The sequence below is a fragment of the Pseudonocardia sp. ICBG1034 genome (assembly GCF_020131375.1).
Classification (GTDB): domain Bacteria; phylum Actinomycetota; class Actinomycetes; order Mycobacteriales; family Pseudonocardiaceae; genus Pseudonocardia; species Pseudonocardia alni.
In genome coordinates, this window is sequence record NZ_JAHLEK010000015.1 from 2,221,260 (window position 1) to 2,677,896 (window position 456,637).

415 protein-coding genes, 5 tRNA genes and 3 pseudogenes (2 of these 423 only partly in view) are annotated in these 456,637 nt (G+C 74.4%); 222 read left to right on the plus strand and 201 right to left on the minus strand.

The features are described from left to right. The 5 genes from KPF22_RS11945 to KPF22_RS11965 all read left to right on the plus strand — a co-directional run. Positions 1-651, plus strand: the 3' portion of a protein-coding gene (locus tag KPF22_RS11945; protein WP_208821944.1) for an HAD family phosphatase. Its footprint begins 15 nt before the window's first position; only the last 651 of its 666 coding nucleotides appear in the window; its start codon lies off the left edge, out of view; it ends in the stop codon at positions 649-651. Between the two features lie 123 nt (positions 652-774). Continuing rightward, positions 775-2,004: a sedoheptulose 7-phosphate cyclase gene (locus KPF22_RS11950; RefSeq protein ID WP_224402078.1), complete on the plus strand. Its 1,230-nt coding sequence runs from the start codon at positions 775-777 to the stop codon at positions 2,002-2,004. After that, positions 2,001-2,777 (plus strand): class I SAM-dependent methyltransferase, encoded by a 777-nt coding sequence (locus KPF22_RS11955; RefSeq protein ID WP_224402079.1) that lies wholly within the window; start codon positions 2,001-2,003, stop codon positions 2,775-2,777. Before KPF22_RS11950 ends, KPF22_RS11955 begins: the two co-directional genes overlap by 4 nt. Then, a complete protein-coding gene (locus KPF22_RS11960; protein ID WP_224402080.1) occupies positions 2,774-4,231 on the plus strand; it encodes an ATP-grasp enzyme in 1,458 nt (485 codons plus the stop codon). Before KPF22_RS11955 ends, KPF22_RS11960 begins: the two co-directional genes overlap by 4 nt. Before the next feature lie 3 nt (positions 4,232-4,234). Then, positions 4,235-5,275, plus strand: a complete 1,041-nt coding sequence (locus tag KPF22_RS11965; RefSeq protein WP_224402081.1) for a D-alanine--D-alanine ligase — start codon at positions 4,235-4,237, stop codon at positions 5,273-5,275. A 103-nt stretch (positions 5,276-5,378) separates the two neighbouring features. Here KPF22_RS11965 and KPF22_RS11970 read toward each other — a convergent pair whose 3' ends face one another. The 3 genes from KPF22_RS11970 to KPF22_RS11980 form a co-directional block, all read right to left on the minus strand. Further along, positions 5,379-6,164, minus strand: a complete 786-nt coding sequence (locus KPF22_RS11970; RefSeq protein WP_208824216.1) for a TauD/TfdA family dioxygenase — start codon at positions 6,162-6,164, stop codon at positions 5,379-5,381. 62 nt (positions 6,165-6,226) lie between these two features. After that, positions 6,227-6,709 (minus strand): hypothetical protein, encoded by a 483-nt coding sequence (locus tag KPF22_RS11975; RefSeq protein WP_062396040.1) that lies wholly within the window; start codon positions 6,707-6,709, stop codon positions 6,227-6,229. A gap of 40 nt (positions 6,710-6,749) precedes the next feature. Further along, positions 6,750-7,976: a threonine synthase gene (locus tag KPF22_RS11980; protein ID WP_224402082.1), complete on the minus strand. Its 1,227-nt coding sequence runs from the start codon at positions 7,974-7,976 to the stop codon at positions 6,750-6,752. A gap of 147 nt (positions 7,977-8,123) precedes the next feature. Between KPF22_RS11980 and KPF22_RS11985 the strand changes: the two genes are divergently transcribed. From KPF22_RS11985 to KPF22_RS11995, 3 genes are read left to right on the plus strand one after another with little or no spacing between them, the layout of a single operon-like run. Continuing rightward, positions 8,124-8,579, plus strand: a complete 456-nt coding sequence (locus tag KPF22_RS11985) for a DoxX family protein (protein WP_224402083.1) — start codon at positions 8,124-8,126, stop codon at positions 8,577-8,579. Positions 8,580-8,607: 28 nt separating this feature from the next. Beyond that, positions 8,608-9,444 carry an Fpg/Nei family DNA glycosylase gene (locus KPF22_RS11990; RefSeq protein ID WP_224402084.1) on the plus strand — a complete coding sequence of 279 codons (837 nt, stop codon included), beginning with the start codon at positions 8,608-8,610 and terminating at the stop codon, positions 9,442-9,444. A gap of 52 nt (positions 9,445-9,496) precedes the next feature. Further along, positions 9,497-9,865: a hypothetical protein gene (locus KPF22_RS11995; RefSeq protein ID WP_208824207.1), complete on the plus strand. Its 369-nt coding sequence runs from the start codon at positions 9,497-9,499 to the stop codon at positions 9,863-9,865. 5 nt (positions 9,866-9,870) lie between these two features. Here the strand turns inward: KPF22_RS11995 and KPF22_RS12000 are convergent, their stop codons facing one another. The 4 genes from KPF22_RS12000 to KPF22_RS12015 form a co-directional block, all read right to left on the minus strand. Beyond that, positions 9,871-10,131 carry a hypothetical protein gene (locus KPF22_RS12000; RefSeq protein WP_224402085.1) on the minus strand — a complete coding sequence of 87 codons (261 nt, stop codon included), beginning with the start codon at positions 10,129-10,131 and terminating at the stop codon, positions 9,871-9,873. Positions 10,132-10,225: 94 nt separating this feature from the next. Beyond that, entirely contained in the window at positions 10,226-11,581 is a 1,356-nt protein-coding gene (locus KPF22_RS12005) for an MFS transporter (RefSeq protein ID WP_224402086.1), read from the minus strand. 26 nt (positions 11,582-11,607) lie between these two features. Beyond that, on the minus strand, positions 11,608-11,964 hold the full coding sequence (locus KPF22_RS12010; RefSeq protein WP_073574423.1) for a hypothetical protein: 357 nt from the start codon (positions 11,962-11,964) through the stop codon (positions 11,608-11,610). Positions 11,965-12,135: 171 nt separating this feature from the next. Next, positions 12,136-12,702, minus strand: coding sequence for a hypothetical protein (locus KPF22_RS12015; protein WP_208824201.1), 567 nt, complete (start codon positions 12,700-12,702; stop codon positions 12,136-12,138). A gap of 285 nt (positions 12,703-12,987) precedes the next feature. On the opposite strand from KPF22_RS12015, the gene KPF22_RS12020 reads away from it, so the two are divergent. The 3 genes from KPF22_RS12020 to KPF22_RS12030 all read left to right on the plus strand — a co-directional run bounded on the left by KPF22_RS12020 (position 12,988) and on the right by KPF22_RS12030 (position 14,960). Continuing rightward, the gene (locus tag KPF22_RS12020) at positions 12,988-13,413 is read left to right on the plus strand and encodes a hypothetical protein (protein ID WP_062396034.1); all 426 of its coding nucleotides are present in this window, start codon (positions 12,988-12,990) and stop codon (positions 13,411-13,413) included. 186 nt (positions 13,414-13,599) lie between these two features. Continuing rightward, positions 13,600-13,908 (plus strand): hypothetical protein, encoded by a 309-nt coding sequence (locus KPF22_RS12025; protein WP_073574211.1) that lies wholly within the window; start codon positions 13,600-13,602, stop codon positions 13,906-13,908. An 86-nt stretch (positions 13,909-13,994) separates the two neighbouring features. After that, positions 13,995-14,960: an NADPH:quinone oxidoreductase family protein gene (locus KPF22_RS12030; protein WP_208824199.1), complete on the plus strand. Its 966-nt coding sequence runs from the start codon at positions 13,995-13,997 to the stop codon at positions 14,958-14,960. Between the two features lie 6 nt (positions 14,961-14,966). Here KPF22_RS12030 and KPF22_RS12035 read toward each other — a convergent pair whose 3' ends face one another. The 5 genes from KPF22_RS12035 to KPF22_RS12055 all read right to left on the minus strand — a co-directional run bounded on the left by KPF22_RS12035 (position 14,967) and on the right by KPF22_RS12055 (position 21,650). Next, entirely contained in the window at positions 14,967-16,703 is a 1,737-nt protein-coding gene (locus KPF22_RS12035) for a hypothetical protein (protein ID WP_224402087.1), read from the minus strand. 285 nt (positions 16,704-16,988) lie between these two features. Beyond that, positions 16,989-18,779 carry a BCCT family transporter gene (locus tag KPF22_RS12040; RefSeq protein ID WP_208824195.1) on the minus strand — a complete coding sequence of 597 codons (1,791 nt, stop codon included), beginning with the start codon at positions 18,777-18,779 and terminating at the stop codon, positions 16,989-16,991. Positions 18,780-18,913: 134 nt separating this feature from the next. Further along, positions 18,914-20,263, minus strand: a complete 1,350-nt coding sequence (locus KPF22_RS12045) for a serine hydrolase (RefSeq protein WP_208824193.1) — start codon at positions 20,261-20,263, stop codon at positions 18,914-18,916. Positions 20,264-20,289: 26 nt separating this feature from the next. Further along, positions 20,290-21,111 carry a DNA/RNA non-specific endonuclease gene (locus KPF22_RS12050; protein WP_208824191.1) on the minus strand — a complete coding sequence of 274 codons (822 nt, stop codon included), beginning with the start codon at positions 21,109-21,111 and terminating at the stop codon, positions 20,290-20,292. Further along, complete coding sequence (locus tag KPF22_RS12055; protein ID WP_208824189.1) at positions 21,108-21,650, minus strand: Lrp/AsnC family transcriptional regulator; 543 nt, start codon at positions 21,648-21,650, stop codon at positions 21,108-21,110. The genes KPF22_RS12050 and KPF22_RS12055 overlap by 4 nt, the downstream gene beginning before the upstream one ends. Before the next feature lie 173 nt (positions 21,651-21,823). On the opposite strand from KPF22_RS12055, the gene KPF22_RS12060 reads away from it, so the two are divergent. From KPF22_RS12060 to KPF22_RS12085, 6 genes are all read left to right on the plus strand, one after another. After that, positions 21,824-24,124 carry a pyruvate dehydrogenase gene (locus KPF22_RS12060; protein ID WP_208824223.1) on the plus strand — a complete coding sequence of 767 codons (2,301 nt, stop codon included), beginning with the start codon at positions 21,824-21,826 and terminating at the stop codon, positions 24,122-24,124. Between the two features lie 68 nt (positions 24,125-24,192). Continuing rightward, positions 24,193-24,981 carry a sugar phosphate isomerase/epimerase gene (locus KPF22_RS12065; protein WP_208824187.1) on the plus strand — a complete coding sequence of 263 codons (789 nt, stop codon included), beginning with the start codon at positions 24,193-24,195 and terminating at the stop codon, positions 24,979-24,981. After that, complete coding sequence (locus KPF22_RS12070) at positions 24,978-26,048, plus strand: ABC transporter substrate-binding protein (protein WP_305080315.1); 1,071 nt, start codon at positions 24,978-24,980, stop codon at positions 26,046-26,048. The genes KPF22_RS12065 and KPF22_RS12070 overlap by 4 nt, the downstream gene beginning before the upstream one ends. Further along, positions 26,045-27,076 carry an iron chelate uptake ABC transporter family permease subunit gene (locus KPF22_RS12075; protein WP_224402088.1) on the plus strand — a complete coding sequence of 344 codons (1,032 nt, stop codon included), beginning with the start codon at positions 26,045-26,047 and terminating at the stop codon, positions 27,074-27,076. The genes KPF22_RS12070 and KPF22_RS12075 overlap by 4 nt, the downstream gene beginning before the upstream one ends. Beyond that, positions 27,073-28,137, plus strand: a complete 1,065-nt coding sequence (locus tag KPF22_RS12080; RefSeq protein ID WP_224402089.1) for an iron ABC transporter permease — start codon at positions 27,073-27,075, stop codon at positions 28,135-28,137. Before KPF22_RS12075 ends, KPF22_RS12080 begins: the two co-directional genes overlap by 4 nt. Then, positions 28,134-28,931 (plus strand): ABC transporter ATP-binding protein, encoded by a 798-nt coding sequence (locus tag KPF22_RS12085; RefSeq protein WP_224402090.1) that lies wholly within the window; start codon positions 28,134-28,136, stop codon positions 28,929-28,931. The genes KPF22_RS12080 and KPF22_RS12085 overlap by 4 nt, the downstream gene beginning before the upstream one ends. A gap of 71 nt (positions 28,932-29,002) precedes the next feature. Here the strand turns inward: KPF22_RS12085 and KPF22_RS12090 are convergent, their stop codons facing one another. Further along, on the minus strand, positions 29,003-30,244 hold the full coding sequence (locus tag KPF22_RS12090) for an MFS transporter (RefSeq protein WP_208824181.1): 1,242 nt from the start codon (positions 30,242-30,244) through the stop codon (positions 29,003-29,005). Between the two features lie 159 nt (positions 30,245-30,403). Between KPF22_RS12090 and amiA the strand changes: the two genes are divergently transcribed. The 5 genes from amiA (at position 30,404) to KPF22_RS12110 (ending at position 35,534) form a co-directional block, all read left to right on the plus strand. Further along, positions 30,404-30,523 carry a streptamidine family RiPP gene (gene amiA / locus KPF22_RS32035; protein WP_020625778.1) on the plus strand — a complete coding sequence of 40 codons (120 nt, stop codon included), beginning with the start codon at positions 30,404-30,406 and terminating at the stop codon, positions 30,521-30,523. Positions 30,524-30,623: 100 nt separating this feature from the next. Then, complete coding sequence (locus tag KPF22_RS12095) at positions 30,624-31,460, plus strand: hypothetical protein (protein WP_224402091.1); 837 nt, start codon at positions 30,624-30,626, stop codon at positions 31,458-31,460. Continuing rightward, positions 31,457-33,076 carry a CocE/NonD family hydrolase gene (locus KPF22_RS12100; RefSeq protein WP_224402092.1) on the plus strand — a complete coding sequence of 540 codons (1,620 nt, stop codon included), beginning with the start codon at positions 31,457-31,459 and terminating at the stop codon, positions 33,074-33,076. Before KPF22_RS12095 ends, KPF22_RS12100 begins: the two co-directional genes overlap by 4 nt. Next, positions 33,073-34,434 (plus strand): YcaO-like family protein, encoded by a 1,362-nt coding sequence (locus tag KPF22_RS12105; RefSeq protein ID WP_224402093.1) that lies wholly within the window; start codon positions 33,073-33,075, stop codon positions 34,432-34,434. Before KPF22_RS12100 ends, KPF22_RS12105 begins: the two co-directional genes overlap by 4 nt. After that, the gene (locus tag KPF22_RS12110; RefSeq protein WP_224402094.1) at positions 34,431-35,534 is read left to right on the plus strand and encodes a hypothetical protein; all 1,104 of its coding nucleotides are present in this window, start codon (positions 34,431-34,433) and stop codon (positions 35,532-35,534) included. Before KPF22_RS12105 ends, KPF22_RS12110 begins: the two co-directional genes overlap by 4 nt. An 18-nt stretch (positions 35,535-35,552) precedes the next feature. Here the strand turns inward: KPF22_RS12110 and KPF22_RS12115 are convergent, their stop codons facing one another. After that, positions 35,553-36,527, minus strand: a complete 975-nt coding sequence (locus tag KPF22_RS12115; protein ID WP_062396020.1) for a proteasome assembly chaperone family protein — start codon at positions 36,525-36,527, stop codon at positions 35,553-35,555. Positions 36,528-36,673: 146 nt separating this feature from the next. Here KPF22_RS12115 and KPF22_RS12120 point away from each other — a divergent pair, with 146 nt between their 5' ends. After that, on the plus strand, positions 36,674-37,972 hold the full coding sequence (locus tag KPF22_RS12120; RefSeq protein ID WP_208824173.1) for a nitrate/nitrite transporter: 1,299 nt from the start codon (positions 36,674-36,676) through the stop codon (positions 37,970-37,972). 136 nt (positions 37,973-38,108) lie between these two features. Here KPF22_RS12120 and KPF22_RS12125 read toward each other — a convergent pair whose 3' ends face one another. Further along, positions 38,109-38,807: a PadR family transcriptional regulator gene (locus KPF22_RS12125; protein ID WP_224402095.1), complete on the minus strand. Its 699-nt coding sequence runs from the start codon at positions 38,805-38,807 to the stop codon at positions 38,109-38,111. 290 nt (positions 38,808-39,097) lie between these two features. Here KPF22_RS12125 and KPF22_RS12130 point away from each other — a divergent pair, with 290 nt between their 5' ends. Further along, positions 39,098-39,448: a hypothetical protein gene (locus KPF22_RS12130; protein WP_224402096.1), complete on the plus strand. Its 351-nt coding sequence runs from the start codon at positions 39,098-39,100 to the stop codon at positions 39,446-39,448. Positions 39,449-39,464: 16 nt separating this feature from the next. Here KPF22_RS12130 and KPF22_RS12135 read toward each other — a convergent pair whose 3' ends face one another. Further along, positions 39,465-40,019 carry an NADAR family protein gene (locus KPF22_RS12135; protein ID WP_224402097.1) on the minus strand — a complete coding sequence of 185 codons (555 nt, stop codon included), beginning with the start codon at positions 40,017-40,019 and terminating at the stop codon, positions 39,465-39,467. 11 nt (positions 40,020-40,030) lie between these two features. Then, entirely contained in the window at positions 40,031-40,495 is a 465-nt protein-coding gene (locus KPF22_RS12140) for a MarR family transcriptional regulator (RefSeq protein ID WP_224402098.1), read from the minus strand. 119 nt (positions 40,496-40,614) lie between these two features. On the opposite strand from KPF22_RS12140, the gene KPF22_RS12145 reads away from it, so the two are divergent. Next, positions 40,615-41,058, plus strand: coding sequence for a CBS domain-containing protein (locus KPF22_RS12145; protein WP_224402099.1), 444 nt, complete (start codon positions 40,615-40,617; stop codon positions 41,056-41,058). Positions 41,059-41,136: 78 nt separating this feature from the next. Then, positions 41,137-41,532 (plus strand): YkvA family protein, encoded by a 396-nt coding sequence (locus KPF22_RS12150; protein WP_208824163.1) that lies wholly within the window; start codon positions 41,137-41,139, stop codon positions 41,530-41,532. Here the strand turns inward: KPF22_RS12150 and KPF22_RS12155 are convergent. The 3 genes from KPF22_RS12155 to KPF22_RS12165 all read right to left on the minus strand — a co-directional run bounded on the left by KPF22_RS12155 (position 41,508) and on the right by KPF22_RS12165 (position 43,846). Then, positions 41,508-41,978: a hypothetical protein gene (locus tag KPF22_RS12155; RefSeq protein WP_208824161.1), complete on the minus strand. Its 471-nt coding sequence runs from the start codon at positions 41,976-41,978 to the stop codon at positions 41,508-41,510. The genes KPF22_RS12150 and KPF22_RS12155 overlap by 25 nt on opposite strands. Positions 41,979-42,091: 113 nt before the next feature. Continuing rightward, entirely contained in the window at positions 42,092-42,916 is an 825-nt protein-coding gene (locus KPF22_RS12160) for a glycerophosphodiester phosphodiesterase family protein (RefSeq protein ID WP_224402100.1), read from the minus strand. A 111-nt stretch (positions 42,917-43,027) separates the two neighbouring features. Continuing rightward, a complete protein-coding gene (locus KPF22_RS12165) occupies positions 43,028-43,846 on the minus strand; it encodes an SGNH/GDSL hydrolase family protein (protein ID WP_208824157.1) in 819 nt (272 codons plus the stop codon). Between the two features lie 165 nt (positions 43,847-44,011). On the opposite strand from KPF22_RS12165, the gene KPF22_RS12170 reads away from it, so the two are divergent. Then, on the plus strand, positions 44,012-44,191 hold the full coding sequence (locus tag KPF22_RS12170) for a hypothetical protein (RefSeq protein ID WP_224402101.1): 180 nt from the start codon (positions 44,012-44,014) through the stop codon (positions 44,189-44,191). A 147-nt stretch (positions 44,192-44,338) separates the two neighbouring features. Continuing rightward, a complete protein-coding gene (locus tag KPF22_RS12175) occupies positions 44,339-45,322 on the plus strand; it encodes a M23 family metallopeptidase (RefSeq protein ID WP_224402102.1) in 984 nt (327 codons plus the stop codon). A gap of 1 nt (position 45,323) precedes the next feature. Here the strand turns inward: KPF22_RS12175 and sthA are convergent, their stop codons facing one another. Continuing rightward, positions 45,324-46,754 (minus strand): Si-specific NAD(P)(+) transhydrogenase, encoded by a 1,431-nt coding sequence (gene sthA, locus KPF22_RS12180; RefSeq protein WP_174565847.1) that lies wholly within the window; start codon positions 46,752-46,754, stop codon positions 45,324-45,326. 57 nt (positions 46,755-46,811) lie between these two features. Then, a complete protein-coding gene (locus KPF22_RS12185; RefSeq protein ID WP_062396007.1) occupies positions 46,812-48,305 on the minus strand; it encodes an FGGY-family carbohydrate kinase in 1,494 nt (497 codons plus the stop codon). A gap of 103 nt (positions 48,306-48,408) precedes the next feature. Here KPF22_RS12185 and KPF22_RS12190 point away from each other — a divergent pair, with 103 nt between their 5' ends. After that, entirely contained in the window at positions 48,409-49,668 is a 1,260-nt protein-coding gene (locus KPF22_RS12190) for an FAD-binding domain-containing protein (RefSeq protein WP_224402103.1), read from the plus strand. Positions 49,669-49,737: 69 nt separating this feature from the next. Next, on the plus strand, positions 49,738-50,886 hold the full coding sequence (locus KPF22_RS12195) for a DUF4192 domain-containing protein (protein ID WP_224402104.1): 1,149 nt from the start codon (positions 49,738-49,740) through the stop codon (positions 50,884-50,886). 22 nt (positions 50,887-50,908) lie between these two features. Here KPF22_RS12195 and galE read toward each other — a convergent pair whose 3' ends face one another. Together galE and KPF22_RS12205 are read right to left on the minus strand one after the other, a co-directional pair. Further along, positions 50,909-51,877 (minus strand): UDP-glucose 4-epimerase GalE, encoded by a 969-nt coding sequence (gene galE / locus KPF22_RS12200; protein ID WP_062396005.1) that lies wholly within the window; start codon positions 51,875-51,877, stop codon positions 50,909-50,911. A gap of 15 nt (positions 51,878-51,892) precedes the next feature. Further along, on the minus strand, positions 51,893-52,609 hold the full coding sequence (locus KPF22_RS12205) for a metal-dependent transcriptional regulator (protein ID WP_062396004.1): 717 nt from the start codon (positions 52,607-52,609) through the stop codon (positions 51,893-51,895). A gap of 72 nt (positions 52,610-52,681) precedes the next feature. Between KPF22_RS12205 and KPF22_RS12210 the strand changes: the two genes are divergently transcribed. Genes KPF22_RS12210 through KPF22_RS12220 form a run of 3 tightly spaced genes read left to right on the plus strand, consistent with a single transcriptional unit; the run spans position 52,682 to position 57,562 of the window. Then, positions 52,682-53,620 carry a sulfurtransferase gene (locus KPF22_RS12210; protein WP_374107474.1) on the plus strand — a complete coding sequence of 313 codons (939 nt, stop codon included), beginning with the start codon at positions 52,682-52,684 and terminating at the stop codon, positions 53,618-53,620. A gap of 34 nt (positions 53,621-53,654) precedes the next feature. Beyond that, positions 53,655-54,827, plus strand: a complete 1,173-nt coding sequence (locus KPF22_RS12215; protein WP_208826907.1) for an acetoin utilization protein AcuC — start codon at positions 53,655-53,657, stop codon at positions 54,825-54,827. An 8-nt stretch (positions 54,828-54,835) separates the two neighbouring features. Further along, positions 54,836-57,562, plus strand: coding sequence for a bifunctional GNAT family N-acetyltransferase/acetate--CoA ligase family protein (locus KPF22_RS12220; protein ID WP_208826905.1), 2,727 nt, complete (start codon positions 54,836-54,838; stop codon positions 57,560-57,562). Between the two features lie 170 nt (positions 57,563-57,732). On the opposite strand, the gene KPF22_RS12225 is transcribed toward KPF22_RS12220, so the two are convergent. After that, positions 57,733-59,382: a fumarate hydratase gene (locus tag KPF22_RS12225; RefSeq protein WP_073574184.1), complete on the minus strand. Its 1,650-nt coding sequence runs from the start codon at positions 59,380-59,382 to the stop codon at positions 57,733-57,735. Positions 59,383-59,493: 111 nt separating this feature from the next. Here KPF22_RS12225 and KPF22_RS12230 point away from each other — a divergent pair, with 111 nt between their 5' ends. From KPF22_RS12230 to KPF22_RS12240, 3 genes are all read left to right on the plus strand, one after another. Continuing rightward, positions 59,494-61,869: a xanthine dehydrogenase family protein molybdopterin-binding subunit gene (locus KPF22_RS12230; protein WP_224402105.1), complete on the plus strand. Its 2,376-nt coding sequence runs from the start codon at positions 59,494-59,496 to the stop codon at positions 61,867-61,869. Between the two features lie 346 nt (positions 61,870-62,215). Beyond that, a complete protein-coding gene (locus tag KPF22_RS12235) occupies positions 62,216-63,055 on the plus strand; it encodes a fumarylacetoacetate hydrolase family protein (RefSeq protein ID WP_224402106.1) in 840 nt (279 codons plus the stop codon). Beyond that, a complete protein-coding gene (locus tag KPF22_RS12240) occupies positions 63,052-63,837 on the plus strand; it encodes a maleylpyruvate isomerase family mycothiol-dependent enzyme (RefSeq protein WP_224402107.1) in 786 nt (261 codons plus the stop codon). The genes KPF22_RS12235 and KPF22_RS12240 overlap by 4 nt, the downstream gene beginning before the upstream one ends. Here the strand turns inward: KPF22_RS12240 and KPF22_RS12245 are convergent. Then, positions 63,820-64,623, minus strand: a complete 804-nt coding sequence (locus KPF22_RS12245; protein WP_062395999.1) for a hypothetical protein — start codon at positions 64,621-64,623, stop codon at positions 63,820-63,822. The genes KPF22_RS12240 and KPF22_RS12245 overlap by 18 nt on opposite strands. A 4-nt stretch (positions 64,624-64,627) precedes the next feature. Further along, the gene (locus KPF22_RS12250) at positions 64,628-64,795 is read right to left on the minus strand and encodes a hypothetical protein (protein ID WP_224402108.1); all 168 of its coding nucleotides are present in this window, start codon (positions 64,793-64,795) and stop codon (positions 64,628-64,630) included. A 183-nt stretch (positions 64,796-64,978) separates the two neighbouring features. Here KPF22_RS12250 and KPF22_RS12255 point away from each other — a divergent pair, with 183 nt between their 5' ends. Beyond that, entirely contained in the window at positions 64,979-66,205 is a 1,227-nt protein-coding gene (locus KPF22_RS12255; RefSeq protein ID WP_224402109.1) for a glutamate-cysteine ligase family protein, read from the plus strand. Here KPF22_RS12255 and panB read toward each other — a convergent pair. After that, entirely contained in the window at positions 66,196-67,050 is an 855-nt protein-coding gene (gene panB / locus KPF22_RS12260) for a 3-methyl-2-oxobutanoate hydroxymethyltransferase (protein WP_224402110.1), read from the minus strand. The genes KPF22_RS12255 and panB overlap by 10 nt on opposite strands. A gap of 178 nt (positions 67,051-67,228) precedes the next feature. On the opposite strand from panB, the gene KPF22_RS12265 reads away from it, so the two are divergent. The 3 genes from KPF22_RS12265 to KPF22_RS12275 all read left to right on the plus strand — a co-directional run bounded on the left by KPF22_RS12265 (position 67,229) and on the right by KPF22_RS12275 (position 70,777). Next, the gene (locus KPF22_RS12265; protein ID WP_224402111.1) at positions 67,229-68,857 is read left to right on the plus strand and encodes an alpha/beta hydrolase; all 1,629 of its coding nucleotides are present in this window, start codon (positions 67,229-67,231) and stop codon (positions 68,855-68,857) included. 94 nt (positions 68,858-68,951) lie between these two features. Continuing rightward, entirely contained in the window at positions 68,952-70,295 is a 1,344-nt protein-coding gene (gene glnA, locus KPF22_RS12270) for a type I glutamate--ammonia ligase (protein ID WP_073574178.1), read from the plus strand. Continuing rightward, positions 70,292-70,777 (plus strand): cupin domain-containing protein, encoded by a 486-nt coding sequence (locus KPF22_RS12275; protein WP_224402112.1) that lies wholly within the window; start codon positions 70,292-70,294, stop codon positions 70,775-70,777. The genes glnA (KPF22_RS12270) and KPF22_RS12275 overlap by 4 nt, the downstream gene beginning before the upstream one ends. Here the strand turns inward: KPF22_RS12275 and KPF22_RS12280 are convergent. Further along, positions 70,774-71,988, minus strand: coding sequence for an FAD-dependent monooxygenase (locus KPF22_RS12280; RefSeq protein ID WP_224402113.1), 1,215 nt, complete (start codon positions 71,986-71,988; stop codon positions 70,774-70,776). The two genes, KPF22_RS12275 and KPF22_RS12280, sit on opposite strands and share 4 nt — an antisense overlap. Before the next feature lie 68 nt (positions 71,989-72,056). Here KPF22_RS12280 and KPF22_RS12285 point away from each other — a divergent pair, with 68 nt between their 5' ends. Then, positions 72,057-75,092: a bifunctional [glutamine synthetase] adenylyltransferase/[glutamine synthetase]-adenylyl-L-tyrosine phosphorylase gene (locus tag KPF22_RS12285; RefSeq protein WP_224402114.1), complete on the plus strand. Its 3,036-nt coding sequence runs from the start codon at positions 72,057-72,059 to the stop codon at positions 75,090-75,092. Here the strand turns inward: KPF22_RS12285 and KPF22_RS12290 are convergent. Beyond that, positions 75,071-76,036, minus strand: coding sequence for a MerR family transcriptional regulator (locus KPF22_RS12290; protein WP_224402115.1), 966 nt, complete (start codon positions 76,034-76,036; stop codon positions 75,071-75,073). The genes KPF22_RS12285 and KPF22_RS12290 overlap by 22 nt on opposite strands. Before the next feature lie 37 nt (positions 76,037-76,073). On the opposite strand from KPF22_RS12290, the gene KPF22_RS12295 reads away from it, so the two are divergent. The 7 genes and pseudogenes from KPF22_RS12295 (at position 76,074) to KPF22_RS33620 (ending at position 80,799) form a co-directional block, all read left to right on the plus strand. Further along, positions 76,074-76,967 (plus strand): TIGR03619 family F420-dependent LLM class oxidoreductase, encoded by an 894-nt coding sequence (locus KPF22_RS12295; protein WP_224402116.1) that lies wholly within the window; start codon positions 76,074-76,076, stop codon positions 76,965-76,967. 27 nt (positions 76,968-76,994) lie between these two features. Next, on the plus strand, positions 76,995-77,708 hold the full coding sequence (locus KPF22_RS12300; protein WP_083474181.1) for a M50 family metallopeptidase: 714 nt from the start codon (positions 76,995-76,997) through the stop codon (positions 77,706-77,708). 12 nt (positions 77,709-77,720) lie between these two features. Further along, a complete protein-coding gene (locus KPF22_RS12305) occupies positions 77,721-78,143 on the plus strand; it encodes a nitroreductase/quinone reductase family protein (RefSeq protein WP_224402117.1) in 423 nt (140 codons plus the stop codon). Positions 78,144-78,210: 67 nt separating this feature from the next. Continuing rightward, positions 78,211-78,645 carry a heme-binding protein gene (locus KPF22_RS12310; protein ID WP_073574172.1) on the plus strand — a complete coding sequence of 145 codons (435 nt, stop codon included), beginning with the start codon at positions 78,211-78,213 and terminating at the stop codon, positions 78,643-78,645. Between the two features lie 727 nt (positions 78,646-79,372). Further along, positions 79,373-79,639 (plus strand): GlsB/YeaQ/YmgE family stress response membrane protein, encoded by a 267-nt coding sequence (locus KPF22_RS12315; RefSeq protein ID WP_062395991.1) that lies wholly within the window; start codon positions 79,373-79,375, stop codon positions 79,637-79,639. 221 nt (positions 79,640-79,860) lie between these two features. Further along, positions 79,861-80,058: pseudogene (locus KPF22_RS12320) on the plus strand (cold-shock protein); the annotation flags it as partial. Positions 80,059-80,085: 27 nt separating this feature from the next. Then, the gene (locus KPF22_RS33620) at positions 80,086-80,799 is read left to right on the plus strand and encodes a cold-shock protein (RefSeq protein WP_374107488.1); all 714 of its coding nucleotides are present in this window, start codon (positions 80,086-80,088) and stop codon (positions 80,797-80,799) included. 86 nt (positions 80,800-80,885) lie between these two features. Here the strand turns inward: KPF22_RS33620 and glnA (KPF22_RS12335) are convergent, their stop codons facing one another. Then, positions 80,886-82,307, minus strand: a complete 1,422-nt coding sequence (gene glnA, locus KPF22_RS12335; RefSeq protein ID WP_224402118.1) for a type I glutamate--ammonia ligase — start codon at positions 82,305-82,307, stop codon at positions 80,886-80,888. A gap of 183 nt (positions 82,308-82,490) precedes the next feature. Between glnA (KPF22_RS12335) and KPF22_RS12340 the strand changes: the two genes are divergently transcribed. Then, positions 82,491-82,961 carry an RDD family protein gene (locus tag KPF22_RS12340; RefSeq protein WP_224402119.1) on the plus strand — a complete coding sequence of 157 codons (471 nt, stop codon included), beginning with the start codon at positions 82,491-82,493 and terminating at the stop codon, positions 82,959-82,961. Between the two features lie 11 nt (positions 82,962-82,972). Here the strand turns inward: KPF22_RS12340 and KPF22_RS12345 are convergent, their stop codons facing one another. Further along, on the minus strand, positions 82,973-83,650 hold the full coding sequence (locus KPF22_RS12345) for a GntR family transcriptional regulator (protein WP_224402120.1): 678 nt from the start codon (positions 83,648-83,650) through the stop codon (positions 82,973-82,975). A 123-nt stretch (positions 83,651-83,773) separates the two neighbouring features. Here KPF22_RS12345 and KPF22_RS12350 point away from each other — a divergent pair, with 123 nt between their 5' ends. From KPF22_RS12350 to KPF22_RS33100, 10 genes are all read left to right on the plus strand, one after another. Beyond that, the gene (locus KPF22_RS12350; RefSeq protein ID WP_224402121.1) at positions 83,774-84,817 is read left to right on the plus strand and encodes a LuxR C-terminal-related transcriptional regulator; all 1,044 of its coding nucleotides are present in this window, start codon (positions 83,774-83,776) and stop codon (positions 84,815-84,817) included. Between the two features lie 219 nt (positions 84,818-85,036). Beyond that, complete coding sequence (locus KPF22_RS12355) at positions 85,037-85,489, plus strand: heme-binding protein (protein ID WP_224402122.1); 453 nt, start codon at positions 85,037-85,039, stop codon at positions 85,487-85,489. Next, the gene (locus KPF22_RS12360; protein ID WP_224402123.1) at positions 85,486-86,346 is read left to right on the plus strand and encodes an MIP/aquaporin family protein; all 861 of its coding nucleotides are present in this window, start codon (positions 85,486-85,488) and stop codon (positions 86,344-86,346) included. The genes KPF22_RS12355 and KPF22_RS12360 overlap by 4 nt, the downstream gene beginning before the upstream one ends. Continuing rightward, positions 86,343-86,768, plus strand: a complete 426-nt coding sequence (locus KPF22_RS12365) for a diol dehydratase small subunit (RefSeq protein ID WP_062395983.1) — start codon at positions 86,343-86,345, stop codon at positions 86,766-86,768. Before KPF22_RS12360 ends, KPF22_RS12365 begins: the two co-directional genes overlap by 4 nt. A gap of 3 nt (positions 86,769-86,771) precedes the next feature. Next, positions 86,772-88,493: a propanediol/glycerol family dehydratase large subunit gene (locus KPF22_RS12370; protein WP_208822371.1), complete on the plus strand. Its 1,722-nt coding sequence runs from the start codon at positions 86,772-86,774 to the stop codon at positions 88,491-88,493. Further along, a complete protein-coding gene (locus KPF22_RS12375; RefSeq protein WP_208822368.1) occupies positions 88,490-89,065 on the plus strand; it encodes a propanediol/glycerol family dehydratase medium subunit in 576 nt (191 codons plus the stop codon). The genes KPF22_RS12370 and KPF22_RS12375 overlap by 4 nt, the downstream gene beginning before the upstream one ends. An 11-nt stretch (positions 89,066-89,076) precedes the next feature. Further along, positions 89,077-90,945, plus strand: a complete 1,869-nt coding sequence (locus KPF22_RS12380) for a diol dehydratase reactivase subunit alpha (RefSeq protein ID WP_208822366.1) — start codon at positions 89,077-89,079, stop codon at positions 90,943-90,945. Next, positions 90,942-91,361, plus strand: a complete 420-nt coding sequence (locus tag KPF22_RS12385) for a glycerol dehydratase reactivase beta/small subunit family protein (RefSeq protein WP_208822364.1) — start codon at positions 90,942-90,944, stop codon at positions 91,359-91,361. The genes KPF22_RS12380 and KPF22_RS12385 overlap by 4 nt, the downstream gene beginning before the upstream one ends. Further along, on the plus strand, positions 91,358-91,576 hold the full coding sequence (locus KPF22_RS12390) for a hypothetical protein (RefSeq protein WP_224402124.1): 219 nt from the start codon (positions 91,358-91,360) through the stop codon (positions 91,574-91,576). Before KPF22_RS12385 ends, KPF22_RS12390 begins: the two co-directional genes overlap by 4 nt. Next, on the plus strand, positions 91,573-92,361 hold the full coding sequence (locus KPF22_RS33100; protein ID WP_208822360.1) for a (2Fe-2S)-binding protein: 789 nt from the start codon (positions 91,573-91,575) through the stop codon (positions 92,359-92,361). The genes KPF22_RS12390 and KPF22_RS33100 overlap by 4 nt, the downstream gene beginning before the upstream one ends. A gap of 40 nt (positions 92,362-92,401) precedes the next feature. Here the strand turns inward: KPF22_RS33100 and KPF22_RS12400 are convergent, their stop codons facing one another. The 3 genes from KPF22_RS12400 to KPF22_RS12410 are packed head-to-tail and all read right to left on the minus strand — an operon-like array spanning position 92,402 to position 95,106. Beyond that, positions 92,402-93,139, minus strand: coding sequence for a DUF4191 domain-containing protein (locus KPF22_RS12400; protein WP_062395977.1), 738 nt, complete (start codon positions 93,137-93,139; stop codon positions 92,402-92,404). A gap of 45 nt (positions 93,140-93,184) precedes the next feature. After that, positions 93,185-94,189, minus strand: coding sequence for a lipoyl synthase (lipA, locus tag KPF22_RS12405; protein ID WP_062395976.1), 1,005 nt, complete (start codon positions 94,187-94,189; stop codon positions 93,185-93,187). After that, complete coding sequence (locus KPF22_RS12410) at positions 94,186-95,106, minus strand: SDR family NAD(P)-dependent oxidoreductase (protein WP_208822357.1); 921 nt, start codon at positions 95,104-95,106, stop codon at positions 94,186-94,188. The genes lipA and KPF22_RS12410 overlap by 4 nt, the downstream gene beginning before the upstream one ends. 85 nt (positions 95,107-95,191) lie before the next feature. Here KPF22_RS12410 and KPF22_RS12415 point away from each other — a divergent pair, with 85 nt between their 5' ends. Beyond that, positions 95,192-96,124: an LLM class F420-dependent oxidoreductase gene (locus tag KPF22_RS12415; protein WP_208822355.1), complete on the plus strand. Its 933-nt coding sequence runs from the start codon at positions 95,192-95,194 to the stop codon at positions 96,122-96,124. A gap of 18 nt (positions 96,125-96,142) precedes the next feature. On the opposite strand, the gene lipB is transcribed toward KPF22_RS12415, so the two are convergent. The 5 genes from lipB to lpdA form a co-directional block, all read right to left on the minus strand. Further along, positions 96,143-96,865 (minus strand): lipoyl(octanoyl) transferase LipB, encoded by a 723-nt coding sequence (gene lipB / locus KPF22_RS12420; protein ID WP_208822353.1) that lies wholly within the window; start codon positions 96,863-96,865, stop codon positions 96,143-96,145. 10 nt (positions 96,866-96,875) lie between these two features. Further along, the gene (locus KPF22_RS12425) at positions 96,876-98,141 is read right to left on the minus strand and encodes an NAD(P)/FAD-dependent oxidoreductase (protein WP_208822351.1); all 1,266 of its coding nucleotides are present in this window, start codon (positions 98,139-98,141) and stop codon (positions 96,876-96,878) included. Then, positions 98,138-99,028, minus strand: a complete 891-nt coding sequence (locus KPF22_RS12430) for a TIGR01777 family oxidoreductase (protein ID WP_224402125.1) — start codon at positions 99,026-99,028, stop codon at positions 98,138-98,140. Before KPF22_RS12430 ends, KPF22_RS12425 begins: the two co-directional genes overlap by 4 nt. Before the next feature lie 138 nt (positions 99,029-99,166). Continuing rightward, entirely contained in the window at positions 99,167-100,972 is a 1,806-nt protein-coding gene (sucB, locus tag KPF22_RS12435) for a 2-oxoglutarate dehydrogenase, E2 component, dihydrolipoamide succinyltransferase (protein ID WP_224402126.1), read from the minus strand. Positions 100,973-101,025: 53 nt separating this feature from the next. Next, complete coding sequence (gene lpdA, locus KPF22_RS12440) at positions 101,026-102,417, minus strand: dihydrolipoyl dehydrogenase (protein WP_224402127.1); 1,392 nt, start codon at positions 102,415-102,417, stop codon at positions 101,026-101,028. Positions 102,418-102,618: 201 nt separating this feature from the next. Here lpdA and KPF22_RS12445 point away from each other — a divergent pair, with 201 nt between their 5' ends. Next, positions 102,619-103,026: an oxidoreductase gene (locus KPF22_RS12445; protein ID WP_208822343.1), complete on the plus strand. Its 408-nt coding sequence runs from the start codon at positions 102,619-102,621 to the stop codon at positions 103,024-103,026. A 9-nt stretch (positions 103,027-103,035) separates the two neighbouring features. On the opposite strand, the gene KPF22_RS12450 is transcribed toward KPF22_RS12445, so the two are convergent. Then, positions 103,036-103,884 (minus strand): SDR family oxidoreductase, encoded by an 849-nt coding sequence (locus tag KPF22_RS12450; RefSeq protein WP_208822341.1) that lies wholly within the window; start codon positions 103,882-103,884, stop codon positions 103,036-103,038. An 80-nt stretch (positions 103,885-103,964) separates the two neighbouring features. Here KPF22_RS12450 and KPF22_RS12455 point away from each other — a divergent pair, with 80 nt between their 5' ends. After that, complete coding sequence (locus tag KPF22_RS12455) at positions 103,965-104,537, plus strand: hypothetical protein (RefSeq protein WP_202968194.1); 573 nt, start codon at positions 103,965-103,967, stop codon at positions 104,535-104,537. Between the two features lie 7 nt (positions 104,538-104,544). Here the strand turns inward: KPF22_RS12455 and KPF22_RS12460 are convergent, their stop codons facing one another. Then, a complete protein-coding gene (locus KPF22_RS12460) occupies positions 104,545-106,053 on the minus strand; it encodes a leucyl aminopeptidase (protein ID WP_374107489.1) in 1,509 nt (502 codons plus the stop codon). A gap of 216 nt (positions 106,054-106,269) precedes the next feature. Here KPF22_RS12460 and KPF22_RS12465 point away from each other — a divergent pair, with 216 nt between their 5' ends. The 3 genes from KPF22_RS12465 (at position 106,270) to KPF22_RS12475 (ending at position 109,960) form a co-directional block, all read left to right on the plus strand. Continuing rightward, positions 106,270-107,628 (plus strand): hypothetical protein, encoded by a 1,359-nt coding sequence (locus KPF22_RS12465; RefSeq protein ID WP_224402129.1) that lies wholly within the window; start codon positions 106,270-106,272, stop codon positions 107,626-107,628. Between the two features lie 19 nt (positions 107,629-107,647). Next, positions 107,648-108,775 carry a glycine cleavage system aminomethyltransferase GcvT gene (gene gcvT / locus KPF22_RS12470; protein WP_208822337.1) on the plus strand — a complete coding sequence of 376 codons (1,128 nt, stop codon included), beginning with the start codon at positions 107,648-107,650 and terminating at the stop codon, positions 108,773-108,775. A 63-nt stretch (positions 108,776-108,838) separates the two neighbouring features. Beyond that, positions 108,839-109,960: a branched-chain amino acid aminotransferase gene (locus KPF22_RS12475; protein WP_208822335.1), complete on the plus strand. Its 1,122-nt coding sequence runs from the start codon at positions 108,839-108,841 to the stop codon at positions 109,958-109,960. Positions 109,961-110,035: 75 nt separating this feature from the next. Here the strand turns inward: KPF22_RS12475 and KPF22_RS12480 are convergent, their stop codons facing one another. The 3 genes from KPF22_RS12480 to KPF22_RS12490 all read right to left on the minus strand — a co-directional run bounded on the left by KPF22_RS12480 (position 110,036) and on the right by KPF22_RS12490 (position 113,949). Continuing rightward, positions 110,036-110,932, minus strand: a complete 897-nt coding sequence (locus KPF22_RS12480) for an endonuclease domain-containing protein (protein WP_224402130.1) — start codon at positions 110,930-110,932, stop codon at positions 110,036-110,038. Between the two features lie 189 nt (positions 110,933-111,121). Then, the gene (locus KPF22_RS12485; RefSeq protein ID WP_224402131.1) at positions 111,122-111,997 is read right to left on the minus strand and encodes an adenosylcobinamide-GDP ribazoletransferase; all 876 of its coding nucleotides are present in this window, start codon (positions 111,995-111,997) and stop codon (positions 111,122-111,124) included. Further along, the gene (locus tag KPF22_RS12490; protein ID WP_308010378.1) at positions 111,994-113,949 is read right to left on the minus strand and encodes a bifunctional adenosylcobinamide kinase/adenosylcobinamide-phosphate guanylyltransferase; all 1,956 of its coding nucleotides are present in this window, start codon (positions 113,947-113,949) and stop codon (positions 111,994-111,996) included. The genes KPF22_RS12485 and KPF22_RS12490 overlap by 4 nt, the downstream gene beginning before the upstream one ends. Positions 113,950-113,991: 42 nt before the next feature. Between KPF22_RS12490 and KPF22_RS12500 the strand changes: the two genes are divergently transcribed. After that, positions 113,992-114,606 (plus strand): VOC family protein, encoded by a 615-nt coding sequence (locus KPF22_RS12500; RefSeq protein WP_208822328.1) that lies wholly within the window; start codon positions 113,992-113,994, stop codon positions 114,604-114,606. A gap of 24 nt (positions 114,607-114,630) precedes the next feature. Here KPF22_RS12500 and KPF22_RS12505 read toward each other — a convergent pair whose 3' ends face one another. After that, complete coding sequence (locus tag KPF22_RS12505; RefSeq protein ID WP_073574146.1) at positions 114,631-115,296, minus strand: DUF3043 domain-containing protein; 666 nt, start codon at positions 115,294-115,296, stop codon at positions 114,631-114,633. A 38-nt stretch (positions 115,297-115,334) separates the two neighbouring features. On the opposite strand from KPF22_RS12505, the gene KPF22_RS12510 reads away from it, so the two are divergent. The 3 genes from KPF22_RS12510 (at position 115,335) to KPF22_RS12520 (ending at position 118,007) form a co-directional block, all read left to right on the plus strand. After that, on the plus strand, positions 115,335-116,450 hold the full coding sequence (locus tag KPF22_RS12510) for a glycerate kinase (RefSeq protein WP_224402132.1): 1,116 nt from the start codon (positions 115,335-115,337) through the stop codon (positions 116,448-116,450). 125 nt (positions 116,451-116,575) lie between these two features. Beyond that, positions 116,576-116,947, plus strand: coding sequence for an iron-sulfur cluster assembly accessory protein (locus tag KPF22_RS12515; RefSeq protein ID WP_062395963.1), 372 nt, complete (start codon positions 116,576-116,578; stop codon positions 116,945-116,947). Positions 116,948-117,071: 124 nt separating this feature from the next. Next, the gene (locus KPF22_RS12520; RefSeq protein WP_208822411.1) at positions 117,072-118,007 is read left to right on the plus strand and encodes a carbohydrate kinase family protein; all 936 of its coding nucleotides are present in this window, start codon (positions 117,072-117,074) and stop codon (positions 118,005-118,007) included. Positions 118,008-118,074: 67 nt separating this feature from the next. On the opposite strand, the gene asnB is transcribed toward KPF22_RS12520, so the two are convergent. Further along, positions 118,075-120,021 (minus strand): asparagine synthase (glutamine-hydrolyzing), encoded by a 1,947-nt coding sequence (asnB, locus tag KPF22_RS12525; RefSeq protein ID WP_043282739.1) that lies wholly within the window; start codon positions 120,019-120,021, stop codon positions 118,075-118,077. Between the two features lie 294 nt (positions 120,022-120,315). Between asnB and KPF22_RS12530 the strand changes: the two genes are divergently transcribed. Both KPF22_RS12530 and KPF22_RS12535 read left to right on the plus strand, forming a co-directional pair. Beyond that, on the plus strand, positions 120,316-121,266 hold the full coding sequence (locus KPF22_RS12530) for a cytochrome c oxidase subunit II (protein WP_062395962.1): 951 nt from the start codon (positions 120,316-120,318) through the stop codon (positions 121,264-121,266). Between the two features lie 16 nt (positions 121,267-121,282). Next, complete coding sequence (locus KPF22_RS12535; RefSeq protein ID WP_062395961.1) at positions 121,283-121,681, plus strand: cytochrome c oxidase subunit 4; 399 nt, start codon at positions 121,283-121,285, stop codon at positions 121,679-121,681. 168 nt (positions 121,682-121,849) lie between these two features. Here KPF22_RS12535 and KPF22_RS12540 read toward each other — a convergent pair whose 3' ends face one another. After that, positions 121,850-122,809: a hypothetical protein gene (locus KPF22_RS12540; RefSeq protein ID WP_224402133.1), complete on the minus strand. Its 960-nt coding sequence runs from the start codon at positions 122,807-122,809 to the stop codon at positions 121,850-121,852. Between the two features lie 183 nt (positions 122,810-122,992). Then, on the minus strand, positions 122,993-124,150 hold the full coding sequence (locus tag KPF22_RS12545; protein ID WP_073574140.1) for an acyl-CoA dehydrogenase family protein: 1,158 nt from the start codon (positions 124,148-124,150) through the stop codon (positions 122,993-122,995). Positions 124,151-124,288: 138 nt separating this feature from the next. On the opposite strand from KPF22_RS12545, the gene KPF22_RS12550 reads away from it, so the two are divergent. Together KPF22_RS12550 and KPF22_RS12555 are read left to right on the plus strand one after the other, a co-directional pair. Continuing rightward, positions 124,289-125,743 carry a sensor histidine kinase gene (locus tag KPF22_RS12550; protein WP_208819968.1) on the plus strand — a complete coding sequence of 485 codons (1,455 nt, stop codon included), beginning with the start codon at positions 124,289-124,291 and terminating at the stop codon, positions 125,741-125,743. A gap of 20 nt (positions 125,744-125,763) precedes the next feature. Then, positions 125,764-126,402 (plus strand): response regulator transcription factor, encoded by a 639-nt coding sequence (locus tag KPF22_RS12555; protein WP_208820108.1) that lies wholly within the window; start codon positions 125,764-125,766, stop codon positions 126,400-126,402. On the opposite strand, the gene KPF22_RS12560 is transcribed toward KPF22_RS12555, so the two are convergent. Next, positions 126,399-128,174 (minus strand): NHL domain-containing thioredoxin family protein, encoded by a 1,776-nt coding sequence (locus tag KPF22_RS12560; RefSeq protein ID WP_208819970.1) that lies wholly within the window; start codon positions 128,172-128,174, stop codon positions 126,399-126,401. The genes KPF22_RS12555 and KPF22_RS12560 overlap by 4 nt on opposite strands. A 77-nt stretch (positions 128,175-128,251) precedes the next feature. Here KPF22_RS12560 and KPF22_RS12565 point away from each other — a divergent pair, with 77 nt between their 5' ends. Continuing rightward, on the plus strand, positions 128,252-129,058 hold the full coding sequence (locus KPF22_RS12565) for an Fpg/Nei family DNA glycosylase (RefSeq protein WP_208819972.1): 807 nt from the start codon (positions 128,252-128,254) through the stop codon (positions 129,056-129,058). A 24-nt stretch (positions 129,059-129,082) separates the two neighbouring features. Further along, complete coding sequence (locus KPF22_RS12570) at positions 129,083-129,661, plus strand: hypothetical protein (protein ID WP_208819974.1); 579 nt, start codon at positions 129,083-129,085, stop codon at positions 129,659-129,661. Positions 129,662-129,690: 29 nt separating this feature from the next. Here the strand turns inward: KPF22_RS12570 and KPF22_RS33105 are convergent, their stop codons facing one another. Together KPF22_RS33105 and pgi are read right to left on the minus strand one after the other, a co-directional pair. Beyond that, positions 129,691-130,362 carry a phosphatase PAP2 family protein gene (locus KPF22_RS33105; protein ID WP_224402134.1) on the minus strand — a complete coding sequence of 224 codons (672 nt, stop codon included), beginning with the start codon at positions 130,360-130,362 and terminating at the stop codon, positions 129,691-129,693. Between the two features lie 45 nt (positions 130,363-130,407). Beyond that, a complete protein-coding gene (gene pgi, locus KPF22_RS12580; RefSeq protein ID WP_224402135.1) occupies positions 130,408-132,078 on the minus strand; it encodes a glucose-6-phosphate isomerase in 1,671 nt (556 codons plus the stop codon). A 474-nt stretch (positions 132,079-132,552) separates the two neighbouring features. On the opposite strand from pgi, the gene KPF22_RS12585 reads away from it, so the two are divergent. The 3 genes from KPF22_RS12585 to KPF22_RS12595 all read left to right on the plus strand — a co-directional run bounded on the left by KPF22_RS12585 (position 132,553) and on the right by KPF22_RS12595 (position 134,474). Further along, the gene (locus KPF22_RS12585; protein WP_100878037.1) at positions 132,553-133,020 is read left to right on the plus strand and encodes a DoxX family protein; all 468 of its coding nucleotides are present in this window, start codon (positions 132,553-132,555) and stop codon (positions 133,018-133,020) included. Between the two features lie 144 nt (positions 133,021-133,164). Then, the gene (locus KPF22_RS12590; protein ID WP_224402136.1) at positions 133,165-134,046 is read left to right on the plus strand and encodes a HipA family kinase; all 882 of its coding nucleotides are present in this window, start codon (positions 133,165-133,167) and stop codon (positions 134,044-134,046) included. Then, on the plus strand, positions 134,043-134,474 hold the full coding sequence (locus tag KPF22_RS12595; RefSeq protein WP_224402137.1) for a DUF3037 domain-containing protein: 432 nt from the start codon (positions 134,043-134,045) through the stop codon (positions 134,472-134,474). Before KPF22_RS12590 ends, KPF22_RS12595 begins: the two co-directional genes overlap by 4 nt. Positions 134,475-134,544: 70 nt before the next feature. Here the strand turns inward: KPF22_RS12595 and KPF22_RS12600 are convergent, their stop codons facing one another. Then, a complete protein-coding gene (locus KPF22_RS12600) occupies positions 134,545-135,021 on the minus strand; it encodes an SRPBCC family protein (protein WP_224402138.1) in 477 nt (158 codons plus the stop codon). Positions 135,022-135,161: 140 nt separating this feature from the next. Here KPF22_RS12600 and KPF22_RS12605 point away from each other — a divergent pair, with 140 nt between their 5' ends. Beyond that, positions 135,162-136,235 (plus strand): phosphotransferase family protein, encoded by a 1,074-nt coding sequence (locus KPF22_RS12605; RefSeq protein WP_224402139.1) that lies wholly within the window; start codon positions 135,162-135,164, stop codon positions 136,233-136,235. A 103-nt stretch (positions 136,236-136,338) separates the two neighbouring features. Beyond that, positions 136,339-136,824 (plus strand): DUF6069 family protein, encoded by a 486-nt coding sequence (locus KPF22_RS12610; protein ID WP_208819984.1) that lies wholly within the window; start codon positions 136,339-136,341, stop codon positions 136,822-136,824. Positions 136,825-136,826: 2 nt separating this feature from the next. Here the strand turns inward: KPF22_RS12610 and KPF22_RS12615 are convergent, their stop codons facing one another. After that, on the minus strand, positions 136,827-138,128 hold the full coding sequence (locus tag KPF22_RS12615) for a cytochrome P450 (RefSeq protein WP_224402140.1): 1,302 nt from the start codon (positions 138,126-138,128) through the stop codon (positions 136,827-136,829). 161 nt (positions 138,129-138,289) lie between these two features. Here KPF22_RS12615 and KPF22_RS12620 point away from each other — a divergent pair, with 161 nt between their 5' ends. Then, positions 138,290-139,165, plus strand: a complete 876-nt coding sequence (locus KPF22_RS12620; RefSeq protein ID WP_224402141.1) for a metallophosphoesterase — start codon at positions 138,290-138,292, stop codon at positions 139,163-139,165. 57 nt (positions 139,166-139,222) lie between these two features. After that, positions 139,223-140,566 (plus strand): FAD-dependent oxidoreductase, encoded by a 1,344-nt coding sequence (locus KPF22_RS12625; RefSeq protein WP_224402142.1) that lies wholly within the window; start codon positions 139,223-139,225, stop codon positions 140,564-140,566. 65 nt (positions 140,567-140,631) lie between these two features. On the opposite strand, the gene KPF22_RS12630 is transcribed toward KPF22_RS12625, so the two are convergent. Both KPF22_RS12630 and KPF22_RS12635 read right to left on the minus strand, forming a co-directional pair. After that, positions 140,632-140,934 carry a hypothetical protein gene (locus KPF22_RS12630; protein ID WP_208819993.1) on the minus strand — a complete coding sequence of 101 codons (303 nt, stop codon included), beginning with the start codon at positions 140,932-140,934 and terminating at the stop codon, positions 140,632-140,634. A gap of 21 nt (positions 140,935-140,955) precedes the next feature. Beyond that, a complete protein-coding gene (locus tag KPF22_RS12635) occupies positions 140,956-141,210 on the minus strand; it encodes a type B 50S ribosomal protein L31 (RefSeq protein WP_020624102.1) in 255 nt (84 codons plus the stop codon). 75 nt (positions 141,211-141,285) lie between these two features. Between KPF22_RS12635 and KPF22_RS12640 the strand changes: the two genes are divergently transcribed. Next, positions 141,286-141,693: a hypothetical protein gene (locus KPF22_RS12640; RefSeq protein WP_208819995.1), complete on the plus strand. Its 408-nt coding sequence runs from the start codon at positions 141,286-141,288 to the stop codon at positions 141,691-141,693. A gap of 98 nt (positions 141,694-141,791) precedes the next feature. Continuing rightward, positions 141,792-142,610 carry an SDR family oxidoreductase gene (locus KPF22_RS12645; protein ID WP_224402143.1) on the plus strand — a complete coding sequence of 273 codons (819 nt, stop codon included), beginning with the start codon at positions 141,792-141,794 and terminating at the stop codon, positions 142,608-142,610. Positions 142,611-142,612: 2 nt separating this feature from the next. On the opposite strand, the gene KPF22_RS12650 is transcribed toward KPF22_RS12645, so the two are convergent. After that, positions 142,613-142,688: transfer RNA gene (locus KPF22_RS12650), tRNA-Gly, on the minus strand. Positions 142,689-142,801: 113 nt separating this feature from the next. On the opposite strand from KPF22_RS12650, the gene KPF22_RS12655 reads away from it, so the two are divergent. Further along, a complete protein-coding gene (locus KPF22_RS12655) occupies positions 142,802-143,548 on the plus strand; it encodes an SDR family oxidoreductase (RefSeq protein WP_208819999.1) in 747 nt (248 codons plus the stop codon). A 67-nt stretch (positions 143,549-143,615) separates the two neighbouring features. Here the strand turns inward: KPF22_RS12655 and KPF22_RS12660 are convergent. The 4 genes from KPF22_RS12660 to KPF22_RS12675 all read right to left on the minus strand — a co-directional run bounded on the left by KPF22_RS12660 (position 143,616) and on the right by KPF22_RS12675 (position 144,451). Further along, positions 143,616-143,690 (minus strand) — tRNA-Val (locus tag KPF22_RS12660). 1 nt (position 143,691) lies between these two features. Continuing rightward, positions 143,692-143,763: transfer RNA gene (locus KPF22_RS12665), tRNA-Cys, on the minus strand. Between the two features lie 30 nt (positions 143,764-143,793). Next, positions 143,794-143,866: transfer RNA gene (locus KPF22_RS12670), tRNA-Gly, on the minus strand. 156 nt (positions 143,867-144,022) lie between these two features. After that, on the minus strand, positions 144,023-144,451 hold the full coding sequence (locus KPF22_RS12675) for an SsgA family sporulation/cell division regulator (protein WP_020624097.1): 429 nt from the start codon (positions 144,449-144,451) through the stop codon (positions 144,023-144,025). Between the two features lie 386 nt (positions 144,452-144,837). On the opposite strand from KPF22_RS12675, the gene KPF22_RS12680 reads away from it, so the two are divergent. The 4 genes from KPF22_RS12680 (at position 144,838) to KPF22_RS12695 (ending at position 147,004) form a co-directional block, all read left to right on the plus strand. Beyond that, positions 144,838-145,407 (plus strand): RNA polymerase sigma factor, encoded by a 570-nt coding sequence (locus KPF22_RS12680; protein WP_224402144.1) that lies wholly within the window; start codon positions 144,838-144,840, stop codon positions 145,405-145,407. A gap of 26 nt (positions 145,408-145,433) precedes the next feature. Further along, on the plus strand, positions 145,434-146,315 hold the full coding sequence (locus KPF22_RS12685) for an anti-sigma factor (RefSeq protein ID WP_224402145.1): 882 nt from the start codon (positions 145,434-145,436) through the stop codon (positions 146,313-146,315). 26 nt (positions 146,316-146,341) lie between these two features. Then, positions 146,342-146,869: a TIGR02611 family protein gene (locus KPF22_RS12690; protein WP_224402146.1), complete on the plus strand. Its 528-nt coding sequence runs from the start codon at positions 146,342-146,344 to the stop codon at positions 146,867-146,869. A gap of 63 nt (positions 146,870-146,932) precedes the next feature. Then, positions 146,933-147,004, plus strand: a tRNA-Val gene (locus KPF22_RS12695). Between the two features lie 79 nt (positions 147,005-147,083). On the opposite strand, the gene KPF22_RS33110 is transcribed toward KPF22_RS12695, so the two are convergent. The 7 genes from KPF22_RS33110 to KPF22_RS12730 all read right to left on the minus strand — a co-directional run bounded on the left by KPF22_RS33110 (position 147,084) and on the right by KPF22_RS12730 (position 152,670). Next, positions 147,084-148,346 (minus strand): site-specific integrase, encoded by a 1,263-nt coding sequence (locus KPF22_RS33110; protein WP_224402147.1) that lies wholly within the window; start codon positions 148,344-148,346, stop codon positions 147,084-147,086. Beyond that, positions 148,343-148,588, minus strand: coding sequence for a helix-turn-helix domain-containing protein (locus tag KPF22_RS12705; RefSeq protein WP_224402148.1), 246 nt, complete (start codon positions 148,586-148,588; stop codon positions 148,343-148,345). The genes KPF22_RS33110 and KPF22_RS12705 overlap by 4 nt, the downstream gene beginning before the upstream one ends. A 13-nt stretch (positions 148,589-148,601) precedes the next feature. Next, positions 148,602-150,134: a replication initiator gene (locus KPF22_RS12710; protein ID WP_224402149.1), complete on the minus strand. Its 1,533-nt coding sequence runs from the start codon at positions 150,132-150,134 to the stop codon at positions 148,602-148,604. Next, on the minus strand, positions 150,134-150,457 hold the full coding sequence (locus KPF22_RS12715) for a hypothetical protein (protein ID WP_224402150.1): 324 nt from the start codon (positions 150,455-150,457) through the stop codon (positions 150,134-150,136). The genes KPF22_RS12710 and KPF22_RS12715 overlap by 1 nt, the downstream gene beginning before the upstream one ends. Next, positions 150,454-151,419 carry an FtsK/SpoIIIE domain-containing protein gene (locus KPF22_RS12720; protein WP_224402151.1) on the minus strand — a complete coding sequence of 322 codons (966 nt, stop codon included), beginning with the start codon at positions 151,417-151,419 and terminating at the stop codon, positions 150,454-150,456. Before KPF22_RS12720 ends, KPF22_RS12715 begins: the two co-directional genes overlap by 4 nt. Beyond that, positions 151,412-152,221 (minus strand): hypothetical protein, encoded by an 810-nt coding sequence (locus KPF22_RS12725; protein WP_224402152.1) that lies wholly within the window; start codon positions 152,219-152,221, stop codon positions 151,412-151,414. The genes KPF22_RS12720 and KPF22_RS12725 overlap by 8 nt, the downstream gene beginning before the upstream one ends. Before the next feature lie 125 nt (positions 152,222-152,346). After that, positions 152,347-152,670: a hypothetical protein gene (locus KPF22_RS12730; protein WP_010228114.1), complete on the minus strand. Its 324-nt coding sequence runs from the start codon at positions 152,668-152,670 to the stop codon at positions 152,347-152,349. 149 nt (positions 152,671-152,819) lie between these two features. Here KPF22_RS12730 and KPF22_RS12735 point away from each other — a divergent pair, with 149 nt between their 5' ends. Together KPF22_RS12735 and KPF22_RS12740 are read left to right on the plus strand one after the other, a co-directional pair. Then, positions 152,820-153,563 carry a DUF5919 domain-containing protein gene (locus tag KPF22_RS12735; protein WP_224402153.1) on the plus strand — a complete coding sequence of 248 codons (744 nt, stop codon included), beginning with the start codon at positions 152,820-152,822 and terminating at the stop codon, positions 153,561-153,563. A 10-nt stretch (positions 153,564-153,573) separates the two neighbouring features. Next, complete coding sequence (locus KPF22_RS12740) at positions 153,574-154,038, plus strand: NUDIX hydrolase (protein WP_224402154.1); 465 nt, start codon at positions 153,574-153,576, stop codon at positions 154,036-154,038. Here KPF22_RS12740 and KPF22_RS12745 read toward each other — a convergent pair. The 4 genes from KPF22_RS12745 to KPF22_RS12760 all read right to left on the minus strand — a co-directional run bounded on the left by KPF22_RS12745 (position 154,026) and on the right by KPF22_RS12760 (position 157,297). Continuing rightward, complete coding sequence (locus KPF22_RS12745) at positions 154,026-154,583, minus strand: HD domain-containing protein (RefSeq protein WP_224402155.1); 558 nt, start codon at positions 154,581-154,583, stop codon at positions 154,026-154,028. The two genes, KPF22_RS12740 and KPF22_RS12745, sit on opposite strands and share 13 nt — an antisense overlap. Positions 154,584-154,601: 18 nt before the next feature. Next, entirely contained in the window at positions 154,602-155,831 is a 1,230-nt protein-coding gene (locus KPF22_RS33115) for a Shedu immune nuclease family protein (protein WP_224402156.1), read from the minus strand. Positions 155,832-156,056: 225 nt separating this feature from the next. After that, a complete protein-coding gene (locus KPF22_RS12755) occupies positions 156,057-156,557 on the minus strand; it encodes a hypothetical protein (RefSeq protein WP_224402157.1) in 501 nt (166 codons plus the stop codon). Between the two features lie 593 nt (positions 156,558-157,150). Continuing rightward, positions 157,151-157,297, minus strand: coding sequence for a hypothetical protein (locus tag KPF22_RS12760; protein ID WP_224402158.1), 147 nt, complete (start codon positions 157,295-157,297; stop codon positions 157,151-157,153). A 5-nt stretch (positions 157,298-157,302) separates the two neighbouring features. On the opposite strand from KPF22_RS12760, the gene KPF22_RS12765 reads away from it, so the two are divergent. Further along, a complete protein-coding gene (locus tag KPF22_RS12765) occupies positions 157,303-157,908 on the plus strand; it encodes a DJ-1/PfpI family protein (protein ID WP_224402159.1) in 606 nt (201 codons plus the stop codon). 90 nt (positions 157,909-157,998) lie between these two features. On the opposite strand, the gene KPF22_RS12770 is transcribed toward KPF22_RS12765, so the two are convergent. After that, complete coding sequence (locus KPF22_RS12770; protein ID WP_224402160.1) at positions 157,999-158,340, minus strand: transposase; 342 nt, start codon at positions 158,338-158,340, stop codon at positions 157,999-158,001. A 235-nt stretch (positions 158,341-158,575) separates the two neighbouring features. On the opposite strand from KPF22_RS12770, the gene KPF22_RS12775 reads away from it, so the two are divergent. Both KPF22_RS12775 and KPF22_RS12780 read left to right on the plus strand, forming a co-directional pair. Continuing rightward, positions 158,576-163,207: an AAA domain-containing protein gene (locus KPF22_RS12775; protein WP_224402161.1), complete on the plus strand. Its 4,632-nt coding sequence runs from the start codon at positions 158,576-158,578 to the stop codon at positions 163,205-163,207. 121 nt (positions 163,208-163,328) lie between these two features. Further along, positions 163,329-165,800 (plus strand): DUF262 domain-containing protein, encoded by a 2,472-nt coding sequence (locus tag KPF22_RS12780; RefSeq protein WP_224402162.1) that lies wholly within the window; start codon positions 163,329-163,331, stop codon positions 165,798-165,800. Here KPF22_RS12780 and KPF22_RS12785 read toward each other — a convergent pair. The 8 genes from KPF22_RS12785 to KPF22_RS12820 form a co-directional block, all read right to left on the minus strand. Further along, positions 165,779-166,828 (minus strand): RNA polymerase sigma factor RpoD/SigA, encoded by a 1,050-nt coding sequence (locus KPF22_RS12785; RefSeq protein ID WP_305080317.1) that lies wholly within the window; start codon positions 166,826-166,828, stop codon positions 165,779-165,781. The two genes, KPF22_RS12780 and KPF22_RS12785, sit on opposite strands and share 22 nt — an antisense overlap. Before the next feature lie 237 nt (positions 166,829-167,065). Next, positions 167,066-171,772 carry a DEAD/DEAH box helicase gene (locus KPF22_RS12790; RefSeq protein ID WP_224402163.1) on the minus strand — a complete coding sequence of 1,569 codons (4,707 nt, stop codon included), beginning with the start codon at positions 171,770-171,772 and terminating at the stop codon, positions 167,066-167,068. 18 nt (positions 171,773-171,790) lie between these two features. Further along, positions 171,791-174,223, minus strand: coding sequence for a hypothetical protein (locus KPF22_RS12795; RefSeq protein ID WP_224402164.1), 2,433 nt, complete (start codon positions 174,221-174,223; stop codon positions 171,791-171,793). A 757-nt stretch (positions 174,224-174,980) separates the two neighbouring features. Next, positions 174,981-175,742 carry a hypothetical protein gene (locus tag KPF22_RS12800; RefSeq protein ID WP_224402165.1) on the minus strand — a complete coding sequence of 254 codons (762 nt, stop codon included), beginning with the start codon at positions 175,740-175,742 and terminating at the stop codon, positions 174,981-174,983. A 584-nt stretch (positions 175,743-176,326) separates the two neighbouring features. Next, entirely contained in the window at positions 176,327-178,504 is a 2,178-nt protein-coding gene (locus KPF22_RS12805) for a UvrD-helicase domain-containing protein (protein ID WP_224402166.1), read from the minus strand. Between the two features lie 15 nt (positions 178,505-178,519). Further along, positions 178,520-184,885: a DEAD/DEAH box helicase gene (locus KPF22_RS12810; protein ID WP_305080318.1), complete on the minus strand. Its 6,366-nt coding sequence runs from the start codon at positions 184,883-184,885 to the stop codon at positions 178,520-178,522. Further along, entirely contained in the window at positions 184,882-189,639 is a 4,758-nt protein-coding gene (locus KPF22_RS12815) for a class I SAM-dependent DNA methyltransferase (protein WP_224402167.1), read from the minus strand. Before KPF22_RS12815 ends, KPF22_RS12810 begins: the two co-directional genes overlap by 4 nt. Next, positions 189,636-192,431 carry a helicase-related protein gene (locus KPF22_RS12820; RefSeq protein ID WP_224402168.1) on the minus strand — a complete coding sequence of 932 codons (2,796 nt, stop codon included), beginning with the start codon at positions 192,429-192,431 and terminating at the stop codon, positions 189,636-189,638. The genes KPF22_RS12815 and KPF22_RS12820 overlap by 4 nt, the downstream gene beginning before the upstream one ends. Positions 192,432-192,919: 488 nt before the next feature. On the opposite strand from KPF22_RS12820, the gene KPF22_RS12825 reads away from it, so the two are divergent. The 4 genes and pseudogenes from KPF22_RS12825 to KPF22_RS12840 all read left to right on the plus strand — a co-directional run. Beyond that, positions 192,920-193,387: a hypothetical protein gene (locus KPF22_RS12825; protein ID WP_224402169.1), complete on the plus strand. Its 468-nt coding sequence runs from the start codon at positions 192,920-192,922 to the stop codon at positions 193,385-193,387. Between the two features lie 50 nt (positions 193,388-193,437). Then, positions 193,438-195,261 (plus strand): DEAD/DEAH box helicase, encoded by a 1,824-nt coding sequence (locus KPF22_RS12830; protein WP_224402170.1) that lies wholly within the window; start codon positions 193,438-193,440, stop codon positions 195,259-195,261. A 45-nt stretch (positions 195,262-195,306) separates the two neighbouring features. After that, the gene (locus KPF22_RS12835; RefSeq protein ID WP_224402171.1) at positions 195,307-195,549 is read left to right on the plus strand and encodes a hypothetical protein; all 243 of its coding nucleotides are present in this window, start codon (positions 195,307-195,309) and stop codon (positions 195,547-195,549) included. Positions 195,550-196,018: 469 nt separating this feature from the next. Further along, positions 196,019-196,734, plus strand: a pseudogene (locus KPF22_RS12840) (dienelactone hydrolase family protein); the annotation flags it as partial. Between the two features lie 252 nt (positions 196,735-196,986). Here KPF22_RS12840 and KPF22_RS12845 read toward each other — a convergent pair. The 4 genes from KPF22_RS12845 to KPF22_RS12860 are packed head-to-tail and all read right to left on the minus strand — an operon-like array spanning position 196,987 to position 199,401. Then, positions 196,987-198,210 (minus strand): S9 family peptidase, encoded by a 1,224-nt coding sequence (locus KPF22_RS12845; protein ID WP_208820007.1) that lies wholly within the window; start codon positions 198,208-198,210, stop codon positions 196,987-196,989. Next, positions 198,207-198,464 carry a hypothetical protein gene (locus KPF22_RS12850; RefSeq protein ID WP_224402172.1) on the minus strand — a complete coding sequence of 86 codons (258 nt, stop codon included), beginning with the start codon at positions 198,462-198,464 and terminating at the stop codon, positions 198,207-198,209. The genes KPF22_RS12845 and KPF22_RS12850 overlap by 4 nt, the downstream gene beginning before the upstream one ends. Further along, entirely contained in the window at positions 198,461-199,009 is a 549-nt protein-coding gene (locus tag KPF22_RS12855; RefSeq protein ID WP_224402173.1) for an MBL fold metallo-hydrolase, read from the minus strand. The genes KPF22_RS12850 and KPF22_RS12855 overlap by 4 nt, the downstream gene beginning before the upstream one ends. Further along, positions 199,006-199,401 carry a hypothetical protein gene (locus KPF22_RS12860; RefSeq protein WP_224402174.1) on the minus strand — a complete coding sequence of 132 codons (396 nt, stop codon included), beginning with the start codon at positions 199,399-199,401 and terminating at the stop codon, positions 199,006-199,008. Before KPF22_RS12860 ends, KPF22_RS12855 begins: the two co-directional genes overlap by 4 nt. Positions 199,402-199,477: 76 nt before the next feature. On the opposite strand from KPF22_RS12860, the gene KPF22_RS12865 reads away from it, so the two are divergent. After that, the gene (locus KPF22_RS12865; protein ID WP_224402175.1) at positions 199,478-200,128 is read left to right on the plus strand and encodes a TetR/AcrR family transcriptional regulator; all 651 of its coding nucleotides are present in this window, start codon (positions 199,478-199,480) and stop codon (positions 200,126-200,128) included. An 11-nt stretch (positions 200,129-200,139) separates the two neighbouring features. Here the strand turns inward: KPF22_RS12865 and KPF22_RS12870 are convergent, their stop codons facing one another. Further along, a complete protein-coding gene (locus tag KPF22_RS12870) occupies positions 200,140-201,063 on the minus strand; it encodes an alpha/beta fold hydrolase (protein ID WP_208820016.1) in 924 nt (307 codons plus the stop codon). 98 nt (positions 201,064-201,161) lie between these two features. Beyond that, positions 201,162-202,112, minus strand: coding sequence for an SDR family oxidoreductase (locus tag KPF22_RS12875; protein WP_208820018.1), 951 nt, complete (start codon positions 202,110-202,112; stop codon positions 201,162-201,164). A 333-nt stretch (positions 202,113-202,445) separates the two neighbouring features. Between KPF22_RS12875 and KPF22_RS12880 the strand changes: the two genes are divergently transcribed. The 6 genes from KPF22_RS12880 to KPF22_RS12905 all read left to right on the plus strand — a co-directional run bounded on the left by KPF22_RS12880 (position 202,446) and on the right by KPF22_RS12905 (position 210,069). Beyond that, on the plus strand, positions 202,446-203,756 hold the full coding sequence (locus KPF22_RS12880) for a dienelactone hydrolase family protein (RefSeq protein WP_224402176.1): 1,311 nt from the start codon (positions 202,446-202,448) through the stop codon (positions 203,754-203,756). Between the two features lie 773 nt (positions 203,757-204,529). Then, positions 204,530-206,140, plus strand: a complete 1,611-nt coding sequence (locus KPF22_RS12885) for an ABC transporter substrate-binding protein (protein ID WP_208820020.1) — start codon at positions 204,530-204,532, stop codon at positions 206,138-206,140. A 99-nt stretch (positions 206,141-206,239) separates the two neighbouring features. Beyond that, positions 206,240-207,166 carry an ABC transporter permease gene (locus KPF22_RS12890; RefSeq protein ID WP_208820022.1) on the plus strand — a complete coding sequence of 309 codons (927 nt, stop codon included), beginning with the start codon at positions 206,240-206,242 and terminating at the stop codon, positions 207,164-207,166. Then, positions 207,159-208,097 carry an ABC transporter permease gene (locus KPF22_RS12895; protein WP_224402177.1) on the plus strand — a complete coding sequence of 313 codons (939 nt, stop codon included), beginning with the start codon at positions 207,159-207,161 and terminating at the stop codon, positions 208,095-208,097. Before KPF22_RS12890 ends, KPF22_RS12895 begins: the two co-directional genes overlap by 8 nt. Beyond that, positions 208,094-209,068 carry an ABC transporter ATP-binding protein gene (locus KPF22_RS12900; RefSeq protein ID WP_062395892.1) on the plus strand — a complete coding sequence of 325 codons (975 nt, stop codon included), beginning with the start codon at positions 208,094-208,096 and terminating at the stop codon, positions 209,066-209,068. Before KPF22_RS12895 ends, KPF22_RS12900 begins: the two co-directional genes overlap by 4 nt. Then, on the plus strand, positions 209,065-210,069 hold the full coding sequence (locus KPF22_RS12905; protein ID WP_224402178.1) for an ABC transporter ATP-binding protein: 1,005 nt from the start codon (positions 209,065-209,067) through the stop codon (positions 210,067-210,069). The genes KPF22_RS12900 and KPF22_RS12905 overlap by 4 nt, the downstream gene beginning before the upstream one ends. Positions 210,070-210,127: 58 nt before the next feature. Here KPF22_RS12905 and KPF22_RS12910 read toward each other — a convergent pair whose 3' ends face one another. Further along, the gene (locus KPF22_RS12910; RefSeq protein ID WP_178373496.1) at positions 210,128-210,364 is read right to left on the minus strand and encodes a zinc-ribbon domain-containing protein; all 237 of its coding nucleotides are present in this window, start codon (positions 210,362-210,364) and stop codon (positions 210,128-210,130) included. A gap of 9 nt (positions 210,365-210,373) precedes the next feature. Further along, positions 210,374-211,318, minus strand: a complete 945-nt coding sequence (locus KPF22_RS12915; RefSeq protein WP_224402179.1) for an NAD(P)/FAD-dependent oxidoreductase — start codon at positions 211,316-211,318, stop codon at positions 210,374-210,376. 74 nt (positions 211,319-211,392) lie between these two features. On the opposite strand from KPF22_RS12915, the gene KPF22_RS12920 reads away from it, so the two are divergent. From KPF22_RS12920 to KPF22_RS12940, 5 genes and pseudogenes are all read left to right on the plus strand, one after another. Next, entirely contained in the window at positions 211,393-212,154 is a 762-nt protein-coding gene (locus KPF22_RS12920) for an alpha/beta hydrolase (RefSeq protein WP_224402180.1), read from the plus strand. Continuing rightward, the gene (locus KPF22_RS12925; protein WP_224402181.1) at positions 212,151-212,594 is read left to right on the plus strand and encodes a helix-turn-helix transcriptional regulator; all 444 of its coding nucleotides are present in this window, start codon (positions 212,151-212,153) and stop codon (positions 212,592-212,594) included. Before KPF22_RS12920 ends, KPF22_RS12925 begins: the two co-directional genes overlap by 4 nt. Positions 212,595-212,599: 5 nt before the next feature. Continuing rightward, positions 212,600-213,020, plus strand: a pseudogene (locus KPF22_RS12930) (VOC family protein). A 24-nt stretch (positions 213,021-213,044) separates the two neighbouring features. Then, positions 213,045-215,396 (plus strand): excinuclease ABC subunit UvrA, encoded by a 2,352-nt coding sequence (locus KPF22_RS12935; RefSeq protein WP_224402182.1) that lies wholly within the window; start codon positions 213,045-213,047, stop codon positions 215,394-215,396. Continuing rightward, positions 215,383-216,363, plus strand: coding sequence for a GlxA family transcriptional regulator (locus KPF22_RS12940; RefSeq protein WP_208820036.1), 981 nt, complete (start codon positions 215,383-215,385; stop codon positions 216,361-216,363). Before KPF22_RS12935 ends, KPF22_RS12940 begins: the two co-directional genes overlap by 14 nt. Here the strand turns inward: KPF22_RS12940 and KPF22_RS12945 are convergent. After that, on the minus strand, positions 216,336-216,683 hold the full coding sequence (locus tag KPF22_RS12945) for a hypothetical protein (RefSeq protein ID WP_100877452.1): 348 nt from the start codon (positions 216,681-216,683) through the stop codon (positions 216,336-216,338). The two genes, KPF22_RS12940 and KPF22_RS12945, sit on opposite strands and share 28 nt — an antisense overlap. A gap of 78 nt (positions 216,684-216,761) precedes the next feature. After that, on the minus strand, positions 216,762-217,031 hold the full coding sequence (locus tag KPF22_RS12950; RefSeq protein ID WP_073574478.1) for a hypothetical protein: 270 nt from the start codon (positions 217,029-217,031) through the stop codon (positions 216,762-216,764). A gap of 203 nt (positions 217,032-217,234) precedes the next feature. On the opposite strand from KPF22_RS12950, the gene KPF22_RS33120 reads away from it, so the two are divergent. The 4 genes from KPF22_RS33120 to acs are packed head-to-tail and all read left to right on the plus strand — an operon-like array spanning position 217,235 to position 222,121. Next, entirely contained in the window at positions 217,235-218,362 is a 1,128-nt protein-coding gene (locus KPF22_RS33120) for a histidine kinase (RefSeq protein ID WP_224402183.1), read from the plus strand. Next, positions 218,359-219,054: a response regulator transcription factor gene (locus KPF22_RS12960; protein ID WP_062395884.1), complete on the plus strand. Its 696-nt coding sequence runs from the start codon at positions 218,359-218,361 to the stop codon at positions 219,052-219,054. The genes KPF22_RS33120 and KPF22_RS12960 overlap by 4 nt, the downstream gene beginning before the upstream one ends. Before the next feature lie 27 nt (positions 219,055-219,081). Beyond that, on the plus strand, positions 219,082-220,170 hold the full coding sequence (locus KPF22_RS12965; protein ID WP_224402184.1) for a DUF3500 domain-containing protein: 1,089 nt from the start codon (positions 219,082-219,084) through the stop codon (positions 220,168-220,170). A 52-nt stretch (positions 220,171-220,222) separates the two neighbouring features. Then, positions 220,223-222,121: an acetate--CoA ligase gene (gene acs / locus KPF22_RS12970; protein WP_208820044.1), complete on the plus strand. Its 1,899-nt coding sequence runs from the start codon at positions 220,223-220,225 to the stop codon at positions 222,119-222,121. 2 nt (positions 222,122-222,123) lie between these two features. Here acs and KPF22_RS12975 read toward each other — a convergent pair whose 3' ends face one another. Beyond that, a complete protein-coding gene (locus tag KPF22_RS12975; protein WP_224402185.1) occupies positions 222,124-222,441 on the minus strand; it encodes a putative quinol monooxygenase in 318 nt (105 codons plus the stop codon). Positions 222,442-222,528: 87 nt separating this feature from the next. Here KPF22_RS12975 and KPF22_RS12980 point away from each other — a divergent pair, with 87 nt between their 5' ends. Then, positions 222,529-223,683, plus strand: coding sequence for a DUF3500 domain-containing protein (locus tag KPF22_RS12980; RefSeq protein WP_224402186.1), 1,155 nt, complete (start codon positions 222,529-222,531; stop codon positions 223,681-223,683). 44 nt (positions 223,684-223,727) lie between these two features. Here the strand turns inward: KPF22_RS12980 and KPF22_RS12985 are convergent, their stop codons facing one another. The 4 genes from KPF22_RS12985 to KPF22_RS13000 form a co-directional block, all read right to left on the minus strand. Further along, the gene (locus KPF22_RS12985; RefSeq protein ID WP_174525508.1) at positions 223,728-224,228 is read right to left on the minus strand and encodes an Lrp/AsnC family transcriptional regulator; all 501 of its coding nucleotides are present in this window, start codon (positions 224,226-224,228) and stop codon (positions 223,728-223,730) included. A gap of 21 nt (positions 224,229-224,249) precedes the next feature. Beyond that, positions 224,250-225,512 (minus strand): FAD-dependent oxidoreductase, encoded by a 1,263-nt coding sequence (locus tag KPF22_RS12990; RefSeq protein ID WP_224402187.1) that lies wholly within the window; start codon positions 225,510-225,512, stop codon positions 224,250-224,252. Positions 225,513-225,660: 148 nt separating this feature from the next. After that, entirely contained in the window at positions 225,661-226,788 is a 1,128-nt protein-coding gene (locus tag KPF22_RS12995; RefSeq protein ID WP_208820052.1) for a serine hydrolase, read from the minus strand. 56 nt (positions 226,789-226,844) lie between these two features. Beyond that, entirely contained in the window at positions 226,845-227,669 is an 825-nt protein-coding gene (locus tag KPF22_RS13000) for an SAM-dependent methyltransferase (RefSeq protein ID WP_208820054.1), read from the minus strand. A 237-nt stretch (positions 227,670-227,906) separates the two neighbouring features. Between KPF22_RS13000 and KPF22_RS13005 the strand changes: the two genes are divergently transcribed. The 3 genes from KPF22_RS13005 to KPF22_RS13015 all read left to right on the plus strand — a co-directional run bounded on the left by KPF22_RS13005 (position 227,907) and on the right by KPF22_RS13015 (position 230,381). Beyond that, entirely contained in the window at positions 227,907-228,800 is an 894-nt protein-coding gene (locus KPF22_RS13005) for a helix-turn-helix transcriptional regulator (protein WP_208820056.1), read from the plus strand. Positions 228,801-229,015: 215 nt separating this feature from the next. Further along, positions 229,016-229,246 carry a DUF397 domain-containing protein gene (locus KPF22_RS13010; RefSeq protein ID WP_179762484.1) on the plus strand — a complete coding sequence of 77 codons (231 nt, stop codon included), beginning with the start codon at positions 229,016-229,018 and terminating at the stop codon, positions 229,244-229,246. Between the two features lie 88 nt (positions 229,247-229,334). Further along, on the plus strand, positions 229,335-230,381 hold the full coding sequence (locus KPF22_RS13015) for a class I SAM-dependent methyltransferase (protein WP_208820058.1): 1,047 nt from the start codon (positions 229,335-229,337) through the stop codon (positions 230,379-230,381). Between the two features lie 16 nt (positions 230,382-230,397). On the opposite strand, the gene ppk2 is transcribed toward KPF22_RS13015, so the two are convergent. From ppk2 to KPF22_RS13030, 3 genes are all read right to left on the minus strand, one after another. Then, positions 230,398-231,366 (minus strand): polyphosphate kinase 2, encoded by a 969-nt coding sequence (gene ppk2, locus KPF22_RS13020; protein WP_307799165.1) that lies wholly within the window; start codon positions 231,364-231,366, stop codon positions 230,398-230,400. A gap of 61 nt (positions 231,367-231,427) precedes the next feature. Next, the gene (locus KPF22_RS13025; RefSeq protein ID WP_208820060.1) at positions 231,428-232,261 is read right to left on the minus strand and encodes a siderophore-interacting protein; all 834 of its coding nucleotides are present in this window, start codon (positions 232,259-232,261) and stop codon (positions 231,428-231,430) included. Beyond that, positions 232,258-233,166, minus strand: coding sequence for an iron-siderophore ABC transporter substrate-binding protein (locus KPF22_RS13030; RefSeq protein ID WP_208820062.1), 909 nt, complete (start codon positions 233,164-233,166; stop codon positions 232,258-232,260). The genes KPF22_RS13025 and KPF22_RS13030 overlap by 4 nt, the downstream gene beginning before the upstream one ends. A 119-nt stretch (positions 233,167-233,285) precedes the next feature. Here KPF22_RS13030 and KPF22_RS13035 point away from each other — a divergent pair, with 119 nt between their 5' ends. Further along, entirely contained in the window at positions 233,286-234,047 is a 762-nt protein-coding gene (locus tag KPF22_RS13035) for a phytanoyl-CoA dioxygenase family protein (protein ID WP_224402188.1), read from the plus strand. 4 nt (positions 234,048-234,051) lie between these two features. Here the strand turns inward: KPF22_RS13035 and KPF22_RS13040 are convergent, their stop codons facing one another. After that, entirely contained in the window at positions 234,052-234,816 is a 765-nt protein-coding gene (locus KPF22_RS13040; protein WP_073574493.1) for an SDR family NAD(P)-dependent oxidoreductase, read from the minus strand. A 14-nt stretch (positions 234,817-234,830) separates the two neighbouring features. Beyond that, complete coding sequence (locus KPF22_RS13045) at positions 234,831-235,832, minus strand: acetamidase/formamidase family protein (protein WP_062395873.1); 1,002 nt, start codon at positions 235,830-235,832, stop codon at positions 234,831-234,833. 111 nt (positions 235,833-235,943) lie between these two features. Here KPF22_RS13045 and KPF22_RS13050 point away from each other — a divergent pair, with 111 nt between their 5' ends. Beyond that, complete coding sequence (locus tag KPF22_RS13050) at positions 235,944-236,564, plus strand: L-threonylcarbamoyladenylate synthase (protein WP_208820066.1); 621 nt, start codon at positions 235,944-235,946, stop codon at positions 236,562-236,564. A 232-nt stretch (positions 236,565-236,796) separates the two neighbouring features. After that, the gene (locus KPF22_RS32675) at positions 236,797-238,560 is read left to right on the plus strand and encodes a hypothetical protein (RefSeq protein ID WP_305080319.1); all 1,764 of its coding nucleotides are present in this window, start codon (positions 236,797-236,799) and stop codon (positions 238,558-238,560) included. Here the strand turns inward: KPF22_RS32675 and KPF22_RS13060 are convergent, their stop codons facing one another. After that, a complete protein-coding gene (locus tag KPF22_RS13060) occupies positions 238,561-239,523 on the minus strand; it encodes a pseudouridine synthase (RefSeq protein WP_224402189.1) in 963 nt (320 codons plus the stop codon). Between the two features lie 26 nt (positions 239,524-239,549). Between KPF22_RS13060 and KPF22_RS13065 the strand changes: the two genes are divergently transcribed. From KPF22_RS13065 to KPF22_RS13080, 4 genes are all read left to right on the plus strand, one after another. Beyond that, a complete protein-coding gene (locus KPF22_RS13065; RefSeq protein ID WP_224402190.1) occupies positions 239,550-240,170 on the plus strand; it encodes a LysE family translocator in 621 nt (206 codons plus the stop codon). Positions 240,171-240,247: 77 nt separating this feature from the next. Beyond that, positions 240,248-241,738, plus strand: coding sequence for a GntP family permease (locus tag KPF22_RS33125; protein ID WP_224402191.1), 1,491 nt, complete (start codon positions 240,248-240,250; stop codon positions 241,736-241,738). An 8-nt stretch (positions 241,739-241,746) separates the two neighbouring features. Beyond that, positions 241,747-242,964, plus strand: coding sequence for a CaiB/BaiF CoA-transferase family protein (locus tag KPF22_RS13075; RefSeq protein WP_208820074.1), 1,218 nt, complete (start codon positions 241,747-241,749; stop codon positions 242,962-242,964). Further along, complete coding sequence (locus KPF22_RS13080; protein WP_224402192.1) at positions 242,961-243,911, plus strand: hydroxymethylglutaryl-CoA lyase; 951 nt, start codon at positions 242,961-242,963, stop codon at positions 243,909-243,911. The genes KPF22_RS13075 and KPF22_RS13080 overlap by 4 nt, the downstream gene beginning before the upstream one ends. Here KPF22_RS13080 and KPF22_RS13085 read toward each other — a convergent pair. Then, complete coding sequence (locus tag KPF22_RS13085; protein WP_224402193.1) at positions 243,905-244,639, minus strand: helix-turn-helix domain-containing protein; 735 nt, start codon at positions 244,637-244,639, stop codon at positions 243,905-243,907. The genes KPF22_RS13080 and KPF22_RS13085 overlap by 7 nt on opposite strands. Before the next feature lie 82 nt (positions 244,640-244,721). On the opposite strand from KPF22_RS13085, the gene KPF22_RS13090 reads away from it, so the two are divergent. Then, positions 244,722-245,288, plus strand: a complete 567-nt coding sequence (locus KPF22_RS13090) for a TIGR03086 family metal-binding protein (protein WP_224402194.1) — start codon at positions 244,722-244,724, stop codon at positions 245,286-245,288. Positions 245,289-245,301: 13 nt separating this feature from the next. Here the strand turns inward: KPF22_RS13090 and KPF22_RS13095 are convergent, their stop codons facing one another. Beyond that, positions 245,302-246,069: an IclR family transcriptional regulator gene (locus KPF22_RS13095; RefSeq protein ID WP_224402195.1), complete on the minus strand. Its 768-nt coding sequence runs from the start codon at positions 246,067-246,069 to the stop codon at positions 245,302-245,304. Next, a complete protein-coding gene (locus tag KPF22_RS13100) occupies positions 246,066-247,472 on the minus strand; it encodes a xylulokinase (protein WP_224402196.1) in 1,407 nt (468 codons plus the stop codon). Before KPF22_RS13100 ends, KPF22_RS13095 begins: the two co-directional genes overlap by 4 nt. Before the next feature lie 72 nt (positions 247,473-247,544). Here KPF22_RS13100 and KPF22_RS13105 point away from each other — a divergent pair, with 72 nt between their 5' ends. From KPF22_RS13105 to KPF22_RS13115, 3 genes are read left to right on the plus strand one after another with little or no spacing between them, the layout of a single operon-like run. Further along, positions 247,545-247,742: a hypothetical protein gene (locus KPF22_RS13105; RefSeq protein WP_062395865.1), complete on the plus strand. Its 198-nt coding sequence runs from the start codon at positions 247,545-247,547 to the stop codon at positions 247,740-247,742. 1 nt (position 247,743) lies between these two features. Further along, entirely contained in the window at positions 247,744-248,505 is a 762-nt protein-coding gene (locus tag KPF22_RS13110) for an SDR family NAD(P)-dependent oxidoreductase (RefSeq protein WP_224402197.1), read from the plus strand. Then, positions 248,502-249,557 carry a phosphotransferase family protein gene (locus tag KPF22_RS13115; protein WP_224402198.1) on the plus strand — a complete coding sequence of 352 codons (1,056 nt, stop codon included), beginning with the start codon at positions 248,502-248,504 and terminating at the stop codon, positions 249,555-249,557. Before KPF22_RS13110 ends, KPF22_RS13115 begins: the two co-directional genes overlap by 4 nt. On the opposite strand, the gene KPF22_RS13120 is transcribed toward KPF22_RS13115, so the two are convergent. Then, positions 249,544-250,989: a cytochrome P450 gene (locus tag KPF22_RS13120; RefSeq protein ID WP_224402199.1), complete on the minus strand. Its 1,446-nt coding sequence runs from the start codon at positions 250,987-250,989 to the stop codon at positions 249,544-249,546. The genes KPF22_RS13115 and KPF22_RS13120 overlap by 14 nt on opposite strands. 100 nt (positions 250,990-251,089) lie before the next feature. Here KPF22_RS13120 and KPF22_RS13125 point away from each other — a divergent pair, with 100 nt between their 5' ends. Continuing rightward, the gene (locus KPF22_RS13125; protein ID WP_224402200.1) at positions 251,090-251,752 is read left to right on the plus strand and encodes a TetR/AcrR family transcriptional regulator; all 663 of its coding nucleotides are present in this window, start codon (positions 251,090-251,092) and stop codon (positions 251,750-251,752) included. On the opposite strand, the gene KPF22_RS13130 is transcribed toward KPF22_RS13125, so the two are convergent. Genes KPF22_RS13130 through KPF22_RS13140 form a run of 3 tightly spaced genes read right to left on the minus strand, consistent with a single transcriptional unit; the run spans position 251,745 to position 254,751 of the window. Continuing rightward, positions 251,745-252,392: an LUD domain-containing protein gene (locus KPF22_RS13130; protein ID WP_208820095.1), complete on the minus strand. Its 648-nt coding sequence runs from the start codon at positions 252,390-252,392 to the stop codon at positions 251,745-251,747. The genes KPF22_RS13125 and KPF22_RS13130 overlap by 8 nt on opposite strands. Next, positions 252,389-253,945: a lactate utilization protein B gene (locus KPF22_RS13135; RefSeq protein WP_224402201.1), complete on the minus strand. Its 1,557-nt coding sequence runs from the start codon at positions 253,943-253,945 to the stop codon at positions 252,389-252,391. Before KPF22_RS13135 ends, KPF22_RS13130 begins: the two co-directional genes overlap by 4 nt. Then, positions 253,942-254,751, minus strand: a complete 810-nt coding sequence (locus KPF22_RS13140) for a (Fe-S)-binding protein (protein WP_208820098.1) — start codon at positions 254,749-254,751, stop codon at positions 253,942-253,944. The genes KPF22_RS13135 and KPF22_RS13140 overlap by 4 nt, the downstream gene beginning before the upstream one ends. 86 nt (positions 254,752-254,837) lie before the next feature. Between KPF22_RS13140 and KPF22_RS13145 the strand changes: the two genes are divergently transcribed. Beyond that, on the plus strand, positions 254,838-255,533 hold the full coding sequence (locus KPF22_RS13145) for a FadR/GntR family transcriptional regulator (protein ID WP_224402202.1): 696 nt from the start codon (positions 254,838-254,840) through the stop codon (positions 255,531-255,533). A 10-nt stretch (positions 255,534-255,543) separates the two neighbouring features. Then, complete coding sequence (locus KPF22_RS13150) at positions 255,544-256,200, plus strand: maleylpyruvate isomerase family mycothiol-dependent enzyme (protein WP_208820099.1); 657 nt, start codon at positions 255,544-255,546, stop codon at positions 256,198-256,200. A 91-nt stretch (positions 256,201-256,291) separates the two neighbouring features. Here the strand turns inward: KPF22_RS13150 and KPF22_RS13155 are convergent, their stop codons facing one another. The 6 genes from KPF22_RS13155 to KPF22_RS13180 are packed head-to-tail and all read right to left on the minus strand — an operon-like array spanning position 256,292 to position 259,451. Further along, the gene (locus KPF22_RS13155) at positions 256,292-256,801 is read right to left on the minus strand and encodes a gamma carbonic anhydrase family protein (protein ID WP_208820100.1); all 510 of its coding nucleotides are present in this window, start codon (positions 256,799-256,801) and stop codon (positions 256,292-256,294) included. A 4-nt stretch (positions 256,802-256,805) separates the two neighbouring features. Beyond that, the gene (locus tag KPF22_RS13160) at positions 256,806-257,321 is read right to left on the minus strand and encodes an O-acetyl-ADP-ribose deacetylase (RefSeq protein WP_224402203.1); all 516 of its coding nucleotides are present in this window, start codon (positions 257,319-257,321) and stop codon (positions 256,806-256,808) included. Then, a complete protein-coding gene (locus KPF22_RS13165) occupies positions 257,318-258,091 on the minus strand; it encodes a 5-formyltetrahydrofolate cyclo-ligase (protein WP_208820102.1) in 774 nt (257 codons plus the stop codon). The genes KPF22_RS13160 and KPF22_RS13165 overlap by 4 nt, the downstream gene beginning before the upstream one ends. Before the next feature lie 12 nt (positions 258,092-258,103). Next, positions 258,104-258,358: a Rho termination factor N-terminal domain-containing protein gene (locus KPF22_RS13170; protein WP_224402204.1), complete on the minus strand. Its 255-nt coding sequence runs from the start codon at positions 258,356-258,358 to the stop codon at positions 258,104-258,106. 9 nt (positions 258,359-258,367) lie between these two features. Beyond that, positions 258,368-258,844 (minus strand): NUDIX domain-containing protein, encoded by a 477-nt coding sequence (locus tag KPF22_RS13175; RefSeq protein WP_374107490.1) that lies wholly within the window; start codon positions 258,842-258,844, stop codon positions 258,368-258,370. 16 nt (positions 258,845-258,860) lie between these two features. After that, positions 258,861-259,451 carry a GNAT family N-acetyltransferase gene (locus tag KPF22_RS13180; RefSeq protein WP_208820106.1) on the minus strand — a complete coding sequence of 197 codons (591 nt, stop codon included), beginning with the start codon at positions 259,449-259,451 and terminating at the stop codon, positions 258,861-258,863. Between the two features lie 163 nt (positions 259,452-259,614). On the opposite strand from KPF22_RS13180, the gene KPF22_RS13185 reads away from it, so the two are divergent. Further along, the gene (locus KPF22_RS13185) at positions 259,615-260,442 is read left to right on the plus strand and encodes a DedA family protein (protein WP_224402205.1); all 828 of its coding nucleotides are present in this window, start codon (positions 259,615-259,617) and stop codon (positions 260,440-260,442) included. 24 nt (positions 260,443-260,466) lie between these two features. Here the strand turns inward: KPF22_RS13185 and recD are convergent, their stop codons facing one another. From recD to KPF22_RS13230, 9 genes are all read right to left on the minus strand, one after another. Next, positions 260,467-262,476, minus strand: a complete 2,010-nt coding sequence (gene recD, locus KPF22_RS13190) for an exodeoxyribonuclease V subunit alpha (protein ID WP_224402206.1) — start codon at positions 262,474-262,476, stop codon at positions 260,467-260,469. Continuing rightward, positions 262,473-265,958 carry a UvrD-helicase domain-containing protein gene (locus tag KPF22_RS13195; RefSeq protein WP_224402207.1) on the minus strand — a complete coding sequence of 1,162 codons (3,486 nt, stop codon included), beginning with the start codon at positions 265,956-265,958 and terminating at the stop codon, positions 262,473-262,475. The genes recD and KPF22_RS13195 overlap by 4 nt, the downstream gene beginning before the upstream one ends. After that, entirely contained in the window at positions 265,955-269,332 is a 3,378-nt protein-coding gene (gene recC / locus KPF22_RS13200; protein ID WP_224402208.1) for an exodeoxyribonuclease V subunit gamma, read from the minus strand. Before recC ends, KPF22_RS13195 begins: the two co-directional genes overlap by 4 nt. A gap of 47 nt (positions 269,333-269,379) precedes the next feature. Further along, positions 269,380-270,801, minus strand: a complete 1,422-nt coding sequence (locus tag KPF22_RS13205) for an SDR family NAD(P)-dependent oxidoreductase (protein WP_208825486.1) — start codon at positions 270,799-270,801, stop codon at positions 269,380-269,382. A 63-nt stretch (positions 270,802-270,864) separates the two neighbouring features. Continuing rightward, complete coding sequence (locus tag KPF22_RS13210) at positions 270,865-271,524, minus strand: heme oxygenase (biliverdin-producing) (RefSeq protein ID WP_208825489.1); 660 nt, start codon at positions 271,522-271,524, stop codon at positions 270,865-270,867. Positions 271,525-271,624: 100 nt separating this feature from the next. Then, positions 271,625-272,224 carry a TetR/AcrR family transcriptional regulator gene (locus KPF22_RS13215; RefSeq protein WP_224402209.1) on the minus strand — a complete coding sequence of 200 codons (600 nt, stop codon included), beginning with the start codon at positions 272,222-272,224 and terminating at the stop codon, positions 271,625-271,627. A 40-nt stretch (positions 272,225-272,264) separates the two neighbouring features. After that, positions 272,265-272,750 carry a peroxiredoxin gene (locus tag KPF22_RS13220; RefSeq protein ID WP_062395851.1) on the minus strand — a complete coding sequence of 162 codons (486 nt, stop codon included), beginning with the start codon at positions 272,748-272,750 and terminating at the stop codon, positions 272,265-272,267. Between the two features lie 881 nt (positions 272,751-273,631). Next, positions 273,632-275,533, minus strand: coding sequence for a primary-amine oxidase (locus KPF22_RS13225; RefSeq protein WP_224402210.1), 1,902 nt, complete (start codon positions 275,531-275,533; stop codon positions 273,632-273,634). Beyond that, positions 275,530-277,056: an APC family permease gene (locus KPF22_RS13230; protein WP_224402211.1), complete on the minus strand. Its 1,527-nt coding sequence runs from the start codon at positions 277,054-277,056 to the stop codon at positions 275,530-275,532. Before KPF22_RS13230 ends, KPF22_RS13225 begins: the two co-directional genes overlap by 4 nt. A 210-nt stretch (positions 277,057-277,266) precedes the next feature. Here KPF22_RS13230 and KPF22_RS13235 point away from each other — a divergent pair, with 210 nt between their 5' ends. Together KPF22_RS13235 and KPF22_RS13240 are read left to right on the plus strand one after the other, a co-directional pair. After that, positions 277,267-279,690 carry an amino acid permease gene (locus KPF22_RS13235; RefSeq protein ID WP_224402212.1) on the plus strand — a complete coding sequence of 808 codons (2,424 nt, stop codon included), beginning with the start codon at positions 277,267-277,269 and terminating at the stop codon, positions 279,688-279,690. Beyond that, complete coding sequence (locus KPF22_RS13240; protein WP_208825500.1) at positions 279,687-280,436, plus strand: IclR family transcriptional regulator; 750 nt, start codon at positions 279,687-279,689, stop codon at positions 280,434-280,436. Before KPF22_RS13235 ends, KPF22_RS13240 begins: the two co-directional genes overlap by 4 nt. Positions 280,437-280,462: 26 nt before the next feature. On the opposite strand, the gene KPF22_RS13245 is transcribed toward KPF22_RS13240, so the two are convergent. After that, a complete protein-coding gene (locus KPF22_RS13245) occupies positions 280,463-280,849 on the minus strand; it encodes a DUF6319 family protein (RefSeq protein WP_307799818.1) in 387 nt (128 codons plus the stop codon). Positions 280,850-281,042: 193 nt separating this feature from the next. On the opposite strand from KPF22_RS13245, the gene KPF22_RS13250 reads away from it, so the two are divergent. Then, positions 281,043-281,423, plus strand: a complete 381-nt coding sequence (locus KPF22_RS13250; protein WP_224402213.1) for a VOC family protein — start codon at positions 281,043-281,045, stop codon at positions 281,421-281,423. A 3-nt stretch (positions 281,424-281,426) separates the two neighbouring features. On the opposite strand, the gene KPF22_RS13255 is transcribed toward KPF22_RS13250, so the two are convergent. After that, a complete protein-coding gene (locus KPF22_RS13255; RefSeq protein WP_224402214.1) occupies positions 281,427-282,074 on the minus strand; it encodes a TMEM175 family protein in 648 nt (215 codons plus the stop codon). Positions 282,075-282,144: 70 nt separating this feature from the next. Here KPF22_RS13255 and KPF22_RS13260 point away from each other — a divergent pair, with 70 nt between their 5' ends. Further along, the gene (locus KPF22_RS13260) at positions 282,145-283,161 is read left to right on the plus strand and encodes an alcohol dehydrogenase catalytic domain-containing protein (RefSeq protein WP_224402215.1); all 1,017 of its coding nucleotides are present in this window, start codon (positions 282,145-282,147) and stop codon (positions 283,159-283,161) included. Here the strand turns inward: KPF22_RS13260 and KPF22_RS13265 are convergent. Then, positions 283,146-283,394 carry a hypothetical protein gene (locus KPF22_RS13265; protein ID WP_073574538.1) on the minus strand — a complete coding sequence of 83 codons (249 nt, stop codon included), beginning with the start codon at positions 283,392-283,394 and terminating at the stop codon, positions 283,146-283,148. The two genes, KPF22_RS13260 and KPF22_RS13265, sit on opposite strands and share 16 nt — an antisense overlap. Before the next feature lie 157 nt (positions 283,395-283,551). On the opposite strand from KPF22_RS13265, the gene KPF22_RS13270 reads away from it, so the two are divergent. Then, entirely contained in the window at positions 283,552-284,859 is a 1,308-nt protein-coding gene (locus KPF22_RS13270; RefSeq protein ID WP_208825512.1) for an MFS transporter, read from the plus strand. A 79-nt stretch (positions 284,860-284,938) separates the two neighbouring features. Here KPF22_RS13270 and KPF22_RS13275 read toward each other — a convergent pair whose 3' ends face one another. After that, the gene (locus KPF22_RS13275) at positions 284,939-285,913 is read right to left on the minus strand and encodes a threo-3-hydroxy-L-aspartate ammonia-lyase (RefSeq protein WP_224402216.1); all 975 of its coding nucleotides are present in this window, start codon (positions 285,911-285,913) and stop codon (positions 284,939-284,941) included. A 133-nt stretch (positions 285,914-286,046) separates the two neighbouring features. On the opposite strand from KPF22_RS13275, the gene KPF22_RS13280 reads away from it, so the two are divergent. Both KPF22_RS13280 and KPF22_RS33130 read left to right on the plus strand, forming a co-directional pair. Beyond that, positions 286,047-286,436, plus strand: a complete 390-nt coding sequence (locus tag KPF22_RS13280) for a hypothetical protein (RefSeq protein WP_208825518.1) — start codon at positions 286,047-286,049, stop codon at positions 286,434-286,436. 31 nt (positions 286,437-286,467) lie between these two features. Further along, on the plus strand, positions 286,468-287,241 hold the full coding sequence (locus KPF22_RS33130) for a class F sortase (RefSeq protein WP_308010383.1): 774 nt from the start codon (positions 286,468-286,470) through the stop codon (positions 287,239-287,241). A gap of 58 nt (positions 287,242-287,299) precedes the next feature. Here KPF22_RS33130 and hrpB read toward each other — a convergent pair whose 3' ends face one another. Both hrpB and KPF22_RS13295 read right to left on the minus strand, forming a co-directional pair. Beyond that, positions 287,300-289,936, minus strand: a complete 2,637-nt coding sequence (gene hrpB, locus KPF22_RS13290) for an ATP-dependent helicase HrpB (RefSeq protein WP_224402217.1) — start codon at positions 289,934-289,936, stop codon at positions 287,300-287,302. 16 nt (positions 289,937-289,952) lie between these two features. Then, the gene (locus KPF22_RS13295) at positions 289,953-290,102 is read right to left on the minus strand and encodes a hypothetical protein (RefSeq protein ID WP_208825523.1); all 150 of its coding nucleotides are present in this window, start codon (positions 290,100-290,102) and stop codon (positions 289,953-289,955) included. A gap of 149 nt (positions 290,103-290,251) precedes the next feature. Here KPF22_RS13295 and KPF22_RS13300 point away from each other — a divergent pair, with 149 nt between their 5' ends. Both KPF22_RS13300 and KPF22_RS33135 read left to right on the plus strand, forming a co-directional pair. Beyond that, entirely contained in the window at positions 290,252-291,463 is a 1,212-nt protein-coding gene (locus KPF22_RS13300; RefSeq protein WP_224402218.1) for an acyl-CoA dehydrogenase family protein, read from the plus strand. Continuing rightward, complete coding sequence (locus tag KPF22_RS33135; protein ID WP_224402219.1) at positions 291,456-292,622, plus strand: acyl-CoA dehydrogenase family protein; 1,167 nt, start codon at positions 291,456-291,458, stop codon at positions 292,620-292,622. The genes KPF22_RS13300 and KPF22_RS33135 overlap by 8 nt, the downstream gene beginning before the upstream one ends. Before the next feature lie 15 nt (positions 292,623-292,637). Here the strand turns inward: KPF22_RS33135 and KPF22_RS13310 are convergent, their stop codons facing one another. Continuing rightward, positions 292,638-294,119, minus strand: a complete 1,482-nt coding sequence (locus tag KPF22_RS13310) for an alkaline phosphatase D family protein (protein WP_208825531.1) — start codon at positions 294,117-294,119, stop codon at positions 292,638-292,640. Positions 294,120-294,608: 489 nt separating this feature from the next. Here KPF22_RS13310 and KPF22_RS13315 point away from each other — a divergent pair, with 489 nt between their 5' ends. The 8 genes from KPF22_RS13315 to KPF22_RS13350 are packed head-to-tail and all read left to right on the plus strand — an operon-like array spanning position 294,609 to position 308,279. Next, positions 294,609-297,302 (plus strand): Pls/PosA family non-ribosomal peptide synthetase, encoded by a 2,694-nt coding sequence (locus KPF22_RS13315; RefSeq protein WP_224402221.1) that lies wholly within the window; start codon positions 294,609-294,611, stop codon positions 297,300-297,302. Beyond that, positions 297,299-299,842, plus strand: coding sequence for a non-ribosomal peptide synthetase (locus KPF22_RS13320; protein ID WP_224402222.1), 2,544 nt, complete (start codon positions 297,299-297,301; stop codon positions 299,840-299,842). Before KPF22_RS13315 ends, KPF22_RS13320 begins: the two co-directional genes overlap by 4 nt. A gap of 17 nt (positions 299,843-299,859) precedes the next feature. Continuing rightward, positions 299,860-300,837, plus strand: a complete 978-nt coding sequence (locus tag KPF22_RS13325; protein ID WP_208819108.1) for a TauD/TfdA family dioxygenase — start codon at positions 299,860-299,862, stop codon at positions 300,835-300,837. Beyond that, positions 300,834-301,877: a 2,3-diaminopropionate biosynthesis protein SbnB gene (sbnB, locus tag KPF22_RS13330; RefSeq protein ID WP_208819109.1), complete on the plus strand. Its 1,044-nt coding sequence runs from the start codon at positions 300,834-300,836 to the stop codon at positions 301,875-301,877. The genes KPF22_RS13325 and sbnB overlap by 4 nt, the downstream gene beginning before the upstream one ends. Before the next feature lie 31 nt (positions 301,878-301,908). After that, a complete protein-coding gene (gene sbnA, locus KPF22_RS13335; RefSeq protein WP_208819110.1) occupies positions 301,909-302,964 on the plus strand; it encodes a 2,3-diaminopropionate biosynthesis protein SbnA in 1,056 nt (351 codons plus the stop codon). Beyond that, entirely contained in the window at positions 302,964-305,354 is a 2,391-nt protein-coding gene (locus KPF22_RS13340) for a hypothetical protein (protein ID WP_224402223.1), read from the plus strand. The genes sbnA and KPF22_RS13340 overlap by 1 nt, the downstream gene beginning before the upstream one ends. Further along, a complete protein-coding gene (locus KPF22_RS13345; protein ID WP_224402427.1) occupies positions 305,351-306,451 on the plus strand; it encodes an FAD-dependent oxidoreductase in 1,101 nt (366 codons plus the stop codon). The genes KPF22_RS13340 and KPF22_RS13345 overlap by 4 nt, the downstream gene beginning before the upstream one ends. A gap of 46 nt (positions 306,452-306,497) precedes the next feature. After that, positions 306,498-308,279, plus strand: a complete 1,782-nt coding sequence (locus tag KPF22_RS13350; RefSeq protein WP_224402224.1) for an acyl-CoA dehydrogenase — start codon at positions 306,498-306,500, stop codon at positions 308,277-308,279. A 5-nt stretch (positions 308,280-308,284) separates the two neighbouring features. Here KPF22_RS13350 and KPF22_RS13355 read toward each other — a convergent pair whose 3' ends face one another. After that, positions 308,285-309,313: an Lrp/AsnC family transcriptional regulator gene (locus KPF22_RS13355; protein WP_224402225.1), complete on the minus strand. Its 1,029-nt coding sequence runs from the start codon at positions 309,311-309,313 to the stop codon at positions 308,285-308,287. A 119-nt stretch (positions 309,314-309,432) separates the two neighbouring features. Between KPF22_RS13355 and KPF22_RS13360 the strand changes: the two genes are divergently transcribed. The 7 genes from KPF22_RS13360 to KPF22_RS13390 all read left to right on the plus strand — a co-directional run bounded on the left by KPF22_RS13360 (position 309,433) and on the right by KPF22_RS13390 (position 317,600). After that, a complete protein-coding gene (locus KPF22_RS13360; protein WP_224402226.1) occupies positions 309,433-310,653 on the plus strand; it encodes a M20 family metallopeptidase in 1,221 nt (406 codons plus the stop codon). Further along, positions 310,650-311,975, plus strand: a complete 1,326-nt coding sequence (locus tag KPF22_RS13365; protein WP_224402227.1) for an MFS transporter — start codon at positions 310,650-310,652, stop codon at positions 311,973-311,975. Before KPF22_RS13360 ends, KPF22_RS13365 begins: the two co-directional genes overlap by 4 nt. A gap of 204 nt (positions 311,976-312,179) precedes the next feature. Then, positions 312,180-313,562, plus strand: coding sequence for a dicarboxylate/amino acid:cation symporter (locus KPF22_RS13370; protein ID WP_208819116.1), 1,383 nt, complete (start codon positions 312,180-312,182; stop codon positions 313,560-313,562). 250 nt (positions 313,563-313,812) lie between these two features. After that, positions 313,813-314,961, plus strand: a complete 1,149-nt coding sequence (locus KPF22_RS13375) for an acetyl-CoA C-acyltransferase (protein WP_224402228.1) — start codon at positions 313,813-313,815, stop codon at positions 314,959-314,961. A gap of 35 nt (positions 314,962-314,996) precedes the next feature. Continuing rightward, positions 314,997-315,758: a 3-hydroxyacyl-CoA dehydrogenase gene (locus KPF22_RS13380; protein ID WP_208819118.1), complete on the plus strand. Its 762-nt coding sequence runs from the start codon at positions 314,997-314,999 to the stop codon at positions 315,756-315,758. 28 nt (positions 315,759-315,786) lie between these two features. Continuing rightward, positions 315,787-316,938, plus strand: a complete 1,152-nt coding sequence (locus tag KPF22_RS13385) for an acyl-CoA dehydrogenase family protein (protein WP_208819119.1) — start codon at positions 315,787-315,789, stop codon at positions 316,936-316,938. A 32-nt stretch (positions 316,939-316,970) separates the two neighbouring features. Then, positions 316,971-317,600 (plus strand): TetR/AcrR family transcriptional regulator, encoded by a 630-nt coding sequence (locus tag KPF22_RS13390; RefSeq protein WP_224402229.1) that lies wholly within the window; start codon positions 316,971-316,973, stop codon positions 317,598-317,600. A gap of 9 nt (positions 317,601-317,609) precedes the next feature. On the opposite strand, the gene KPF22_RS13395 is transcribed toward KPF22_RS13390, so the two are convergent. Next, positions 317,610-318,959 (minus strand): GGDEF domain-containing protein, encoded by a 1,350-nt coding sequence (locus tag KPF22_RS13395; protein ID WP_224402230.1) that lies wholly within the window; start codon positions 318,957-318,959, stop codon positions 317,610-317,612. Positions 318,960-319,621: 662 nt separating this feature from the next. On the opposite strand from KPF22_RS13395, the gene KPF22_RS13400 reads away from it, so the two are divergent. After that, the gene (locus KPF22_RS13400) at positions 319,622-321,004 is read left to right on the plus strand and encodes a lysine N(6)-hydroxylase/L-ornithine N(5)-oxygenase family protein (RefSeq protein ID WP_208819121.1); all 1,383 of its coding nucleotides are present in this window, start codon (positions 319,622-319,624) and stop codon (positions 321,002-321,004) included. Between the two features lie 167 nt (positions 321,005-321,171). Here KPF22_RS13400 and KPF22_RS13405 read toward each other — a convergent pair whose 3' ends face one another. The 6 genes from KPF22_RS13405 to KPF22_RS13430 form a co-directional block, all read right to left on the minus strand. Continuing rightward, positions 321,172-322,983: an ABC transporter ATP-binding protein gene (locus tag KPF22_RS13405; RefSeq protein ID WP_208819122.1), complete on the minus strand. Its 1,812-nt coding sequence runs from the start codon at positions 322,981-322,983 to the stop codon at positions 321,172-321,174. Continuing rightward, the gene (locus KPF22_RS13410) at positions 322,980-324,722 is read right to left on the minus strand and encodes an ABC transporter ATP-binding protein (protein ID WP_224402231.1); all 1,743 of its coding nucleotides are present in this window, start codon (positions 324,720-324,722) and stop codon (positions 322,980-322,982) included. Before KPF22_RS13410 ends, KPF22_RS13405 begins: the two co-directional genes overlap by 4 nt. Positions 324,723-324,940: 218 nt before the next feature. After that, positions 324,941-326,347, minus strand: coding sequence for a uracil-xanthine permease family protein (locus tag KPF22_RS13415; RefSeq protein ID WP_208819124.1), 1,407 nt, complete (start codon positions 326,345-326,347; stop codon positions 324,941-324,943). 127 nt (positions 326,348-326,474) lie between these two features. After that, positions 326,475-327,461: an ABC transporter substrate-binding protein gene (locus tag KPF22_RS13420; protein WP_224402232.1), complete on the minus strand. Its 987-nt coding sequence runs from the start codon at positions 327,459-327,461 to the stop codon at positions 326,475-326,477. Positions 327,462-327,553: 92 nt separating this feature from the next. Further along, positions 327,554-328,990 carry an aspartate aminotransferase family protein gene (locus KPF22_RS13425; protein WP_224402233.1) on the minus strand — a complete coding sequence of 479 codons (1,437 nt, stop codon included), beginning with the start codon at positions 328,988-328,990 and terminating at the stop codon, positions 327,554-327,556. Between the two features lie 11 nt (positions 328,991-329,001). Further along, positions 329,002-330,159, minus strand: a complete 1,158-nt coding sequence (locus KPF22_RS13430; RefSeq protein ID WP_224402234.1) for a GTP-binding protein — start codon at positions 330,157-330,159, stop codon at positions 329,002-329,004. Positions 330,160-330,343: 184 nt separating this feature from the next. On the opposite strand from KPF22_RS13430, the gene trpS reads away from it, so the two are divergent. After that, complete coding sequence (gene trpS, locus KPF22_RS13435) at positions 330,344-331,411, plus strand: tryptophan--tRNA ligase (RefSeq protein ID WP_224402235.1); 1,068 nt, start codon at positions 330,344-330,346, stop codon at positions 331,409-331,411. Here trpS and KPF22_RS13440 read toward each other — a convergent pair. Both KPF22_RS13440 and KPF22_RS13445 read right to left on the minus strand, forming a co-directional pair. Beyond that, complete coding sequence (locus tag KPF22_RS13440; RefSeq protein ID WP_224402236.1) at positions 331,383-332,027, minus strand: MOSC domain-containing protein; 645 nt, start codon at positions 332,025-332,027, stop codon at positions 331,383-331,385. The two genes, trpS and KPF22_RS13440, sit on opposite strands and share 29 nt — an antisense overlap. A gap of 48 nt (positions 332,028-332,075) precedes the next feature. Next, positions 332,076-333,587, minus strand: a complete 1,512-nt coding sequence (locus KPF22_RS13445) for a long-chain-fatty-acid--CoA ligase (protein WP_224402428.1) — start codon at positions 333,585-333,587, stop codon at positions 332,076-332,078. A 115-nt stretch (positions 333,588-333,702) separates the two neighbouring features. Between KPF22_RS13445 and KPF22_RS13450 the strand changes: the two genes are divergently transcribed. Further along, complete coding sequence (locus KPF22_RS13450) at positions 333,703-334,944, plus strand: MFS transporter (RefSeq protein ID WP_224402237.1); 1,242 nt, start codon at positions 333,703-333,705, stop codon at positions 334,942-334,944. Between the two features lie 76 nt (positions 334,945-335,020). On the opposite strand, the gene KPF22_RS13455 is transcribed toward KPF22_RS13450, so the two are convergent. The 3 genes from KPF22_RS13455 to KPF22_RS13465 all read right to left on the minus strand — a co-directional run bounded on the left by KPF22_RS13455 (position 335,021) and on the right by KPF22_RS13465 (position 338,356). Beyond that, a complete protein-coding gene (locus KPF22_RS13455; RefSeq protein ID WP_224402238.1) occupies positions 335,021-336,556 on the minus strand; it encodes an acyl-CoA synthetase in 1,536 nt (511 codons plus the stop codon). Between the two features lie 96 nt (positions 336,557-336,652). After that, a complete protein-coding gene (locus KPF22_RS13460; RefSeq protein WP_208819133.1) occupies positions 336,653-336,997 on the minus strand; it encodes an Lsr2 family protein in 345 nt (114 codons plus the stop codon). A gap of 219 nt (positions 336,998-337,216) precedes the next feature. Continuing rightward, positions 337,217-338,356, minus strand: a complete 1,140-nt coding sequence (locus KPF22_RS13465) for an MBL fold metallo-hydrolase (RefSeq protein WP_224402239.1) — start codon at positions 338,354-338,356, stop codon at positions 337,217-337,219. Between the two features lie 51 nt (positions 338,357-338,407). Here KPF22_RS13465 and KPF22_RS13470 point away from each other — a divergent pair, with 51 nt between their 5' ends. Continuing rightward, the gene (locus tag KPF22_RS13470) at positions 338,408-339,178 is read left to right on the plus strand and encodes an enoyl-CoA hydratase-related protein (RefSeq protein ID WP_224402240.1); all 771 of its coding nucleotides are present in this window, start codon (positions 338,408-338,410) and stop codon (positions 339,176-339,178) included. A gap of 42 nt (positions 339,179-339,220) precedes the next feature. After that, positions 339,221-339,712, plus strand: coding sequence for a MarR family winged helix-turn-helix transcriptional regulator (locus KPF22_RS13475; protein ID WP_062395807.1), 492 nt, complete (start codon positions 339,221-339,223; stop codon positions 339,710-339,712). 3 nt (positions 339,713-339,715) lie between these two features. On the opposite strand, the gene KPF22_RS13480 is transcribed toward KPF22_RS13475, so the two are convergent. Next, positions 339,716-341,002, minus strand: coding sequence for an acyl-CoA dehydrogenase family protein (locus tag KPF22_RS13480; protein ID WP_224402241.1), 1,287 nt, complete (start codon positions 341,000-341,002; stop codon positions 339,716-339,718). Positions 341,003-341,387: 385 nt separating this feature from the next. Here KPF22_RS13480 and KPF22_RS13485 point away from each other — a divergent pair, with 385 nt between their 5' ends. After that, entirely contained in the window at positions 341,388-342,992 is a 1,605-nt protein-coding gene (locus KPF22_RS13485) for an AMP-binding protein (RefSeq protein ID WP_224402242.1), read from the plus strand. 18 nt (positions 342,993-343,010) lie between these two features. Here KPF22_RS13485 and KPF22_RS13490 read toward each other — a convergent pair whose 3' ends face one another. The 4 genes from KPF22_RS13490 to KPF22_RS13505 all read right to left on the minus strand — a co-directional run bounded on the left by KPF22_RS13490 (position 343,011) and on the right by KPF22_RS13505 (position 347,085). Further along, entirely contained in the window at positions 343,011-344,453 is a 1,443-nt protein-coding gene (locus tag KPF22_RS13490) for an MFS transporter (RefSeq protein WP_224402243.1), read from the minus strand. Positions 344,454-344,524: 71 nt separating this feature from the next. Continuing rightward, positions 344,525-345,109: a TetR/AcrR family transcriptional regulator gene (locus KPF22_RS13495; RefSeq protein WP_224402244.1), complete on the minus strand. Its 585-nt coding sequence runs from the start codon at positions 345,107-345,109 to the stop codon at positions 344,525-344,527. Between the two features lie 77 nt (positions 345,110-345,186). After that, positions 345,187-345,627 carry a tautomerase family protein gene (locus KPF22_RS13500; protein WP_208819136.1) on the minus strand — a complete coding sequence of 147 codons (441 nt, stop codon included), beginning with the start codon at positions 345,625-345,627 and terminating at the stop codon, positions 345,187-345,189. A gap of 129 nt (positions 345,628-345,756) precedes the next feature. Continuing rightward, positions 345,757-347,085: an Ig-like domain-containing protein gene (locus KPF22_RS13505; protein WP_224402245.1), complete on the minus strand. Its 1,329-nt coding sequence runs from the start codon at positions 347,083-347,085 to the stop codon at positions 345,757-345,759. A gap of 108 nt (positions 347,086-347,193) precedes the next feature. Between KPF22_RS13505 and KPF22_RS13510 the strand changes: the two genes are divergently transcribed. The 6 genes from KPF22_RS13510 (at position 347,194) to KPF22_RS13535 (ending at position 353,448) form a co-directional block, all read left to right on the plus strand. Continuing rightward, positions 347,194-348,393: a cysteine desulfurase-like protein gene (locus tag KPF22_RS13510; protein ID WP_208819138.1), complete on the plus strand. Its 1,200-nt coding sequence runs from the start codon at positions 347,194-347,196 to the stop codon at positions 348,391-348,393. Positions 348,394-348,416: 23 nt separating this feature from the next. After that, the gene (locus KPF22_RS13515; RefSeq protein WP_224402246.1) at positions 348,417-349,613 is read left to right on the plus strand and encodes an ABC transporter substrate-binding protein; all 1,197 of its coding nucleotides are present in this window, start codon (positions 348,417-348,419) and stop codon (positions 349,611-349,613) included. After that, positions 349,610-350,731 carry an iron ABC transporter permease gene (locus tag KPF22_RS13520; RefSeq protein ID WP_224402247.1) on the plus strand — a complete coding sequence of 374 codons (1,122 nt, stop codon included), beginning with the start codon at positions 349,610-349,612 and terminating at the stop codon, positions 350,729-350,731. The genes KPF22_RS13515 and KPF22_RS13520 overlap by 4 nt, the downstream gene beginning before the upstream one ends. Then, positions 350,728-351,525, plus strand: a complete 798-nt coding sequence (locus KPF22_RS13525) for an ABC transporter ATP-binding protein (protein ID WP_224402248.1) — start codon at positions 350,728-350,730, stop codon at positions 351,523-351,525. Before KPF22_RS13520 ends, KPF22_RS13525 begins: the two co-directional genes overlap by 4 nt. Positions 351,526-351,826: 301 nt before the next feature. Beyond that, a complete protein-coding gene (locus tag KPF22_RS13530; protein ID WP_224402249.1) occupies positions 351,827-352,654 on the plus strand; it encodes a uridine kinase in 828 nt (275 codons plus the stop codon). Continuing rightward, positions 352,651-353,448 carry a molybdenum storage protein subunit alpha gene (locus KPF22_RS13535; protein ID WP_208819143.1) on the plus strand — a complete coding sequence of 266 codons (798 nt, stop codon included), beginning with the start codon at positions 352,651-352,653 and terminating at the stop codon, positions 353,446-353,448. Before KPF22_RS13530 ends, KPF22_RS13535 begins: the two co-directional genes overlap by 4 nt. Positions 353,449-353,529: 81 nt before the next feature. Here KPF22_RS13535 and KPF22_RS13540 read toward each other — a convergent pair whose 3' ends face one another. Next, positions 353,530-354,189: a TVP38/TMEM64 family protein gene (locus tag KPF22_RS13540; protein ID WP_224402250.1), complete on the minus strand. Its 660-nt coding sequence runs from the start codon at positions 354,187-354,189 to the stop codon at positions 353,530-353,532. Between the two features lie 130 nt (positions 354,190-354,319). Between KPF22_RS13540 and KPF22_RS13545 the strand changes: the two genes are divergently transcribed. After that, positions 354,320-354,715 (plus strand): hypothetical protein, encoded by a 396-nt coding sequence (locus KPF22_RS13545; RefSeq protein ID WP_073574577.1) that lies wholly within the window; start codon positions 354,320-354,322, stop codon positions 354,713-354,715. On the opposite strand, the gene KPF22_RS13550 is transcribed toward KPF22_RS13545, so the two are convergent. The 5 genes from KPF22_RS13550 to KPF22_RS13570 form a co-directional block, all read right to left on the minus strand. Then, positions 354,678-355,019: a hypothetical protein gene (locus KPF22_RS13550; protein WP_208819145.1), complete on the minus strand. Its 342-nt coding sequence runs from the start codon at positions 355,017-355,019 to the stop codon at positions 354,678-354,680. The two genes, KPF22_RS13545 and KPF22_RS13550, sit on opposite strands and share 38 nt — an antisense overlap. 82 nt (positions 355,020-355,101) lie before the next feature. Further along, entirely contained in the window at positions 355,102-356,127 is a 1,026-nt protein-coding gene (locus KPF22_RS13555; protein WP_208819146.1) for a DUF4185 domain-containing protein, read from the minus strand. A gap of 9 nt (positions 356,128-356,136) precedes the next feature. Next, a complete protein-coding gene (locus tag KPF22_RS13560) occupies positions 356,137-356,880 on the minus strand; it encodes an enoyl-CoA hydratase/isomerase family protein (protein WP_208819147.1) in 744 nt (247 codons plus the stop codon). After that, positions 356,880-357,413, minus strand: coding sequence for a hypothetical protein (locus KPF22_RS13565; protein WP_208819148.1), 534 nt, complete (start codon positions 357,411-357,413; stop codon positions 356,880-356,882). Before KPF22_RS13565 ends, KPF22_RS13560 begins: the two co-directional genes overlap by 1 nt. A 31-nt stretch (positions 357,414-357,444) precedes the next feature. After that, complete coding sequence (locus KPF22_RS13570) at positions 357,445-358,314, minus strand: alpha/beta fold hydrolase (protein WP_208819149.1); 870 nt, start codon at positions 358,312-358,314, stop codon at positions 357,445-357,447. A gap of 92 nt (positions 358,315-358,406) precedes the next feature. Between KPF22_RS13570 and KPF22_RS13575 the strand changes: the two genes are divergently transcribed. The 4 genes from KPF22_RS13575 (at position 358,407) to KPF22_RS13590 (ending at position 361,468) form a co-directional block, all read left to right on the plus strand. Beyond that, on the plus strand, positions 358,407-358,937 hold the full coding sequence (locus KPF22_RS13575) for a hypothetical protein (RefSeq protein ID WP_224402251.1): 531 nt from the start codon (positions 358,407-358,409) through the stop codon (positions 358,935-358,937). Positions 358,938-359,010: 73 nt separating this feature from the next. Continuing rightward, entirely contained in the window at positions 359,011-360,303 is a 1,293-nt protein-coding gene (locus tag KPF22_RS13580; protein WP_208819151.1) for an MFS transporter, read from the plus strand. Between the two features lie 47 nt (positions 360,304-360,350). Next, positions 360,351-360,896: a DUF4334 domain-containing protein gene (locus KPF22_RS13585; protein ID WP_178373588.1), complete on the plus strand. Its 546-nt coding sequence runs from the start codon at positions 360,351-360,353 to the stop codon at positions 360,894-360,896. Continuing rightward, on the plus strand, positions 360,893-361,468 hold the full coding sequence (locus KPF22_RS13590) for a TetR/AcrR family transcriptional regulator (RefSeq protein ID WP_224402252.1): 576 nt from the start codon (positions 360,893-360,895) through the stop codon (positions 361,466-361,468). Before KPF22_RS13585 ends, KPF22_RS13590 begins: the two co-directional genes overlap by 4 nt. A gap of 13 nt (positions 361,469-361,481) precedes the next feature. On the opposite strand, the gene KPF22_RS13595 is transcribed toward KPF22_RS13590, so the two are convergent. Beyond that, positions 361,482-362,534 (minus strand): YncE family protein, encoded by a 1,053-nt coding sequence (locus KPF22_RS13595; RefSeq protein ID WP_224402253.1) that lies wholly within the window; start codon positions 362,532-362,534, stop codon positions 361,482-361,484. A gap of 128 nt (positions 362,535-362,662) precedes the next feature. On the opposite strand from KPF22_RS13595, the gene KPF22_RS13600 reads away from it, so the two are divergent. Next, entirely contained in the window at positions 362,663-363,874 is a 1,212-nt protein-coding gene (locus KPF22_RS13600) for a cytochrome P450 (protein ID WP_224402254.1), read from the plus strand. 87 nt (positions 363,875-363,961) lie between these two features. Here KPF22_RS13600 and KPF22_RS13605 read toward each other — a convergent pair whose 3' ends face one another. The 3 genes from KPF22_RS13605 to KPF22_RS13615 form a co-directional block, all read right to left on the minus strand. After that, positions 363,962-364,594, minus strand: a complete 633-nt coding sequence (locus tag KPF22_RS13605; protein ID WP_224402255.1) for an MmpS family transport accessory protein — start codon at positions 364,592-364,594, stop codon at positions 363,962-363,964. Between the two features lie 143 nt (positions 364,595-364,737). Next, the gene (locus tag KPF22_RS13610; RefSeq protein ID WP_224402256.1) at positions 364,738-366,396 is read right to left on the minus strand and encodes a GMC oxidoreductase; all 1,659 of its coding nucleotides are present in this window, start codon (positions 366,394-366,396) and stop codon (positions 364,738-364,740) included. An 11-nt stretch (positions 366,397-366,407) separates the two neighbouring features. Further along, positions 366,408-366,848 carry a hypothetical protein gene (locus KPF22_RS13615; protein WP_208819155.1) on the minus strand — a complete coding sequence of 147 codons (441 nt, stop codon included), beginning with the start codon at positions 366,846-366,848 and terminating at the stop codon, positions 366,408-366,410. Positions 366,849-366,939: 91 nt separating this feature from the next. Between KPF22_RS13615 and KPF22_RS13620 the strand changes: the two genes are divergently transcribed. Beyond that, entirely contained in the window at positions 366,940-367,542 is a 603-nt protein-coding gene (locus KPF22_RS13620; RefSeq protein ID WP_224402257.1) for a TetR/AcrR family transcriptional regulator, read from the plus strand. Between the two features lie 175 nt (positions 367,543-367,717). Further along, positions 367,718-370,225: a Tex family protein gene (locus KPF22_RS13625; protein WP_224402258.1), complete on the plus strand. Its 2,508-nt coding sequence runs from the start codon at positions 367,718-367,720 to the stop codon at positions 370,223-370,225. Between the two features lie 49 nt (positions 370,226-370,274). Here KPF22_RS13625 and KPF22_RS13630 read toward each other — a convergent pair whose 3' ends face one another. Further along, a complete protein-coding gene (locus KPF22_RS13630; protein WP_224402259.1) occupies positions 370,275-371,024 on the minus strand; it encodes a tyrosine-protein phosphatase in 750 nt (249 codons plus the stop codon). Positions 371,025-371,310: 286 nt separating this feature from the next. Here KPF22_RS13630 and KPF22_RS13635 point away from each other — a divergent pair, with 286 nt between their 5' ends. After that, positions 371,311-373,245, plus strand: a complete 1,935-nt coding sequence (locus KPF22_RS13635; protein ID WP_224402260.1) for a DEAD/DEAH box helicase — start codon at positions 371,311-371,313, stop codon at positions 373,243-373,245. Between the two features lie 66 nt (positions 373,246-373,311). Here the strand turns inward: KPF22_RS13635 and KPF22_RS13640 are convergent, their stop codons facing one another. Next, entirely contained in the window at positions 373,312-373,764 is a 453-nt protein-coding gene (locus KPF22_RS13640) for a L,D-transpeptidase (RefSeq protein WP_308010386.1), read from the minus strand. 218 nt (positions 373,765-373,982) lie between these two features. Here KPF22_RS13640 and ilvD point away from each other — a divergent pair, with 218 nt between their 5' ends. The 4 genes from ilvD to KPF22_RS13660 all read left to right on the plus strand — a co-directional run bounded on the left by ilvD (position 373,983) and on the right by KPF22_RS13660 (position 378,857). After that, positions 373,983-375,665: a dihydroxy-acid dehydratase gene (gene ilvD, locus KPF22_RS13645; protein ID WP_224402262.1), complete on the plus strand. Its 1,683-nt coding sequence runs from the start codon at positions 373,983-373,985 to the stop codon at positions 375,663-375,665. 102 nt (positions 375,666-375,767) lie between these two features. Continuing rightward, positions 375,768-376,319 carry an ACT domain-containing protein gene (locus tag KPF22_RS13650; protein WP_208819161.1) on the plus strand — a complete coding sequence of 184 codons (552 nt, stop codon included), beginning with the start codon at positions 375,768-375,770 and terminating at the stop codon, positions 376,317-376,319. A gap of 195 nt (positions 376,320-376,514) precedes the next feature. Further along, entirely contained in the window at positions 376,515-378,194 is a 1,680-nt protein-coding gene (locus KPF22_RS13655; RefSeq protein WP_224402263.1) for a hypothetical protein, read from the plus strand. A gap of 9 nt (positions 378,195-378,203) precedes the next feature. After that, positions 378,204-378,857, plus strand: coding sequence for a bifunctional 2-polyprenyl-6-hydroxyphenol methylase/3-demethylubiquinol 3-O-methyltransferase UbiG (locus tag KPF22_RS13660; protein WP_224402264.1), 654 nt, complete (start codon positions 378,204-378,206; stop codon positions 378,855-378,857). A 9-nt stretch (positions 378,858-378,866) separates the two neighbouring features. On the opposite strand, the gene KPF22_RS13665 is transcribed toward KPF22_RS13660, so the two are convergent. Further along, complete coding sequence (locus KPF22_RS13665; protein ID WP_208819163.1) at positions 378,867-379,676, minus strand: methyltransferase domain-containing protein; 810 nt, start codon at positions 379,674-379,676, stop codon at positions 378,867-378,869. 21 nt (positions 379,677-379,697) lie between these two features. Next, positions 379,698-380,063 (minus strand): DUF2256 and DUF3253 domain-containing protein, encoded by a 366-nt coding sequence (locus KPF22_RS13670; protein WP_224402265.1) that lies wholly within the window; start codon positions 380,061-380,063, stop codon positions 379,698-379,700. A gap of 69 nt (positions 380,064-380,132) precedes the next feature. Here KPF22_RS13670 and KPF22_RS13675 point away from each other — a divergent pair, with 69 nt between their 5' ends. Then, positions 380,133-380,660 carry a hypothetical protein gene (locus KPF22_RS13675; protein WP_224402266.1) on the plus strand — a complete coding sequence of 176 codons (528 nt, stop codon included), beginning with the start codon at positions 380,133-380,135 and terminating at the stop codon, positions 380,658-380,660. A gap of 40 nt (positions 380,661-380,700) precedes the next feature. Here the strand turns inward: KPF22_RS13675 and KPF22_RS13680 are convergent, their stop codons facing one another. Then, a complete protein-coding gene (locus KPF22_RS13680) occupies positions 380,701-381,543 on the minus strand; it encodes a shikimate dehydrogenase (RefSeq protein WP_224402267.1) in 843 nt (280 codons plus the stop codon). Between the two features lie 22 nt (positions 381,544-381,565). Continuing rightward, on the minus strand, positions 381,566-382,204 hold the full coding sequence (locus KPF22_RS13685; protein ID WP_208819166.1) for a nicotinamide mononucleotide transporter family protein: 639 nt from the start codon (positions 382,202-382,204) through the stop codon (positions 381,566-381,568). A 224-nt stretch (positions 382,205-382,428) separates the two neighbouring features. Here KPF22_RS13685 and KPF22_RS13690 point away from each other — a divergent pair, with 224 nt between their 5' ends. The 3 genes from KPF22_RS13690 to KPF22_RS13700 all read left to right on the plus strand — a co-directional run bounded on the left by KPF22_RS13690 (position 382,429) and on the right by KPF22_RS13700 (position 385,529). After that, positions 382,429-383,184 carry an SDR family NAD(P)-dependent oxidoreductase gene (locus tag KPF22_RS13690; protein ID WP_224402268.1) on the plus strand — a complete coding sequence of 252 codons (756 nt, stop codon included), beginning with the start codon at positions 382,429-382,431 and terminating at the stop codon, positions 383,182-383,184. 120 nt (positions 383,185-383,304) lie between these two features. Then, the gene (locus KPF22_RS13695; RefSeq protein ID WP_224402269.1) at positions 383,305-384,429 is read left to right on the plus strand and encodes an NDMA-dependent alcohol dehydrogenase; all 1,125 of its coding nucleotides are present in this window, start codon (positions 383,305-383,307) and stop codon (positions 384,427-384,429) included. A gap of 20 nt (positions 384,430-384,449) precedes the next feature. Further along, complete coding sequence (locus KPF22_RS13700; protein WP_208819169.1) at positions 384,450-385,529, plus strand: dipeptidase; 1,080 nt, start codon at positions 384,450-384,452, stop codon at positions 385,527-385,529. Between the two features lie 16 nt (positions 385,530-385,545). On the opposite strand, the gene KPF22_RS33140 is transcribed toward KPF22_RS13700, so the two are convergent. Both KPF22_RS33140 and KPF22_RS13710 read right to left on the minus strand, forming a co-directional pair. Further along, a complete protein-coding gene (locus KPF22_RS33140) occupies positions 385,546-387,057 on the minus strand; it encodes a GDSL-type esterase/lipase family protein (RefSeq protein ID WP_208819170.1) in 1,512 nt (503 codons plus the stop codon). Between the two features lie 150 nt (positions 387,058-387,207). Beyond that, positions 387,208-387,726: a DUF309 domain-containing protein gene (locus KPF22_RS13710; RefSeq protein WP_224402270.1), complete on the minus strand. Its 519-nt coding sequence runs from the start codon at positions 387,724-387,726 to the stop codon at positions 387,208-387,210. 37 nt (positions 387,727-387,763) lie between these two features. On the opposite strand from KPF22_RS13710, the gene KPF22_RS13715 reads away from it, so the two are divergent. Beyond that, positions 387,764-388,525, plus strand: coding sequence for an SDR family oxidoreductase (locus KPF22_RS13715; RefSeq protein ID WP_255624259.1), 762 nt, complete (start codon positions 387,764-387,766; stop codon positions 388,523-388,525). Between the two features lie 21 nt (positions 388,526-388,546). Here KPF22_RS13715 and KPF22_RS32095 read toward each other — a convergent pair whose 3' ends face one another. From KPF22_RS32095 to KPF22_RS13730, 4 genes are read right to left on the minus strand one after another with little or no spacing between them, the layout of a single operon-like run. Further along, positions 388,547-389,065 (minus strand): LLM class flavin-dependent oxidoreductase, encoded by a 519-nt coding sequence (locus tag KPF22_RS32095; RefSeq protein WP_308010388.1) that lies wholly within the window; start codon positions 389,063-389,065, stop codon positions 388,547-388,549. Then, positions 389,044-389,463, minus strand: a complete 420-nt coding sequence (locus tag KPF22_RS32100; RefSeq protein ID WP_308010389.1) for an LLM class flavin-dependent oxidoreductase — start codon at positions 389,461-389,463, stop codon at positions 389,044-389,046. Before KPF22_RS32100 ends, KPF22_RS32095 begins: the two co-directional genes overlap by 22 nt. Positions 389,464-389,502: 39 nt before the next feature. After that, the gene (locus KPF22_RS13725) at positions 389,503-390,429 is read right to left on the minus strand and encodes a TIGR03854 family LLM class F420-dependent oxidoreductase (RefSeq protein WP_224402271.1); all 927 of its coding nucleotides are present in this window, start codon (positions 390,427-390,429) and stop codon (positions 389,503-389,505) included. 21 nt (positions 390,430-390,450) lie between these two features. Further along, positions 390,451-391,029: a TIGR03086 family metal-binding protein gene (locus KPF22_RS13730; protein WP_308010390.1), complete on the minus strand. Its 579-nt coding sequence runs from the start codon at positions 391,027-391,029 to the stop codon at positions 390,451-390,453. Between the two features lie 175 nt (positions 391,030-391,204). On the opposite strand from KPF22_RS13730, the gene KPF22_RS13735 reads away from it, so the two are divergent. Further along, positions 391,205-391,537: a DUF3817 domain-containing protein gene (locus tag KPF22_RS13735; protein WP_208819174.1), complete on the plus strand. Its 333-nt coding sequence runs from the start codon at positions 391,205-391,207 to the stop codon at positions 391,535-391,537. 375 nt (positions 391,538-391,912) lie between these two features. Here KPF22_RS13735 and KPF22_RS13740 read toward each other — a convergent pair whose 3' ends face one another. The 4 genes from KPF22_RS13740 to KPF22_RS13755 are packed head-to-tail and all read right to left on the minus strand — an operon-like array spanning position 391,913 to position 397,399. After that, complete coding sequence (locus KPF22_RS13740) at positions 391,913-392,740, minus strand: SWIM zinc finger family protein (protein WP_224402273.1); 828 nt, start codon at positions 392,738-392,740, stop codon at positions 391,913-391,915. Beyond that, a complete protein-coding gene (locus tag KPF22_RS13745) occupies positions 392,733-395,816 on the minus strand; it encodes a DEAD/DEAH box helicase (protein ID WP_208819178.1) in 3,084 nt (1,027 codons plus the stop codon). The genes KPF22_RS13740 and KPF22_RS13745 overlap by 8 nt, the downstream gene beginning before the upstream one ends. Before the next feature lie 9 nt (positions 395,817-395,825). After that, entirely contained in the window at positions 395,826-396,446 is a 621-nt protein-coding gene (locus KPF22_RS13750) for an alpha/beta hydrolase (RefSeq protein WP_208819179.1), read from the minus strand. Beyond that, positions 396,446-397,399, minus strand: a complete 954-nt coding sequence (locus tag KPF22_RS13755; protein ID WP_224402274.1) for a VOC family protein — start codon at positions 397,397-397,399, stop codon at positions 396,446-396,448. Before KPF22_RS13755 ends, KPF22_RS13750 begins: the two co-directional genes overlap by 1 nt. A gap of 147 nt (positions 397,400-397,546) precedes the next feature. Between KPF22_RS13755 and KPF22_RS13760 the strand changes: the two genes are divergently transcribed. Next, complete coding sequence (locus tag KPF22_RS13760) at positions 397,547-398,377, plus strand: helix-turn-helix domain-containing protein (RefSeq protein WP_224402275.1); 831 nt, start codon at positions 397,547-397,549, stop codon at positions 398,375-398,377. On the opposite strand, the gene KPF22_RS13765 is transcribed toward KPF22_RS13760, so the two are convergent. The 4 genes from KPF22_RS13765 to KPF22_RS13775 all read right to left on the minus strand — a co-directional run bounded on the left by KPF22_RS13765 (position 398,341) and on the right by KPF22_RS13775 (position 400,220). Beyond that, the gene (locus KPF22_RS13765; RefSeq protein ID WP_374107475.1) at positions 398,341-398,667 is read right to left on the minus strand and encodes an SRPBCC domain-containing protein; all 327 of its coding nucleotides are present in this window, start codon (positions 398,665-398,667) and stop codon (positions 398,341-398,343) included. The genes KPF22_RS13760 and KPF22_RS13765 overlap by 37 nt on opposite strands. A 21-nt stretch (positions 398,668-398,688) precedes the next feature. Beyond that, complete coding sequence (locus tag KPF22_RS33625) at positions 398,689-398,826, minus strand: hypothetical protein (protein WP_374107476.1); 138 nt, start codon at positions 398,824-398,826, stop codon at positions 398,689-398,691. Further along, positions 398,823-399,167, minus strand: a complete 345-nt coding sequence (locus KPF22_RS13770) for a helix-turn-helix transcriptional regulator (RefSeq protein WP_062395752.1) — start codon at positions 399,165-399,167, stop codon at positions 398,823-398,825. Before KPF22_RS13770 ends, KPF22_RS33625 begins: the two co-directional genes overlap by 4 nt. Before the next feature lie 66 nt (positions 399,168-399,233). Continuing rightward, on the minus strand, positions 399,234-400,220 hold the full coding sequence (locus KPF22_RS13775; protein WP_208819182.1) for a pirin family protein: 987 nt from the start codon (positions 400,218-400,220) through the stop codon (positions 399,234-399,236). A gap of 81 nt (positions 400,221-400,301) precedes the next feature. Here KPF22_RS13775 and KPF22_RS13780 point away from each other — a divergent pair, with 81 nt between their 5' ends. Further along, positions 400,302-401,186 (plus strand): SMP-30/gluconolactonase/LRE family protein, encoded by an 885-nt coding sequence (locus KPF22_RS13780; RefSeq protein WP_224402276.1) that lies wholly within the window; start codon positions 400,302-400,304, stop codon positions 401,184-401,186. Between the two features lie 5 nt (positions 401,187-401,191). Continuing rightward, on the plus strand, positions 401,192-401,626 hold the full coding sequence (locus KPF22_RS13785) for a TIGR03668 family PPOX class F420-dependent oxidoreductase (protein WP_208819184.1): 435 nt from the start codon (positions 401,192-401,194) through the stop codon (positions 401,624-401,626). A 78-nt stretch (positions 401,627-401,704) separates the two neighbouring features. Here the strand turns inward: KPF22_RS13785 and KPF22_RS13790 are convergent, their stop codons facing one another. Then, positions 401,705-402,469, minus strand: a complete 765-nt coding sequence (locus tag KPF22_RS13790) for an alpha/beta fold hydrolase (protein WP_224402277.1) — start codon at positions 402,467-402,469, stop codon at positions 401,705-401,707. 202 nt (positions 402,470-402,671) lie between these two features. Between KPF22_RS13790 and KPF22_RS13795 the strand changes: the two genes are divergently transcribed. From KPF22_RS13795 to KPF22_RS13805, 3 genes are read left to right on the plus strand one after another with little or no spacing between them, the layout of a single operon-like run. After that, positions 402,672-403,628 carry a glycine betaine ABC transporter substrate-binding protein gene (locus tag KPF22_RS13795; RefSeq protein WP_208819186.1) on the plus strand — a complete coding sequence of 319 codons (957 nt, stop codon included), beginning with the start codon at positions 402,672-402,674 and terminating at the stop codon, positions 403,626-403,628. Next, positions 403,625-404,833: a glycine betaine/L-proline ABC transporter ATP-binding protein gene (locus KPF22_RS13800; RefSeq protein ID WP_208819187.1), complete on the plus strand. Its 1,209-nt coding sequence runs from the start codon at positions 403,625-403,627 to the stop codon at positions 404,831-404,833. Before KPF22_RS13795 ends, KPF22_RS13800 begins: the two co-directional genes overlap by 4 nt. Then, positions 404,833-405,768, plus strand: coding sequence for a proline/glycine betaine ABC transporter permease (locus tag KPF22_RS13805; protein ID WP_224402278.1), 936 nt, complete (start codon positions 404,833-404,835; stop codon positions 405,766-405,768). Before KPF22_RS13800 ends, KPF22_RS13805 begins: the two co-directional genes overlap by 1 nt. 92 nt (positions 405,769-405,860) lie before the next feature. Here the strand turns inward: KPF22_RS13805 and KPF22_RS13810 are convergent, their stop codons facing one another. Then, positions 405,861-406,499 (minus strand): TetR/AcrR family transcriptional regulator, encoded by a 639-nt coding sequence (locus KPF22_RS13810; RefSeq protein ID WP_224402279.1) that lies wholly within the window; start codon positions 406,497-406,499, stop codon positions 405,861-405,863. A 122-nt stretch (positions 406,500-406,621) separates the two neighbouring features. Between KPF22_RS13810 and KPF22_RS13815 the strand changes: the two genes are divergently transcribed. Beyond that, the gene (locus KPF22_RS13815) at positions 406,622-407,800 is read left to right on the plus strand and encodes a serine hydrolase domain-containing protein (protein WP_224402280.1); all 1,179 of its coding nucleotides are present in this window, start codon (positions 406,622-406,624) and stop codon (positions 407,798-407,800) included. Position 407,801: 1 nt separating this feature from the next. Here KPF22_RS13815 and KPF22_RS13820 read toward each other — a convergent pair whose 3' ends face one another. The 4 genes from KPF22_RS13820 to KPF22_RS13835 are packed head-to-tail and all read right to left on the minus strand — an operon-like array spanning position 407,802 to position 410,018. Next, positions 407,802-408,188, minus strand: a complete 387-nt coding sequence (locus KPF22_RS13820) for an MmcQ/YjbR family DNA-binding protein (RefSeq protein ID WP_224402281.1) — start codon at positions 408,186-408,188, stop codon at positions 407,802-407,804. Next, positions 408,185-408,571 (minus strand): VOC family protein, encoded by a 387-nt coding sequence (locus tag KPF22_RS13825; protein WP_208819191.1) that lies wholly within the window; start codon positions 408,569-408,571, stop codon positions 408,185-408,187. Before KPF22_RS13825 ends, KPF22_RS13820 begins: the two co-directional genes overlap by 4 nt. Continuing rightward, positions 408,568-409,398 (minus strand): AraC family transcriptional regulator, encoded by an 831-nt coding sequence (locus KPF22_RS13830; protein ID WP_208819192.1) that lies wholly within the window; start codon positions 409,396-409,398, stop codon positions 408,568-408,570. The genes KPF22_RS13825 and KPF22_RS13830 overlap by 4 nt, the downstream gene beginning before the upstream one ends. 23 nt (positions 409,399-409,421) lie before the next feature. Continuing rightward, the gene (locus KPF22_RS13835; protein WP_178373619.1) at positions 409,422-410,018 is read right to left on the minus strand and encodes a LysE/ArgO family amino acid transporter; all 597 of its coding nucleotides are present in this window, start codon (positions 410,016-410,018) and stop codon (positions 409,422-409,424) included. A gap of 75 nt (positions 410,019-410,093) precedes the next feature. Here KPF22_RS13835 and KPF22_RS13840 point away from each other — a divergent pair, with 75 nt between their 5' ends. Beyond that, positions 410,094-410,987, plus strand: coding sequence for a LysR family transcriptional regulator ArgP (locus tag KPF22_RS13840; protein ID WP_179762600.1), 894 nt, complete (start codon positions 410,094-410,096; stop codon positions 410,985-410,987). A gap of 9 nt (positions 410,988-410,996) precedes the next feature. On the opposite strand, the gene KPF22_RS13845 is transcribed toward KPF22_RS13840, so the two are convergent. The 4 genes from KPF22_RS13845 to KPF22_RS13860 form a co-directional block, all read right to left on the minus strand. Then, the gene (locus tag KPF22_RS13845; protein WP_062395739.1) at positions 410,997-411,209 is read right to left on the minus strand and encodes a hypothetical protein; all 213 of its coding nucleotides are present in this window, start codon (positions 411,207-411,209) and stop codon (positions 410,997-410,999) included. 39 nt (positions 411,210-411,248) lie between these two features. Then, a complete protein-coding gene (locus KPF22_RS13850) occupies positions 411,249-414,734 on the minus strand; it encodes a transglycosylase domain-containing protein (protein WP_224402282.1) in 3,486 nt (1,161 codons plus the stop codon). A 383-nt stretch (positions 414,735-415,117) separates the two neighbouring features. Continuing rightward, positions 415,118-415,489, minus strand: coding sequence for a nuclear transport factor 2 family protein (locus KPF22_RS13855; RefSeq protein ID WP_224402283.1), 372 nt, complete (start codon positions 415,487-415,489; stop codon positions 415,118-415,120). Between the two features lie 29 nt (positions 415,490-415,518). Further along, positions 415,519-416,526, minus strand: a complete 1,008-nt coding sequence (locus KPF22_RS13860) for an LLM class flavin-dependent oxidoreductase (protein WP_224402284.1) — start codon at positions 416,524-416,526, stop codon at positions 415,519-415,521. 113 nt (positions 416,527-416,639) lie between these two features. On the opposite strand from KPF22_RS13860, the gene thrS reads away from it, so the two are divergent. From thrS to KPF22_RS13900, 8 genes are all read left to right on the plus strand, one after another. Further along, on the plus strand, positions 416,640-418,694 hold the full coding sequence (gene thrS, locus KPF22_RS13865; RefSeq protein WP_208823637.1) for a threonine--tRNA ligase: 2,055 nt from the start codon (positions 416,640-416,642) through the stop codon (positions 418,692-418,694). A 9-nt stretch (positions 418,695-418,703) separates the two neighbouring features. Further along, positions 418,704-419,261: an HIT domain-containing protein gene (locus KPF22_RS13870; protein ID WP_208823639.1), complete on the plus strand. Its 558-nt coding sequence runs from the start codon at positions 418,704-418,706 to the stop codon at positions 419,259-419,261. Positions 419,262-419,355: 94 nt separating this feature from the next. Beyond that, entirely contained in the window at positions 419,356-419,970 is a 615-nt protein-coding gene (pgsA, locus tag KPF22_RS13875; RefSeq protein WP_208823641.1) for a phosphatidylinositol phosphate synthase, read from the plus strand. Next, on the plus strand, positions 419,963-420,853 hold the full coding sequence (locus KPF22_RS13880; protein ID WP_224402285.1) for a phosphatidylinositol mannoside acyltransferase: 891 nt from the start codon (positions 419,963-419,965) through the stop codon (positions 420,851-420,853). Before pgsA ends, KPF22_RS13880 begins: the two co-directional genes overlap by 8 nt. After that, positions 420,850-421,974 carry a glycosyltransferase family 4 protein gene (locus tag KPF22_RS13885; RefSeq protein WP_208823643.1) on the plus strand — a complete coding sequence of 375 codons (1,125 nt, stop codon included), beginning with the start codon at positions 420,850-420,852 and terminating at the stop codon, positions 421,972-421,974. The genes KPF22_RS13880 and KPF22_RS13885 overlap by 4 nt, the downstream gene beginning before the upstream one ends. Beyond that, positions 421,971-422,558 (plus strand): NUDIX hydrolase, encoded by a 588-nt coding sequence (locus KPF22_RS13890; RefSeq protein ID WP_224402286.1) that lies wholly within the window; start codon positions 421,971-421,973, stop codon positions 422,556-422,558. The genes KPF22_RS13885 and KPF22_RS13890 overlap by 4 nt, the downstream gene beginning before the upstream one ends. A 16-nt stretch (positions 422,559-422,574) precedes the next feature. Continuing rightward, entirely contained in the window at positions 422,575-423,492 is a 918-nt protein-coding gene (pdxS, locus tag KPF22_RS13895; protein WP_073574636.1) for a pyridoxal 5'-phosphate synthase lyase subunit PdxS, read from the plus strand. 339 nt (positions 423,493-423,831) lie between these two features. Continuing rightward, positions 423,832-425,634, plus strand: coding sequence for a glycoside hydrolase family 16 protein (locus KPF22_RS13900; protein ID WP_224402287.1), 1,803 nt, complete (start codon positions 423,832-423,834; stop codon positions 425,632-425,634). Here the strand turns inward: KPF22_RS13900 and KPF22_RS13905 are convergent, their stop codons facing one another. Next, positions 425,635-426,195 carry a helix-turn-helix domain-containing protein gene (locus tag KPF22_RS13905; RefSeq protein WP_224402288.1) on the minus strand — a complete coding sequence of 187 codons (561 nt, stop codon included), beginning with the start codon at positions 426,193-426,195 and terminating at the stop codon, positions 425,635-425,637. A 54-nt stretch (positions 426,196-426,249) separates the two neighbouring features. On the opposite strand from KPF22_RS13905, the gene KPF22_RS13910 reads away from it, so the two are divergent. From KPF22_RS13910 to KPF22_RS13920, 3 genes are read left to right on the plus strand one after another with little or no spacing between them, the layout of a single operon-like run. After that, complete coding sequence (locus KPF22_RS13910) at positions 426,250-426,927, plus strand: AzlC family ABC transporter permease (protein WP_208823651.1); 678 nt, start codon at positions 426,250-426,252, stop codon at positions 426,925-426,927. After that, on the plus strand, positions 426,924-427,232 hold the full coding sequence (locus tag KPF22_RS13915; RefSeq protein ID WP_062395725.1) for an AzlD domain-containing protein: 309 nt from the start codon (positions 426,924-426,926) through the stop codon (positions 427,230-427,232). The genes KPF22_RS13910 and KPF22_RS13915 overlap by 4 nt, the downstream gene beginning before the upstream one ends. Before the next feature lie 53 nt (positions 427,233-427,285). Beyond that, positions 427,286-428,749 carry a DUF2867 domain-containing protein gene (locus KPF22_RS13920; RefSeq protein WP_224402289.1) on the plus strand — a complete coding sequence of 488 codons (1,464 nt, stop codon included), beginning with the start codon at positions 427,286-427,288 and terminating at the stop codon, positions 428,747-428,749. A gap of 79 nt (positions 428,750-428,828) precedes the next feature. Here the strand turns inward: KPF22_RS13920 and KPF22_RS13925 are convergent, their stop codons facing one another. The 4 genes from KPF22_RS13925 to KPF22_RS13940 are packed head-to-tail and all read right to left on the minus strand — an operon-like array spanning position 428,829 to position 433,185. Then, on the minus strand, positions 428,829-430,067 hold the full coding sequence (locus KPF22_RS13925; RefSeq protein ID WP_062395723.1) for an ABC transporter ATP-binding protein: 1,239 nt from the start codon (positions 430,065-430,067) through the stop codon (positions 428,829-428,831). Positions 430,068-430,100: 33 nt separating this feature from the next. Further along, positions 430,101-430,934, minus strand: a complete 834-nt coding sequence (locus KPF22_RS13930) for a carbohydrate ABC transporter permease (RefSeq protein ID WP_224402290.1) — start codon at positions 430,932-430,934, stop codon at positions 430,101-430,103. Beyond that, on the minus strand, positions 430,934-431,893 hold the full coding sequence (locus tag KPF22_RS13935; RefSeq protein ID WP_062395722.1) for a carbohydrate ABC transporter permease: 960 nt from the start codon (positions 431,891-431,893) through the stop codon (positions 430,934-430,936). Before KPF22_RS13935 ends, KPF22_RS13930 begins: the two co-directional genes overlap by 1 nt. After that, positions 431,890-433,185, minus strand: a complete 1,296-nt coding sequence (locus tag KPF22_RS13940; protein WP_224402291.1) for an extracellular solute-binding protein — start codon at positions 433,183-433,185, stop codon at positions 431,890-431,892. The genes KPF22_RS13935 and KPF22_RS13940 overlap by 4 nt, the downstream gene beginning before the upstream one ends. A 227-nt stretch (positions 433,186-433,412) precedes the next feature. On the opposite strand from KPF22_RS13940, the gene KPF22_RS13945 reads away from it, so the two are divergent. The 4 genes from KPF22_RS13945 (at position 433,413) to pdxT (ending at position 437,867) form a co-directional block, all read left to right on the plus strand. After that, positions 433,413-434,438, plus strand: a complete 1,026-nt coding sequence (locus KPF22_RS13945) for a LacI family DNA-binding transcriptional regulator (RefSeq protein ID WP_208823657.1) — start codon at positions 433,413-433,415, stop codon at positions 434,436-434,438. Continuing rightward, on the plus strand, positions 434,439-435,713 hold the full coding sequence (locus tag KPF22_RS13950) for a DUF4032 domain-containing protein (RefSeq protein WP_208823660.1): 1,275 nt from the start codon (positions 434,439-434,441) through the stop codon (positions 435,711-435,713). A 61-nt stretch (positions 435,714-435,774) separates the two neighbouring features. Beyond that, complete coding sequence (locus KPF22_RS13955; protein WP_208823662.1) at positions 435,775-437,181, plus strand: NAD-dependent malic enzyme; 1,407 nt, start codon at positions 435,775-435,777, stop codon at positions 437,179-437,181. A 53-nt stretch (positions 437,182-437,234) separates the two neighbouring features. Next, on the plus strand, positions 437,235-437,867 hold the full coding sequence (gene pdxT, locus KPF22_RS13960) for a pyridoxal 5'-phosphate synthase glutaminase subunit PdxT (RefSeq protein WP_224402292.1): 633 nt from the start codon (positions 437,235-437,237) through the stop codon (positions 437,865-437,867). A 74-nt stretch (positions 437,868-437,941) separates the two neighbouring features. Here pdxT and KPF22_RS13965 read toward each other — a convergent pair whose 3' ends face one another. Then, positions 437,942-439,123: an oxygenase MpaB family protein gene (locus tag KPF22_RS13965; protein WP_224402293.1), complete on the minus strand. Its 1,182-nt coding sequence runs from the start codon at positions 439,121-439,123 to the stop codon at positions 437,942-437,944. Continuing rightward, the gene (locus tag KPF22_RS13970) at positions 439,120-439,749 is read right to left on the minus strand and encodes a TetR/AcrR family transcriptional regulator (protein WP_224402294.1); all 630 of its coding nucleotides are present in this window, start codon (positions 439,747-439,749) and stop codon (positions 439,120-439,122) included. Before KPF22_RS13970 ends, KPF22_RS13965 begins: the two co-directional genes overlap by 4 nt. A gap of 137 nt (positions 439,750-439,886) precedes the next feature. Here KPF22_RS13970 and KPF22_RS13975 point away from each other — a divergent pair, with 137 nt between their 5' ends. Further along, positions 439,887-440,378, plus strand: a complete 492-nt coding sequence (locus KPF22_RS13975) for a hypothetical protein (protein WP_208823670.1) — start codon at positions 439,887-439,889, stop codon at positions 440,376-440,378. Here the strand turns inward: KPF22_RS13975 and KPF22_RS13980 are convergent. Both KPF22_RS13980 and KPF22_RS13985 read right to left on the minus strand, forming a co-directional pair. Next, the gene (locus KPF22_RS13980; protein ID WP_208823672.1) at positions 440,321-442,516 is read right to left on the minus strand and encodes a cation-translocating P-type ATPase; all 2,196 of its coding nucleotides are present in this window, start codon (positions 442,514-442,516) and stop codon (positions 440,321-440,323) included. The two genes, KPF22_RS13975 and KPF22_RS13980, sit on opposite strands and share 58 nt — an antisense overlap. Before the next feature lie 40 nt (positions 442,517-442,556). Then, on the minus strand, positions 442,557-442,835 hold the full coding sequence (locus tag KPF22_RS13985; protein ID WP_224402295.1) for a DUF1490 family protein: 279 nt from the start codon (positions 442,833-442,835) through the stop codon (positions 442,557-442,559). 288 nt (positions 442,836-443,123) lie between these two features. Between KPF22_RS13985 and KPF22_RS13990 the strand changes: the two genes are divergently transcribed. Both KPF22_RS13990 and polA read left to right on the plus strand, forming a co-directional pair. After that, positions 443,124-443,873 (plus strand): YebC/PmpR family DNA-binding transcriptional regulator, encoded by a 750-nt coding sequence (locus KPF22_RS13990; protein ID WP_208823674.1) that lies wholly within the window; start codon positions 443,124-443,126, stop codon positions 443,871-443,873. Between the two features lie 89 nt (positions 443,874-443,962). Further along, complete coding sequence (gene polA / locus KPF22_RS13995; RefSeq protein WP_224402296.1) at positions 443,963-446,758, plus strand: DNA polymerase I; 2,796 nt, start codon at positions 443,963-443,965, stop codon at positions 446,756-446,758. Positions 446,759-446,786: 28 nt separating this feature from the next. Here polA and KPF22_RS14000 read toward each other — a convergent pair whose 3' ends face one another. The 3 genes from KPF22_RS14000 to KPF22_RS14010 are packed head-to-tail and all read right to left on the minus strand — an operon-like array spanning position 446,787 to position 449,172. Beyond that, positions 446,787-447,368, minus strand: a complete 582-nt coding sequence (locus KPF22_RS14000; protein WP_224402297.1) for a hypothetical protein — start codon at positions 447,366-447,368, stop codon at positions 446,787-446,789. Positions 447,369-447,424: 56 nt separating this feature from the next. Further along, positions 447,425-448,024, minus strand: a complete 600-nt coding sequence (locus KPF22_RS14005) for an MOSC domain-containing protein (protein ID WP_224402298.1) — start codon at positions 448,022-448,024, stop codon at positions 447,425-447,427. Next, positions 448,024-449,172 carry an alpha/beta hydrolase gene (locus KPF22_RS14010; RefSeq protein ID WP_224402299.1) on the minus strand — a complete coding sequence of 383 codons (1,149 nt, stop codon included), beginning with the start codon at positions 449,170-449,172 and terminating at the stop codon, positions 448,024-448,026. Before KPF22_RS14010 ends, KPF22_RS14005 begins: the two co-directional genes overlap by 1 nt. Positions 449,173-449,304: 132 nt before the next feature. Between KPF22_RS14010 and ruvC the strand changes: the two genes are divergently transcribed. The 8 genes from ruvC to KPF22_RS14050 form a co-directional block, all read left to right on the plus strand. Further along, positions 449,305-449,955, plus strand: coding sequence for a crossover junction endodeoxyribonuclease RuvC (gene ruvC, locus KPF22_RS14015; RefSeq protein WP_224402430.1), 651 nt, complete (start codon positions 449,305-449,307; stop codon positions 449,953-449,955). A 102-nt stretch (positions 449,956-450,057) separates the two neighbouring features. Then, on the plus strand, positions 450,058-450,663 hold the full coding sequence (ruvA, locus tag KPF22_RS14020; protein ID WP_062395706.1) for a Holliday junction branch migration protein RuvA: 606 nt from the start codon (positions 450,058-450,060) through the stop codon (positions 450,661-450,663). Next, positions 450,660-451,733, plus strand: coding sequence for a Holliday junction branch migration DNA helicase RuvB (gene ruvB, locus KPF22_RS14025; RefSeq protein WP_208823682.1), 1,074 nt, complete (start codon positions 450,660-450,662; stop codon positions 451,731-451,733). The genes ruvA and ruvB overlap by 4 nt, the downstream gene beginning before the upstream one ends. A 352-nt stretch (positions 451,734-452,085) precedes the next feature. Further along, complete coding sequence (gene yajC / locus KPF22_RS14030) at positions 452,086-452,460, plus strand: preprotein translocase subunit YajC (RefSeq protein ID WP_062395704.1); 375 nt, start codon at positions 452,086-452,088, stop codon at positions 452,458-452,460. 152 nt (positions 452,461-452,612) lie between these two features. Beyond that, positions 452,613-454,373, plus strand: a complete 1,761-nt coding sequence (secD, locus tag KPF22_RS14035; RefSeq protein WP_224402300.1) for a protein translocase subunit SecD — start codon at positions 452,613-452,615, stop codon at positions 454,371-454,373. Then, the gene (secF, locus tag KPF22_RS14040; protein ID WP_224402301.1) at positions 454,370-455,524 is read left to right on the plus strand and encodes a protein translocase subunit SecF; all 1,155 of its coding nucleotides are present in this window, start codon (positions 454,370-454,372) and stop codon (positions 455,522-455,524) included. The genes secD and secF overlap by 4 nt, the downstream gene beginning before the upstream one ends. Next, entirely contained in the window at positions 455,521-456,096 is a 576-nt protein-coding gene (locus KPF22_RS14045) for an adenine phosphoribosyltransferase (protein WP_208823688.1), read from the plus strand. The genes secF and KPF22_RS14045 overlap by 4 nt, the downstream gene beginning before the upstream one ends. 121 nt (positions 456,097-456,217) lie before the next feature. Further along, positions 456,218-456,637 carry the 5' portion of a bifunctional (p)ppGpp synthetase/guanosine-3',5'-bis(diphosphate) 3'-pyrophosphohydrolase gene (locus KPF22_RS14050; RefSeq protein WP_208823712.1) on the plus strand. It continues 1,866 nt past the right edge of the window, so the window shows 420 of its 2,286 coding nt (coding positions 1-420); it begins with the start codon at positions 456,218-456,220; its stop codon lies off the right edge, out of view.

Consider the following 456,637-nt stretch of genomic DNA (forward strand, 5'->3'; position numbering starts at 1 on the left):
TTCGGCTCCATCTCCACCCTCGTCGACACCTCCGAGCTGCAGCGCGAGGCGTTCAACGAGGCCTTCTCCCGGCACGGCCTCGACTGGCACTGGGACCGCGACGACTACCTCGCCATGCTGGAGTCCAACGGCGGTGCCCAGCGCATCGCCGAGCACGCCGCGTCCACCGGTGAGACCGTCGACGCCGACGCAGTGCACGCCACCAAGTCCGAGGTCTTCCGGACGAAGCTGCGGGAGTCCGGCGCGACCCCGCGTCCCGGCGTCCGCGAGACCATCAAGGCCGCGCACGGCCGCGGGGTCACCGTCGGGCTGGTCACGACGACCTCCCGCGACAACGTGGACGCGGTCCTCGACGCGCTCGGACCGGACGTGACGCGCACGGACTTCGCGCTGCTCGTCGACCGTGCGATCGTGTCCGCACCCAAGCCCGACCCGGCGGCGTACACGCACGCGATCGCCGCGCTCGGCGAGACCGCCGACAGCGTGGTCGCCATCGAGGACAACGTCGGTGGCGTCGCCTCGGCGACCGGTGCGGGTGTGCGCGTCGTCGCCTTCCCGAACGCCAACACCGCGGGTCACGACTTCTCCCAGGCCACCGAACGCGTCGAGTCGCTCGACGACGGTGCGCTGCTCGCCGACGTCACCCGCTGACGCCCGGCCGCACCCCTCCCGCACGGCCCCCACGGGCCCGGTCGTACCGACCGGGCCCGGCACGGGCGTGCCCACGAGTCCCATGCCCCGCCCCGGATCGACCCTGATCGGAGACCAGAGGACATGAGCAAGCCCCAGGCAGCGCAGACCCTGCCGCCGAGCCCGACACTGACCACCACCGACACCGCGTTCCGGGTCGAGAGCTGGGAACGGATCGAGTTCACCCTCTCCTACGTCGACGGCGCCTTCGCACCGGAGAACACGCATGTCGCGGACCTGTACCGGGACCGGGGCCGCTGCCTGATGGTCGTCGACGAAGCGGTGCACGAGCTCTACGGCGACCGCATCCGCGCCTACTTCGACCACCACGGCATCGCACTGACCACGGTCCCGCTCACGATCGCCGAGACCGCGAAGAGCCTGCGGACCCTGGAGCGGATCGTCGACGCGTTCGCCGAGTTCGGGCTGAACCGCACCGAGCCGCCGCTCGTCGTCGGGGGTGGGCTGACCACCGACGTCGCCGGCTTCGCGTGCGCGTCCTACAAGCGGGGAACGCCCTACATCCGCATCCCCACCACGCTGATCGGCCTGATCGACGCCAGCGTCGCGATGAAGGTCGCGGTCAACCACGGGAAGCACAAGAACCGGCTCGGTGCCTTCCACGCCTCGCACGACGTGCTGCTGGACTTCTCGTTCCTGGCGACGCTGCCCGAGGCGCAGGTCCGCAACGGTGTCGCCGAGATGATCAAGATCGCGACGGTGGCGAACGCCGACCTGTTCGACCTGCTGGAGAAGTACGGCGAGGACCTGCTGGCCACCGGGTTCGGGCACCGGGACGGCACGCCGGAGCTGCGCGAGATCTCCCACCGCGCCACCTACGACGCCGTCCGCACCATGCTCGAGCTGGAGCACCGCAACCTGCACGAGCTCGACCTCGACCGGGTCATCGCCTTCGGGCACACCTGGAGCCCCACCCTGGAGCTGGCGCCGGAGACGCCGATGCTGCACGGGCACGCGATCAGCGTCGACATGGCGTTCTCCGCGACCCTCGCCGAGCGGCGCGGCTACATCTCCACCGGCGAGCGGGACCGCGTCCACCGGCTGTTCAGCGGGCTCGGCCTCACCGTCGACAGCCCGTACCTCACCCCGGAGCTGCTGACCGAGGCCACCGAGTCGATCATCCAGACCCGGGCCGGGCTGCTGCGCGCGGCGGTGCCGAAGCCCATCGGCACCTGCCACTTCGTCAACGACGCCACCCCCGCGGAGCTGACCGCGGCCCTGGCCGCGCACAAGGAGGTCGTCGCCGACCTGCCGACGGCGGCGGGCGGGGTGGACATGTGGTCGCTGAAGTGACCGGCGCACCGACCCGGCCCGCCCGCCCGGTCACACCGACGACGATCCTCGCCGAGCTGCTCGACGACCTCGTCACCCGCGCCGGGGCGGGCGCCGACGCCGACCTCGTCCGGGCCCGGGACCTGGCCGCGGGCCTCGACCCCTACCTCGACGAGCACACCTCGCCGGCGTCGTCGGCACTGGTCGAGCTGGAGGCGCGCACCCGGTCCGCGGCGTGGACCGGGACCCTGGAGCAGGAGATGCTGTCCGGTCACGTCGAGGGCCGGTTCCTCGCGTTCCTCGTCGCCATGACCGGCGCCCGGCGGGTCCTCGAGGTCGGCATGTTCACCGGCTACTCGGCGCTCGCGATGGCCGAGGCCCTGCCCGACGACGGCGAGCTGGTCGCCTGTGAGCTCGACGCCGACGTGGCGGCGTTCGCGCGGGACTGCTTCGCCGCGTCCCCGGCGGGACGCCGGATCCGGGTCGAGGTCGGCCCGGCCGCGGACACCCTGGACCGGCTGCGGGGCACCGCGTTCGACCTGGTGTTCGTCGACGCCGACAAGGCCGGCTACGCCGGGTACCTCGACACCGTCCTCGACGGCGGTCTGCTCGCCCCGGGCGGGGTGGTCTGCGTCGACAACACCCTGATGCAGGGGCTGCCCTGGACCGGGGACCGGACGGCGAACGGCGACGCCATCGCCGCGTTCAACCGCCGGATCACCGACGACCCCCGCGTGGAGCAGGTGCTGGTGCCGCTGCGCGACGGGCTGACCCTGATCCGACGGTCCGCATGAGCCGCACCACCGCCCTGAGGGGCCGGGCCCGTTCGTCGGGCCCGGCCCCGGCGCGGCTCGCCTCGGGCGTCGTCGCGCTCGCCGCCGCCGGGCTCGCCGGGCGTGCGCTGGGCACCGGCCGCGACGGCGCCCCGCGCGAGGGCACGGCGGCGACCCGGGTCCGTACCGCGGGCACCCTCGCCCTGCTCACCGCCGCCCTGCCCGCCGACCTGGTGATCACCGGCGTCGCCGCGCTGGCCGGGCTCCTGCGCCGTCGTGAGCGGGCCCGGCCGCACCGGCCGCTGACCGTGCTGCTCAGCGGCGGGAAGATGACCAAGGCGCTGGAGCTGGCACGGGCCTTCCACCGTGCCGGGCACCGGGTCGTGCTCGTCGAGCAGGCCCGCTACCGCTTCACCGGGCACCGGTTCTCCCGGGCGGTCGACGCGTTCCACGTCGTCCCCGCCCCGGACGCGCCGGGCTACGCCCACGCGCTCGCCGACATCGCCCGCCGGGAGGGCGCCGACGTGTACGTGCCGGTGTGCAGCCCCGTCGCGAGCTGGTACGACGCCGACGCCAAGCGGCTGCTCGAACCGTTCTGCGCGGTCGTGCACCCCGACGCCGACGTCGTCGCGATGCTCGACGACAAGCACCGGTTCACCGCGACCGCCGCCGGGTTCGGCCTGACGGTGCCCGCGGCGCGGCGCATCACCGACCCGGCGCAGGTCGTCGACCACGACTTCGCCGCCACCCCGGGGCGCACCTGGATCCTCAAGTCGCTGCGCTACGACCCGGTGCGCCGCCGCGACCTGACCCGGCTGCCGCTCCCGACCCGCGCCGAGACCGCGGCGTTCGTGGCGACCCTGCCGATCTCACCGGACAACCCCTGGATCCTGCAGGAGTTCGTCGAGGGCACGGAGTACTGCACCCACGCCACCGTCCGCGACGGCGACGTCCGGCTGTACTGCTGCTGTCCGTCGTCGAGCTTCCTGCTCAACTACGACCACGTCGACCACCCGGCGATCGAGGACTGGGTGCGGCGGTTCTGCGGCGAGCTGGGGGTGACCGGGCAGCTGTCGTTCGACTTCATCGAGGCACCCGACGGCCGGGTCCTGGCCATCGAGTGCAACCCGCGCACCCACTCCGCGATCACCCTGTTCCACGACCACCCGGGCGTCGCCGCGGCCTACCTCGACGCCGGTGCCGGCACGCTCGTGCCGGCACCGGCGACCCGGCCCACCTACTGGCTGCACCACGAGCTGGGCCGGCTCCTCGGCGACCCCGGGTCGTGGCGGGAGCGGCTGCGGATCGTGCGCGACGGACGGGAGGCACTGCTCGACGTGCACGACCCGTTGCCGTTCCTGCTGGTCCCGCACCTGCAGATCGCCTCGCTGCTGCTGGGCAACCTGCTGCGCGGACGGCCGTGGGTGACGGTCGACGTGAACATCGGCAAGCTCGTCGAACCGGCGGGGGACTGAACCGTGCTGCGTGTCCTGCACCTCGTCGGCTCGGGCGTCGACGAGTTCTTCTGCGACCTGTCCCGGCTCTACGCCGCGGACTGCCTCGCCGCGACCACCGACCCGGCGCGCTACGAGTTCGTCGTCGCGTACGTGACGCCGCAGGGCTGGCGGTTCCCGGCCGGGCTCGACCCGGAGCAGATCGCCGCCGCGCCACTGCTGACCCTCCCCGAGGCGGTCGCCGAGATCGTCCGGGCGGACGTGGACGTGATGGTGCCGCAGATGTTCTGCCGGCCCGGGATGACCCACCACCGGGCGCTGTTCGAGCTGCTCGGGATCGGCTACGTCGGCAACACCCCCGAGGTCATGGCGCTGGGCGCGGACAAGGCACTGGCCCGCGCGGTCGTCGCCGAGGGCGGGGTCGCCGTCCCGGCGGGGGAGACGGTGCGCGCCGGGCAGGTGCCGACGGTCCGGCCACCCGCCGTCGTCAAGCCGGTGGACACCGACAACTCGGTCGGCGTCACCCTCGTCCACGACCCGGACGGGTTCGAGGTCGCCGTGAAGGACGCCCTGGTCCACGGCGACCGCGCCCTGGTCGAGGAGTTCGTGCCGCTGGGCCGCGAGGTCCGGTGCGCGGTGGTGGAGCGCGACGGCCACCTGGTCGGCCTGCCGCTGGAGGAGTACCGGATGGACGCGGTCGACAAGCCGGTCCGCCTCGCCGACGACAAGCTCGCCCGCACCGGCGACGGCGACCTGCGCCTGGTCGCGAAGGACGCCCGGTCCTGGATCGTCGACGCAGGCGACCCGGTCACCGGGCCGGTGCAGGACGCCGCCCGCGCGGCGTTCCGCGCCCTGGGCTGCCGCGACTACGGGCTGTTCGACTTCCGCATCGACCCCGACGGCCGGCCCTGGTTCCTGGAGGCCGGGCTGTACTGCTCGTTCGCCCGCACCTCGGTGGTCGTCACGATGGCCGAGGCCGCGGGGATCGGCGTCGCCGACCTGTTCGCCGACGCCGTCACCCGCGCCGCCGCCCGCACCACCGCCCCACCCGGCTCCGACCGCTGATCCGGCTGCCGCCGCCGGTGGGGCGCGCCGTCGCACCCCGCAGGTGGCTCGCGCACCCTCCGCGGCGGGTGCGGCGACCCCGTCCGGGGTGCGCGACGGGGGCTCAGCGGGCGGCGCGGGGCCGGACGTGCTCGCGCACCATGCCGCGGTGCATGACCCGGTCCCCGACGACGCCCGCGTGGTCGGCGCGGTGCAGCACGCAGGCGTTGTCCCAGATCACGACGTCGCCCGGTGCCCACCGGTGGTCCAGCACGTTGTCCGGCCGTGTCGAGTGCTCGATCAGCTCCCGCACGGTCGCCGCGGACTCCTCGGCGTCCATCCCGCCGACCTCGGCGCAGCGGGCCGCGGTCGAGAGGTAGAGGGCGATCCGGCCGGTGCGCGGGTGCGGGCGGAACACCGGGTGCCAGGCCTCGGTCTCGGTACCGGCGTCGTCGGGGGACAGCCCGGTGACGACGTGGCGGATGCTGCGGCCGTCGAGCCGGGTCCGCAGCGGCTCCGGGAGCGTCTCGTAGGCGCGGTACTGGTTGGAGAACTGCGTCGCGCCGCCCCGGGCGGGGACGGTCACCGCCCGCAGCGCGGTGTAGGCGGGCGGGGCCGCGACGTAGCTGGTGTCGACGTGGAACGAGCTGCGCGGCGGGGTGTCGCGGCCGACGTTGGAGATCACGTTGAGGTCCGGGTGGGTCTCCAGCGGCGTCTCACCGGTGGTGAACGCCAGCGGGCCGAGACCTCGGAGGAACGCGAGGAAGCCGTCGTCGCCGACGTCGTCCTGACCGGGCAGGACGAGGACGCCGTGCTCGGCGAGCAGCGCCCCGAGCGCGTCCGGGTCGAGGTCGGGCAGGGACGTCCCGGTGACGCGGGCGCCGACCGGGTGCAGGGCCTCGATGTCCATCACCCGAGTGTGCGGGCGCCCGCGGTCACCCGCGCGCCGGACGCGGGGGCCGGACGCCGGGGTCAGGACGCCGTGCGGCCCCATCGGCGGCGACGCGGGCGGTCGGCGGGCTCGTCCTCCATCGGGGCGGCGATCGCGAGCCGCCCGACCTGCTCGTTGAGGACCTTGAGGTGCACCCGGACGTCGTCGTGGGTCGGGTCCAGCACCGCCTGCTCGGCGATCTCCGCGGCCTGGTCGACCGACTGCTTCAGCGACGCCTTGGCCTTGTTCAGCCGGGCGGCGATCCGCTTCGCGGGCGGCTCGGTGAGCCGGAACCGTGCCGGCTCGATCGAGTCGCCGACGGCGGCCAGGCGCTGCACCGCCTCCAGCTCGGAGTCCAGCCGCTTGCCGATCTCGGTGAGCCACGTCCGCACCTGCATCGCCGAGATCACCGTGGTGATCCGGTGGAAGCGCTGCACCTGCTCGGTGCACTCGGCCACGTAGGTCCGCCAGTACCGCGAGAGCGGTGCGGGTGACGGCTCGGATCCGGGTCGCAGGAGTGACACGTGCGCAGGCTACCGGTGATCACGACGAGGTCGCCGTGGGTCACGGGATGCGCCCGTCCGTCGCCAGCACCGGCGCGTCGGCGGTCACGGTGTCGGGGTAGATCAGGCCGCTGCCGGTGTTCAGCACGACGACCGTCTCCGACCCGTCGAGCCACCCCGACTCCCGCAGCCGGCCCGCCGCGGCGACACAGGCCGCGCCCTCCGGGCAGATCCAGGTGCCCTCGTCGCGGGCGAGGGCGTGCTCGGCGGCGAGCAGCTCGTCGTCGGAGACGGCGACGGCGGTCCCGCCGGTGTCGTACACGGCGTCGAGGACGAGGAAGTCGCCCAGCGCCTTGGGCACGGTGATCCCGAACGCGACCGTGTGCGGGTCGGCCGGGGCCGTCGACTCGCGCAGCCCGGCCTCGAACGCGTCGACGATCGGCGCGCAGCCGGTGGCCTGCACCGCGACCAGCCGGGGCAGGGGGCCGGAGATCCAGCCGAGCTCCCGCATCTCCGCCAGGGCCTTGTGGATCGCGATGATCCCGACGCCGCCGCCGGTGGGGTAGAGGATGACGTCCGGGCAGCGCCAGCCGAGCTGCTCGACGATCTCGTAGCCCATCGTCTTCTTGCCCTCGATGCGGTAGGGCTCGCGCAGCGTCGAGGTGTCCTGGTACCCCGCCCCGACGGAGTTGCGGCGGGCGACGGCGTCGGCCACGAGCCTCCCGGCGTCGCCGATCAGGCCGTCGACCAGGTACAGCTCCCCGCCGGACACGGCCACCTCGCGCCGGGTGATCTCCGGGGCGTCGACCGGCATCGCGATCAGCGCACCGAGCCCGGCGCGCGCGGCGTAACAGGCCCAGGCGGCACCGGCGTTGCCGTTGGTGGGCATCGCGACCGCCCGGACTCCGAGCTCGGCGGCCCGGGACACCCCGACGGCGGCGCCGCGCGCCTTGAACGCCCCGGTCGGGACCAGCCCCTCGTCCTTCATCCGCAGGCCGGGCAGCCCGAGGCGGGCGCCGGCTCGGGGGAGCGGGAGCAGCGGGGTCATGCCCTCGCCCATCGTCACCACGTGCGCGGGGTCCCGCACGGGCAGCACCTCGTGGTAGCGCCACAGGTCCGGCGGGCGGGCGGCGATGTCGGCCGGGGTCACCAGCGTGCGGGCCCGGTCGAGGTCGTAGCGGGCGAGCAACGGGGCACCGGAGGCCGAGGTGCCCTGCACCGTGTCGGCGTCGAGGACCTCGCCGGTACGGGAGCACTCCAGGTGGGTCAGCGTCGAGAAGTCGGGCACGGGTCCAGCTGATCTCCCGCCGTGCCGTGGCGCAACCGGAGGGGTGCGGCGACGCGGGCAGGAACAGGCCGCCACGACTACGCCGTTGCGACGATCCTGTTAGCCTCGGGAGCATAAGCGTGAAAGTTCAACAATCGAGAGGAACCCATGCGCCCGCTCCCCGCGCCGCTCTCCGACATCGCACTCCTGCTCGTCCGGCTGCTCGTCGGCGTCGTCCTCGTCGCCCACGGCCTGCAGAAGCTCTCGGGTGGTGTCGGCGGGGTCGCGTCGGGCTTCGCCGGCATGGGCATCCCGCTGCCCACGGTCTCCGCGCTGTTCGTCATCGCGGCCGAGCTCGGAGGCGGTCTGCTGCTGATCGCCGGTGCCGCGACGACCGTGGCGGGGCTCGCCGTCGTCGTCGCGATGGCGGGGGCCTACCTCTTCGCGCACGTGGGCCTGAACCCGTTCGTCGACTCGGGCGGCTGGGAGCTGGTCGGCGTGATCGCCGCCGGTGGACTCGCGCTGGCCGCGACCGGACCGGGCCGGTTCTCCGTCGACGCGCTCGTCGCCGGACGCCGTCGCAGGCCCGCCCGGCACGCGGCGGGTGTGTCCGCGGGGGAGTAGTACCCGCCCGCACGGGGGACCCCTCCGCATGCCCGAGGGACACACCGTGCACCGGCTCGCGCGGCTGCAGCGCCGCCGCTACGCCGGACGGCCGGTGGCCGTCTCCAGTCCGCAGCGCCGCTTCACCACCGGCGCCGAGATCGTCGACGGGCGGGTGCTGGTCGACGTGCAGGCCCACGGCAAGCACCTGTTCCAGCACTACGGGCCGGACACCACCGTGCACGTCCACCTCGGGCTGTGGGGCCGGTTCCCGAACCGGAGGCTCCCCGAGGAGCCGCCCCGCGGCCAGGTCAGGATGCGGATGGTCGGCGAGACGCACTACGCCGACCTGCGCGGTCCGGCCGCCTGCGAGCTGCTCGACGACGTGGGTGTGAAGGACCTGCGGGCCCGCCTCGGCGAGGACCCGTTGCGCGACGACGCGGACCCGGCGCGAGTCCGGGAGCGGTTCGCCCGCTCCCGGGTCCCGCTGGCCGCCCTGCTCATGGACCAGACGGTGATCGCGGGCATCGGCAACGTCTTCCGCGCCGAGACGCTGTTCCGCACCGGACTGGACCCGATGACCCCGGCGCGCGACCTCGACGACCGGTCCTTCGCCCTGCTCTGGGACGACCTGACCGAGATGCTCCGCGACGGCGAGCGGCGCGGCCGGATCGAGACGCTGCGCCCCGAGCACGACCCGGCCCTGCTGGCGCCCCCCGACCGCGGCGCGGTCTGCGCCAGCGTCGTCTACGCCTACCGCCGCACCGGACAGCCCTGCCTGGTCTGCGGCGCCCCGATCGCGCACGCCGAGGTCCGCACGCGGAACCTGTTCTGGTGTCCCGGGTGCCAGGCCGGAGGCAGCGCCCGGCCGCTCACCGAACGGTGACGATGGATGTCCGATCTGTCCTGTACCGGGCGGTAGCGGTACCGTTGAGGTCATGCTGTCGACCGGTCCCGCTCGTCCGGAAGCGGGGCGTCGGCCGATCGTCCGCTGGGACGCCGCGCTGTCCGGGGCCGCGCTGGCCGTGACCGGCATGCTGGTCGCCCTGGGCGTGTTCGGTGCCGTCTTCCTCGTCGCGTTCCTCGACTACTGCCCGCCGCGGACGTGCAGCTCCTCGGCCGTGCTCGTCTCGGTCGGCGGGTCGCTGGTGGTCGCGGCCGCCGCCGGGATCGCCGGTCTCGCCATGACCGTGCTGCGGGTCGTCGAACGACGCCCGGCCTGGCCGTTCGCGCTGGCCACCCTCGCCGTGACCGGCTCCGCCGTCGTCTTCGGGGCGGTCCACTACGCGAGTGCGATCGGGTACTGACGCATTCACGGGTCGATTCCCAGAATGCGTGCGCCGAGCCGGATCTCGCGGCCGGAACCGTTGCACGCGCCGCAGTGCCGCCACGATTTCGTGGCCAGTGCGCCGTACTGCCGCGGGGTGCCCTTGCAGCGCCCACACCGGGTGAAGGGGTGCAGGTAGAGTGAGCCGATGTACAGGAACAGGGCCACCGCACCGATGATCACCAGAATGGTCGTGCCGCTCGCCCCGCTCTGTTCCTCGGCTGCGGACAGCAGAAACTCCGTCATTCTCGTCGCCCCCCGATGAATGGAGCGCGACCCCCTGTCGCCGCCCCCGGTCACCGAGGTTACGTCGCCGTTTACGGAATCCTTGACCGGTTAATCACTGTTGACGATCGCCGGTCCGCTCGGCTGCGTCCGCCGCCGCAGCGCGCTGCGCCGTCCGGCGGAAACCGACCGCGATCGCCGCCGACATCAGCATCATCACCGCGACCACCCACATCCCGGCGCGGGAGTCGCCGGTCAGGTCCTTCAGCCACCCCGCGACGAACGGCCCGGCGAACCCGGACAGGTTGCCGAAGGAGTTGATCAGCCCGATCCCGGCGGCGGCCCCGGCACCGGTGAGGAACGCGTTCGGCAGCGCCCAGAACGGCGGGATGGCGGCGAAGACCCCGATCGCGCAGACGGTCACGCATGCCATGACCAGCAGCGGTGAGTCCATGTACAGCGCGCCCGCGATCGCGACCGCCCCGACGACGGCGGGGACGGCCACGTGCAGCCCCCGCTCCCCGCTGCGGTCGGAGTGCCGGGCCCACAGCACCATCGTCACCGACGCGATCGCGTACGGCACCGCGGTGATCAGACCGACCTCGACCAGCGAGTAGTCGGCGCCGAACTGCTGCTCGAACCCGGCGACGATCTGGGGGAGGAAGAACGCCAGGACGTAGAGCCCGAACACGATCCCGAAGTAGACGACCGACAGGGCCACCACCCGGCCGTCGCGCAGGGCGGCGGCGACCCCGCGGTCCTGCCCGGCCGCCGCCGCGTCCTCGGCGGCGATCCGCTCCTCCAGTGCGACCGCCTGGTCGGTGGAAAGCCACCGGGCCCGGGTCGGGCGGTCCGGCAGCAGCCACAGCACCGCGATGCCCAGCAGCACCGCCGGGATGCCCTCGACGAAGAACATGAAGCGCCAGCCGGCGTCGAAGCCCAGGGCGCCGTCGCCGACCGAGATCAGCCACGTCGACAGCGGACCGCCGACCACCGAGGACAGCGGCACGGCCAGGAAGAACAGCGCGACGATCCGCGCCCGCTCCACCCGCGGGAACCAGTAGGTCAGATACAGGATGATGCCGGGGAAGAAGCCGGCCTCGGCGATGCCGAGCAGCACCCGCACGACGTAGAAGCCGATCTCGCCCTGGATGAACGCCGTCGACGATGCGACGACGCCCCAGGTCACCATGATCCGGGCGATCCAGATCCGGGCGCCGACCCGGTGCAGGATCACGTTGGACGGGACCTCGAAGAAGAAGTAGCCGATGAAGAACAGCCCGGCGCCCAGGCCGTAGGCGGCCGCGGACAGGCCCAGGTCGGCGTTCATCGTCAGCGACGCGAACCCGACGTTGACCCGGTCGATGTAGTTCAGCAGATAGGCCAGGGCGAGCAGCGGGATGAGCCGCTTCGTCGCCGTCCGTACGGCCGTCGAGACCAGCACGCCTTCCCCCTCCGTTGCGGTGCGCACGCCCGCGCAGTCTCTCCGCCGGAGGGTCAGTCCTTCAACCAGGCGTAGGCGGTGTGCCGGGAGACACCGAGCGCCGCCGCCATCGCGCTGACCTCGCAGCCGGCCTCGCGCCCGGCGCGCAACAGCGCGCGGCGACGCTCGCGCGGCGCGTCCGCCGCCGCCCGCAGCTCCTCCAGCACGGCCGCGGACTCGGCGGATCCCCGGCGGCGGCCCACCCCGGGCCGGGAGAACGCGCGGACGGCGTCGGCGTCCCAGACCTTGCGGCCGCCCGGGCCGGGGTCGGGCAGCGGGGCCGGCGCCTGGCCGCGGGAGACGTAGGAGTTCCAGGTGCCCACCTGCACGCCCCAGTGGGCGGCGCACTCGTCGCTGGTCCATGTCGTCACGAGGGTCGAGCCTGTCACGGGGCGCCGGGTGCGTCGCCGCCGGACGATGTGTCGATCTCGGTAAGCCGTTGTCGACGGACCGCCGGGGTCATCACATTCTATGATCAGGTCGTCACGGTCGGCGCCGGCCGAACCGGACGAGGTGTACGGGCGCGCGCGATTCTGCGCGCCCTACGGCCGCAGTGCGGTGACCACCCAGCGCAGCGACGTCCGGTCGGTGCAGGTGGCGAGCAGCTCGGCCTGCTCGGTGCTCTCGGCGTCGCGGCGACGGGCGTCGAACAGGTCCTCGACCAGGCCGGGCACGTCGCGGTGCTCCCCGGGCAGCGGCTCGTCGCCACCGGGCAGTCCGAGGCGGGCGACGACCAGCCGCAGCGTGCGGTGCCCGATCAGTCGCATACCCGGGGACAGCAGAGCGGAGTTCCGCGGGGGAGTGGTGCCGGCGGCGGGCTCCCGCCCGGGCAGCGGCACCGCACCGGGCGGCGTGCCGGGCAGGCTCACTGCGGACACTGCGATCACGCCGCCGTCGAGCAGGGCCCAGGCGTCGATCGCGGGACGGTGCGTCTCGCGTCCCGACGCGGTGGCCAGGCCCTGGTCGGCCAGCCACCGGCGCAACCGCGGCCGCAGGTCCCAGCGCACATCGAACACGCCCTCGGCCAGGTCGGACGGGGTGAACACCTCGTCCCACCGCGGGCCGCCGGACGCCCCGTTCCCGACACCCGTCTCGGGCTGGATCGCCATCTTCGTCCCCCGACCCGGGGCACGCGCGTTCCCGGGGGACCAGGATAGGACGGTCCGGACGGGCGCACAGGCTGGTGCACACGGCCGTACCCACAGGTGTGATGACACGACCGGCGCGGCGGTGAACGGCGTCGCCGGCACGCCGATCAGCAGGCGGTGTCACACTGTGTGATCGATTATGCCGATGTCTGCGTGACAGATGACACGATCGAGCGAGTCCGCCGCAGGCGGTAACGAGGCAGGATGAGTCGAGCGATCCACAAGTGACGGCGACGTGGAGGCGACATGGACGGGCAGTTCGACAGGGTTCCGGCGGTGCACCCGGGGATGATCCCCGCGGCACGGCGCTCGGTGGAGAACCTGCCGTCCGGACGAGGTGTGGTCGACGGCGAGCGGGGCCGCGTGCTGGCCCGCTACGCGCGGCTGATGCGGTCCGGCCGGCCGGAGGTCTGCCTCCCCGGGCGGCGCGAGATCGAGGACCGCGAGCGGTTCGGTGCCTCCGCGACCGGCAGCGACGGCAAGGTCATCTACCCGGACCGGGACGCGGCCGAGTGCGCCGCCCGTGAGCTGGAGGCCCTCGGCGGTCGCCCGCAGCGGGCCTACCTGTGCCGGCGGTCCCGCCGCGGGCACTACCACCTGACCACCGACGCCGTCGCCCAGCGCCGTCGCGGCCCGGCGGAGCTCATCCCGCAGCCGCGCCGTGGCGACTGATCCGACCCGACATCCGACGACCCCCGGTGCCCGAGGCGCCGGGGGTCGTCGCGCGTCCGGGGCCGGTTCCCCACGGATGTCACACCGATGTGATGCGCGGCACACGCTGATCGTCTAGCGTGGGATGTGGCGGCGGTCACGTCACCGCCGAGCCGACGTTCCCACCACCACGCATCGGAGGGCCCCGTGAACCCGCACCTGCTGGAGGAGCGCGTCGCCACCGTCAACGGCGGCCGCGATCTCGCCGACCCCGCCCGTGCCCGCCTGCGCGCCCACAAGGCCACCGCCGACGCCTGCCGACGGCGCGCCGCCGAGCGCCGTGCCGAGCTGGAGCGCGTCCTCTCCGGAGGCACCACCGGTGACGCCCTGGACCTCATGCTGGAGCTCGACGCGCTCGAGCGGGTGCAGGACCGCATCGACAACCGGCTCTCCGAGCTGTGCGACGCGCTCACCGAGCCGCGCACCCCGCGCTACGGCGACGCCCAGCCCGTGTAGCCGCGCCCCGCGGCCCGTGTGGATCACCCGCGCCCGTGGTTCGATGACCGGCGGACACCGCCGTCGGACCACGAGGGAGAGCACACGTGCGTGCAGTGCAGGTCAGCGAGCTGGACGGGCCGTCCGCGGTCCGCGTCGCCCAGGTCGAGCCGCCGGTCCGCGGTGACGGCGAGGTTCTGATCGACGTCGCCGCGGCCGGGGTGAACTTCCCGGACGTCCTGCTGACCAAGGGGATGTACCAGTACAAGCCGGAGCCGCCGTTCACCCTCGGCTCCGAGTGCGCCGGCACGGTGCGCGAGGCGGGCCCGGACAGCCGGTTCGCCGCCGGGGACCGGGTCGTCGCGTTCACCATGTCCGGGGTGTTCGCCGAGACCGTCTCCGCTCCGGAGCAGCACGTCTTCCCGCTGCCCGACGAGGTGGAGTTCGCGGCGGGCGCCTGCCTGCCGATGAACTACCTGACCGCGCACTTCACCCTCGACACCCGCGGCGGCCTGCGGGCGGGGGAGACGGTGCTCGTCCAGGGCGCGGCCGGGGGCATCGGGACCGCGGTGATCCAGCTGGCGGCCGCGATGGGGGCCACCGTCATCGGCGTCACCTCCACCGAGGCCAAGGCCGAGGTCGCCCGGCGCGCGGGCGCGACGCACACCGTCGGCGTCGACGGGTTCAAGGACGCCGTGAAGGAGTTGACCGGCGGTGCGGGTGTCGACATGGTCGTCGACCCGGTCGGCGGGGACCGCTTCACCGACTCGGTGCGCTGTCTCGGCCCGCTCGGCCGTCTCATGGTCGTCGGATTCACCGCGGGGGACATCCCGACGGTCAAGGTGAACCGGCTGCTGCTGAACAACGTCGACGTCCGCGGGGTCGGTTGGGGTGCCTACGCGCTGGGACGCCCGGACTTCATCCGCTCGGAGTGGGACGCCCTGCTCCCGCACCTGCGTTCCGGCGCGCTCGACCCGCTGATCAGCGAGCGCTTCGGCCTCGACGACGCCGCGACCGCCCTGTCACGCATCGACGACCGCACCGTCACCGGCAAGGTCGTCCTGCTGACCTGATCCGGGTCAGCCCGCCGGCTCGAGGTTGTGCCGGACCGCGGTGCGCGGCAGCGGCGCCGTGGTCTCGGCGGCCGCCGCGCGGGGCGCCGGGGTGGGGCCGACGTGGCGGTGCGGCGCCGGCACCACCACGGGCTCGGCGACGTGCAACCGGTGGCGCGCGGCGACCGCCCGCCCGGCCGGGCCGGTCGCGGTCAGCGCGTGCAGCGCGAGGGCCCGGTGCGCCGGGACCTCGCAGCGGCGCAGGAAGCGGTCCAGCTCGCGCACGGCGTCCCCGGGGTGGCGGGCGAGCGCCCACGCGGCGAGCTCGGCCTCGGCGACGTCCGCCCGCACCCCGCTCATCCGCACGCACACGTACTCGACGTCCTCGTCGGCCAGCTCCCCCGGCGCGGGCAGGTGCATGCCCTGCTCGGTCAGGTACTCGTGCACCGCCCACAGCCCCATCGGGGTCAGCGCGACGACCGTGGGGTCCGGGTCGTCGCGGTGCGCGACCCGGGACAGCTCGTCGAGCTCGTCGGCGTCGAGGGTCTCGGTCAGCTCGATCGCGCCGAGCAGCTCGCAGGCGTCCAGCAGGGCCGTCACGTCGCGGCGCCACAGCCGCTGCTCGACGTCGCCGGCGAGGTCGTCGACCACGCAGCCCGCCTCGTCGTTGACGGCGTCGCGGACCTGGCGGTGGAAGTGCTCGAGCGGGACCGGCCCGCCGCCGGTGGCGTACAGGCCGACCCACAGCATCGGGAACGCCTGCGACATCGACATCCCGAACAGCGACGGTGCGCCGAACACGTCGGTCCCGCCCAGGCTGTCGCCGAGGCGGCCGACCGACTCGAACACCCTGCGCCACAGCTCGATCGGCCGGTTCAGCAGCGGGCCCGCGCTCTTGACCGGGAGCAGCCGCCCGCGCACCACACGGACCAGGCGCGCCGAGCGGGCCCAGCGCAGCAGCAGCGACACCTCGGGCAGGTCGTCGCTGGTACGGGCGGTCTCGCGGTAGATGTGGTCGAGCTGCAGGTGCGCGGCGAGGTCGAGCGCGTCGGTGCGGTCGAGGCGGCCGTCGGAGGTGAGCCGGCGCCCGGCCCGGACCCACAGGGTCAGCTTGCGGAGCAGCTCGAGTGCCTCGGAGTGTTCCGCGGCCTCGACGAGCGCCGCTGCGCCGGGCATCGGTACCGGCGGCAGCTCGGGGTTCCACTCGGTGCGGGTGGGCCGCTGCACCTCCCGCCGCATGATCTCGGCGAGCGCGTGCCGGTCGACGTCGGTCTCCCCGGCGCCGGCGCGGTCGAGGAACCGCTGCACGGCGGCCGGGTCCGCGGGGTCGACGCCGTGGCGGTGCAGCTGCACGCCCCAGAACTTGCCCAGGTCGTAGTTGCGCTCGTCGGCGAGACCGTCGTGCAGTGCGGGGGTGGAGTCGAGGACCTGACGGTGCAGCGCGTCCGCCGGGTGCGACTGCGGGTCGAACCAGTCGTGCTCGTCGACGAAGTCGATGAGCGCGTGGAAGGCGGGGGCGACGTCGTCGGGCTCGAGCACGGTCACCTTGCGCGGGAACCACATGCCCAGCGCGTCGGCGATGTGCGAGCGCGTCCAGCGGCCCAGCCTGCGGTCGCGCGCGTACTTGTAGTCCAGCACGGCGGCGACGAGCGCGGTGTCCACCTCGACGCGACGGCGGCGGGCCCAGAGGGAGAACTGCTCCAGCAGGCGGCTGCGGGCCTCGGCGTACCCCTGGTCGTCCCCCGGGGTGAAGACGAGACGCATCCGGCCCACTGTGTCAGGTCCCTCCCATCCGCTCCGGCTGCGGCGCAGCACTTCTCGATGATCGTCGGTGCGCGCGGGGGCCGTGCACCGGGTGGTCGCAGGAGGTCCAACGAGCGCGGTCGGCCCGGGTCACTCCCGACCGCTCACCGTCGGTGGGCGGTCGGTCACAGGCCCTCCGATCGTCCGGCCGTCCCCGCGACCGTGAGCCCTCGACCCTGCCACGGACGACGACGGCCGGACACCCCGGGAGGGTGTCCGGCCGCCGTCGTGTGCGACGAGAGGTGGTCAGTCGCCGCCGACCGGGCTGTCGCGTCGTTCGGCGGTCGCCCGCGTCGACCCGTCGCCGGTCGATCCGTCCGGTCCGTCGGTCCCGGTCGCGACGGCACCGCTGCCGTTGCCACTGCCGGGGGCGTTCTCGTGGTCCGGGTCGAACGCGCCGACCTTGACGTAGAAGTGCTCGCCGTGGTTGTCGGTGGCCCAGTCGACGGCCTGCTCCAGCACCTGCGCGCCCTTCTCGTCCCGCAGCACGACCTTGTCGCGGCGCAGGTCCTTGAACAGCGCGAAGCACAGCAGCACCATGATCACGACGAACGGCGCCGCGACCAGGATGGTCAGGTTCTGGATGCCGTCCAGGGCGTTCTCACCGCCGGTGACGAGCATCAGCACGGCGACCGCGCCCATGACCGAGCCCCAGAAGACCACGACCCACTTGCTGGGCTCGATGGTGCCGCGCTGGGACAGCGTGCCCATGACGATCGACGCGGCGTCGGCGCCGGACACGAAGAAGATCGCGACCAGGAGCATGACCAGCAGGCCGGTGAAGGTCGCCCACGGGTAGGCGGCCAGCATCTGGAACAGCTGGACGTTGGAGTCGTCGGAGAACTGCGCACCCTGCTGGGCCTGGGTGATGGCGGTGCCGCCGAAGATGCAGAACCAGACCAGCGAGACCAGGCTCGGCGCGAGGATGACGCCGCCGACGAACTCACGGATGGTGCGCCCGCGCGAGATCCGCGCCAGGAACATGCCGACGAACGGCGTCCACGAGATCCACCACGCCCAGTAGAAGATCGTCCAGCCCGACAGCCACTCGAGCATCGGCTCGCCGCCGACGGCCTCGGTGCGCCCGACCATCTCGAAGAACTGGGAGAAGTACGCGCCGATCGACGTCGGGATCAGGTCCAGGATGATCACCGTCGGGCCGACGACGAACACGAAGAACGCGAGCACCGCCGCCAGCACCATGTTGGTGTTGGACAGCCACTGGATGCCCTTCTCGACGCCGGAGACGGCGGAGAGGATGAACGCGGCGGTCAGCACGATGATGATCGCGGCGAGCACCCAGGGGCTCACCTGGCCGTCCACCCAGCCGACGGTCTGCATGCCGCCGCCGATCTGGAACGCGCCCAGCCCCAGCGAGGCCGCGGAGCCGAACAGCGTCGCGAAGATCGCGAGGATGTCGATGCCCCGGCCGATGGAGCCCTCGGCGGCCTTGCGCCCGATCAGCGGGATGAAGGCCTGGCTGATGAGCTGACGGCGGCCCTTGCGGAAGGTGGAGTAGGCGATGGCGAGGCCGACGACGGCGTAGATCGCCCACGGGTGCAGCGTCCAGTGGAACAGCGACGTCGCCATCGAGGTCTGCAGCGCGTCGATGGTGCCGGGCTCGGCGGCGCCGGGCGGCGGCGACTGGAAGAAGGTCAGCGGCTCGTTCACGCCGAAGAACATCAGCCCGATGCCCATCCCGGCGGAGAACATCATCGCGATCCAGGAGACCGTGCGGAACTCGGGCTCCTCGTCGTCGGCGCCGAGCTTGATGCGCCCGAAGCGGCTGAAGGCGAGGAACAGTGCGAAGGCCACGAAGGCGGTCGCGGCGAGGATGAAGCCCCAGCCGCCGCCGCGCATCAGCCCGCCGAGCATCGCCTCGGCGGTGGCGCCGAGGGTGTCGGCGCTGAGCAGCCCCCACAGCACGAACAGCAGCGCGAGCGCGGCGCCGACGCCGAACACGATCCAGTCGGTGCGGGGCCGGTCGTCCCCGGTCGTGTCCGGACGGCCGTCCGGTGGTGATTGGGCCTGTGTCATACGTGGTCACGCCCGTGTGCCGGGCGCATCCCCCCTCCGCTCTCGTTCGTGCAGAAATGGTGCACAAGTCGTTTGTGTGCCGAAAGTGTAGGTACTGGGCCGTCCCGTGTCGCTGTGCAGGCCGAACCGTGATGTCAGGAGGTGGTCCAGCCCTCGTCGGAGACGCCGCCGGGGACCGGTGCGGCCGGGTCGTAGGGGGTGCGGGTGAAGACGAACGTGGCCAGCCACAGGTGGTCGCGGGCGATCCGCAGGGTCTCCCCGGCGAAGTAGCCGTCCAGGCCGACCCAGGTGCCGTCCGGGCCGGGCCGGAACCGCGACGCGCGTCCGGGGCGCCCGAGGCCGCCGAGGTGCAGCAGCCCGCCGCCGACCGAGCGCAGCGCGTAGGGGGAGGGACCCCAGAACCACGGTCCGAGCAGCTCGGGGTCGACCGGGCAGGGCTGCGGGGTCCACGGCGCGACGATGCGGGGCTCGGCGACGCGCAGATCGTTCAGCAGCCCGGCGGCCAGCCCGCTGTCCATCCCGGAGGTGGTGTTGCCCATCGCCAGGGCGCCGGCGCCCTCCTCGCGGTCCACCCAGAGCCCGGCGAGGAACCCGGGCATGGATCCGCCGTGCCCGACCAGTGTCGTCGTGCCGCCGCCCTCGGGCCGGTCGAACCGCAGGACCTGCACGCCCAGGCCGTAGCCTGCCCAGGCCGGCGACGTCGGGTCGACGCCCGCGGGCAGCGTCATCTCCTCGACCGTCGCCGGGGAGAGCACGTCGCCGGTGTCGCCGAGCAGCAGGGCGCCGAGCCGGGCCAGGTCCGCCGCGGTGCACCACAGCTGCCCGGCGGCGGCCATCACCCCGGCGTCGTGCTCGGGCTCGGCCAGGACCAGGTCGGCCCACGGGTGCACCGCCCGTCCCGCCGCGGCCGGGGGCTGCGGACGGGTGCTGGTGCGCGTCATGCCCAGCGGGAGCAGCACCTCGTCGCGGGCCACCTCGGACCAGGCGCGGCCGCGGACGCGGGCGACGACCTCGCCGAGCAGACCGAACCCGAGGTTGGAGTAGTGGAAGCGGCGCGCCGCGGGCAGCACCCGGTCGGTGTCGGACAGACCGAGCTCGGCCAGGGTGCCGCCGGGGGTGCGCTCCCACCACGGCCCGGGGCTCTCCGACCCGGCACCGGCGAGGTGGGACAGGAGCTGGCCCAGGGTGCGGTCGCCGAGCGGGGTGCCGGGCAGGTGACGCTCCAGCGGGTCGTCGAGGTCGAGCAGGCCCTCGTCGCGCAGCCGCAGCACCGTGACCGCGCAGACGGTCTTGGAGATCGAGCCGATGCGGTACTGGACGTCGTCGGCGGCGGCCCCCTCCGGCAGCGCTCCGCGGCCGGCGTGCCAGGCCAGGGCGCCGTCGCGGACCACCCCGGCGACGAGGGAGGGGACGCGGCCGTCGCGCTGGGCGCGGGCGACGCGGGCGAGCAGGGTGCGCTGGGTGCTGGGGAGCAGCTCGGTCACGGGGCGACCCTAGATCCCCGGCGTGCTCACAGTCCGCGGATGTCGGCGAACGAGCGCAGCCGCACGGCCCGCTCCGACAGCGCGGCGGGCACCGGCTCGGGTACCGGCATCCGGTCCGCCGCGGTCAGCGGGCCCAGGTCGAGCCCGGTCAGCTCGCCGATCCGGGCCACCGGCACCTGGAAGGTGCGGTACGGGCCCAGCGGGGGCGGGTCCCCCGGCGCCTGCTCGGCGAGGTCGCCGAGCAGGGGCGTCTGGTCCAGCAGGTACGCGGTGGTGCCGAGCGCGCCGCCGACGACGAAGGCGCCGATCTTCCAGAACAGCCGCGGGATGCGCACGCCGCGGTACTCCGGGTCGTCGTCGGCCAGCACCGGACCGGTGAACACCACGAGCCGCCGGTCGTTGTCGCCCGCGTTGTCGAGCAGGTAGTCCTCCAGCCCGCCCCAGGTCTGCTTGTCCTGGTTGAACGCGGCGGCCTGCGGGGCGGCATTGGTGTAGTGGAACGTGTCGGACTCCGCCGTCGCAGCCTCGGCGGCCCCGCCCCACACCGGGTCCTGGCGGCGGACCAGGTGGCCGCGGTCGAGGTCGTTGTCGGCGTAGAGCTCGGCGCCGGCCTGCTGCCCGGCGGGCAGCCGGTCGTCGAGGCGCCAGTCGTCGGAACGTTCGAGCTGCCGCAGGGTCGCCCCGTCGATCGCGACGGCGGTGGCCGCGGCCAGGCGCCGGTCGGGCCGGTGCAGCGTGGCGAAGTGGGTGTAGGGGAGCAGCAGGGTGTCGGTCCCGGGCAGCGTCGGCATCGGCGTCGCGACGCCGAGGAAGTCCGGGTCGAAACCGGGGGCGGCGGGGGCGCTCATCGGCGTGACGGTAGCGGCGCCGGGTGAACGACGGGTGCGCCCGCGCCGCCGTCGGTCAGGCGGCGCAGCAGCGGGGCGGTGCGGAACCCGACCAGCGAGCGCATGACCAGCGACGTCGACGTGCGCTCCACCCCGCCGATCGCGAGGAGGTGCCCGGCGATCCGGTAGAGGTCGTCGGCGTCGCGGGCGACCAGGTGCACCAGGAGGTCCTCCGGTCCGGAGACGCCGTGCACCTCCAGCACCTCCGGTACCCGGTCCAGTGCGTCGGCGACGGCGGCGAGCTCGCGCTGCACCACCCGCACCGTCACGAACGCGGTCAGCGGGTAGCCGAGCGCCGCCGGGTCGACCCGGCGCTCGAAGGTGTCCAGTGCGCCGAGCCGGTCCAGCTTGGCCAGCCGGGCCTGCACGGTGTTGCGGGACAGGCCGACCCGTTCGGCGAGGGCGAGCACCGTCGCGCGCGGGTCCTGCGCCAGGGCCAGCAGCAGCCGGGCGTCGTGGCCGTCGAGCGCTGCCCGCCCGTCACCGGTCGTTCCCGTCACGTGGTGCCCCCTCCTCGTCTCCGCGGGTGCGCATTATGCCGCCCCGACGCGCGTCCCGCCCGGCCCGTCGCGTGCACTCTGCTCAGTCGTGGGGGCTGTGGTTGTGCACTCGTCGATGTGGTGGTGGGCTGGCTGGGCAGGCTGCATGGGCGATGAGGCTGGAGTGGTGGGCGATGGGCACGCAGACGGTGGCGACGGACACGCTCGTCGAGATCGAGAAGCGGGTGCTGTGGCTGTCCACCGCGATCGTCGACGCGGCCAACCGGCGCGGCGACCCCAGCGGGCTGAAGGTGGGCGGGCACCAGGCGTCGTCGGCGTCGATGACGACGATCATGACCTCGTTGTGGTTCGAGCACCTGCGGGCCGGGGACCGGGTCTCGGTCAAGCCGCACGCCTCGCCGGTGCTGCACGCGATCAACTACCTGCTCGGCGAGCTCGACGAGCGCTACCTGGGCACGCTGCGTGCCTTCGGCGGGCTGCAGTCCTACCCGTCGCGGTCCAAGGACCCCGACCCGGTCGACTACTCGACCGGCTCGGTGGGGATCGGCGCGACCGCCCCGATCTGGGGTGCGCTGGCCCGCCGCTACGTCGACACCCACTTCGGCGGCGCCGGACAGGGCAGGCAGTACTCCCTGGTGGGCGACGCCGAGCTCGACGAGGGCGCCGTCTGGGAGGCCATCCTCGACCCGATGGTCGGTGAGCTGGGCGAGGTCGTGTGGATCGTCGACCTCAACCGGCAGTCCCTGGACCGGGTCGTCCCCGCGATCGGCGCGCCGCGGATCGAGGGCATGTTCTCCGCGGCCGGCTGGCAGGTCCTCACCGTCAAGTACGGCAGGCTGCTGCACGAGCTGTTCGACCGCCCCGGCGGCGACGCGCTGCGCGCCCGGATCGACACCATGCAGAACGCGGAGTACCAGCGGCTGCTGCGCTGCGACGCCGACGAGGTCCGCACCCGGCTCCCCGACGGGCACGCCGATCTGGAGGAGCTCGTCGCCGGCCTCGACGACGACACCCTGCTCGCCGCGGTGCGCAACCTCGGCGGGCACGACACCGCCGCGCTGCGCGACGCGTTCTCCGCGATCGACGACACCCGGCCCACGGTGGTCCTCGCCTACACGGTCAAGGGCCACGGCCTCGCGACCGCGGGCCACCCGCAGAACCACGGCTCGATCCTGAGCGCCGACCAGGTCCGCGAGCTGGCCGACGCCGTCGGCGCAGACCCCGACGACCCCTGGCGGCGATTCGACCCGGAGTCCCCGGCGGGCGAGGTGGTGGCCGCCGCGGCGCAGCGCCTGCACCGCGACCCGGTCGACGACCAGCCGGTCCCGCCGCTGCCGACCGACATCGGACGCACCCCGACCGGGCGGGCCACCACCCAGGCCGCGCTCGGCCGGGCGCTGCTCGACCTCACCCGCGAGGCCCCCGAGGCGGCCGGCCGGGTGGTCACGCTCTGTCCGGACGTGTCGTCGTCGACGAACCTGGGCGGCTGGGTGAACAAGGTCGGCGTCTGGTCCACCGCGGAGCGCAAGGACTGGTTCGACGACGATCCCGAGACGATCCTGCACTGGCGCGAGCGGCCCACCGGCCAGCACCTGGAGCTGGGCATCGCCGAGGGGAACCTCGTCGGGGCGCTGGGGGAGCTGGGTGCGACCTGGTCGCGCTGGGGCCGTCCGGTGCTGCCGATCGGGGTGCTCTACGACCCGTTCGTCGAGCGCGCGCTGGAGCCGTGGTCGTTCGGCATCTACGCGGGTGGCCAGTCGATCCTCGTCGGTACGCCCTCCGGGGTGTCGCTGGCCCCCGAGGGCGGTGCCCACCAGTCGGTGACGACGCCGTCGGTCGGGCTGGAGCAGCCCGGCTGCGTCACCTACGAGCCGGCGTTCGCCATCGACACCGAGTGGACGCTGCTCGCCTCGCTGGCCCGGCTCGGCCGGCCGGACGGCACCAGCGCCTACCTGCGCCTGTCGACCCGGCCGGTGGACCAGACCCTCGCGGCGGTCCCGGCGGACCCGGCCGCGCGCGAGCGGCGCCGGCGCCAGGTGGTCGCCGGGGCCTACCCGCTCCGCCGCGCCGCGGGCACACCGGCGCTGACCATCGCGGTCGCCGGCGCGCCGACGACCGAGGCACTCGCCGCGGCGGACCGGCTCGCCGAGCTCGGCCACGACGTCGACGTCGTCGTGGTGACCAGCCCGGGGCTGCTGTTCGACGCCCTGCAGGCCCGCGCCGGACGCCCCGCCCGTCCGCAGGCCGAGCCGTGGATCCTGGAGTCGGCGTTCCCCGCGCGCCGGGCCGCGCCGCTGGTCACCCTGCTCGACGGGCACCCGCACACCCTCGCGTTCCTCGCCGGGGTCAACCGGGTCCCCGCGACGCACCTGGGCGTGCACCGCTTCGGTCAGTCCGGCGATCTCGCCTCGGTCTACGCCCACCACGGGCTCGACGCGGACACGGTCGTGGCGGCCGGGCTCGATCTGCTCTAGGCGGAACCGGACATCGGGTGACGTACATCGCTGGTTCGCACAATCGATAATGACTACGGTTACCGACCATGCTGCTTCTGGGGTTGGCGTCGGTCACCTTCCGTGAGAGATCCGTTCCGGACGTCGTGCGCCTGGCGGTCGACGCCGGGTCCGAGGTCGTCGAGTGGGCCGGGGACCGGCACGTCCGCCCCGGTGACCGGGCGGCGGCGTCGGCGGCCCGCGGTGCCTGCGCGGGCGCAGGGCTGCGGATCGGCACCTACGGCAGCTACCACAAGGCCGGTGCGTCCGACCCCGGCGAGTTCGACGCCGTCGTCGCGACGGCGGCCGAGCTCGGTGCCCCGCGGGTGCGCGTCTGGGCCGGGACGGCGGCCTCGGCCGACGTGTCGCCCGCCGGGCGCGCCGCCACCGTCGACGCACTGCGGCGCTGCGCCGACGCCGTCGCCGAGCGGGGGATGGGGCTGCTCGTCGAGCACCACGTCGAGTCCCTCACCGACGGCCTCGACACCGCGCTGAGGCTGCGCGCCGAGGTCGGCCACCCCGCCCTGGTCACCCACTGGCAGCCGCGCGAGCTGCCCGACACCGACGTCTGCCTGGCCGAGGTCCGCGCGCTGCGCCCGGCCACCGTGCACGCGTTCTCCTGGGGCGCCGACGGATACACCGAGCGGCTGCCGCTCGGCGACCGCGCCGACCTGTGGGCCCCGGTGCTCGCCGAGCTCACCGCGCAGTCCCGCGACGACGGCACCGACACCGAGGTGCTGCTGGAGTTCGTCCCCGGCGACACCGCCGCCTCGCTGCGCCGCGACGCCGCCGCGCTGCGCGACCTGCGGGCCGGGCGCGACCTGGCCGGTGCGCGATGAGCGCCCGTCGCCCGCCCGCCGATGCCGACGCCGGCTCCGCCGCCGCCGCTCGCACCGTCGCCGCCGCCCGGTCCCGTGCCTCCCGGATCGCCGCCCTGCTGCCGGTCGCGCTGGTCGCCCTGCTGCTCGCCGGGTGCGGTGGGACGGCCGCGCCCGCGCCGGAGGCGGCCGCCGAGCGGCCCGCCGTCAGCCGGGACGTCGCACCGCTGGAGCCGGCACTCTCGGTCACCGACCCGCGCGGCACCGCCGTCACCGTGCCGGCCCCGCCGACGCGCATCGTCTGCCTGACCGGCCTGTGCGACGACATGGTCGTCGAGCTGGGGCTCACCCCGGCCGGCACCTCCACCCCGGCCCTGCTGAAGAACCCCGTCCTGCTCGGCGAGCGCGCCGCGCAGGTCCCGACCGTCGCCGGCAGCTTCGGCAGCGAGGACGTCGAGTCCATCGCCGCGCTGCGTCCCGACCTGGTGATCGGGCTCGGCGGAGTGCACGAGCCGCTGCGTGCGGCGATCGAGCGGTTCGCCCCGTTGTGGCTGGTGCAGCCGACGACCTGGGAGGAGTCGGTCGGCTACCTGCGGGACCTGGGGTCGCTCACCGGACGCACCGCCGAGGCCACCGCGGGCGAACGGCGCTTCCGCACGACGCTGGCCGACGGCGTCGAGCAGGCGCGCGCCACCGGCCAGGCCGACCGGAGGGTCCTGCTGATGTACGGCAGCGCCGACACGATCGGCGTCGACACCACGGACACGGTCAACGGGAACCTGCTCGCGACGCTCTACGACTACCCGTTCGTCCCGCGCGGCGCCGACGTCGAGACCGCGAGCACCTACAGCGTCGAGGAGATCCTCGCGCAGGCCCCGGACGTGGTGTTCGCGTTCTCGCTGCTGTTCTCCTCCGCCGACCGCACCCTGACCGACCAGCTCGCCGCGAACCCGGTGTGGGCCCAGGTCCCCGCGGTGCAGCAGGGGAACGTGCACGAGATGGACCCGCGGCTGTGGGGCAGCGGGCGCGGCACGCGCAGCCTGGGCGCGATCGTCACCCAGTCGCTCGCGGTGGTCCCCGGCCGGTGAGACGGGCCCTGCTGCTGCTCGCCGTCGCGGCCGGGACGGTGCTGCTCGCCGCGCTGGTCCTCGGGACCGGCACCCCGGCCGTCGCCCCGCACCGGCTGCCCGCCGCGCTGGGCGCGGCGGGCGGGATCGAGCACGTCGTCGTCACCGAGCTGCGGGTGCCGCGGCTGCTGCTCGGTGTGCTCACCGGCGCCGCGCTCGGGCTGGCCGGGTTGCTGCTGCAGGACGGTCTGCGCAACCCGCTCGCCGTCCCCGAGCTGCTCGGGGTGTCCTCCGGTGCGGCGGCCGCGGTGGCGGTCACGGTCGTCACCGGGGCCGCGGTCCCGTTCGCGCCGCTGCTGCCCGCCGTGGTCGGCGCGGTGACCGGGGGAGCGCTCACCCTGCTCGCCGTCCGCGGCGCCGTCGGCCCGGCCGCGGTCCTGCTGATCGGAGCCGGGGTGGGCGCGGCGCTGCAGGCGCTGCTGCTCGCGGCGGTCGCCATGACCGGCTCCTCGGAGCAGGGCGTGCTGGTGCGCTATCTGCTGGGCTCGCTGACCGGCACGACGTGGGCGACGGTGACGCCGGTGCTGCCCGCGCTGGCGGTCGCGTTCGTCGCGGGGGTCGCGGTGCTGCCGCTGCTGGGGCCGCTGCGTCTCGGCGACGACGCCGCCTCCGCGCTGGGCCTGCGCACCGGGGCGGCCCGGGCGGCGGTGCTGGGCGTGGCCTGCCTGCTCGTCGCGGCCGTGGTCGGCCCGGCGGGGCCGGTCGCCTGGGTCGGGTTCCTCGCCCCGCAGCTGGTGCGGGTGCTGCTCCCCGCGGCCCGGCCGCTTCCCCGCGCCGCGGCCTGCGCCGGGGCGGGCGCGGCCGTGGTCGTCGTCGCGGACCTGCTGGCCCGCACCGTGCTCTACCCGGTGGAGCTGCCGGTCGGCGGCTTCACCGCGGGGGTCGCGATCGTCGCGGGCGGGCTGCTGCTGGTGTGGCGACGCCCGCGGGCCGCCCGCACGGCCGGTCCCGCCCGCGCCGCCGGTCCCGCCGCGGCGGTGGACCGGTGAACCGCCCGGTGGGCCGGGGGGCGCCGCTCGCGGCCCGGTTCGGGCTGCTCGGACTGTGCGTGGCGGTCGCCGCCCTGGCCGGGCTCCTGGTCGGCACCGCCGTCGGGCCCGGCACCGCGCTCGCGGCGCTGGCCGGGTTCGCGGACCCCCTGTCCACCGACCTCGTCCGGGAGCTGCGGGCACCGCGGGTCCTGGTCGGGCTCGCGGCCGGTGCCTGCCTCGGCGTCGCCGGGACGGTGCTGCAGGCGGTGCTGCGCAACCCGCTCGCCTCCCCGGAGGTGACCGGCGTCGGCTCCGGCGCGGTGCTCGGCGCGGTGCTGGGGACCGTGCTCGGCGGACCGGTCGGCACCCCGCTCGGCGTGCTCGGCGTGGCCCTGCTCGGCGGGACGCTCGGCGGCGGGGTGCTGTGGCTGCTCGCCGGTCGGGCCGCGGGGCCGGGCACCGCGGACCCGCTGCGGCTGGCCGTCGTCGGGGTGCTGGTGTCGGCGGTGCTCGGCGGGACGACGTTGCTGCTGCTCACCGCCCGCCCGCAGCTGGCCGGGTCGATGGTCCGGTGGCTGGTCGGCTCGCTCAACGGGCGTGGCTGGGAGCACTGGGACGCGCTCTGGCCGGTCGCGCTGACCGCGGTGGTCCTCGCGGTGCTGCTCGGTCCGGTGCTCGCCGTCCTCGGCGTCGACGACGACCACGCCCGCGGCGTCGGCCTCGCCGTGTCCGGGTGGCGCTCGGCCGCGGTGCTGCTGGCCGTGCTCGCCACCGGCGGGGCGGTCGCGGCGGTCGGGGCGCTCGCGTTCGTCGGGCTGCTCGCCCCGCACCTGGCCCGTGCGGTGCTCGGGCTGCGGGGCGCGGCCGACCCGCGGCTGCTCGTGCCCGCGTCGGCGGCGGCCGGGGCGGGCACGGTCGTCGCGGCCGACGTCGTCGCCCAGATGCTGACGGCGCTCGCCCCGGCCGGGGACCGGCCGATCGGGGTGCCCGCGGGAGCGGTGACGGCGGTCGCCGGCGCGGTGGTGCTCATCGGGATCGTCCGCCGACGGTCCCGTACGACGGTGGGAGGTGCGCTGTGACGGTGCTCAGGGCCGAGGCGGTGACGGTGCGCTTCGACGGGCGCACCGTGCTCGACGGCGTCGACCTGGCGGTCGACCGCGGGCAGTGGCTGTCGCTGGTGGGACGCAACGGCTGCGGGAAGACCACGCTGCTGCGGGTGCTCGCCGGGCTGCACCGGCCCGACGCGGGCGCGGTGCACCTGGCCGAGCGGCCGCTGGCCGGGACCCCGCGCCGGGAGGTCGCGAAGCGGGTCGCGGTGCTGCCCCAGGCCCTGCCGCCGCTGGGCGGGGTGACCGTGCGGGCGCTCGTCGCACAGGGCCGCTACGCCGTCCGCGGGCCGCTGGGCATGCTCGGCGGCGGCGCCGACGCGGCGGTCTCCGACGCGCTGGCGGCCACCGGCACGCAGGCGTGGGCCGACACCCCGGTCGAGCTGCTGTCGGGCGGGGAGCGCCAGCGGGTGCGGATCGCGCTCGCCCTGGCCCAGGACGCCCCGGTGCTCCTGCTCGACGAGCCCACCACCTACCTCGACGTCCGCCACCAGCTGGAGGTGCTCGACCTGGTCCGGGAGCTGCAGGTGCAGCGCGGCCTGACCGTCGTCGCGGTGCTGCACGACCTCGCCCAGGCCGCGCGGTGCGCGGACCGGATCGTCGCGCTGCGCGACGGGCGGGTGCACGCCGACGGCGCACCCGGCGACGTCGTCGACGACCGGCTGCTGGCCGAGGTGTTCGGCGTGCGCGGGGTCGTCTCGACCCACGAGGGGCGACTGACCTGCAGCTACCTGGACTCCACCCCGGCCCGGCCCGCCAGCGCCTGACCGCGCACCCATCCCGTCGGGACCGGTGCTGCCGCGCACCGGGCCGGGGGGCCCGGACGGGGGCGGCCCGCTCAGCCGCGGGCGGCCCGGCGCAGCGGCGGGGTGAGCCACGCCAGCGCGACCCCGGCGGCCAGCACCGCGGCCCCGGCCGCCAGACCGCCGCGCGGGCCCGCCGGTGTCGTCGCCACGACGCCGGCCAGGGCCGCCCCGGCGGGGGTGCCGAGGCCCCAGGACAGCATCCGTGCGGTCGTCGAGACCCGGGCGCGGGCGTGCTCGGGCGTGACCTGCAGCCGGTAGGTGACGGCGTTGAGCACGACCGTCGAGTACGCCGCCCCGAACGCCGTCGCGGCGAGGAGTGCGGGGACCCAGTGCGTCGCCGACACCACCGCGACCGCGCAGGCCAGCGACACCGGCAGCCCGGCCAGCGCGAGCCGCGCCCCGCCCCAGCGCTCCGACAGCCGCGGGACCAGCCGGGCCGCGGCGAGCCCGCCCACACCCCAGCAGGCGAACAGGAGGCCGAGCCGGGCGTCGCCGTCGGCGCGGATGCCGAGCACCCGGTCCGCCCACGGCACGGTCATCGCGAGCCAGGCACCGCCCGCGACGGCCTGGGTGGTGCCGACCAGCGTCAGCGTGCGGACCACCGGATGGCCCATGAGCAGTGCCAGGCCCTCACGCACGTCGGCGAGGATCCGGGTCGGCGCGCGGGTGCCGGGCCCGGGGGACAGGCTCCCGGCGACCGACCGGATCAGCAGCGCCGACGCGACCGCGGTGAGCGCGGTGACCGACAGCAGTCCGGCCGGGGCCAGGGTCGCGACGGCCAGCCCGGCGAGCGGCGGCACGACCAGCTCGACGACGGTCGTCGCGCCGTAGAGGGTGGAGAACGCCGCGGTGATCCGGTCGGGCCCGACCAGCGTGGGCAGGGCGCCGAAGTTCGCGGCGTCGAAGAAGACGAAACCGGTCTGCACCGCGACCGCCGTGCCGAGCACCTGCCACGGTGTGAGTACCCCGGCCCACCAGGCGAGCGGGATCCCCGCGAGCACCGCGCCGCACGCCAGGTCGACGCCGACCATGAGCCGCCTGCGGTCGACCCGGTCGGCCAGCGCTCCCGCGACCAGCCCGAACAGCAGGTAGGGGAGTGCCTCCGCGGTCGCGATCGCCGCCGTCCACGCGGGCGAGCCGGTCAGCCGGTAGACGAGCACGGGCAGGGCGACCGCGGCGACCAGGGAGCCGGCGACCGAGACGACCCGGGCGGCGAGGTAGCGGCGCAGGTCGGCGCGTTCGTGCTCGGGGGCGGTCGGGGCCGTCTCGCTCACGGGGTCCTTCCGTCAGGGATGCGCGAACCATAGTGTGAAACGACAGTCATCACCAATAGTAGGTAACGAGACGTGGACCACTGTTGAAAATCGATGTCGTTTGTGACCACGATGGAGTGGTCCGGAACCGGACGATGTCACCCACTGGAGGAGAAAACGATGAAGGACATCTTCACCGAGCTCGAGGCCGAGCGCGCCCTGCCGCACAACTCCGCGAGCCACTCCAACGCCCTCGTCGAGAACCCGTTCGCGACCGAGCAGGCCGCCGAGCAGGAGTGACACCCGCCGCGGGCCCGGCACCGGTGACGGTGCCGGGCCCGCGGTCTGCCGTGACCGACCGACGGACCAGGGAGTGCGAGTGGAACGACTGCGACCGGGCGTGAGCGTGTTCGAGGTCCCCGGGCGGGGCTCGGCGCTGCGGGAGGCCTCCGGCCGGTTGCGTGGGGTCGAGCTGCCCCGCGGCACGGTCGAGGCGCTGACCCGCTGGTTCGACGGCGCCGACCCCACACCTCCGCCGGGACTCGACCCGGAGCGCGGCGCGTTCGCCGCGGCCGGGTACCTCGACGACACCCGCCCGGCCCGGACGGCCACCGTGACCGTCGCCGGTGACGGCGCGCTGGCCGACGCCGTCGCCACCGCGCTCGCCGGGCCCACCGTGCGGGTGCTGCGCGGGACGGTCGAAGAGCTCGCGGCCGTCCCGGCCCGCCCGGACCCCACGCGCCCGCCGACCGGCGTCGTCGCCACGGGTGGTGCGGATGCGTCCACGACGCCGACCGCGGTCTGCCTCGTCGCCGACGGGCCGGCACCCGCATCCTGGACCGCGCTGGACCGGCTGCCCGACCGCGGGACGGCCCTGTTCCGGCTCGCCGTCGAGGGCCGGCACGGGATCCTGGAACCTCCCGCCCTACACCCGGGCGACGCCGGGCACGCCGACGTCCGCGCCCGCCGCCTCGCCGCGGCCGGATCCGGGCACCCGCACCTGCTCGCGTACTGGGAGGCCGCCCCAGCCGCCCCGACCGGGCCCGGCGACCACGCCCTGCTGGCCGCGCTGCTCGCCGCCGACGTGCGCGCCTGGGCCGCCGGCCACGACGTCCCGGCGGTCGGTGACCTCGTCCCGTCCGCCCTGCCGGCCCGGCGCCGTCTGCGGGTGGTCGACCTCGACACCGCCGCGATCGCCGACCACCCACTCCTGCCGGTCCCCGACAGCGCGCCGTGACCGACCCCGCCCGGCCCGGCCCGGCAGCCCGGGCCACCGACGACCTCGACCTGACCGCGCCCGACGGGGTGCGGCTCGCCGCCACCCTCGTCCGCCCCGCCGCCGCGACCTGGCCCGCGGTGCTCATCCGCACCCCCTACGGCCGCGGGCGGCTGCTGCCCGAGGCCCGCGGCTGGGCCGCGCACGGGTTCGGCTGCCTCGTCGTCGACGTCCGGGGGCGCGGCGGCTCGACGGGGGAGTTCCGGCCCTACGCCCACGAGACCGGCGACGGCGTCGTCGCGCTCGCCGCGCTGCGCGCGACCCCCGGCTGCGACGGCCGGGTCGTGCTGGCCGGCGCCAGCTACGGTGCGCACTGCGCGGTCGCCGGTGCCCTCGCCGACCCCGGCGTGTGCGGGGTGCTCGCCGCGGTCCCGGCACTCGGGCCCGGCGAGACCGCCCGCGAACCCGGCGGTGCCGCCCGGCTGGCCTGCCGGATCGGCTGGTGGTCCGAGCACGGTGCGGGCGCGCGTCCCGCCGCCCCGTCGGCGGCCGCGACCCTGCCGGTCTCCGGTGCCCTGACACCCGCCCCGGACGGGTGGGCCGACCTGTGGGACGCACCCGAGGAGACCCCGTGGCTGTGGTCGGGGATCGCGCGGGCCGCGATGCCGCTGCTCGCCGTCGGGGGCACCGCGGACCCGTTCGCCGCACGGACCCGGGAGCTCGCCCGGCGCTGGGGCGGGCCGTCGCGGCTCGTCCTGGGGCCGTGGGGGCACGAGCTCGACGCTCCCGCACCCGGCGCGGTCCTGGCCGGACGGCGGATCGGCGCGGTCTACGCCGCCTGGGCCCGTGCCGCGGTGCAGGGCCGGCCGCGGGGGCGCGGGGCACTCGTCGCGGTGGGGGAGACGGGGCGCTGGGTGCGGGCCGGGGACGGGCCGGCACTCACGGTCGCCGCGGCGCCGCCGGACGGGTTCCCCGCCGGCTTCGTCGCCGACCCCGAGCGGCCCGTCCGGTCCCGCCCGCCCGGCGCACCCACGCCGGCTCTCGCGCCGACCGACGGCGCCGCTCCCGCCGCTACGCCCCCTGCGGCGACCCCTGCGGCGACCACTGCCACCAGCACCGGGACGACCGCCGCAACCACCAGCGCGACCACCGCCGCAACCACCAGCGCGACCACCGCCGCGACCACCGAGTCGGCCGCCGCGGGCCGTCCTGCCGACCGGGTCGTCGCCCACACCCCGCCCCTGCCGGCTGGGGTGCTCGCCGGGCCCCTGGTCGTCACCGTCACCGGCGACACCGACGCCCCCGACGCCGACTGGGTCGTCCGGGTCGGGCTCCGCGGCCACGACCTGGTCACCGCCGTGCACCGGCGCCGCGGTCCGGCGTCGCGGGAGGTCGTCGTCACCACCCCGCCGGTCGGTGCCGCGCTCGCCGAGGGCGACCGGCTGCGCATCGAGATCGCCGGGCACCACTGGCCCGCACACGCCCGCAACCCGCACACCGGGCGGGACCCGGCGCACGCGACCGAGCTGCGCGCCGACCGCCGCACCGTCCACGCGCTGCGCCTGGACCTGCCGCACGTCCGACCCGGCCGCGACGAGGTCGCCGCGGCCGCCATCCCCGAGGAGGTCACCCTGTGACGGCACCGACCGTTCCCGTACTGCCGGTGGAGGTGCTGGTCGACCCGCTGGGCGGGATCGTCCGCCGGCTGGTCGACGTCGCCCCCGTGCCGGGGCTGCCCGCCGCCTACACCGCCGTCACCGCGGAGGTGTCCGACGCGCGCCGGCTCGGCGCCTGGCCCGCGGACCGGGTGAGCCTCGGCACCACCTTCGGCGACCGCGACGGCGCCCGCACCGCCGCACTCGGCGAGGCGGTCGAGCGCTACTGCGGCAACCGCGTCCCGCGCGACCTGCCGCTGACCACGGCCGCGGAGCTGCGCGCCGCGGGACACCGGTGCTGGGGACCCGAGGAGCTGCCGCTGCTCGCGCACTGGCAGGACGGCCGTCCCTACCAGCGCTTCACCGAGGACCTGCCGATCCGCTGGATCGCCGGCGTCGAGGCCGACGGGGAGCCGACCTGGCTGCCCGCCTCCTGGGCGCTGCTCAACCACCACAGCGGGGCCCGTCGCGACGAGCCCCGCTTCCACCACCTCAACTACGCCGGCATCGCCACCGGCGACGGCGCCGTCGACGCCCACCGGCGCGGCCTGCTCGAGCTCGTCGAACGCGACGCGCTGGAACGCTGGTGGCACCTCGGGCTGCCCTCCCACGGCATCGACCGGGCGTCGGTCCCCGGGCTCGACGCCGCGCTGGCCGGGGCCGCGTTCGACGTCCATCTCGTCGAGCTGCCCACCGAGTACCCGGCGGCCGTGGTCGGTGCCGTCGTCGTCGACCCGGAGACCGGGATCGTCGCCGGGGGTGGCGCCGCCCGTTTCGACGCCGCCGAGGCCGCCACCAAGGCGGTGCTGGAGGCCGTCCACACCTGGGTGTTCACCCGCGGACTGCTCGACCCCGACGGCTGGGTGTACGCCTCGATCGAGGCCGGTGTCCTCGCCCGCGGCCTCTACCTCGACCACCGCGCCGACCGCCGTTACCGCGACGACGCCGGCGGGCGCTACGCCGCCGTGCGCGACCTCGGCGCCCAGGTGCAGGTGTGGCTCGACCCGCGCGTGCAGGAGGAGTATCTGCCTCGGTTCACCGCGCCCGCGACCCGCGGCCCGCTGCGCACCGGGCCGGCCGGGGACCTCGCGTCGCTGACCGCCGCGCTGCTCGCCGACGGGCACCGCATCGCCCGCGTGGACCTCACCACGCCCGACGTCGCCGAGACCCCCTGGCGGGTGGTCCGCACCTGCGCCACCGGGCTCGTCCCCAACGCGCCCGCCGCGTTCCGGTACTGGGGGCTGCCCCGCTGGCGCGACACCGCCCGCGCCCACGGGCTCGACCTCGACCCGGCCGCCGGTCCCGACGGGCTCGTGCACTGCCCGCCGCCGTTCCTGTGACGGTGCCGCCCCCGGGCGGGGCCGCACCGCCCCCGGGCGGGGCCGCACCGCCCCCGGGCGGGGCCGCACCGTGCCCGGGCCGGGCCGCACCGGGGCCCGGACCGGAGGGGCAGCGGCACCGGGCCGGCCGCGCCGAGGAGGCCCGGACCGCCGCGGCGTTCCGGCTCGCCTGGTCCGGCGCCGACCCGGGCCCCACCGACCACGCCGCCCGCCCCGCCGAGGCGACCACGGCGGCCCGGCCGGTACCCCTGCCCCGCGACGGCACGGGGACCGGTGCACTGCTGGCGCTGTCGCTGGCCGCCGACCCGGACCGGGTGGTCGGCGGGGTGCGGCTGCGCCGGGTGCCGTCGGCGGGCGGCCGCTACCCGGTCGACGCCCGGGTCGGCGCTCGCGTCTACGACCCGCTCGCCCACGCCCTCGACGGCGGTCCCGCCGACCCGGGTGCCGACGACCACGCGGACCTCGTCCTCCACCTCGCACCGGAGCGGACCACGTGGCGCTACGGCCCCCGCTCGCTGCCGGTGCTGCTGCTCGACCTCGGCCACGCGGCCGCCGCCGTCCTCGCCGCCGCGGCGACGCTGCGCCGACCCCGCACGGCCCACCTCGTCCCCGACGGGGACCGCTCCCGTGTCGTGCTCACGAGCGGACCCGGCCCCGACGGCGCCGTCCCGCTCGGTGCGAGCGCGGATCCGCACCCGGCGGCCGTGCTCCGCGCACGCCGCTCGGCGCCGTTCGCGAGCCTCCGTCCGCCGGTCGCGGACCCCGGGCTCGACCGGGTCGCCCGGACCCGGCTCGGCGCGGGACAGCACGCGGCCCTGCTCGACGCGGGCCACCCGCTCGCGGCAGCGCTGACCCGGCGGGCGTGCGGCCTGCCCGACCTCACCGGCGTCGGCGGGCTGCTCGTCGTCACCGGGGACGTCGACCCCGGCCCGGACACCGTCGCCCAGCACGTCCGGGCCGGCCTCGCCGTCCACGACGCCTGGCTGACCGCCACCGCGGCCGGGCTCACGGCCCGGCCGGTCGGCTGCTGGGTCGAGGCGGTGCTGCACGGACCCGGCGGCCGGGGCCGGGTGCACCACGCCCTCGCGCTCGGCGCCTGACCCGCCGGGGAGGACCGGTCAGGTCGCGGGCGGCAGCGGGGGAGCGGGCGGCTCGTGCGGCGGCTCGTCGCCGGACTTCCCGCCCGGCTTGTCGTCGCCACCGCCGGCGAGGAAACGCTCGAACTCCGCGGCCAGCTCGTCGCCGCTGGGCAGCTCGCCGCCCTCCAGGCCGTCCCGCAGGTCGCCGGACTCCCGGGCCGCGACGACCTGGTCGTACTGCTCCTCCAGCGCCGAGACGACCTGGCCGACCTCCTCCGACGCCGCCATCTGCTCGGCGATCTCGGACTCGGCCTGTTCGGCGGCACGGGTCAGCGTCTCGGTCGGCAGGTAGAGCCCCGCCGACAGCCCCGCGTGGTCCAGCAGCACCCGCGCGGCCTGCGGGTACGCCGAGCGCGACAGGTAGTGCGGCACGTGCACGGCATAACCCACGACGTCCTGCCCGGCCTGCCCGAGGCGGTACTCCAGCAACGCCGCGGCACTGCCCGGGACGTCCGCGGTCGCGAACCACGGGGTGTGGCCCTCCACCAGCTCCGGGCGGGTGCCGTGCGCGGTCACCCCGATCGGACGCGTGTGCGGCACGGCCATCGGGATGCCCTGCAACGTGATCACCAGCCGGATCCCGAGCTGCTCGACCAGCAGCCCGACCGCGGCGACGAACCGCTCCCACTGCATGTCCGGCTCCGGACCGGCGAGCAGCAGGTACTGCGTGTCCCCGGTGTCGGTCAGCGCGACGACGTCGAGCTCCGGCGGGTCGTAGTCGGCCCAGCGGTCGGTCTCGAACCGCAGCGGCGGGCGTCGCGACCGGTAGTCCACGAGCTGGTCGACGTCGAACCGGGCCACCCGGACCGCCTCGCGTTCGTCGGTCAGCGCGCCGACCGCGAGCGCACCCGCGTTGCCGGCGTCGACGAAACCGTCCAGCACGACGATCAGGACCGGCTCGTCGAGCGCCGGCGCGGCCGGGTCGACCTGGTACAGCTGAGCGGGATCGAGCACCGGCGTCCTCCGAGTCGTGGCGTGCACCGCGACCCTATCCGGAGCCCGCTACGGCCTGCCCGGGCGCGGTGTGACCACCGACCCGTGTGACACGGCCCCGCCGGCGCACCCCGCCCGTCCGGGATGGACCAGAATGGTCGTTCGTCATGCACACGTCACGTCGCGCTTACCTCGTCTGGTCCGCCGGTCTGTTCGCCTACGTCGTGGCGGTGCTGCAACGCAGCTCGTTCGGCGTCTCCGGGCTGGAGGCGGCGGAGCGGTTCGGCGCGTCCCCGACCGTGCTCGCCGGGTTCCTCGTCCTGCAGCTGCTGGTCTACGCCGCCCTCCAGGTGCCGGTCGGGCTGCTGCTCGACCGGTTCGGCGCCCGCACCATGGTGCTCGCCGGCGCCGTCACCATGACCGCGGCGCAGGTGCTCGTCGCACTCGCCACCTCGCTGCCGCTGGCCATCGCCGCCCGTGTGCTCGTCGGCGTCGGCGACGCCCTGACCTTCATCTCGGTGCTGTCGGTGCTGGCCACCTGGTTCGCGCCGCGCCGGGTGCCGCTGATGACGCAGATCACGGCGCTGCTCGGCCAGTTCGGCCAGGTGCTCTCCGCGATCCCGCTCGCCACCGTCCTGCACGCCTACGGCTGGACGACCGCGTTCCTGTCCGCCGCCGGGATCGGCGTCGTCGCCACGGTCGCGGTGCTCGCCGTGTTCCGCGACCGCCCGCCCGGCAGCCCGGCCCAGGCCCCGGCGAGCAGCCCCCGCGAGGTCGTCGACGGCCTCAAGGGCGCCTGGGCGCACCCGGGCACCCGCCTCGGGCTCTGGTCGCACGCCGGCACCCAGTTCTCCGGCCTGGTGTTCGCGCTGCTGTGGGGCGTGCCCTACCTCGTCGCCGGACAGGGGATGACACCCACCGGCGCCTCGGTGATGCTGACCGTGCTCGTCCTCGCCGGCGCCGTCGTCGGCCCGGTGTTCGGCGAGTTCACCGCCCGCCACCCGCTGCGCCGCTCCTGGCTCGTGCTGTCGGTCATCGGCGCGACCGCGCTCGTGTGGACGGTCGTGCTGCTCGTCCCGCCGCCCGCTCCGCTGTGGCTGCTCGTGCTGCTCGTGGTGGTGCTCGCCGCGAACGGTCCCTGCTCCGCCGTCGGCTTCGACTACGCCCGCACCTTCAACCCCGCCCACCGGCGCGGCACCGCCGTCGGGATCGTCAACGTCGGCGGGTTCACCGCCTCGCTCACCACCACACTGCTGGTCGGGCTCGTGCTCAGCGTGTCCGGCGGCTACACCCCCGAGGCGTTCCGGCTGGCCTGGCTCGTCCAGTTCCCGATCTGGGCGCTCACCGCCGTCGCGGTCGTCCTCGCGCGGCGCAAGGCCCGCCGGGTGATGGCCGCCGAGGGCACCGTCGTCCCGCCGCTGCGGGAGGCGCTGCGCCGCAACCGGCGCCGGCGACAGGCCCGGTAGACGACGACGGGGGCGGGACCATCGCGGTCCCGCCCCCGTCGCACACGGAGCGGTCTGCCCGTCCGGCGGGCCTCACCCGGTGTCGCCTGCTCCTTCGGCGGGCCTCAGCCGGTGTCGCCCGCTCGTCCGGCGGGCCTCACTCGGCCAGCAGCCGGTACAGCGCCTTGCGGGCCTCGGTCAGCGCCTCGGTCGCCGACGCCACCTGCGCCTCGGAGCCGGCCTCGGCGACCTGCCGCGCGGCGGCGGCGAGCCGGCCGAGCTCGGTGACCAGGCCGGTCGCCGGGTCCGACTCGGCGTCCTCGGCGTCCTCGGCGAAGGGCGCCCACACCGCGTCGAGCTCGGCGCGGTGCTCCTCGACGTGCCGGGTGCCCTCCTCGGTGAGGTGGACGACCCGACGACCCTCGGTCTGCTCGGACCGGACCAGGCCCTCGTCCTCCAGCTGGGACAGCATCGGGTACACCGAGCCGGGGCTCGGCTTCCACTGCCCGCCGGAGCGGCCGGTGATCTCCTGGATGATCTCGTAGCCGTGCCGCGGGCCGTCGGCGACGACCGCGAGCACCGCGGTGCGCACGTCGCCGCGGGCACGCCTGCCGCGCCGGCCGCGGGGCCCGCCGGGGCCGAACCCGCCCGGGCCGAAGCCGCCGGGACCGAACCCGCCCGGGCCGAAGCCTCCGGGACCGAACGGGCCGCCGGGGCCGAACCCGCGGCCGGGACCGAAGCCCCGCCCGCCGGGCCCGCGTCCGTGGCGGTGGGCGCGACCGCGGCGGTGGCCGGGGCCGCCCTCGTCGCGGGGATCGTCACGGTCGTCGCCGTGGACGTCGGGGGTGTCGTGCATGGCTGCCTCCTCCGGGCCGCAGGGGAACCCGGCGCCGCGGTGGCCCCGGGGGTGTCGGTGGGTGCGGGGCCCGAAGGGGCTCCGGAACATGTCGCGCGTGGTCATGACGCGTGGTCCTCTCGTCGTGAGCCTCCTCGTCGATCGGCTCGTGTGCCATCACGATATATCGCGACTGCTCTGCGTTGCAACGGTGGTGGTCTGAGAATGTCCTGAGGGTGCGCGGAGCGGCCCGTGGCGGGTTCACTGTCCCGGCGGGCCGGCGGGCGGTCCGCCGGATGTGAGGGGGAGTCGTGGGGCGTCACGACGCAGGAGCCGGCCCGGCCGGCGAGGCACCGGAGGACACGGCCGAGGAGCTCGACCTCAGCGATGTCTCCGCGGCGCAGCTGCGGGACCGGCTCTCCGCGCGGTCCGACGGCCGCGACGACCAGGTCGTCGACGCCGCGCGCGAGCTGCGGGCGAGCCTGGACCGGCTCGGCGCGGGTCTCGCGGCGCGGCGTGCGGCGCTCGTCGGACGGGCGGGGGAGATCGCCCGGGCCGCCGTGCCCTACGTCGGCGGCGCCGTCGCGACCGGGGTGGGGGCGGTGCTGGTGGCGCGCCGGGCCCGCCGTCCGCGCCGCCCCCGGTACCCCGGGGCGGTCTGACCCGGGCCGGTCGGGGTCAGTGGCTCCCGAGCCCGGCGCGCACCCGCATCAGGGCGAAGCCCAGCAGGTTCCGGCCGGGCCAGCGGTCCGGCGCGCCGAGGTCGGGGTCGTCGGCGGCCAGGCCGATGCCCCAGATCCGGTCGACGGGGGAGGCCTCGACGAGCACCGCGTCGCCGGTGCCCAGCAGGGCCGCGGTGAGCCGCTCGGCGGAGCGGAACTTGGCCCGGTTGCCCTCGACGACGACCTCGACCCGGTGCGCGGCCCACACCTGCGAGTCGAAGCCCCGGACCTCGCGCCCGGCCCGCTTGGCGGTGTCCGGGTCGTCGTCGGACAGGACGCGGGCGAGCGCGTCGTCGTCGCCGAAGGTGCGGGCCTTGGCCGCCATCATCCAGTGCTCGGCGGTGGCGTAGCGGACCCCGTCGACGACGAACGGCGACGGATGCCACTGGCTCAGCACGTGCACGTCGCCCGGCGCGGGCTCGGAGCCCCAGAACGGGACGAACCGCGGGCGCGCCCCCGCCGCGACGGCGGCCCGCAGGGAGGCGACGTCGGTCGGGGCGTCCTCGCTCACACCCTCCGATCCTAGGGTGTCGGCGGGGCCGCCGCGTCGGCCAGCGCGGACAGCAGCTCGGCCGCGCCCACCCGTCGCTCGGGCGGGACCCGGCCCAGCAGGTCGGCGACCGCGGCGCGACGGTGGGCGTCGACCTCGCGGATCAGCTCCCGTCCGGCCGGGGTCAGCTCGACGAGCAGGTGCCGCCGGTCGTCCGGGTCGGGGCGGCGTTCGACCAGGCCGGCCCGCCCGAGACGCACGAGCACCCGGGTGGCGTTCGACGGGTGGACGTCGAGTTCACGCCCGACCGCGGTGACGTTGGTGCGCCCCGCGTCCGCGATCAGCATGAGGACCCGCAGCTGGGGCACGGTCACGGCGTCCCCGGCCGCCGCCACCGCGCGCACGCTGATGCCGGTGAACGCGCGCGCGAGCGCCAGGCCCGCCTCCACCGTCGCGCCGTCCGGGTGATCCCGATCTCGGCCGTGTGCGTCGGTCATCCCCGTCCACCTCCCCCACCAGCGATCTTTACTCCGCGCTGACCGTTGCGTCGATCAATCTTTGCCATTGCACAACTACTGCGCAAGCGCAACAATAGGGACGTCGAAGGGAGAGTTCCATGAAGGTGTCGGACATCCTGCGGATCAAGGGCGACACGGTGCACACCGTGTTGTCGTGGAACACCGTCGCCGAGGCCGCGACCCGGCTCGCCGGTCCGCCGGCGATCGGCGCGCTCGTCGTCTCCGACGACGGCCGTCGCGAACGCGTCGACGGCATCGTCTCCGAACGCGACATCGTGCGCCGGCTCGCCACCGACGGCGCGGGCCTGCTGGATCTCACCGTCGCCGACGTCATGACCCGCCACGTCGTGACCTGTTCGCCGGAGGACTCGCTCACCGAGGCCATGGGTCTGATGAACCGCTGGCGCCACCGCCACCTGCCCGTCGTCGACGGCGGACGGCTCGTCGGGATGATCAGCATCGGCGACGTCGTCAAGCAGCGGCTGGCCGAGATGAGCACCGAGGCCGGGGTGCTGCGCGACATCTACCTCGCCTCGCACTGACCCCGCCCCCGGTCGTCCCCGGTGTGACGTGACCGTTTCGCCGGGAACGACCGGGGTGCGCCGCGCGTTGGACCGGACATGACTGCAGCGAGTGCCACCGCAGGTCGCCGCGCCGGCCGCACGGCCGCGTTCGCGACACTGTTCCGTGCCCTCACCCGTCGCGGCCGCCCCGGCGAGCCCGGCCCCGTCGAACGGTTCCGGGCACTGCCCGCCATGGCCGGCGACGCCTGGCGCGGCACCTACCCGCACCTCGGCAGGGGCCGGGTCGCGCTGTTCCTGATGGCCCTGGCCTACCTGGTGTCGCCGGTCGACCTGGTGCCCGAGGCGTTCCTGACCGTGTTCGGCCTCGGCGACGACGCGGTCGTCGCGATGTGGCTGGGCGGAGCCCTGCTGGTCGAGGCCGACCGCTACCTGGGGTGGCGGCGTACCGCACCGGTCGTCGTCGACGGTCAGGTGCAGGTCGACCGCACGTAGTCCCGGATCCGCTGCGACGCGGCCTGGTACTCCGGGTCCGCCCGGTCCTGCGCGATCCCCGGGTCACGGGCGACGGCGAGGGTGTCCCCGCCGTTGGCCTCCAGCAGGGCGAGCTGACGCTCGACGAGCTGGTCCACCCGCTCGAAGTCCGCGCGGATCTCCTGCGGTGCGAGCGAGGTGACCTGCTGGTTCGCCTGCCGGACGTTCGCGGTGACCTCGTCGACGTCGGAGATCGAGCGGCCGATGCCCACCCCGTTGAACGGCTGGGTGGCGGTGCGGCTCGCCTCGACGGCGTCGCAGAAGGGGCTGGAGGGGCGGTTCTGGGTCGTGACGACCGTGCGGGACGACGAACCCGGCTGGGTCGCCAGCGAGCTGCCGCAGCCCCCCACCAGGAGCAGGGCCAGTGCCGCCGGGACGAGCAGTCCTGGCCGCCGTACAGCCGTCATCCCCGATCCTCCGCTCACCGGCGGGGAAGGTGCCCGCGCCGCGAGGAGAAGTCTAGGGCGCGTGGTGTGAGGTGGATGTCGGCGGTGGGTCGGCGGCGCGGACGCGGATCGGGTCAGCCGGCGAGGACCGTCCGCAGCACCGCGGGCCGGTCGGTGATGATCCGGTCCACCCCGGCGTCCGCGATCCGCCGCATGTCGTCGGGGGCGTCGACCGTGTACGTCCCGGTCTGCATCCCGCGCGCCGCGACCTCGGCGACCAGCGCCGTGTCGACGACCTCGAACGACGGGTTGATCTGGGTGACCCCGTGGGCGGCGGCGTCGTCGAGCTCCGCCGCGGTCGGGCGCCCGTCGAACAACCAGCCGGCCGGGACGTCCGGGGTGGCCTCGGTGAAGCGCCGCATCGCGTCGTGGTCGAAGGACTGCACGACGACCCCGCGCCGGCCGTCGACCTCGTAGCCGACCTCCTTCTCCACGCCGGGGTACCGCGCCGGGTCCTTCAGTTCGATCAGCAGGTCCGCGCGGCCGCCGAGCCGGTCGCCGAACTCCGCCAGGGTCGGGATGCGCTCCCCGGCGAAAGCGGGGGAGAACCACGACCCGGCGTCGAGACGGCGCAGCTCGGCGAGGGTGAACGCGCCGACCGGTGCCAGGGCGCGGGTGGGGAAGACCCGTGCGACGTCGGTGGTGCGGGCCAGCGTGGCGTCGTGGACGAGCACGAGGTGGCCGTCCGCGGTGCGCTGGACGTCGACCTCGACGGCGTCGGCCCGCTGGGCCAGCGCCTCGTCGGCGGCGGCGAGGGTGTTCTCCGGGGCGTCGGCGGAGGCGCCGCGGTGCGCGACGACCTCCGGACCGGACCGGGGACGGTCGGTGTCGGCGAGGGCGGACGTGGCCGTCGCGAGGAGGGCGGCGGGGACGAGGAGGGTGCCGAGCAGGCATCGCACGAGGTGGGTCCTCAGGATCGGGGGCGGTGCCTGGGAACCATCGTGGCGTGGCCGGTCCGGCCGGTGTCGAGCGGGTGTCCGCCGGGGGACGAGCGGGCGAGGACCTGGTGGTCAGGGGAGGGTGACGGCCGCCTCGAACGCGGGCAGGTAGCCGTCGCGGTAGCCCTGGGCGGTCGGGTGGTAGACCGCCGGGGCCGACGCGGGCGGGGGAGTGATCCACGGGTCGGCGGAGCAGATCCCGTGCCCGGCGAAGGCGGCACGGACGTCGACGAACCGGCCCCGGAACCGCCCTGCCGCGTCGGCGAGGGCGGCGTCGAGGGTGTCGGCCGCCCGGTTCAGCGCCTCCCGGCGGACGGCGTTCGGGACGCCGGGGACGTCGCAGTCGGCGCCCGGCTCGAACAGCCGCGGGTAGCCCAGGACCAGGATCGTCGCGCCGGGGGCCTGCAGCCGGACCCCGACGATGGTCGAGATCAGCCCGCCGGGCGCGACCCAGCGGGCGGCACGCTCCCCGCCGCGGACGGCGCGCAGGCAGGTCTCGTCGTCGCGGGCGGTGCTGCAGGCGGCCAGGACCGGACCGAACCCGGTGTCGTTGCCGCCGACGGTGATCGTCACCAGGGTGGTGTCGGCGGAGACGGCGCGCACCTGCCGGGCGATCACCTCGCCGCTGGTGGCGCCGCTGCACGCGACGCTGACGAACGACGCCGGGTCGTGCCGGGCCGCCCACAGTGCCGGGTAGGACGCGGTGCTGCGCCGGCAATCGCCGGTGGCCGGGTCCGGCCGGGCCCCGACACCCGCGGCGTAGGAGTCACCGAGCGCGACGTACCGGACGGGGGCGGCGGCCGCGGTGGCCGGTGCCGGGTCGGCGAGGGCCGCCGGCGCCAGGACGACCAGCAACGCGCACGTCAGCAGGGGGACCAGGAGGCGGCGCACCCGTCCAGACAACCCGCGCGACACCGTGACGGCAATCCGGGCACCGGGTGAGCGGGTGCACGCGCCGTCGACGACGAGGTGCGCCGAACGGGTCCCGGCCCGGCCGCGTGCGCGGAGCGCGCGTCGCGGAGCCACCGCGCACGCGTCGTCACCGTGGGTGAGGGCGTGGACCGCGACGCCCCGGGCCACGACCACTCGGCCGCGGCGCGCGGCCGACGGGAAGCCCAGCTCAGGGCCCTGTCCGAGGTGGACCGGCCGGGCCGGCGCCACGGTGAACGGCAGGTGGCCGGGGCGGGCGGCCGGCGGCGTCCGCTCACCGCCCGCAACGTCCCGTCGGTCTCGTGATCACCCGATCGGGTTCTTCCGTCCGTTGCGTCCGGCTAGCGTCGGTGTCAGATCACGGAACGGTCACGAACCGGACGCGGCTCCTCCCCAGGGGGCCGCCCGCTCCCCACGGGTTGTCCGCCGTTCCGGGATCCGGAAGGAAGGGTCGTGGCACGGCATCGCTCCCCCCGGAGCCGTCAGGCGAGTCTCGCGCTCCTGGCCCCGCAGTTCGCGGTGGCCGGGATCGGGGTCCCGGTCGGCTCGTTACCCGCAGGTCCGCACGTCCGGCGCGCCCGTGACGCCGGGGCCGAGGACGGCTCGCGCCGGCCGGCCTCGACCCGGATCGCGGCCGCCGTCGTCGCGGTGGGCGGTATCGCCGCCACCGCCCACGCGGGTGTCGGCTCCGGCGACCTGTCCGCGACCGTGACGTCCTGGTTCGACACGGCGGGATCGTCGTCGGTGTCGAGCCAGGACGCCGCGCTCCCCGCCGCCGTGCCCGCCCCGCGGGCCGCCGCGGACGACGCCGCCTCGCCGATCGCGGACCCGGCCACCATCGCCTCGCTGGCCGCCCCGGCCGCCGCCCCCTCGGCGGCCGCGCGCACCGTCGCCGTCGCCGACACCGGCCGCGCCAGGGCCGCCTCCGCGGTCCAGGCCGCCACCGCCTCGGTCGACCAGGTCCGCAAGGCCGCCGAGGAGCGCGCCCGGGCGGTCGAGGCCGCCCGCGCCGCGGGTGCCACCGGTGCGCTGCAGTCCGCCTCCGCGGGCGGTGCGGTGTCGATCGTGACCGGCCGGGTCACCTCGGGCTTCGGTTCCCGCTGGGGCACGAAGCACATGGGCCTCGACATCGCCGCCCCGATCGGCACCCCGATCCACGTACCGATCGCCGGCACCGTCATCAGCTCCGGCCCCGCCAGCGGGTTCGGGATGTGGGTCCGGGTCCGGCACGCCGACGGCACGGTCACCGTCTACGGCCACATCAACCGCTCGCTGGTCTCGGTCGGCCAGAAGGTGGCCGCAGGCCAGCAGATCGCCGAGGTCGGCAACCGCGGCCAGTCCACCGGCCCGCACCTGCACATCGAGGTCGTCGACCCGAGCGGAACCAAGATCAACCCGAAGCCGTGGCTCGACGCGAACGGGTTCCGCTACACCTGAGTCAGGAGTTCTGGACCGACTCCAGCGCACGGATCTTGTTCGTGGCGTCCAGCGCGGCGACCTTGTACGCCTCCGACAGCGTCGGGTAGTTCAGGACGGTGTCGACGAGGTAGTCCACCGTCCCGCCACAGCCCATGATGGCCTGCCCGATGTGCACGAGGTCGGTGGCGTTCGTGCCGAACACGTGCACCCCGAGCAGCCGGTGGTCCTCGGGCGACACCAGCAGCTTCAGCATGCCGTAGGAGTCGCCGACGATCGCGCCGCGCGCGAGCTCGCGGTAGCGCGACAGCCCGGTCTCGTACGGGATCGACGCCGCCGTCAGCTCGGCCTCGGTCCGCCCGCAGAACGAGATCTCCGGGATCGTGTAGATGCCGATCGGCTGCAGCTCGTGCAGCTCGCGGACGGGCTCGCCGAACAGGTGGTAGGCGGCGAGCCTGCCCTGGTCCATGCTCGTCGACGCCAGCGCCGGGAACCCGATCACGTCGCCGACCGCCGCGATGTGCTCGACCGAGGTCCGGTACTGCTCGTCGACCTCGATGCGCCCCCGGTCGTCGGCCCGGACACCGGCCGCGTCCAGGCCCAGCTCCTCGGTCATGCCCTGGCGGCCCGCCGAGTACATGACCATGTCGGCCGGGATCTTCTTCCCGCTGGCCAGGCTGGTCACCGTGCCGCGGCCGTTCACCTCGACCGAGGACACCTCCTCGCCGAACCGGAACGTGACCGCCGAGTCGCGCAGGTGGAACTTCAGCGACTCCACGACCTCCGGGTCGCAGAACCCGAGCATCGAGTCCCGCTTCTCCACCACGGTCACCCGCGTGCCGAGGGCGGCGAACATCGAGGCGTACTCGATGCCGATCACCCCCGCGCCGACGACGACCATCGAGCCCGGCACCCGGCCGAGCTGCAGCACCTGGTCGGAGTCGACGACCCGCTCGCCGTCGAACGCGACGGTGTCCGGGCGGGCCGGGCGGGTCCCGGTCGCGACGACGACGTGCGAGGCGGTGACCTGGTTGTGGTCACCCCGCCCCGTCCCCTCGACGACGACGGTGTGCGGGTCGGTGAAGCGCGCCGTCCCGGTCAGGATGTCGACGTGGTTGCGCAGCAGCTGGCTGCGCACGATCTCGGTCTCGCGGCCGATCACGTGCCGGGTGCGGGCCAGCAGGTCGTCGATGGTGATCTCGGACTTGACCCGGTAGCTGGCGCCGTACATCTCGCGCTGGCTGAACCCGGACAGGTACAGCACCGCCTCGCGCAGCGTCTTCGACGGGATGGTGCCGGTGTTGACGCAGACCCCGCCCATCATGTGGCCGCGGTCGGCGATCGCCACCCGCTTCCCGAGCTTCGCCGCGGCGATCGCGGCCTTCTGCCCACCGGGACCGGAGCCGATCACCAGCAGGTCGTAGTCGTGGGCGGGTGACTCGTCGGCACTCACCCGCCCAGCGTGGTGGCCGCCGCGTCGGGCGGCAACCACACCGGTGTGAACAGCGTGTCACGCGCGGTAGGAGCGTCTCCGTTCGTCGGCGAGGAAGTGCGCGGTCTCCCGGGTGGCGGTGTAGAGCGAGCGGTAGTGCGGGTGGAAGCGGTCGTAGACCTCGCGGGCCGCCGGGTCCGGCTCGACCGTGCGGGCGACCGGGTTCCAGTCGCGCAGCCGCGGCTCGGCCCCGGTCGCGACGGCGGCCAGCCACGCGTCGCCGAGCGCGGCGCCGACGGTCTGCTCCGGCACGTCCTGCGGGACCCCGGTCACGTCGGTGACGATCCGGGTCCACAGCCCGCCCTGCACCCCGCCGCCGACGGCGACCAGGCGCTTCGTGCCGCCGCCCGCGGACCGCATGACCTCCAGGTTGTGCCGGACGCCGTGCGCGATGCCCTCCAGCGCGGCCCGGTAGACCTCGCCGCGGGTGTGCCCGGTGGTCAGCCCGGCGAGCACGCCGCGGGCGTCCGGGTCGAACAGCGGGGTCCGCTCCCCGGCGAAGTAGGGGAGCAGCAGCAGCCCGCCGCTGCCCGGCGGCACCTCCGCGGCCTCGGCGACGAGCCCGGTGAAGCCCTCCCCGGTGAGGTCGCGCAGCCAGTTCGTGATCGCCCCGGACGTCGCCATCCCCGCGGCCAGGGTGAACGACCCCGGTACGACGCCGCGGGTCGTCCACATCGCCGGGTGCGGGTGCGGGCGGTCGATGACCTCGATGAGGAACATCGTCGTCCCGTACATGACCATGACCTCTCCGGCGCCGGTGACGCCGGCGCTGGTGGCCTCGGCCCAGGCGTCGACGGTGCCGGCGGTGACCGGCAGCCCCTCCGGCAGCCCGGTCGCGGCGGCCGCCGCCGCGCTCACCCGCCCGGCGACCTCGGTCGGCCACAGCAGCCGGGGCAGCGTGATGCCCGGGGCGGTGCGCTCGGCCCAGTCGGGCGCCCAGTCCGCGGCGGCGAGGTCGTACATCGGGTCGCACTGGCTGGCCGAGTGGTGGTCGAGCACGTACTCGCCGGTGAGGCGGTGCACCAGGTAGGACGAGCACATCAGGAACATCTCGGTGCGGGCGAACACCTCCGGCTCGTGCCGGGCCAGCCACCGCCACTTCGGCCCCACCGCCTGCGAGGACAGTGGTGTCCCGGCCCGAGCCAGGATCGCGTCCTCGCCCAGCTCCGCGTTCAGCTCGTCGATCTCGGTGCCGGCGCGGGTGTCGACGCCGTAGAGGATCGCCGGGCGCAGCGGGCGGCCGTCGCCGTCGGCGGGGAGCAGGGTCGGCCCGATCCCCGACACCCCCAGGCCGGCGAGCTCGGCGCCGTCGTCGAGGGCGGGCAGCAGCTCCCGCACGACCGCGACGAAGTCGCCCCACCAGACGGCCTCGGCGTCGTGCTCCACGTGGCCGGGCAGCGGCTGTGCGGTCTCGTGCGCCCGGTCGGCCCGGGCCAGCACCCGGCCGCGGGCGTCGACGAGGACGCCCTTCGAACCCGACGTACCGATGTCGACGCCCAGATACACGTGCATGGGACGTTCCTACCGTCCCCCACCCGCGGTGCACACAGAACGGGCGCAGAACATTCGTGCACGTCGACGCGCGCGGTGGGCCGGGGCGCCGCAGACTTCTCCGGTGCAGCTGCCCACACCCCACCCGGACACCGCGACCGACTGGGTGCGCGCGCACCTCGGTGACCTCTGCCGCGACGAGCCCGTCGCCTCCGGAGCGTTCCGCGGCGGGCAGACCGCGGCCGACGCCGCCGTCGCGGCACTGGACCTGACCGGCTATGCGAAGCGGCGCAACGAGGTGCTGCCGGTGTCGCGGCGCGGTGCGACGGCGCTGTCGCCGTGGATCCGGCACGGGCTGGTCGACCTGCCGACCGCCTGGGACGCCGCCGCCGACGCCCCGCCGCGCGACCGCGCCAAGTTCCGCGACGAGCTGTGCTGGCAGGAGTACGCCCGCCACCTCTACGCCCGGCTCGGCACCCGCACCCGCTCCGCGCTGCGCGCGGCCCCCGCCCGCGCCGAACGGGGATGGGACGAGCCGTGGCCCGCCGAGATGGCCTGCGTCGACGCCTGCCTCACCGAGCTGCACACCGACGGCTGGCTGGTGAACCAGACCCGCATGTGGCTGTCCTCGCAGTGGACCGTGCGCGCCGGGCACGAGTGGGCGGGCGGGGAGAGCGAGTTCTTCGCGCACCTGCTCGACGGCTCCCGCGCGGCGAACCGGCTCGGCTGGCAGTGGACCGTCGGTGCCGGCACCGGCAAGCCCTACGGCTTCTCCCGCTGGCAGGTCCGCAAGCGCGCCCCGCAGCTGTGCGGGAGCTGCGCGCTGTCCGACGCCTGCCCGATCGAGCACTGGCCCGCCGATCCGCCGTCGCGCCCGGCCCCCGAGCACGACCCGCGGCTGCGATCGGACCCCGACCCGGAGACGACCGGGGGGCCGGCCGCCCCGGTCTCCACCGGCGCCGCGCCGGAGGCGGTGTGGCTGACGGCGGAGTCGCTCGGCGACGCCGACCCCGCCCTCGACGCCCACCCGGACCTGCCCGCGGTGTTCGTGTTCGACGAGCCGCTGCTGCGCCGGCTGCGGCTGTCCGGGAAACGGCTGGTGTTCCTCGCGCAGACCCTCGCCGACCTGGGTGAACGCCGTGCCGTGCTGGTGCACCGCGGCGTCGTCGCCGACGAGCTCGACGGCACGCCCGTCGCGGTCACCCACGCCCCGGTCCCCGGGTTCACGACGCGCTCCGCCGCCGTCCGCCCGGTCGTGGTGCACCCCTGGCCGTGGCTGTACCGCCCGCACGCCGGTCCGGTCACCTCGTTCACCGCGTGGCGCAGGCGACTGCCCCGGCGCGGGGGGAAACCATCCACGACACCCCCTCGGCAAGGGGTGTGAGGCGGGACCGTCCACAGCCGGTCGGGTGACGGCGTTCCGCACGTCCCGGCCCGCGACGACCGTGGCGGCATGACCGCCTGCCCCCGGCCCGACCCCCTCCCCGGCCCCGACCCGTCGCCCGGGTCGGAGGACCTGCCCGCCACCGGACGGCCCCCCGACACCGCGTCCGGTCCCGGTGTGCGGCTCGACCGGCCCGCCGAGCTGATCGCCGCGGTCCCGGTGCTGCTCGGCTTCCACCCCCGGGACTCGCTGGTGCTCGTCTCGGTCACCGGGCCGCACCTCCACGACCGGCTGGGACTCACCGTGCGGGTCGACCTGCCGCGCTCGTCGGCGTCGGCCCGCCGGGTGTGCCGGGAGGCGGTCGGGGTGCTCGCCGGGGAACGGCCCGACCGGGCACTGGCGCTCGTCGTGCGCGACCCGGGCCCAGCCGGGCCGGGTCCCCGCCGGAGCCGCCGGGACGTGGGGGCCGCCGCGCGGCGGGAGCTGCTCGACGCCGGGATCGAGCCGATCGCGGCACTCTGGGCGACCGGTACCCGGGCGGGGGACCGGTGGGGCTGCTTCGACCTGCCCTGCACCTGCGGCGGGCTGCTGCCCGACGCCGCGTCGACCACGCTCGGGGTCACGGCCGCGGTCCGCGACGGCCGGGTCGTCCTGCCCGACCGCGCCGCGGTGCTCGCCCCGCTCGACTCCGACGCCGGCACCCGTCGCCGCCGGGCCCGGCTGCGCGACACCGGCGCCGCACCGGACCGGGTAGGTGCCGCGACCGGCACCGCCCTGCTCGACGCCTGCCTGGACGAGGCCGCGGCGAGCCGGCTCGTCGTCGACGACCGGCTGGCGCTGGCCCTGTGCGGCGCCCTCGACGTCGGCGACGTGCGCGACGAGGCGCTGCGCCGCTGCCTGGGCCCCCGCGCGGCGGACGCCGAGCAGCTGTGGGCGGTGCTGGTCGCGGCCCTGCCGTCACCGCAGCGGGCGCACCCGCTGGCCCTGCTCGCGGTGTGCGCCCTGCTGCGCGGCGACGGCGCGCTCGCGACCGGGGCGACGGAGCGGGCGCTGGCCGAACGGCCCGACCACGTCCTCGCCGGGGTGGTGGCGGCGAGCCTGCACGGCACCCGCGACCCGCGCTCACCCGCCGCACGGTGGGCGGGCCCGGGCGGGCTGCGGCGGCTGCTCACCGCGATGCTCGACCCGGACGCGCCCGACGACACGGCCGCCCGGTGAGCCGGCCCCGGGCCGCGCAGGTTCAGCGGGACCGGGCGAACTCCCAGGCGTCGCCGACGATCTCGGCGATCGCGGTCCGCGACGGCTTCCAGCCCAGATGCTGCGCGGCCTGCTCGCTCGAGGCCACCAGCACCGCGGGGTCACCGGCGCGTCGCGGCGCGACGACGGCCGGGATCGGGTGCCCGGTCACCGCGCGGCAGGCCTCGACCACCTCGAGCACGGAGAACCCGTGACCGCTGCCGAGGTTGTAGATGTCGTGCCGCCCCGCGACGGCGTGGGTCAGCGCGAGCAGGTGGGCCTCGGCGAGGTCGTCGACGTGGATGTAGTCGCGCACACAGGAGCCGTCGGGGGTGGGCCAGTCGTCGCCGTAGACCGAGATCGACTCGCGGGTGCCCGCGGCGACCTGCAGGACCAGCGGGATCAGGTGGGTCTCGACCGCGTGCCGCTCCCCGAGCGGGGTGTCGCCGGACAGGTGCGCCCCGGCCACGTTGAAGTACCGCAGGCTCGTCGCGGCCAGGCCGTGCGCCGTCGCGTAGGAGGTGATCATGTGGTCGATCGCGAGCTTGCTCGCCCCGTAGGGGTTGGTCGGCCGGGTCGGCGCGGTCTCCGGGATCGGGACCTGCTCCGGCTCGCCGTAGGTGGCGGCGGTGGAGGAGAACACCAGCCGCGGTACCGCGTGCTCCCGGACGGCCTCGAGCAGCCGGAACGAGGCCACGACATTGCCGTCCCAGTACTTCTCGGGCTTCTCGACGGACTCCCCGACCAGCGAGCGGGCGGCGTAGTGCAGCACGCCGTCGAACCCGCCGCGGCCCAGGACCTCCCCGGCGCGGGTACCGAGCTCACCCTCGACGAACTCCGCGCCCGCGGGCACGGCGTCGCGGTGGCCGGTGGACAGGTCGTCCAGCACGACGACCTCGTGGCCGGCGTCGAGCAGGTGCGCGGCGCACACGCTGCCCACGTAGCCCGCGCCGCCGGTGACGAGCAGTTTCACGTGTGCGGATCCTCCTCAGACGGCGCGGACGAGCACGGCGTGCGCGACCGGCGGAGCGACGGTCGACTTCTCGTCGTCCGAGCTCACCGGCACCGGGTCGCCGAAGCGGGAGATCGGGCCGACGTCGATCGCGTTGCCGGGCACGATCCCCGCGAGCTTCAGCTCGCCCATGAGGTCGGAGTCCAGCTGCACGTGCTCGGCGATCCGCCGGATCTCGACGCGACCGCCACCGCGGCGGGCCAGCTCGTCGAGCCGCTGCAGGCCGACCTCGAGCGTGGGCGGCACCGACGACGACGTCGACGCGTCGTCCCCGCGCTCCAGCTCCTCCAGACCCGGGATCGGGTTGCCGTAGGGCGACACGGTCGGCTTGTCGAGCAGGCGGAGCAGCTTGCGCTCGACGTCCTCGCTCATCACGTGCTCCCAGCGGCACGCCTCGGCGTGGACGAGCTCCCACTCGAGCCCGATCACGTCGATCAGCAGCCGCTCGGCGAGGCGGTGCTTGCGCATGACGGCGACGGCGCGGCCGCGGCCCTCGTCGGTCAGCTCGAGGTGGCGGTCCCCGGCCACGACGACGAGTCCGTCGCGTTCCATTCGGGCCACCGTCTGGCTGACGGTCGGCCCGCTCTGTCCGAGGCGTTCGGCGATCCGCGCGCGCAGCGGGACGACGCCTTCCTCCTCGAGTTCGTAGATGGTGCGGAGGTACATCTCCGTGGTGTCGATGAGGTCGTTCACGTGGGGCCCCTTCGTTCGACGTCCAGTCTACCCAGCGCGGCTCCCGCGCACGGCGAGCCCGTCCGGGGCAGGATGGGCCGCGTGTCCGGATCCATGATCCCCCCTGCGGAACTCGCCGGCCTGCTGGGACCCGCCCCGGCCGCCGGCACCGTACGGCCCGTGGTGCTCGACGTCCGGTGGCGTCTGGTCGGCCCGCCCGGACGCGAGGACCACGACGCCCACCGGATCCCCGGTGCGGTGTTCGTCGACCTCGACACCGAGCTGTCCGCGGGCCCCGCGCGCCCCGGCCCCGGCGGGCGCCACCCGCTGCCGGAACCCGCTGCGCTGCAGGAGGTCCTGCGCCGGGCCGGGATCCGGGACGACGCCGGCGACCAGGTCGTCGTCGCCTACGACGACCTCGACGGCTCGGTCGCCGCGCGCGCCTGGTGGCTGCTGCGCTGGGCCGGCGTCGCGCCCGGCCGGGTCCGGGTGCTCGACGGCGGGTTCGCCGGCTGGCAGGCCGCGCGGCTGCCGGTGGCCGGCACCGGCCCGGGTGCCGGGGCGCCGGAGCCGGAGCCCCTGCCGCCCGGCGATCTGGTGGTCCGGCCGGGCGGGATGCCCGTCGTCGACGCCGACGGGGCCGCCGCGCTGGCCCGCGACGGCGTGCTCCTCGACGCCCGCGCCGCCGCCCGCTTCCGCGGTGAGACCGAGCCGGTCGACCCGCGCGCCGGGCACGTCCCCGGTGCCCGCAGCACCCCGGCCGCGGGGAACACCGGCCCGGACGGGCGCTGGCAGCCCGCCGGCACGCTGGCCGAGCGCTTCCGCGCCGCCGGCGTCGCACCCGGTGTCGCGACCGGCGCCTACTGCGGGTCCGGCGTCAACGCCTGCGCACTGGTGCTCGCGCTGGAGGAGTCCGGCCTCACCACCCCGGACGCCCCGGCCGCGCTGTACCCCGGGTCGTGGTCGGAGTGGAGCGCCGACCCGGACCGCCCGGCCGAGACCGGGGACCGGCCGTGGGCCGCGCGGGAGTGACCGCGCCCGCCGGCCTGGCATACGGTTCCGGCCCATGAGCGCTCGCACGTCGGTGGTGTGGACTCCGGAGTTCCTGACCTACCAGCTGTCCGACGACCACCCCCTCAACCCGGTGCGGCTGGAGCTGATGATGGAGCTGTCCCGCGGGCTGGGGGTGCTCGACGGCGTCGACCCGGTCGTCCCGGACCCGGCGGGCGAGGTGGACCTGACCCGGGTGCACACCCCCGGCTTCCAGACGGCGGTCAAGTCCGCCCCCGAGGCGCCGTTCGGTGTCGGCCACGGGCTGGGCACCGCCGACAACCCGATCTTCTTCGGTATGCACGAGGCGTCCGCGCTGATCGCGGGCGGCTCGGTCGCCGCCGCCCGGGAGATCGCCGAGGGCCGCGCGGACCGCGCGGTGAACATGGCGGGCGGGCTGCACCACGCGATGCGCGACCGCGCCGCGGGCTTCTGCGTCTACAACGACTGCTCGGTCGCGATCGCCTGGCTGCTGGAGCAGGGCTACGAGCGCATCGCCTACGTCGACGTCGACGTCCACCACGGCGACGGCGTGCAGGACTGCTTCTACGACGACCCCCGGGTGCTGACGATCTCGCTGCACCAGCACCCGCTCACGCTGTGGCCGGGCACCGGCTGGGCGGGGGAGATCGGGCGCGGTGCCGGCGAGGGCTACGCCGTCAACGTCTCGCTGCCCCCCGGCACCGGCGACGCGGGCTGGCTGCGGGCCTTCCACGGCGTCGTCCCGTCGCTGCTGGAGTCGTTCCGTCCGCAGGTGCTGGTCACCGAGTGCGGCGCGGACACCCACTCCGAGGACCCGCTGGCGAACCTGGAGCTGTCCGTCGACGGCCACCGGGCCATCTACCACGCGTTGCGCGAGATGGCCGAGACCACCGCGGGTGGCAAGTGGCTCGTGCTCGGCGGCGGCGGGTACGCGCTCTACCGGGTCGTCCCGCGCTCGTGGACGCACCTGATGGCCGTCGCCCTGGACCGCGACCTGGACCCGGACACCTCCATCCCCGCGGACTGGACCGCGCTCGCGGCGACCCGGACCCGCTCGCCGCTGCCGGTCTCGATGTCCGACGGGGCCGACCCGGCCTTCGAGCGGTGGGGCGGCTCGTTCGGCGAGCGCGTCGACTCCGCAATCCTGGAGACCCGTCGTGCGGTGTTCCCGCTGCACGGCCTCGACCCCGACGACCCGCGGGACTGAGACCGACCATGACCGAGAAGACCGACGAGACCCCGGCCGACGCCCCCGGGCACCCCTACCCGCGGCACTGGGAGGCCGACGTCGTCGCCTCCGACGGCGGGATCGTGCACCTGCGCCCGATCCTGCCCGGCGACGCCGACGCGCTGCTCGCCTTCCACTCCAAGCTGTCCGACCGCACCCGCTACCTGCGCTACTTCGGCCCGTACCCGCGGATCTCGGCGCGGGACCTGGAGCGGTTCACCGTCGTCGACCACCGGACCCGGGTCGCGTTCCTGGCGCTGCTCGGCGACGAGATCATCGCGGTCGGCCGCTACGAGGGGCTGACCCCCGGCGGCGGGGCGGCCGCCCAGGAGGGAGCGGGCACCGACAAGCCGGTCACCTCCGCGGAGGTCGCGTTCGTCGTCCGCGACGACCACCAGTCCCGCGGCCTCGGCTCGATCCTGCTCGAGCACCTCGCCGCCGCGGCCCGGGAGAACGGGCTGTCCCGGTTCGAGGCCGAGGTGCTGGTGGAGAACCACGCCATGGTGCGGGTGTTCCGCGAGGCCGGCTACGGCGTCACGCGGGCCTTCGCCGAGGGCGTCCTGCACCTCGAGTTCGACATCGACCCCACCGAGAAGTCGATCGCGGTCCGCTACGCGCGCGAACAGGCCGCCGAGGCCCGCAGCGTCGCGAACCTGCTGCACCCGACCTCGGTGGCGGTGATCGGTGCGTCCGCGGACGAGACCAAGATCGGCCACGCCGTCCTGCTGAACCTGCTGCGCGCCGGGTTCACCGGCCCCGTCTACCCGGTCAACCCCGACGCCCGCTCGGTGCGGGGCGTGCGCGCCTACCCATCGGTGATCGACATCCCGGACGAGGTGGACCTCGCGGTCGTCGCCGTCCCGGCCGCGAACATCGACGAGGTCATGGACTCCTGCCTGGCCAAGGGCGTGAAGGTGCTGGTCGTGATCAGCTCCGGCTTCGCCGACGCCGGCGACGACGGCGGCACCGTCGCCGAGCGCAGGCTGGTCGCCGAGGCGCGGGCGCACGGGATGCGGGTGGTCGGGCCGAACGCACTCGGCGTCGCCAACCCCGACCCTTCGGTGCGGCTCAACGCGACCCTCGCCCCGCGGATGCCCGGGCACGGGCGCACCGGGTTCTTCTGCCAGTCCGGTGCGCTCGGCAGCGCCATCCTCGCCAACGCCCGCACCCGCGGGCTGGGCCTGTCGTCGTTCGTGTCGGCGGGCAACCGCGCCGACGTGTCCGGCAACGACCTGATGCAGTACTGGCAGACCGACCCGAGCACCGAGCAGGTGCTGCTCTACCTGGAGACCTTCGGCAACCCGCGCAAGTTCGCCCGGGTCGCCCGCAGGCTGGCCCGCACCAAGCCGGTGATCGCGGTGAAGTCCGGCCGGCACACCGGGACGCTGCCGTCGCTGGCCTCGGTCGGGGCGCCGATCGACGAGTCCAGCGTGCAGGCGCTGTTCGAGCAGTCCGGGGTCATCCGCGTGCAGACACTGCCGCAGATGTTCGACACCGCCCTGCTCATCGCCCACCAGCCGCTGCCGAAGGGCCGCCGGGTCGCGGTCGTCGGCAACTCCACCGCGGTCAACCTCCTGGTCCTCGACGGGCTGCTCGACGAGGGCCTGGAGCTGGCGGGGGACCCGGTCGACGTCGGCACCCAGGCCTCCCCGGAGGCGTTCGCCGGCGCGGTCCGCGCGACCCTGGACGGCGACGCCCGCCCGGACGCGCTCATCGCGGTGTTCGTCCCGCCGGTCGCGGTGGCCGGCCGGGACCACGCGCACGCCCTGCGCGACGCCGCGGGCGGTGCCGGGGTCCCGGTCATCGCGGTGTTCCTCGCCGCCGAGGGCATCCCGGCGGAGCTGTCGGTCGCCGGCGCCGACGGCACGCCCGGCCGCGGGTCGGTGCCGAGCTTCGCCAGCCCCGAGCGGGCCACGTCGGCGCTGGGCCGGGTCAGCCGCTACGCGCAGTGGCGTGACACCCCGGTCGGGGAGTTCGTCGTGCCCGAGGGCATCGACGCCGACCGTGCGCGGGAGCTCGTGGCGTCGTTCGGGCCGGACACCCGGCACCCCCTCACCGACGACGAGGCCGTCGACCTGCTCGCCTGCTACGGCCTGGAGGTGATCACCTTCCGCCGGGCGAAGGGCGCCGACGACGCCGTCGCCGCCGCCGAGCAGCTCGGCTACCCGGTGGTCATCAAGGCGACCGCGGACCAGTGGCGGCACCGCGGCGACTTCGTCGGGGTGCGCCTGGACCTGGTCTCGGAGGAGGCTCTGCGCGTCGCGCACGCGGAGCTGTCGCGGGTGACCGGGTCCGACGAGGTCTACGTGCAGCGGATGGCCCCGAAGGGCACGTCGTGCACGGTGGAGGTCGTCGACGACCCGTCGTTCGGGTCGCTGGTCGCGTTCGGGCTGTCCGGGATGGCGACCGAGCTGCTCGACGACCGCGCCTACCGGGTCCTGCCGGTGTCGACCGAGGACGCGGCCCGGCTGGTGCGGGCCCCGCGGGCGGCGCCGCTGCTCACCGGCTACCGCGGCACGGACCCGGTCGACCTCGCCGCGCTGGAGGACGTCGTGCTGCGGATCGGGCGGCTCGTCGAGGACCTGCCGCAGGTCCGCTCGCTCGCCCTCGACCCGGTGCTGGCCTCGCCGCAGGGCGCGTTCGTGGCCGGGGCCCGGATGACGATCGGCCCGGTGCCCGACCGCCGCGACGCGGGCCCCCGCCGCCTGCGCTGACCCGCCCGCCCACCCCCGGGAGCCCCCGGTGCCGTCGCCGGGCACCCGCCGGGTGGCCCCCAGGGGAACCTTCGTGGCTTAGAGCGCTACGAGGGTTCCCCTGGGTGCACGGCGCGCCGTGCACGGGGGCCGCGGACACACCCCCCGGGGGGGGGCGGGCGTCGCAGCGGTCAGGTGCGGAAGGTGACCTGCAGGGTCGGGGCGCTGGTGTCGGCGAAGAAGTCGTTGCCCTTGTCGTCCATCACGACGAACGCCGGGAAGTCCTCGACCTCGATCTTCCAGACCGCCTCCATGCCGAGCTCGGGGTACTCGAGCACGTCGACCTTGCGGATGCAGTCCTGGGCCAGGCGGGCGGCCGGGCCGCCGATGGAGCCCAGGTAGAAGCCGCCGTTCGCGGCGCAGGAGTCCACGACCTGCTTCGACCGGTTCCCCTTCGCCAGCATCACCAGGGACCCGCCGGCCTCCTGGAACTGCTGGACGTAGGAGTCCATCCGGCCGGCCGTCGTCGGACCGAAGGAGCCCGAGGCGTAGCCCTCGGGGGTCTTGGCCGGTCCGGCGTAGTAGACGGCGTGGTCCTTGAGGTACTGCGGCATCGGCTCGCCGGCGTCGAGCCGCTCGGCGATCTTGGCGTGCGCGATGTCGCGGGCGACGACCAGCGGCCCGGTCAGCGACAGCCGGGTCTTCACCGGCAGCTGCGACAGCTGCGCGCGGATCTCGTCCATCGGCCGGTTCAGGTCGACCCGCACGACCTCGTCGGACAGGTCGGCGTCGGTGGCCTCGGGCAGGTACTGGGCCGGGTCGCGCTCCAGCTGCTCCAGGTAGACCCCGGACGGGGTGATCTTCGCCTTGGCCTGGCGGTCCGCCGAGCAGGACACCGCGACGCCGACCGGCAGCGAGGCGCCGTGCCGGGGCAGCCGGATGACGCGCACGTCGTGGCAGAAGTACTTGCCGCCGAACTGGGCGCCGATCCCGAAGTTGCGGGTCAGCTCCAGGACCTGCTGCTCCAGGTCGGTGTCGCGGATGGCGTGCCCGAGCGGTGAGCCCTCGGTCGGCAAGTTGTCCAGGTAGCGGGCCGAGGCCAGCTTGGCGACCTTCAGGTTGAACTCCGCCGACATGCCGCCGACGACGATCGCCAGGTGGTACGGCGGGCAGGCCGCGGTACCGAGGCTGCGCAGCTTCTCGTCCAGGAACGCCGCGAGCCGCTTCGGGTTCAGCAGTGCCTTCGTCTCCTGGTAGAGGAAGGTCTTGTTGGCCGAGCCGCCGCCCTTGGCCATGACCAGGAACTCGTAGTACGGGTCCCGGCCCGGCTTGGCGTACAGCTCGACCTGCGCGGGCAGGTTGGTGCCGGTGTTCTTCTCGTCCCAGAAGCTGATCGGCGCCATCTGGCTGTAGCGCAGGTTCAGCTCCTGGTAGGCCTCGAAGACCCCGCGCGACACCGCGGCCTCGTCGTCGCCGCCGGTCAGCACGGTCTCGGTCTTCTTGCCGACGACGATCGCGGTGCCGGTGTCCTGGCACATCGGCAGCACCCCGCCCGCGGACACGCAGGCGTTGCGCAGCAGGTCGGTGGCGACGAACCGGTCGTTGCCGGAGGCCTCGGGGTCGTCGATGATGGCGCGCAGCTGCTTCAGGTGCGAGGGTCGCAGCAGGTGCTGGATGTCGGTGACGGCCGCGCGGACCAGTCCGGTGATCGTCTCCGGAGGGACCTCGAGGAAGGTGCGGCCCGCGGCCTCGGTCACGGTTCCCGCGGGCAGGTCGAGCTCGCGGTACTCGGTGTCGTCCGGGCCGAGCGGGAGCACGTCGGTGTGGTGGAACTCGGGCATGGCGGGGACGCTACCGGCCGTCGCCGGGCGGGCACCGCAGGTGGAGACGCAGACGACGTGTGAGGCGCACTAACCGGACGACCCTCCGGTTAGTGCTGTAGTGTGGACCACATGCCTGGCTCGATCCTGGGAACCTCCGTCCGCCGCGTCGAGGACGCCGACCTGATCACCGGTGCGAGCACCTTCGTCGGCAACCTGGTCCACGGTGCCGACGCACCGGCGGGCCTGGCCCACGTGGCGTTCGTCCGCTCGCCGGTGGCGCACGCGCTGCTCACCGGCATCGACACCACCGAGGCCGCGGCCGCGCCCGGCGTCCTCGCCGTGTACACCGCGGCCGACCTCGACCTGCCCGCCCACCACGGCCTGATGGTCCTCAACCCCGCGCTGCCGCGCCCGCCGCTGGCGACCGACCGGGTGCGGTTCGTCGGCGAGGCGGTGGCGCTGGTCGTCGCCGAGAGCCGCGCCGCCGCCGTCGACGCCACCGAGCTCGTCGAGGTCGACTACGACCCGCTGCCCGCGGTCACCGACATCGAGGCCGCGCTCGCCGACGACGCCCCGCTGCAGTTCCCCGACCAGGGCAGCAACCTGGCCGCGGGCGAGCGGGGGACCGGCGACCCGCTCGACGGCGCCGAGGTCGTCGTCCGCGCGCGGATGGTGAACCAGCGCGTCGCGGCCGTCCCGATGGAGGGCAACGCGATCGTCGCCGACCCCACCACCACCGACTTCCCGCTCACCGTGCACGTCTCCACCCAGATGCCGCACGGCTTCCGCACCCAGCTCGCCGGACTGGCCGGGCTGGAGGCCGACCAGGTCCGGGTGATCGCCCCGCACGTCGGCGGCGGGTTCGGCGCGAAGGCCGGTGTGCTCGCCGAGCACACCGCGACCGTCGCGGCCGCCCGGGCGCTGGGGCGGCCGCTGGCCTGGGTCGAGACCCGCTCGGAGAACCTCGTCTCGATGCCGCACGGCCGCGGCCAGGTCGGCTACTACGAGCTCGGCCTCACCCGTGACGGCCGGATGACCGGCCTGCGCGTGCGGGTCGTCGGGGACGCCGGGGCCTACGCCGGCTTCGGCGGCGCGCTCCCGCTGCGCACCACCTACCTCATGGCGACCGGCGTCTACGACGTCACGAACCTGCGCTACGACGCCGTCTCCGCGCTGACCAACACCACCCCGATGGGCGCCTTCCGCGGCGCGGGACGCCCGGAGGCCGCCGCCCACCTGGAGCGCCTGGTCGACGTCGCGGCCGCCGAGCTGGGCATCGACCCGGTCGAGCTGCGCCGGCGCAACCTGCTCGCGCCCGACGTCTTCCCGTACACCACCCCGACCGGTGCCCGCTACGACGTCGGCGACTACGACCTGCCGCTGCGCGAGGCCCTGCGCATCGCCGGCTACGACGAGCTGCGTGCCGAGCAGGCCCGCCGCCGCGAGGCGGGCGACCCGGTGCGCCTGGGCATCGGCATCGCGGTCTACGTCGAGGTCACCGCCGGGGGCGGGGGCGGCGAGTACGGCTCGGTGACCGTGCACGACGACGGCTCGGCGACGGTGTCGGCCGGCACCTCGGCGCACGGTCAGGGGCACGCGACGTCGTTCGCGATGCTGGTGTCGGACCGGCTCGGCATCCCGATGGACCGGATCCGCTACGTCCAGTCCGACACCGCGCTCGTCCCGCGCGGCGCCGGGACCGGCGGCTCGCGGTCGCTGCAGCTCGGCGGGACCGCGGTGTCCGAGGCCGCGCACGAGCTGTACGAGCGGGCCCGCAAGCTCGCCGCGCACCTGCTGGAGGCCGCCGCGGAGGACGTCGAGATCACCGACGAGGGCACCTTCGGCGTCGCCGGGGTGCCCGGCGGTCCGACCGCGACCTGGAGCGACGTGCACCGCCAGGCCGCCGCCACGGGGGAGGAGCTGCACGTCGGGCTCGACTCCGCGCAGGACGGGGCGACCTTCCCGTTCGGGGCGCACCTGTCGGTGGTCGAGGTCGACACCGACACCGGCCGGGTCACCCCGCGCCGGCACGTCGCCGTCGACGACTGCGGGCGGATCCTGAACCCGCTGCTCGTCGAGGGCCAGCAGCACGGCGGGCTCGCCCAGGGCGTCGCCCAGGCGCTGCACGAGGAGGTCCTGTTCGACGACGAGGGCCAGCCGCTGACCTCCAGCCTCGCCGCGTACACGATCCCGACCGCGGCCGACCTGTTCTCCTTCGAGACCGCGACGACCGAGACCCCGACCCCGCTGAACTCGCTGGGGGCCAAGGGGATCGGCGAGTCCGCGACGATCGGGTCGACCCCGGCGGTGCAGAACGCCGTGGTCGACGCGCTGTCGGACCTGGGGGTGCGTCACATCGACCTGCCCTGCACCCCCGAGCGGGTGTGGCGGGCCGTCGCCGCGGCCCGGGCCGGGGCACCGGAGGACGCCTGGCGGGAGCCGCCCGCGGTGTTCGACGACCTGCCGGTGCGCGGCGGTGGCGCCGAGGACGACGCCGCGATCTGACCCGGCCTGCGGGCCCGGCCCGGGTCGGTCGCCGCCGGGCCGTGGGAGTGCCGTGGCGGATCCACACCCGCCGTCCGGCATCCACACCTGCTGCAACGGGTGTGGGCACCGGACAGCGGGTGTGGTTGCGCCACGCCGCGCCGGCGGGGCGTTCCCGGACGGGGGCGTCCCCGTCGCCGTGCCGGCGGAGCGGCGGTCGCGGTCCGTCGCGGCGTCGCCCGTACGGGTGAGTTCGGGCGGTCCACCGGCCGGGACACGCGATAACCCACCCCCTGTCTGTTCCGCGCGTCCCCGGTGGCGCAGACTCTCCGCCGGACGGCAACCGATACCGGGAGGCACCCGCACGATGAGGCTCGCGACGATCCGGACCGCGACCGGGCACCGGGCGGTGCGCGTCGACGGCGACACCGCCGTCGAGACGGGGGAGGCCGACGTGCGGGCGCTGCTGGAGCGCCCCGACTGGGTCGAGCACGCCGCGGGCGCGGCGGGGCCGGTCCACGAGACCGCCGGCCTGGACTACGCGCCGCTGGTGCCGTCGCCCGAGAAGATCATCTGCATCGGGCTGAACTACCGCGACCACGTGCTCGAGATGGGCAACGAGCTGCCCGAGTACCCCACGGTCTTCGGCAAGTTCGCGCCCGCCCTGGTCGGCGCCCACGACGAGATCGAGCTGCCCGAGCAGTCCGACCGGGTGGACTACGAGGCCGAGCTGGCCGTCGTCATCGGGCGTTCGGTCCGGCGCGCCGACCGCGAGGCGGCGACGGCCGCCATCGCCGGGTACACCGTGCTCAACGACGTGTCGATGCGCGACTACCAGCGGCGCACCAAGCAGTTCCTGCAGGGCAAGACCTGGGAGCACTCGACGCCGCTCGGGCCGGTGCTGGTCACCCCCGACGAGCTGCCCGCCGACCCGGCCGCCGGTGGCGCGCTGCGGATCTCCTCGGAGCTGTCCGGGGAGACGATGCAGGACTCCACGACCGACCAGCTCGTGTTCGGCGCGGTGGACCTGGTCGTCTACCTGTCGGAGATCCTCACGCTCAACCCGGGCGACGTCATCGCCACCGGCACTCCCGGCGGCGTCGGCGACGCGCGCACGCCCCCGCGCTACCTCACCGACGGCGCCGAGATCGTCACCGCCGTGGAGGGGATCGGCGAGTGCCGCAACGTGTGCCGGGCGGTGCGGTGACCCCCGCGCGCACCCCCGGCGACGGCCGCGCCCTCGTCCCGCCACCGGTGGGCGACGCGCTGGCCTGGGCCGGCGACGGCCAGGCCCACCTGCGCGGGCTGATGACCCGGATGGCGGGCGAGGCGTTCCGCGCCCCGTCGGCGCTGCCGGGCTGGACCCGCGCGCACGTGCTCACCCACCTCGCCCGTAACGCCGACGCCATGGTGAACCTGCTGACCTGGGCGCGGACCGGCGTCGAGACCCCGGCCTACCCTGATCCCGCGTCCCGCGACGCCGACATCGAGGCCGGGGCCGGGCGCAGCTCCGACGAGATCCGCGCCGACGTCGTCGCCGCCTCCGACCGGCTCGCCCACGCGGTCCGGGCGATGCCCGAGAAGGCCTGGTCGGCGACCGTGCGCAACCCGCAGGGCGTCGAGATGCCGGTGACGGCGGTGCCCTGGAACCGGGCCCGCGAGGTGTGGATCCACGCCGTCGACCTCGACGTCGGCGCCTCGTTCAAGGACCTGCCGATCCCGATGCGGGAGGTGCTGGTCGCCGACGTGGTCGCGCGGCTGGAGCGCAAGCCCGGCTGCCCGCACGTGCGCCTGGAGGAGGTCCGCACCGGCGCGACGCTGGAGTTCGGGCCGGGACCCGCCGGGCCGGACGGCGCCGAGCCGCGCGACCTCGGCACGGTCCGCGGCAAGGCGCACGACATCATCGCCTGGCTGCTCGGCCGCCCGTTCGACAAGGGCCTGCGCGACGCCGACGGGAAGCTCCCGCCGCCGCTACCGGTCTGGCTCTGACCCCGGCTCCGCCGCGGGCCGGTCGCGGCCCTCGAGCGCGTCCAGGCGTGCGGTGGCCCGGCCGAGCTGGCGGGCCATCTCGTCGAGCCGGGCCTGCAGCAGCGCCATCTCCGCGGTGAGCACGGCGACCGCGCCCGCCGCGGCGACCGGGTCGCCGATCAGCCCGTCGGCCGCCTCGGTGCCGTGCGGGTCGGGGTGCTCGGCGAACCCCGCCGCGTCGTCGGGCGTGGTCAGCGGGCCCGTCGCGACGTCGTCGGGCAGCAGGGTGAGCTCGGCCAGCTCGGCGAAGCGCTGCGCCGACAGCACCGGGCGCGCCCCGGCGCACCGCAGGCACACCGGTTCCAGCCGGCGCCAGCCGTGCTGCCCGGAGCCGGTGTCGGCGAGCACCGCGACCCGCGCCCCGCAGCGGCAGGGCCGCATCCGGATCGTGCGCACCCGCTGCCGGGCGTAGCGCAGGCCCAGCTCGTAGCGACGGAACCGGCCGGAGACGGCCACCTCGAGCAGGATCGCGCCCTGGTGCTCGGGCGCACACGCCAGCTCGCGGGCGTCGTCGGCGGTGTGGAAGCAGTAGAACCCGCAGTCGCACCACCGCGACGGGCAGGCGTGCCGGCAACCGTGCGCGCACACCGCGTCGTCGACCGTGCGGTAGACGTGCGCCCGCCCGAGCGTCACACCGCTGAAGCCCACCGTCGTGCCGTCCGCGGACAGCATCGGGAACGCCAGCTTGTGGCCCTCCAGCGGGCCGGTCGGGTACTCCAGCGGGGTCCGGCGGAACAGCCCGCGCACCCGGTCAGTCCTTGCGGGACCCCGAGTGCGCCGGCTGCGGGGCGGCCGGCGTCCACTCGGTGAACTCGGGCTCGACGGTGCGCGCCGGGCGCGGGCGCTCCTGGGCGTCGGCCACCCGGTCGGCCTCGTGGTCCACGGCGAATCCCTCGGAGATCTTGCGGCCCAGCCTCATGACGCCTCCCGTGTGCTCCGGGTCCCGGCCACCTGGTGGACGTGGCCGCCGTCACCAGGCTGACCGTTCGCCGCGGGGTTGTCCAGGGCGGAACGGGTGAGGAGGGTGCGGGGACGGATCACAGCCGGCGCCGGGCCCGGCCTCGGTAACGTCCTGTGCCAGGACGGGGACCGGGGGTGGTCGATGCGGGGCGAGGCGCGCTACGGGCTCGAGCACGAGCTCGCGCTGCTGCGGGACGACGGGACGGTGGCCGACCACCGGTCGCTGACCCACGCGCAGGTCGCGGCGGTCGTCGACGAGCTGCCGGAGCTGCCCGGGGACCAGACCGACCTGCGGATCGGCGACGCCGGCATCCGCCGCAAGCGCTGGTACGCCGAGGGCTACGAGCGCCTCGACGAGAGCGGCGGGCTGCTCCGGTTCGACCCCAAGGGCATCGAGATCCGGACCCGCGTGCACGACTCGGTCGAGGCCGCCGCCGACGCGCTGGCCGCCGACGCGGTCACCCTGGCCGCGGTGGCCGCCCGGCACGGACTGCGCCCCGTCGCGTTCGCCCACCACCCGCAGCTGTCGGCCTACCGGCTGGACCCCCCGCCGAACGCCCACGAGCGGGCGCTGATGGCGGACTCGCCGGAGGAGCGGACCTCGCACCTGCACATGGTGACCTGGGGGCCGGACCTGAACCTGTCGTTCCCCGAGTCCGGCACCGACCCCGCCGTGCTGGCCGACGCGGCGGCGAAGCTGACCTTCTACAGCCCCTACCTGGTGCCGTGGTCGTTCTCCTCGCCGTTCCGCGACGGCCGGGTCTGGGGCGGGCTGTCGGCGCGCACCGCGCGTCGCACCGGGGCGCGCCCGGCGGCGCTGGCCTACCTGCCGCCCGACGCCCCGCTGCTGGTGACCGACCCCAGCCTGGTGCGGCACGCGGGCATCCCCGGGGAGGTGGGGCGGATCGAGTTCAAGGCGTTCGACGCCGTCCCGGCGATCGCGGGGGAGGAGCCCGCCGACGGTGTGGGCACCGACCTGCCCGCGGCGCTGCTGAGCCTGCTGACCGGCCTGCTGCGCGACGACACGCTGCCCGGCCGGCGCCGGACCCCGGACACGGCGGCGCACCGCCGCTCGGCGCTGCGGGGCTGGGCCGACCCGGCGGTGCGGGCGGGGTCGCAGGCCGTCCTCGACGCCGCGACCGCCGCGCTGGCCGGCGACGACGCCCACGGTGCGCGGCTGGCGTCGCTGGCCCGGCGGCTTGCGCGCCGCGAGACCCCCGCGGACCGGATGCTGGCCCGCCACCGCGCGGGCGGCGGCATCCCGGGGCTGGGGGGCACCCGGCGACGCACGGCGCAGGCTGAACCGGTCCCGCCCGGCCGACCGGGCCCCGGCGACGCGCGCCGGGGCCCCGGCCCGGCTCAGCGGTAGCTGTGCTCCTCGGCGGGGTACTCGCCGTGCGCCACGTCGGCGGCGAACGCGGCCGCCGCGTCGTGCAGGGCCGAGCCGAGCTCCGCGTACTTCTTGACGAAGCGCGGCACCTTCCCGCGGTTCATCCCGGCCATGTCCGACCAGACGAGGACCTGGGCGTCGCAGTCGGGCCCGGCGCCGATGCCGACGGTCGGGATGCGCAGCTCCCCGGTCACCCGCTTGGCGACGTCGGCGGGCACCATCTCCAGCACGACGGCGAACGCGCCCGCCTCCTGCACGGCCAGCGCGTCCTCGACGAGCCGGTCGGCGGCGTCGCCGCGGCCCTGGATGCGGAACCCGCCCAGCGCGTGCTCGCTCTGCGGGGTGAACCCGAGGTGGCCCATCACCGGCACGCCGGACGCGGTGAGCGCCTCGACCTGCGGCGCGAAGCGCGCACCGCCCTCGAGCTTGACCGCGTGCGCCCCACCCTCCTTCATGAACCGGAACGCCGTCTCCTGCGCCTGCGCGGGGGAGATCTGGTAGCTGCCGAACGGCAGGTCGGCGACGACGAGCGCGCTACGGGCGCCGCGCACCACGGCGCGGGTCAGCGGGACCAGGTCGTCGACCGTGACCGGGATGGTGTTGTCGTGGCCGAACACGTTGTTGCCCGCGGAGTCGCCGACGAGCAGCACCGGGATGCCGGCGTCGTCGAAGATCTCGGCGGAGTAGACGTCGTAGGCGGTCAGCATGGGCCAGCGCCGGCCCTCCTGCTTCCACTGCAGCAGGTGGTGGACGCGGGTCCGCTTCGGCGGGGTCGCGGGCGCCCGGTACGGGGCCGCCACCTCTCCGCTCTCCTGTGTGCTCACCGGTGAGCTCCTTCCGTGCCTCGAGGCCCACGCTGGTCGTGGGTCCCCGGGTTCGCCGTCGATGGCGGACGCCAGGGTGGCAGCGCACGGGCCCCGACCGCCCCGTGGTGTGGGCACCCTCACCCGGGCCGTGACCCGCGACCGGTCACCGTCGGGGGTCGGTGGCATGCTCACCGCCATGCTCCCTCGGCTGTTGCGACCACGTGCCCACCGACGAGAGACACCGGCCCCGGCCCGCCGGCGGACGCGTCCGGCCGCGCTCGCCGTGCTCGGTGCGGCGACCCTCGTCCTGGTCGGCGCGTGCGCCGACGCGGGCACCGGCGACCAGCCGCAGGCCGCGCAGAACCCGCCGGACCTCGCGCAGTTCTACGACCAGCAGCTGCAATGGGGCCCCTGCGCGGACTACGCCCCCACCGCGGACGACGCGCAGACCTACGCCGACCCGCAGTTCGACTGCACCCGGGTGACCGTCCCGCAGGACTACGCCCGGCCCGGCGACGGGAAGACGATGCAGATCGCGCTGCTGCGCAAGAAGGCGACCGGAGCGAAGATCGGCTCGCTGTTCGCCGACCCGGGCGGCCCCGGCGCCTCGGGCACCTCGTTCGTCGCGCGCCAGGCCGCCACCTGGGCCACCAACGGCCTGGGGGACCGGTTCGACCTGGTCGGGTTCGACCCCCGTGGCACCGGTGCGAGCCTGCCGAAGATCCAGTGCCTCACCGACGCGGAGAACGACGAGGAGCGCACGAAGACCTTCGCCGACCCCTCGCCCGCCGGGGTCGCCGCCGCCGAGGCCGACAGCCGTCAGTTCGCCGAGCGCTGCACCCAGCGCACCGGGGCCGACGTGCTGGCGAACGTCGGCACCCGTGACGTCGCGAAGGACATGGACGTCATGCGGGCCGCCGTCGGCGACCAGAAGATGACCTACGCCGGTTTCTCCTACGGCACCGAGCTCGGCACCGCCTACGCCGAGGCGTTCCCGCAGAACGTCCGCGCGCTGCTGCTCGACGGCGCGATCGACCCGACGCAGTCGACCATCGACTCCACGGTCAAGCAGAACGCCGGGTTCCAGCTCGCGTTCGACAACTTCGCCAAGGACTGCACCAGCCGCCCCGGCTGCCCGCTGGGCACCGACCCGGCGAAGGCGACCCAGGCGTTCCAGGCGGTGATGCGGCCACTGATCGACACGCCCGCGAAGGTCGGCGACGGGCGCGTCCTGAGCTTCTCCGACGCCCAGACCGGCGTCAGCCAGGCGCTCTACGTCTCCCAGCTGTGGCCCGCGCTGCAGCGCGGGATCTCGCAGGTCGCGAACAGCAACGGCGACCTGCTGATGCGCCTGGCCGACCTCTACTACGAGCGCGACGACCAGGGCCGCTACTCGAACATGCTGCAGGCCTTCCAGTCGATCAGCTGTGTGAACCAGCCGGCGCTGAAGGAGCCGTCGGAGGCCCTGGAGCTGGCGACGCGGGCCGACGAGGCCGCCCCGTTCCGCTCCACCGGCCGCGGCCCGGTCGGTGCCCGCGACGCGTGCGCGTTCTGGCCGGTCCCGCCCACCAGCGAGCCGCACACGCCGAAGGTCGACGGGCTCCCGCCGGTCGTCGTGGTGTCGGTCACCGGTGACCCGGCCACGCCGTACCAGGCCGGGGTCGACCTGGCCCAGCAGCTGAACGGCAGTCTGATCAAGGTCAACGGCAACCAGCACACCGCGTCGCTGCAGGGTGACGCGTGCACCGACACGCTCGCGATCGACTATCTGGTGAACCTCACGCTCCCGCCGCAGGGCGCGGAGTGCACGCTCGCGCCGAGCTGAGGGCCGTCGTCGGGGGGTGTGCGGGCGACCACGACCGGGTCGCCCGCACACCCCGGTAACTTCCGCGTAACACGGGGTTCCTAGGCTCCGCCGCATGGACCGCCAGCAGGAGTTCGTGCTCCGCACGCTCGAGGAACGCGACATCCGTTTCGTCCGTCTCTGGTTCACGGACGTGCTCGGATACCTCAAGTCGGTGGCGGTGGCCCCGGCCGAGCTGGAGGGCGCCTTCGCCGAGGGCATCGGCTTCGACGGCTCGGCCATCGAGGGCTTCGCCCGCGTCTACGAGTCCGACATGGTCGCCAAGCCCGACCCGTCGACGTTCCAGGTGCTGCCCTGGGAGACCGCCTCGGGCGAGCACTACTCGGCGCGGATGTTCTGCGACATCGCCATGCCCGACGGGTCGCCGTCCTGGGCCGACCCGCGGCACGTGCTGACCCGTGCGCTGAACAAGGCGGGCGAGGCCGGGTTCACCTGCTACGTGCACCCGGAGATCGAGTTCTACCTGCTGCGCGACCTGCCCGGCGACGGCACCCGGCCCGTCCCGGCGGACTCCGGCGGCTACTTCGACCAGGCCAGCCACGACGTCGCCCCGCACTTCCGGCGCAACACCATCGAGACGCTGGAGTCGATGGGCATCTCGGTGGAGTTCTCCCACCACGAGGGCGGCCCCGGCCAGCAGGAGATCGACCTGCGCTACGCCGACGCCCTGACCATGGCCGACAACCTCATGACGTTCCGCTACGTCGTGAAGGAGGTCGCGCTCACCCAGGGCGTGCGGGCCTCGTTCATGCCCAAGCCGTTCTCCGAGCACCCCGGCTCGGCCATGCACACGCACTTCTCGCTGTTCGAGGGCGACCACAACGCCTTCCACGACCCGGACGACCCCTACGAGCTGTCCGCGACCGGCAAGGCGTTCGTCGCCGGCGTGCTCAAGCACGCCCGGGAGATCACCGCCGTCACCAACCAGTGGGTCAACTCCTACAAGCGCCTCATCACCGGCGGCGAGGCCCCGACCGCGGTGTCCTGGGGCCACGCGAACCGCTCCGCGCTCGTCCGGGTCCCGATGTACTCGCCGGGCAAGTCGTCCTCGCGCCGGGTGGAGGTCCGCACGCTGGACTCCGCGTGCAACCCCTACCTCGCCTACGCCGTCATCCTGGGCGCCGGTCTCACCGGCATCCAGAAGGGCTACGAGCTGCCCCCGCCCACCGAGGACGACGTGTGGGCCCTGACCGACACAGAGCGCCGGGCGCTGGGCTACGAGCTGCTCCCGCAGAACCTCACCGAGGCCCTCGACGTCATGGAGAAGAGCGAGCTCGTCGCCGAGTACCTCGGCGAGCACGTGTTCGACTTCTTCCTGCGCAACAAGCGGGCCGAGTGGGACGCCTACCGCCGGAACGTGACGCCGCACGAGCTCGCGACGTACCTTCCCGTGCTGTGAGCGATTTCGAGGATGAGATCATCCTGGGCCCGCTGCCGAAGGGCATCACGCGGGCCGGCGAGGGCCAGTACAAGCGGGTGTGGAACGTGCTGGGCCACACCTACTGGGCGAAGGCCGTCAGCGAGACCAGCTTCGCCTTCGAGACCCTCGACCCGCCCGGCACGGGCGTCCCGCCGCACGTGCACACGACCCAGGACGAGCACATCCACGTCCTCGACGGCGTGTTCACGCTCTACCTGGACGGGCAGTGGGAGAAGGCCGGGCCGGGGGACACCGTCCTCATGCCCAAGGGCCTGCCGCACGCCTACTACAACAAGGAGCAGGGCAACGCCCGTGCGCTGTTCTGGGTCAGCCCGGCCGGCCGGCTGGCGTCGCTGTTCGACCGGCTGCACGACCTGACCGACCCGGCCGAGGTCGTGCGGCAGTCGGCGCTGCACGACGTCGACTTCCTGCCGCCGGGCAGCGTCCCCGGCGCCGACTAGCGGGTGTTGCCCGACGCGCGGTGGTAGCCGGCGAAGATCTCCTCGAGCTCCCCGCCGGTGATCACCGCGTCGAGGTCGTCGAAGCCGTCGGGCGCGCGGCGCTCGACCTCGTCGATGACCCGTTCCGGGCCACCCACGCGGTTGCGGAGCACGACGTCGGCGGTCATCGGCAGCCGTTCGGCCTCGTACGCGGCCAGCGCCGCCGCCGGGTCGCCGCCCGCGGCCAGGTGCCGGGCGAGCGACTCGGCGTCGAGGATCGCCTGCCCGGCGCCGTTGGAGCCCATCGGGACCATCGGGTGCGCGGCGTCGCCGAGCAGGGTGACCCGCCCGTGCGACCAGCGCGGCAGCGGGTCCCGGTCGCACATCGGGAACTCGAAGATCTCCGGTGTCGCGGCGACCAGCGCGAGGTGGTCGACGTCGTCGAGGTGGAAGCGGCGGGCGTGGGCGAGGGTCTCGTCGCGGTCGGCGGGCCGTGACCAGTCCTGTCGCTGCGGGGCGGGGTCGCCGTCGGCGCCGGTCGCGATGCACACCGCCCAGTTCGTGAGGACCGTGCCCGGCGCGCTGCCGGCGCCGACCGGGTAGACCACCAGCTTGGCCGCGTTCCCGCCCGCGACGACCATCGAGCGGCCCCCGCGGAACGCCGGCCAGTCCGTCGCACCGCGCCACATCGACACCCCGTTCCAGCGCGGCGGTCCCTCGCCCGGGAACAGGCCCGCCCGCACCGCGGAGTGGATGCCGTCCGCGCCGACCAGCACGTCGCCGGTCGCCTCCGGCAGGGCGTCGTCGGCGAAGCGGACCCGGACACCCCCGTCGGAGTGCTCGACGCCGGCGACCCGGTGCCGGGTGCGGATCGCGTCGGACCCCAGCCGTGCGCGCACGGCGTCGGTGAGCATCCGGTGCACCCGGCCGCGGTGCCCGGCGACCTGCGGGAACGCGAAGCCGGCCGCCACCCCGCAGGGTCTGCGCAGGATCGGCTGCCCGAGCCGGTGGGCGTAGGTGAGGTCGGTGGTCGCGATGCCGACGTCGGCCAGCTCCGCGGACAGGCCGAGCCCGTCGAGCACCCGCACGGCGTGCGGCAGCAGGTTGAACCCGACACCGAGCTCGCCCGCGCCGGACCCCTGCTCCAGGACCGTGGACCCGATCCCGGCCCGCTCCAGGGCCAGCGCCGTGGTCAGTCCTCCGACACCCCCACCGACGATCACGACGTGCATGCCCCCGAGCCTGACCGCTGGACGCCCCTGAGGGAAGGGCGGCCCGCGATGGGGCAGGATCACCGGTCATGGACCGTCGCACGGGGACCTCGCTCGCCCGGCTCGGCCTCACCGGTGAGGACGCGGCCACGACCCTGCGCGGTCTGGGCTGGTGGGCGACCGACGGGCCGGCGCCCGGCTGCGAGGAGATCATGTGGGCGCTGGCCCGCAGCCCCGACCAGTCCCTCGCCCTGCGGGCGGTCGAGCGGCTGGCGCAGACCGCCCCGTGGCCCGCGATCGACCGGGCGCTGCGCACCGACCGCGGGCTGCGGGGGCGGCTGCTGGCGACCCTGGGGTCGTCGACGGCGCTGGGCGACCACCTCGTCGGCCACCCGGACCGCTGGCCGCTGCTGGCCGACACCGCCGAGCGCGGGAACCCGCCGCCGGACCTGGCCCGGCGCACCGCGAACCTGCTGCGCGCGGTCGGGGCCGACCCGGCCGCGCCGCCGCCGGGGACGGCCGGCGGAGCGCGGGCTTCGCTGACCGGCGCCGAGGCCGTCGCGGCGCTGCGCACGGCCTACCGCGACGAGCTGCTCGGCCTCGCCTCGGCCGACCTGGCCGCCGTCGGCGACCCGGGTCTGCCGGTGATGGAGGTCGACGACGTCGCCGCCCAGCTCGCCGACCTCGCCGAGGCCGCGCTGTCGGCGTCGCTGGCGGTGGCCGCGGCCGAGCAGGACCCGCCCGAGGAGCTGCGGCTCGCGGTGATCGGGCTCGGCAAGTGCGGTGGCCGGGAGCTCAACTACGTCTCCGACGTCGACGTCGTGTTCGTCGCCGAACCCGGCGGGGAGCTCACCCAGGCCGCGACGAAGCTCGCGTCGCGGGTCATGCGCATCGCGGGGGAGGCCTGTTTCGAGGTCGACGCGAACCTGCGCCCCGAGGGCCGCCAGGGCGCACTCGTGCGGACCCTCGACGGGCACGTGGCGTACTACAAGCGGTGGGCGAAGACCTGGGAGTTCCAGGCGCTGCTCAAGGCCCGCCCGATCGCCGGGGACCGCGAGCTCGGCGCCGCCTACGTCGAGGCGCTGTCGCCGATGGTGTGGCAGGCCTCCACCCGCGACGACTTCGTCACCGACGTGCAGGCCATGCGGGCCCGGGTCATCGAGAACATCCCCTCCGAGCAGCGCGAACGCGAGCTGAAGCTCGGCCGCGGCGGGCTGCGCGACGTCGAGTTCGCCGTCCAGCTGCTGCAGCTGGTGCACGGCCGGGGCGACGACTCGCTGCACTCGGGCAACACCCTGGTCGCGCTGGCCGCGCTGTCGGAGAGCGGCTACGTCGGCCGCGACGACGGCGCCAACCTCGCCGCGTCCTACCGGTTCCTGCGCCTGCTGGAGCACCGCCTGCAGCTGCAGAAGCTGCGCCGCACCCACCTGCTCCCGGCCGCCGACGACATCGACGGACTGCGCTGGCTCGCCCGGGCCGCGCGGATCCGCCCGGACGGGCGCCGCGACGTCGTCGGGGTGCTGGTCGACGAGTGGCAGCGCAACGCGCGCCGCGTCACCCGGCTGCACGAGAAGCTGTTCTACCGGCCGCTGCTGTCGGCGGTGTCCCGGCTGGCCGCCGACGGCGCCGACGCCGTGCTGTCCCCGGAGGCGGCGAAGGCACGGATGAAGGCGCTGGGCTGGGCGTCGCCGGAGGGGGCGCTCGGGCACCTGCGGGCGCTCACCGGCGGGGTGTCGCGGGCCGCGTCGATCCAGCGGGCGCTGCTGCCGGTGCTGCTCGACTCGCTGTCGCGCAGCCCCGACCCCGACCGCGGCCTGCTCGCCTACCGTCGGGTGTCCGAGGCGCTCGCCGACACCCCCTGGTACCTGCGGCTGCTGCGCGACGAGGGCGCGGTCGCGCAGCGGCTGATGACGCTGCTCGGGACGTCGGCCCTGGTCCCGGACCTGCTGGCCCGCGCGCCGGAGGTGCTGCGGATGCTGGCGACCTCCTCGGGGGTGCAGAGCCCGGAGCTGACCCGGGACCCGGCCGAGGTGTCGATGGCGCTGCGCACCACCGTCGCCCGGCAGAGCACGCCGGAGGCCGCGGTGGCGTCGGCGCGGTCCTACCGCCGCCACGAGATGCTGCGGATCGCCTGCGCCGACCTGCTCGGCCTGCTGCCCGTCGACGCGGTGTGCACGGCGCTGAACTCGGTCAACGAGGCGGTGCTGGCCGCGACCCTGGACGCGGTGCTGCGCGCGGAGCCCGAGCGCCCGGCCGTCCTGTCGGTGATCGGGATGGGTCGTCTCGGCGGCGGCGAGTCCAGCTACGGCAGCGACGCCGACGTGATGTTCGTCTGCAGGCCCGCCGAGGGCGTCGACGACCACACCGCGGTGAGGTGGGCGACCCGGGTCGTGGAACGCGTGCGGCGGCTGCTCGGCTCCCCCAGCCCGGATCCGGAGCTGTCGGTCGACGCGGACCTGCGTCCGGAGGGCCGGTCCGGGCCGATGGTGCGCACCCTGGCCTCCTACCGCGAGTACTACGCCCGGTGGGGTGAGGTGTGGGAGGCCCAGGCGCTGCTGCGGGCCCGCCCGATCGCGGGGGACCGGACGCTGGGCCGCGAGTTCACCGCGCTGATCGACCCGATCCGGTACCCGGCCGACGGCGTGTCGGCGGCCGCGGTGTCGGAGATCCGCCGGATCAAGGCCCGGGTCGACGCCGAGCGGCTGCCCCGCGGCGCGGACCGCACCACCCACACCAAGCTCGGCCTGGGCGGGCTGGCCGACGTCGAGTGGACGGTGCAGCTGCTGCAGCTCCAGCACGCGGGCGACGTCCCCGAGCTGCGCACCCCGTCGACGCTGCACGGGCTGCACGAGGCCGCGGAGGCCGGGCTGATCAGCGCCGGGGACGCCGCCGAGCTGGAGGAGGGCTGGCGCACCGCGACCGCGGCCCGCAACGCGATCATGCTGGTCAAGGGCAAGCCCGGCGACCAGCTCCCGCGTTCGGGGCGGGAGCTGGCCGCCGTCGCCGTCGCGCTCGGGTACCCGGCGGGCGGCGACCCGGGGGAGTTCCTCGACGACTACAAGCGCGTCACGCGGCGGGCCCGCGCGGTCGTCGAGCGGGTGTTCTACGGCTGGTCCGAGGACTGACCGGCCGGTGCCGAGCGCAGCGCCGCGGCGAACCACTCGAACGCCGGAACCGCGGGCTCGCGGGCCGGCCAGCCGTTGAGCACCCCGAGCAGCGTCCAGTAGCGCTCGACGCGGCGGTCGGCGAACAGCTCGACGCTGTCCGCGGTCCGGGCGCGGGCCGCCGCGTCCTGCCCCTCGACGCCGGGGATGCGGGCGAGGACCCGGGCCGCCTCCGGGCTCGCCGGGTCGACGCCCGCGGCGAGCGCGGCCCCCGCGTGCTCGGCCACCGCGGCGGGGTCGGCCCCCCGCTCGTGGTGCTCGGGGGCGGTGGCACCGGCGACGGCCATCTCCCGGCACCGGGCCCGGAACCCCGGGTCGGCGACGAGCTCGGCCAGCTCCACCCAGGCCCCCACCTGCTCGGGGGTCGGGTCGTCGGGCAGTTCGGCGGGCATCGACCGCATGCCGGTGGCGATGCCCGCGCCGGGCGCGTCGTCGTCGATGCCGGCGAAGGTCTCGGTCACGAAGTCGTCGATCAGGTGCTGGCGCTGGGCCGCGGACAGCCGGGCGAGGTCGTTCATCAGGGTCACGCTCCGTTCGTCGGGTGGGGTGTCACCGGCTCGGGTGCGGGCGAGCAGGGCGCACACCGCCCGCTGCGCTCGCAGCTCCCGGATCCGGTCGTCCAGGGCCCGGACGTGTGCCGCCGCGATCTCGCCGACCCCCCGTCGGCGGGACAGCACGGCGCGCACGTCGTCCAGGCCCAGGCCGAGCTCGCGCAGGGTGCGCACGAGGTCGAGCCGTGCGACCGCGGCCGGTCCGTAGACCCGGTGGCCCGCATCGTTGCGGTCGGCGGGGACGAGCCCCTCGTCCGACCAGAAACGGAGCGTGCGCACGGGGACCTCGCTGCGCCGGGCGAGCTGCCCGATCGTCAGCGTGACAGGGTGATCATCGGTAGGTGGTGCGGTCACGGGTACAGCGTCGGGTGTTCCAGCGGCTGGAGGTCAAGTGCGAATCGGTTTCGGGATCCCGCAGTTCGGTGCGTCCGCGGCCCACGTGGACGGGACGATGCGGTTCGCGGCGGGCGCCGAGGAGCGCGGCGCGGCGAGCCTGTGGACGGGCGACCGGCTGCTGGTGGCCGTCGACCCGACGGTCGGCTACGGCGGCGGGCCCGGCGGCCCGGGCAGCGTGCCCGAGCAGTTCACCGCCGCGCACGACCCGCTGGCGCTGCTGACCGCGGCGGCCGCCGCCACCGCGCGGGTGCAGCTCGGCACCAGCACGCTCAACGCGCCCTGGTACCCGGCGGCGCTGCTGGCCCGGCAGGCGGCGACGATCGACAACCTGTCGGGCGGACGGCTGCTGCTGGGCCTCGGCATCGGCTGGTCGCCCGAGGAGTACGACGCGGTCGGGGTCCCGATGGGTGAGCGCGGCGCCCGGCTCGACGAGACCCTCGACCTGTTCGACACCTGGTGGCACGACGACCCGGTGGAGTTCACCGGGCGGTTCGCGAGCGTCGCGCCGTCGTACGTGCACGCCCGGCCGCAGCACGTGCCGGTCTACCTGGGCGGCTTCAGCCCCCGGGCGCGCCGCAGGATCGCGGAACGGGCCGACGGGTTCCTGCCGGTCGTCACCTCCGACGTCACCGACCTCGACGCCGCGGTCTCCGCGCCCTGGGCGGACCTGCGTGCCGCCGCGGCCGAGGCGGGCCGCCCCGCCGACGCGGTCGGCGCGGTGCTGCGGGTGAACCCGAAGCCGGGGGAGACCGCCGCCGACGCCGCCGCGCTGGTGCGCCGGGCGGCCACCGACACCGACGTCGACCACACCTTCGTCGACCTCATGTACCTGGCGGACGACACCGACTCGGCGCTGGAGGCGGTCGAGGAGATCCTCGGCGCGGTGTGACCGGACCCCGCTGGTTCACTGGGGTCCGTGGCAGACCTCGACGTGATCACCCGCGGGTACGAGCTCGTCGCGGCCCGGCCGGCGTCGCTGCTGGCCGCGCTGCTGGCCCTGACGGTCGTCGCGTGGCGGCCGACCTGGCGGCTGACGCGCACCGCGGTCACGATCGCCCACGAGGGCGGGCACGCACTCGTCGCGGTCCTGGTCGGGCGGGGCCTGGCCGGGATCCGGCTGCACGCCGACTCCTCCGGCGTCACGCACTCCACCGGCGCGGGGCGCGGGCCCGGGGTGGTCGCGATGTTCTTCGCCGGCTACGTCTTCCCGCCGCTGCTCGGCCTCGGCGGTGCGGTGCTGGTCGCGGCGGACGAGGCGCAGGCGATGCTGTGGATCGCGGTGGTGCTGCTGGCCGCGACGCTGCTGCAGATCCGCAACCTCTACGGCGGGCTGGCCGTCGTCGCGACCGGGGCGGTGCTCGTGCTCGTCGCGCTGCGTGCCCCGGCCGACCTGCGGACCGGGTTCGCCGCCGCGCTGACCTGGTTCCTGCTGTTCGGCGGGGTGAAGGCCTGTCTGGAGCTGCGCCGCGGCCGTCGCGGGGGCCGGCTGCGCCACTCCGACGCCGACCGGCTCGCCGAGCTCACCCCGCTCGGCGGCGGGGCGTGGGCAGCGGTGTTCGTGCTCGTCGCGTTCGCCGCGACGCTCGCCGCCTGCTGGGTCGTGTTCGCCCCCGGCGGGGCGCCCGCCTGACAGCATGGGGCCATGGCAGAGGACTTCAACACCAGGGTGATCCGTGAGTTCCGCGAGAACGACGGCCGGGTCGGCGAGCCGTTCACCGGCCTGCCGATGATCCTGGTCCACCACGTCGGCGCGAAGAGCGGCGCCGAGCGGATCGCGCCGCTGCGCTGGTTCGCCGACGGTGACCGCTGGGTCGTCGTCGCCTCCGCGGCCGGCGCGCCGCGCCACCCCGCGTGGTTCCACAACCTGATGGCGAACCCGGACGTCACCGCCGAGATCGCCGACGGCGAGGGCGGGGTCGAGACCGTGCCGGTGCATGCGGCCGAGCTTGACGAGGCCGACCGCGACCGCGTCTGGACCTGGATCAAGGAGAACAACGGCGGCTTCGCCGACTACGAGCGCAGGACCGACCGGACGATCCCGCTCGTGGGCCTCACCCGGCGCTGACCGCCGCCCACCCGCCGTGTGAGGCCGGGGTGGGCGTGCGCGGCGCGGTGATGGCAGGGTTCGCGGTATGACGATCTCCCTCGAGCAGGCCCAGACCATCGCCGCCGCTGCCCTGGCCCACGGCACCGAGCAGGGCTTCAACCCGCTCACGGTCGCGGTGCTCGACCCGGGCGGCGCGATCGTCGCCCTAGCCCGCCAGGACGGCTCGGGCTTCCTGCGGCCCGACCTCGCCGTCGCCAAGGCCAGCGGTGTGCTCGCCCTCGGCATGACCAACCGCGCGATCGCCGCCCGCGCCGCGGACTCCCCGGAGTTCTTCACCTCGGTGGCCAACCTCGCCGGCGGCAAGATCCTCTCCGTGCCCGGCGGGGTCTTCGTCAAGGACGCGGCCGGCGCGCTGCTCGGCGCCGTCGGGGTGACCGGCGACGCGTCGCTCAACGACGAGGCCGCCGCCCTCGCGGGGATCGAGGCCGCCGGTCTGGTGGCGGTCACCGGCGCCGAGTAGTCCCGCCGTCCCGGAATGTGCCGCACCCCCGGGCGACGAGGTCAGCCCGGGGGCGCGGAGGGGACACGATCCTGCCGCCGAGGAAGGACCGTGCACGTTCGTGGTCGCGCCGAGGGCGCAGGGTGACGCAGGGGGTCGCGCGTTGCCGGTGCCGTTCCTTGGACACCCGGGCGGTGTCACCGAGCGGAGTGGACGGGCCGGTGCGGCCCTCACTCCGTGTGACCTGGAACACGGTAGCTCTGAGTCAAGCATTCGCGTCCCGTCCTTGTCAACGAATCCGCGGACGCGGGCGACGAGATGATCTCTGCACCGATTCCGCGTGCGGGATGCTCCGAGCGGACCTGACCCCGAGCGGGGGTCGCATCCGTCCGCGGTGACCGCCTCGTGACGCGTCCGCATCCGGGAAGACCCCGACCGTGCGAACTCCGGCACCTGATGGTGGGGCAGGGGTGTTCTGCGATGTTTCCGTGACCGGCAGTGGTTAGCGTCGGCGACGTCCTACACGACATCGGGAACCGCGTGGTGCCGACGGCCGTACACCGGTCGGCGGACGGGCGTCTCCACGGTGCCGTTCGGAGCAGCCGGAGCGGGCCGACGTCCTCCCGTCTCCTGATCGCATCCGAACGGTGACCACCGGGGACGTTTCGCCACGACCCCCACGGGTCACTCGGTGCCGACCGGTCAGATTCGGTTCGTCACGAACGGACCGTAAGCGAGGGAGACAGACATGGGCATCATCGCGTGGATCGTGCTGGGGCTGATCGCGGGCGCCATCGCCAAGGCCATCATGCCGGGCAAGGACCCGGGCGGAATCATCGTCACCCTGATCCTGGGTGTCGTCGGCGCGCTGCTCGGCGGCTGGATCGGCAGCGCGGTGTTCGGCGTCGGCCTCGGCGGGTTCTTCAACCTGTCGACCTGGCTGCTCGCCATCGTCGGATCGCTGATCCTGCTCGCGATCTACCGCGTGATCGTGGGCCGCAAGGTCCGCGCCTGACACGCGCGTAACACCCTCGTCGGCGCCCGCCCGGAGACTCTCCGGGCGGGCGCCGACGTATGTCCGGACCCGTCCGACGGCGGCCGCGCGGCGGGTGGCCGGGGGAGCACCCGGGACCGCCGGCCCGCCCCGCACCGCAGGCCCGTGGGCCCGGCCCGACGGACCGCGAGGTCCGTCGGGGAGACTGGGGCCAGTACCCGACCACCGATCTGGAGTTCTCGATGCCGCAAGGGACCGTCCGCTGGTTCGACGCCGAACGGGGTTTCGGCTTCCTCGCACCCGAGGACGGCTCGCCGGACGTGTTCGTGCACGCCTCCGAGATCGTCGGGGGCGGCGGCGCGCCGGTGCTCCGGGAGGGCCAGGTCGTCGAGTTCGAGGTCGGCGAGAACGACCGCGGTCCCCAGGCGCTGCGGGTGCGCGTCACGGCCGAGGCGGCCGACAGCGCGGTGGGCCTGCTCGGCACCGTCACCTGGTACGAGCCGGGGAAGGGGTACGGCTTCGCGACCCCGGACGGCGGCGGCGCCGACATCTTCGTGCACAGCTCCGCCATCGTGACCGGCGGCGTGGTCACCGAGGGTCAGCGGGTGGCCTTCCTGGTGGTGGAGGGCGAGCGTGGCCCGCAGGCCGGGCACGTGGTCCCGCTGGGAGCGGGGGCCGGCCTGCCCGCCACCGACGACACCGCGGACGACGCCGACGGCACGGTGGCCTGGTACGACGAGGACAAGGGCTTCGGCTTCGTCACCCCCGACTCCGGCGGCGACGACGTGTTCGTGCACGCCCGGGCCCTGGCCGAGGGGCTGACCTGGCTCGCGGAGGGCGACCGTATCGCCTTCGAGGTGGCCCAGGCGGAGAAGGGGCCCCAGGCCCGTGACGTGCACCTGGTCCGGGCCGGCGAGCCCTCGACGGCGCCGAAGCGGTCGGCACCCGCCGCGGGGCCGGCGGCGCGCGAGGTCCCCGCGCGGGGCGGTGAGGGCGTCGTCGTGCGCTACGACGAGGACCGCGGCTTCGGGTTCATCTCCCCGGATGCCGGCGGGGACGACCTGTTCGTCCACGTGTCCGTGATCCGGGACGCGGAGCCACTGCAGAAGGGCGACCGCGTCCGCTACGCGGTGCGGCAGAGCGACCGGGGCCCGCAGGCCGACCGCGTCGAGCGCCTCTGACGGGGCGGCCGACGACGCGCCGGACGCGCCGAGGCCCGGCTCCCTGACGGGGGCCGGGCCTCGGTGTGACGTGGGTCAGGTGCGGATCACACGTCGTAGTACAGGGCGAACTCGTACGGATGCGGGCGCAGCCGCAGCGGGTCGATCTCGTTCTCCCGCTTGTAGGAGATCCAGGTCTCGATCAGGTCCGGGGTGAACACGCCACCCTCGAGCAGGTAGTCGTGGTCCTGCTCCAGCTTGTCGATGACCGCACCGAGCGAGGCCGGGACCTGCGCGATGTCCTTGGCCTCCTCCGGCGGGAGCTCGTAGAGGTCCTTGTCGATCGGCGCCGGCGGCTCGATCTTGTTCTTGATGCCGTCGAGACCGGCCATCAGGATCGCCGAGAAGGCGAGGTACGGGTTGCCGGACGAGTCGGGGCAGCGGAACTCGACGCGCTTGGCCTTCGGGCTGTCACCGGTCAGCGGGATGCGGATGCAGGCCGAGCGGTTGCGCGCGGAGTAGACCAGGTTGACCGGGGCCTCGAAGCCCGGGACCAGGCGGTGGTAGGAGTTCACCGTCGGGTTGGTGAACGCCAGCAGCGACGGCGCGTGGTGCAGCAGGCCGCCGATGTAGTAGCGGGCGGTGTCGGACAGACCGCCGTAGCCGGACTCGTCGTGGAAGAGCGGCTGCCCGTCCTTCCACAGCGACGAGTGCACGTGCATGCCCGAGCCGTTGTCGCCGAACAGCGGCTTCGGCATGAAGGTCGCGGTCTTGCCGTTCTGCCACGCGACGTTCTTCACCAGGTACTTGAAGAGCATGACGTCGTCGGCCGCACGCAGCAGCGTGTCGAACTTGTAGTTGATCTCGGCCTGGCCTGCGGTGCCGACCTCGTGGTGCTCGCGCTCCACCTCGAAGCCCGACGCCTGCATCGTGCTGACGATGTCGGCGCGCAGGTCGGCGTAGTGGTCGACCGGCGGGACGGGGAAGTAGCCGCCCTTGTAGTTGACCTTGTAGCCCAGGTTGCCCCCGACCTCCTCGCGGCCGGTGTTCCACCAGCCCTCCGCGGAGTCGATGTGGTGGTAGGCCTGGTGCGGGTCGGTGCCGAACCGGATCGAGTCGAAGACGTAGAACTCGGCCTCGGGCGCCATGTACGCGGTGTCGGCGATGCCGGACGCGGCCAGGTACTCCTGGGCCTTGCGGGCGACGTTCCGCGGGTCCCGGGAGTAGGGCTCACCGGTGATCGGGTCGTGCACGAAGAAGTTGATGTTCAGCGTCTTGTGCTTGCGGAACGGGTCGAGACGGGCGGTCGTCGTGTCCGGGTGCAGCGCCATGTCGGACTCGTTGATCGCCTGGAAACCGCGGACGGAGGAGCCGTCGAAGGCGGCACCGTTCTCCAGGAGGTCGCCGGCCGTCTTGGCGGGGACGGTGAGGTGCTGCATGACGCCGGGCAGGTCGCAGAACCTGATGTCGACGTACTCGACCTTCTCGTCCGAGATGTACTTGAGTACCTCTTCGGCGTTGCTGAACACTCTCTGGGCTCCTTCATTCGCTGGTGGAGATCGTGGGTGACGGTAGGAGTGGCGTGTTGCTCACCCATCACTCACCTGTTTCACCGACGTTAACTGACCCGACCGCGACATCGATCACGTTCGTCATCGGTGTCCGGTCCGGTCCCGCTCGGTGGTGCGGCTACGGCGCCTACGCTAGAGAGCATGGCCCGTTGGATCGAGTCCTGGCTCCCCGGTTCATCCGCCGGAGGTTCCGCCCCGGCGGGACACCCCGGTGAGCGTTTCGGGCTGCCGGCGACCGGCCACTACTCCGTCGCCGGGTTCGGCCGCCGGGTCGCCGGCGTCTGCCTGGACTGGTTCCTGTCCTACCTGCTGGTGCTGCTGGTCGCCGGGGTCGACGCGCTCGGCACCCCGGGGTTCAGCTGGTGGGTCCTCGGGACCTGGTTCGTGATCACCGCACTGTCCGTGTCGGTGCTCGGCACGGCACCGGGGCACCTCGCGCTGGGGATGCGGGTCGCGCGCACCGACATGGCGACCCACGTCGGTGTCCCGCGGGCGCTGCTGCGCACCGCGATGATCGCGGTGGTGCTGCCGCCGTTCCTGCGCGACACCGACGGGCGCGGCTGGCACGACCGCGCGAGCCGCACGGTCGTGGTGCGGGTGCTGCGGGGCTGAGGCCCGGCGGCTCAGGCGCTCGCCGGGGGAGCGCCCAGCACCGATGCCCGGGTGCCCGCCAGGTGCACCCGGAGCACGGCCACCGCGCCCTGGCGGTCCCGGGCGCGCAGCCCGGCGAGCAGCTGCCGGTGCTCGGCGACCAGGCGCTCGGCCCGGCCGGGGAAGCGGCCGCCCAGGGCACCCATGTTCATCCGCAGCTGCCGGTCGCGCAGCGTCCCGTAGACCTCCAGCAGGATGCTGCGGCACCCGGCCCGCACCAGCACGGTGTGGAACTGGCGGTCGGCCTCGACGAAGGCGAGCTCGTCGCGCGCGGCCACGGCGGCGAGCTGGTCGTCGATCGCGGCGTCCATCGCGGTGGCGATGTGCTCCAGGGTCTCGTCGTCGACCCCCACGACGGTGGCGATCGCGTGCGACTCGATGACGTCGCGGGCCTCGACGACGGCGTCCACCTCACCGGGGGAGACCGGCACCACGAGCGCGCCGCGCTTGGGGTAGAGCTTCAGCAGACCCTCGGCCTGCAGCTGCAGGAACGCCTCGCGGACCGGCGTGCGGCTCAGCGCCAGCGGCCGCGCGACCTGACCCTCGCTGATCAGCTCGCCCGCGGGCAGGGAGCCGTCGAGGATCCCGGCCTTGGCGAACCGGTACGCCCGTTCGGTGGCGCTACCGCTCGCCCGTGACCCGTCGTCCACGCCCGAAATGATGCCCGAACACGTCCGGCCCGGGTTCGCGAGGCTTGCCCACCCCGGTCGGCATCCCTACCGTTCCCCTCCAGGAATGCGGCATAGATGCAAGATGGATACCGGGAGGACCGGGTGATCCTCGCTCACGGTGCGGCGCAGGACCGGGGTGTGGCGTCGCTGCTCGACGACCTCGTCCGGCGCACGACCAGCAGGCTGGGCGGTGGTGGCGGCACCGTCGCGTTGCTGGGCGACCCGGCACCGGTCGTGCACCGCGATCCCCTGCCCCCGGTCGAGGACGTCCTGGCCCGCCTGGTCCGGGAGCCCCGCACCCTCCTTGTGGAGGGGGACGGCCCTGGCGCACCGGACGTGCTCGGAACTCCCCTCTGGTGGGACGACGAGTTGCTCGGAGCCTGTGCTTTCGGTGGGGGTGGGAGCTTCCGCGATTCCGACGTCGCCGCGGTCGAGGGGTTCGCCGAGCAGGCGGCCGTCGCGGTGATGGCGGCCCGGCTGCTCGCCGACGTCCCGGCGGTCGCGACCGCCCCCGCCGCGGCGCGGCTGCTGCCGGAGCTGCGGGCCGAGCTGGACCGCGCGCTGCGTGCGCTCGGGGCCCGCGGCGGCGTGGTCACCCTGGGTACCGAGCGGGTGCCGGCCCCGGTCGTCGCGACGGGGGTGCACGAGGTCGCGCGGCTGCTGCTCGACAACGCGGTGCTGCACTCCGGTGCGTGCACGCTGCGGGTGGGGCTGGCGTTCGAGACGGGGACGGTCCGCCTGCTCGTCGAGGACGACGGCCGCGGTTTCGACCCCGGCACCGCGCCCCGGTCCGGGCTGCACCGGGTCGAGTCCACCGTGCGCGCCGCCGGCGGCCGGCTGGAGATCGACAGCGTCCCCGGGTGGGGGACGCGCGTGCGGGCCTGCTGGCCCGACCCGCCCACCCCCTGCACGGCGGATCCGCCCGTCGCGCCGCCCGCCGGCCACCAGCCGGCCCGCGGCCAGCACACGCTGACCCTGCGGGAGCGGGAGGTCCGCGCACTCGTCGAGCAGGGGCTGGCCGACAAGCAGATCGCCACCCGGCTGGCCATCTCGGTCAAGACGGTGGAGAAGCACGTCGGAGCGGTGCTGCGGAAGACCGGTGCCCGCAACAGGACCATGCTCGCCCGCTTCGGCGCGGGCAACTGAGCGAGGGCCGCCCCCGAGCCGCACGCAGGACGGCGTGGCCGCCGTCGCTGCGGCCGGCGGGGCCACCTGGTCGACGCCGCGTCGGCGACCGGCCCAGTCGACGCCGCCGCACCGGCGCCGACTGGGCCGTACGGCCCTCTCCGGAGGGTGTGGGGGTGGGGGTGAGGTAGGGAGAGTCCTCATATCTGTGCGGGTGACCGCGCTCATAGCGTCCTCGTCGTGGCCCGGTACGGACCCGGGCAGCTCGACTCGACGAGGAGTGAGGCCCGGATGCAGCGACTGACCCTCCAGGACGCAGAGAAGGCGCTGGCCGCCGGACTGGCGAAGGCGACCGAGATCGGCCAGCCGATGAACGTGGCGATCGTGGACGACGGCGGCCACCTGCTCGCCTTCGCCCGCCAGGACGGCGCGATCCGCGCGAGCATCGACATCGCCCAGCGCAAGGCGCGCACCTCGATCCTGATGAACCTGCCGACCGCGGCGCTGACCCCGCTGGTACAGCCCGGTGCCGAGCTCTACGGCCTGGAGCACACCGCCGGTGGCATGGTCATCTTCGGCGGCGGCATCCCGATCCACCGCGACGGTGAGCTCGTCGGCGCGGTCGGGGTCAGCGCCGGCTCGGTGGAGCAGGACGTGACGGTGGCCGAGGCCGCCGTCGCGGCACTCGCGTGAGCCGCGGGGACGCCGGCGAGCTCGCAGCCGAGTTCGCCGGGACCTTCGTCCTGATCCTCATCGGCTGCGGCACCGTCGCCCAGGTCGTGACCTCCGAGGGCGCCAACGGCGACTGGGGCACCCTGGTCTGGGGCTGGGGCGTCGCGGTCACCATGGGCGTCTACATCGCCGGCCGCGTGAGCGGGGCCCACCTCAACCCGGCCGTCACCCTGGCGCTGGCCGTGTTCAAGGGCTTCGCCTGGCGCAAGGTCGTGCCCTACTGGCTGGCCCAGACGGTCGGCGCCTTCCTCGCCGCCCTCGTCGTGCGGGCCGTCTACGCCGGCCCGATCGCGGCGGTCGACCCCGGCCACACCGTCGCCACGCAGACCATCTTCTCGACCCTGCCCGGCGAGCACGTCACGATCTTCGCCGCGTTCGGCGACCAGATCGTCGGCACCGCCCTGCTCGTCTTCGTGATCTTCGCGCTGACCAACGCGCTCAACAACCCGCCCGGCGCCAACATGGCGCCCTTCATGATCGGTTTCCTGGTCGTCGGCATCGGCATTGCGTTCGGTGCCAACGCCGGCTACGCGATCAACCCGGCCCGTGACCTGGGCCCCCGACTCGCCTCGTTCGTCACCGGTTACGACACCGCGTTCGTCACCGCCGCCGGCGTCCCGTACTGGTGGCTCCCGATCGTCGCCCCGCTGCTCGGTGGCCTGATCGGAGGCGGCGCCTTCGTCCTGCTGGTCGAGCGCTTCCTCACCCCGGCCGAGCTGGAGGCCGCCGCGACCGGCGAGACCCCCGTCGGCCGCGTCCCGCACCCGCAGGCCCCGGTCGAGCAGCCCGTGGCGTCCCGCCTGGAGGAGACCCGATGAGCACCACCCTCGGCCCCACCGACTACCCGCTGTCCGTGCAGCGGCCCGACCTGCTCCGCACCCCGACCGGCCGGCCGCTGGCGGAGGTCACCATGGCCGCCGTCGTGTCCGGGGAGATCCGCAACGAGGACCTCCGCATCTCGCCCGAGACCCTGAAGCTCCAGGGCGAGATCTCCGACTCGGTCGGCCGCCGCCAGCTCGCCGAGAACATGCGGCGCGCCGCCGAGCTCACCGCCGTCCCCGACGAGGAGGTCCTCGCGATCTACAACGCGCTGCGGCCCCGCGCCTCGTCGGCCGCCCGGCTCGCGGAGATCGCCGACCGGCTGGAGAACGACTACGCCGCCGCCACCTGCGCCGCGCTCGTCCGCGAGGCCGCGCAGGTCTACGCCGCCCGCGACCTGCTCGCCCGCGAAGGAGACTGACCGATGACCAGCACCCTCCCCGAGGCGGGCACCCCGGCGACCGGGGCCCGGACCTCCAAGCGCACCGACATGCTCGAGTCCCGCCCGGTCAACCTCGACGGCTTCGTCGAGGAATGGCCGGAGAAGGGTCTCGTCGCCATGGAGAGCGACTTCGACCCGCAGCCGAGCGTCCGCGTCGAGAACGGCGTGATCGTGGAGATGGACGGGCGCGAGCGCTCCGAGTTCGACTTCATGGACACCTTCATCGCCGACCACGCGATCGACGTCGAGGTCGCCGAGCGGGCCACCGCGATCCCCTCGACCGACATCGCGCGGATGCTCGTCGACCCGGGCGTGACCCGGGCCGACCTGCTCGACATCACGCGCGGCCTCACCCCGGCCAAGCTGCTCGACGTCGTCAAGCTGCTCAACGTCGTCGAGATCATGATGTCGATGCAGAAGATGCGGGCCCGTCGCAGCCCCGCCAACCAGGCGCACTCCACCAGTGCCCGGGACAACCCCATCCAGGTCGCGGCCGACGCCGCCGAGGCCGCGCTGCGCGGCTTCGCCGAGATGGAGACGACCCTCGGCGTACTGCGCTACGCCCCGCTCGTCGCCATCGGCCTGCAGGTCGGTGCCCAGTCCGGGCGCGGCGGTGTCATCACCCAGTGCGCGCTGGAGGAGGCCACCGAGCTCGACCTGGGCATGCGCGGCATCACCGGCTACGCCGAGACGATCTCGGTCTACGGCACCGAGTCGGTCTTCGTCGACGGCGACGACACCCCGTGGTCGAAGTCGTTCCTCGCCAGCGCCTACGCCTCCCGCGGCATCAAGATGCGCTTCACCTCGGGCACCGGGTCGGAGGTGCAGATGGGCAACGCCGAGGGCCGCTCCATGCTGTTCCTCGAGATCCGCTGCATCCTGATGGCCAAGGGCGCCGGCGTCCAGGGCCTGCAGAACGGCTCGATCAGCTGCATCGGCGTCCCGGGCGCGGTCCCGGGCGGCATCCGGGCCGTCGCCGCCGAGAACCTGGTCTGCAACATGGTCGACCTGGAGTGCGCGGCCGGCAACGACCAGTCGTTCTCGCACTCGGCGATGCGCCGCACCAGCCGGCTCATGCCGCAGCTGTTGTCCGGGCAGGACCTGGTGTGCTCCGGCTTCTCCGGCGTGCCGAACTCGGACAACATGTTCGCCGGGTCGAACCTCGACGTCGAGGACTACGACGACTGGAACACCATCCAGCGCGACCTGCAGATCGACGGCGGCCTGCGCCACGTCCGCGAGCCGGAGATCCTCGCGGTGCGCGAGAAGGCGGCCCGCGCGATGCAGGCCGTGTTCGCCGAGCTGGACCTGCCGCGGATCACCGACGAGGAGATCGAGGCGGCCACCTACGCCAACTCCAGCGCCGACTACCCGCTGCGCGAGGTCCTCGAGGACCTCAAGGGCGCCCAGTCGGTCATGGACCGCGGCATCACCGGCCTCGACCTGGTCAAGATCCTGGAGCGCACCGGCTTCCACGACGTCGCGGAGAACCTGCTGCAGGTCCTGCGCCAGCGCGTGTCCGGCGACCTGCTCCAGACCTCGGCGATCCTCGACGAGAACTTCGTCCCGCAGGCCGCCATCAACGACGCCAACGACTACGCCGGTCCCGGCACCGGCTACCGCCTGACCGGCGACCGGTGGAACGCCCTGAAGAAGCTGCGCCACGTCACCAGCGCCGAGAACCCCGAGGAGGAGGTCTCGTGAGCACCGCTACCGAGAACCCGTTGTCGCTCACCGAGATCGGGCCCGCCGAGCGCGGCACCCGGCCCGACGAGGTCGTCATCGCGGTGTCCCCGGCGTTCGCCGGGTTCTTCACCCGCACGATCGTCGACGTCCCGCACGCCGAGGTGCTGCGCCAGCTCATGGCGGGCATCGAGGAGCAGGGCGTGACGTCGCGGCTGATCCGGGTGTGGGACACCGCCGACCTGGCGGCCATCGCCCACACCGGCGCGAAGCTGTCCGGCTCCGGGATCTGCGTGGGCCTGCTGTCGCGGGGCACCACGATGATCCATCAGAAGGACCTCGCCCGGCTGTCGAACCTGGAGCTGTTCCCGCAGTCCCCGCTGCTCGACGCCGAGGTGTTCCGCGGCATCGGTTCCAACGCCGCGCAGTACGCCAAGGGCGAGTCGCCGCAGCCGGTGCCGACCCGCAACGACCAGATGGCCCGCCCCCGCTGGCAGGCCAAGGCGGCGCTGCTGCACCTCAAGGAGTTCGAGCAGATCCGCAACGGGGTGCGTCCGGTCGAGGTCGCCCTCGGCGCACCGGTCGCAGGCTGAAGGAGACACAGGTGCACGGGACGGACGGCTCGCGGCTGGTCGTGGGCGTGGACATCGGCAACTCGACGACCGAGGCCTGCGTGGCCTCGATCGACGCCGGCGGCCGGGTCACCTACCTCGGGACCGCCCTGACCCGCACCACCGGGGTCAAGGGGACCCCGGACAACACCGACGGCGCGGTGACGGCGGTCCGCCGGGCCCTGGAAGGGGCCCGGCGCTCCGCCGACGAGCTGGACGAGGTCCTGCTCAACGAGGCGACACCGGTGATCAGTGGCCTCGCCATGGAGACGATCACCGAGACGATCATCACCGAGTCCACGATGATCGGGCACAACCCGGCGACGCCGGGCGGCAGCGGGATCGGGGTCGGCGTCACCGTCGCGGTGGAGGAGCTCACCGGCCCCGGTCCGGTCCCCGGGGGACCGGTGATCGCCGTCGTCGGGCGCGGGTGGGACTTCGACCGCGTCGCGCGGGTGCTGAACGACGCGCTCGGACGCGGCCTGGAGCTGGTCGCTGCGGTGCTGGCGCAGGACGATGCGGTGCTCGTCGCGAACCGGATCGACGTCTCGATCCCGATCGTCGACGAGGTCGGCGCCGTCGAGCGGGTGCCGCTCGGCATGTCCGCGGCGGTGGAGGTCGCCCTGCCGGGGCGCACCATCCGGACCCTGTCGGACTCCTACGGCCTGGCCACGGTGTTCGGGCTCGACCCCGACCAGACCCGGCAGGTCGCGCCGGTGGCGCGGGCGCTGACCGGGAACCGCTCGGCCGTCGTCGTCCGGACCCCGGCCGGGGACGTGACCGACCGCCGCGTCCCGGTGGGGGAGCTGGTCCTGACCGGGGCCGGCAAGACCCTGCGGGTCGACGTCGACGCCGGCGCCGACGAGATCATGGAGACCCTGGCCCGGGTGCAGCCGCTCGACGACGCGACCGGCCAGCCCGGCACGCACGTCGGCGGGATGCTCGCCCAGGTCCGGGACACGATGACCGACGTGACCGGGCAGCCGGCCGGGGAGATCCGGATCCGCGACGTGCTGGCCATCGACACGTTCGTCCCGCGCGAGGTGCGGGGCGGGCTGGCCGGTGAGGTGTCGCTGGAGAACGCCGTCGCGCTCGCCGCGATGGTGCGCACCAGCCGCAGCCGGATGCAGGTCGTCGCCGACCAGGTCGCCGAGACGCTCGGCTGCTCGGCCCGGATCGGCGGCGTCGAGGGCGAGATGGCGGTCCGGGGGGCGCTGACCACCCCGGGCACCGACACGCCGATCGCGATCCTCGACATGGGCGGCGGCTCCACCGACGCGGCGCTGCTGCTGCGGGACGGCACGTGCACCGCGGTGCACGTCGCCGGCGCGGGCGAGCTGGTCACCAAGCTGATCGACTCCGAGCTGGCGCTCGACGACCGTGAGACCGCCGAGCAGGTCAAGTGGTTCCCGCTGGCCAAGGTGGAGAGCTTCTTCCACATCCGCCACGAGGACGGCTCGGTGCAGTTCTTCACCGAGCCGCTGCCCTCGCACGTGTTCGCCCGGGTCGTCGTCATGACCCCGGACGGGCCCGTCCCGGTGACGACGCGGCACTCCATCGACCACGTCGTGCGGGTGCGCCGGGAGGCGAAGCGCCGGGTGTTCGTGGTGAACGCGCTGCGGGCGCTGCGCCAGGTCGCCCCGAGCGGGTCGCTGCGCATGCTCGACTTCGTCGTGCTGCTCGGCGGGTCCGCGCTGGACTTCGAGATCCCGCAGATGATCGCCGACGCGCTCGCCGGGTCGGGCGTGGTCTGCGGTACCGGCAACGTGCACGGCACCGAGGGCCCGCGCAACGCCGTCGCCTCCGGTCTGGTCGACGCGCACGCGAGCTCGCTGGTCAGCAGCGGGGAGCCGGCGGCATGAGCCACCCGGGCCCGGCGTCGGCCCCGGAGCCGCCGTCGGTCGTCGTCGGGCACCACCCGGACATCCCGGACCCGGTGCTGCGCGAGGTGCTGGCCGGCGCCGAGGAGGAGGGTGTCCCGGTCACGACCTGGCCGGACCCGGACGCCGTCGGGGGCCCCGACGGCGTCGTCGCGCTGGCCCACCGGGCGGCGCAGCGGTCCCGGCTCGACGTCGGCGTCGGGATCGACGCCGACGGCTCCGTGGTCGTGCACCACACCAAGCTGCCCGCAGACCGGCCCGCCTTCACCGAACCCGGTCCGGAGCCGGCCGGCCCGGAGGGGACCGGGGACCGGCCGCACGGGCGCCGCGCGGGCGCGGCGGCGGCCCGGATCGTGACCGGGCTGCCGCTGCCCGGGCCGGCCGGTGCCCGGCCGTGACGCGCCTCCCGGCCGCGGCGACGGCGACGGGACGGGCGACCGCGCGGAGCCTCCTCTGGCTGACGGTGCTCGCCGCGCTGGTGGCGTCGTCGACGGCGGCGCAGGCGCTCGCCGTCGTCGCCGCTGCGGGGGCGGTGCTGTGGGTCGGACCGGTCGCCGGGACCCTCACGAACGGCTCGACCGGGACGATCCGGGATGCGAGGCTTCCCCGGTGACCACGGAGCACACCGACATCGCGCGTCCGGCCACCACCCCGCCGGTGAGCGACGTGCTGGCCGGGCTCGCGGCGGTCGGGCCGTTCTTCGAGCTCCTCGACGTCACCGAGGAGCGGGCCGGCGGACGGTCGGTCCGCCCGTTCGCCGCCGTCCTCGCCCCCGACGCGCTGCTGGACCGGGTCGAACGGACCCGGGTGGCGCTCGGGGCCGAGCCGCCGCTGGGCCGGCGGATCGCCGCGTCGATCGCGGTGCAGGGGCTCGCGGCGAAGCTGCTGTCCGGGCCGGTCGCGGCGCTGGCCCTGCACGGTGTCCTGGTCGACCTGCGGCCGGAGACGCTGTGGTGGTCGGCCACGCCGCTGGGCGACGTCGTCGCGCTCGACCCGCCCCGGGTGGTGCGCTGCCCGTTCCCCGGGCCGGACGCGCTGGCCCCGCTGGTCGACGACGTCCTCACCCCGCTCGTGGAGATCGCGGGCGAGCGGTTCGGGGTGTCCGGGACGGTGCTGTGGGGCAACGTCGCGTCGTCGGTCGCGGGTGCCAAGCGGGTGCTCGACATCCAGCGCCCCGACGCCGCGGACGCCGTCGCCGCCGTCGCCGCGGACCTGCTGGAGCACCCCCGGCTGACCGGTACGGGGGAGCGGCGGGCCCCGGTGGCGCCGGACCACGCCTGGACGTTCCGGCGGCGGTCCTGCTGCCTGTACTACCGGGTGCCCGGCGGCAGCACCTGCGCCGACTGCGTCCTGGCGGACCTGCGCGGCGAGCCGGCGTCCGGCGACCCGACCGACTGACCCGGTGGCCCGGCCGGCGGCGGTGTCAGCGGCGGCGGGGTCAGCGGCGGCGGACGGTGCGCTGGATGCTGCGCATCTTGGCGCCCTGGGGCATCGGCCCCTTGGGCATCGCGGCCGAGCGGCTGCCGAGGGCGTTGAGCTTGCCCTCCAGGGAGTCCATCTCGGCGGCGGAGATGTTGCGGGGCAGCTTCATGAGGTGGCGCTGCAGGCCCTTGAGCGGGACCTGACCCTCCTCGTTGCCCACGATCACGTCGTAGATCGGGGTGCTGCCGGCGACCCGCGCGGTGCGCTTCTTCTCCTGTGCGAGCAGGGTCTTCACCCGGTGCGGGGCCCCCTCGGCGACGAAGATGATCCCGGGCCGCCCGATGACCCGGTGCACCGCGTCGAGGTGGGTGGTGCCCGCGATGCCCTGGGTGATCCGCCACTGGCCGCGCATGTTGTCCAGCGCCCAGCCTGCGGCGCCCGGCTGCCCGTCGGCCTTCACGTAGATCGACTTCTGGACGCGGCGGCCGAAGATGCTGAACGCGGCCAGCGCGCCGATCAGGATGCCGAAGGGCACGAAGAACCAGACGAGGCCGAGGAGCCACCCGATGAGCGTGACGACCACGATCGACCCGACGAACACGCCGATCATGATCGGGAGGAGCTTGGAGTCCTCCTTGCGCTGCATCTGGAACGCCTGCCAGATCTGCTGGCGACGCTGCTTCGACGCGGCCTTCTTCTGGGCCTTGAGCGCCTTCTTCTCTTCGGGCGAGGGCTTACGGGGCTTGCCGGGCATGTGACCAGCCTACTTCCGACCGGTGATCGACGGTGCGAGGAGGTCTCAGCCGCGTGCCAGCAGGGAGCTGGCCTCCTGCGCGGCCGGGCCGGAGTCGGCCAGGTGAGCCAGGGCGGGGGAGAGCTCCTCGCCGCGGTGGGCCACGGTCTGGGCGTAGAGCCGGCCGGCCCGGTAGGACGAGCGCACCAGCGGCCCGGCCATCACGCCGGCGAAACCGATCTGCTCGGCGGCCGTCGAGTGCTCGACGAACTCCTCGGGCTTGACCCAGCGCTCCACCGGGTGGTGGCGCTTGGTCGGGCGCAGGTACTGGGTGATCGTGATGATCTCGCAGCCCGCGTCGTGCAGGTCCTGCAGCGCGGAGGTGACCTCGTCGGGGGTCTCGCCCATGCCGAGGATCAGGTTCGACTTGGTGACCAGACCGAACTCGCGGGCCTTGGTGATGACCTCGAGCGACCGGTCGTAGCGGAACGCCGGGCGGATCCGCTTGAAGATCCGCGGGACGGTCTCGAGGTTGTGCGCGAACACCTCGGGGCGCGACTCGAAGACCGGGGTCAGCTGGTCGTCGATCGAGTTGAAGTCCGGGGCGAGCAGCTCGACGCCGGTGCCCGGGTTCAGCTCGTGGATCTTGCGGACGGTCTCGGCGTAGAGCCAGGAGCCGCCGTCGTCGAGGTCGTCGCGGGCGACGCCGGTGACGGTCGAGTAGCGCAGGCCCATCTGCTGCACCGACTCCGCGACCCGGCGCGGCTCGTCGGTGTCGAGGTCGGCCGGCTTGCCGGTGTCGATCTGGCAGAAGTCGCACCGCCGGGTGCACTGCTCCCCGCCGATGAGGAACGTCGCCTCCCGGTCCTCCCAGCACTCGTAGATGTTGGGGCAACCGGCCTCCTCGCACACCGTGTGCAGGCCGCCCGACCGGACGAGACCCTTCAGCTCGGTGTACTGCGGACCGGTCTTGGCGCGGGTGCGGATCCAGGACGGCTTGCGCTCGATCGGGGTCTCGCTGTTGCGGACCTCGAGGCGGAGGAGCTTGCGGCCTTCGGGTGCGATGGTCACGGGTCCAGCCTACGCCCGGGGTCCGGTGTGATGCCGGTCGCGGCGGCCGTGACCTGCCACAACCTGCCCGCGAGCACCGGGTCCTGCGCGGCCGCCGAGCGCCGTGCCGGACCGGCGGGGCCGCGGGCCTCCCCGAGCCCGGTGGGGCCCAGGTAGTCGCCGCCGTGGACCGGCCCCGTCACCGCGGCGAGCTGCGGCCCGACACCCTCGGACACCGGGGAGGTGAGCCGGCGCTCCCACGGGGCGAACAACCGCGCCTGCAGCGTCGCGCCCCGCCGGAAGGAGTTCGCGAGCAGCGACGACTCGGTCATCCCCGGGTGCGCGGCGACCGAGAGCACCGGGTCCCCGGACAGCCGCAGCCGCCGGTCCAGCTCCGCGGCGAACAGCAGGTTCGCCAGCTTCGACGCTCCGTAGGCCGCGTTCGGGGACCAGCGCCGGCGCCGCCACCCCAGGTCGTCGGGGTCGAGCCGGCCGGTGCGGTGGCCCAGGCTGGACGTCGTGACGACCCGCGACGGCCGCTCCGGGTCGCCGGCGGCCCGCAGCGCGGGCATCAGCAGCCAGGTCAGAGCGGCCGGCCCCAGGTGGTTGGTGCCGATCTGCAGCTCGAAACCGTCCGCGGTGTCCGCACGCGGCCCCATCGCGACGCCCGCGTTGTTGACGAGCACGTCCACCCGGTCCCCGGTGCGCTCCCGGATCTCCGCCGCCGCGGCCCGCACCGAGCCGAGGTCGGCGAGGTCCAGCAGCACCAGCTCACCACCGGCCCCGCGCACCGCGGCGCGGCCGCGGGTCACGTCGCGGGCGGTCATCAGCACCCGGGCCCCGGCCCGGGCCAACGCGGTGGACAGCGCGAGACCGAGCCCGGAGGTCGTGCCGGTGACGACGACGGTCCGGCCGGTCTGGTCGGGGATCGGGTGCACGACGCGACCGTAGCGAGCGGGCCCCCGCGGCCGCCGCCGGTGGTCGGGCGGCGCGGGCGGGCCGGTGCGGCTAGCGTCGCGCCCCGTGGACTTCCGGATCTTCACCGAGCCCCAGCAGGGCGCCCGCTACACCGACCTCCTGCGGGTCGCCCGCACCACGCAGGACGCCGGCTACGACGCGTTCTTCCGCTCCGACCACTTCCTCGCGATGGGCGACGGCAGCGGCCTCCCCGGCCCGACCGACGCCTGGGTGACCCTCGCCGCACTCGGCCGCGAGACCGAGCGCATCCGGCTCGGCACCCTGGTCACCAGCGCGACGTTCCGGCTGCCCGGACCGCTCGCCGTCGCCGTCGCGCAGGCCGACGAGATGTCCGGCGGCCGCGTCGAGGTCGGGCTCGGCTCGGGCTGGTTCGAGGCCGAGCACCGGGCGCTGGGCATCCCGTTCCCGCCGCTGGCCGAGCGCTTCGAGATCCTCACCGAGCAGCTGGAGATCCTCACCGGGCTGTGGGCGACCCCGCTCGGCGGTCGCTTCACCCATCAGGGACGGCACTACACCGTCACCGACTCCCCGGCGCTGCCGCGCCCGGTGCAGGACGCGCCGCCGGTGATCGTCGGCGGGATGGGGAGGAGGAAGACACCGGCGCTGGCCGCCCGGTTCGCCACCGAGTTCAACGTGCCGTTCCAGCAGCCCGAGGCCGTCGCCGCGCAGTTCGGCCGGGTCCGCGACGCGTGCACCGCCGCCGGGCGCGACCCGGGCTCGCTCACCTACTCGGTGGCGCAGCTGCTGTGCCTGGGCAAGGACGACTCGGAGGTCGACCGCCGCGCGGCCGCGGTGGGCCGCGACGCCGCCGAGGTCCGCGCGAGCAGCCTCGCCGGCACCCCCGGCGAGATCGTCGACCGGCTCGGCCGCTGGGCCGAGATCACCGGCACGACCCGGGTCTACCTGCAGGTCCTCGACCTGTCCGACCTCGCCCACATCGAGGACTTCGCCGCGACGGTGGTGCCCCAGCTCGCCTGAGGCACGGGGGCCGGGGGATCAGCCCAGGCCGGACATCAGGTCGACCTGGCGGACGACCGGGTGCTCGGCCACCGGCAGCCGGCCGTCGAGCGCGTCCAGCACCGCGGCGGCCGCCGGGCCGGCGACCTCGTCGACGGTCACCTCCCGGTCCAGCTCCGCGGTCAGGGTGGTGACGCCGGCGTCGGCGATCCCGCACGGCACGATCTTCCCGAAGTCGCCCAGGTCGGCGTCGCAGTTGATCGCGAATCCGTGCTGGGTGACCCCGCCGGCGATCCGGACGCCGATCGCGGCGACCTTCCGCTCGGGGGTGAAACCCTGCGCGGGCAGCCAGACGCCGGAGCGCCCCTCGACCCGGCCCGCGCTCGTCACGCCCAGGTCGTGGCAGACCCGGATGAGGGCCTCCTCCAGGCGGCGGACGTAGTCCACGACGTCCATCGGCTCACCGAGGGCGACGATCGGGTAGCCGACGAGCTGCCCCGGCCCGTGCCAGGTGATCCGCCCGCCGCGGTCGACGTCGACGACCGGGGTGCCGTCGGTGGGCCGGTCCTCCGGACGGGTGCGCCGCCCCGCGGTGTAGACGGGCGGGTGCTCGAGCAGCATCAGCACGTCCGGCCCGCCGTTCTTGCGGGCCTCGGCGTGCGCCTTCTGGGTGTCCCACGCCGCCTGGTACTCCACGCGCCCGAGCCGGTCGACCCGGACGTCGTCGGTTCCGGCGCGGCAGGACAGATGCGGTGCGGGCATGGCGGCGAGCTTACGCCGCGCCCAGCCGGGCGAGGACGGCCTGCGCGGCCCGGCGGCCGCTGACCAGCGCACCCTGGGTGGACGGGGTGTCGCGGTGGTCGCCCGCGACGAACAGGTTCTCCCCGAGGTCGACGTCGCGGCGCACCGGGCGCCCCGCCTCGAACAGCGGCAGCGCCTCGTCGACCTGCGCGGTGTGCAGATGCACCCAGTCGTCGGTGCCGACACCCCAGATCCGGGCCAGCTCGCGGCGCACCGCGGGCTCGTCGACCCCGGTGGGCCCCGGGGTCCCGACGATCGAGGACGCCACCAGCGGGCGCCCGTCGGCGGAGTAGCCCGGCGCGGCCGCGGTCATCACCATCGTGTTGACGACCGGCCCGCCGGTGCCGTCCAGGTGCAGCAGCGGGGAGGCCGTCGGGGCCTGCGGCGGGACGTGGAAGAACGTGGTCAGCGCGTTCATCCGCGGCTCGGCGACCCCGGGCAGCAGCGCAGCGGCCGTCCTCGGGTCCGCCGCGACGACGACCGCCCGCGCGGACAGGGTGCCGTCGTCGGTGTCCAGGGCGGGTGCGGGCCCGCCGCGCACGGCGTGCACCCGGGTCCCGAGCGTCACGGTGCCCGCGGGCAGGGCCGCGGCCAGCCGCCGGGGCAGCGCTTCCATACCGTCGTCGGGCACGACGATCGTGCCGAGGGCGAAGCTGCGCCACACCAGCCGCACGAACGCGGCCGAGGTCTCCAGCGCGGTCTCGGCGAGCACCCCGGACAGGAAGGGGCGCAGGAACCGGTCGGTGACCGCGCCGCCGAGCCCGGCGGCGTCGAGGTCCCGGGCGGCGGAGGAGTCGACCAGCGTCGCGGTCCGCGACGGCGGCGAGGCCAGCACCTTCGCCGTCCACGCGACGAGCTTGGCCTTCTCGATCGGGCCGAACAGGTCGTCCAGCGCGGTGGCCGGGGCGGACGCCGGGCGGCGCAGCGGGTTGACGAAGCGGTGCAGTTCGCCGTCGCCGGCCCGGATGGCGGCACCGGGCTCGAAGGGCCGCGCGGCCAGGGTGTCGAGCCCGTGCGGGGCGAGCGCGGCGTGCAGCGCCGGGTAGGAGGTGTTGAGCACCTGGAACCCGCGGTCGCAGCGGAACCCGTCGACGACGTCGGTCGCCATCCGCCCGCCGACCCGGTCGGCGGACTCCAGCACGCGCACGGTCAGCCCGTGCCGGTGCAGCACGGTGGCCGCGCGCAGGCCGGACAGGCCCGCCCCGACCACCAGGACGTCGACGTCGGACGGGATCATGACCCGACCGCGGCCGAGAGCGCGTCGCCGACGGTGTGGTGGCGGAACTGGAACCCGGCCTCGAGCAGCGCCGCAGGCACCGCCCGCTGGCCGCCGAGCAGCATCTCGCGGCCCATCTCGCCGAGCACGGTGGAGACCACCGGGCCGGGCACCGGGAACGGCGCGGGCCGCCCGACCGCCGCGGCCATCTCCTTGGTGAACTCGGCGTTGGTGACCGGCACCGGGCCGGTCACGTTCGCCGGGCCGGACAGGGCCTCGGTCTCGACGGCGAACCGGATCGCCGCGACCTGGTCGTCGAGGGAGACCCACGGCATGAACTGGGTGCCCTTGCCGATGCGCCCGCCGAGGAACCCCTTGAACAGCGGGCGCAGCATCGCGAGCAGCCCGCCGGAGGGGGACAGGACCAGGCCGGTGCGGACCAGCACCACCCGGGCGCCGGCGTCCACGGCGGGGGCGGCGGCGGCCTCCCAGTCCCGGCACACGTCGGCGAGGAACCCCGAGCCCGACGGCGCGGACTCGTCGACGACGACCTGGCCGGTGTCGCCGTAGTAGCCGACGGCCGAGCCGCTGACCAGCACCGGGACCTTGTGCCGGGCCACGGCCTCGGCGAGGACCTCGGTGGGGACGTTGCGCGAGTCGCGGATCAGCTGCTTGCGGGCGCCGGTCCACGGCCGGTCGGCGATGCCGGCGCCGTTGAGGTTCACGACCGCGTCGGCGCCGTCGAGGGTGCCGTCCTGCACGGTGCCGGCGGGCGGGTCCCAGCCGCGCTCGTCGGGGGCGGCGGGGGTGCGCCGCACCAGGCGCAGCACCTCGTGCCCCGCGCCCCTCAGGTGGGCGACCAGGGCTGTTCCGATCAGTCCGGACGAACCGGCCACGACGACTCGCACGGCCGCGATCCTTCCCGGTCCCGGGCGGACGCGCGAGCCGGACATGCCGCGACCATCGTCACCCGTTCACCCGGACCGGTGACGACGGCGGCCCGCCCCGGGTGGACCGGGACGGGCCGCCGTGTGTCGCAGGGGTGCCTACAGGCCGAGCTCGGCCTCGAAGGCGCCCTCCTCCAGCCGGGCCTTGACCGCGGACAGGAAGCGGCCGGCGTCGGCGCCGTCGACCAGGCGGTGGTCGTAGGTCATCGGCAGGAAGCAGACCGAGCGGACGGCGATGACGTCGTCGCCCTCGGGGCCGGTGACGACCTTCGGCTCCTTGGAGATCGCGCCGGTGCCCAGGATGGCGACCTGGGGCTGGTTGATGATCGGCGTGTCGAACAGCGCGCCCGCGGACCCGATGTTCGTGATCGTGAAGGTGCCGCCCGACAGCTCGTCCGGACCGATCTTGGAGTCGCGGGTGCGGGCCGCGACGTCGGCGATCTTCTTGGCGATCCCGGACAGCGACAGGTCGTCGGCGTCCTTGATCACCGGCACGAGCAGGCCGCGCGGGGTGTCCACGGCGATGCCCATGTGCACCGAGCCGTGGTAGGTGACCTGCTTGTTGTCCTCGGAGATCGAGGCGTTCAGCGACGGGAACGCCTTGAGCGCCTCGATGGTGGCCTTGGCGATGAACGCCAGGAAGGTGAGGTTGGCGCCCTCGCGACGCTTGAAGTCCTCCTTGACCCGGTTCCGCAGCTTGACGATGCGGGTGAGGTCGACCTCCTGGACGGTGGTCAGCTGCGCCGAGGTCGCGAGCGACTCGTTCATCCGCTGCGCGATGACCTGGCGCAGGCGCGGGAGCTTGACCGTGGTGCCCGGCTCCGGCGCGTTGTCCGCGCGGGTCGGGACGGCCTTCGGCTCCTGGGGCGCGCCACCGGAGGCGGGCTGCGCCGCCGGGGCGGACGGCTTCTCCTGCGCCGGGGCCTTCGCCTGCTCGGCGGCGGCGAGGACGTCCTGCTTGCGGATGCGGCCGCCGACGCCGGAGCCGGTGACCGAGTCGAGGTCGACACCGTGCTCCTGGGCCAGCTTGCGCACCAGCGGGGTCACGTAGGGCTTCTCGCCCGAACCCGAGCCCGAGCCGTTCGAGGAGGGCTCGATCCTCCCGGCGGGGGAGTCCTCGGAGCCGGCCGGGGCCTTCTCCTGCTTCTCCTCGGCCTTGGGGTGCTCGGCCTTCGGCTCCGGCTTCGGCTCGGCCTTCGGAGCCTCCTTCTTCGGCTCCTCCTTCTTCTCCGGAGCCTTCTCCTGCTTCGGCGCCTCGTCCTGCGCCGGGGCGGCGGAGCCGTCGCCGACCAGCGCGAGCTGCGCGCCGACCTCGACGGTCTCGTCCTCGGCGACGGTGTGCTCGAGCACGGTGCCCGCGACCGGCGAGGGGATCTCGGTGTCGACCTTGTCGGTGGAGACCTCGAGCAGCGGCTCGTCGACCTCGACGGCGTCGCCGACCTGCTTGAGCCAGCGGGTCACGGTGCCCTCGGTGACCGACTCGCCGAGCTCGGGCATCGTGACCGGGGTGCCGGAGCCCCCACCGGACGACGAGCCACCGGAGGACGGCTCCGGGGCCTCCTCCTCGGCCTGCTCCGGCTCGGGCTCGGGCTCCGCCTCGGTCTCCGCGGGCTCCTCGGCCTTCCCGGAGGAGCCGGAGTCGGACGAACCGGCGTCGTCGGCCTCGTCGGCGTCGCCGATGACGGCGAGCTCGCCGCCGACCTCGACCGTGTCGTCCTCGCCCGCGATGATGCGCTTCAGGACGCCCGCGGCGGGCGACGGGATCTCCGTGTCGACCTTGTCGGTCGAGACCTCGAGCAACGGCTCGTCGACCTCGACGGTGTCGCCCTCGGCCTTGAGCCAGCGGGTGACGGTGCCCTCGGTGACACTCTCGCCCAGGGCGGGCATCTCAACGGTGACGGCCATGTCGGGTGGAGCTCCTCTTGTTCCGCGTGGGTGTTCGGGTTGTGGGGCCGGGATCAGCCGTGGGTGTGCAGCGGTCTCCCGGCCAGCGCGAGGTGGGCCTCTCCGAGGGCCTCGCTCTGTGTGGGATGGGCGTGGATCAGGGCGGCGACGTCGGTGGGCAGAGCCTCCCAGTTGTAGACCAGTTGCGCCTCTCCGACGAGCTCCCCGATCCGGGAGCCCACCATGTGCACGCCGAGGACGCGTCCGCCCTGTCCGGCGGGCCCCTGGGCGACGAGCTTGACCGCCCCGGAGGTCTGCAGGATCTGCGACTTCCCGTTGCCGGCCAGGTCGTAGGTCAGGGTGTGCACCTCGCCGTGGAGGTCCCGCGCGGCCTGCTCGGTCAGCCCGACCGAGGCGACCTCGGGGTCGCAGTAGGTGACGCGCGGGATGCCGTCGTCGGTGACGGGGCGGGGCGCGAGCCCCGCGACGTCCTCGGCGACGAAGATCCCGTGGGCGAAGCCGCGGTGGGCGAGCTGCAGGCCGGGGGTGACGTCCCCGACGGCGTACACGCCGTCGAGGTTCGTGCGCAGCCGCTCGTCGACGGTCACGAAGCCGCCGTCCATCGCGACGCCGGCCTCGGCGAAGCCGTGACCGGTGGTGTTGGGGCCGCGGCCGACCGCGACCAGCAGCAGGTCGGCCTCGATCTCCTCACCGGACTCCAGCGACACGGTGACGGTGTCGCCGCTGCGGGTCGCCTTCGCGAACCGCACCCCGGTGCGGGCGGTGATCCGGCGCCGCCGGAACGCCCGGGCCAGCTGGGTGGAGCAGAACTCGTCCTCGTTCGGCACGAGCCGCGGCAGCGCCTCGACGATCGTGACCTCGGCCCCGAACGAGCGCCACACACTGGCGAACTCGACGCCGATCACGCCGCCGCCGAGCACGACGACCCGGCGCGGGGTCTCGTCGAGGGAGATCGCGGCGTCGGAGGTGACTATGCGGTCGTCCAGCTCCAGGCCGGGCAGTGACCGGGCGTAGGAGCCGGTGGCGAGGACGACGTGGCGGCCGGTGATGCGCTCGTCGCCGACCCGGACGGTGCCGGGGCCCTCCAGGATGCCCGCACCGGGCACCACGGTGATCCCGCGCGAGGCGACCAGGCCCTGCAGGCCCTTGTACAGCCGGGACACCACGCCGTCCTTGTAGGCGTTCACCCCGGCCATGTCGACGCCGTCGAACGTGGAGCGGATGCCGACCTGCGCGCCGTCGCGGGCGTGGTCGGCCACCTCGGCCGCGTGCAGCAGCGCCTTGGTGGGGATGCAGCCGCGGTGCAGGCAGGTGCCGCCGAGCTTGTCCTTCTCGACCAGCACCACCGACAGGCCCAGCTCCGCGGCCCGCAGCGCGCAGGCGTAGCCACCGGAGCCGCCGCCCAGGATCACCAGGTCGGCGGAACGAGCGCCCGGGTCGGACACCGATCAGCTCCCTCCGGGGGTCACCGCCGGTGGACCGGCTCCGCCGGACGGGACCCCGCTACGCGGCGCCCATCTTGTCATCCGGCCGCGACTGCGCCAGTGGGGTGTCGGGAGCAAATCCGTGATCCCGTTCGTTGGGCCCTCGGAGCTACCGTGTCCGGTTCGTAGGGGTGCGACCGGATCGACGAGAGGACGACGCGCATGGGTCTGCTCGACCTGTTCCGGTCACGTGGACCGTCGGGCCCCAGGTCCGGCCGGGGATCCGGCTCCGGCGGGAGGCGTGGCGCGTACGCGGAGGGGGAGGCCCACCTGCGTGAGTGGTCGGCCGCCCGGATCGGGGTCGAGGCCTTCGTCGAACCGCGCACGACCGTGACGGAGACGACGGTGGTCTTCGTCGCCCACGACGGCGAGTGGACCCGCAGGCGGGTCGCGAACCCGAACGCGGCGAAGAAGCTGGCCCGGTCGCTGCAGATGCCGATCTACGACGTGCAGCTCGTCGGGTACCCGAACCGGATGCGCGAGCACGACGCCCGTGACCGCGCCCTGCGCAAGCGCGAGCGCCGGGAGCGGATGCTGCGCGAGCTGCGGGCCGAGGACCGCGACGCCTGACCCGCCGGGTCAGGGGCGCAGCGAGCGGGCGCGCCGCTCGCCGAGCGCGCGCATCGCGGGCTCCAGGCGCAGTGCGGGCCCGGGTGCGAGCGCGGTGAGGCGCAGCAGCGCGCCCCGCCAGGCGGGCAGCGTCCGGTAGACCCGGCCGGTGCCGAACATTCCGACCAGCGCCGTCGCGACCTGCTCGGGGGTGACCAGCACCCCGGACCGCACGAGCGCCTGGCCCTGGCCGCCGGGCGTCATCGAGCGCAGCAGCTCGGTGTTCACCCCGTCCGGGCAGACCGCGTGCACCCCGATGCCCTCCCGGCGCACCTCCGAGGCCAGCGCGGACACCACGGACAGCGCGCCCGCCTTCGACGCCGCGTACACCGACAGGCCCGGAACCGGGCCGAGGCCGGACAGCGACACGGTCACGCCGATCTCGCCGCCGCGGGCGGTCCCCGCCGCCGCCTGCTCGCGGAACGCCGTCACCGCGGCCCGGGCACCCCAGATCGGGCCCAGCAGGTTGACCTCGACCAGCGCGCGGGCGCGGGCCTCGGCGATGTCGGTGACGGTGCCGTCGAAGCCGACGCCGGCGTTGCTCACCCAGGCGCCCAGCGGCGCGAGCTCGCGGGCCCGGGCCACCGCCGCCGCGGACGCGGCCGGGTCGGTCACGTCGCACACGGTGCCGGCGGCCGCCCCGATCCGGGTCGCGGTGGCCTGCGCCGCGGCCTCGTCGAGGTCGGTGACCAGCACCCGGTAGCCGCGCCCGACGAGCTCGCGGGCGATCTGCTCGCCGATGCCGCGGGCCGCGCCGGTGACCACCGCGGAACGGGGGGAGTGCGCGGGGACCTCGTGTCGACGACGCTGCCGGCTCATGGGCGGCAGTATGCCCTACCCGTGGGTAACCCCCGGTCCGGTGTCGCCGCCCGGATCCGGTCCGGCCAGACTCGGGCCCCGTGACGGCCGCGATGCACCTGCCCCGCTTCCTCGTCCGCCAGCGGATCACCCTCGGCGTGAACCGCTACGACGTGCACGCCGCGAACCCCGACGGCAGCGCGGGCGCACTCATGGCGTTCGCGCAGCAGAAGCGGTTCGCCTTCAAGGAGCAGGTGACCTTCTGGTCCGACGACAGCCGCTCCCGCGCGGTGTTCTCCTTCCGCGCCCGCCAGCGTCTCGACGTCCGCGCCGAGCACGACGTCCTCGACGAGCACGGCCGGGTGATCGGCACCTTCGGCAAGCGGTTCGGGGCGAGCCTGCTGCGCTCGACCTGGACGCTGACCGCGCCGGGCGTCGCCGCGACCGGGCGCGAGCGCAGCCTCGGCGTCGCCCTGCTGCGCCGGGTGGCCGAGAACCTGCCGCTGCCGTACCACTTCGACGTCACCGAGGACTCCGGCGGCACGCTGCTGATGAGCAGCGACCGGCGGTGGTCGCTGCGCGACTCCTACGACGTCTCCGTCCCGGACCCGCGCATCGACTTCCGCCTGGCCGCCGCCTTCGCCGTCGCGCTGGACGCGTTGCAGGACCGCTGAGCCGGGGTCAGCCGTTCGCGGCCACGTCCTCCAGGAACGCCAGCAGGGTGCGCACCGGCACCCCCGTGCCGCCCTTGGTGGTGTAGCCGCGCGGCCCGCCGGTGTTGAACGACGGCCCGGCGATGTCGATGTGCGCCCACGGCAGCCCGGCGGGCACGAACTCCTTGAGGAACACCCCGGCCAGCAGCATCCCGGCGAACCGCTGCCCGCTGACGTTGCTGATGTCGGCCACCCGCGAGTCCAGCTCGCCGCGCAGGTACTCCGGCAGCGGCATCGCCCAGGCGTCCTCGCCGGCGGCGGTGCCGTGCGCGGCGACCCGGTCGCGCAGCTCGTCCGACCCCATCACCCCGGCGGTGCGCATGCCGAGCGCGACGAGCTGGGCGCCGGTCAGCGTCGAGGTCTCCACCAGGTAGTCGGGGTCGTCCTGGGCGGCGCGGACGATCGCGTCGGCGAGGATCAGCCGTCCCTCGGCGTCGGTGTTGAGCACCTCGACGGTGGTCCCGCCGAACATGGTCAGCACGTCGCCGGGCTTGTACGCCGTCGACGACGGCATGTTCTCCGCCATCGGCACGGTCGCGGTCACCGTGACCGGCAGCTCCAGCTTCGCGGCGAGCACGACGGTCGCGACGACCGCGGCCGCCCCGCCCATGTCCGAGGTCATGTCGGCCATGCCGGCGTTGGGCTTGAGCGAGATGCCGCCGGTGTCGAAGGTGATGCCCTTGCCGACGAGCGCGACCCGCTTCGACGCGGCCGGGCCGCCGTTCCAGGTCAGGCGCACCAGCCGGGGCGGGTTCGCCGACCCCTTCCCGACGCCGGTGACGCCGCCGTAGCCGTTCTCCCGCAGCCCGGCGTCGTCGAGGACCTCGGTGACCAGCCCGGCACGCTCGCCCAGCGCCACCGCGTGCGCCGCGAAGGTCTCCGGGACCAGCACGTTCGGCGCGGTGTTGACCAGGTCCCGGGCGGTGACGACGGCCTCGGCGACGAGCGTCGCCCGCCGCACGGCCGCGTCGTCGGCGCCGGTGAACGACCAGTTGCCGACCGGCGCGGCCGCGGCGTCGGTGGAGGTCCGGTGCCGGTCGAAGCGGTAGCCGCCCAGGACGGCGCCGACGACCGCGGCCTCGGCGTCGACCGCGGACAGCGTGCTCAGCACCGAGCCGGTCCCGGCCAGCGTGCGGGCGGCGGCACCGGCGGCGCGGCGGACCGCCTCGGACGCCTTCGGTCCCTCGGCCGGGCGGCCCAGACCGACCGCGACCAGACGCGGCGCGGACAGCGCGCCGCGGGTCGGCAGCGACACGACCTGCTCGGCCTTCCCGGTCGCTCCGACGGTGGTGAGCAGCTCCAGCAGGTCCCCGGAGAACGCGGCGTCGACGCCGGCGGCGCCCGCGGCCAGCGCCGGGCCGGTCCCGTCGGCGGCGTCGGCCGCGGGGGCGTGCAGACCGACCACGACGGCGTCGACGACCGCCTCCGGCTCGGCACCGCTGTGTGCGGCGGTCTGCGGGAGGGTCGGGACGTCGATCGGCACGGGTGGCACTCCTCGGGGTCGGACGGGAACGGTGGGTATCGGACGAGTGGTTCCGGGTCGCCCGATCTCACCCTGCGTGGCCGGTGCACGCGTCCCGTGCGCCGGGTGGGTGGGGAGCCGGGTGGCGGGCGGGACGACGAGACCGGACCGAGATGGTAATGACACCCCCGCGGCGCCGCGCGGCACAGGGGTGGATGGGAAGGTGAACGGGTGCCCCGCCCCCCGTACCGGATCCCGACCGTGACCGCGGTCGTCGTCGCCCTCTCGGCGACGTTCGGTACCGGGCTGTATGCCGCGCTCGGCCCCGCGGCCGCGTCGGCGGGCACCTGGTTCCCGCTCGGGGTGCTCCTCGCCGCGCTGCTCGCGCTCGGCGTGGTCGGGTCGACCGCGCACCTGTCGCTCGCCCGCCCGGCCGGTCCGGAGCTGGCCCGCGGTGACCTGCCCGCCCCCGCTCTACGGCTCGGGGTGGTCGCGCGGGTGACCTCGCGGGCCGCCGCCGGGTCGGCCGCGGCGCTGGTGTTCGGCGCCTACGTGCTGCCCACCCAGCCGGTGACGATCGCGGTGGTGGCGGTGCTCGCCGTCGTCGCGGTGAACGCCTTCGGGGTGCGGATCTCGCCCGGTGCGGCGCGCGGGCTGGTGGTGGGCACGCTGCTCGCCCTGACCGTCGCGATCGTGGTGGGGCTGCGGTCGGACGGCCCGCACGCGGTGCTGTCCTCGGCGATGCCCGCCGCGGCCACCGGAGCCGGCATCGCCGGCGACGGCGCCGGGACGCCCGACGACCCGGCCGTCGCCACGCTGCAGGCCGCGATCGAGCCGGGCCCGCTCGGCGTGCTCGCCGCCGCCGGGTTCGTGTTCCTCGCCTTCACCGGGTTGTCCCGCGTCGCCGAGCTCGGGGGCAGCCTGCGGGACCCGGTGCGGGCGATCCGCCGGGCCCCCGCACTCGCCGTCGTGATCACGACGGTGCTGCTGCTCCTGCTGTCGGCGGCCCTGCTGCGCGGGCTCGGTGCGTCCGGGTTGGCGTCGGCGTCGGCCCCGCTGGCCGCGCTGATGGACACCAGCAGCAGCGCCCAGGTGGGGGTGCTGGTCCGGGTCGGTGCCGCCGCCGCGACGGTCGCCGCACTGCTCGGGGCGCTGTCGCGGGCGGCGGCCGGCGCCGCCCGGCTGTCCCGCGAGGGGGAGCTGCCCGCGTTCCTGGGCCGGGGCGGGTCGCGCGGCACGCCGTGGGTGGCCGACCTGACGCTGGGGGCGCTGACCCTGGCGATGACCCTGCTGCTGTCCGCGACGACCGCGATCGTCGTCACCGTCGTCGCGGCCCTGGTCCACCACGCCGTGCTGCACGCCGCGGTGCTCCGCCTGCCGGGACGCCCGGTGCGGGCGGCGGTCGTCGCCGTCGCCGGTGGGGTGGGGTGCCTGGCCGTCGCCGCGTCGATGCCGCCGTGGCCGCTGGTCGCGACGGCCGGGGCGCTCGCCGCGGGCTGGGTGCTGTGCGCCGTCACGGCGCGCTCGCGCGCCCGCACGGCGGCCGAGGAACCCGTGCGCCGCAGCGATCCCGAGGAACAGGCGGCCTGAGGCCGATAGGGTCGCGGGCGTGACCGACGAGCTCCTGCCCAGCCCGCTGCACGACCGGCACGTCGCCCTCGACGCCACCCTCGGCGAGTTCGGGGGGTGGTCGATGCCGATCTCCTACCCGGGCGGCACCGTCGCCGAGCACACGTCGGTCCGCGAGACGGCGGGCCTGTTCGACGTCAGCCACCTGGGCACCGTCCCGATCTCCGGGCCGGGCGCGGCCGCGCACCTGAACGCCTGCCTCACCAACGACCTCGGCCGGATCGGCCCGGGCCGCGCCCAGTACACCCTGGCCTGCGACGACCGCGGCGGCGTCGAGGACGACATGATCGTCTACCTGGCCGCCGACGACGACCTGCTGCTCGTCCCGAACGCCGCGAACTCCACCCGGATCGTGTCCGCGCTCGCCGCCGACGCCCCGCCCGGGGTCACGATCACCGACCGGCACCGCGAGCTCGCCGTGCTCGCCGTCCAGGGGCCCCGCTCCGCCGAGGCACTGAGCGCGGCGCTCGGTGCCGCGGGGGAGGGCGTCGCGGACCTGGACTACATGGCGTTCACCGACCTCGAGGGCGGTCTGAACGACGGCGGTGTGCGGATCTGCCGCACCGGCTACACCGGCGAGCTCGGCTACGAGGTGGTCCTCGCCGCGGAGGCCGCCCCGGCGATGTGGGACGCCCTGCTCGACGCCGTCCGCGCGGTCGGCGGCGGACCGTGCGGTCTCGCGGCGCGCGACACCCTGCGCACCGAGATGGGCTACCCGCTGCACGGCCACGAGCTGTCCACCGAGATCAGCCCGGTCCAGGCCGGGAGCAGCTGGGCGGTCGGCTGGGACAAGCCGGCGTTCTGGGGCCGCGACGCCCTGCTCGCCGAGCGCGCGGCGGGCCCGGCGCGGCGCCTGCGTGCGCTGCGGGCGACCGGGCGGGGTGTCCCGCGGGCGGGCATGACCGTCCTCGACGGCGAGGGCGGCAGCCCCGTCGGCGTCGTCACCTCTGGGACGTTCTCCCCGACGCTGCGCACCGGCGTCGCGCTGGCCCTGGTCGACACCGCGGGCGGGGTGGCCGTCGGCGACGCGTTGGTGATCGACGTCCGGGGACGTGCGCTGCCGGTGGAGGTCGTGAAGCCGCCCCTGGTGCCCTCCCACGTGCGGTGACCCGTTCCGATGGTCGGGAATCCGACTGTCTGCCGGGTGGACGCCGGGGATACCGTTCGTGTCATGAGCGCGCCGAAGTTCTCCGTGACCCGCAACCCCGCCCCGGCGTCCCCGCAGCGGCGCGCCGACGTACTGGCCGCCCCCGGCTTCGGGCGGTACATGACCGACCACATGGTGACGATCCGGTGGACCGCCGGGACCGGCTGGCACGACCCGGCGGTCGTGCCCTACGGCCCGATGACGCTGGACCCGTCCTCGATGGTTCTGCACTACGGGCAGGAGATCTTCGAGGGGCTCAAGGCCTACCGCCAGCCCGACGGCTCGATCGCGTCGTTCCGGCCCGACGCCAACGCCGCCCGGTTCGCCGGCTCCGCGCGTCGGCTCGCGATGGCCGAGCTCCCCGAGGACCTCTTCCTCGCCTCGCTGTCCGAGCTCCTCGCGGTCGACTCCGAGTGGGTGCCCGAGGCCGGCGGCGAGGACTCGCTCTACCTGCGGCCCTTCATGATCGCGACCGAGGTCGGGCTGGGGGTGCGGCCGTCGTCGGAGTACCTGTACTCGGTCATCGCCTCGCCGGCCGGGCCGTACTTCGCCGGCGGGGTCAAGCCGATGGACGTGTGGCTGGAGACGGAGTACACGCGCGCCGCGCTCGGCGGCACCGGCACCGCCAAGTGCGGCGGGAACTACGCGGCGTCGCTGCTGCCGCAGTCGGTCGGCGCCCAGCACGGCTGCGCCCAGGTCGCCTACCTCGACGCCGAGGAGCGCCAGTGGATCGACGAGATGGGCTCGAACAACCTGTTCTTCGTCTTCCGCTCCGACGACGGCTCGGTCGAGGTCGCGACGCCGGACCTGCGCGGCTCGGTGCTCGCCGGCATCACCCGGGACTCGCTGATCACGGTGGCGAAGGACCTCGGGATCTCCGTGGTCGAGCGCCGCATCTCCGGCCAGGAGTGGCTCGGCGGCGCCGCGAGCGGCGTGCTGACCGAGGTGTTCGGCTGCGGCACCGCCGCGGTGATCACCCCGATCGGGACGGTCAAGCACAGCGGCGGCGAGGTGACCGTCGGCAACGGTCAGCCCGGCCCGGTCACCCTGCAGCTGCGTGAGGCGCTGACCGCGATCCAGCGCGGCGCGGCCCCGGACCCGCACGGCTGGATGCACACCCTGGTGCCGGCCCCCGCGTCGGTCTGAGCCGTCCCCACCGCATGATCACCGGCTGTGGAGTCCTGCGCCCGCCCGGCGGGCGTTCCGCTCCACAACCGGTGATCACCGGCGCAGGGCCCGCCGGATCGCGGCGAGGGTGCCCTCCGGTGCGTCGTGCACGTCGTGCCAGGTGAAGCGCAACAGCGTCCACCCCTGTGCGACGAGCGCGTTCCCCTTCGCCCGGTCGGCCCGGAAGCGGTCGGGGTCGGTGTGCCAGGCCCACCCGTCCAGCTCGATGGCCACCCGCTCGGCGGGGAAGGCCAGATCGATCTCGCGTCCGCCGCCCACGGGCAGCCCGCGGACGATGCCGCCGATCCCGGCGGCCCGCAGCAGCCGCAGCAGCATCCGTTCCAGCTCCGAGTCCGCGCGGTCGAGCGCGGCCACCAGCAGCCGGTGCGCCGCGGCCATGCCGTGCGCGCCCGTGTTGCGGCAGTAGGCCTCGTGCAGCAGCGCCGGGTGCACGACGCGGCGCTGCAGGACCCGGTCGAGGAACGCGGCCCCGTCGGGCAGCACGGCGCAGGTCTCCAGCACCGTCAGGTGCTCGGCGGTGACGGCGACCCCCCGGATCCAGGTCCGGTCGGGACCGGGCACGTCGCGCCGCCGCAGCGCGATGCCGCCGGGCGCGAGCCGCCGGGCGCAGCGGGGGAGCGTCACCCCGACGTCGCGGGGGCACCGGTCGGTCATCCCGCTCCAGCATGCGGCGGCCGGCCCGTGGACCAGCCCGGAGGGCCCGGCCCAGAGCGCCGCGGCCCGGACGCGCATCGCCGCGGTCGGGACGCGGGTCGCCTCGGCGAGGACGCCCGGGTGCAGGTCGACCCACTCGCCGCGGACCACCCGTCGCCGGACGGCCTGGCGGGACAGCCCGGTGGCCCGGGCCTGGGCCATGGACAGGACCCCGTCCTGGGCGAGCAGCAGGTCACGTAGCGGGACCGGCGGACGGACGGGGGAGGGTGGCGGCATCGGTGCAGGGTGTCGGGTCCCGCTGGCGAGCGGTCCCGATCCCGCGCACCCCGTCGCAGGTGCGAATCCCGTCCATGATCACCGGTTGTGGAGTCCTGCGCCCGTCTCGCGAACGGAACGCTCCACAACCGGTGATCTCGGGGGCCACCCGACCTGCCCGGCCGGATCACACCCCGCGGACCACCCGGGTCACCCGGTGAGCGCGGCCGCCAGGACGACGAGGACCGCGGTGCCGCCGAGCTCGCAGGCCGCACCCAGGACGTCGCCGCTCATCCCGCCGAAGCGTCGCCGGGTGTGCCGGGCCAGGCCCACCACGAGCACCGCCGCGAGCAGCACCGCCCCGGCGACGGCGAGCACCACACCGACCGCGCCGAGCGTCCCGGCCCCGGCCGTGCCCGCCGCCAGGACGGCGGTGTCCCGCTGCGGCTCGACGGTGACGACCAGCGCGGCGGCCGCGGCCGCCGCCAGACCGACCCACCACAGCGGCGCCACCCACACCGGCTGCGACCCGGCGACCGTCGCGCCCAGACCACCCGGGCGCGCGGCGGGCGTCCCGCGGCGCGCGACCCAGCAGAACCCGGCCCGCCCGGTCGCCGCGGCCAGCGCGCAGACGACGAGCACGACCGCGGGCGGCGCGGACGCCAGCTGCGCGAGGGCGGCGGCGCGGGCGCCCAGCACCACCAGCAGCGTGACGACGGCGAACGGTCCGGCCCCGCCGTCGGCCATGATCCGCAGTGCCCGCTCCGGCGGGCCGTAGCTGCCCAGGCCGTCGGCGGTGTCGGCGATGCCGTCGACGTGCATCCCGCGCGTCGCGAGTGCGCCCGCCCCGACCGTCAGCAGGCCCGCGACCAGCGGGGACACCCCGGCGGCGGCCAGACCGGTGAGCAGTGCCCCGCCTGCGACGCCGAACCCGGCGCCGACCAGCGGCGCCCAGCGCAGGGCGGCCGCGGCGACGCCGTCGGGCAGCGCGCCGTCGTCGGAGGTGCGGACCCGGGCGGGCACGACGGTCAGCCAGCTGACCGCCAGCGCGAGCCCCGCGAGGGGACCGGGCCGGGGTCCGCTCACCGGCCGGCGCCGGCAGGCGCCGTCACGTCACCCGGGACGACGCCGGTGTCCTGCGCGGTCCCGGTCCCGGCGAGCAGCCGCGCCGCGGTGACCACCAGCGGCAGCGCCGTCACCGCGGCGGTGCCGTCCTCGGTGCGCACCGCCAGGTCCAGCAGCGGCACCAGCGACAGGTGCTCCAGGACGAGCGTCGCGGCCGGTTCGGTCGACGGCTGCGCGGCGACCCACCAGTCCTTCGCGCCGGGGGCCAGCTCGTCGGCGAGCAGGGCCGCCGCGCCGACGGCCAGACCGTCGAGCACCGCGGGCACCTTGCGCTCCGCGGCCCGGGCGAGGAACCCGGCGAGCACGATCAGGTCCGTGCCGCCGACGGTGCGCAGCAGCGCCAGCGGGTCGCGCAGGTGCGGACGGGCCCGGCGCAGCGCGTCACGGATCGCGACGGCCTTGCGCATCCAGGCGCGGTCGTCGATCCCCGAGGCCCGCCCCACGACGGCGACGGGCTCGGCCCCGGTCACGGCCGCGACGAGCGTCGCGGCGGGGGTCGTCACGCCGACGGCGAGCGTCGCGGGGATCAGCAGGTCCGCGCCGGCGTCGATCTCGGCGTCGGCCAGCCGCCGCCCGGTCAGCCACGCCGCGGTGGCGCGCTCACCGTCCAGGGCGTCCTCGCGGTCGATCCGGCCGGTGCCGTGCGCGACGAGCCAGCCCGGCTCGGCGCCGTCGGCCCCGGACACGAGCCCGACGTCGACGACCCGCACGGTCGCCCCGGCGGCCCGCGCGGCGACGGTGACCGGCAGCCGTCCGGCCGCGGCGGCGGTGGCGCGCACCGCGGAGACCTGCGGCGGGTAGGCCGAGACGCCGTTCCCGGCGATGCCGTGGTCGGCGGCGAGCAGCACCACCCGGGCGCGCACGGGCGCCTGCGGGGGACAGGTGCCCTGGCAGGACGCCAGCCACACGCCCAGCTCGCCGAGCCTGCCGAGCCCGCCCGTGGGCATCGCGAGCTCCTCGACCAGGGCGACGGCCGCACGGCGGCTGCGGGAGTCCGGCCGTCCGACGGTGACCGGGACGATCTCCACGTCGGACTCGGTGACCGAGGCGGGGGTCGTCGCGGCTCCGGCGACGGCGCCCGCGGCCGCCCCGGTCGCGGGGCGGACCGCACCCGGGACCCCGGCGGGAGTGCCCGCGACGTCGCCGTCGGGGTCGGCGACGTCGGTGCCGACGGGCCCGCCGGCTCCGGCAGCCGGGACACCGGTCCCCTCGGGAGCCGCGGACCCGCCGGCGGAGCCGGGCGCGCCTGCTTCCGCGGCGTCGAGCACGGAGGCGGGGCCCGCCACGACGGGACCGGCGGGTGTTCCCGCGGCCGACGCCGTGGGGACGGGTGTCGGGGCGACACCGGTCCCCGGTTCGGTGACGGCGGCGGCGGGCAGGGTGAGCGCCCGCCCCGCCACCACCAGCACGACGTCGTCGCACACCCGCGCGACGGCGGCGTTCAGCTCACCCAGCCGGTCCCGGAACAGCCGCCCGGCGCGGGTGTCCGGCACGACCCCCAGCCCGGTCTCGGCGGAGACCAGCACCAGCGGTCCCGGTGCGACGGCGACCGCGGCGACCAGGCCGTCGACGGCGGCGTCGACCGTGGCGGGCACGACCGGGGCGTCCCAGGCGCCGGCGTCGTCGAGGACCCCGGTCAGCCAGGTCGCCAGGTCGTCGACCAGCACCGGGCCGGGCCGGGCGAGTGCGGCGGACAGCTCGGTGCCGCCGACCTCCTCGGTGGTCCAGTGGGCGGGACGCCGGGCGGTGTGCGCGGCGATGCGCGCGTCCCAGTCGGTGTCGCCGGGGATCCGCCGGCCGGTCGCGAGGTAGCGGACCGCCGCGTCGTCGCCGAGCAGTTCCTCGGCGTGCCGCGACTTGCCGGAGCGCGTGCCCCCGAGCACGAGCGTCCGCAGTTCGACGGGAGGAGTCACGCCGCACATCGTGTCCTACCGGTCCCCGGTAGCGTCGCGAAGGTGCTCGATCATCTGGTCCTGGCCACCCCCGACGTCGACGACACCGCCGCTGACCTGGCCGGACGTCATCTCCACACGCTCGAGGGCGGGCCGCACGTCGGTGTCGGCACCCGCAACCGGCTGGCCGGGATCGGGCCGGGCCGGTACCTGGAGGTGGTCGGCCCCGACCCCGCGCAGGACGAGCCGGACGCACCGCGCCCGTTCCGGATCGACACCCTGACCGCACCCGCGCTGGTGACCTGGGCGGTGCGTGTCGACGACCTCGACGCCGCGCTCGAGGCGGCCCGCGCCGCCGGGCACGACCCGGGACCCGCCCGGGACATGTCCCGCAGGCGCCCGGACGGCACGCTGCTCGCGTGGCGGCTCGCGTTCCCGCCCGACGACGCGGGCGGGGTGCTGCCGTTCCTCATCGACTGGGGCGCCACCCGGCACCCGTCGTCGGACCTGCCGGTCCCGGCGAGCCTGCGCACGCTGCGCCTGACCCACCCCGATCCGGAGCGGGTGACCGCACTGCTCGACGCGGTCGGTGCGGGTGGGGAGGCCGAGGTCGTCGCGGGGGAGTCGCCGTCGCTGCAGGCCGTGCTGGACCTGCCCGGCGGGCCGCTCGTGCTCTGAGCGCAGGGGCCCGCCGGGACGGTGTCAGACCGTGTCGCCGCGCTTGACGCGCGGCTTGGGAACCCGCATGCGGCGCGGCTGGGTGGCGCGGGAGAACGCGTACCACCCGGTGCCGAGGCCCTTGATCTCCTCGTCGGGGAACTTCGCGCGGGCCTTCTTCAGGACCTGCATGCCCAGCAGCGTGCCCTCGACGACCATCACGATCAGCATCAGGAACGTGAACAGCGTGACGTACTGCTGGATCACCGGGTTCTGGATCAGCGCGGCGACCAGCACGAGCGCGGCCAGCGGCAGGAACAGCCCGATGACGTGCGGGCGCGAGTCGACGATGTCGCGCACGTACGCCCGCACCTTGCCGCGGTCGCGGGGGAGCAGCACGCGGTCGTCGCCGGCGTCCATCCGCTTGCGGCGCTCCAGCGCCTTCGCCCGGCGCTCGTCCTTCGACGGCCGGGTGGCGCGGGCCAGCTTCGCGGCCTCCCGCTGGGTACGCGGCGGGGGCGGCGCGGGACCGCGCCGCCTGCCCTCGGCGTCACGGCGCTTCGGTGTCGCCCGGCCCTTGCCGGGGGTGGTGTGGGGACGCGAGCGGGTCGCGCCCTCGTCCTCCGTCTCCGCAGCGTCCGTGCCCGCCGGGGACTCGACGGCCGTCTGACCGGCCTGGTCGGAGCTCTCGGAGCGGCGCAGGAACCTCACAGGTGTCCACAATACGGGCCGCCGCTAGCCTGCCCCGCATGCGCATCGTGGTGGCTCCCGACTCCTTCGGCGGAACCCTCAGCGCACGGGAGGCGGCCGAGGCGATCGCCGCGGGCTGGCGGCGCGGCGTGCCCGGCGCCGACGTCGCGATCGTCCCCCTCGCCGACGGGGGCACCGGCTTCGCGGAGGTGCTGCACACCGCGCTCGGCGGGACCGTGCACGAGCTGGAGGTCACCGGCCCGCTCGGTGATCCGGTGACCGGGTCCTGGCTGCGCGTCGGCGACACGGCCTACCTGGAGTGCGCCTCGGCGTGCGGGCTGCACCACGTCCCGCGCGAGGACCGGGTCCCCGGGGTCGCCCGCACCGCGACGACGTCCGGGGTGGGGGAGCTGCTCGCCGCCGCCCGCGACGCCGGCGTCACGACCGCCGTCGTGGGGCTCGGCGGGTCCGCCACCACCGACGGCGGCGCCGGTCTGCTGGCCGCGCTCGGCGCCGTCCCCGTCGACGACGACGGCCTCCCGCTCCCGCCCGGCGGCGCGGCACTGGACTGCTGCACCCGTCTCGACGGGGCCCCCGACCTGGGCGGGATGACGCTGGTCGCGGCGAGCGACGTCGACAACCCGCTGCTCGGACCGCACGGCGCCGCCGCCGTGTTCGGCCCGCAGAAGGGCGCCGACGACGCCGCCGTCACCGAGCTGGACGCCGCGCTGACCGTGTTCGCCGGGGTCCTCGCCGACCTGGCCGGGCGCGAGGTGCGCGATCTGCCCTCGGCCGGCGCCGCGGGTGGTCTCGGCGCCGCGCTGCTCGCCCTCGGGGCGCGGGTCGAGTCCGGTGCCGGGCTGGTCCGCGGCCTGGTCGGGCTCGACGCCGAGCTGGACGCCGCCGACGTCGCCGTCACCGGGGAGGGCAGCTTCGACTGGCAGTCGCTGCGCGGGAAGCTCGTCACCGCCGTCGCCCGGGGCGCGGCCGACCGCGGGACGCCGTGCGTGGTGCTGGCCGGTCAGGTCAGCGTGGGCCGCCGGGAGGCCGCGGCGGCCGGGGTCGACGCGGCGTTCGGGGTCGCGGAGGAGTTCGGCCTGGAGGCCTCGATGGCGGACCCGGCCGGGACACTCGCCGACCTGGCGGAACGTGTCGCACCGCGCTGGAGCCGGTGAGCCCCGTCACCCGCCCGTCGGCGATTCGCACGGTCTCCGCACGGATGCGGACCGGCCCGACGTCGTACTATGGATTCCGACGCCCGGTGGGAACAGGGCGGACCACGCACGTTGTTGGGAGAGTCATGACCGTTGACAACACCTTGGACGCGGGCGCGACCACGGAGCAGACGCACGGCGTGGAGCTGACCGACTCCGCTGCCGTCAAGGCGCGCACCCTGCTCGAGCAGGAGGGCCGCGACGACATGCACCTGCGCATCGCCGTGCAGCCCGGTGGCTGTGCCGGCCTGCGCTACCAGCTCTTCTTCGACGACCGGTCGCTCGACGGTGACCTCTTCCGTGACTTCCACGGTCTCAAGGTCGGCGTCGACCGGATGAGCGCCCCGTACCTGCAGGGCGCCACGATCGACTTCGTCGACACCATCGAGAAGCAGGGCTTCACGATCGACAACCCGAACGCGGGCGGCTCCTGCGCCTGTGGCGACAGCTTCAACTGACGTCGCACAGCAGTACCTCCGAAGGGCCCCGCCGGTGATCTCCGGCGGGGCCCTTCGCCGTGGGTGACGTAGGGTCCCCCGTGTGCCTATTGCCGTGACGGGTTCGATCGCCTCCGACAACCTCATGCATTTCCCGGGGAAGTTCTCCGAGCAGATCCTCGCCGACCAGCTGGACCGGATCTCGGTCAGCTTCCTGGTCGACGACCTGACGGTCCGCCGGGGCGGCGTGGCCGGCAACATCGCCTTCGCGCTCGGTGTGCTCGGCCAGAACCCGGTGCTGATCGGCGCCGTCGGCGCCGACTTCGCCGAGTACAAGCAGGTCCTCGACGACCTGGGTGTCGACACCTCCGGGGTGCACACCCACGACGACGTCCACACCGCCCGCTTCGTCTGCACCACCGACGACGACATGCGCCAGATCGCGTCCTTCTACACCGGCGCCATGGCCAAGTCGAAGGAGATCGAGCTCGCCCCGATCGCCGAGCGCGTCGGCGGGTTCGACCTGGTGCTCATCGGCGCCAGCGACCCCGAGGCGATGCTGCGCCACACCGACGAGTGCCGCACCCAGGGCTACCCCTTCCTCGCCGACCCCTCCCAGCAGCTCGCCCGGATGGAGGGCCCCGAGGTCCGCCGCCTCATCGAGGGCGCGACGTACCTGGTCACCAACGACTACGAGTACGAGCTGCTGCTCAAGAAGACCGGCTGGAGCGCCGAGGAGGTCGACGCGAAGGTCGGCACCCGGATCACCACCTTCGGCGAGAAGGGCGCGGTGATCGTGGAGTCCGACGGCACCGAGACCCGCGTCGACGTCGTCCCACCGACCGAGCAGGTCGATCCGACCGGCGTCGGCGACGCCTGGCGCGCCGGGTTCCTCACCGCCCTCAACGGCGGCCTGTCGGTCGAGCGCTCGGCGCAGCTGGGAGCGCTCATCGCGACCTACGTGCTGGAGTCCGACGGCCCGCAGGAGTGGACCTGGGACCGCGACGCCGCGCTGACCCGCCTCGCCGACGCGTTCGGCGAGGCCGCGGCCGACGAGCTGCGCGCCGTCCTGCCCGCCTGACCCCCTCCGGACGCCGACGGGCCGGCACCCCTCAGGGGTGCCGGCCCGTCCGTCGTGCGGGGACCGCTCAGATCTTGACCGGGTAGGTCGGGGTCGGGACCTCCGGCACGATCCGCTTCTCGACGAAGATCCCGTGCCACAGCAGGAAGACCAGCACCGCCCAGATCCGGCGGGAGTGGTCGACCGGGCCCTCGCGGTGCGCGTCGAGCATGCGGTGCACGGCCTGCAGGTCGATCAGGTGCCCGGCCCCGGAGTTCTGCAGGATGTCGCGTGCCCAGGCGTACATCTCGTCGCGCAGCCAGTGCCGGATCGGCACCGGGAAGCCGAGCTTCGGCCGGTTGAGCACGTGCGGCGGGATGATGCCCTCGCAGGCCCGGCGCAGCGCGTACTTCGTCGTGCCGTTCGAGCCGTGGGTGATCTTCTGCGACTGCGGCAGCGACGAGGCGATGTCGAAGACCTCGGGGTCGAGGAACGGCACCCGCAGCTCCAGCGAGTGCGCCATCGTCATCTTGTCGGCCTTGACCAGGATGTCGCCGCGCAGCCAGGTGAACAGGTCCACGTGCTGCATCCGGGCGACCGGGTCCCAGTCGTGGCTGGCGAAGTAGTGCGGCGCCGTCACGTCCTGGTGCGACACCCGCGGGTCGTAGCCGCGCAGGACCTCGTGGAGCTGGTCGTCGCGGAAGATGCGGGCGTTGCCGTAGTAGCGCTGCTCCATCGACAGCGACCCGCGGCGCAGCAGGTCCTTGCCCCGCATGCCCTCGGGCATCTTGCGCGACGCCCGGCGCATGAGCGGCTTGAGCGTGCCGGGGACCTTCTCGAACGGCGACAGCGACAGCGGCTCGCGGTAGATCGAGTACCCGCCGAACAGCTCGTCGGCGCCCTCGCCGGACAGCACGACCTTGACGTGCTGGCGGGCCTCGCGGGCGATGAACCACAGCGGGACCAGCGCCGGGTCGGCGACCGGGTCGTCGAGGTACCAGATGATGAGCGGCAGGGCCTCCATCATCTCGTCCGGCTTGACGGTGCGGACCACGTGCCGCACGCCGATCGCGGCGGCGGACTCCGCGGCCACGTCGACCTCGGAGTAGCCCTCCCGCTCGAACCCGGTGGTGAAGGTGATCAGGTTCGGGTTGTGCTCCTTGGCGAGCGCCGCGATCGCGGTGGAGTCGATCCCGCCGGACAGGAACGCGCCGACGGTGACGTCGGCCCGCATGTGCTTGGCGACCGAGTCGCGCAGCACGTCGGCGATCTCGCCGTGCACGATCGCCTCCGCCTCGGCGCTGGCCGGGGCGTGGCTGGGCAGCGAGATGAACTTCGGCGCGAAGTAGCGCTGGTGCAGCGGCTCCTCGCCGGGGCGCACGGTGACGTGCGTGCCGGACTCGACACGCGAGATCATCCGGTGCAGCGACATCGGCTCGGGCACGTACTGCAGGGTCAGGTAGTGCTGCAGCGCGGCCGGCTCCAGGTCCAGCCCGATCTCCAGCTCACCGGCCAGCGACAGCAGCGACTTCTTCTCGCTGGCGAACGCGGTGCCGACCGGGGTGGTGGCCAGGAACAGCGGCTTGATGCCGAACGGGTCGCGGGCCAGGAACAGCTCGCGCTCCACGACGTCCCAGATGGCGAAGGCGAACATGCCGCGCAGGCGCTGCACGGCGTCGGGGCCCCAGTAGTGGAACGCCGCGACGATGACCTCGCCGTCGCCGTCGGTGGCGAACGCCGCGTCGTAGGTCTCGATCAGCTCCTCACGGAGCTCGAGGTAGTTGTAGATCTCGCCGTTGAAGACGATGGTGTAGCGGGTGTCCTCGCCCGGCACCGGCCCCCAGTGCAGGGGTTGGTGGGAATGGTCCACGTCGATGATCGACAACCGGTTGAACCCGAGGACGAGGTCGTGGTCGTTCCACGTCTCGCTCTCGTCGGGTCCCCGATGCCGCGCACAGCGCAGCCCGTCGGCGATCGGGTCGACCCGGGTCGCGGCGTCCGCCCCGGCGGTCAGCAATCCCAGCAGTCCGCACACACCGATCAGTATGCCGAGTCAGCCGGACGGGTCTCGCGCGCCCCGGTGCGAAACGGTCTTCCCGCTGCGAGACTGCCTGTTTCCCCTGCGGCGGTGACGACGTTCACGCCCTGTCCGGGAACCCCCGGGGGGCGCGGCCCGACCGGGGTTCGTCTAGGCTCTACGCGAGGTCGAAGACGGTGCTCCATACGGGTGGCACATGATCCCCTTCGACCGCGGTGTCGTGACGGCGGAGCAAGGAAGAACGTGCTGGCAGTGCGGCGTACGCAGGAGACGACAGGAAGGCGGCGTGCAGTGGCCCGAACCGAAGGCCGCTCCCGGATCGCCCGGGCGGCGAAGGTGGCCGTGGTCGGCCTGCTGGCGACTCCGGCTCTGGCCGGTTGCTCGGTCCAGGAGGTCATCCGGTTCGGGTGGCCCGAGGGGGTGACCCCCGAAGCCGAGTCGATGCGCAACCTGTGGACCTGGTCCGCGATCGCGGCGCTGGTCGTCGGTGTCATCACCTGGGGCGCCATGTTCTGGGCGATGATCCTGCACCGGAAGCGCAAGGACGACGACGGCTCGCTGCCGCGCCAGACGCAGTACAACCTGCCGGTCGAGCTCGTCTTCACGGCGATCCCCACCGTCATCGTGGCCGTGCTCTTCGGCTTCACGGTGAACGTGCAGAACTACATCGACAAGGAGAACCCGACCGCGGGCGGCCCGGCCGACCTGCGGGTCGACATCGTCGGGTTCCAGTGGAACTGGGAGTTCTCCTACCCCGACGAGGCCGGCCAGGGCGGACGCCCGGTGAGCACGCTGGGGACGAGCGACACGATCCCGATCATGGTCCTCCCGACCGACCGGTCGATCCAGTTCACGCAGCGCTCGCCCGACGTGATCCACTCGTTCTACGTGCCGGAGTTCCTCTTCAAGCGCGACGTCTTCCCGTTCCCGGAGCGGAACGAGCAGGACAACACCTACATCATCGACCGGATCGACCGTGAGGGTGCGTTCGTCGGTCGCTGCGCCGAGCTGTGCGGCACGTACCACTCGCAGATGAACTTCGAGGTGCGTGCCCTGGAGCCCGCGCTGTTCGACCGGTACATCCAGCTCCGCAAGGAGACCAACCCGCAGACCGGGCAGGCCTACTCGACCGGCGAGGCGCTGCAGGCGCTGAACTGCGGCGAGTGGTGCGCGCCGGAGGCGATCAGCACGCAGCCGTTCTCGACCGACCGCGGCCAGCTGGCCGCGCAGGTCACGGGCTGAGGGAGGACGCGCACCCATGAAGATCGAGTCCCGGCTCTTCGAGATCGTCACCGGCTTCTTCATCCTGGCCGCGCTGGCGTACATGTTCATCGCCGGTGAGGTCGTCGGCGTGACCGCGCTGTGGCTGACCGCCGGTCTGTCGCTGATCGTCGGCACGTACTTCCGGTTCGTCTCCCGCCGCCTCGAGGAGCGCCCCGAGGACAACCCCGAGGCCGAGGTCTCCGACGGTGCCGGCGAGGTGGGCTTCTTCTCCGCCGGCAGCTACTGGCCGCTGGGCCTGGCCGCCGCGGCCGCCTTCGCCGCCCTGGGTGTGGCCTTCTGGTACGCCTGGATGATCGTCATCGGCATGACGCTGGTGCTGATCGCCGTCGGCGGCCTGGTGTTCGAGTACCACCGGGGCCCCGCCGCCCACTGATCGACCGCAGCCCACGACGGCCCCGCCCGGGATCCCCGGGCGGGGCCGTCGTCGTCCCAGCTGCTGCCTCTCACGTCCGCGGCTCCCCCGGCCTGCCCCCAGGGGAACTCTCGTGGCTCAGAGCGCTACGAGAGTTCCCCTGGGGACACCCCTGGGTCGCCCCGCGGCTCAGGCGGCGTCGTCGAGGTGGACGACGTCGGGACGGGGCTGGGCGAGAGCGCGGGCGTGACATCGGCGTAGCTCGTCGACGATCTCGGTCGGTCGTCGTCGCAGGTCCGAGGGCAGCGTCTGCACCACGACGACACCGTGCCTGCTGAGGGCGGCCCGCCTGCGCACGGTGCGGGCGTAGTCCTCCGGGGAGAGGTGGAACTCGATTGAGTCGATCTCCCAGGCGAGGCCCGCGTCCGGCCACCAGAAGTCGACGACGGCGATCAGGACGCCACGCCGGTCGGTCAGCCGGACGTTGGACCGCGGCACCGGCAGTCCGCTGCGGAGCACCAGCTTCCGCGCCCTGGCCTCGGCCACGGAGCGCACTCCCGCGGTCATCTCGCCGAGGACCGCCCGGGGCAGGGCGACTCCCCGGCTGCTGCAGACAGCCAGCTCCTCCCGGAGCTCGTCGATCGTGCCGTGCCCGTGTTGCAGGAGATCGGCGAACAGGTCCCGTACGAAGTCGCGATCGCGGGAGCACCGAGCCGCGTCGACTGCCGCGCGCACCACCGGTGCGACCGGGTGCCGGCGTGCTCCCGGGACCGGCAGACGCCGCGTCCGTTCCGTCCGCAACACCGACCACCTTCCGCGGCGACGGTCGTGCGGGACGAGCACGTGCACCGGGCCGTGGGGCGACGGCGCGGTACGCACACCGTGCAGGTGCAAGGCGTCGAGCCCGGTCAGCATCGCGTCCGGCCCGGCGACGATCAGGGCTGCCCGCTGCCGGTCGTCTCGGACCACGGAGCCGTTGGACAGCTTGACGACCCCGGGACAGAGACTGCGCCACGGCCCGCCCGGCCGGCAGCGGCGGGCGATCGTCCTGCGGTCCAGGCCCAGCCTCTCGAGCTCACGGACCGGGACGACGGGTTCGCGGAGCTCGGACAGGACCTCAGCGGGTGAGGGGGCGCTGCGTCGGGGCACCCGACCAGCGTGCCCCGTCCGGCCCCGCAACCGGGACGACTTCCTCCCCTGTGGACAACCATCCTTGCGCCGCTCCCGCCCGGACTGCCCCGAGTGTCACTTTCGTGGCTTAGAGCGCTACGAGAGTGACTCTGGGAGCTACCCGGAGGGCGGGGCGGGGGCGGTGTGGGGCGCGGGGCGCGGTCAGCCCCGGGCGGCGCGGCCGAGCGCGTCGCGGGCGATGATGACCTGCTGGATCTGGCTGGTGCCCTCGTAGATCCGGAAGAGCCGGGCGTCGCGGTAGAACCGTTCGACGGCGACGCCGCGCATGTAGCCCGCCCCGCCGTGCACCTGCACCGCGCGGTCGGCGACCCGGCCCACCATCTCCGAGCAGAAGTACTTCGCGGCGGCGGGCCCGGAGACCATGTCGGTGCCGTCGTCGAAGCTGCGGGCGGCGTCGAGGACCAGGCCGCGGCCCGCGCGGGCGTCGGTCACCGAGTCCGCGACCAGGCCCTGGACCAGCTGGAACCGGGCGATCGGCTTGCCGCCCTGCTCACGGGTGCGGGCGAACTCGACGGTCTCGTGGACCAGCCGGTCGGCCATCCCGACGCAGACCGCGCCGATGTGCAGCCGGCCGTGGGCGAGGCACTTCGCGGCGACGAGGAAGCCCTTGTCGATGCCCTCCTCGCCGCCGACGACGTTCTCGAACGGGACGCGGACGTCGTCGAGGTACACGTCGGCGGTCCAGGCGCCGAACTGGCCCATCTTGTGGTCCTTCGGCCCGACCGAGAGACCGGGGGTGCCCTTCGGGACGAGGAAGGTGGAGATGCCGCGGTTGCCGGGGGCGTCCGGGTCGGTCCGCGCGAACACCATGATCACGTCGGCGACGGGGGAGTTGGTGATGTAGCGCTTGGAGCCGTTGAGGACCCAGCCGTCGCCGTCGCGGACGGCCCGGGTGGTCAGCGAGGAGGGGTCGGAGCCGGCGTCGGCCTCCGTCAGCCCGAACGAGGCGGTGACCTCGCCGGAGGCGAGCCGGGGCAGCCACTGCTTCTTCTGCTCCTCGGTGCCGCCCTCCAGCAGCACGTGCCCGGCGATGCCGTTGTTGGTGCCGAACAGCGAACGCAGCGCGGGGGTCGTCCAGCCGAGCTCGAACGCGAGGCGGACCTCCTGCGAGGCGGTCAGGCCGAGGCCGCCGTACTGCTCGGGGATGGTGAAGCCGTAGAGGCCCATCTCCTTGCACTGGGCGACGATGCGCTCGGGGACGGCGTCCTCGGCGTCGATCCGCTCCTCCTGCGGCACCACCTCGGTGCGGATGAAGTCACGGACGGAGTCCAGGACGTCGGTGAGGTCGGCGGGGTCCACGGGCACACCTTCTCGCGTCGTCGCGTCTGTTACCGAGGGGTAGCTCACCATGTCGCCCCGTCCCACGCGACCCCGGCGGGGTGTTCGTCACCGCCTATCCTCGGGGTGCACCCGTGCCGCGCCGAGCAGGAGGACCGCATGTCCGAGGAGCCGGCCGACCGCGACCTCGCCACCCGCCCCCACCCCGCCCCCGACGAGCCGGGCGGCAGCCACCTGGACCCGCACCTGGTCCGCGCGCTGGAGGGCTGGGGCAACGGCGCGCTGCGCGAGTACCTGCTGCGCGACGGCGGCCTGCACCTGCCGCACCCGCCGGGCTGGCCGTCGTCGTGGCCGGGGCGCACCCGGCTCGGCGCCCAGATGGCCTACCTGCTGACCGGGCTGCCGCTGGCGGTCGTCAGCGGGGTCGTGGTCCTGGTCGGGCTGGTGCTGGGCGCGGGGACGTTCGTGATCTGGATCGGGCTGCCGATCACCGTCGGGCTGCTGGCCGCGGCGCGCGGGTTCGCCGAGCTGGAGCGCCGGGCCACCGAGGCCGCGACCGGCGGCCCGCTCCCGCCGCACCACTACCGACCCAACCGCGGGCGCTCGCTGATGGGGCGGCTGTTCCGGGCCCTGGCCGACCCGCAGAGCTGGCGCGACGTCGCGCACGCCGTCACCGCGCTGCCGGTGCGGACGGTGACCGCGGCGATCGCGCTGGTGTGGTCGGTCACCGGCCTGGGCGGGCTGTTCTACGTGTTCTGGCAGTGGTCGCTGCCGCGCGGGCCGAACAACTGGACGCTGTTCGGCTCGATCACCGGCATCGACTCCACCCTCGGCGACGTCGCGCTCAACACCGGGCTCGGCGTCCTGCTGCTGATGACCCTGCCGACGGTCGTGCGCTGGCTGACCGACGTGCGTGCGCTGCTCGCCCGCGGCCTGCTCACCAACCAGACCGCCGCGCTGCGGGCCCGCGCGCTGGCGCTGGCCGCCGGCCGCCGGGCGGCCGTCGCGGCCGAGGCGCAGACCCTGCGCCGGCTCGAACGCGACATCCACGACGGGCCGCAGCAGCGCCTGGTGCGGCTCGGCATGGACCTGGAGTCCGCCGTCCGGCGCCTCGACGACGACCCCGAGCGCGCCCGCCCGCTGCTGCACGAGGCCCTGGAACAGAGCCGCGAGGCGCTCTCGGAGCTGCGTGCGCTGTCCCGGGGCATCGCGCCGCCGATCCTGGCCGACCGCGGGCTCGGACCGGCGCTGCGGGCCGCCGCGGGGCGCTGCCCGGTCCCGGTCGACCTCGACGTGGGCCTCGACGACGGCGCCCGGCTGCCCGCCCTGGTCGAGAACACCGCGTACTTCGTGGTGACCGAGGCGCTCACCAACATCGCCAAGCACGCCGGCGCGACCGCGGTGACGGTCACCGTGACCGTCGACGAGACCCTGCTGCGGGTCTGCGTCCGCGACGACGGCCGCGGCGGCGCACACCCGGGCAAGGGGCACGGTCTGGCGGGGCTCGCCGACCGTCTGGAGATCGTCGAGGGACGCCTGGAGGTCGACAGCCCGCCCGGTGGCCCGACCGTCCTGACCGCGGAGGTCCCGGTCGCCGGCCTGGGGGACGCGTGACCCAGGATGGGGCCATGACGATGCGGGTGGTTCTCGCCGAGGACTCGGTGCTGCTGCGCGAGGGCCTGGTCCGGCTGCTGGAGGAGGCGGACGCGACGGTGCTCGCCGCCGTCGGGGACGGCGCCGCGCTCGTCGCCGCGGTGGAGGAGCACCAGCCCGAGGTGGCCGTCGTCGACGTCCGGATGCCGCCCTCGTTCACCGACGAGGGGCTGCGGGCCGCGCTGGAGATCCGCAGGCGGTTCCCGTCGGTCGGCATCCTGGTGCTGTCGCAGTACGTCGAGGAGTCCTACGCCACCGACCTGCTGGAGGCCGGCGGCGGGGTCGGGTACCTGCTCAAGGACCGTGTGTCCAAGCTCGCCGACCTCTCCGACGCACTCGGCCGGGTCGCCGCGGGCGGCACCGTGCTGGACCCCGAGGTCGTCTCCGCGCTGCTGACCAAGCGCCGCCGGCGCGACCCCCTGGCCGAGCTGTCCCCGCGCGAGCGCGAGGTGCTGGAGCTCATGGCCCAGGGCCGCACCAACATCGCCATCGGGCGGCTCATGGTGATCACCCAGGGCGCGGTGGAGAAGCACATCTCCTCGATCTTCACCAAGCTCGGGCTGCCGCCGTCGTCGGACGACCACCGCCGCGTGATGGCGGTCCTGGCCTGGCTGGGCTAGACCGAGCGCAGGTCCAGCGCCAGCTCGGCGGGCCCGCCGTCGTCGACGGTCACCGGGATGCCCCAGTCCTGCTGGTAGCGGTGGCAGGCGGCGAACCCGTCCGACGGATCGTCGCAGGCCGCCGCGGTCACCGCGACCTGCAGCACCCCGGCGCCGACGGCCGGGTCCAGGCGCAGCTCGCGGGTCAGCCCGGTCGCGGTGCCCCCGCCGGAGAGCAGCAGCGACGGCGGGTCGGCCGCCACGGTCAGCGACGTCGGGTCGCCGTACCGGTCGTCCAGGTGCTGCCCGGTGGGCGGGGCGAACCCGATCCGCAGCGCCACGCCCGGGGCGAGGGCCGTCGGGGTCCGCCGGACGACGTGGGCGTCGCCGGACACCAGGGACCCGGCCGGGACCGGCAGCCGCACCAGCCGGTGCGCCGCGGACTCGACGACGACCAGCGTCTCGCCGTCGACGAGCAGGTCCGACGGTTCGGCGAGGCCCTCGGCCAGCGTCGAGACGAGGTTCGTCGCGGGGTCGAACCGGCGCACCGCGCCGTTGTAGGTGTCGGCGACGGCGACCGAGCCGTCGGGCAGCACGGTCACCCCGAGCGGGTGCTGCAGCAGCGCCTGCGCGGCCGGGCCGTCGCGGTGCCCGAACTCGAACAGGCCCTGCCCGACGGCCGTCGCGACCGCGGCCCCGGGGCCGTCGCCGACCCGGCGCAGTGCGGAGATCTCGGAGTCGGCGACCCACAGCGTCCCGTCGGGGCCGGCGGCCAGCCCGGACGGCTGGGCGAAGAACGCCTCGTCGAACGCGCCGTCGCGCAGTCCCTCGTTGGTGGTCCCGGCCAGGACCCGGGCCTCGCCGGTGGCGGGGTCGAGGGTCCACAGCTGGTGCGGTCCCGCCATCGCGACGACGACCGTCCCGCCCCACCACGCCAGGTCCCACGGCGAGGACAGCAGCGCCGACGCGCCACCGACGGCGACCCGCTCGCGCAGCTGCTCACCGGTCCCGGCCAGGGTGGACACGGTGCCGTCGGCCAGGTCGACCCGCCGGACCGCGTGGTTGACGGTGTCGGCGACCAGCACGGCGTCGCCGGAGGGGAGGACCAGCAGCCCCTGCGGCTCGGAGAACCGGGCCGCCGCCGTCGCGCCGTCGGTGAGCCCGCGCTCCCCCGACCCGATCCGCCGCACCTCGGTCTCCAGGTCGGGCTCCAGCTCGACGAGCTGGTGGTGGGCGGTGTCGGACACGAGGAACGTGCCGCCGGGCAGCGCGACGACCTTCCCGGGGAACCGCAGCGCGGTGTCCGCCGCGGGCGGCGGGACGTACGGGTCGTCCCCGCGGCGCAGCCGGTCGCCGTGTGTGCCGACCAGCTCCCGGACCAGCGCGGCCAGCCCGGGGCCGTGGCCCTCGCCCGCCATCCGGGCGACGACGAACCCGTCCGGGTCGATGACGGCCAGGGTCGGCCAGGCGCGGGCGGCGTAGGCGTCCCAGGTGGTGAGCTCCGGGTCGTCGAGGACGGGGTGGGTGACGTCGTAGCGCTCCACGGCGGCCTCGACGGCGGCCGGGTCCGCCTCGTGCAGGAACTTCGGCGAGTGCACCCCGATGATCGTCAGGACGTCACCGAACTCGGCTTCCAGGGGCCGCAGCTCGTCGAGCGCGTGCAGGCAGTTGACGCAGCAGAACGTCCAGAAGTCGAGCACCACGATCCGCCCGCGCAGCCCGGCGAGGGTCACGTCCTCGCCGCCGGTGTTGAGCCACCGCCGTCCGCGCAGTTCGGGCGCCCGCACCTTCATCCGTTCACCAGCAGTCACACCGGCCCCAACGACGGACCGGCGCGCGCGTGTTCCCCGGCCACGCCACACTGACCGTCATGCCCGAGCTGCCCGAGGTGGAGAACGCACGCACGGTCCTCGCCGAGGCCGTCGGCCGCACGATCACCGCCGTCGACGACCGCGACGACTGGGTCTGCCGCCCGCACCGGCCCGGTGACATCGCCTCGGCGCTGAAGGGCGGGCGGCTCACCCGGGCGAACCGGATCGGCAAGACCATGTGGTGCGACACCGAGACCGCGGACGGCGAGGCGGGGCCCGCACTCGGCGTGCATCTCGGTATGGGCGGACGGATCGTCGTCACCGACTCCGACGGTGAGCGCATCGGCGGCGGCCCCGCCCGCCCCGACCGGCAGCCGCGCAAGGCCGAGTGGGACCGGTTCACCATGACCTTCGACGACGGTGGGCAGTTCCGGCTGTTCGACAAGCGCCGGCTCGGCCGGGTCCGGCTCGACCCCGACCTGTCCGGTCTCGGCCCCGACGCGGAGGGGATGGAGCCCGCCGAGTTCCGCGACCGGCTGCTGCGCGGCACGTCGGCGGTGAAGGCACGGCTGCTCGACCAGTCCGTGCTGGCCGGCGTCGGGAACCTGCTGGCCGACGAGACGCTGTGGCAGGCGCGGATCTCGCCGAAGGCCCCGGTGCGCGACCTGACCCGCACCGACCTGGACCGGCTGCACCGCAACCTCGACCGCGCGCTGGAGCGGGCCATCGCGAACGGTGGCGTGCACACCGGTGAGGTCGTCGAGCACCGGCACCCGGGTGGGCACTGCCCGCGCTGCGGGGCCGAGATGGTGCACGGGACCGTCGGCGGGCGGTCGACCTGGTGGTGCCCGCAGGAGCAGGTCTGACCGGGGGCCGTGCACAATCACCCCATGCCGGACACGTCCGACACCGCTCTGCTCTTCCTCGACCGCGGCCTCGTGCGCGCCGACGACACCCCACCCGACCCCGCGGCCCAGCGCCGCGCCCACACCCTGGTGCGGACCGCCCGCGGTGCCCGGTGGGTCGTCCCCGTGCTGCTGCTCGTCGTACTGGTGCTCGCGCTCACCCCGGTGGCGGGCGCGGCGTTCTGGGTGGCGGCCGTCGTCGTGCTGGTCGGGGTCGTGGCCGTGGTGCTGCTACTGACCCGCGCGGCCGCCGTCGCGCACGCCACGGCGGGGCTCCCGGTGCCGATCGAGATCACCGGGAAGGTCGCGACCGCGATGCGTGCCGTGCTCGCGATGACCGGCGCGCTGCGCACCCACCGGAGGGCCGGCGGCGCCGCCGAGGGGGTCGCGCTGCTGCGGCAGTGGACGACGGCGACCGAGGCGTTGCGCGCGGCGTGGCTGCGCGACGACATCGGTGCCTGGCACGACCACGCCCGCACCCTCGCCGCGGCGGGGGAGCGGGCCACGCGCATCGCCGGCCGCCTGACCGGCGCCGCGACGCCCGACGGGGACGCCGCGGGCTGACCGGCGCCGTGCTCGGGGGCCGCGCCGGGTCAGGCCGCGGCGGTGTCCGGTCGCCGGGTCCGCCGGGCGAGCACCAGCGACAGCACCGTCACCCCGGTGAACGCCAGCGCCGCCCCGAGCGTCCACCCGGCGAGCACGTCGGAGAGCCAGTGCACACCCAGGTAGATGCGAGTGAACCCGACGGCCCCCGCCCACAGCACCGCGAACGCGGTGAGCAGCACCCGGCCTCGCGTGCGCAGCACCGGCCACAGCACGAGCACCAGCGTCGTCCATGCGGCGGCGACCATCGTCGCGTGCCCGGACGGCAGCGACTCGTTCGCCACGGCCATCACCTGCAGGTCCGCCGGCGGACGGGCCCGGTCGAGGAGCCGTTTGACCACCGTGAACACCACGCTGGCGACGGGCGGCACCGCGGCCAGGCACAGGCCCTCCGCGACCCGGCCGCGCACCGCGAGCACGGCCCCGCCGACGAGCGCGACCGCCGTGCTCCCGACGGTGTTGCCGAGCTCGGTGACGACCAGCGCGACCACGGTGACGCCGGGGATCCGGTCCGCGGCCAGTCCGACGGCGGTCTCGGTGTCACCGCCCTGCAGCACACCCGTCCACGCCAGGGCGATGAGCACCCCGGCGAGGACGAGCAGGACCGCAGCGACCGGACCGGTGACGCGGGCCCGCAGCGGGGCCGACGAATGATCGTTCACCGGCCGATTCTCCCCCTGGCGACGCTCCTCCGCCGGAGAGGTGCCTCAGCGACCACGCCAGGCCCGGTAGCGGCCGATCAGCGCGGCGGTGGAGGTGTCGAGACCGGCCTCGGCGGCGTCCGGCGGGTTCGGGTCGTGGAGCGCGGGGCCGAACTGCTTGGCCATGACCTTGCCGAGCTCCACGCCCCACTGGTCGAAGGAGTCGATGCCCCAGATCGTGCCCTCGACGAAGGTGACGTGCTCGTAGAAGGCGATGATCTGCCCCAGCACCGACGGGGTCAGCTTCTCGGCCAGGATCGTCGACGACGGCCGGTTGCCCGGCATCACCTTGTGCGGCACGACGTCGGCCGGGGTGCCCTCGGCCTCGATCTCCGCGGCGGTCTTGCCGAACGCCAGCGCCGCGGACTGGGCGAACAGGTTCGCCATGAACAGGTCGTGGGAGTCGGCGGCGTCCTCGCCGGGCAGGTCGTGGTGCGGGCGGGCGAATCCGATGAAGTCGCACGGCACGAGCCGGGTGCCCTGGTGCAGCAGCTGGTAGAACGCGTGCTGACCGTTGGTGCCCGGCTCGCCCCAGAAGATCTCGCCGGTGGTCGTGGTGACCGGGGTGCCGTCGCCGCGCACGGACTTGCCGTTGGACTCCATGGTCAGCTGCTGCAGGTAGGCGGGCAGCCGGTGCAGGTACTGGGAGTACGGCAGCACCGCGCGGGTGTCGGCGCCGAAGAAGTTCGCGTACCAGACGCCGAGCAGCCCGGAGATCACCGGCAGGTTCTGCTCGAGCGGGGTGTGCCGGAAGTGCTCGTCCATGGCGTGCATGCCGGCGAGGAACTCCGCGAAGTGCTCGCGGCCGATCGCGCACATCAGCGACAGCCCGATCGCGGAGTCCAGCGAGTAGCGGCCGCCGACCCAGTCCCAGAACCCGAACATGTTGTCGGTGGAGATGCCGAACTCCGACACCTTCTCCGCGTTCGTGGAGACCGCGGCGAAGTGTTTCGCGACGACCCCGGTGTCGTCCGTCCCGAGCCCGGACAGCAGCCAGGACCGCGCGTTGCGGGCGTTGGTCAGCGTCTCCTGCGTGGTGAACGTCTTCGACGAGACGACGAACAGCGTGGTCGCCGGGTCGAGGTCGCGGGTCTTCTCGTAGAGGTCGGTCGGGTCGATGTTGGACACGAACCGGCACTCGAGGTCGCGCTGGGCGTAGTCGCGCAGCGCCTCGTAGGCCATGACCGGTCCCAGGTCGGAGCCCCCGATGCCGATGTTGACCACCGTGCGGATCCGCTGCCCGGTGGACCCGGTCCACGCCCCGGAGCGCACCGCGTCGGTGAACTCGCCCATCCGGTCCAGGACGGCGTGCACGTCGGCGACGACGTCCTGGCCGTCGACGGTGAGCGAGGCGTCACGCGGCAGCCGCAGCGCCGTGTGCAGCACGGCCCGGTCCTCGGAGGTGTTCACGTGCTCACCGGCGAACATCGCCTCGGTGCGGGCGGGCAGCCCGGCCGCCCGCGCCAGGTCCGTCAGCAACCCGACGGTGTCGCGGGTGATGCGGTGCTTGGAGTAGTCGAGCACCAGGTCGGCCCCGGTGGCGGTGAGCGCACCGGCGCGGTCGGGGTCGTCGTCGAACAGCGACCGCAGGTGCCGCGGCTCGACCTCCGCCGCGTGCTCGGTCAGCGCCGTCCATTCCGTGGTCGCCGTGATGTCGTGGCTGTTCGTGTCGGACACGACGGCCATCATGGCGCAGCGCCGGGGCCCGAGCGCGACGGCACGACCCGGCGGCGCGTCACTGGGCCGCTCGGGCGTACCGCCCGGCGCGCGCAGGGTCGTGCGGGACGAGCGGTCCGTCCGGATCGCCGGGCTGCACGGGGCCCCGACGGTCGGTGACCCCCCCGGTGGGTGAGCCACCGGCCACTGCGACGTCCGGGTGATCTGGGCTCCGACAGGGACACGCTGCGTGCCCGCGACCTGCGACGACGCCGGATCGGGGCGACCGCTCGACCGGTCGTGCCGTGTGGGCCACCGGCCACAGTGCTCCCCGGTCGGGTGACACGCGGTGGCGTACATCTCGTCGCGTGCTGCGGCCGTCTCGTCGCGCAGGGTGGCTGAACCGGGCGGCGTAGCGCGTTCGTGCCTCTAGGGTCTTGTGCAGTCCGTGGTGACGAGCTCACCCGCGGTGATCATCTCGTACCTGGAGGAACCGTGTACCGCTCCCTGACCGGAACCCCGCGCGACGTCGCGCTGCTCGTCGCCCGCCTGCTGCTGGCCTACATCATGGTCATGCACTCGTGGAAGAAGATCGACGCCGGTCTGTTCGACACCGCCGCCGTGTTCGCGAAGTTCGGCATCCCGCTGGCGATCGGCGCGGCGTCGTTCACGATCGTGGTCGAGCTCGTGTTCTCGGTCTCGGTCGCCCTCGGTGTCCGCATGGTCCTGCCCGGCGCGATGATGACCTTCGTGATGGCCGGCGCGATCTGGTTCGTCCACGGCAAGAACGGCCTGTTCATGGCCGACAACGGCTGGGCGCTCGTCGGCACCATCATCTGCGCCACGCTGATCCTCATGTCCACCGGCCCGGGCCGGTTCAGCGTCGACGAGCTCCTGTCCCGCCAGGCGGCCCGCCGGATGGAGCAGACCCAGGCGATCCCGCGCCAGACCGTCTCGGTCTGACCCGCACCTCCCGGTCCGCCCGCGCGCCCCGGAGCCGGGCGGGCCGGTGACCCTCCTCCCGGACCGCCCGCGAGCGCGACCACGGCCCGCACCCCGACGCCACGGGGTGCGGGCCGCATCCGTGCCCGGCGCTAACCTCCGCGGGTGAGCCACGAGCGGACGACCGAGGGGCGGGCACTGCCCCGGCTGACCGCGATCCGGTACGTGACCCCGCTGCGCGAGGGCGGGTCGCTGCCCGGGCTGATGGAGGCCGACGACCTCGGTACCTACGCGGTCAAGTTCACCGGCGCCGGGCAGGGCCGCCCGGTGCTGGTCAACGAGATCGTCTCCGGGGAGCTCGCCCGCGCGCTGGGTCTGCCCGTCCCGCGGATCGCGACGATCGTCGTCGACGGGACGCTCGGGCGCACCGAGCCGGACGAGGAGGTCCAGGAGCTGCTCCGGAACTCCGACGGGCTCAACCTGGCCGTCGACTTCCTGCCCGGGGCGCTCGACCTGGACCCGGTCGCGTTCGACGTCGGGCCCGGGTTCGCCGGTCGGGTGCTCTGGTTCGACGCGCTCGTCGGCAACGTCGACCGCTCCTGGCGCAACTCGAACATGCTGCTCTGGCACCGCAGGCCCTACCTGATCGACCACGGAGCGACCCTCACCTTCGCCCACGACTGGTCGGCCGCGCCGCGGTTCGCCCACCGCCCGTTCGACGCCGGCGACCACGTGCTGCTCGGCGCCCGTCCCGACCTCGACGCCGCGGACGGCGCACTGGCCCCGCTGGTCACCCCGGACCTGCTCGAGGGGGTGCTGGCGCTGGTGCCCGACGAGTGGATCGCCGACGTCGACGGCGTCGGGGGCCCCGACGCCGTGCGCGCCGCCTACGTCCAGGCGCTCGCGGCCCGGGTCGCGGCGCGCGGGGAGTGGCTGCCGGGCGTCGCCGCGACGGTGGCGGCGGGCAGACCGCGGCCGGTCGACCGTGCCCCACGCCGTCCGCCGTGGCTCCGGATCGGCGGCGTCGGCGGCGGTGAGGGCCGGTGAGCGGCCTCGTCGCCTACGAGTACGCGCTGCTGCGGGTCGTGCCCCGGGTGGAACGCGGCGAGTCGATGAACGCCGGGGTGCTCCTGCACTGCCGGGCCCGCGACGTCCTCGCCGTGCGGGTCCACCTCGACCGCGCCCGGCTGGCCGCGCTCGACCCGACCGCCGACGCCGACGCCGTCGACGAGCTGCTGGCGACCGTGGCCGCGGTGGCCGCGGTGCCCGAGCCACCGCGCTCGGACCGGCACGCCACCGGCGCGCTGGCCGCCCGCGGGCCCGGCGCGGGGGAGGACATCGGACGCCGCTTCCGGCGTCTCACCACCGCACGCAGCACCATCGTGTGCCCCGGCCCGGTCCACACAGGACTCACCGAGGACCCGGCCGCGGAGGCCGAGCGGCTGCTCGCCCGCCTCGTCCGGCCGCTGTCCTAGGGCGACCCCGGCCGGAACGCACGACGGCGCCGCCCGGTGACCGGTGCGGCGCCGTCGGGTGTGGACGGTCTCAGGAGGAGGCGGCCCGTCCGGCCTTCTCGATCGAGTCCGCGAGCTGGTCCTCGCTGAGCATCGGGAAGAAGCCGCGGAAGCCCTGGTCCTGCACGCCGCTCCAGTCGTAGACCTGGGTGACCGTCGTGCCGTCGCCCTCGGGCGCGAGGTGCCAGGTGTAGGTGTGGCCCTCGGCGCGCACGTCGCCGATCGTGTCCTTCTTCGCGTCGATCGGGTGCATCGACGGCGCCCAGCCGATCACGCGGTCCTGCTCGAAGGACGTGACGGTGTTCTTCATCTGGTAGTCGCCGAGGTCGCCGTTGTGCATGTTCATCACGAACTCGTCGCCGACACCGCTGATCTCCGTCGAGCCCTCGACGCCCCGCAGCATCCCGGCGCCGTCGATCTCCTGGTGCCGGGTGGGGGTGGACAGCAGCGCGAACAGCTGCTGCGGGGTGGCGGACACGGTGCGGGTGACGGTGATCTGGTCGCTCACGGGTTCCTCTCCCACCGGTCGTCGTCGACGGCGCCGGGGTGCGCCGGATGCGACCGGTCATGATCAGGGGAGAGGTGCCCGCAATCGTCGCGCCCGAAACGGGGGTGGTCGGCGCGGGGGCGATCATGTTGCATCGGGGGATGACCGACGCACACGACGGGGTGGACCCGGTCGCCCTGACCCGCTGGCTGGCCGCCGAGGTGCCGCGGGTCGAGCTCGGCGACGGCCCGGTGGCCGTGGAGCGGATCTCCGGCGGGCACTCCAACCTGACCTTCCGGGTCACCGACGCCCGCGGCACGCCGTACGCGCTGCGTCGCCCGCCGACCGGGGGCGTGCTCGCCACCGCGCACGACATGGGCCGGGAGTGGCGCTTCCTGACCGCGCTGGCCGGTACCGCGGTCCCGGTGCCGGAGCCGGTCGCCCTGTGCTCGGACACCGCGGTGCTGGGCGCCGGCTTCTACCTGATGGGCTGGGTGGACGGCGTGGTCCCGGGGGACCGCGTCGCGGGCGAGGCCGTCCCCGAACCGGAGCGGCGGGCCTGCGGTCTCGACACCGCCGAGGTGCTCGCGGCGCTGCACGCCGTCGACCCGGCCGAGGTGGGGCTCGGCGACCTGGAGCGGCCCGGCCGCTACCTGGAACGGCAGCTGCGGCGCTGGCATCGGCAGGCGCACGCGGGCGCGTTCACCGACCTCGCCGCGCTCGACGCCGCGCACGCCGCGCTGGTCGAGGCGATGCCGCCGGAGCCGTCCGACGGGCCGCGGATCGCGCACGGCGACTTCCGGCCGGGGAACCTGTCGTTCCGCGGCGGCCGGATCACCGGCGTCTTCGACTGGGAGCTCGCCGCCCTGGGGGAGCCGCTGGCCGACCTGGGGTGGCTCCTGGCGTCCTGGGAGCGTCCGGGCGACACCCTGCCCGCGATCACGAGCGGCCCGACCGCGGCGCCCGGCTGGCCCGACCGCGACCTCGTCGCCACCCGCTACGCCGAGCGCTCCGGGCACGCGCTGGACCAGCTGCCGTACTGGGTGGCGTTCGCGCACTGGCGCTGTGCCTGCATCGGGGCCGGGGTCTGGACGCGCTACGCCCAGGGCAACATGGGCTCGGGCGCCGAGTCCGGGGAGGCCCTGGAGCACCGTCGCGAGCGCGTGGTCGCCGACGCGGAGGCCGCGCTCGCCGCGTTGCGGCGCGGGCCGACGGGGCGTCCTCGCGGGGCGTAGTCTGCTGCCCACCACAGGTGATCACCCGGGCCCGGGTGGTCCCCGTCGCGCCGCGCCACACCGACGCCGCGCACGGCCCGTCCGCGACCGGGGGAGTACGACGATGTCCGAGGCCGACGACCGCACCCGAGAGATGAGCCGGGAGACCGCCCGGCCGCGTCCCCGCAGCGGGGTGAACCCCGGTCGGCTGTGGGCCGGCGGTGTGGCGACGGCGGTGATCGCCGCGTTGATCGCCCTGGTGGGGCTGCTGATCCTGCAGGTCCTGCTGCAGATCCCGTACCTGGCCCCGGCCGTCTCCGAGCCGCTCGACGGCTGGGCCGCGGCGCAGAGCCTGGCGATCTGGGCCGCGGTCGCCGGGCTGGCGGCGACCGGGCTCGCGCACCTGCTGCTGGTCGCGGTGCCGAGCCCGATGTCCTACTTCGGCTGGATCGCCGGGCTGCTCACCGCGCTGGCCGCGGTGTCCCCGCTGATCCTCACCGAGCAGCCCTGGACCGTCCGCATCGCCACCGCGGTGATCCACCTCGTGATCGGGATGTCGATCATCAGCCTGGTGACGACGACGGTCACCAGCGCCACCGACCGGGCCTGAGCTCAGGCGTCGACGGGGACCCGGGCGTCGCCCAGGCGGACCGGCAGCGTCCGGTAGCCGCGCAGCACCCGGGTCCCGCGCAGCTCGGCCGGGCCGTCGGCGCGCAGGTCGGGGTAGCGGTCGAACAGCGCTCGCAGCCCCACCTCGCCCTCCATCTTCGCCAGCGCCGCGCCCAGGCAGTAGTGGATCCCCTGGCTGAACGCCACGTGCCGGTCCGCGCCCGCGCGCCCGACGTCGAACCGGGCGGGGTCGGGGAACACGTCCGGGTCGCGGTTCGCGCCCCCGAGGTGGGTGAGCACCAGCGCGCCCCGCTTGACCGGGAACCCGCACACCTCGGTGTCGCGGGCGGCGACGCGCCCGGTCCGCTGGACGGGGGAGTCGTAGCGCAGGACCTCGTCGACGGCGTTCGGCCACAGCGCCGGGTCGGCCTGCAGCCGGGCGAGCTCGTCGGGGTGGGTCAGCAGCAGCCGGGTGCCGTTGCCGATGAGGTTGACCGTCGTCTCGAACCCGGCGGCCAGCAGCAGCATCGCCAGCGACAGCAGCTCGTCGTGGGTGAGCCGGCCCTCCTCCTCGTCGTAGGCGGCGACCAGCGAGGACAGGATGGAGTCGTTGGGCTCCCGGCGCAGCCGCTCGAAGTGCTCGGCCATCCAGTCGGTGAGCGCGTCGATGTCACGCTCGGAGCGGTGGAACGTCGCGTAGTCCAGGCCCATGTCGAGGGAGTAGGCGCCGCCCTCGCCCCACTCCAGGAACTTCTCCCGCATCTCCACCGGGGCACCGAGCATCTCGGTGATGACGGTGGCCGGCAGCAGTGACGCGTAGCCGGAGATGACGTCGGTGCGCCGGTCGGTGCCGGCCCGGGTCTCCAGGTCCGCGAGCAGCTGCGCCGCGATCTCCTCGGTGCGCCCGCGCAGCGAGGAGATCGCCTTGGCGCTGAACGAGCGGGTGACCAGCTTGCGGATCCGGTTGTGGTCCGGCGGGTCGTTCGACAGCAGCGACGGCGGCTCGGCCGGCCCGAGCGGCCAGGTCCCGCCCGCGGCGAGCAGCGCGCGCAGCAGGCCCGGCGCGTTCTCCGGCATGCGCAGCCCGACGCAGAAGTCGGGGCTGCGCAGCACCTCGGTGGTGATCTCGTGGTCGACCGTGGTCCAGGTCAGCGCGGAACGCACCATCCGGCCCTGTCCACGGATCTGCTCGTAGGCCGGGTACGGGTCCCGGACCGCGTCCGGGTTGATGATCATGTGCGCGCCCAGGTCACCCTTGGCCGCCTGACGGGTCACCTCCCGCCGCATCGCCCCGTGCCGCAGCACCCACCGGATCCACCGTCGTACTCCCCGCGATGCCGCCATCCCGGCCTCCCCGCCTCGTCGTCGAGCTCGGTTCCGAAGCTACCAGGAGTAAGTTACCGCGGGTAGGTATGTTTCCGGCCCCGGCGGACGGTGGGCCGGGCCCCACCGGGTACCAATGGCGGGTGACCGCCGTCGGGGAGCCGCGCCTGCTCGCGGTGAGTGACCTGCACGTGCGGCACGCGGAGAACGCCGACATCGCCGCGGGGCTGCACCCTGGACACCCGGGGGACTGGCTGATCGTCGCGGGTGACGTCGACGAGCGGATCGAGAGCGTCGTCGCCACGCTCGCCGTGCTGCGGGAGCGTTTCGCGCAGGTGCTGTGGACCCCGGGCAACCACGAGCTCTGGACCCGCGCCAAGAACGCCCGGGCCGACGCGGTCGAGCATCTCGCCGGCGTCGCCCGCTACGACGAGCTGGTCCGTCGCTGCCGGGATGTCGGGGTACTGACCCCGGAGGACGCGTGGCCGGTGTGGGACGGCCCGGGTGGACCGGCCGTCGTCGCGTCGCTGTTCGTGCCCTACGACTACTCGTTCCTGCCCGCCGGCACCACGACGTCGGAGGAGGGGCTGGCCGCGGCGTACGCCGCCGGTGTCGTCTGCACCGACGAGTACCTGCTCCATCCGGCCCCGTACGCCACGCGGGCCGAGTGGTCCGCGGCCCGGGTGGCGTCGACGGCGGCCCGCCTGGACGCGATCGATCCGGATCTGCCGACGGTGCTGGTCAACCACTGGCCGCTGGTCCGCGAGCCCTGCGACGTCCTCTGGTACCCGGAGTTCGCGCTCTGGTGCGGCACGACGGCGACGGCGGACTGGCACCGCCGCTACCGGGCGCGGGTGGTCGTGCACGGCCACCTGCACATCCCGCGGACGGTCACGGTCGACGGCGTCCCGTTCGTCGAGGTGTCGCTGGGTTATCCGCGGGAGTGGCGACGCCACTCCGAGCGGGTCGGCGGCCACTTCCCGGACCTGTTGCCGCGCACGGTGTTGCCTGCGTCATAGTTAGGTAAGGCTTACCTTGCTATAGCCTCGGGGGTCCGTCGACACCCGAGGAGAACGATGACTGCGCTGCGCGTCGCCGTGATCGGCGCCGGTCCGGCTGCCGTCTACGCCGCCGACACCCTGCTGAAGTCCGATGCCGACGTCGCCGTGGACCTGTTCGAGAAGCTGCCCGCCCCGTTCGGGCTGGTCCGCTACGGCGTCGCCCCGGACCACCCGCGGATCAAGCAGATCGTGCACGCCCTGCACCGCGTGCTGGACCGCCCCGGCGTGCGGCTGTTCGGCAACGTCCACTTCGGGACCGACATCACCCTGTCCGACCTGCGCGACCACTACGACGCGGTCATCGCGGCCACCGGCTGCGACCGGGACCGGGACCTCGACGTCCCCGGCGTCGACCTTCCGGGCAGCCACGGCGCCGCCCGCTTCGTGCAGTGGTACGACGGCCACCCCGACGTGCCCCGGGACTGGACGCTCGACGCGTCGTCGGTCGCGGTGATCGGCGCCGGGAACGTGGCCCTGGACGTCGCCCGGATCCTGGCGAGCACCGCCGAGGGCCTGTCGGGCACCGAGATCCCGGACTCGGTCCACGCCGGGCTCGCGGTCAACCGGGCCACGGACGTGCACGTGTTCGCCCGCCGCGGGATCGCGCACGCCCGGTTCAGCCCGATGGAGCTGCGCGAGCTCGACCACGTGCCGGGCGTCGAGGTGGTCGTCGACCCGGCCGACGTCGAGTTCGACGACGTCGCCGCCGCCGAGGTCCGCTCGGCCAAGCACGTCGAGATGGTGGTGCGGACCCTGCAGGGATGGGCGCTGCGGGACCGGCGCGGCGACCCGCGCCGGGTGCACCTGCACTTCCTCGCGCGCCCCGAGCGGATCCTCGGCACCGACCGCGTCGAGGGCATCCGGATCGAGCGCACCGAGTACACCGGCCACGGCGACGTCCGCGACACCGGCGAGTTCACCGACATCCCGGTCGGTGCGGTCTACCGGGCGGTCGGCTACACCGGCTCGCACCTGGCCGGGTTGCCCTTCGACCACGAGCACGGCGTGCTGCCGCACCGCGAGGGGCGGGTGCACGACATCGACGGCCAGGAGCTGCCCGGCGTCTACGCCGTCGGCTGGATCAAGCGCGGCCCGGTCGGGCTGATCGGGCACACCAAGGGCTGCGCCTCGGAGACCGTCGCGAGCCTGCTGGCCGACGCGCCGCAGCTGCCCCGGGCGCCCCGCCGCGACCCGGCCGAGGTCGACGCGCTGCTGGAGCGCCGGGGCGTGGCGTACACGACCTGGACCGGCTGGCTCGCGCTCGACAAGCACGAGCGCGGCCTCGGCGAGGCACGCGGCCGCGAGCGGACGAAGGTCGTGCCGCGCGAGGACATGGTGGAGATCAGCAGGACGGGATGACCCTCCGGCCCACGACGCCGGATGCCGGGGTGGGTGGTCGCGGAACCCCGCGGCCGCCCACCCGATCACTCCCGCGGGTCCCGCGGCCCGGGCAGTGCCCGTGGGGGCCGGCGCCCGACCGGTTCGCGCCGTCCCCGCTCCCGGGGCGGGACGAACAGCCACCACAGGATCCACAGCCCCGGGCCGCTGGTCAGCAGGATCGCGGTGGCCAGCCAGCCGTCGCGCCACAGGGCGCCGGCGATGATCCAGCCCGCGATCCACACCACCATCGCGACGAGCCGGATCCGGATGCGACGACCGTGCTCGACCGTCAGCGGCTCCGTCAGGTCGGTGACGACCTGGACCCGTTCGCGACGGCGGCGGCGCATGTCTCCCGACGCTACGCGGGCCTAGCCGCGCGTGCGCTCCCCGAAGCGGCGGCGGAACTTCTCGACCTGGCCCGCGGCGTCGAGGACCCGGGCGTTGCCCGTCCAGAACGGGTGCGACGCCGAGGTCGTGTCCACCTTGATCAGGGGATAGGTGTTCCCGTCCGACCACTCGACGGTCTCGCGCGAGGTCTCGGTCGACCGGGTCAGGAACTCGTCGCCGGTGGACGTGTCGCGGTAGACGACCGGACCGTACGGGGGGTGGATGCCGGGCTTCACGGTGTTCCTCCTGCGTCGCGGGTGTTACCGTCGACTGTAATCGACAACGATTACTGTTTGCAGGAAGGGGTGGCGGTGGACGGGTTCACGGTGGTCCGGTGCGGGGCCTGCGCCCACGCGCCGTCGGGGTTCGACGAGGACGCGCACGGCACCGTCGCGGCCCTGCCCGGCGTCGACGAGGTGCTGGTCGAGGGCCTGCGCGCGGTGGTGCAGGACAGCACCCAGGGGGTGCTCGTGACCGCGGGGTGCCGGCTCGGGCCGGGGGTCTGCGCGGCGCGGCGGCCCGGGCTGATGGTGCTGGTGCAGGCGTGCGACGCCGCCCGCACGCGTCCCGAGTCGCCGGTGGTCGCGGTCGGCCCGGTCCGCAGCACCGACGACGTCCGTGCGGTGACCCGCTGGCTGCAGGACGGCGGCGCCCCCGACCCGCAGGCACTGCCCGCACGGCTGCGCTGCGCGATCACCCCGGAGACCGCCCGCGGCTGACGCACGCGGAGCGCCTCCCCGGACTGCCGGCCGGTGATGTCGGCGCGGGGCGACAACTCCCTCGCGCGGGCGCGCCCCGGTCGGGCAGGGTCGGGGGAGTGAGCACGCTGCGCCGGGACCCGATGCCGTTGCGCGGCCGGACCGCGCTCGTGACCGGAGGCGGCCGGCGCGGCGGGATCGGGCACGCGACCGCCTGCCGGCTCGCCGCCTACGGCGCGGCCGTCGTCGTGCACCACTTCGCCCCGCACGACGCGACGCAGGAGTGGGGCGCCGACGACGTCGACGCCGCTCTCGCGGAGGTCCGGGGACATGCGACGGCACCGGTCGCCGGGGTGCACGCCGACCTCGCCGACCCGTCCGCGCCGCAGCGTCTGCTCGACGCCGCCCGCGAGCTCGCCGGGCCGGTCGACCTGCTCGTCGCCAATCAGGCCCTGTCGGGCTCGGACGGTCCGCTGGGGGAGCTGTCCGAGGAGCTGGACCGACACTGGGCCGTCGACGCCCGCGCGTCGATCCTGCTGGTCCAGGCGTGGGCGAACGCGCACGACGACACCCGCCCCGGCGGCGCGGCCGTCCTGCTCACCTCGGGGCAGGCACGCGGGCCGATGCCGGGCGAGGTGGCCTACGCCGCGGCGAAGGCGGCCGTCGCGGGCATCACCCCGACGCTGGCCGACCAGCTCGCGGACCGGCGGCTGCGGGTCACCACGGTGAACCCGGGGCCGGTCGACACCGGCTACCTCGGCGCGCACGCGTTCCGGGCGATGGCCCCGATGTTCCCGTTCGGCCGATTCGGCGAGCCCGACGACCCGGCACGGCTGATCGCGTGGCTGTGCACCGACGAGGCGGCCTGGATCACCGGACAGGTGATCGACTCGGAGGGCGGGTTCGCCCGGCACCGGAACGGGTGGCGACCGTGGTGACGTGGAGCGGACGACGGGATTCGAACCCGCGACCCTCACCTTGGCAAGGTGATGCGCTACCAGCTGCGCTACGTCCGCAGTCGCACCGTCCCCGGCGCGTGCTGCCCCACGATAACGCACCCGCTCCCGGGGGCCGCGCCGCACCCCGGCGATGATCACTACGTCGCCGGGTCCGCGGGTACACCGCCGTCATGAGCGGACGGTTGGACGGGACGACGGTGATCGTGACGGGCGCGTCGAGCGGTATCGGTGAGGCGACCGCACGGGCGCTGGCCGCCGAGGGGGCGACGGTGGCGCTGCTGGCCCGGCGCCGGGAGCGCCTCGAGGCGCTCGCGACGGAGCTGCCGAGGGCGTCGGTGCACCCGGTGGACGTCACCGACGACGACGCGCTGCACGCCGCCGTCGCGGCGGTGGTCGAGCAGCACGGCGGGCTGGACGTCCTCGTCAACAACGCCGGCTTCGGGTCCTGGGGTCCGGCGGCCGAGTCCGACGTCGCGGACTGGCGCACGATGATCGACGTCAACCTCACGGGCGTCCTGTCGACGACGCACGCGGCCCTGCCGCACCTGGCGACGGCGGCCGGTGGGCCGCGCGGCGTCGCCGACGTGGTGACGATCAGCTCGGTGGCCGGGCGGCGGGTACCGTCGCCGGAGAGCAACGTCTACGCGGCCACCAAGCACGGGGTCGGCGCGTTCTGCGAGGCGCTGCGCCAGGAGTACGCCGAGCGCCACGTACGGGTCGGCCTCGTGGAACCCGGGCTGGTCGCCTCGGAGATGACGACCTCGGGTGCGGAGTACGCACCGGACGCGACCTCGAAGGGCGAGCGCGGGGTGCTGAAGCCCGCCGACATCGCCGATGCCGTCGTCTACATCGTGACCCGCCCGCGGCACGCGGCGGTCAACGAGATGCTCGTGCGCCCGGTGGAACAGGTGCGCTGAGCCGCGGCGGGGAGGCCCGGAAAGCAGAATCCCCGGGGCCGGACTTCCGGCCCCGGGGATCCGGGAATGGTGCGCGATACTGGGATTGAACCAGTGACCCCTACCGTGTCAAGGTAGTGCTCTCCCGCTGAGCTAATCGCGCGAGGCGGCGGCGGGAATCGAACCCGCGTACAGGGCTTTGCAGGCCCTTGCCTAAGCCACTCGGCCACGCCGCCGGAAACCGGCCTGCTGTCGGGGCCCGGCAGAGCGGACGACGGGATTCGAACCCGCGACCCTCACCTTGGCAAGGTGATGCGCTACCAGCTGCGCTACGTCCGCACCGTGCACCGCGTCCCGGGCCGTGCGGCCCGTCCGCGGTGCGGTGAGAGAACACTAGCACCCGCCCCGAGGGGGGTCCGACCGCCCCCTCTCTCCACCACCGGATGTCCTCTCACGTGCGGAGACGGGCCCCGCCCGGTGGTGGGGTACGTCGGGTCAGTCCCGGGCGGTGGTGTCGAGGAGGTCGGCGAGGGCCGCGTCGAAGTCGAGCCACGAGTACTCGGCGGCGGCCGGCACGGCGTCGTAGGTCGCCTGCAGGAACTCCGACAGCGTCGCCGCGGAGGTGGTGAACAGGGCGTGGCCCGACGGAGAGGTGAGCTCGAGCTCGATCCGGGTCGGGTCGTCGCTCATCGGCTGCACCCGGACGTCGCCGGTGCCGGCGGAGTCGACCAGCCCGTCGCCGAGCAGGTCGCGGGCGAAGACCCAGTCGACCGTGGTGTCGTGACCGGTCTTGAACGAGGCCTGCACGGCGTAGGGGTCGCGGCTGGTGTAGGACAGCTCGACCTTCACGGGAACGACAGGCGCGTCCGGAGCGATGAGCTCGAACATGGCCGTCGCCCGGATCGTCTTGGACTCGTCGCGCATCGGTGATCCTCTTTCGTGGGGGCGTTGCGTGGGGCGTCAGTGTGGGAACGAGACAGAAGGCCTCGGGGTGACGGGTTCGATGCGCAAGAACGTGGATCACCGTGGGATGACCCCCGATCGAGTCACAACGGTGTAACTCGCTGCGTGTGGCGACAGGGCTGAACGGGCTCCGCGCCGTCCTGGCGTGTGAGCCGTGTGACCGAGAACGACTACTCTCGTCGGAGTTCGAACCGGAACGGGTACGGACACCGAACACAGCAATCGTGAGGACAACGCTGGTGGCAGGCATCGCCGATCCGCCGGACCGCCCCGAGCACGGGCGGGCCGCCGGGCCTGCCGCGCGCCGTGATCCGTCGCGTCGTGACGACGCGGGGGACGCTCGACTCGTGCAACGGATCGTGTCGGGCGACTCGACCGCACTGGGTGAGCTGTACGACCGCTTCGGGCGTCAGGCCTACTCCCTCGCGCGACGTATCTGTGCCGACGAGGGGCTGGCCGAGGACGTCGTGCAGGAGGTCTTCCTGGCCTTCTGGCGCGACCCGTCGCGCTTCGACCCGGCCAAGGGCCGTTTCGGTACCTGGCTGCTGACCCTGGTGCACCACAAGTCGGTCGACGCCGTCCGCCGGGAGAGCGCCATCCGGCGCCGCACCGTCCCGGCGTCGGACGACGGCGAGGAGTGGAACGCCCCGCCCGGCCCGGGCGCCGACGAGGGGGCCATCGGCGCACTCGTCGCGGGCCAGGTGCGCGACGCGCTCGGTCAGCTGCCCGCGGACCAGCGGAAGGTCCTCGCGCTGGCGTACTACGGCGGCTACACGCAACGCGAGGTGGCCGCGATGACCGGGGTGCCGCTGGGCACCGTGAAGTCCCGCATGTTCACCGGGGTGGCCAAGCTCCGGAACCTGCTGGGGCCTGCGCTCGGGGAGGCCGGGGGAGACCTGGCGGGAGGGCTGTCGTGAACGGCAACGAGGGGAGGCCCTGTCCGATGAACGAACAGACGGTCGGGTGGGCGCTGCACGCCCTCGAGCCCGACGAGGAGATCGAGGTGGTGCAGCACCTCGAGGGCTGCGACGAGTGCCGACGGCTCGCCGCGGACGTCGCCGGGACGACGACCGTGCTCGGTGGCGCGGTGCCGCAGGTCGAGCCGCCGCCGTCGCTGCGTGAGTCGATCCTGGAACAGGCCCGGCAGACCCCGCAGGTCGGGCGTGAGTCCGACCGCCCGGTGCCGCGGCACGCCCTCCGTGACGAGACGTCCTCCAGCGGCGCCGCGCCCGACGGCGGGTCACGCGTCCGCCGGTCGCGGTCCGATCGGTCCGCCGGGGCCGCGACACGCCCGTCGGGAGGGCCCGGACGCGGTCCGGCCCGGAACGGGTGGTCGCGCCGCCCCGGACGGGTCCTGGTCGCGGCGGCCCTCGCACTCGCCGTGATCGTGGGCGGGGGAGTGGCGATCGGTCAGGTGCAGTCGCTGCAGGCCGAGCGGGACGCGAGCCTCGCGCAGGCCCAGGAGCTGCGCGACGTGCTCTCCGCCATCGCGCAGCCCGGGACACCGCACGCGTTCCTCTCCGCGGAGCCGGGGGCGCCGATGGTGGCCGCGGTCGTTGTGAAGGACGGACAGCGCCAGGTCATGCCCATGGGGCTGGACCCCAACGAGACCGCGGACCAGACCTACGTCCTGTGGGGACTCGACGGTGACGGAACTCCGCGCGCGGTCGGCACGTTCGACGTGCGAGCGGGGCAGTCGGGACCGGTGTCCGTAGAATCGCCCGACAGCGGGAGCTACGGGACATACGCCGTCTCGCTCGAGCGCGGAAGGGAGGCTCCTCCCGCGCCGACCAGGGTAGTCGCGGCCGGGCAGGTGGAGACCTGAGTACGACGGAGAAGAACGACGTCGGTGTGTCGGCGTCCGGGAGAACCACCTCCGGGCGTCGGTACACCGGTATCCGCAAGAAGTACCGGCGGGCGAAGGTCCGCTACCGGGTGTTCCGGGCCCGCGTGGCCCGCAACCCGGTGCTGGACCTGACCTATCGCATCACCATGGGGGTCCTCGGCACCGCGATCGTGATCATCGGGATCATCGCGCTGCCCGCGCCGGGCCCCGGCTGGGCGATCATCTTCCTCGGCCTGGGCGTGCTCGCCGCCGAGTTCGGCTGGGCGCAGCGGCTCCTGCACTGGGTCCGTGTCCGCTACGACGGCTGGGTGGCCTGGATGGGCCGCCAGAACCGCGTCGTGCAGCTGCTGGTGATGACGCTGATCCTCGGCACGGTCGCGGTGTGCGCGTGGCTGTTCGGGATCTTCGAGACGGCCGGCGGCTGGGTGGGGATCCACTGGGAGTGGCTGCGCTCGCCGCTGCTGCCGCTGATCCAGCCGCCGCCCCCGCCGGTGCCCGTGCCGGGATCAGAGCTGGTCACGGGCCCGCGGTGATCCACGGGTGACCCCCCGTGAACGGCGGTGGGACCGGCTGTGTAGAGTCGGTGTCACCGCTGAGGGCGATTAGCTCAGGGGGAGAGCGCTTCGTTCACACCGAAGAGGTCACTGGTTCGATCCCAGTATCGCCCACGCAGGTCAGAGGCCCAATCCGAGTAATTCGGGTTGGGCCTCAGTCGTTCCTGGGGAACATTCAAGGAACATTCCCGGATCACCGCAGCACCGCCATTCCCGCGGCCGGGCTGTCGTCCGGGTCCTCGTCGTCGGGGCCGTCGGCGCCGAGCATCGAGCCGCCCAGGGCGTCGAGGATGCGGTCGTGGTTCTCGGTCCGGCGCGTGTAGAGCTGCAGCGTCGTGGTGACGCTCTCGTGGCCCATCACCCGCTGCACCATGTTCGGCGGCACGCCGTCGTCGACGAGCCAGGTGGCGTACGAGTGCCGCAGGTCGTGGAACCGCAGCCCGGTGCCCGCCGCGCTCGCCACCGCCTTGACGGCCGCCGCGTAGGTCTCGCGGACCAGCGTGTTCGCGCGTCCCTCGTCGTCGATCCAGCGGCCGGTGAACTCGTGGGAGCCGGTGTGTTCGACCGAGCCGAGCAGCCCGGCCCGGACCAGCGACGGCCGCCAGATCCGCGAGCGGAACAGCGTGCGCCGCAGCGGCTTGCCCACGGCGTTGGCGAACACCAGACCCCGCTCACCGAGCCCGTAGCGGGCGACGTGGTCACGCAGCTGCGGCACGAGCCAGCGGGGGAGCGGCACCGTCCTGCGGCCGGCCCCGGTCTTCGGGTACGGCTTGTAGTCGGTGTTCCCGCTGACCTCGACGACGGTGCGGATGACCCGCAGCGTCCCTCCGGCCAGGTCCAGGGCGTCGCTCTGCAACCCGACGGCCTCGCCCCAGCGCAGCCCCGTCCACGCCGTGGTGGCGACCAGCATGCGGTACCGGGCCGGGACGGCCGGGAGCAGATCGACCGAGAGCTGGTCACGGGTGATCATCAGGTCGTCGTGGTCGTGCTTGCGGCGGCGGGGGAGGGTCACGTCCTCGCACGGGTTGTACGGGATCAGCCGGTTCCGCACCGCCGAACGCAGAACGCCGGAGGTCAGCCGCAGCGCCTCGGCGACCGTCGCGGGGGAGCGGCGGCGGCCGAGCTCGCTTACCCAGCTCTGCACGGACAGGTGGTCGATCTTGCCGAGCTGCCAGTCGCCCCACTGTGGAAGGACGTGGGTGCGCATGACCGAGGCGTCCCGGGCCCGGGTGGTGGACTCCCCGGTCCTGCTCGCCAGCCATGCTTCGGCGTGCTCGGCGAAGCGCTGACGGCCGGCCTGCGGGTCGACGTAGGTGCCGTTCGACGCCGACGTCCGCACCGTCGCGAGGAAGTCCCGCGCCTCGCGCTTGGTCGCGAAGTTCTTCGAGCGCTGCCGCCCGGACGGGTCGCGCCACTTGGCCCGGTACTGCCCCTGCGGTGTGACGTGGATGCTCACGACGCCGACGCCATGTCGAGCAGCCAGGCGTGGAACGACTCACGCGGCACGAGCCACCGGCGGCCGAGTCGCTTGGCCGGGATCTCGCCCTTGCGGATCAGGTCGTACGTCATCCCCAGGTTCAGCCCGAGCAGGCCGGCCACCTGACGCACGGTGTAGACCTGTGGCGCCGGGATGTCGCGCAGCGAGACTGCGTCATCGCTCCGGTCCGGTAGCCGCAGGACCGAGTAATTGTCTGTCATCTCCGTTCCTTCCTCATCCGGCCGTGCTGGTCAGCTCCTCGCGGGCGGCACGCCTCCTGGCCCGGGCCTGTGCTGCTGCGGTGTTGGCCAGTAGCGCGTCGGCGGTGGTGTGCCAGCCGATTCCGGCGAAGTGCAGCGCGGAGATGACGACCTCGGTCGTGTCCTCGCCGTCGTCCAGGCGCTCGACGTCCTCGGCGGCGGGACGGGGGTTGGCGTGGTCGCGCTGCCAGTCCCGACGTGCCTGCCGCAGCGCAGTGAGGGTGGTCGAGTAGCGGCGGGAGCGGGTGGAGAAGTGGCCGGCGAAGCCGAGCATGTGCGCCCATCGCCATAGCCGTCCCCAGGAGGTCGACCAGTCCTCGGGGTCCCAGCCACCGGGGCGTTGGCCGAGGCGCCAGCAGGCGTCGATCTGGCGGCCGGTGTGGGTGGTGTGGTCGGTGTAGGAGCGCACCGTGTCCGGGCGCAGTCGGGTCGAGAGGTGCCCGGCGGTCTCGGTCGCCTTGGTCGCGTACTTGGCGAGGTAGGCGGCGACGGCGGTCGTGGTGATGTCCGCGGCGTCGTCGAGGTCGCGGGCGGCGAGCCGGACCGGGCGCGGGTCGACCTGCTCGCCCCAGGCGATCGGCCAGCCCTGCGGCCGGTAGAGGTGCGGGGCGGTGGTGAACGCGGTCTCGGTGACTGCTCCCCGGAGCAGTAGTGCGACCTGGGCGGCGGAGACGCCGGGCGGGGGCGACAGGGTCAGGTGGGACAGGGCTGGGTCGGGGTCGCGGCCGTCGAGCCGAACGAGTGCGTGGAGGTGGACGGCGCCGCGGGCCTGGAACTCTGCGACCTTGGTGTAGGACAGGCGCAGCTTGTGGCCGGTGAGCTTCTCGAGCTGGCGCAGGTTGCGGGTGGCGGCGATCATCGTGCGACGCCAGAGTTCGCCGACGTGCAGGTTCCACACCGCCTGGTGCGGGTGGTCGTAGCAGTCCAGACACAGCGGCCGGCCCACGCGCGGGTCGTCTTCGGCGTGGCGCTCCCAGCAGGCGTGGGACACCCCGTGCTGGCAGGTGGTGTCGTCGCGGCGGGGGCGGCACGGGAGAGGCCGGCCTTTCCGGTCGGTGCGGTGGGCGTGGACCGGCCCGAACGAGGGTGCGGTGACGGTCAGGAACACGCACGGGTGCCCGGCCACGCTCGCGGGGGTGCCCTTGCCGCCGACGAGTCCGGCGGTGACGAGCTGGAAGGTGTCAGCGCGGTAGGTCTCGGCACAGGAGGGGCACACGGAGGCGCGGCGGTTGCCGCAGGCGGTGTAGATCAGCCCGTCGGGCATCTCGGCGGTGTGGCGCTCGGAGGTGATGCGGCCGGTAGCTTCCTCGACGCGGAACACGGTGCCGGACAGGCGGATGGGGTGGGCGCATCCGGCGGCGGGGGTGACGTGGCGCAGCCATCCGGCGAAGTCCTCGCGCCGTGCGGCGGCGGTGACGATGTCGGCGGCGGGGGTGGTTCCGGCCAGACGGGACAGCCGTCGGGCCGCGAGGCTGTCGACGGTCGCGGAGCCGTGGCCGGTGCCCATCACGCCACCCGACTCGGAGCAGCGGCGGTGCGGGCGTGGTCGCGAGCCGACTCGGCCCAGCGAGCGGCGTCAGTCAGCGCAGCGCCCTGAGCGGCGGCAACGGCCGAGACGTAGATCTGCGGGACCGCGTGGTCCCGCACCGCGACACGGGCGAGAACACCCCACCACCGGGCCTCCCGGGCGTGGGAGTGGGCGAGCGCGGTGCGCCACTGGACCGGGCTGATCGCGCCCCGCTGGTAGCGGGCGGTAGCGGCACGGCGGGTCTCAGCGGCGCGGTGAAGTCCGACGTGGACCAGCTCGGCGGTCGTCGGGCGGGCGGTCACGCCGCACCGCCAGGGGTGTCATCGAGGTCCTGGCCGTGGGCGATCCCCGCGGCGAGCCGTCGCATGGCGGCACGGTCGGCCAGGGCGTAGACCTGCTCGTCGGACAGGTGTGCAGCCTTGATCCGGCGCGGGACACCGCCCTCGGCGAGCAGGAACCCGATGCCCTTGCTCTCTGGAGCCACGCCCGCGGCGGAGTGGCCGCGGGCGGCCCAGCCGTGGCCGAGCACGATGTCCGAGCTGGCGTCGGTGGTGCAGCGGAACGCCCACCGGTACCCGAACAGGTCCCGCAGCGACGTGGGGATGATGTCCGAGCTGGGCCGCTGCGTGGCCGCGACGACGATGATCCCGGCCGCGCGGCCCCGGGCCACGAGATCCCGCACGAGCACGGAGAAGGCTTCCTGTTCGCGCTTGGTCCCGACGGTGGCGGAGAAGTAGGCCAGCTCGTCGAGCACTACCACGATCGGCGGGACGCCGTCGGCGGGAGCGATCTTGCGGCGGCGCTCGTCGTCCAGGACGGCGTAGCGCTGATCCATCTCCGACTGCAGGTCCAGCAGAGCGCTGACGGCGTCGTCGAGGCTGTTGGCGACGAACCGGTCCGCGCACGAGCGCCACAGGCCAAGTTCGACGATCTTGCCGTCGAACAACCACAGCCGGCAGTCGGTCGCGAGGGCGGCGTGGGCGACGATGTTATTGAGCCCCACCGACTTGCCCGCGCCGGGCTCCCCGGCCAGGAGCATGTTGCGGTAGATCAGCGGGACCCGGACCGGACGCCCGTCCTCGGCGATCCCGAGGTGGATCGGCTCCCAGATCGACGGGCCGTCGTCGGTGCGGCGCTCCCGGCGGTGGGCGCGGTACTCGTCGGCCCAGCGGCGCAGGACCAGCAGCGGGCGGACCAGCCGACCGGTCGCATCCTCGGCAGGGATCGTGAGGGGCAGGGGCTGTATGGGCAGGTGCTCAGACATAGTCCGACCAGTCCCCACCACGCCCGCCGTCGGACGGGCCGTCGAACGCGGGCTGAGGGGCCCCGGGCAGCGCCGCACGGGACGCCTCACGCCGCGGAGTCGGAACCGGCGAGTCGGGGCCGTCGTTGGTGGGCCAGCCCGGGTCATGGATGTCGCCGGAGGCGTAGCGGAACAGGTCCGAGCGGATCAGATTCGGCGCCAGCGGGTCCCGGCGGATGATCTCGACCCGCACAACGTTGGTGAACCGCGGCCACACCACCACCCGCGCCTCCCGGGCGAAGCACGCCGACGCCAGCTCCTCCGCCTGATCCGCGACGGCATGCGGAGCGATCCCGGCGCGCAGCACCACCCACACGACCTCACCGACCCGCGTCGGACGCGCCCACACCGTCAACGGGCACGCCCGCGAGCGGGAGTTCAGCACCCGGCACTCGACCAGCACCTGACGGACCCGGTGGCGGGTGAGCACGGCCTGGGCGCGGTGGAACAGGAACCGCCGCGTCCACGGCAGCCCCGCCAGCACCAGCGCGACCGCGACGAACAGCGCGACCCGCGTCGTGGTGTCGAAGCCGGTGTCGGGTACGGCGACGAATCGGCCGGCCTCGTCACGGACGTAGTCCGGGCCCAGCGCCACCCACACCCACACACCGACGACGAGGACGAACAGCTCCGCACGCAGCCGCAGCAGCAGTGCGGCGACGCGGACGGCGGGGTTGGCGGGCGGGGCGGAGATGATCTCGAAGGAGTCCACACGGGACTTCCCGGCACCGAAGGTGCGGGCAGGAGCGGCGTTGCGAGCCATGACAGGGCCTTCCGGACGCGGGGCGAGCGACGAGGCGGGGAACGCGAACAGCGGTGAGGCGTCGGGGTGCGGGGCGGGACTCCGGGGAAAACAGCCCCGACCCGCACCACCGACCAGGCACGCGGTCAGGACGCCTTGGACGCCTGCGCGTGCGCGGGCTCGATCCGGTCGGCCTTGAACGCCACACCGGCCCGCTGGCCCTGCTGCCACGGGATCGCGATCAGCCCCACCGGGCGGACCTCCGCGCCCTGCTCCACCTGCGGAGCACCCGGGGTCGTGATCGTGAGGATCTCCGCACCCTCGGCGTCGACCTTGACCAGCTGCGTCGTGAACAGCGGCGTCCCGGTCTGACGGTCCGTGCGCTGACGGCCGTCCATGTCGTTCTTCGGACGCGGAGCCGCACCCACGGTGTAGCGGGTACCGGTGGTGTCGACCTTGATCGTCGCCATGACCGTCCTCCAGGGACTCGGTGTGATGGCCCCGTGTTCGGGGCGATACCGAGAATCCGCTGATGAGCGGGACGTTCCTACCGCACTACTGGACTTCTGGGGACGTCTAAGGGATGGTTGGGACGTCCTAGAAGTCCCCGGGGGGCGTGATGGCAAACGACCGGCTCCGCGACGCGATCCACCGCGCCGGCCTCACCACCGAGAAGGTCGCCGACCACATCGGGGTAGACCCGAAGTCGGTCGAGCGCTGGATCACCCGGGACCGGACCCCGTACCCGAAGAACCGGCACGGCATCGCCGCGCTGCTGCGCGAGTCCGAGGCCTACCTCTGGCCATCGGCGGTCTCCGACGCAAAGGCCACCGAGGCGTCCGGCTCTGAGGTGGTGCAGGTGTACCCGAGCCGTAGCGCGATCCCTCGTGATCTGTGGGACCGGCTGCTCGATCAGGCCACGGGCCGGGTCGACGTCCTGGTCTACGTCGGCATGTTCCTGACCGAGTCCCCGAACTTGCTCCCCACTCTGGAAGCCAAGGGAGCCGCGGGGGCTCGCATCCGGTTCCTGTTCGGTGACCCGGTCAGCCGCGAGATCGCTCGCCGCAGCATGGACGAGGGCATCGGCAAGGGCGCGATCGCAGCGAAGATCCGCAACGCGCTCGCCTATTTCCGGCGCATCGCCGACTCACCCGGCGTCGAGATCCGCTGCCACGCCACCACGCTCTACAACTCGATCTACCGCTACGACGACGAGATGCTGGTCAACCCGCACGTCTACGGTCTCACCGCCCCGCACGCGCCCGCGCTCCATTTGCGCCGACTCTCGGCCGGGTCGCTGTTCGAGACCTACGCCCGCAGCTTCGACGCCGTCTGGGAGACAGCTAAGCCGCCCAAGTGGTAATCCTGGGCGCATGGGCCGCATCGACTACTACGACGATCCCACCGCCCCGGCGGCGAACAGCCTCGTCGTCGCCGTGGTCGTCGTCGTGCTCGACGGCAACCGGGTCCTGATGATCCAGCGCAGCGACAACGGCCGCTGGGCGCTACCCGGTGGCGGCCAGGAGCTCGGCGAGTCCGTTCGAGACGCCGCTGTCCGCGAGACCCGCGAGGAGACCGGACTCGACGTCGAGGTCACCGGAGTCGTTGGGATCTACTCCGACCCCCGCCACGTCATCGCCTACGACGACGGCGAGGTCCGCCAGGAGTTCGCCCTCTGCCTCACCGGCAGAGCCACCGGTGGCGAGCTGCGCACCAGCTGCGAGAGCATCAAGGTGGAATGGGTACCTGCCGAGCGCCTATCTGAACTTGACGCTTCGGAGGCCACTCGACGTCGCGTTGAACACGCACTCACCGGAGCTGACCCTCACATCGATTGAACTAGGCCCGCAGAAAGCATCCGTTCCCGGGTGCGGTAAATGGCTGCGCGTAGCTCAGGTTCAGCTTCATCGAGGAACCGACTCACAAGGTGATCTGGACCGTACCGGCGGCGAACCTCAGCCCAGCGCTCATCTGGGGTGAGCGATTCTCCGGAAGGGCCTGTGGTGGCGTCGCAATACCATAGGGCGTCTCGCGTTGCTGTCGCTTCGTCGGGGAATGTTTGCAGGTCTCCAATTTTCCGAAGGCGTGCCTCAATTCTTGCGCACGAGTGATTCGCTACAAGGTTCACGACTCTGTTCGAGAACTCCGATAGTTGTAAGTATCGAGCCCCATCGAGAGGGTGGAAGCCGGACTCCGCAACAAACGGCGAGTATCCGATATCGTGAAGCAGTGCGGACTGCTCCAAGATTCTTCTCTCGCCGCGCGTAAGCATTCGTCCGACTTGTCTTGCTCTTGTGTGAACGGAGCGCACATGTCTCCACCGCAGCGGAATCCACTCGGCTAGCGATGCCTCCGCGAGTGCGTAAGCTGCCTGGATGGTCATATCTAGATTGTACTGGTGTCAGTCCAGTTCTCCGGGCTGGCTCAGCACAATAAAGCGAGCGCGTTGGTATAGCTCGTCGAAGGTGATGATCTCGGTGTCGGAGACCGCCGTACGGTAGAGTTCGAAGTTCTCAAGCATCTCCCCATTGATGCCATTATCGGTTTCGAACTGGGCAAGAGTCCCGATTAGAAGCACTTGGCGGGGTCGACTCATGCTTACTTCTACATCCATCGGGTCTCCACTCGGTTCAGTGAAGCGATGGAGCTGTTGAGTTACTTGGCGAACCGCCTTCCGTGCAGTCTTCTGTACCTGTGCGACGCCACCGACTAGCTCGTCACTCGGTCGATAGACATCCGGCTTCCGATACGGGGTGCTAGCTAGGAGCGGTTTGGCAGGGGTCTTGATCTCGCAAAAGAGAAGCGAGCTAATGTATCCGCGAGACCGCATTACGGCATCGCTACGCTTTCCTGCGCCAGTGAATAGGTTCGCTCCGGTCGTGATTCTCTCCAGCTTGCCGCCGTCGACCTCCTCCGTAGATATCAAGTTGAGGCCGTATCCGAAGATCCAAGAGTTGCGCTCGAAGAACTCTTGCCAGGTCTTCTCCGGTCCGCTGCCTAGTCTCTCCATTTCTCCAAGAAAGTAGTCGCGGTCTGTCAGCATTCTACTGAACTCGTCGAGCTGGCCCCTGCGATTTACCAGCAGTGCGATATCTTGCGACGTAAGACTGCCTCCAATAGCCTGACCGATGGCGGCCAGGATCTCCGATTTCTCTTTGCCTTCCACGGCAGAGAGGATCTGGGCCTCGGTCGTCGATACGAGAGAGAAAGTTGAGCCGTCTCCCGTCTCAACGTTGCGTAGTTCCTGTAAAAAGGCAATCAGCTTCCAGAATCCTTCGCGACCCTCGGCTGTATCGACTGACGCCTTGATTGCTCTGAACTCGGGCATGTCGGGCAGTTCGAAGTCTATTGCGGGTTCCCCGGACCTGCGCTTGTCCTTCTTCCAGAACTTTAGGCGTGGAGAGAAGACTTCGTTGACCTTTATCAGTGTTACGGTGCACATTACGCACACTTGCGGCTTCTCGCGAAGTACGAAATCAGTTACCAGGCGACGTCGGCGCTTGTCGTAGAAATAGTAGAATCGCTCGTCGTTGCTTCGAATCTCCAAGTCTTCGAAGCTGTCTGTTCCGATAACAAACTCGCGATCGTTGCTTGGGAGATCGAAGGTGAGTTCGTTCCAATTAACTCGCACGGTAACCTCTACTGATCCAACTAGTTGAAGTTCGGGGTCGAACTGACAGCGGGTGCGCGTCCTACGCTGTGAGAACTTTCTTTACGTCTTCAAGCCGGCCCTGACGGGCCGGACGGGCGGCGTCGCTGCGGCATCGCCTATACCTCCGGCCCGGCGAGCCGCGCGCGCACGCCCGCTACCGAGGCCCAGCGGAGATGCATGGAAGTCCTCGACGGCGGGCGGCACTCAGAAGCTGAAGCCGACTCCGATCGAGCCGCCCCCCTTCGGCTGCTTCACCTCAAAGTCGTTGATCCACCACGCATCAACCGACGAGGCCTTCACCCGGAACACCGGCGGATGAAGCGACGGTCCCGAGGATGCCGCGACCATGACGTCGACCAGGTGCAGCACAGGCGCGGGGGCAATAGCCGACTGCTCGATCACACCGACCGCTGGCTGGATGACGTCGAGCACAGCTTCCCGCTTCTCAGCGTCAGAGCCTCGGAAACGTCGTGCGTCAGGGGTATTCCACACGGAGTTGAAGAGCGAGTCGCGAGTGGCGTCGACGTAGGACTGGCTGCTCACCGGTCGTCCCTGGACGAGCCACGTGCCCACGAGGATGTTGATCAGCTGGGGCCCCGGTTGACCGGCTTCGGTCGCTTGGATGATGGCGATCAGGCCGGGGTCGACATCCGCACTGCTGTAGGCCGCGATGCCTGCGACGTCGGCTGCGCTGCTCACCATCATCCTGCTCCTCTTCCCGTAAGCGGTTCGTCCGCTTGTCGGGCAGGGCATGTACTGCGTTAGCCCAACCGCAGCCTGGTCATCAGAACTGTGGAGAGTCGCGCGATGCCGTTGCGTGACCACCCCAGCCCCGAGCCGGCCAATGGTCGTACATGGTCCGTGCGCCATCCAGGGCGAACCTGCGCGGGGACCCCTAGCCCCACACAGAACCGTCGCTCCGCGACCGCCTGCCGGCGGCCCTGGACACCACACGAACCATGCTCGTGCGGCCTCGTATCGGGGCAGGGAGGGGAGTGGGCAGGGGAGACGCCATGCCGTCCGGCCCGATGATCACGAGGAACATCGAGGGAACATCCCTCCCAGGTACCCCGGGTACGGGCCGCACCGAGCCAGTAGAAGCCCGGCAGGTCAGCGCGTTGTACGAGCCTCGCCAGCAGCAGGAACGCAAGCCGGGCCGCATTCACACCGAAGAGGTCACTGGTTCGATCCCAGTATCGCCCACAGTCAAAACCCCTGGTCACAGGCTCAACGAGCCGGATGTGACCAGGGGTTTCGTCGTTCCCCAGGGTGTTCCCGGAGCATTTCCGGAGCATCGCTCATTCCGGAGCGACGGACGCTCCGCCGTCGTCCGGATCGTCCTCGTCGTCGAGGGCCTGGAGGATGCGCTCGCTGTTGTCGGTCCGCCGGGTGTAGAGGTCCAGCGTCGTCGAGGACCGCTCGTGGCCCAGGACCCGTTGGACCATGTTCGGTGTTCGTCGGCGCCGGCGAGGGCTCGGTCCGCGACGTGCGCGGGCTCCGGGTGCTGCCCGACCGGGCGATCGCCGAGCCGGCGCGCTTTGACGTCCTGCACGTACCCGGAGGCTCCGGCCAGGAGGCGCTGATGGAGGACCAGGAGGTCCTGACCTGGCTCCGTGACCAGGCCTCCGTGGCCGGCGCCGTCCTGCCGGTCTGCACCGGGGCGCTCCTGCTCGGCGCGGCCGGCCTGCTGCAGGGGCGCCGGGCGACCACGCACTGGTCGGCCCGCCACCTGCTCCCGTCCTTCGGCGCGGTCCGCGACGACCGCCGGGTCGTCGTCGACGACACGTGGGTGTTCGCCGGCGGGGTCACGGCCGGGATCGACGGCGCGCTCCGGCTCGCGGCCGAGCTGCGCGGGCGGCAGGGGGCCGAGGTCATCCAGCTGGGCATGCAGTACGACCCGGAGCCACCCTTCGACGCCGGCCCGGACACGGCGCCCCCGGAGGTGCTGGCCCGGGGGCGGAAGGCCCAGGGGGATCTCACCGCGCGTCGGGTCGCGGAGCGCCTCGGTGTTCGGCCCGTTCCGGCGGCCGTGGGCCCGTTTGGCACCGGGGGCTGAACCGCGTGCGGTCGTGGGAAACCGTTGGCCGACCGGCCGCGGCCCGCACTGCCGTTCCCGTAGCCCTGGACCGAACCGAGTATCACGCCCTCATCCCCGCAGGATCCACGCCCTAGCTGTGCGGTCGAGCTTCGCCGCGAAGAAGGCCGATGCCGTGCGCAGGATCGCGTTCGCCCGCCGCAGCTCAGCGTTCTCCTTCTCCAGGGTCCGGATCCGGTCCCGTTCCGAGGTCGGTGTCCCCGCCCGCGCACCCTGATCGATCTGGACTTGTTTGACCCAGCCTCGCGACGTGTCTCGAGTGATCCCCAGCTGTTCCCCGACGCGGGTGCACGCCGCGGTCACGTTCGCCTGCTCCTCGCCCTCGACCAGGTCCAGGACCCACCGGACCGACCGCTTCCGAATCTCATCGGGATACTTCTTCGGCGCTGGCATGACTCCAACCCTTCCGTGGGGCCAGAGCCTCCATCAAGACCGGGGCGGTTCACTTGCCTCGTAGCGAGGCCCCAATCCTTTGCCCGATTCGAGTGAATCTTCCTCGTCTCGGTGACGGTGCTGTGCTTGCCTTCGATGAGGGGTGTGGCGCCCAGACCGGGCAGTTCGGGGAAGGAAATCGATGACGCACGAGCACGACCCGTCGACCAGGGATCGCGTGACACGGTTGATGGGCGTGCTCCGGCAGATGGCCGCGGCCCGCTTCGCGCCGGTGCGTAGCGTCGACCGCTACCACAGGACCCTGTGGCTGCACGACGCGCAGCAGGCGACCACGATCCAGAGCCCGGACGGGCCGGGGGCCGAGGTGCTTCGTGTCTCCCGCGTGCACCGCGATCCCGAGCCGGCGGCGTCCCGCGAGCTCAAGCGGTGGCTGGACCGCTCCGGCACCGACGACCTCAGTGAGCCGCGGCTCAAGGAGCGCGTGGTCGTTCGAGGACAGGGCGAGGTCTCGCTCGACGAGCACCCCCACATCCGCGGGCAGTTCGACGCGTGGCTCGTCGACTGGCGGGCGTGGGCGGAGCAGGAGCGGCTGCGGAGGCCTCGTCGCCGGGTCTTCGAGGCGCTGTTCGACATGCACCGGCTCGCACAGGACCAGCCGGAGTCCGTCGAGCTCGTGCTCGCCTCCGGGCTGTTGCAGACCCCCGGCGTGCGGGTCCACATGATCAGCCAGGCCGTGCGGATCGACCAGGACCTCGAGTCCGGCGACATGATCTGCGTCCTCGCCGACGAGTCCGGCCTCCGCCTCGAGGACGACGAGCTCCTGGGCGGGCTGGACTCCTTCGACCTGTCCGGTAGCGCGATCCTGCGGGACAAGCTCCTCGAGCGGGCTGTGAGCCCGATCGAACCCGCTCTGCCCGAGTTCCTGAAGGAGTGGGCGGCCCGGGTTCTGCAGGTCGCGCACAAGGTGAGTGACGGCTGGGAGCCTGAGCGGACCGAGCACTCCTTGGTGTCGATGAGTCCGGCACTCGTCGCCCGGCCGCGCGGCGCCTACGCGATCAGGGCGTACTACGACGCGATCGCCACGTCCCTCGCGGATGAGTCCTCGCCCGTGCCGCTGGGGCTCGCGCAGCTTGTTGAGGCAATCGAGCCTGAGCAGCGCCTCGCCTGGCTGGAGCGCACCGGCTTCGGCACTGCCACGGCGGGGGAGGACCCGCTCTTCCCACTGGCCGCGAACGAGGAACAGTCTCAGATCATCCATCGGCTCGATGCGGACAGCGGCGTCGTGGTCGAGGGTCCGCCCGGCACCGGGAAGACCCACACCATCGCCAACCTGGTCAGCGCGCTGCTCGCCCAGGGCAAGCGGGTCCTGGTCACCGCAGAGAAGGCGCAGGCCCTCCGGGTGCTGCGAGACAAGCTGCCGCCCGAGATGCAGGAGCTGTGCGTGTCGCTCACCGACGCCTCCGCGAAGGGGAACTCCGACCTCTCGCGCAGCGTGGCGGCCCTCGCCGGGAGCAAGACCGACTTCAACCCCTCCCGGGCCGACCGCGAGATCGCGGACCTCACCGAGAAGCGCGAGGCCGTCCGTCGGGACCGCGCGCGGCTCCTGGAGGAGATTCGCGCCGTCCGCGAGGCGGAGACCTTCGAGCACCCCGAGGTGGCCGTCGGCTTCCGGGGCACGCTCGCCCGGATCGCGGCAGAGCTCGGTCGCACGCAGGAGCGGGACGGCTGGCTGGGGGAGGGCGTCGCGGGCGAGCTCCCGGTGTCGGCCGCCGAGCTCGGTGAGCTGGTGCGGCTGCTCGGGGAAGAGACCGACGAACGCCGTAGCCGTCGTGACCAGCGGATTCCTACCGGTCTGCTCGACCAGCGCCGCTTCGGTGAGCTAGCGGAGGCGGTCGCGCTGGGTGAGTCGGTCCGGCGGGGTGACACGTCGCTGTTGGTGGCCACGCTCGAGACTCTCGACGGTGAGCAGCTCGTCCGGCTGGGTCCCGCCTGCACCGAAGCCGACGAGAGCCTCCTGGCGTTGCGGGACCTGCCCGCGCACCGGGACTGGGCGCGGGACATGACGTCCGCACTGCTGGGCGGAACGGGGCCGCACGCCTGGCAGCGCGCAGTGGAGCGTCTGGGGCTGGTGGACGCCGCGATGCAGCACGACCAGGCGGCCGGGTTCGCGGGCGTCTCCGTCCACGCCCAGGTCGATCTGGACGCCGCCGCGCACGCCTTCGCTGCGCTCGGCGCCCACCTCGACGGTGGTGGCTCCCTCCGCAAGATGTTCAAGAGCCCCGAGCAGAAGGCCGTCGCACCGTTCGAGGCCGCCGTGCTCGTGGGCGGACGGCCGGTGGACTCCGCGGCCGCGGCGCACGCTGCAGCCCATCACCTGGCGGTCCTCGCGATCGGGCAGCAGATCAACGTGGCCTTCGGGCCCCTTCGCATCGGCGTCGGCCTCGGCGAGCCCCGCGTGGTGCTGATCGACCTCCTCCAGCAGCTCCGGTCGGTGTGCGGGGTGATCGCGCGGGTCCTGGCCGCCACTGACGCCCTCCGCGCGGTGCTCGCCACGTTGCCGCCTGCCGCGAGGCCCGCGCTGTACGACATCGGGGCCGTCGAGCAGGTCACGGCTGTCGCGGTCCAGGTGACCCACGCCCGGTCGGCCGCGATCGCCCGTGCCGAACTCGACGCCGCTCGCGACGACCTCGTGGCCGCGGTGCCGCTGGAGGTGCGCCCGCACGAGCTGGCACATGCCCTGCGGGCGTTCGAGGCGGCGGACCAGGGCGCCTACGCAGAGGCCCTCGCCTCGCTGGCCCGTGCCGCGGACCAGCAGACGGCCCAGCTGCGCTGCGACGAGCTGCTCGACCGCGTCCACGTCGCGGCGCCGCACCTCGCCGTGGACCTGCGCGAGCACCCGCTCGACGACTGGACGGAGCGTCTCCGCCGCTGGCCGGAGGCCTGGGCGCGGGCGTGCGCGGCGACCTGGCTTCAGGTCCAGATCGATCCGGGCCGGGAGCAACGCCTCGAGGCGGACCTGGCGATCGCGACCAAGGATCTGGCCCGGCTGACCGGGCGGCTGGCCGCCGCCCGGTCCTGGCGTGCCTGCCTGAGCCGGATGAACGCGACCCAGGTGCAGGCCCTGCAGTCGTACAAGAACAACATGGCGAACGTCGGCAAGGGCACCGGCAAGTACGCCGAGCGCTACCGGCAGGCCGCGCGGGACGCCATGCGCGTGGCGCAGGACGCGGTCCCCGCCTGGGTCATGCCGATCCAACAGGTTCTGGCCTCAGTCCCGCCGCGGGCGAACGCCTTCGACGTCGTGATCGTCGACGAGGCGAGCCAGGCCGAGCTGACGAGCGCGTTCCTGCTGTGGCTCGCGCCGCGGGTGATTGTCGTCGGCGACGACAAGCAGTGCACACCGTCCGAGGTCACCAGCGGCTCCTTGCAGCCCATCTTCGACCGGATCGACGCGGAACTGCCCGACATCCCACAGTACCTGCGTACGAGCTTCACCCCTAGGGACAGCATCTTCTCGCTGCTGCGCAGCCGGTTCGGCCAGGTCATCCGGCTGCGGGAGCACTTCCGGTGCATGCCGGAGATCATCAGCTGGTGCTCCAACTCGTTCTACCGGGACGCGCCGCTCGTCCCGCTCCGGCAGTTCGGGGCCGACCGGCTCCCGCCGCTGCGCGCCACCTACGTCGAGGGCGGGTTCACCGAGGGCACGGCCAGCCGAACGGCCAACGTCGTCGAGGCCGAGGAGGTCGCGGCGGCACTGGCCGCATGCCTGGAGGACGAGGCGTACGACGGGCTGTCGTTCGGGGTCGTGGTCCTCCAGGGACAGGCGCAGGTAGAGATCATCGCGTCCGCGCTGAAGCAAGTGATCGACCCGGAGGAGTGGGACCGGCGGCGAATCCGAGTCGGCACCCCGCCCGAGTTCCAGGGCGACGAGCGCAACGTCGTGTTCCTGTCCATGGTCGTGGCCCCGAAGGAGCGGGCCGCGTTCCCCTTCACCAAGCGGGACGCGGAGCAGCGTTTCAACGTGGCCGTCTCCCGCGCCCAGGACCAGCTGTGGTTGTTCCACTCGGTGACCGCTGATCTGCTGCGCCCAGCGGACCTGCGGCGGTCGCTGCTGGACCACATGACGTCCGGCGCCGACGCGGAGCTCCCCCCGGTGCTCGCCGACGTGACCCGGAACCGTCGCCACGACGCCTTCGACTCGCTCTTCGAGCAGCGGGTCTTCCTCGACCTCGTCGGTCGCGGCTTCCACGTGACCCCGCAGGTGGAGACCAACGGGCGCTTCATCGACCTGGTCGTTACCGGGGCAGCGGGCAAGCTCGCCGTGGAGTGCGACGGGGACGCGTTCCACACCACGCCGGAACAGCAGCTCGCGGACCTCCACCGCGAGCAGGAGCTCAAGCGGTGCGGGTGGACGTTCCAGCGGATCCGGCAGTCCGAGTACGTTCTGAACGCCGAGCGCGCCCTGGCTCCGGTGTGGGCCGAGCTCGACACCCTGGGGATCGGACCGTTGGTGGCGAGCGAGGCACCGGCCGAGAGCCCCGAGATGCCCGAGCTCGCCGAGACGGTCAAGGCGACGGTGGCGCTGGAGCCTATGGAGGACGACCCCCCCACGCCCGTCCTCGGCGTCCCGGTGGTCCCGCCACCTGTCGTCGAACAGCCGGACGAGGACCCCGACGCGGACCGATCCGGCCTTGTCCTCATGCTGGCCGGCCGAGGCGCGCTGTCGACGAACCAGGTCGCGGACCTCCTGGCCGTGAGCCTGCCGGAAGCACGCTCGATGCTCGCTGCGCTCGTCGAAGAGGGCCGTCTCGAGAAGGTGGGGCGGACGAAGGGCACCCGCTACGTCCTGCCCGGCACGGAGGATTGAGTCACCTACACGATTGGGGTTCCGAAGGGGACGAGGACGGCAACACGGTCACGTTCGGTACATCATCAACGGGGCGCCCTGGGGTCGGGGCGGCGCAGCACGGCGGAAATGGGGGACGGACATGGCGCGGCTCAGCACCATCCTGGATCAGATCGACTCGGGGTCGATGCTGCTCCCGGAGTTCCAGCGCGGCTACGTGTGGAACAAGGACCAGATCCGTGGCCTCATGCGGTCCCTCTATAAGGGCTTCCCCGTCGGCGCGCTGCTCGTCTGGGAGGCGGAGGGGCAGCGGCAGGCAGTCCGTGGCGCAGAGGCCGGCAGCGGCACCAAGCAACTCCTCCTCGACGGTCAGCAGCGGATCACCACGCTCTACGGCATCATCCGCGGCCGCCCACCAGCGTTCTTCGAGGGTGACCCGGCGATCTTCACCCGGCTCTACTTCAACGTGGAGACCGAGGCCTTTCAGTTCCTCGCTCCGTCCACCGCGCGGGCCGACCTGCTGTGGGTGGACGTCACCGGCCTCTTCAACGCCGACCAGGCCAAGAAGTACGACCAGCTGATCGACCAGCAGTGGATGCGCCCGAACCTCGGCGTGTACCTGTCCCGACTGTTACAGCTCGAGAGCATCCTCGAGCGAGACTTCTTCGTCGACCGGATCACCGGTGCGGACAAGACGGTGGACGTCGTCGTCGACATCTTCAACCGGGTCAACTCGGGTGGCACCCGGCTGTCCAAGGGCGACCTGGCGCTCGCGCGGATCTGCTCGGAGTGGGGCGATGCCCGCCCGGCGATGCGCCGAGCGCTGGAGGGCTGGCGGGCGCGGCAGTTCACGTTCTCGCTGGACTGGCTGTTGCGCAACGTCAACGCGGTGGCCACCGGAAGGGCGCCGTTCGCCGCCTTGGAAGGGGTGTCCGCGGATGAGTTCCGGACGGCGCTCGACCACGCGTCGCAGAACATCGAGCACTTCCTCGGCCTCGTCAGTGGGCGGCTGGGCATCGACCACGACCGCGTGATCAGTAGCGGCCGCTACGCGTTCCCGATCGTCACTCGGCTGTTGCACAACGGACAGGGCCGGTTCGTGGACGGTGCGGAGGCGGACAAGGCTCTCTACTGGTTCGTCCACGCCGCCCTGCGCGGCCGGTTCGCGGGCTCCGCCGAGACCGCGCTGGCGAAGGACCTCGACATCGTCGACAGGTCCGGTGTGGATGGACTGATCACCGCGCTCGAACGCTCCCGTCGGGGCGGCCTGACGGTCGAGCCGCAGGATCTCGAGGGGGTCGGCCGCGGGGCGCGCGCCTACGCGTTGCTCTACATGCTCACCCGGGTCAGCGGTGGGCGGGACCTCGGAACCGGCGGCCTGCTCGACGGCGAGAGCGGCGAGCTGCGGGTGCACGAGATTTTCCCGAAGGACGCTCTGTACCGGCACGGCTACTCCCGGTCCGAGGCGAACGCCGTCGGGAACCTCGCCTTCGCGGTGCCCGCCACCGCGACCACCTTGAACCGCCGCAGCCCCCACGAGTACCTGATGTTCTGCTCGGCGGAGGCGTTGGCGAGCCAGTGGATCCCGGCCGATCCCGAGGCGTGGCGCGTCGAGAACTATCGCGCCTTCCTCGACGCCCGTCGCAGGCTGGTTGCGGCGGATGCGAACGCGTTCCTCGGGCGCCTCGTCGGCGCCGAGGTCGCCTGGACAGAGGGCTTGCCGCAGGTGCGGGTCGCCGAGGACACGGACGAGCGGGACGCCCGCGCGGTGCAGATCCGCGACCTGCTCACCGAGCTGGAGGCGGCCGGGTACGCGAATCCGGCGCTGGATGCGGAGATCGCCGACCCCGAGACGAGCCGGGCGCTGGCCGTGGCGGAGGCGTACTGGCCGGAGGGGCTGCAGGTCGGGCAGGGCTCGCCCGTGGTGCTGGAGCTGGATCCGGACGAGGCGGACCTGCCCCGGCTCGCCGAGCTGGGCTTCGAGGTCTTCACCTCGGTCGACGCCCTGCGCGGCTTCGTCCAGCGCCGCAACGAGATCGCGGCGGGGGATCGGGACGACGAGGGCACGGGCGCCCCCGGCGTCGCACTCGTGGAATCCGCACCCGAGGCCGAGCCCGTCGTAGGCCCGGCTCGGCAGTTGGAGCTCATCGAACCCGAGGTCGCGCAGCTCGAGCTCCCGGAGGTCGAGCAACAGGCTCCCGCGGAGACGCCCACAGCGCCGGCTGCGGCCACGCCGGAGCCCGCTGCCCCGGTGCACGTCCCCGCGCCGAGCGTCGAGCCGGAGCCCGTCGTCGCGCCGGAGACCACGCAGGCCGAGGCCCTTCTGGAAGCCCGCCTCGTCGAGGTGCTCGACGTCTGCAAGGGCGAGCTGAAGCACAACCCGCGACCGTTCGTGGGGCTGCTCGTCGAATACGGTCCAGTCGACGCGGTGCGTCGGGCTCTCCGGAAGCCCGCCAACGACACGTTCTCGTTCCTCTGGGAGCGCAGGCGGCTCGATCTCAGCGTCGAGGCCGTCATGCTGGACGAGCGTTTCCACGATCTGTTCACCGACGAGGAGCGGGCCACGGCGCGTGCTCGGCTGGGCGAGTTCGACTACGAGGCCGCCCGGGCTTGACGACGGCGGGCCGCACGCAGCTCGGTTTCCAGCCGCCCGAGTGCCTTGCTCTGGATTTGTCGGATGCGCTCGCGGGTCACCCCGAGCTCGCCGCCGATGGTGTCCAACGTGGAGGCGTCGCCGACGAACCCGAAGCGACGGTCGATGATCGTTCGCTCGCGCTCGGACAGGATCGAGAGGGCGGCTGCGATGTCCTCGGCGTCGAATCCCCGCAGGTCCGGGGCGGGTGGGTCGAGGTGGCGTTCGGCGACGCCCTGCAGGCCCTCCTCACCGAGGGCGTTCTGTGCACTCTCGTACGGCACCGTCGTCGGCAGCGTGGCGGCCAGCTCGGCCGTGGCGGGATCGTCGTCCGGGTGGGCGCGGCGAGCGAAGGTGTTCAGGCGCTCGACGATGTGTACCGGGTAACGGATGGTACGCGACTGGTCGGCGATGGCGCGGGTGATGGCCTGCCGGATCCACCAGGTCGCATACGTCGAGAACTTCGTGCCCTGGACGATGTCGAACTTCTGAACGGCCCTGATCAGGCCGAGAGCGCCCTCCTGTACGAGGTCGAGGGCGTCCAGACCCGGAGCTCCGTACCCGCTCGCGATGGAGAGCACGAGTCGGAGGTTGGCCGTGACGAAACGCTGGTACGCGCCCTCGCCGGCCGCCATCAGCAACCGCAGCGGGAGAGCGGCCGGTGTCGTCTCATCGCTGTTCTCGAGGCGTTCGGCGGCGAGAAGACCGACCTCGATCGCCCGCGCCAGCGCGACCTCCTCGGCCGCGTCGAGCAGCCGCGCGCGGCCGGCCTCCTGCCGGTACCGCCAGAAGGAGTCCGTGGCCTCCGCGTCGTCGTCGAGGTCCGGGACAGACTCGTCCGGCTCCTCGGTGGCCTCGACCACCGGGGGCGCCGGCAGCCGCTCGACGGGCGGATCCCACACCGCCTCTAGGGGGAGGGGGGCCCCGTCCTGTGTGGCAACCAGCCCGAGGTCGGCCAGCGAGATCGAGTCGAGATCGAGGGTCGTGTGCTCCGAGAACGCCTCAGTCAAAGCGGCCGGGACCGGGACCGGGACCGGGACCGGGACGACCAACGGGCGGAGCGGCCTCGGTACCCGGGCACCGTCGTCGACGAGCCGCCGGAGAAGGACGGACAGGTCGGCCTCGCTCAGCCCGTGGTCGCGAGCCATCGTCGAAATCGCCACGACCGTGAGTTTACGGGCCCGGAGCGCGCTGAGCGCGAGGTCGACCGCGCTCGGGACGAGGGTGGATCGGGCGTCGGGCATCCCTCAGACCTCGGGGACCGGGACGAACCTGCCCAGCAGGCTGAGGGCACCCGCTCGGCTGAGCTGCTCGTGATAGCGCTCGTTGCGGAAGGCGCGCAAGCAGCCATAGCAGCTGGTCTCCGGCCCGCACTCGCACGAGGCCACCCGCCGGACGGCCGCCTCCAGCACGGTGGCCAGCTGCCGCGCGATCCGAGGGGTGTTCCCCGCCCCGCCCGGAGTCGTGTCGAAGAGGATTAACGACGGGAACCCGTCACCGCCGTGGTGCACGGTGCCGTCGATGTCGTCCCGGCTGATCTCGAGCTCGGCGGCGGCACCCTCCAGGAGGGCGTACACGGTGGACCGCAGCGCCGACTCGGGGACGACGGTCGCCGTGCCGGTCGGCAGCTCCAGCTCCACGAAGTCCGTCTGGTACTGGTGCGCCAGACTCTGCGACCGCATCGGGCCGGCGCACTCGGTCCCCTTGAGCAGGTGCTTGTGGCTCTTCGCCTTCTTGCGCCCGGCGACCATCGAGGTGCCGAACCCGCACCATTCGCACAGCTGGTAGCCGCCCCGGTTCGGGCCCTCGTTGACCACGACGAACTCACCGCGAGCACCGGAGCGCCAGCGCAGCTCCGCTCCGGTGGGAAACCGGACGACGTCCTCCTCGACGTCGGCGTGGGAGTCGATGATGTAGGTGGCCCCCGACCAGGAACGACGAGGTGCCTGCCCCGATCCTTGACGGACGCTCTCCGAGGCGACGAACCCGAACTCCGGCACCACGTACGCCTTTGCGGCCTTGGTCTGGACGGTCTCGCAGGCGGGACACTCGGCTGCGGGCGGTGAAGCGTCCTGCCGGTAGTGCCCGCAGGTCTCGCAGACGGTGTAGTACTGCCGGAAGAGGTCCTTCCCAGGGAGCCGGTAGACCCCGCCCGAGGTCCATCGGTACCCGCCCGCGATCACCTGGGCACCCGGGGCGTACTCGTTGATCGCCATGGTGAGGTCCCGGGTCAGCTCCAGCGGCTTGTCGATGCCACCCTGCAGCCGGTCGGTGCGCAGCTCCACCGTGTCGACCGGGAAGCCGTACTTGGGCAGCACGTTCCGGTTGGCCAGGTATCCGATCAGCTGGCGGCTGCGCAGGGTGGCGACGACCCGCTTGCACTGGCCCGCGAGGGCGTAGTTCGCCTCGGCCGCGGCGGTGCGTTCGCGTTCGGTGAAGTCCTCGACATCCTGCGCGAGCTGTTGCCCCGCCTGTTCGACGAGGTCCAGGAGGACCTCGGCCCAGGGGCCGGACTCGACGTCGATCTCAGCGGCGACGTCCGCGGGCAGGACCTCCAGCAGGCTGTCCCGGACCCGGCGGGGGACGGGGGTGAGGAACCGCCGCAGCTGGGCGACCGGGCCGACCCAGTCGGGCGGTGTGGGAACAGGCGGCAGGAAGAACTCGCCCGCGGTGGTCCACTCGCGGGCGAACTGCCGTTTCATCGTGCCGAAGAACGCGGCGATCGCCACGGAGTGGGCGTGCCTCCGGTCGATGCGCACGTTCGCCAGCGGCACGATCGGCGGACGCATCTCACCCGCGATCATCTTCTCCGGTTCGGCGAACCGGGTGAGGTCGTGCGACCGACGCTGGGCGTAGGTCAGCACGAGGGCGGCGGAGTCGGAGCGTCGGCCCGCCCGACCGGCGCGCTGGACATAGTTGGCGGTCGACGGCGGCATGTTGCGCAGCACCACCGCCTGCAGCTCGCCGACGTCCACGCCGAGCTCGAAGGTCGTCGAGCAGGAGAGCGCGTTGACCTCGCCCCGGACGAACTGCCCCTGGATCTCGGCGGCCTTCTGGCTCGTCCATTGGGCGGTGTGCTCCATGACCTTCATGGGCACCGGCTTGGCGTCGAGGTAGAGGTGCCGGTAGTGGTCGCGCTCCTCCGCGGCGCGGGGCCGGACCCACGGATCGAGCATGCCGTCGCAGCGCAGCGTGGGGCAGACCCCGCGCACGGACACCCCGGCCATCCGACGGCATCGTTCGCACCGGAAGAGCTGCTCCTGTTCCTCGACCGGTCGGATTCGGAACCGTAGGTGGTTGAGCCTGCGCACGGGGCCGAGGTCCTTGGGCGAGACGACCGAGAACCAGCTGTGCGGGCCCTCCTTGCCCGGTGTGCCGACGGGGTCGAGCGCCATCCAGACCGCGTCGAGCAGCGCGCGCGGCGCCGCCGTCGATCCCACGGACTCGAGCACACGGGTGAGGTAGTCGATCCGCCGGTTGGTACCCGTCGTCGGGAGCCAGCTCAGCACCTTCCGCTTGGCGTCGGAGCCGTCACCGCGGACGTAGATGGGGCCGGTGCGCGGTTCGAAGATCGGCGAGTTGGGCGGCACCTCCTCAGGCATGTCGATGGCGCCCTGGAACCGTAGGGTGCGGACGAGCTCCTGCAGGAGGTCCCAGCCCTCCTCGTCGGTCAGGCCGAGGTCGGCCAGGCAGCCCGGCAGCGCCCAAGAGGCCTTGCGGACCATCTCGACGCGCATCAGCCCGACGCCTTCGAGCGACTGGCGGTCGTCGAAGCTGATCACCTCGTGGACCGTCCACTCGAGGGCCTCGCGGCGGGCGACGACGGAGGAGGCGTCCTCGTCGAAGACCCCCTCCCGCTTGGCGGCCAGGTAGGCGTAGTGGGCGAGGCCGTCGAGCTTCGCCGGTTCTCGCTCCATCCGCTGGTGGTCGGCTAGCGCCATCGTGAGGATCCGGCGCTGTGCGAGTTTGCGGTGGGTGTCCTCCAGGTAGGGCGCGAAGTAGGCGGCCGTCTGCCTGCTGTCGCTGAAAAACAGGAGCTTCCGACCGTTGCCGGGCAGATCCGACGAGGGCCCGTCCGCGGCGGGGAGGGCCTGGTAGAGCGCGGAGCCGAGTACCGACGCCGAGGCCTCGCCGCCGCTCTCCAGGAGCCGGATCAACCGGGTGCCCCGCGCCCCGCACGCAGCACAGGAGCCCAGCGCCGCGGACTCGGACGACAGCAGCTGGACCGTGCGGAAGTCGGTGGCGGTGCAGTCGCCCGCACCGCAGGTGAGCGGCTGGTCGAGGTGCACGGCTCCGCAGCCGGTGCAGAGGTATCGCCGGTCGCCCTCGGTGGACTTCTCCTCCTCGAGTGCGGCGTCGTCCTCGTCGTGGGGCGTGCGATCGGTGCTGTCGCCGTCCTCCAGCAGCAGCCAGGCGTGGCGGCGGTGCCCGCCCGCCTTCCACGGGACGTGGCGGGGGACCGGGCCGCTGTCGTCGAGCGCGCCGTGCAGGTGGGCGGCACCGCAGCGCTGGCAGCCACCGAGCTCGAAGACGACCCGCTCGCACGTCTCGCAGCGTTCCCGACGACTCAACCCGAGGTGGGGGCCGTCCGGGCCGAGGCAGCTGAATGCGCCCTCGGTGGCGCGCACGAAGAGGTGGAACCGCGACGAGAGCGCCGGGGACCGGTCGGGGGCCCGTAGCGCCCCCGCCAGGCGGACGAGGTCGGTCAGGTGCCGCTCCTGCTCGACGTCCTCACCGAAGACCGTGCGGGCGACCTCGGCGAACGGGCGTGGTCCCGTGGACAGCGCGGTGCGGAACGCGGTCAGCCGGGACTCCGAGCGGAGGGCGGCGACCGCGTCATCGGGCCCGTCCCAGCCGTGGTCGCGGGCCGCCTTCAGCACGTCGGTGTGATCGACGTGCGCACCCAGCCGGGCGTAGTCGCCGGCGGGGAGCGGCCCCCACGTCGGTCGGTCCGGGGCCGCGACGACGGTCGAGGTCACCAGGTCCTGCCTGCCCGGTGTGTCGTCGTTCCACTCGAAGGGCAGATCGAAGAGGTCGGTCGCGAAGCGGGTCACCGCGGCCGGGGAGTCCTTGGCCCCCACCGTCGCGCTCGTCGCGATCGCCTGCAGGTCCCGGCCCGACGACACCCGGTCGCGGAGCCTGCGCAGGAGCATCGCGAGCTCCGCCCCCTTGGCTCCGTCGTAGACGTGGGCCTCGTCGACGACGACGAACCGCCAGTGCCCGGCGTGGTCGCCCTCAAAGAGATCGAGGTCCTTCGGCCGGAGCAGGAGGTACTCGAGCATCGCGTAGTTGGTCAGCAGGATGTGCGGCGGCGTGGCGCGCATCTCGGCGCGGCTGAGCAGCTCGTTGGGCAGCCGGCGTTCGTGTGGATGGAGCTGGGCGAAGGTCGCCTCCGCGTCCCGCACGGAGTCCTGGGTCTCGCCGGTGTAGCGGCCGAAGGTGATCTCCGGCGAGTCCGCGAGCAGGTGCCGGAGCCGCTTCATCTGGTCGTTGGCCAGCGCGTTCATGGGATAGAGCAGCAGCGCTCGCACACCCGGCCCGAGCCGACCGGCGGCGGACTCCTCGGCGAGGTGGCCGAGGATCGGCAGCAGGAAGCTCTCGGTCTTGCCCGAGCCGGTGCCGGTGGCGACCACGACGTTGCGTCCGGCCCGGACCTTGCGGATCGCCTGCTCCTGATGCCGATAGAGCGGGCGGTCCGCGGGGAGCTCGGGCCCGGTGACGGAGATGAACCGCTCCGGGAGCACCCCCTCGGCCACGAGCTCCGCGAGGGTCGCGCCGGGCGCGTAGGCGGACGTCGCCTCCAGCAGCGGTCCCTTGGTCAGCAGCGGGCTCGTGTCGATCACGTGCTCCAGCGCCGAGGCCAGGGAGGCGTCGCGCAGGGGAAGCAGGGAACGCAGGTACCGGCGGTAGCCGAGGGTGATCTCCCGGCTGGACTCCAGCGGATCGAACGTCACCGTTGCTCCTTCGCGGTGTCAGGCACGGTGGGCGTGCCAGTGGGAGACGAGGTACTCGGCCAGGGCGAGATCGGAGGCGGCCGTGCCGGGGTCGGCGGCGACGACGGCGAGCCAGGCGACACGCAGGCCGGGCTCGGCCTCCGCCGCGTCCGGGTCCCCGTGCGCGGCGAGCCGGGCGACGATCGCGAAGCCGAGCGAGACCTCCCGTGGGGAGGAGGCTCCGGGTGCGCGCACGTGCGTGAGCACCGAGAACAGCTCGCCGAATGCCGAAGAGTGCGCGAACGCGCGCAGCTCGTCCAGCCCGGTGAGCGCGGCGGTGGCGGCAGGAGGTGGAGCGTCCGTCACGTCGAGAAGCGGCTGCGGGGGCACGGGCCCGTCCCACCGTCGCTCGCCGGTCAGGATCTCCAACCCCGCGGGACTGGCATACCGTTCCGCGGCGTCGAGGAGCAGGGCCTCCTCCGTGCTCAGCTCGGCGGGCGACCAGTCCACGGCTCCGCTGCGGTAGGGCAGCAGCGGTGAGGTGAGCAGCAGCGACAGCAGCGGGCTGCTGTCCCAGAGCGGCGTGATCGCCTCGGGCCGGTCGACCCGGGCGAACCGGTGGGCGGCTAGCCCGGAGCGGATCAGGATGGGCACGGTTCGGTGCGCGGGCATCGCCGTCCGGGCCCCGGCGACGAGCGCAGCGTACGGATGCTCGCCGAGGACCGCGGCGCACTCCTGGGTGACGAGCGCTCGGCTGCCCGCGTCGGTCGCGGGTCCGCCTGCGTCCGCGGCCGCCCAGAGGAGGCGGTAGGCGGCGATCCCGGTGGGCGGGGGCGCCTGGCCGGCCAGGTAGGCAGCCGCCTGGAACTCCACTCCGGACAGGGCGGTCGGCACCCGGTTCGGGTCGCCGATGCGGAAGGACCGCTCCCTCCGGCCGGTGAAGTCAGGTACGCCGACCCGGACGTCCAGGAGCCCACCGTGGACGTAACCCGGGCCGAGCGGCACGGCGGACTCGCCGGGCGCGACGGTGATCTCCCACGGCCGGAGCCATGGCGTGAGCGGCGACGTCACCCGCACGACGAGCTCCGGTGCGGGGTCCCGGTTGACCAGACGCAGCTCGTCGCCGCGGCGGAGCACCGCCTCGGCCACGGCGGAACCGCGGATCCGGGCAACCTGCGCGGTGAAGCCGTCGCCGAGCACGAGCGAGAGCGAGAGGCTGCCGCCGGAGCGCACGGAGTCGAGCAGCGCGGCGAGTCGGTACCGGTACACGCCGTCGGCCACTCGGGCTCCGCGGACCAGCTGGTCACGGCCGCCCGCGGGATCGGTGGCGACCAGCGCGGGAACGTGACCGAGCGCCTCGCGGAGGCGGGCGGGCAGCTGCACGTCGAGGCACGCGCCGTGGGCAAGGTCGTCGAGGGTGAAGGCCTCGGGCCGGACGCCCCAGACTCCGTTCTCTCCCGCCACCCGGCGCCGCAGCGCGCAGTGGGGGAGTTCGACCACGGCGTCCAGGCGGTGCGTCGAGTCCGCGGCACGGATCGTCACCGACGTCCGCATCTCGATGGACTTCAGCGACACGACGGAGGGGACCAGCACCCCGGCGGGGGCGCTGAGCCTGACGTCGGCGGAGGTGAGTCCGCCGTTCTCGCGAAGCAGCCGCAGTCGGCGCTTCGTCGTCAGCGTGACGCCCTGGGCGAGGGTTACCGATGCCCGCACCGGCGACTGCCCCGGCGCCGAGGCGGCGACGCGGAACCGCCCCACCAACGGCCCCGTCGACCCGTCCGCGAGGGAGACGACGGCACCGCCGAAGGCGGTCCACCGCCGGGGTAGCGCCGCGTCGTCGCGGAGCAGCTCGATGGTCCAGGTCTGGCTCGCGCCTCCGGGCAGACGGAGCCTCGGGGGCTCCCCGTGGACCGGCTCGCCATCCGGGCCCAGGAGCCCCTCGATGGGTTCGCCGAGCAGCAGGTCGGCTCGTTCGGTGCTCTGCACCGGCCGCCAAGGACCCGGCGGCGGCCCGAAGTCCACCGCCGAGCGGATGGCAGCCGCGCCGGCGAGCGACACTCGCGCGAGCCACCACCGGGACCACCCGACGGGCGGCGTCGCGTGCTCCAGGACCTGCCAGGTCCCGTCGACCGCGTCCGCCGTGGGGGTACCGAGGTGGAGAACCCAGACCTCGCCTGCGGGTAGGGCGGCACCGGCGGGCAGCCGGGATCCGGTCTCGTCGAAGACGACGAGCGGGTCCGTGATGTCGACGACGTCGACGACGTGGACACCACCGAGCACGTCCGTGCAGGTCGCGATCCGCGAAGGCCGCGCCAGCAGGAACCCGTTACCGGCGCGAGGACACTCGCCCCCGCCCACCAGGACGGAAGCCCCGTGGCGTTCGTCGGGGAAGGCGACGACGAGTGCACCTCGTTCGAGATCAAGCCGCAGGAGTGGAGCACCCACCACCGACCCGACGGCGCCGCTGGCCATCACAGCAGCGGTCAGGCCCGGCGAGGGAAAGAGGTCTCGCAGTACCGGGTGCATGCGCCATGCGTGAGCCCATCCCGCGAGCCAACCGGTCGCCGGACCGCCGAGCAGCGCCTCCAGAGAGGCCGCGAGATCCTCAGAGCGCCGGGCCAGCCACGCCGTCGCGACGAGGGTGCAGGCGGGCCACCTGGCGAAGACCGTACCGGGATCCGAATCGGGCGCCTCGCGGAGACGGAGCCTCTCGTACGCGGCGAGCGCTCGGAGGAGGAGCTCGCGGCGGTGGGCTTCGCCCTGCTCGAGGTCCGCGCCGATCGCGCCGATGAGGTCCCCGTCGAACAGGCGCTCGGAGTCGTCGAGCAGGTCACGAGGCCGAACGGACGCGGACGTGGGCGAGGGGGCTTCCTGATCGCGAAGCGTCGGTAGCCCCATGCCCGTCCCCCCTTGCCCTTACCCCTACCGCGCCACGCATGATCGACTCTCCGCGGATGCTGCAGAGTGCGATCGTTTCACCCCTGTGGGTGATAGTCGTGCGCAGGGTCACACGGAACGGCGAGCTCTCGACGAAGGCCTGCGTCCCCACTGGTTCGCCTGAGCTGAACTGGCTCCCAGGGCGACATACCCGACCACTGACGCCACGGGGCGTCGGGGACCTCACGGACAGGGACCGCCACTCGAACCGCGTGACGATGTGGGACCGACAGGCGTAGGCAGCACCGACGGGACTCCACAAGGTCGCGGTTCCGAACGCATCGAGTGGCCGTCAGCCGACCTGCACGATGGTGCCGGAGCGGCTGTACGAGGTCGGATCGGCTGCGTCGGCGAAGGACCACGAGGTGATCGTCGCCGAGGAAGGAACGCGGTAGACGTAGGTCATGTCGGCCTCGAAGCCGGGCTGCAGGGCGTCGTTGCAGACGGGGTTGCCCTGGATCTTGTAGAGGCTGTCGAGCGCGTCGAACTTCCGTCCACGGTCGTCGATGAGCACGTTCGTGATCGGCGAACTGCAGGTAAGGTCGATGCTCTGCGGTCCGTCGTTGACGACGTGAGTCCGGACGGCGAAGTAGCGGGCGCCGTCACCCGGTCCCTGAGGTGCGTAGGTCGCCGAGGGCGACCCTGCACTGTCGGACACCATGACGTCCGGTACGAACTCCGCCGAGGTCACGGTCACTGTGATGCCCACATCGGTCAGCCGGTCGCCCACCTCACCCTGCGTCTCGGGGGCGGCCGCGACCGGAGTGCCGCCTCCGCCGGTCGAGGACGAGGCCGACACCGCCGGGGCGGGCGCCGTGGGACCTGCTGCTGGTGCGCCGGTTGGCGCCAGAGCCAGGGCGACGATCACCGCCGGCACGGTAGCGATCGCCCCGCCGAGCGCCATGCCACCGAACAGCAGGGGCCATCGACGCGGCCGAACAGGGGCGGCGGTCGCCACCGGCTCGTCGGGCCCCGAGTTCTGCGGCGGGATCGTCGGCGCGACATACCCCGTGACGAACGAGTCGGTGGAAGGCGGCTGGGTGGTCTCGGACATCCCGTTCTCCTTAGGGCTGACGGCCGGACGTGCTGCGGCCGAATGGCCGATTCACCCCCGTGTCGCGCGATACCGCTTGCCCGTTTCTGATTTCATCACTTTCGATGACTGTCGCGCTTGACTTCGGGCAAGGCCTCCGCCGCGCCGCGTCCGGCGTGGTAGCCCCCGATAGAGCACCCGTTTGCAGGCCGGCGCCGCGTCGCACCGAAAGGTGCTGGTCAGCTCATAGCGCTTGAACCCCTCCTCTGGGGACTGAGCGAATACCCACGTGTTCCACACGGTGCGCCTCTGCTCCCAGGTGCCCTTCCGTCAGGCGGTCAATCCAGCCAGGACCAGATACGGGATCGACTGCGGTCATGTCGGATCCGCGCGGCGCGGTAGGCCTCGCCGACCTCGTCGGGGCTCGCGGCGGGGTGGATGTCGAGGGTGATCCGCTCTGATCGGGGGCGTCGACGGTCGGGATGTAGTCGACCGGTTCACGACGATCTCCGCACCGGCGGACGGCAGAGACTCGCCTTCTGTCGGCGGTATGAACGCCCGCCACGAGAATCGGTGTGGGGCCTGCTCGTAGCAGAGCGCTGCTGCTAGACCCCGCGCTGGATCACCGACAGCTCGTCACGGGCTCGGGTGGCGGCGACGTAGGCCAGGGAGCGAGTGCGAAGTTCGGCATCGTGGCGGCCGGACTCGTCGAGGACGGCGAGGCGGGCGGTCTCGGCGGCGGTGCGTTGCCCGACGTCCGCGAGGACGACCTTGGTGAACTCCATGCCCTTGGCCCGGTGCATGGTCATGACCAGCGGCTTTCCCGCGGTGGGCTGCTCGCGGTCCACAGCGCGGACCGGGACGCCGCGTTCGGTGAGGCCGGTGACCACGCGTTCGCGCTGGAAGCGGTCCTGGACGAGGACCGCGATGGTCTCGGGGGCCTCGCTGGCCGCGAGCCAGCCCGTCAGTCGGGCGGCGATAGTGTCGAGCTCGCCGGTCAGCGACGTGACCTGGTCGATCCTCGGGTTCGGGCCGGAGCGGGCCGACCGGTAGCCCGTCGCCTCAGGCTCCTCCTCCAGGTCCACATAGGAGCCACCGTCGAGGATCGAGAGCGCGTAATGCAGGTTCTGGGCGGTCGTGCGGTAGTTGAGCGTGAGCCGCCGGGAGCGGCCGACGATCTTGATGCCGTAGCGGCTCAGCACGGTCCGCGGGCCGTAGATGCGCTGGTGGGAGTCCTCCGCGATGAACAAGTCGTCCGTGCCGTCGGCCGCGAGAGCGCGGAGCAGCTGCCAGTGGGCGGGGGAGAGGTCCTGGCCCTCGTCGACCAGGACGTGGTCGGCGAGCGGGCCGGTCTCCCGCAGCCGCGCGGCGGCGACGGCGGCGGCCTCGCCGAAGTCCAGCGTCCCGTCGATGCGGTTCTGGGCCCGGTAGGCGGAGATCAGCGACCAGACCGCGGACCGCTTGGCCCGGTCGAGCGGAACGCCGCGCCCGGGGCGCCGCACGCGGAGGTACTCGGCCTCGGTGCCCACGGCATGGGGCAGGACGATCAGCGAGTACTCGGTGGCCAGGAACGTCTCGTTGGCGATCTCGGGCGGCAGGTCGGTGCCCGCCGTGTCGAGGACGGCGCGCCAGCGGGTGCCGGGGACGCGGCCGTTCGGGCTCGACCGCTCCTCACCCAGCACCGCCTGCACGGCCTTCGCCACGTCGCCACCGCGGATCACCGCGGCGGCGAGAGCATCGACGCCAGCGATGAACACACCGGGATCGCCGAGCTTCGCGGCCTGTGGCACCCGCGGGTCGAGCTGCGCGAGGCTCTCGCGAAGAGCGTCGGCAAGGTTCGTGGTGAACGTCGTCAGAACGATGCGGGCCTGCGGGTTCTGCCGGGCCAGCCGCCGCGCGCGGTGGACGAGCACGACCGTCTTGCCGGTCCCCGCGCCGCCGGACAGCCGGAACGGCCCGTTGTAGTCCTTCGTGACGTAGGTGCGCTGCTCGGGATGCAGGAACACCCGCCACGCGCCGAAGTCCCCGTCCTCGATGACCCGACGCAGCTCGTCCTGGTCGTCGATGAAGGCGAATTGCGCGGCGGCGGCCGGCTTGCGGAGCGAGACGAGGAGCTGGTCGTCCTCGGTGCCGGTCGTCGGCGCCGGGTCGTCCAACTGGAGCTTGTCGTGGATCTCGTCGATCGAGTCCGTGCTGGTCAGGTCGACGAGCAGGAGCCCGATCCAGCCCTCGTGCCGCTGTGCGAGGGCGAGGACGGCGTCCTCGTCCGTCGCGGCGAGGGCGGCGTCGGCGATCTCCTCGGGCAGGCCGAGCCGGTCGACGAGCGCGGTCCGCGTCCGCCCGTGCCGAACCAGCAGTGGCTTATCGACGACCGGTTCGTCCGCCTGCACGACGGCCTCCGGTTCGGCGACCACGGTGGCGGCCGGCTCCGGCACCGTCGGTTCGGGCACGGCGGGTGCCTCCGTCCCCGCGGGCGTCTCCTCGATCTGCGGTAGCCCGTTGATCGGGTTGACTTTCAGCCGGACGCGTTCGGCGACCTTGTTCGCCTCGTCGTGTGGCCAGACGCCGTGGATGACGTAGTGCCGCTCCCCGTCGCCGTCGAGGCGGAACATGACCGCGCGCCAGAAGTCGTCCACCCGGCCGGTGCGCACCCGCGGGTCCGCGGACCCCTGGATCGGCTCGACGTGCAGCCCCGGGACGGTGTCGTCCGCCGACAGCTTCTGCAGGAAGGCCATCGCCTTCGACCGCACCGAGCCGTCGAGCTTCTTCGGCCATTTGGTCATGATGAGCGTGGGCACTTACGCCTCCCCGGCCTTGCTGAGCTGCGCGATGATCGCCGCCGGATCGGGCGGGACGACGACCCAACCGGCCGCCGCCAGGTCCGTGCGGTCCTCGGCGGGCATGTCCTCGGTCTCGACGACGACGTTCAGGCTCGGCCAGGCGACGTCGATCATGATCCCCTCGGGGCTCTCCCCGCCGATCGCGGGCGCCAGCGGGGCGCCCGCCGCGGCGAGGGCGAGCACGAGCTCACGCTCCGAGCCGGCCCGCGCCTGGTCGGCCGCCCTCGCCCAGTCCTCGGGGAGCTCGGGAAGATCGGCCGAGGCTGCGGGCGCCGTCACCGGGACGGCGGCGGGCGTGGCGCCCAGCGTCGTCGTCGAGACAGCCGTGGGCCAGTCCCGCAGCGCGAGCGCGTTCGAGAGCCGCAGCCACTCCCGCCACGAGTCGCCGTGCGCGGCGTCCAGCACCTCGGCGCGGTCGTCGAGGACGAGCGCGGTGGCGACGAGCGGGCCGTCCAGCTCGATGGCGACCGCGCAGGACCCGGAACGCCAGACCATCGCCTTGCGCGGACCCGAGGACGCCGCGTCCGTGCCGAGCAGCACCCTCCGGGCCGCCTCGGAGAGCTCGGCCTCCGCCGGGAGCAGGACGACCGCGGTCTGGGCCAGCAGGAACATCGGCACCGCCCGCGCCACCGACCGGACGTGCGCGGGCTCGGGGGAGGACACCCAGCCGAGGAGCCAGTCGACCGGGCACGAGCGCAGCGCCTGGTAGGCGGCGGGCGAGGCCATGAACTGAGCATTCGCCATGAGCTGTCCGACGGTGGCGTCCGAGTACCAGCCCGGTGCGGTCACAGAGCCCTCTTCCCCCGCGACCACCTCCCGCGCCGACACCGAGATCACCACCCGCCCGGTATCCCGCAGGATCTGTCGCTTGGCGGCGTCGTCCGCCAGCCGGTTGTGCGCCACGGTGGCGTGGAAGGTGAGCCCGTCGGTGAAGATCGCGACCGTGGGCACCGAGGTGTCGTTGGTCTCCAGCACGAAGTCCGGGCGGGAGTTCTCGATGTTCACCTGCGGCGTCAGCGTCCACTGCCGCGGCTGCCCCGGGATCGTGAACCGCACGGAGTTGCCGAACGGGCCGGGGACCTCCTGGGTCGCCGCGCCGAGCTTCTTCAGCCGCTCCACGAACACCTTGCGGAAGCGTTGTTCCAGGTGGGACTCGGGGTCCTCGGCGGGCGGGGCCTTCGTGATCGTCCAGTCCGGCACCTCGTCCAGGCTGGAATCGTCAGGCCGGAACCCGAGCAGCGTGCGCAGGTGCCGTTCCGCCGACGCCCGGGATGCCCGTCGGACCTGTCCTGGCGCGACGAACGGGAGCAGGCAGCGGTGGCAGGCCAACCGGGGTTCGGTGCGGCACTCGCAGTCCCGCACCCGCTCCCACGCCGTCGCCAGCAGCGATCGCAGCACGTCAGACTGGACGAGCTCCGCCAGATAGCCCGTCCCACCGGGGACGGCGTCGTGCAGCAGGATCGCCTCGTGGTTGTCCGAGCCGTCGCTGAGCGTCGGGTCGACGACGTGCTCCACCCGGATGTGGTCCGGGTGCCCCCCGAGCTGCTCACGTAGCCCGAGCAGCAGCGCGGCGGCCAGGCTGGGCGCGGCGAAGTCGTCTCCGATGGTCACCGCGCTGGGCAGCCGGAGCAGCAGGCCCTGCGTCCGCAGGGTCCGGGACAGGGCGACGGTGGTGGTGTGCTCGTCCGTCGAGGTCCGATACCGACACCACGGTCGGTGCTCGTGGGCCTTGTTCTGGCCCGCGTCCGTGTCCAGCTTCCCGCAGCCCTCGCACACCCGGAACAGCGCGCCGGAGATGTCCTCCCCGGCGATCGTTCGGGTGGCGCCGTGCCCGGCGGTACCGAGGTTGACCCACCGGATCGCGAGCGCCTTCAGGTACGTGCAGCCGAGCCCGATGTCCTCGGCGAACCACCGGTCCCCGAAGTCCGCCGGGTCCACGTCTGCCGCCGTGACGACCTGGAAGTAGCGGTTGTCCCGCTGGTCGCGCCGGTCGGTGATCGTCGCCTCGTCGCGGCGGATCTCCGCGGTGACGTGCGCCAGCTCGACGACCCCGAGCCGCTGCCCCGTGTCGCCGACCCCGCTGCTCCCGCACCGCGGGCACGTCGGCACAGACTTGGTCTTGCCCTCCGCGTCGACGTCCACGGCGTAGCCGCAGGCCGGGCAGAACACCCACGGTCGGATCGCCACCCCGTCCACCCCGAGGTCGACGGCGTCGATGGTGATCTCCAGCCCCCGTGCGTAGAAGCGGGCGCCGGGCGCGAACTCCCGGATGGCCTGCGCGGAGCCGCGCTGGATCCGGGCGTGGTCGGTCTGGAACTCCTTCGAGTCCGGGTTCATCCAGCTCAGCCCGACGTCGAGGGTGACGTTGTCGTCGAGCAACGTGTAGTTGGGCAGCAGCCCGTACTCCTCGAGCACCCCGATCCAGTACTCGCCCTGCAGATGCGCGAGCTGCCCGGAGGTGAGCTTGCGCGCGGTCTCGGCCGAGCGCTGCGCGCGGCGGTCGTCCTCGGTGGCGGCGGTGGACTGGGCCTGCGCGATGAGGGCGGGCAGGGCGTCGTCGATCGCCTTCTGCCGGTGCTTCAGCTCCTCCACGGTGCCCTGCCAGCGGCCGCTCGCCGCGTGCACCTGGGCGGCGAACGCGCTCGTCCCGGGCCCGTTCGGCGCGACCAGCCACGCCCGCAGCCCGCTGACGACGTCGTCCGGCAGCGCGCTGAACGCGCCGAGGAACCGGTCGAGATGCGCCGACGCATGCGTCTCGGCATGGCTGATCAGGTCGCCGAGGAACGTGCCGGGCTGACTGGATCCGATGGCGCTGCGGGCCCGACGCGGGTGGGGCCGGGTCTCGTCGCGGGCGAACTCGTCCGCGAGGTGCGCGGTGTATTGGCGGCGCAGGATCTCCTCGGCGCGCAGGTAGGTCGCGGGCGGCCGGACCTCGCCGTTGATCACCGAGAGCGGGTCGCCGAGCTTCGGCAGCTGCTCGCCGCGCCCGGTGATGAACGCGAGGTTGAGCGCGTTGCCGGTGAGCCGGCCCGCGCGGCCGACGCGCTGCAGGTAGGAGGCGACGGTGCGGGGGAGCGAGGCCAGGACGACGGCGGAGAGGTCGCCGATGTCGATGCCCATCTCCAGGGTCGGCGTGGCGACGAGGACGTTCGGCGCCGCCGGGCTGTTCTGCGCGCCCTTGAACCCGTTCTCGTAGTCCAGCCGGACCTCGTCCTCCAGCAGGCTCGTGTGCTCCCGCGCGACGACCCGCCGCATGTCCGGGGAGGCGTAGAGCCGCTGATAGAAGTTCTCCGCGAGCGGGCTCGCCTGCAGCCGCCCGGGGCAGGTCACGAGCATGCAGGGGGCGCCGGTGAGCTGCTCCACCGTGGTCGTCGACCCGGTGACCGGGGCCCGGCAGGTGCCGCAGATCAGCAGGTTCCGGCCCGCCGCGAGGTCCTCGGGCGCGGTCGGCCCCACGACGACGCCGCCCGCCGGGATGGCGAACACCGCGGCCCCGGAGGTGCTGGTGATCGAGGTGAGCACCCCGTCGCGGGTCAGCTGTTCGAGCAGCAGCCGGGCCAGCCGGCCGCCGTCGGTGGGGCTCACGTCGAGCACGCGGGAGGTCCACTGCGCGTACCAGGACTTGGGCGGGGTGACCGGCTCCAGGCCCTCGCCCGCGGGGTCCCCGCTCCCGCCGATCCGGGGGTAGCCAGGCGCCGGGCGGCCCTTGGGGAAGGCGGGCATCCCGTCGCCGCGCGGGCGGCCGCCGGAGACCCACCAGCGGTTGCCGTCCTCCTGGCGGTAGCGCTCGAACCACGGGTGCTCGACGGCGCCGAGCGACCGCATCCGGTCCAGCAGACCGCGCACCCACTGCAGCAGTACGACGTCCGGCTGCTCACCGTCCGCGGTGTCCGATCGGGTCTGCACGGCGACGCCGGCCAGCACCGTCCGCGCCGCCGCGATCATCTTCGGCGGCTGCCCGGCCTCGACGCCGACGGCCGCGGAGCCGGTGAGCTCCAGGGTGCGGCCGGTGCGGGAGTTGAGCCCGAACTCCAGCATCGCGTCGAGCGCGAGCCGCTTCTGGACCCGCGACCGCACGCTGATCGGGATCTGGCGGTACTTCTCCGCCGTCCAGAACGGGGTGAAGGACTCGCGATCCGCGCAGTCCGGCGCGAGGAGGCGGTAGCGCTTCGAGGCGTCGTCTCCTGCGCTGCGCATCACCTCGTCGACCAGGCCGTCGAGCGTGAGCGGACCGTCCGCGACGGCCTCGCGCAGCACCGCGCGCAAGGTCAGCGTGTGCGAGCGGGCCTGCACGAACCCGGCGCGGTGCGCGGCGTCCTGCACGGAGTCGGTGAAGACCAGCGCCTTCTTCTCCCCGGGCGCCACCTGCGCCGACCCGAACAGGGTGGACAACGACACCGACAGCAGCGTCGCGATCGCGCTGCCCAGGAACCGGATCCCGTCCTCCTGCCCGCAGGCGGGGCAGGTGTCCTTGCGGGAGTCCTCGTCCGCCTCCTGCCCGGCGTGGGTGAGCACGGGCAGCACCCAGCCGTCGCGCAGGTCGGGATCGTCTTCGGCCGGGGTGGCGGTGAGCAGCTCGCGGGTGCGGACCGAGAACCAGGCCAGGCCCGACGCGGGCGGCTCACCGCCGAACACCGCGTCGGCTTCAGTCGCGGCGGACATCAGCGGCCGGAAGCGACCTTCGCGGCTGGCGTGGTCGCGGCGGATGGAGTCGTCGTTCGCGGCGAGGCTGCCGCCGACCGGCGCCAGCCCGACGCCCCAGCCGGACCGCCCGCACCGCCGGCAGTACAGCGCGGGGAACGACGGCCGGACGTCCTCAGCGTCGTGCACCCCGGTCGGCGGGCCGTCGTCTCCCCACCGGAACACGGCGGTCGGGTCGGCAGCGCGGTCGATGCGGGTCAGCTCGCGCACCCACAGGTGCGCCTCGACGGACAGCGCTGGGCGTCCGATCGCGGCCCGAACGTGCCCGAGCGCGGCGACGACGCGGGACAGCAGGCTCTCCCACGCCGGGTCGCGCCCGGTCGCGGCGAGGCTCGGCGTGGCCGTGGGCCCCACGACCCGCTCGACGAGTGCGCTCAGGCCGAGTGCGTCCCCGGACTCGCGTGCCATCGCCGCGACGAGCGGATGGGCCTGGCTCAGCCGCAGCAGCAGGTCTGCGCCCGCGGCGGTGAACTCGCCGGGCTCCTTGCCGTAGAGCAGCGCGAACACGGCCCGCGCGAGCTTGGCACCGTCGGGATCCTCGCCGAGCAGGTCCAGCGCGGCGTTGATCTCGGCGACGCGCAGCTCGGAGAGCGGGGTGGGGGTGTAGCCCATCGCGCCGACCACGGCGGTCGAGTCCTCGGCCCACTCATCCTGGGAGAGCCGCGACTCCGTGACCACCGCATCCGGCCCGAACGGCTCCCCGAACACGGTCTCGGCGAACCCCAGCATGACGCCGGGATCGCCCTTGTCGCCCAACGTCGCGGAGGTGGCGACGGGGGTGATCCGGCCGAGCGGCCGCGCCCGGTCCTCATCGGACAGTCGGGGGTCGGTGTCGCTCCAGTAGCTCTTGAGCGTCATCCCGAGCCGCCGCAGCAGCATCGCGACGTCCGTGCCCTGCGCGCCGTCGTAGGTGTGGAACTCGTCGAGCACCAGGTAGCGCAGGCTCGTTGCGGACGCGCGCCAGATGTTGCGGTCCACGTGCCGCAGCAGGAGCTGGTCGAGCATCTTGTAGTTGGTGAGCAGGATGTCCGGCGGCTCGTCCTGGATGATCCCGCGGTCGGTGATCAGCCCGTCCTCGGTGACCATCGTGCGCGGCGCGTCCTGCTGGCCGGTGTAGAGCGCGGCGGTGACCGAGCGCAGCGCCGACTTCTCGGTGAGGAGCTTCGTGAGGCGGCCGGCCTGGTCGTTGGCCAGCGCGTTCATCGGGTAGAGGATCAGCGCCTTCGTCCCGGTCACGCCCTCGCGCTTGGCCCGCAGCACGTGGTCGAGGAGCGGGTAGAGGAACGCCTCGGTCTTGCCGGACCCGGTCCCGGTGGTGACGAGGGTGGGCAGCGGCCTGTCGTTGACGAGCGAGGAGAGCCGCGCGAACGCCGCCGCCTGATGCCCGTACGGCGTGTGCCCCTCGTACCACTCCAGACTCCGGCGCCAGCCCTCGTCGGCGGGCCGGAACGGCAGCCGCAGCCGCACGTACGGCCCCTTGAACATCCCCGACTCGGGATCGCCGAGGAACCGGTCCAATGCGTCGCGAGCGCCGGGATCGGTAAGGCCGAACGTCGTGGTCAGGTAGTCGACCAGGCTGTGCCGGATGCTCCCGGCCTGGATCGTGGGGAGGAGCTCACTCATGAACGCTCCGCAAGCCGCCGCTCGAACTCCGCATACGCGACCCGCATGTCGTGCTCACGGTCGAGCGTCTGGAACGGCAGTTCGTAGACGTAGGTGTTGCCAGCCTGGTTCGTCGCGGTCCGCTCCTCCTCGGTGATCTTGTCGTCGCCCTTGCGGCGCCAGACGGTTAGCACGGAGTTCGGCACCAGGCGGCCATTTGCGTCGTAGAAGTAGGTGTTGCGGTCGTAGCCGTAGAGGACAGCGAACTGGGTCTCATAAATTGATGCAAGTTGATCCGCGGAAACTCTCATCGAAAGTGCGACCAGTGCGTCGATCTCCACCTGTGCCTGCGTGCGATCGGAGGCCCTACGGAGAGGCGTGGATTGGGTCCACGCTTTGTCGACCCTGATTAGACTCTGTCGGTTCCCGTACGAGATGCCGCCAGTCCAATCAAGATTCCCCGATGGTGTAACGCTGTCCCATAGGTCTGAATAGGCTTGACTGACGCATACTAGGCGGCCTGCTCGAAGAAGCAGATCAGGTAAAAGGGGGAAGTCGGTCGCGACTAGAGGCGTCCGCTCGAACTCTGCTCGCCCGATTCCACTCTTCGGCGACGTTCGAATCAATAGGTCGGCCAATAGTGAGCTAGCAGATGCCGCGATGCGCAGAATGTCTCGATTCGAGATGCTTGGGCCGCCGACAGCGAACAAACCGTTAAGATGGGTGGGTCCGGGAGGGATTACGGTGGGGATCAGGGTGCGTTCACCAGTATTGGCTGCCATCGCGCGCCATGCGACGCGGTAGAATCCGCTGGCCGGAATCCTCTCGTCGGAAGCGTTCCACGATGTGAACGACATATGGAACGCCTTAATGTCCTTCGCGGGCTGGTAGCTGGTCGCGGGTATAAAGTTCGCAGCTAGCGTCTCATGATCAAGACTAGACCAATCGCGATTACTGCGAAGGCTAGGATTCGGGGTCTTGTAGGCGGGATTAAGCACGTGGATGTGCGGACCTTGCAGGATTACGCCCTGCCAGTTACCTGGAGTAGCCCAACCAACGTCGAATCTACCTTTTACGCGATCGCGGAACTCCTCCCAGCCCATTGAGAAGTCTATTGAGAGTGATCCTACTTTGGTTGAATCACTCAGTGCTTCTAGTGTTGACATGATTGTTGGATTGACGGCATAGATCATTCGAGGCGAGGATTGAGAACCGTCGCCGACTTCGAGGATGGCGTGCCAGATGGTGAGCGCCTTCTCGTTGATATGGAGGATCCGGGAACGGTGCGGCTGGATATTCCAATTGCCGTCGCGATCCTTTGCGCCAGGTGGGGGTCCGCTGCCATCGTGCGCGAAGGAGCGAACGATCGTCTCGGGGGTGTATATTGAGGCAGCCTGAAGAAAGTTGACCGCGCCGCGGTCCCTTCCGTAGATGTGAACGCCGAATGTAACATGGTTGTCAATCTCAAAGAGCGCAAGTTCGTTGAGGAATTGCCAATGGCGCCTCAGGTGTCGGTAAGATGCTCCTCGGAGGGCGGCCGCCTTTTGCTCTGTGAAATGACTCTCCGGATGCACGAGTCCTGATATGCCTGCTGGGCAATGGTGGCGCCACGCCATCGCCATGAAGCAGCGATAGAGATCCGGTCGTAGGCTTACTGTGTGCGGGTATTGCTGTGCGGACCCAAGAAGCGATCGCAGGCTGGCTGTCTCGACGAGGCCCTCGACCACAGAAGCGCGCATCGATTGCGACGTCAGCAATTGGGCGCGCTTAGTGGATTTTTCTGACTGGGAGGGCTTCGGGGCAAGCTCCCACCACGGATCTCGCTCTGCGAGGAGCGCCTCGAGATCGTCATCGGGCCGCACCCAGGGCGGGTTCCCGACTTGCAGGTCGAAGCCGCCGCCAGCGGCGAAAACCGTGGCGAAGTCGAGGTTCCAGTGGAAGAAGCCTTGTTGTCTGGCGACTCGCTCGCACACCACCAGCCACGGGTGCTCCACGAGGAGTGCCTTGATCGGCCGGGCGCCCGCGAAGTCCAGGGCCAACTCCTCGGCCTCGCCCAGCTCTTCCCAGTTCGTCGCCTCGCCGAGCGAGATCTGACCGGCCGTCCGCTCGGCCTTGCGCGTGTGCTCCTTGCCGAACTCCGGGTTGCGGCCCAGCAGCGCCTGGAGCCCCGCGATCCACTGGTCCACAGTGGGCGGTTCGACTCGCGCACCGTCGACCGTCACGGCAGCGTCGGTGAGGGGCCAGAACCAGAGGGCGGTCCATGCGTCCATGACCCGCCGCAACCGCCGGTAGGCGCCGGACTCGTCGGCGAGGGAGGCTTCGATCTCCTCGCGCGTCACCTCACCACCTGCGGGGAGCGAGCCCGCGCCCCACACCGGAATGGACCGCCGGATCTGCTGTTCGGCGATGTGCAGGCGTCGGTAGCTGATCTGCCACAACGCCTCCACGCGGTTCGCCAGCTCCGCCAGGGCCGCGACCTGCGCCTTCGAGGGCTTGGTCTTTGTGGACCCGCGCCAGGTCTTGAGCTTCTTCACTGCATCCGGGACCAGGCTCGCGGCCTCCTTGGCGTCCGCGGCCGCGCCCCAGCCGTCGGCGGGCAGGAGGAAGTGGTGGATGCCGTCGCCGAGGTCGGAGGCGATCCGGCCGGCCTCGATGTCCGCGGGCAGCGAAGTGAGCGGCAGATCCTTCGGGACCGCGGAGAGCCAGCTCTTGTCCGCGACCTGGCTGCGCCGATAGACAGCGCGGCGGGCGCCGATTAGGGAGTTGCCGCGCTTGAGGTGCAGGCCGAACCAGGGGGCGGAGAGCCCGGAGACCATGGTGTCCAGCCACAGCGAGATCTCGGCGAGCTCGACCGCGGTGGCGTTGAGGTCCACGCCGTAGACGTTGTGCAGCGCCAGGTAGGCCTTGACCTCCTGCAACCGGCGCGGGTACTCGTCCGGGTCGATGCGCTCGCCCAGCTCCTCCTGCCGGCGCTTGAGGTACTGCTCCGCGAGCTGCCGCACCGCCTCGATGGCGAACGCGCCCGAGCCCAGCGCGGGCTCGCAGACCGTGAGGCTGAGGATCTCCTCAGCGCTGGTGCGCGATCCGTCCTGGTCGAGCAGCTCCTCGAGGGCCTGCCCGACGGTGAACCGGGTCAGCACCTCGGGGGTGTAGTAGGAGGCGGACTGCTGGCGCTCCCGGCCCGCGAGCCGGAAGACGAACGACCCGGTCTGGTGCAGGACCGGCTTCTTCTCGCCCGTCCGCGGGTCCTCGGCCTTCACGAAATCGGCGGCGGCGATGCCCTCGGAGCGGCTCACCGGCACGACCCAAGAGCCCTTGCTGCTGTCTCCGCCCTTCGCGACCTCGTAGAGATCGGTCTCGGCGAAGAAGCCGGTGTAGGACATCAGGCCCTCGTACACCGCGCCGAGCTGGTTGATGCCGAGCTCGGCGTAGGAGATGAAGCCGCGGTCCTTCCCGCTGCGCTCCTTGCTCAACAACAGGTGGGCGAGCACCTTCTGCAGCGCCGCATTCCCCAGCCCGACGGCGTCGATGAACCGCGTGGCCTTGGGCAGGAACAGGTCCGCACGCAGGGCGTTGAAGTGGAGCCCGTCGGAGGGGCCTGCCTCGTCCTCGTCGTCCGACTCGGACTCGACCACTGCGGGTGTGTGCCCGGTGTCGACCAGCCCGAACAGCACCGACAGCGACTCGCAGAGGTGCGTGCCCGCCTGCGCCCGCGGGGTGGCGAGCTCGACCTGCACCAGCTCGCGGAGGCGGTCGAGGCTGTAGCCGGCGTCGTACTCCGCGGCGCCGGCGGGCAGCACGCCCAGCTCGGGGGAGGCCTCGGCGTAGAGCAGGAACAGCACGCGGTAGAGGAACCGCAGGGACTGCTTGGCCAGCTCGTTGGCGTCCGCACCCGGCAGCGGGTCGAGACCCTGCGCCTTGCGCCGGGCCACCACCTCGTTCGCGATGATCTCGATGGACAGCCGCACGCCCTCGCGGAGGTCCTTGGACACCCCGACGGTGTGCTTGACCGACTTCTCGAGGGTCTCCAGCCACCAGAGCTTCCCGGCGGCGTCCGGCGCGACGGACTCGGCGGACAGGCAGGTCAGCGCGCGATCGATCTCCCCGCCGCGCTTGGTCTCGTTACGCTCGCAGATCAGCTGCAGGTCCACGGCGAGGTAGCGGCCCTCGGCCCAGCGCTCCTGCTCGGCGAGGATGATCCACCGCCCGGCCAGGATCAGGGCGAGGTCCGGGGCGGCGGACTCGTCGACGAACAGCGCCGACACCAGCCGCGCGGCCGAGGTGAACTCCGGCCCGTCCTCCTCCAGCGCGAGCGGCTCCAGGAGCGTGGGCTGGTCCTTCGCCAGGGCGTCCTCGTGCGTGGCGGCGGGGCGGGCGAGCACCACGGCCAGCGGCGCCCGCTCGGTGATGCCCGCCGCGGAGATCCGCCACAGCGGCCCGGTCTCGGCGACCTGCAGGCCGTGCTGGCGCAGCTCCAAGACCTGCACGATCTCGGTGTAGACCTCGCGGGCGGCCTTGGCGACGGTCTCGGAGTCGTGCACCACCGCGGACTCGCGGTCGGCGAGCTCGGCCAGCGCGGCGAGATCGACCTCCAGCTTCTGCCGGATCTTCGTGAACCGGGTGCGCGGGGTGGGGCGGTCGGCCTTCTCCTCGGCGTCCCACGTCTTGCGCCGGGCCAGGACCTCGGTATGGAACGACTGGGCGGTGGCCTCGGAGCCGAAGTAGTGCTCGGAGATCCAGCTCTCGCCGACGAGGATCGCGTCCGACCCGCTCACTGGGCTTCCCCCTCCGGGACCACGACAAGCAGCGGCCGCACCAGCTGCCGGTCCGGTCGCATCGCCTCCACCAGTTCCTTCTCCTGCGCCACCGTGACCCGGCGCTGCTTCAGGCCCGCGTTCTGGGTGGCCTTCTCCGCCTCGGCGTCCCAGCGGTCGAGGCGCTGGGACCAGGAGTCCACCCGACGGGCGACGTCCGACTCGTTGGCGCGGACGAGCTGGCCCATCTGGGCCTGGGCCTTCGCGACTGCGGGCTGGACGAGCCGCTGCAGCTCCTCGACGTTCTCGACGCCGCCGGGGTTGGAGCGGGTGCGGTCCCAGCCGACCGCCGCGAGCATCGCCGCCGCGGACTCGTGCGGGGTGAGCAGCGCGAGGTCCGGCATCGGGAACGCCGCGCTCAACCAGGTGGCGGCCACGATCTCGCCGCCGCGATTGGTGAGCGTGCCGAGCAGCAGCACCGTCGGGTCGTCGACCTCGCCGCGGACGGCGAAGATCTCGTTGCGTCCCAAGGAGGACAGCGCCCGGTCCGCGGCCCAACCGAGGACGGGGTGCAGCGGGCTGAGGTAGTGGGCGTCCGGCCAGTTCGAGCCGGTCTCGTCCTTGAGGGCGGCGGCCAGCCGGTCCTTCCCGCGGGAGGTCGTCGTCGCCAACATGAGCTGCGAGGTGACCTTGCGATCGGTGAGGTAGGTCTGGGGGAGGACCTCCAGACGTTGGGCGAGGTCGTCCGGCGGGACGAGGGAGGCCGTGCCGAAGCCGGTGTTCGGTCGCCACTCCACGCCGTCGTTCGAGACGGGGTTCGTGGGATCGGTGAACGCGGCGGCGAGGGCGGTGTCGAGGTAGGTGAAGTCGTCCTCGAAGAGGCCGGTGCCCGCGGTGGGCGGCGCGGCCGGGGTCGGCTCGGGCGCGGGGTCGGTGTTGCTGAGCTGGGCGAACAGGCTGGAGAGGTCGGTGCCAGCCTGGACCTGCGCGGGGGTGCGGACGACGTCGTCGAGAGACTTCTCCTGCGCCAGCACGCTGCGGATCTGCTCCTCCTCGGCCTTCACGTCGTAGGAGCCCATGAGGGAGGCGGCGTCGCCGAGGGCGGTGTGCGCCTCGCTCTCCTTCTCCATGAGGCTGCGCAGGATGCGGACGTCCCCCGCGAAGCGCTCGCTCGCCGGATCGAGGAGCAGGGCGGTGATCCGCGGCGGGTGTTTCTGGCCGTAGCGGTCGATGCGGCCGTTGCGCTGCTCGATGCGGATCAGGCTCCACGGGATGTCGTAGTGCACCAGCTCGTGGCACTGGGCATGCAGGTTCACGCCCTCCGACGCGACGTCGCCGGTCACCAAGATCCGGACCTTCGCGCTTTCCTGCTTGAACTCGCGGACCACACGTTGCTGCTCGTCGTCCGCCAGCCCGCCGTGCATGATCTCGACGGCGTCCGCGGGGAGCCCGAGGTCCTTCGGCAGCTTCTCGGCGAGCCAGCGCAGGGTCTTGACGCGCTCGGCGAACACGACCGCCCGCTTCGGGGAGTTCTTGCCGACGCCGGTGCTCTCCAGGTGCTCGACGAGTGCCGTGTACTTGGCCGAGGGCTGCGCGAGAGCCTCCTCGGTGAGGTCCATGAGGCGCTGCAGGGCTGCGCGTTCGACATCGGCTTTGGAGTCCGGACCCAGGCGATTCGTGCGCTCCTTGATCGACTCCTGCAGCGCCGCGGGGGAGGAGAGGAACGCCTTCGCCAGGGTCCAGGGGAACAGCGCGGAGTTCTTGCCGGAGTAGGGGCTCGCGCCCTTCTCGGGCCACAGCCACACGTCCTCGAGCTCGCGGGCGATCGCGTTCTCGGCGGGGTTCGCCGGCACCAGGACGTTGTGCGGGGGCTGCCGCTCGGCCCAGTCCGCCCCGACGACCGACTCCACCTCGGGGCTGTGCCGGTGGCGTCGGATGACGAGGTGCTCGATCTCCTTGGCGTTCAGCTCGCCGGACGGCGGCACCGCGGACGGGTCCAGCAGGCGGATGAGCTCGGCGAACGACTCCTTCTTCCCATTGTGCGGCGTGGCGGACGCCAGGATCAGCGCCTCGGCGTTGCGGGCCAGGATGCGCGCGAGCTTGTTGTTCTGCGTCGCGTTGTTGGCGAGGTTGTGGGACTCGTCGATCACGACGGCGTCCCAGCGCTGCTTCTTGAGGCTCGCCAGGTAGCGGTCCGACTTGAGCGTGTCGATGGAGATGATCACGCGCTTGAAGTAGGTGAACGGATTGCGTGTGGCGGGCAGCTTCTGGCGCACTCGCTGGATGCCCGCCGAGTCCAGCCGGACGAAGGGCAGCGCGAACCGGGTCCACATCTCGTGCTGCATCTGCTCCAGCACGTGCCTCGGGGTGACGATCAGGATCCGCTCGCCCCGCCCGCGTCGGACCAGCTCGGAGAGGATCATGCCGATCTCGAGGGTCTTGCCGAGCCCGACGGCGTCCGCCAGGAGGATTCGGGGCCTCAGATTCTCTGGGTCTAAGGCTCGTCGGACGGCGGACTGCTGGTAGCTGAGCGCGTCCGCCAGACCCTGCGTCGCGACGGTCAGGGAGCGGTCGCCGAGCGGGATCGGGGTCTTGCGGAAGGTGGACTCCACCCACAGCCGCGCGGTGCGGTAGTGCGGGCTCGCGTCCGCGACGACCCGTGCCTGCGCGGGGTCGAGGGGCTCGATCGAGTCGAGGCTCGCGTAGAAGCTGGCGGTGGTGTCCCGCACCAGCTCGGTGAGCCCGCGGACGTGGACCAGGAGCCCGTCCGCGGTCTGCTCGGTGGACTGGACGAACCAGTCCTCGTCCCGCACGACCACCACGGAACCGGGCGCGAGCGCCTGCTGGACCTGGGACTCACTGGTCGCTGTGATGGCGGCTCCCCCTTCGTGCGGAGAGACTTCTGGCGTGATACACCACCGAGCCCCCCAATATCGTGCGTGTCCAACTTAGTGGGGTCGTCACGTGATGCTCACGGGGGCTCACGATCGGGTGAACTCCACTCGTCGAGCGGAGTGACTTCCCCAGCTCCGGGCCGAATTCTGGAGGAATGGGGGGAAGCGGACATCGCTGCGGGGCCAGGAACAAGGAGGCCCCGGGGTACTTCCGAAGACGGGTGGTCGAGTCCTGGGACCGGTGCTACCAGCACCAGACCGCATGGTCGTGGGGAGTCGGCTGGTATCGGACGAGGCAGGCCGAGCGACGGCGTCAGCGCGCGGCCATGGCTCGCATTCCGCGACCGAGGGGGCCCGTTCCGGCCGGTCGGCTGACAGAACGGCAGAAGGCGGAGATCGCTCGTTCCGTGCTGACCGTCGGCTGGCAGCGGACGGTCGCCGACCAGCTCGCCACGGCGCTGAACGACGACGTATGGCGGTCCGCCCCGCGGTGGCGGGTCGGCCGAGTCGACTGCTCGGCCCTCGCCGACCTCGCGAACGAGGTGGACGAGGCGAAGAAGGCCGTCCACGACGCCGTCGGCACGGTCGCGGCGCGAGCGGCGACGCGTCTGGGACGAGGTTCTCTCGAGCAGCAGATCCTGGCGTCGTTCGCCCGCCGAATCCCGCTGCCTGGGGACGAGCAGGCGGACGCGGTCGTCCACGGACTGCGGGTGACGGGCGTCTTCGTCTGTCTGGTGGGGAACGGCGACGCGCTCTCCTGCCCGTGCTTCCGGGGGTTGGCGAAGGACCGCACGAAGGAGGAGCTCACCGAGCTGTTGGAACGGCGGCTCGACGAGATCGTGGCCGAGTGCCGGACCCGATGGCAGCAGCCATGACCCGAGCTCTGCGAAGATCGAGGGATCTGTGATCGTCTGAGGGGGAGCTGATGGCGGACGCTCAGGCCACGGTGGCGGCCGCTCGCGACCTGGCCGCGCGCGGCACCTCCCTGCTCGGCCGGGCCGACGAGCTACGCGCTCGTGCCTCACACCAGCTCGACGCCCTGAAGGCGGACGAGGTACAGCGGCGGCTGCAGGCCATGCCGGTGTCCACGCTCAGGGAGGCGGCCGGGCGGGGCGTGCGGTGGGCCGCGATCGAGCAGGCCGGGCTGCGGAGTGTCGCCGACGTGCAGGACGCGCGCCGGCTCGTCGGGGTGCCCGGCGTGGGGGAGCGGTCCGCGGAGCAGGTGACCCGGGCCGCGCGGGCGGCGGCGGTCGCGGTCCGGAGCGAGACCCGGTTCCGGTTCGATCCCGACCGGGCCACGCGGGCACAGGCCGAGCTCCTGGCCACCCTCGCCGCCTTGCGGGCCGCCGATGAGGCGCAGACGCTCCGGCCGCACCTGGGTCGGCTGCTGGACCGCACCGAGCCGCTCGCCGACCAGGCCGCGCTGCTCGTCAGCTGGTGGAAGCGGAACCTGGCCGGGCGGCGGCGGCGCGCCGAGGCCCAGCGTGCGCTCGACGACCTGGCGGGCCTCCTCGCCGAACCCTCGACGAGCGCGGTGGTCGCGGGCATCGCGGAGCACGAGCAGCGTGTGGATCCAGGCGCTTACCGGCAGCGGCAGCTGTGGGCGGACTACGGGCGGGACGCCGCGGCCGTCAACGCGCTGCTGTCCACGATGGACGACCGCGTGGACGAGGCGTCTGCGCAGGGGTTCGTGCCGGACGAGCTGCGGCAGCGGATCGTCGCGGTGCCGCTGGACACCTCGCTCCTGCGTGCGACCCTGCGCGGCTACCAGCAGTTCGGCGCCCAGTACGCCCTGCATCAGCAGCGGTCGATGCTCGGTGACGAGATGGGCCTGGGCAAGACGCTGCAGGCCCTGGCGACGATGTGTCACCTCGTCGCGAACGGGCAGCGCCGGTTCCTGGTCGTCTGCCCGGCCAGCGTGCTGGTCAATTGGCTCAAGGAGACCGAGCGGTTCACGACGCTGTCCGCGTACGTGCTGCACGGGCCCGAGCGGGAAGACGCGGGTGCCCGCTGGCTGCGGGACGGCGGGATCGGAGTGACGACGTTCGGCACCCTGGCTCGGCTGCCCGAGGCGGTGCGGGACGCCGAGACCGCCCTCCTCGTGGTCGACGAGGCGCACTACGCGAAGAACCCCGCCGCGGCACGTACCCAGGCGATCGCGGCCGCTGCGGGCCGCGCCCAGCGCGCCCTGTTCCTCACCGGCACCCCGATGGAGAACCGGGTCGAGGAGCTCCGGGCGCTCGTCGGGCACCTGCAGCCGCGGCTCGCCGCACGGATCGACGCCCGGGACGCGCTCGCCGGCGCCACGGCCTTCCGCCGCGCGGTCGCGGACGTCTACCTCCGACGCAACCAGGACGACGTCCTCGACGAGCTGCCGGAGCGCATCGAGACCGAGGCGTGGGTGCAGCTGACCGCGGACGACGCGGCGCGCTACCGGGCGGCGGTCGCCGCGGGCAACGTGATGGCGATGCGACGGGCTGCCCTGGAGTCGGCCCACTCAGCGAAACTCGAGCGGATCAAGGAGATCGTGGCCGAGGCGGCGGACGACGGGATGAAGGTCCTCGTTTTCAGCACGTTCCTCCCGGTGCTGGACCTACTGGCCCGGGAGCTGCCCGAGGTGCGCGGCCGCATCGACGGCTCGGTTGCGCCTGCAGCGCGCCAGGAGCTCGTTCAGGACTTCGCCGACCGCGCGGACCACGCCGTCCTGCTCAGCCAGATCGAGGCCGGCGGGGTGGGCCTGAACATTTAGGCCGCGTCCGTCGTCGTTCTGGCAGAGCCGCACTGGAAGCCGAGCGTGGAGGAACAGGCGATCGCGCGCGCCCACCGGATGGGCCAGGTCCGGCCCGTCCATGTACACCGCGTCCTGGCCAAGGATTCCATCGACGAGCGGATCGTCGAGATCCAGCAGGGCAAAACCCAGCTGTTCGACGCCTTCGCTCGGCGCAGCGAGGCCAAGGAGCGCGACGATCGTGCGATCGACCCCGGCTCAGTGGAACGGCAGGTCGTAGCCGCTGAGCGGGAGCGTCTGAGTCTGTAGGTTGTGACCGGTAGTCGTCCGGTCGATCAGGTCCGCCAAGAGAGCCTCCGCTTCATCGAGCGGGCGAGGCCGCTCAGTGTGGCCATCTCCGCAAGCGAACCTCCTTCAGGGGCGGGCGGCCGCCGAATGGGCATGCAGTATGACCCAGAGCCCCCGGTTCGACGCCGGCATCCCGGACACGGCGCCTCCGGAGGTGCTGGCCCGGGCGCGGGAGGCCCAGGGGGACCTCACCGCCCGCCGGGTCGCGGAGCGTCTCGGTGTCCGGCCCGTCCGGCACCGGGGGCTGAACCGCGCCCGGTCGTGGGAAACCGCTGGCCGACCAGCCGCGGCCCGCACTACCGTTCCCGTAGCCGTGCACCGAACCGAGGAGGTGGGATCCGTGACCGCAGCAGACAGCCGGGTGCTCCCCTCCGGGGACACGGCCGGGCGGTAGATCGCCCGGGAGCGTCCTGTCCCGAAGGGCACGACCATGCGACTCCGCACCGAACAGCGCCACGACGACCTGGTCGAGACGGCGTTCTCCCTCGACGACGTCCCCGGCATCCTCTGGACGCCGACCACCCCGTCCCCGCTGGTCCTCCTCGGCCACCCCGGCGACTGAGCCGGATGCACCCCCGGCTGCTCGCCCGGGCCCGATCCTGCGTGGCGGCCGGATTCCCCGCGGCGACCCTCGAGCTCCCGGGAACCGGTGAGCGGCCCCGCCACCCCGACGCCGACCGGGCCCGGGCCGACCTGAGACGCGCGGTGCGGGCCGGTGAGCCGGTGCCCGACGTCGTCGTCGACCGGCTCGTCCTCCCGTTGGTCGAGCAGGCGGCCCCGGAGTGGCGGGCCGCGCTGGACGCGCTGCTCGCCCGGCCGGACCTGCGTGGGCCGGTGGCCTGGTCGGGCGGGATCATCTCACTCGGCGTCCGGATGGCCGTGGTCGAGCCGCGCATCGCGGCCGCGGTCCTGTTCGCCGGAAGCTACGTGCCCCGCGCGATCGTCGAGGAGGCCCGGACGGTCACCGTCCCGCTGCTGGTGCTGCTGCAGTGGGACGACGAGGGCAACGACCGGCAGCAGGCACTGGGCCTGTTCGAGGCCCTCGGCAGCCGCGAGAAGACGCTGCACGCCAACACCGGGGGGCACACCGGCGTCCCCGCCTTCGAGGGCGACGACGCCGCCCGGTTCCTCACCCGGCACCTGAGACTCGCGCCTGAGGTGAGCGGTCAGCCGAGCTCGTGCGGTGCCCGGTCGTCGACGCGCTCTGGGCGAACCGGTGGGCCCGGTACCGGACCTGACCGCGATCGGCGCCACCCACCTGGCAGCCCGGGCGGACGCGCGACGAGGGCGCTCGCCCGCGGCCCGGCCACCGCCACGAGCGGGCTGACCCGCCGCGCGATGGACGCGAGCCACCGCTCCGCGCTGTGCGACGTGGGATACCGGTAGGAAGCACCCGACTCAGCGGGTGCCGGTGACCTCTCCCGAGGGCAGGACGAGCAGGTCCTCACTCACCGGGGTACGGCCGCGGAGGCGGTCGTGCAGCCACTCGACCTGCAGCGTCCGCCACCCGGGCCCGAACGCGACCGACGAGGCCTCGGTCATCGAGTGCCGGGCGCCGGTGTAGAGGGTGACCGAGGTCGGGGAGGGGGACCGGCGCGCCATCTCGTGGACCCAGGACGAGGGGGAGAGGTCGTCGGCCGTGCCCCCGACGATCTGCCACGGCACCGGCATCGCCTCGGCGTGCGGCCGCAGGTCGTACCGGGCGGCCATCGCGTCGAAGGCGTCCTCGTCGTCGTAGAGTCCGGCCATCCACATGTGGCGCGCCTTGAACGTCGGCGGGGCCTGCTCGAAGATCGTGTGGGCGCCGGGCTCGAAGCAGGGCAGGGCCACCGAGCAGCCGAGCAGGCCGGGCTGGGTGGAGGCGAGCTGGGACATCCAGAACGACCCGAAGCTGGTGCCAGTGGCCACGACCCGGGTGGCGTCGAGCTCGCGACGGCCGCGGATCCAGTCCATGACGGCGTCGCCGGCCTCGGCCCACGCGGTGGGGGTGACGTGGACGCCGCGGATCGCCGCCTCGCCCTGGCCGGGGCCGTCCATGGCCAGCACGGCGACGCCGCGGGCGAGCCACGGGCTGCCGGTGCGGGCGACCAGCATCTCGCGGGGCGCGTCCATGCCCCCGACGGCCAGCACCGTGGGCAGCGGACCCTCGACGCCGCGGGGGAGATGGAGCCATCCGGGAAGCGCGGCGTCGCCGAACGGGACGTCGACCCGCTCGACGCGGTGTGCGGCGCTGCGGGCCCACGCCAGGTAGGCGGCGTTCTTGCGGTCGTCGAGCTCGTGGGCCAGCGCGTCGTCCTCCCAGACCGGCCAGCACGCGAGCGACCACATCTGGGCTGCGGCGAAGTGGTGCACCGCGGCACTGTCCGGGTGGCCACGTCGCTCGGCGTCCTCGGCCCGGCGCGTACGGCGCTCGGCGAACGACCGCACCACCGGGACGTAGTCGGCGAGCTTGCTGATCCCCGCCCGGAGGGCGGCCGTCTCGGCCGGCGCGAGCTCGTCGCCGACGGCGCCCAGGTGGTAGCCCAGGCGGGGCTGGTCGAACTCGACGTCGCGGACCCGCAGGGCCTCGTCGACCAGCCAGCGCTGCTCCCGGAACCGCCGTGGTCCCCGGCCTCGGGTCATCGTCGTCGTCCTCTCCTCGTGCGGTCTCCGTCGCCCGGCCCGCCCCCGGACGCCCGGTCCACGGCCTCGCGCACCGGCCCGCGGTGCACGGGGCCGTGTCCGGGCAGCAGCAGGTCGGCGTCCAGTCCGGCCAGCACGGTCAGTGCCGCCTGCATCTCGGCGTCGGTCCCGTGGTCGAACCACGCCGGGAGCAGCTGGGGCCCGGTGACCGGGGACAGGGTGTGCCCGGTGACGAGGCCGTCGCCGGTGATCATGGCGCCCGAGGCCGGGAGGTGGAAGGCGGTGTGGCCGGACGTGTGGCCGCCGGTCGGCACCGGCACCGGCGCACCGGGCAGGTCGAGAGCCTCCCCCGTCGGGAACGGTCGCGCGTGCGGGGCGGCGACGTCCCTGCCCGCCCCGGCCCGGGCGACGCGGACCGCCCAGGGCAGGACCCCGGCCGCCACAGTGCGGCCAGCACCCGGGCGGGCGCCAGCTGTTCCAGGTGCTCGCGGCGGGCGTGGGCGACCTCGACCGGGTGGAGGTGGACCGGGGTGCCGTAGCGGTCGTGGAAGGGGTTGACCGCGCCGAGGTGGTCGACATGGGCGTGGGTCACCAGGATGGCGACGACGTCCCGAGGGTGGAGGCCGAGGGTCGCGACGGAGTGCTCGACGGCCGGCACGTCGGCGGGGTAGCCGCCGTCGACCAGGGTGAGGGCGTCGCCCTCCCGCAGCAGGACCCAGTTGACGTCGGTCCCCGTCACGAGGAAGGTGCCCCGGTCGACCTGCTCCACCACCGGCGGGCCGGCGGGTCCCGACCTCACCGCCGGTCGGGGGCGCGGGCGCCGGGACGCGGTGCGGCCAGGGCCGCCACGCCGACGGCGATCCCGACCGCGTTCAGCCCCGCACCGAACCAGTTGCTCCCACTGCGCGGTGCACGCACGGCGGCGGCGAGGTGGTGGAGCCCGAAGAGGGCCGACAGCACCGCGAAGCCGCGGACCTGCGCGCGGTCGGCCTCGGGCCCCAGCCCGGCCAGACCGGCCGCGGTGACGAGGGTCCCGACGTTCCAGACGGTGATCTCCCGCTGCCATCCGGCGTTGCGGCCCCAGGCGGTGCCCCGGGCGAACCGCCGCCCGAATACTCCCTGCAGCACCGCGGCGAGCGTGAAGCCGGCGACCCACACGTTCCGCGCGGTGCGGACCGACGGTCTGCGCATCGTCGCCCTCCGCCTGTCGTACCCACTTGTTGAATCGACGTACAACAGGCGGCGACGCTAGTAAGCTGCCCCTCCCATGTCAAACACCTCGTCCGGGCCGGCGTTCCGGCGGCTCGACACCGCGACCCGCCGGCAGCAGCTGCTCGCGACCGGGGCCGCGCTGTTCGCGACGCAGCCCTACGACGAGGTCTGGGTGGACGACGTCGCCCGCACGGCCGGCATCAGTCGCGGGCTGCTCTACCACTACTTCGGGAGCAAGCGCGGCTTCCTGTCCGCCGTGGTCGAGCAGGAGGCCGCGACGCTGCTCGCCGTCACCGAACCCGACGACCGGCTGCCGCCCCCGGAGCGCCTGCGGGCCGTCCTGGACGCCTACCTCGACTACGTCCGGGCCCATCCGCACGGCTACCGCGCCCTGTTCCGGGGAGCGCTCGGTGCCGACACCGCCATCCGGTCCATCGTGGACGGGAACCTGGCCCGCCAGCAGGAACGTGTGCTGCGGGCCGTGGTCGGCCCCGGCCCCGCACCGGAACCGGTGCGGCTGGCCGTGCGCGGCTGGCTGTCGTTCCTCGTCGCCGTCTGCCTGGACTGGCTGGAGAACCCCGTCCTGGACCGGACCGCGGTCCGCGAGCTCTGTGCGGACACGCTGACCGGGGCGCTCGGTGCGAGCGGCCACGGGGCGCCGCCCACGGCGCCGGACCCGGACCTCCGCGCCGCGCCCCCCGACTAGTACGTGCCGGGTCAGCCGACCCGGGGGATCCCCAGGATCCGGCGGCGCAGCGCGTCCCGGTCGCCCTCGGCCGGTGCGGTCCCGTCGACGAAGTCCCGCAGCAGCCCCACGAACCGGTCCGGCTGCTCGGCGTGCGGGAAGTGCCCCGCACCGTCGAAGACCTCCAGCCGGCTGTCGGGCAGCCGGTCGTGCGCGGCGAGGGTGTGGGCGAGCGGGATGACCCGGTCGCGGTTCCCCCCGACCAGGAGCACGGGCACCTCCTCGAGCAGGTGCAGGCGTTGCGCCCCGTCGAGGCGCTGGCCGGACGGCTCCAGCGCACCCCGAGCGGTCTGGACGAACGCGCCGCGGGTGCCGCGGTCGGCGAAGGCCTCCAGCGCGGTGTGCACACCGTCGATGTCCGAGCGCGGTGCGGCCCCGACCCGGTGGGCCAGCCGGTGCGCGGCGCGGCGCATCCACGGCGGGGTCAGCGACGCCGCCGAGCGGAGCACCAGCTCGGTGCCCGGCAGGCTCGCCGCGCGCAGCGCGAGGGTCAGGTCGTGGCCGAGGCCGCCGGAGGACACGAGCACGACCCGCTCGGTGAACTCGGGGAACTGGTGCGCGAACTGCATCGCGATGCCGCCACCGAACGAGTGCCCCACGATCGTCGCCCGCTCGACGTCGAGCGCGGCCAGCAGGTCCCGCAGCCCGGTCGCGTACCCGCCGAGGGAGTAGTCGCCGCTGCGCGGGGCCTCGCTGGCGCCGTGGCCGAGCAGATCCGGCGCGATCACGTGCAGCCCGCCGCCCAGCGCGTCGAACACCGGGGCCCAGGTGCGTGAGCTCGCGGCGAGACCGTGCACGAGCAGGACCGTCGGGCCCTCGCCGCGGCCGGTCTCGCGGTAGCTCACACGCTGTCCGTGCAGCAGGATCTCGCGCTCCTGGGGGGACTGGTCCGCCACTGGGCACCTCCGTACGTCGACGTCTCCATGATCCCCTCCGGACGGGCCCCCGGCGGTGGGGTCCGCCGGTGTCCTGGAGGCGTCGGCGAGGGGGGCTGTCAGGGGGTGGCCGCGCCGTCGAACGACACCCCGGCCCGCTGCTGAGACAGCTCCCACACCCGGCGGGCGGCGCCGGCGTCGCGCAGTGGGCGGTAGAGCTCCTGCTCGGCGGGTGGTCCGCCCACCCGGCCGGGCCCCTTCGGCCCGTAGAACACGGCGTGCCCGGCGTCCGGTGCGGTCGCGGCGAGCAGCGCGGGCAGCCCCGCCGAGTCGGCGGTCCCGACCAGCAGACCGGCCCGGGACAGCGCCCCGATCACCCGTCGCCCGGCGGACCGCCGTTCCCGGCCGAGATCGGGCCGAGCGTTCAGGAGGTTGGTCGGCGCGACTCCCGGGTGCGACAGGTTCGCGGTGATGCCCCAGCCCGCGGCGCGGCTGCGCCGGTCCAGCTCCAGGCCGAACAGCCCGAACGCGATCTTCGAGTGCCGGTAGGCGGCCATGCCGTCGTAGGACCGCTCGGAGTCCGGGTCGTCCCACAGCACCGTGCCGCGGGCCGCGGCGACGCTGATCTGGCAGACCACCCGGGCGCGGCCCTCGCGCAGCAGCGGCAGCAGGTGCGCGACGAGCGCGACGTGACCGAGGTGGTTGGTGCCGAACTGCAGCTCGAACCCGTCGGCGGTGGTGCGCCGCTCCGGCGGGGTCATCACGCCGGCGTTGTTGATCAGCAGGTGGACGGGGCGTCCCTCCGCGCGCAGGGTCTCCCCGAGCGCGGCGACCGAGGACAGCGAGGACAGGTCGAGCTCGCGCAGCGAGACGGCGGCACCGGGGTGCCGGTCGCGGATCCGGTCGGCGGCGGCGGCGCCCTTCGCGGCGTTGCGGACGGGCAGCACGACCTCGGCACCGGCGGCGGCGAGCCGGTCGGCGATGCCGAGTCCGACGCCGTCGCTGCCGCCGGTGACGACGGCGCGGCGCCCGGTCAGGTCGGGGAGGGTGAGGTCAGGGGTGCGTGGCATGGGCCCAGCCTGGCCGGGTCGCGGCGCGGTAACCACGGATCGTCGATCCGTGGTTGCGGGCGCGGCGCGCACGGTAGGACCGTCGGGGAGCCGCGGTCGCCGTCGGTGGCCGGGGACCCGCGCGACACCGCGCCGCGGCCCCGACCGTTCGCAGCCGCGAACGTCGGCAGACCTCTCCCGGGGCGCCGCGCGGACGCGCCGTACCCCGTCGTCACCTGCGGCAACACCTGTGGCGACAGGAGTCACACGTTAGGTGTGTGATCATGTCCCCCGATCGACGTGATACCGGCAACGACGGTTGCAGAGGGTCCCCGTCTCGGTAGCGTCCGGACCGTGTCCACTCCGATCAGCCCGCGCAGCCGTCGTCGCGTCCTGCACCCCGTCGCGAGGACGGCGACGTCGCTGTTCGTCGTCGGCGCGGTCGCCGCGGCCGGGTGCGTGGGCGCGGTGGGGGCCACGGCCACGCCGGTCGCAGCCGCCGCCTACACGTCGGTCCCGGCGGCCGGCCTGTCCGTCGCGGCGACGGTGACCATCGACGGTACGCAGTACCCGAACCCGCTGCGCATGCTCGACGGCACCGGCGTCACCGACGTCGCCCAGTGGGAGGGGACCCGGCGCGCGGAGCTGCTGGCGGCGTTCCGCGAGAACGTCTACGGCCAGCCGCTGCCCAAGCCGACCAAGCAGACCTTCGACGTGCGGACCAGCGACGACGGCGACGTCACCCTCAAGAAGGTCACGATCGGCATCACCGGGCCGGAGGGCACCGGAGAGTTCACGCTGCGGCTGTTCGTCCCGAAGGGCCAGACCCCGCGCGGCACCTTCCTGATGATCGACCACCGGGGCTCGGTCTCCGACGACCCGGGGCAGTCCTCGGACTACGCACCGGTCTCGACGATCACCAAGGCCGGGTACGCGTTCGCCCAGATCGACGCCAACGACATCGCCCCGGACGACAGCGGCAGCTACCGCAGCAAGATGATCAACCTGTTCCACCCGTCCGGGAGCGACCTGCCCGACGACGCCGGCCGGGCCGTCGCCGCCTGGGCCTGGGGTGCGAGCCGGGCGATGGACTATCTCCAGACCGACAAGGACATCGACCCCTCGAAGGTCGCGGTCATCGGGCACTCCCGCAGCGGCAAGGCCGCGCTCTGGGCCGGCGCCCAGGACCCGCGCTTCGCCGCGGTCATCTCCAACAACTCGGGGTCGACCGGCGCGAAGCTCGCCCGCCGCGGCGACGGGGGAGTGGGCGCCGAGACGGTGTCGAGGGTCAACAGCTCCTTCCCGTACTGGTTCCCGAAGACCTACCAGGCCTACGGGAACAAGGTCGACGAGCTGCCCGTCGACCAGCACGAGCTGATGGGGCTGGTCGCGCCGCGCAAGCTGGTGGTCGCCAGCGCCAGCGACGACTCCAACGCCGACCCGGAGGGCGAGTTCCTCGCCTACGAGGCGGCGAGCGAGATCTACGACCTCTACGGCCTCGGCGACAACGGACTGGGCACGACGGGCTGGAAGCCCGCCACCGACACGGCCTTCTCCGGGCCGGCGATGAGCTACCACCTGCGCTCCGGTGGGCACGGCCTCAAGGCGGCCGACTGGAACATCTATCTGAAGGGCGATCTGTTCACGCAGGCGTCGCCGCGCTGACCGCCCACGATTGGTACGCCCGTACTCGAATGACCGTTTCAGGCGATCTTCCTGGAATGCACACGTCGAGCGTTTGACGTCCCGGGGAAGTGTGCCGTCGTCCCCGGAGGCGGGGACGGTCGGGCCGCGATCCCGCGGTCCCGCAGGTGGAGCGCACGCCGGCGGTGTCCGTGCCCCGTATCCGGTGCGATTCCGGTCCCTTGTTCGGAATTGCCGGACAACGGGTCGGTGCGGTGCCGGAGTGGGTGTACCGGGGCTTCGGGGGTACCGTCGTGATCGCGACGGCAATTCTGCGGGAAAGCGTTCGGAAATGGTGCGCGGAGGCGGTCTCTCGCGCGATGAGTGGTCCCGCGACGTGGCGAGCGGGTTCCACGACGTGGGACGGCACCCGTCTCGTCGTCCGGTGTCGGTGCCTCCGTGGCAGGTGCCGTTGCTGCTCACGGGCTCGGACCGACCCGTTGATGTGGCACTCGTCACATAGTTGGTCAGGTAATTGCGATGCGCAATGCAATGTTGCGTAGCGGAAGAATGCGCCGGAATGCGTCCGACCTGCGCCGATGTGTTTTCCGTGAGGATCGGGCCGGACGTGACGTCGCGATCCGATCACCGACCGTCGCACGCAATTCCGTGTTGCTCGACGCAATGGCGGCGGGCGCAATGGATTCGTAACCGGAGAACCGCGATGCTGTGGTTACCGTGCGACCCACCACCGAACCGCACCGGCCGCCTGCACACCACGCGGGGAGCGGCCGTCCCGGACAGACAGGACTCTGATGCGATCACCTCGAGTCGCGGCGCTGCTCGCGCTCTCCCTGACCTCCGCGCTGGTGCTCAGCGCCTGTGGCGGCGGGGGAGGCGGCACCACGGGCGACGCCCAGGGCGCCCCCACGATCTCGGTCTTCGGCACCGAGCCGGAGAATGCGCTGCTGCCGGGCAACACCCGCGAGACCGGCGGCAGCAAGATCCTCGACGCGCTGTGGTCCGGGCTGGTCGACTACAACCAGCAGGGCGAGCCGGAGAACAAGGTCGCCGAGTCCATCGAGTCCCCCGACTCGCAGAACTGGACGATCCGGCTGAAGGAGGGCTGGACCTTCCACGACGGCACGCCCGTCACGGCGAAGAGCTTCGTCGACGCGTGGAACTACGTCGCCCTGAAGACCAACGCGCAGTCCAGCTCGGAGTTCTTCTCCAACATCGCCGGGTTCGACCAGGTCAACCCGGACGAGGGTGAGCCCACGGCGCAGGCGATGTCGGGTCTGCAGGTCGTCGACGACCGCACCTTCACCGTCGCGCTGACCTCGCCGTCGCCGGTCTTCGTCAACACCCTCGGTGACGTCGCGTTCTACCCGATGCCCGAGTCGTTCTTCGCCGACCCGGCCGCGTTCGAGGCGAACCCGGTGGGCAACGGCCCGTTCCGCTACGAGTCCCGGGTGCCCGACCAGAACGTCACCGTGACCCGCTACGCCGAGTGGGGCGGCGAGCAGCCGGTCTCCGTCGGCGGTGTCGAGTTCCGGTTCTACGCCGACAGCGAGGCCGCCTACCAGGACGTCGTCAGCGGCAACCTGGACTTCCTCGAGACCATCCCCGGCTCGTCCCTGATCGACAACCTGTACCAGCAGGACCTCGCCGACCGGAACGGCAACCAGCCCTACGCCGGCATCAACACGATGACCTTCCCGATCTACGACCAGCGCTACGCCGACCCGCAGCTGCGGCAGGCGATCTCGATGGCCGTGGACCGCGAGGCGATCATCAACAACGTCTACAACGGACTCGTCCAGCCGGCCACCGGGTTCATCCCCGAGGGCGTGCCCGGCAAGGTCGACGACCAGTGCGGCGAGCTGTGCACCTTCTCCCCGGAGCGGGCCAAGCAGCAGTTCGACGCCTCCGGCTTCACCGGCCCGATCGAGCTGATCTCCAACGTCGACTCCGCGATCAACCGTGAGTGGATGCAGGCCGCCTGTGTCAGCATCAGCAACACCCTCGGCGTGCCCTGCAACTTCGTGCCGGTCCCGACCTTCTCGGAGTTCCTGGACCAGCGCCGGGCGGAGAACCTGACCGGGATCTTCCGCTCCGGCTGGGTCGCCTCGACCCCCACCATGGACTACGTCCTGCGCCCGCAGTACACGACGGGAGCGGCGAACAACAACAGCGGCTACACCAACCCGCGCTTCGACGCCCTGGTCAACCAGGGCTCGACCGCCGCGACCGCCGAGGAGGCCTACGCGCTGTGGGCCGAGGCCGAGCGCGTCCTGATCCAGGACATGCCCGCCGTCGCGATCAACGACCAGTCCGCGCAGTTCGGCTGGTCGCCGCGTCTGCAGAACGTCGAGATGACCTACGGCCGCGAGCTGGACCTGGAGACCGTGACCGTCCAGGAGTGACGCCGCCCCACCACCACACGCCGGCGGCCGGGTGACCACCCGGCCGCCGGTGCACGTGCCCGGTGCGAACCGCCGGGCACCCGAACCCGGAGGTGACCCGTGGGGCGCTATGTCCTGCGACGACTCCTGCAACTGGTGCCGGTGTTCCTCGGCACCACGTTCCTCATCTACTTCATGGTCTGGGCGCTGCCCGGCGACCCGCTCGCCGGCAAGTGCGGTGACCAGGCCTGCCCGCCCGCGTTCATCGAGCGCATGCGCGAGGAGTACGGGCTCGACCGGTCGATCTTCGTCCAGTACTTCACGTACCTGGGCAACCTGCTGCGGGGCGACTTCGGGGAGAACTTCCGCGGCCAGGAGGTCGCGACGCTGATCGCGAACGCCTACCCGGTCACGATCAAGCTCGCGGTCGTCGCGCTGGTCATCCAGGCGATCATCGGCCTGACCGCGGGCGTGCTCACCGGGCTGCGGCCCGGCGGGTTCCTCGACAACGTCGTGCTCACCGCGACCCTGTTCCTGGTCGCCGTGCCGGTCTTCGTGACCGGCTACGTGCTGCAGTCGGTCCTCGGGCTGCGGCTGGGTCTGATCCCGCCGACCGTCCCGGCGGACCCCGGGTTCCTGGACCTGGTCGTGCCCGGCTACGTGCTCGGCAGCCTGTCGCTGGCCTACGTGGCCCGGCTGACCCGGACGTCGATCGCGGAGAACCTGCGCGCCGACTACGTCCGCACCGCGACCGCGAAGGGCCTGACCCGGCGTCGTGTCGTCGGGGTCCACCTGACCCGCAACTCGGCGATCCCGGTGATCACCTTCCTCGGCGCGGACTTCGGCACGCTCATGGGCGGGGCGATCGTCACCGAGGGCATCTTCAACATCCGTGGGATCGGTGGGCTCATCTTCGGCTCCATCCAACGGCTCGACGGGGTGGTCGTCACCGGCGTCGTCGTCCTGCTGGTGATCGTCTACCTGCTCGCGAACCTCGTCGTGGACGTCACCTACGCGCTGCTCGACCCGAGGATCCGCCTTGACTGACCCCACCACCGCCACCGCCGACAAGCCCGTCGCCGCCGCCGGCCGCGCCGAGGCGACGGCCCGCACCCGCAGCCTCAGCGGCGACGCCTGGCACGACCTGCGTCATCGCCCGCTGTTCCTCGTCGCGGCGGGCCTCATCACGTTCCTGCTGGTCATGGCCGCGTTCCCGCAGCTGTTCACCTCGGTCGACCCCACCCTCGGCGACCTGTCCCGGGCCCGCGAGGACCCGTCGGCCCAGGCCTGGTTCGGCTACGACCACCTCGGCCGTGACGTCTACGCGCGCACCGTCTACGGGACCCGCGTCTCGATCGTCGTCGGGGTGCTGGCGACGACGGCGGTCGTGGGAGTCGGCGCCGTCATGGGCCTGATCGCCGGGTTCGCCGGCGGCTGGGTCGACTCGCTGCTCGCCCGCGTCGCCGACGTCTTCTTCGGCGTGCCGTTCATCCTCGGCGCGATCGTCGTGCTCTCCACCTTCCGGGCGTCGGTCGGGCAGAGCGTGATCGGCATCAGCGGCCTGGTGATCGGCACGATCGGGCTGCTGTCCTGGCCGATCGTCATGCGGATCATGCGGTCCGCCGCGATCGCCGCCCGCAACCAGGACTACGTCAAGGCCGCCCGCGCGCTCGGTGCGAGCCCGTGGCGGATCATCCGGCGGCACATGCTGCCCAACACCATCGCCCCGGTGATGGTGTACGCGACGATCGCGCTCGGTGCGTTCATCGGGGCCGAGGCCACGCTGTCGTTCCTCGGCGTCGGCCTGCGCGACCCCGTCGTCTCGTGGGGCGTGATGATCAGCGAGGCGCAGAGCTATCTGCGGACCTCGCCGCACCTGCTCCTGTTCCCCGGCGCGTTCCTCGTCGTCACCGTGCTGGCCTTCGTGCTGCTCGGCGACGCCGTGCGCGACGCGTTCGACCCGAAGGGCCGGTCATGACCCCGCTGCTCGAGGTGGAGGACCTGCACGTCGAGTTCCGCACCCGCGACGGCGTCGCCCGGGTGCTGAACGGCGTCGGCTACCAAGTGCACGCGGGGGAGACCCTCGCCGTCCTGGGGGAGTCGGGGTCGGGCAAGTCGGTCACCGCGAACACGGTGATGGGCATCCTGCCGACCCCGCCCGCGACCGTCACGGCGGGCTCGGTCCGCTACCGCGGCGAGGAGCTGCTCACCGCGACCGAGGAACGGCGCCGCGAGCTGCGCGGCGAGAACGTCGCGATGATCTTCCAGGACGCGCTGTCGGCGCTGAACCCGGTGTTCACCGTCGGGTTCCAGATCGGGGAGCAGCTGCGGACCCGGCGCGGGATGAGCAAGCGCGACGCGCGGGCCCGCGCCGTCGAGCTGCTCGACCTCGTCGGGATCCCCGGGGCGGCGCAGCGGGTCACGAACTTCCCGCACGAGTTCTCCGGCGGGATGCGCCAGCGCGTCATGATCGCGATGTCGCTGGCGCTCGACCCGGACGTGCTCATCGCCGACGAGCCGACGACCGCGCTCGACGTCACCGTGCAGGCCCAGATCATGGATCTGCTCGCCGAGATCCAGCGCGAACGGGAGATGGGGCTGGTCCTCATCACCCACGACCTCGGCGTCGTCGCGGAGGTCGCCGACCGGATCGCGGTGATGTACGCGGGCCGCATCGTCGAGCAGGGCGACGTGCACCAGCTCTTCGCGAACCCGGCCCACCCCTACACCGAGGCGCTGCTCGCGTCGATCCCGCGGCTCGACAGCAAGGGCACCGAGCTGCGGGCGATCACCGGGCTCCCGCCGACGCTCACCGCCATCCCCGACGGCTGCCCGTTCCACCCGCGCTGCCCGCGCGCGGTGGAGCGCTGCCTCGGGACCGACCCGCCGCTGATCCCGCTGCCCGGAGCGCGGGCGTCGGCGTGCCTGTTCGCGGAGGACCTCGTATGAGCGAGCCCGTTCTCGAGGTCGACGACCTCGTCAAGCACTTCCCGGTGAAGGTCGGTGCGGTCGTCAAGCGCACCGTCGGCCACGTGCGCGCCGTCGACGGCGTCTCGTTCGCGCTGAACAAGGGCGAGACGCTGGGCATCGTCGGCGAGTCCGGCTGCGGGAAGTCGACCCTGGCCCAGGTGCTGATGCGGCTGGAACCGCCGACGTCGGGCTCGGTGCGCTTCCACGGCGAGGACATCTTCGCCCGCCGCGGGGCGGAGCTGCGGGCGCTGCGCCGGCAGATGCAGATCGTGCTGCAGGACCCGTACACCTCGCTGAACCCGCGGATGACGGTCGCCGACATCGTCGGGGAGCCGTTCGAGATCCACCCCGAGGTCGCGCCGAAGGGGGAGCGACGGGCGAAGGTGCAGGAGCTGCTCGACGTCGTCGGGCTCAACCCCGACTTCGTCAACCGCTACCCGCACCAGTTCTCCGGGGGGCAGCGGCAGCGCATCGGGATCGCCCGCGCGCTCGCGCTGCGCCCGGAGATCATCGTGTGCGACGAGCCGGTGTCCGCGCTCGACGTGTCCATCCAGGCGCAGGTGATGAACCTGCTCGGGAACCTGCAGCGCGAGTTCGGGCTGTCCTACATCTTCATCGCCCACGACCTGTCCATCGTACGGCACCTGTCGGACCGGGTCGGCGTGATGTACCTGGGCAAGATGGTGGAGCTCGGGACCGAGCAGGAGATCTACACCCGGGCGTCGCACCCGTACACCCAGGCGCTGCTCTCCGCGGTGCCGGTGCCCGACCCGTCGGTCCGGGAGGGGCGCAAGCGGATCCGGCTCACCGGTGACGTCCCGAGCCCGGTGGACCCGCCGAGCGGCTGCCGGTTCCGCACGCGCTGCTGGAAGGCCACCGACATCTGCGCGACCGAGGAGCCGCCCCTGGTGACGCGGCCGGGTGGGCACCATCCGAGCGCATGCCACCACGCCAGCGAGGAGTACCTGCTGCCGACCTGACACACCGGGCGGAGCGGACCTCGGGCCCGCGGACGGCCGGGGTCCGCCCGGCCGCTCCTCAGACCCGCGCGCCGTGCCGACGGGCGTCGTCGCGGGACAGGGTCCGCCCCGCCCCGCACACGGGGCACCGCATCTCGTAGCGGCTGCGCAGCGGCAGCACCGGCACGAAGAACAGCGTGAACCGGGTCCTCCGGTGCACCGCGGGCTGCGGACCCGCGTGACCGCAGGTCCCACAGCCCAGCGCGACCAGGCCCAGCGGGCGCTCCTTGCGGGACAGCCCGAAGATGACCAGCACGCCCCCAGGTTAGAGGCGTGCCACCTCCCGCAGCGCGGCGAGCGCCCCGGCCTCGACGAGGTCGGCGTTGATCGCGGCCCCCGCGAACGCCCCCGCGGCCGCCGCGGCCCCCACCTGCGCGCTCAGGTCGGTGATGTTGCCCGCGACCCACACGCCCTCGACCGTGCTGCGGCCCGTCGCGTCGGCGACGAGGTGCTGCCCCATCCCGCTCGGGTGCTCGGCCGGGACCAGGCCCAGCTCGGCGAGGAAGCCGGCGCGGGCCTCCATCCGGGGCGCCACCGCGACGACCTCGCGCGCCAGCACGCCGGTCGGCGTGACCAGCCCGGTGATCGCGCCGTCGGACCGCACGACCTCGCTCACCGGCCCGTCGACGACGGCGATGCCGAGCGCGTCGAAGCGTTCCCGCTGCTCCGTGGTCGGCCCCGTCGAGTGCGACACGTAGACCACGTCCGCGCTGAGCTGCCGGAACAGCAGCGCCTGGTGCGCGGAGCCGGGGGAGGTCCCCAGCACCGCGATCGGGCGGTCGCGCACCTCGTAGCCGTGGCAGTAGGGGCAGTGGACGACGTCGGCGCCCCACCCCTGCGCGAGTCCCGGCACGTCGGGCAGCACGTCGACCAGTCCGGTCGTGACGAGCAGTCGCCGGGCGTCGAGGGTGGTGCCGTCGGCGAGGGTCACGGTGAAGTCGTCCCCGGTGCGGCGGGCGCCGACGACCTCGCCGTCGACGAGCGTGCCGCCGTAGCGGCGGACCTCCCCGCGGCCGGTCGCGAGCAGCTCGGCCGGGGCGACGCCGTCGCGGGCGAACAGGCCGTGCGCGGCGGCGGCCGGGGCGTTGCGGGGCGAGCCGGAGTCGACGACGACCACCGACCGCAGGGAGCGGGCGAGCATCATGGCCCCGTTGAGTCCGGCCGGGCCGCCACCGATCACGACGACGTCGTGGCGCTGTGCTGTGTCCATGTCCCCAGCCTGACGAGCGACCGCACGTAACGGCAAGTTCCCTTGCCGAACCGGCAAACGTGCAGAATGGGTGCATGTCCCTGTACGTGCACCACGCCGGCGACCCCGCCGGGCCGCCGGTCCTCGCGGTCCACGGCGTGACCGGCCACGGTCTGCGCTGGCGGCCGCTGTTCGCGGCGCTGCCCCGGCTGCGCTGGATCGCCGTCGACGTCCGCGGGCACGGGCGGTCGCCGTGGGCGCCGCCGTGGAACCTGGAACGCCACGTCGCCGACCTGGTGGAGGTGCTGGACGCCGAAGGGGTCGGGCGCGCCGCCGTCGTCGGGCACTCCTTCGGCGGCGCCGTCGCCACGCACCTCGCGCGCACCGCTCCCGACCGCGTCGACCGGCTCGCGCTGCTCGACCCCGCACTCGGGCTGGACCCGCAGGACATGCTCGACGCGGCCGAGGACACCCGCGCCGACGTCATGTTCCCGACCCGCGACGCCGCACGCGCGGCCAAGGCCGGGAGCTGGGCCGACGTCCCCGGCGCGCTCGTCGACGCCGAGGTGGACGAGCATCTCGAACAGCGCGACGGCGCCTGGCGCTGGCGTCTGAGCCAGGCGTCCCTGGTGGCCGCGTGGGCGGAGATGGCGCGCCCGGCGGTCGTCCCACCGGCGGGTCTGCCGACGCTGGTCGTCCCCGCCGGCCGGGCCGACTACGTCTCCGACGACTGGCTCGCCGCCTGCCGCGCCGCGCTCGGCGCGGACCTGACCGTCGCCCCCGTCGACGCGGGCCACATGGTCTACCTGGAACGCCCGGCCGAGGTGGCGGCGCTGCTGCGGGAGTTCCTCGGGTGAGCGACCGCGACGACGGGCACCTGCGCGAGCTCGTCCGGCTCCGCCGGGTCCGGGACCGGATCGACCGCGAGTACGCGCGTCCGCTCGACGTCGCCGAGCTCGCCCGCGCCGAGCACGTGTCGGCAGGGCACCTGTCGCGGGCGTTCCGCAGGGCCTACGGCGAGTCGCCCTACAGCTACCTCATGACCCGGCGGATCGAACGTGCGATGGCGCTGCTGCGACGCGGCGACCTCACCGTCACCGAGGTCTGCTTCGCCGTCGGCTGCTCCTCGCTCGGCACGTTCAGCACCCGCTTCACCGAGCTCGTCGGGATGCCGCCGTCGGCGTACAAGCGCACCGCCCGGGACGGCACACCGGGGCTCCCGGCGTGCGTCGCCACACAGGTCACCCGACCGGTCAGGAATCGAGAAGCACCGGGACCCGCGACCTCCCTAGCGTGAGCGTCATGACCGAACCCGCCGTCACCATCCACGCCGGATTCCTCCCGCACACCGACCCCGAGGCCTCCCTCGCCTTCTACCGCGACGGCCTGGGCTTCGAGGTCCGCCTCGACGTCGGCCAGGGCACCATGCGCTGGCTCACCGTCGGTCCGCCCGGGCAGCCCGACGTCTCGATCGTCCTCGCCCCGCCCGCGGGTGGACCCCGGCGTCACCGACGACGAGCGCCGCACCATCACCGAGATGATGGCCAAGGGCACCTACACCGCCGTGCTGCTCGCCAGTAACGACCTCGACGCCGCGTTCGACAGGCTCCAGGCGAGCGGGGCCGAGGTCGTCCAGGAACCGGTCGACCAGCCGTACGGGGTGCGCGACTGTGCCTTCCGCGACCCCGCGGGCACGATGGTCCGCATCCAGCAGCGGCCCTGACACGGGCCGGACGGGGGATCCACCATGCACGCAGCCGACAGCCACGACCTCATCCGCGTGCACGGAGCGCGCGAGAACAACCTGCGCGACATCTCCGTCGAGCTGCCCAAGCGGCGGCTCACGGTGTTCACCGGGGTGTCCGGCTCGGGCAAGAGCTCCCTGGTGTTCTCGACGATCGCCGCCGAGTCCCAGCGGATGATCAACGAGACCTACAGCGCGTTCGTCCAGGGCTTCATGCCGAACCTCGGCCGCCCCGACGTCGACGTCCTCGACGGCCTCACCACCGCGATCATCGTCGACCAGGAGCGCATGGGCGGGGACGTGCGCTCCACCGTCGGCACCGCCACCGACGTCGGGGCACTGCTGCGGATCCTGTTCAGCCGGCTCGGGAAGCCCTACGCCGGCCCGGCGAAGGCGTTCTCGTTCAACGTCGCGACGATCAGCGGCTCCGGCGCGGTGACCGTCCGCAAGAACGGCCGGCAGGTCAAGGAGCGGCGCGAGTTCGAGATCGTCGGCGGTGCCTGCCCGCGGTGCGAGGGCCGCGGCTCGGTGTCCGACTTCGACCTCACGGCCCTGTACGACGAGTCGAAGTCGATCGTCGAGGGCGCCCTGACGATCCCGAACTACTCCGTCGACGGCTGGTACGGCCGGATCTTCGCCAACTCCGGCTTCTTCCCCGGCGACAAGCCGATCAGCAGCTTCACGAAGCCCCAGCTGAACGCACTGCTCCACAAGGAGCCCACCCGGATCAAGGTCGACGGCATCAACGTCACCTTCGAGGGGCTGATCCCGCGGATCCAGAAGTCGTTCCTGGCCAAGGAGCGCGAGGCGATGCAGCCGCACATCCGGGCGTTCGTCGACCGGGCCATCGTGTTCCAGCGCTGCCCGGACTGCGACGGGACGCGGCTGTCCGAGCTCGCCCGCTCCTCGAAGGTCCGGGGCATCTCCATCGCCGACGCCTGCGCGATGCAGATCTCCGACCTCGCCGACTGGGTCCGGCAACTCGACGAGCCCGCGGTCGCGCCCTTGCTCGGCTCGCTGCGCCACACACTCGACTCGTTCGTCGAGATCGGGCTCGGCTACCTGTCGCTGGACCGGCCGTCCGGGTCGCTGTCCGGCGGCGAGGCCCAGCGCACCAAGATGATCAAGCATCTGGGATCGTCGCTGACCGACGTCACCTACGTCTTCGACGAGCCGACCATCGGCCTGCACCCGCACGACATCGCCCGCATGAACGACCTGCTGCTGCGCCTGCGCGACAAGGGCAACACCGTGCTCGTCGTCGAGCACAAGCCGGAGACGATCGCGATCGCCGACCACGTCGTCGACCTGGGGCCGCGGGCGGGCGCCGACGGCGGGCACGTCGTCTACACCGGCGACCTCGACGGGCTGCGGGCCTCGGGCACGCTGACCGGCCGGCACCTGGAGTACCGGGCGTCGCTCAAGCCGTCGGTGCGGACCCCGAGCGGGTACCTGGAGATCCGCGGGGCGGACCGGCACAACCTGCGCGGAGTCGACGTCGACGTCCCGCTCGGGGTGCTCACCGTCGTCACCGGGGTCGCCGGGTCGGGCAAGAGCTCGCTGATCCACGGCTCGATCGCCGGGCGCGACGGCGTGGTCGTCGTCGACCAGGGGGCGATCAAGGGGTCGCGGCGCAGCAACCCCGCCACCTACACCGGGCTGCTCGAGCCGATCCGCAAGGCCTTCGCCAAGGCGAACGGCGTCAAGCCGGCCCTGTTCAGCGCCAACAGCGAGGGCGCCTGCCCGAACTGCAACGGCGCCGGCGTCGTCTACACCGACCTGGCGATGATGGCCGGCGTCGCCACCACCTGCGACGTCTGCGACGGCCGCCGCTTCGACGCCTCGGTGCTCGGCTACACCTTCGGCGGGCGCGACATCAGCGAGGTCCTCGCCATGCCGGTGGCCGAGGCGGAGAAGTTCTTCGGTGCGGGCGAGGCCCGCACCCCGGCCGCGCACAGGATCCTGGAGCGCCTCGCCGACGTCGGGCTGGGCTACCTCACCCTGGGCCAGCCGCTGACCACGCTGTCCGGCGGCGAGCGCCAGCGGCTCAAGCTGGCGGTGCACCTGGGGGAGTCCGGCGGGACGTTCGTCCTCGACGAGCCGACGACCGGGCTGCACCTGGCCGACGTCGAGCAGCTCCTCGCGCTGCTCGACCGGATCGTCGACGGCGGCCGCTCGGTGATCGTCATCGAGCACCACCAGGCCGTGATGGCCCACGCCGACCGGATCATCGACCTGGGACCCGGTGCCGGGCACGACGGCGGCGCGGTCGTCTTCGAGGGGACGCCCGCCGAGCTCGTCGCGGACCGGTCGACGCTGACGGGCGAGCACCTGGCGGCCTATGTCGGCGCCTGAGGACACCCCGCGGCACGAGGTCGCGGTGCTGGTCCGCCCCGGGGTGCGGCCGATGGAGCTCGGCCTGGTGCACCAGATCCTCGGCGGTGCCCGGTCGGCCGACGGGGAGCCGCTCTACCGGGTGCGCACCTGCGCGCTGCACCCCGGGACGGTGCCGACCGACGCGGACTTCCACGTCGTGGTCGAGCACGGGCCGGAGCTGCTGGCCCGGGCCGACACCGTGGTCGTGCTCGCGACGCGCGACGACCACGAGCCGTCGGTCGTCGCCGACCCCGGTCTCGGCACGGCCCTGGCGTCGCTGCGTCCCGGCACCCGGCTGGCGTCGATCTGCACGGCCGCGTTCCCGCTGGCGGAGGCCGGGCTGCTCGACGGTCGTCGCGCCACCACCCACTGGCTGTCCGCGGAGGCGTTCCGGTGCCGGTTCCCGCGGGTCGACCTGGACCCCGCGGTGCTCTACGTCGACGAGGGCGAGGTGCTCACCGCGGCCGGCGAGGCGTCGGGCATCGACCTGTGCCTCTACCTGGTCCGGCGCGACTTCGGCGCCGCCGTCGCCAACGACGTCGCCCGCCGGACCGTGGTCCCGCCCTACCGGGAGGGCGGCCAGGCGCAGTACATCGCCCGGCCGGTCGCGGACGACGGACCCGGCACCGGCACCGCCGCGGCCCGCGAGCGGATGCTCGCCGACCTGGCCCGGCCCTGGACGCTGGCCGAGCTGGCCGCATCGCTGCACGTCGGCGTGCGGACACTGACCCGCCGGTTCCGGGAGGAGACCGGGCAGAGCCCGCTCGGGTGGCTGCTGCGCCGGCGCGTCGAGCGGGCCCGGGAGCTGCTCGAGACCACCGACCTCCCGGTCGGCCGGATCGCCGACGAGGTCGGGTTCGGCACGGCGACGGCGCTGCGCCGCCACGTGTGCCGCGAGCTCGGCGTGCCCCCGCTGCACTACCGGCGGACCTTCCGCGGCGGCTGAGCCCGCCGGACGAGCAGGGGTGCGGCGAGCAGCGCCGCGGCGACCACCGCGGCGACCAGCGGCACCGCGCCGGGCCCCAGGGCGGCGGCCGCGACGAGCGGCCCGCCGAGGAGCGCGACGGCGACCGCGGCGGCCCGCACCGCGACCGTCCGCGGCGGCACGGTCAGCGCGAGCGGCCCCACGAGCCGGGCCGCCCCGACCGCGACGGCGACGGCCACCGCACCGACGACCAGCGCGGCGGTCGGCGGGACGTTCACGACGACGAGCAGCGCGCCGACCGCGACGACGACGGCGGCACAGGGGAAGGTCGGAGAGGACATGCCCCGATGCTCGGCCGGGCCCGGCCGGACCGGGAGTGGCCCGCGGGCCACCTCGCGAACGGATCGGGCCGTCCGGGATCAGCCCCCGGTGCGTGCCCCGTTCCCCAACGCGTCCCGGATCTCGCGCAGCACCGCGGTCTGCTCCTGCACCGCGGAGATCAGCACCGCCAGCTGGTCGTCGCCGTGGCGCATCTCCTGGTACAGCGCGCTCACCGCGTAGGCGGTGGCGGCGGTGTGGCCGTCGGTCGCCTGGGGGTAGTCCTGCGCCTTGTCGGCCGCCTCGAGGAGGTCGAGCGCGTGCTCGATGACGTGCTGCCCGCTCTCGCGGTGGCTGTGCGGTTCCGGCATGTCCGAATCGTACTCATTCCGGGTGACGCGGCCCGGCGACTTCGGTCGCGCTGCGCACGACCTTCGACGGGTGCGCCACCGTCGCGCCGCCCGGCAGGCTGACGGTCGATCCCGGGGGGTCGGGAGACGGGAGGGGACCGGTGGCCGTCCCGTTCGAGCGGAAACCTGCTGGACGGCGCCGGTCCGCCCCCTATGGTCGACGTGTGCCGGTCCGCCCCGCCGTGATCTCCGCCGTGCTGGTGGTCGCGGTGCTCGCCGCCGGGCTCACCGTCGCCGAGACGCAGGCCACCGCCGGGGTGCTGCAGTGGACGCTGCTCGCCGTCGGGCTGGCGATGATCGGCTCGATCGCGGTGCGCTACCGGGCGCCGCGGGTGTTCGCGGTGCTCGCCGTGCTCGGCCCGCTCGTCTCGCCCGTCGCCACCTACCTGCCGCTGGTCGGGGTGTTCGTGATCGCGACCCGGCGCCGTGCGGTGGAGACGCTGCCGGTGCTGGCACTGGCGGTCGGGGCCGCCGCGGTCACGCTGTACCGCAACGTCCCCGACGGGCCGACGGTGCTCGTGCTGCTCGGCGGGGCCGTCGCGTTCCAGGCCATCTCGGTGACCGCGGGCCTGCTGACCGGGATCCGCCGCGCGATGGTCGACGGCCTGCGCGAGCGGCTCGCCCGCGCCGAGGCCGAGCGCGTGGTGCGCGAGGAGCAGGCCCGCGCCGACGAGCGGCGCCGGATCGCCGGGGAGATGCACGACCGGCTCGGGCACCGGCTGTCGTTGCTGTCGGTGCACGCCGGGGCGCTGGCGCTGCGCGGGGACCTGCCCGCCCGCACCGTCCGCGAGACCGCGCGGGTGCTGCGCGACACCACCCACCGCGCGATGGAGGACCTGCGCACGATCGTCCAGGTGCTGCACGAGCCCACCGGCGACGTACCCGACGAGGTCGACGACCTCGGTGCGGTCGAGGAGCTCGTCGCCGAGGCCCGCGCGGTCGGCGCGGACGTCCGCCTCCGGTCGACGGCGCTGCTGACGGTGTCCCCGCCCGGGCGGCCGCTGGCCGGCGTCGTGCACCGGGTGGTGCGCGAGGGCCTGACCAACGCCGCCCGGCACGCCCCCGGGGCCCGGGTCGAGGTCGCCCTCGACGGGCGGCCCGGCCGGGACCTCACCGTCACCGTCACCTCCGGGCCGTCCGCGGCCGGTCCGACGCCCGAGGGTGCCGGGACCGGCCTGGTCGGGCTGCGCGAGCGGGTCGAGACCCTCGCCGGCGGGACGCTGACCCACGGCCCGACGCCGTCGGGGCACCTGCTGCGCGCGGTGCTGCCGTGGCGGGAGGAGACGGGATGACCGCCACCGCGATCCGGGTGCTGCTCGTCGACGACGACCCGCTCGTCCGCTCCGGGCTGCGGGTGATGCTCGACGGGCACGCGCTGCCCGGCGACGGCACCGGACCGGTACGGCGCATCCAGGTGGTCGGCGACGCCGGTGACGGTGACGAGGTGCCCGCCGCCGTCGCCGCGGGGCGGCCGCACGTGGTGCTGATGGACCTGCGGATGCGCCGCGTCGACGGCGTCGCCGCGACCCGGGAGGTGACCTCGCGGCCCGACGCCCCGACCGTCGTCGTGCTGACCACGTTCGACGCCGACGAGCACGTCGTGCGGGCGCTGCGCGCCGGGGCGAGCGGGTTCCTGCTCAAGGACGCCGCGCCCGAGGGGATCGTCGAGGCCGTCCGCGCCGCCGCCGACGGCGACGCCGTGCTGTCCCCGGCGATCACCCGGCGGCTGATCGGCATCGTCCGCGGCGACGGCGCCGGGCCGGTCGACCGCCGGCGCGCCGCCCGGGCCCGGCTCGACCGGCTCGCCGACCGCGAGCGCGACGTCGCCGAGGCCGTCGCCCGCGGCGGCTCCAACGCCGACATCGCCGCCGAGCTGCACATGTCGGTGGCGACGGTGAAGTCCTACGTGTCCCGGCTGCTGCGCGAGCTGGGCCTGGACAACCGGGTGCAGATCGCGCTGCTCGTCCGCGACGCGGCGGACTGACCCGCCCGGCGGACTAGCGTGGCCGGTGTGACGACGAGCGAGACGGTCGCCGCGGCGATGGCGGACGCGGCCGCGGCCTGGCTGGACACCCTGGACGAGGACCGGCTCGCGACCGCCCGCGGCGACGGCCCGTCCGGCGACGCCGGGTCCGACGCCGAGCGTCGTCGCTGGTTCTACACCCCCACCGACCACGGCGGGCTGACGCTGCACGCGCAGACCCCGGTCCAGCAGCAGCGCGCGATGCGGCTGGTCGCCTCGGGGCTGTCCGAGGCCGGCTACGCCACCGTGGCGACGGTCATGGGGCTGGAGAACGTCCTGGACCGGGCGCAGGACTGGCCCACCCGGCCGCACCGGGAGCGGTTCCGGGACCCGGCGCTCTACCACCTGCGGATCTTCGGTGACCCGGGCGCGTGCACCTGGGGCTGGCGCTTCGGCGGGCACCACGTGTCGGTGAACGCACTCGTCGTCGACGGGCGGGTGGCCGCGGCCACGCCGTGCTTCCTCGGCGCGAACCCCGCGACGACGCCGCTGCTCGGCGGGGGTGTCGCGCGCCCGCTCGGGCCGACCGAGGACCTGGCCCGCGAGATCGTCCGCGGGCTCCCGCCCGAGCTCGCCGGGGTCGCGGTCCTCTCCGCCGGGGCGCCGCCGGACCTGGTGACGGCGAACCGGCCGCTGGTCGCGCCGGGCGATCGGCCGCTGCCGACCTCGGCGATCCGGCGGGAGAGCCCGCCCGGGCCGGTGGACCCGGTCGAGGGCACCGAGGCCGTCGCGCTCACCGGCGCGCCGCGCGGTGTCCCGGCGAGCGCGCTCGACGACCGCGGCCGCGACCTGCTGCGCCGCCTGCTCTCGGCCTACCTGGACCGGGCACCCGCCGGGGTCTCACCCGCCGGCCGCTACGACGACGACGCCGCCCTCGACGAGGTGCACCTGGCCTGGGCGGGGTCGCCGGAGGCGGGGGAGCCGCACTACCACCGGCTGCAGGGGCCGCGGCTGCTGCTGGAGTGGGACAACACCCAGGACGGCGCGGACCACGCCCACTCGGTGTGGCGTGACCCGGAGAACGACTTCGGCGTGGACCTGCTCGACGACCACCACCGGGCCTTCGCCCACCGGTGAGTCCCCTCACGACGGCCTGTGCCGCAGGGGATCGGACGGCGAGGATCGGGGCATGTACCCGCCCCCGCCCGAGCTCGCCGCGCACGCCAACGTCACCGCTGCGGCCTACGACGAGGCCGCCGCCGACCCGGAGGCGTTCTGGTGCGCGCAGGCCCGGCGCCTGGAGTGGGACCGCGCCCCCGCGCAGGGTTACGACGGCAGCCGCTGGCCGGAGGTCACCTGGTTCGCCGACGGCACGCTGAACGTCGCGCGCAACTGCGTCGACCGGCACGTCGAGGCCGGTGCCGGGGAGAAGGTCGCCCTGCACTGGGAGGGCGAGCCGGGGGACCGGCGCACCGTCACCTACGCCGACCTGCAGCGCGAGGTCGCCCGCTGCGCGCATGCGCTCACCGCGCTCGGGGTGGGTCGCGGCGACGTCGTCGTCGTGTACCTGCCGGTGCTGGTCGAGACCGTCGTCGTGATGCTGGCCTGCGCCCGGATCGGGGCGGTCCACTCGCTGGTCTTCGGCGGGTTCTCCGCCTCGGCACTGCGGTTCCGGCTCACCGACGGGTCGGCGAAGCTGCTCGTCACCACCGACGGCCAGTACCGGCGCGGGAAGGCCGTCCCGGTCAAGGTCAACGCCGACGAGGCCGCGTCCGGTGTGGACTCGCTGGAGCACGTGCTGGTCATCCGGCGGACCGGCTCGGAGGTCGACTGGACCCCCGGCCGCGACGTGTGGTGGCACGACGTCGTCGACACCGCGCCCGAGGTCCACGAGGCGCAGGCGCACCCCGCCGAGAGCCCGCTCATGCTCGTCTACACCTCCGGCACCACCGGGACGCCCAAGGGCCTGCTGCACACCATGGGCGGCTACCTCACCCAGGCGTCGTGGACGGCGTGGGCCTGCTTCGACCACAAGCCCGACGACGTCTACTGGTGCACCGCCGACCTCGCCTGGGTGACCGCGCACACCTACGAGGTCTACGGCCCGCTGTCCAACGGCGTCACGCAGGTGATCTACGAGGGCACCCCGGACACCCCCGAGCCGGGCCGGCACTTCGAGATCATCGCCCGGTACGGCGTCACCGTGTACTACACCGCGCCCACCCTGGTCCGGACGTACATGAAGTGGGGCCCGCAGGTGCCCGCGGCACACGACCTGTCGTCGCTGCGGCTGCTCGGCACGGTCGGTGAGGCGATCAACCCCGAGGCGTGGCGCTGGTTCCACACCGAGATCGGCGGCGGCCGCTGCCCGATCGTCGACACCTGGTGGCAGTCCGAGACCGGCGCGGCGATCTGCGCGCCGCTGCCCGGGGTGACGCCGCTGGTCCCGGGCTCGGCGACCCGGCCGCTACCGGGCCTGTCGGTGCGGGTCGTCGACCGCGACGGGCGGACCTGCGACCCCGGCGAGGGCGGCATCCTCGTGATCGACCGGCCGTGGCCGTCGATGGCACGGACCGTGTGGGGCGACCCGGAGCGGTTCCGCGCGTCGTACTTCGCCGACTACGCCGAGCAGGGCTGGTACAAGGCGGGCGACGGCGCCGTCGTCGACGAGCACGGGTACGTGACGCTGCAGGGCCGGATCGACGACGTCATGAACGTGTCCGGGCACCGGCTCGGCTCGATCGAGCTGGAGTCGGCGCTGGTGTCGCACCCGCGGGTCGCCGAGGCGGGCGTGGTCGGGGCACCGGACGCGACGACCGGGCAGGCCGTCGTCGCGTTCGTGACGGTCACCGACGGCCCGACCGAGGGCCTCGCCGACCAGCTGCGGGCACACGTGGCGCGTGAGATGGGGCCGGTCGCCCGGCCCCGTGAGGTCGTGCTCGTCGCGGAGCTGCCGAAGACCCGCTCGGGCAAGATCATGCGACGGCTGCTGCTCGACGTGACCGCCGGGCGGGAGCCCGGCGACACGACGTCGCTGGTGGACCCGGCCGCCTTCGCGGAGCTGGCGGCCGGGTACCGGCAGGGCTGAGCTCAGGCGATGCGGCGCAGCTTCTGGATCACGAGCTCGCCGTCGAGCAGGTCGCCCATGATCCCGACGAAGTGCACCAGGTGCGGGGTCTGCAGGTGCGCGTCGAGCTTCGCCTCGGACTCCCAGTTCTCGTAGAAGAAGAACACCGCGGGGTCGTCCCAGCCCTGGTGGAGGTCGTAGTTGACGTAGCCGTCCTCCTGCGACGTCGGCTCGATCAGCTTCTCGAGCTCCGCCTTCAGCTCCTCCTCCTTGCCCGGCTTCGCCCGCATCCGGGCGATCACGGTGAGCAGGTCGCGGTTGTCGTCGGTGGGAGTGGGCATCGTTGCCTCCGGCTCGATTGATTGTGCACAACGAGTATGGCGCATCCCGCCCCGCGAAGTCTGCCCGCAGTCGCTACCGTCGGCAGGATGATCGGTGCGGCGGACACCCGGGAGACGGCGGACGCGATGGCCGGGGCCGCGTCGGCCTGGCTGGACACCCTCGACCCGGCGCAGCGGGAGGTCGCCGTCGGGCACGCCCCGACCGGTGACGGCGACGCCGACGCCGAGCGCCGCCGCTGGTTCTACACCCCCACCGACCACGGCGGGCTCACCTTCCACGACCAGCTCCCGCCGCAGCAGCGCGCCGCCATGAAGCTGGTCGCGTCCGGGCTGTCCCGGGCCGCCTACGTCACCGTCGCGACCGTGATGGGGCTGGAGAACGTCCTCGACCACACCGAGGGCTTCGTGACCCTGTTCGACCGGACCCGCGGCCGGGACCCGCAGATGTACCACCTGCGCGTCTTCGGCGAGCCGGGGGACACCGGCACCTGGGGCTGGCGCTTCGGCGGGCACCACGTGTCGGTCAACTTCCTCGTCGTGGACGGTGTCGTGGTCGCCTCGACCCCGTGCTTCCTGGGTGCCGACCCCGCGACCTCCGAGCTGCTCGGCGACGCCGTGCTCCGCCCGCTCGGACGGGTCGAGGACCTCGCCCGTGACCTCGTCCGCTCGCTGCCCGCCGAGCTGCGCGGGCGTGCCGTGCTGCTGGACAAGGCCCCGCCGGACCTCGTCGCCGCGAACCGCACCGAGCCGCAGGAGGGCGACAACTGGATCCCGCTGGCGGGGATCTGGCGCACCGAGTCCTTCGCCGACCCCGAGCAGCAGCGCAAGCTCGACGACATGAGCGAGGCCATCGAGGAGCGGGCCGCGTTCACCGACGCGCAGAAGGAGACCGTCGCGCTGTCGCGCACCCCGGCCGGCGTGCCGGCGTCCGACCTGGACGCCGGGGGCCGCGAGATGCTGCGCGCGTTGCTGGGCACCTACCTGAAGCGGGTCGCCGAGCCGCTGCAGCCGATCTCCCGCTACGACGACGACGCCGAGCTCGACGCCGTGCACCTCGCCTGGGCGGGGCCGCTGGAGGACGGCGCCCCGAACTACTACCGGGTGCAGGGTCCGCGCCTGCTCATCGAGTGGGACAACACCCAGCGCGACGCCAACCACGCGCACTCGGTGTGGCGCGACCCGTCGACGGACTTCGGCCTGGACGTGCTCGGCGCGCACCGGGCGGCGCACCACCTCGGCTGACCCGGCCGCCGCGGGGCGCCGGCACCGTCGAACCACGGGTCCGGTCAGTCCCGGTAGGCGGGCGCCCGGCTCGGCCCCTCGCGGTGGTCGCGCTCCAGCAGCGGCCGCCAGCGCGGCGCGACCAGGGTGGACAGCACCACCACGCTGGTGGAGCGGGCCACCAGCGGTGAGCGGCCGAGCGCGAGCAGGGTGTCCTGCAGGTCCTCGTGCGACGACGCCGCCAGCCGGCACATCACGTCCGACGAGCCGGTCGTCGCGTACGCCTCGGTGACCGCGGGCAGCGCGGCGAGCTCGGCGGCGACGTCGCCCAGCTCGCCCTGCGCGATCTCCAGCGTCACGAACGCCTGCACGCCGTACCCGGCCGCCGGGAGGTCGACGTCCGGCCCGTACCCGGTGACGACCCCGGCACGCTCCAGCCGGTCCAGTCGCGCCTGCACCGTCCCGCGGGCGACCCGCAGGGTGCGCGAGAGCTCCAGCACCCCGGCCCGCGGCCGGTCGCGCAGCGCGGCGAGCAGGTCGACGTCGAGGGCGTCCAGGGACAGCACCCGGCTGAGCCTAGCCGCGGCTCAGCCGGCCGGGACGGGCTCGCGACGGGCGAAGTCCGGGGCCCGCTCCGGCCGGAAGCCCACGCCCACCAGGTAGGCGGGCACGATCTGGGCGGCCGGGACCGCGCGCATCAGCCGCAGCAGCGGAGCCGGGGGACCGTCGAGCCGTCCCGCCAGCGCCGGGCCGGCGATGTTGCGGTGCATGATCCGCTGCAGGCCCTGGACCAGCACCGTCGGGAGCAGCCTGCGGTTGCGGACCCGGCCGAGGTCCCGCTCGGTGAGGGTGCCCCGCTGCAGCGGGGCGGCGAGCAGGGTCGCGGCGGCGACCGCGTCCTGGATCGCGAGGTTGATCCCGACGCCGCCGATGGGGGACATCGCGTGCGCGGCGTCGCCGATGCAGAGCAGGCCGTCGACGTGCCAGCGGCGCAGCCGGTTGAGCTTCACGTCGAGGTGCTTCACCTCGTCCATCGACGCGATCTCGTCGACCCGGTCGGCGTACTCCGGCATCAGGTCGGCGATGTCGGCCCGGAACGCCTCGACGCCCGCGGCGCGCAGCCGCGCGTCGGTGCCCTTGGGGGCGAGGTAGCCGATCTGGTAGTAGCCCTCGCGCGGGATCACCACCGCGAAGCGCCCCTTCCCGATCCGCGGGCGCAGGGTGGCCCGCTGCTCCTCGGGGCGCCGCGGCAGCCGGAACCACCAGGTGTCGAACGGGACGTCGTACTCGGTCACGGGCAGGCCGGACCCGGCGCGCAGGACCGAGTGCCTGCCGTCGCAGGCGACGGTGAGGTCGGCCCGGATCTCGCCGGTGGTCTCCTCGCCGGGCGCGGTCGTCGTCGCGTACCGGACGCCGACGACCCGCCCGTTCTCCCGGACCAGCGACGTGGCCCGGGTGTCGAGCCGCAGGTGGAAGGCGGGCTCGCCGGCGGCGACATCGGCGAGCAGGTTCAGCAGGTCCCACTGCGGGACGAGCGCGACGTAGGGGTGACGCACCCCGACCCGGCGCAGCAGGGACATGTCCCCGATCCGCTGCGCACCGCCCCGCTCGTCCGGGATCACGACCTCGTCGACCCGGCTCTGCGGCAGCGCGGCGAACCGCTCGCCCAGCCCCAGGTCGTCGAGCAGGTCCAGGGTGGTGGGGTGCACGGTGTCCCCGCGGAAGTCCCGCAGGAAGTCGCCGTGCTTCTCCAGCACGGTCACCTCGACCCCGGCCCGGGCCAGCAGCAGCCCCAGCATCATCCCGGCCGGGCCGCCCCCGACCACGCAGCACGTCGTCCGCTCCGACATCGCACCCACCTCATTTCAACTGATGTTGAATTACGATGAGTATGCGCTCCCCGGGCACCGTCACGCAATCGGTGTGACCGGGTGTGCTCGGCCGCCGAAGCGGACCCGTGCACGACGACCTCGAGCGTCCGGCCCACGGTGGGTCCGCTCAGGAGTGCGCCGCGGCGCGGAAGGAGCGCAGGAGTGCGGGGCCCCCGGGGCCGTCCCACGCGACCTGGGTCAGCAGCAGCGAGATCACCCCGGTCGACGGGTCGGAGCGCCACCCGGTGCCCAGGCCGCCGTCCCAGCCGTGGCGGCCGCCGTCCTCGACGGCCAGGCCCAGGCCCCAGCCGCAGCCGTCGTCGAGGAACGGTGCGGCGCCGGCCCGCTGTGCGGCGCTCAGCCGGTCGGTGGTCAGCTCGGCGACGGCGCCGGGGGACAGGACCGGGCTGCCGCCCCCGCGCAGTGCCCGGGTGAACGCGAGCAGGTCGTCCAGGGTGGAGACCAGGCCGCCGCCCCCGGACGGGAACACCGGCGGGGCCGCCCACGCGCCGTCGACCGGGTCGGTCACGGTGAAGCCCCCGCCGGGTGCGGCGGTCAGCAGCGGGACGAACCGGGCCCGGTCGGCGACGGGTACCGAGAAACCGGTGTCGCGCATGCCGAGCGGGGTGAACACCCGCTCGGCCAGCACGGTCTGCAGGTCGGTGCCGCAGCGGCGGGCGAGCAGGACGCCGAGCAGGTCGCCGCTGGTCTGGTAGAGCCAGCGCGATCCCGGCTGCGCGACGAGCGGCACCGCGGCGAGCCGTGCGGTCCAGGTGTCGGGGTCGGGCAGCGGGTAGCTGCCCGGCGGCCCGTCGCTGCCGAGCCCGGCGGTGGCGCGCTGCACGGGCAGATCGGCGCCGGGCCGGGGGAGCATCCCGATCCCGCAGCGGTAGGTCAGCAGGTCGTAGAGGGTGATCGGCCGGCGCGCGGGGACGGTGTCGTCGAGCTCGGCCGCCTCGTGGCGCAGCACCCGCGGCGCGGCCAGCTCCGGGAGCCACGCCGCGACCGGCCCGTCGAGGTCCAGCATCCCGTCCTCGACGAGTGCGAGCGCGGCGACCGCGACGACGGGCTTGGTGATCGAGGCGATCCGCACGACCGTGTCGCGGCGCAACGGGTGTCCGGCGCCGTCGTCGCCGAGGACGTGCACCACGGTGCCGTGCCGGGGGTCGTCGACGGCGGCGACCAGCCCCGGGACGCGCCCGGTGTCGACGGCGCCGCGCAGGAGCGCGGCGGTGCGGTCCAGGGTGACGGACACGGGGCCTCCCGGGGTCGGTGGGTCTCACCCGTTCCGACCGCGGCGGCCCCGCGAACTCATCGCTTGATGCCGACCCCGCCGACGATGCAGCGCTGCACCGGGTCCTCGGTGCGCAGCTGCGGGCCGTCGGGCCACCACCGGTAGCAGGGGACGATGCCCGGGTCGACCAGCTCGAGCCCGGGGAACAGGCCGCTGATCTCGGCGTGCGTGCGGAACCGGCCGCTGCCCATCGGGCTGTGGACGAAGACCTGCTCCATCCGCCGGGCCAGCTCGCTGTCGGCGTTCTCCGGGTCGAAGAAGTGCGCGATCGCGACGACGCTGCCGGGGGCGAGCCGCTCGATGTAGCGCGCCATGATCGCCTGCGGGTCCACGGCGTCGTCGAAGTGGTGGATGGTGCCGATCTGGAACAGCGCGAGCGGCTGGTCCAGGTCGAGGAAGCCCTGGACCGACGGGTCGGCCAGCACCGTCTCCGGCTCGCGGATGTCCGCGGCGGAGAAGCGGGTGAACTCGTTGTCCTCCAGCAGCGCCTGGCCGTGCGCGATGACGGTCGGGTCGTTGTCGACGTAGGCGACCCGGGCCTCGGGCTGCAGCCGCTGCACCACCTGGTGGGTGTTCTCCGCGGTCGGCAGGCCGGAGCCGCAGTCCAGGTACTGGGTGATGGAGGTCTGGGTGGCGACGAAGCGCGCCGCCCGGATCAGGAACGCCCGGTTGTCGATCGCGAGCATGTTGACCTCGGGGGCCACCTGCCGCACCCGTTCGATGGTCTCCCGGTCGACCTCGTAGTTGTCCTTCCCACCGAGCGCGTAGTCGTAGACCCGGGCGATGCTGGCCTTGGTCGTGTCGATGTACGCGGGAGCGCGACCCTCGGTCGGCTGGGCCATCGGCGGAGTCCTCACTGCGTCGTCGGCGCCGTCGCGCCGGGTCGTCGGTCGGTGCCCGGGCGACGCCCGTCGTGGCGCCGATCACCGGTGCGGCCACCGTAGCGGACCGGCCCGACGGGCACGCACCGTCACTGTCCGGAAGTGCCCGGTGATCGAGACCGCTGACGACCTGCGGAACCGTTGTGTAGGCTGGGTCACCCGATCGGCAGTCCCCGCAACCCGCAGGAGCCCGTCCCGGTGGTCCCCAGCCCGAACAGCCCCACCCCGCCCGGTGCCGACCGCGGCCCGACCGCGCGGCGCATCGTCCTCGGTTCCCACCTGCGCCGGCTGCGGGAGCGCGCGGGGATCTCCCGGGCCGACGCGGCGTACGCGATCCGCGGCTCGGACTCGAAGATGAGCAGGCTGGAGTCCGGCAAGGTCGGGTTCAAGCAGCGCGACGTGGCCGACCTGCTGACGATGTACGGCGTCGCCGAGGGCCCCGAGCGCGACCAGGTGCTGTCGATGGCCGAGGAGAGCAACTCCAGCGGCTGGTGGGCCCGGTACAACGACGTCGTCCCCGGCTGGTTCGAGGACTTCGTGGGTCTGGAGGCCTCGGCGTCGCGGATCTCGTCCTACGAGCTGCTGTTCGTCCCCGGCCTGCTGCAGACCGAGGACTACGCCCGCGCGGTCGTCAGCGGCGGCCACACCGATCTGCCGCCCGCCGAGCGGGCCGACGTCGAGAAGCGCCTGGAGGTGCGGCTGCGGCGCCAGCGCGTGCTGCACCGCAAGGACGCCCCGACCTTCTGGACCGTGCTCGACGAGGCCGTGCTGCACCGGCCGGTCGGCGGGGAGGCGGTCTTCCGCGCCCAGCTCGACCATCTGGTCGAGCTGTCGTCGCTGCCGAACGTCATCGTCCAGCTGCTGCCCTGGGACCTGTCCGGCTACGGCGCCGAGCACGCCTTCACCATGCTGCGCTTCGCGGAGCCCGAGCTGCCCGACCTGGTGTACCTCGAGGAGATGACCGGGGCCTCCTATCTGGACAAGCGGGCCGACGTCGAGCGCTACGGCCGGTCGATGGACCGGCTCACCGTCGACGCGCTCAGCCCGGAGCAGACCAAACAGGCCCTGAGCAAGCTGCGCGCCGAACGCTGACCTGCACCGACGTCGCTCCCGGGCGACGAACGGCACAGGTGCCCCCACAGTGGGGGACACCGTCCGATGCCGACCGCCCACGGCCGGTACGGCGCACTCGGGCGCGGCCGGACGACCGCCGGGCGCGTCCGTCCTGTTTTGCACGACCGAACCGCTTGCCCCCTGCTAGCTTCTCCGCAACGGAGAATGCACGTGCAGATGAGGTGAGCATTCGCATGGAACAGATGCACCTGAGCGGCCCCGCGGCGATCGATTCGCTGGCGTGGCGCAAGAGCGTGCGCAGCGGCTACCAGGGCAACTGCGTCGAGCTCGCCGTCGTGACCGGGGGGACCGTGGCCGTCCGCAACTCGCGGGACCCGCACGGCACCGTGCTCGCCTTCCCGGCGACCGAGATGGCCGCCTTCCTGGCCTCGATCAGGAACGGCGAGCTGGACGACCTCGCCTGAGCCGTCCGCTGACCTCCCGCGGGCGGCCGGCCCGACCCCGGCCGCCCGCGGTGAGCCGAGAACGATCTTCTCGGTGTAGGAAGGAACGGTGAGCCGTTCCGAGCAGGCCCCGTCCTACCGCGGCGCGAGCGCCCACTACCTGTCCCCGTCGCGACGGGACCCCGTCAAGGTCGGCTCCGAGGAGCCGGTCACCCGGCGGGTCATCGCGGGTGCGCTGGCCGCGCTGCACCTGCGGCCAGGGTCCCCGGTCGCCGTGCTCGACGTCGGGTCCGGCACCGCCGACGGGTTCGCCCTCCTCACCCGCCCGGCACCGGACGCCGCGCCGATCGTCGCGGAGGACCGGCTGCGCTACGTCGGTCTCGACGTCGATCCGGAGATGGTCGCCACCGCGCGGGACACCGTCGGTTCGCCGTCGGCGTCGTTCGTGCTCGGCGACGTGCGCGACGCGCTGCCCGACGGCGCGTTCGACCTCTACCTGTCCTGCGGGGTGCCGTACTCCCACCTCACCCGCGACGAGCTCGTCGCCGCACTGGGATCGGTGCTGACGGCCGTCGCGGCACGGGGGCGGCGCGCCGCGGTCGTCGTCGACGTCCTCGGCCGCTACTCGGTGGAGTGGCAGCCCCGCTGGGGCACCGAGCGCTGGGACTACGCGATGAGCTTCTTCGCCGGTGGCGGCGGGGCGATCTCCGAGCCGATGACCTTCTACGGCCGCGCCGAACTCGACGCCACCGTCGACGCCGCGCTGGCCGGCAGCGGTGCGCGGCTGGTGTCGCGCACCGCCGTCGACCGGTCGGTCCTGGTCGGACGGCACACCGCCACCGGCACCTTCCACCCGGCGGTGCCGCGCTTCCGGACCCTGGTGAACGACCTGGTCCGCGACCCGTCCCGGGTCGACCCCGACGACCTCCGGTTCACCCCCGCGACCGGAGGCGCCCCGGAGGAGGTGCTGTCCTGGCTGCGCGGGTTCGCCGACCGCTGGAACGGCGCCCTGGAGCCGTACCGGGGGGCGGGTCCGCTCGCCGACGCCGACGCCGACCGGCTCGCCGCGACCCTGCTCGGACTCGAACGGGCCGCGGGCCCCGGCCTGGGCCTCGGCCACTCGCTGACCATGACGCTGGTGGCCGAGCCCGCCTGAGCGCCGCCCCCGCGGGTCAGTGGTGCTTGTCGGTCAACGGCGGGAAGCGGTTCGGGCCCTCGTCCTGCTCGAACATCTCCGCGGCGGGCCCGACGATGAGCCGGTCCGGCGGGGACGCCACCCCGGTGTCCTTGCCGGGGTAGTCGAACAGGCCCAGGACGTGGCGCATCGCCTCGAGCCGTGCGCGCTTCTTGTCGTTGCTCTTGATCACCGTCCAGGGAGCGTCCTTGGTGTCGGTGTAGAAGAACATCGCCTCCTTGGCCTCGGTGTAGGCCTCCCACTTGTCCAGTGAGGCGAGGTCCATCGGGGACAGCTTCCACTGGCGCACCGGGTCGACCTGACGGATCAGGAAGCGGGTGCGCTGCTCGTCGCGTGACACCGAGAACCACAGCTTCACCAGGTGGACCCCGGAGCGCACGAGCATCCGCTCCAGCTCCGGGGTGGCCCGCAGGAACTCCATGTAGGAGCGGGGGTCGGTGAAGCCCATGACCCGCTCGACGCCGGCCCGGTTGTACCAGGACCGGTCGAACAGCACGATCTCCCCGGCCGAGGGCAGATGCTGCACGTAGCGCTGGAAGTACCACTGGCCGGCCTCGCGCTCGGTCGGCTTCTCCAGCGCGACCACCCGGCAGCCGCGGGGGTTGAGGTGCTCGGTGAACCGCTTGATCGTCCCGCCCTTGCCCGCGGCGTCGCGGCCCTCGAACAGCACGACGATCCGGTTGCCGGTGTCCTTGACCCAGTTCTGCAGCTTCAGCAGCTCGATCTGCAGCAGCCGCTTCTGGCGCTCGTACTCCAGGCGGGACAGGCGGTCGTCGTAGGGGTAGCCCTGGCGCCAGGTGTCGACCGGGCTGCCCTCGGGACCGACGAGGGTCGGGTCGTCGTCGTCGGAGTCGTCGACCCGGAAGTTCCCGGGGTCGGTGGCGGCGGGGTGCGGGATCAGGGTGTCGGGGGCGTCGGCCTGAGGCTCGACCGGGGTCTCGTCCACGTGTGGCAACGCTGCGCGCCGGTCATGGCCGCGGGGCCACACCCGGATGACGGCCGGGTGATCAGCGGGCAGCGGGACGGGGCCGGTCGTGCCAGTAGCCCTGCGCGTGGACCCGGTCCGGGGCGACGCCCGCCTCGTGCAGCAGCGCCCGCACCCGCGCCACCCGCGTGCTCTCGGTGGCGTTCCAGGCGTAGAAGTGCTCGCCGAGGCGGGCGGCCGCGGCACCGTGGGTGCCGGCCCAGTCGGCGACGGCGTCGAGCAGCGGGCGCCCGGGCCGCCGGCAGAGCTCCACCGTCACCCCCGGATGGGCGTCGGTGAGCCCGACGGCGTCGGCCGGGTCGCCGACCTCGACCAGCACCCGGCCCCGGTGGTGCGGCGGGAGCGCGGCGAGGATGCCGCGCACGGCGGGCAGCGCGGTCTCGTCGCCGGTGATCAGCACCTCGGTGGCGGGGCCCGGGTCCCACTGCACGCCGTGACCGGGGTTGCCGCGCCGCACGTCCGGCCCGGAGAGCAGGACGGGGTCGCCGGGCCGGGCGACCGCGGCCCACGCGCTCGCCGGGCCCGGCCGGGAGTGGCGGAACACGTCGAGGTCGACCTCACCGCGCCCCGGCCGGACCGCGGCCGGGGTGTAGCTGCGCAGCACCGGCCGCGTGCCGGCGGGCAGCTTCCGCAGCCGGGCCCGCCACTCGCGTTCCGGCAGGCCGGAGGTGAGCGAGGCGGGATAGCCGTCGTCCGGCGGGACCAGCAGCTTGACCCGCTGGTCCCGGCCGTGCGGGGCGAACCGCGACAGCTCCGGACCGCCCAGGACGATCCGCCGGAACCCGGGGGAGGGCACGCCGACGGCGAGCACCCGGGCGGCGAACAGGACGTTCGGCGACCCCGACAGGGGGCTCATCGGCCCAGCGTCCGCTCGATGTCGTCGAGCACCCTCTGCCCGCCGAGCGGCCCGACGCCGGTGATCCAGACCGACTGGTCGACCGGGTGCAGCCGCGGGAAGACCTGCGCGCGCACCGCCTGGACGGCCGGCGGCACCGCCGACGGCGACGCCGGGTCGGTCGCGGTCAGGAACACCTCGTCGGCGCGGGCCTGCTGGACCAGCTCGGGGGAGAGGTCCACCGAGATCGAGTTCTCCCAGTCCCGGGGCGGGATGGTGAACCCGGCGCACTCCAGGGTGCTGCCCGCGAACGACGTCGGCCCGTACAGGGTGAGCAGACCGTCGCGGGGGCGGATCATCTGCGCGGTCCGCCCGGCCGTGTCGTGGGTGCGCGCCACCTCGGCGCAGCGGTCCCGGTAGCGGGTGAGCAGCTGCTCGGTGTCGGCCTCCCGGCCGAGCGCCCGGCCGACGAAGCGGACGTTGTCCTGCCACGGGTCGGCCTGCGAGGCCATGAACGCCGTCGGCGCGATCGCGGTCAGCCGGTCGTACAGCGCGGCGTGCCGGGACTCGGTGCCCAGGATCAGGTCGGGTCGCTGGGCCGCGATCCGTTCCAGGTCGGGCTCGGCGACGGTCCCGACGACCGCCACCTGCGCACCGGCGCCGCCGAGGTACGCGGGCACCCCGGTGCCCTCGGACAGGACCCCGGCCCCGACCGGCGGGGCGTCGAGGGCGACGGTGGTGTCGAGCTGCACCGGCTCCAGCACGACGACCCGCCGCGGCGCGGCCGGGACCGTGACCTCGCCGCGTGCGGTGGCGACCGTGCGGGTCTCCCCGCCGTCGGTGGGGCCCGAGCCGGGCGCGGAGCACGCGGCGAGGAACAGGGTGAGCAGGGCGGCGAGGGCCACCGCGGCCCGGGACGGCGTCACGGACGATCTCCTTCGGTCAGGTGAGGTGACCCTAACCCGGGGCCGGTTCGGGATGGAGTGTCCGGTTCGACGGGAAACCGGTCGCCCGCGACCGCGTCACCGGGGCACCCTGTGGCGCGATGATCGAGCAGTTCGTCCGTGAGGGCTGGGTGCACATCCCGGGCGCGTTCACGACGGCGGCGGCCGCCCGCTGTCGTGCGCTGCTGCGCGCCGAGCTCCTCCGGACCGAGGGGGTCGACCTCGACGACCCGGCGGGCTGGACGGCACCGGTGCTGCGGGTGGCCGGTATGGGCGACGCCGGGTTCACCGCGTCGGCCGACACCCCGGCCCTGCACGCCGCGTTCGACGCGCTGGTCGGTCCCGGCCGCTGGCGGCCCCGGACCGGGATGGGCACCTTCCCGGTCCGCTTCCCGGTGCCCGGCGCACCCGGCGACGACGGATGGCACGTCGAGTCCTCCTTCACCGGGCCCGACGGCGGACCGCGGCTGTCGGTGGACTCGCGGGGCCGGTCCCTGCTGATGCTGTTCCTCTACTCCGACGTCGGCCCGGACGACGCCCCGACGCTGCTGCGCTCCGGATCCCACCGCGACGTCGCGCCACTGCTCGCGCCCCACGGTGCGGCCGGTGCGGACTGGCTGCCGTTCTGCGGCGAGGCCGTTCCCGCGACGGCGCGACGCCCGGAGGTCGCGGCCTGCGGCCGGGCCGGCGACGTCTACCTGGTGCACCCGTTCGTCGTGCACCGCGCCCAGGCGATGTCCCCGGCGGCCCGTCGGCCCCGGGTGATCGCCCAGCCACCGCTGGAGCCCGCGAGCGAGCCGGCGTTCGACCTGCTGGCCGGGACCGCGCCCGTCGAGCGCGTGGTGCGCGAGGCGCTGGGGTGACGGGTCAGAGCTGCACCCCGCGGGTCAGCGCCCCGTCGACCACCAGGTTGGTGCCGCTGATCCGGCTCGCCCGCGGGCTGACCAGCGAGACCACCGCGTAGGCGGTCTCCTCCGGGGTGCCCATCCGGCCGGTCGGGTTGAGCCCCATCGCGTGCGCGTACAGCGCGGGATCGTGCTGCTCGACGTTGGCCCACACCCCGCCGGGGAAGTAGACGTTGCCGGGGGAGACGGCGTTGGCCCGGATGCCCTTCGGTGCCAGGTCGAACGCCAGGCCGGAGACGTAGTGCACGAGCGCGGCCTTCATGACGCCGTAGGACCCGTCGGCGAAGTCGATCTCGCGGCCGGACACGCTGGACACCGCGGTGACCGAGGCGGCGTCGCTGCGCTCCAGGTGCGGCAGCGCGGCCTCCACCAGTCGCACGGTGTGCAGCAGGTCGACCTCGAAGCTCGAGCGCCAGTTCTGCTCGCCCGGGCCGATCGCCAGCGCGCTCACGTTCGCGACGACCGCGTCCACCGCCCCGAACCGCTCGGCGCTGTCGGCGACCCAGCGGCCGAGGGCCTCGCCGTCGGCGACGTCGACGGCGGTCCCCGCCACCTCGCCGGCACCCGCGGCGCGCAGCTCCTGCTCGGCCGCGGCGACCCCGTCGGCGTCGCGGGCGCAGAACGCGACCCGCGCGCCCTCCGCCGCCAGCCCGGCGACGACCGCGCGCCCGATCCCGCGCGACCCTCCGGTCACGAGCACGACACGACCGTTCAGCAGCATGTCCATGGAAAGGGCCTCTCTTACAGGGAGCGGGCCTGCTCGCGCAGGTGACGGTGGACGCCGCCGTAGGCCGCGGCGGCCGGGAGCAGCGCCTTCGCGATCTTGGTGACGGCGCTGTAGTTGGTGTCGACGACGTTGGCCAGCGGCGACTCCGCGGCCTGGGTGAGCAGCTGGTAGGCGTCCAGCCGGTCCAGCCCGTACAGCTCGCCCAGCCAGGCGATCATCCCGACCTGGCTGGCCCGCCACGCGTCCTCCAGCGGACGGGAGGACCCGACGACGACGTAGTGGGTGTCGGTCTCGATCCGCGGCCACGCCGGGACCGGGGCGTTCTTGATCAGCTCGACGATCAGCACGACGTCCATCGCGCCCTCGACGGCCGTACCGCAGCTCTCGCCCTCGCCCTGGCGGTAGTGGCCGTCGCCGACCGAGAACAGCGCACCGGGCACGTTGACCTGCAGGTAGCAGGTGGCCCCGGCGCGCATCTCCGGGGTGTCCATGTTCCCGCCGAACACGTCGGGCACCAGCGAGCTGCGCACCTCCCGCCCGGGCGGGGCGACGCCGACGGTGCCGAGCATCGGGTTGCACGGCAGCTCCAGGCGCAGGTCCGCGCTCGTCGCCTCGAACAGCACCGTCCCCGCGGCCCGGTCGAGCTGGTAGATCCAGGTCCGCTCGGGGAGCGGCTCGTGCAGCAGCGCGGTGCGGTCGGTCGTCGACAGCGCCCCGAACAGCGGGATCAGGGTGGAGGCACCCCAGTCCCGGGCCGGGGTCAGCTCCACGAGGTGGATGGCCAGCGTGTCGCCCGGCTCGGCGCCCTCGACGTGGAACGGCCCGGTCTGCGGGTTCACCTCGCTCATGTCGAGCACCGCGCTCGGACGGTCCGAGGTGGACGTGAGCCGCCCGGAGAACGCGTCCTCGGTCCACAGCCGCAGGCAGGTCCCGGGCGCGACCCGGCGCACCGGTGGCACGCCCCCGAAGGTCCAGGCGAACTCGTGCCGTTCCGGCCGGTATTCCACGACGTGCATGGATCGCATCCTGGCCCCCTCCACGCATCGCGGGCAACGGTTTCCCGCCGCACCGCGACCGCCCGGTCGTCGAACTCCCCGGGTGGGCCGCCGAGCCGGTACGTTGCCGCGATGGCCCGGTACTTCGACGTGCACCCGCAGAACCCGCAGCCGCGCAGCATCGGACAGGTCGTGGACCTCGTGCGGTCCGGCGGCCTGATCGCCTACCCGACCGACTCGTGCTTCGCGCTGGGCTGCTCGCTGGGCAACCGCGACGGTCTGGAGCGGATCCGGCAGATCCGCAAGCTCGACGACCGGCACCACTTCACCCTCGTGTGCGCGGAGTTCGCGCAGCTCGGGCAGTTCGTGCAGATCTCCAACTCCGTGTTCCGCGCGGTGAAGGCGTCCACCCCGGGCAGCTACACCTTCATCCTCCCGGCCACCAAGGAGGTGCCGAAGCAGCTGCTGCACCCGAAGAAGAAGACCGTCGGCGTGCGCATCCCCGACCACGCCACCACCCAGGCGCTGCTGGCCGAGCTGGGGGAGCCGCTGCTGTCCTCGACGCTGCTGCTGCCCGGCCACGACGAGCCGATGACGCAGGGCTGGGAGATCAAGGAGGAGCTGGAGAACCAGGTCGACGCCGTCATCGACTCCGGGGACTGCGGCACCGAGCCGACCACCGTCGTCGACCTGTCCGGCGACGAGCCGGAGATCGTCCGGCGCGGTGCGGGGGACCCGTCGCGGTTCGAGTGAGGACCCCTCCGGCGCGGCCGCCCGGCCGCCCGTCGTGCCCGTCCGGGCGCCCCGGTGACCCGCCTGCGGGGGGCGCGCCGCCCGCCCGTCCACGATCCACCGCCCACCGCATCAGAGCGAGCGCTGGGCGGACCGACGAGTAGGCTTCGCAACCGTCCCGCCCGCTACCCGAGCGGGTACTGACGTGGCGTCCGACCCCGGGCGCCGTCCGAACGGTTCGGAGGACGATCGCGTGGCGCGAGACGACCCGCCGCCCAACCCGTCCGGCCCGGCGGGTGCCTCGGCCGGGGACGCGGTGCTGGCCGCGATCGCGCACCGGTTGCGGGCCCGTTCGGAGCGCCAGCAGCTGCTGACCGAACGGCTGCGAGCCGGTGAGCTGCGCCCGGGTGCGCTGGCCGACCTCGCCGAGCTGGCCGCGGCCGCCCGCCGCGGGGCCCGCGACGGCGACCACATCCTCGTCCTCGCCGGCGCCCCCCGCGGGCCCCGGCTCGCGGCCCCGTCGACCCCGCTCGGGCAGGCGCTCAACACCGTCGTCTCCGCGAGTGAGGCGGCCTCGCGCACGATCGTCCCGCCGACCCCGAGCGTCTCGGTCGACGCGACCGCCGAGCCCGTCCTGGGCCAGATCCTGGCCGAGCTGCTCGCCCACGCAGCGAGCGCCACCCCGGCCGGGGACCGCATCGAGCTGCTGACCCGCTGGGGTCCCGACGGCGGGATCGTCGTCGAGCTCCAGGGGACCCAGTCGCCGCGGCACCGCACCCCGGTCGAGGAGCTGGACCGGGCGCTGGGCTCGGCGACCCCCGGCGGCCCGGTCGCCCCGCAGGAGATCGGCCTGCACGTGGCCGCGCGGCTGGCCCGCGCCATCGGCGCCCGGCTCGGCGTCCGCGCCCCCGCCGGGAACTCCGCGATCGCCCCGATCGCCGTGCTCCACCTGCCGTCCTCGGTCCTCGGCGGTGGCCGCTCCGAGTCCGCCGCGCCCGCCGCGGAGCCGCAGCCGGCCGAGTCCGCCGAGCAGGCCGGGACCGGGACGACGGCGTCGCTGCGCCGCCCGGCACCCGCCCCCGCGCCCGCACCGGACGCGGCGGCGGACGTGCCGTGGCCGCCCCGGGAGGCCCCGGTGGCGGAACCCGAGCGCAGCTGGCCGCCGGTCGCCCCCGAACGGGACGAGCCCGCGGCGCCCGCCGGGCTGCCCCGCCGTGCCCCCCGCCCGGCCGGCGGGATCGCGGCCGCGGCCCCCTTCGCCGGCTCCGGTGCCCCGGCTGCCCGTCCGCAGGCCCCCGGCCCGGCCGGTCCCGGACCGAACGGGTCCGGCCCCGGTACGCCCGGCCCCGGCCCGGGCCCGCGCCCGCCGTACGGACCGCCGTCGCCGGGCACCGGCCCGGCGCGCAACGGCGCCCCGCCACCGCCGCCCGCGCCGGAGGACCCCCCGGCCACCGAGGCACTGCCCGTCACCGGCGCGGCGGGGGCGACCCCGCCGGTGGAGCTGTTCGGACCGTTCGACTCGGAGGTGCCGGTGCCCGTGGACGACGCGGACGACACGCCGATCTTCGCGGCGGTCGCCTCGGCCTGGTTCCGTGAACCGGGATCGACCGAGACGACGGCGCTCCCGGTCACGCAGAACGACAACTGGCGCACCGCGGGCGACGCCGAGTTCGACGCCGCCCGGATCCGGGCCGACCGGGTCGTCGACCTGCCGACCACCGCACAGGGCCTGCCGCAGCGTCTGCCCGGGCAGGCGATGGTGCCGCCGTCGTGGCGGGACACCCCGAACGGCCTCGCGCCGACCGGGTCGCGGGAGCGCCAGCCCGACCGGGTGCGCAACCGGCTGGCCAGCTACCAGCGGGGTCTGCGCGAGGGCCGCCACCGCGCCGCGGAGGACCACGGACCGCACGGACCGGCCGGTGGTGCGCGCAACGGCGCCGTCAACGGCGCGCCGGTGCCCGGCGGGCACCGCAACGGCCACCACCTCGACGACGGCGACGACCGCAGCGTCGGCTGATCACCACTCGTGCGGCGTCCCGGCGGCCCAGCCGTCCGGGTCGTCCCACGCCTGCAGGGTGCGGCCGCTGACGAAGCGCCGCCGCGCCCCGGTCACCGGGTCGTCGAACTCCAGGGCACGCGAGAGCAGCTGCAGTGGGCGGGTGAAGTCCTCCGGTGCCCGCCGGTGCAGCTCGGGGTAGACGTCGTCGCCGAGGATCGGCACGCCCAGCCCGTTCAGGTGCACCCGCAGCTGGTGGGTCCGCCCGGTGCGCGGGGTCAGCCGGTACAGGGCCCACTCGCCCCGCAGCCCGGCGAGCTCGACGCGGGTCTCGGCGTTCGGCTCGCCGTCCTCGGTGACGGCGGCGAACACCCCGGGGCGCTTCACGATCCGCGACACCTCGGTGCGCGGCAGCTCCAGGTCCGGGTCGAACCGGGCGAGCGCCTCGTAGGTCTTCGTGACCCGGCCGCGGGCGAACAACGTCTGGTACGCGCCGCGCAGCTCCGGGCGCACCACCAGCAGCAGGACCCCCGCGGTGGCGCGGTCGAGCCGGTGCGCCGGGCTGAGCGCGGGCAGCCCCAGCTCGTGGCGCAGCCGCACCAGCACGGTCTGGCGGACGTGGCTGCCCCGCGGGATCGTCGCGAGCAGATGCGGCTTGTCGACGACGACCACGTCGTCGTCGGCGTGCAGCACCGGCAGCCCGAACGGCACCGGTACCTCGTCGGGCTCGTCGCGGTAGAGCCACAGCGTCGTCGACGGCGTGTACGGCGTGGCCGGGGTGACCGGGCCGTCCGCGGTCACGATCTCCCCGGCCGCCAGCCGTGCGTCGATCCGCTCCGCGACGTGCGGGAACCTGTCGACGAGGTGGTCGCGCATCGTCGCCCACCCGCCGGTCGCCGGGGTGCGGACGCGGGCCGGCGCGAGGCCGTCGACCGTCGGGAGCGGGGACGCCTCCCGGGACGTGCGGCGCCGGCGGGATCTCACGGGGCAGCAGCCTACGATGGCCCCTCGTGAGCTGGACGTCCTACGGTGCCTACCTGTCGATCGTCGTCGGGCTGGTGCTGATGCCCGGCCCGGACACCTTCGTGATGCTGCGTGCCTCGCTGGTCGGCGGGCGCGCGGGCGGACTCTCGACGCTGGCCGGCGTGTTCACCGGCAACGCCCTGCAGGGCGGCGCCGCGGCGTTCGGGCTCGGTGTGCTCGTCGCGAGCTCGCACACCGCGTTCACCGTGATCCGCTGGGCCGGGGTGGTCTACCTCTGCGTGCTCGGGGTGCAGGCGCTGCGCGCCGCGCGCCGCGGGGACTACCCCGTGGTCCCCGACGGCGGTCCGCGGCTGCCGGCGCGGCGGTCGTTCCTGGTCGGCTTCGGCTCGAACATCACCAACCCGAAGGTGCTGGTCATGTACCTGTCGGTGCTGCCGCAGTTCCTCGTGCCCGGGGTGACGACCACCGCCGACGCGCTGCTGCTGGCACTGTCGGTGGCGGTGCTCGGCGGCGTCTACGGGGTCGGACTGGTCCTCGCCGTGCACCGGGCGCGGGCCTTCTTCACCCGGCGTCGCGTGCGCCGCGCCGGTGACGTCGTCGCCGGGGTCGCGCTGATCGGGTTCGGTGGGGCGCTGGCCGCCGCCTGACCTGCAGGGTTGCTCGCATGGTGGGTCCGAGTTCATGATGTGGTTACGACATCGTCGTCGATGCCAGGGGGATCATCGTGTCGGACACCGTCATCGTGGTGAACACGGCCGTCGCCGTGCTCGCCGTCGTCGTGCTGATCGTGAGGTTCCGGCTCAACCCGGTGATCTCCCTCGTGATCGGCGCCGTCTACCTGGGCCTGACCGCCGGCCTGGGGGTGACGGGGACGGTCGACGCGGTCACCGGCGGGTTCGGCGACATCCTGGCCGACGTCGGGCTGCTCATCGCCTTCGGTGTCCTGACCGGCGCGATGCTGCACCATGCGGGCGCCATCGAACGGCTGGTCTCCGCGCTGCTGACGGCCTGCGGCCCGCGCGGGATGCCCTACGCCACCGCCGTCACCGTCTCCACCGCACTCCAGTCGATCTTCGTCGACGTGCTGCTGGTCATCTCCGCACCGCTGGCCCGTCGGATCGCTCCGCGCATCGGGGACAAGGGGCTGCCGCGGATGGCGACCGCGCTCGCGATCGGCCTGGAGTGCGGGATCGTGTTCATGGTCCCCGGTGTCGGTGCGGTCGCACTCGCCGGTGTGCTCGGGGTGCCGCTGGGCCAGATGCTGATCCTGGGCCTGGTCGTCGTGGTGCCGACCGTGCTCATCGCGACCGGGATCATGTCCGTGCTGCTGCGCCGCGGCTGGTGGGACCCGGCCCGCGACGAGCAGGAGCCGGTCGCCGCGGGCGTGCCCGCCGGTGCGGAGGCCGACCCGCCGGACACCGCCGCACCCGACGCCGGGAGCGCCGGGGGACGGCCCACCGGTACCGGCTCCCCGGGCGGCGGGGGCACGGACGGGGGAGGCGGAGCCGGGCCCGGCGGGGGTGCGGTCCCGGCCGCCGTCGGCACCGCGGTGTCCGGCTCCGCGCGTCGCGAGCTGCCGCTGGCCCTGCTGTTCGGCCCGCTGCTGGTGGGTCTGCTGCTCATCGCCGCGGGCGCCGTCCTCGACGCGGCCGGGGTCACCCACCCCGTCATCGCGTTCCTGGGCGAGCCGGTGATCGCGCTGCTGCTCGCGCTGATCGGGACCACCGCCGTCGTCGGGGTCGCCCACGGGCGCGGCATGGTCGAGTCCGCGGTCTCCGACGGGTTCCGCGAGAGCGGGCAGATCCTGATCCTCACCGGCGTCGGCGGCTCGCTCGCCACGACGATCTCCGAGGCGGGCCTCGGCGAGATTCTCGGCCGCTTCTTCTCCGCGAGTACCGCCGCACCGCTGCTCATGGTGTGGCTGATCGCCGCCGTGCTGCACGTCGCGATCGGGTCGGTGACGATCTCGGCGATCACCGCGGCCGGGGTGCTCGCCCCGGTCGCCCCGGTGATCGGCCTGGCCCCGGTCCTGATCGCGCTGGCCGCCGGCGCCGGGGCGCTGTTCGCCGTCCACGTCACCTCGAACACGTTCTGGCTGCTGCAGTCGCTGCTCGGGCAGTCCGTGCGCGGGACGCTCAAGACCTGCTCGGTCGGGGTCTCCATCGCCTCCGTCGTCGCGATCCTGGTGATCCTGCCGCTGTCGCTCGTCGTCTAGGGAGAGTCGTGTCGCAACTTCCGCTGTCCGGAGTCCGGGTGCTCGAGCTCGGCAACTACATCGCCGCCCCCACCGCCGGACGCCTGCTCGCCGACTTCGGCGCCGAGGTGATCAAGGTCGAGCGCCCCGGTACCGGCGACGAGATCCGCAACTGGCGGCTCTACGCCGGGGACACCTCGATGCTGTACCGGACGCTGAACCGCAACAAGCGCTCCATCACCCTCGACATGCGCTCGGCCGCGGGGAAGCAGGCCGTGCTGGACCTGGCCGCCCGCTCCGACGTGGTGCTGGAGAACTTCCGGCCCGGCACGCTGGAGAAGTGGGGGCTGGGCCCGGCCGAGCTCGACGCCGTCAACCCCGACGTCGTGCTCGTGCGGATCTCGGCGTTCGGGCAGACCGGGCCGCTGTCGTCGCGGCCGGGGTTCGCCGCCGTCGCCGAGGCGATGGGCGGGCTGCGCGCCCTCGTCGGGGAGGCCGACCGGCCGCCGTCGCGGACCGGGGTGTCGATCGGGGACTCGATCGCCGGGCTCTACGGCGCGTTCTCCGCGATGATGGGTCTCTACCAGCGCGAGAGCCGCACGGACCGGCCCGCGCTGGACCGGCGCTGCATGGACGTCGCGCTCAACGAGGCCGTGTTCTCGATGATGGAGTCCCTCGTCCCCGACCACCTCGCCTACGGCGTCGAGAGGCGCCGCGTCGGCGGGCGGATGGAGGGCATCGCCCCGTCCAACGCCTACGTCTGCGCGGACGGGGGCAGCGTCGTGATCGCCGGCAACGGCGACTCCATCTACGGCCGGTTCATGACCGTCATCGGCCGCGCGGACCTGGGCGCGGATCCGGAGCTGGCCTCCAACGCGGGCCGCTGGGCGCGTCGCGACGAGCTCGACGGCGCCATCGAGACCTGGACCCGCTCGCTGCCCCGCGACGAGGTCCTCGCGAAGCTGGAGGAGGCCGGCGTCCCGGCCGGGCCGATCCACTCCGCCGCCGACATCGTCGCCGACGAGCAGTTCCGCGCCCGCGACATGGTCCAGTACTTCGACGTCGACACCGGCGGCGCCGAACCCGCACGGGTCGGGTTCCCCGGCATCGTGCCGGTGCTCGACGGCCGGTCGGTCCCGGTCCGCTCGGTCGGGCCGGACCTGGGCGCCGACACCGCCGACGTCCTCGGCGGGCTGCTCGGATACACCCCGGACACGATCCGGGCCGCATCGGGGGAGGACGCATGAGCACCGACGGGGTCGTCCTGCGGGACGTCACGCTGCGCGACGGGCTCCAGCTCACCGGCAAGCCGCTGCCCACCGACCGCAAGGTCGGGCTGGTCCGCGCGCTGCTCGGCGCGGGCGTGCCGGAGCTGGAGATCGGGTCGCTGGCCCGCGGCGACCTGGTGCCGCCGCTGGCGGACACCCTCGACGTCGTCGCCGCGCTGACACCGGAGGAGCTGGAGCGCTGCTGGGTGTGGGTGGCGACGCCGCGGCACGTGCAGAAGGCGGTGGCCGCCGGGGCCCGCAACGTCCAGTACTGCTTCTCGGTGTCCGATGCGCACAACAACGCCAACATCGGCCGTGACACCGCCGTCTCCCTCGACGCGATGCCGCAGGCCGTCGAGCACGCGCGTGCCGCGGGCGGACGCATCCAGCTGTGCCTCGCGACGGCGTTCACCTGCCCGTTCGACGGACCCGTCGACCCGGACCGGGTGGTCGAGATCGTCGCCGACCCGCGCACCGCGGGCTCCTGCGACGTCGTCGTCTGCGACACCCTCGGTCAGGCGAACCCGGCCGAGGTCGGGTCGCTGGTCGGGCGGGTCGCCGCGGGCGCCGACGGCCGTCGCGTCGCCTTCCACGGCCACGACACCTGGGGCCAGGGCGTCGCGAACGCACTCGCCGCTGTGCAGAACGGTGCGACCGTCCTCGACGGCGCGCTGGGCGGACTGGGTGGCTGCCCGTTCGCGCCCGGGGCCAGCGGCAACACCGCCAGCGAGGACCTGCTGTTCGCGCTGCGCCCGGACTGGCTGACCCCCGCGGTGCTGGCCGACCTCGTCACGTGGTCGGAGGACCTGCTCGCCGAGCTGGGGGAGCCGATGCGCTCGGCGACCGCCCGCGGGGTCCGCTCGAACGCCCAGGCATTCCCGTGGACGGCGGGGCCGCGCCGGGACCGTACGGACGACGGTCAGTAGCGCCGCGCGTAGGACGTCGGGGGCTCGCCGAACATCCTGGTGAAGTCCCGGCTGAGGTGGGCCTGGTCGGCGTAGCCGAGGTCGGCGGCGACCTCGGCCCACCGGACCGGCACGCCCGCCGCCATCAGCTCGGTCACCTCGTGCAGCCGGTAGCGGCGGATGACCCACTTCGGACCGACCCCGACGTGGTCGTGGAACAGCCGTTGCAGCGAACGGACGCTGGTCGCGGTGTCGCGGGCCAGATCGTCGACCCGGACCAGCGACCGGTCCCCGGCCACGGTGGCCACGAGGTCCCGTGCCTGTGCCGCGGCCCGGTCCGGCCCGTCGGCGGGGAGCCTCGCGCGCAGGTGGTCGGTCAGCCCGTTCACGTCCGCGGCGACGACTCCGGCGACCGGGCATCGGCGGTCGGTGACGGTCGAGACGGGTGCGCCGACCAGCGCCCGGGCCGTGCCCGCCCGCAGCGCCGCCCCGACCACCCGGCCGGTCCCGGTCAGCTCGCGGTGGACGTACCGGGTCGCCGGCCCGGCCAGCATCGCGGCGGCCCCCGGCTGAACGGTCAGGTGCACCTGCGGGTAGGGGACGACCTTCTGCCGGTAGGGCCGGTCGTAGTGCCAGTCGACGATCCAGAACCGCTCGACGAAGCCCGCCAGATCGGCCGGTGGGGGCACGGTGCGCACCCGCTGGTGACGGGCCCGGGCCGGCGGGAGGCGGCGGGGGTCCTCGTCCACGGTGGGCGAGTATGCCGGGATCCGGCGGAACCGTCGCGTTCGTCCAAGACCCCGGGCACGCCCGGGCCCTAGCGTCGCCGTCATGCACCGTCACATCGTCGCCGCCGCGGCCGCACACGTCCCGCTCGTCGCGGCCGCGGCCCGGCTCCCGCTGACCCGTCCCACGCCGTGCTCGGAGTGGGACCTGCAGGACCTGCTCGGCCACCTCCTGTACTGGACCCCTGTGCTCGCCGAGGTGGGGCGGCGCTCCGGGCACGGACCGGCCGACGGACCCGAACCGGCCGCTCCGGTCACCGGGGACTGGCCCGTCCGGCTCCACACCGCCCGGGAGGACCTGGTGGCCGTGTGGTCGGAACCGGCGGCCTGGGACGGCACGGTGACCATGGGCGAGCAGGTCCCGGCCGCCGTCATCGGCGGGATGGTGCTGGGTGAGCTCGTGGTGCACGGATGGGACCTCGGCCGTGCGGTGGGGGTCGACCCGCAGTGGCCCGCGGAGGTCCTCGACGCCACGCTCACCGCGGTGTCGGCCATGGCCGAGCAGGGGCAGGGCATGGGTGTGTTCGCGCCCGCCGTCGAACCGGGCCCCGGGGCGACGCCGATCGAGCGCATCGTGGCGCTGACCGGCCGGGACCCCGGCTGCCGTCGCTGAGCCGGCCGCCGGGTCAGCCCGGCGGGCGCCCGCCGAGGGTGCGGGTCAGTCGCTCCGCGGCCCCGACCAGCAGGTCCACGCACTTCTCGCACTCCGAGCGGCCGAACCGGATGGTCGGTCCGCTGACCGTGAGCGCCGCGGTCACCTCCCCGGCGTGGTCGAACACCGGCACGGACAGTCCGGAGCCGCCGTCGTCGCGCTCGGCGACGGTGATCGCGAACCCGTCGCGGCGGGTGTCGTCCAGCAGCTCGCGCAGCGTCTCCGGGTCGGTCACGGTGTACTCGGTCAGCGACGGCAGCGGGCCGGCCAGCACCTCCGCGGCCAGCTCGGGCGCCCAGGCGAGCAGGACCCGGCCCGCCGAGCCGGTGTGCAGCGGGATGACCTTGCCGACGTGCATCTCCCGGCGCAGTGCGTGCCGCGTCTCGGCGACGGCGACGCACACCCGGTGCCTGCCCTCGGCCCGGAACAGCGACGCGGTCTCCCCGGTGGTGTCGCGCAGCTCGCGCAGCAGCGGCCCGGCCAGCTCCAGCAGGTCCACCCCGCGGGCCGCGGCCCCGGCCCAGTAGGCCATCCGGATCCCGATCCGGACCCGGTCCCCGACCCGGTCCAGCAGCCCCTCGGCGACCATGTTGGACACCAGCCGCTGCACCGTCGAGGTCGGGATGGCGGTCGCCTGCTGGATCTCGCCCAGCCCGAGCACGGGGCGCTGCAGGGTGAACGCGTCCAGGATGTCGGTGATCTTGCCGAGGACCAGGAGCCGCTTCGGGCCCTCGCTGGTCATCCCGCGACCCGGTCCAGGAAGGCGCCCGCCGCCTCGCGGTAGCGCTCCCAGGCCGCCGGTGCCGGGTCGGCCTCGTAGCGTGCCGGTTCGGCACCGGCGCTCCACGACGGCGGCGTCGCGCCGCCGTGCAGCGCCCACGCGGCCTGGCGGGCGGCGCCGTCGGCCACGTACTCGCCGGGCTCGGGCACCCGCACCGGCACCTCGAAGACCTGCGCGGCGATCCGGCAGACCGCCTCGGAGCGGGCCGCCCCGCCGACCAGGGTCACCCCGGACACGGTGACGCCCTGCTCGCGCAGCGCCTCCAGCCCGACCCGCTGCGCGGACAGCATGCCCTCGACCGCGGCCCGGGCCAGGTTCTCCCGGGTCCCCGACGCCAGCGTCCAGCCGTGCAGGGCGCCGGTGGCGTCGGGCAGGTTCGGGGTCCGCTCGCCCTCCAGGTAGGGCACCACGACCAGGCCGCCCGCGCCCGGCTCGGCGGCCAGCGCGAGGCGGCCCAGCTCGTCGTGGTCCACGCCGAGCAGCCGCCGGGTCGCATCCAGCACCCGGGAGGCGTTGAGCGTGCACACCAGCGGCAGGTAGGCGCCGGTGGCGTCGGAGAACCCGGCGACGATCCCGGAGGGGTCCTGGGCGCGACGCTCCGAGCGGGCGAACACCGTGCCCGAGGTGCCCAGCGAGACGACGACGTCGTCGCCGGCGTCGACACCCAGCCCGGCGGCCGCGTTGTCGCCCGCCCCGGCGCCGACCCGGATCCCGCCCGGCCCGTCGACGGACTCGGCCGGGCCGAGCAGCCGCGGCAGCGCCGGCGTCGACCCGAAGAAGCGTTCCAGCAGCTCGGGGCGGTAGACGACGCCGTCGAACCAGCCGGTGCCCGAGGCGTCGGACCGGTCGGTGACCAGCTCGTCGAGCCCCGCGCCGCCGGGGACCCCGCCACCGCGGAGCTTCCAGGTCAGCCAGTCGTGCGGCAGGCACACCGCCGCGGTGCGGGCGGCGTGGTCGGGCTCGTGCGCGGCGAGCCAGCGCAGCTTGGCCAGGGTGATCGAGGCCACCGGCACGACGCCGGTCGTCTCCGCCCACTGCTGCGCGCCGAACTTCTCGACGAGCTCGCCGGCGGCGGCGGCCGAGCGGGTGTCGTTCCACAGCAGCGCGTCGCGGACGACCTCGCCGCGCTCGTCGAGGCAGACCATGCCGTGCTGCTGGCCCGCGACCGACAGCGCCGCGACGCCGTCGAGGCCGCCCGCGTCGTCGATCGCGGCCTCCAGCGCCTCCCACCAGAGCCGGGGCGCGATCTCCGTGCCGTCCGGGTGTGCGGCGCGCCCGGAACGGACGAGCTCGCCGGTGTCGGCGTCGCGGACGACGACCTTGCAGGACTGGGTGGAGGAGTCCACCCCGAGCACCAGTGCCATGCCCCCCAGCCTGCCATCGCCGGACCGGCGCGGCGGGAGACAGGCGGGGTGGATCGGTGCCAGGGTGGTCCCATGAGCGACGAGCAATGGTTCTACTGCCTCAAGCACGGCACCGTGGAGACCGCCGAGGGCTGCCGGTCGGCCGACCGGCTCGGCCCGTACCCGGACAAGGCCACCGCGGCCCGCGCGCTGGAGATCGCCAAGGAGCGCACCGAGTCCGAGGACCGCAAGGACCGTGAGTGGAACGCCGGGGGCTCCGGGGCGTCCTGAGATGAGCGCGTCGAGCGACGGAGGCCGGGTCGTCGTCGTCACCGGCGGGAGCCGGGGGATCGGGCGGGCGGCGTGCGCGGCGTACGCGGCCCGCGGCGACACGGTCGTCGTCGCCAGCCGCAGGGTCGAGGCGTGCACCGCGCTGGCCGCGGAGCTGACCGCGGAGCACGGCACGCCGGCACTGGGCGTCGGCTGCCACGTGGGCCGCTGGGCGGACTGCGACGCCCTGGTGGACCGGGTGCTCGCCGAGTACGGCCGAATCGACGTGCTGGTCAACAACGCCGGCATGTCCCCGCTCTACGGGTCGCTCACCGAGGTCACCGAGGAACTGTTCGACAAGGTCCTCGCCGTGAACCTGCGCGGCGCCTACCGGCTCGGGGCCCGCTGCGGGGAGCTCATGGCCGCGGCGGGCGGCGGCGGCGCGATCGTGAACGTCTCCTCGGTCGCGGCGGTGATGCCGGGCCCCGGCGAGCTGCCCTACGCGCTGGCCAAGGCCGGGCTCAACGCCCTGACCGTCGGGCTCGCCCGCGCCTACGCGCCGTCGGTGCGGGTCAACACGGTGATGCCCGGTCCGGTCCGGACCGACATCGCCGAGCACTGGACCGAGGAGTTCCGCACGCGGATCGCCGGCACCGTCCCCGCCGGACGGGTGGGGGAGGCCGCCGAGGTCGTCGGCGCCATCCTCTACCTGACCGGCCCGGACGCCGGCTACACCACCGGCGCGACGATCAAGGTCGACGGCGGGATGGCGTGGTCGACGTGAGGTCCCCGGCCGACGTCGTCGACCGTGCCGCGCTCGGGGCCTGGCTGCGCGACCAGGGCCTCGGCGACTGGTCCGGCGAGCTGGAACCGGTCGGCGGCGGCACCCAGAACGTGGTGCTGCGCACCGTCGTCGACGGCAGGCCGCTGGTCCTTCGCTCCCCGCCGGTGCACCCGCGGCCGGGGTCGGCCCGCACCATCGCCCGCGAGATCACCGTGCTCGGCGCGCTGCGCGGCACCGACGTGCCGCACCCGGGGCTCGTCGCCGCCTGCACCGACGCCGGGGTGCTCGGCAGGCCGTTCTACCTGATGTCCGACGTGGACGGCGTCAACCCCGGCGAGCGGGTCTCGCCCGAGCAGGCCGCGACCCCGGCGCTGCGGCACGGCGCGGTGCTCGACGTGGCCCGGGCCGCGGCCCGGCTGGGACGTCTCGACCCGGCCGCCGTCGGGCTCGACGGGCTGCGCCGCCCCGGCCCGTTCCTGGAACGGCAGGTGCCGCGCTGGACCGAGCAGCTGGCGTCCTACTCCGAGGTGCCCGGCTACGACCCGGGCGACCTGCCCGACGTGGCCGTCGCCGCGGACTGGCTGACCCGGCACCGGCCGCCCGAGCCGGAACCGGGCGTCGCGCACGGGGACCTGCACCTGAACAACGTGCTGCTGGACCGGACCCGGCCGCGGGTGGCCGCGCTGGTCGACTGGGAGATGTGCACCGTCGGTGACCCGCTGCTCGACCTCGGCTGGCTGCTGGTCACCTGGCCGGTCGACCCCGTCGGCTTCGGGGCCGGGACCGAGCTCGCCGGGCACGGCGGGCTCCCCACCCGGGCCGAGCTCGTCGCCGCCTACGCCGACGCCGGCGGCCGCGACACCACCGGCATCACCTGGTACGCGGGGCTGGCCGCGTTCAAGCTGGGCGTCGTGCTGGAGGGCACCTGGGCGCGGGTCGCCGCGGGCGAGGCGGACCGCGCGGTGGGGGAGCGGCTGCACGGCGCGGCTGTCGCGCTGCTGGAGCTGGCCGTGCGCATCGCCCGCGACGAGTGGGCCGTCAGCGTGGGGTGAGCCGCACCGGGATGCCGCCCACCGGCACCGGCAGCGAGGTGTTGTCCCAGCGCAGCCGGTAGGAGGGCTCGATGCTCCACCGGTAGCGGCGCAGCATCTCGTGCAGGATCGCGGTGACCTCGAGGGTCCCGAAGTGCAGCCCGATGCACTTGTGCACGCCACCGCCGAACGGGATCCACGCGTCGCGGTCGGAGCGGTCCTCCCGCCGGTCGGGGGAGAACCGCTCGGGGTCGAAGCGCTCCGGGTCGGTCCAGCAGGACCGGTCGTAGTGGTTCACCGCCTGCGCGACGACGACCCGCGTCGCCGCCGGCACGTGGTGCCCGGCGACCGCGGTGTCCTTCACCGCCGTCCGCATGACCAGCGGTACCGGCGCGTCGAGCCGCAGCGCCTCCCGGATCACCAGGTCCAGCGAGGTCAGCTCGCGCAGCTCGGCCACGGTCGGGGCGCGGTCGGAGATCCGCTCGGCGAGCGCGTCGGACTCGGCTCGGCAGCGCTCCTGCCAGACCGGGTTGCGCGCGAGGTGGTGCGCCGCCGACGCCGTCGTGGTGGTCGACGTGTCGTGCGCGGCCATCATCAGGAAGATCATGTGGTTGACGACGTCGTCGTCGGAGAACGTCTCGCCGTCGTCGGTGCGGGCGTGGCAGAGCGCGGAGAACAGGTCGGTGCCCCCGCCCGCGCGCTTGGCCGCCAGGTTCGCGCGGAACCAGTCCTCCAACAGCGCCCGTCCGCGCAGCCCGCGCCGCCAGCGGGTCCCGGGCAGGTCGTGGCGGACGAAGGAGTTCGCCGCGCGCACGCAGTCCACGAACGCCCGGTTCACCGCCTCCGCCTCGGGCCCCGAGCGCGCGTCCATGAAGACCGCCTGCGCCACGTCCAGGGTCAGCCGCTTCAGCGCCGGGTAGAGCCGCAGCCGCTCCGGCCAGGTCGGCAGCACCTCCCGCACCACCGGGGTGGTCGCGGCGACGTAGCCGGCGATCCGGTCGGCGGTGAAGGCCTCCTGCATGATCCGCCGGTGCGCGCGGTGCTCGTCGAAGTCGAGCAGCATCAGGCCGCGGTGGAAGAACGCGTCGACGGTCGCGCGCCACCCCTCCTGGGAGAACGCCTTGTCCCGGTTGGTGAGCACCTCCCGGGTCGCGGCCGGGCCGGTCACGACGATCGCCCGGCCGACCGGGGACCGCATCCACCACACCGGGCCGAGTGCCTCGGTGCGGGCGCGGGTGAAGCGGTGCCCGAACCGGATGTAGGCCAGCGCGTGGCCGAGCAGCGGCATGCCCTCGTCACCGGGGACCTCGGCCAGCCCGTGCGGTGCGGGACCGAACGGCACGGGGCGGTGGCTGCGGGCTCCGGTGGCGAGCAGCGCGTCGTCGAGCCGGTCGGGTGCGGGCAGGGTGAGGACGGACGACCAGCGCTCACGCGCCTGCTGCACCAGCTTCACGGCATTGCTCCTCGGGCCTCGACGTCGGTGTCCCCGCCGAAGTTAGACACATCCGGAGCAACTGTCCAGATGATGGACGGGTCGTGTCATGATGTCTCCCATGAGCGAGCGGCGGACGATGGCGCGGCGGGCCCGCGACGAGCTGCGCGGTGAGGTCCTCGACGCCGCCGAATGCCTCGCGGTCGCGGGGGAACGCCCGTCGATGCCCGAGCTCGCCCGCCGGGTCGGGGTCAGCAGGCAGACCCTCTACAGCGAGTTCGGCGACCGTGACGGCCTCGCCTCGGCCCTGGTGCTGCGCGCCACCGACCGGTTCCTCGACCGGATCGAGGCCGCCCTCGACGGTGAACCCGACCTGTACGCGGCGTGGGTCGCCGCGGTCGACGCCGCCCTCACCGAGGCGGGGGAGAACCCGCTGATCAAGGCCCTGCTCAGCGGCGACGCGGCGGTCCCGTCCGCGTTCGGCACCGACTCCGGTCCGATCATCGCGGCCGCGGCCGAGCGGTCCGCGGGCTACCTGCGCCGGGTCCGGCCCGGGGCCCGCGAGCACGACGTCCGGCTCGCCGCCGAGACCGCCGCCCGACTCACCGTCAGCCACATGGTGCTGCCCTCGGGCCCGGCCGCGCGCTCGGCGGAGGACATCGCGACGGTGGTGGTGCGGACGCTCGGCGACGCCTGGCTCCGGACGGCGTCGCCTGCCCCGCGGGGCAGCCGCAGCACGTCCGGCGGCACCACCAGCGCCGGGCCCGCCGGAACCGTCAGCTGACGATCACCACGTGCAGTGTCCGCGGCCCGTGCACACCCTCCACCCGGTCCAGCTCGATGTCGCTGGTCGCGCTCGGCCCGCTGATCCAGGTGTGCGGCCGCGCCGGGTCCAGCGCCGCCACCGCCTCCGGCACCCCGGCCACGACCTGGTCGGCGCGGATCACGCAGACGTGCAGGTCGGGGACCAGCGTCGCGGCCCGCCGGCCCTGGCCCGGACCGTGGTCGAGGATGATCGTGCCGGTCTCGGCGATGCCGATCGCGGCCGTCGACAGCACGCCGTCGCAGCGGTCCAGCTCCGACACCGCGACGTCCGGCCCGTCCGGGACGACCTCGACGTCGTCGGGCACCAGGCCGGCCGGGAAGCCCGGCGGCACCAGGATCCGCAGCGGGCCGGAGCCCGCGAGCGGGGGCCGGCCGGCCAGGGCACCGGCGACCCGCGCCGCCGCGGTGTCCGGGTCCGCCCGCTCGACGACGGCGCGGTAGTCCGCGACCCGCTCGTCGAACAGGTCGACGACCTGGGCGTGCGGCAGCGACCGGTCGGGGACCGGCCGCACCACCTCGACGTCGAGCACCGGCTCGACGTCGGGCACGTCGGTCAGGGCCCGCCGGGCCTTCGCCAGGATCGCCTCGCGCGCGCTCATGCCCCGTCCCCGTTCTCACGCCCGCCGTCGGTGTCGTCGCTCCGGCTCCGCCCGCCGTCGGCGTCGTCGCTCCGGCTCCGCCCGCCGTCGGTCCTGGTCCACCACTCCCGGAAGGACTCGGCAGCCGGTACCGGCACGTCGCGCGAGTCCGACCAGGCGTTCGCCGGGCCGGGCACCGCGCCGAGGATGCTGCGCCCGCCGGGCGCGGTGCGGCCCAGCCGCCCGGCCAGCCTCCCGCCGATCCCGGCGACACGTTCCGCGGCGCCGGTGCGCGTGGCCGAGGACAGCGTCCACGACGCCGCCCTCATCGCGACGTCCTGCACCGACGGCACCCGGCTCGCCCGCCGGTGGGCGTCGACGACCTCGGCGCGCAGGTGCACCAGCACCTCGGGGATGTCGATGCGGACCGGGCAGACCTCGAAACACGCCCCGCAGAGGCTGGAGGCGTACGGCAGCGAGTCGGTCTGCGGGTCGGTGCCCACCCCCCGCAGCTGCGGGGTGAGGATCGCGCCGATCGGGCCCGGGTAGACCGAGCCGTAGGCGTGCCCGCCGGTGCGCTCGTAGACCGGGCACACGTTCAGGCAGGCCGAGCAGCGGATGCAGCGCAGCGCCTGCCGCCCGGTCGGGTCGGCCAGGACGTCGGTGCGGCCGTTGTCCAGCAGCACCACGTGCACCTCCTGCGGCCCGTCGCCGGGGGTGACCCCGGTCCAGGTGGAGGTGTAGGGGTTCATCCGCTCCCCGGTCGAGGACCGGGGGAGCAGCTGCAGCATCACGTCCAGGTCCTGGAAGGTCGGCAGGACCTTCTCGATCCCGACCACCGACACCAGCACCTCGGGCAGGGTGAGGCACATCCGGCCGTTGCCCTCGGACTCGACGACGGTGAGCGTCCCGGTCTCGGCGACGGCGAAGTTCGCCCCCGACACCGCCACCTTCGCCCGCAGGAACTTCTCCCGCAGGTGCTCCCGGGCCGCGGCGGCCAGGCGCGCCGGTTCGTCGGTCAGGTCCGCCGGGGCGGCGCGCCCGGCGCGGCCCATCTCGCGCAGGAAGATCTCCCGGATCTCCGCGCGGTTGCGGTGGATCGCCGGGACCAGGATGTGGCTGGGCAGGTCGTCGCCGAGTTGCACGATCAGCTCGGCGAGGTCGGTCTCCCAGGCGTGGATGCCCGCGGCCTCCAGCGCCGAGTTCAGGTCGATCTCCTGGGTGGCCATCGACTTGACCTTGACGACCTCGTCGGTGCCGTGCCGCCGCGCGATGTCGACGACGATCGCGTTCGCCTCGACCGCGTCGCGCGCCCAGTGCACGGTGGCGCCGGCCGCCGTCAGCGACCGTTCCAGCTGCTCCAGGTAGTCGGGCAGGTGCCGCAGCACCCGGTTCTTGATGGCCTCACCGGCCAGGCGCAGCTGCTCCCAGTCGTCGACCTCGCCGACGACGCTGCCGCGCTTGGTGCGGATGGTGGACGTGGCGTGGGCCAGGTTGCGGCGCAGCTGGGAGTCCTCCAGCGCGGCGCGCGCCGCCGCCGGGAACGCCGGGGTGCCGAGGAACGTGCCGCTCATGCCGGCACCCCCGCGCTGCCCGCCGAGCGCGGGGTCGCGGCGCGCTCGTCGCGCGCCTCGATCACCGGCTCGGTCGAGGCCAGGACCTCGGCCAGGTGCATCACGCGCATCCCCGACCGCTGCCGCGACAGCAGACCGCCCACGTGCATCAGGCAGGAGTTGTCCCCGGCGACGAGCACCTCCGCGCCCGTCGAGCGGACGTGACGGGCCTTGTCGTTGCCCATCGCGATCGAGGTCTCGGAGTTCTTCACCGCGAACGTCCCGCCGAACCCGCAGCACTCGCCCGAGCCCGGCAGGTCGAGCAGGGTCAGCCCGCGGACCGCGCGCAGCAGCCGGGTCGGCCGGTCGCCGACCCCCAGCATCCGCAGCGAGTGGCAGGTCGGGTGGTAGGTGACGCGGTGCGGGAAGTAGGCCCCGACGTCGACGACGCCGAGCACGTCGACCAGGTACTCGCTCAGCTCGTACACCGGCGGTGCGGACTCGACGCCGCGGACCAGGCCCGGGTCTCCGGAGCGGCGCGCGACCAGGCCGTGCTGGTGGCGCACCGAGCCCGCGCACGACCCGGACGGGGCGAGGATCGCGTCGTACCCGGCGAAGGCGTCGAGGTGGTTGCGGACGAGCGGGACGGCCTCGTCGAGGTAGCCGGTGTTGACCATCGGCTGCCCGCAGCAGGTCTGTGCGGCGGGGAACTCGACGTCGACACCGAGCCGGCGCAGCAGGGAGACGACGGCCCTGCCGGTGTCCGGGAACAGGGCGTCGTTGAGACACGTGACCATGAGGCCGACGCGGGGCCGGGAGATCGGCATGGCGCCTCCGGTGAAGTGGTGGGACGGAGGGTGTGGTCCGACCAAGGTAGCGGTATGGTCGGACCACACACAAGCAGGAGGACGACGTGCGTGTTCCCGCCGCCCACGAGATGGTGCTCGCCCACGTCGAGGAGCGCCTGACGAGTGGCGAGTGGCGCCCGGGGGACCGGCTGCCGCCGGAGCGCGAGCTCGCCGCGACGCTGGGCGCGTCCCGCCAGGCGGTCCGCGAGGCACTGCGGGTGCTGCAGGCCCAGGGTGTGATCCGCTCACAGGTGGGCACCGGTGCGGACTCCGGGACGGTCGTCGTGCCCGCCCCGGCGCGGGCACTCGGCCGGGTGCTGGCCCTGCACCTGGCGGTCGACTCGTTCCCGGTGGACGACGTCACCGAGGCCCGGGTCATGTTCGAGCGGTTCTCCGCCGGGCTGGCCGCGCGCCGGCGCTCGGCGTCGGACCTGGTGGAGTGGACGGCCGCGCTGGACGTCATGGACGACGACCTCGACCCGGCCGCCTTCAGCGACGCCGACATCGCCTTCCACGTCGCGATCGCCGCGGCGGCCGGGAACCGCCTGGTGGGGGAGCTGACCCGGGCGATCCGGGAGTCGGTGCGCGGGATGCTGCTCGACGCGATGCAGGCCCAGGGGGACTGGCCCGCGCTGCGCGAGCGGCTGCGGGCCGAGCATCGGGAGATCCACGCGGCGCTCGCCGACGGCGACGCAACGCTGGCCGCGGACCGGATCGAGGCGCACATCCGCGCCTTCCACGGCCGGGTCGGACCTGCCTAGGCTCAGCGCCGTGACCACCTCCGACCTGCCCGACGCCGCCGTCGTCGCGGTGTCCGCCCGGTACCGTCGCGGGTTCGCCGACCTCGTCTCCCCGCTCGACGCCGCGCAGCTCGCGGCGCCGAGCCTGTGCGCCGGGTGGGACGTGCGGACCGTCGCCGGGCACCTGGTGTCCGCGCTGACCACGACGGTGCCGTCGTTCCTGGTCCAGGTGCTGCGGGCGCGCGGGAACGTGGACCGGGCGGTCGACCGGGCCGCGCGGCGGGACGCGGCCCGTCCGGTCGCCGAGATGGTCGCGGTGCTGCGGGAGCGGGCCGACAGTTCCTTCGCCCCGCCCGGCATCGGGGCGCGGGGACCGATGACCGACGCGATCGTGCACACCGCCGACGTCACCGTCCCGCTCGGGCTGCCGTTCGACCCCGATCCCGGCGACGTGCGCATCGCGCTCGACTTCGTGGTCGGGACGGTCCCGCTCGCGTTCACCACCCGGCGCCGGCTGGCGGGCCTGCGGTTCGTCGCCGACGACTCCGGGTTCGCGCGGGGCGAGGGCGCGGAGGTCCGGGGACGCGGCGTCGACGTGCTGCTGGCCGCCTGTGGGCGCCCGGCCGTGCTGGACCGGCTGACGGGGGACGGCGTCGCGACGCTCGCCGCCCGGCTGACCGGGCGCTGACGCCGCAGTCCTCCGGTCCGGCGAGCGGACCGGTGTGCGGGGCCGCGCGTGGCCCGGCGGGCCGGTGACCGGGGGACCGGCGACGGGTGTGTCAGGCGTTCGCGTCGCGGTGCAGGCCCAGCAGGTGGACGTAGGCGGCGGCCGACAGCGGGATCGAGTTCCGTTCGGCCTCGCCGAGCTCGCGACGCACCTTCCCCGGGACCCCGGCGACCAGCGATCCGGGCGGCACCACCGTGCCCTGGGTGAGCACCGCACCCGCGGCGATCAGTGACCCGGCGCCGACGTGCACCCCGTTCATGAGCACCGCGCCCATGCCGATCAGCACGTCGTCCTCCACGGTGCAGCCGTGCACGACCGCGCGGTGGCCGATGGTGACGCCGTCGCCGATCGTCGCCGGGAAGCCGGGGTCGGCGTGCAGGACGGAGCCGTCCTGGACGTTGGTACGGGCGCCGAGGGTGATCGGTGCGAGGTCGGCCCGGATCACGCACGTGTACCAGATCCCGGTCTCCGGACCGACGCTCACCTCGCCGGCGAGCACGGCGCCGGGCGCCACCCAGGCGTGCTCGTGGACCTGCGGGGTGTGGCCGTTCACGGTGATCATGGGGTCAGCCTAGGGCGGTCTCGAACGCGGCGAGGACGTCGTCGCTGAACAGGACGAACCGGACCTCGGTCACCGCGGTGCCCGCAGCGGCGACCTCCCGGACGGTGGCGACCGCGATCCGGGCGGCGTCGTCGAGCGGCCACCCGTAGATCCCGGCCGAGACGGCGGGGAACGCGACGGTCCGGGCGCCGAGCTCGTCGGCGATCCGCAGCGACTCGCGGTAGGCGCTCGCCAGCAGCGCCGACCGGTCCTCCCGCCGCGCGTACACCGGTCCGACGGTGTGGATCACCCAGCGGGCGGGCAGGTTACCGGCGGTCGTCGCGACGGCCTGTCCGGTGGGGAGCCCGTCGGGCAGGTCGTCGGCGCGCAGCCGCTCGCACTCGGCGAGGATCGCGGGCCCGCCACGCCGGTGGATGGCGCCGTCGACGCCGCCCCCGCCGCGCAGGCCGGAGTTGGCGGCGTTGACGACGGCGTCGACCCGGGCCTCGGTGATGTCCCCGCGCTCGCAGACGATCCTCATGCGCGTGCCTCCTCGCGCAGCCGTCCCAGCAGCGGGATGGCCGCGATCTTGTCCTCGGTCAGGGACTCCCACACGATGCCCCCCTCGGGGCGGTTCCGCCGGTGCTCCCGGCAGTCGACGACGCGGTCCGGGGTGACGATCAGGTCGACCGGCGCGTCGTGGTCCGCCCACGGGACGACGTCGGCGTCGCGCAGCTGCAGCTCGTGCACGGTGGTGACGACGAGGGTGTCGTCGGAGATCAGTCCCGCTGCGCGGGCCAGCGCGAACTCCAGGTCGGCGAATCCGCCGCCCTTGCCCAGCCGCGCCCCGTCCGCGCCGACGGCCACACAGCCGGTGACGACGAGGTCCACCGGCTCCAGCTCGTCGACGGCGACCCGGCGGGCCGACCGCGTGGCGTTCTTGATCGACACGGCGCGGTGGGGAGGGTCGGCGAGGTGGTCGGGGTCCAGCAGGAAGAACGGGTCGTCCTCGGCCAGCCTCGGGACGGCCATGTACACGGTCTTGCCGTCCTCCAGCGCGTACCGGCGCACCGGGAGCTGGGCGGAGTCCGGATTGGACTTCACGGTGCGGGCGGCGCGCCACACGTCCAGCTCGCGCAGCCGCCGGGCCGCGGCCTCGGCGCCGACGAAGTTCGAGATCCGGTTCCGCGCCCCCGGGAACCGGGAGGCCTTCTGCTCGGTCAGCGCGGTCCAGACCTCCTCGCGCAGCTCCGCCTTGCGGGCGAGGGTCCCGGGGTCGCCCCCGGCGTCGTGGTCGTGACGGCGGCTCATGCCCCGATGATGTCAGTGCTCGCGCAGGGCCCGGATCAGCTCGTCCTTGGTCATGTCCGAGCGACCTGGGATACCGACCTTCTGCGCCTGGGCGTAGAGCTCGTCCTTGGTCTGGTCCTCGTAGTCGCCGTGCTCGCCGCCGCGCCTGCCGACGGTGCCGCGCCCCTCGGCGGCCGCGGCGTTCGCGATCCGCGCGGACTTCTCCTTGGAGTTGCCCTCCTCGCGGAGGCGCTCGTACATCTCGTCGTCCTTGATGCTGCTCGCCATGGTGGTCGACTACCCGCCGAGCAGCTCGGCCAACCTGTCCAGCAAGGGCACCTGACCCTTCACGATCTTCTCCCGGGCGGTGGCGAGGTCGAACCACGCGGCACGGTCCAGCTCGGGGAAGCGGAGGGTGCGCCCGGAGCGGGGCGGCCACTCCATCTCGACCCAGCTGCCGTCGTCGGGACGGCCGGCGACGGCGTCGGCGCCGGTGAAGCCTGACCCGTCCAGTGCGAAGGCGGTGACGGTCTTGCGGGACTGGCGGACCGTGCCGAGCCCGACCGGCTCGCCGTCGGGCGGCGGGGCGCCGATCTCCTCGGTGAACTCGCGTCGGGCGGCGTCGAGCGGGCTCTCGTCGGGGCCGTGCTCGCCCTTGGGCATCGACCAGGCGTGGTCGTCCTTGCGGGCCCAGAACGGTCCACCCATGTGGCCGAGCAGCACCTGCGGGCCGCCCGGCCCGGCCCGGTGCAGCAGGAGTCCGGCGCTGGTCACGGGAGGCACGCGGGGATCATCCCAGACGGGCGGGCCGGTCGAGCCGGTGCACGTGGGCCAGCGGGGGGTCGGCCGGGTTGTCCGGTGGCAGCTCCCCGGTCGCGACCCGGCGGAACCCGGCCTTCTCCAGCGCCCGGCACGACGCCCGGTTGCCCGCCGCGACCGGGACGACCACCGCCGTCGCGTCCGGGTAGCGCTCCCAGCCCTCGGCGACGGCGGCGGCGATGATCCGCGGGCCCAGCCCGCGCCCGGTCAGCTCCACCGGCCCGATGAGGTAGTCGACGGTCAGCGCACCGTCCGGGATCGTCAGGATCGGCGCGATCGCGGCGACCTCCTCGGGGTAGTCGTGCCAGCGGGCGCGCTGGACCAGCCCGACCGGGACACCACCGAGCTCGGCGACGAGGTCCTCGCCCGGTTCCTCACCGCGCAGCCCCGCCCCGAAGTCGCGTTCGAGCGCCTCGTCGGTGGTCTCGTGGAACCACCACCGGTGCACGTGCGGCGCGGCCAGCCAGCGCCGCAGGAGGGCCAGGTCGGCCCGCACCAACGGGCGCAGGGTGACGGGGGCGTCGAGCGACGGCCCGTCGGCCGGTGTGACGGACGGCGGCACGGGCCGGAGCGTAGCGGCGCCGCGGCCCGCCGCCGACCGGTTTCCTCCTCCGCCCGGACGAGGACGGGGCGGTGGGCATCTCGTCCTCGCTGCGGATCCGGCCGGACCCCGGCCCGCCTAGGGTCGTGTTCCGATGGAACGCCATCGGACGAGGGGGACGACGATGACGAGCGACCACACCCGGCGGGCCGCACCGGCGGGGGACGGCGGGTCCGCCGCGGACCACGGGGGCGGGTCCGCCCCGGCCGACCCCGGAGCGGCTCCCGCACGGACCCGGTGGTGGCGGCGCGACTACAGCCCGGAGGAGATCGAGGCGGGCAAGCAGGCCTGGCGCGACGCGATGCCGTGGGACCACCCGATGTCGCGCGGCGACAAGGTGCTCGTCTTCTCCACGCTCGGCCTGCTCGTGTTCATGCTGGTGACGATGCCGCTGCGGCCGTTCCTGCTGGCGTCGCACCCGGTGTGGCTCGCCGCGGTCACCGGCAGCCTCTCCGCGGTCGGCGCGGGCGCGGCGTTCGCCCGGATCGGCGAGGCGGACCTGTGGGTCGTCATCACCGCCGGAGTGTTCGGCATGATCAAGTTCGACTGGCTGTTCTGGCTGGCCGGGCGCCGGTGGGGCGAGAAGATCGTCGCGCTGTGGGCGCCCGGTGACCTCGCGAAGCGGTTCGTCGGCCGGATCCGCAGCTGGCCGCGCTGGGCGATGCCGATCGCCGTCGTCGCGGCCGCGCTGCCCGGCATCCCGGCCGCGGCGGTGTTCGCGGTCGCCGGACTGGGGAGGATGCGGCTCGCGACGTTCCTGCTCTTCGACGCGATCGGCGCCGCGCTGATCACCGGGCTCGTCGCGGGGCTCGGGTTCGGCCTCGGGCAGGACGCCGTCGACGTGGTGCTCGCGGTCGACAGGTACGCGTTGTGGATCAGCCTGGCGCTGGTCGTGCTCGTGTCGGTCCAGGCGAGCCGCAGGCAGAAGCAGCAGGCCCCGCCCGCCGCGTGACGGTGCCCGCGCCGGCTCGGGACCTCAGGTCCCGAGCCGCTGCTGCAGGCCGCTCGCGCGTCCGGCCGGACGGCCGATCGCGGCGCGTACCGCCTCCTCGGTGCCGATGATCCGCACGGACTCCTTGGCCCGGGTGACGGCGGTGTAGAGCAGCTCGCGGGTCATCAGCGGCGAGTCCGCGGGCGGCAGCACCACGGTGATCCGCTTGAACTGGCTGCCCTGGCTGCGGTGCACCGTCATCGCGTGGACGGTGCCGACGCCGCCGAGGCGTGCCGGTTCGAACGCGACCGGGGCGTTGTCCCGGGCGAACACCGCGCGGCGCCCCGACGCGGCCCGGACCACGACGCCGGTGTCACCGTTGAACAGGCCCAGGTCGTAGTCGTTCGTGGTCACCAGCAGCGGGCGGCCCGGGTACCAGGGGGCCTCGGCGGCGAAGCCGGGACGCTCGGTCTCGATCCACCGCTCGATCTCCGCGGTCCACCGGGTCACCCCGTGCGGGCCGCGGCGGTGCGCGCAGAGGACGCGATGGTCGTCGAGCACCCGCAGGGCCTGCTCGGCGTCCCCGGCCTCGGCGGCCCCGATCACGTCCACCGCGGCCCGGGTCACGTCCTGGCGGAACGTGTCCAGCCGGCGCGGCTCGAGCTCGGCCGCGTCGCCGTCGACGAAGGACAGGTCGGCCGCGCCGCGGCGCAGCAGCGCGACAGCGGCGTCGGGGTCGTCGCCCTGCACGGCCGCCGCGAAGTCCGCGATCGTGCCGCCGAAGCGCCAGTTGCGCTCCAGTCTCACCACCCCGTTGCGCACCACGGCGGGCGGGCCCGGCTCGGCGGGCGCGGGGGTGCCCGCGGCGCCGGAGGCGGGCACGGGCCGGTCCACGCGGAACGCCCCGCAGGCGCTCAGCGCGTCCTGCAGCGCGGGCTCGGCCCGGCCGCCCGCGGCGGCGAGGTCGCCGAGCACCGCACCGGCCTCCACCGACGCGAGCTGGTCCGGGTCCCCGACCAGCACCAGCCGGGCGTCCGGCCGGACGGCCTCCAGCAGCCGCGCCATCATCGTCAGCGACACCATCGACGTCTCGTCGACGACCACGACGTCGTGCGGCAGCCGGTTGCCCCGGTGGTGGCGGAACCGGCCCGAGGTGCCCCGTGAGCCAAGCAGCCGGTGCAGCGTCGACGCCGTCGCCCCCGCGACGGCGGCCCGGTCGGTCTCCGGCAGCCGCCCGTGGGCCTCGGCGACGGACTGGGTCAGCCGGGCCGCGGCCTTCCCGGTCGGCGCGGCGAGCGCCACCCGCAGACCCGGCGCCCCGGGCGGGGCGGTCGCGCGGTGCAGGTCGTGCAGGACGGCGAGCAGGGCCGCGACCGTCGTCGTCTTGCCCGTGCCGGGGCCGCCGGCGATCACGGCGACCGGCCGCAGCGCGGCGACCGCGGCGGCGAGGCGCTGCCGTTCGGCGCCGGGGTCGCCGAGCAGCCGGTCCAGTGCCGCGCACAGCCGGTCGGGGTCGACGGTCGCGACCGGCCCGGCGCGCGCGGTGAACTCGCGGCGGACCAGCTCCTCCTCCTGCCAGTAGCGCTCCAGGTAGAGCAGGTTCCCGAGCAGGCGCAGCGGCCGCCCGGCGGGACCGTCCTCGCCGACGGCGACCAGCGGGCTGTCCGCGCAGGCCGCGCGCCACGTCGCAGGCTCCGGCCAGGGCAGCCCGGACACGTCGACGGCGACCTCGCCCTCGCCCGCGGTCGTGGCCGCGGCGCTCGCCAGGTCCACGCAGACCGACCCGTTGCGGATCGCGCGCACGGCCAGCGCGGCGGCGAGCACCACCGGTTCGGGCTCGGCGGCGGCCGGGTCGTCGGCGGCGGTCGGGTCGCCGCGCCCGCCGAGGGCGGCGAGCCGCCGGGCGACGTGCACGTCGCCCGGCGCGAGGATCTCGGCCTCGTTGAACGCGGCGAGCACCCCCGTCGCGGTGCGGGCGGCCCGCGGACCGAACGGGTCCCGCTCGGGGGCCGGGGGTGCCGTCGGAGCCGGGGTGGGGGGTGCGGTCGTTGTCACGGGGTGCCTCCGTCCAGCAGGTCCGACAGCTCCTCGACCAGGGCGGCGGGTGGCCGCCAGGCGAAGACGCCGCACGGCGCGGCCAGCGGCCCGGACCCGGTGACCGGGGTGTCCGGCCCGCACATACCGCGCAGGAACAGGTAGCCGACCCCGCCGAGGTGGGTGTCCGGGTCGTAGCCGGGCAGCCGCCAGCGTAGGTAGCGGTGCAGCGCGACGGCGTAGAGCAGCGCCTGGAGCGGGTAGTGCGCGTCGGCCATCGCCGTGGCCAGCCGGTCGGCGGTGTAGTGCGCCGCGGTCAGCGGGTCGCGCCCGGACGGGCCGACCGGGCCCAGCCAGTTCGTCTTGTAGTCCACGACGAGGAACCGCTCCCCGGCCCCGTCACGGACCCGCAGCACCGAGTCGATGCTGCCGGTCAGGTAGCCGCGCAGCTGCTGTCCGGCGAGGTCGGGGGAGTCGAGGAGGTCGGCGTAGCCGTGCAGCGGGTCGCCGGGCCCGAGGTGCCTGCGGACGGCGGCGGCCAGCCCGGCCAGGGTGAGCCGCCCCGTCGGGGTGTCCCCGCCGCAGAGTGGCAGCTCGAAGTCCAGCTCGGACAGCCGGTCGCCCGGCGCGACGTCGGCCAGCGCCAGCCCGGACGCGATCGGCCCGAGCGGGGTCCGCAGCACCGGGACGAGCGCGTCGGCGAGCTCGTCGGGATCGAGGTCGGCCGGCTGGTGGCGCAGCTCCTCGGTAACGTGCGCGACGACCTCGGCCCGCAGCGCGGCGTCGCCCTGGGCGGCCGCGCGGGTGTCGAGGTGTTCCAGCACGGCGTGCACCAGGGTGCCGAACCCGGTGCCCGAGGGCAGGTCGGCCATGGGGGAGGGGAACGCCGCGGGGCCGGCTGCGCCCGCCGTGGCGTCCCCGGTGGGGCCCGCACCGGGCAGTGGGGCGGGGTCGGGCTCGTCGACGATGCCCTCGTCCTCGGGCTCGGTCAGCACCCCGGGCGCGGTCGCGGCCGGTTCCGGGTCGGCGTCGACGGCCGGGTGCGGATGGTGCGCGGCGTGCGCGGCCGCGGTCAGCGCGGTGTAGGACGTGCGCCGCCACGCGGTGTCCAGCGTGCGGGTGAACGTCGCGACGGCCAGCCCCGCGTCGGGCGGGACCGGGGTGCGGTCGGCGGGGTCGCGGTCGTGCAGGGTCTCCACCGACGCGCCGGCCGGGGCGAGCCGCTCCCGCAGGAACGCCAGCGCGTTCGCGTCGCCGGGGACCTTCGCGGTCGGTTCCGGCTCCGCGCCGGGCCCGGCGTGCCCGAACAGCACCCGGTGCAGCGACGCCGCCGCGGTCGTCGTCCCCGGGACCCACCAGGCGACGACCTGGCTGCAGGCGCGGGTGAGCGCCACGTACAGCAGCCGCAGGTCCTCACCCGCCTCCTCGGCCTGGTGCAGCGCGGTGCGCCGGGTGCGGTCCGGCCCGGTGGACCCGCCGACGTCGAGCAGCCGGCGCTGGCCGCCGGCACCGGCCGGGGTGTCGTGGTAGAGCAGCGTCTCGGGCCGGTCGTCGACCCAGCGGTCCCACGCGAACGGCAGGTACACCACCGGGAACTCGAGCCCCTTGGACCGGTGCACCGTCACGATCTGGACGGCGTCGGCGTCGGACTCCAGCCGCCGGCTCCGCTCGGCGGAGGTGTCGCGGGCGGCCTCGCCGATCCGGTGCCGCAGCCACTCGGTGAGCGCCGTCGGGCCCAGGTGGCGTTCCAGCGCCGCGGAGTGCAGAACCTGGCCGACGTGGCGCACGTCGGTGAGGTCGCGCTCGCCGTCGGGGCTGCGCAGCAGGCGCTCGGCCGGGGCGTAGCGGGCGAACACGGCCTCCTGCAGGGCGGCGACCCCGCGCTCGGCGAGGACCTGGTGCCAGGCCCGCAGGTCCGCGCCGAGCTGGTCGACCAGCCTCTCGGCGTCGGGCCCGCACAGGTCGGCGACGGTGTGGCCGACGAACCGGGTCAGCGCGGCGGCGCGCAGCCGCATCGAGCGCTGCGGCTGCTCGACGGCCTCCAGCAGCGTCAGCCACTCCGCGGCGACCGGCGTGGTGAACACGCTGGTGGAGCCGGTGAGCACGGCGGGCACCCCGGCCTCGGCGCAGGCGTCGCGCACCAGCAGGCCCTGGGCGTTGGTCCGCACCAGCACCGCGACCTGCCCGGGGCGCAGTCGTCCCCCCGCGAAGCGGGCGGTGCCGTCGAGCAGCTGCGACAGGTCGACGGCGACGTCGCGCGCCACCACGGCGCGGGCGCTCTTGGCCCGGGCCAGCCCGCGCCCGGTCAGGTCGAGCCGGTCCCGATCGACCAGCCGCAGCCGCAGGGGGGCGTCCTGGCGGGCGGTCAGCCGCCGCCCGGTGTGGTGGGCCCGGACCGGGTGCACGACGATCCCGGAGTCCCCGAGGGCGGCCTCGCCGAACACCCCGTCCAGCGCGGTGAGCAGGGCCGCGTCGCTGCGGCGGTTGGTCGAGAGGGTGCGCCGGGTCGCCGCCGCGTCGGCGGCCCGCAGGTAGCTGTGCACGTCGGCACCGCGGAAGGCGTAGATCGCCTGCTTCGGGTCGCCGATGAGCACCAACGTGGTGTCGGGGGCCGAGTGGAACGCCAGGGAGAGGATCTCCCACTGCAGCGGGTCGGTGTCCTGGAACTCGTCGACGAGCACCACCGAGAACCGCGACCGCAGCCGGTCCCGGGCGGCGGGGCCGCGGACCGGGTCGCGCAGCGCCGCGGCGAGGCGGGTGAGCATGTCGTCGTAGCTGTAGATGCGCGAGCGCCGCTTGCGGGCGTCGACCTCGCGGCGCACCGCGGAGGCGAAGCCGTACCGGGTGGCGGCCGGGGTGGCCGGGTCGGCGTCGCGGGGCTCCAGCTCGGCCTGCGGGTCGCCGACGGCGCGGCGGGCCAGCGCCAGGGCCGCGGCCCGGTCGAACGCCGGGCGGCCGGCGTTCGGGGCGGCGTACTTGCGCACGTAGAAGTCGTCGACGACCTCGGTGACGACGTCGTCGACGTGGTCGACGAACTCGGCGTCCGGGTCGTTGTCCCCGGCCACCCCCAGGCCGGCCAGCATCTGCATGCAGAACTGGTGGGTGGTGGCGATCGTCGCCGCGTCGAACGACGCCGACGCCGTCGCCAGCCGGGCCCGCCGCCGCTCCAGCTCGGCCGGGTCGGTGGCGGCCAGGTGCGCGACCACGGGGTCGACCTCCGGCGTCGGCGGGGTGGCGCCGGCGAGTACGGCGGCGAGCGCCCGCTCGGTGCCCACCAGCCGCTCCCGGACCCGCTCGCGCAGCTCCTGGGTGGCGTCGCGGCCGAAGGTGACCAGCATCAGCCGATCCAGGTCGGCGACGCCCTCGGCGACGTAGCGGGTCGCCAGCGCGGCGATCGTGTAGGTCTTCCCCGTCCCCGCGCTCGCCTCCAGCACGACGGTGCCGGACGGCAGCGGCCCGTCGACCTCGAAGGTCGGTGCCGACAACACGCTGGTCGTGGTCACGGCGCGTCCTGCCTCTCGTGGTCGAGCAGCGGTGCCCACAGCCGGACGGCGAGCTCACCGAAGCGGGTGGGCTCGCCGCCGGAGCCGGGCTCGGGACGGGCGACCAGCGGGCCGCCCGCGGCGCCCCGGACGTAGACGTGCGGGGCCTCGGCGTGCTCGAAGCGCGACCACTCGCTCTCCGCGGCGGCGAACGCGTTGGCCGGGACCACCCCGCGGGCGCGGTTGCGGGCGTAGACGGCGGCGGCGTCGGTGGGCAGCGGCAGCGGTGCCCGCAGGCCCTCACGGCGCAGCGCGACCAGGTCGGCCAGGGTGCGGCGGGCCAGGCCGGGGTCGACCGGGCCGAGCACCGAGCGGGCGGCGCCGCCGGGGCCGCGCCCGACGGTCACCGCCGTCCAGGACCGGCCGGGGTGCGCGGCGCTGAGCGCGAGCAGCTGGACCCACGCCCGCAGGCGGTGCTTGGCCTTGAGCCGCGAGTACTCGACGCGCACCACGACGTCGCCGTGCAGGCCCGGCACCGTCCCGGCGACGGCGCGGCCGTCCTCGGGTGTGCCGGTGAGCTGCGCGACGAGGTCCTGCGAGCCCGCCTCGCCGGTCGCGACCGCCGCGGCGACGGCGACCAGCGGCTCGACCTGCCCGCCGACCTCGGTGAGCACCCGGTGCCCGATCCCGCCCGGCGGGAGGTCACCGCGCAGCGTCTCGGCCCGCGCGACGGCCTGCGGTGCGGCCCCGGCGAGCCGGTCGGTCAGCAGCCGGTCCCCGATCTTCCAGGTGGCCAGGCCGTCGAGCTCGACCGGCAGCGCGTCGTCGGGCTCGACGTTCTCCTCCGGCGGCAGCACCCGCACCCGCTGGCGCAGGAACGCCCGCACCGGGTGCTCGACGAAGGCGACCAGCTCGTCGAGCTCGACCACCCCGTCCGGCGGGTCCTCCGGCGGAGGCAGCGGGTCCGCGCCGAACAGCGGGGTCACGGTGCGCGGCCCGGCCGCGGCCTCGGCGCCGCGCAGCGCGGCCCGGTCGAAGCTGAACGGTCCGGCGGCCAGCAGCGTGCCGGAGGTGAAGTTGCGACGGTCGAACGGCTGCAACGGGTGCCGGGCCCGCAGGGCCTGCGACGCGGGCGTGCCGGTCCCGGTCCGGACGCAGGCGTCGATCGCGTCGCACAGCTCCCCGACCGGCACCGACGGCGGCCGGTCGGCGCCGGTGCGCTCGTCGGCCCCGGAGGACACCACGACCAGGTGCCGGGTGGCCGAGCAGAGCGCGTCGAGCAGCAGCTGGCGGTCCTCCCCGCGCGGGTCCCGCTCGCCGACGACCGGATCGCGGGCCAGCACGTCGTCGCCGTCGGGGGCGCCGGCGCGGGGGAACACCCCGTCGTCGCAGCCCAGCAGGCACACGACCTTGTGCGGGACGGCCCGCATCGGCACCAGCGTCGCGACGGTCAGCGTGCCGGTCCGGAAGTTCGCCCGGCTGGGCCGCCCGCGCAGCCGCTCGGCGAGCAGGCCGCGCACGTCGGGCAGGTCGAGGTCGACCGTGGCGGCCTGCGGCCCCGCGGAGGCGACGACGTCGGCCAGCTCCGCCCGGGCCTGCCCGGCCTGCCAGGCGTCGGTCGGGGTGGTGTCGGTCAGTGCGGACAGCCCCTCGACCAGCGCGTCCACCCAGACCGACAGCGGCTGCGGGCCGCGCAGTGCACCGAGCACGGTCGCGAGCCGGTCGACGAACTCGGCGAGCCGCCCGACGAGGTCCACGTCGGAGGAGTCGACCTCGTCCAGCGGCAGCGCGGTGCCCAGCCAGGCCGGGGCGCCGGGCGTCTCGGCCATCGCGACGCCGACGAGCATCCGGTCCAGCCCGGCCCGCCAGGTGTTCTGCTCGATCCCGTCGAGCCGGTAGGGCCGCCGGTGCGCGGCGTCGAGCCCCCACCGGACCCCGGCGGCGGTGACCAGCTCGGACAGCCGCTCCAGCGCGTCGTCGTCGAAGCGGAAGCGGCGGCGCACGGGGGCGGAGGCGACCAGGTCGAGCACCTGGGAGGCGCTGACCCGGGACCCGGCCAGCTCCAGCAGCGACGACACGGTGCCCAGCAGCGGGTTCGCCTGGCGCAGGGCCCGGTCGGCCAGGCGCACCCGGAGCCGGTGCCCGGGGTGGAGCTCCTCGCGGGAGGGGCCCGCGCCGTCGGGGGAGTCCGCGTCCGGGGCGAGGCCGAACGAGGCCGTGATCAGCGGCGCGAACACCTCGATGTCCGGGCACATGACGATGATGTCGCGCGGCTCCAGGTCCGGGTCGGCGGCGAGCAGGCCGAGCAGCACCTCGCGCAGTACCTCCACCTGCCGGTCCGGGCCGTGGCAGGAGTGCAGCGCGACGCTGCGGTCGTCCGCGTCGAGCAGGGGACGGTCCTCCGGGGCGGGGGGCACGGCGTCGTCGCGCAGGGCGGTCTGCAGGCGGCTCAGCAGGGTCGGCGCGCCGCTCCCGGCGGGGGCCGGGTGGTGGGTGTCGGTCACGCCGGGCCCGGCCGCGGGGAGCCGCAGGGCCAGCTCCCGGGTGTCCCGGCCGAGCGAGCGCAGCAGCGGATGACGCACGGCCCCGGCACTGGTGTCGGCGGCGCGCGAGGGCACCCCCGGTGTCCGCGCGGCGCGCACCGCGTCCCACATCGCCGGCGACGGGTGCGGCAGCCAGAGGTGGACCTCCCGGTGCGCCGCGAGGGCCTCCAGGACGGTCAGGTGCTCGGCGGCCAGCCGGGTCGGGCCGAACAGCGACAGTCGCGGCCCGACCTCGGGGCCCGGGTCGGCGCCCCCGCGCAGGCGGGCCACCGCGTCGTCGAGGCGCTCGGCGGGACCGGGGACCCCGAGTACGGCGTGCAGGCGGCGCCACAGCTCCGGCTGCCACGCCAGGTCGGCGTGCACCGCGTCCTCCCCGGCGCGCCAGCGGCGCAGCAGCTCGGGGCGGTGCGTGGCGTAGGAGCCGAACAGGCCGGCCAGCGTGCGGGCGAGCGCGTAGCGGCGGCCGTGCCCACCACGCTCCAGGTGCGCGGCGAGAGCGGTGAACCGGTCGTCCCCGGGGTTCGCGACGGCCCCGTCGATCTGCTCGAGCAGCGGCCACACCGACCGGCCGGGCGACCACGGGTCGGCAACCGGGTCGGTGCCGGTGACGTGCGCGACGACCCCGCCGAGCAGCGCGGCCGGCGCCGGGAACCGGACGTTCGCGCAGACCCCGCCGCTGCCCGTCCCCGCACCGAGCCGGTGCGCGAGCCGCTGGGCCAGCCAGCGCTCCACCCCGCGCTCGGGGACCGCGACGGTCTCGGCCGCGAACGGGTCGTCCGAGCCGGCCGCCAGGACGTCGGCGAGCGCCTCGACGAGGGTGTCGGCGCGTTCGGCCCGATGGATCTCCAGCACGGACCGCACGGTAGCGGCGACCCCCGACAGTGACGGGTGAGACCCCTCTACCAGGAGGACACGCGGTAGTTCTTCAGGAACACTCCGTGCAGGTCCTCGCCGGCCTCCCCGGCGACGATCGGGTGGTAGACCCGGGCGGCGCCGTCGGCGAGGTCGAGCGGGGCGTGGAACCCCTCCTCGGCCAGGCGCAGCTTCATCGGGTGCGGGCGCTCGTCGGTGATCCAGCCGGTGTCCACCGCGGTCATCAGGATCCGGTCGGTCGCGAACATCTCGCCCGCGCTGGTGCGGGTCAGCATGTTCAGCGCGGCCTTCGCCATGTTGGTGTGCGGGTGCCCGGGGCCCTTGTAGCCGCGCCCGAACACGCCCTCCATCGCCGAGACGTTCACGACGTACTTGTTGCGCGCCGTGGACGCCGCCATCGCCGGGCGCAGCCGCGACACCAGCACGAACGGCGCCGTCTGGTTGCACAGCTGCACCTCGAGCAGCTCGAGCGGGTCCACGTGCTGGACGTGGTCGACCCAGCTGTTGACCGCCGCGGTGTCGGGCAGCAGCCCGCCCGCGTCGACCGCGGTGCCGGCGGCCATCCGCTCCGGCGACGCCGAACGGGCCGTCGTCGCCAGCGCGGCCAGGTCGCGCCCGCCCGGGACCGCCCCGGCCAGCAGGAGCGGGTGCTCGCGCGAGGCGCTGGTGAACGACACGATCTCCGGCAGCTCGCCCGCGGGCAGCTCCTCGTGCTCGGCGGCCTCCAGCGCGGAGTAGGAGCCGGGTGAGCGGCGCACCGTCTGCGCGGCGTTGTTGACCAGGATGTCCAGCGGTCCCGCGGCGGCGACCTCGTCGGCGACGGCGACGACCTGGCCCGGGTCACGCAGGTCCACCCCGATCACCCGCAGCCGGTGCAGCCACTGCGCCGAGTCGGGCAGCGCGGCGAAGCGGCGTGCGGCGTCGCGCGGGAAACGGGTGGTGATGGTGAGGTGGGCACCGTCGCGCAGCAGCCGCAGCGCGATGTACATCCCGATCTTGGCGCGGCCGCCGGTGAGCAGCGCGCGGCGCCCGGACAGGTCGGTACGGGCGTCGCGGTGGGCACGGTGCGCGGCGGCGCAGTCCTGGCACAGCTGGTGGTAGAAGGCGTCGACGACGGTGTAGCGCGTCTTGCAGACGTAGCACCCGCGGGCGCGGTGCAGCGTCCCCGCGGTCGCGCCGGGGGTGGTCGACACCAGCGGGATGCCGGCGGTCTCGTCGTCGATGCGCCCGGCCGCGCCGGTCGCGGTGGCGGCGGTGACGGCCTCGTCGGAGGACTTCTCGGCCTGCCGCTTCGCGGCGCGGCGCCGCAGCCGCACCGACTTCCAGATCCCCGCGGTCGCCCGCCGGACGACCACGGCGTCGGGGTGTTCGGGTGGCAGCTCGTCGACCCGGGCCAGTACCTTCAGCGCGGTCGCGAGCTCGTCCGGGTCGATGCCGGGGCTGGACACCGGGACACTCCTGGGATCGGTGGTCGGGGGACGGGCGTCGATCCTAGTTCCCCCGATTCCGGCTCAGGACGCCAGCGGCTGCGCGAGCCCGACCTCCTCTGCCATCTCGGTGAGGACGGCGATGTTCAGCTCGAAGGCGTGCACCGCCTCGGCGAGCAGCCGCTCGCGCTGCGCCGGGGTCCAGGCCGCGTCGTCGAGCAGGGCGCGGTAGCGGGTCCGGAACGCCGACGGGCTGCCGAGGGCCCTGAAGTCGTAGAACAGCCGCCCGGGGCCGTCGATGCCGTAGGTGCGCTGCAGGATCTTCCCGACGACCTGGCCGCCGGCCAGGTCACCCAGGTAGCGGGTGTAGTGGTGGGCCACGAACAGCGCCGGGTCCGAAGCGGCCTCGCGCAGCCGCGCCACGTAGGCCGCCGTGGAGGGCAGGATCCGCGGGACCCCGCCGCCGAGGGCGTCGAGGTCGGCGTGCAGGGCGGGCACCCGGCGCAGCTCGTCGATCACGAACGGGGCCGCGACCGGGTCGGCGGCCAGGGCGTCCCCGGCCTCCTCCAGCGCGGTGTAGATCGCGACGTACTGCTCCGCGAGCAGGGTGTAGGCGTCCAACGGGAGATCACCGTCGAACAGCGCCCCGAAGTAGCTGCACCGGTGGGCCCGCTCGTGCACCGCCCAGGTGGCCTGGCGGAGATCGGCGGACAGCGTGCCCGTGATGGGGGTCGTGGCGTCCATCGGCCCTCCCGTGACGTGACGTCTGGTGCGACGGCACGGCGCCGGATCTGACACCGTGTCAGATCACGATGGTAGGGCCCCGACTCGGGTAAGGCTAGCCTCAGTCGCGCGCAACCGTCGAGACCGCTCGCAGCACGGCCGCGACCGCCGTCGCGATCGTCGCGTCGAGCTCCGCCGGGTCGACGTCGACGATCCGCCTGCTCGACAGCGCCCCCGCCACGACGGCGGCGAGCACCCGGGGGTCGTCGTCGACCATGCAGCCCTGCGCCGCGCCCTCGCGCAGCACCGCCACCAGCCGGTCGGAGATGGGGTCGGCGTGCGCGGCGATCCGGCGGTAGGCGGCCGGGTCGAGGGCACCGGCCAGCGCCTGGCCGGGCGGGAGATGGAACTCGGCGAGGCGGCGCAGCTGCAGCCGGGCGAAGGCGGCGAGCCGTTCGCGGGGGTCCGCGGCCTCGGCGAGCGCGGCGTCGAGCTGGGCGACGTAGCGCTCCGCCTCGTGCTCGACGAACGCGACGAGCAGGGCCTGACGGTCGGGGAAGTGGTTGTAGAGCGCCGAGCGCCCCACGCCGGCGGCCGCGGCGACCCCGGACAGGGTCACCGTGTCGAAGCCGCGCTCGTAGAGCTGCACGCGCAGGGCGTCGAACACCCGCTCGCGCACCTGCTCGCGGTGCGTCGCCAGCGAGCCCAGGACCTTCGGCACGCGGGCCAGTGTAGGCCCGCGTGCCGGTCGGCCCGGAACCTCAGAGCTGCGCGAGCACCGACTCGACGCCGGAGATCTCGACGGTCGGCGGGACCGGCTCGACGCCGATCCAGCGCACGACGCCGTCGGTGATGATCGCGGCGTAGCGCTGCGACCGGGTGCCGAGGCCGAACTTCGACCCGTCCATGTCCAGACCGGCGGCCTTGGCGAAGTCGCCGTTGCCGTCGGCGAGCATGAGCACCGCGTCGCCGGCGCCGCGGGACTCGGCCCAGGCCTCCAGGACGAACGCGTCGTTGACCGAGGTGCAGGCCACGGTGTCGACGCCCTTGGCCTTGAGCTCGTCGCGGCGCAGGACGTAGCCGGGCAGGTGGGTGTCGGAGCAGGCCGGGGTGAACGCGCCGGGCACACCGAACAGCACGACCGTGCCGGTACCGAGCACCGAGGCGCTCTGCACGGGCTTCGGGCCCTCGGCGGACGGGGTCATCAGGGTGACGTCGGGGATCTGGTCACCGGCGGCGAGAGCCACGGGTTCCTCCTGGTGCTGCGGGGTGGAGCGGTCGGGACCGACCCTAGTCCGCCACCGCCCCGCCCGGCCCCGCGCCGTCGTCACACCCCGTCCTGTCGCCGGGCACCGCCGCACAGGTTCGGGCACCGCCGCACAGGTCCGGACCCGTGCGACGCGTTCGGAACCCGTGCGGCGCCGGGGGCGGCGGTCGCGATCGTGAACGAGAGGGGCCGGATCGGGCGCGGTGGGGGTGGGGAACGGGTTCGGTGGCGGCATGGACGGACCCTTCCCGGACCACGGTGTCCGGTTCCGTGCGGACCTGCGGGCGGCGGGCGTCGATGACGGCGAGATCGGCCGGGACCTCCGTCGCGGCGAGCTCGTACCGATCCGCCGGGGCGCCTACCTCGACCACGGCGACCCGGCTCTCGTCGACGCCCGCGGCCGGCACCGGGCCGCGGCCGGTGCGGCGCTCGACCGGCTCGGCCCCGGCGCCCACGCCGGCCACGTGTCCGCGCTCGTCCTGCTCGGCATCGCCTTCCGGGACCTGCCGCTGGACCGCGTCCACGTCACGCGTGACCGCTCCCACGGTGGTCGTCGCACGCGGGACCTGCACGTCCACCCGTCCTCGCTGCCGCGGGAGCACCGCGGGCGGGCCGGCGGGCTCCCCGCACCGGTCCTCCAGTGGCCCGTGCAGGTGGACGGCCTGCGGTACCGGGCGACTTCGCGTGGCCGGAGCACCGGGTGGTCGGTCCGACCTGACCCCCGTCACCGCGACCGCCTCCCGCCTGCGCGCGGCCCTCGGCCGCTGACGACACCGGCGCCGCACACGTCGTGGACGCGCCGCACAGGACAGAACCTGTGCGGCGGCGACACGACCTGTGCGGCGCCGGTTCGGAGTGGGGTCAGTGGCAGCTCGTGGGCGCCGGCGGGACGTCGAGGGTGGGGTTGCGGTCGAAGAACCCGGCGGGCTTCAGGACGAAGCCGGTGTAGTCGACCGGCATGACCGGCCAGTCCTCCGGCCGCGGGAAGTGGGTCAGCCCGAAGGTGTGCCACAGCACGACGTCCTGGCCGTCGAGGTCGCGGTCCGCGGCCACCCAGTTCGGCAGTCCGTCCCCGCCCGGGTTCTGGTTGACGAAGTCACCGGCCGGGTAGCGCTGCGCCGGGTCGTAGCGGGTCACCCACAGCGCCTTCGAGGCGAACGTCGCCCGCGCGTGGATCGACGACGCCGGGTCCGCCAGCAGGGTGGGCTGCCCGTGCGGGTGCAGGACGTAGCCGACCGGCCGTCCCAGGGCGTTGGTGCTCTCGGTGTTCACCACGTGCCAGACCCGCCCCGACCCCGGGTCGGCGTCCCGCTGGGCCTGCGACTCGCGGGTCAGCCGGGTGGCCGAGCGGGCGAACGCGTTGCCGTGGGCGTTGCCCTCGCCCATCGGCACGCGGACCGCCTCGACCTCCTCGACGGCGTTGGCCGTGCCGTCGACGGTCATGTCCAGCCGCGCGGAGAACAGGTGCTGGTGGAACGGCGCACCCAGGCCGGGCGCGACCTCGGTGGCGTACTCGCCGGGCGTGCCGGAGGTGAACACGATGCCGGTCGCCTTGCACTCCAGCTCGATGGTGCCGTCGAGGTAGAGGTACCAGTAGAAGCCGTAGTCGTAGTTGCCGATCGGGGTGAAGAACGAGATCACCAGGCGACGCTGGCGGCGCACCTCACGGGCGCCGGTGAAGATGTCGGTGTGCTTCCAGAGGACGCCGTGGTCCTCCTCGTGCATGCAGATGGCGTTGCTGATCGTGCGCGGGTTGCCCAGGTCGTCGGCGACCACCGCGTCGAGGTAGTGGATGTCGCCGAGGCAGTCGCAGCCCAGCTGCAGGGAGTCGGCGTAGCGGGCGAACATGTACTCGCCGCAGTCGAAGTAGTTCTGCCAGAACCGCACCGGCGCCGGGTCGGCGTAGGGCACGACCATCTCCGCGACCGAGGCGCGGTAGCAGATCGGGCGCTCGTCGAAGGCGATCTGGTGCAGGGTCAGGCCCTCGCGCTCGTTGAACCCGACACGCAGGTCCCACTTGCCCCAGCGGACCCGGCCGTCGGTGACGGTGAACGAGCGCCCCTCGGGCTGCGTGATCTCGATCGGCTTGAGCGAGGTCATGTGCTCGCCCTGTACGGCCGGGTCGTCGAAGTTCCCGCTGGTCGCGGGCACCGGCACGACACCGGTGTCGATCACCCGGTCGACCGTGCGGGCGGTGAGGTCGACGTAGGCGACGAGCCCGTCGACGGGATGTGCCCAGGCGTGGTCGGCCTCGTGGTCCTGGCGGAACCCGAAGGCGCGGGCGAGGCGGCGGCCCTTCTCCCCGGGGATGTCGTAGACGCCGGCCGACAGCGGCACGGCGCGCACCGAGGCGGGCTCCAGCCCGCGCTTCTCCAGCGCGGCGAGCCAGTCCGGCGAGGCGTTCAGGACGTCCTCGATGAACTCGAACTCCGAGTCGATGATCGGCGGCTGCCCCTCCCGCTCGGGCTCCAGCTCGCGGCAGGAGACCAGCTCGCGACGGGTGACCGAGACGACCGTGTCGTGGGAGCGCCCGGTGCCCAGGTCCAGCAGCACCGCGCGGAAGCTGCGCTCGGCGTCGGCGCCGTCGGGGTGGGCGAGGACCTCGGCCTTGGGCGGCTCCTCGGGGGCGAAGAACGCGAAGCGGACGTGCTCGGTGAGCAGCCCGGCCGCGGCGAGGACCTCGCGGACGACGGTCACCTCGGCCTCCGTGGTCGGGGCCAGTGGGTGGCTCGCGGTGGTGCGCGGCTCCTGGACGGCGGTCATCGGGTCTCCTCCTGGAGGTCGGTTCCGGCGGTGTCGTGCCCGGTGTCGTGCCCGGTGACGGTTCCGGGTGCGTCGGGCGAGGGCAAGGTCCCGGGGCGGCCACCCGTGAACCGGGTCAGGACCGTTCCGAGTACGAACGCGGCGACCAGGACCCCGCCGATGGCGGTGGCCAGCGCGGGGGAGCCGCCGATGAGCGTCGGGAAGTTCGCGACCGTCAGCCACAGGCAGACCAGCAGACCGGCCAGTCCCAGCGCCGGGGCCGCGACGGTGTGCCAGAACCGGGTGTCGACGCGCGAGCGGCGGAAGAACACGAGCACCGCAGCGCAGGTCAGCGCCATCAGGGCGAGCACCCCGAGGGTCGCGGTCCCGGCCATCCAGGCGAACACCTGGGTCACCGGGTCCATCCCGGTCACCGCGAACACCGCGATCAGCGCCAGCGCGGTGCCCGACTGGGCCGCCGAGGCGGCGTGCGGCGAGGCGTGCCGGGCGTGGCTGCGGCCCAGCGCGGCGGGCATCGAGCCGGCGTTGCCGAGGGCGAACAGGTAGCGCGAGAGCACGTTGTGGAACGACAGCAGCGCCGCGAACAGGCTGGTGACCAGCAGGACCTGGGCCAGGTCACCGCCGACGGGGCCGAGCACCGCGGTGATCGTCGCGACGATCATGTTCCCGGGGTCCTCGGTCGCGCGGGCCACGGCGCCGTCGTCGCCCCAGGCGGAGACGACCGCCCACGACGACAGCGTGTAGAACGCGCCGATCAGCACGAGGGCCAGGTAGGTCGCGCGGGGGATGGTGCGCCCGGGGTCGCGGGCCTCGTCGCGGAACACCGCGGTGGCCTCGAACCCGATGAACGACGCGATCGCGAACATGATCGCGATGCCGAGCGAACCGGACAGGAACTGCGACGGCACGAACAGCGCCGTCGAGCGGCCGGAGCCGAGCCCGCCGGTCGCGGCGACGACGGCGTCGAACACCAGCACGATCGCGACCTCGGCGACCAGCAGCGTGCCCAGAACCCTGCCGGACAGCTCGATGTGGCGGTAGCCGAGCACCCCGGCGACGACGAGCGCCAGGGCCGCGTAGAGGTACCAGGGCAGGGCGGGCCCGCCGTAGTGCTGCACCAGCGCGTCGACGGTCGCGCCCAGGTAGCCGTACACCGCGGCCTGCACCGCGGTGTAGGTGACCAGCGCGAGGAAGGCCGAGCCCAGGCCCGGCGCGGCACCGAGCCCGCGGGCGACGTAGGCGTAGAACGCGCCGGCACCCGGCACGTGCCGCGACATGGCGCAGAAGCCCACCGCGAACAGCAGCAGCACCACCGCGCACAGCACGAAGGTCATCGGGAACGCGGCACCGTTGCCCGCGGCCAGTCCCAGCGGCACCGTCCCGGCGACGACGGTCAGCGGCGCGGCCGCGGCGACCACCATGAACACGATCGACCCGGCGCCCAGCGTCCCGCGCAGACGGTGCCGGTCCGCGGGCTCCGGGGACGGCGACGGTGGTGACGGGCGGGGCGCGGGTGCGCTCACGGTTCCTCCTGGCGGTCGAGGCGGGCGTCGGGTGCCGGGACGGTGGCCGGTGCCACGGACCGTGCACAACGCCGGATCCCGTGTGGTGCGAATCACCGGCGGTGGTCTTCCCGTGCTGCGGGAACGGCGCCGGAGTTTTTCTCGTTCGACCCGTCGTCGCTGGTCATGGCGTCGACACGGGGAGCTAGTGTCCGCGGGCGAGGATCACCGATGAGGGCGGGAGGGGGCGTCGTGACGTCGTTGCGTGACCGGTCACCGGTGCACGGTCTGGCCCGGCGACGGGTGGGCCCGGCCGACGTCGCGGCGCAGTCGATCGCCGGCTCGGCACCCTCGGCGGCGATGGCGGCCACCCCGGTGATCGTCGCGGGAATGGCCGGGGCGGGGACGGTGTGGTCGTTCGTCGTCGCCGGTGTGCTCGCGCTGCTCGTCGCCGCCTCGGTCGCCCGGTTCACCCGCCGGATGGCGGCACCCGGGGGGATCTACACGCTGACCGCGCAGGGCCTCGGCGCCGGACCGGCGTTCGCGGCCGGGATCGCGACGCTGGCCGGGTACCTGCTGCTGTGCGGCGCGGCGATCGCGGGTGCCGTGGCCTACCTCGGGCCGTTGTGCGGGCCGTGGGCGACCGGGCCGCTCGCGTCGGCACTGCGCGCCGTCGCGGTCGGTGCGGTGGTGACCGCGCTGGTCGTGCGCGGGGTCCGCCCCGCGGCCCGGGTGGTGCTGCTGGTGGAGGCGGTCGCGGTCGCGGTGCTGGTCGGGGTGTTCGTGGTGCTGCTCGTCGGCGGCCCGCTGCCCGGCCCCGGCGCGCCCGCCACGCACGCCGGCCATCGGGAACGCGGCACCGTTGCGGGCGTCCCAGCGGCCCGTCCCGGCGCGGCGGTCAGCGGCGCGGCCGCGGCGACCACCATGAACACGATCGCCCGGCGCCCGTTCCGCGCAGACGGTGCCGGTCGCGCGGTCTCGGGGACGGCGACGGCGGTGACCGGCGGGGCGCGGGTGCGCTCACGGTTCCTCCTGCGGTCGAGGCGGGTTCGTCGGGTGCCGGGACGGGCCGGTCCACGGACCGTGCACAACGCCGGTGCCGGTGGTGCGAATCACCCGCGGTGGTCTTCCCGTGCTGCGGGAACGGCGCCGGAGTTTTTCTCGTTCGACCCGTCGTCGCTGGTCATGGCGTCGACACGGGGAGCTAGTGTCCGCGGGCGAGGATCACCGATGAGGGCGGGAGGGGGCGTCGTGACGTCGTTGCGTGACCGGTCACCGGTGCACGGTCTGGCCCGGCGACGGGTGGGCCCGGCCGACGTCGCGGCGCAGTCGATCGCCGGCTCGGCACCCTCGGCGGCGATGGCGGCCACCCCGGTGATCGTCGCGGGAATGGCCGGGGCGGGGACGGTGTGGTCGTTCGTCGTCGCCGGTGTGCTCGCGCTGCTCGTCGCCGCCTCGGTCGCCCGGTTCACCCGCCGGATGGCGGCACCCGGGGGGATCTACACGCTGACCGCGCAGGGCCTCGGCGCCGGACCGGCGTTCGCGGCCGGGATCGCGACGCTGGCCGGGTACCTGCTGCTGTGCGGCGCGGCGATCGCGGGTGCCGTGGCCTACCTCGGGCCGTTGTGCGGGCCGTGGGCGACCGGGCCGCTCGCGTCGGCACTGCTCGCCGTCGCGGTCGGTGCGGTGGTGACCGCGCTGGTCGTGCGCGGGGTCCGCCCCGCGGCCCGGGTGGTGCTGCTGGTGGAGGCGGTCGCGGTCGCGGTGCTGGTCGGGGTGTTCGTGGTGCTGCTCGTCGGCGGCCCGCTGCCCGGCCCCGGCGCGCCCGTCCCGCCCGCCGGCCCGGGAGCGGTCGCCGCGGGCGTGGTGCCCGCGCTCGCGGCGTTCATCGGGTTCGAGGTGGCGACCTCGCTCGGGGCCGAGGCCCGGCGCCCGTTCCGGTCGGTGCCGCGCGCGGTCACGGCGACCGCGGCGGTGACCGCGGTGCTCTACGTCTTCGCGGCCGCGGTGCAGGTCGCCGGGTTCGCCGCCGTCCCGGGCGGGCTCGCCGGGCAGACCCAGCCGGTGCAGGTGCTCGCCGTCGCCCGCGGCTGGTCCTGGATCCCCCCGCTGCTCGACGCCGCGCTCGTCCTGTCCTTCCTCGCCTGCGCGGTCGCGACGACCACCGCACTGTCGCGGGTGCTGTTCGCCCTGGCCCGCGACGGCGTCGTGCCCCGCCCGCTGGGGCGTACCCACCGCCGGTTCCGGACCCCGCACGTCGCCGTCGGGCTCGGGGCGCCCGCGGCGACGCTCGCGGTCGCCGTCCCGGTCGCGCTGGGCGTCCCCGTCGGGACGGTGCTCGCCGCGCTGCTCGGCGTCGCGACGGTCGGGTTCCTCGTCGGCTACGCGCTCGTGTGCCTGGCCGCGCCGGCGTTCCTGCGCCGCATCGGCGAGCTGACCCCGGCCGCGGTCGCGACCGCGGTGGTGGCCGTCCCGTCGCTGGTCGCGGCCCTGGTCGCGTTCGTCGTCGCCGCCCCGGCCACCGGGATCGCGCTCGCCGCGGCGCTCGGGGCCGGTGCGGTGTGGGCCGTCGTGCTGCGCCGCCGCGGGCGGCTGCACGGCCTGGGCGTCTACGACGAGACCGTCGCCTCCGACGTCTGGGGGCGGGCCCGGTGACGGTGGACCCGGCGCCGATCAGCGGACGCCAGCCACGGGCCGTGCGGACCGCGCTCGCGGTGCTCGAGGAGGTCGTCGCGGCCGGACCCGGGGTCACCGCCAAGGAGATCTCGGCGGCGCTGCGGCTGCCCCCGGCGACCACCTACCGGGTGCTGAACCTGCTCGTCGGTGAGGAGTACCTGGTCCGGCTGCCCGACCTGCGCGGCTTCGCGCTCGGCCGCCGTGCCGCGCGGCTGTCCCCGGTCGCGGTCCCGCGGCTGCCGACCGCCGCGCGCACCGTCGTCGACCACCTGCGCGGCCGGGTCCGCTGGGGCGTGCACCTGGCGATCTTCGACGGCGCCCGGCTGCAGGTCCTCGATCCGGACCCGGACCACCCGCCCAGCGACGCCGACCTGCTCGCCCGGCTGCCCCAGGCGTCCGCGCTGGGCAGGCTGCTGCTCGCCGAGCAGCCCGACTGGCGGGCCCTGGTCCGCGACCTGCGCCCGGTCACCGACCGCACCGTCACCGACCCGGACGCGCTCGACGCCGTCCTCGCCGCCGTCCGCCGCGACGGCCTGGCCACCCAGACCGGTCAGCTGCGCCCGGACCGCGGGTGCCTGGCCGTACCGGTCCGTTCGCCCGCCGACGGGGCGCTGGTCGCTGGTCTCGCGCTGTCGGGCCCGGCGACCCGGGTCGCCGACCCGGACCCCGAGCTGGTCACCCTGCTGCGCGAGCACGCCACGACACTGGGGCCGCTGCTCGGCTGAGCCCCGCGCCGGTCACCCCGGCGCGGTCACTGCTCCAGCTCGGCCAGGTCCTTGCGGGCCTGCTCCAGCTCGGCCTCCAGCTCCGCCACCCGCGCGGCCTTCGCCGACCGGGCGCCCTCGATGAGCTCGTCGACCGGACCGGACAGGTCGGCGTGCAGCGCCGCAGCCGCCGCGGACACCGCCGACGCCGTCACCGGCAGGCCGCGGGCCACCCACGTGGTGCCCTGCTTCAGCTCGGCCTGCCAGTCGCCGTCGGCGGAACCGCTGACGGTCAGGGTCATGGTCACGACCCGGGTGGTGCGGGCCGTCGAGCCCGGTGGCCTGCCCCGCCTCCGCTTCGGCGGCTCGGGCGCCGGGGTGCTCGCGGTGTCCGCGGGCGGGGTCTCCCCGCCGGTCGTCAGCTCGTCGTCCACGTGCGTCTCGTCTCTCTCCACTCGGCTGCACGGCCAGGTACAAGGGTGATTCACGAACGCCCGTTCGCCGGTAGCGACCCGCCCGATTGGTCCGTGTGGGTGTCGACGTCCGACGCCCGGTCACGGTCGGGGCGGTGGCGGTCACCCACAGGAGGATCTGCGTCCGGGTGGTCCGGCTGCCAGCATCGCGGGCATGCGCATCGACCACCTCGACCACCTGGTGCTGACCGTCGACGACGTCGACGCCACCGTCGCCTTCTACACCCGCGTGCTCGGGATGGAGGCCGTCGAGTTCGGCGGCGGGCGCCGCGCACTCGCCTTCGGCCCCAGCAAGATCAACCTGCACGAGGCGGGGCGGGAGTTCGAGCCGAAGGCCGAGCGGCCCACCCCGGGCAGCGCCGACCTGTGTCTGATCACCCTCGACCCGATCGAGCAGGTCCGGCGCGAGCTGGCCGAGGCCGGCGTGGCCGTCGAGGAGGGACCGGTCGAGCGGACCGGGGCACGGGGTCCGCTGCTCAGCGTCTACCTGCGCGATCCGGACGGGAACCTCGTCGAGATCAGCAACGAGGTCTGAGCCTCACGCGGTGTCCCGCGTGCCCGCCTGCGCGCGGGCCCGCGCCGCGCGGTGCTCGGGGAACAGCCGCTCGGCGACGGCCGAGACCGGGACGGTCAGCAGCCAGGACAGCATCGCCCAGGTCGGGCTCAGCGGGGCGATCACCAGCGACGGCAGGAACGACACCACCGGCGCCAGCCCGTTGACCAGCGTGTGGCGGGCCTCGTCCGGGGTCACGTCGGCGCGGGTCAGGCGGCCGCGGTAGGAGCCGTAGGCCCACATCGCGGCGGAGAACGAGCCGATGACGACCAGGGTGGCCGCATAGAGCACGACGGCCGCGGTGCTGTCGCCGTGCCCGCCGAGCAGCGACGTCGGGAACGGCAGGAACGCGATGCCGAACAGGTAGCCGAGGTTGAGCGTCATCATCCGGGCGTCGGCGCGGTCGAAGCGGGCGAACAGCTGGTGGTGGACCGTCCAGTACCGCCCGATCACCGCGAAGCTCAGCGCGAAGGTGAGCATCCGCGGCAGCAGCTCCACCAGCTGCGGGGCGACCGGGCCCGGGCCGAACTCGGCGTCGGTCAGCGGCAGCACCAGAAGCGTGATCGCGATGGCGAACACCCCGTCGCTGAAGAACGTGATCCGTTCCAGCCCGACCTCGACCCGACGCCGCATCCCTGTCCTCCCCCCGTGCAACGGCGCTCATCGTGCCCCACCGGCCGCCACGGACCTAGGCTGGTCCGTCGTGACGTCCCCGCTCGTGCGCACCGTCCGCTTCCACGCCACGGGCGGCCCGGAGGTGCTGCGGATCGAGCGGCTGCCGCTGCGCGACCCGGGACCGGGGGAGGTGCGGATCCGGGTGCACGCGGTCGGGCTCAACCGCTCCGAGGTCAACTTCCGCCGCGGCACCTACCTCGACGCCCCGGTGCTCCCCGCGGGCCTGGGCAGCGAGTGTTCGGGCACCGTGCTCGGGACCGGTCCGGGGGTGACGGGCTGGGCGCCCGGCGACGAGGTGTGCGTGATCCCGGCGTCGTCGCAGAACGAGCACCCGGTCTACGCCGACGAGGCCGTCGTGCCGGTCCGGTCGCTGCTGGCCCGCCCGCCCGGTCTCGACGACGACGGCGCCGCCGCGCTGTGGATGCCGCTGCTGACCGTGTGGGGCATGACCCGCCACGCCGTCCGGCTGCGGGAGGGGGACCGGCTCGTCGTCACGGCCGCGGCGAACAGCATCGGGGCCGCTGCGCTGCAGGTCGCACGGCACCTCGGGGTGCACGCCGTCGCCGTCGTGCCCGACGACCGGCACGCCGCGGTCCTGCGCTCCGCCGGGGCCGCCGAGGTGCTGACCGGCGCACCCGACGCCGAGACGCTGCGGTCCGCGCTCGGCGGCGGCGCCGACCTGGTCCTCGACGCCGAGGGCGGTCCCGGCGTCGCGCGGCTGGTGCGGGCCTGCGCGCCGGGCGGCGCGGTGATCGTCCACGGCGGGCTGTCCGGGGAGCCGACACCGCTGCCCGCGGCCGGGTACGCGCCGGTCTGGCTGCGCCGCTTCCACGTCCGCGAGGTCACCGGCGTCGCCGCGGTGCTGGCCCGCGCCGAGGCGTTCGCCCGCGCCGGGCTCGCCGCGGGCACGCTCACCCCGCTGGTGGAGCGGGTCTTCGACCTGGACGACGGCGTCGCGGCCGTCGCCGCCGCGCACGCGCACCTGGAGTCACCGGACCGGGCCCCGGGCAAGCCGGTGCTGCGGACCGGTCAGCGGAACAGGTAGGCGCCCAGCAGGGCGTTCCCGACGCCGGCGACCAGCCCGAGCGCGCCGAGCGCGATCGCGACGACGGCGGTGCGCCCCGCACCGCGCCGGCGGGCCGTGACACCCATCCACATCGCGACCGCCCCGCCGGCCCAGCCGAGCACGGCCAGGAGCAGGGCGCCGATCGCGGCGAGCGCGCCCAGGAACGCGGCCTGCCGGGCGAGACGGTCGGCCTCGGCGGCGGTGTGCGGCACGGGGCCTCCTCGACGGCGGGGTCCCCGACCGTAGCGGGACATGGGCACGGTCACGGTCGTTCGCATTGCTCATGACATGTGTTGCGTGATGCAATGTTCACCAGGTCCGATACGTCCATGATCTCTCCGGGGTCCGTTCCCGGGGAAAGGCGATGACATGTCCCGAACATCCGGTGCGGCGCACGCCCCCAGCCCGTTCCGTCAGCCCAAGGCCGTCTGGGCGGTGGCGTTCGCCTGCGTCATCTCGTTCATGGGCATCGGGCTGGTCGACCCGATCCTGCCGTCGCTGTCCGGGCAGCTGCACGCCACGCACGCCGAGGTCGAGCTGCTGTTCACCAGCTACCTCGTCGTGACCGCGATCGCGATGCTGGTGACCGGCTGGGTGTCGTCCCGGATCGGCGCGAAGAGGACCCTCATCACCGGCCTCGCGCTGATCGTGGTGTTCGCGGCGCTGGCCGGGGCGTCGTCGGGGATCTGGGGCATCGTCGGCTTCCGGGCCGGCTGGGGCCTGGGCAACGCGCTGTTCATCGCGACCTCGCTCGCGGTGATCGTCGGCTCGGCCTCGGGCGGCTTCGCCGGTGCGATCGTGCTCTACGAGACCGCGCTCGGCGTGGGCATCGCCACCGGTCCGCTGCTCGGCGGCCTGCTCGGCAACGTCTCCTGGCGGGGCCCGTTCTTCGGCGTCTCGGTGCTGATGCTGATCGCGCTCGTCGCGACCGTCGTGCTGCTGGAACCGACGCCGGTCCCGACCCACAGGGCACGGCTCTCCGAACCGCTGGCCGCCCTGCGCCACCGCGCGCTCGCCACCACCAGCGGGGTCGGGCTGCTCTACAACTGGGGCTTCTTCACCCTGCTCGGCTACGCACCGTTCCTGATGGGCGGGCTCGACCCGATCTCGCTCGGTGCGGTGTTCTTCGGCTGGGGGCTGCTCGTCGCGGCCTTCGCGGTGTTCGGCGCGCCCTGGCTCAAGGACCGCTTCGGCACCGCGCGGACCCTCTACGGCGCGCTCGTCGGCATCGCGGTGCTGCTCGCGGCCATCGGGCTGTTCGACGACGTGCCCGCCGTGGTGATCGTCGCGGTGGTCCTGTCCGGCATCGTGGTCGGCGTCAACAACACCCTGGTGACGACGGCGGTCATGTCGATCTCGCCGGTGCCCCGCCCGACCGCGTCGGCCACCTACGGGTTCGTCCGGTTCATCGGTGGCGGCCTCGCCCCGTTCGCCGCGGGTCTGATGGCCGCGGCCGTCGGCGCCTCGGTGCCGTTCCTGATCGCCGCGGTCGTCGTGCTGGTGGGGGTGGTGCTGCTGTCGACGATCCGCCGTGACCTGGACGCCGCCGACGCCGAGGCCGGGCAGCCCGGCCCGTCGCACGAGCGCGCCGACGCCGAGGAGGCCGTCCGGGAGGTGCCCGGGCTGCCGACCGAGGCGGTGATCGCCGAGGACGCGTTGCAGCACGACCGGCGCTGAGTCCGTCCGCCCGAGGGGCCCCGTCCGGACCGTCCGGACGGGGCCCCTCGGTGTCGTGCCGCCCGGGCCGGTGGCGCGGTCAGCCGGTGACGAGGGCGGCGAAGCGGTCCAGGTCGACGTTGCCACCGGAGATCGTGACGCCGATCCGCGCCCCCGCCCACCGCTGCGGGTCCGCGGCGACGGCCGCCCGCACGCCCGCGAAGGCCAGCGCCCCGGTCGGCTCGACGAGCACCTTGTAGCGCGCCGCGAACAGCGCCATCGACTCGACCAGGGCGGTGTCGGGCACGGTCACGATGTCGGTGACGAGCTGCGCGATCACGGGGAACGTGTGGTCGCCGAGGTGGGTGGTGGCGGCGCCGTCGGCGAGCGTGCGGGGCTGCGGGATGCGCACGACGTGCCCGGCGCGCAGGGACTGCAGGCCGTCGTCGCCGGCCTCGGGCTCGACGCCGTACACCTGGGCGTCGGGGGACAGGGCCTGCGTCGCGAGCAGTGATCCGGAGAGCAGCCCGCCCCCGCCGAGGCAGACGAACAGCGCGTCGAGCGGGCCGTGGTCCTGCAGCAGCTCCAGCACCGCGGTGCCCTGCCCGGCGATGACGTGCGGGTGGTCGTAGGGCGGGACGAGGGTGAGCCCACGCTCCTCCGACAGCGCGGTCGCGATGGCCGCGCGGTCCTCGGCGTAGCGGTCGTAGCCGACGACCTCGGCGCCGTAGCCGCGGGTGGCGGCGAGCTTCGAGGCCGGGGCGTCGTGCGGCATCACGATCGTCGCGGGGACCTCCAGCAGCTGCGCGGCCAGCGCCACGGCCTGGGCGTGGTTGCCCGAGGAGTACGCGACGACCCCCGCCCGCCGCTGTGCCGTGGACAGCCGGGACAGCGTGTGGAACGCCCCGCGGAACTTGAAGCTCCCGGTGCGCTGGAGGTTCTCCGCCTTCACGAACACCTGCGCGCCGAGCTCGGCGTCGGTGAGCCGGGAGGTGAGGACGGGGGTGCGGTGGGCGTGGCCGCGCAGGATCGCTGCCGCGGCCCGGACGTCGTCGGGGGTGGGGAGAGCGTTCACCGGACCACCTTCCGCCGCCCGGCGGAGCCGGTTCAAGTCCGTTCGGATCCATTCACGATCGGGTGTAACGACCGACACGTCCGGATCGCTGCTACCTGCGTGGCTCCCCCACGTTCCCCGGAAGGACCCCCCGATGCGCCTCCGCTCCCTGTCCGCCGCCGTGCTCCTCGCGACCGCGGCCGCCCTCCCGCTCGCCGGTACGGCCTTCGCCCAGGACCGCGACTGCAAGGACTTCGCCAGCCAGGCCGACGCCCAGGCGGCCCTGACCCCGGGCGACCCCGAGAACCTCGACGCGAACGACAACGGCGTGGCCTGCGAGGACCACGACTACGGCAGCGCGGCGTCCCCGGCCACGGTCGAGGCCGCCTCCGACGACTCCACCCAGGTCACCGCGACGCCGGTCGGTGGCGTCGAGGCCGGTGGCGGCCCGGCCGACGTGCTGCCGCTGGCGCTCGGTGCCGTCGTCGCCGGTGGCATCGGTGCGGTCGCGGTGCGGCGCGTCGCCGCCGGTCGCCGCGGCTGACGCCGGCCCCGTGCCCGGTCCCGTCCTCCCGGTGCCCGGCCCCGCCGCACCGTCCGGTGCGCGGGCCGGGCGTGGCCCCGTGGCCGGGGACCGGTCCGGGCGCGGAACGGTGGCCGGGGACCGGGCCGGGGCGGTGCGGCGCGGGAGCCCGGACCGCGGGCGACGGGCGCGGCGACGGGCCGGTGCGCTGCGCCGGGTGACGCGGGTGCTGGCGCCGGTCGGTGTCCTCACCGCCGCGCTGCTGCTCGCCGACCCCGCGGGCGCACCCGAGCCCGGGGCGACGGCCGTCGCCTCCGTCCCGGTGCCCGCTCCGGCGCCCGCGCCGGGGGCGTTGCTGCCGCCGGGGCCCGCGCCGCTGGTGCGGTCCGAGCCGGTCCGGCTGCGGATCGACCGGCTCGGGCTCGACACCGTGCCCCGGCCGATGGGGCTGGCCGCCGACCGGTCGATGGAGGTCCCCGCGGATGCGGGCACGGTCGGCTGGTACACCGGCGCACCGACCCCGGGGGAGGTCGGTCCCGCCGTGCTCACCGCGCACGTCGACTGGAAGGGGCTGCCCGGCGCCTTCGCCGACCTGGACACCCTCGAGCCCGGCGACGAGGTCCGTGTCGACCGCGCCGACGGGACGTCGGTGGTGTTCGCCGTGCGCCGGGTCGGGCGCTTCCCCAAGGCGGAGTTCCCGACCGCCGAGGTCTACGGCGATCTCGACCACGCGGGCCTGCGACTGATCACCTGCGGCGGTGTGTTCGACCGGTCGGCCCGCAGCTACGTCGACAACGTCGTGGTGTTCGCCGACCAGGTCCGCTGAGCGGCCCGGCTGTCCGCGCCCCGCGCCCGTCGGCGACGGGGCCGCCGGGGCGCGGGGCTCATCTCCGGCGCCCGGTGCCCCGTCCCGGTGTCGCGGTCCGCGGGTCCTCGGGCCAGGCGTGCTTCGGGTAGCGCCCGCGGAGCTCGGCCCGGACCTGCGGGTAGGCGTTGTCCCAGAACGAGTCCAGGTCCGCGGTGACCGCCGTCGGACGCCCGGCGGGGGAGAGCAGGTGCAGCACCACCGGGACCCGCCCGTCGGCGACGGCCGGGGAGCCGGTCCACCCGAACACCTCCTGGACCTTCACCGGCAGGGCCGGGGCCGCGCCGGAGTAGTCCAGTGCGATCCGGGACCCGGTGGGGACGGTGAGCCGCTCCGGGGCCAGCTCGTCGATCCGCCCGGCGAGCCCGCCCACGGACGCGGCGACGTGGCGGCGCAGCGCGGGGCCGGCGTCGACCCGGGCCAGGTCGGAGCGTCGCCGTGCGGTGGCGAGCGGACCGGCCAGCCACCCGGCGGGATCGGCGGCCGAGTCGAGCAGCGCCTCCTCGGACACGTCGGGCCACGGTGGGCCCAGCACCCGGTGCAGGAAGCCCGACCGCTCGCGCAGGGAGACCGCCCCCGCCGTCCAGCGGAGCAGCCCGGTGCCCTCGGCACGCAGCCCGGCGACGAGCGCGTCACGGACGGCGCCGGGGTCGGGGGAGCGGTCGGGCTTCTCCGACAGCACGATCGCGCCGAGCCGGTCGACGGTGCGGGCGCGGACGTCACCGTCGCTCCAGATGGCCTCCGAGCCGGTGACCCGCAGCGGCGCGGCGGCCCGCAGCGCGGTCGCGGCGTCGGTGGTCGCGGCGAGGCGGACCCGGCCGTGGGTCTGCCCGGGGCGCCGGTCGGCGACGGCGACGGCCAGCCACTCGGCGTCGCGCAGCGGCCCGGGCGGGACCTCGACCGCGGTGCCACCGGTCATCAGGAACACCCCGGCCGCGGCGTCGCGGCGCCGGGCGAGCCGCTCGGGGTAGGCGAGCCCGGTGACCAGCGCGACGAGCTCGGCGCCCGGAGCCCCCGCGGCGCGCCCGGCCCGTTCGCGCGCACGGCCCGGGGCCGCGGCGGCCGGGCCGGAGTGCGCAAAGGCTCCCGGCGAGGTGCCCGGCGACACGGTGGCGGTCGGCGAGGCGGCGACCGCGGGGGAGGAGGCGGGGGACGAGGCGCGGGCGCGGCGCAGTGCACCGGTCAGGCGGTCCCGGTCCGCACGCCACCGCCCGGCGCCGGGGGCGTCGCCGGAGCGCAGCCGGGACAGTGCGGCGGTCAGGTCGTCGGCGGGACCGGCGAGGGTGTCGTCGTCGAGGACGGCGACGATCCCGGCGACCTCCCGCGGGTCCCCACCGGCGGCGACGCCGTCGAGCAGGGCCCTGGCGAGGCGCGGGTGCAGACCCAGCGCGGAGATCCGCCGTCCCCGGTCGGTGACCGCGCCTCGCGTGTCGATCGCGTCGAGTGCGGTCAGCGCCGTCCGTCCGGCGGCCAGCGGACCGGGCGGCGGGGCGTCCCACCAGCGCAGACCGCTGCCGTCGGGGGTGCCCCAGACGGCGAGGTCCAGCGCGAGCGCGGTGAGGTCGGCGGTGCGGATCTCGGGGTCCGGGGCGTCGGCGAGGACCTCTCCCTCGGGCCAGCAGCGGTAGGCGACGCCGGGGGCCTCCCGGCCGGCGCGGCCCGCGCGCTGGGTCGCGACCGCGCGCGAGACCCGCCGCGTCACGAGGCCGGACAGTCCGCGCCGGTGGTCGGTGTGCGGGACCCGGACCAGCCCGGAGTCGACGACGGCCCGGACACCGGGCACGGTCAGGCTGGACTCGGCGACGGCGGTGGCGAGCACGATCCGGCGCCGCGGCCCGTCGCGCAGCGCCGCGTCCTGCTCCGCGGCGGGCAGCCTGCCGTGCAGCGCGAGGACGTCGGCGTCGGGTCCCAGCTCGCGCAGCGCCGACGCGGTCCGCCCGATCTCCGCGACGCCCGGCAGGAACGCCAGCACGCTGCCGTGCTCGAGCGCCCGCACGCACGTCCGGGCGACGGTGTTCTCGATCCGCTCGGTCCCGCCGCGACCGGCCCGGGCGGGCGGGACGTGGGCGACGGCGACGTCGTAGCTGCGGGCGGCGACCTCCAGCACCGGCGCGGGCCGGTCGTCGTCGCCCAGCAGTACGGCCGGGCGGGCCGCGTCGAGGGTCGCGGAGGTGGCGAGCAGCCGCAGGTCGGGCCGCAGCCCGTCGCGGGCGTCGAGCAGCAGGGTGAGCAGCAGGTCGGCGTCGAGGTGACGCTCGTGCACCTCGTCGAGGACGACGGTGGACACCCCGGCCAGCTCCGGGTCCCCGGCGAGGCGGCGCAGCAGCAGGCCGGAGGTGACGACCTCGACCCGGGTGCCCGGCCCGGTGCGGGCGTCGCCGCGGACGCGGTAGCCGACCGGCCCACCGACCTCGGTCCCCAGCAGCGACGACATCCGGGCCGCGGCGGCCCGGGCGGCGACCCGGCGCGGCTCGGCGACCAGCACCGTGCCCCCGGGTGCCGAGCCGGAGCCGTCGAGCCCGGCCAGGGCGAGCGGCACGAGGGTGGTCTTGCCGGTTCCGGGCGGGGCGACGAGCACGGCGGCGCCGCGGTCGTCCAGCGCCGCCCGCAGCTCGTCGAGGACGGCGCGGACCGGCAGGTCGGGGAGTGGGGGCATCACTCCCGAGTATGGGTCAGGCCAGCCCGCTGTAGGACAGCACCATGATCACGACGACGGCGGCGGCCAGTCCGGCGGTGATCAGCAGCAGCACCCAGCCCGGCAGCGCGGTCTCGTCGAGGACGGGGGCCGCGGGACGGTGGGTGGCGGCGGTGGTGGCGGGCATCGTTGCTCCTGCGGTTCGGACTGCGTCAGACGGACGAACCTGATGTCGCGCACGGACCAGGAACCGTTAACCGTGGTCCCCGAAACTGATGACGGCTAGGTTCGGAGCGACGTCGACGACGACCGTCAGGCCCGCCTTCCGGAGGTGCGATGAGCTCGCCCACCACGACCCGACCGGCATCCGACGCGGCCCGCGTGGCACAGGCCGCCCGGGAGGTGGTCGAGGCCCACGACCCGCGGTCGGTGCCGCGCGAGGAACTGTTCGGCGCCCTCTACGACGCCGGGCTCGCCTGGGTGCACCACCCCGAGGGGCTCGGCGGGCTCGGCCTGTCCCGCGGGCTCCAGCCGGTGGTCGACCAGATCGTCACCGACGCCGGCGGCGAGCGGATGTTCGCGGTCAACCCGATCGGCTACGGCATGGGCGCGCCGACCGTCGTCGAATACGGCCCGGACCGTGACCGGGTCGCGGCCTGGCTGCGGCCGATGGCCACCGGCGAGGAGATCTGGTGCCAGCTGTTCAGCGAGCCCGGCGCCGGCTCCGACGTCGCGGGCCTGGCCACCTCCGCGGTCCGCGACGGCGACGAGTGGGTCGTCAACGGACAGAAGGTCTGGACGACCCTGGCCCACGTCGCACGGTGGGGGATGCTCGTCGCCCGCACCGACCCCGAGCAGCCCAAGCACCGCGGCCTGACCTACTTCGTGATCGACATGACCCAACCGGGCGTCGACGTCCGCCCGCTGCGCCAGATGACCGGGCAGGCCGAGTTCAACGAGGTCCACCTGCACGACGCCCGGGTCCTCGACGCGCACCGGCTCGGCGAGGTCGGCGCCGGCTGGCAGGTCGCGATCACCACCCTGATGAACGAGCGCACCGCCATCGGCGGGGTCACCGGGAGGCGCGGCAGCGGCGTCATCGGCGAGGCCCTCGGCCTGTGGCGGGCCCACCCCGACCGGCACACCCCGGTGCTGCGCGACCGGCTCGCGGCACTGTGGACCCGCGCCGAGACCCACCGCCTCACCCTCGCCCGCGCGCGGCGCACCGCGAGCGCCGGACAGCCCGGTCCGGAGGGGTCGGTGTCCAAGCTGGTCGGCGCCGAGCTGAACCAGGACGTCTACGAGTTCTGCATGGACCTGCTCGGCCCGGACGCGCTGCTCTACGACGACTGGACGATGGACCGCGCACGGGTGCACACCGACCCGAACTCCACGGTGCAGCAGCGCTTCCTCCGCTCACGCGCGAACACCATCGAGGGCGGCACCTCGGAGGTCATGCGCAACATCCTCGGCGAACGCGTCCTCGGTCTGCCCGGCGAGCCCCGGTCGGACTCCGACCGTCCCTGGAAGGAGGTCCCCCGTGGCTGAGCAGGAGCTCCGGGAGTTCGACGTCACCGACGAGCAGCGCGAGCTGCGCGCGGCGCTGCGCCGCTTCGCCGAGCGCCAGCACGACGAGGCCACCCTGCGCCAGCTCGTCGACACCACCGACGGGTTCGACCGGGCACTGTGGGCCCGGCTCGGCACCGAGCTCGGCGCGCTGTCCCTCGCGGTGCCCGAGGACCTCGGCGGCGCCGGCGGGACCTGTGTGGACCAGGCCGTCGCGGCGGAGGAGCTGGGTGCGGCGCTGGTGACCGGGCCGCTGCTCGGCACCGTCGCGCTCGCGGTCCCGGCGCTGGTCGCGGCCCCGGCGGGCGACGGGCGCGACGCGCTGCTCGCCGCGCTGGCCGACGGCTCGCGCACCGCGGCCCTGGTCGCCCGGCTCACCGAGCCCTACGACGGCGCCTCCGCGGCCGGTGTCGCCGCCGACGGCGACCGGCTCACCGGCACGGTGGAGCACGTCCCGGACGCGGGCGCCGCGGACGTGCTGGTCGTCGCGGCCGCGGGCCGCGAGGGTCCGGTGCTGGCCGTGGTCGACCGCGGCGCCGACGGGGTGCGGGTGCAGCGGTGCGGCTCGTTCGACGTGACCCGCCCGGTCGCCCGGGTCGTCCTCGACGGGGCGACCGGCACCGTGCTCGCGACCGGCGCGGACGCCGACGGCGCGCTGCGGCACGCCTTCCGCACCGCCGGGGCGCTGCTCGCCGCCGAACAGGCCGGTATCGCCCGCCGGCTGCTCGACCTGACCGTCGCCTACGCGAAGGAGCGGCTGCAGTTCGGCAGGCCCATCGGGTCGTTCCAGGCGGTCAAGCACCGGTGCGCGGACATGCTCGTCGCCGTCGAACAGGCCCGGACCGCGGCGCTGCACGCGGCCTGGGCGGTCGACGACCCGCGCGTCGACGACGCCGACCTCGCCGTGTCGATCGCGCAGGCCACCTGCTCGGAGACGGCGTACCGGGTCGCCGCCGACGCGGTGCAGCTGCACGGCGGGATCGGCTTCACCTGGGAGCACGTCGCGCACCTGTACTACAAGCGCGCCGTCGCCGACGCGGCGCTGCTCGGGTCCGCCGAGGCCCACCGCGAGCGCATCGCCGCGCTGGTGCTGGACACCCTCGACGACGACGTCCGCGAGCCCCGGGTGGCGACCGGCTGAGCGCCGGGGGCCGGGTCAGACCTTGTTCAGGCCCGGCTCCCGGTCCGGCACCACGAACGACGCCGCCGTGCGCACCGTGGCACCGGGCTCGCTGACCCGGGACACGGTGCGGAAGTCCGCGCGCATCTGCGCGGGGGTGAACGTCGCCAGCACGTAGCCGCGCCGGTCGAGCGACCACACCGAGCTACCGCTGCCACCGGACTTCGCGTCGCCGTCGCCGTCGCCGCCGGAGGTGACCGAGGTGGTGACGAGCTCGGTGCCGGCGATCCGGTCGTCGGCACCGGGGATCTCGTTGGCGTGGTGGACGTGCTCGTCGCCGGTGAGGACGACGGCGTTGCGCACGCCCGCCTCGGTCCAGCCGCGGACCACCCGCTCCCGGGACCCGGTGAACTCCCCCCAGGTGCCGGACTTGCCGCCCCGGCGCGGGGCGAAGAACACCTGCTGGGCCAGCACGTCCCAGCCCGCGGCGGAGTCGGCCAGCCCGCGCAGCAGCCAGCGTTCCTGGTCGGCGCCGAGCATCGAGCCGCGCATCCGGTACTGACGGGTGTCCAGGACGTGGAAGGTGGCGAGCGAGCCCCACGCGAGCCGCCGGTAGAGCTGGATGTCCGGGCCGTCGGGCACCGAGGCCCGGCGCAGCGGCATGTGCTCGTAGTACGCCTGGGCCGCGGCACGGCGCCGGTCGGGCGTCGCGCCGTCCCAGTCGTTGACGACCTCGTGGTCGTCCCACACGACCACCCACGGGGCGACGGCGTGCGCGGCGCGCAGGTCCTCGTCGGAGCGCTGGTGGGCGTGGGTACGGCGGTACCCGGCGAGGGTCTTCGGCTCCGGTGGTCCCGGGTCGCGGACCTCACCCCGGTCGGTCTCGTAGAAGTAGTCGCCCAGGTGCAGGACGAGGTCGGGGGCGTCGGCGGCCAGCCCGCGGTAGGCGGTGAAGTGGCCCGCCCCGAACTTCGCGCACGACGCCGTCGCGATGGTCAGTGAGGCGGCGGCCGCCCCCGCCGCGGGCGCGGTCCGGGTGCGCGCGACGGGGGAGAGGTGGCCACCGCTACGGAACCGGTAGAAGTACTCGCGGCCCGGGGCGAGTCCCGCGGCCTCGACGTGCACGCTGTGCGCGAGCTCGCGGGTGGCGGTCTCGGTGCCGCGCGAGACGACGCGGGCGAAGCGCTCGTCCTCGGCGACCTCCCACTCGACCTCGACGGCCCGGTCGGGCATGCCGCCGCGGCCGTCCTCGGCGTCGGGCTCGGGGGCGAGCCGGGTCCACAGGACCATCCCGTCGGGCGACGGGTCGCCCGAGGCGACGCCGAGGGTGAACGGGTCGGGCGTCGTCGCCTGGCGCAGGGCACCGGCGAACCAGCGGGGCACGGCGGCGGGCTCACCGCCGGGCGTGGCCGGCACCAGCCCGGCGACCGCGGCCCCGAGGGTGCCGAGCAGCACGCTGCGGCGTGGCAGTGCGGTCACACGTCCTCCTGTGCGTGGTGGTCGGGGAGAACCGTCCATGCTCCGCCCCGGCGACCCCGGCGGCGGTGCGCACGCGCCGGGGCCGGTGTCGCCGGACGAGTGAATCACCGCGGGTGCCCGGCCACGGGCGATCGGCCGGAACCGGCCGGGTGCACACCCGGTCCTCCGCGGCGCGCCCGCACCGACGACTGATGCGTAGTGAGCTGCATCACATCCGTACTCACGTCGAACCTCCGCTCGTCGAGTCACGAAAGCAGTTCATCGGGATCGCGTCGGCTCGCGGCCCGCGACCGCGACGCCCTCGACGTCGCGGTCGAAATCGTGCCGCTCTGCCCCGGAAAAGGTGCGAGCCGGGGGTCGGTCGATCATAAAAATTGACTATGTAACGCGCTGGAAATGGTCGACGATTCTGCCCGTACACGCTCGTACTGCCGGGGGATGACGATGGTGTCGAAAGACGGGGTGATGACCGCCGGGCCTGTGCGCGAACAGGAATCGCGCACGGTGTCCGAGTCGGAACACGCTGTCGTGATCGCGTTCACAGCGATCATCACGGAGCTGCTCGACGCACCCGTGCGGCCGGACGACCACTTCTTCGTCGACGCCGGTGCCGACTCGATGGTCCTCGCCCGGTTCTGTGCGCGGGTCCGGCAGCGGCCCGACCTGCCGCACGTCGCGATGACCGACGTCTACGCCCACCCCACCGTGGCCGGGCTGGCCGCGGCACTCGCCCCGTCGGTCGCACGCTCCGCTCGCACCGTCGACGACGTGCGCGAGGGCTACCGGGCGATCCTCGCCGAGCTGGTCGGCGCCGACGTCGGGGCCGACGCCGACGTGTTCGCCGACCTCGGTGCCGACTCCATGACGATGACCCGGTTCTGTGCCCGGGTCCGCCGCCGCGACGACCTGCCCGACGTCGCGATGACCGACGTCTACGCCCACCCCACCGCCGCCGGTCTGGCCGTCGCGCTCGCCGGCGGCGCCGGTCCCGTGCCGGACGAGGCGCCGCCCGCGCCGCCGGTCCCGACCGGCACCACCCGCGCCTACGTGCTGTGCGGCGCGGCGCAGCTGCTCACCTTCGTCGTGTTCACCCTCGCCTACGGCACCCTGCTCGGCGCGGTGTACCAGTGGATCGCCCTCGGCACCGGGCTGGTGGACTTCTACCTGCGCTCGCTGGCCGCGGTGGCGGTGGCCTTCACGGTGTTCGCGGTGCTCCCGATCGCCGCGAAGTGGCTGCTCGTCGGCCGGTGGACCGAGCGCGAGATCCCGCTGTGGAGTGCCGCCTACTACCGGTTCTGGCTGGCCAGGACCCTGGTCCGCACCAACCCGCTGCTGCTGGTCGCCGCGGGCTCGCCGCTGCTGCCGCTCTACCTGCGGCTGCTCGGCGCCCGGATCGGGCCCGGCGTGGTCATGCTGGCGCGCACCATCCCGGCCTGCCCGGACCTGCTCACGATCGGCGCGAACACCGTGCTGCGCAAGGACTCGATCCTGTCCTGCTACCGCGCCGAGCCGGGCATCATCCGGACCGGCCGGGTCACGATCGGTGCCCGCGTCGTCGTCGGCGAGGCGTCGGTGATCGACATCGGGACCGAGATCGGCGACGGCGGACGGCTCGCCCACGCCTCCTCGCTGCACACCGGTCAGGTCGTCCCGGCCGGTGCGACCTGGTGGGGCACTCCGGCCCGCCCGGGCGGCGGAGACCCCGGCGCCGGGGTCTCGGCGACGGTCGGCCGGGTCCGGCGCGCCGGCTATGCGACCGGCCAGCTCGGCTGGCTGCTGCTGGTCTGGCTGCCGCTGGGCACCGGTGTGGTCGACGTCGTGCTGGCGTCCGTGCCGACGCTGGCGGCGGTGATCGGCAGCGGGGCCGCCGGGGTGGTCTCGTCCCAGCTCTGGCTCGACGCCCTCGTCAGCTCGACCGGCCTGCTCCTCGCCGGGACGGCCGTCGGTCTGTTCGGGGCCGCGGTGGTCGCGCGCGTGCTGTCGCTCGGGCTCACCGAGGGTCGTCCGTACCCCCTCTACGGCCTGCGATACACGTTGCAGCGCACCGTGTTACGGATCACGAACGTCCGGTTCTTCACCTATCTGCTCGGCGACAGCTCCTACATCGTCGATTACCTCCGGATCATCGGACACGATCTCCGGCGCACCCCGCAGACGGGAACGAATTTCGGTACCGCGGTGAAGCAGGAGACGCCGTTCGCGAGCTCGATCGGAACCGGCACGATGGTCGCCGATGGTTTGTCCATCGTCAATGTCGACTATTCGGACACCGCATTCGTCGTGAACCGGACACGGATTGCGTCGAACTCGTTCCTGGGCAACAGGATCGTGTGGACGGCCGGCTCCAGGGTCGGCGACGACTGCCTGATCGCCACCAAGACGCTCGTCCCCACCGACGGCCGGGTGCGGACCGGGGTCGGGCTCCTGGGCTCGCCGCCGTTCGAGATCCCCCGCACCGTCGCCCGGGACTCGATGTTCGGCCACCTGCACACCGGGCTCGACCTGCACGACCGGCTGCGCGCCAAGAACCGCTACAACCGCCGCACCATCGCCCTGGCCGTGGCGTTCCGGTGGGGCGCCCTGTTCGGGGTCACCCTGCTCACCCTGGTCGTGGCCGCCCTGCTGGCGCCGCTGGGCCCGGTCGCGGTCGGGGTGCAGCTGCTGTTGTCGCTGCTGTTCACGATGACGTACACGATCACCGTCGAGCGGCTCACCGTCGCCGGGCGCCGCCGGCTCCAGCCGCGCTTCTGCTCGGTCTACGACCCGTACTTCTGGTGGCACGAGCGCTACTGGAAGCTCGTGGTGCAGGGCTGGGACCGGATGCTCGCCGGGACCCCGTTCAAGAACCTCGTCACCCGCGCGCTCGGCGTGCAGATCGGCCGCCGCGTCTTCGACGACGGCTGCGGCATGACCGACCGCACGCTCGTGCGCATCGGCGACGACGTCGTCCTCAACGCCGGGTCGGTGCTGCAGTGCCACTCGCAGGAGGACGGCACCTTCAAGTCCGACTTCATCTCCGTCGGCACCGGCGCCTGTCTCGACGTCGGTGCCTTCGTCCACTACGGCGCCGTCGTCGGCGACGCCGCCCGCATCGGCTGCGACGCCTTCCTCATGAAGGGCGAGGAGGTCCCCGCCGGTGCCGTCTGGGAGGGCAATCCGGCCGCCGCCCCGCGCTCCCGCCCCGCCCCGACCCCGCTGCTGAACGGAGAGACCGCACGATGACCGGCACGCTCGCCGACCCCGCCACCACGACCGCCCGCGAGTACTGGACCCGGGTGCTGCTCACCGGCGGTGCCACCCCGGCCCCGTCCTGGACGGCGACACCCCGGCCCGGGACCGCCGTGCACACCGAGCCGATCCCGCGGGACGCGGTCGCCGCCGTCGCCGCGGTGACCGGCGTGGAGGCCGGCGCGGTGCTGCTCGCCGCGCACGCCGCCGTCCTCGCAGCCCTGTCCGGCGACACCGAGGTGACCGCCGGGGTCCCGGCCCGCACCGGCGCGACGCCGCTGCCGGTGTGCCTGGACACGGCCCGCAGCTGGTCCGCGCTGATCACCGCGGCCGCTGACGCCCTGGCCGGGCTGCGCACCCACCCCGAGCCCGACCTGGGACGCCTCGCCGCCGAGCTCGGGACCACGGTGCCGTCGTTCGGCACGGTGCTCGACCCGGGCGCGGACCTGCGCGGCGCAGAGATCGCCCCCGGCGCGCTGGACCGGACCGGTGAGCGCGGTGCCGACCCGGACACCACCACCGGCGACGGGCCGGGTGCCGCCGGGTTGCACGTCGCGGTGTCCGGGGGGACCCTGCGCCTGACCCACCGTCTCGACCTCCTCGACGAGGGCGCGGCCGCCCGGATCGCCGGCTACCACGCCGCGGCCCTGGCGCTCGCCGCCGCCGACCCCGACGCGCCCGTGCGCCCGTCGGCGCTGGTCGGGCAGGCCGAGCGCGACGCCCAGCTCGGCGACCTCGCCGGCCGGCCCCGGGATCTGCCCGACCGCCGTCCGCACGAGCTGCTCGCCGACCGCGCCGCCGCGGCCCCCGACGAGGTCGTCGCCGAGCACGCCGGGGTCACCCTCACCCGCGCCGAGCTGGAGGACCGGGCCGCGCGCGTCGCCTCGACCCTGCTCGACGCCGGGCTGGCGCCCGAGGACGTCGTCGCCGTGGTGTGCGACCGCGACCTCGACTGGATGGTCGCGGTGCTCGCCGTCCTGCGTGCCGGTGGCGCCTACCTGCCGGTGGAGCCGCACTTCCCGGCCGAGCGGATCGCCCGCACGCTGACCCGCGCCGGGTGCCGGATCGCGCTGACCACCGACGCCACCCGCGCCCACCTCGACGAGGCCGGCGTCGCGACGACGGTGCTGACCGTGCCGGACGCGGTCGCCGCCGCCGACGGCCCCGCACCCACCGCCGACGTCCCGGCCGACGGACTCGCCTACCTGTACTTCACCTCCGGCTCCACCGGCGAGCCCAAGGGCGCGATGTGCGAGCACGCCGGGATGCTGAACCACCTGCTCGCCAAGATCGAGGACCTGGAGCTGGAGCCGGGCTGCGTGGTCGCCCAGACCGCGCCGCAGTGCTTCGACATCTCGCTCTGGCAGCTCGTCGCGGGTCCGCTCGCCGGTGGGCGGACCCTGCTCGTCGAGCAGGACGTGATCTTCGACGTCCGCCGCTTCGTCGACACCCTGGTGCGGTCCCGGGTCACCGTCGCCCAGCTCGTGCCCAGCTACCTCGAGGTCGTGCTGACCTACCTGGAGGAGCACCCCACGGCACTGCCCGACCTGCGGATGGTCTCGGCCACCGGGGAGGCGCTCAAGACCGAGCTGGTGCAGCGCTGGTTCCGGGTGCTCCCCGGCGTCCCGCTGGTCAACGCCTACGGCCTGACCGAGACCTCCGACGACACCAACCACGCCGTGCTGCGCGAGGCTCCCGCGGACGGCCGGGTCCCGCTCGGCGCCCCGGTGCCCGGGGTGAAGGTCTACGTCGTCGACACCGACCTGGCGCCGGTTCCGCTCGGCGCGCCCGGGGAGATCGTGTTCTCCGGGGTGTGCGTCGGCCGCGGCTACGTCAACGACCCCGACCGCACCGCGGCGGCGTTCGGCTCGGACCCGCACCGGCCCGGCGAGCGGCTCTACCGCAGCGGCGACCACGGCCGCTGGCGCCCCGACGGTCAGCTCGAGTTCCTCGGCCGGCGCGACAACCAGGTCAAGATCCGCGGGTTCCGGATCGAGATCGGCGAGATCGAGAACGCGCTGCTGGCGGTGCCCGGTGTCCGCGACGCCTGCGTCGTCGTCGCGACGACCGCGGGCGGGCCGCAGCTGGTCGCCTACCACGCCGGCGACGGCCCGGACGCGCCCGAGGTCCGAACCCGGCTGGCGCGCAGCCTGCCCGCCTACATGGTCCCGCCGACGGTCCACCGGCTCGACCCGCTGCCGGTCACCGCCAACGGCAAGATCGACCGCAAGACCCTCACCGCGCACGCGACCGCGGCCGCGGCGCAGGCCGCCGTCGCCGGGAGCGCGTCGGCCGGCCCGACCGGTGGCGAGCTCACCGCGGCCCAGCGCCGCGTCGTCGACGCCGTCACCCGCGTCCTCGACCTGCCCGCCGGATCGGTGGGCCCCGACGACGACTTCGCCGAACTGGGGGGCAGCTCGCTGTCCGCGGTGAAGCTCGTGATCGCGCTCGGCCGGGCCGTCACGGTCCGCCAGGTGCTCGACCATCCCGTCCTCGCCGACCTCGCCGGGTTGCTCCCGGCCGACCGGCGCTGACCACCACAGGGGGAGACATGACCGGATCACTGCTCGGGGTGCGCCCGCACCCCGGACGACCGCCCGTCCTCGACGCGGGCCCGGGCGGCGATGCCGCCGGCTGGACCGAGCGCCACGGCGACGCGCTGCGTGACCTGCTCGACGACCACGGTGTCGTGCTGGTGCGCGGGCTCGGCCTGCGCACCGTCGCCGACGTCGCCGGTGTGGCCGCCCGGCTGGGGACCGGCAGCTACGTCGAGCGCGAGGCGATCGCCGCCCGGACCCTGCTGTCGGACGGCGTCTACTCGGCCACCCCGTGGCCCGCGCGCCAGCCGATGTGCGCCCACCACGAGCTGTCCTACGTCCTGGACACGCCCGCCACGCTGCTGTTCGCCTGCCTGCGTGCACCCGAGACCGGCGGCGCGACGCCGCTGGTCGACACCAGCCGGGTCGCGGCGGACCTGCCGCCCGCACTCGTCGAGCGCGTCGAGCGCGAGGGCTGGATCCTCACCCGCTCCTACGGTGACGACATCGGCGCGTCCTGGGAGCAGGCGTTCGGCACCGCCGACCGCGACGCCGTCGAGCGCTACTGCCGGGCCAACGCCATCGACACGGTCTGGACGCCCGACGGCGGGCTGCGCACCCGCCAGCGCCGGCACGGCGTGCTGATGCACCCGGTCACCGGGCAGCGGGTCTGGTTCAACCAGATCGCGTTCCTGTCGGAGTTCGCGATGGACCCCGAGGTCCGCGAGTTCCTGCTGGAGATGCACGGCCCGGACGGGCTGCCGTTCAGCACCCGCTTCGGCGACGGCTCCCCGGTGCCGGAGGCGGTCGTCGACGAGATCAACGCCGCGCACGACCGGCACGCCGTCCGCGAGCCCTGGCAGGACGGCGACCTGCTGGTCGTGGACAACCTGCGGTTCGCCCACGGCCGCGACCCCTACACCGGTGACCGACACGTCGTCGTCGCCATGACCGACGGCGTCGCCGTCCCCGCCTTCGAGGGAGCCCGATGAACGCCCCGGCCGAGTCCGTCCCCGCCTTCTCCGTGATCTCCGGCGCCCAGGTGGCGCGGGCGCTCGGCGGGCGGGAGAAGGAGCTCGTCGAGCTCGTCGAGGACACCTACCGGGTGCACGGCGCCGGCGCGACGGTGAACCCGCCGTCGTACTTCCTGCGGTTCCCCGACCGGCCGTCGTCGCGGATCATCGCGCTGCCCGCGTCGCTGGGCGGTACCGGGGACGACACCGGCGTCGACGGCATCAAGTGGATCTCCAGCTTCCCGGAGAACGTCGCCCGCGGCGTCCCCCGGGCCTCGGCGGTGCTGATCCTCAACGACCCCCGCACCGGCTACCCGTACGCCTGTCTGGAGAGCTCGATCATCTCCGCGACCCGCACCGCGGCGTCGGCGGCCTCGGCGGCCGACCGGCTCTCGCGCGACGGGGCCCGCCCGCGTCGCGTCGGGTTCGTCGGGACCGGGCTGATCGCCCGCTACATCCACCAGTTCCTGGTCGGCACCGGCTGGACCTTCGACGAGGTCGGCGTGTTCGACCTCTCCGCGGACTCCGCCGAGGGGTTCCGGGGCCACGTCGAGCGCACCGCGCCCGGCGCGGTCCGGATCCACGACTCCGCCGAGTCGCTGGTCCGCGGCAGCGACCTGGTGATCTTCGCGACCGTCGCGGGCACCCCGCACGTGCACGACCCCGCCTGGTTCGACCACCACCCGCTGGTGCTGAACGTGTCGCTGCGCGACCTGTCCGCGGACATCGTGCTCAGCGCCTTCAACGTCCTCGACGACGTGGAGCACTGCCTCAAGGCCGACACCTCCCCGCACCTGGCCGAACAGGCCACCGGGAACCGCGACTTCGTCGACGGCACCCTGGACCAGGTGCTCGACGGCACGCTGGCCGTCCCCAGCGACCGCACGGTCGTGTTCTCCCCGTTCGGCCTCGGGGTCCTCGACCTCGCCGTCGGACGGTTCGTCCACGCCGAGGTCGCCCGCGCCGGCGAGCTGCACACCGTCGACGACTTCTTCCACGAGCTGAGCCGGCACGGCTGAGCCGCCACCACTGGTACACGAGGGGTCGACGATGACCGTCATCTCCGCACCCGAAGACTTCAACACCGACGACCTGTACGTCGACCTGACCGGGGTCCTCGGACTGTCGCTCTACCTCAAGTGCGAGGGCTTCAACTTCGCAGGATCGGTCAAGCTCAAGGCCGCTCTCGGCATGGTCACCGACGCCGAGCGGCGCGGCCTGCTGCACCGCGGATCGGTGCTCGTGGAGTCCTCCTCGGGCAACCTCGGCGTCGCGCTCGCCATGATCGCGGCGAGCCGGGGCTACCGGTTCGTCTGCGTCACCGACCCGCGCTGCAACCCGGCCACGCACCGGCTGATGGCGGCGCTCGGCGCGGAGGTCCGCGTGGTCGACACCCCGGACGCGGCCGGTGGCTTCCTCGCCACCCGGATCGCGCTGGTCCGCTCGCTGGTCGCCGGCGACGACCGCTACGTGTGGCTCAACCAGTACGCCAACCCGGAGAACCAGGGCTCGCACCTGGTCACCACCGGGCCGGAGATCGAGGCGGCGTTCCCGCAGCTCGACGTGGTCTTCGTCGGCGCGGGCACGACCGGCACGCTGATGGGCTGCGCCCGCTACTTCCGGTCCCGGCCGCGGCCGGTCCGGGTGGTCGCGGTCGACGCGGCCGGGTCGGTCACCTTCGGCGACCGGCCGACGCCCCGGATGATCCCGGGGCTGGGCACCAGCGTCCGCCCGGAGGCGCTCGACGAGTCCTACATCGACGATGTCGTGCACGTCGCCGAGCCCGACACGCTCGAGGCGTGCCACGCCCTGGCCCGCCGCGGGTTCCTGTTCGGCGGGTCGACCGGCACCGTCGTCGCGGGGGCCGCGGACTGGCTGCGCCGCCACGGCGACGCGACGACCACGGCCGTCGCGCTCGCCCCGGACATGGGGGAGCGCTACCTGGACACGGTCTACCGGCCGGCGTGGCTGGCCGAGCACTTCGGCCCCGAGGCGGCGGCCGGGATGCCGCAGCCGCGCGAGGCCACGATCACCGAGGTCACGCCCGCCGGCGTGGTCACCGAGATCCTGCCCGGTGGCCCGGCCCTGGTCGCGGGGTCCCGCTGATGGCCCGCACCAGGACCCCACGGGCCCCGCTGGTCCCGCCGCGGCGCGAGGCGGAGGCGGTGGCCGGGTCGTCTCCGTCGCGGCCGACGCCCTACCGCCGCGGGAGCGCGCCGCAGGAGCCGGCCTGCGGTGCCCCGGGTGCCGTCGACGACGTCTCCGCGACGACGGCGCTGCCCGCGGTGACTCCGTCGCCGGCCGGTGCGGCCCCGGCACGGGGCGACGAGCGCCCCCCGGTGCGCGACGCCGGTACCGGTGCCGCTGAGCTGCCGCGGTCCGCCGAGCCGTCGTCGCGCCCCGGCATGCCGGCGCGGGCCCGGTCGCGGCGGCGGGGGCTGGTGCCGCCGCCGGGTGCGGTGACCCGGGCCGAGCCCGTCGCGTCGTCGGCGGAGCCCGGTACCCCGGACGCTTCCGGTGTTTCCGGGGTGGAGGACACCGTCCAGACGCGACCGCGCACCGGGGCCGACCCGCGCAGCGGCACCGACGCGCAGCACGGGACCGAGTCGCGCACCGGAGCCGAGACACGCAACGGCACCGACGCACGCAACGGCACCGACGCACGCGCCGGGACCGAGCCGCGCGCCGGGGCACACCGCACCGCGACCCCGACGTCGCTGCCGACCTCACCGCGCACCGGCACCCAGTCCCCGCCCCAGTCCCCGCCCCGGTCCCCGGCCCCGGGTCCGGGTTCGGTGGACGGCGCGAAGGGCAGGAACGGCGCGGACGATGCGCACGGCGCGGTGTCGGCCACGACGCCCGTCGGACCGTCGGCGGTCACGGGGACGGCGTCGGTCACCGGCTCCTCGGCCCTGCCCACCCGGTCCGCACCGCTGGGCGCACCGGCGCCGACGGCACCGTCCCGTCCGTCCCCGGCCACCTCGTCGATCCCGCGGGTGCCGCCGACGGCGTCCGTGCCCACCCCCGCACCGACCCCGCAGCGGTCCCCGGTCGCACCCCTGCACCCGGCCCCGACGGGGTCCGGACCGGCGCTGCCGGCGGGGTTCGACGGTCCGGCCCCGCCCGGTGCGCCCCGGCCGGACCGGACCGCGGCACCGGCCCCGCCCGGTGCGCCCCGGCCGGACCGGACCGCGGCACCGGCCCCGTCGACCACCCCTGCGGCCGCACCGGCCCCGGCCGCGGCACCGGCAGCCGTCCCGTCCGGGGCGGACCGCAACGGCGCCCTGGCGGAGATCGGCGCGACCCTGCGCCGTCGCCGCGCGCCCGTCACCGGAGCCGTGCTGCTCGCGGCCGCGGGCGCGGCGGGCCTGGCCGTGCTCCTCCCACCGCCCACCGTCGCGACGACGTCGGTGCAGGTCGGCTCGGTCGGCACCGCCGACCCCGGGCCCGCCACCGCCCGCGCGCTCGCCGCGGCCGGCAGCGCCGCCTTCACCGATCGCGTCGCCCAGCTGACCGGCTCCACCGTCACCGACGTCGCCGGGCGCCTCGTGCTCACCGCACCCGAACCGGGTGTGGTCGCCGTCCGCGCCACCGGCACCGACGACGCGACGGCCACCGCACTGGCCGACGACGCGGTCACCGCGCTGCGCGAGCGCATCGGCGCCCTCGACGCCGCCGTCACCACCGGCGGTACCCAGCCGCTGCGCGCCGAGATCGACCGGCGGGCCGCCGACGCCCAGGCCACCGGCAGCTCCGGCACCACCGGGACCGACCCGGTCGCCGAGCAGCTCGGCCGGACGCTGGCCGACCGGACCGGGCAGGTCACCGTCGTCGTCGACGGGCCCGATCCGGTCGTCGCGCCGGAGGTCCCGACCGCGTGGTGGGTCGGCGGCGCGACCGGGATCGGCGCCGGTGCGGCGCTGCTGCTGGCCGGTCTCGGGGTGCCCGCGGTCCGCCGCGGCCGCGGACTGCTGCCCGAGGCCCATCCCGAGGACCGGCTCCGGGCCCGGCTCGACGTGCCGGTGCTCGCTCCGGGCTCCGCCCCGGACGCGGTGCCGCGCCTGGCCGGTGCCTACCGCGACCTGCTCCGCCACGTCGACCGCCTCACCGTCGTCCAGCTGACCCGCGAGCCCGCGTGCGACGTCGCGTCCGAGCTGGTCAAGGCGGCCGCACTGGTGGGGGACCGGCGCGAGTACCGCGACCTCACCCCCGGCGCCCCGGCGACGACCGTCGCCCCCGGAGCGCCGGTCGTGCGGGCCCTGCGGGTCCCGCGGCTCGCGCACGAGGACCTGTGCAGCGTGCGCGACGGCGGGCCGAGCGTGCTCGTCGTCGAGACCGCCGCGACGACCACCGAGGACGTCGTGACGGCCGTCGCCGCGCTGCGGGCGGTCGGTGCGCCGCCGCTGCTCTGCCTGGTCTGGCCGGGACGCCTGCCCCGGGACCCGGCCCGTGTGCCGCTGCCCGCGGACGCCCGGATCCGGTCGCAGCACCCGTGAGGCGGGCCGGGTCGGTCGAGTGCGCCGTCGTCGGGCTGGGTGTGCTCGGCGCGGCGTCGCTGCTCGCGCTGGCCCGCGCCGGGGTGTCCTGCGTCGGGCTGGAGTCGGGGCGCGTCGGCCACCCCGACGGCGGTTCCGGCGGCGGGACGCGGATCTTCCGCACCGCCGTCGCGACCGGGCCGGACCACGTCCGCCTGCTCGACCGCAGCCGTGAGCTCTGGACCGGACTGCCCGGCGCGCCGTTCACCGCCTGCGGCGCGCTCACCCTCGGCGCCCGCGACGACCCGCGGGTCCGGGCGGTCGCGCTGCCGGGCCGGACCACCGTGCTCGACGCGGCCACGGCGGCCGTGCGCTGGCCCGCGCACCTGCTCGGCGCGGACGAGGTGGCCGTGCTCGACCCGGGCGGCGGGCTGCTCGACGCCGGCACCGCCACCCGCGGGCTCGTCGCGGAGGCCCGCCGGGCCGGGGCGGCCGTCCGGGAGGGTGTCACCGTCGTCGGCATCGGCAGGCGGCGCGGGCGCGTCGTGCTGCACACCGTCGACGGCGAGACCGTCGCCGACCACGTCGTGATCGCCACCGGTCACGGCGCCGGTCTCGTCCCGGGAGTCACCGGGATCGAGCAGCGCCGTGTCGTGCTGAGCTGGTTCGGGGTGCGGGACCCCGCCCGGTTCGCGCCCGCGGTCTTCCCGCCCGGGATCCACACCGCGGCACCGGTGCACACGTTCTTCCCCGCCGTCGACGGCGCCACCATCAAGATCAACCACCAGCAGCCGCAGCCCCGCGTCCACTCGCCGGCCGACCACCACCCGTTGGTCGAGGCCGGCTACACCCGGGACTGGGCCGGTGCGGTCGCCGCCCGCCTCGCCGGCATGTCCGACCGACCCGCCCGGCTGGAGTCCTACGTCGAGGGCTACACCCCGACCCGCCGCGGGATCGTCGCGCTCGCCCCGTGGGAGCCGCGCACCGTCGTCCTCGGCGGGTTCTCCGGCCAGGGCTTCAAGTACGCCCCGGCCGTCGGCGAGCTCGTCGCCGGCCTGGTGCGGACCGGCCGGTCCGGGTCGCCGGCGTTCGCCCCGGCGCTCGCGGCCGGGGGCTGAGCGGCCCGCTTCCCCGGACCCGCCCCGGGGTGCGATCGTGGGCGCCGTGCGAGCGCAGCTGATCTCCCGTGCCGACCTCGACTTCCTGCTCCACGACTGGCTGCGGGTGGTCGAGCTCTGCGACCGCGAGCGCTACGCCGAGCACGACCGCGACACCATCGACGCCGTCGTCGACCTCGCCGCACAGGTCGCGACCGAGCACTTCGCGCCGCACCGCAAGGTCTCCGACACCCGCGAGCCCGAGTTCGACGGCGAGCGCGTCACGCTCCCCGACGAGGTCCGCGCCGCGCTGAAGGTGCTGGGCGACACCGGGATCGTCGGCGCCGGGCTCGACGAGCGGGTCGGCGGGATGCAGCTGCCCGCCGTCGTCGTCCAGGCGTGTTTCGTGTGGCTGCACGCCGGCAACGTCGCCACCGCCGCCTACCCGATGCTCACCGTCGCCGCGGCCAACCTGCTGCTCACCCACGGCAGCTCCGAGCAGGTGCAGACCTGGGTGCGCCCCATGGTGGAGGGCCGCTACTTCGGCACGATGTGCCTGTCCGAGCCGCAGGCCGGGTCGTCGCTGGCCGACGTCACCACCCGGGCCGAGCCGCGCGACGACGGCACGCACCGGATCACCGGCACCAAGATGTGGATCTCCGGCGGCGAGCACGAGCTGGGGGAGAACATCGTCCACCTCGTGCTGGCGAAGATCCCCGGCGGACCGGCCGGGGTGAAGGGCATCTCGCTGTTCGTGGTGCCCCGGGTGCTGGGGAACGGGGAACGCAACGACATCGCCCTCGCCGGGCTCAACCACAAGATGGGCTACCGCGGCACCGTCAACACGGTGCTGAACTTCGGCGAAGGCCGCGCGACCCCGGGCGGGGAGGCGGGCGCCGTCGGCTACCTGGTGGGGGAGCCGCACACCGGTCTCGCCCAGATGTTCCACATGATGAACGAGGCCCGGGTCGGGGTCGGGGCGGGCGCCACCGCACTCGGCTACGCCGGCTACCTGCTGGCCCTCGACCACGCCCGTACCCGCACCCAGGGCCGCCCGGCCGGGGCGAAGGACCCGGCGAGCCCGCAGGTGCCGATCGTCGCCCACACCGACGTGCGCCGGATGCTGCTGGCGAGCAAGTCCTACGTGGAGGGTGCGCTCGCGCTGAACCTGTACTGCGGGCGGCTCCTCGACGAGGAGCGCACGGCGGGGACCGACGGGGAACGCCGCCGGGCGCACCTGCTGCTGGAGGTGCTGACCCCGGTCGCGAAGAGCTGGCCCTCGCAGTGGTGCCTGCACGCCAACGACCTCGCCATCCAGATCCACGGCGGCTACGGCTACACCCGCGACCACGACGTCGAGCAGCTCTACCGCGACAACCGGCTCAACCCGATCCACGAGGGCACCCACGGCATCCAGGGCCTGGACCTGCTGGGCCGCAAGGTCGTGATGCAGGGCGGCGCCGGGCTGACGCTGCTGCGGGAGACGATCGGGCAGACCGTGGAGCGCGGACGCGCGGTCGGCGGGGAACCCGCCGCGCACGCCGACGCCGTCGCGGCGGCCGTGGACCGGGTCGTCGAGGTGACCGGGATCGTGCACGGCCAGGACGACCCGGCGCTGGCGGTCGCACACTCCTCGGTCTACCTGGAGGCCGTCGGGCACGTCGTGCTCGCCTGGATCTGGCTGGAGCAGGCGCTCGCCGCCGAGGGCCGCGACGGCGACCTGTACGAGGGCAAGCGTGCCGCGGCCCGCTACTTCGTGCGCCACGAGCTGCCCCGCACCGGCCCGCAGCTGGACCTGCTCGCGTCGCTGGACCGGACCACGCTCGACGTCCGCGACGCCTGGCTCTGACCCCCTCAGCCGGGGAACGCCGGGACGCACGCCCCGGTGGCCCGGCCGTCGGGGTGCAGCAGCCACCCCATCCGCTTGCGGGTCCGCAGGATGACCGAGGTGTCCACGATCTGCGCCTGCGGCAGCGACCGCTCCAGCGCCGACTGCATCCCGACCAGCTCGCCCAGCGAGTGCGTCCACGCCGTGACCAGGAGGTTCTCCGGCCCGGTGAGCGACAGGCACAGCCGCACCCGCGGATCGGTCCGGACCCGGCGCACCGCGTGCTCGACCGCGGCGGTCGGCAGCCGGATCCACCACGTCACGCAGATCGGCCACCGGGTCAGCAGCTGTGCGACCTCGCAGCGGAACACCAGCGCCCGCGAGCGCACCAGCGCCGACAGCTGCCGGCGCACCGTCGACGCCGGCCGCCCGACCCGGTCCGCGAGCTCCGCGGCGCTCGCCCGGCCGTCGGCGCACAGCTCCCGCACCAGCGGTGCGTACACCGGCCCCCGCAGGTCGACACCCGCCGCCTGCGGTGTCGTGTCCGCCCGACGCAGCGCGCGCACGGCCGCGACCTGCCGGGTGTCGAGCGCGTCGAGCCGCCACCGGCTGCCCTCCCGGTGCACCCGCGACGCCAGGTGCGTGCGCACCGACGCGACCCCGGCCACCCGTCCGATCCGGTCCAGCACCAGCCCCGACAGCTCCGTGAACGACGCCGCGTTCACCGTCAGCAGCAGGTCCCGGCCGCGGGCGGCGTACTCGATGGTCATCACCGACGGCTCGGAGTCCAGCGCCGCGACGACTCCGGCGAGCCGCCCCGGCGCGCAGTCCACCTCGACCAGCGCCACCTGCATGGCGTCCTCGCCGACCACCGGATAACAGCTGATCCACGCGTGCCCGGACCCCTGCAGGCGGGCCCAGCGCCGGGCCAGCGTCACCGGCGCCGCGTCGAGCACCGGGCCGAGCCCCGCCCAGCTCGCGCGCGGGTGCAGCTGCAGCGCGTGGACGAGCGCGAAGTCGTCCTCGGACAGCGGATGACGGTCGGTTCCGTCCACGGGGCCCCCGATCGGGATCGGATCCGTCGATGTTACGTGCCGTAACGCACGGGCTCCGAGACTCGGGCAGGACCTCCGGCGGGCAGCGTGGCCCGCCGGTACGACCCGAGGGGACGCTTGTGGATCTTCGTGACGACGCCCGGTCGCTGCAGCCGGACCTGGTGCACCTGCGCCGGGAGCTGCACCGTGACCCCGAGGTCGGGCTGGCCCTGCCCCGGACCCGTGACCGGGTACTGGCCGCGGTGCAGGGGCTCCCGCTGGAGATCACCGAGGGGACGACGACGACGTCGGTCACCGCCGTCCTGCGCGGCACCGCCCCGGGCGCCGGCGCGGACGCCCCGGTGGTCCTGCTGCGCGGCGACATGGACGGTCTCCCGGTCGCCGAGGGCTCCGGCGAGGACTTCGCCGCGCGGACCGGCACCATGCACGCCTGCGGCCACGACCTGCACACCGCGGCGCTGGCCGGGGCCGCGCGGCTGCTCAGCGCCCACCGCGACCACCTCGCCGGCGACGTCGTGTTCATGTTCCAGCCCGGCGAGGAGGGCTTCGACGGCGCGGGCCACATGCTCGCCGAGGGCGTCCTGACCGCCGCCGGACGGCGCGTCGACCACGCCTACGGCCTGCACGTGTTCGCCAACCGGATGCCCGCCGGGCTGGTCACGACCCGGCCCGGGGTGTTCCTGTCCGCCTCGCACGCGCTCGACGTCGTCGTGCACGGGGCGGGTGGCCACGGCTCCAACCCGCACACCGCCCGGGACCCGATCGCCGCCGCCGCGGAGATGATCACCGCCCTGCAGACGATGGTGACCCGCCGCTTCGACATGTTCGACCCGGTCGTGCTGACCGTCGGCGTCGTCGCCGCGGGCACCCGGCGCAACGTCATCCCCGACACCGCCCGCGTCGAGGCGACCGTGCGCAGCTTCTCCGACGCCCACGCCGCGACGCTGCCGGTGCTGGTCCGCGAGGTCTGCGACGGTGTCGCCGCCGCGCACGGCGTCCGCGCCGAGGTCGTCTGGACCGACGAGTATCCGCGCACCGTCAACGACGCCGACGAGGCCGGGTTCGCCGCCGGGGTGTGCGCCGAGCTGCTCGGGGAGGACCGGTTCCGGCTCGCACCGAACCCGGTCAGCGGCTCCGAGGACTTCTCCCGGGTGCTCGCCGCCGTCCCGGGCGCGTTCCTCGGGATGGGCGCCTGCCCACCCGGCGCCGACCCCGACACCGCACCGATGAACCACTCGCCGCTCGCCCGCTTCGACGACGGCGTCCTCGCCGACGCGACCGCGCTGTACGCCGCGCTCGCCACCACCCGCCTCGCCCCGGCCGCGGGGGTGGCGGCATGACCGAGCGCACCGAGCGGCGTCGCACGATCCTCGGGATCGGCGCCGGCAACGCCATGGAGTGGTTCGACTGGAACGTCTACGCGACGTTCTCGGCGTTCTTCGCGCCGCAGTTCTTCGCGGGCGACGACACCGGCACCGCCCTGCTCAAGACGCTCGCGGTGTTCGCCGTCGGGTTCGTCGCCCGCCCGTTCGGCGGCTTCCTGTTCGGCTGGATCGCCGACCGCCGCGGCCGGAAGCTGTCGATGGCGCTGTGCGTGGCGACCGCCGCGGTGGGCAGCCTGGTGATCGGGCTCGTCCCGACCCACGCCGTCATCGGCATCGCCGCACCGGTCGTGCTGGTCCTGGCCCGGCTGGCGCAGGGCCTCGCGCACGGGGGCGAGCTGCCCGCCGCACAGACCTACCTCGCCGAGATGGCCCCGCCCGCACGGCGCGGGCTGTGGTCGAGCCTCATCTACTTCTCCGGCACCGCGGGCATCCTGGTCGGGACGGTGCTCGGAGCCGTCCTGTCGAGCGTGCTCACCCGCGAGGAGATGGCCGCCTACGGCTGGCGGGTGCCGTTCGTCCTGGGCGGGCTGTTCGGGCTGTACGCGCTGGTCATGCGGCTGCGGATGCGTGAGTCCGACACCTACTCACGGGAGGAGGAGGCCCGCGCCGCGACGCCCGGCCGCCCGTCGCTGTGGCGCCAGGTCCTGGCCCGCCCGAAGGCGCTGGCCCGGGTGGTGTTCCTGACCAGCGGCCTGACCGTCGTCTACTACGTCTGGTCGGTCGCGGCCCCGGCCTACGCCATCACCGCGCGCGGGGTGGATCCGGCGGCGGCGCTGTGGGCCGGCGCCGGTGCGCTGGCGGTGTTCATGGTGCTGCTGCCGCTGTGGGGCGCGGCCTCGGACCGGTTCGGCCGCCGCCGCACCCTGCTCGTGCCCGGCGCGGTGCTCGTCCTGGCACTGTTCCCGCTCGACGCGATGATCCACGACGGGCCGACGCTGTTCGTCGCGATGACCGTCGCGCTCGCGCTGATCGGGGCGGGCTGCGCCGTCGGGCCCGCCCTCTACGCCGAGATGTTCCCGACCGGGGTGCGCGCCGCCGGGCTCGGCGTGCCGTACTCGATCGCGGTCGCGTTGTTCGGCGGGACCGCCCCCTACCTGCAGACGCTGTTCGCCGAGATCGGCAGGCCCGGCCTGTTCCTCGGCTACGCGATCGTGCTGCTGCTGGTGTCCGGGCTGACGGTGTACCTGCTGCCCGAGACCCGGGGGATCGACCTCGCGACCGCGGGCCGCGACGGGGCCGCGCCGGCCGCACACGCGACCGCCCCACCGGTGCGGTGACGGCCCAGGACGGAGGTACGGGTCACGCCGTGTGCCTCCGTCCGGCGGGAAGAACGCGGCGAACGGGTGCGTTGCTCGCTCCTGTGCGGGGGACGGGTGTGTGGCTGGTGAGCCGGCGGGTGATCGACCTGTGCCGCCGTCCCGCCACGGGCTGTCGGCGCTGACCGCCGCCCACACCCGTACCGCACCTCCTGGGGGAACCCCGTGTCACTCGTCGTCCGTGCCGCACGCGCCTGGCAGCGCCCGCGCGTGTTCGCACTGCTCACCGTCGCCGGGCTCGTGCTCGGCGCCCTGCTCGGGCTGACCGCCCGGTTCACCGGGTCCGCGGGTCTCGCGACCACGCTGGACACCGTCGGCGGGCTGTTCACCGGCCTGCTGCAGTTCACGGTCGCGCCGCTGGTGTTCCTCGCGATCGTCGTCGGCATCGTCAGCCTGCGTGACCTCGGCGGCGGACGCACCGCGGCCCGGCTCGGCGGGCGCACCGTCGCCTGGTTCGCCGGGACCTCCCTGGTCGCGGTACTGATCGGCATCGCGATCGGGCTGATCGGGCGGCCCGGTGAGGGCGTCACGATCGCCGCCGACCCGGCCGACGTCGAGGCCGTGGGCGCGAGGACCGCGGGATCGTGGGAGGCGCTGCTGTCGAACCTGGTGCCGGACAACCCGGTCGCCGCGTTCGCCGACGACAACGTGCTGCAGGTCGTCGTCGCCGCGCTGCTCGTCGGCGCCGCCGCCTACGCGCTGGGGGAGAAGGCCGAGCCGTTCGTCGCGTTCTCCCGCTCGGCGTTCGAGATCGTCCTGACGGTCATCCGCTGGATCGTCGTGCTCGCCCCGATCGGCGTGCTCGGCCTGATCGGCAATGCGTTCGCCACCTACGGCAGCGGCGTCGTCTCCTCGCTCGCCGGGCTGATCGTCACCGTCTACCTCGGCTGCGCGATCGTCCTGTTCGGGGTCTACCCGCTGCTGCTGAAGGTCGTGGCCGGGATCGGGCCGCGCCGCTTCTTCGGCACCACCTGGCCGGTGCTGCAGTTCGCCTTCGTCTCCCGCTCGTCCGGCGCCGCCCTGCCGATGTCCCGGCAGGCCGCGATCGACCTCGGCGTGGACCGCAACTACGCCGGGTTCGCCGTACCGCTGGCCACGACCACCAAGATGGACGGCTGCGCCGCCGTCTACCCGGCGCTCGCGACGATCTTCATCGCGCACATCTCCGGGGTACAGCTCGCGGCGTGGCAGTACCTGGTGATCGTCGCCGTCGCGGTGTTCGGGGCGTTGGCCACCGCCGGGACGACCGGCTGGTTCACCATGCTGACCCTGACCCTCGCCGCGGTCGGGATGCCGCCCGCGGTGATCGCGGCCGGGATCGCGGTCGTGATCGGCATCGACCCGATCCTCGACATGATGCGCACCGCCACCAACGTCGCCGGGCAGATCACCGTGCCGACGCTCGTCGCGGCGCAGGAGGGGATCCTCGGGCGCGACGCGGTCGACGCCGCCGAGCCCGCCGACGCCACCGAGCCCGCCGCGGGCACCGAGGCCACCGCCTCCGTCGAGGGTGCGACGGCCGGCCGGGTGTCGCCCACCTCCGCCTGACCCCGGTCGCGCACCGGCCCGCCGCGCCCGTGCCGCGCCGCCGGTCCGGGATCGATCAGTGCCTCGGCGCCGCCCCGGCGGCGCCGAGGTGCCGATGGACAGTGGCGCGCCGGTCGAGGGAGCTCCGTGGCCGGCGTGACCCGGGTCGCACCGCTCCGTGGCAGTCAACACTGACTGTTTCCTGCTACCGTCGTGGCGAGCCGACGGCCCCGTCCCGGGCGCCGTCCACCGTCGCGAAGGAGCGAACACCGTGCGAGACGCAGTCATCGTCGAGGCTGTACGCAGCCCGGTCGGCAAGCGCAAGGGCGGCCTCGCCGGCATCCACCCCACCGACCTGTCGGCGCACGTGCTGCGCAGCCTGGTCGAGCGGTCCGGCGTCGACCCGGCGCAGATCGAGGACGTCATCTGGGGCTGCGTGTCCCAGAGCGGCGAGCAGACCTTCGACATCGGCCGCAACGCCGCCCTGGCCGCCGGGTTCCCCGAGACCGTCACCGGCGTGACCGTCGACCGCCAGTGCGGGTCCAGCCAGCAGTCCGTGCACTTCGCCGCTGCCGGTCTGATCGCCGGGCACTACGACGTGGCCGTCGCCGGCGGCGTCGAGTCCATGACCCGGGTCCCGATGGGCTCCTCGCGCCAGGACCAGGACCCGCTGGGCAACGACTTCGCCGAGCGCTACGGCGTCGCGCCGAACCAGGGTGTCGGCGCCGAGATGATCGCCGAGAAGTGGGGCTTCTCGCGTCAGCGTCTCGACGAGTTCGCCCTGCAGTCGCACGAGCGCGCCGCCGCCGCGCAGGACGACGGCCGGTTCGACGGCCAGATCGCCCCGATCGCCGGCGTCACCGCCGACGAGGGAGTCCGCCGCGGCGGGACCCTGGAGGGCCTGGCCCAGCTCAAGACGGTGTTCAAGGACGCCGACCAGGGCGGCGTCATCCACGCCGGCAACTCCTCGCAGATCTCCGACGGTTCCGCCGCGCTGCTCATGACCACCAGTGAGAAGGCGCGCGAGCTCGGGCTCACCCCGATCGCCCGCGTGCACACCGCGGTGCTCGCCGGTGCCGACCCGGTGATCATGCTGACCGCCCCGATCCCGGCGACGGAGAAGGCGCTGGAGCGCTCCGGGCTCTCGCTCGACGAGATCGGCGCCTTCGAGGTCAACGAGGCGTTCGCGCCGGTGCCGCTGGCCTGGCTGGCCGACATCGCCGGCGACGACGCCGGTGTCGCCGACCGGCTCAACCCCGACGGCGGCGCGATCGCGCTCGGACACCCGCTCGGCGGCTCCGGCGCCCGGATCATGACCACCCTGGTGCACCACATGCGCGACAACGGCATCCGCTACGGCCTGCAGACCATGTGCGAGGGCGGCGGCCAGGCCAACGCCACCATCCTCGAGCTCCTCTGACACCCGCTCCCCACCCGGAAGGAAACAGACAGAACATGGACATCAACGGTTCCGTCGCCGTCGTCACCGGCGGTGCGTCCGGCCTGGGCCTCGCCACCACGGAGAAGTTCGTGGAGCTCGGCGCCAAGGTGCTGATCATCGACCTGCCGTCGTCGCAGGGTGAGGCCGTCGCGGACAAGCTGGGGGAGAACGTCCGCTTCGTCGCCGCCGACGTCACGGACGAGCAGCAGGTGACCGCCGCCCTCGACGCCGCCGAGGAGCTCGGTGCGGTCCGCGTCGCGGTCAACTGCGCCGGCATCGGCAACGGCATCAAGACCTACGGCAAGAAGGGCCCGTTCCCGCTGGACGGGTTCACCAAGGTCGTCACCGTCAACCTGATCGGCACGTTCAACGTGATCCGGCTGGCCGCCGAGCGCATCGCCAAGGCCGAGCCGGTCGACGGCGACCGCGGCGTCATCATCAACACCGCCTCGGTCGCGGCGTTCGAGGGGCAGATCGGGCAGGCCGCGTACTCCGCGTCCAAGGGCGGCATCGTCGGGATGACCCTGCCGATCGCCCGCGACCTGGCCGACCTCGGCATCCGGGTCAACACCATCGCCCCCGGCCTGTTCGAGACCCCGCTGCTGGCCGGTCTGCCGGAGGACGTCAAGACCTCGCTGGGCAAGCAGGTCCCGCACCCGTCGCGGCTGGGCCGGCCGGCCGAGTACGGCAAGCTCGCCGCGCACATCGTCGAGAACCCCATGCTGAACGGCGAGACGATCCGTCTCGACGGCGCCATCCGGATGCAGCCGCGCTAGTCACCACCACCCGAGGGGAGGCGGCGCCGTGAAGCGCACGCTCTACGAGTCCGACCACCAGGACTTCCGGGAGGCGTTCCGCGCCTTCGTCGAGAAGGAGATCGTCCCGCACGAGGCGCAGTGGGAACGTGACGGCGCCGTCGCGCGGGAGCTGTTCACCACCGCCGGTGCGAACGGCTTCCTGGGCATCGACGCGCCCGAGGAGTTCGGCGGCGGCGGGGTCGAGGACTTCCGGTTCAACGCCGTCATCAGCGAGGAGCTGCTGCGTGTCGGCGCCGCCGGGTCCGGCCTCGGCCTGACCCTGCACAACGACATCGTGCTGCCCTATCTGCTCACCTACTGCACCGACGAGCAGAAGCAGCGCTGGCTGCCGGGCGTCGTCAGCGGTGAGACGATCCTCGCCATCGCCATGACCGAGCCGGGCATCGGCTCGGACCTGGCGTCGATGTCGACGACCGCGATCCGTGACGGCGACCACTACGTCGTCAACGGCGCGAAGACCTTCATCACCAACGGGATCAACGCCGACCTGATCGTCGTCGCGGTCAAGACCGACCCGTCGCAGAAGCACAGGGGCATGAGCCTGCTCGTGCTCGAGCGCGGGATGGAGGGCTTCGAGCGGGGCCGCAACCTCGACAAGCTCGGGATGCACGCCCAGGACACCGCGGAGCTGTCCTTCACCGATGTCAAGGTCCCGGTGGAGAACCTCCTCGGGCCCGAGGAGGGGAAGGGCTTCGTCCAGCTGGTCGAGAAGCTGCCCCAGGAGCGGCTGTCGATCGCGATCGCCGGTGTGGCGGCGGCGCGGGCGGTGCTCGACGGGACCCTCGCCTACGTCAAGGAGCGCAAGGCCTTCGGTTCGCCGGTGGGCTCGTTCCAGAACTCCAAGTTCGCCCTCGCCGAGATGGACACCGAGATCGACCTCGCCGAGCACTACGTCGACGACTGCGTCCGCGCGCTCAACGCGGGCGAGCTCACCGCCGTCGACGCCTCGAAGGCGAAGTACTGGTGCACCGAGCTGCAGGGCCGGGTCGCCGACCGCTGCCTGCAGCTGCACGGCGGCTACGGCTACATGAGCGAGTACCCGGTCTCCAAGGCCTACGCCGACGCCCGCATCACCCGGATCTACGGCGGCACCACCGAGATCATGAAGGAGGTGATCGGCCGGGGTCTGGGACTCTGAGCCGATGACCGACAGGCGATCATGACCACATCATGAACACCGAACCCACCCCGGTGGTCAGGAGCCGGGCGCAGCGGTCCTCGGACAGCCGCGCCCGGATCCTGGACGCCGCCGTCGCCTGTCTCATCGACGGCGGCTACTCCGGATCCACGACCCTGACCATCCAGTCGGCCGCCGACGTCTCGCGCGGCCGGCTGCTGCACCACTTCCCCAGCCGGGACCGGCTGCTGGTCGCGGCGGCGCAGCACCTCGCGGTCAAACGCGTCGCCGACACCGAGGAACGCGTGCGACGGGTGCTCGAAGCCGATCAGGTCGGCCTGTTCGAACGCGCCGACCGGGTCATCGAGCTGCTGTGGGAGAGCTTCGCCGAGCCGCACTTCTGGGCGGCGGTGGAGCTGTGGACCGCGGCCCGGTCCAACTCCGAGATCGCCGAGGCGCTGCGTCCCGAGGAGAAGCGGCTCGGTGCGGCGATCCGCGCGTCGATGGCCCGCATGTTCGGCGACGAGCTGGCGGGCCGCCCGCGGTTCAAGCAGCTGCGCGACCTGTTGCTGACCTCGATGCGGGGGACGGCGCTGACCTACACCTTCGACCCGCGCGACCCCGCGGGCGACGCGATGCTGCCCCAGTGGAAGGATCTGGCGCGGGTGCTGCTGGGGCCGTGACCCGGCGCCTCAGGTGCCGAAGCTCAGCCCGAACGGCGGCGTCGCGCCCTCGGCGGCGACCGGTGGTGCGGGGCGCCGTACCGCGACCCGGTCGCGGCCCGCGTGCTTGGCCTCGTAGAGCGCGGCGTCCGCGGCGGCCAGCAGGCCGTCGAGGTCCGTACCGTGGTCGGGCGTCGTCGCGACCCCGACCGACACCGACAGCCCGGTGACCAGCCCGGCGGTCGCGGTGTCGACCTGCAGCGCGCGCACGCCCCGCCGGATCCGCTCGGCGACCTCGCGGGCACGGGCGGCCGGGGTGTCGTCGGCGCGCATCCCGCCGAGCGCGACCACGAACTCCTCGCCGCCGAACCGGCCGGCCAGGTCCTGGTCGCGGACCTCGGCGGTGAGGACGTCGGCGACGGCCTGGAGCACGTCGTCGCCCGCCAGGTGGCCGTGCCGGTCGTTGACCGCCTTGAAGTGGTCGAGGTCGAGGATCAGCACCGCGGCGGCCCGATCGGTACGCGTGTCGCGTTCCAGCATCTGCCGGCTGCGCCAGCGCCACGCCGCCGGGTTGAGCAGCCCGGTCTTGGCGTCGGTGTCGACCTGCGCCTCCAGCTGGCGCACCAGGGTGGTCTGCTCGACGACGAGCAGCGGCAGCACCGCGAGCAACGCGAACCAGGGGGAGGTGTTGGCGAGCACGACCGCGACCAGCCCGCCGATCGACAGCGTCGCCAGCTCCAGGCCGATGTCGCCGCCCAGCAGGATCGCGAGGAACCGCGAGCCCGGTGCGGTCAGCCGCAGCACCGACACGACCAGGAGCGTGTTCACCGTCGTGTAGGCGACCAGCGCGCCCAGCACCAGCGCCGCGTTCTGCGGGGTCGCCAGCGCCCCGGCCCGGCCGTCGACCAGCGCGAGCAGCCCCGCGACGGCGTGCACGGCGAGCAGCACGGTGGCCGCACTGTAGACCTGGCGGTGCGGCGGCGTGCCGCTCGGGCGGGCCACCCGCAGGTAGAGGTGCAGGTAGATGACGACGACGACGACCGTCGCGAGCCCCGGCGGCAGCAGCAGCGCGGCCGCGAAGGTCCACACCGAGGTCATGTTGATGTAGCGGGTCGCGGCGATCCGGCGCCGCAGGCGCTCGGCGTTGACCGACAGCTCGGTGTGCGCCGCGGCCACCAGCACCAGCAGCCCGCAGAGCAGCACCTCGGTCCGTCCCGGCAGGTCCCCGGTGAGCAGGCCCGCGACGACCGCGGCCACCGCGGCGGCCTCCACGACCAGGACCAGCAGCAGCGGGCGCAGCGGCAGGCCGAGCAGCGACCGGGCGTCCGGCGCACGACGGCGGCGCCCAGCCGGGCGCGGTGCCACCGGGCCAGAGGTCACGTCGCCTGCCTGTTCGTCTGCTGCGTCAGGGGGATGGACCGAGGCTACCCGCGGGTAAGGCAAGCCTTTGCCGTTCGTCCCCCGGTGGCCGGAATCCGCGCCGAACGGCCCGGAACCGACGGCGAACGCCTCAGGTCCACGTTAAATCGTGACGGAGCGTTGTCCGTCGCTTACTCTGGCCATGTCATCACTCGATCGTGGAGCACGCCGTGCGTCCTCACGTGCGGAGCGCAACGGCGTCCGTTCCGGGACGGGGAGAAGCACTCCGGTCGAGGGGGGATCGCTCGTGCGCAACTGGGACTGGTGAACCGTCATCGGCGCCGCGCGGGACACGGCCGTCCCGCGCGGCGCCGCCGTTCCGCGCCCTCGCGCGGCCGGGGTCGCCACCGGCCGGCGCGCTCACGCCCCGGGTGGCAGGGGAGGCCCTCTCATCAGATCTGATGACGCGCGGACGGGCGTGCGACACCCTCGTGCGGCGGTGCGTGCACCGTGACGCCCTGTACTCCCAATGGGTGACACCTGTGTCACGTCAGGGCGCTGACCAGTGCGGACGGCCTCTCGCGGCCGGGCCTCGGCGATCACCCCCTAGGCGGGACATCCACCTTCGTGTTGCAGTTAGCCTCGCCTTATCTGAGGCGTGCCGAAGCAACGAGAGGACCGTGATGGCGAACCCCGCGAACGCGAACCCCCACTCCACCCCGGAGGTACTCGACGTGGTGGGGGTCGGGTTCGGGCCGTCGAACCTCGGCATCGCCATCGCCCTGCTCGAGCACAACGCGACGGTCCCGGCCGACGCGCGGGTGAGCGCCCGCTTCGTCGAGCGCCAGGAGCGGTTCGGCTGGCACCGCGGGATGCTGCTCGAGGACGCGACCATGCAGGTCTCGCACCTCAAGGACCTGGTCACGCTGCGGAACCCGACCAGCGGCTTCTCCTTCCTGTCCTACCTCCACGACCGGGACCGGCTCGCCGACTTCATCAACTACGGCTCGTCGTTCCCGACCCGCCGCGAGTTCCACGACTACCTGGAGTGGGCCGCGGCACGGCTGGGGGAGATCAGCGCGGCCGCCGGGTCGGCGGTGACGGTCGACTACGGCAGCGAGGTCGTCGAGATCGAGCCGGTCCGCGGCGGGAACGGCGTGGAGCTCGTCGACGTCGTCGTCCGCACCGGGGACCGGGTGGAGCGCCTGCGCGCCCGCAACGTCGTCCTCGCCTGCGGGCTCACCCCCGTCCTGCCGCGCGGGATCACCGTCGGCGGCCGCGTCTGGCACAACCGCGACCTGCTGTTCCGCACCCGCGAGCTCGCCGGGACCGAGCCGACCCGCTTCGCCGTCGTCGGCGCCGGGCAGAGCGCCGCCGAGACCGTCGAGCACCTGCACCGCACCTTCCCGACCGCCGAGGTGCACGCGGTGTTCGCCCGCTACGGCTACAGCCCCGCCGACGACACCTCCTTCGCCAACCGGATCTTCGACCCGGCCGCCGTCGACGACTTCTACACCGCGCCGGACGAGGTCAAGGACCGCATCCTCGGCTACCACGCGAACACCAACTACTCCGTGGTCGACCCGGAGCTGATCGAGGGCCTCTACCGCACCCACTACCACGAGCGGGTCGCCGGGACCGAGCGTCTGCGCTTCCGCAACGTGTCACGGGTGGCCGACGTGGTCGACGTCGGGGACCGGGTGGAGCTGGCCGTCGAGTCGCTGATCGACGGCTCGCGCGAGGTCATCACCGCGGACGCCGTCGTCTACGCGACCGGCTACCGCCCCGCCGACCCGCTGTGGCTGCTGTCCGGCGGCCTCGACGAGGCCTGCGCCCGCGACGCCCGCGGCCGGCTCGACGTGCACCGCGACTACCGGCTCGGCACCACGGCGCTGGCCGACGGCACCGCGGTGCGCGCCGGCTTCTACCTGCAGGGACCGACCGAGCACACGCACGGCATCACCTCGACCCTGCTGTCCAACATCGCGGTGCGGTCCGGCGAGGTCGTCGCCTCGCTGACCGGCGCCCCCGTGCCGTCGACGGCGCCGACGCCCGTCGTCGTCTGAGCGCGACCCCACCCGTTCCGCCGGTCCCGGGGAGACCCGTGTCCACGAACCCGGTCGACGACCCCGAGGGCGGCTTCCACGCGCTGGTCGGTACGCCGGTGCGGTGCGGTGCGGCTCGGGGGAGCACCGCGAGCAGCTCACCCACGCCGGACTCGACGAGCGGGTGGTCACGGGACCCCACCTCGGTCGCCGGCGGGCCGGACGGGCTCACCGCGCAGGCCGGTCCAGGCCTGCCACAGCTGGGCGAAGCGGCCGCCGGAGGCGACCAGCTCGGCGTGCGTGCCGGTCTCCGCGGTCCGCCCGTCCTCGAGCACCAGGACGAGGTCGGCGTCGGCGACCTGGCTGAGCCGGTGCGCCACGACGACGGCCGTACGGCCGGCCAGCGCGGCGTCGGCGGCGCGCTCCAGCTCGGCCGCGCCGGCGCTGCCCGCCTCGGCGGTCGCCTCGTCGAGGATCACCACCGGCGGGTCGGCCAGCACCAGCCGGGCCAGGGCGAGCTGCTGGGACTGCACCACGGTCAGCGCGTGCCCGGTGTCCCCGACGACGGTCTCGAGCCCGTCGGGGAGCCGGTCCACCCAGTGCGCCGCGCCGACGGTGGCCAGGGCGGCGCGCAGGTCGTCGTCGGTGGCGTCCGGACGGGCCAGGCGCAGGTCCTCGGCCAGCGGCCCCGCGAACACGTGCACCTCCTGGGTCACCAGGACCACCGGCGCCCGCCCGGCGCGGTGGTCGATGCGCTCCAGCGGCACGCCGCCGATCTCGACCGACCCGGCGTCCGGGGTGTGCATCCCGGCGACGAGCTTGGCCAGCGTGGACTTGCCCGCCCCACTGGTCCCGACCAGCGCGACCCGGGTACCGGGCGCCAGGTCGAGGTCCACCCCGGACAGTGCCGGGTGGCCGTCGACGTAGGAGTGGGTCAGGCCGCGCACCCGCACCCGCGCGTCGGTGGGCACCGCCGGGTCCGCCGGCGGTGCGGGCGGGTCGATCTCGGCGACGCCGACGATGCGCCGCAGCCCGGCGACCGCGGACTGGGCGGCGTCGAGCTGGAACAGCATGATGTTGATCGGCGTGAACAGGTTGATGAAGTACAGCGCCGCCGCGCTCGCCGTGCCGATCGTCGTGCTGCCGCTGCCGACCAGCACGAACCCGGCGACCAGCACCCCGCTCAGACCGAGGACCTCACCGGCGTTGAGCCGGCCGAAGAAGCGGGTCTGCAGCACCACGAGCCGCTGCCCGATCCCGGCGACGGCCTCGGCGCGGGCACGGACCCGGTCCAGGTGGTCGTCGGTGAGGCGGAACGCGCGCACCGTGCTCACCCCGGCCGCGGTGTCGAGCAGCTGCTGCTGCTGGGCCCCGCCCGCGATGCGCTCGTCGTCGTAGAGCGGGCCGGAGCGGCGCAGGAACCAGCGGGCGGTGACCACCTGGATCGGCACCGCCAGCAGCGCGCCGAGCAGGAACCGCCAGTCCAGCGCGGCGAGCGCGACCAGGGTCAGGCCGATGATCAGCGTGGCCCTGGCGAACTCGGGCAGCGCCTCGCGCACCGCCTCGCCGACGACCTTGACGTCGTCGGTGACGCGCGAGGTGAGGTCACCGGACCCGGCCTGCTCCAGGGTGTCCAACGGCAGGTCCAGCGCGCGGGCGACGAAGCGCTCCCGCAGCCGGGCCAGCATCGTCTCCCCGACCCGGGCGATCAGCGCGATCCCGGCGAAGGCGAGCACACCCTGGACGACCGCGACCCCGGCCAGGGCGACGACCGGCGCGGTCAGCGCGGACGGCTCCGACCCTCGGGCGGCGAGGTCGACGATCCGGCCCAGCAGCGGTGCCGCGACCAGGCTCACCGCGGCCCCGGCGACCAGGGCGACGAGTGCGGCGACGGCGGTCCCGCGGCGCGGCGCCAGCAGCTCGCCGAGGACGGCGCGGGTGCGGCGCCCGTCGGCGACGGGCAGCAGGCGGGGTCCGGACGGCTCGGTCCCGGTGGTCATCCGGTCACCACCCTGCGGTAGTCGGTGTCGTCGGTCATCAGCTCGGTGTGCGTCGCGTCCGCGACGACGCGGCCCTCGCGCAGCACCACCACGCGGTCGGTGACCGCGAGCAGCGCCGGGCTGGTGGTGAGGAGCACGGTCGTGCGGCCGGTGCGGTGCTCGCGCAGCCGGGCCGCGATCTCGGACTCGGTGACGGCGTCGACGGCCGTCGTGGGGTCGTGCAGCACCAGGACCGGGGGGTCGGCGGCCAGCGCCCTGGCCAGCGCGACCCGCTGGCGCTGCCCGCCCGACAGGGAGCTGCCGCGCGAGGTCACCGGGGTGTCCGCGCCCTGCGGGAGGGCCTCGACGGCCTGGTCGGCGCGGGCCGCGGCCATCGCCGCGACCGTCGCGGACCCCGGGGCCCGGTCGCCGGTCGCGGCGGTGACGTTGTCCAGGACGGTGCCGGTGAACAGGTGCGCGTCGTGCGCCGCGACCAGCAGCGTGGACCGGGTGGCGGCCGGGGCGAGGTCGTCGACGCCGGTGCCACCGAGCAGGATCCGCCCCTCGTCGGGTGCGACGTCGCGGGCCAGGCAGCGGGCGAGCGCGGTCGCCGCGGACGGGTCGGGGGCGACCACGCCGAGCAGCTGCCCGGTGGGCACCTGCAGGTCGAGGCCGTCGAGCGGGCCGTGCCGCAGCCCGGCGACCGCCAGCGCGGCGGCGGGGTCCGTGGGGTCGGGGGTGGGGCCGGCATCCCGGCCGTCGCGACCGGGGCCGACGGCGGGCGGCGCGGAGAGGATCTCGGCGATCCGCCCGGCCGAGGCCCGCGCCTGGGCGAAGCGCGCCCCGGCGATGCCGAGGGTCTGCAGCGGCCCCACGAGGAACTGGGCGAGCCCGACCGCGGAGACCAGGTTGCCGACGGTGATGGACCCGTCGAGGGCGAGCAGACCGCCCACGAGCGCGATGACCGCGAGGAACAGGCCGTTCGCGAGCTGGACGGTGCCGAGGAAGCCGGCCTCGGCGCGGGTCGCCCGGAGCGTGGCACCCAGGGCGGTGCGGCTGCTGGCCGCGTACTGCTCGGCGGCGGCGGGCCCGGCGCCCAGTCCCTTGAGGACGCGGATCCCGGACACCAGGTCGGCGGCGGTGCCGGCGGCGCGCGCGGCCCGCTCCTGCTCGGCGCCGCTGCGCCGCTCCAGCGGCCGGCCGACCCGGCCGATCAGCCACAGCAGCGGCGGGGTGCCGAGCAGGATGAGCAGGCCCAGGGGGAGCGAGATCCGCAGCAGCGCGACGGCGGCGACCACCAGCGCGGCCGCGGCGGCCGCGGCCGTGGGGATCCAGAAGTTCATCATCGCGACGCGCTTGGCGTCGGCCACGGCGATCGAGGTGATCGAGCCGGGCAGCCTTCCGGTCTCGGCGCCGCCGCGGTGGTCCAGCAGCCGGGCCGCCACCCGGGTGCGCAGCCCGGCGTCGGCACGCAGGTCGGCGTGCAGGGCCTGCCGCGCGCCGAACCGGTAGCTGTAGGACAGCATCGCGAAGTCCGCGGCCAGCACGAGCAGCCAGATCACCAGGCTGCCGACGTCGCCGGTCGCGACCGCGCGGTCGATGACGACGCCCACCAGGACCGGTACCAGTGCCTCTCCGACCTGGTGCCCGCACAGCAGCACGGTCGCCGCCGCGACCCGGCCGCGGAACGACCTGATGGTGCTGCGGACCACCTCCCGTGCGGTGACCCGTGCGTCACCGGTGCCCCTGCGCTCGGTCATGAAGGGAGGCTAACCTCACCGACGCGCGGCGATCAGGACGGTGGGTGTGGTCCGCCGCTCTCCGGGTCGCGCACCGCCCGTCGCCCGTCGTCGCGGACGGGCACGCCGACGTCGCCCGGGCCGACCGGGCCCGGCGCCCGCACCACCGCCGTGCGGCGGGCGTCCGGCGGCAGCGCGATCCGCTCGGTCTCGTCCGACCCGGCGCGGCGGCCCGGGCCTCAGCCGAGCGGCCCGCCGGCCCCGTCGCCGGAGGGGCGCCGGTCGGCGGGGAGCAGCGCGTGCAGGGCGTGGTAGCCGACGAGCACCACGATCGTGCCCAGCGCGATCCCGGACAGCTCGAACCCGCCCACCGACAGGCTCGCCCCGCCGATGCCGATGATCAGCCCGGCGGACAGCGGCACCAGGTTCGCGGCGTGGGCCAGGTCGACCCCGTTGCGGATCCAGATGGCCGCCCCGAGCAGCCCGACCATGCCGTAGAGGACCACGGTGAGCCCGCCGAGCACCCCGCCCGGCACCGCGACGATCAGCGCCCCGAACTTCGGGCAGAACCCCAGCAGCACCGCGACGGCCGCGGCCACCCAGTACGCGGCGGTGGAGTAGACCCGGGTCGCGGCCATCACGCCGATGTTCTCCGCGTAGGTCGTGGTGGGGGAGCCGCCGACCAGGCCGGCCAGCGTGGTGCCCGCGCCGTCCGCGGCCAGGGCCCGGCCCAGGTACGGGTCGAGGCGCTCGCCGGTCATCCCCTCGACGGCCTTCACGTGCCCGGCGTTCTCCGCGACCAGCGCGATCACCGAGGGCAGCACGAGGAGCGCGAAGGCGAACGAGAACGTCGGCCAGTGCCAGCCGGCGATCTCCATACCGTCCGGACCGGTCTGGGTGGCGGGCGGCAGGCCCACCCAGTCCGCGGACCCGACCCCGGACAGGTCGACCCGCATCCGGGTGCCGACGTCCCCGCTCGCGTCGGGCGCGGTGATCGGGCCGGTCGTGGCGTCGAGCAGCAGCGAGAAGGCGAACCCGGCGACCAGGCCGATCAGCACCCCGATCCGGCCCCAGAACCCCGGCAGCAGTACCGCGGCGGCGATCACCACGACCATCGTCACCAGCGCGGCCCACTGGTCCTGTGGCCAGTAGACGGTCGAGGCGACCCCGGCGAGGTTGAACCCGATCAGCATGACGACGGCGCCGGTCACCGCGGGTGGCAGCAGCCGGGACACGACGCGGGCGCCGACCAGGTGCACGACCACGCCGACCAGCAGCAGCACCACCCCGGCGACGACGATCGCGCCGGTCACCGCCGCGGAGTCCCCGCCCTGGGCGCGGATCGCCGCGACCCCGCCGACGAACGACGCCGAGGACCCCAGGTAACTGGGGACCCGGCCGTGGGTCATCAGCAGGAACAGCGCGGTCGCGACGCCGGACATCAGGATCGCGATGTTCGGGTTCAGTCCCATCAGGACCGGGAAGACGAACGTCGCCCCGAACATCGCGATCACGTGCTGGCCGCCGAGGCCGACGGTGCGCGGCCAGGACAGCCGCTCGTGCGGGCCCACGACCTCGCCGGGCGGCGGGGCCTTGCCGCCGTGCACCACGGTCCAGCCGCGCCGTCGTTCCCGCGTCGAAGTCACCGAGCCCCCCACCGTGGCCCGCCGCCCTGACGGAGCCGCGATCACAGTCGTCGGCGCGGCCGGGCGGGACAAGGGGTTGCGCACACCGGTGACGTGACGTTCACGGCACCGGTGCGCGGGCGCCGGCTCAGCTGCCGGGGGCCCGGCCCTGCAGCGCCGCGTCGAGCTGCGGCGCGACGGAGTCGATGGCGTAGGGCAGCGACAGCGGGCTGGAGTAGCCCAGCGCGGCGGCGAACTCGGTCTCGAACGGCCCGAGGTAGGCGACCCGGCCCTGCTGGACCGCCGGGATCGCGCGGAACACCGGGTCGGCCTCGGACTCGGCGCGCGAACGGCCCAGCACCACGAGCACGTCGCTGTCGAGGTCGCCCTGGCGCTCCAGCGAGAGGGTCTGCGAGTCCGGCCGGACGGTGAAGCCGAGGCCGGCGAAGATCTGGGCGCGCAGGTCGTCGGTGCCCATGTCGTAGGGGACGCCCTCGATGAAGAAGTCCATCTTCAGGTTCTTGCCCGCGAACCCGGGGTGGGCCGCCTTGGCCTCGTCGAACTCGGCGCGGGTCGCGGCGATGACCTGCTCGGCCTGCTCGGTGCGCCCGGTGGCCTGCCCGGTGATGCGGGTCTGCTCCTCCCAGCCCGCGGCGTTCGTGCCGTCGGGGGTGCCCTGGGCGACGGTCGGCGCGATCTGCGACAGCGCGGTGTAGGTCGCCTGGTCCATGAAGGAGTAGACGCCGAGGATCAGGTCGGGCTGGAGTGCGGCGACCTGCTCGACCGGGATCTGGGACCCGGTCAGCAGCTGCGGCTGCGTCCCGCCGAGTGCCTCCTGCGCCCAGGGGCGCTTCGCGTAGTCGTAGTCGCCGATGTTCTCGCGGACCCCGACCGGCTTCACGCCGAGCGCGAGGGCGAAGTCGGCGTCGTTGAAGCCGACGGTCACGACCCGCTGCGGCGCGGCGGGGATCGTCGTCTGCCCGAAGGCGTGGGTGAGGGTGACCGGGAACGCCCCGGTGGGGGCGTCGGCGGGGGCGGGCTGTGCCGCGTCGCCGGAGCCCCCGGAGGAGCAGCCGGCCAGTGCCAGCAGCAGGACCACGCACGCGGCGAGCGCGCGGAGCAGGGGTCGGGGCATGGGGGCGGTCCTTTCGACGGGACCCGTGCGGGCGCCGGGGGATCAGGTCAGTACACCCTTCTGGGTGGACAGGCGAACCTTACCCACGGCGGTCACGATCGGGCAGACAGGACATCCCACACGACGTCGAGGTGCTCGCGGCCCGTGGTGACCCCGCCGAACGCCACCCGGACCACCGGGTGCCCGTCGACCTCGGTGCCGGTGAGCAGCACCCGTCCGTCGGCGTTGGCGCGCTCCAGCAGCGCGGTGGTCGCGGCGTCGCCGGAGCGCGAGCGGAGGCAGACCAGGGACAGCACCGGTGCGCACGCCAGCTCCAGGTCGTCGTGCCCGCGGACCCGCTCGGCCAGCTCGGCGGCGAGGTCGACGTGCCCGCGCAGGTGCGACCGCAGCCCGGACAGTCCCTGGCCGTGGAGCACCGCCCACAGCTTCAGCGCCCGGAACCGACGCCCGAGCGGGACCTGCCAGTCCCGGAAGTCCACGACGGCGCCGGAGTCGGAGTGCGCGTCGCGCAGGTAGGCCGGGGTGATCGACAGCGCGGCCGGCAGCGCGCGGGCGTCGCGCACCCAGAGCAGCGAGGCGTCGAACGCGGTGAGCAGCCACTTGTGGGCGTCGGTGCAGAAGGAGTCGACGCCTGGCCCCGGGCCCGGGTTCACGCCGTCGAGCACCCAGCGGTGCTCCGGGCAGAGCGCGGCGACGCCCGCCCACGCGGCGTCGACGTGCACCCAGGCCCGGTACGGCCGCGCCGCCGTGACCAGTGCCGCGACCGGGTCGCTCGACCCGGTCGAGGTCGTCCCGACCGTCGCGCACACCAGCACCGGGACCAGCCCTGCGGCGACGTCCGCGGCCAGGGTGTCGGCCAGCGCGGCCGGGTCCATCGCCCGGGAGCCCGGGGTGCACGGGACGGTCCGCAGCCCGTCCGCGCCGAGCCCGGCCACCCGCACCGCCTTGGCCAGCGACGAGTGCGTCTCGGCCGTGACGTAGACGCGTTCCCGGCCGGTCACCCCGCGCACGCGCCAGCCGGAGTCCGGGTCCGGCGCGGCCCGGTGCAGCGCGGCGGTCAGCGCGACCAGCGCCGCCGAGGACGCCGAGTCCTGGATCGAGCCGCCCCCGCCGCCGTCGTGGGTGAACGTCTCGTCCAGCCCGAGCGCCCTGGCCAGCTGGTCGGTGACCGCCTGCTCCACCTCGGTGCACGCGGGCGAGGTCGACCAGAGCATGCCCTGCGCCCCGGCGCCGCCGGAGAGCAGCTCACCCAGCAGCGAGGTCAGCGAGGCGTTCGCCGGGAAGAACGCGTGGAACCCGGGGTGCTGCCAGCGGGTGTCGGCGTCACCGGTGACGGCCTCGACCAGCGACGGGAACGCCGCGAGCGGCTCGGGGTCCTCGTTCGCCTCGCGGGGGAAGCGGGCCCGCACGGTGCCGGGCTCGACGACGTCGCGGACCGGGTGGCGTTCGATCCCGGCGCGGGCGTCGGCGACGGCGTCGACGAACAGGTGGCCGAGAACTCGGAACTCGTCCGGGGTGAGGTCGGGCACGTGCCCGGACGCTACCCGGCCACGGGCGTGTGCTCGTGGAGCCCGTGGTCGTGCAGGTCGTCGAGGTCCCAGGCGGGCAGCGGGTCGTCCAGGTCGCGCCAGGAGCCGGGCCCGGCCAGCAGCTCGTCGTCGGTGAGCAGGGCCGGGTCGAGGCGCGCCGTGACGGCGTCGCGGGTCAGGCCGAGCCCGATGAACACGATCTCCTGCCCGCGCGGGCCGTCGAACGACGACCACGGCGCCGCCGGATCCAGGGCCATGTTCGGGCCGGCCTGCGACCACAGGCCGGCGACGTCGGGCCGGGTCGCCAGCCAGCAGAAGCCCTTGCTGCGCAGCAGGCCGGGCCATTCACCGAGCGCGTCGAGCAGCCGGGCGGGGTGGAAGGGGCGTCCGGCCCGCCAGGTCACGCTCGCGATCCCGTACTCCTCGGTCTCGGGGGTGTGGCTGCCGTTGAGCTCCTGCGCCCAGCCGGGTGTCGCGGACGCCGCCGCCGGGTCGTAGCGGTGGGTGTCGAGCAGCTCGGCGACCGGCACGTCGCCACGCACCGCGCGGACCCGGCGTGCGCCCGGGTTCATCCGCGACAGCAGCGCCTCGATCCGGCCCAGCGCGTGCGGCGCGACGAGGTCGGTCTTGTTGAGCACCAGCAGGTCCGCGAACTCGACCTGGTCGGCGAGCAGGTCCGACAGGGTCCGCTCGTCGCCCTCGGCGGCCTGCAGCTCGCGGTCGGCGAGCGAGTCCTCGCTGGTCAGGAGCGTCTCGAAGGTCGAGGCGTCGACGAGGGTGACCATCGTGTCCAGCCGCGCGACGTCGGAGAGCGCGGTCCCGTCGTCGAAGGTCCACTCGAACGTCGCCGCGACCGGCATCGGCTCGGAGATCCCGGTCGACTCGACGACGACGTGGTCGTAGCGCCCCTCCGCGGCCAGCTCGCCGACCGTGGTCAGCAGGTCCTCGCGCAGCGTGCAGCAGATGCAGCCGTTGGTGAGCTCGACCAGCTTCTCCTGGCTGCGGTGCAGGTCGACCAGCGCGCCGTCGATGTTGACCTCGCTCATGTCGTTGACGACGACGGCGATCCGCCTGCCGTCGCGGTTCGCGAGCAGGTGCTCCAGCAGCGTCGTCTTCCCCGCGCCGAGGAAGCCGGACAGGATCGTGACGGGAACGCGACGGTCGGCCATGCATTCACGATAACCATTGTCGATAACGGCGGTGTAGGGTGCCCCCGTGCGCACCTCCCGTCCGGTCTGGTGGCGGCTGCTCCCCGCAGCCGCGTAGACGCACGTCACCGTCATCCCGGGCTGCCCGAGCAGCCCGGCGGCAACCGGTGTGTCTCGTGCAGCTCCCCGTTCCCAGGAGCTGATCATGGATTCCCTCGCCGCCACCGTCGCCCGGATGCCCGCGCTGCGTGCCGCCGTCGCCGCCGACCCGTCGTCGCACCGGGTGCTGACCGGGGAGCGGCCGACCGGCCCGCCGCACCTGGGGCACCTGGTGGGCACGATCTCCGAACGCGTCCGGCTGCAACGGTCCGGAGTGGACGTGCTGGTGATCCTCGCCGACTACCAGGTGATCACCGACCGTGAGGTGGCCGACCGGCTGTCGGACCACGTCCGCGGCGCGGTGCTCGACCAGCTCGCCGCCGGGCTCGACCCGGACCGCACGACGGTGTTCGCCCACTCCGCGGTGCCCGCGCTGAACCAGCTCATGCTGCCGTTCCTGTCGCTGGTCTCCGAGGCCGAGCTGCACCGCAACCCGACGGTGAAGGCCGAGCACGCCGCGTCCGGGCGCGCGTTGTCGGGGCTGCTGCTGACCTATCCGGTGCACCAGGCCGCGGACATCCTGTCCTGCCGCGCCGACCTCGTTCCGGTGGGCAAGGACCAGCTCCCGCACATCGAGCTCACCCGGGTGCTGGCCCGGCGCTTCGCCGAGCGCTACGGCCCGGTGTTCACCCCGCCCGAGCCGATGCTGACCGACACCCCGGAGCTGCCCGGGCTCGACGGGCACAAGATGTCCAAGTCCCGCGGCAACGCCGTCCCGCTCGGCGCGACCGCGGACGAGACCGCGGCGCTCGTGCGCCGCGCCCGCACCGACCCCGAGCGGCGCATCACCGTCGACCCGGACGGCAGGCCCGGGGTGTACGGGCTGCTCACGACCGCGGCCCTGTGCCTGGGCCGCGACCCGCACGAGCTGGCCGCGACCCTGGACGGGGCCGCCGCGCTGAAACGGCTCACCACCGACGCGGTCAACGACCACCTCGCCGGGCACCGCGCGCGGCGCGCCGAGCTGGCCCGCGACCCCGGGCTCGTCGACGACGTGCTGGCCCGCGGCAACGCCCGCGCCAACGCGCTGGCCGACGAGACACTCGACGCGGTCCGCACGGCCATGGGGATGCGCTACGGCCGGGTCAGCGCCGGGACGCGGTCCGCTTCGTGACGGTCTCCCGGATCTTCGGCGGCAGGTGCTCACCCGCGGCCAGGAGGTCCGGGAGCCGGGCCGGCTCGGCGAGCAGCGCCCGGAACGCGTCGGCGACGGTGACGCCGTGCCCGGGCCGGTGCTCGACGGTCACGGCGTCGCCGGCGCGGATCTCGCCGGGGGACAGGACCCTCAGGTAGGCGCCGGGGCGGGCGGCTGCGGTGAACCGCTTCACCCAGCCCGCCCGCTCCAGGTGCGCCGCGAAGGTCCGGCACGGGATGCGCGGCGCGGTCACCTGCAGCAGCACCCCGCCGACCCGCCAGCGCTCGCCCAGCTCCGCGCCGCACACGTCGACGCCGCGGGTGGTGAGGTTCTCGCCGAACATCCCCGCCCGCAGCGGGCCCAGCTCGGCGGCGAAGGACTCCAGGTCCTCCCGGGCGTAGGCGTAGACGGCCTGGTCCGGGCCGCCGTGGTGGTCGGCGTCGCAGATCGTGTCGCCGGCCAGCCCGCTCGCCGCGGGCGCCGGGACGTCCACCCGGACCGCACCGGGTACCGGCCGCTTGTCGATGCCCGAGGCCCCCGCCTTGGCGAGGATCGGACGGGACACCCCGGTGTTCACGGACTCCACGACGGACACCCCCGCGACGCTAGGCGTCCCACCGCCGCCGACGCGAGCGGGTTCGTGTCACACGGACCCGTGGAGGCGGCGCAGCTCGGTCTTGAGCACCTTGCCCGACGGGTTGCGCGGTAGCACCTCCACCAGCGCGAGCCGGCTCGGCTGCTTGTAGCGGGCCAGCCGGTCGGCGCACCACGCGGTGAGCGTGTCCAGGTCCGGCGGGGCGGCGGGGTCGGCGGGCACGACCACGGCGAGCGGGGTCTCGCCCCAGCGCGGGTCCGGCACCCCGACGACCGCGACGTCGGCGACGCCCGGGTGCGCGGCCAGCACCTCCTCGACCTCGGCGCTGTACACGTTCTCCCCACCGGAGATGATCATGTCCTTGGCGCGGTCGACGACGAAGTAGAAGCCGTCCGGGTCCTCGCGCACCAGGTCTCCGGAGTGGAACCAGCCGCCGCGGAACGCCTCGGCCGTCGCCTCCGGGCGGCCCCAGTACTCCCGCATCACGGTCGGACCGCGGTAGACGATCTCGCCGACCTCGCCGCGCGGCACGTCGTTCATGTCCGCGTCCACGACCCGCACCTCGACGCCGACCATCGGCGTCCCCACCGAGCCGATCTTGCGCACCGAGTCCTCGCCCCGCAGCGCGCAGGTGACCGGGCTGCACTCGGTCTGCCCGAACGCGGTGACCACCATGGCCTGCGGGAACGTGTCGATCATGGTGCGGATCAGCGTCGTCGACGCGGGGGCGGCACCCCAGGTGATCCGGCGCAGCGCCGACAGGTCCCGCTGCGCGATGCCGGGCACGGCGCAGATCGCCTGCCACTGCGCCGGGACGAAGAAGCACGACGACACCCGCTCCCGCTCCAGGGTGTCGACCGTCGCGACCGGGTCGAAGCCGCCCGACGGTGGGATGATCACCCGGCCGCCCGCGATCAGGGTCGGGAGCATCCCCGACAGCCCGGCGATGTGGAACAGCGGAGCCCCGGACAGCGACACCCGGTCGTCGCCCGCGGTGCCCAGGTGCGTGATCGACAGGAACGCGTGCAGCATCAGGTTGCGGTGGGTCAGCACCGCGCCCTTCGGGCGGCCGGTCGTGCCCGAGGTGTACATGATGTAGGCGGGCTCCTCGTCGGCGACGTCGTCGCCCCAGTCGCCGGGGTCGGTCCCGGCGAGCAGCGCGCCGAAGCCCTCGCCGAGGGTGAGCACCGTCCGCACCGACGGCGCCTGCTCCCGCGCGGCCTCCACGGTCGCGGCGAACCCGTCGTCGCAGAGCACGGCGGTGGGGGTGCAGTCGGTGAGCTGGAAGGCGACCTCGCCCGCGGTCAGCCGGAAGTTCAGCGGCACGCAGATCGCGCCGCGGCGCAGCACCGCCAGATAGCTCTCGACGAGCTCGACGGAGTTGAGCCCGAGCACCGCGACCCGGTCCCCGCGGTCGACCCCCCGGTCGGCGAGCACGGTCGCCAGCCGGGACACCCTGTCGTCGAGCTGCGCCCAGGTCCGCGACGTCCGCGGGTCGGCGAGCGCCGGCCCGTCCGGTGTGGTCCGTGCGTGCCGCGCGACGACGTCCGCCGCGGTCATCCCGTGTCCCGTGATCGTCCCCACCGGTGGCCTCCCGAGCCTCGACTGCCCTGCCACTGTGGTCCCGCTCACCCCGGTGGGGCAAGATCACGGCCCGCCGTGCAGGGTGACGCCGGTGAGCACGACCCCCGACGGCAGCGGTCCCGACGGAGCCGACCCCGAGGGCGCCGACCCCGGCGGTGCCGTCCCCGACGGCACCCGCCGGCTCCGGCTGCTGCAGCTGGCGTCGCTGACCAGCACCGTCGACCGGTTCGCGATCGCGCCGCTGCTGGTGCCGATCGCCGCGTCGTTCTCGGCGCCGCTGGCCGCGGCGGCCGCCGCGGCCGGGGGCTACTTCCTCGCCTACGGCCTCATGCAGGTCGTGTGGGGGGTGCTGTCCGACCGGATCGGCCGGGTCCGGGTGATGCGCCTGGCCCTGGTCGGCGCGGTGCTGGGCGGGGTCGCCTCGGTACTGGCCTCGACCCTCGCGGTGCTGGTCGTCGCCCGGGTCGCCACCGGCGCGTGCACGGCGGCGCTGATCCCGGCGGCGCTGGTGTACGTCGGTGACACCTGGCCCGCCGCGGTCCGGCAGCGGCCCCTGTCGGACCTGCTCGCGGCGACCGCGCTCGGCACCGCCGTCGCCACGGCCGGGGCGGGCCTGCTGGCCGACCTGGCCGGGTGGCGCGTCGTCCTCGGTACGACGGCGGCCGGCTGCGCGGTGCTGTTCGTCGCGCTGCGGGCGCTGCCCGAACCCGACGGCGCCCGCACCACCTCGCGCGGGATCGTCGACGCGGTACTCCGCCCGCTGGCCGCGGTCGCCGGGAACGGCTGGGCGCGGCTGGTCCTGGTGCTCGCCTTCGTCGAGGGCGCCGTCGTGCTCGGGGTGCTGACCTACCTGGCCCCGTCGCTGCAGGCCGGGGGCAGCTCCGCCGCGCTGGCCGGGCTCGCCGCCGGGGGCTACGGCGTCGGCGCGGTGCTGTTCTCCCGGGTCGTGCGACGCCTGGTCGGACGCCTGCGCCCGGCCGCGCTGGCCGCCGTCGGGGGCGGGTTCCTCGTCGTCGCCTGGGTGTTCCCACTGGCCGTCGTGCACCCGGCGACGGTCGCCGCGGCCGGGCTCTGCCTGGGTGGGGCGTGGGCGTTCCTGCACTCGACCCTGCAGACCTGGGCGACCGAGGTCGTCCCGCAGGCCCGCGCGACCGCCGTCGCGCTGTTCGCGACGCTGCTGTTCCTGGGCAGCTCGGCCGGCACCGCGCTGGGTGCCCCGCTCGCCGATGCCGGGCGCTTCGCCCCGCTGTTCGCCGCCGCCCTGGTGGCCTCGGTGCCGCTCGCGCTGGTCGCCGCCCGTACCCGCGCCCGCTACGCCCGCCGGGCCACCTGACCCGCGCTGTGTGCTCCCAGGGTCACTTTCGTGGCTTAGAGCGCCACGAAAGTGACCCTGGGAGCACGGTGGGGCGTCACACGTAGCGGTCGCGCAGCTCCCGCTTGACCAGCTTGCCGGTGGGGGTGCGCGGCAGGAAGTCGGTGAAGTCCACCGACGAGGGCGCCTTGTAGTGCGCGATCCGCTCCCGCGCGAAGTCGATCAGCTCGCGCTCCAGCTCCGGACCCGCCTCCACGCCCTCCGGGGGCTGGACGACGGCCTTGACCTTCTCGCCCATCTCGTCGTCGGGCACCCCGATGACGGCGACGTCGAGCACCTTCGGGTGCAGCGCGAGGGCGTCCTCGACCTCCTGCGGGTAGATGTTCACTCCGCCCGAGATGATCATGAACGCCTTGCGGTCGGTGAGGAAGAGGTAGCCGTCCTCGTCGAGGTAGCCCAGGTCCCCGGTGGTGGTCCAGCTCTCGTGCTCGGGGTGGGTCGCGGCGAGGGTCTTGCCCGGGTCGTTGTGGTACTCGAACGGCCGGACGTCGCGCTCGAAGTAGACCGTCCCGATCTCGCCCGGGGCCAGGACGGCGCCGGTGTCGTCGGCGATCCGGATGGTGCCGAGCCCGGCGCGCCCGACCGAGCCGGGACGCTCGCTCCACTGCGCCGAGTCGATGAAGGTGATGCCGTTGGACTCGGTCGCGGCGTAGTACTCGTGCAGGACCGGACCCCACCAGTCGATCATCGCCTGCTTGACGTCCACCGGGCACGGCGCGGCCGCGTGGATCGCGACCCGCATCGAGGACACGTCGTAGGAGGCGCGGACGGACTCCGGGAGCTTGAGCATCCGCACGAACATCGTCGGCACCCACTGCGAGTGGGTGACCGAGTACCGCTGGATCAGCTCCAGGGCCTTCTCGGGGTCGAAGCGCTCCATCACCACGACGGTGCCGCCGAGTGCCTGCACCGTGGCGGTGAACCGCAGCGGCGCGGCGTGGTAGAGCGGGGCCGGGTTCAGGTAGACGGTGTCGGTGTCGAAGCCGTACATCGACCCGAACAGGGCCTGGTAGGTGTCACCCGGCTCGTCGACCTGCCGGTCGGGCAGCGTCGGCTTGATGCCCTTGGGGCGGCCGGTGGTGCCCGACGAGTAGAGCATGTCCGCCCCGCGCGGCTGGTCGGCCGGCGGTTCGGCCGACACCGCGGCGAGGGTCTCGTCGTAGTCGGCGTAGCGCGACGCACCGGGGATCTCGCCGCCGAAGGCCAGCCGCACCGGGGTGTCGACGTGGTCCTCGATCGCCGCGGCCAGACCGGCGACACCGGCCGAGACGACGAGCGCCTTCGCGCCGCAGTCCCGCACGATGTAGGCCGCCTCGGGCGCGGAGAGGTGGTGGTTCACCGCGGTGATGTAGAGCCCCGACCGCTGGGCGGCCCAGTAGACCTCGTAGACCCGCGCGGTGTTCTCCGCGACGAGCGCGACGACGTCGCCCCGCTGCAGACCGGCCGCACGCAGGTGGTTCGCGAGCCGGACGGACCCCTCCTCCAGCTCACGGAAGGTCAGGGTCTCGCCCGAGCCCCCCATGATCACGGCCGGCTTGTCGGGGGTCGTGGCGGCGTGCGTGCCTGGGTACATCGGGGCCTCTCCGTCGGGGCGCGCCGCGGATCGCCCGGCGCACGTCTCTGGTCGGCCCGATCCTGCCATCCGGGGGGACCCCGGCGGCGGCAGCGGTCAGGAGTGCGCGTTCTGATAGGCCTCGAGAACCGAGGACGGGATACGCCCGCGCTCGGAGATCTTCATGCCCTGGGCCACCGCCCATTCCCGCACGGCGCGGTTCGCGGCGCGTTCCGAGGAGCTGGAACCGTTCGACGACGAGGTGCCCGAAGCGGGACTGCGCCGACCGGACCCGCGACGGGCGGCCGCGACGTAGGGCGCCAACGATTCCCGCAGCTTCTCGGCATTCTCGGTGGACAGGTCGATCTCGTAGGCGCGGCCGTCGACGGAGAACTCCACCTGCTCGTCGGCCTCGGTGCCGTCGAGGTCGTCGACCAGTGTGATGGTCGTCTGCTGCGCCACGTCGTCATTCCTTCCACGGGGGAATCACCGGATCGGCCGGAGACGGGAATCGCCCGGTCGGAGCCGGAACCGATTCTTCGGGCAGAACGATAAAGGATGCCGAACCGACCTGTCGAACCCCTGCCCGGAAATGGTCCGGCGCCGTCGTTTCGGGTCGGGGGATACGGCGTCCGGGCGACGGGAATGGGCGGAAAGGGTCAGTGGTGAACGTGACGTGAATCAGCGCGCGGTCGGCCACCACGGTTCGGTGGGAACCGCGGCGCGCGCGTCGTCGACGGTCGTGACGCCGGTCAGGTCGATCCGCTCGCCCGGGCGCGGCAGGGCGAGGACCACGTCCTGGTCGGCGGCGGACTTGCGGGCCCGCTCAGCGGGCTCGTCCCACGGGTGGAAGCCCAGGTTGAAGGTCGCCCAGTGGATCGGCAGCAGCACCCGGCCGCCCAGCTCGCGGTGCGCGGCGACGGCCTGCTCAGGGTCGGCGTGGATGTCGGGCCACAGATCGGCGTAGGCGCCGATCGGCAGCACCGTCAGGTCGAACGGGCCGTGCGCGGCCCCGGTGCGCGCGTGCGCCCGGGTGGCGCCGGTGTCCCCGCCCAGGTAGGCGGTGTGCCGCGGCCCCGCGACCTTCCAGGCGGCCCACAGCGTCGTGTTGCGGCGCAGCCCGCGCCCGGAGAAGTGCCGGGTCTCCAGGCAGGTCAGCTCCAGCCCGGCGACGGTCACCACGCCCTCCCAGTCGCGCTCGACGACCCGGTGCCCGGGCACGCCCCAGGCCCGCAGGTGCGCGCCCACCCCGAGCGGGCCGACGAACACCGCGGAGGTGTCGCGGGCCAGCGCGGTGACCGTCGGACGGTCGAGGTGGTCGTAGTGGTCGTGGCTGATCACGACGACGTCCGGGGACCCCAGCGCGGACAGCGGCCCGACCGGCGGGTGCAGGCGGCGCGGCCCGAAGCGCGGCACGGGGGAGGCGTACTCCGACCAGACCGGATCGGCCAGGACCCGTCGGCCGTCGATCTCCAGCAGGACCCCGGCGTGACCCAGCCAGGTCACCGCCAGCCCGGCGGGCTCGTCGGGGGACCGCAGCGGCGCGAGCGGCACCGTGGCCGGCGCGACGCCCTCGGACCGGCGGCCCACCAGCATGTTCAGGATCATCCGGGCGGAGGCCTTGGCCCGCGGCAGACCCGGCTCGGTGTTGGCGAACACGCCGTCGACGGCGTTCGGCGACCCGGAGGCGATCCGGTGGAGCTCGCCCGCGCGGGCCCCCATGTTGCGGCGCACGTGCACGCCGAGCGCGGCGAGGGCCCCGGTCAGGGCGAGCGGGACGGACAGGACGGCCGCGGTCGGGACGCGCTTGCTGCGGGACACGATCACCACAGTACGAACGACCGGGCCCGCTCCCCACCTACAGTCACGATCGTGACGGACGGCATGACGGGGACACGGGTGACCACCGAGCGGCACGGGCACGTGCTCCTGATCCGGATGACGCGGCCGGACAAGCGCAACGCCGTCGACGCGGCGATGACGGCGGGGCTCGACGAGGCGCTCAACACCCTCGACGACGACCCGGACCTGTGGTGCGGTGTGCTCGCCGGGGACGCGACGGCGTTCAGCGCGGGCACCGACCTGGCGGCGGGCTCCGGCGGGCCGACGCCGCGCGGCGGCAACTACGGCGTCGTCCGGCGCGACCGGCGGCGCCCGCTGATCGCCGCCGTCGAGGGCGTCGCCTACGGCGGCGGGTTCGAGATCGTGCTGGCCTGCGACATGGTCGTCGCGTCGACGACGGCGCGGTTCGGGCTGCCCGAGGTCGCCCGCGGCCTGGTCGCGAACTGCGGGGCGCTGTTCCGGGCGCCGCGGCCGCTGCCGCTCAACATCGCCAAGCAGCTGCTGGTCACCGGGCGACCGCTGGACGCCGAGCGCGCGTACACCCTGGGTCTGGTCTCCGAGCTCGTCGAGCCGGGCGGGGCGGAGGCCGCGGCGCTCGCGCTCGCGGCCGCGGTGTGCGAGAACTCGCCGCTGGCGGTGTCGGTGTCGCTGCGCGCGCTGGAACGTGTGGTGTCCGAGCCGGACGAGCGCGGCTGGAACGCCACCGAGATCGCCTCGGCGGCGATCGACCGGTCCGCGGACAGGACCGAGGGGATCGCGGCCTTCCTGGAGAAGCGCCCGCCGCGCTGGACGGGGCGCTGACCCGCGCCCGGTGTGTCGCCGCACGCGACTACGCTCGTCGGCATGCCTGCCCGGACGCGACGTGAGGACCTGGTCGCGCTGCTCCAGGACTACGCGGGCGAGGCCGAGCTGCTCGGCCAGGAGTTCGCCGGGCGGCACCGGCTGCACCCCACCGACCTGCACGCGCTGCTCGCGGTGATGCGCGCGGACTCCGCGGGCGAACCGTTGACCCCGGGCGTCCTCGGTGCCCGGCTCGGGCTGTCCACGGGTGCGACGACCGCGCTCGTCGACCGCCTGGAGCGCGCGGGCCACGTGCGCCGCAGCCGCGAGTCCACCGACCGGCGGCGGGTGACCCTGCGCCAGGCCGAGAACGCCGCCGAGGTCGGCGGGGCGTTCTTCGGCCCGCTCGGCGCCCGGATGGACGCCGTGCTCGCCGGCTTCGACGACGACGAGCTCGCCGCCGCGGCCCGCTTCCTCACCGCGATGAACGCGCTGGTCGCGGACTACCGTGCCGACCTCGCCGCCGGGCCGGCGCAGAAGTCCACGCCGGCCTGAGGATCAGGCGTTCGCCGCCGCGGTGTCCAGGTACTCCGCGAACTTCCGGCGCGCGGCCTCGGTGCGGGTCGGGACGTGCTCGGTGGGGATCTCCACCGGGGTGTAGCCGCGCAGGATGCGCCGCGCGACGGACTCCTTGTGCACCTCGTCGGGGCCGTCGTAGATGCGCGCGGCACGGGCCGCCCGGTACATCTGCTCCAGCGGCAGATCCCCGGAGAAGCCCAGCGAGCCGTGCACCTGGATCGCGCGGTCGATCACGTCGTGCAGCACCCTCGCGCCCCAGTACTTGATCATCCCGATCTCGATCCGGGCGTTCGAGGCGCCGACCTGGTCCATCGTCCACGCCGCGTGCAGGGTCAGCAGCCGCGCCGCGGCCATGTCCGCAGCGGACTGCGCGATCATGTCCTGCACCATCTGCTTGTCGGCGAGCCGCGTGCCGCTCGCCGTCCGCGACACCGCGCGCTCGCACAGCATGTCGAACGCCCGCCGGGACTGGCCCAGCCAGCGCATCGCGTGGTGGATGCGCCCCGGGCCGAGCCGCTGCTGGGCGAGCCTGAAGCCGTCGCCGGGGTTGCCGACCAGGTTCGTCGCCGGCACCCGGACGTCGCGGTAGAACACCTCGGCGTGGCCGCCGTAGATCTCGCCGCCGACGTCGGGGTGGTCCATCACCGGGATGTCGCGGGCCACGTCGACCCCCGGGGTGTCGGTCGGGACGACGATCATCGAGGCACGCTGGTACGGGGGCGCGTCCGGGTCGGTCACCACCATCGCGATCAGGAAGTCCGAGCCGGTGGCGTTCGAGGAGAACCACTTGTGGCCGTTGATGACGTAGTCGTCGCCGTCGCGCACGGCCCGGGTGGACAGCATCGTCGGGTCCGCACCGGCGCCGGGCTCGGTCATCGAGAAGCAGGACCGCAGCTCACCGCGCAGCAGCGGGTGCATCCAGCGTTCCTTCTGCTCCGGCGACCCGCCGATCGCGAGCAGCTCGGCGTTGCCCGAGTCGGGGGCCTGGTTGCCGAACACCCCCGGCGCGTAGCGGCACTGGCCGAGGATCTCGTGCATCAGCCCGAGGGAGACCTGGCCGAACCCGCCGCCACCGAGCTCCGGGGGCAGGTGCGCGGCCCACAGGCCCTGCTCCCTGACCTGCTCCTTGAGCGGGGCGGTGATCCGGGCGAAGGTCTCCCGGTCCAGGTCGAGGGTCTCGAGCGGGATGATCTCGTCGCGGACGAAGCCGCGCATCCACTTCAGCTTCTCCTCGAACTCCGGATCGGTGCTGAAGTCCCACGCCATCGCGTCCGCCTCCCGACGAGCCTCGTTGCCACTGCGAACGTAACCCAGCCCGCCACGACGTGGACAGGGCCGCCGCCGAGCCGGTGGTCGACGGGGCCGGTGGTCGGTGGCCGGCCGAACCGGTGATCGGCGATGCGCGCGCAGATCCGCGGCCCGCGCGCGTCCGGACGCACGCGCGGAGCGGATCACCGCGCGGACTGCGGATCACCGCGCGGACAACGGATCACGCGCGGGCTCGCGATCACGCTGCGGGCGGGACCACCGGGCGGGCGGGATCACCGGGCGGGCGGGATCACCGTGCGGGCGGGACCACCGTGCGCGGACGGCGGGTCACCGGGCGGACGGGGCGATTGCGTGCCCGGGCGCCGGCGGGGAGGCTCGGGGGATGACCGACGAGGCTCCCGTCCCCGTCCACCCGGCGGGTGTCCCGGCCGACCTGGTGGACCTGTCCTACGAGCCGCTGACCCCCACCGCGTTCCTCGACCGGGCCGCGGCGGCGCACGGCGACCGGGTCGCGGTCGTCGACGGCGACCTGCGGTTCACCTACACCGAGTTCCGCGACCGCTGCCGACGGCTGGCGGGCTCGCTCGCCGCGCTGCACGACGGGCGCCCGGTCGCGGTCCTCGTGCCGAACACCCACGTCGGGCTGGAGGCGGCGCACGCGGTCCCGTGGTCGGGGACGGCGCTGGTCGCGGTCAACACCCGGCTCTCGGCGGGCGAGGTCGCCTACATCCTGGAGCACTCCCACGCCTCGGTGCTGGTGGCCGACCCGGTGTTCGACGACCTCGTCGCCGAGGTCGTCGCCCGCCTCGACGCCCCGCCGCACACGGTGCGGGTCGGCCCGGACTACGAGCGCCTCGTCGAGGAGGGGGAGCCCACCGCCGTGCGGCCCGCCGACGAGCGCGGCCTGCTGTCGATCAACTACACGTCCGGGACCACCGGGAACCCGAAGGGCGTGATGTACCACCACCGGGGCGCCTACCTGCAGGCGCTCGCGATGGTCGGCCACACCGGGCTGACCGCGTCGTCGGTGCACCTGTGGACGCTGCCGATGTTCCACTGCAACGGCTGGTGCTTCCCCTGGGCGGTCACCGCGGCCGCCGCCACCCACGTCTGCCTGCCGAAGGTCGAGCCGGCCCGGATCTGGGAGCTCGTGCGCGACCAGGGCGTCACCCACCTCAACGGCGCCCCCACGGTGCTGTCGATGATCGCCTACGCGCCGGAGGCCGGGCCGGTGGAGACCCCGGTGGCCGTCGCGACCGGGGGAGCGCCGCCGAGCCCGGCGATCCTGCGCCGGATGGCCGAGCTCGGGTTCGAGGTGACCCACCTCTACGGGCTCACCGAGACCTTCGGCCCGGCGATGATCTGCGACTGGCGTCCGGAGTGGAACGACCTCGACGCCGACGCCCGGGCCCGGATGAAGGCCCGCCAGGGCGTCGGGAACATGATCGCCTGCGCGGTCCGGGTGATCGACGACGACGGCGCCGACGTCCCCGCCGACGGGGAGACGACCGGCCAGATCGCGTTGCGCGGCAACAACGTGATGCTCGGCTACCTCGACGACGAGCAGGCCACCCGCGACGCCGCGCCGGACGGCTGGTTCCGGACCGGCGACATCGGCGTCATGCACCCCGACGGCTACGTCGAGCTCCGTGACCGCTCGAAGGACGTGATCATCTCCGGTGGGGAGAACATCGCCAGCGTCGAGGTGGAACAGGCCATCGCCGACCACCCGGCCGTGCTGGAGGTCGCGGTGATCGCCGTCCCCGACGAGCGGTGGGGCGAGGTCCCGGCCGCGTGGGTGACCCTGCGCGAGGGCGCGAGCGCCACCGAGGACGAGATCGTCGAGCACGTGCGCGGGCGGCTGGCCCGGTTCAAGGCCCCCCAGCGGGTCACCTTCGCCGAGCTGCCGAAGACCTCCACCGGGAAGATCCAGAAGTTCGTGCTGCGCGACGAGGCGTGGGCCGGGCAGGAGCGCCGGATCCGGTGACCGGGCGGCGGTGACCTGTCAGGGTGCGCCGGCGCCCTCCGCGCCCGGGCGTACCGGCGCGAGGCCGGTGTCCCCGCCGTCGACGACCGGCGCCGGCCGCCGTTCGGCCACGGCGAGCACGAGCGCCAGCAGCGCGGCGACGCCGGCCGACCCCGCCAGGAGGACCCACCCGGCCCGGACCGCGCCGAACTCCGACGGCAGACCGGTGGTGTGCGCGCCGATCACCGAGACGAGCAGGGCGACCCCCAGCACCGACCCGACCTGTCGGGCGGTGTTGATCAGCGACGACCCCGAGCCCCACTGCGGGGCGGGCAGGGCGGAACCGACCACGGAGGAGAGCGTGGGCAGGATCAGCCCGACGCCGAGCCCGGTGAGCAGCTGGCCGGGGAGCATGCCGACGGCGTAGTCGGGGGTGAGGCCGAGGTGGGCCAGCCACCAGAGGGGCCCGGCCGCGAAGGACAGGGCGCCGAGCGCCGCCGTCGGACCGACCCCGATCCGCGCCGAGAGCCGCCCGGCGAGCCGCGAGACGACCACCACGACCATCGGCCCCGGCGCGAGCGCCAGGCCCGCGGCCTGCGCCGTCCAGCCCCAGGTGCCGGTCAGGTAGAGGACGTTCACCACGAGCATGCCGGCGAAACCGCAGGTGAACGCCACCATCGTCAGCGCGGCGAACCCCACGGACGGCACCCGGACGACCGCGAGGTCCAGGGCCGGGACCGCGTGCCGCCGCGACCGCACGACGACGGCGACCAGACCGAGGACCGCGACCCCGGCGGCGGCGAGCACCTCGGTGGAGAGCCAGCCCCGGTCGGGGACGCGGACCAGGGCCCAGGCGAGCGCGCCGATGCCCACGACCAGTGCGAGGGCGCCGAGCAGGTCGGGCATCCCGGTGCGCTCGAGGTCGGACTCGCGCAGCGCCCGCGCCCCGGCCACCAGCGCCACGAGCCCCACCGGGACGTTGACCAGGAACACCCAGTGCCACGACGCCTGCACGAGCAGCCCGCCCAGGGGAGGTCCCAGTGCCGCGGCGACGGCGCCGATCGAGGCCCAGGCGCCGACGGCCCGGCTGCGGCGCTCGGGCGGGTGGGCGGTGAGCAGCAGCGACAGCGAGGTCGGCATGACGAGGGCCGCGCCCACCGCCTGCACCGTCCGTGCGGCGACCAGCGACCACACGCTCGGTGCCCCCGCGCAGGCGGCCGACGCGAGCGTGAACACGGCGAGGCCGACCAGGAAGATCCGCTTGTGGCCGACGCGGTCGGCCAGCCGCCCGGCGAGGGCGAGGAACGCCGCGAACACCACCGTGTAGCCGTTGAGGATCCACGACATCTGCCCGAGGTCGGTGCCCGGGAACGCGGCACGGATGTCGGGGAAGGCGATGTTGACGATGAACAGGTCGAGGCTGGACAGGAACGCCGCCGCCGACGTGATGAGCAGGACGACACCGGGTCTGGGGGCGGGCATGGTCGTCCTCTCGGTGCGGACCGATCGGTCCGGGGTGACGTGCGGACAGCGCGGGGTGGTGCGACGGGCGGTCAGGCGCCGACGAGGCGGCGGGTGAGCGCCACGGCGGCGTCGGCGCCACGCCGGACGTCGGCCGCGTCGCGGTGGGCGGCCTGCATGAACAGCCCGTCGGTGATCAGGCAGAGCTCGCCGGTGAGCCGGTCGGGGTCGTCGGCCCCGAGCTCGCCGACGAGCCGCTCGACGACCGCCCGGACGTCGGCCAGGTGCCCGCGGGCGACCGCGGCGGGGGCGTCCCCGGCGGTGCCGTCGTCGGGGAACTCGACGAGGTAGTTCCGGAAGGCGCAGCCCCGGGAGCCCGTGCGGGTCACCAGGTCCCCGATCTCGGCGACGAGGGCCACCAGCCGTGCGCGCGGGTCGTCGCCCGCGGCGTCGAGGGCCCGGCGGATCGCGTCCGACCGGCGCTCGCGGACCCGGGTCAGGTAGCCGGCGACCAGGTCGTCCTTGGTCGTGAAGTGCTGGTAGAGCAGGTTCTTCCCGGTGCCCGCCTCGGCGATGATCCGGTTCATCCCGATCGCGCGGACCCCGTGCGCGTAGAACAGCCGCGACGCGGTGGTGAGGATGCGCTCCCGGGTGCCCGGGGCGGGGGTGCGAGCCATCCGTCGATGGTAACGGACCGATCGGTCCGGGTGTGCCGTCGTGCCGGGGCCTGCCGGCCCCGCTCCGGGTGTCGGCATCAGGGGCGGGCCGCGGCGACGTCGTCGTAGGGGACCGGTGCGCCGCGCTCGGCCCACAGGCGCTCGCCCGGGGTCCCGGGACCCGGTGGGCGCATCCCCTGGATGAGCCAGAGGTCGCGGGAGGTCTCGTCGACGTGGAGCTCCCAGTCCAGGGAGCGCTCGGCCATGAAGGGGGTCAGGAGGTCGCCGACCCGCCCGATCAGGCGGTCGCGCGCGGACGCGTCGGGCAGGGTCCGGGCGATGTGGTCCACCTGGATCCGGACGAACCGCTCCCGGGGGGCTCCGCCGATGAACAGCGCGCCGGGCTCGGCCGCCTGGAACACCACGCCGACATAGAACGACGGCAGCATGGAGTAGATCCCCGTGATGCCCTCGGCCAGGGTCCGGCGGTCGTCGGGGCGGAGGCAGTCCGCGCTGTGGTGAACGGTCCAGAGGGGCATGGGGACGCCTTCCGTCGGTGCCGGGTCGGGGTCGACCATAGCGGACCGATCGGTCCCGGACCAAACGGTCCGGTTCGGTGCGGAGGCGGTCCCGGCAGGTGGTCCACCGGGAGACCGGGGGAGGGGCGGTCAGGACAGCGCGCTCAGCGAGCGCCACTCGTCCCAGGGGATCGTCCAGTCGTAGAGGTCGCCGTCGCGGGCGGTCAGCGGCTGCGAGCTGCCGGTCACCTCGACCGGGTCGCCGAACACGGCGCCCGCGAAGAACTCCTTCGCGTCACGGGTGGACAGGTTGATGCAGCCGTGGCTGACGTTGCGGTTGCCCTGCGCCCACGACGACGCGGGGTTGGCGTGGATGAACTCGCCGTTGTTGGAGATCCGGACCGCCCAGAACTGGGGCTCGTCGACGTAGCCGTAGTCGGGGTTGCTCATCAGCACCTTCTCCGACTTGGCCATGACCACGTGGATGCCGGAGCGGGTCACCCGGCGCGGGTCGGACTCCAGGCCGTAGGAGGCGTCGTAGCGGGCGACCTCCCTGCCGTCGCGGACGACGACGATCGCGTGGCTGCGGGTGTCGGCCTTCACGATCTGGCTGCGTCCCACGGTGAAGGTCCGGTCCAGGTCCTTCGTCATGAAGGTGCCGTCGCCCAGGTCGAGGCCGCGCAGCGCGCCCCGCACGTGGACCTGCGTGTGCGCGGGCCAGTAGGCCTTCGGGCGGTAGTGCACCCGCGAGCCCTCGGCGGTGTCGGGCAGCCACGCCCAGGCGCCCTCGACCTTCCGTGACGCGGTGACGCGCAGCTCCCGCTCGACGGTGGCCTTCGCGGCGTCGGGGAGCCTCTCGCCGAAGGTGAGCACGACCGGGGCGCCGATGCCGACCTCGCCGCCGTCGCGGATGTTCATGGTTGCGTCGACGGTGTCGTCGGGGTCGACGGTGGTGAACGGGGCCGGGGGCACCGGGCGCCGGTCCTGCGGGCCCACCACCCAGCTGCCCGACCAGTGGTAGGTGGTGGCGAGGTCCAGCGGCTCGGTGGCGGTCCAGCTGCGGCCGTCGGGGGACAGGGTGCCCGCGACGGTGACCGGCCCGTCGTCGGAGTCGGCGGTGAGCGCGACGCCGTCGAGGGTCCCGGTGCTGACCTCGGTGCGGACCGGGCTGCGCGGGGCGACCGGGGCACCGCCGGCCGGGACGCTGGTGAGGACCTCGGGGACGGGGGGTGCGGGCGGCACGGCCGGGGCCGGACGGAGGCGGTCGACGGCTCCGGCGAGGTTGCGGGCCAGCGAGTCCACGCCGCCGCCGACGGTGCCGCCGATCCGGCCCCCCGCCATCGCGGCGGTCCCGCCCGCGAGGAGGACGACCAGTGCGACCAGCGAGGTCGCGAGCACCGCCCAGGTGCGGCGGTGCACGGACCGTCGCCGCCGGCGTGGGGTGTGGCGCCCGCGCGAGCGCTCCCAGGACCTCGACATGCCGAGGATGATGGCCCGCGTGTCACCCACACGGGCGGTACGACACCCCGACGACATGTGATCGTTGCCCGGGCGCGTCCGGTGCGCCGACGTGACAGGGTTCCGGCCATGAGCTACGACGTCGCCGCCGTCCGCAGCCGTTTCCCCGCCCTGCGCGCCGGGATCGCCCACTTCGACGGGCCCGGCGGCTCCCAGGTCCCCGACTCCGTCGCCGGGGCGGTGGCCGCCGCCATGACCTCTCCGCTGGCCAACCGCGGGACGGTCACCAGCGGTGAGCGCGCCGCCGACGCGATCGTGCTCGGCGCCCGCGCCGCGACGGCCGACCTGCTCGGCGCGGACCCGCGCGGGATCGTGTTCGGGCGCAGCATGACCGCGCTGACCTTCGACCTCGCCCGCACGCTGGCCGCGACCTGGTCGCCGGGCGACGAGATCGTCGTGTCCCGCCTCGACCACGACGCGAACATCCGCCCCTGGGTGACCGCCGCGCAGGCGGCCGGGGTGACGGTCCGGTGGCTCGACTTCGACCCCGCCACCACCGAGCTCGACGACGTGACGCCGCTGCTGTCCGACCGCACCCGGCTCGTCGCGGTGACCGGGGCGTCGAACCTGGTCGGGACCCGCCCCGACCTGCCCGCGATCGCCGCAGCCGTGCACGCCGCCGGGGCGCTGCTCATGGTCGACGGCGTGCACCTGACCGCCCACGCCCCGATCGACGTCGCCGCGGTCGGCGCCGACTTCTACGCCTGCTCGCCCTACAAGTTCCTCGGCCCGCACTGCGGGGTGCTCGCCGCCGACCCGGCGCTGCTGGAGACCCTGCACCCGGCGAAGCTGGCACCGTCGAGCGACGCGGTGCCCGAGCGCTTCGAGCTCGGCACCCTGCCCTACGAGCTGCTCGCCGGGACCACCGCCGCCGTCGAGTTCCTCGCCGCCCTGGACCCGTCGGCGACCGGGGACCGCCGGGCGCGGCTGCAGGCGTCGATGGCCGCGGTGGAGGAGCACGAGCGGCCGCTGCGCGAGCGCATCGAGACCCACCTCGCCGCCCTGCCCGGGGTCACGGTGCGCTCCCGGGCGGCCCGGCGGACCCCGACCCTGCTGGTGACCTTCGACGACCGCGACGCCGCCGACGCCTACCGGCACCTGGCGCAGCGACGGATCGCGGCGCCCGCCTCGTCGTTCTACGCCCTCGAGTGCTCGCGGCGGCTCGGCCTGGGGGACACCGGATCCCTGCGGATCGGGCTGGCCTGCTACACCGACGAGACCGACGTCGACCGGCTCCTGGACGGGCTCTCCGACTTCGTCGGGGCCTGACCCACATATGTGAGACTGTTCAGGTGACGCGTCCTCGGTGGGCCCTCGCGGCCCTGCTCGCACTGTCCCTCGTCGCCGGGTGCTCGGCACCCGCCGCGGCACCGCAGGCCCCCGGCGGGACCGGCGCGGCGGCACAGGACTGCGTGCCCGGCGCCGCATCCGCTCCGGACGACACGGTCGCCTTCGGCCACGCCACCAACGTCACGATCACCGGCGGCGACGGCTACCGGGTCCTGACCGTCCGCACGCCCTTCCCGGGTGGGCAGCCGCAGTTGGTCGTGCTCGTGGGCTGCGGACAGGGCGACCCGGCGCTGCCCGCGGCGCTCGCCGGGGCCCCGGTGGTGCACACCCCGGTGAGCGGGATCTTCGCCGGCTCGACCACCCAGCTACCGATGATCACCGAACTGGGTGGGCTCGACCGGATCACCGGCGTCGGCGGGGCCGCGCTGGTCACCGACCCGGCCGTGCGCGGTCGCGTCGAGTCCGGTGCCGCCGTCGACTTCGCGCCGAACTCCACGATCGACGCCGAGGCCGTCGTCGCCGCCGCGCCGCCGGTCGTGCTGTCGGCGGGGACCGACGACCCGGCCTTCCCGGCGCTGGCCGCCGCCGGGATCCCGGTGGTCGGCTGGGCGGACTACCTGGAGACCGGCCCGCTCGGCCAGGCCGAGTGGATCAAGGTCGTCGGTGCGCTGACCGGGCAGGACGCCCGCGCCGCAGAGGTCTTCGACGGCATCGCGGGCCGCTACACCGACCTCGCCGGTCGCGTGCGCGGCCTGCCGCCGACCCCGATCGTCGCCGGGCAGCCCTACCAGGGCACCTGGAACGTCCCGGCCGCCGAGTCGACCGCGGGCATCCTGTTCCGCGACGCCGGCGCCACCTGGCTGGGCGCCGGGATGCCCGGCACCGGCACCCAGGCGCAGTCGCTGGAGCGGGTGCTGGCCGACGACGGCGACGCCCGCATCTGGCTCGCCGACGGCCCGTTCGCCACGACCGCCGACGTCGCGACGCTCGACCCGCGGCTGTCCTCGCTCGCCGCGGCCCGCCCCGGCGGGCAGCTGTGGACCCGCGACAGGGCCACCACCGCCGACGGCGGCAACGCCCTCTACGAGCGCGGCGCGCTCCACCAGGACGAGATCCTCGCCGACCTCGTCGCGATCCTGCACCCGCAGGCCCTGCCCGGGCACGCGTTCACCTACTACCGGCAGGTGCCCGCCGGATGAGGCCGGCCGCGCCGGCGTCGCCCGCTCCGGCGACCCGGGTCCCGGACCGGGCCGGACAGCGCTCGGGACGCCGGGCGCCGCTGGTCCTGGCGCTGCTCGCCGCCGGTGTCGTCGTGCTGTTCGCCCTGGCCGTCTCGACCGGGTCGGTGGTGATCGGGCTCGACCGGACGCTGTCGGCGCTGCTCGGCATCGGCACCGCCGACGCCCGGCTCGACCTGCTCGTCACCGACCTGCGGGTCCCGCGGGCGGTGACCGCGGCGGCCGTCGGCGTCGGGCTGGGCACCGCGGGGCTGCTCACCCAGACCCTGTTCCGCAACCCGCTGGCCGAGCCCTACGTACTCGGGGTCAGCGCCGGGGCCGGGCTGGGCGTCGCGCTGGTGACCACGCTCGGCGCGGCCGCGGGGACCGCCGCGTTCGCCACCGGCGGGCTCGGCGCCGCACCGGTCGTCGGGGGGCGGCTCACGACGGTCGTGGCCGCGGCGGTCGGTGCCGCCGCCGTGCTCGCGCTGGTGCTGGCACTGTCGCGGTTCGCCCGGTCGGTCACCGCACTGCTCGTGATCGGCGTGATGCTGGGGTCGGCGGTCACCTCGGTGGTCAGCCTGCTGCTGGTCTGGACCGACCCGCGCACCGCGCAGCAGTACCTGATGTGGGGCCTCGGCTCGGTGTCCGGAGTCGGCCGCGGCGAGCTGCCGGTCCTCGGCGGGATCGTCGCGGCCGGGCTGCTGGCGGTGATCCTGCTGGCCAAGCCGCTCGACGGGCTGTTGCTCGGCGACGACTACGCCCGCACCGCCGGTGTCGACGTCGCCCGGGTGCGGCTGGTCGTGCTGCTCGTCGCCGCCGTACTGGCCGGGACGGTCACCGCGTTCTGCGGACCGATCGGGTTCCTCGGCATCGCCGTGCCGCACCTCGCCCGGATGGCGGTCGGCACCTCGCGGCACCGGGTGCTCGTCCCGGCCACCGCCCTGACCGGTGCGCTGGTCGGGCTGGCCTGCGCGGTCGTCGCGAACCCGCCGGGGCTGGGCACGGTGATCCCGCTGAACGTGGTGACCTCGCTGGTCGGGGCACCGGTCGTGATCACGGTGCTCCTGCGCTCCCGACGCCTGGGCGCGGCCTGGTGAGCGCCGGGCTGGTGCTGTCCGGGCTCGACGTCGGGCACGCCGAGGGCGGGACGCTGCGCCGCGGCCGGGTGCGCCCGGTGCTGTCCGGGGTGGACGCCGTCGCCGCACGGGGCGAGCTGACCGTGCTGCTCGGGGCGAACGGCGCTGGCAAGTCCACCTTGCTGCGGACCCTCGCCGGGCTGCTGCCCGCGCTGGGCGGCACGGTCGCCCTCGACGGCACCGACCTGCTCGGGCTGCGCGCACCGGAGCGGGCCCGCCGGGTCGGGGTGGTGCTGACCGACCGGCCGGACCCGGGGCAGCTGACCGGCCGCGACGTCGTCGAGCTGGGGCGGCTGCCGCACACCGGCGCCACCGGCGTGCTCACCGCCGACGACGAGGCCGCCGTCGACGCCGCGATCGACGCGGTCCGCGCCGGGCCGCTGGCCGGACGCCCGCTGGCCCGGATGTCCGACGGCGAGCGGCAGCGGATGATGGTCGCCCGCGCACTGGCCCAGCAGCCCTCGCTGCTGCTGCTCGACGAGCCGAGCGCGTTCCTCGACGTCTCCTCCCGGGTTGCGCTGCTCGGGACGCTGCGCCGGCTGGCGGGGGAGCAGGACCTCGCGGTGCTGTTGTCCACCCACGACCTGGAGCCGGCACTGCGTCTGGCGGACCGGGCCTGGCTGCTCGACGGCGCGGGCGCGCTGCACACGGGGACGCCCGGTGAGCTGGCAGCCTCCGGGGCGGTGGGGGCGGCGTTCGACACCGACGAGCTGGCCTTCGACGCGCCCACCGGCACCTTCCGCCTCCGCGCCTGAGACCCCCGCACCGGACCCGCGGCGCTGCACGTGGTGGGGGTGCGGGGGCTGAGTGCGGGGGGCGGAGCTGCGGGACGGGGCGCCGGACAGTGGCATGGATCACCCGGAACGCGTCGCGATCAGCGGATGCGGGCCGGTCGTGCACGACCGGCCGCGCCGACGGCGCGGCGCCCGGGCCCGGTGCCGCAGCCCGGTCGGGGTGTCCGTGGCGTCGTCGGGCACGACGCGACCCGGAGTCGCTAGGTTCGCGCTGGACCGCGCCGCCCGTCCGGGTGCGCGCACCGGAACACGAGGAGATGCGATGACGCACGCCGCGAGCGCGGCCGAGCTCGAGTCGCTGCTGCTGACCCGGTCGCTCGACGACCCGGAGCTCGCCGCGGCCACCGAGCGGACCCCCGACACCCGGGTCCTGCCCGACGTGTCCGTGGTCAAGGTCGGCGGCCAGAGCTTCATGGACCGCGGCCGCGAGGCGGTGTTCCCGCTGGTCGAGGAGCTGCTGGAGGCCCGGTCCACGCACCGGCTGCTGATCGGCACCGGCGGCGGCACCCGGGCCCGGCACGCGTACTCCGTGGCCGCGGAGCTCGGCCTGCCCACCGGTGTGCTCAGCTCGGTCGGCAGCGCCGTCGCCGGGCAGAACGCCACCATGCTCGGCTACCTGATGGCCCGGCACGGGGTGCCGGTCGTCGCCGGGGGCGGGTTCGACGCGCTGCCGCTGTCGCTGTCCGAGGTCCGCGCGGCGATCTTCGCCGGCATGCCGCCGTACGCGATGTGGCAGCCGCTGCCCGACGAGGGCGTCATCCCGCCCTACCGCACCGACGCCGGCTGCTACCTGGTCGCCGAGACCTACGGCTGCAAGAACATGATCTTCGTCAAGGACGAGGACGGTCTCTACACCGCGAACCCGAAGAACGACCCGTCGGCGACCCTGATCCCCGAGATCACCGTCGACGAGCTCATCGAGCGGGACCTGCCCGACCTGATCGTCGAGCGCCCGGTGCTGGAGCTCATGCGGCACGCGACGCACGTCCGCTCGATCCAGATCGTCAACGGCCTCAAGCCCGGCAACCTCACCCGCGCGCTCGCCGGCGAGCACGTGGGCACGATCATCACCGCGGGAGACGCCCGATGAGCACCACCCACCCCAAGGACGTCGAGTCCCCGCTGGCCCGCCAGACCCTGCTCGACCGCGAGCAGGTCCGCCCCGTCGACCAGCAGCAGCCGGTCATCCGGATGCTGCCCCGCCTGCGCGTGGTCGTGCTCGGCGGCCGCTCGATCGTCGACCGCGGCCGCGACGTGCTGCTGCCGCTCGTCGAGGAGCTGCGCGCCGCGATCTCCGGGGACCCGCTGCTGATCGCCACCGGTGCCGGGATCCGTGCCCGGCACGCGCTCGGCGTCGGCCTCGACCTGGGCCTGCCGACCGGTGCGCTCGCCGAGATCGCCGGCCGTGAGGCCGAGCAGAACGGGCACCTGGTCGCCGCGCTGCTCGCCGAGCAGGGCGTCGCCTACCTCGGGCACGACACCGTCGCCCACCAGCTGCCGGTGCACCTGGCCGCGTCGAACGCCGCCGTCACCAACGGCTATCCGCCCTACGGCGTGCACGAGCTGCCGACGGCGGCCGGGAAGATCCCGGCGCACCGCACCGACACCGGCGCGCTGCTGCTGGCCGACGCGTGGGGCGCGGCCTCGCTGACCTACGTCCGCGACGTCGGCGGCGTGCTCGACGGGGACACCGTGCTCCGCGAGGCGTCCGCGGCCGACCTGCTCGCCGACGCCGCCCGGACCCTGCCGATCGACCGGGAGGCGCTGCGCACGCTGCAGCGCGCCCGGCACGTCCGGTCGGTGCAGATCATCGACGGGACCGTCGCCGGGAACCTGACGAAGGCCCTCGCCGGGGAGCACGTGGGGACCGTCGTCTCGGCCTGACCCCGGGACCGATCGGTACCTCGGCGCGGTCGGAGCAGGTTCGGGCAGCGCCGAGGTACCGATCGACGAGGGGGCGTCCGCTCAGCCCACCGGGACCGGAGGGGTCGGGGGAGCGGCGCGGCGTCGGCGCCGACCCGCGACGAGTGCGGCGCCCGTCAGCAGCACCAGCCCGGCGACGGCCGCCACGAACGGCACCGAGGCCGGGTCCCCGCCGTAGGCGCCGATCGTCACGAACGCCACGGCCGAGGGCGCCACCCCGAGCACCGACCCGGCCAGGTAGTCGCGCAGCCGGATCGCGGTCAGCCCGCAGGCGTAGCTGAGCACCGGGAACGGGATCACCGGCAGCAGCCTGCCCCCGGCGACGGCCCACAGCCCGCCCCGGCGCAGCCGCGCGTCGAGACGGCGGATGCGGGCGCTGCCGATCCCGGCGACGACCTCGCGGCCCAGCGTCCGCGACAGCACGAAGCCGATCAGCGAGCCCACGGCGACGGCGGTCATCGTCGTCGCCAGGCCGACGGGCAGGCCGAACAGGACCCCGGCGGCGATGCCCATCACGGTCGCGGGCGCCGGGACCAGGGTGAACCCGACGAACAGCAGGGTGAACAGGACCGGTGCCGCCCAGCCCGCGGACGCCGTCGTCGCACGGACGCCCTCGACCGTCGGCCAACCGGTGACCAGCAGTACCGCGGAGCCCGCGGCCACCAGCGTCACCAGCAGCACGGGCCGCCACCATCGGGCCACCGTCGACCACCTCCACCCGGGTCTACGAGTACGGGTACCCGCGGGGTTCGGGTGAGCACCGGCACGGACCGGTGAACGGCGACCGGTGCGCGGCGGACGACGGTGTCCGGTGTGACACAGTCTCGGCCTGATGAGACGTCCGGCGCGCACCCGCACCCTGCTGGGGTGGATCGCCGTCGCGTTCGTCGGGGCGTGGATCGTCGGGACCGTCACGCTGATCGCGGCGGCGGGGGAGCGCGGTGCCGACGACCGGGCCGCGCTTTACGAGCGGGGCGAGGCCGCGCTGCGGACCCCCGACGGTGGCGGCGCCCGGCTGCACGAGCTGCTGCTCGACGCCCCGGACCGTGGTTTCGTCGACGACTACGTCGAACGCCTGCAGGCGGCCGGGTCGCCGGCCGTGCTGCCCACCGGGCCGGACCGGGTCGAGGTGCGCTCGGGACCGGTGCTGGTGACGCTGTCGGTCACCGAGGAGGCGGGCCGCTGGTACTTCAGCCTCCTGCCGCCCGGGGAGCGGGAACCGGGCTGACCGACGGGCGCCACCACGGCGTCCGCGACCGGGGCGCCGGCCCGGGGCCGGCCGCGACGACGACACCGGGGAACCCGGTCAGCAACCGCGGCACCGCGCGGCGCAGCCGTCGCACGGCGGCGGCGCCGTCGACGTCGTCGAGGCGCGCCTGCAGGAACAGGCCGCCCTCGTGCCGCGCGGTCCGCACCCGGGACAGCTCGGGCAGCGTCCGCGCCAGCACGCGCAGCTCCTCGGCGGTGAGGGGACAGCCACCGACGACCACCGTCGCGGTGAAGGGGCGCGTCCCGTCGTGCTCCGAGCTCATGGAGTCCCCTACGAGCGGAGCCCCTGTCCGGATGCGGTCACGGCCGGGAGATACCCACTTCTCATGACACCGGGGCCTGGGGTTACTCCGTCCGCAGCAGCTCCGTGACGTCCGTCCGGAACTGCATCGCCCGGTAGGGCCAGTTGGTCGTGGTGTTCCACTGGCTGACGACCAGGTGCAGGTCGTCGAGCGTCGAGCCGGGGACGACGTAGCCGCCGTAGAGCTGTGCGACGCGGCCGGTGGCGTGGTCCTCGTCGTCCCAGCCGCAGCCGGAGAGCACCGTGGTCCGCGGGGCGCGGTGCAGGTCCGCGTTCGGGCGGTCCAGCAGCAGTGTGTCGATCCGGTAGTTCCCGGCGTCGAAGACGGTGAGCAGCAGGTGCTCGCGACCGTCCGGGCCGGGCACCCGGCGCAGGTTGAGCTCGCCGAACGCGCCGGGGAGGGTCAGCGTCGGCGGGTTGCCCCAGTCCCAGCGCTCCCCGGCGAAGCCCCACGGCTCCCACGCGTCGCGGTCGGTGATCCGGTCGGCGGGCACCCGGTGCAGCAGCAGGCCGTCGCGGCGCTGGAAGCCGGTGGTGTAGGCGTAGACGTAGCCGTCGCCGCCGTCGCACCAGGTCAGCTGCTGGAACAGGCCGTCGTGGTGGTCGCCGGGCCAGTCGCAGCCGGTCCGCTGCCAGGTGACGCCGTTGTCGCGGGAGGCGATGATCTCGCTCCACAGCACGTTGCCGAGGCCCTTGTTGGCCATGACGTGCAGGTACATCGTGTCGCCGACGGTGATGACGTCGGCCGGCAGGATCGTGGTGACGCGCCGGTGCAGCCGGAACCAGTTCGTCGCCGGCTTGCTGACCAGGCGGCAGGCGTAGTCGGCCGCATCGCCGCCGGAGCCGGTCCAGCGCAGGCCGCCGCGGACGTCGTCGGGGTCGGCGAACAGGACGACCGGGGAGCGCCAGCCGGGCCCGCCGACACCGGCCCGGTCGAACGTGTCGCCGAAGACGGCGACCAGGCGTCCGTCCGGGGCGGTGGCGAGGATGCCGAGGTCGGTGCCGCCGATCCCGAACCGGTCGGTGTACCCGGGCCCGGTCAGGTCGGCGATCTTGGTCGTGACGGCCATGGCGCGACCCTACGGGCGGTACCGCGCGATCGCGTCGCGGGTCGCGGGCAGCGCGAACACCTCCGCGAAGGTGTCGACGCTCGCCTCCACCGAGCCGGTGATGCCCTGCTCGCGCCAGGTCTCGAGCAGCTCCTTCTGCGCGGACAGGACCTCGCGGGTCGGGGCGAGCAGCGTCGCGACGAGGTCGTCGACGGCGGCGTCGAGCCCGGCGGGGGAGTCGACGAGCCGGTTCACCAGCGGCGCCGTCCCGGGCTCGTCGACCCGGTGCACGCTGCCGGTCAGGACCATCTCCTGGGCGAGCGCGGCACCGACGTAGCGGGGCAGCAGCGCCGCGTCGACCACCGACGGGATCCCGAGGCGCACCTCGGGCAGCCCCACCCGCACCCCGGCGTGGGCGACGCGCAGGTCGCAGGCCAGCGCCAGCTCGAACGCCGCACCGAGGCAGGCGCCGTTCAGCCGGGCGATCGTCGGCACCGGTGCGGTGCGCACCGCGCGCAGGCAGGTCGCGAGCCGGGTGATGATCGCGCGACCGTCGCCGGGGGCGGCGTCGCGGAACACGTCGAGGTGCATCCCGGCGCCGAACGCGCGGTCCCCGGCCCCGGTGACCACCACGACCCGCACCCGGTCCGGGAGGTCGGTGACGGCCCCGGTGATCGCGTCGACGTCGTCGAGGTGCAGTGCGTTGGCGGCCTCGGGACGGTCCAGGGTGACCGTCCGGACCGCGCCGTCGTCGTGCACCCGCGGGGTCCCCATCAGTGCACCGTCCACGGCGGCGGGGCGGCGCGTGGGGGGCGTCGCCGCAGCACCAGGACCAGCACCAGCAGCACGATCGCGCCGACGCCGGCCGCGACCGTCGTCAGGATCGCCAGGATCAGCGGGGCGATCCCGGCCGCGGCGACGACCAGCGCGACCCCGATCCCGCGTGCCCCCGGCGCGGCGGACAGCGTGAAGACGCCCGGCTCGTCGACCTCGAACGACCCGATCAGGAAGCCGGAGCGGGCACCGACGGAGTAGGTCTCGTCCATCGTCGCCGGGACCAGCGGCACCGGGCCGGACGGGCCGGTCACCGTCGGGAGCGCGTCGGCGGAGCCGTAGCCGCTGCGGGTCTCCAGGTACACCCAGCGGGTCCCGGGCCCGGTGACCGCGACGGGACCGCCGGTGGTCGCGGGGACGGCGACGTCCGCGGGCAGCCCGGCCCAGCGCACCCAGGACAGCAGCGCCAGGAGCGCCAGCACCGCGACCGCCGCTCCGCCGATCCACCGCCATCCCCGGACCACGACGATCATCGGACCACAGCGGCGGCCGCGACGACAGGTCCTACCGGGCGGCCGCCGCGGCCACCGCGTCGGCGAACACCTGCGGCGCCTCGACCGGGACGAAGTGCCCGACGCCGTCGACGGGGGTGACGGTCACGTCGGTGAAGAACTCCCCGACCCGGTCGGACCAGTCGCGCGGGAACAGCGGGTCGTGCTCGGGCCACAGGAACGTCGTCGGGACGGTGACGCGGTCGGCCGGGTCGGGTGCGGTCTCGGCGAGCGAGCGGGCCACCGCGCCGCCGCCGGAGCGGTACCAGTTGATCGACGCGACGAACGCGCCCGGCGCCCCGTACGCGACGGCGAGGTGGTCGAGGCGCTCGTCGTCGGGGGTGAACTCCGGGCCGGACCAGTGCGACCAGAAGTGGCGCAGGTACGCGCGGGCGGCACGGGCGTCGCCGTCGACGAGCTCGCGGGCCAGGTCGAGCTGGTGGAAGGACTGGTACCAGAACTCGCGCACGGGCCGCTCCGCGAGGATCCGCCGCCCGACCCCCGGCGCGGGCGGGGTGACCACGAGCGCGCGCAGCAGGTCGGGCCGGTCCTTCGCGACCTGCTGGCCGACGCGGCTGCCGACGTCGTAGCCGGCGACGACCACGTCGGACAGGTCCAGCTCGCCCAGCAGCGCCGTCAGCGAGCGCGCCTGCGCGGCCGCCGAGTACTGCTCGGCCGGGTCGCGGTCGTGGGAGTCGGACCCGCCGAACCCGCGCAGGTCCGGCACGACGACGTCGTGCGCGGGGGCCAGCCGCTCGGCGACGGCGGTCATGTCCGTCCGGTCGCCCGGCCAGCCGTGCAGCAGCAGGACCGGCGGGGCGCCGGGCTCGCCGTGGCGGTCGTAGGCCAGTCGGAAGCCGTCGGTGGCGGCGGACAGGGGCATCGCGGGGACCCTCCGGGATCGTGGGACGGGCGGCTCGGTGTACCGAGAAATGATGATGGGGTGCCCGGGTCGCGACGGCGATACTCGCGCGTGTGAGTGAGCGCCGGAACCCCGACGTCGAGGTCGACTGGGACGACCCGGAGACCCCCACCCCGGGCTGGATGGGGTTCCTGCTGGCGCTGTGGCTGCTGCTCGCGCTCGCGTGCGGGTGGTCCGCCGTCGGCGACCTGCGCCTGGCCACCGGCTCGGTCGGCACGCCCGGGGTCCTGGAGGTCACCGACTGCACCGACCTGGGGGAGGGCCGCTACGACTGCAACGGCCTGTTCCTCCCCGACGCCGGCGGTGCCCCGATCGCCGTCGACGCCTCGCCGGACTCGTCGGCCGGGGAAATCGTCGCGGCGCAGCTGACCCCTGCCGGTGACCGAGCGGTGCCCACCGGGACGACCGGGGTGCTCGCCGCACTGACCCTGCCGTTCCTCGGCGTCGCCCTGCTCGGCTACCTGCCCTGGACGACGGCGGTGGTGCTCGGCACCCGCCGCGGCCGCCGCGGGCTCGCCGTCCTCGGGCACGTGGTGACGCTCGTCTTCGGGACCGCGACGATCGTCGGCCTGGCCCTCTCCTGACCAGTCCGGTCGATTTGTCGGGCTGTAACGGTTACCGTTCGCCGACCGTTCGGCCGACACGTCAGGGGGAACCGTGTCCCAGGCACCCACCACCGGAACGACGGAGCGTCACCGTCTCCCGGTCCGGACGCTCGTCGCGGCGTCCATCGGCAACGCGGTCGAGTGGTACGACTGGACCATCTACGCGACGTTCTCGATCTACTTCGCGACGCAGATCTTCCCGCCCGAGAACGCGGCGCTGGCCCTCATCTCGACGCTCGCGACCTACGCGCTCGCCTTCTTCTTCCGGCCGCTGGGCGGTCTGCTGCTGGGCCGGTTCGCCGACCTCAAGGGCCGCCGCACCGCGATGCTGGTGACCATCCTGCTGATGGCGGGCGGGTCGTTCGTCATCGGCCTGCTGCCGACGTTCGCGATGATCGGCTGGTTCGCGCCGGTGCTGCTCCTGCTCGCGCGCATCGCGCAGGGCATGTCGCTGGGCGGCGAGGTCTCCAACGCCTCGGCCTACCTCGCCGAGATCGCCCCGCGCGAGCGGCGCGGGCGCTACTCGTCGTTCTTCTACATCTCCACCGGCACCGCGGTGCTGTTCGCCTCCCTCACCGGCTTCGTGCTGGCCGCGACGCTGACCGAGGACCAGCTGGCCTCCTGGGGCTGGCGGATCCCGTTCCTGCTCGGCGGGGTGCTCGGGATCATCGGGCTCTGGATGCGGCGCCAGATGAGCGAGACCGAGCAGTTCGAGGAGAACAAGGAGTCCGCGGCCCGGATCCGCAACCCGCTGATGCTGACCCTGCGTGAGCACCCGAAGGCGGTCGCGCAGCTCGTCGGCTTCACGATCCTGCACACGCTCTGCTACTACACGTTCTTCTCCGCGCTGACCCCGTTCGCGACCCGCTCCCGCGGCGCCGACGCGACGGAGGTGTTCCTCGCGCTGTCGATCGCCACGGCGATCTTCGTGCTCCTGCAGTACCCGATGGGGGCCGCCGCCGACCGGTACGGCCGCAAGCCGCAGATGCTGGTCTGGTCCGCGGCCACCGCGGTGCTCGTCGTGCCGCTGTCGTTCCTGATCGGGCCCGGCTTCTGGAACATGTTCGTCGTGTTCGTCGTCGGGCTGGGTCTCTACACGGCGATGACCTCGGTCGCGCCGGCGATCATGAGCGAGCTGTTCCCGACCAAGGTCCGCGCCCTGGGCATCGGCGCCTGGTACAACCTGACCGTCGCCGTGTTCGGCGGGACCGCACCGCTGGTCATCGCCTCGCTGCAGGAGGCGGACCTGGCGATCCTGTTCTTCGTCTACGTCGCCGTCGGGGCGGTGATCTCCTTCGTCGCGGTGCTGACCCTGCCGGAGACGAAGGGCTCCGCCCTGCGCTGACCGGGTACGCTCCATCGAAACGATGCCGTTTCGATGGAGAGCTCGCGATGACCAGCACCGCACCGGCCGACACGCTGCGCCACCTCGCGCACGGCGCCACGCTCGAGGAGGGCCTCGGGTTCTTCGACGCGCTGCCCGCCGTCGGGGTCGAGGAGATGCTGGGCGACTGGTCCGGTGGCGAGATCCCCACCGGCAACCCGATGGACGGGCTGCTGGGGCGCTTCGGCTGGCACGGCAAGCGGTTCGACGGCGTCGACGACGTCCACCCGCTCGTCATGGACCACCCCCGCGGCGGCCGGTTCTCGCTCAACCCCGCCCTGGTCCCGCTGCCCGCGCTGCTGCGCCACCCGGCCGCGCTGCGCAACGCGACCCTGGCGCGGATCGCCCGCACCGCCGGCCCCGCGCTCGCCACCCGGGCCCCGAAGGCGCGGCTGCGCACCACCGAGTACCGCGGGGTCGCCAGCGCCACCATGTGCTACGACGACCTGCCGATCCACGACGTCTTCCGGCGCGTCGACGACGCCACCGTCCTCGGTGCCATGGACATGCGCGGCCTCACCCACCCGTTCCTGTTCTTCCTGCGTCGCGAATGACCAGCCGCTTCCCGGACGAGCGCCGCCGGGAGGTGCTCGCCGCGACCCGTGACCTCGTCGCGCAACGCGGCTACTCCTCGACCACGGTCGAGGCCGTCGCCGCGGCGACCCGCACCAGCAAGGCCACGCTCTACCGGCAGTGGGGCGACAAGGCCGCCCTCGTGGTGGAGGCCGTCTCGGCGGGCAGCCCGCTCGCGATCGACCGGATCGACACCGGGTCGCTGGCCGGGGACCTCGCCGCGGTCGTCGACCAGCTGGCCGCGCGGGCCGCGGTCGACGTGCCGATCGTGCTGGGGCTGGCCGGGGCCGGGCAGTGCGACCCCGCCCTGCCGGCCGCGTTGTCCTCACGGCTGCTGCCGCAGGTCGAGGCGCTGCGCGCGGTGGTGGCGCGTGCCGTCGCCCGCGGGGAGCTGGCGGCCGACCCACCCGCCGCCCGGCACCTGCCCTACCTGCTGGCGGGCGCGGTGGTGGCGCCGACGCTGCTCGACGGGCCGGCCGCCGTCGCCGACGCCGGGTACCTGCGGTCGGTCTGCGACGACGTGCTGCTGCCGGCCCTCGGGGCCCGCGCGTGAGCTCCGGGCGCTCCTAGGCGGGCCCGTCGACGACCTGCACGACACCGTCGGCGGTGCCGGTGACGAACAGGCGTCCGGTGTCCGGGTCGACCGCGACCGTGTTCGGCTGGCGCACGGTGGGGATCCGGGCGACCTCCCGCGGCGTCGGGTCGGTCATGTCGTAGCCGACGAGCAGGTTCGCCCCGGTCGCGGTGACCCACACGCGGTCCCGGACCGGGTCGTAGGCGATCCCGTAGGGCTCGCCGGGCAGGTCCACCCGTCCGACCTCGGCCGGGGTGCCCGCCGGGTCGAAGACGATCAGGTGCCCGCCCCGGGTGTCGGTCGCGATCATGCGGCCGTGCCGGTCGGCGACCAGGTGGGTCGGGCCGTCGCCGGCCGGGAGCTCGCGGATGCCGTCGCCGGTGGCGGCGTCGTAGACGGTGAGGGTGTTCTCGCGGACGTCGATCAGCCCGACCCGGTCGCCGACGGGGGCGAGCCCGGCGGGCTGGGTGACGTCGGTCAGCTGGCGCACCACCCGGTCCCCGCGGACCACGGACACGCTGCCACCCGCCTCGTTGGCGACGAATACGGTCCCGGCCGCCGTCCCGGTCGCGTCGTGCGCCATCGGGCCGGTCATCACCTCCGGCGACACCCGGCCATCGGGCAGCGAGACGCGCAGCAGGCCGTTCGCGCTCTCGCTCGGGACCAGGACCGGCCCGCCCGGCCCGGCGAGCTGCAGGTGGCGCAGCACGCCCGGCAGCGGCACCCGCCCGACGACGGCGGCGGAGTCGGCGTCGAGCAGCACGAGCCGGTCGGGCTGCCGCACCCCGACCGCGACGCGGCGCGTCGGCCCGTCGGCGACGATGCCCTCCGGGACGGCGCCGACGGGCACGATCCGGCCGGGTGGGGCGGCCGTCACCGCCGGGGCGGCGCCCGGCTCGGCCGGTGGCGGCAGCGGCTCGGCGAACCGGGCGGGGGTGCCCGCCCGCCCGGGGGCGGCCGGGCCGTCGGGCGGCGCGGCGCAGCCCACCGCGAGCAGGGCCAGGGCCAGGACGGCCGCCCGCTGCATGCGTTTCCCTGTCGCCATGGGGTCCAGCATCACGCCCCGGCCGGATGCCCGCGCGTCGGCCGAGGAGTGCGCCTGCCTGTTGCGCTGCAAAACGATAGATGGCTACCGTTCCGGTGTCCCGATCATGACGACGAGGGAGTTCCGCCGTGACGACGACCGAGGCCCCGCAGCTGCCCTTCGACCGGCCGAACGTCATCGACGTCGCGCCGCTGTACGCGGTGCTCCGCCGCGAGGGGCCGATCGTGCCGGTGCGCACCCCGGTCGGTGACCCGGCGTGGCTGGTCACCCGGCACGCCGAGGCGCGCTCCCTGTTCGCCGACCCGCGGCTCGGCCGCTCGCACCCCGCGCCCGAGCAGGCGGCCCGGGTGTCCGAGGCGGCGGTCCTGGCCGGCCCCACCGGTACCGTGGAGACCGAGAAGGCCGAGCACGACCGGCTGCGCAGGCTGCTGGTCCCCGCGTTCTCGGCCAAGCGGATGCGGCGCCTCGGCGACCACGTCGGCGAGCTCGTCGACGGCTGCCTCGACGACCTCGTCGCCGCGAGGGAGACATCCCCCGACGGCGTCGCGGACCTGCACGCCCACCTCGCGTTCCCGCTCCCGGTGCTGGTCATCTGCGAGCTGCTCGGTGTGCCCTTCGCCGACCGCGGCTACTTCAGCGGGCTGTCCGAGAGGGTCGCGACCCTCCGCTCCGGCGGCGACGCCGAGACCGCGATGACCGAGTTCCGCGGCTACATGGGACGGCTCGCGGCGGCGAAGCGGGAGACCCCGGGGGAGGACGTCGTCACCGACCTCGTGCGGGCCCAGGCCGAGGACCCCGGCTTCGGGGAGGCCGAGCTGACCCGGCTCGCCGCCGGGCTGCTGTTCGCCGGGCACGAGACCACCGTCGGGCGCATCGACCTCGGTGTGCTCCTGCTGCTCACCGACACCACCCGCCGGGACGCCTTCGTCGCCGACGTCGACGGCCGGCTGCACGGCACCGTCGAGGAGGTCCTGCGCATGTCGGCCCCCGGCGGGCTCGGGCTGCTGCGCTACGCGCACGCCGACATCGAGGCCGGGGGCGTCACGATCCGCCGCGGTGACGCGGTGATGATCTCGACGGCGTCGGCGAACCGGGACGCCGAGGTGTTCGACGACGCCGACGCCTTCGACCCGACCCGCCGGCCCAACCCGCACGTGTCCTTCGGCTACGGCGGCCACTTCTGCATCGGCGCGAGTCTGGCCCGCACCGAGCTCGCGACGGTGTTCGCGCGGCTGTTCCGGCGGCTGCCCGGGCTGCGGCTCGCCGTCGCCCCGGAGGACCTGGACGTGCGGGCCGAACAGGTCACCGGGGGAGTGCGGGCGCTGCCGGTCACCTGGTGAGCCGGTGCCGCGGCGCCCCGTGACCTCGCGCGGCGACCCGCGCACGGGGGGCCGCGGACCGTCGGAAGGTGCCGCGTCGCCTCCCGGTCAGAAGATCCAGCAGAACGCCGCCGCGTTCGCCTCGGCCGTGTCGTCGGACGCGATGACCTGGTTGGAGGAATCGATCACGCGGCAGGACACCCGGGCGTCGCCCCGGTCGGACACGCTCCTGACCAGGAGGCGGGGTTTCGCGTCCTCGCCCCAGCCGGCCGTCGGCACCTCGAGCGTCCAGGGTGCATCGGTCCGTGAGAGGTGCACGTCCTCACCGCGACCGTCCAGATAGGAGATGCTCACGGGGTAGTTGCCGGTGATCTCGTAGGTGTACGACGACGGGCGGGCGCTCTGTTCCGACGCGGCAGGCTCGGCGGCAGCGGGCTCGTCGGCCGCCACCGGTGCCGCGGCCGGAGCAGGCGAGGGGCGCTGGGCCGAGATCGAGGACGACAGCACGTCGAGGCCGCCGATGCCGGTGACCCACCCCGCGGCGAAGGCCCCGGCGGCGACGACGGTCACCGCGACCCCGCCCCGGACCCAGCGCCGCGTCCGCCGCCATCGCCCTCGGCTCTCTCCGCCACCGGCCCGGGTCGGGGCGGCCGTCGCCGCGGCGGGCATGGCGGAGCGGGCGTCGGCGCGTAGCGCGGCCCACCGCTCGTCTACTCCGCCCGGCTGATCCGTTCCGCCCATTCCCCTGTGCCTCCCTGCACCGAACCGACTGTCGGTCTGTCGGGACGATCCTGATGGTCCGTTACGTCCTGCCCGGGGTGGATCATCAGAATCGGGTATGCCTGCGGGTGGGCGCCGGTCGCCGGACTGCGCGTCCGACGGGCTCACAGCCCGTCGGCCAGGATCCCGTCCATCGCCCGCTCCACGATCGCCGCGATCGTCCACGACGGGTTCGTGCTCCCCGTCGTCCCCGGCACCAGCGACCCGTCGACGACGTGCAGTCCCGGGTGCCCGGCCACGCGTCCCCGGTCGTCGGTGACCCGGCCCAGCACCGCGCCGCCCAGCGGGTGCCACGTGACCGGGTCCGCTGCCCCCAGGTCGAGGACCCCGGAGGGTGCGTCCGCGGCACGCGCGACCAGGCCGGAGAGCCCTGCGGGCAGCCGGGAGGCGACGTCGGAGACGACCCGTCCGAGGCCGGCGCCGACCGGGGCGTCCGGGGCGATCAACCGCCGGGTGAGGTCGCGGACGGTGCGCTGGGCGTCGGCGTCGCCGTCGGCCAGCCAGTGCAGCACGGCCGCGCCGGTGGCGCCGTCGAAGCGGAACTCGCCCACCGGGTCGCAGGCCCCGAACCCGGGCAGCGACATCGCGCGGACGTCGAACGGCAGCGGCGCGGGGCCGAAGGTGAGCGTGACGGCCTCGGCGCGGTCGTCGGTGGGCGGGCGGATGCCGGCCGCCATCGGTCCGGCCTGCGGTCCGCCCGCCGGTTCGGGGACGCCGACGCGCAGCTGGATGCGGTCGCCGTTGTTGCCCCAGAACCGGCCGGCGTCGGCGGTGAGGTCGGGCAGGGTCCCGGTCTCCCGGGCCCGCACGAGCAGCCGGGAGGTGCCGGTCGACCCGGCGGCGAGGAACAGCGCGCCGGTGGTGAGCGCGATCCGTTCCCGCACGACGCCGTCGGTGTCGATCCGCTCGACGTCGAGCCGGTAGCGTCCGCCGCCGACCGCGTGCAGGTCGACCACCCGGTGCAGCGGGGCGACGGTGACCAGTCCGGAGGCCTCGGCGTCGCGCAGGTAGTTCTTGTCCGCCGACAGCCGCGCCCCGGAGTTGACGCCGGTGAAGTACTCGCCGACCGACATCGACGGCGTCGCCCGCCCGGCGAACTCGGCGCGCACGACGTCCCAGTCGGTCGCGTTGGGCAGCAGCTGCGCGGTCAGCCTGGCGCGGCGGGCCTGCTCCAGGAACAGCCGGGTGCCGACGTGCGCGGGGTGGGCCAGGACGTCGTCGGGGATCGGCGAGACCCCGACCCGGGCGGCGGCGCGCGGGTAGTGGACGGCGGCGAGCTCGTCGTGGTCGATGCCGGGGACCGCCGCGGAGAACACCGCCGCGTCCGGCCGGATCCACACCCCGGCGTAGACCAGCGTCGACCCGCCGACGCCCGCCCCGCAGAGCACGCTCATCCCGCGCCCGGACACCTTCTCGAACAGGCCGGTGTAGGGCCGGTAGAGGGTCGGCGGCTGGCCGGGGAACACCGGTGCGGGCGTCAGCCACGACGAGCGGCGGTCCGGGCGCAGGAACGGCGGGAACGTGTCGGCGGCCGGGGTGGTCCAGCGACGGCCGCGTTCGAGGACCAGGGTGCGTACGCCCGCCTCGGCGAGCCGGGCCGCGGCGATCGACCCGCCGAGCCCGCTCCCGACGACGACGGCCGGTGCGGACATCGCGGTGACCTCGCGGCGCAGCAGGGCCGGCGCGGCGGTCGCGGTCCCGGCGGCACCCAGCGCGGCGGCACCGAGCGCGGCCCCGGTCAGGAACCCCCGGCGGCTGGTCATCCGCATCCGGCTCAGCCCCCGATCCGGATGTCGGCGACGATCTCGCGGATCAGACCGTCGTCGTAGCGGAAGGTCTCGTGCACCCGCGCGGTCGTGACGCCGACCGGACCCGCCCCGACGGACAGGGTGAACTCCGCGACGACGACGCCGTCCCCGCGCACGCGGTAGGTCTCGTCGGAGACGGCGCGGATGATCCGGTACTGCGGGCCGAACCGCAGGTCGGCGCGCAGCTGGTCGCCGGAGAACCCGGTCGGCAGCCCCGCCTCCACCCGGGTCGCGTCCGGGTGGAACGGCACTGCCGACGGGTCGTGGTCGGCGAGCGCGGCGACGTAGGCGCGGGCACCGTCGACCCGGCAGGTGTCGTCACAGGTGGAGGCGGACGCGACACCCGCCCCCGCTCCGGCGACGATCACGCCGACGAGCACGGACAGCAGCGGACTGCGCGACCGCATGGGAACCTCCGGGACCGTGGGGGAGCGGACGGGGGACGACGTGACGGGAGCGACGCCCGGGGGCAGGCGCCGGGAGACACGGGACGACGGCGTGGCGCGTACGCGGGCGGCCCTGCTGGCCGCGGCGGCCGACGTGTTCGCGGAGCGGGGCTACGACGGCGCCTCGGTGGACGAGATCGCCCGCGCCGCCGGGGTGTCGGTGGGGTCGATCTACAGCCGCTTCGGCAGCAAGCAGCACCTGTTCCGGGCGCTGATGACCGGCCACCTGGAGGGCGACCTGCACCGGGTGCGGTCCGGTATGGACGCGGGCCCCGAACAGGGGCTGGCCGAGCTGGAGGCGGTGCTGCTGGAGACCGCCCGCTCGCGCCCGGCGACCCTGCTCGACGCCGAGAGCTGGGCGGTGGCGATGCGCACCCCGGCGATGCGCGCGGCCGTGGCCGACCACCACCGCAGGGTCCGGGACGAGGCCGCGGCCATGGTGGCGCGCGGCCGCGCGGCCGGCGGGGTGGACCTCGGCGTGCCGGACGACGAGGTGGCGACCGCGATGATCGCGCTGTTCCACGGCCTCGTCCGGGAGTACCGCCTCGGTGTGCCCGGCGAGGCGCCGCCCGACCTGTACAGCCGCATGGTGCACGCGCTCGCGACCGGGCTCGCCGCGCTGGCCGCGGACGGCGGGCCGCCCGGCGGGCCATGATCCACAGCGAGCCACGGACGGCAGTCTCGCACGGGTGAGCGGGCGCTCACCCACCGGGTTCTCCGTCGGATGTCGGACACTGGTCGACGGTCGCGGGGGCCGCCGTCCGGACGGGCTCGGACGCGACCCCCCACCCGGCGGTGGCGCCCGCGACACCGTTCGCCACGATGGGGCGGTGACAGGCACGGCACCCCCGGACATCCAGCAGCACCGCTCGATCAACCAGCGCATCGCCGACGAGCTCGGCGCCCGGCCGGACCAGGTCGGGGCCGCGGTGGCCCTGCTGGACGAGGGCTCGACGGTCCCGTTCGTCGCCCGGTACCGCAAGGAGGCGACCGGCGGCCTCGACGACGCCCAGCTCCGCACCCTGGAGGAGCGGCTGCGCTACCTGCGGGAGCTGGAGGAGCGGCGCACCGTCGTCCTCGACTCCATCCGGTCGCAGGGCAAGCTCGACGAGTCCCTCGAGGCCACGATCCTCGCGGCCGAGTCCAAGGCCCGGCTCGAGGACATCTACCTGCCCTACAAGCCCAAGCGCCGCACCAAGGCGATGATCGCCCGCGAGCAGGGACTCGAGCCGCTGGCCGACGCGCTGCTCGCCGACCCGACCCTGGACCCGCACACCGAGGCGGCCGGCTACGTGACCGACGAGGTCGCCGACGCCGGTGCCGCGCTGGAGGGCGCCCGGTCGATCCTGGTCGAGCGGATCGGGGAGAACGCCGACCTCGTCGGTGGCCTGCGCGAGCGGATGTGGAGCCACGGCAGGCTGGTCACCACGGTCCGCGAGGGCAAGGAGAACGACCCGGCCGCGGCCAAGTTCTCGGACTACTTCGACTTCGCCGAGAAGTTCACGACGCTGCCGTCGCACCGGATCCTCGCGGTCTTCCGCGGCGAGTCCGAGGAGGCGCTCGACGTCACCCTCGACGCCGGCGTCGCCGACGACGAGCCGAACCCCTACGAGGCCCTGATCGCCGCCGAGTACGGCATCGCCGACCGCGGCCGCGCCGGCGACGCCTGGCTGCTCGGCGTCGTCCGGTGGGCGTGGCGGACCCGCCTGCTCACCGCGCTCGGCATCGACATCCGGGTCCGGCTGCGCACCGCCGCCGAGGAGGGCGCGATCGGCGTGTTCGCGGCGAACCTGCGCGACCTGCTGCTCGCCGCCCCCGCGGGCACCCGCGCGACCCTGGGCCTCGACCCGGGCCTGCGCACCGGGGTCAAGGTCGCGGTCGTCGACGCGACCGGCAAGGTCGTCGACACCGCGGTGATCTACCCGCACGAGCCCCGCAAGGACCGCGCCGGGTCGCTGAAGACCCTGGCGGCGCTGTGCGCGAAGCACTCCGTCGAGCTGATCGCGATCGGCAACGGCACCGCCTCGCGGGAGACCGACGCGCTGGCCGGTGAGCTGATCGCGGCGAACCCGGGCCTGAAGCTGACCAAGGTGATGGTGTCCGAGGCCGGCGCGTCGGTGTACTCGGCGTCGGCCTACGCCTCGGCCGAGCTGCCCGACATGGACGTCTCGCTGCGCGGCGCGGTCTCCATCGCGCGGCGCCTGCAGGACCCGCTCGCCGAGCTGGTCAAGATCGACCCGAAGTCGATCGGGGTCGGGCAGTACCAGCACGACCTGCCCGAGTCGTCGCTGTCGCGCTCGCTCGACGCGGTCGTCGAGGACTGTGTGAACGCCGTCGGGGTGGACGTGAACTCCGCGTCCGCGCCGCTGCTGCGCCGGGTCTCGGGCATCTCCGAGTCCCTCGCCGCCGCGATCGTCGCCCACCGCGACGAGAACGGCCCGTTCCGGAACCGGACCGCGCTGACCGGCGTCGCGCGGCTGGGGCCCAAGGCGTTCGAGCAGTGCGCGGGCTTCCTGCGCATCCGCGGCGGCGACGAGCCGCTCGACGTCACCGGCGTGCACCCCGAGTCCTACCCGGTGGTGCGCAAGATGGTGGAGCGCACCTCGCTGGACGTCTCCGCCCTGATGGGCAACGCCGCGCGGCTGCACCAGATCAAGCCCAAGGACTACGTCGACGACACCGTCGGGCTCCCGACCGTCACCGACATCCTGGCCGAGCTGGAGAAGCCCGGCCGGGACCCGCGGCCGGCGTTCCGGACCGCGACCTTCGCCGACGGCGTCCACAAGATCTCCGACCTGCGGCCGGGGATGCTGCTCGAGGGCGTCGTCACCAACGTGGCCGCCTTCGGCGCGTTCGTCGACGTCGGGGTGCACCAGGACGGCCTCGTGCACGTGAGCGCGATGAGCAAGGACTTCGTGTCCGACCCGCGCGACGTCGCCAAGTCCGGTGACGTGGTCAAGGTGAAGGTCCTGGAGGTCGACGAGGCCCGCAAGCGGATCTCGCTGACCCTGCGTCTGGACGACGAGCCCGGCGCCGGCGAGCGCGGCGGCCGGTCACGCGGGCCCGGCCAGGGCCAGGCCGGAGGCCAGGGCGGCCGGGGCCGCGACGGCGGCGAGCGCGGCGGGCGCGGTCCGGGCGGCGGCGAGCGCGGCCGGGGTGGCCGCGACGGTGGCCGTGGCGACCGCGGCCGCGGGGGTCAGGGCGGTGGCCGCGGCGGCTCCGGCGGCCAGGGTGGCCAGGGCGGTCGCGGCGGTTCCGGCGGCGGCCGGCAGGACCGAGGCCCCGCCAACGACGCGATGGCCGAGGCGCTGCGCAAGGCGGGCTTCGGCAAGTCCTGAGCCGACGACCGGGCCCCGCGCACCCCGGGTGCGAGGGGCCCGGTCGCGGTCAGTGCGGGAGGACCGGCTCCAGCAGCCGCTCGGCGAGGCGGCGCAGGTCGTCGTCGCCGACGCCCCACTCGCGCAGTCGGCCCGCCGCGCCGGCGGGGTGCGCGTCGAGGTCGTCGAGCACTGCCTCCAGGGCGGCGGCGTCCACCCCGAGCAGCGCCTCGTCGTCGGGCTCGGGCTGGCCCCAGGCGCGCAGCCGGTCCCACAGCGTCGGCAGGACCTCGTTGGTGCGCAGGTAGTCCGCGACGACCGTCGCGCGCGGCACGTCCAGCACGGCCAGCAGCACCCCGACCACGATCCCGGTCCGGTCCTTGCCCGCGGCGCAGTGCACGAGCACCGGGGCGGGCGCGTCGGCGACGGTCCGCACGATCCCCGCGAGCTCGGCGCCGGCCTCGGCCGCCAGCAGCCGGTAGGCCCACCCGAGCCCGTCCTTCCCGGCGGCGGCCGTCGCGACCCGCTCCGGGGTCAGCGACGCGCCGAGCGGGACCGGGCGGACGTCCGCGACGTCGGCGAGCGGATGCGGCTCGCCTGTCTCCGCCGCCGAGCGCAGGTCGACGACGGTCCGCGGCGGCCACGGCGATCCCTCGGGCAGGTCGAGGGTCCGGGCGTCGCGCGGGTCGCCCGGGCGGGGCGCGTCGGACCGGTAGAGCACCCCGTGCCGTACGCGATAGCCGTCCGTCGTACGCAGACCACCGAGATCACGCAGGTTCGCCGGTCGCCGGGCCGCGGCGCTGGAGAGGAATGCCGTCACCCGACCAGGGTCGGTGATCTCCCCGTGGCCGTGCCGAGGGTCGTGACCAGGGGCATCGGTGGTGTCGGTCACGCGGGACCCGGCGCACGGACCGCGCCGGGACATGGCACACTGGTCGATCGACGGCCGTCGGCGACGACGCACGGCCGCGAGCCCCGGAGGTCTGGGTTCACCGGCACATCATCTGGATCGAGATGCCGCACGCGGGCCTGGCGGGCTGGGAGAGCGGGCGAGAGCCGCCCGACGACACAGCGCACCCCCCTTGCGCACGCCATTTGAGGACCGAGTGAGCATTCTGCTGGACCAGTACCCCGACCTGAACGACTCCGGAGACGAGATCACCACTTCCGCCGCCATGACGGACACCGACGACGCCACCACCCCCGACACGACCGCCGCCGGGGAGAGCACCGCCTCCGGCGACGGGGCCGAGGTCGCGGGTGTCGAGGACGCGCGCACCGAGGACGCGGGCACCGCCGACGAGCCGGTCGACGACACCCCCGCCGGGCCGACCTTCGCCGACCTCGGCCTCGCGCCGCAGCTGCTCGACACCCTCGAGAAGCTGGGCTACGCCTCGCCGAGCCCGATCCAGGCCGCCGCGATCGGCCCGCTGATCGCCGGGCGCGACCTGCTGGGCCAGGCCGCCACCGGTACCGGCAAGACCGCCGCGTTCTCGCTGCCGATGCTGCAGCGTCTGGCCGACGGCCGCACCTCCCGCTCCCGCGGCACCAAGCCCTTCGGGCTGGTGCTCGCCCCGACCCGTGAGCTGGCCATGCAGGTCGGCGACGCGGTCTCCAAGTACGGTGCCGCGCTCGGCGCCTCGGTCGCCTGCGTCTACGGCGGCGCGCCCATCGGCCCGCAGCTGGGCCAGCTCCGCCGCGGCGTCGACATCGTCGTCGCCACCCCCGGCCGCGCCATCGACCTGGTCAACCGGGGCGCGCTCGCCCTGGACGCGATCGAGGTCGCCGTCCTGGACGAGGCCGACGAGATGCTCGACATGGGCTTCGTCGAGGACATCGAGACGATCCTCGGCGCGACGCCGCGGGGCCGCCAGACCGTGCTGTTCTCGGCGACCATGCCGGGACGCATCCAGAGCCTGGCGCGGACCCACCTGAGCGACCCGACCGACATCCGGATCAAGAAGGAGGCCACGCCCGAGGGCGAGGCCCCGCGGGTCCGCCAGACCGCGTACCACGTGCCCCGCAGCCACGTCACCGTCGCGCTGGGCCGGGTGCTCGAGATGGAGCAGCCGACCGCGGCGATCGTGTTCTGCCGCACCCGCGCCGACGTCGACGCCGTCACCGAGACCCTGACCGCGCGCGGTCTGCGCGCCGAGGCGCTGCACGGCGGCATGGACCAGGAGCACCGCACCCGGGTCGTCGAGCGCCTGCGCGCCGGCCGCACCGAGCTGCTGGTCGCCACCGACGTCGCGGCCCGTGGTCTGGACATCGACTCGCTGACCCACGTGGTCAACCACGACGTGCCCTCGTCGCCGGAGTCCTACGTGCACCGCATCGGCCGGGTCGGCCGGGCGGGACGCGAGGGTGTCGCGATCACCCTGGTCACTCCGGGGTCGGTGCGTCACCTGCGCAACATCGAGCGCCTCATCGGGGCGTCGGTGCCCAGCGCGCCGGTGCCGTCGCCGGAGGACCTGCGCACCGTGCGGCTCGCCCGCACCGCGCTGGCCCTGCGCGAGCAGGCCGGTCAGGACGCCGACACCCCGCCGCAGGACGGCGTGGAGCAGCTCGTCGTCGAGCTGGCCCGCGACCACGACCTCGCCTCGATCGCCGCCGCGGCGATCCGGATCGCCCGCGCCGGCAACTCGGTGCCGGACGACGAGATCGAGATCCCGCAGGTCCGCTCGCGCGGTGGCCGTGACAGCGGCCCCGGCGACCGTGGCCCGCGCCGCGACCGCGACGGCCGTCCGGGCGGTGCCCGCGGCCAGGGCGCCCGTCCGCCGAAGGCCGGGGCGACCCGCCTGTTCGTCTCGGCGGGCCGTGCCTCCGGTGTGCGCCCGCAGGACATCGTGGGCGCGCTGGCGAACGAGTCCCGGCTGTCCGGCCGCGACATCGGCGCCATCCAGATCCACGAGCGCCACTCGCTGGTCGAGGTGCCCGAGCACGCCGCGGACGACGTGCTGCGCTCGCTGCGCGGCGCGACGACGCTGAAGGGCCGCAAGGCCAACGTGCGTCGCGACCGGGACAACGCCGGCGCCCGCTGACACACGGCAGACGACAGGGGCCCCGCGCGATCCGCGCGGGGCCCCTGTCGTCGTCGGTGGGGAGGGTCAGCGCACCTCGACCCGGTCACCGTGGGCCAGCTTGCCGAAGAACACCGTCGCGTCCTGGTTGCGCAGCTTCACACAGCCCGCGGACCCGGAGTCGCGGTCGCCCTCGTGGAAGGCGATGCCGCCGGGGGCGAAGAAGACCGACCACGGCATCGGGGCGCCGTCGAACTCGGCGGAGTGGTGGTCGCGGTCCTTGTCGTAGACGGCGAAGTCCCCGGTCGGGGTCTCCGTGCCGTGCCCACCGGTGGCGACGGCGACGGGGCCGTAGGTGACCTTCCCGCCCTTCATCAGCCACGCCTGCTGGGACTCCAGGTCCACACAGGCCTTCGCCGTCGCCGAGCACGGGGTGCCGGCGACGCCGGAGCCGGTGCCGGCGGCGACCGCGGTGCCCGCGGCGCCCAGCCCGACGACCAGCCCGGTGGCCGCGACGACCAGCGCGCGGCGGCGACGCACCCGTCGAATACTACGGGGAGTGGGTTCGTTCGTGTGCGCCATGAGTGTCGCTCGGGTCCTCTCGGGTGAATGACGGTGCTGCCGGAGAGTCCAACGATCACCCGTAGCAACGGATACGCCCGGACGGGCTATCCGTTGCGGCCGGAAACGGGCCTGCGCCGGTGATGTGCGGCAGGATCGGCCCCGTCCCGACACCGGAGTCCGGCCGAGGAGCGCGCATGGCCACCACCAGTTCCCGCAAGCCCCGCAGTCATCAGGTCACCGACGGCATCGGCGCCACCGCCGCCCGCAGCATGCTGCGCGCGGTCGGCATGCGCGACGACGACTTCGCCAAGCCCCAGATCGGCATCGCCTCGTCCTGGAACGAGATCACCCCCTGCAACCTGTCGCTGCAGCGGCTCGCGACCGCGGCGAAGGAGGGTGTGCACACCGCGGGCGGCTACCCGATGGAGTTCGGCACGATCTCGGTGTCCGACGCCATCTCGATGGGGCACCGGGGCATGCACTACTCGCTGGTCAGCCGGGAGATCATCGCCGACTCGGTGGAGACCGTCGTCGAGGCCGAGCGGCTCGACGGGACGGTGCTCCTGGCCGGTTGCGACAAGTCGCTGCCCGGGATGCTGATGGCCGCGGCCCGGCTCGACCTCGCCGGGGTGTTCGTCTACGCCGGATCGATCATGCCGGGCCGGGTCGGCGACCGGGAGGTCAACATCGGCGACGCGTTCGAGGGCATCGGGGCGTGCGCGCGCGGCCTGATCACCCCCGACGAGCTCGACACCCTGGAACGGGCCATGTGCCCGGGGGAGGGCGCCTGCGGCGGCTTCTACACCGCGAACACGATGGCCGCGGCCGCCGAGGCGCTCGGGATGGCGCTGCCCGGCTCGGCCAGCCCGCCCGCGGTGGACCGTCGCCGCGACGGCGTGGCCCGTGCCTCCGGCGAGGCCGCGGTCGGCATGATCGCCCGCGGCCTGACGGCGCGGTCGGTGCTGACCCGCGAGGCGTTCGAGAACGCGATCGCCGTCGTCATGGCCTTCGGCGGGTCCACCAACGCGGTGCTGCACCTGCTCGCGATCGCCCGCGAGGCCGAGGTGCCGCTGACCCTGGACGACTTCAACACCGTCGGCGACCGGATCCCGCACCTGGCCGACGTCAAGCCGTTCGGGCGGCACCTCATGTACGCCGTGGACCAGGTCGGGGGCGTGCCGGTGGTGATGAAGGCGCTGCTCGACGCGGGCCTGATCCACGGCGACGCCCGCACCGTCACCGGCCGCACGGTCGCGGAGAACCTCGCCGAGCTCGACCCGCCGGGCCTCGACGGCTCGGTCATCCACGACCTCGCCGACCCGATCCACCCCACCGGCGGCCTCACGATCCTGCGTGGCTCGCTCGCGCCCGACGGCGCCGTCGTCAAGTCCGCCGGGTTCGACGCCGCCACCTTCACCGGCACCGCCCGCGTCTTCGACGGCGAGCAGGGCGCACTCGACGCCGTCGACGCCGGCGAGATCGGGCCCGGCACGATCGTCCTGATCCGCTACGAGGGTCCCCGCGGCGGGCCCGGGATGCGGGAGATGCTCGCCGTCACCGGTCGGATCAAGGGCGCGGGCCTCGGCAAGGACGTCCTGCTGGTCACCGACGGCCGCTTCTCCGGTGCCACGACCGGGCTGTGCGTCGGGCACGTCGCCCCCGAGGCCGCCGACGGCGGACCGATCGCCCTCGTCCACGACGGCGACACGATCACCCTGGACATGAAGGCCCGCACGATCGACATCGGCGTCGAGCCCGCCGAGCTGGAGCGGCGGCGTGCGCAGTGGACGTGCCCGGAGCCGACGAACCGGCGCGGAGTCCTGGGCAAGTACGCGAAGCTCGTGTCGTCCGCGGCCGACGGGGCGGTCTGCGGCTGACCCGCGCCGCCGGCGCGTCGCGGCCGGCGGGCGCGCCGGCCGCGACGCACCCGACACCGCCCCGACACAGGGCCGCAACATCGGTGCCGCAGGCTGGTGGTGATGAGCACCGATCCCGGGACGACCAACGGCCTCTACCGGGTGCGGGTGCGGCTGCCCGACGAACCCGGTGCGCTGGCCGGGCTGACGGCGGCGCTGGCGCAGGTGCGCTGCAACATCCTCGCCCTGTCGGTGCACGGTCAGGACGCGCGCTCCGTCGTCGACGAGCTGCTGGTGTCCGGGCCGTGCAGCGTCGGCGAGCTGTCGGTGGCGGTCTGCGGGGCGGCCCCCGGCGGCGGGGTCCTGGTCATGACCGCCGACCCGCACGACCTGGTCGACCCGCCCACCCGGGCACTGGACATCGTCGCCGCCGGTCAGAGTCCCGCCGACGGGATCGCCGCGCTGCTCGGCGCGTCGGGTGTCCGGACGCCGGGCCCGGACGAGCCGGGTGCGCGCGACGAGCACGACCTGGAGCTGACCGCGCCCGACGGCACCCGGCTGGTCGCCCGGCGGGCGGCGCCGTTCACCGTCACCGAGGTGGCCCGGGCCCAGGCGTTCCTGCGCGCGGTCGCGACGCGCCCGGAGTCCGACCCGCGCGGCTGGGCCGGGGCGTAGCGCACTCGGCGCACCGCAGGCGCCGGTCGGCGTAGCACGGAGGTCACGGCGCCGCCACCGCTGGCATCCTTGCGGCAGGACGATCGAGAACGGGCAGTACCCACACGGCCTCCGGCGGGCGTCCTCACCATCGCGAAACCGCCGCGACCCGTGGCGGCAACGATGGACGGTGATCGTTGCGTCATGGAGGCCGGTATGGGTGAGCTGTCGTCCCCGCGTGAGCGGGACCGGGTGGGTGTGGTCGTGCCGTACGACTTCGCCCTCGACCGTGAGATGTGGCGGTGGGTCCCCGAGCGGGTCACGCTGCACGTGACCCGCACGCCGTTCGTCGCGACCCCGGCCGACGCCGCGCAGGCCCGGCTGATCTCCGACCCGGCCATGGTCCGGCAGGCGGCCCGCGAGGTGCTGACACCGGGGCCCGCCGTGGTCGCGTACTCGTGCACCTCGGGCAGCTTCGTCGGTGGCGTGGCGGGGGAGGCCGCGCTGCGCGACGCGGTGCTGGCCGCGGGCGCGCCGGCGGCGGTCACGACGGCGGGGTCGCTGGTCGCGGCGTGCGCCGAGCTGGGGGTCACCCGGCTCGCCGTCGCCACCCCCTACGTCGACGACCTCACCGGGCTGCTCGCCGACTTCCTCGCCGGATCCGGTGTCGAGACCGTCGCCCGGCACGGCCTGGGCCTGCTCGGCCACATCTGGACGACGACCCCGGAGCAGGTCGCCGCGGCCGTGCGCGCCGCGGACCACCCCGACGCGCAGGCGGTCTTCGTCTCCTGCACCAACCTGCCCACCTACGACGCGATCGCCGTGCTGGAGCGCGAGCTCGGCAAGCCGGTGCTCACCGCGAACCAGGTGACGATGTGGGCCGCGCTGCGTGCGGCCGGGCACTCCGCCGTCGGCCCCGGGCAGACCCTCGTCGACGGCCCGTCCGTCCCGCCGGTGCTGCGGGTGGTGGACGCCGTGGCCCCCGGCAGGACGGATCCCGGCCCGGCCGACCTCGACCCGGTGGTCCTCGCCACCGCGGCCGGGCCGGGACCGGCGCCGCTGCTCAAGGTCCGCGTCCGGCTGCCCGACGAGTCCGGTGCGCTGGCCCGGCTGACCGCGGCCGTCGCCGAGGTCGGCGGCAACATCCTGTCGCTGTCGGTGCACGGCCGCGACGCGGGCACCGTCGTGGACGAGATGCTCGTCGGCGGCGGGGTGACCGCGGACCGGCTGTCGCGGGTGATCCGGCGGCGGCTGCGCGGGTCCGGCCCGGACACCGTGCAGATCACCCCGGCCGACCCGCACGAGCTGGTCGACGGACCCACCCGGGCGCTCGACCTCGTGGCCGCCGCCCGCGGCCGGGACGGGCTGTTCGACGGCCTCGCCGCGCTCCTGCACGCAGACGAGGTCGGCACCGGCCCGGTCGCGGCCGGGACGCACGTCCTGGAGCTCACCGCACCGGCCGGCCCGCCGGTGCTGGCTGCCCGGGACTGGGCGCCGTTCACCGTCACCGAGCGGGCCCGCGGCGAGGCGTTCCTGCGGGCGGGCGCGGGGACCCCGCCGCCCCGGGCGACGGTGCTGCTGCCCGGCGGGGCCGAGCTCGTCGCGGAACCCGCGGTGGGGGAGGAGACCGCCGAGCTCGACGTGCTGCTGCGGACCTGCCTGGCCGGGGAACCGGCCGTGGACTGGACGGCCGCCGACCTCGCGGGGCTGCTGGCGCCCGTCGCCGGACCGGCGCTGCTGCTGCGCACCGCCGCCGGCGACCTGGTCGGCGTGGCCGCGCTGCTCGGCACCGACACCGGCGTGCCCGAGCCCGTCGTGGTGCTCCACCCGTGTCTGCGCGGGGCGGGCGTCGGCCGGTGGCTGCGCGGTCGGCTGGGCTCCGGGGTCGCCGCCTAACCTGCGGGGGTGCCCGACCACGCCCCGGACGACCACGCCCTGTCCGACCGCAGCGGACCCCGCGCCGACCCCGGTGAGCCGGGCCCCGGCGGGCTCCCCGACGACTGGGAGGCCTGGCGCGGCCGGGTCGACCTCGACGACTACGACCGCAGGTGGGCGGCGATGGCCGCGGCCGGGGAGAACCCGCACGGCGAGGCCGACCTGGTCTGCGCGCTGCGCGGGGACGGCCCCGTCCTCGACGGCGGCTGCGGCACCGGCCGCGTCGCGATCGAGCTGGACCGGCGCGGCGTCGCGGTCGTCGGCGTCGACCCGGACCCGGACATGATCGCCGCGGCGCGGGCCAAGGCGCCTGCGCTGCGCTGGGTCACCACCGGCCTGGAGACCCTGGACCTGCCCGAGCGGTTCGGGCTGGTCGTGCTGGCGGGCAATGTGATCCCCTACGCCGAGGACCGCGCGGGGGTGGTCGCGGGCTGCGCCCGGCACCTGCGTCCGGGCGGCCTGCTGCTGGCCGGGTTCGCCGCGCAGCCGGGCTGGCCCACCCCCGACGACCACGACGCCTGGTGCGCCTCCGCCGGGCTCGACCCGGTCGCGCGGTGGTCCACCTGGGACCGTGCGCCCTGGTCCGGCGGCGACTACGTGGTCGCCCTGCACCGCCGCGCCTGACCCGGCGGCTCAGGGCCGGTCGGGCACCCGGCAGAGGACCTCGCCGTGCGGGATGACGATCCAGCCGTCGGGGTGCGCCGCCCACTCCCGCCACGCCGCGGAGATCCCGTCCAGCTCGGACTCCCCGGCCAGCCCGCGCTCGACGGCCATCCGGCCGACGCCGGTGTGGATGCGGTCGGCCCACATCCCGCCCCAGGCGGCGCGGGCCTCCGGGGTCGCGTGGCACCAGACCGACGCCGACGGCGTCACCTCGGTGAACCCGGCCGCGTGCGCCCAGCCGAGCAGCCGTCGTCCGGCGTCGGGCTCGGCGTCGTTGCCGCGGGCGACGGCCCGGTACAGCTCCAGCCAGCGGTCCAGCCGCGGGTCCTGCGGCCACCAGTGGAACCCGGCGTAGTCGGCGTCGCGGGCGGCGACCAGGCCGCCCGGCCGGGCGACCCGGCCCATCTCGCGCAGCACCGCGACCGGGTCGGACACGTGCTGGAGCACCTGGTGGGCGTGCACGACGTCCCAGGTGCCGTCCGGGTCGGACAGGGCGTAGCCGTCGTCGACGGCGAACTCCACCTCCAGGCCGCGGGCGGCGGCACCGGCGCGGGCCTGCTCCAGCGGTCCGGGCACCACTTCGACGCCGCGGACCCGGCCGGGCGCGACCCGCTCGGCCAGGTCCGCGGTGATGCTGCCGGGGCCGCAGCCGACGTCGAGCAGGCTGGTGCCGGGCGTGAGCCGGTCCAGCAGGTAGGCGCACGAGTCCTCCGCGGTGCGGGCCGCGTGCGACCGGACGACGACGCCCGGATGGCCGTGGGTGTAGGTGTCGCGGGGCACGGGGTCAGCCTGGCACGGCGCTCAGCCGGGCACGCGGCGGATCCGGATCGGGCCCTTGGCCGTCGACGGGTCCACGACCCGGCCGGACTGCACGATCTCGACGCGCCCGGCGTCGACGAGCCGGCGCGCGGCCATCCGCGCCGGCTCCATGAGGTCGCGCCAGCCGTCGGGGTCGACGGCGCGGGCCGCCTCGGACGGGCAGATCGTCGCCCCGCCCCGGCGCCGGTCGAGGAGCCCGGTGATCGCCGACTCCAGCTCGGTGTCGACCGGGCGGACCTTGCGCCTGCGGCAGCCCTGGGAGCAGTAACGCACCTGCTCCCAGTCGTCGGCCCACTTCCTCCGCCACTCGATCCGCCGCCCGCAGACCGCGCAGCTCTTCTCCTCCACGACCGCCATGGTCGTCCCGCCCGCGGCGCTCCGCTCGCCGAAAATTATCAGGTGCCTTATTCTCAGGGCGTGGCGCGGGTGGGGAAGCGGGTACGGCAGTGGCTGGTCTTCGTGCACGTCGCGGTGTCGGTGGGGTGGATGGGCGCGGGCGCGGCGAACGTCGTGCTCGCCGGCGTCGCGCTGGGTGCGGACCCGGCCACGGCGGCCGCCGCGTACCGGTTCGTCGACGTCGTCGACTGGTGGCTGGTCATCCCGCTGGCGTTCGCGGCGCTGGTCAGCGGGGTGGTCGTCGCGCTCGTGAGCCCGTGGGGCCTGACCCGGTACTGGTGGGTGCTGGTCAAGCTGGTGCTGACCGTCGCGGTGATCGTGTGGAGCACCCTGGCGGTGGGCGTGTGGGTGGAGCAGAGCGTGGTGGCGTTCGCGGCGGGGGACTCCACGAGCCCGGTCGGGCGGGCGCTCGTCACCGGCGCGGCGCTGAACATCGCCGCGGTCCTGTTCATGACCTGGGCCTCGGTCGCGACGCCGTGGGGCCGCACTCCGTGGGCACCGGCGCGGCGCCGCGCCGGACGGGCCGCCGCGGCCCGGACCCCGGCCTGAGCAGCGCGCCCCCGGGCCGCGGCACCGCCCGGGCCGGGGGTCAGCTGCGGGCGAGCACGGCCGCGTCGAGCGCCTCGCGCATGGCGGCCTCCGGACCGGGACGCCCGGTCATGAGCTCGACCTGCGCGACCGCCTGCTGCAGCAGCATCTCCAGGCCGGACACGATCCGCGCCCCGGCCGCCGCCGCGCCGCCCGCGACCACAGTCGGCCACGGCGCGTAGACGGCGTCGAGCAGCACGGTCCCCGGCCGCCAGCGTGCACCGGCCAGTGCGTCGGCCGCCCCCGCCGGGAGGGTGGAGACGACCGCGTCGGCGCCCTCGAGCAGCCGCGCCGCGGCGGGCGGGTCGGTGAGCACCGCGTGCACCGTCACCTCGGTGCCGAGCCGCTCGGCCGTCCCGCGCAGCGCAGAGGTCCGCCCCGCGTCGCGGACCAGGACGTCGACGGCGTCGACCTCCATGTCGTGCAGCGCGGCGACGGCGGCCTGCGCGGTCCCGCCCGCCCCGAGCACCACGGCGCGCCCGCCCCCCGCGCCCGCGGCGCGCAGCGAGCGCGCGATGCCGGTGACGTCGGTGTTGTGCGCGGTCGCACCGGTGCCCTCGAACACCAGGGTGTTGCCGGCGCCGATCGCGGCCGCCCCCGGTGCGACGTGGTCGGCGACGTCGAGCAGCACCCGCTTGAGCGGCATCGTCAGCGACAGCCCCGCCCACTCCGGGCCGAGCCCGGCGACGAACCCGGCCAGGCCCTCCTCGTCGACCTCGTGCCGGTCGTAGTACCAGCCGGTCAGCCCGAGCGCGGTGTAGGCGGCGTTGTGCAGCGCGGGCGAGAGCGAGTGGGCGATCGGGGAACCGAGGACGGCGGCGCGGCGGACGGGGGACGTGCTCATCCGAGCAGTATCCCGTGGCGGCTCAGACCGCCCGCGACGGCTCCCGCTGCGCGGACCCCACGGTGCGCCGGGCCCGCGCCCAGCTCCACCAGCCGTGCACGACCAGACCGGCGAACACGACGTAGACCGCGGCGGAGAACCACAGCCCCGAGGCCAGCTGCAGCGGCACGCCGACGGCGTCGACCAGCAGCCAGATCACCCAGAACTCGATGAACCGCAGACCCTGGGCGAGGAACGCGACCGCGGTCCCGACGAAGATCGCGGCGTCCGGCCAGGGAGCCCAGCTGGCGTCGAGCGCCTCGAGGACCAGTGCCATCACGACGGTGCCGCCGACGAGCAGCCCGACCAGCCCGAGCCGCTGCGCGGTGCTCGCCTGGCGCACCGCGAGGCCGTAGACCGGGTCGCGCCTGCGCAGCCACGCGACGAGCCCGAACACCGAGATGGCCAGCACGATGACCTGCCGGAACGCGAGCCCGCCCAGGTGCGCCGAGGCGTAGACGGTGAACAGCAGCACGCAGGCCGCCATCTGCACCGGCCAGGTCGCGAGGCTGCGCCGGCGTGCCAGGAACACCACGGCGATGGCGCCGATCTGCCCGACGAGCTCGGCCCACGACACGAACTGCCCGAACGCGGTCAGCCCGTGGTGCAGCAGGAGGTCCACGACGGTCCCCTTCCCGGACGCGGCGGGCGCGTCCCGTGTCAGCAGACAACGACGGGGCCGGCCCCGCCCATCCCCACCCGGTCCGGTGTGAGCGGACCCACACCGGCCTCGGACCGGGTGGGCGCCGAGCCGGTCGCGGCGCACCTGGGTGACCGCACCGCACCGGCTCCCCCGTCCGACCCCATGGCGACGACGGTCCGCCACCGGGTGGGAGGCTGCACCGCGTGGGTGGTTCGGAGCGCACGGTCCTGGTCCTGGGTGGTCGCAGCGAGATCGGGCTGGAGGTCGCCGAACGGCTCGCCGCCGGGGACACCGAGACGGTCGTGCTGGCCGCGCGCCGCCCCGGGGCGCTGACGGCGGAGGCGGCCCGGGTCCGGGCCGCGGGCGCCACGGTGGACACCGTCGCCTTCGACGCCGACGACCTCGCCGGCCACCGCCCGCTGCTCGACGACGTGACGGCGCGCCACGGCCGGATCGACGTCGCCGTCGTCGCGTTCGGGATCCTCGGCGACCAGGCCCGCGCCGAGACCGACGCCGCGCACGCCGCCGCGATCGTGCACACCGACTACCTCGCCCAGGTGCACCTGCTCACCGAGCTGGCCCAGGTGCTGCGCGCGCAGGGGAGCGGGACGCTGGTCGTCTACTCCTCGGTGGCCGGCGTGCGGGTGCGGCGCGCCAACTACGTCTACGGCAGTGCCAAGGCCGGGCTCGACGGGTTCGCCTCCGGCCTGGCCGACGCGCTGCACGGGACCGGGGTGCGGCTGGTGCTGATCCGCCCGGGGTTCGTCATCGGCCGGATGACCGAGGGGATGAGCCCGGCGCCGCTGTCGTCGACACCCGCGCAGGTCGCCGACGCGACGGTCCGCGCGGTCCGGCGCGGGCGGGGCAACGCCGACGTCTGGGTGCCCGGCACCCTGCGGCTGCTGTTCCTCGGGCTGCGGCTGCTGCCCCGCGCCGTGTGGCGTCGGATGCCCCGTTAGCGACACGGTCTACAGACGAACGGTGTCCCGCGATCTGCGTGTGGCGCTTCCCCTGGAGTGATCGGCCTCATATCGTCGCGTGCGCATCCTGTTGGACGACGACGTCTGAGGTGAACCACCGTGGGACACACCCGTGGAGCAATCGTCCGGAGCGCTCCGGGCAAGTACGAGGTCGTCGACCTCGAACTCGACGAGCCGCGCGCCGGCGAGATCGAGGTCAAGATGGTCGCGTCGGGGCTGTGCCACTCCGACGACCACATCGCCACCGGGGACATCCCGGTCGGGACCTACCCGTTCGCCGGTGGCCACGAGGGCTCCGGCATCGTCACCCGCGCCGGGGCCAACAAGAAGGGCCTCAAGGAGGGCGACCACGTCGTCTTCTCGTTCCTGCCCTCCTGCGGGCACTGTCGCTGGTGCGCCAGCGGCATGCAGAACCTCTGCGACCTCGGAGCGGGCCTGCTCGCCGGCACCCGCTGGGAGGAGCCCACCACCCGCCTGCGGCTCGCCGACGACGGCACCCCGGTCGGCCAGATGTGCGGCATCTCGACCTTCTGCGAGACGACCCTGGTCTCCGAGGACTCCTGCGTGAAGGTCCCCGACGACATCCCGCTCGAGGTCGCCTGCCTCGTCGGCTGCGGCGTCGGCACCGGCTGGGGCTCCGCGGTCAACGCCGGCGGCGTGCAGCCGGGCCACACCACGATCGTCATGGGCATCGGCGGCATCGGGATTAACGCGGTCCAGGGTGCCTCGCACGCGGGCGCGGCGAACATCATCGCCGTCGACCCGGTCGCGCTGAAGCGTGAGAAGGCCCAGGAGCTCGGCGCCACGCACGCGGTGGAGACGATGGAGGAGGCCACCGAGATCGCGAAGCAGTTCACCAACGGTCAGGGCGCCGACCAGACCATCGTGACCGTCGGCGTCGTCAAGCCCGACCACGTCGGGCAGGCGATGGCCTCGATCCGCAAGGCGGGCACCGTCGTCGTCACCGCGCTCGGTGACATCAACTCCACCGAGCCGCTGCCGGTGTCGCTGGCCGACGTCACCCTGTTCCAGAAGCGCATCCAGGGCGCGATGTTCGGCATGTCCAACCCGAACTGGGACATCCTGCGCCAGCTGGAGCTCTACCGCGCCGGCGCGCTGAAGCTCGACGAGCTGGTCACCACCACCTACACGCTGGACCAGGTCGCGACGGCCTACGAGGACATGCACGCGGGCAGGAACATCCGGGGCGTCATCCGCTACTGAGCACTGGCAGGCTCCGGGGCATGGTCTACGTACTCGACGGACACAACGACCTGCCCTGGGCGCTGCGCGAGCTCTCCGGCGGCGACCCGGTGCGCGAGCCGGACGTCGCCGCCGGGGACCCGCGGCTGCACACCGACCTCCCGCGGCTGCGGGCCGGCGGGGTCGGTGCCCAGTTCTGGTCGGTCTACGTACCCGGCGAGCTGGGCCACGACGAGGCCGTCACCGCGGTGCTCGACCAGGTGGACCGGGTGCGGCGGCTGGTCGCCGCCCACCCGGACGCCCTGGCGTTCGCCGACACCGCCGACGAGGTCGACGCCGTCGTCGGCTCCGGGCGGGTCGCCTCCCTGATGGGGGCGGAGGGCGGGCACTGCATCGCCGACTCCCTCGCCGTGCTGCGGGTCCTGCGCGGGCTCGGGGTCCGCTATCTGACCCTGACCCACAACCTGAACAACAACTGGGCCGACTCGGCCACCGACACGCCCCGCCACGACGGGCTGTCGGAGTTCGGCCGCGGGGTCGTCGCCGAGATGAACCGCATCGGCATGATCGTCGACCTCTCGCACGTCGCACCGGCGACGATGCACCAGGCCCTCGCCGTCACCACCCGGCCGGTGCTGTTCACCCACTCCGGCGCGCGCGCCGTCACCGACCACCCGCGCAACGTGCCCGCCGACGTGCTGGAGGGCCTGCCCGGCAACGGCGGCGTGGTGATGGCGACGTTCGTGCCGCGCTTCGTCTCCGCCGCCGTGACCGAGTGGGACCAGCGGGTCCGGGAGGCGATGGCCGACGCCGGGGCCGACCACCGCGACCTCGCCGCCCGCAACCGGTTCGTCGAGACCTGGGACGGGCCCGTGCAGCCGCGCGCCACCCTCGCCGACGTCGTGGCGCACGTCGAGCACCTGCGCGAGGCCGCGGGCATCGACCACGTCGGCATCGGCGGGGACTACGACGGCACCACCGACCTGCCCGACGAGCTCTCCGACGTGTCCACCTACCCGCGGCTGCTCGACGCACTCGCCGACCGCGGATGGAGCGCGGAGGACCTGGCGAAGCTGGCCCACCGCAACGCGCTGCGGGTGCTGCGCGACGCCGACGCCTGAGCGGCCCGGCGGGGGGTCACGGCGTCCCGGCGGGCCGCGGGCCGGCCAGGGCCGCCGCCGCCGACGCCGCGATCCGCAGCGAGCCGACCGCCGTCGGGTGGAACGGGTCGGGGGTGGCGAGCCCCATGACGTCCGGCGGCATCCGGTCGCGGTCCGGGTCGCACAGCGGTGCCAGGGCGGGCGCGGCGGTGCCGAACCCGAAGCGGGCGGCGCCGTCGGCCAGCACGTCGTTGAGCCTGCGGTTCCGCTCGGCGAGCAGGTCGAGCTTGGCCTGGTCCAGACCCGGGGTGCCGGCCGGGCCGCGCATGTCCGCGCAGGTCGGGTCGAACCGGGCCGGGAACGGGTCGTAGGACAGGGTGACCACCACCCGCGGGCGCCCCGGCAGCGTGTCGAGGTCGGTGAACAGGGCGCCGACGTCGCGGGCGAACCCGGCGAGGCGGGACTCGAACTCGCCGTCGGAGAGCCGGTCGTCGCAGGTGGCGAGGCCGTAGCAGTACAGCAGGAAGTCCGACCAGGCCAGGTCGTTCGGGCCGACCGCGACGACCACCCACTGCAGGTTCCGGACCTGCTTGAGCCGCCCGACCTGCGGGTCGACGGTGACGCCCTCGCGCAGCTGCGGCCCGCGCAGCCCGGTCGCGACGCCCGCCCCGGCGCAGGCCAGGTTCAGGACGTCCTCGCCGCGCAGCCGGGCCAGCTCGGCGGCGGTGGAGTCGGTGCTGCGCCCGCAGGCGCGGTCCTCGGGGGTGACGGTGCCGTCGTCCTGCCGCAGCGGCGGGCCGCCGATCCGGGCCGCACGGGAGTCCCCGATCACCGCGCCCGCGACCCCGGTGACCGCGGGCCCGACCGGCGACGGGGTGACCGTCGCCGCCCCGACCAGGTCGGTCAGCGAGGTGACCCGCCCCAGACCGGTGAGGGTGCCGTGCAGCGCGGCGACCCCGGCGCCCGCCCACAGCAGCACCGAGGCGGTCACCGCGACGACGGTCATCCGCCCGATCGGCCCGGCCAGGTCGTCCCAGTGCACGGGCCGGTACCGGCGGGTGCGGGTCCGGCGCAGCGCCAGCAGCAGCCGTGCGGTCGCCGTCAGCCCGCTGCCCAGCAGCGCGACCAGCACCATGCCCGCGGCGCCCCAGAGGTACCAGGTCACGAACCCCTCACCGAGGTCGCGGACCGCGTCGCCCGCGCCGTCGACCGTGTGCGGGCCCAGCACCGGGCCGTTGTCGGCGGGCCGCTTCAACGGCCCGATCGACAGCCGCGGCCGGATCGGACCCCACACCTGCACGGTCGTGAGGTCGAACTCGGCGTTGCCGAGCTGGGCGATCTGCGCGGGCCCCGACAGCGTCAGGGGCGGCACCCGGGCGCCCACGCCGACGTCCTGGCCGAACACCTCGACGTGGTTCTCGGGTGTCAGCAGGATCACCAGCGGGACGCCGACGACGGCGATCAGCCCGAGCAGCGCCAGTGTGGGCAGCGACCGGGCCTCACGCAGCAGCGCGCGGGGCCAGGACCGGGAGGTGGGACGGGCGGCCACCGTCAGTGTGCGGGGCGGGACACGGGGTGGTGGGGCACGGCCCCATGGTGGCCCGGGGGAGGCGCCGGAGTCACGGACGTCGTGGGGTGGCGTCGGACTCCCCGGCGGCGGCTCCCGGTGGATGGCTCCCCGGCGCGCGGCCGCGCCGTGTCAGGCTCCCGGGCTCCCCTGCGCCCGGGCCCCCCGCAGCCGTGGTGCGAGCCGCGCCGCCGTGACGGCGCCGGGTCCGTCCCGGTCGACGTCGTCCGCGAGTGCGTCCGCGTGCCCGACCAGCCCGTCGAGGTCCAGCCCGGCCGGGACGGCGACGTCGAGCACCTGCCACAGCCGGACGCCCTCGGCGCCGCGGCGCAGCAGCGCGACGGCGCCGCGGGCGTTGCCGCGCTGGGCGTGGGTCAGCCCGACCGCGAGCTGCGCCAGCGCCCGCCACAGGTCGCGGGTGTCGTCGCCCGCGTCCTTCCAGGCACCCTCGAGGATCTCGTGGGCGTTGAAGGGCAGGCCCGAGTCGAGGAGGCGCTGGGCCTCGGTGACGGCGTCGGTGGGGGAGAGCACCAGGTCCTCGGGCACCCGCTCGACGCCGGGTGCGCCGTGCGGGAGCGGACGCCCGGCGGCGTCGCGGGGGCGGGCGTTGCGGGCACGGCCCCGGTCGTCGCGGTCGCGGGAACGGGTCATGGCTGCGAGGGTGCCAGCTCTCCGGTTAGCGTGCTTCATGATCTCCGAACTGTTCGAGGTCCGCGGCAGGGTGGCCGTGGTCACCGGCGGCACCAGCGGCATCGGCCGCATGATCGCGGGCGGGCTCGCCGAGGCAGGGGCGCGGGTCTACGTGTCCAGCCGCAAGGCCGACGCCTGCGCCGACACCGCCGCGGAGATCGGCGGCACCGGCATCGCCGCGGACCTGTCGTCGGAGGACGAGTGCGTCCGGCTGGCCGCCGAGGTCGGGCAGCGGGAGGAGCGGGTGCACCTGCTCGTCAACAACGCGGGCGCGACCTGGGGTGCGCCGCTGGAGGAGTTCCCGGCGCACGCCTGGGACAAGGTGCTCGCCCTCAACCTGAAGGCGCCGTTCTTCCTGACCCGGGCGTTCCTGCCGCTGCTGGAGGCCGCCGGGTCGGCCGAGGACCCGGCCCGGGTGATCAACATCGGCAGCATCGACGGGCTGCGCGTCCCCGAGCTGCCGAACTACAGCTACTCGGCCAGCAAGGCCGGGGTGCACCAGCTGACCCGGGTGCTGGCCCGCGACCTCGCCGGCCGCGGGATCACCGTGAACGCGATCGCGCCGGGACCGTTCCCCTCGCGGATGATGCGCGCCACGCTGGAGGCGGCGGGCGACGAGATCGCCGATTCCACCCCGCTCGGACGCCTGGGGAAGCCGTCGGACGTCGTCGGGGCGACGCTGTTCCTGGCCGGGGCCGCCGGGTCCTACGTGACCGGCGCGGTGCTGCCGGTCGACGGGGGGATCTGGACGACGCGCTGACCCGGCGCCGCACCCCGCCGCTCAGCCCGACTGGAGCGGCCCGAGCTCGGTGGTGAACCGGTCGAGGAACCCCGGCCAGTCCGCCACCGGCCCGGTCGGGCGCACCACGAACTTGGTGAGGCCGCCGTCGGCGTGCCGGCGGACCAGCTCGGCGACGCCGTCCCAGCCGTCGCCGACGATGTCGCGCCAGTCCACGTCCGGGCGTTGGGCCCCGGCCGGCGCGCGGGCGGGCCCGGGGTCCGCGCCGGGCGGGGCGACCCACAGGTTGGTGCCGTAGTGGTCGTCGTCGATCGTGCGGCCGGCGTCGCGGGCGGCGGTCTCGATGATCCCGCGGGCCCGGGCGGTCTCGGCGGGGGTGAGGAAGCTGGCGAGCCAGCCGTCGGCGAGCCGCCCGGCGCGCCGGAGCCCGGCGTCGGCGCGTCCGCCCAGCCACAGGTCGAGCGGGGCGGCCGGGCGGGGGAGGACGGCGGCGTCGTCGAGGGTGAAGAACTCGCCGTGGTGGGTCACGGAGTCCTCGGTCAGCAGCCGGCGCAGCACCACGAGGGACTCCTCGAGCGCCGCAGCGCGCCGGCCCGGTACGGGGTGCAGCTGCCGGTCTGGGGCTGGGCGGCCTGCAGCCCGAACACCGGCAGGATCCGCCGGGGCGCGAGCACCGCCAGCGACGCGAGCTCGGAGGCGAGCAGCATCGGGTTGCGCCCGGGCAGCACCGTGACGCCGGTGCCGACCTTCAGGGTGCGGGTGCGCGCCGCGGCCCAGGTGCTGCCGACCATCGGGTCGACCACCGACTTCGACGCGATGTCGGCCAGCCACAGCGAGTCGACCGCGGAGGCGTCGAGGGCGTGGAGCAGCTCGTCGAACTCGTCGGCGAAGGTGGACAGGTCGCGGGCCCCGACGAGGCCGAGACCGATGCGGACCGTGCCGTGCGGGGAGTCGACCACTCACTCACCGTAGGTGATCGGTCACTCGCCCGGGATCGTTCAGTCCGACTCGAGCGGCCCCAGCTCGGCGACGAACTCGTCGAGGAACCGGGCCCAGTCCCGCGCCGGAGCGGCGGGGCGCACCACGAACTTGGTCAGCCCGCCCTCGACGTGGCGGCGGATCTGCTCGGCGGCGCCGTCCCAGCCGCGGGCGACCAGCTGCTCCGGGTCGGCGTCGGGCCGCTGCTGGGCGGCCCGGTGCAGCGCGTGGTCGGCGGCGGCGCCGGACCCGTCGCCGGGCAGCACGACGGTGACGTTGGTGCCGTAGTGGTCGTCGTCGATCGCCCGGCCGGCGTCGCGGGCGGCGGCCTCGATGACGGTGCGGGCACGGGCGGACTCGCCGGGGGTGAGGAAGCTGCCCAGCCAGCCGTCGGCGAGCCGGCCGACCCGGCGCAGCCCGACCTCCGCGCGACCGCCCAGCCACAGGTCGAGCGGGCGGGCCGGGCGCGGCGCGACGGTCGCGTCGTCGAGGGTGAAGAACTCGCCGTGGTGGGTCACCGACTCCTCGGACAGCAGCCGTCGCAGCACCACGAGGGACTCCTCGAACACCGCCGCCCGGGTACCGGGGACGGGGAACAGCTGGCGCTCCGACGGCGTCGCCGCCCGGATGCCGAACGCGGGCAGGATCCGCTTCGGCGCCAGCACCGCCAGTGACGCGAGCTCGGCCGCGAGCAGCATCGGGTTGCGGCCGGGCAGGATCGTGACGCCGGTGCCGACCTTGAGCGTCCGGGTCCGGGCGGCCGCCCAGGTGGTGCCGACCAATGCGTCGACCCCGGGGGCGGAGACGAGGTCGGGCAGCCACAGCGAGTCGACGCGCGCGCGTTCGAGGGCGTCGACGAACTCGTCGAACTCCGAGCCGGGGTCGGTGGCGCGCAGCCCCACCGAGCCGACGCCGATGCGGACCTTGCCGTGCGGGGACGTCACCACGGCGGTCGACGCTACCCCGCGTCAGCGCCCCCGGCGCGGGTCGCGACCGCTGTTGCCGAGCGCCCGGTGGAACGCCGGCGCGTCCTCCGGGACGGGGACGACCGGCCCGAACAGGCCCTCCCGGGACGCCTCCTGGCCGGGTGCGGACATCGCGGTGGTGAACTCCAGGACGGCGGCGACGGCGTCGTCGTCGGGGACGAACGGGCGCCCGGTCGCGACGGCGAGGTCCCAGCCGTGCAGGACCAGCTCGTCGAGGGCGATGACCCCGGCGACGTCGGCGGGCAGGTCCATCCCGCCCACCGCGGTGAACCCCTCCCAGGCGGCCGGCTCGCGCCAGGCCTGCGCCAGTGCGCCGAGCCGGGCCGGGACCGCGGTGCGCCAGTCCGCGACGAGGTGCGCGGCGTCTGCGCTCGGCGCGGTACCCGCGGCCTCGGGGGACTTCTGCGCCGCGACCCGGAACGCCCACGCCAGACCGTGCAGGTGGTCGAGCAGGGCGGCGACGGTCATGTCGTCGCAGGGGGTCGGGTCGTGGAGCTGGTCGTCGCGGACACCGGTGACGACGTCGGCGACGGCGCGGGCGGTCGGGGCGAGATCGAGCACGGGTGCCACCTCCGGTCGGGTCGGCGCCCCACGGTCGCGGGGCCCTGCCTGCTCCGACCGGCCACGGTGCGGCAACTCATCGCACCGCGTGTCTTTCGACACCCGGTAGAAGGTGGTGCGGCGGATACGGCAGAGTGGACTCCGACGTCCCGCCCGCCTGGAGGAAGCACCCGTCATGAACGACCCGACCCTCGTCGCCAAGGCCTTCCGGGTCGTGGCGGTCGCCGAGGCGCTGTCCTGGACCGGCCTGCTGATCGGCATGTTCTTCAAGTGGGTGCTGGCCACCACCGAGGTCGGGGTGCAGGTCATGGGGCCGATCCACGGGGCGCTGTTCGTCGCCTACGTGCTGGTCACGCTGTGGACCGCCCGGCTGTTCCGGTGGGACCTGCGCACCACCGTGATCGGTCTGCTCGCCAGCATCCCGCCGCTGACGACGATCTGGTTCGAGCGGCGCGCCGGGGCCACCGGCCGCCTCGACCCGGCCCGCGGCCGGCCCGTCGTCGGCTGAGTCCTCCCGGATTCCCGTGCCGCTCTTGACGGTAGAGGTAAGCCTAGGCTAACTTCAGTTCGTCGCTTCGTGGTGGGAGCGGCGCGTCAGTTCGGGAGACACGGCCCGGCCGCATCGACCACAGCGGCCGGGCCGTCCCGCGTTCCGCGGGTGGGTGTCCTGTCCCGGTCCGGCGGAACGCGTCGAGGACCCGGCCGCGGGGCCGGATCGCGTCCCGGCTCGGCGGGAGGACCCGCTCCCGTCCGCGGCTTGACAACATAGGTAAGGCTTGGCTAAGTTTCACGTGTCGCTTCGTGGTGGGAGCGGCGCGTCAGTTCGGGACGAGGGCCCGGTCGCTCGACCACGGCGACCGGGCCCTCACATGTTCCCGGTTCCTCACGCGTCCGGGTGGGCCAGCGCCCGGTACACCGGCCGCAACGCGTCGGTCAGCCGCCCGCCGCCCGCCCGCAGCGACGGCTCGGGCACCTGGTCCAGCACCGCGCCCGGCTCGGTGTCCGGCGGCCGCGGGGGAGCGGACCCCGCCGCGCCCTCCCAGAAGCCGTCCAGCAGGTCCGCGAGCGGCGCCGGCCCGGCCGGTGCGGACGGGCCGGCGCCGCTGTCACGCTCGGCCCGCAACCGCTCCAGCAGCGCGTCCCGGTCGCGTCCGCGCAGTGTGAGCAGGGTGAACGGGTCGGTGTCGCAGCGCTCGGCGAGCACGTAGAACACCGCGGCCAGGTGCTTGCACGGCACCGTGTGGTCCGGGCACGAGCAGTCCTGCGACAGGTCCGCACCCGCGGCCGGGAACAACGACAGCCCCAGGCCGTCGAGCAGCTCCTCGATCTCCGGGGGCACGGTCCCCGACAGCAGGGCCGCGGTGTACCAGGCGTCGGCGGCCAGGGCCTGCTCCACGCGCCGCCACTGCGTCTTGTCCCAGACCCGCAGCCCGATCCGGACCCGGTACGGCTGCGGCCGGGTGCCCTGCACCAGCGCGACCACGGCGCCCGCGTCGACGTCGAGGGTCACGATCTGCCCCGACCGGGCGTAGCTGCGGCCACGCGAGAGCCGCCCGCCGACGCCGAGCTGCTCCAGCACCGCCAGGAACCGCGCCGACCACCAGGTCCGGGCGACCGCGCCCGCCGCCGCGTGGATCCGGATCCCGCCCTCGACGCGGCGCGGCGGCCCACCGGTGAAGTCCTCCTGCGCCCAGAACGGCCGGTCACTCATCGGCGTCCCCCGTCTCCTCGTCGAGGTCGGCCACCGCGTCCGAGCCGAGCGCGAACACCGCACGCAGCTCGGAGGTCGACAGCGACGTCAGCCAGTCCTCCCCGCCCGTCACCACCATGTCCGACAGCGACCGCTTCGCCGTGACCAGGTCCTCGATCCGCTCCTCGACCGTCCCCGGGCACACGAACCGGCGCACCTGCACCGCGCGCCGCTGCCCGATCCGGAACGCCCGGTCGGTGGCCTGGTCCTCCACCGCCGGGTTCCACCACCGGTCCAGGTGGATCACGTGGTTCGCCGCGGTGAGCGTGAGCCCGGTGCCGCCCGCGCGCAGTGAGAGCAGGAACAGCGACGGCCCCTCCCCGGACTGGAACCGGGCGACCATCTCGTCGCGCCGCTTCTTCGGGGTGCCGCCGTGCAGGTAGAGCACCTCGGTGTCGAACCGTGCCGACAGGTGCGGGCGCAGCATCGCGGCGAACTCGGTGTACTGGGTGAACAGCAGCGCCCGGTCCCCGGCGGCGAGCACCGGTTCCAGGATCTCCTCCAGCCGGGCGACCTTGCCCGAGCGGTGCCGCCCGCCGCTGCGGTGGATCGGGGACCCGTCGTGCAGCAGCTGCGCGGGGTGGTTGCAGACCTGCTTGAGCTTGCTCATCGCGGCCAGCACGTTGCCGCGGCGCTCGATGCCGTCGCTGCCCTCGATCTTCTCCATCATGTCGTCGACGACGGTCCGGTACAGCGACGCCTGCTCCCGGGTGAGCCGGTGGTCGGCCACGATCTCGATCTTCTCGGGAAGGTCGTCGATCACCGTGGGGTCGGTCTTGACGCGCCGCAGCAGGTAGGGCCGGGTGATCCGGCGCAGGGTGCGGGCGGTCCCGGCGTCGCGGTGGCGCTCGATCGGGACCGCGAACCGCTGCCGGAACACCTCCGGCACCCCGAGGACGCCGGGGTTGAGGAAGTCCATCACCGACCACAGCTCGGCCAGCCGGTTCTCCATCGGGGTGCCGGTCAGCGCGACCCTGTGGCCGGCGTCGAACGACCGCATCGTGCGCGACGCCGCCGCGTGCGCGTTCTTGATCATCTGGGCCTCGTCGAGGACGAGGCGGTGGAACCGCCACGCCCGCAGGTCCTCGGCGTCGCGGGTCGCGGTCGCGTACGTGGTGACGACGAGGTCGGCCTCGCCCAGCCGGGCGTGCAGGGCCTCGCCGCGCGGGCGGGCGGCCCCGTGGTGGGCGTGCACCCGCAGGCCGGGTGCGAACGTCGCGGCCTCCCGCTGCCAGGTGCCGACCATCGACATCGGGCACACGATCAGGGTCGGGGCGCCGGTCGGCCCGCCGGACCGGTCGTGGGCCTCCAGGGCCAGCAGCTGGACGGTCTTGCCCAGCCCCATGTCGTCGGCCAGGCACGCCCCCAGGCCCAGCGACGACAGGAACGCCAGCCACGCCACCCCGCGCTCCTGGTAGGGGCGCAGCGTCGCGGTGAACCCCGGCGGCGCCGGCACCGGCGTGAGCGTCCGCTCGGCGGTGCCCTCCAGCAGTGCCCCGAGGTGCCCGCGGGCGGACACGTCGGTCACCGGGAGCGGGGCGCCCGCGTCGCCACGGGCCGCGGCCAGCACCTCGCCGACGGTGGGCGGCCGGTCCCGGTGGCGACGCAGGAAGTCCAGCCCCTGGGCCAGTGCCTGGGCGTCGACGGCGACCCAGCGCCCGCGCAGCCGGACCAGCGGCGCCTTCGCCGCCACCAGCGCGGCGATCTCGGACTCGCCCAGCTCCTCGTCGCCGACGGCGAGCGACCAGCGGAACTCCGCCAGCTCGTCACGGCCCAGCCCGCCACGGGTGATCACCCCCGGTGCCGGGGCCGACGACGCCGAGAGCCGCAGCCCCAGCGGGCGGCGCCCGTCCCACCCGCGCGGAAGCGCCACCCCGAACCCGGCCGACAGCAGCGCGGGCGCGTCCCGGGTGAGGAACCGGTGCGCCCCGGTGACGTCGAGCTCGAGCCCGGTCGGGCGGGCCCGGCGCAGTGCGGGCACGAGCCCGGGCAGGACCTGCGCGGCCCGCCCCAGCTCGGCCAGCAGCACGTCCTGCGCGCCGGAGACCAGGGCGTCGGCCTCCCCGGCCCACACACCGGCCGCGTCGAACACCAGGCTCGGGTCCTCGGTGGAGCGCAGCGCGAACTGGAGCTCCCACCGGGTGCCGTCGCCGGTCTGGTCGTCGAGGTCCGGGCCGGGGTCGGCCGGGTCGTGCAGTGTGGAGACCTCGGCGAGCCGGAACAGCGCGGTGGCGGCGCCGGGCTGCTCGCGGCCGACGTCGTCCCACGCGGCCAGTGCCTCGCGCAGCACCCGCAGCCCCGCGCCGGTCGCGGGCAGGTCCGCCGACGGGCCGGTCAAGGCGTGCAGCAGCGCCGCCGGGGCGTCCGCGCGGGCGGGCAGCGGGACGGGCATCGCGGCGCTGCGCCCCAGCCGCTCGCGGACGGCGGCGTCGGTGAACCGGGCGAGCGCGGCGTCGACCAGGGTGTCCGGGTCCTGCCCGGCGACGTCGCCGGGGCGGCGCTGCTCGGCCCGCGCGACCGGGGGCAGCCGCCGGACCAGGTCGGCGCGGGCGACCGCGTCGAGACCCTGGACGACCGGGCGCCAGCGCGCCGCGGGCCGGCCGGACTCGGTGAGCAGGACCGGCAGCACCCGGCCGCGGGCCGCGAGCTCCTCGGCGAGCCGGGCGAGGTCGGCGAGGTGGGCGAACCCGGCGCCGTAGCGGACCTCGTCGGAGGGGTCGGTCAGCTCGGAGGGGTCGACGACGACCGCGGGCACCGTCCACGGCGCCAGCGCCGGCGTGCCCCGGCTCCGGGTGCGTGGCCGGGACCGGACCAGGCCGGGGGAGTCCTGCGGGCCCGACGGGTGCGAGGGCAGCAGCACCGTCACCGACGCCGGCTTGCCCGGATGGATCGCGGCCAGCTCGTCCGACGGCACCGCGAACGGGTGCGGCCGCGCCGTGCGCAGCGACCGGCGGTCGGTGCGGGGGGCGCGCTCGCCGTCCTCCGCCCACAGCAGGACGCCCCGGGCGGGGGAGTGCAGGGCGTGGACGACGAACACACCCCCACGCTAGAGGCGACCCCCGACAGCGACCGCGTGGAGGAGCCCGGCCGCCGCCGCGCACGCCTCGTCGGTGATCACGTGCTCGTCGCCGTCGTCGATCCGCAGGTCCACCTGCGCACCGCCGGCGACCAGCAGCGACGCGGTGTCGGAGACCCGGTGCGCGGGCACCCACGGGTCGTGCGAGATCGACCGCAGCACCGCCGGGGTCGGGGCCAGCGCCCCGGCCGGCGGCGCCGGGACCGGGTCCGGACCGACGAACCCGCCGGTGAACAGCACCAGCCCCGCGCACGGGCGCGGGTCGCGCACCAGCAGGTGGTGCGCGGCCAGGCAGGCGCCCTGGGAGAACCCCCACAGCACCACCCGGTCCCGGCCGACACCGGCGTCGGCGAGCCGGGCCAGCTCGTCGTCGACGATGCCCAGGGCGCGCAGCAGCGCGTCGCGGTTCTCGTCGAACGGCTCCAGGAACGGCTTCGGGTACCAGCTGCCGCCCGGCGCCGGCGGGGCGACGAACCGGGCGGGCACGTCCCCGAACCGGGCCGCGGTGGCCCGCATGTCGTCGGGGTCGCGGCCCCGCCCGTGCAGGGCGAGTACGACCAGCGGCGCGTCCGGATCCCCCCAGGTGGCCATCAGCCCTCGATCGGTTCCAGCTTGGCGAAGATCTCCTCGCGCCGGTGCTCGAACTGCTCGGGCAGCTGGAACCGGGTGCCGAGCTCCTGCGGGGACTCGTCGCAGGTCCAGCCGCCCTCGTCGTGGGTGACGGCCAGCTCGAACAGCGCCCCGCTCGGCGTCCGGACGTAGACGCTCTTGAAGTACTTGCGGTCCTTGAGCTCGGAGATGTCGGTGTAGCCGGCGCCCTCGATGTCGAACTTCACCGCGTCCTGGTTCGCCAGGTCCGACACGTTCCACGCGAAGTGGTGGTAGGTGCCCGCGCCGTAGCGCCAGGTGCCCTGGTCGTCGTGCCGGTTGACGGTGATCTCCAGGTGGTTGCCGACCTTCGCGTCGCCGATCCGCAGGCCGAACACGTCGCCGTCCTCGGCGGGAGCACCCTGGGCGAAGAACGAGGTGTCGGCGAACTCGACCATCCGGTCCGGGGTGGTCATGTGCACCCCGACGCCGTGGATGCCGTGGATCGCGTGCTCGGCCGACACGCCGTTGCCCTCGTACCCGCGACGCGGGTCGGCGGCGTTCGCGACGAACTGGTACTCGATGCCCGACGGGTGGGCGAACGCGAGCCGCCGCTGGTCGAACCGCTCGACGTCGGTGACCTCGACGTCGTGGGCGCGCAGCCGCTGCGCCCAGAAGTCCAGCGAGCCCTCCGGCACCGACAGCAGGACCTCGCGGGCCTGGTTGGTGCCACGGGTGCCGAACTGGCCCGCCTGCGCCCACGGGAACGTGGTGACGACGCTGGACGGGTCGCCGTCGGCGTTGGAGTAGTAGAGGTGGTAGATCGGCAGCGAGCCGTCGAACAGGACGGTGCGCTTGATGAAGCGCATGCCGAGGATCCTCGTGTGGAAGTCGACGTCCTCCTGGGCGCCGGCGACGGACAGGGTCACATGGTGCGAGCCTTCGACATGAGCCACGTGCGCAGACGTTAGGAACGCCGCGGCCGCGGCACATCGCCGACGGGCGCAGACCGCTGTCGTCCGCGTGCACGCCCGCACCGGCCCGGCGGGCGGCGACCGCGTGACTAGGCTGGGTGCGGCCACCAGCACGACCAGGAGCCGCCGATGACGACCGTCGCCGACCGTCCCACCGACTCCGGACCCGGCTCCGTCCCCGGACCCGACGGGCCCGACGACGTCTCCTTCACCACCGTCACCGGCGACCTGCCCGCCCCCGATGGCGACCGGCTGGTTCTGGTCGTGGCGCTCGCGGGCAGTGCGCTGCTCGGCGACGGCGAGCCGCTGGTCCCCGGGCGGTGGGCGCTGCTGGACCCGGCCCGCCCGGGCACCCCCACCGCGGACGCCGCGTTCCGCGCGCTGTGCGTGCGGTTCCCGCGCGACCGCGTCGAGCCGCGCGGCGAGCCGTTCACCGGGGTGGCGGGCACCGCCTTCGACGCCGGCCCCGGCCTGGCCGGCTACGTGTGCGACACCCTGCGCCACCTCGACGCGCACCGGCTCGCGATGGGCCCGCACGCCGCCGTCGCGGTGCGGCACGCCGTGGACCTGGTCGGGGTGCTGCTGCGGAGCACGGCCGGCGCCGAGCCCGCCCCGCACTGCGACCTGCTGGACCGGATCAAGGCCCACGTCGAGGCACACCTCGGCGACCCGGACCTCGCCCCCGCCGGGATCGCCGCCGCGCACTTCGTCTCCGCGCGCCACCTGCACAACCTGTTCGCGGGGACCGGCACGAGCGTCGCGGCCTGGATCCGCGCGCGGCGGGTCGAGATGTGCCGGCGCGACCTGGCCGACCCCGCACTGGCCGACGTGCCCGCCGCGGCCATCGGGTCGCGGTGGGGGTTCCGCGGGCCCTCGCACTTCGGGCAGGTGTTCAAACGCGCGACGGGCCTGACCCCGGCGGCCTACCGGGAGGCCAGCAGCTCGTCGAGCCGCTCGTAGCCCTCGTTCACCCCGACGTCCATCCCCGAGGCGAGCATCGCGTCGCGGGCGGCGAACGAGTCGTAGCGCGACTCCGCGACCAGCCGGGTCCGCCCGCCGGACAGCGGGGTCAGGGTCATCGTCTCCAGGCAGACGCTGTCGCCGAAGCCCTCGAAGGCGAAGGTCTGCACGATCCGCTCCGGGGCCCGGACCTCGTGGAACGAGCCGAAGAAGCCGTACTCGCCGCCGTCGTCGGCGTGGGTGTAGCGGTAGCCGCCGCCGGTCTCGGCGTCCCAGCGGTGCACCGTCATCGTCAGCCCGCGCGGCCCCAGTCAGCGCACGACCTTGTCCTCGTCGACATGGGCGTCGAAGACCCGCTCCGGGGGCGCGTCGAACTCACGGGTGATGCGGATCGCGGGCAGGTCGTCCACGGTCTCGATGGCGGTGCCGCGGGTGCCGGTGGTGCTCATGCCGTCTCCTCGTGCTCGGTGGGTGCGGACTCGTCGGCGAGCAGGTCGTCGAGGCGCGCGTAGCGCTCCTCCACCTGCCGCCGGTACCGCTCGATCCAGGCCGTCATCAGGTCGAAGACCTCCGCCTCGAGGTGCACCGGACGACGCTGGGCCTGCCGGCTGCGCCGGACCAGCCCCGCGTCCTCCAGCACCCGGATGTGCTTGGAGACGGCCTGCACGGAGACGTCGTAGGGCTCGGCCAGCTCGTTCACGGTCGCGTCGGCCGTCGCCAGCCGGGCCACCATGTCGCGCCGGATCGGGTCCGCCAGTGCGGCGAAGACCCGGTTCAGCCGGTCCTCCACGTCGCCTCCTCGTTCAACCTCGCGGTTGAATACACCGTAGCGCCGGGAGCGCTCGTGTTCAACCCATCAGTTGAACGAGCCGGGGAGGGAGCCGTGCGGCACGTAGTCCGACGGCACCACGCCGAGACGGCCGCGCTGGTAGTCCTCGAACGCCCGCTGCACCTCCTCGCGGGTGTTCATCACGAACGGGCCCGCCCACGCGACGGGCTCGCGGATCGGCTGCCCGCCCAGCACCACGACGTCCAGCGCCGGGTGACGGGACTCCTGCCCCGTGCCGCCCTCGACCGTGATCAGGTCCCCGGGCCCGAACACGGCGAGCTGGCCGGTACGGACCGGGCGCCGGTCCGCACCGACGGTGCCGGACCCGCTCAGCACGTAGACCAGCGCGTTGTACGGCCGCGGCCAGGGCAGCCGCAGTTGTGCGCCGGGGGAGACGGTGGCGTGCACCATCGCCATCGGGGTGTGGGTCGAGCCCGGTCCGGAGGCGCCCGCCACGTCGCCGGCGATCACGCGCAGCAGCGCGCCGCCGTCGGGCGTGGTGGCCAGGGCGACCTCGCCCCCGCGCAGGTCCTGGTACGCCGGCGGCAGCCACTTGTCCGCGCGCGGCAGGTTCACCCACAGCTGCAGGCCGTGGAACAGCCCGCCGCTGCGCACCAGCGACTCCGGCGGGCGCTCGATGTGCAGCAGGCCCGAGCCCGCGGTCATCCACTGGGTGTCGCCGTCGGTGATCGTCCCGCCGCCGCCGTGACTGTCACCGTGCTCGAAGGTCCCGTCGATGATGTAGGTGACGGTCTCGAAGCCGCGGTGCGGGTGCCACGAGGTGCCCTTCGGCTCGCCCGGGGCGTACTCGACCTCACCCATCTGGTCCATGTGCAGGAACGGGTCGAGGTCGCGCAGGTCCACCCCCTGGAAGGCGCGGCGGACCGGGAAGCCCTCGCCCTCGTACCCACGCGGGGCGGTGGTGACGCTGCGGACGCCCCGGTCCAGGTCGGTCGGCCCGGGGACGGGCACACGGGGCAGGGCGCTGACGTCGGCGACGGAGACGGCGGGCATCGGGACCTCCACGGTCGGTGGTTGTTGCACGGTCAACGACCGCGCTGGCGCCCCGATTCCCGGGGGGCCAGACTGATCGCCATGACGGAGCTGTCGACGGTGCTGTCGGACATGTCCTTCCTCGAGGGCCCACGCTGGCACGACGGGAGGATCTGGGTCAGCGACTTCTACACCCACCGGGTGCTCTCGGCCCGCGCCGACGGGTCGGACCTGCGCACCGAGGCCGAGGTGCCCCAGCAGCCGTCCGGCCTGGGCTGGCTGCCCGACGGCAGGCTGCTGGTCGTGTCCATGCGCGACCGGCGGATCCTGCGCCGCGAGACCGACGGCACCCTGGCCACCCACGCCGACCTGTCCGGCCACGCCGAGCACGTCCTGAACGACATGGTCGTCGACGACGGCGGCGGCCTCTGGGTGGGCAGCTTCGGCTTCGACCTGATGAACGGTGCCCCGCGGGCCGCCGCGCCGCTGCTGCGCGTCGCGCCGGACGGGGGCGTGTCGGTCGCGAGCGAGCCGCTGCACTTCGCGAACGGACCCACGCTGTCCGGCGGGGACCTCGTCGTCGCCGAGACCTTCGGCAACCGGATGTCCGCCTTCGCGGTCGCCGACGACGGCACGCTCGGCCCGCGCCGGGACTGGGCGCTGTTCGGTCCGCCGTCGGCCGCCGAGGACCCGTCCGACGCCATCGCCGAGCTCACCGTCGCCCCGGACGGCATCTCCGCCCCCGACGCGGAGGGGGCGATCTGGGTCGCCGACGCCATCGGCAACCGGGCCATCCGGGTCCGCCCCGGCGGGATGGTCGACGGCGAGGTCTCCACCGGCCAGGTCGGCACCTACGCCTGCGCACTCGGCGGCGACGACGGCCGCACCCTGTTCCTCTGCACCGCCCCCGGGTTCGCCGAGCACGAGCGCCGTGACACCCGCCTGGCGCAGCTGCTCGCCGTCCGGGTGGACATCCCGGCGGCCTGAGACCGGTGCCCTCCCTGGACGAGACCGCCGCCCGCGCGCTGCTGACCGGCGCGCGGGTGGCGCGGCTCGCGACCATCCGCGCCACCGACGGCACCCCGCGCCTGGTGCCGGTCACCTTCGCGCTCGTCGACGGGCTGGTGGTGTCGGCCGTCGACGACGTCAAGCCCAAGCGGCACCGCCGTCTCGCGCGGCTGCGCGACATCGAGGCCGACCCGCGGGTGGCCCTGCTCGCCGACCACTACGACGACGACTGGTCCCGGCTCTGGTGGGTCCGGCTGGACGCCGGTGCCACGATCCACGACGACGGCGACCTGCACGCCCGCGCCGTCGCGGCGCTGGCGGAGAGGTACGAGCCGTACGCCGCGCAGCCACCGCAGGGCCCGGTCCTGGCCCTGACCCCCACCCGCTGGACCGCCTGGACCGCCACCCCACCCCCATGATCACGCGTCCGCGCGCGGATCCGGACCCCGCGCGCGTCCCGTCGCGCGCGCACCGCGGATCCGCACGCGAACCCGTGATCAGGGCAGGGTGCGCAGGAATGCGGTGACCGCCTGGGCGGTCTCGTCGGGGAGCTCCAGGTGGGGCGCGTGCCCGCACGACAGCTCGGTGACCGTCACCGGCCCGGAGGCCCGTTCCCGCACCGCGCGCACGTGCACGATGCTGCCGTAGGGGTCGTCGTCGCCCTGAATACCCAGCACCGGGGCGGTGATCCCGGACAGCGCGTCGCGGACGTCCCAGTCGGTGAACTCCTCGGCCAGCCACATGTCGTTCCACCCGCGGAACGCGGCGTCCGGGTCGTCGTGGTGGCGGGCCATCCGGGTGCGGAGATCGCCGTCGTCGAAGGCGGCGCGGGCAGCGCGGATCTCGGTCAGGGCGAACGGCTCCACCAGCACGTGCGGGGCGAGCACCACCACCCCGCCCACCGGCATCGACGCGGCCGCGAGCAGCGCGATCGTGGCGCCGTCGGAGTGTCCGACCAGGACCGGACGGTCCAGGCCGAGCGCGGCGCACAGGGCGGGGACGGTGGTCGTCGCCTCGGTCGCCATGAAGTCGGTGCCGCGCGGGCCGCGGGGAGGGTCGGAGCGGCCGTGCCCGAGCCGGGAGTAGGCCACCGCACGGCGCCCGGTCGCGGCGGCGACCCGCTCGGGGAACCCACGCCACAGACCGACCGACCCGAGACCCTCGTGCAGGAACAGCAGGGGCGCACGGCCGTCGCCGGGGTCACCGGTGTCGGAGTACTCGTGGCGCAGACCGTCCAGTTCGAGGAGCGACGTCGCAGGCACATCACGATCGTAGTGCTCGCTGTTGCGCCGTCCGGAACGGTCGTGAAGGCTCGTTCGCGTGATCCCCGACCTCCGGCTGACGTCGCGTCTGGACGTCGACCTGTGCCGGATGTGGTCGTCCGCCTGTCGTTGACGCCTGCCCGCGTGTCCTGAAGCCGACCGGGACGCGGAGAGCCGACGACCCCCGAGAGGACGTGCCCCCGTGGCCGATCCGCCCGTCGCCGTACCCCGGACCAGGACGGCCCGCCTGGTCACCGCCCTGCTCGCGGTGCTGCTGGCCGCATCCGGCTGCGCGTCCGCCGGTGCCGACGGCCCGACCGTCCGGCTCGCCCAGTTCCCGTGGAGCGCGGCGAAGCTGACCAACGCGATCCTCGGTGAGGTCGTCGCGGCCCACCCGGAACTCGGCGTCGGCCGGCTCAAGACCATCCAGGTCGGACCCGCGACCGCCTGGGCCGGCGCCCAGCGCGGGGATGTCGACGCCCTCACCGAGGTCGCGATGCCCAACCAGTCCGAGCTGGCCGCGAAGGCGGCGGACCGGATCGAGCTGGTGCACCCGACGTACTCCGGAGCCGAGCAGGGCTGGTACGTCCCCAGCTACGCGGTCGAGCCGGGCCGGCCGCTCGCCGGGCTGACCAGCGTGACCCAGCTCAACGACTACGCCGACGCCCTCGGCCACCGGCTCGTCGACTCCGACCCCAGCTTCCTCACCACCGAGTACAACGCGAAGCGTCTCGCCGGGTACGGGCTGGACCTGGAGCAGGTGACCTCCAGCGAGGCCGCGCAGATCGCCGAGCTGCGCCGCGCCTACGAGCGCCGCCAGCCGATCCTGGTCTACCTGTACCGCCCGCACTACATCTTCGAGGAGCTCGCGCTGACCAAGCTGACGGAGCCGACCCCGGCCCGGGAGGACTGCTACACCACCGGCGACGGCGCCTGCGCCATGCCGGCGTACTCGGCCTGGACCGCGGCGAGCCCGGACCTGGCGCGCACCAGCCCCGGCTTCGCGGCGATGCTGCGCCGGTTCGAGCTGCCGCTGGCCGATGTCGAGCAGATGCTCCAGCGGGTCGATGTGGACAACGAGGACGTGGAGGTGGTGGCGCGGGACTACGTGGCCGCACACCCGGACCGCGTCCGCCAGTGGGTGGGAGCCGGAGCATGATCGAGGTACGGAACCTGACCAAGGTCTTCGGCGACGGCAAGGCCGCCGACGAGGCCGTGCGGCTCGCCGGCGAGGGACTCGGCCGGCCGGAGATCCAACGCCGCACCGGCGCTACCCTGGCCGTGCACGACGTGTCCTTCGACATCGCCGACGGCGAGCTGTTCGTGATCATGGGCCTGTCCGGCTCCGGCAAGTCGACGCTGGTCCGGCTGCTCAACCGGCTCATCGAGCCGACCTCGGGCACCATCACCGTCGACGGCCGCGACCTCGGCTCGCTCGGCGCCGCCGACCTGCGCACGCTGCGCAACGAGCGGATCGCGATGGTGTTCCAGCACTTCGCGCTGCTGCCGCACCGCACCGTGCGGCAGAACGCCGAGTACGGGCTGCAGATCCGCGGCGTCGACGCCGGCACCCGTCGGGAGAAGGCGGAGTGGGCACTCGAGCAGGTCGGCCTCGGCGACCGTGCCGACGCGCTGCCCGGTCAGCTCTCGGGCGGCATGCAGCAACGCGTCGGGCTCGCCCGGGCGCTCGCCAGCGACACCGACGTGCTCCTGATGGACGAGCCCTACTCCGCGCTGGACCCGCTGATCCGACGCGACATGCAGCAGCTGCTCGTCCGTCTGCAGCGGGACCTGAAGAAGACGATCGTGTTCATCACCCACGACCTCAACGAGGCCATGCTCCTGGGTGACCGCATCCTGCTGCTCAAGGACGGGCGCCTGGTCCAGGTCGGCACCGGACCGCAGATCCTGGAGTCCCCGGCCGACGACTACGTCGCCGAGTTCGTCTCCGACGTGGACCGCAGCCGGGTGCTCACTGCCGCCGACGTGATCCGTGCGGCCCGCATCACGGTGACCCTGGACGAGCGCCCTTCCGAGGTGCTCGTGCGGCTCGGGAAGGCCGAGGCGACCGGCGCCTACGTCGTCGACGACGACCACCGCATCCTCGGCGTCGTCCGCGACGACTGGCTCGGCCACGCCGCGGGCCGGGGCGCCACCGGCATCGACCGCTCCGCCCTGGTCGCGGAGTACCGCACCACCGAACCCGACCGGCCGCTGATCGACCTGCTGCACCAGGTCGGACGCAACCCGGTGCCGCTCGCGGTGGTCGACGACGGCCGCCTCACCGGCGTCGTCCCGCGGGGTGCCGTGCTCGCCGCCCTGTCGACCCACGACGAGGCCACCGCCGACGGGAGGGACGCCTGATGCCCAGGTTCGAGTTCGGGAGCTACGTCGAGGCGTTCATCCTCTGGCTGCTGCAGAACGCCGGGGGCGTGTTCGACGCCGTCGGGGTCGCGATCACCGCGGTCGTCGAGGCCGTGACCTCGCTCTTCACCGCCCCGGTGTGGTGGGTCTGGCTGGTGCTGCTCGTGGCGCTCGCGCTGCTCGTGCGCGGGGCCGGGTTCGCGGTGTTCACCCTGGTCGGCTTTCTCCTCGTGTCCTCGTTCGACCTGTGGACCGAGACGATGGAGACCTTCGGTCTGGTGCTCGTCGCGGCGCTGATCGCGGTGGCGATCGGTGTGCCGCTGGGCATCTGGGCCGCGCGCAGCCGCGCGGCGAGCCGGACGCTGCGCCCGGTCCTCGACCTGGCGCAGACGGTCCCGGCGTTCGTCTACCTGATCCCGGTGGTGCTGCTGTTCGGCATCGGCGTGGTGCCGGGCGTCGTCGCGACGATCGTGTTCTCGATCGCGCCCGCGGTCCGGCTCACCGAGCTGGGCATCCGGGGCGTCGACGGCGAGGTCGTCGAGGCCGCGCACGCCTTCGGGGCCCACCCGCGCCAGATCCTGCGCGAGGTGCAGCTGCCGATGGCGCTGCCGTCGATCATGGCCGGCGTCAACCAGGTGATCATGCTGGCGTTGTCCATGGTGGTCGTCGCGGGCCTCGCCGGTGCCGACGGACTGGGCACGACGGTGGTCAGCGCGGTCACCCAGCTCGACATCGCGACCGGCGTCGAGGGCGGGCTCGCCGTCGTCATCGTGGCGATCTTCCTCGACCGGTTCACCTCGGCACTGGCCGAGCGCCCCGAGGGGAGCCTGCTCGCGAAGCTGCGCGCCCGTCGCCCGCAGGAGGCCGCGGCGCCGGCCGCCGAGCGCACCTCGCCGGCTCCGGCCGGTTCCGCGGTGAGCGGCGCGAACGCCTGACCGGGCGCCGCCTCGGCCCGGCCGGCGCCGGACGATCGCCGGTCGTGGAGCGATCCGTTCGCGACGCGGGCGTCATCCTCCACAACCGGTGATCACGGTCGTCCTGCGTCCGGTGTCGGTGGCTCGGTCCCCGCCGGTCGGCCCGCGTCGGGGTCCCTGGCGGGCAGCCCCCGGACGAGGACGTCCAGGAAGACCGCGAAGTGCGGCGTCCGGGCACCGGGGTGCTGGGCGTTCTCGACGGCGGCCAGCCAGCCGACCGTGCACGTGACGAAGATCTGCCAGCTCTGCTCGGCCATCGCCTCGTCGACGCCGTCGCGGACCAGCGCCGTGACGACGGTGTCCCGGATCCGCTCCACCGACGGCCCGTGGTGGCGGTGCGGCCGGGACAGGTGGGTGGCGTAGCCGGGCAGGGCGAGGAACTCGTCGTGCATGGCCCACCCCAGGCGCAGCAGGAGCTCCGGGGCGGCCGGCGGATCCCCGGCGGCGCCGTCGACCCTGCGTACGACGCGGTCGACCAGGGTCTCGCTGACCAGGTCGACCAGCTCGTCGCGGGTGCGCACCCAGCGGTAGAGCGCCCCGTGGGTGACCTGCAACCGCGCGGCCACCTCGCGCACGGTCATCGTGTCCAGGTTCGCGGTGGCGGCGACCGCCTCGACGATCGCGTCGCGGCTGATCCGTGCCGGGCGGCCGGGCGGTCGCTTCGTGGCGGGCTCCTCCGGCGTCCGGGTCATGCCCCGGACTCTAGGACGTGACCGGGCCCTCGTCCGGCGACGGCGGGCGGGGCGTGGCGCGATGCCTCGTTTTAGTATCCAATGGTTACTAAACAACGGTCGACGGGAGAGCGGGGAGCGGTATGACGATCACGGGAGCGGCGACGGACGCGGTCCGGGGCTCGGTGGCCGACGGGTTCGAGCCCGTCCGGGACGCGTTCGCCGCGCTGCTCGCGGCGGAGGGGGCGCCGCTCGACGCCCAGGTCGCGGCCCGGTACCGGGGTCGGCCGGTGGTGGACCTGTGGGCCGGGCCGGAGACCGGGCCCGACTCGCTGCAGGGCATCTACTCGGCGACCAAGGGCGTGACCCACCTGCTGGTCGCGCTGCTCGTCCAGCAGGGCGTCCTGGACCTGGACGAGCGGGTCGCGCACTACTGGCCGGAGTTCGCCACCGGTGGGAAGCAGGACCTGCTGCTGCGCGAGCTGCTCGCCCACCAGGCGGGTCTGGTCGGCACACCCGAGGGGTTCTCCGTCGACGAGCTCTCCGACGACCACCTGGTCGCCGAGCGGCTCGGCGCACAGCGCCCGTTCTGGCGTCCCGGCACCTCGTCGGGCTACCACGCCCTGGTCGAGTCGGCCCTCACCGGCGAGGTCGTCCGCCGCGCCACCTCGGCCGAGGTCGGCACGCTCGTCCGCGAGCTGCTGACCGGGCCGCTGGGCCTGGACCTGTACCTCGGGCTTCCCGCGGAGGCCGAGCTGCGGTTCCTCGCTCCCCAGCCCATGATCGCCACGCCCGAGCGGCTGCGGGAGCTCGCCGCGGGCGCGGGCTCACCGGACGGTCTCCCCGGGATCGCGTTCAACCGCAGGCACCCCGACGGATGCGAGGTGTGGGAGCTGCCCGCCCACCCGGTCGTCCGCTCCCGCGGGCCGGCCTCGCTCGGCGGGATCGGGACCGCTCGCGCGCTCGCGACGCTCTACGCCGCGGCGACCGCCCCGGTCGACGGCCGCCCCGCGCTGCTCCGCCCGGACACGCTCGCCGCGTTCGCCCAGATCCAGACCGCCGGGTTCGACCTGGTCCTGCGACAGCACAAGGCATGGGCGGTCGGGTTCCACGCCTCCTCGGAGGTCTACCCGATGCTCGCGGCCGGGTCGTTCGGCCACAGCGGAGCCGGCGGGCAGCAGGCGCTCGCCGACCCGCGCAACGAGCTGTCCTACGCCTTCCTGCGCCGCCACTTCCTCGTCCCGAGCCAGGCCGACGCCGACCACGCCCGGCTGCTGACCGCGCTGCTCCGGTCCGTCCGCGGGTCGGGCGCCGCGGCCTGAGTCAGCTGTCGAGCCGGGCGGCCAGCCGGGCCGGGGCCACGCAGCGCCACGCGTCGGTCACGATCTCGGTGATCTCGTCGCGGTCGGCGGCGTCGGGGCCGGTGCCGTCGAGCACCACCCCGAGCCAGCCGCGGTGCCCGACGTAGGCGGGCCGGAAGAACCGGGCCGGGTCCTCGGCGACCAGCTCGGCCTGCACGCCCGGCGCCGCGGCGCACCAGAACGCCAGGTGCGGGTGGCCGTGGTGGTGCGCGGCGTAGGAGACGAACATCCTCCGCACGAACCACGACGGCGACCCGTGGCTCTGCTTCTCGGTCACCTCGGGCAGGGACAGGCAGATCTCCCGCAGCCACGGCAGCGGGTCGGCGGGGTCCGGGTGGCGTGCGGTCACGGGCGCCCCGGCCGGTAGGTCCCCACGCTCCACGTGTTGCCCTCCGGGTCGGCGACGGCGCACTCGCGCGAACCGTAGTCCTGGTCCACCGGCGCCATGGTGATCTCCGCACCCGCGGCGGTCGCGCGGGCGTGCACCGCGTCCGGGTCGTCGCAGGTCAGGTAGATCACGGTCCGGCCGGTGTCGAAGCGGTCGCCCCCGGCGCGGCGCGGTCCGATCAGGACCAGGCCGGTGTCGTCGCCGTCGTCCCAGGCGAGCTCGGCGTGGGCGACCCCGCCGTCGTCGCCGGTGTGGACGGAGACCTCCCGGAAGCCGAGCGCCGTGGTGAGGAACGCGATCGCGGCGCGGGGGTCGTCGTAGCGGAGGGTGGGGTGGATGCTCATGACGAACGATCCTGACCGGGACGCGGCGGTGCGTCGTGAAGGAATGGGAACTGTTCGGCGCGGAACGCGGCGGGTGAGATCCCCGCGAGCGCCCGGAACTCGCGGGAGAGGTGGGGCTGGTCGGCGTAGCCGCACTCGGCGGCGACGAGTGCGAGCGGGTCCCGCCCGCCCCCGACCAGCTCGGCGGCGCGCGCGAAGCGCAGCACCCGGCGGACGGTGCCGGGCGCGAGACCGACCTGGGTCCGGAACCGGGACTGCAGGTGGCGGCGGCTCCAGCCGGTCTCGGCGGCCAGCTCCGCGACGCCGACCCGGCCCGCGGTCGCGCTGAGCCGGTCCCAGGCGTAGCGCACCTCGGGTGCGGGGAGGCGGGCCCGGTCGTCCAGGAGCCGGTCCGCGAGCAGCGCGCTGACCAGGGCGAACCGGCCGTCCCAGGTCGGCTCGGCGGCCAGGCGGGCGGGCAGCGCGGCGAGCACGGGGTCGTCGAGCTCGTCGAGGCGGGGTACCGTGCCGCCGGGCAGCGCCCGCCCGCCGAGGAGGGTGTAGGTCGCCGCCGGGGTCAGGTCCACCTGCACCCCGGCCTGCGGGCCGGTGAACTCGGTCAGCACCCAGGTGTCGCTCAGTCCGCCGACGAACGCGGCCGCCGACCCGGTCGCGACGGCCGGCCCGGACAGCGTCAGCGGGTGCAGCCCGAGGATCAGCGCTGTCCCGGCGGACGGCGGCTGGCGACGACGCAGGGGAGCGGCGGCGTGCTCGCGGTAGCCGAGGTAGCGCAGCACGTGCACGCGCAGTGCGGCGGGCGGCCGCCCCGGCACGTACTCGGCGGACATGGACGATGTTGTACCCCCACTCCTCACCCGGCGGCCAGCGCGACCGCGAGGCCGAGCATCACCGTGGCGACGAGCCCGTCGAGCACCCGCCACGCCGTCGGCCGGGCGAACAGCCCCGCGAGCCGCGCCGCGCCGAAGCCGAGCCCGGAGAACCAGGTCAGGCTGGCCACGACCACCCCGGCGCCGAACGCCCACCGGCCGTCGTCGCCGTGCGCGGCGGCCAGCGACCCGAGCACCAGCAGGTCCAGCATCATGTGCGGATTGAGGAAGGTCAGGGCCGCTGCGCTCCCCAGGACGGGCACGAGCGGCCGGGCCGAGCCGTGGGGGTCGGCGTCGAGCGCACCGGGCCGGACGGCGCGCCGCAGCGCCAGCAGGCCGTAGCCGGCCAGCCACACGACGCCGCCCCAGCGGACCACCTCGACCAGCCCCGGTACGCGGTCGACGAGCAGCCCGACGCCGGCGACCGCCGCGGTCACCAGCACCAGGTCGGCCAGCACGCAGAACACCACCACCGCCGGGACGTGCTCGCGTCGCAGCCCCTGCCGCAGCACGAACGCGTTCTGCGCCCCGATCGCCGCGATCAGCGACAGTCCCGTCCCGAATCCCGCCAGCACACTCACGTCACCGACGCTAGGTCGTCCGCGCCAGGAGGACGTCAGGAACTGAAAGAACGTCATGAACTGTAGATTCGCTTCATGTACGACCGGGAGCGGCTGGCCACCCTGAGCGCCGTGGTGGAGGAGGGTGGTTTCGACGCCGCCGCCGCGCGGCTGTCGATCACGCCGTCCGCGGTGTCCCAGCGGATCAAGGCCCTGGAACGGCAGGCGCGCCGGATCCTGGTGCGTCGCACGCGTCCGTGCGTCGCGACCGAGGAGGGGGCCGCGCTGCTGCGGCTGGCCCGGCAGATCGCCGTGCTGGAGGGTGAGGTCGAGGCCGGGTTCGGCAGTGCCGACACCGCGGGCACGCACCTGCCGATCGCGGTGAACGCGGACTCGGTGACCCACTGGTTCCTGTCCGCGGTGGTCCCCCTCGCCGCGCGGCACGGGGTCCGGCTGGACCTGCACGTCGACGACGAGCAGTACACCGCGGCCCTGCTGCGCGAGGGCTCGGTGGTCGGGGCGGTGACGACGTCGTCGGCACCGGTGCAGGGCTGCGCGGTCCGGCCGCTGGGCGCGACCCGCTACCGGCCCGTCGCCGCCCGGCCGGTGTACGACCGGTGGTTCGCCGGGCGGGACCCGGCCGAGGCGTTCCCGCTCGCCCCGCGGGTCGACTTCGGGTCGAAGGACGTGCTGCAGACCCGGTTCGTCCGCGGGCTCACCCACCGGCCGTGCACCGGTCCGGCGCACCGGGTGCCCGCCGCCGACGGCTACCACGAGGCGATCCGTGCGGGTCTGGGCTGGGGGATGTTCACCGACGGACCGGCCCGGGAGGCCGCGGCCGCCGGGCGGCTCGTGCTGCTCGACGCCGAGCGCCACCTCGACGTCCCGCTGTACTGGCAGCACTGGAAGCTCAGCACCACGGTGCTCGACGCGCTCACCGAGTCGGTCTGCGCGGCGGCGGCGACGATCCTGGTGCCGCCGGCCCGCTGACCGGGGGTCTCAGATCCCGGACCGCCAGGGGCGTCCGAGGCGGATGTCGCAGGTGATGACCCCGCGGTCGACGCCGGTGAGGTCCGCGATCAGGTCGCGGACCGCGTCCTCGGCCTGCCGGGGGTCGTCGACGGTGGTCGACGCCTCGATGCCCGGCACGTAGAGGGTGAGCCTGCGGTCCGCCCGCCAGGCCACCACCTCGAAGTGATGGTCACCGGTCACCCGTCCACGGTAGCCCGGCCGCGGCGCGAACGGGGCGGATCAGCCGACGGTCGGGTCGGCGGCGCGGCCCGCGTCGGCGCCCGGCTGCGTGTCGTCCTGCTGGGCGGGCACCGGGTCGCCGGTCGTCTCCGGGACACCGGTCGGCTCGACCGGGGCCGGGGGATCGGTGGGGGCGACCGGGTCCGCGCTCGGCTCCGGCGTGGGCTCGGCCGACGACGTGCTCGTCGGCGTCGGCGGGGCGGTCGGCTCGTTGGGCGCCAGGGTGGAGGGCGACTCGCCGATCGGCCTGAACGCCGGGAACTCGGCCGTGCCGGTGGTGCGCACGGTGTCGGACATGAACGCCTTCCACACCGATCCGGGCAGGTCGGCGCCGTTGATCGGGCGGCCCGCGGAGTCCTGGATGGGGTCGTTGCGGTCGGTCCCGACCCACACGGCCGTCGCGATCCCGGGGGTGAAGCCGGCGAACCAGGCGTCGTTGTTCTGGCCCTCGAAGCGGGACTGGACGGTGCCGGTCTTGCCGGCGGCCTCCTGCCCGTCGGGCAGCTGCAGCCCGTCGTTGTCGACGACGTTCATCATCGCCTCGGCGACGTTGCGCGCCACCTGCTCGGGGAAGCGCTGCTCGCCCTCGCCCGGCTGGTACTCGTAGAGCACCCGCCCGTCGGAGTCGACGACCTTGGACACCATGTGCGGGGCGTGCCACACACCCCCCGCGGCGATGGTGGCGTAGGCCGACGCCAGCTGGACCGGCGTGACCTCCTTGTTGCCCAGCGGGAGCCGCGCGTCGGGGTTCTCCAGCGGCGCGGTGATCCCGGCGAGGCGCGCGGCGTCGGCGACCTTCTGCGGCCCGACCTGCGCGGCGAGCTTGGTGAAGACGACGTTGTTGGAGATCGTCATCGCCTGCTTGAGGTCGCAGCGCGGGCAGTTGGCGCCCTCGGCGTTGCGCAGCCCCGGCCGCTCGGACCCGTCGAAGGTCGTGCCCAGGCCGATCGGCGGGTCGTTCAGGAGTCCGGCGAGCACGGCGAACGGCTTGAACGTCGACCCGGGCTGCTTCATGACCTGGGCGTAGTCCAGGCCGGTGCCGTTCGGCCCGCCGTAGTAGCCGAGGATTCCGCCGGTACGCGGGTCGATCGCGACCGCGCCGGTGCGCAGCAGCTCCGGCTCGCCGCGCAGCTTCTGCTCGACCGAGTCGGTGAGCTGCTGCTGGCGCTGCGGGTCGATCGTCGTCGTCACCTGGAGGCCGCCCTGGGCGAACGCCTGCTCGGAGATGCCCAGTGAGCCCAGCTCGGAGCGGACCGCGTTGAGGATGTGGCCGCGGGCGTCGGTCAGCGACGACGAGCGCGAGGTGTTCTCCGGCGCGATGGTCTGCGGGAACACGGCGGCCTGCCGGTCGGCCTGGGAGATCCAGCCCTGGGCGGCCATGCCGTCGAGGACGAAGTTCCAGCGCTGCTTCGCCCGGTCCGGGGAGTTCGCCGGGTCCCAGTTGGACGGCGACTGGATGATCCCGGCGAGCAGTGCGCCCTCGCTGGGGGTCAGCTGGGCCGCGGGCTTGCCGTAGTAGGCGAGGCTGGCGGACTCGATGCCGTAGGCGCCGCGGCCGAAGTAGATGGCGTTGAGGTAGTCGTTGAGGATCTCGTCCTTGGACTTCTGCCCGGAGACCTTCAGCGAGACGATCAGTTCCTTGTACTTCCGCCAGTACGTCGCGTCGTTGCCGACCAGGGTGTTCTTGACGTACTGCTGGGTGATCGTCGACCCGCCGCCGACGCCGCCGGTCAGCTGGTTGACCATGGCCCGCAGGATGCCGGTGAAGTCGAAGCCCGGGTTCGAGTAGAACGACCGGTCCTCGGCCGCCAGCACGGCCTCGCGCACGGGCACCGGGATGGCGTCCATCCCGACCTTGATCCGGTTGCCCTGCTCGGGCACGAGGCGGGCGAGCTGGCCGCCGTCGGCGTAGGAGACAGTGGCGATCTGGTTCTGCACCGCGTCGTCGGTGCTGGGGATCGGGAACAGCAGCCAGCCGAGCCCGAGCAGCAGCAGCGGCAGCAGCACGATCGACGCGGCCGTCCCGACCAGCGAGTACACGACCTGCCGGCGACGCCGGGTCCGCCGCTCCTCGGGGGTGAGCGCGGCCTTCTGGTCGGCGTCGAGGATGCCGAGGCGGCGGCGCACGACACCCACCCCCGGCCCGACGAGTGCGATGACCCGGTCGAACGGCCCGTCGGGCTCGGCGCGGCGACGGCGGCGCGGGCCGGGGGCCGCGGCGTCGACGAACTCGGTGTCCGCACCGTCGCCGGGGGCGGTGACCAGGGCGGTGGGCGCGCCGTCGTCGCTGCGCGGGGCGGTGGCGGGCACGAGCCCGGTCGGGGCCTCGGCGGCGGGGGCGAGCGCGGTCGCGGCGTCGCCGGGTCCGGGACGGCGGCGGCGCCCGCCGTCGCGTGCGGGCAGGGCGTCGGTCGTGGATTCCGCGCCCTCGTCCGGCTCGGGACGGCGACGGCGGCCGGTGCGGGTGGCCGCGCCGGTGCCGTCCGGGGCCGCCGTTCCCGGGAGCGGAGCCGAGGGCGCGGCGACGGCCGTGGTGGCCGCACCGGTGGCCCCGGTGGAGGCCGCCGGGGTGGCGGCGGAGGCCGGCCCGGGCCGGGCGGCACCGGTCGGAGGTACGGCGGGCCGGGGGACCGGCGGCAGCGACGGGTGCTGCCCGGGGCGGGGCGCGGCGCCCTGCGGAGCGGGGCCCGAAGTGCCCGGAGCCGCCGGGGCGGGGCGGGGACCGGCCGGTGCCGGGCCGGGCGCGGCGGGGCGCGGTGCGGGCGGGAACGACGGTGCGGGCCCCGACCGGCCGGGCGCGCCGGCGCCGGGGCGCCGCTGCGGGCCGGTGGTGTGCCGGGGCTCGGCCGGGGCGGACGGACCCGCGGGGGTCGCGCCGGTGGCGCCGGGCCGCGGGGTGCTGCCGGGCTCGCGGGGCACGGTGCCGCCGCGCACGCGCAGCCCGACCTTCGTGGCGCCCCCGGAGCCGTTGACGCCGGAGCCGTTGCCCGCGGAGCCGTTGCCCGCGGAGCCGTTGCCCGCGGAGCCGTTGCCGCCCGAGCCGTTCGCAGGGGTGCCGTTCGCCGGGGTGCTCCTCGCGGGGGCGCCGTTCGCGGGAGCGCTGTGTGCGGGGTCGCCGTCCGCCGGGGCCCCGGTACCGGGGGCGGCGGTCGCGGGAGCGGCCTCGCCGGCCCGCCGGGAGCGCCGACGGCCGGTGTCGCCGTCCTCCCCGGTGTCGCGTGCCCCGTCCGGGCCGGAACGCCCGGTCGCCCGGACGACGTCGGCGAAGGAACGGGCCTCCGGCTCGGCGGACCGCGCGCGCCGTCCACCGGCGGGGGCGCCGTGCCGGGCCGGGGCGCCGGAGTCGGCGCGGGCGACCTGGTCGCTGCCGTGCCGGCCGGTCGGGCGCTCCTCGGTGTCGACCGCACGACCGGAACCGGACCATCGGTGGGGGTCGGACTCGGGGGAGCGGCGCGACCGCGGCGGAGGGGGCGGGCCTGCGGGCAACCGGCTCTCCCTTCTGGTCGACGGCCGGCGGAGCCGGACGGTGGCGTGGTCTCACCCGGTCAACGAGTTCGCTGTGTCAACGAGGGACCGGAGGGCGGCGTTGTGCCCACCTGATCGACGTCACTCGAATGTCGGCACGTCAGCGGGGTGATGGCGCGCTCCGTGACCGGATCGCCCGGTCATGGTGCGGCATGCGGACCATCGTGCCCGCGGCCGAAGGGATGCACAGGCGACACGATCACTGCGTCGAGCAACGGCCGGTTGCGTGCGACGACGCGCGGGCGGCCCAGCGCCGGACGGCCGGACGGCCGCATCCGGCGGGACGACCGGCCGTCGTCGATCGCCGGGCGGCGGCAACCCCGGCACCGACCTGCGACGACGGGTCAGGACAGCAGCGGGCCCATGCGGTCGCGCAGCGCGACCGCGGCCGACAGCGGCCGCACGAGCACGGTGAGCTCGCGGATCCGGCCCTCCTCGTCGGTGCGCAGGACGTCGACGCCCTGCACCTCGCGCTCCCCGACGGTCGCGGCGAACTCGAGGACGTGCCCGTCGTCGCCGGAGTACTCGGCGACGTAGTGGAACCCGCCGAAGACGGTGAACACCGCGCCCAGGATGGGGCGCAACGCGTCCCGGCCCCGGTAGGGGCGGTGGACGACGGGCGAGCGGAACTCGACGTCGTCGCGGCAGAGGGCGACGGCCGCGTCGAGGTCTCCGGCCTCGATCGCGGCCCGGAAGCGGGCGGCGGCGTCGTTCACGCCGGCGATCATGCCCCACCCGTCCCGGGTCAGGCGGCCGCGGCCGCCGGACGCAGGCCGACGGCGCCGGCCAGCAGCTCGTAGGAGCGCAGCCGGTCCTCGCCGCGGAAGGTCGAGGTCGTCACCATCAGCTCGTCCACCCCGGTCCGGGCCACGAGCTCCTCGACCCCGGCCCGCACGGTCTCCGGCGAGCCGATGACCTGGTCGGCGTGGCGCTGCTCGACGAACGCCCGGGCCGCGTCGGTCCAGTCGAAGGCCGCGACCTCCTCGGGGCCGGGCAGCGGGCGCGGATCGCCGAGGCGCAGGTGCAGGAACTGCAGCGCCGAGGGCAGCGCCAGTTCGCGGGCGTGCTCGTCGGTGTCGGCGCAGGTCACGGCGGCGGCGATCATCGAGTACGGCTGCGCCAGCATCGTCGAGGGCCGGAAGTGCTCGCGGTAGAGCTCCAGCGCGGGCAGCGTGTTCGCGGCCGAGAAGTGGTGGGCGAAGGCGAACGGCAGCCCGAGCCTCCCGGCGACCTCCGCCGAGTAGCCCGACGAGCCGAGCAGCCACATGGTCGGAGCGTTCCCCGCGGCCGGTACGGCGAGCACACCGGCGTCGCCGCGGAAGTAGGCCGCGAGCTCGACGAGCTGGTCGGGGAAGTCGTCCGGGGCGTGCAGCCGGTCGGTCCCGGTCCCGCGCAGCGCGGCGGCGGTCCGGGGGTCGGTGCCCGGGGCACGCCCGATGCCGAGGTCGATCCGGCCGGGGTGCAGTGCCTCGAGGGTGCCGAACTGCTCCGCGACGACGAGCGGGCGGTGGTTGGGCAGCATCACCCCGCCCGAGCCGACGGTGATCCGCGTGGTCGCCCCGGCCAGGTGCGCGATCAGCACCGGCGGGGAGGAGCTGGCGATCCCGGGCATGCCGTGGTGCTCGGCGACCCAGTAGCGGGTGAAGCCCAGCTCCTCGGCCCGTCGCACCAGGCGGGTGCTGTGCGCCAGTGCGTCGGTGGCCGACGAGCCGTCGGCCACGGGGACCAGGTCGAGCACGGAGAGGGGGACCACGACGGCTGCAACACCCGTACCCGGCGGGTGTCTTCCCTGCGGTCGAAACCGGGTCGCGGCCCCCGACTAGCATCGGAGGTCCATCCGTTCGCAGCACCGCAGGAGGCACCCCCGTGTCCGCACCGTCCGTCCCGCCCGCGTCCGCCCCGATCCGGGTGCCGGCCGGGACGACCGCCGGCGCGCGTGTCCGGGAGGGCGGGCTGCCGACCAGCGGTCCCGAGGCGATCGTCGTCGTGCGTGACGCCGAGGGCGCCCTGCGCGACCTGGCCTGGGCCCCCGAGGCCGACGCGGAGGTCGTGCCGGTCCCGGCGAACACCGACGAGGGGCGCAGCGTCATCCGGCACTCGGCGGCGCACGTGCTCGCCCAGGCCGTCCAGCAGCTGTTCCCGAAGGCCAAGCTGGGCATCGGCCCGCCGGTCACCGACGGCTTCTACTACGACTTCGACGTCGACACCCCCTTCACGCCCGAGGATCTGAAGAAGATCGAGTCGGCGATGAAGAAGATCGTGAAGGCGGGGCAGCGCTTCGAGCGCCGTCGCTACGCCTCGCGGGACGAGGCCCGCGCCGAGCTGGCCGACCAGCCGTACAAGCTGGAGCTGATCGACCTGAAGGGCGGCGCGGACGACGGCGAGGTCATGGAGGTCGACTCCTCCGGCGAGCTCACCGTCTACGACAACGTGCACGCCCACACCGGCGCCGTCGTCTGGTCGGACCTGTGCCGTGGCCCGCACCTGCCGACCACCAAGTTCATCCCGGCGTTCTCGCTGACCCGCTCGGCCGCCGCGTACTGGCGGGGCGACCAGCGCAACGCCCAGCTCCAGCGGATCTACGGCACCGCGTGGGAGTCGCAGGAGGCGCACGACGCCCACCTGGAGCGCATCGCCGAGGCCGAGCGGCGCGACCACCGCCGCCTGGGCAGCGAGCTGGACCTGTTCAGCTTCCCCGACGAGATCGGGTCGGGCCTGCCGGTCTTCCACCCCAAGGGCGGCGTCGTCCGCAAGGAGCTGGAGGACCTGTCCCGCGAGCGGCACGCCGCGGCCGGGTACGAGTTCGTCTACACCCCGCACGCCACCAAGGGCGCGCTGTTCGAGAAGTCCGGGCACCTGGAGTGGTACGCCGAGGGCATGTACCCGCCCATGCAGCTCGACGCGGAGTACACGGCCGACGGCGAGCTGAAGCGGCCGGCCGTCGACTACTACCTCAAGCCGATGAACTGCCCGATGCACAACCTGATCTTCGCCTCGCGCGGGCGGTCCTACCGCGAGCTGCCGCTGCGGCTGTTCGAGTTCGGCACCGTCTACCGCTACGAGAAGTCGGGCGTGGTGCACGGCCTCACCCGCGCCCGCGGCTTCACCCAGGACGACGCGCACATCTACTGCACCCGCGAGCAGATGCAGGGCGAGATCCGCAGCCTGCTGCAGTTCGTGCTGGACCTGCTGCGCGACTACGGCCTCGACGACTTCTACCTGGAGCTGTCCACCCGCAACCCGGAGAAGTCGATTGGGTCCGACGAGTCGTGGAGCGAGGCCACCCAGGCGCTGCGCGACGCCGCGGAGAGCTTCGGGCTGGAGCTGCGCGACGACCCGGGCGGCGCCGCGTTCTACGCCCCGAAGATCTCGGTGCAGGCCCGCGACGCGATCGGCCGCTACTGGCAGATGTCCACCATCCAGGTCGACCTGATGCTGCCGGACCGCTTCGAGCTGGAGTACACCTCCTCCGACGGTTCCCGGCAGCGTCCGGTCATGATCCACCGCGCACTGTTCGGCTCGATCGAGCGCTTCTTCGGCGTGCTCACCGAGCACTACGCCGGCGCCTTCCCGGCGTGGCTGGCCCCCGTCCAGGTGGTGGGGATCCCGGTCACCGAGGCCCAGGACGACTACGTCCGCGACATCGCCGCCCGGCTGCGCGCCGCGGGCATCCGGATCGACGTCGACTCCGGCGACGACCGGATGCAGAAGAAGATCCGCACCCACACGCTGCAGAAGGTGCCGTTCCTGCTGCTCGTCGGCGGGCGCGACGTCGAGGCGGGCGCGGTCAGCTTCCGCTTCCGTGACGGCTCGCAGACCAACGCGGTGCCGGTCGAGCAGGCGGTCACCTCGATCATCGAGTGGGTGCGGTCGCGCACGAACACCTCGCCGACCGCGGAGAGCTTCGGGGTCGGCGCCTAGGATCGGCGCATGGAGCAGGAGTGGGTCCCGCAGGAGGGGACCGGGACGCCCGACGGCTTCGCCCGGCTGTGGACCCCGCACCGGCTCGCCTACATCCAGGGCGCCGGTGACACCGGCTGCCCGTTCTGCCGGATCGCCCGGGGGGACACCCTGGGCGACTCGACGGACCCGGACGCGGACAACCTCGTCGTCGCGCGGGGCGACGAGGTGTTCGCGCTGCTGAATTTGCACCCGTACAACCCGGGGCACCTGATGGTGCTGCCCTACCGGCACGTCGCGGACCTGGAGGGGCTCACCGACTCCGAGGCCGGCGAGCTGATGGCGTTCACCCGGCAGGCCGTCGTGACCATGAAGAAGGTCGCGGCGCCGCACGCGTTCAACGTGGGCCTGAACCTGGGCCACGTCGCGGGCGGGTCGCTGGCGGAGCACCTGCACCAGCACGTCGTCCCGCGGTGGGGCGGGGACGCGAACTTCATCGCCGTCGTCGGGCAGACGAAGGTGATCCCGCAGCTGCTCGCCGAGACCCGTGACCAGCTGGCGCGGGCGTGGGAACCGCCACGTCGCTGACTCCGGCCGCGCCGACGGCGGGCGGACCCGGTGTCGGACTACGCTGGCAGCGTCCCCCACCGCCGCCGTCCTGCACGGGAGCATGCAGCCGCCGATGCTGAACCTGTTCGCCCGCGCGCACGTCAACCGGCTCACCGACCCCGTCGGGCGGGCCCTGATCGACCGCGGTGTCAGCCCGGACACCGTGACCGTGCTCGGCACCGTCGGGGCCGTGGCCTGCTCGCTGGCGTTCCTGCCGACCGGCCGGCTGGCCCTCGGCGCGGTGCTGGTCACCCTGTTCGTGCTGACCGACCTGATCGACGGCGCGATGGCCCGCGCCCGCGGGCACGGCACCCCGTTCGGGGCGGTGCTCGACTCGACCTGCGACCGGATCGTCGACGGCGCCCTGTTCGCCGGGCTCGCCTGGTGGGCGCTGACCGGCGGGGCCGAGCCCCTGGCGGGTGCCGCCGCGCTGGTGGCCCTGGTCGGCGGCCAGATCGTGTCCTACGTCAAGGCCCGCGCCGAGTCCGTCGGGCTCACCGCCGAGGGCGGCCTCGTCGAACGCGCCGAACGGCTCATCCTCGGCCTGGTCGGGGCGTTCCTGTCCGGCATCGGGGTGCCGTGGGCGCTGACCGTCACCCTCGTCGTGCTGGCGATCGGGACGGCGGTGACCCTCGGCCAGCGGATCCTGGCGGTACGGCACAGCTCCCGCGAGGCACCGCGTGCCTGACCTGCGGACGCGCACCACCGCTGCGCTGAGCGCCGCCGGGTACGCGGCGGGCTGGCGGGTCGCGGGGCGGCTCCCGGCCGGCGTCGCCGCACGGGTGTCCGACGCCGGCGCCGCGCTCGCGGTCCGCCGCGACGGCCCCGGGGTACGGCGGCTGCGGCACAACCTGCGCCGGGCCCGTCCCGACGCGACCCCCGCCGAGCTCGACGCACTGGTCGCCGCCGGGATGCGCAGCTACGCCCGCTACTGGCGCGAGGCGTTCGCACTGCCCGGCCTCGACCCCGCCGCGGTGCACGCCGCGATGCACCCGCACGCCCACGGCGTCGCCGGAGCGCTGGCGTCCACCCGGTCCGGGCGCGGGGTCGTGTTCGCCCTCCCGCACGCCGGCAACTGGGACCTCGCCGGGCTCTACCTGCTGCGCGAGCTCGACCGGCTCGGGCTCGAACCGGCGCTGACCACCGTCGTGCAGCGGCTGCGCCCCGAGCCGTTGTTCCGCCGGTTCCTCGCCTACCGGCGCGCGCTCGGGTTCGAGGTCGTGACCGCCGACGACCCCCGCGCCGCGCACCGCGCGCTGACCGGGCGGCTGCGCCGCGGCGGGGTCGTCTGCCTGGTCGCCGACCGCGACCTGACCGGCACCGGGACCGGCGTGACGTTCCTCGGTGGGCCCGCCCGGCTGCCGTCCGGCCCTGCGCGGCTCGCCCGGCTCACCGGCGCCGCGCTCCACCCGGCCTACCCCTACTTCACCGACGACGCCTGGGGCGTCGAGGTCGGCGCGCCCGTCCCGCCCGGTCCTGGTGCCGTCCAGCACCTCGCCGACGCGTTCGGCGACATGATCGCCCGCCGCCCGTGGGACTGGCACATGCTCCAGCCGGTCGGCGCGGGATGAGGATCGGGATCGTCTGCCCGTACTCCCTCGACGTCGCCGGGGGAGTGCAGCGCCATGTCCTGGACCTGGCCGCCGCGCTGCGCGCGCTCGGGCACACGGTCGAGGTGCTGGCCCCGACGACCGGCACCGCGCCCGAGTTCGTCACCCCGGCCGGGCGGGCCGTCGGCGTCCCCTACAACGGCTCCGTCGCCCGCGTCGCGTTCGGCCCGCTGACCCGCCACCGCACCCGGCGCTGGCTCGCCGCGCACGACTTCGACGTGCTGCACGTCCACGAGCCCACGACCCCGTCGGTGTCGGCGCTCGCGCTGCTCGACGCCCGCGGGCCGGTCGTCGCGACCTTCCACACCTCCACCGAGCGGTCCCGGGTCCTCGCCGCGTTCGGACCCGTGGCGCGCCCCCTGCTGGAGCGGGTGACGGCGCGGATCGCGGTGTCGGCGACCGCCCGCCGGGTCCAGGTCGAGCACCTGGGCGGGGACGCCACCGAGATCCCCAACGGCGTCGACGTCGCCCGGTTCGCGCACGGGCCGGCACTGGACCTGCCGCCCGCGGTGCGGGTCGGCTACGTCGGCCGCTTCGACGAGCCCCGCAAGGGCATGCCGGTGCTGCTGGCCGCGCTGCGCCGGGTCGTCGCCGAGCGCCCGGACGTGCGGCTGCTCGTCGTCGGCCGCGGCGACGGCGACCGGCTGCGGCGCGCCGCGGGACCGGGCCTGGCGGGCCGGATCGACCTGCTCGGCCCGGTCGACGAGGCGACCAAGGCCGCCGCGCTGCGCTCGGTCGCGGTGTTCTGCGCACCGCACCGTGGCGGGGAGAGCTTCGGGATGGTGCTGACCGAGGCGATGGCCGCGGGCGCCCCGGTGCTGGCCGCGGATCTCGAGTCCTTCCGTGCCGTGCTCGACGACGGCCGCGCCGGTGCACTGTTCCCACCCGGCGACGACGCCGCCCTGGCCGCCGCGCTCACCCGCCTGCTCGACGACGGGACCGCCCGCGCCCGGCTCGCCGCCGCCGGGCGGGAGCGGGCGCAGCGCTACGACTGGCCGGTCGTGGCCTCCGACGTGCTGCGCGTGTACCGGGCCGCGATCGCCGGCGCGCCACGGCCGCTCGTGCGCGGGGGCGCGCGGTGAGTGCGACTGTCGTCGCCGGGGGAGTGGTCTTCGCGACGCTGCTGGTGGCGGCTCTCACCCTGTGGTGCGTGACACGGGTCCGGCGCCTGCACCGGCTGCACGTGCGGGTCGACGCCGCCCGGGCCGGGCTCGCCGCGGCGCTGGATTCCCGGGCCCGGGTCGCGCTCGCCGTCGCCGACGCCCTCGGTCCCGACGCACCGCCGGACCTGCGCCGGGCCGCCGTCGCCGCGCGGGCACTGCCCGCTCCGGCCCCGGACGGCCGGGACCCGGCCGGGAGCCGCGCCGCCCGCGAGGCCGCGGAGAACGCCCTGACCAGGCAGCTCGCCGTCGTCGGGCGGGGACCGGGCCGGCCGGGGCCCTGCGACGACCTCGCCGATGCCGAGGCACTGGTCGTGCTGGCCCGCCGGGTGCACAACGACGCCGTCCGCGACACCCGTGCCCTGCGGTCCCGGCGGCTGGTGCGGATGCTGCGGCTGCACGGCACCGCACCGGAGCCGGTGTACTTCGAGATCGCCGATCCGGAACCGCCGCGTTCACCTGCGCGACCTCACGTAGAATCGCCACGCAGTCCGACCGTCATGTGAGGAGCTCCGATCACCCGTGTCCGCAGCTGAGAACACCCCCGACACCGCCGGTCCGCAGCACGGCACCGCGCGGGTGAAGCGCGGGATGGCCGAGATGCTGAAGGGCGGCGTGATCATGGACGTCGTCACCCCGGATCAGGCCAAGATCGCCGAGGACGCCGGCGCCGTCGCCGTCATGGCCCTGGAGCGCGTCCCGGCCGACATCCGTGCCAACGGCGGCGTGGCCCGCATGTCGGACCCGGACATGATCACCGGCATCGTCGAGGCCGTGTCCATCCCGGTCATGGCGAAGGCCCGCATCGGCCACTTCGTCGAGGCCCGGGTCCTGCAGTCCCTCGGCGTCGACTACATCGACGAGTCCGAGGTGCTGACCCCGGCCGACGAGGCCCACCACATCGACAAGTGGAGCTTCACCGCCCCGTTCGTCTGCGGTGCCACCAACCTCGGTGAGGCCCTGCGCCGCATCTCCGAGGGTGCGGCGATGATCCGCTCGAAGGGTGAGGCCGGCACCGGCAACGTCGTCGAGGCCACCCGGCACATGCGCTCGATCCGCGCCGAGATCGGCCGGCTCGCCTCACTCGACGCCGCCGAGCTCTACATCGCGGCCAAGGAGCTGCGCGCCCCGGTCGAGCTGGTCGCCGAGGTGGCCCGCACCGGGAAGCTGCCGGTCGTGCTGTTCACCGCGGGTGGCATCGCGACCCCGGCCGACGCCGCGATGATGATGCAGCTCGGCGCCGAGGGCGTGTTCGTCGGCTCCGGCATCTTCAAGTCCGGCGACCCGGCGCAGCGCGCGTCGGCGATCGTGAAGGCCACGACCTTCCACGACGACCCCGAGATGATCGCCAAGGTCTCCCGCGGTCTCGGCGAGGCCATGGTCGGCATCAACATCGCCGACATCCCCGAGGAGCAGCGCTACGCCGCCCGCGGCTGGTAAGCACCCCCCGCTCCGCCCCGAGAGCCCCGCCCGGCACACCGCCGGACGGGGCTCTCGTCGTTCCCGGCCCCGCTGCCGCGCAGGTTCCGTACGCGCCGCACGGGTCCGGACCCGTGCGGCGGCGCCGGAACCCGTGCGGCGGGGGACGGGACCGGGTGCGGGCCACGGTCCGGTGACCCGATCGGTCCCTCGGACGCGTGGGGTGTCCGTTCCGGCCACGTTCCGCGGTCGCTCGGTGGAGGGGTTGCCCACTCGATGTGGTGACACAGGTGCTCGTGGTGACTCTGTGGCATCTAGCGTTCCGTGGGGATCAGGAGACCACTGTTACGGAGGAGCCTGATGGGACGCTCTGTGAGGGTCGTGGCGATCGCCGCCGCGATGTTGATCAGCTTTCCGGCTGCGGCGTTCGCCGACACCGGGGACGGCCGACCGGGTGCGACGACGACCGCGGACTGCCCCACGGCCGGCACCGCCCCGGGTGGGGGAGCCGGTTCGGGTGGTCCGGCCACCGGTGGTGACGGAAGCGCCGGGTCGGGGAAGCCCGGCGCCTCCGCCGCCCCCGGGGCGGCCGGGCCCGAGGGGGACGGCCCCTCCGGGGGCGGCTCGGGCGACGACCAGGGCTCCTCGAACGACCACGGCTCCTCCGGTGGCGACCACGGCTCCTCGGGCGACGGGTCGGGGAGCGGCGACGGCGGCTCGGGCGGCGACGACTCCGGCTCCGGCGGCGACGGGGGATCGTCGGGATCGGGCGGCTCGGGGGACGACGCGGGGTCCGGTTCGGGTGACGATCGAGGCTCCGGCTCCGGCTCCGGCTCCGGCTCCGGCTCCGGCTCCGGCCAGGGCTCGGGTTCCGGTGGGGACTCCGGCGACACGACATCGGGCGCGGGCGACTCCGGCGCCGGCGACACGACGCGGGACTCCTCCGATGACCGGACGCCGGGCGGCGACCAGGGTTCCGGCGACGATCACGGTTCGGGCGGCGACCAGGGTTCCGGCGACGATCACGGTTCGGGCGGCGACCAGGGCTCGGGCGGCGACCAGGGTTCCGGCGGCGACCAGGGTTCCGGTGACGACCAGGGCGCCGGAGCCGGCACGACCTCCGACCCGGGGTCGGGCGACGACACGACATCGGGCGGGGACGGCGCTCCGAACGGCGACCGCGGTCCGGCCGGCGACCAGGGCGACCGGACCGGCGCCCCGGGGTCACCCGCCGACACGACCTCGGCGAACGCGACCCCGGGCACGGCGCCCGGCGGCGCCGCGACCACCCCGGCCGGCGAACCGGCCCCCGGTGCGACCCCCGCCCCCGTGGACTGCACCGCCGGCGCGGCCCCGGCGGCCCCGTCCTACCCGGGCGCGGCGACCACCGCCGCCGTCGCGCACGGCTGGGGCGAGCCCACCAAGGTCGACGACTTCGACGGCGACGCCCTCACGGGCTGGAGCCCCTACGACGGACCCGGCCACGCCGGCAAGGGGACCCGTTCCCCGTCGGCGATCTCGGTGAAGGACGGCCTGCTCACCATCGACGGCGACGCCGACGGCACCACCGGCGGCATGGCCTGGTCGGACGGCAGCCAGAAGTACGGCCGCTGGGAGGGCCGGGTGCGGGCGCCCGTGTCGGACCCGTCGTACAACGCGTTGCTGCTGCTGTGGCCCACCGCCGAGAACTTCCCGGTCGGCGGTGAGATCGACTTCATGGAGATGACCGACCACACCCGGCAGAGGACCAACCTGTTCCTGCACTACGGCGAGGACAACTCCCAGGTCCAGGGCTCGGTCGACATCGACGCGACCCAGTGGCACAACTGGGCGGTCGAGTGGACGCCGAAGGGTGTGACCGCCTTCGTCGACGGCAAGCAGTGGTGGCACACCGACGACACCTCGGTCCTGCCTCCCGGCCCGATGCACCTGACGATCCAGCTCGACTGGTTCCCCAAGGGCGGCGGTGACGTGAAGCCCTCTCAGATGCAGGTCGACTGGGTCCGCCAGTACGCGCTGCCCGAGTCCGAGAAGGGCGGGGACGGCTCCGGCGACGCGGGCGGCAACGACGAGGGGCTCCTCGACGGACTGCTGCACCGCATCACCGAGGGCGGTCCGGACCGGGAGCCCGGCTCGGCGACCCGCGGTGCGAGCGGCACGTGATCAGCGGTACTCCATGACCATCACCGCGGTCGCGCCCGGGGTGAGCGCGCGGTAGGAGTGCGGGCGGTCGGCCGGGAACGTCAGATGGTCCCCCGGGTCCAGCTCGACCTCCTCGCCCTCCGGCCCGATCACCCACCGGCCCGCCGACACCACCACGTGCTCGACGGTGCCGGGGGAGTGCGCGTCGGCGGCCCGGGGCGGCCCCGGCTCGCAGGTGGCCAGGTGCAGGTCCCGGCGCGCCCCCGGTGGGCACGGGGACAGCAGTGCTCCGGTGTAGGCGGCCTCCTCCGACCGGATCGCGGGACGGTCGGCGAACCGCACCACCCGCACCATCGACGACGGCGGCTCCACCAGTGCGCTGAACGGGACCCCGGCGACGACCGCGATCGCCCAGAGCGTCTCCACGCTCGGGTTCCCGGTCCCCGCCTCCAGCTGCGACAGGGTCGACTTCGCGATGCCCGCCCGGCGGGCGAGCTCGGCCGAGGAGATGCCGAGGCGCTCCCGTTCCCGGCGGATGGCCGCCGCGATCGTCGCGAGCGGCGGCCCAGGCGTTCGATTCATCGGTCTCCTCGTTCGGCTTGACGAACACAGCCGCTGTTGTTCACTGTATCGGGCATGCGTTCGATACAGCGAACGACCCGCGGGGACGTCCGCGACGCCGTCACCATCTCGGTGGCCGTCGCCGTCGTCGGGGTCTCCTTCGGCGCGCTCGCGCCGGCCGCCGGGTTGTCCCCGGCCATGACGATGGCGATGTCGCTGCTCGTGTTCGCGGGCGGCGCCCAGCTGCTCGTCACCGGAGTGCTGGCCGCCGGGGGCGGTGTGTGGGCCGCCGTCGCCGCGGGGCTGGTGCTCAACCTGCGGCACCTGCCGTTCGGCCTGGCCCTGGCCCGTCACCTGGGCGGGGGCTGGGCGCGGCTGCCCGCGGCGCACGTCGTCACCGACGAGTCGACGGCGTTCGTGCTGGCCCGCACCGACGCCCCCGGGCGGGGATGGCGCGCGTTCCGCATCCTCGGCGTCGCGAAGTACCTCTGCTGGCAGCTCGGCACCGCGGCCGGTCTGGTGCTCGGGGCGAGCGTGCCGGACCCGGCCGCGTTCGGGCTCGACGCCGCCTTCCCGGCCGCGCTGCTGGCCATGCTCGTCCCGATGCTGCGCCGGGTCGACGCCCGGCGGGTCGGCGCGGCCGCCGCCACCCTGTCGCTGGCCTGCGCGCCGTTCCTGCCCGCGGGCCTGCCCGTGCTGGCCGGTCTGCTCGGCGTCGGCGCGGCCGGCCGGACCACGGGGGAGCAGCCGTGACCGTCGCCGCGCTGCTCGTCCTCGCCGGCGGGACCTACCTCATGCGGCTGCTGCCGCTGGTCCTGCACGACCGGGTCGCCCTGTCCCCGCGCACCGTGCGCCTGGTCGAGCTGGGCGCGGTCGGGCTGCTCGTCGCGCTCGTCGCGACCGGCACCTGGTTCGAGGGGGCCGGGTTCGCCGGCTGGGCCCGCCCGGCCGGGGTCGCCGTGGCCGCCGGTGCGCTGCTGCTCCGGGTGCCGTTCGTGCTGGTCGTCGTCCTCGCCGCGGCGACGACGGCCGGGCTGCGGCTGGCCGGGATCGCCTGAGCCGGTCGTCACCCCGGCGCGCGCCCCGCGCCGGGGACCGCGAGGATCGACCCATGCACGTGCTCGTCCTCGGCGCCACCGGTTACGTCGGCTCCCGGCTCGTCCCGCGCCTGCTCGACGCCGGCCACGACGTCCGGGTGCTCGCCCGCACCCCGGGCAAGCTGGCCGCGCACCCGTGGGGGGAGGCGGTCGACGCGGTCCGTGGCGACGCCCGGGAACCGGCCGACGTGCGCCGGGCCTGCGAGGGTGTCGACGCCGTCGTCCACCTGGTGCACGCCATGGACGGCCCCGGCTACGCCGACCGCGACCGCACCGCCGCGCACGCGCTGGCCGACGGCGCCGCCGCGGCCGGTGTACGCCGCATCGTCTACCTGGGCGGGCTGCAGCCCGAGGCCGGCACCCGGCGGGTGTCGCAGCACCTGTCCTCGCGCCGCGAGGTCGGGGACATCCTGCTCGCCGGTCCCGTCCCGACCGCCGTGCTGCGGGCCGGGATCGTCGTCGGCACCGGCTCGGCCAGCTTCGAGATGATCCGGCACCTCACCGAGACCGCGATGGGCGGTCCGCTGGTCCTGCCGCTGCCCGACCGCGCCTGGAACCGGATCCAGCCGATCGCCGTCGACGACGTGCTGTACGACCTCGTCGGCTGCCTCGACCTGCCCGGCGGGGTGGACCGGGCGTTCGACGTCGGCGGTCCCGACGTGCACACCTACCGGTCCCTGATGAGCGAGTTCGCCGCCGAGGCAGGACTGCTGCGGCCGTTCCCGGTGCCCGTCCCGCTGTCCGCGCCGCGGCTCACCGCCCGCGCCGTCGCCGCGCTCACCCCGGTCGGCCGCGGGCTGGCCGAGCCGCTGGTCGAGTCCATGCGTCACGAGCTGGTGGCCGACCCCGACGACCTCGCGGCCCTCGACGCGCTCATCGGCACCCCGCCCGGCGGCCGGACCCCGTACCGCACGGCGGTCCGCCGCGCCCTCGACGGCGTCGGCGCGGCCGGGCCGGGGCCCTCCGACCCGCCCGGCACCGGTCCGCTGGAATGGTCGACGACCGACACCCACGACGTCGCCGCTCCCGCCCGCGCCGTCTGGTCGGTGATCGAGACGCTCGGCGGCCCGCACGGCTGGTACACCGTCCCGGGTGTCGCGACGCTGACCGGCCACCTCGACGTCCTCGCCGGTGGGCCCGGTGTCGTCCCGCGCCGGCACGGCGACGGTCCGGCCCGCCTCGTCCCGGGGGAGCCCCTGGACCGCTGGACCGTCGAGACCGTCGAACCGGGGCGGCGGCTGGTGCTGCGCGCCGCGGACCGGCTCCCCGGCGATGCCCGGCTCGAGCTCTCCGTCACCCCGACCGACCGGCTGACCAGCCGCTACACCCAGACCCTGCGGTTCACCCCACGCGGGATGGCCGGGCGGCTGGGTTGGCTGGCGGCCTACCCGTCGCAGCGCTTCGTGTTCGCCGTGATGGCGCGGACCCTCGCCGGGGTCGCCGAGACCCGCTACCGGCGCGACGTCCGCGCCCTCTGACCCCTCCGGAATGCCCCCAGGGGAACTCTCGTAGCGCTCTAAGCCAAGAGAGTTCCCCTGGGGGCGACGGGGCGGCGCCTCAGTCCCGGCTGCGGGCCTGGGCCACCTGCTCGGCGCGGTCCTCGGCCGCGAGCCGGGTCAGCTCGGCTCCGGCCTCGGGGTCGCGGGTGAGGTTCTCGCCCGACTCCGGGTCGAACACGTGGATCTTCCGCGCGTCCAGCCAGAACTCGGCGTCGCGGCCCTCCCGGATCCGGCTGGTCGAGTCGATCGACACGATCGCCTGCGTACGCAGCTGATCGGCGTCGAGCTCACGCGACAGCTCCTTGAGCTTGGTCTCCACCTCGGCCGGGGCCTCGTAGGGGATGTAGGCGTACTGCGAGTCGCCCAGCCACTCGGTCACGTCGACCTTCGCGGTGAAGGTCGACCCGACGTGCTTCTTGGCCTCGTCGACCAGGGAGGCGTCCTCGAAGTACTCCGGCCGGATGCCGACCAGCACCAGCTCGCGCCCGGCGACCTTCTCGGCGCGCGCGGCGTCGAGCTCGATCGGGCCGAACGGCGTCTCCAGCTTGTTCCCGGCCACGGTCGCGGGCAGGAAGTTCATCGGCGGCGACCCGATGAACCCGGCGACGAACAGGTTGACCGGCTGCTCGTAGAGCTCGCGCGGCGAGGCGACCTGCTGGATGACGCCCTTGCGCAGGACACAGACCCGGTCGCCGAGGGTCATCGCCTCGGTCTGGTCGTGCGTCACGTAGACGGTGGTGATACCGAGGCGGCGCTGCAGGCGGGCGATCTCGGTGCGCATCTGCCCGCGCAGCTTCGCGTCCAGGTTGGACAGCGGCTCGTCGAACAGGAACGCGTCGGCGTCACGGACGATGGCACGGCCCATCGCGACCCGCTGGCGCTGACCGCCGGACAGGTTCGCGGGCTTGCGCTGCAGGTGCTCCTGCAGCTCCAGGACCTTCGCCGCGGTGTCGACCTTCTGCTTGATCTCGTCCTCGGGCGCCTTGGCCAGGCGCAGCGGGAACGCGATGTTCTCGAAGACCGACAGGTGCGGGTAGAGCGCGTAGTTCTGGAACACCATCGACAGGTTGCGGTCCCGCGGGGCCTTGTCGTTGACGCGGCTGCCGGCGATGACCATGTCGCCGGAGGTGATGTCCTCCAGACCGACGATCATCCGCAGCAGCGTCGACTTCCCGCAGCCGGACGGGCCGACGAGGATCATGAACTCGCCGTCGGCGATGTCCATGCTCACGTCGTTCACGGCCGGGAAGCCGTCCCCGTACTTCTTGACGATGTTCTTCATCTCGATCGACGCCATGGCCGGTCGGTTCCTCTCTCTGTGTACGGGGTGTCAGCCCTTGACGGCGCCGTTGGTCAGACCGGCGACGATGCGCCGCTGGAACAGCAGGACGAGCACGACGACGGGGATGGTCACGATCACGGCGGCGGCGGCGATCGGGCCGTTGGGCGACTCGAACTGCGAGGCCCCGGAGAACAGGCCCAGCGCGGCCGGGACCGGGCGGGACGCGCCGGTCGAGGTCAGCGAGATGCCGTAGGCGAAGTCGTTCCAGGCGATGAAGAACGCCAGGATCGCGGTGGTGAACACCCCGGGCGTCGCCAGCGGGACGATCACCTTGCGGAACGCCTGCCAGGTGGTGGCGCCGTCTACCTGCGCGGCCTGCTCCATCTCCCACGGGATCTCGCGGAAGAATGCCGACATGGTCCAGATCGACAGCGGCAGGGTCAACGACAGGTAGGGGATGATCAGGCCGGGCCAGGTGTCGTAGAGCCCGATCTGGCGCCACAGGTTGAACAGCGGCGTCACGATCGAGATGACCGGGAAGATCGCCACCGCCAGCGCGGTCGACAGGATCAGCTTCTTGCCCCGGAAGTCGAGCCGGGCGATCGCGTAGGCGGCGAACATCGACAGCACGCACGCCAGGAACGTCGCGATGATGCAGATGCCGAAGGAGTTGCGCAGCGCGGGCAGGAACAGCCCGGCCGCGTCCCCGACGAGGATCTGGGAGTAGTTGCTCCACGACACCGAGGTCGGCAGGAACTGCTTGTTGGCGATGTCGTCGCTCGACTTCAGCGACAGCGACACGATCCAGCCCACCGGGAACAGGGCGTAGACGACGATCGCGATGCCGGCGACGATCCAGAGGACTCTCTCGCGGGTGGACATCACTTCTCCCCTCGGGCCTGGGACAGGTCGACCTTGAACCCCTTGATGAACCCGATGCAGATGATCACGACGGACAGGAACAGCAGCACCGACACCGCGGAGCCGAGCCCGATCTCGACGCGGGCGATGGTCTGGCGGTAGGCCAGGAACGACACCGTCTCGGTGCTGTTCGCCCCGGCCGTCATCACGAACACCGAGTCGAACACGCGGAACGCGTCCAGGGTCCGGAACAGCAGGGCGACCATGATCGCCGCCTTCATGTTCGGGAGGGTGACCTTCCACATCCGCTGCCACCAGGTCGCGCCGTCGACGCGGGCGGCCTCCTGCAGCACGTCGGGCACCTGGGCCAGACCCGCGAGCAGCAGCAGCGAGATGAACGGGGTGGTCTTCCAGATCTCGGCCAGGCAGATCACAAACAGCGACGAGCCGGTCGAGCCGAACCAGTCGGTGTCGGCCGAGATCCCGGGCAGCCAGCCGAACCAGGAGTTCACGAAGCCCGAGTCGAGGGAGAACGCGTACTGCCAGGCGAACGCCGACACGACCGTGATGACCGCGTAGGGGATCAGGATCGCGGCACGCAGCACCGGCCGGATCGCCTTGAGCGCGTTCATCATGACCAGCGCGAGCAGGAAGCCCAGGACCAGCTCGACCGCGACGGTGACCACGGTGATGAACACCGTGACGCCGAACGAGGTCCACCAGATCGAGTCGGTGAGGATGACCGCGTAGTTCTTCAGGCCGACGAAGGAGATGTTGTCCGGGTCGGTCAGCCGGTAGTCGAACAGCGAGTAGTAGACGGCCTGGATGATCGGGTAGGCCGTCACCAGCAGCATCACGGCGAACGCCGGGCCCGCGAGGTACCAGCCGAGCTTCTGCTCGGCCCGGCTGCGGTCACTGGCACCGCGCGGGGCCGGGGAGGCCCCGGTCCCGGTCCCGGGCCGCTCGGTCGTCGTGGTCACAGCAGCTCCTCCTTGGCGAGGACCGCCTTGATCAGCGCGGCGGTCGCGGGGCCGACGGTCGGCGGGTCGATGCCCGCGGTCGGGTGGTAGGTGCGCTGGATGGACTCGGATACCTCGCTGTAGTACGCCGTCTGCGGGCGCGGCTTGGCCTGCTGCAGCGACTGCGCGATGACCGGGGCCATCGGGAACTTCTTCATCACGTCCGGGTCGGTGAACACCGAGATCCGGGCGGCCGGGTTGCCGTTGGTGAGGAAGTACTGCTTCTGGTTCTCGGTCGAGGTGATGCACTCGGTGGCCTGGTAGGCCAGGTCGGTGTGCCTGCTGAAGGCGCCGACGCCGAGGTTGATGCCGCCGTAGGGCGGGGCCGAGGGCCTGCCGGCCTCGGTCTGCGGGTAGAGCGCCCAGCCGAAGTCGTCCGGCGTGGACTGGGGGACGGTCCCCTCCTCGACGGCGCTGTTGACCTTGCCCCAGACGAACGGCCAGTTCACCTGGAACATCGCGTCACCGGACTGGAAGGCGTTGGAGTTCTCGTCCTCGGAGTTGGTCGAGAAGCCGGGACCACCGACGGCCGAGACCGCCTTCATGATCTCCGCGGCCTTCGTCGCGGCGGGGGAGTCGAGGCCGAGCTGGACGCCGTCGGGGTTCTGCGGCGAGGCGTTGGTGACGATCTGCCCGCCGCCGCCCTCGACCAGCGCGTTCAGCCAGACGGTCAGCGACTCCGCGCGGATGCCCTGCGCGGCGATGATCGAGTTCTTGGCCTGCGCGGTCTGCACGACCTGGTCCCAGGTGACCGGCTTCGACAGGTCCAGCCCGGTGCCGGCGACCTGCGACTTGCGGTACCAGAGCAGCTGGGTGTTGGCCCAGAACGGCACCGTGACGAGCTCGCCGTTCCAGCTCGCGCCCTCCTTCGCGGAGTTCACGATCCCGGCGGTGGTCCGCTGCGCGACGTCCTCGGGCACCGGGGCCAGGAACTTCGCCTCGGCGAACTCGGGGATGTAGGGCGGGTCGATGGACATGATGTCGATCGAGCTGTCGTTGGCCGCGAGCCGGCGGATCAGCTGCTGACGCTGTTCCGCGGACTGGCGCGGCAGCACCGACACCGCGATCTGGTACTGCCCGTTCGACGCCGCCGAGCAGCGCTGGGCGATCTCCGCCTGCCCGCCGTCGTCGGGGTTGATGTACCAGTTGAGGACCGGCGGGCCCGCGGGTGCGCCTCCGCAGCCCGCCAGCAGGGCGAGGGCGACGGTGGCCGCACCGGCGGCCAGCGTCCTCCTCCACCGTGTGCGACGCATGGTCAACTCCGAACTCCCGTGTCCGATACCGCTGCTGTGTCCCGTCGCTCGTCGGCGACGTTGGAAGCGTTTCCAACCGAGACTGTGGGCCTTTCACCCGGGAGTGTCAAGGCTCACAGCAATCGGCCTGGTCGGCGACGATCCTTACTGATCCACAGGCGATGGTCCAGCGCAGTCGGATAACATCCGCTCTTGCAATCGCTTCCAGCTTTGGGCATACATGTGTCGTGCCCGAACCGGTCAACCTGGCCGACGTGGCCCGGCTGGCCAAGGTCTCACCGGCCACCGCGTCACGCGCGCTCAGCGATCACCCCCACGTCGCCGAGGCCACCCGCGCCCGCGTGTGGGAGGCCGCGCGGGCCCTGGAGTACGTCGTGAGCCCGGACGCCTCCGGGCTCGCGCGGGGCACGACGGGGCGGATCGCCGTCGTCGTCCCGCACCTGTCGCGGTGGTGGTTCGGGGCGGCGCTGGAGGGGCTGTCCGAGGTGGTGCGCGAGGCCGGGCGCGACGTGCTGCTCTACCACCTCGGCGACGCCGCGGCCCGGCGCGCGTTCTTCGCCGAGCTGCCCGCCCGCCGGCGTGCCGACGCCGTCGTGCTGCTGGGGTTCGGCGTCGATGACGCCGAGCGCGCCCGGCTGGAGCGGATCGGCGTCGGCATCGTGTCGGCGGGGACCCGGATCGGCAACCACCCCTCGGTGTCGATCGACGAGTGCGTCGCCGGTCGCCAGGCCGTCGACCACCTGCTCCACCTCGGACACCGGAGGATCGGGATGATCGTCACCACCGACCCGGAGCTCGACCCGGGCCAGCCCGAGGGGCGTGCGGCCGCCTACCGGGCGGCGCTCGCCGACGCCGGTGTGGAACACGACCCCGCCCTGACGGTGAGCGTGCCCTGGAGCCCGGAGGGCGGGGCGCGGGCGATGGGGGAGCTGCTCGGGCTGTCCGACCCGCCGACGGCGGTCTACGCCCACACCGACGAGGTCGCCCTCGGCGCCGTCGGCACGCTGCGCCGGGCCGGGCTCGCGGTGCCCGGCGACGTGTCGGTCATCGGCATCGACGACCACCCGCTGGCCGCGCTGACCGATCTGTCCACCGTGGCCCAGCCGGCGGCCGAGCAGGGTGCCGTCGCGGCCCGGATGGCGCTGGCGACGCTGGCCGGCGAGCCGGTCGAGCCGCTAGCGACCCTGCCGACCCGGCTGGTCATCCGCGGCTCCACCGCCCCACCGGCCCGCGGTGTGCGGGGGGTGTCCTGAATGGACGCGCCGCCGGAGCTGGTGCTGCGGGCCCCCGGTCCCGAGCTGATCGCGTTGCCCTGGAACGAGCCGCTGGAACGGTGGGACGAGATGCGGGTCCCGCTGCGCGACATGGAGGTCGGCCCCAGCCGGCACCTCGTCCGGTTCGTCGAGGCCGACGGCGCACTGTGGGCGCTCAAGGACATGCCGGAGCGGATCGCCCGTCGTGAGTACGACGTGCTGCGGCGCCTCGAGCACCAGTGCCTGCCCGCGGTCCGCCCGGCCGGTCTGGTGAACCAGCCGGCGCACGAGACCGCGATCCTGGTGACCCGGTACCTGAGCGGGTCCTGGCAGTACCGCAGGCTGTTCCTGCGGCTGCCCCCGAACCGGCCGCGGCACCGCGCCCGGCTGTTCGACGCGATGATCTCGCTGCTGGTCGAGCTGCACCGGCACGGCGTGTTCTGGGGCGACTGCTCGCTCAACAACACCCTGTTCACCCGCGACGGGCAGACCCTGCAGGCCTTCCTCGTCGACGCCGAGACCAGCGAGGTGCACCCGGACGGCCTGTCCGACGGCCAGCGCGAGCACGACGTGACGATCCTGGTCGAGAACATCGCCGCCGGGATGATCGACCTCGCGACCTCGCTGGAGCGCCCGCCGGAGATGATCCCGCAGCTCATCGACGAGGCGACCGCCCTGCCCGAGCGCTACCGGGAGCTGTGGGACGCCCTGCACACCTCGCCGGTCTTCGCCTTCGGCGACCGCTACCGCGTCGAGGGCGCCATCCGGGAGCTCAACGACCTGGGCTTCGCCGTCGACGAGGTGTCCCTGCTCCCGGTCGGCGACGGCCGGTCGCGGCTGCACATCGCCGTCGGCGACCGCAACTACCACTCCGAGACGCTGCGCAGGCTGACCGGTGTCGGCGTGGGGGAGGGCCAGGCCCGGATCCTGCTGGGCGACCTCAACGCCCACCGCGACTGGATGCAGCGGCGCACCGGGCACCCGGTGTCGGAGCGCGCGGCCGCCCGCAGCTGGATCGATCACTGCCTCGAGCCCGGATCGGCCCGCGCGCACGCCGCGCTCGGCGGTGCCGGCGATCCGGTGCAGGCGTACTGCGACCTGCTGGAGGTGCGCTGGCTGTTGTCCGAACGGGCCGGCGCCGACGTCGGCAACGAGACCGCGCTGGCCGCACTCGGCGGGCGCGCCCCGACCGACTCGGCGGCGAAGATGGCCGTGGCCGACGCCCCCACCGGGCCGCTGCCGCGGATCCCCGCGGACGACCCCGACGAGCGGTGACGCGCGTCGTCACATCGTTGACGCCACGGTAACCACACTCCCGGCGGTACTGTTCCGGGCCGTGTCCATTCCCGGTCCCGGTTACGCCATCACCGCACGCGTCGACGCCCCCGCCCACCCCACCTCGGCCGGTGACCTCACCGCCGCCGTCGGCCAGGTCGGTGGCGTCGTCACCGCCTTCGACGTCGTCGAGGCGCGCACCGAGAGTCTCGTCGTCGACATCTCGGTCAACGCCCGCAACACCGAGCACGTCGAGGAGATCAAGGCCGCCATCGAGCAGCTCGAGGGCTTCTCGGTCCGCAAGGTCTCGGACCGGACCTTCCTGCTCCACCTCGGCGGCAAGATCGAGGTGCGGTCCAAGGTGAACCTCCGCACCCGTGACGACCTGTCGCGCGCCTACACCCCGGGTGTCGCGCGGGTGTCGATGGCGATCGCGGAGAACCCGTCCGACGCCCGGCGCCTGACGATCAAGCGCAACACCGTCGCCGTCGTCACCGACGGGTCCGCGGTGCTCGGCCTGGGCAACATCGGCGCCGCCGCGGCGATGCCGGTGATGGAGGGCAAGGCGGCGCTGTTCAAGCAGTTCGCAGGAGTCGACGCCTGGCCGGTCTGCCTCGACACCCAGGACACCGAGGAGATCATCCGCACCGTCCAGCTGATCGCCCCCGGCTACGGCGGCATCAACCTGGAGGACATCGCCGCGCCGCGCTGCTTCGAGATCGAGCGCCGGCTGCGCGAGCTGCTCGACATCCCGGTCTTCCACGACGACCAGCACGGCACCGCCGTCGTCGTCCTCGGCGCCCTGCGCAACGCGCTGCGCGTGGTCGGCAAGAAGTTCTCCGACATCCGCGTCGTCGTCTGCGGGGTCGGCGCGGCCGGCTCGGCGATCATCCGGCTGCTCGGCTCGGAGCAGACCGCCGACGTGGTCGCGGTCGACGTGGACGGCATCGTCCACACCGGACGCGAGGGGATGGACGACAACCTCGTCTCGATCGCCGCGCAGACCAACAAGGACGGCAAGCAGGGCACCCTGGCCGATGCGCTCGTCGGGGCCGACGTCTTCATCGGGGTCAGCGCGCCGAACCTGTTCGGCGAGGACGAGCTGCGGACCATGAACGACGACTCGATCGTGTTCGCACTGGCCAACCCGGACCCCGAGGTCGACCCGACGCTGGCGATGAAGCACGCCGCCGTCGTCGCGACCGGCCGGTCGGACTACCCGAACCAGATCAACAACGTGCTCGCGTTCCCCGGTGTGTTCCGCGGGCTGCTCGACGCCCAGGCGCACGACATCACCGACGAGATGATGCTCGCCGCGGCCGAGGCGATCGCCGACGTCGTCGCCGAGCCGAACCCGTCGTTCATCGTGCCGAGCGTGTTCGACCAGAGCGTGGCCCCGGCCGTCGCGGAGGCGCTCCGCACCGCGGCGTCCAAGCAGGCCAGGCGTGGCGAGGTCGAGGCGGGCTGAATCACGCCGACGGTCCGGGTCGGCGCAGGTGGAGCGGGGTTACCCTCGATCCCATGTCCTCCCCGACCGTCGGTGTGCTCGCCCTGCAGGGCAACGTCCGTGAACACGTCGCCGCGCTGACGGCGGTCGGCGCCACGGCGGTCCCGGTGCGCCGGCCCGCCGAGCTGGCCGCCGTGGACGGCATCGTCCTGCCGGGCGGGGAGTCCACCACGGTGTCGAAGCTGCTCGACACCTTCGAGCTGCTGGAGCCGCTCCGTGCCCGGCTGCGCGACGGCCTGCCCGCCTACGGCTCGTGCGCCGGCATGATCCTGCTGGCCGAGGAGATCCTGGACGGACGACCCGACCAGCACCAGCTCGGCGGGCTCGACGTCGTCGTGCGGCGCAACGCCTTCGGCAGGCAGGTCGACTCCTTCGAGGCCGACCTGGAGTTCACCGGTCTCACCGGCGACCCGGTGCACGCGGTGTTCATCCGGGCGCCGTGGGTCGAGAAGACCGGCGGCGACGTCGAGGTGCTCGCCTCGGTCCCGGACGTCACCAGCAACGGTGTCGACGCGGGCGAGGCGGCCGGGCGGGCGGTCGCGGTCCGGCAGGGCCCGGTGCTCGCCACGTCGTTCCACCCCGAGCTGACCGGGGACCGGCGGGTGCACGGGCTGTTCGTCGACATGGTGCGGGCCGCCATCGGATGACGCGGTGCCGGGCCGCCACCGGACGACACGGCGCCGGGCTGCCGCCCGAGGACGGGCGGCAGCCCCCGCACTGGTCAGTCGGTCGAGCCGGTGGCGCCGCGCTGATAGGCGGTGGGTGCGGCGGGGGCGGTCGTCCGCTCGCGTTCGGCGGCCACGGTCGAGTCGATGGCCGACCGCCACCGCCCGGGCGAGCGCCGGCGCCACGCGCGGGCCTGCCGGAACCCGGTGACGGCCGGGGTGAGCAGGGCGTCGGCGACCGGGGCGGGGCGGATCCGCAGGTCCTGGCTCATTCCCGGGCCGTGGATGCGGCGGGTGATCGCGTCGAGGGCGGGGCGGGACAGCCGCGGCGGGACACCGAACAGGTCCCGGAGCAGGACCGAGATCGAGTCGAGGGTCGCGGCGGCCAGGAGCGCGGAGTCGTCCGAGACGGGTCCGGTCACGGTCTGCAGCACGTCGTCGATCCGGCGGGCCGCGTCGTGACCGGTGATCCCCTCGACGAGCCGGGCGTCGATGCCGAGCAGGTGCCCGACGTACCACCAGTAGCGGTAGAGGCCGGCGAGCTCGCGTCCGGTGAGGTCGAACCCGAACTGTTCCTCCGCGACGAACGAGGTCAGGGTGAAGTCCATCCACGTCCGCCCGAGGTCGACCTGGTTGATCGGGACACCGTCGGCGGTGCTGTCGTACCCGCGGTCGAGGGCGAGCCTGCGCATGTGGGCGTGCAGCATGCGGACGTCGAGGGTCGCGACGTATCCGGGCCGCCCGCGGCGCAGGTTCCCCGGCAGCATCGCCTGGGTGAGCCAGGTCCCGGTCTCGGTGAGCCGTTTGTCGGCGCGGTCGACGAGGCGGCCGGTGGTGGACAGCACCTTCGCGATCGACGGCGACTCGTAGACCCGGACGAGGGCTCCCGCGCTGAGGGACAGGATGTGCACCGGGGTGGGGGAGCTGAACCAGGGCAGGGGGAGGTCGTCGAGCAGCTCGTCGTCGACGTAGGCGGGCGGCGCCTCGGTCTGCCGCAGAAGTGCCGCGAGTGCGGGCGGCGGGTCGTCGAGGGCGTCGAGGCCGTCCCGGATCCCGCGCACGAGCAGCGGCCGCGCCGTGGACATCCCGAGCTCGTGCATCTCGTCGACGACGGCGTCGGCGAGGGGGTCGCCGGTGGTCAGGGCCCACTGCATCAGGTCGGCGCGGGTCTCGCCGAACTGGGCGAGCACGGCGGACCGGCTCGACCGGCCGGTCGGCCATGCGGCGGTGACGGTCATCCTGGCTCCAGATCCTCGTGGTGGTGTGCCGGGTCGGCCTGCGGCCGGCCGGTCGTCGGGTGGTCGGGGACGCCGAACGCGGCGAACAGACGGGTGACGTCGGCGCGCATGGTCGGAGTGGGGGCGTCGGCGCCGCGCGCCATCTCGTGCAGGATCAGCCCGGACAGCGAGCGCGCGAGGGTGCGCGCGGTGTCCGGAGTGGTGGTCAGCGGGACGAACAGGGCGGCCAGCTCCTCGACGAACGCCTCGGCGATCGGGCGCAGCCGCGGGTTGTGGATCGCGCTGAGGGTCAGCTGGACCACCCCGTCCGGTGGCAGGCGGTCGCCGTAGGGGGCGCGCGCCACGACGGCCATGGCCGCGTCGACGATCCCCGCCCCCCGCTCGGCCGCCTCGCGCGCGGTCCGCCGCATGTCGGCGATGGTCCGGCTGCTCGTCGCCTCGAACGCGGCGACGAGCAGGTCGTCCGCGGTGCGGAAGTGGTACGTCGTCGAGGCGAGCGAGGTCCCCGCCCGGGCGGCGACGGCGCGCTGGGTCACCGCCGTGACACCCCGGGTGCAGATGATCTCGATGGCGGCGTCGAGCAGGGCCGCCCGGGTCCGTGCGCTGCGGGTGTGTCGGCCGTCCACAATTCGTACGCTAGTACAGATTGTCGGGTACGGGACACCCGGTTCGTCCGGTCGGGTGCGGGGGTGGGGTTTACCCCAGGTCCACGCGGGGGAGCGCCGTGTGGGCCGGCCGGCCCGGCGCGGGGACCCTGGCAAGCATGACCACCACCGTCGTGCCCAGCGGGTCGCGCCCCGCCCTGCCCTCCGCGGTGGGCCTCAGCGTCGCGCTGTGGCTCGGCGCCATCCTGGCCGGGCTCGCCGAGTCCCTGGTCCGGCTGGCCGCACCGGTGCCGCCCGCGACCGGGGAGCTGGCCGTCCGCGCCGGGATCTACCTGGTCCTGGGCGTGCTCGTGCTGCAGCTGCGCTCCGGGCACGGCGTGTACCGGTGGACCGTGCTCGGCGTGCTCGGTGTGCTCGGGACGGCCTCACTGGTCGTCGAACCGGTGCGTGCCCTCGCCGACGGGGGCTCGGTCGGGCTGTTCCTGGTCTCCGCGACCGCGCCCGAGCTCGTCGCGGCGGCGCTGCGCGGGCTGCACGTGGCCGAGGTGATCGCCGCCGTCGTGCTGCTCTTCCACCCCGCCGCCCGGGCCTTCTACCGGACGACCTCACCCTCGACGACGGTCGTCGCCGCGCCGGCGGGGATCCGGTAGCGGATCAGCCGGGAGCTGTTCGCGACGACCGCGACGCTGGAGGCGTTGTGCAGGATCGCCGCGACCACCGGTGACATCGCCCCGCCGGCGGAGACCAGCAGCCCGGCCGCGTTCACCGCGATCGACATGCCGTAGTTCTGCCGGATCAGGGTGATCGAGCGCCGCCCCAGGTCGCGCAGGTCGAGCAGCGCGTTGAGGTCGTCGGCGGCGAGGGCGACGTCCGCGGTCTCGACCGCCACGTCGGTCCCGGCCACGCCCATCGCGATCCCGATGTCGGCCAGCGCCAGCGCGGGGGCGTCGTTCGTGCCGTCGCCGATCATCGCGACGGTGTGGCCCTCGGCCTGCAGCGCCCGGACCACGTCCTGCTTCTGCTCGGGCATGACCTCGGCGCGGTACTCGGTGATGCCGAGCTCCTCGGCGACGGCCTTCGCGGTCTGCGGGTGGTCGCCGGTGAGCATGACGATCCGGGTGACGCCGTCGGCGCGCAGCCGTTCCAGCACGTCGCGGGCCTCGGTCCGCACGGTGTCGCGCAGCGAGACCAGGCCGACCAGCGCGCCGTCGACGGCGAGCAGCAGGGGGGTCTCCGATGCCTTCTGCAGTCGCCGCACCCAGTCCGCCGCCTTGCGCGGGACCGTGACGCCCTGGGCGCGGAGCAGGTCGCGTGAGCCGATGAGCAGTACCCGGCCGTCGGCCTGGACCCGCATGCCCTGGCCGAGCAGGACCTCGCACTCCTCGTGCGGCGGGATCTCGATCCGCCGCTCCTCGGTGGAGCGGATGACCGCCTGTGCCAGCGGGTGCCGGGAGTGGATCTCCGACGACGCGGCGTAGGCCAGGACCTGCTCGGGCGCCCAGTCGTCGTGGAAGGAGATGACGTTGGTGACGACCGGGCGGCCCTGGGTGAGCGTGCCGGTCTTGTCGAACACCACCGCGTCGACCCGGCCGGCCGCCTCGAGGTGCGCGCCGCCCTTGATGAGGATGCCGCGCCGCGCGCCGTTGCCGATCGCCGCGGAAATCGCCGTCGGGGTGGACAGGCCGACCGCGCACGGGCAGGCGATGAGCAGCATCGTCATCGCGCGCCGCACGTCGCGGGTGACGACCAGGGTCAGCGCCGAGAGCAGGAACGAGGCCGGCACGAACCGGCGGGAGAAGTTCTCGCCGACGGTCTGGATCGGGGCCCGGTCGCCCTGGGCCTGCTCGACCCGGTCGATGATCCGCCCGATCGCGGTGTCCTGTCCGACGGCGGTGGCGCGCACGACGATCCGGCCGCGCAGCAGCACCGACCCGGCGTGCAGGACGGCCCCGGGGGCGACCGAGACGGGCAGCTGCTCGCCGGTGATCGCGGCCTGGTCGACCACGCCCTCGCCGGCGACGACCTCGCCGTCGACCGGGAGCACGATCCGCTCGTGCACCACGACCTCGTCGCCGACCGACAGGTCGGCGATGTCGATCTCGATCTCGGTGCCGTCGGCCAGCCGGGTCCAGGTACGGGTGGTGGCGCCGGTCAGGAGCTCGGAGATCGCGCGCCGGGAGCGGCGCAGCGTCAGGTCCTGCAGGTACTCGCCGATGTTGAGCAGCCACAGCACGGTCAGCGCGACGACGTTCTCGCGCAGCACGAGACTGGCGACGGTCGCCGCGGACACCAGCGCGTCGGTACCCGCGCCCTTCCCGCCGGCGAGCGAGCGGAGCGCGCCGCGCAGGAACGGGTAGCCGGTGAAGATCGTGACGCCGGTGGCGACGGTGCGGCTGGCCGGTCCGAGCAGCGGCGGGCGGCGCAGCGCGTAGCGGCGGAAGCCGAGCGCGGCGAGCGCGACCCCGCCGACGACCAGCCGGGCCAGCTCCCCGTTGTGCTGGTCGGCCGAGCGAGGGGTGCGGGCCGCGGTGGCCTCCGGCTCGGCGCCGAGGCCCTTGCCGATGGCCTCGACGAGTTCGACCCGGTCGCAGCCCGGGCGGTACCAGACGACGACGTTGCCGGTGCGCGGGTAGGCGTGCACCTGCCGCACCCCGCCGACGTGGTCCAGCTCGTCCTCGACGGCCACGGCCAGCGCGGTCCGCCCGCGCAGGGCCGGGACGGCGAAGCGGATGCGGCCCGCGGCGTCGCTGAGGACGGTGGCGTCCGGGCCGGCGGTGTCGGTGCTCACGGTCTCGCTCGTCTCGCTCGTCGTGCCCGGAGGACCGGGATCAGTGCTCGTGGCCGTGCCCGTGGCCGTTGCCCGGGGCGGGGGCCTCCTCACCGATGCGGCCGCGGGCCTCGGCGACGATGTCGGCGGTCGCCAGCCGGGCCTTCTCGGCGCCGGTCTCGGCGGCTCGTGCACCCTTGAGGCCCCAGGTGGTCATCGAGACGGCGGCCTCGCGGACGGCGCCGGAGCGCGCGACCTTCTTGACGCCGTCGTAGGCGACCGCGCCGGCCAGCCCGCTCACGACGAGCCCGACGGCCTTGCCTGCCACTGCTCCGAACACGTGCGCTCCTCTCGCGACCGGCGCCCGGTGCAGGTGCCGATAACGGTTGTCAGAGTAGTCCGCGCCGGGTTCCCGGCGGGACGTGGTGGCGAAGCATAGTCGATCATGCATGTGTCGGTGACATGGGGGGTGCGCGCGGGCCCGGCCCGGCGCGGAGCCGCGTCGTCGGTAACATTGACGGGTTCCCGCAGGTCGGCCCGACCGCAGCTAGCGCTGCGGGGCGTCGGACCTGCCCCTCACCGCGCGTCGCGTGCGCGGTGCGAGCACGAGAGGTGGGCAGACGAGCCGATGAGCGGTCACTCCAAGTGGGCGACGACCAAGCACAAGAAGGCCGTGATCGACGCCCGCCGCGGCAAGATGTTCGCCAAGCTGATCAAGAACATCGAGGTCGCGGCCCGGACCGGCGGCGGTGACCCCGACGGCAACCCGACGCTCTACGACGCCATCCAGAAGGCGAAGAAGAGCTCGGTCCCGAACGACAACATCGACCGTGCGGTCAAGCGTGGTTCGGGTGCCGACGCCGGCGGCGCCGACTACCAGACGATCACCTATGAGGGTTACGGCCCGAACGGGGTCGCGGTGCTGGTCGAGTGCCTGTCCGACAACCGGAACCGGGCGGCGACCGAGGTCCGGACGGCGATGACCCGCAACGGCGGCACCATGGCCGACCCGGGGTCGGTGGCGTACCTGTTCCAGCGCAAGGGCGTCGTGGTGCTGCCGAAGGCCGAGCTGTCCGAGGACGACGTGCTGATGGCCGTCCTCGACGCCGGTGCCGAGGAGGTGAACGACCTCGGCGAGAGCTGGGAGGTCGTCTCCGAGCCGACCGACGTCGTCGCGGTGCGGACCGCGCTCCAGCAGAACGACATCGACTACGACTCCGCGGAGGCGGTCTTCGTGCCGTCGATGCAGGTCGAGCTGGACGCCGACGGAGCGAAGAAGGTCTTCAAGCTGATCGAGGCGCTCGAGGACTCCGACGAGGTCCAGAACGTCTACGCCAACTTCGACGTCTCCGACGAGGTCATGGCCGAGGTCGGCTGAGGTCGCCCCGGCAGGTCCGCACGCGGCCGCGTCCCCACCCGGGGCGCGGCCGCGTTCACTGTCGGGGGTCGGTTCTAGACTCGCCGCCGATGAGCACAGCGACGCAGGGCACCCAGAAGTCGGCCTCGGCGAAGAAGAAGGCACCGGCGAAGCCGCGCCTGTTGCTGCTCGACGGCCACTCCCTGGCCTACCGGGCGTTCTTCGCGCTGCCCGCGGAGAACTTCCGCACCGGTACCGGGCAGACCACGAACGCGGTCTACGGCTTCACCTCGATGCTGATCAACCTGCTGCGCGACGAGGAGCCGACCCACCTCGCGGTCGCCTTCGACGTGTCGCGCAGGACGTTCCGCTCCGAGCGCTACGCCGAGTACAAGGCGAACCGCTCGTCGACGCCGGACGACTTCCGCGGCCAGATCGACCTCATCAAGGAGGTCCTGGCCGCGCTGAACATCCCGGTGTTCGCCGTCGACGGGTTCGAGGCCGACGACCTCATCGCCACCCTCGCCACCCAGGCCGAGGGGCGCGGCTACCAGGTGCTCATCACCACCGGCGACCGTGACGCGTTCCAGCTGGTCACCGACGACGTCACCGTCCTGTACCCCAAGCGCGGCGTGTCCGACCTCGGCCGGATCGACCCGGCCGAGGTCGACAAGCGCTACGGGCTCACCCCGGCCCAGTACCCGGACTTCGCGGCGCTGCGCGGCGACCCCTCGGACAACCTGCCCTCCATCCCCGGGGTGGGGGAGAAGACCGCGGCGAAGTGGGTCCGGGAGTTCGGCTCGCTCGCCGAGCTCACCGACCGGGTCGACGAGGTCAAGGGCAAGGCCGGGGACAACCTGCGGGCCAACCTGGCGAACGTGCTGCTCAACCGCCAGCTCACCGAGCTGGTGCGCGACGTCGACCTCGGCGCCGCCCCCGAGGAGCTCGAGCTGCGCCCGTGGGACCGCGACGCGGTGCACCGCCTGTTCGACGAGCTGGAGTTCCGGGTGCTGCGCGAGCGCCTGTTCTCCACCCTGTCCTCCGCCGAGCCCGAGGCCGAGTCCGGCTTCGAGGTCTCCGGCGAGGTCGTCGCACCCGGCGCGGTGCGGGCCTGGCTCGACGCCCACGCCCGCGACGGGCGTCGGGTCGCGGTGAGCTTCGCCGGGGTCACCGGCCCGATCGCCGGGCGCGACCTCGACGGGATCGCGCTCGCCACGGGGGAGCCGACCGTCGAGCAGCGGGCCGCCGGCGCCACCGCCGGTGTCCCGGCCGCCGGCTACCTCGCGCTGACCGGCCTCACCCCGGACGACGAGGCGGCCCTGGGCGACTGGCTCGCCGACGCGTCCGTGCCGAAGGCCGCGCACGACGTGAAGGCGGTGCTGCACGCGCTGCGGGCGCGGGGCTGGACCCTGGGCGGGCTGACCAGCGACACCGCGCTCGCCGCGTACCTCGCCAAGCCCGGGCAGCGGACGTTCGACCTGGCCGATCTCGCGCTGCGCTACCTGCGCCGCGAGCTGCGCACCGAGGAGCCCGCCGACGGTCAGCTGTCGCTGCTCGGCGGTGAGGAGGAGGCCGACACCCGGGCCGCGGAGCAGGAGATGCTCGCGGCCTCGGCGATCGCCGAGCTCGCCGACGCCCTGGACGCCGATCTCGCCGAGCGGGGCGGCAGCGAGCTGCTGGCCGACCTGGAGCTGCCGCTGGCGTTCGTGCTGGCCGACTGCGAGGCGGCCGGGATCGCCGTCGACGGCGAGACCCTGTCCGACCTGGAGTCGGACTTCGGCGCCCAGGTCCGCGAGGCAGCGCGGCAGGCCTACGAGGTGATCGGCAAGGAGATCAACCTCGGCTCGCCCAAGCAGCTGCAGGTCGTGCTGTTCGACGAGCTGGAGATGCCCAAGACCAAGCGCACCAAGACCGGATACACCACCGACGCGGACGCGCTGGCGAGCCTTTACGAGCAGACCGAGCACCCGTTCCTGCAGTTCCTGCTGCAGCACCGCGACGCGACCCGGCTCAAGGTGACCGTCGACGGGCTCATGAAGTCCGTCGCCGAGGACGGCCGGATCCACACCACCTACTCGCAGACGATCGCCGCGACCGGCCGGCTGTCCTCGACCGACCCGAACCTGCAGAACGTGCCGATCCGCACCGCCGCCGGGCGCCGGATCCGGGACGCGTTCGTCGTCGGGTCCGGCCCCGACGGCGCGCCGTACGCGGAGCTGCTCACCGCGGACTACAGCCAGATCGAGATGCGGATCATGGCCCACCTGTCCGAGGACGCCGCGCTGATCGAGGCCTTCCGCTCACAGCACGACTTCCACGCCGAGACCGCCGCCCGGGTCTTCGGCGTCGCGGCGACCGAGGTGTCGCCCGAGCAGCGCGCCAAGATCAAGGCGATGAACTACGGCCTCGCCTACGGGCTGTCGGCCTACGGTCTGTCCGGGCAGCTGCGGATCTCCACCGAGGAGGCGAAGGGGCTGATGGACGACTACTTCGCCGGGTTCGGCGGGGTGCGCGACTACCTCGCGGGAGTCGTCGACCAGGCACGCAAGGACGGCTACACCGCCACCATCCTGGGGCGGCGGCGCTACCTGCCCGACCTGACCAGCGACAACCGTCAGCGTCGGGAGATGGCCGAGCGGATGGCGCTCAACGCCCCGATCCAGGGCAGCGCGGCGGACATCATCAAGGTCGCGATGCTCGGGGTCTACCGGGCGCTGCAGGCCGAGGGGTTGCGCAGCCGGATGCTGCTGCAGGTGCACGACGAGCTCGTCCTCGAGGTCGCCGACGGCGAGCGCGAGACCCTGGAGGCGCTCGTGCGCCGTGAGATGGCGGCCGCGGCCGACCTGTCGGTGCCGCTGGAGGTGTCGGTCGGGTCCGGCCGCAGCTGGGACGCCGCGGCGCACTGATCCGGGCCCCGGCCCCCAGGGGGCGGGGTCAGCCGGCGACCGTTCCCGGTGCGGGGGCGGCGCCGTACCCGGCTCCGGAGTGGTGGCGCAGGTGTCCGGGCGCGAGGACCCGGGCGGCGCGGCCCAGCTCGGCGACGAGCTGCTCCACCGCGACGTCCTGCCGGCGGGCCGCGGCGTGCAGGATCGCGCAGAGCCGTCCGGCCGGGTCCGTCCGGGCCGTGGCGCCGGTCGGGGCGTCGCCGGGGGCGGCGGTGCGGAGGGTGTCGCGCTCGTGGCGCAGCACCGCGGCCAGGTCGCGTCCGGCGGCGGCGAGGACGTCGGCGTCGTCGGTGTGGATCACGACGACCGCGTCGGCGTCGCCCGCCGCGGCGACCGCGCGTTCCGCGGAACGCGACCACGCCCACAGCGCACGGCGCCCGGCCAGCGACGCCGGCAGCTCCAGCCCGCCGGACTCGGCGTCGGCCAGGGCGACCAGGAGCCCGCCGATCCGGCCGGCCCGGCGCGCCCAGGTCGCCCGGTCCCCGGGCAGACCCCGGTGGACGACGACGCCCGCCTGCGCCGGCGCGGCCGGTGGCTCGTCGGGGCGGCGGGGGTGCGGGACCAGGGGCATCGGCGTCACCTCCTCCGGGGCCGACGCCGGTAGCGTCGCAGACCTCCCACCTGCTGTTACGTCGTCGCGGCGGACGGTGGGGACATCCCGCCGGACGGTTCGTGCCCGGCGTCCGGCGGTACGGCCGTCGCCGGTTCCAGGATCGTCAGCTCGGCCGAGCCGAGGCGGAGCACGCCGTCGTCGAGGGGCTCGCAGCGGACACCGCCCCGGCCGCGCAGCGCCGCCCACGCGCCGTCGCCGATCTCGGTGTCCATCCAGCGGCACGGTGCGGCGGCGCGGTGCGCGCGGAAGCGGACCGGCCCGTCGCCGGAGTCCAGGGCGAACAGCGCGCCGGTGCCGCCGCGGCCCGGTGCGGCGAGCGCGTCCACCGGGGCGCCGCGCAGGACGACGTTGCGCCGCATCGCCGGCGGGGTCGCGTCGACGGCGTCGCCGAGCACCGCGCGCAGGTGGTCCAGCGACTCCGCGGCCAGCAGGGTCACCGCGGCGCGGGCGTGGGCCGGGTGGCCGGCGTAGCGGTCGCCGACGATCCCGTGGCCGGCACGGACCCGGACCTCGCGGCGCAGCGGCGGCTCCGGGTCGGGCCGGGGCCCGTCCGCGGGCCTGCCCTCGTAGGTGTGCCGGGACGCGGCCAGCAGGGCGGTGACCTCGACCCGCATCAGTTCAGCCCGGTCAGGAACCGGATCACGGCTTCCCGGGTCAGCTGCGCGCCCGGGCTGCCGAAGGGCCGGTCGAAGACGTGGTCGGCGTAGGGGACGGTGACCAGCCTGCCGTCGACCCCCGCGGAGCGGAGCTCCCGGTCGTAGGCGGCGACCCGGTCGGGCAGGACGTAGTGGTCCGCGGAGCCGAGCAGCAGCAGGGTCGGCGGGAGCCCCGGGCGGACCTGCTCGGCGGGGGAGAGCAGCCGCAGCAGGCCCGGAGCCTGCTCGGCGGTCCCGCCGAACAGGGTGCGCGCCAGGTCCGGGTCGACCAGCGTCAGGTCGACGGGCGGGTAGTAGGCGACCACGCCGACCGGCGGCGGGCCGGGCGTCGGCGGCGGGGCGTCGGCCGGGCCGGTGCCGCCGTACGCGGCCGGTGCCTCGGAGCACGCCAGCGTCCCGTCGAGCAGCCCGGACGTGGTCGACAGCGCCAGCGTCGCGCCGGCGGACTGCCCGGCCAGCACCAGCCGCGCGGGATCCAGACCCGCCTCGCCCGCGTGCGCGCGGACCCAGTCGACGGCGCACGCGACGTCGCGCTGCTGGTCGCGGCCGACGGGCTCGGGCGGCGGCAGCCGGTAGTCCACCGCCGCGACCGCCCAGCCGCGCTCGGCGAGCCACCGGTTCAGCGCGGTGCGGTCGCCGCGGTCCCCGCTCGTCCACGACCCGCCGTGCACCCACACCATCGTCGGGTGCGGACCCGCGCCGGTCGGCAGGTAGAGGTCCAGCGTGCGGCCGGGGGCGAACTCCACCGACCGGTCCGGCCGCCCGTCGGGCTGGCCCAGCTCGGTCAGCGTCGCCGTCCAGTCCAGTCGGACGCCCTGCTCGGACGCGGCCCGGCCCTGCGCGGCCAGCACCGTGACCGACCCGACGACCGCGGCCAGTGCGAGCACCGCCGTCGCGACTCCGGTGAACCGCGCGCCCGCGGCCCGCGCCGCCAGCCCGAACAGGATCCCCAGCACCGCAGCCAGGGCCACGTGCAGCGGGTACGCGCCCGACAGGAACGACCCCGCGAGCCCGATCCCCGGGGTCTCGGGGCGGAAGGTCCCCACCAGCACGACCAGCAGCAGCGCGGCCCACACCCACGCGAGGATCCGGAGGAACGACGTCACCCGCGCACCCTGTCATCCCGGTCCGCCCGGCCCGGCCCGGACCCGCCGGTCCGGCGTGCCCGCACCGGATGGGACCGCCTCCACCGGTACGGTTCTCGAACGGCCGTGCGGATCCGAGGCGAGGGGGACGCGGTGCGGGTGCTCGGGGTCGACCCCGGACTGACGCGGTGCGGGATCGGCGTCGTCGAGGCCGGTGCGGGCCGGACCGTCGGGTTCGTCGACGTCGGTGTCGCCCGCAGCCGGCCGGACCTGCCGCTGGAACGGCGGCTGCTCACCGTCGCCGACGAGGTGGAGCGCTGGGTGGCCCGGTACCGCCCCGACGTGATCGCCGTCGAGCGGGTGTTCAGCCAGAACAACGTCCGCACCGTGATGGGCACCGCGCAGGTCAGCGGGGTCGTCGCGCTCGTCGCCGCACGGGCCGGGCTGCCGGTCGCCTTCCACACCCCCAGCGAGGTCAAGGCCGCCGTCACCGGGGAGGGCCGCGCGGGCAAGGCGCAGGTCACCGCGATGGTCACCCGGCTGCTCGGCCTCGACGCACCCCCGAAGCCCGCCGACGCCGCCGACGCGCTCGCACTGGCCATCTGCCACTGCTGGCGCTCCCCGATGATCGACCGGATGGCGCAGGCGCAGGCCCGCGCCGAGGAGCTGGCCGCGGTGCACCGGGCCCGGCTCGCCGAGGCGCAGCGGGAGCAGGGCGGCGCCCGGCCCAGCGCCGCCCAGCAGTGGGCCGCGGCCCGCGCGGCCGCCGACGCCCGGTCCGCCGGCGGCTGGGGCGCACGCTGACCCGTCTCGCCCGGTGGTGGCGTGGTGTCGCGTGCGGTTCCGTCGGTGCGGCCCGGTAGCGTCGGTGCCTCGAACGGTCGTTCGTGGGAGGGGGACCTGTCAGTGATCCACTCGGTGCGCGGTCCGGTGCTGGAGATCGGGCTGGACCACGCCGTCGTCGAGGTCGGCGGGGTCGGGCTCGCGGTGTACGCCACGCCCGCCACGCTGGGCGGGCTGCGTCGCGGCGAGGAGGCCCGGCTGCCGACCACGCTGGTGGTGCGCGAGGACTCCCTGACCCTCTACGGGTTCGCCGACGCCGAGGAACGCGAGCTGTTCCTGCTGCTGCAGACGGTGTCCGGGATCGGGACGCGGCTCGCGCTCGCCACGATCGCGGTGCTGGAGCCGGACACGCTGCGCCGCGCACTCGCCGACGGCGACCTCGCCGTCCTCACCCGCATCCCCGGCGTCGGGCGCAAGAGCGCCGAGCGCCTGGTCGTGGAACTGCGCGACAAGGTGACCGCGCCCGTCGCGGTGCCCGCGGGTGCGGTCGCGGCCGCGCCGGCCCCGGTGCTCGGGGTGCGCGAGCAGGTCGTCGAGGCGCTGCTCGGGCTCGGCTTCACCCAGCGCCCGGCCGAGCAGGCCGTGGACGCGGTGCTGGCCCACGCCCCCGACACCGACGCCCGGGACCTGCTGCGGACCGCGCTGTCGAGCCTCGGCAGGTCGCGGTGACCGACCCCGACCCCTACGCCGGGGTCGACGGGCATCTCGACGAGCGCGCCGTCGATGCCGGGGTCCAGCCCGGGGACACCGACGTCGAGGCGTCGCTGCGGCCCCGGTCGCTGGAGGAGTTCGTGGGGCAGCCACGGGTCCGCGAGCAGCTGCAGCTGGTGCTGGAGGGCGCGCGGCGCCGCGGCGACCCGCCGGACCACATCCTGTTGTCCGGCCCGCCCGGACTCGGCAAGACCAGCCTCGCCATGATCATCGCCCAGGAGATGGGCGCCGCGATCCGGCTGACGTCGGGCCCCGCGCTGGAGCGGGCGGGGGACCTCGCCGCGATGCTGTCCAACCTCGTGCCCGGCGACGTGCTGTTCATCGACGAGATCCACCGCACCGCCCGCCCCGCCGAGGAGATGCTCTATCTCGCGATGGAGGACTTCCGGGTCGACGTGGTGGTCGGCAAGGGTCCGGGCGCCACCTCGATCCCGCTCGACGTCGCACCGTTCACCCTGGTCGGGGCCACGACGCGGGCCGGCTCGCTGACCGGTCCGCTGCGTGACCGGTTCGGGTTCACCGGGCAGATGGAGTTCTACGACGTCCCCGAGCTGGAGCGCGTGCTCCGCCGGGCCGCCGGGATCCTCGGCATCGACCTGCGCGCGGACGGCGCGGCCGAGATCGCCGGGCGCTGCCGCGGCACCCCGCGGGTGGCGAACCGGCTGCTGCGCCGGGTCCGCGACTACGCCGAGGTCCGCGCGGACGGCGTGGTCACCCGGGAGGTCGCCCGCGACGCGCTGGCCGTCTACGACGTCGACGAGCTCGGCCTCGACCGGCTCGACCGCGCCGTGCTCGGCGCGCTGGTCCGCTCCTTCCACGGCGGCCCGGTCGGCGTCTCGACCCTCGCCGTCGCCGTGGGGGAGGAGCCGGGGACCGTCGAGGAGGTCTGCGAGCCCTACCTGGTGCGGGCCGGGATGATCGCCCGCACCCCGCGCGGGCGGGTCGCGACCCCGCTGGCCTGGACCCACCTCGGGCTGACCCCACCCGCGGACGCACCGGCCGGGCACCGGGTCGACCCGCTGTTCTGACCCGGCGTGCCGCCGGGGCACCGGGGTGCGCGGGCCGTCACACATGGGAGGATCCGGACGGACCGAACGGATCGGGCACCGCCCGGCCGGGACCACGGGCACCCTGGTGTCCGCACACCGCGCGGAGTCCTCCGGACACCGCGTGCCCGGCGGGCGTCCTGATGCGGGCGTACCGGAACGATCCGGGCGTCCGGCTCGTTCCGGGGCGTGTCGGGCAGCCGGCGGGCCCCGGGTGACGCCGTTCGGCCCGTCGCACTGCGACGAGCGGTCCGCCTCCGGGAGGGGGCCGGCCGTCGGTGTCGGTCCCGGCTGGCACACTCACGATTACGAGACGAGACGGAGACCCCGCACGATGACTTCAATCCTCGCCCAGCAGGCCGGTGGCGGCTCGAGCATCTTCTCCCTGCTGCCGTTCCTCATCATCCTGCTGCTGTTCGTGCCGTTGTTCCTGAACGGCCGCAAGCAGCGCAGGCAGATGGCGGAGACGCAGGCGATGCAGCAGGCGCTGGAGGACGGCGACGTCGTCGTCACCACGTCCGGGCTGCGGGGCACCATCGTCGACGCCTCGTACGAGGACACGATCGACCTCGAGATCGCCGACGGCGTGGTCACCACCTGGCTGCGTGCGGCGATCCGGGAGAAGGTCGCGACCGACGAGGCGACGGAGGAGACCGTCGCCGAGCCGGCCGACAAGGACGCGTCGGAGAACAAGCCGACGATCCACTGAGCACGTCGGGAACGGGCCGGGCGGCCCGTTCCGGCGGCCTCGGCGTCCGTACCGGGCCCGGCCGCGGCTCTGCCGCACCGGCCCGGTGGGACGGCGACCGACCGTGAGGCCGGCCGCGGCCGCCGCACGAGTCGGATCAGGAGAACGATCACGTGGCAACGTCGTCGGGGCAGCAGCACGTGCGCCCCTGGCGCTACCTGACGGCCTTCGCAGGCATCGTCGTGGTGCTGTACGCACTGGTGTTCCTCACCGGGGGCGGCAACCTCACGCCGAAGCTGGGCATCGACCTGCAGGGTGGCACCCGCGTCACGCTCACCGCCCGCACCACCGACGGGCAGCCACCGCCGCGTGACCAGCTGATCCAGGCGCAGGACATCATCGAGCAGCGCGTCAACGGGCTCGGTGTCAGCGGCGCCGAGGTCCAGCTGGACGGCAGCAACATCGTCATCACCGTCCCCGGCGACGCCGGCGAGCAGGCCCGCTCCCTGGGCCAGACCGCGCAGCTGCGCTTCCGCGAGGTGCTGCAGGGCCCCGTCCCCGCGAACCAGGCCGCCGGGCAGCAGCCCGCGCCGGGCCAGGACGCGCAGTCCGGCCAGGCCCCCGCGAGCCAGGCCCCCGCGAGCCAGGCCCCTGCGAGCCCCGCCCCGGCGCAGCCGCAGGGCATGGGCGAGCAGAGCCGTCCCGTCGCGCCGGTCGCGCAGGTCTCGCCGCTGCAGGACCCGCCGCCGACACCCGCGCCGTCCCCGACGCCGAGCCCGAGCGGGCTCGCGCCGGACGACCCGCGCGTCGCCGCCGAGGTCACGAAGCTCCGCGAGACCCGGCAGAGCACCGACCAGGCCACCCAGCTGCAGGCGCTGCTGGCGCTGAACTGCGGCGCACCGGACCCCCTGCAGGGCTACGACGACCCGACCAGGCCGCTGGTCGCCTGCAGCGAGGACGGGCAGTCCAAGTACCTGCTCGGCCCGTCGTTCCTCGAGGGCACCGAGATCGCCTCCGCCCAGGCCCAGCAGAACCAGCAGGGCGTCGGCTGGGTGGTCGGGCTGACCTTCAAGCCGCAGGGCGCCGACACCTGGGGCCGGTACACGACCGAGAACGTCGGCAAGAACGTCGCGTTCGTCCTCGACGGCGACGTCGTCTCGGCCCCCACGATCAACCAGCCGATCTTCGGGCAGACCCAGATCTCGGGGCAGTTCAACCAGGACCGGGCCCAGCAGCTCGCCCAGGTGCTGCGCTACGGCTCGCTGCCGCTGTCGTTCGACTCCGGCAACGCCCAGACCGTCTCCGCCAGCCTCGGGCTGGCCTCGCTGGAGGCCGGGCTCATCGCCGGCGCCGTCGGTCTGGTGCTGGTGTTCGCCTACTGCCTGTTCTACTACCGCCTGCTCGGCATCCTGACGATCCTGTCGCTGGCCCTGTCCGGCCTCGTCGTCTACGCGGTGCTGATCCTGCTCGGGCGCTGGATCGGGTTCACCCTCGACCTGGCGGGCGTCGCCGGGTTCATCATCGCCATCGGCATCACGGCCGACTCGTTCGTCATCTTCTTCGAACGGCTCAAGGACGAGATGCGCGACGGCCGCACCTTCCGCTCGGCCGTCCCGCGGTCCTGGGAGCGGGCGCGGCGCACGATCCTCACCGCCGACGCGGTCAGCTTCCTGGCCGCCGCGGTGCTCTACATCCTGGCCGTCGGCGAGGTCCGCGGCTTCGCGTTCACCCTGGGCATGTCCACGGTCCTCGACCTCGTCGTCGTGTTCCTCGTGACGTTCCCGCTGGTCGTGCTCATCTCCCGGTCCAGGTCGCTGGGCAGGCCCGGGCTCTCCGGGCTCGGTGCGGTCGACCGGATCGGGTCGCGGCACCGCCGCGAGAAGCCGGCCGTCGGCAGGCGCGCGGCCACCACCGGGAAGGGAACGGGCGCATGACGAACCCCGAGTCGCTGTCGGGCTGGACCCGGCTCACCACCGGCACCGCGAGCGTCGACATCATCGGCCGCCGCAGGACCTGGTACATCGGCTTCGGCGTGCTCATCGCCGTGTGCCTGCTCTCGCTGGTGTTCCGGGGCTTCAACCTCGGCATCGACTTCACCGGCGGATCCCAGATCCAGCTGCCCGCCACCGGGGCGAACGGCACGATCAGCACCCAGCAGGTCGACCGGGTCTACGAAGGCGTGATCGGCTTCGCGCCCGAGGTCACCCAGTCCGTCGGGTCCGGCGACGCCGCGTCGATCGTGCTGCAGTCCGAGCCGCTGACCCCCGAGCAGCTCGTGCCGCTGCGCGAGGCGCTGTTCACCCAGCTGCAGCCGCTCGGCGCGGACGGCACCCCGAGCGCCGCCTCGATCAGCGACTCGCAGGTCTCGGGCACCTGGGGCGGTGAGGTCACCACGCAGGCGCTGATCGCGCTGGCGGTGTTCATCGTCCTGGTCACGCTGTTCCTGGCGTTCTACTTCGAGCGGGCGATGGCCGCCGCGGCGCTGATCGCGCTCGTCAACGACATCGTCGTGACCGCCGGGGTGTACTCGATCATCGGGCTGGAGGTCACCCCGGCCACCGTGATCGGTCTGCTGACCATCCTCGGGTTCTCGCTCTACGACACCGTCGTCGTGTTCGACAAGGTCCGGGAGAACTCCCGCGGGCTGCTGAAGCTGACCCGGCGCACCTACGCCGAGGCCGCGAACCTCGCGCTGAACCAGACGCTGATGCGGTCGATGAACACCTCGCTCATCGCGATCCTGCCGGTGCTCGGCCTGCTCGTGATCGGTGTCGGTCTGCTCGGTGTCGGCACGCTGGCCGACCTGGCACTGGTGCAGCTGGTCGGCATGATCACCGGTGTCGTCTCCTCGCTGCTGCTGGCCACCCCGGTCCTGGTGGACATCAAGCTGCGCGACAAGCGGGTCCGCGACCAGGCCGCCCGGGTCGAGGCGCGTCGTGCCCGCGCGGCAGGCCGGGGCGGGACGGCCTCGGACGTCGAGGACGATCCGGCCACCGATACCCTCGCCGCCGTGAGCTCCTCCGCACCCGCCGCCCCGCGGCCCGGCGCCCGCCCGACCGGCAAGACCGGACGGCGTCGCGGATGAGCGGGGCACAGGTCGACGGCATCCGGGTCGGGCCCGGGATCACCGGGGACTCCGCGGACGACCTGCTCCGGGTCGCCGAGCTGGTCCGCTCGGTACCCGACTACCCGCAGCCCGGCGTGCTGTTCCGTGACATCACCCCGGTGCTGGCGCACGGGGAGTCCTTCGCGACCGTCACCACCGAGCTGGCCGCCAACGCGGGCGAGGCGGACCTGGTGGTCGGGGTGGAGGCGCGCGGGTTCCTGCTCGGCGCCGCCGTCGCGCTCGTCGCCGGGGTCGGTACCGTGCCGGTCCGCAAGGCGGGCAAGCTGCCCGCGGTCGCCGCGTCGCGCAGCTACGACCTGGAGTACGGCAGCGCCACCCTGGAGCTGCCGGCCGGGGTCGTCGAGCCGGGCACGCGGGTCTACGTGGTCGACGACGTGCTCGCCACCGGCGGCACCGCCGCGGCCGCCTGCGCCCTGCTGGCCGACGCCGGGGCCGAGGTCGTCGGGTTCGGCACGCTGCTGGAGCTGGCCGCGCTGAACGGCCGGGCGAAGCTGGGTGACCTGCGGATCGACGCCCTGCTGAACGCCTGACCACGACGGGCCCCGATTCGCGGACTATCCTCGGACCCGGGACCCTTCCCGCCACCGAGCACGAGCAGGAGGTGCGGTGACCGAGGTCGACCGGACCGGCGCCCATCCGGCCACGCGCCCGCTGACGCCCGACGACGAGCCGCCGCGCCCGTCCGCGACCCGCCGGGTCCGTGCCCGCATCGCCCGGCGGATGACGCCGCAGCGCGTCGCCATCGTGACCCCGGTGCTGGAGCCGCTCGCCGCGGTCCACCGCTCGCTGCACCCCAAGGCCGACCTGGTGCTGCTCCAGCGCGCCTACGACGTCGCCGAGGACAAGCACGACGGGCAGAGCCGCAAGTCCGGGGACCCCTACATCACCCACCCGCTCGCCGTCTCCACGATCCTGGCCGAGCTGGGCATGGACACCACGACGCTGGTCGCGGCCCTGCTGCACGACACCGTCGAGGACACCGACTACTCACTGGAGCGGCTGCGCGCCGACTTCGGCGACGAGGTCGCGCACCTCGTCGACGGCGTCACCAAGCTCGACAAGGTCGAGTTC

Coding starts and splice junctions, on each gene's coding strand:
- KPF22_RS11950 (WP_224402078.1), top strand. CDS start 775: ATGAGCAAGCCCCAGGCAGCGCAGACCCTGCCGCCGAGCCCGACACTG.
- KPF22_RS11960 (WP_224402080.1), top strand. CDS start 2,774: ATGAGCCGCACCACCGCCCTGAGGGGCCGGGCCCGTTCGTCGGGCCCG.
- KPF22_RS11970 (WP_208824216.1), bottom strand. CDS start 6,164: ATGGACATCGAGGCCCTGCACCCGGTCGGCGCCCGCGTCACCGGGACG.
- KPF22_RS11985 (WP_224402083.1), top strand. CDS start 8,124: ATGCGCCCGCTCCCCGCGCCGCTCTCCGACATCGCACTCCTGCTCGTC.
- KPF22_RS11990 (WP_224402084.1), top strand. CDS start 8,608: ATGCCCGAGGGACACACCGTGCACCGGCTCGCGCGGCTGCAGCGCCGC.
- KPF22_RS11995 (WP_208824207.1), top strand. CDS start 9,497: ATGCTGTCGACCGGTCCCGCTCGTCCGGAAGCGGGGCGTCGGCCGATC.
- KPF22_RS12000 (WP_224402085.1), bottom strand. CDS start 10,131: ATGACGGAGTTTCTGCTGTCCGCAGCCGAGGAACAGAGCGGGGCGAGC.
- KPF22_RS12015 (WP_208824201.1), bottom strand. CDS start 12,702: ATGGCGATCCAGCCCGAGACGGGTGTCGGGAACGGGGCGTCCGGCGGC.
- KPF22_RS12020 (WP_062396034.1), top strand. CDS start 12,988: ATGGACGGGCAGTTCGACAGGGTTCCGGCGGTGCACCCGGGGATGATC.
- KPF22_RS12035 (WP_224402087.1), bottom strand. CDS start 16,703: ATGCGTCTCGTCTTCACCCCGGGGGACGACCAGGGGTACGCCGAGGCC.
- KPF22_RS12040 (WP_208824195.1), bottom strand. CDS start 18,779: ATGACACAGGCCCAATCACCACCGGACGGCCGTCCGGACACGACCGGG.
- KPF22_RS12050 (WP_208824191.1), bottom strand. CDS start 21,111: ATGAGCGCCCCCGCCGCCCCCGGTTTCGACCCGGACTTCCTCGGCGTC.
- KPF22_RS12060 (WP_208824223.1), top strand. CDS start 21,824: ATGGGCACGCAGACGGTGGCGACGGACACGCTCGTCGAGATCGAGAAG.
- KPF22_RS12065 (WP_208824187.1), top strand. CDS start 24,193: ATGCTGCTTCTGGGGTTGGCGTCGGTCACCTTCCGTGAGAGATCCGTT.
- KPF22_RS12070 (WP_305080315.1), top strand. CDS start 24,978: ATGAGCGCCCGTCGCCCGCCCGCCGATGCCGACGCCGGCTCCGCCGCC.
- amiA (WP_020625778.1), top strand. CDS start 30,404: ATGAAGGACATCTTCACCGAGCTCGAGGCCGAGCGCGCCCTGCCGCAC.
- KPF22_RS12120 (WP_208824173.1), top strand. CDS start 36,674: ATGCACACGTCACGTCGCGCTTACCTCGTCTGGTCCGCCGGTCTGTTC.
- KPF22_RS12125 (WP_224402095.1), bottom strand. CDS start 38,807: ATGCACGACACCCCCGACGTCCACGGCGACGACCGTGACGATCCCCGC.
- KPF22_RS12140 (WP_224402098.1), bottom strand. CDS start 40,495: ATGACCGACGCACACGGCCGAGATCGGGATCACCCGGACGGCGCGACG.
- KPF22_RS12145 (WP_224402099.1), top strand. CDS start 40,615: ATGAAGGTGTCGGACATCCTGCGGATCAAGGGCGACACGGTGCACACC.
- KPF22_RS12150 (WP_208824163.1), top strand. CDS start 41,137: ATGACTGCAGCGAGTGCCACCGCAGGTCGCCGCGCCGGCCGCACGGCC.
- KPF22_RS12155 (WP_208824161.1), bottom strand. CDS start 41,978: ATGACGGCTGTACGGCGGCCAGGACTGCTCGTCCCGGCGGCACTGGCC.
- KPF22_RS12185 (WP_062396007.1), bottom strand. CDS start 48,305: ATGCACGTGTATCTGGGCGTCGACATCGGTACGTCGGGTTCGAAGGGC.
- KPF22_RS12195 (WP_224402104.1), top strand. CDS start 49,738: ATGACCGCCTGCCCCCGGCCCGACCCCCTCCCCGGCCCCGACCCGTCG.
- KPF22_RS12210 (WP_374107474.1), top strand. CDS start 52,682: ATGGGCCGCGTGTCCGGATCCATGATCCCCCCTGCGGAACTCGCCGGC.
- KPF22_RS12215 (WP_208826907.1), top strand. CDS start 53,655: ATGAGCGCTCGCACGTCGGTGGTGTGGACTCCGGAGTTCCTGACCTAC.
- KPF22_RS12220 (WP_208826905.1), top strand. CDS start 54,836: ATGACCGAGAAGACCGACGAGACCCCGGCCGACGCCCCCGGGCACCCC.
- KPF22_RS12225 (WP_073574184.1), bottom strand. CDS start 59,382: ATGCCCGAGTTCCACCACACCGACGTGCTCCCGCTCGGCCCGGACGAC.
- KPF22_RS12230 (WP_224402105.1), top strand. CDS start 59,494: ATGCCTGGCTCGATCCTGGGAACCTCCGTCCGCCGCGTCGAGGACGCC.
- KPF22_RS12235 (WP_224402106.1), top strand. CDS start 62,216: ATGAGGCTCGCGACGATCCGGACCGCGACCGGGCACCGGGCGGTGCGC.
- KPF22_RS12250 (WP_224402108.1), bottom strand. CDS start 64,795: ATGAGGCTGGGCCGCAAGATCTCCGAGGGATTCGCCGTGGACCACGAG.
- KPF22_RS12255 (WP_224402109.1), top strand. CDS start 64,979: ATGCGGGGCGAGGCGCGCTACGGGCTCGAGCACGAGCTCGCGCTGCTG.
- KPF22_RS12265 (WP_224402111.1), top strand. CDS start 67,229: ATGCTCCCTCGGCTGTTGCGACCACGTGCCCACCGACGAGAGACACCG.
- glnA (WP_073574178.1), top strand. CDS start 68,952: ATGGACCGCCAGCAGGAGTTCGTGCTCCGCACGCTCGAGGAACGCGAC.
- KPF22_RS12280 (WP_224402113.1), bottom strand. CDS start 71,988: ATGCACGTCGTGATCGTCGGTGGGGGTGTCGGAGGACTGACCACGGCG.
- KPF22_RS12285 (WP_224402114.1), top strand. CDS start 72,057: ATGGACCGTCGCACGGGGACCTCGCTCGCCCGGCTCGGCCTCACCGGT.
- KPF22_RS12305 (WP_224402117.1), top strand. CDS start 77,721: ATGGCAGAGGACTTCAACACCAGGGTGATCCGTGAGTTCCGCGAGAAC.
- KPF22_RS12310 (WP_073574172.1), top strand. CDS start 78,211: ATGACGATCTCCCTCGAGCAGGCCCAGACCATCGCCGCCGCTGCCCTG.
- KPF22_RS12315 (WP_062395991.1), top strand. CDS start 79,373: ATGGGCATCATCGCGTGGATCGTGCTGGGGCTGATCGCGGGCGCCATC.
- KPF22_RS12340 (WP_224402119.1), top strand. CDS start 82,491: ATGGCCCGTTGGATCGAGTCCTGGCTCCCCGGTTCATCCGCCGGAGGT.
- KPF22_RS12365 (WP_062395983.1), top strand. CDS start 86,343: ATGAGCACCACCCTCGGCCCCACCGACTACCCGCTGTCCGTGCAGCGG.
- KPF22_RS12370 (WP_208822371.1), top strand. CDS start 86,772: ATGACCAGCACCCTCCCCGAGGCGGGCACCCCGGCGACCGGGGCCCGG.
- KPF22_RS12385 (WP_208822364.1), top strand. CDS start 90,942: ATGAGCCACCCGGGCCCGGCGTCGGCCCCGGAGCCGCCGTCGGTCGTC.
- KPF22_RS12400 (WP_062395977.1), bottom strand. CDS start 93,139: ATGCCCGGCAAGCCCCGTAAGCCCTCGCCCGAAGAGAAGAAGGCGCTC.
- lipB (WP_208822353.1), bottom strand. CDS start 96,865: ATGCCCGCACCGCATCTGTCCTGCCGCGCCGGAACCGACGACGTCCGG.
- KPF22_RS12425 (WP_208822351.1), bottom strand. CDS start 98,141: ATGATCCCGTCCGACGTCGACGTCCTGGTGGTCGGGGCGGGCCTGTCC.
- sucB (WP_224402126.1), bottom strand. CDS start 100,972: ATGGCCGTCACCGTTGAGATGCCCGCCCTGGGCGAGAGTGTCACCGAG.
- KPF22_RS12445 (WP_208822343.1), top strand. CDS start 102,619: ATGGGTCTGCTCGACCTGTTCCGGTCACGTGGACCGTCGGGCCCCAGG.
- KPF22_RS12450 (WP_208822341.1), bottom strand. CDS start 103,884: ATGAGCCGGCAGCGTCGTCGACACGAGGTCCCCGCGCACTCCCCCCGT.
- KPF22_RS12475 (WP_208822335.1), top strand. CDS start 108,839: ATGAGCGCGCCGAAGTTCTCCGTGACCCGCAACCCCGCCCCGGCGTCC.
- KPF22_RS12480 (WP_224402130.1), bottom strand. CDS start 110,932: ATGCCGCCACCCTCCCCCGTCCGTCCGCCGGTCCCGCTACGTGACCTG.
- KPF22_RS12510 (WP_224402132.1), top strand. CDS start 115,335: ATGCGCATCGTGGTGGCTCCCGACTCCTTCGGCGGAACCCTCAGCGCA.
- KPF22_RS12515 (WP_062395963.1), top strand. CDS start 116,576: ATGACCGTTGACAACACCTTGGACGCGGGCGCGACCACGGAGCAGACG.
- KPF22_RS12520 (WP_208822411.1), top strand. CDS start 117,072: ATGCATTTCCCGGGGAAGTTCTCCGAGCAGATCCTCGCCGACCAGCTG.
- KPF22_RS12535 (WP_062395961.1), top strand. CDS start 121,283: ATGAAGATCGAGTCCCGGCTCTTCGAGATCGTCACCGGCTTCTTCATC.
- KPF22_RS12550 (WP_208819968.1), top strand. CDS start 124,289: ATGTCCGAGGAGCCGGCCGACCGCGACCTCGCCACCCGCCCCCACCCC.
- KPF22_RS12555 (WP_208820108.1), top strand. CDS start 125,764: ATGCGGGTGGTTCTCGCCGAGGACTCGGTGCTGCTGCGCGAGGGCCTG.
- KPF22_RS12560 (WP_208819970.1), bottom strand. CDS start 128,174: ATGAAGGTGCGGGCGCCCGAACTGCGCGGACGGCGGTGGCTCAACACC.
- KPF22_RS12565 (WP_208819972.1), top strand. CDS start 128,252: ATGCCCGAGCTGCCCGAGGTGGAGAACGCACGCACGGTCCTCGCCGAG.
- KPF22_RS12570 (WP_208819974.1), top strand. CDS start 129,083: ATGCCGGACACGTCCGACACCGCTCTGCTCTTCCTCGACCGCGGCCTC.
- KPF22_RS12605 (WP_224402139.1), top strand. CDS start 135,162: ATGACCGACGCACACGACGGGGTGGACCCGGTCGCCCTGACCCGCTGG.
- KPF22_RS12610 (WP_208819984.1), top strand. CDS start 136,339: ATGTCCGAGGCCGACGACCGCACCCGAGAGATGAGCCGGGAGACCGCC.
- KPF22_RS12625 (WP_224402142.1), top strand. CDS start 139,223: ATGACTGCGCTGCGCGTCGCCGTGATCGGCGCCGGTCCGGCTGCCGTC.
- KPF22_RS12630 (WP_208819993.1), bottom strand. CDS start 140,934: ATGCGCCGCCGCCGTCGCGAACGGGTCCAGGTCGTCACCGACCTGACG.
- KPF22_RS12655 (WP_208819999.1), top strand. CDS start 142,802: ATGAGCGGACGGTTGGACGGGACGACGGTGATCGTGACGGGCGCGTCG.
- KPF22_RS12675 (WP_020624097.1), bottom strand. CDS start 144,451: ATGCGCGACGAGTCCAAGACGATCCGGGCGACGGCCATGTTCGAGCTC.
- KPF22_RS12685 (WP_224402145.1), top strand. CDS start 145,434: ATGAACGAACAGACGGTCGGGTGGGCGCTGCACGCCCTCGAGCCCGAC.
- KPF22_RS12705 (WP_224402148.1), bottom strand. CDS start 148,588: ATGACAGACAATTACTCGGTCCTGCGGCTACCGGACCGGAGCGATGAC.
- KPF22_RS12710 (WP_224402149.1), bottom strand. CDS start 150,134: ATGGGCACCGGCCACGGCTCCGCGACCGTCGACAGCCTCGCGGCCCGA.
- KPF22_RS12720 (WP_224402151.1), bottom strand. CDS start 151,419: ATGTCTGAGCACCTGCCCATACAGCCCCTGCCCCTCACGATCCCTGCC.
- KPF22_RS12725 (WP_224402152.1), bottom strand. CDS start 152,221: ATGGCTCGCAACGCCGCTCCTGCCCGCACCTTCGGTGCCGGGAAGTCC.
- KPF22_RS12730 (WP_010228114.1), bottom strand. CDS start 152,670: ATGGCGACGATCAAGGTCGACACCACCGGTACCCGCTACACCGTGGGT.
- KPF22_RS12735 (WP_224402153.1), top strand. CDS start 152,820: ATGGCAAACGACCGGCTCCGCGACGCGATCCACCGCGCCGGCCTCACC.
- KPF22_RS12740 (WP_224402154.1), top strand. CDS start 153,574: ATGGGCCGCATCGACTACTACGACGATCCCACCGCCCCGGCGGCGAAC.
- KPF22_RS12745 (WP_224402155.1), bottom strand. CDS start 154,583: ATGACCATCCAGGCAGCTTACGCACTCGCGGAGGCATCGCTAGCCGAG.
- KPF22_RS12755 (WP_224402157.1), bottom strand. CDS start 156,557: ATGATGGTGAGCAGCGCAGCCGACGTCGCAGGCATCGCGGCCTACAGC.
- KPF22_RS12760 (WP_224402158.1), bottom strand. CDS start 157,297: ATGGTCCAACGGGTCCTGGGCCACGAGCGGTCCTCGACGACGCTGGAC.
- KPF22_RS12770 (WP_224402160.1), bottom strand. CDS start 158,340: ATGCCAGCGCCGAAGAAGTATCCCGATGAGATTCGGAAGCGGTCGGTC.
- KPF22_RS12780 (WP_224402162.1), top strand. CDS start 163,329: ATGGCGCGGCTCAGCACCATCCTGGATCAGATCGACTCGGGGTCGATG.
- KPF22_RS12795 (WP_224402164.1), bottom strand. CDS start 174,223: ATGGCCAGCGGCGCCGTCGGGTCGGTGGTGGGTGCTCCACTCCTGCGG.
- KPF22_RS12800 (WP_224402165.1), bottom strand. CDS start 175,742: ATGTCCGAGACCACCCAGCCGCCTTCCACCGACTCGTTCGTCACGGGG.
- KPF22_RS12805 (WP_224402166.1), bottom strand. CDS start 178,504: ATGACCAAATGGCCGAAGAAGCTCGACGGCTCGGTGCGGTCGAAGGCG.
- KPF22_RS12810 (WP_305080318.1), bottom strand. CDS start 184,885: ATGAGTGAGCTCCTCCCCACGATCCAGGCCGGGAGCATCCGGCACAGC.
- KPF22_RS12830 (WP_224402170.1), top strand. CDS start 193,438: ATGGCGGACGCTCAGGCCACGGTGGCGGCCGCTCGCGACCTGGCCGCG.
- KPF22_RS12845 (WP_208820007.1), bottom strand. CDS start 198,210: ATGACCCGAGGCCGGGGACCACGGCGGTTCCGGGAGCAGCGCTGGCTG.
- KPF22_RS12850 (WP_224402172.1), bottom strand. CDS start 198,464: ATGATCACCGGCGACGGCCTCGTCACCGGGCACACCCTGTCCCCGGTC.
- KPF22_RS12860 (WP_224402174.1), bottom strand. CDS start 199,401: ATGCGCAGACCGTCGGTCCGCACCGCGCGGAACGTGTGGGTCGCCGGC.
- KPF22_RS12865 (WP_224402175.1), top strand. CDS start 199,478: ATGTCAAACACCTCGTCCGGGCCGGCGTTCCGGCGGCTCGACACCGCG.
- KPF22_RS12875 (WP_208820018.1), bottom strand. CDS start 202,112: ATGCCACGCACCCCTGACCTCACCCTCCCCGACCTGACCGGGCGCCGC.
- KPF22_RS12885 (WP_208820020.1), top strand. CDS start 204,530: ATGCGATCACCTCGAGTCGCGGCGCTGCTCGCGCTCTCCCTGACCTCC.
- KPF22_RS12900 (WP_062395892.1), top strand. CDS start 208,094: ATGACCCCGCTGCTCGAGGTGGAGGACCTGCACGTCGAGTTCCGCACC.
- KPF22_RS12905 (WP_224402178.1), top strand. CDS start 209,065: ATGAGCGAGCCCGTTCTCGAGGTCGACGACCTCGTCAAGCACTTCCCG.
- KPF22_RS12915 (WP_224402179.1), bottom strand. CDS start 211,318: ATGGACACAGCACAGCGCCACGACGTCGTCGTGATCGGTGGCGGCCCG.
- KPF22_RS12920 (WP_224402180.1), top strand. CDS start 211,393: ATGTCCCTGTACGTGCACCACGCCGGCGACCCCGCCGGGCCGCCGGTC.
- KPF22_RS12935 (WP_224402182.1), top strand. CDS start 213,045: ATGCACGCAGCCGACAGCCACGACCTCATCCGCGTGCACGGAGCGCGC.
- KPF22_RS12940 (WP_208820036.1), top strand. CDS start 215,383: ATGTCGGCGCCTGAGGACACCCCGCGGCACGAGGTCGCGGTGCTGGTC.
- KPF22_RS12945 (WP_100877452.1), bottom strand. CDS start 216,683: ATGTCCTCTCCGACCTTCCCCTGTGCCGCCGTCGTCGTCGCGGTCGGC.
- KPF22_RS12950 (WP_073574478.1), bottom strand. CDS start 217,031: ATGCCGGAACCGCACAGCCACCGCGAGAGCGGGCAGCACGTCATCGAG.
- KPF22_RS12960 (WP_062395884.1), top strand. CDS start 218,359: ATGACCGCCACCGCGATCCGGGTGCTGCTCGTCGACGACGACCCGCTC.
- acs (WP_208820044.1), top strand. CDS start 220,223: ATGTACCCGCCCCCGCCCGAGCTCGCCGCGCACGCCAACGTCACCGCT.
- KPF22_RS12975 (WP_224402185.1), bottom strand. CDS start 222,441: ATGCCCACTCCCACCGACGACAACCGCGACCTGCTCACCGTGATCGCC.
- KPF22_RS12980 (WP_224402186.1), top strand. CDS start 222,529: ATGATCGGTGCGGCGGACACCCGGGAGACGGCGGACGCGATGGCCGGG.
- KPF22_RS12990 (WP_224402187.1), bottom strand. CDS start 225,512: ATGTCGGAGCGGACGACGTGCTGCGTGGTCGGGGGCGGCCCGGCCGGG.
- KPF22_RS13000 (WP_208820054.1), bottom strand. CDS start 227,669: ATGGCCCAGCCGACCGAGGGTCGCGCTCCCGCGTACATCGACACGACC.
- KPF22_RS13010 (WP_179762484.1), top strand. CDS start 229,016: ATGGAACAGATGCACCTGAGCGGCCCCGCGGCGATCGATTCGCTGGCG.
- KPF22_RS13025 (WP_208820060.1), bottom strand. CDS start 232,261: ATGAGCCCCCTGTCGGGGTCGCCGAACGTCCTGTTCGCCGCCCGGGTG.
- KPF22_RS13035 (WP_224402188.1), top strand. CDS start 233,286: ATGATCGAGCAGTTCGTCCGTGAGGGCTGGGTGCACATCCCGGGCGCG.
- KPF22_RS13040 (WP_073574493.1), bottom strand. CDS start 234,816: ATGGACATGCTGCTGAACGGTCGTGTCGTGCTCGTGACCGGAGGGTCG.
- KPF22_RS13045 (WP_062395873.1), bottom strand. CDS start 235,832: ATGCACGTCGTGGAATACCGGCCGGAACGGCACGAGTTCGCCTGGACC.
- KPF22_RS13050 (WP_208820066.1), top strand. CDS start 235,944: ATGGCCCGGTACTTCGACGTGCACCCGCAGAACCCGCAGCCGCGCAGC.
- KPF22_RS13080 (WP_224402192.1), top strand. CDS start 242,961: ATGAGCACCGACGGGGTCGTCCTGCGGGACGTCACGCTGCGCGACGGG.
- KPF22_RS13090 (WP_224402194.1), top strand. CDS start 244,722: ATGCACCGTCACATCGTCGCCGCCGCGGCCGCACACGTCCCGCTCGTC.
- KPF22_RS13095 (WP_224402195.1), bottom strand. CDS start 246,069: ATGACCAGCGAGGGCCCGAAGCGGCTCCTGGTCCTCGGCAAGATCACC.
- KPF22_RS13100 (WP_224402196.1), bottom strand. CDS start 247,472: ATGGCACTGGTGCTCGGGGTGGACTCCTCCACCCAGTCCTGCAAGGTC.
- KPF22_RS13105 (WP_062395865.1), top strand. CDS start 247,545: ATGAGCGACGAGCAATGGTTCTACTGCCTCAAGCACGGCACCGTGGAG.
- KPF22_RS13110 (WP_224402197.1), top strand. CDS start 247,744: ATGAGCGCGTCGAGCGACGGAGGCCGGGTCGTCGTCGTCACCGGCGGG.
- KPF22_RS13125 (WP_224402200.1), top strand. CDS start 251,090: ATGAGCGAGCGGCGGACGATGGCGCGGCGGGCCCGCGACGAGCTGCGC.
- KPF22_RS13130 (WP_208820095.1), bottom strand. CDS start 252,392: ATGAGCGCGCGCGAGGCGATCCTGGCGAAGGCCCGGCGGGCCCTGACC.
- KPF22_RS13135 (WP_224402201.1), bottom strand. CDS start 253,945: ATGAGCGGCACGTTCCTCGGCACCCCGGCGTTCCCGGCGGCGGCGCGC.
- KPF22_RS13140 (WP_208820098.1), bottom strand. CDS start 254,751: ATGCCGATCTCCCGGCCCCGCGTCGGCCTCATGGTCACGTGTCTCAAC.
- KPF22_RS13155 (WP_208820100.1), bottom strand. CDS start 256,801: ATGATCACCGTGAACGGCCACACCCCGCAGGTCCACGAGCACGCCTGG.
- KPF22_RS13160 (WP_224402203.1), bottom strand. CDS start 257,321: ATGAGGATCGTCTGCGAGCGCGGGGACATCACCGAGGCCCGGGTCGAC.
- KPF22_RS13165 (WP_208820102.1), bottom strand. CDS start 258,091: ATGAGCCGCCGTCACGACCACGACGCCGGGGGCGACCCCGGGACCCTC.
- KPF22_RS13170 (WP_224402204.1), bottom strand. CDS start 258,358: ATGGCGAGCAGCATCAAGGACGACGAGATGTACGAGCGCCTCCGCGAG.
- KPF22_RS13185 (WP_224402205.1), top strand. CDS start 259,615: ATGACGAGCGACCACACCCGGCGGGCCGCACCGGCGGGGGACGGCGGG.
- KPF22_RS13210 (WP_208825489.1), bottom strand. CDS start 271,524: ATGGACGCCACGACCCCCATCACGGGCACGCTGTCCGCCGATCTCCGC.
- KPF22_RS13225 (WP_224402210.1), bottom strand. CDS start 275,533: ATGACCGCCGTCCAGGAGCCGCGCACCACCGCGAGCCACCCACTGGCC.
- KPF22_RS13235 (WP_224402212.1), top strand. CDS start 277,267: ATGAGGGCGGGAGGGGGCGTCGTGACGTCGTTGCGTGACCGGTCACCG.
- KPF22_RS13250 (WP_224402213.1), top strand. CDS start 281,043: ATGCGCATCGACCACCTCGACCACCTGGTGCTGACCGTCGACGACGTC.
- KPF22_RS13255 (WP_224402214.1), bottom strand. CDS start 282,074: ATGCGGCGTCGGGTCGAGGTCGGGCTGGAACGGATCACGTTCTTCAGC.
- KPF22_RS13270 (WP_208825512.1), top strand. CDS start 283,552: ATGTCCCGAACATCCGGTGCGGCGCACGCCCCCAGCCCGTTCCGTCAG.
- KPF22_RS13280 (WP_208825518.1), top strand. CDS start 286,047: ATGCGCCTCCGCTCCCTGTCCGCCGCCGTGCTCCTCGCGACCGCGGCC.
- hrpB (WP_224402217.1), bottom strand. CDS start 289,936: ATGCCCCCACTCCCCGACCTGCCGGTCCGCGCCGTCCTCGACGAGCTG.
- KPF22_RS13295 (WP_208825523.1), bottom strand. CDS start 290,102: ATGCCCGCCACCACCGCCGCCACCCACCGTCCCGCGGCCCCCGTCCTC.
- KPF22_RS13300 (WP_224402218.1), top strand. CDS start 290,252: ATGAGCTCGCCCACCACGACCCGACCGGCATCCGACGCGGCCCGCGTG.
- KPF22_RS13310 (WP_208825531.1), bottom strand. CDS start 294,119: ATGGACGGTTCTCCCCGACCACCACGCACAGGAGGACGTGTGACCGCA.
- KPF22_RS13320 (WP_224402222.1), top strand. CDS start 297,299: ATGACCGGCACGCTCGCCGACCCCGCCACCACGACCGCCCGCGAGTAC.
- KPF22_RS13325 (WP_208819108.1), top strand. CDS start 299,860: ATGACCGGATCACTGCTCGGGGTGCGCCCGCACCCCGGACGACCGCCC.
- sbnB (WP_208819109.1), top strand. CDS start 300,834: ATGAACGCCCCGGCCGAGTCCGTCCCCGCCTTCTCCGTGATCTCCGGC.
- sbnA (WP_208819110.1), top strand. CDS start 301,909: ATGACCGTCATCTCCGCACCCGAAGACTTCAACACCGACGACCTGTAC.
- KPF22_RS13340 (WP_224402223.1), top strand. CDS start 302,964: ATGGCCCGCACCAGGACCCCACGGGCCCCGCTGGTCCCGCCGCGGCGC.
- KPF22_RS13365 (WP_224402227.1), top strand. CDS start 310,650: ATGACCGAGCGCACCGAGCGGCGTCGCACGATCCTCGGGATCGGCGCC.
- KPF22_RS13380 (WP_208819118.1), top strand. CDS start 314,997: ATGGACATCAACGGTTCCGTCGCCGTCGTCACCGGCGGTGCGTCCGGC.
- KPF22_RS13390 (WP_224402229.1), top strand. CDS start 316,971: ATGAACACCGAACCCACCCCGGTGGTCAGGAGCCGGGCGCAGCGGTCC.
- KPF22_RS13400 (WP_208819121.1), top strand. CDS start 319,622: ATGGCGAACCCCGCGAACGCGAACCCCCACTCCACCCCGGAGGTACTC.
- KPF22_RS13405 (WP_208819122.1), bottom strand. CDS start 322,983: ATGACCACCGGGACCGAGCCGTCCGGACCCCGCCTGCTGCCCGTCGCC.
- KPF22_RS13410 (WP_224402231.1), bottom strand. CDS start 324,722: ATGACCGAGCGCAGGGGCACCGGTGACGCACGGGTCACCGCACGGGAG.
- KPF22_RS13420 (WP_224402232.1), bottom strand. CDS start 327,461: ATGCCCCGACCCCTGCTCCGCGCGCTCGCCGCGTGCGTGGTCCTGCTG.
- KPF22_RS13430 (WP_224402234.1), bottom strand. CDS start 330,159: ATGGCCGACCGTCGCGTTCCCGTCACGATCCTGTCCGGCTTCCTCGGC.
- trpS (WP_224402235.1), top strand. CDS start 330,344: ATGGATTCCCTCGCCGCCACCGTCGCCCGGATGCCCGCGCTGCGTGCC.
- KPF22_RS13445 (WP_224402428.1), bottom strand. CDS start 333,587: ATGACCGCGGCGGACGTCGTCGCGCGGCACGCACGGACCACACCGGAC.
- KPF22_RS13455 (WP_224402238.1), bottom strand. CDS start 336,556: ATGTACCCAGGCACGCACGCCGCCACGACCCCCGACAAGCCGGCCGTG.
- KPF22_RS13475 (WP_062395807.1), top strand. CDS start 339,221: ATGCCTGCCCGGACGCGACGTGAGGACCTGGTCGCGCTGCTCCAGGAC.
- KPF22_RS13480 (WP_224402241.1), bottom strand. CDS start 341,002: ATGGCGTGGGACTTCAGCACCGATCCGGAGTTCGAGGAGAAGCTGAAG.
- KPF22_RS13485 (WP_224402242.1), top strand. CDS start 341,388: ATGACCGACGAGGCTCCCGTCCCCGTCCACCCGGCGGGTGTCCCGGCC.
- KPF22_RS13490 (WP_224402243.1), bottom strand. CDS start 344,453: ATGCCCGCCCCCAGACCCGGTGTCGTCCTGCTCATCACGTCGGCGGCG.
- KPF22_RS13495 (WP_224402244.1), bottom strand. CDS start 345,109: ATGGCTCGCACCCCCGCCCCGGGCACCCGGGAGCGCATCCTCACCACC.
- KPF22_RS13500 (WP_208819136.1), bottom strand. CDS start 345,627: ATGCCCCTCTGGACCGTTCACCACAGCGCGGACTGCCTCCGCCCCGAC.
- KPF22_RS13505 (WP_224402245.1), bottom strand. CDS start 347,085: ATGTCGAGGTCCTGGGAGCGCTCGCGCGGGCGCCACACCCCACGCCGG.
- KPF22_RS13510 (WP_208819138.1), top strand. CDS start 347,194: ATGAGCTACGACGTCGCCGCCGTCCGCAGCCGTTTCCCCGCCCTGCGC.
- KPF22_RS13520 (WP_224402247.1), top strand. CDS start 349,610: ATGAGGCCGGCCGCGCCGGCGTCGCCCGCTCCGGCGACCCGGGTCCCG.
- KPF22_RS13530 (WP_224402249.1), top strand. CDS start 351,827: ATGACGCACGCCGCGAGCGCGGCCGAGCTCGAGTCGCTGCTGCTGACC.
- KPF22_RS13535 (WP_208819143.1), top strand. CDS start 352,651: ATGAGCACCACCCACCCCAAGGACGTCGAGTCCCCGCTGGCCCGCCAG.
- KPF22_RS13545 (WP_073574577.1), top strand. CDS start 354,320: ATGAGACGTCCGGCGCGCACCCGCACCCTGCTGGGGTGGATCGCCGTC.
- KPF22_RS13550 (WP_208819145.1), bottom strand. CDS start 355,019: ATGAGCTCGGAGCACGACGGGACGCGCCCCTTCACCGCGACGGTGGTC.
- KPF22_RS13555 (WP_208819146.1), bottom strand. CDS start 356,127: ATGGCCGTCACGACCAAGATCGCCGACCTGACCGGGCCCGGGTACACC.
- KPF22_RS13560 (WP_208819147.1), bottom strand. CDS start 356,880: ATGGGGACCCCGCGGGTGCACGACGACGGCGCGGTCCGGACGGTCACC.
- KPF22_RS13565 (WP_208819148.1), bottom strand. CDS start 357,413: ATGATCGTCGTGGTCCGGGGATGGCGGTGGATCGGCGGAGCGGCGGTC.
- KPF22_RS13570 (WP_208819149.1), bottom strand. CDS start 358,314: ATGCCCCTGTCCGCCGCCACCGACGGCTTCCGACTGGCCTACGACCGC.
- KPF22_RS13585 (WP_178373588.1), top strand. CDS start 360,351: ATGACCAGCACCGCACCGGCCGACACGCTGCGCCACCTCGCGCACGGC.
- KPF22_RS13590 (WP_224402252.1), top strand. CDS start 360,893: ATGACCAGCCGCTTCCCGGACGAGCGCCGCCGGGAGGTGCTCGCCGCG.
- KPF22_RS13595 (WP_224402253.1), bottom strand. CDS start 362,534: ATGGCGACAGGGAAACGCATGCAGCGGGCGGCCGTCCTGGCCCTGGCC.
- KPF22_RS13605 (WP_224402255.1), bottom strand. CDS start 364,594: ATGGGCGGAACGGATCAGCCGGGCGGAGTAGACGAGCGGTGGGCCGCG.
- KPF22_RS13610 (WP_224402256.1), bottom strand. CDS start 366,396: ATGACCAGCCGCCGGGGGTTCCTGACCGGGGCCGCGCTCGGTGCCGCC.
- KPF22_RS13615 (WP_208819155.1), bottom strand. CDS start 366,848: ATGCGGTCGCGCAGTCCGCTGCTGTCCGTGCTCGTCGGCGTGATCGTC.
- ilvD (WP_224402262.1), top strand. CDS start 373,983: ATGGCCACCACCAGTTCCCGCAAGCCCCGCAGTCATCAGGTCACCGAC.
- KPF22_RS13650 (WP_208819161.1), top strand. CDS start 375,768: ATGAGCACCGATCCCGGGACGACCAACGGCCTCTACCGGGTGCGGGTG.
- KPF22_RS13655 (WP_224402263.1), top strand. CDS start 376,515: ATGGGTGAGCTGTCGTCCCCGCGTGAGCGGGACCGGGTGGGTGTGGTC.
- KPF22_RS13680 (WP_224402267.1), bottom strand. CDS start 381,543: ATGAGCACGTCCCCCGTCCGCCGCGCCGCCGTCCTCGGTTCCCCGATC.
- KPF22_RS13700 (WP_208819169.1), top strand. CDS start 384,450: ATGGTCTACGTACTCGACGGACACAACGACCTGCCCTGGGCGCTGCGC.
- KPF22_RS13710 (WP_224402270.1), bottom strand. CDS start 387,726: ATGACCCGTTCCCGCGACCGCGACGACCGGGGCCGTGCCCGCAACGCC.
- KPF22_RS13715 (WP_255624259.1), top strand. CDS start 387,764: ATGATCTCCGAACTGTTCGAGGTCCGCGGCAGGGTGGCCGTGGTCACC.
- KPF22_RS13735 (WP_208819174.1), top strand. CDS start 391,205: ATGAACGACCCGACCCTCGTCGCCAAGGCCTTCCGGGTCGTGGCGGTC.
- KPF22_RS13740 (WP_224402273.1), bottom strand. CDS start 392,740: ATGAGTGACCGGCCGTTCTGGGCGCAGGAGGACTTCACCGGTGGGCCG.
- KPF22_RS13750 (WP_208819179.1), bottom strand. CDS start 396,446: ATGGCCACCTGGGGGGATCCGGACGCGCCGCTGGTCGTACTCGCCCTG.
- KPF22_RS13760 (WP_224402275.1), top strand. CDS start 397,547: ATGACGACCGTCGCCGACCGTCCCACCGACTCCGGACCCGGCTCCGTC.
- KPF22_RS13765 (WP_374107475.1), bottom strand. CDS start 398,667: ATGACGGTGCACCGCTGGGACGCCGAGACCGGCGGCGGCTACCGCTAC.
- KPF22_RS33625 (WP_374107476.1), bottom strand. CDS start 398,826: ATGAGCACCACCGGCACCCGCGGCACCGCCATCGAGACCGTGGACGAC.
- KPF22_RS13775 (WP_208819182.1), bottom strand. CDS start 400,220: ATGCCCGCCGTCTCCGTCGCCGACGTCAGCGCCCTGCCCCGTGTGCCC.
- KPF22_RS13780 (WP_224402276.1), top strand. CDS start 400,302: ATGACGGAGCTGTCGACGGTGCTGTCGGACATGTCCTTCCTCGAGGGC.
- KPF22_RS13800 (WP_208819187.1), top strand. CDS start 403,625: ATGATCGAGGTACGGAACCTGACCAAGGTCTTCGGCGACGGCAAGGCC.
- KPF22_RS13805 (WP_224402278.1), top strand. CDS start 404,833: ATGCCCAGGTTCGAGTTCGGGAGCTACGTCGAGGCGTTCATCCTCTGG.
- KPF22_RS13810 (WP_224402279.1), bottom strand. CDS start 406,499: ATGACCCGGACGCCGGAGGAGCCCGCCACGAAGCGACCGCCCGGCCGC.
- KPF22_RS13815 (WP_224402280.1), top strand. CDS start 406,622: ATGACGATCACGGGAGCGGCGACGGACGCGGTCCGGGGCTCGGTGGCC.
- KPF22_RS13825 (WP_208819191.1), bottom strand. CDS start 408,571: ATGAGCATCCACCCCACCCTCCGCTACGACGACCCCCGCGCCGCGATC.
- KPF22_RS13830 (WP_208819192.1), bottom strand. CDS start 409,398: ATGTCCGCCGAGTACGTGCCGGGGCGGCCGCCCGCCGCACTGCGCGTG.
- KPF22_RS13840 (WP_179762600.1), top strand. CDS start 410,094: ATGTACGACCGGGAGCGGCTGGCCACCCTGAGCGCCGTGGTGGAGGAG.
- KPF22_RS13870 (WP_208823639.1), top strand. CDS start 418,704: ATGGAGCAGGAGTGGGTCCCGCAGGAGGGGACCGGGACGCCCGACGGC.
- pgsA (WP_208823641.1), top strand. CDS start 419,356: ATGCTGAACCTGTTCGCCCGCGCGCACGTCAACCGGCTCACCGACCCC.
- KPF22_RS13885 (WP_208823643.1), top strand. CDS start 420,850: ATGAGGATCGGGATCGTCTGCCCGTACTCCCTCGACGTCGCCGGGGGA.
- KPF22_RS13900 (WP_224402287.1), top strand. CDS start 423,832: ATGGGACGCTCTGTGAGGGTCGTGGCGATCGCCGCCGCGATGTTGATC.
- KPF22_RS13905 (WP_224402288.1), bottom strand. CDS start 426,195: ATGAATCGAACGCCTGGGCCGCCGCTCGCGACGATCGCGGCGGCCATC.
- KPF22_RS13910 (WP_208823651.1), top strand. CDS start 426,250: ATGCGTTCGATACAGCGAACGACCCGCGGGGACGTCCGCGACGCCGTC.
- KPF22_RS13920 (WP_224402289.1), top strand. CDS start 427,286: ATGCACGTGCTCGTCCTCGGCGCCACCGGTTACGTCGGCTCCCGGCTC.
- KPF22_RS13925 (WP_062395723.1), bottom strand. CDS start 430,067: ATGGCGTCGATCGAGATGAAGAACATCGTCAAGAAGTACGGGGACGGC.
- KPF22_RS13930 (WP_224402290.1), bottom strand. CDS start 430,934: ATGTCCACCCGCGAGAGAGTCCTCTGGATCGTCGCCGGCATCGCGATC.
- KPF22_RS13940 (WP_224402291.1), bottom strand. CDS start 433,185: ATGCGTCGCACACGGTGGAGGAGGACGCTGGCCGCCGGTGCGGCCACC.
- KPF22_RS13950 (WP_208823660.1), top strand. CDS start 434,439: ATGGACGCGCCGCCGGAGCTGGTGCTGCGGGCCCCCGGTCCCGAGCTG.
- pdxT (WP_224402292.1), top strand. CDS start 437,235: ATGTCCTCCCCGACCGTCGGTGTGCTCGCCCTGCAGGGCAACGTCCGT.
- KPF22_RS13965 (WP_224402293.1), bottom strand. CDS start 439,123: ATGACCGTCACCGCCGCATGGCCGACCGGCCGGTCGAGCCGGTCCGCC.
- KPF22_RS13975 (WP_208823670.1), top strand. CDS start 439,887: ATGACCACCACCGTCGTGCCCAGCGGGTCGCGCCCCGCCCTGCCCTCC.
- KPF22_RS13990 (WP_208823674.1), top strand. CDS start 443,124: ATGAGCGGTCACTCCAAGTGGGCGACGACCAAGCACAAGAAGGCCGTG.
- polA (WP_224402296.1), top strand. CDS start 443,963: ATGAGCACAGCGACGCAGGGCACCCAGAAGTCGGCCTCGGCGAAGAAG.
- KPF22_RS14000 (WP_224402297.1), bottom strand. CDS start 447,368: ATGCCCCTGGTCCCGCACCCCCGCCGCCCCGACGAGCCACCGGCCGCG.
- KPF22_RS14005 (WP_224402298.1), bottom strand. CDS start 448,024: ATGCGGGTCGAGGTCACCGCCCTGCTGGCCGCGTCCCGGCACACCTAC.
- yajC (WP_062395704.1), top strand. CDS start 452,086: ATGACTTCAATCCTCGCCCAGCAGGCCGGTGGCGGCTCGAGCATCTTC.
- secF (WP_224402301.1), top strand. CDS start 454,370: ATGACGAACCCCGAGTCGCTGTCGGGCTGGACCCGGCTCACCACCGGC.
- KPF22_RS14045 (WP_208823688.1), top strand. CDS start 455,521: ATGAGCGGGGCACAGGTCGACGGCATCCGGGTCGGGCCCGGGATCACC.